250 protein-coding genes and 2 pseudogenes are annotated in these 323,743 nt (G+C 39.9%); 155 read left to right on the top strand and 97 right to left on the bottom strand.

Annotation, left to right across the window (positions count from 1 at the left end; all coding sequences use genetic code 11):
- From ABIB50_RS19800 to ABIB50_RS19790, 3 genes are all read left to right on the top strand, one after another.
- Nucleotides 1-405: GIN domain-containing protein (locus tag ABIB50_RS19800; protein WP_429382592.1), on the top strand; the 405-nt coding region annotated here is incomplete at its 5' end.
- Nucleotides 406-549: 144 nt separating this feature from the next.
- The gene (locus tag ABIB50_RS19795; protein WP_429382591.1) at nt 550-1,275 is read left to right on the top strand and encodes a head GIN domain-containing protein; all 726 of its coding nucleotides are present in this window, start codon (nt 550-552) and stop codon (nt 1,273-1,275) included.
- A 62-nt stretch (nt 1,276-1,337) separates the two neighbouring features.
- A complete protein-coding gene (locus tag ABIB50_RS19790) occupies nt 1,338-2,312 on the top strand; it encodes a c-type cytochrome (RefSeq protein WP_429382590.1) in 975 nt (324 codons plus the stop codon).
- A 51-nt stretch (nt 2,313-2,363) separates the two neighbouring features.
- Here the strand turns inward: ABIB50_RS19790 and ABIB50_RS19785 are convergent, their stop codons facing one another.
- Both ABIB50_RS19785 and ABIB50_RS19780 read right to left on the bottom strand, forming a co-directional pair.
- Complete coding sequence (locus tag ABIB50_RS19785) at nt 2,364-3,401, bottom strand: PKD domain-containing protein (RefSeq protein ID WP_429382588.1); 1,038 nt, start codon at nt 3,399-3,401, stop codon at nt 2,364-2,366.
- A gap of 508 nt (nt 3,402-3,909) precedes the next feature.
- The gene (locus ABIB50_RS19780; protein WP_429382586.1) at nt 3,910-5,007 is read right to left on the bottom strand and encodes a PKD domain-containing protein; all 1,098 of its coding nucleotides are present in this window, start codon (nt 5,005-5,007) and stop codon (nt 3,910-3,912) included.
- 406 nt (nt 5,008-5,413) lie between these two features.
- Between ABIB50_RS19780 and tig the strand changes: the two genes are divergently transcribed.
- The 6 genes from tig to ABIB50_RS19750 all read left to right on the top strand — a co-directional run bounded on the left by tig (nt 5,414) and on the right by ABIB50_RS19750 (nt 11,904).
- Entirely contained in the window at nt 5,414-6,763 is a 1,350-nt protein-coding gene (tig, locus tag ABIB50_RS19775; protein ID WP_429382585.1) for a trigger factor, read from the top strand.
- A gap of 237 nt (nt 6,764-7,000) precedes the next feature.
- Nucleotides 7,001-7,726 carry an ATP-dependent Clp protease proteolytic subunit gene (locus ABIB50_RS19770; RefSeq protein ID WP_429382583.1) on the top strand — a complete coding sequence of 242 codons (726 nt, stop codon included), beginning with the start codon at nt 7,001-7,003 and terminating at the stop codon, nt 7,724-7,726.
- Nucleotides 7,727-7,875: 149 nt separating this feature from the next.
- Nucleotides 7,876-9,114: an ATP-dependent Clp protease ATP-binding subunit ClpX gene (gene clpX / locus ABIB50_RS19765; RefSeq protein WP_429382581.1), complete on the top strand. Its 1,239-nt coding sequence runs from the start codon at nt 7,876-7,878 to the stop codon at nt 9,112-9,114.
- 126 nt (nt 9,115-9,240) lie between these two features.
- Nucleotides 9,241-10,095, top strand: coding sequence for an AMP nucleosidase (locus ABIB50_RS19760; RefSeq protein ID WP_429382597.1), 855 nt, complete (start codon nt 9,241-9,243; stop codon nt 10,093-10,095).
- A gap of 88 nt (nt 10,096-10,183) precedes the next feature.
- Entirely contained in the window at nt 10,184-11,542 is a 1,359-nt protein-coding gene (locus ABIB50_RS19755) for a pyridoxal-phosphate dependent enzyme (RefSeq protein ID WP_429382580.1), read from the top strand.
- Nucleotides 11,543-11,574: 32 nt separating this feature from the next.
- Complete coding sequence (locus tag ABIB50_RS19750) at nt 11,575-11,904, top strand: NTF2 fold immunity protein (protein ID WP_429382578.1); 330 nt, start codon at nt 11,575-11,577, stop codon at nt 11,902-11,904.
- Between the two features lie 69 nt (nt 11,905-11,973).
- Here ABIB50_RS19750 and ABIB50_RS19745 read toward each other — a convergent pair whose 3' ends face one another.
- The 5 genes and pseudogenes from ABIB50_RS19745 to ABIB50_RS19725 form a co-directional block, all read right to left on the bottom strand.
- Nucleotides 11,974-12,036, bottom strand: coding sequence for a hypothetical protein (locus tag ABIB50_RS19745; RefSeq protein WP_429382596.1), 63 nt, complete (start codon nt 12,034-12,036; stop codon nt 11,974-11,976).
- A 112-nt stretch (nt 12,037-12,148) separates the two neighbouring features.
- Nucleotides 12,149-12,283, bottom strand: a pseudogene (locus ABIB50_RS19740) (DMT family protein); the annotation flags it as partial.
- 209 nt (nt 12,284-12,492) lie between these two features.
- Nucleotides 12,493-14,049 carry an ArnT family glycosyltransferase gene (locus ABIB50_RS19735; protein ID WP_429382576.1) on the bottom strand — a complete coding sequence of 519 codons (1,557 nt, stop codon included), beginning with the start codon at nt 14,047-14,049 and terminating at the stop codon, nt 12,493-12,495.
- Between the two features lie 160 nt (nt 14,050-14,209).
- Complete coding sequence (gene murA, locus ABIB50_RS19730; RefSeq protein WP_429382574.1) at nt 14,210-15,517, bottom strand: UDP-N-acetylglucosamine 1-carboxyvinyltransferase; 1,308 nt, start codon at nt 15,515-15,517, stop codon at nt 14,210-14,212.
- Nucleotides 15,518-15,665: 148 nt separating this feature from the next.
- The gene (locus tag ABIB50_RS19725) at nt 15,666-16,418 is read right to left on the bottom strand and encodes a DUF4290 domain-containing protein (RefSeq protein ID WP_429382572.1); all 753 of its coding nucleotides are present in this window, start codon (nt 16,416-16,418) and stop codon (nt 15,666-15,668) included.
- Between the two features lie 210 nt (nt 16,419-16,628).
- Here ABIB50_RS19725 and ABIB50_RS19720 point away from each other — a divergent pair, with 210 nt between their 5' ends.
- Together ABIB50_RS19720 and ABIB50_RS19715 are read left to right on the top strand one after the other, a co-directional pair.
- Nucleotides 16,629-17,738 carry a mandelate racemase/muconate lactonizing enzyme family protein gene (locus ABIB50_RS19720; protein WP_429382570.1) on the top strand — a complete coding sequence of 370 codons (1,110 nt, stop codon included), beginning with the start codon at nt 16,629-16,631 and terminating at the stop codon, nt 17,736-17,738.
- A 1-nt stretch (nt 17,739) separates the two neighbouring features.
- Complete coding sequence (locus ABIB50_RS19715; RefSeq protein ID WP_429382568.1) at nt 17,740-19,986, top strand: alpha-L-rhamnosidase C-terminal domain-containing protein; 2,247 nt, start codon at nt 17,740-17,742, stop codon at nt 19,984-19,986.
- Here the strand turns inward: ABIB50_RS19715 and ABIB50_RS19710 are convergent, their stop codons facing one another.
- Nucleotides 19,987-21,360, bottom strand: a complete 1,374-nt coding sequence (locus ABIB50_RS19710) for a dipeptidase (protein WP_429382567.1) — start codon at nt 21,358-21,360, stop codon at nt 19,987-19,989.
- A 153-nt stretch (nt 21,361-21,513) separates the two neighbouring features.
- Between ABIB50_RS19710 and ABIB50_RS19705 the strand changes: the two genes are divergently transcribed.
- Nucleotides 21,514-22,470 carry a GDSL-type esterase/lipase family protein gene (locus tag ABIB50_RS19705; RefSeq protein WP_429382565.1) on the top strand — a complete coding sequence of 319 codons (957 nt, stop codon included), beginning with the start codon at nt 21,514-21,516 and terminating at the stop codon, nt 22,468-22,470.
- A gap of 5 nt (nt 22,471-22,475) precedes the next feature.
- On the opposite strand, the gene ABIB50_RS19700 is transcribed toward ABIB50_RS19705, so the two are convergent.
- From ABIB50_RS19700 to ABIB50_RS19675, 6 genes are all read right to left on the bottom strand, one after another.
- Nucleotides 22,476-22,631, bottom strand: coding sequence for a hypothetical protein (locus tag ABIB50_RS19700; RefSeq protein ID WP_429382563.1), 156 nt, complete (start codon nt 22,629-22,631; stop codon nt 22,476-22,478).
- A 24-nt stretch (nt 22,632-22,655) separates the two neighbouring features.
- The gene (locus ABIB50_RS19695) at nt 22,656-22,868 is read right to left on the bottom strand and encodes a hypothetical protein (protein WP_429382561.1); all 213 of its coding nucleotides are present in this window, start codon (nt 22,866-22,868) and stop codon (nt 22,656-22,658) included.
- Between the two features lie 36 nt (nt 22,869-22,904).
- Complete coding sequence (locus ABIB50_RS19690; protein WP_429382559.1) at nt 22,905-23,150, bottom strand: hypothetical protein; 246 nt, start codon at nt 23,148-23,150, stop codon at nt 22,905-22,907.
- Nucleotides 23,151-23,186: 36 nt separating this feature from the next.
- The gene (locus ABIB50_RS19685; protein WP_429382558.1) at nt 23,187-23,432 is read right to left on the bottom strand and encodes a hypothetical protein; all 246 of its coding nucleotides are present in this window, start codon (nt 23,430-23,432) and stop codon (nt 23,187-23,189) included.
- Nucleotides 23,433-23,532: 100 nt separating this feature from the next.
- Nucleotides 23,533-23,682, bottom strand: a complete 150-nt coding sequence (locus ABIB50_RS19680) for a hypothetical protein (protein WP_429382556.1) — start codon at nt 23,680-23,682, stop codon at nt 23,533-23,535.
- 55 nt (nt 23,683-23,737) lie between these two features.
- A complete protein-coding gene (locus tag ABIB50_RS19675) occupies nt 23,738-23,884 on the bottom strand; it encodes a hypothetical protein (protein WP_429382555.1) in 147 nt (48 codons plus the stop codon).
- Between the two features lie 383 nt (nt 23,885-24,267).
- Between ABIB50_RS19675 and ABIB50_RS19670 the strand changes: the two genes are divergently transcribed.
- On the top strand, nt 24,268-25,704 hold the full coding sequence (locus tag ABIB50_RS19670) for a tetratricopeptide repeat protein (RefSeq protein ID WP_429382553.1): 1,437 nt from the start codon (nt 24,268-24,270) through the stop codon (nt 25,702-25,704).
- Here the strand turns inward: ABIB50_RS19670 and ABIB50_RS19665 are convergent.
- The 3 genes from ABIB50_RS19665 to ABIB50_RS19655 form a co-directional block, all read right to left on the bottom strand.
- A complete protein-coding gene (locus tag ABIB50_RS19665; RefSeq protein ID WP_429382551.1) occupies nt 25,701-25,994 on the bottom strand; it encodes a hypothetical protein in 294 nt (97 codons plus the stop codon). The genes ABIB50_RS19670 and ABIB50_RS19665 overlap by 4 nt on opposite strands.
- Nucleotides 25,995-26,184: 190 nt before the next feature.
- Nucleotides 26,185-26,556 (bottom strand): helix-turn-helix domain-containing protein, encoded by a 372-nt coding sequence (locus tag ABIB50_RS19660; protein WP_429382550.1) that lies wholly within the window; start codon nt 26,554-26,556, stop codon nt 26,185-26,187.
- A 162-nt stretch (nt 26,557-26,718) separates the two neighbouring features.
- Entirely contained in the window at nt 26,719-29,010 is a 2,292-nt protein-coding gene (locus tag ABIB50_RS19655; RefSeq protein ID WP_429382548.1) for an ATP-dependent helicase, read from the bottom strand.
- Between the two features lie 164 nt (nt 29,011-29,174).
- Here ABIB50_RS19655 and ABIB50_RS19650 point away from each other — a divergent pair, with 164 nt between their 5' ends.
- From ABIB50_RS19650 to ABIB50_RS19635, 4 genes are all read left to right on the top strand, one after another.
- The gene (locus ABIB50_RS19650; protein ID WP_429382546.1) at nt 29,175-31,838 is read left to right on the top strand and encodes a glycoside hydrolase family 2 protein; all 2,664 of its coding nucleotides are present in this window, start codon (nt 29,175-29,177) and stop codon (nt 31,836-31,838) included.
- 128 nt (nt 31,839-31,966) lie between these two features.
- Complete coding sequence (locus ABIB50_RS19645) at nt 31,967-32,221, top strand: hypothetical protein (protein WP_429382544.1); 255 nt, start codon at nt 31,967-31,969, stop codon at nt 32,219-32,221.
- A gap of 622 nt (nt 32,222-32,843) precedes the next feature.
- A complete protein-coding gene (locus tag ABIB50_RS19640; RefSeq protein WP_429382542.1) occupies nt 32,844-33,086 on the top strand; it encodes a hypothetical protein in 243 nt (80 codons plus the stop codon).
- An 8-nt stretch (nt 33,087-33,094) separates the two neighbouring features.
- Nucleotides 33,095-33,433, top strand: a complete 339-nt coding sequence (locus ABIB50_RS19635; RefSeq protein WP_429382540.1) for an IS200/IS605 family transposase — start codon at nt 33,095-33,097, stop codon at nt 33,431-33,433.
- A gap of 41 nt (nt 33,434-33,474) precedes the next feature.
- On the opposite strand, the gene ABIB50_RS19630 is transcribed toward ABIB50_RS19635, so the two are convergent.
- A complete protein-coding gene (locus ABIB50_RS19630) occupies nt 33,475-33,894 on the bottom strand; it encodes a hypothetical protein (RefSeq protein ID WP_429382538.1) in 420 nt (139 codons plus the stop codon).
- A gap of 348 nt (nt 33,895-34,242) precedes the next feature.
- A complete protein-coding gene (locus ABIB50_RS19625) occupies nt 34,243-36,210 on the bottom strand; it encodes a M1 family metallopeptidase (protein WP_429382537.1) in 1,968 nt (655 codons plus the stop codon).
- Between the two features lie 146 nt (nt 36,211-36,356).
- Here ABIB50_RS19625 and ABIB50_RS19620 point away from each other — a divergent pair, with 146 nt between their 5' ends.
- On the top strand, nt 36,357-38,366 hold the full coding sequence (locus ABIB50_RS19620) for a thioredoxin domain-containing protein (protein WP_429382536.1): 2,010 nt from the start codon (nt 36,357-36,359) through the stop codon (nt 38,364-38,366).
- Between the two features lie 52 nt (nt 38,367-38,418).
- Nucleotides 38,419-38,919, top strand: coding sequence for an FKBP-type peptidyl-prolyl cis-trans isomerase (locus tag ABIB50_RS19615; RefSeq protein WP_429382534.1), 501 nt, complete (start codon nt 38,419-38,421; stop codon nt 38,917-38,919).
- A 91-nt stretch (nt 38,920-39,010) separates the two neighbouring features.
- Here the strand turns inward: ABIB50_RS19615 and ABIB50_RS19610 are convergent, their stop codons facing one another.
- A complete protein-coding gene (locus ABIB50_RS19610; protein ID WP_429382532.1) occupies nt 39,011-39,739 on the bottom strand; it encodes a toxin-antitoxin system YwqK family antitoxin in 729 nt (242 codons plus the stop codon).
- 82 nt (nt 39,740-39,821) lie between these two features.
- Between ABIB50_RS19610 and ABIB50_RS19605 the strand changes: the two genes are divergently transcribed.
- The 9 genes from ABIB50_RS19605 (at nt 39,822) to ABIB50_RS19565 (ending at nt 49,045) form a co-directional block, all read left to right on the top strand.
- Nucleotides 39,822-40,391 (top strand): acyl-CoA thioesterase, encoded by a 570-nt coding sequence (locus ABIB50_RS19605; RefSeq protein WP_429382530.1) that lies wholly within the window; start codon nt 39,822-39,824, stop codon nt 40,389-40,391.
- A gap of 124 nt (nt 40,392-40,515) precedes the next feature.
- Nucleotides 40,516-41,622 carry a fatty acid desaturase gene (locus ABIB50_RS19600; RefSeq protein WP_429382528.1) on the top strand — a complete coding sequence of 369 codons (1,107 nt, stop codon included), beginning with the start codon at nt 40,516-40,518 and terminating at the stop codon, nt 41,620-41,622.
- 264 nt (nt 41,623-41,886) lie between these two features.
- Nucleotides 41,887-43,038, top strand: coding sequence for a Gfo/Idh/MocA family protein (locus ABIB50_RS19595; protein WP_429382526.1), 1,152 nt, complete (start codon nt 41,887-41,889; stop codon nt 43,036-43,038).
- A 5-nt stretch (nt 43,039-43,043) separates the two neighbouring features.
- Nucleotides 43,044-44,099 (top strand): sugar phosphate isomerase/epimerase family protein, encoded by a 1,056-nt coding sequence (locus tag ABIB50_RS19590; RefSeq protein WP_429382524.1) that lies wholly within the window; start codon nt 43,044-43,046, stop codon nt 44,097-44,099.
- 151 nt (nt 44,100-44,250) lie between these two features.
- Entirely contained in the window at nt 44,251-45,456 is a 1,206-nt protein-coding gene (locus tag ABIB50_RS19585) for an MFS transporter (RefSeq protein ID WP_429382523.1), read from the top strand.
- Between the two features lie 145 nt (nt 45,457-45,601).
- Nucleotides 45,602-46,834: a nucleoside permease gene (locus ABIB50_RS19580; protein ID WP_429382522.1), complete on the top strand. Its 1,233-nt coding sequence runs from the start codon at nt 45,602-45,604 to the stop codon at nt 46,832-46,834.
- Between the two features lie 124 nt (nt 46,835-46,958).
- The gene (locus ABIB50_RS19575; protein WP_429382520.1) at nt 46,959-47,834 is read left to right on the top strand and encodes a sugar phosphate isomerase/epimerase family protein; all 876 of its coding nucleotides are present in this window, start codon (nt 46,959-46,961) and stop codon (nt 47,832-47,834) included.
- Between the two features lie 72 nt (nt 47,835-47,906).
- A complete protein-coding gene (locus ABIB50_RS19570; RefSeq protein ID WP_429382518.1) occupies nt 47,907-48,650 on the top strand; it encodes an ABC transporter ATP-binding protein in 744 nt (247 codons plus the stop codon).
- 143 nt (nt 48,651-48,793) lie between these two features.
- Nucleotides 48,794-49,045 carry a hypothetical protein gene (locus ABIB50_RS19565; protein WP_429382516.1) on the top strand — a complete coding sequence of 84 codons (252 nt, stop codon included), beginning with the start codon at nt 48,794-48,796 and terminating at the stop codon, nt 49,043-49,045.
- Between the two features lie 61 nt (nt 49,046-49,106).
- On the opposite strand, the gene ABIB50_RS19560 is transcribed toward ABIB50_RS19565, so the two are convergent.
- Nucleotides 49,107-50,351 carry a PQQ-dependent sugar dehydrogenase gene (locus ABIB50_RS19560; protein WP_429382514.1) on the bottom strand — a complete coding sequence of 415 codons (1,245 nt, stop codon included), beginning with the start codon at nt 50,349-50,351 and terminating at the stop codon, nt 49,107-49,109.
- A 251-nt stretch (nt 50,352-50,602) separates the two neighbouring features.
- Between ABIB50_RS19560 and ABIB50_RS19555 the strand changes: the two genes are divergently transcribed.
- Nucleotides 50,603-51,442: a hypothetical protein gene (locus ABIB50_RS19555; protein ID WP_429382513.1), complete on the top strand. Its 840-nt coding sequence runs from the start codon at nt 50,603-50,605 to the stop codon at nt 51,440-51,442.
- A gap of 60 nt (nt 51,443-51,502) precedes the next feature.
- Here the strand turns inward: ABIB50_RS19555 and ABIB50_RS19550 are convergent, their stop codons facing one another.
- Together ABIB50_RS19550 and ABIB50_RS19545 are read right to left on the bottom strand one after the other, a co-directional pair.
- A complete protein-coding gene (locus ABIB50_RS19550; RefSeq protein WP_429382512.1) occupies nt 51,503-52,453 on the bottom strand; it encodes an aldo/keto reductase in 951 nt (316 codons plus the stop codon).
- Nucleotides 52,454-52,567: 114 nt separating this feature from the next.
- The gene (locus tag ABIB50_RS19545; protein WP_429382511.1) at nt 52,568-52,807 is read right to left on the bottom strand and encodes a hypothetical protein; all 240 of its coding nucleotides are present in this window, start codon (nt 52,805-52,807) and stop codon (nt 52,568-52,570) included.
- Between the two features lie 49 nt (nt 52,808-52,856).
- Between ABIB50_RS19545 and ABIB50_RS19540 the strand changes: the two genes are divergently transcribed.
- From ABIB50_RS19540 to ABIB50_RS19525, 4 genes are all read left to right on the top strand, one after another.
- Nucleotides 52,857-53,102: a DUF3820 family protein gene (locus tag ABIB50_RS19540; protein WP_429382509.1), complete on the top strand. Its 246-nt coding sequence runs from the start codon at nt 52,857-52,859 to the stop codon at nt 53,100-53,102.
- 61 nt (nt 53,103-53,163) lie between these two features.
- Complete coding sequence (msrA, locus tag ABIB50_RS19535; protein ID WP_429382507.1) at nt 53,164-53,820, top strand: peptide-methionine (S)-S-oxide reductase MsrA; 657 nt, start codon at nt 53,164-53,166, stop codon at nt 53,818-53,820.
- A gap of 127 nt (nt 53,821-53,947) precedes the next feature.
- Nucleotides 53,948-55,021 carry a carboxypeptidase-like regulatory domain-containing protein gene (locus ABIB50_RS19530; protein ID WP_429382506.1) on the top strand — a complete coding sequence of 358 codons (1,074 nt, stop codon included), beginning with the start codon at nt 53,948-53,950 and terminating at the stop codon, nt 55,019-55,021.
- 5 nt (nt 55,022-55,026) lie between these two features.
- On the top strand, nt 55,027-56,091 hold the full coding sequence (locus tag ABIB50_RS19525) for a carboxypeptidase-like regulatory domain-containing protein (protein WP_429382505.1): 1,065 nt from the start codon (nt 55,027-55,029) through the stop codon (nt 56,089-56,091).
- Nucleotide 56,092: 1 nt separating this feature from the next.
- On the opposite strand, the gene corA is transcribed toward ABIB50_RS19525, so the two are convergent.
- On the bottom strand, nt 56,093-57,211 hold the full coding sequence (gene corA / locus ABIB50_RS19520) for a magnesium/cobalt transporter CorA (RefSeq protein ID WP_429382503.1): 1,119 nt from the start codon (nt 57,209-57,211) through the stop codon (nt 56,093-56,095).
- Entirely contained in the window at nt 57,211-57,822 is a 612-nt protein-coding gene (locus ABIB50_RS19515; RefSeq protein ID WP_429382501.1) for a WbqC family protein, read from the bottom strand. Before ABIB50_RS19515 ends, corA begins: the two co-directional genes overlap by 1 nt.
- 39 nt (nt 57,823-57,861) lie before the next feature.
- On the opposite strand from ABIB50_RS19515, the gene ABIB50_RS19510 reads away from it, so the two are divergent.
- Together ABIB50_RS19510 and ABIB50_RS19505 are read left to right on the top strand one after the other, a co-directional pair.
- Entirely contained in the window at nt 57,862-58,737 is an 876-nt protein-coding gene (locus ABIB50_RS19510; RefSeq protein WP_429382499.1) for a lysophospholipid acyltransferase family protein, read from the top strand.
- Nucleotides 58,737-59,777: a glycosyltransferase family 2 protein gene (locus tag ABIB50_RS19505; RefSeq protein ID WP_429382498.1), complete on the top strand. Its 1,041-nt coding sequence runs from the start codon at nt 58,737-58,739 to the stop codon at nt 59,775-59,777. The genes ABIB50_RS19510 and ABIB50_RS19505 overlap by 1 nt, the downstream gene beginning before the upstream one ends.
- Nucleotides 59,778-59,789: 12 nt before the next feature.
- On the opposite strand, the gene ABIB50_RS19500 is transcribed toward ABIB50_RS19505, so the two are convergent.
- The 3 genes from ABIB50_RS19500 to aroQ form a co-directional block, all read right to left on the bottom strand.
- Entirely contained in the window at nt 59,790-60,050 is a 261-nt protein-coding gene (locus ABIB50_RS19500) for a hypothetical protein (protein WP_429382496.1), read from the bottom strand.
- Complete coding sequence (locus tag ABIB50_RS19495) at nt 60,047-62,281, bottom strand: mechanosensitive ion channel family protein (RefSeq protein WP_429382494.1); 2,235 nt, start codon at nt 62,279-62,281, stop codon at nt 60,047-60,049. The genes ABIB50_RS19500 and ABIB50_RS19495 overlap by 4 nt, the downstream gene beginning before the upstream one ends.
- A gap of 65 nt (nt 62,282-62,346) precedes the next feature.
- Nucleotides 62,347-62,766, bottom strand: a complete 420-nt coding sequence (gene aroQ, locus ABIB50_RS19490) for a type II 3-dehydroquinate dehydratase (protein WP_429382493.1) — start codon at nt 62,764-62,766, stop codon at nt 62,347-62,349.
- A 40-nt stretch (nt 62,767-62,806) separates the two neighbouring features.
- On the opposite strand from aroQ, the gene xerD reads away from it, so the two are divergent.
- A complete protein-coding gene (gene xerD / locus ABIB50_RS19485) occupies nt 62,807-63,706 on the top strand; it encodes a site-specific tyrosine recombinase XerD (RefSeq protein ID WP_429382492.1) in 900 nt (299 codons plus the stop codon).
- A gap of 156 nt (nt 63,707-63,862) precedes the next feature.
- Here the strand turns inward: xerD and prmC are convergent, their stop codons facing one another.
- On the bottom strand, nt 63,863-64,723 hold the full coding sequence (gene prmC / locus ABIB50_RS19480) for a peptide chain release factor N(5)-glutamine methyltransferase (protein WP_429382490.1): 861 nt from the start codon (nt 64,721-64,723) through the stop codon (nt 63,863-63,865).
- Nucleotides 64,724-64,915: 192 nt separating this feature from the next.
- On the opposite strand from prmC, the gene ABIB50_RS19475 reads away from it, so the two are divergent.
- From ABIB50_RS19475 to ABIB50_RS19445, 7 genes are all read left to right on the top strand, one after another.
- Nucleotides 64,916-65,203: an HU family DNA-binding protein gene (locus ABIB50_RS19475; protein WP_429382488.1), complete on the top strand. Its 288-nt coding sequence runs from the start codon at nt 64,916-64,918 to the stop codon at nt 65,201-65,203.
- Between the two features lie 267 nt (nt 65,204-65,470).
- Entirely contained in the window at nt 65,471-66,517 is a 1,047-nt protein-coding gene (gene ribD, locus ABIB50_RS19470; RefSeq protein WP_429382486.1) for a bifunctional diaminohydroxyphosphoribosylaminopyrimidine deaminase/5-amino-6-(5-phosphoribosylamino)uracil reductase RibD, read from the top strand.
- A 6-nt stretch (nt 66,518-66,523) separates the two neighbouring features.
- Complete coding sequence (locus tag ABIB50_RS19465; RefSeq protein WP_429382485.1) at nt 66,524-67,393, top strand: EamA family transporter; 870 nt, start codon at nt 66,524-66,526, stop codon at nt 67,391-67,393.
- Nucleotides 67,394-67,502: 109 nt separating this feature from the next.
- Nucleotides 67,503-68,117 carry an IMPACT family protein gene (locus tag ABIB50_RS19460; RefSeq protein WP_429382483.1) on the top strand — a complete coding sequence of 205 codons (615 nt, stop codon included), beginning with the start codon at nt 67,503-67,505 and terminating at the stop codon, nt 68,115-68,117.
- Between the two features lie 629 nt (nt 68,118-68,746).
- Complete coding sequence (gene mgtE, locus ABIB50_RS19455) at nt 68,747-70,096, top strand: magnesium transporter (RefSeq protein WP_429382481.1); 1,350 nt, start codon at nt 68,747-68,749, stop codon at nt 70,094-70,096.
- Between the two features lie 25 nt (nt 70,097-70,121).
- Nucleotides 70,122-71,135: a biotin synthase BioB gene (bioB, locus tag ABIB50_RS19450; RefSeq protein ID WP_429382479.1), complete on the top strand. Its 1,014-nt coding sequence runs from the start codon at nt 70,122-70,124 to the stop codon at nt 71,133-71,135.
- A 184-nt stretch (nt 71,136-71,319) separates the two neighbouring features.
- Nucleotides 71,320-71,799, top strand: coding sequence for a hypothetical protein (locus ABIB50_RS19445; protein WP_429382477.1), 480 nt, complete (start codon nt 71,320-71,322; stop codon nt 71,797-71,799).
- Here the strand turns inward: ABIB50_RS19445 and ABIB50_RS19440 are convergent, their stop codons facing one another.
- Both ABIB50_RS19440 and ABIB50_RS19435 read right to left on the bottom strand, forming a co-directional pair.
- Entirely contained in the window at nt 71,800-72,678 is an 879-nt protein-coding gene (locus tag ABIB50_RS19440) for a diiron oxygenase (protein WP_429382475.1), read from the bottom strand.
- Nucleotides 72,679-72,726: 48 nt separating this feature from the next.
- Nucleotides 72,727-73,140, bottom strand: a complete 414-nt coding sequence (locus ABIB50_RS19435; protein WP_429382473.1) for an organic hydroperoxide resistance protein — start codon at nt 73,138-73,140, stop codon at nt 72,727-72,729.
- Nucleotides 73,141-73,262: 122 nt separating this feature from the next.
- Between ABIB50_RS19435 and ABIB50_RS19430 the strand changes: the two genes are divergently transcribed.
- The 6 genes from ABIB50_RS19430 (at nt 73,263) to ABIB50_RS19405 (ending at nt 80,198) form a co-directional block, all read left to right on the top strand.
- The gene (locus ABIB50_RS19430) at nt 73,263-74,555 is read left to right on the top strand and encodes a putative DNA modification/repair radical SAM protein (RefSeq protein WP_429382471.1); all 1,293 of its coding nucleotides are present in this window, start codon (nt 73,263-73,265) and stop codon (nt 74,553-74,555) included.
- Between the two features lie 71 nt (nt 74,556-74,626).
- Nucleotides 74,627-75,385, top strand: coding sequence for a TIGR03915 family putative DNA repair protein (locus ABIB50_RS19425; protein WP_429382469.1), 759 nt, complete (start codon nt 74,627-74,629; stop codon nt 75,383-75,385).
- A gap of 38 nt (nt 75,386-75,423) precedes the next feature.
- A complete protein-coding gene (locus ABIB50_RS19420; protein ID WP_429382467.1) occupies nt 75,424-75,552 on the top strand; it encodes a hypothetical protein in 129 nt (42 codons plus the stop codon).
- Between the two features lie 1,395 nt (nt 75,553-76,947).
- Nucleotides 76,948-77,961 (top strand): LLM class flavin-dependent oxidoreductase, encoded by a 1,014-nt coding sequence (locus ABIB50_RS19415; RefSeq protein ID WP_429382465.1) that lies wholly within the window; start codon nt 76,948-76,950, stop codon nt 77,959-77,961.
- 38 nt (nt 77,962-77,999) lie between these two features.
- On the top strand, nt 78,000-79,349 hold the full coding sequence (locus tag ABIB50_RS19410; RefSeq protein WP_429382463.1) for a PhoH family protein: 1,350 nt from the start codon (nt 78,000-78,002) through the stop codon (nt 79,347-79,349).
- 174 nt (nt 79,350-79,523) lie between these two features.
- A complete protein-coding gene (locus ABIB50_RS19405) occupies nt 79,524-80,198 on the top strand; it encodes an SGNH/GDSL hydrolase family protein (RefSeq protein ID WP_429382461.1) in 675 nt (224 codons plus the stop codon).
- 59 nt (nt 80,199-80,257) lie between these two features.
- Here the strand turns inward: ABIB50_RS19405 and ABIB50_RS19400 are convergent, their stop codons facing one another.
- Together ABIB50_RS19400 and ABIB50_RS19395 are read right to left on the bottom strand one after the other, a co-directional pair.
- Nucleotides 80,258-80,524: a GIY-YIG nuclease family protein gene (locus tag ABIB50_RS19400; protein ID WP_429382459.1), complete on the bottom strand. Its 267-nt coding sequence runs from the start codon at nt 80,522-80,524 to the stop codon at nt 80,258-80,260.
- A 167-nt stretch (nt 80,525-80,691) separates the two neighbouring features.
- Nucleotides 80,692-82,824: an FUSC family membrane protein gene (locus ABIB50_RS19395; RefSeq protein ID WP_429382458.1), complete on the bottom strand. Its 2,133-nt coding sequence runs from the start codon at nt 82,822-82,824 to the stop codon at nt 80,692-80,694.
- A gap of 203 nt (nt 82,825-83,027) precedes the next feature.
- Here ABIB50_RS19395 and ABIB50_RS19390 point away from each other — a divergent pair, with 203 nt between their 5' ends.
- Nucleotides 83,028-85,613, top strand: coding sequence for a phosphoenolpyruvate carboxylase (locus ABIB50_RS19390; protein ID WP_429382456.1), 2,586 nt, complete (start codon nt 83,028-83,030; stop codon nt 85,611-85,613).
- A 93-nt stretch (nt 85,614-85,706) separates the two neighbouring features.
- Nucleotides 85,707-86,234, top strand: a complete 528-nt coding sequence (locus tag ABIB50_RS19385) for a DUF4142 domain-containing protein (protein WP_429382454.1) — start codon at nt 85,707-85,709, stop codon at nt 86,232-86,234.
- On the opposite strand, the gene ABIB50_RS19380 is transcribed toward ABIB50_RS19385, so the two are convergent.
- Entirely contained in the window at nt 86,226-87,428 is a 1,203-nt protein-coding gene (locus tag ABIB50_RS19380; RefSeq protein WP_429382452.1) for a DUF763 domain-containing protein, read from the bottom strand. The two genes, ABIB50_RS19385 and ABIB50_RS19380, sit on opposite strands and share 9 nt — an antisense overlap.
- Nucleotides 87,429-87,514: 86 nt before the next feature.
- Between ABIB50_RS19380 and ABIB50_RS19375 the strand changes: the two genes are divergently transcribed.
- Nucleotides 87,515-88,999: an alpha-L-fucosidase gene (locus tag ABIB50_RS19375; RefSeq protein WP_429382450.1), complete on the top strand. Its 1,485-nt coding sequence runs from the start codon at nt 87,515-87,517 to the stop codon at nt 88,997-88,999.
- Nucleotides 89,000-89,007: 8 nt separating this feature from the next.
- Nucleotides 89,008-89,904, top strand: coding sequence for an SMP-30/gluconolactonase/LRE family protein (locus ABIB50_RS19370; RefSeq protein WP_429382448.1), 897 nt, complete (start codon nt 89,008-89,010; stop codon nt 89,902-89,904).
- Between the two features lie 97 nt (nt 89,905-90,001).
- On the opposite strand, the gene ABIB50_RS19365 is transcribed toward ABIB50_RS19370, so the two are convergent.
- Nucleotides 90,002-90,790, bottom strand: a complete 789-nt coding sequence (locus ABIB50_RS19365) for an SDR family oxidoreductase (RefSeq protein WP_429382446.1) — start codon at nt 90,788-90,790, stop codon at nt 90,002-90,004.
- A 66-nt stretch (nt 90,791-90,856) separates the two neighbouring features.
- On the opposite strand from ABIB50_RS19365, the gene ABIB50_RS19360 reads away from it, so the two are divergent.
- The 4 genes from ABIB50_RS19360 (at nt 90,857) to ABIB50_RS19345 (ending at nt 93,958) form a co-directional block, all read left to right on the top strand.
- Nucleotides 90,857-91,387: a lipocalin family protein gene (locus ABIB50_RS19360; RefSeq protein ID WP_429382445.1), complete on the top strand. Its 531-nt coding sequence runs from the start codon at nt 90,857-90,859 to the stop codon at nt 91,385-91,387.
- Between the two features lie 629 nt (nt 91,388-92,016).
- The gene (locus ABIB50_RS19355) at nt 92,017-92,424 is read left to right on the top strand and encodes a hypothetical protein (protein WP_429382444.1); all 408 of its coding nucleotides are present in this window, start codon (nt 92,017-92,019) and stop codon (nt 92,422-92,424) included.
- A gap of 32 nt (nt 92,425-92,456) precedes the next feature.
- Entirely contained in the window at nt 92,457-93,278 is an 822-nt protein-coding gene (locus tag ABIB50_RS19350) for a hypothetical protein (protein ID WP_429382442.1), read from the top strand.
- A 20-nt stretch (nt 93,279-93,298) separates the two neighbouring features.
- A complete protein-coding gene (locus tag ABIB50_RS19345; RefSeq protein ID WP_429382440.1) occupies nt 93,299-93,958 on the top strand; it encodes a hypothetical protein in 660 nt (219 codons plus the stop codon).
- Between the two features lie 26 nt (nt 93,959-93,984).
- On the opposite strand, the gene ABIB50_RS19340 is transcribed toward ABIB50_RS19345, so the two are convergent.
- A complete protein-coding gene (locus ABIB50_RS19340) occupies nt 93,985-94,722 on the bottom strand; it encodes a hypothetical protein (RefSeq protein WP_429382439.1) in 738 nt (245 codons plus the stop codon).
- A gap of 432 nt (nt 94,723-95,154) precedes the next feature.
- Here ABIB50_RS19340 and ABIB50_RS19335 point away from each other — a divergent pair, with 432 nt between their 5' ends.
- The 8 genes from ABIB50_RS19335 to ABIB50_RS19300 all read left to right on the top strand — a co-directional run bounded on the left by ABIB50_RS19335 (nt 95,155) and on the right by ABIB50_RS19300 (nt 107,045).
- Nucleotides 95,155-96,075 (top strand): helix-turn-helix domain-containing protein, encoded by a 921-nt coding sequence (locus ABIB50_RS19335; RefSeq protein ID WP_429382437.1) that lies wholly within the window; start codon nt 95,155-95,157, stop codon nt 96,073-96,075.
- Between the two features lie 362 nt (nt 96,076-96,437).
- Complete coding sequence (locus ABIB50_RS19330; protein ID WP_429382435.1) at nt 96,438-97,037, top strand: TetR/AcrR family transcriptional regulator; 600 nt, start codon at nt 96,438-96,440, stop codon at nt 97,035-97,037.
- A 108-nt stretch (nt 97,038-97,145) separates the two neighbouring features.
- Nucleotides 97,146-98,330: an efflux RND transporter periplasmic adaptor subunit gene (locus ABIB50_RS19325; protein WP_429382433.1), complete on the top strand. Its 1,185-nt coding sequence runs from the start codon at nt 97,146-97,148 to the stop codon at nt 98,328-98,330.
- 24 nt (nt 98,331-98,354) lie between these two features.
- The gene (locus ABIB50_RS19320; protein ID WP_429382431.1) at nt 98,355-101,570 is read left to right on the top strand and encodes an efflux RND transporter permease subunit; all 3,216 of its coding nucleotides are present in this window, start codon (nt 98,355-98,357) and stop codon (nt 101,568-101,570) included.
- A 19-nt stretch (nt 101,571-101,589) separates the two neighbouring features.
- Nucleotides 101,590-103,005 (top strand): efflux transporter outer membrane subunit, encoded by a 1,416-nt coding sequence (locus tag ABIB50_RS19315; protein ID WP_429382429.1) that lies wholly within the window; start codon nt 101,590-101,592, stop codon nt 103,003-103,005.
- A gap of 135 nt (nt 103,006-103,140) precedes the next feature.
- The gene (locus ABIB50_RS19310) at nt 103,141-103,947 is read left to right on the top strand and encodes a ThuA domain-containing protein (RefSeq protein WP_429382427.1); all 807 of its coding nucleotides are present in this window, start codon (nt 103,141-103,143) and stop codon (nt 103,945-103,947) included.
- 46 nt (nt 103,948-103,993) lie between these two features.
- Nucleotides 103,994-106,711, top strand: coding sequence for a ThuA domain-containing protein (locus ABIB50_RS19305; protein ID WP_429382426.1), 2,718 nt, complete (start codon nt 103,994-103,996; stop codon nt 106,709-106,711).
- 160 nt (nt 106,712-106,871) lie between these two features.
- Nucleotides 106,872-107,045 carry a DUF3606 domain-containing protein gene (locus ABIB50_RS19300; RefSeq protein WP_429382424.1) on the top strand — a complete coding sequence of 58 codons (174 nt, stop codon included), beginning with the start codon at nt 106,872-106,874 and terminating at the stop codon, nt 107,043-107,045.
- Between the two features lie 63 nt (nt 107,046-107,108).
- On the opposite strand, the gene ABIB50_RS19295 is transcribed toward ABIB50_RS19300, so the two are convergent.
- Both ABIB50_RS19295 and ABIB50_RS19290 read right to left on the bottom strand, forming a co-directional pair.
- Nucleotides 107,109-107,516 carry a putative toxin-antitoxin system toxin component, PIN family gene (locus tag ABIB50_RS19295; RefSeq protein WP_429382422.1) on the bottom strand — a complete coding sequence of 136 codons (408 nt, stop codon included), beginning with the start codon at nt 107,514-107,516 and terminating at the stop codon, nt 107,109-107,111.
- Between the two features lie 3 nt (nt 107,517-107,519).
- Nucleotides 107,520-107,735 (bottom strand): hypothetical protein, encoded by a 216-nt coding sequence (locus ABIB50_RS19290; protein WP_429382420.1) that lies wholly within the window; start codon nt 107,733-107,735, stop codon nt 107,520-107,522.
- A gap of 142 nt (nt 107,736-107,877) precedes the next feature.
- Between ABIB50_RS19290 and ligD the strand changes: the two genes are divergently transcribed.
- The 4 genes from ligD (at nt 107,878) to ABIB50_RS19270 (ending at nt 114,905) form a co-directional block, all read left to right on the top strand.
- Complete coding sequence (gene ligD, locus ABIB50_RS19285; protein WP_429382418.1) at nt 107,878-110,643, top strand: DNA ligase D; 2,766 nt, start codon at nt 107,878-107,880, stop codon at nt 110,641-110,643.
- 165 nt (nt 110,644-110,808) lie between these two features.
- Nucleotides 110,809-111,747: a GLPGLI family protein gene (locus tag ABIB50_RS19280; RefSeq protein WP_429382416.1), complete on the top strand. Its 939-nt coding sequence runs from the start codon at nt 110,809-110,811 to the stop codon at nt 111,745-111,747.
- Nucleotides 111,747-114,419: a carboxypeptidase regulatory-like domain-containing protein gene (locus ABIB50_RS19275; protein ID WP_429382414.1), complete on the top strand. Its 2,673-nt coding sequence runs from the start codon at nt 111,747-111,749 to the stop codon at nt 114,417-114,419. The genes ABIB50_RS19280 and ABIB50_RS19275 overlap by 1 nt, the downstream gene beginning before the upstream one ends.
- 156 nt (nt 114,420-114,575) lie before the next feature.
- On the top strand, nt 114,576-114,905 hold the full coding sequence (locus ABIB50_RS19270; RefSeq protein WP_429382412.1) for a hypothetical protein: 330 nt from the start codon (nt 114,576-114,578) through the stop codon (nt 114,903-114,905).
- A 264-nt stretch (nt 114,906-115,169) separates the two neighbouring features.
- Here the strand turns inward: ABIB50_RS19270 and ABIB50_RS19265 are convergent, their stop codons facing one another.
- Together ABIB50_RS19265 and ABIB50_RS19260 are read right to left on the bottom strand one after the other, a co-directional pair.
- Entirely contained in the window at nt 115,170-117,443 is a 2,274-nt protein-coding gene (locus tag ABIB50_RS19265; RefSeq protein ID WP_429382410.1) for a GH92 family glycosyl hydrolase, read from the bottom strand.
- A 68-nt stretch (nt 117,444-117,511) separates the two neighbouring features.
- On the bottom strand, nt 117,512-119,248 hold the full coding sequence (locus tag ABIB50_RS19260; RefSeq protein ID WP_429382408.1) for a phospho-sugar mutase: 1,737 nt from the start codon (nt 119,246-119,248) through the stop codon (nt 117,512-117,514).
- A gap of 161 nt (nt 119,249-119,409) precedes the next feature.
- Between ABIB50_RS19260 and ABIB50_RS19255 the strand changes: the two genes are divergently transcribed.
- Complete coding sequence (locus tag ABIB50_RS19255; RefSeq protein WP_429382406.1) at nt 119,410-119,682, top strand: hypothetical protein; 273 nt, start codon at nt 119,410-119,412, stop codon at nt 119,680-119,682.
- A 121-nt stretch (nt 119,683-119,803) separates the two neighbouring features.
- Nucleotides 119,804-121,189, top strand: coding sequence for an SGNH/GDSL hydrolase family protein (locus ABIB50_RS19250; RefSeq protein ID WP_429382405.1), 1,386 nt, complete (start codon nt 119,804-119,806; stop codon nt 121,187-121,189).
- Between the two features lie 6 nt (nt 121,190-121,195).
- Here ABIB50_RS19250 and ABIB50_RS19245 read toward each other — a convergent pair whose 3' ends face one another.
- From ABIB50_RS19245 to ABIB50_RS19210, 8 genes are all read right to left on the bottom strand, one after another.
- The gene (locus ABIB50_RS19245; protein ID WP_429382403.1) at nt 121,196-121,561 is read right to left on the bottom strand and encodes a VOC family protein; all 366 of its coding nucleotides are present in this window, start codon (nt 121,559-121,561) and stop codon (nt 121,196-121,198) included.
- Nucleotides 121,562-121,642: 81 nt separating this feature from the next.
- On the bottom strand, nt 121,643-123,307 hold the full coding sequence (locus ABIB50_RS19240) for an FAD-dependent oxidoreductase (protein WP_429382402.1): 1,665 nt from the start codon (nt 123,305-123,307) through the stop codon (nt 121,643-121,645).
- Nucleotides 123,308-123,349: 42 nt separating this feature from the next.
- Nucleotides 123,350-124,753: an ATP-binding protein gene (locus tag ABIB50_RS19235; RefSeq protein ID WP_429382400.1), complete on the bottom strand. Its 1,404-nt coding sequence runs from the start codon at nt 124,751-124,753 to the stop codon at nt 123,350-123,352.
- Nucleotides 124,754-125,003: 250 nt separating this feature from the next.
- Nucleotides 125,004-126,641, bottom strand: a complete 1,638-nt coding sequence (locus ABIB50_RS19230; RefSeq protein ID WP_429382398.1) for an alpha-L-fucosidase — start codon at nt 126,639-126,641, stop codon at nt 125,004-125,006.
- 4 nt (nt 126,642-126,645) lie between these two features.
- Nucleotides 126,646-127,761 carry a Gfo/Idh/MocA family protein gene (locus ABIB50_RS19225; protein ID WP_429382396.1) on the bottom strand — a complete coding sequence of 372 codons (1,116 nt, stop codon included), beginning with the start codon at nt 127,759-127,761 and terminating at the stop codon, nt 126,646-126,648.
- Between the two features lie 17 nt (nt 127,762-127,778).
- Nucleotides 127,779-128,639: a sugar phosphate isomerase/epimerase family protein gene (locus ABIB50_RS19220; RefSeq protein ID WP_429382395.1), complete on the bottom strand. Its 861-nt coding sequence runs from the start codon at nt 128,637-128,639 to the stop codon at nt 127,779-127,781.
- Between the two features lie 10 nt (nt 128,640-128,649).
- Nucleotides 128,650-130,188, bottom strand: a complete 1,539-nt coding sequence (locus tag ABIB50_RS19215; protein ID WP_429382393.1) for an MFS transporter — start codon at nt 130,186-130,188, stop codon at nt 128,650-128,652.
- A gap of 17 nt (nt 130,189-130,205) precedes the next feature.
- Nucleotides 130,206-133,145, bottom strand: coding sequence for a PVC-type heme-binding CxxCH protein (locus ABIB50_RS19210; RefSeq protein ID WP_429382391.1), 2,940 nt, complete (start codon nt 133,143-133,145; stop codon nt 130,206-130,208).
- Between the two features lie 146 nt (nt 133,146-133,291).
- Here ABIB50_RS19210 and ABIB50_RS19205 point away from each other — a divergent pair, with 146 nt between their 5' ends.
- Nucleotides 133,292-134,161: an AraC family transcriptional regulator gene (locus ABIB50_RS19205; protein WP_429382389.1), complete on the top strand. Its 870-nt coding sequence runs from the start codon at nt 133,292-133,294 to the stop codon at nt 134,159-134,161.
- Between the two features lie 101 nt (nt 134,162-134,262).
- Here ABIB50_RS19205 and ABIB50_RS19200 read toward each other — a convergent pair whose 3' ends face one another.
- From ABIB50_RS19200 to ABIB50_RS19140, 13 genes are all read right to left on the bottom strand, one after another.
- Complete coding sequence (locus tag ABIB50_RS19200; protein ID WP_429382387.1) at nt 134,263-136,833, bottom strand: BamA/TamA family outer membrane protein; 2,571 nt, start codon at nt 136,831-136,833, stop codon at nt 134,263-134,265.
- A 46-nt stretch (nt 136,834-136,879) separates the two neighbouring features.
- The gene (locus ABIB50_RS19195) at nt 136,880-139,222 is read right to left on the bottom strand and encodes a hypothetical protein (protein ID WP_429382385.1); all 2,343 of its coding nucleotides are present in this window, start codon (nt 139,220-139,222) and stop codon (nt 136,880-136,882) included.
- A 2-nt stretch (nt 139,223-139,224) separates the two neighbouring features.
- Complete coding sequence (locus ABIB50_RS19190) at nt 139,225-142,830, bottom strand: BamA/TamA family outer membrane protein (RefSeq protein ID WP_429382383.1); 3,606 nt, start codon at nt 142,828-142,830, stop codon at nt 139,225-139,227.
- A gap of 41 nt (nt 142,831-142,871) precedes the next feature.
- On the bottom strand, nt 142,872-144,092 hold the full coding sequence (locus tag ABIB50_RS19185) for a Pycsar system effector family protein (RefSeq protein ID WP_429382381.1): 1,221 nt from the start codon (nt 144,090-144,092) through the stop codon (nt 142,872-142,874).
- A gap of 83 nt (nt 144,093-144,175) precedes the next feature.
- On the bottom strand, nt 144,176-145,474 hold the full coding sequence (locus tag ABIB50_RS19180) for a serine/threonine protein kinase (RefSeq protein WP_429382379.1): 1,299 nt from the start codon (nt 145,472-145,474) through the stop codon (nt 144,176-144,178).
- On the bottom strand, nt 145,474-146,259 hold the full coding sequence (locus ABIB50_RS19175; RefSeq protein ID WP_429382377.1) for an FHA domain-containing protein: 786 nt from the start codon (nt 146,257-146,259) through the stop codon (nt 145,474-145,476). The genes ABIB50_RS19180 and ABIB50_RS19175 overlap by 1 nt, the downstream gene beginning before the upstream one ends.
- A 10-nt stretch (nt 146,260-146,269) precedes the next feature.
- Entirely contained in the window at nt 146,270-150,403 is a 4,134-nt protein-coding gene (locus ABIB50_RS19170) for an FtsW/RodA/SpoVE family cell cycle protein (RefSeq protein WP_429382375.1), read from the bottom strand.
- A complete protein-coding gene (locus ABIB50_RS19165; RefSeq protein ID WP_429382373.1) occupies nt 150,403-151,842 on the bottom strand; it encodes a PP2C family protein-serine/threonine phosphatase in 1,440 nt (479 codons plus the stop codon). The genes ABIB50_RS19170 and ABIB50_RS19165 overlap by 1 nt, the downstream gene beginning before the upstream one ends.
- A 95-nt stretch (nt 151,843-151,937) precedes the next feature.
- Entirely contained in the window at nt 151,938-152,888 is a 951-nt protein-coding gene (locus ABIB50_RS19160; RefSeq protein ID WP_429382371.1) for a hypothetical protein, read from the bottom strand.
- Nucleotides 152,889-152,976: 88 nt separating this feature from the next.
- Nucleotides 152,977-154,302 (bottom strand): serine/threonine-protein kinase, encoded by a 1,326-nt coding sequence (locus ABIB50_RS19155; protein WP_429382369.1) that lies wholly within the window; start codon nt 154,300-154,302, stop codon nt 152,977-152,979.
- 224 nt (nt 154,303-154,526) lie between these two features.
- Nucleotides 154,527-155,330: a DUF4397 domain-containing protein gene (locus ABIB50_RS19150; protein ID WP_429382367.1), complete on the bottom strand. Its 804-nt coding sequence runs from the start codon at nt 155,328-155,330 to the stop codon at nt 154,527-154,529.
- A gap of 23 nt (nt 155,331-155,353) precedes the next feature.
- On the bottom strand, nt 155,354-156,985 hold the full coding sequence (locus ABIB50_RS19145; RefSeq protein WP_429382365.1) for a SusD/RagB family nutrient-binding outer membrane lipoprotein: 1,632 nt from the start codon (nt 156,983-156,985) through the stop codon (nt 155,354-155,356).
- Between the two features lie 10 nt (nt 156,986-156,995).
- Nucleotides 156,996-160,115, bottom strand: coding sequence for a SusC/RagA family TonB-linked outer membrane protein (locus tag ABIB50_RS19140; protein WP_429382362.1), 3,120 nt, complete (start codon nt 160,113-160,115; stop codon nt 156,996-156,998).
- 220 nt (nt 160,116-160,335) lie between these two features.
- Between ABIB50_RS19140 and ABIB50_RS19135 the strand changes: the two genes are divergently transcribed.
- A complete protein-coding gene (locus tag ABIB50_RS19135) occupies nt 160,336-161,082 on the top strand; it encodes a DeoR/GlpR family DNA-binding transcription regulator (protein WP_429382360.1) in 747 nt (248 codons plus the stop codon).
- A gap of 100 nt (nt 161,083-161,182) precedes the next feature.
- Here the strand turns inward: ABIB50_RS19135 and ABIB50_RS19130 are convergent, their stop codons facing one another.
- Together ABIB50_RS19130 and ABIB50_RS19125 are read right to left on the bottom strand one after the other, a co-directional pair.
- On the bottom strand, nt 161,183-161,539 hold the full coding sequence (locus tag ABIB50_RS19130) for a phage integrase SAM-like domain-containing protein (RefSeq protein WP_429382358.1): 357 nt from the start codon (nt 161,537-161,539) through the stop codon (nt 161,183-161,185).
- A complete protein-coding gene (locus tag ABIB50_RS19125) occupies nt 161,487-161,888 on the bottom strand; it encodes a hypothetical protein (protein WP_429382356.1) in 402 nt (133 codons plus the stop codon). The genes ABIB50_RS19130 and ABIB50_RS19125 overlap by 53 nt, the downstream gene beginning before the upstream one ends.
- Before the next feature lie 1,006 nt (nt 161,889-162,894).
- Here ABIB50_RS19125 and ABIB50_RS19120 point away from each other — a divergent pair.
- The 3 genes from ABIB50_RS19120 to ABIB50_RS19110 all read left to right on the top strand — a co-directional run bounded on the left by ABIB50_RS19120 (nt 162,895) and on the right by ABIB50_RS19110 (nt 165,418).
- On the top strand, nt 162,895-163,095 hold the full coding sequence (locus ABIB50_RS19120; RefSeq protein ID WP_429382355.1) for a hypothetical protein: 201 nt from the start codon (nt 162,895-162,897) through the stop codon (nt 163,093-163,095).
- Nucleotides 163,096-163,942: 847 nt separating this feature from the next.
- Entirely contained in the window at nt 163,943-164,131 is a 189-nt protein-coding gene (locus tag ABIB50_RS19115; protein ID WP_429382354.1) for a YtxH domain-containing protein, read from the top strand.
- A 159-nt stretch (nt 164,132-164,290) separates the two neighbouring features.
- A complete protein-coding gene (locus ABIB50_RS19110; RefSeq protein WP_429382352.1) occupies nt 164,291-165,418 on the top strand; it encodes an acyltransferase family protein in 1,128 nt (375 codons plus the stop codon).
- A 190-nt stretch (nt 165,419-165,608) separates the two neighbouring features.
- Here the strand turns inward: ABIB50_RS19110 and ABIB50_RS19105 are convergent, their stop codons facing one another.
- Both ABIB50_RS19105 and ABIB50_RS19100 read right to left on the bottom strand, forming a co-directional pair.
- Nucleotides 165,609-166,088 carry a hypothetical protein gene (locus ABIB50_RS19105; RefSeq protein WP_429382350.1) on the bottom strand — a complete coding sequence of 160 codons (480 nt, stop codon included), beginning with the start codon at nt 166,086-166,088 and terminating at the stop codon, nt 165,609-165,611.
- Nucleotides 166,089-166,120: 32 nt separating this feature from the next.
- Nucleotides 166,121-166,513, bottom strand: a complete 393-nt coding sequence (locus ABIB50_RS19100; protein WP_429382348.1) for a helix-turn-helix domain-containing protein — start codon at nt 166,511-166,513, stop codon at nt 166,121-166,123.
- An 807-nt stretch (nt 166,514-167,320) separates the two neighbouring features.
- On the opposite strand from ABIB50_RS19100, the gene ABIB50_RS19095 reads away from it, so the two are divergent.
- Nucleotides 167,321-167,554, top strand: a complete 234-nt coding sequence (locus ABIB50_RS19095; protein ID WP_429382346.1) for a hypothetical protein — start codon at nt 167,321-167,323, stop codon at nt 167,552-167,554.
- Between the two features lie 171 nt (nt 167,555-167,725).
- Here the strand turns inward: ABIB50_RS19095 and ABIB50_RS19090 are convergent, their stop codons facing one another.
- Nucleotides 167,726-169,186 carry a DUF5723 family protein gene (locus tag ABIB50_RS19090; protein ID WP_429382344.1) on the bottom strand — a complete coding sequence of 487 codons (1,461 nt, stop codon included), beginning with the start codon at nt 169,184-169,186 and terminating at the stop codon, nt 167,726-167,728.
- 559 nt (nt 169,187-169,745) lie between these two features.
- On the opposite strand from ABIB50_RS19090, the gene ABIB50_RS19085 reads away from it, so the two are divergent.
- From ABIB50_RS19085 to ABIB50_RS19065, 5 genes are all read left to right on the top strand, one after another.
- Nucleotides 169,746-169,973: a hypothetical protein gene (locus ABIB50_RS19085; protein ID WP_429382342.1), complete on the top strand. Its 228-nt coding sequence runs from the start codon at nt 169,746-169,748 to the stop codon at nt 169,971-169,973.
- 259 nt (nt 169,974-170,232) lie between these two features.
- A complete protein-coding gene (locus ABIB50_RS19080) occupies nt 170,233-170,496 on the top strand; it encodes a hypothetical protein (protein ID WP_429382340.1) in 264 nt (87 codons plus the stop codon).
- A gap of 492 nt (nt 170,497-170,988) precedes the next feature.
- On the top strand, nt 170,989-172,419 hold the full coding sequence (locus ABIB50_RS19075; protein ID WP_429382338.1) for an immunoglobulin domain-containing protein: 1,431 nt from the start codon (nt 170,989-170,991) through the stop codon (nt 172,417-172,419).
- 3 nt (nt 172,420-172,422) lie between these two features.
- Complete coding sequence (locus ABIB50_RS19070; RefSeq protein ID WP_429382336.1) at nt 172,423-175,335, top strand: hypothetical protein; 2,913 nt, start codon at nt 172,423-172,425, stop codon at nt 175,333-175,335.
- A 996-nt stretch (nt 175,336-176,331) separates the two neighbouring features.
- A complete protein-coding gene (locus ABIB50_RS19065; protein WP_429382334.1) occupies nt 176,332-177,540 on the top strand; it encodes an alpha/beta hydrolase family protein in 1,209 nt (402 codons plus the stop codon).
- Nucleotides 177,541-177,917: 377 nt separating this feature from the next.
- On the opposite strand, the gene ABIB50_RS19060 is transcribed toward ABIB50_RS19065, so the two are convergent.
- The 7 genes from ABIB50_RS19060 to ABIB50_RS19030 form a co-directional block, all read right to left on the bottom strand.
- Nucleotides 177,918-178,298 (bottom strand): response regulator, encoded by a 381-nt coding sequence (locus ABIB50_RS19060; RefSeq protein ID WP_429382332.1) that lies wholly within the window; start codon nt 178,296-178,298, stop codon nt 177,918-177,920.
- 767 nt (nt 178,299-179,065) lie between these two features.
- On the bottom strand, nt 179,066-179,194 hold the full coding sequence (locus ABIB50_RS19055; protein ID WP_429382330.1) for a hypothetical protein: 129 nt from the start codon (nt 179,192-179,194) through the stop codon (nt 179,066-179,068).
- Nucleotides 179,195-179,397: 203 nt separating this feature from the next.
- Nucleotides 179,398-180,153, bottom strand: coding sequence for a glycoside hydrolase family 25 protein (locus tag ABIB50_RS19050; RefSeq protein WP_429382328.1), 756 nt, complete (start codon nt 180,151-180,153; stop codon nt 179,398-179,400).
- Between the two features lie 189 nt (nt 180,154-180,342).
- Nucleotides 180,343-180,507: a hypothetical protein gene (locus tag ABIB50_RS19045; protein ID WP_429382326.1), complete on the bottom strand. Its 165-nt coding sequence runs from the start codon at nt 180,505-180,507 to the stop codon at nt 180,343-180,345.
- Nucleotides 180,508-181,453: 946 nt separating this feature from the next.
- Nucleotides 181,454-182,164: a hypothetical protein gene (locus tag ABIB50_RS19040; RefSeq protein ID WP_429382324.1), complete on the bottom strand. Its 711-nt coding sequence runs from the start codon at nt 182,162-182,164 to the stop codon at nt 181,454-181,456.
- 2,686 nt (nt 182,165-184,850) lie between these two features.
- On the bottom strand, nt 184,851-185,036 hold the full coding sequence (locus ABIB50_RS19035) for a hypothetical protein (RefSeq protein WP_429382323.1): 186 nt from the start codon (nt 185,034-185,036) through the stop codon (nt 184,851-184,853).
- Between the two features lie 279 nt (nt 185,037-185,315).
- Nucleotides 185,316-186,080, bottom strand: coding sequence for an FkbM family methyltransferase (locus ABIB50_RS19030; protein WP_429382321.1), 765 nt, complete (start codon nt 186,078-186,080; stop codon nt 185,316-185,318).
- A gap of 343 nt (nt 186,081-186,423) precedes the next feature.
- Between ABIB50_RS19030 and ABIB50_RS19025 the strand changes: the two genes are divergently transcribed.
- The 16 genes from ABIB50_RS19025 to ABIB50_RS18950 all read left to right on the top strand — a co-directional run bounded on the left by ABIB50_RS19025 (nt 186,424) and on the right by ABIB50_RS18950 (nt 204,923).
- A complete protein-coding gene (locus tag ABIB50_RS19025) occupies nt 186,424-188,445 on the top strand; it encodes a PA14 domain-containing protein (RefSeq protein ID WP_429382319.1) in 2,022 nt (673 codons plus the stop codon).
- A 785-nt stretch (nt 188,446-189,230) separates the two neighbouring features.
- The gene (locus ABIB50_RS19020; RefSeq protein WP_429382317.1) at nt 189,231-189,611 is read left to right on the top strand and encodes a response regulator; all 381 of its coding nucleotides are present in this window, start codon (nt 189,231-189,233) and stop codon (nt 189,609-189,611) included.
- Between the two features lie 321 nt (nt 189,612-189,932).
- A complete protein-coding gene (locus ABIB50_RS19015) occupies nt 189,933-190,352 on the top strand; it encodes a hypothetical protein (protein ID WP_429382315.1) in 420 nt (139 codons plus the stop codon).
- 1,050 nt (nt 190,353-191,402) lie between these two features.
- On the top strand, nt 191,403-191,825 hold the full coding sequence (locus ABIB50_RS19010) for a hypothetical protein (RefSeq protein WP_429382313.1): 423 nt from the start codon (nt 191,403-191,405) through the stop codon (nt 191,823-191,825).
- A 3-nt stretch (nt 191,826-191,828) separates the two neighbouring features.
- Nucleotides 191,829-192,062, top strand: coding sequence for a hypothetical protein (locus tag ABIB50_RS19005; RefSeq protein WP_429382311.1), 234 nt, complete (start codon nt 191,829-191,831; stop codon nt 192,060-192,062).
- 572 nt (nt 192,063-192,634) lie between these two features.
- Complete coding sequence (locus ABIB50_RS19000) at nt 192,635-193,126, top strand: OmpA family protein (RefSeq protein ID WP_429382310.1); 492 nt, start codon at nt 192,635-192,637, stop codon at nt 193,124-193,126.
- A 24-nt stretch (nt 193,127-193,150) separates the two neighbouring features.
- Nucleotides 193,151-193,936, top strand: coding sequence for a polysaccharide biosynthesis/export family protein (locus tag ABIB50_RS18995; protein WP_429382308.1), 786 nt, complete (start codon nt 193,151-193,153; stop codon nt 193,934-193,936).
- A gap of 18 nt (nt 193,937-193,954) precedes the next feature.
- The gene (locus ABIB50_RS18990) at nt 193,955-196,270 is read left to right on the top strand and encodes a GumC family protein (RefSeq protein WP_429382306.1); all 2,316 of its coding nucleotides are present in this window, start codon (nt 193,955-193,957) and stop codon (nt 196,268-196,270) included.
- 63 nt (nt 196,271-196,333) lie between these two features.
- A complete protein-coding gene (locus tag ABIB50_RS18985; RefSeq protein ID WP_429382304.1) occupies nt 196,334-197,197 on the top strand; it encodes a beta-1,6-N-acetylglucosaminyltransferase in 864 nt (287 codons plus the stop codon).
- Between the two features lie 24 nt (nt 197,198-197,221).
- A complete protein-coding gene (locus tag ABIB50_RS18980; protein ID WP_429382302.1) occupies nt 197,222-198,754 on the top strand; it encodes a lipopolysaccharide biosynthesis protein in 1,533 nt (510 codons plus the stop codon).
- A 25-nt stretch (nt 198,755-198,779) separates the two neighbouring features.
- A complete protein-coding gene (locus tag ABIB50_RS18975) occupies nt 198,780-199,565 on the top strand; it encodes a glycosyltransferase family 2 protein (protein WP_429382300.1) in 786 nt (261 codons plus the stop codon).
- Between the two features lie 79 nt (nt 199,566-199,644).
- Nucleotides 199,645-200,838, top strand: coding sequence for an O-antigen ligase family protein (locus ABIB50_RS18970; RefSeq protein WP_429382298.1), 1,194 nt, complete (start codon nt 199,645-199,647; stop codon nt 200,836-200,838).
- A gap of 57 nt (nt 200,839-200,895) precedes the next feature.
- Nucleotides 200,896-201,933: a hypothetical protein gene (locus ABIB50_RS18965; RefSeq protein WP_429382296.1), complete on the top strand. Its 1,038-nt coding sequence runs from the start codon at nt 200,896-200,898 to the stop codon at nt 201,931-201,933.
- A gap of 18 nt (nt 201,934-201,951) precedes the next feature.
- Nucleotides 201,952-202,797, top strand: a complete 846-nt coding sequence (locus ABIB50_RS18960) for a glycosyltransferase family 2 protein (protein ID WP_429382294.1) — start codon at nt 201,952-201,954, stop codon at nt 202,795-202,797.
- Nucleotides 202,798-202,819: 22 nt separating this feature from the next.
- The gene (locus ABIB50_RS18955) at nt 202,820-203,752 is read left to right on the top strand and encodes a hypothetical protein (protein ID WP_429382292.1); all 933 of its coding nucleotides are present in this window, start codon (nt 202,820-202,822) and stop codon (nt 203,750-203,752) included.
- 10 nt (nt 203,753-203,762) lie between these two features.
- Nucleotides 203,763-204,923: a glycosyltransferase gene (locus ABIB50_RS18950; RefSeq protein WP_429382290.1), complete on the top strand. Its 1,161-nt coding sequence runs from the start codon at nt 203,763-203,765 to the stop codon at nt 204,921-204,923.
- A 1,315-nt stretch (nt 204,924-206,238) separates the two neighbouring features.
- Here ABIB50_RS18950 and ABIB50_RS18945 read toward each other — a convergent pair.
- The 4 genes from ABIB50_RS18945 to ABIB50_RS18930 form a co-directional block, all read right to left on the bottom strand.
- Entirely contained in the window at nt 206,239-206,997 is a 759-nt protein-coding gene (locus tag ABIB50_RS18945) for a WecB/TagA/CpsF family glycosyltransferase (RefSeq protein ID WP_429382288.1), read from the bottom strand.
- Nucleotides 206,998-208,256: 1,259 nt separating this feature from the next.
- On the bottom strand, nt 208,257-208,823 hold the full coding sequence (locus ABIB50_RS18940) for a hypothetical protein (RefSeq protein WP_429382286.1): 567 nt from the start codon (nt 208,821-208,823) through the stop codon (nt 208,257-208,259).
- A 20-nt stretch (nt 208,824-208,843) separates the two neighbouring features.
- Nucleotides 208,844-209,311: a hypothetical protein gene (locus ABIB50_RS18935; RefSeq protein ID WP_429382284.1), complete on the bottom strand. Its 468-nt coding sequence runs from the start codon at nt 209,309-209,311 to the stop codon at nt 208,844-208,846.
- A 2,015-nt stretch (nt 209,312-211,326) separates the two neighbouring features.
- A complete protein-coding gene (locus ABIB50_RS18930; protein WP_429382282.1) occupies nt 211,327-211,698 on the bottom strand; it encodes a response regulator transcription factor in 372 nt (123 codons plus the stop codon).
- Nucleotides 211,699-212,197: 499 nt separating this feature from the next.
- Here ABIB50_RS18930 and ABIB50_RS18925 point away from each other — a divergent pair, with 499 nt between their 5' ends.
- The 6 genes from ABIB50_RS18925 to ABIB50_RS18900 all read left to right on the top strand — a co-directional run bounded on the left by ABIB50_RS18925 (nt 212,198) and on the right by ABIB50_RS18900 (nt 215,720).
- Nucleotides 212,198-212,563 (top strand): hypothetical protein, encoded by a 366-nt coding sequence (locus ABIB50_RS18925; protein WP_429382280.1) that lies wholly within the window; start codon nt 212,198-212,200, stop codon nt 212,561-212,563.
- Nucleotides 212,564-212,910: 347 nt separating this feature from the next.
- Nucleotides 212,911-213,459 (top strand): hypothetical protein, encoded by a 549-nt coding sequence (locus ABIB50_RS18920; RefSeq protein ID WP_429382278.1) that lies wholly within the window; start codon nt 212,911-212,913, stop codon nt 213,457-213,459.
- A 169-nt stretch (nt 213,460-213,628) separates the two neighbouring features.
- Nucleotides 213,629-213,907 carry a hypothetical protein gene (locus ABIB50_RS18915; protein ID WP_429382276.1) on the top strand — a complete coding sequence of 93 codons (279 nt, stop codon included), beginning with the start codon at nt 213,629-213,631 and terminating at the stop codon, nt 213,905-213,907.
- An 87-nt stretch (nt 213,908-213,994) separates the two neighbouring features.
- Nucleotides 213,995-214,264 carry a hypothetical protein gene (locus tag ABIB50_RS18910; protein ID WP_429382274.1) on the top strand — a complete coding sequence of 90 codons (270 nt, stop codon included), beginning with the start codon at nt 213,995-213,997 and terminating at the stop codon, nt 214,262-214,264.
- A gap of 357 nt (nt 214,265-214,621) precedes the next feature.
- A complete protein-coding gene (locus ABIB50_RS18905) occupies nt 214,622-214,897 on the top strand; it encodes a hypothetical protein (protein WP_429382273.1) in 276 nt (91 codons plus the stop codon).
- A gap of 442 nt (nt 214,898-215,339) precedes the next feature.
- Nucleotides 215,340-215,720, top strand: a complete 381-nt coding sequence (locus tag ABIB50_RS18900) for a response regulator (RefSeq protein ID WP_429382271.1) — start codon at nt 215,340-215,342, stop codon at nt 215,718-215,720.
- Nucleotides 215,721-215,943: 223 nt separating this feature from the next.
- Here the strand turns inward: ABIB50_RS18900 and ABIB50_RS18895 are convergent, their stop codons facing one another.
- Nucleotides 215,944-216,291 carry a DUF4160 domain-containing protein gene (locus tag ABIB50_RS18895; protein ID WP_429382269.1) on the bottom strand — a complete coding sequence of 116 codons (348 nt, stop codon included), beginning with the start codon at nt 216,289-216,291 and terminating at the stop codon, nt 215,944-215,946.
- Nucleotides 216,292-216,571: 280 nt separating this feature from the next.
- Nucleotides 216,572-216,790: a helix-turn-helix domain-containing protein gene (locus tag ABIB50_RS18890; RefSeq protein WP_429382267.1), complete on the bottom strand. Its 219-nt coding sequence runs from the start codon at nt 216,788-216,790 to the stop codon at nt 216,572-216,574.
- Nucleotides 216,791-217,441: 651 nt separating this feature from the next.
- Between ABIB50_RS18890 and ABIB50_RS18885 the strand changes: the two genes are divergently transcribed.
- From ABIB50_RS18885 to ABIB50_RS18870, 4 genes are all read left to right on the top strand, one after another.
- Entirely contained in the window at nt 217,442-217,702 is a 261-nt protein-coding gene (locus ABIB50_RS18885) for a hypothetical protein (RefSeq protein WP_429382265.1), read from the top strand.
- Nucleotides 217,703-217,939: 237 nt separating this feature from the next.
- The gene (locus ABIB50_RS18880) at nt 217,940-218,353 is read left to right on the top strand and encodes a DUF4267 domain-containing protein (protein ID WP_429382263.1); all 414 of its coding nucleotides are present in this window, start codon (nt 217,940-217,942) and stop codon (nt 218,351-218,353) included.
- A 1-nt stretch (nt 218,354) separates the two neighbouring features.
- Complete coding sequence (locus ABIB50_RS18875; RefSeq protein WP_429382260.1) at nt 218,355-218,831, top strand: hypothetical protein; 477 nt, start codon at nt 218,355-218,357, stop codon at nt 218,829-218,831.
- Nucleotides 218,832-218,932: 101 nt separating this feature from the next.
- A complete protein-coding gene (locus tag ABIB50_RS18870) occupies nt 218,933-219,148 on the top strand; it encodes a TetR/AcrR family transcriptional regulator (RefSeq protein WP_429382258.1) in 216 nt (71 codons plus the stop codon).
- Nucleotides 219,149-219,240: 92 nt separating this feature from the next.
- Here the strand turns inward: ABIB50_RS18870 and ABIB50_RS18865 are convergent, their stop codons facing one another.
- Entirely contained in the window at nt 219,241-219,552 is a 312-nt protein-coding gene (locus tag ABIB50_RS18865; RefSeq protein WP_429382257.1) for an isochorismate lyase, read from the bottom strand.
- 77 nt (nt 219,553-219,629) lie between these two features.
- On the opposite strand from ABIB50_RS18865, the gene ABIB50_RS18860 reads away from it, so the two are divergent.
- The 3 genes and pseudogenes from ABIB50_RS18860 (at nt 219,630) to tnpA (ending at nt 220,610) form a co-directional block, all read left to right on the top strand.
- A complete protein-coding gene (locus tag ABIB50_RS18860; RefSeq protein WP_429382255.1) occupies nt 219,630-219,812 on the top strand; it encodes a hypothetical protein in 183 nt (60 codons plus the stop codon).
- Nucleotides 219,773-220,156, top strand: coding sequence for a GNAT family N-acetyltransferase (locus ABIB50_RS18855; RefSeq protein WP_429382595.1), 384 nt, complete (start codon nt 219,773-219,775; stop codon nt 220,154-220,156). Before ABIB50_RS18860 ends, ABIB50_RS18855 begins: the two co-directional genes overlap by 40 nt.
- 12 nt (nt 220,157-220,168) lie before the next feature.
- Nucleotides 220,169-220,610: pseudogene (gene tnpA, locus ABIB50_RS18850) on the top strand (IS200/IS605 family transposase).
- Nucleotides 220,611-220,960: 350 nt separating this feature from the next.
- On the opposite strand, the gene ABIB50_RS18845 reads toward tnpA, so the two are convergent.
- From ABIB50_RS18845 to ABIB50_RS18835, 3 genes are all read right to left on the bottom strand, one after another.
- Nucleotides 220,961-221,125 (bottom strand): lipocalin family protein, encoded by a 165-nt coding sequence (locus ABIB50_RS18845; RefSeq protein WP_429382594.1) that lies wholly within the window; start codon nt 221,123-221,125, stop codon nt 220,961-220,963.
- On the bottom strand, nt 221,121-221,411 hold the full coding sequence (locus tag ABIB50_RS18840; protein WP_429382253.1) for a lipocalin family protein: 291 nt from the start codon (nt 221,409-221,411) through the stop codon (nt 221,121-221,123). Before ABIB50_RS18840 ends, ABIB50_RS18845 begins: the two co-directional genes overlap by 5 nt.
- 394 nt (nt 221,412-221,805) lie before the next feature.
- Entirely contained in the window at nt 221,806-222,414 is a 609-nt protein-coding gene (locus tag ABIB50_RS18835) for a hypothetical protein (protein WP_429382251.1), read from the bottom strand.
- 421 nt (nt 222,415-222,835) lie between these two features.
- On the opposite strand from ABIB50_RS18835, the gene ABIB50_RS18830 reads away from it, so the two are divergent.
- On the top strand, nt 222,836-224,398 hold the full coding sequence (locus tag ABIB50_RS18830; protein ID WP_429382249.1) for a Fic family protein: 1,563 nt from the start codon (nt 222,836-222,838) through the stop codon (nt 224,396-224,398).
- 979 nt (nt 224,399-225,377) lie between these two features.
- Nucleotides 225,378-225,785, top strand: a complete 408-nt coding sequence (locus ABIB50_RS18825) for a hypothetical protein (RefSeq protein WP_429382247.1) — start codon at nt 225,378-225,380, stop codon at nt 225,783-225,785.
- Between the two features lie 2,237 nt (nt 225,786-228,022).
- Here ABIB50_RS18825 and ABIB50_RS18820 read toward each other — a convergent pair.
- From ABIB50_RS18820 to ABIB50_RS18805, 4 genes are all read right to left on the bottom strand, one after another.
- Nucleotides 228,023-228,268 carry a hypothetical protein gene (locus tag ABIB50_RS18820; RefSeq protein ID WP_429382245.1) on the bottom strand — a complete coding sequence of 82 codons (246 nt, stop codon included), beginning with the start codon at nt 228,266-228,268 and terminating at the stop codon, nt 228,023-228,025.
- A gap of 1,003 nt (nt 228,269-229,271) precedes the next feature.
- Complete coding sequence (locus ABIB50_RS18815) at nt 229,272-229,679, bottom strand: response regulator (protein WP_429382243.1); 408 nt, start codon at nt 229,677-229,679, stop codon at nt 229,272-229,274.
- 535 nt (nt 229,680-230,214) lie between these two features.
- The gene (locus ABIB50_RS18810; protein WP_429382241.1) at nt 230,215-230,634 is read right to left on the bottom strand and encodes a single-stranded DNA-binding protein; all 420 of its coding nucleotides are present in this window, start codon (nt 230,632-230,634) and stop codon (nt 230,215-230,217) included.
- 736 nt (nt 230,635-231,370) lie between these two features.
- The gene (locus tag ABIB50_RS18805) at nt 231,371-231,706 is read right to left on the bottom strand and encodes a response regulator (RefSeq protein ID WP_429382239.1); all 336 of its coding nucleotides are present in this window, start codon (nt 231,704-231,706) and stop codon (nt 231,371-231,373) included.
- Nucleotides 231,707-232,061: 355 nt separating this feature from the next.
- On the opposite strand from ABIB50_RS18805, the gene ABIB50_RS18800 reads away from it, so the two are divergent.
- The 3 genes from ABIB50_RS18800 to ABIB50_RS18790 all read left to right on the top strand — a co-directional run bounded on the left by ABIB50_RS18800 (nt 232,062) and on the right by ABIB50_RS18790 (nt 234,706).
- Complete coding sequence (locus ABIB50_RS18800) at nt 232,062-232,514, top strand: BLUF domain-containing protein (RefSeq protein WP_429382237.1); 453 nt, start codon at nt 232,062-232,064, stop codon at nt 232,512-232,514.
- Between the two features lie 276 nt (nt 232,515-232,790).
- On the top strand, nt 232,791-233,354 hold the full coding sequence (locus ABIB50_RS18795) for a carboxymuconolactone decarboxylase family protein (RefSeq protein WP_429382235.1): 564 nt from the start codon (nt 232,791-232,793) through the stop codon (nt 233,352-233,354).
- Nucleotides 233,355-233,368: 14 nt separating this feature from the next.
- Nucleotides 233,369-234,706 (top strand): sensor histidine kinase, encoded by a 1,338-nt coding sequence (locus ABIB50_RS18790; RefSeq protein WP_429382232.1) that lies wholly within the window; start codon nt 233,369-233,371, stop codon nt 234,704-234,706.
- A 1,135-nt stretch (nt 234,707-235,841) separates the two neighbouring features.
- On the opposite strand, the gene ABIB50_RS18785 is transcribed toward ABIB50_RS18790, so the two are convergent.
- A complete protein-coding gene (locus tag ABIB50_RS18785) occupies nt 235,842-236,063 on the bottom strand; it encodes a hypothetical protein (RefSeq protein WP_429382230.1) in 222 nt (73 codons plus the stop codon).
- 1,078 nt (nt 236,064-237,141) lie between these two features.
- Between ABIB50_RS18785 and ABIB50_RS18780 the strand changes: the two genes are divergently transcribed.
- The 4 genes from ABIB50_RS18780 (at nt 237,142) to ABIB50_RS18765 (ending at nt 241,415) form a co-directional block, all read left to right on the top strand.
- On the top strand, nt 237,142-237,516 hold the full coding sequence (locus tag ABIB50_RS18780; RefSeq protein WP_429382228.1) for a sugar 3,4-ketoisomerase: 375 nt from the start codon (nt 237,142-237,144) through the stop codon (nt 237,514-237,516).
- Entirely contained in the window at nt 237,500-238,588 is a 1,089-nt protein-coding gene (locus ABIB50_RS18775) for a DegT/DnrJ/EryC1/StrS family aminotransferase (protein ID WP_429382226.1), read from the top strand. Before ABIB50_RS18780 ends, ABIB50_RS18775 begins: the two co-directional genes overlap by 17 nt.
- 658 nt (nt 238,589-239,246) lie before the next feature.
- Nucleotides 239,247-239,720: a hypothetical protein gene (locus ABIB50_RS18770; protein WP_429382223.1), complete on the top strand. Its 474-nt coding sequence runs from the start codon at nt 239,247-239,249 to the stop codon at nt 239,718-239,720.
- 1,416 nt (nt 239,721-241,136) lie between these two features.
- Nucleotides 241,137-241,415, top strand: coding sequence for a hypothetical protein (locus tag ABIB50_RS18765; RefSeq protein WP_429382221.1), 279 nt, complete (start codon nt 241,137-241,139; stop codon nt 241,413-241,415).
- A gap of 297 nt (nt 241,416-241,712) precedes the next feature.
- Here the strand turns inward: ABIB50_RS18765 and ABIB50_RS18760 are convergent, their stop codons facing one another.
- Complete coding sequence (locus ABIB50_RS18760) at nt 241,713-242,117, bottom strand: response regulator (RefSeq protein WP_429382219.1); 405 nt, start codon at nt 242,115-242,117, stop codon at nt 241,713-241,715.
- Nucleotides 242,118-242,748: 631 nt separating this feature from the next.
- Here ABIB50_RS18760 and ABIB50_RS18755 point away from each other — a divergent pair.
- Together ABIB50_RS18755 and ABIB50_RS18750 are read left to right on the top strand one after the other, a co-directional pair.
- Nucleotides 242,749-243,168, top strand: a complete 420-nt coding sequence (locus ABIB50_RS18755) for a hypothetical protein (RefSeq protein ID WP_429382216.1) — start codon at nt 242,749-242,751, stop codon at nt 243,166-243,168.
- Between the two features lie 287 nt (nt 243,169-243,455).
- The gene (locus ABIB50_RS18750; protein WP_429382214.1) at nt 243,456-243,881 is read left to right on the top strand and encodes a hypothetical protein; all 426 of its coding nucleotides are present in this window, start codon (nt 243,456-243,458) and stop codon (nt 243,879-243,881) included.
- Between the two features lie 228 nt (nt 243,882-244,109).
- Here ABIB50_RS18750 and ABIB50_RS18745 read toward each other — a convergent pair whose 3' ends face one another.
- From ABIB50_RS18745 to ABIB50_RS18730, 4 genes are all read right to left on the bottom strand, one after another.
- Nucleotides 244,110-244,355, bottom strand: a complete 246-nt coding sequence (locus ABIB50_RS18745; RefSeq protein ID WP_429382212.1) for a hypothetical protein — start codon at nt 244,353-244,355, stop codon at nt 244,110-244,112.
- 532 nt (nt 244,356-244,887) lie between these two features.
- A complete protein-coding gene (locus ABIB50_RS18740) occupies nt 244,888-245,304 on the bottom strand; it encodes a response regulator (protein WP_429382210.1) in 417 nt (138 codons plus the stop codon).
- A gap of 45 nt (nt 245,305-245,349) precedes the next feature.
- Entirely contained in the window at nt 245,350-246,813 is a 1,464-nt protein-coding gene (locus ABIB50_RS18735; protein ID WP_429382208.1) for a PAS domain-containing sensor histidine kinase, read from the bottom strand.
- A gap of 462 nt (nt 246,814-247,275) precedes the next feature.
- Nucleotides 247,276-248,562, bottom strand: a complete 1,287-nt coding sequence (locus tag ABIB50_RS18730) for a WcaI family glycosyltransferase (protein ID WP_429382206.1) — start codon at nt 248,560-248,562, stop codon at nt 247,276-247,278.
- Nucleotides 248,563-249,482: 920 nt separating this feature from the next.
- On the opposite strand from ABIB50_RS18730, the gene ABIB50_RS18725 reads away from it, so the two are divergent.
- A complete protein-coding gene (locus ABIB50_RS18725) occupies nt 249,483-249,776 on the top strand; it encodes a hypothetical protein (protein ID WP_429382204.1) in 294 nt (97 codons plus the stop codon).
- 130 nt (nt 249,777-249,906) lie between these two features.
- Here ABIB50_RS18725 and ABIB50_RS18720 read toward each other — a convergent pair whose 3' ends face one another.
- Nucleotides 249,907-250,158: a hypothetical protein gene (locus tag ABIB50_RS18720; RefSeq protein ID WP_429382202.1), complete on the bottom strand. Its 252-nt coding sequence runs from the start codon at nt 250,156-250,158 to the stop codon at nt 249,907-249,909.
- Between the two features lie 851 nt (nt 250,159-251,009).
- Here ABIB50_RS18720 and ABIB50_RS18715 point away from each other — a divergent pair.
- From ABIB50_RS18715 to ABIB50_RS18675, 9 genes are all read left to right on the top strand, one after another.
- Nucleotides 251,010-258,374, top strand: a complete 7,365-nt coding sequence (locus ABIB50_RS18715) for an amino acid adenylation domain-containing protein (RefSeq protein WP_429382200.1) — start codon at nt 251,010-251,012, stop codon at nt 258,372-258,374.
- A 5-nt stretch (nt 258,375-258,379) separates the two neighbouring features.
- The gene (locus ABIB50_RS18710; RefSeq protein ID WP_429382199.1) at nt 258,380-262,423 is read left to right on the top strand and encodes an amino acid adenylation domain-containing protein; all 4,044 of its coding nucleotides are present in this window, start codon (nt 258,380-258,382) and stop codon (nt 262,421-262,423) included.
- A gap of 63 nt (nt 262,424-262,486) precedes the next feature.
- Nucleotides 262,487-263,110, top strand: a complete 624-nt coding sequence (locus ABIB50_RS18705; protein ID WP_429382197.1) for a 4'-phosphopantetheinyl transferase family protein — start codon at nt 262,487-262,489, stop codon at nt 263,108-263,110.
- Between the two features lie 296 nt (nt 263,111-263,406).
- Entirely contained in the window at nt 263,407-264,453 is a 1,047-nt protein-coding gene (locus tag ABIB50_RS18700) for a hypothetical protein (protein ID WP_429382195.1), read from the top strand.
- A gap of 5 nt (nt 264,454-264,458) precedes the next feature.
- Nucleotides 264,459-266,660, top strand: coding sequence for a cytochrome P450 (locus ABIB50_RS18695; protein ID WP_429382193.1), 2,202 nt, complete (start codon nt 264,459-264,461; stop codon nt 266,658-266,660).
- The gene (locus tag ABIB50_RS18690; RefSeq protein WP_429382191.1) at nt 266,650-268,476 is read left to right on the top strand and encodes an ABC transporter ATP-binding protein; all 1,827 of its coding nucleotides are present in this window, start codon (nt 266,650-266,652) and stop codon (nt 268,474-268,476) included. Before ABIB50_RS18695 ends, ABIB50_RS18690 begins: the two co-directional genes overlap by 11 nt.
- 629 nt (nt 268,477-269,105) lie before the next feature.
- Complete coding sequence (locus ABIB50_RS18685; RefSeq protein WP_429382189.1) at nt 269,106-270,254, top strand: glycosyltransferase family 4 protein; 1,149 nt, start codon at nt 269,106-269,108, stop codon at nt 270,252-270,254.
- The gene (locus ABIB50_RS18680) at nt 270,247-271,188 is read left to right on the top strand and encodes a glycosyltransferase family 2 protein (protein WP_429382187.1); all 942 of its coding nucleotides are present in this window, start codon (nt 270,247-270,249) and stop codon (nt 271,186-271,188) included. Before ABIB50_RS18685 ends, ABIB50_RS18680 begins: the two co-directional genes overlap by 8 nt.
- A 41-nt stretch (nt 271,189-271,229) precedes the next feature.
- Nucleotides 271,230-272,219 carry a UbiA family prenyltransferase gene (locus ABIB50_RS18675; RefSeq protein ID WP_429382185.1) on the top strand — a complete coding sequence of 330 codons (990 nt, stop codon included), beginning with the start codon at nt 271,230-271,232 and terminating at the stop codon, nt 272,217-272,219.
- Between the two features lie 54 nt (nt 272,220-272,273).
- On the opposite strand, the gene ABIB50_RS18670 is transcribed toward ABIB50_RS18675, so the two are convergent.
- From ABIB50_RS18670 to ABIB50_RS18660, 3 genes are all read right to left on the bottom strand, one after another.
- Nucleotides 272,274-273,428, bottom strand: coding sequence for a polysaccharide deacetylase family protein (locus tag ABIB50_RS18670; protein WP_429382183.1), 1,155 nt, complete (start codon nt 273,426-273,428; stop codon nt 272,274-272,276).
- An 11-nt stretch (nt 273,429-273,439) separates the two neighbouring features.
- A complete protein-coding gene (locus ABIB50_RS18665) occupies nt 273,440-274,426 on the bottom strand; it encodes a glycosyltransferase family 4 protein (protein WP_429382181.1) in 987 nt (328 codons plus the stop codon).
- Between the two features lie 336 nt (nt 274,427-274,762).
- A complete protein-coding gene (locus ABIB50_RS18660) occupies nt 274,763-276,994 on the bottom strand; it encodes a gliding motility-associated C-terminal domain-containing protein (RefSeq protein ID WP_429382179.1) in 2,232 nt (743 codons plus the stop codon).
- A 308-nt stretch (nt 276,995-277,302) separates the two neighbouring features.
- Here ABIB50_RS18660 and ABIB50_RS18655 point away from each other — a divergent pair, with 308 nt between their 5' ends.
- The 23 genes from ABIB50_RS18655 to ABIB50_RS18545 all read left to right on the top strand — a co-directional run.
- Complete coding sequence (locus ABIB50_RS18655) at nt 277,303-278,079, top strand: polysaccharide biosynthesis/export family protein (RefSeq protein ID WP_429382177.1); 777 nt, start codon at nt 277,303-277,305, stop codon at nt 278,077-278,079.
- A gap of 34 nt (nt 278,080-278,113) precedes the next feature.
- Entirely contained in the window at nt 278,114-280,435 is a 2,322-nt protein-coding gene (locus ABIB50_RS18650) for a GumC family protein (RefSeq protein ID WP_429382175.1), read from the top strand.
- Nucleotides 280,436-280,472: 37 nt separating this feature from the next.
- Nucleotides 280,473-281,456 carry a glycosyltransferase family 10 domain-containing protein gene (locus ABIB50_RS18645; RefSeq protein ID WP_429382174.1) on the top strand — a complete coding sequence of 328 codons (984 nt, stop codon included), beginning with the start codon at nt 280,473-280,475 and terminating at the stop codon, nt 281,454-281,456.
- Nucleotides 281,457-281,574: 118 nt separating this feature from the next.
- On the top strand, nt 281,575-282,855 hold the full coding sequence (locus tag ABIB50_RS18640) for a polysaccharide biosynthesis protein (protein ID WP_429382172.1): 1,281 nt from the start codon (nt 281,575-281,577) through the stop codon (nt 282,853-282,855).
- The gene (locus tag ABIB50_RS18635; RefSeq protein WP_429382170.1) at nt 282,852-283,409 is read left to right on the top strand and encodes an acyltransferase; all 558 of its coding nucleotides are present in this window, start codon (nt 282,852-282,854) and stop codon (nt 283,407-283,409) included. Before ABIB50_RS18640 ends, ABIB50_RS18635 begins: the two co-directional genes overlap by 4 nt.
- Nucleotides 283,410-283,416: 7 nt before the next feature.
- Nucleotides 283,417-284,391: a hypothetical protein gene (locus ABIB50_RS18630; protein WP_429382169.1), complete on the top strand. Its 975-nt coding sequence runs from the start codon at nt 283,417-283,419 to the stop codon at nt 284,389-284,391.
- 235 nt (nt 284,392-284,626) lie between these two features.
- The gene (locus ABIB50_RS18625; protein ID WP_429382167.1) at nt 284,627-285,043 is read left to right on the top strand and encodes a hypothetical protein; all 417 of its coding nucleotides are present in this window, start codon (nt 284,627-284,629) and stop codon (nt 285,041-285,043) included.
- Between the two features lie 197 nt (nt 285,044-285,240).
- Nucleotides 285,241-286,350 (top strand): hypothetical protein, encoded by a 1,110-nt coding sequence (locus ABIB50_RS18620; protein WP_429382165.1) that lies wholly within the window; start codon nt 285,241-285,243, stop codon nt 286,348-286,350.
- 75 nt (nt 286,351-286,425) lie between these two features.
- Nucleotides 286,426-287,427, top strand: coding sequence for a glycosyltransferase family 2 protein (locus ABIB50_RS18615; RefSeq protein WP_429382163.1), 1,002 nt, complete (start codon nt 286,426-286,428; stop codon nt 287,425-287,427).
- Between the two features lie 6 nt (nt 287,428-287,433).
- On the top strand, nt 287,434-288,681 hold the full coding sequence (locus ABIB50_RS18610) for a glycosyltransferase family 4 protein (RefSeq protein WP_429382161.1): 1,248 nt from the start codon (nt 287,434-287,436) through the stop codon (nt 288,679-288,681).
- A 54-nt stretch (nt 288,682-288,735) separates the two neighbouring features.
- Complete coding sequence (locus ABIB50_RS18605) at nt 288,736-290,064, top strand: hypothetical protein (RefSeq protein WP_429382159.1); 1,329 nt, start codon at nt 288,736-288,738, stop codon at nt 290,062-290,064.
- Between the two features lie 20 nt (nt 290,065-290,084).
- Nucleotides 290,085-291,251, top strand: coding sequence for a glycosyltransferase (locus tag ABIB50_RS18600; RefSeq protein ID WP_429382157.1), 1,167 nt, complete (start codon nt 290,085-290,087; stop codon nt 291,249-291,251).
- Nucleotides 291,252-291,291: 40 nt separating this feature from the next.
- A complete protein-coding gene (locus tag ABIB50_RS18595) occupies nt 291,292-292,425 on the top strand; it encodes an XrtY-associated glycosyltransferase XYAG1 (protein ID WP_429382155.1) in 1,134 nt (377 codons plus the stop codon).
- A gap of 18 nt (nt 292,426-292,443) precedes the next feature.
- A complete protein-coding gene (locus ABIB50_RS18590; protein ID WP_429382153.1) occupies nt 292,444-293,526 on the top strand; it encodes an acyltransferase family protein in 1,083 nt (360 codons plus the stop codon).
- Between the two features lie 117 nt (nt 293,527-293,643).
- Nucleotides 293,644-294,726 (top strand): acyltransferase family protein, encoded by a 1,083-nt coding sequence (locus ABIB50_RS18585; RefSeq protein WP_429382151.1) that lies wholly within the window; start codon nt 293,644-293,646, stop codon nt 294,724-294,726.
- A 190-nt stretch (nt 294,727-294,916) separates the two neighbouring features.
- On the top strand, nt 294,917-298,216 hold the full coding sequence (locus ABIB50_RS18580) for a FlgD immunoglobulin-like domain containing protein (RefSeq protein WP_429382150.1): 3,300 nt from the start codon (nt 294,917-294,919) through the stop codon (nt 298,214-298,216).
- Between the two features lie 102 nt (nt 298,217-298,318).
- Nucleotides 298,319-298,861, top strand: a complete 543-nt coding sequence (locus ABIB50_RS18575) for a putative colanic acid biosynthesis acetyltransferase (protein ID WP_429382148.1) — start codon at nt 298,319-298,321, stop codon at nt 298,859-298,861.
- Nucleotides 298,862-298,874: 13 nt separating this feature from the next.
- Nucleotides 298,875-299,768: a glycosyltransferase family 2 protein gene (locus ABIB50_RS18570; RefSeq protein WP_429382146.1), complete on the top strand. Its 894-nt coding sequence runs from the start codon at nt 298,875-298,877 to the stop codon at nt 299,766-299,768.
- A gap of 393 nt (nt 299,769-300,161) precedes the next feature.
- Nucleotides 300,162-302,600, top strand: a complete 2,439-nt coding sequence (locus ABIB50_RS18565; RefSeq protein ID WP_429382144.1) for a penicillin acylase family protein — start codon at nt 300,162-300,164, stop codon at nt 302,598-302,600.
- A gap of 1 nt (nt 302,601) precedes the next feature.
- A complete protein-coding gene (locus ABIB50_RS18560) occupies nt 302,602-302,952 on the top strand; it encodes a hypothetical protein (RefSeq protein WP_429382143.1) in 351 nt (116 codons plus the stop codon).
- 570 nt (nt 302,953-303,522) lie between these two features.
- Nucleotides 303,523-304,251, top strand: a complete 729-nt coding sequence (locus ABIB50_RS18555) for a thioesterase II family protein (RefSeq protein WP_429382141.1) — start codon at nt 303,523-303,525, stop codon at nt 304,249-304,251.
- A complete protein-coding gene (locus tag ABIB50_RS18550) occupies nt 304,244-305,839 on the top strand; it encodes an MBL fold metallo-hydrolase (RefSeq protein ID WP_429382140.1) in 1,596 nt (531 codons plus the stop codon). Before ABIB50_RS18555 ends, ABIB50_RS18550 begins: the two co-directional genes overlap by 8 nt.
- A 63-nt stretch (nt 305,840-305,902) precedes the next feature.
- A partial coding sequence (locus ABIB50_RS18545) for a non-ribosomal peptide synthase/polyketide synthase (RefSeq protein WP_429382137.1) occupies nt 305,903-323,743 on the top strand: 17,841 nt, incomplete at its 3' end.

Below are 323,743 nucleotides of genomic sequence, written 5' to 3'. Positions count from 1 at the left end.
TACTATGAGCAAAACGCTTTGGTACAAGGTAAAGACGGTGTATTACGTATCTCATCATACGCTAAAGACAAACTGGTAGTATTAGTTACGGTAACTGACTTACGTGCCATCACTGCTTATGATAATGCAGTAGTAAAATCATACGGCAAACTATCAGCAATTGAGTTAAACGTTGTATTAAACAACAATGCTTCTGCACAGTTAAACCTGAATGTTTTTGCCGCTAACTTTACTGTAAACAACCGTTCGACCGCTAACCTGTCAGGTACCGTTAATGATTATAGTGTAAAATACAGCCAGTCATCAACCATTAACAAAACAGACCTGGTAGCTGCCAACGTTACCGAGAAAAACACAACTAAAGAAGCTGCCCGCCTTGCCGAAGAGAAAATGGCAAGCTTGTAACCAAGCAACCACTTGAAAAAGTTCACTATATATGTTTAAAAAGTGGGAGCCAATAGGTTCCCACTTTTTTTGTAACTTCATGGCAATATTTGTCGTCTAACAGAAAAAATAGGTTAATCATTAATGTACACTAATAAAACTATCATGAAAAAAGCTCATTTAACCGCGCTAGCTGTATTTGCGGGTATCTCCTTACTATTATTATCATCATGCAGACTACATTGTGTGAAGGGTTCGGGGAAAGAGGCTTCGGTAACCCGCAAAGTGGGTGGTTTTACCAAGCTTGATATTTCGGGATCATATAAGATAATTTTAAAACAAGATAGCACGTTGGGTATAAGCTTAACAGGCGACGATAACCTGCTTGAACTGGTTAAAACCGAAGTTAGCGGCGATGAGCTCAAAATATCAACCGGTAGCAAAAATATATGCACTAACAGAGATATGTTTATTGTTATTGGCGTGCGTAATTTAGAACAAATAAAAGCGTCGGGCGCGATAGATATTAATTCGGCTGGTAAAATAGTTACTAAAAGTTTCAAGTTCGATCTGTCAGGCGCCACTAAAATTAATATGGACCTTGACGCGGCAGATGTTAATACCGACGGCAGCGGAGTAACCGAAGTTACGCTAAGAGGGCAAGCCAGTTCACACCATATTGACCTTAGCGGCGGCGGCAAAATACACGCATTTGATTTTATAGTAGGTAACTACGATATTGAAACATCAGGTGCCAGTGATTGCGAAATAAATGTTTTGCATGAGCTATCGGTAAACAGCAGCGGCGCGTCAGAGATAAAATATAAGGGTAATCCAACCACTATCAATAATAAAAAAGCAGGTATTTCATCAATCACAAAAGTTAATTAAATAATCACGTTTGCCGCCATGCCTTTTCAGGCTTGCGCGGCGCATTAATCCTTATCACAATCATGAAAAAAGCAGGTAAAAGTATTGCTTATATAGCAATACTTATAGTTGTATTATTAATTGGCGTAGTAACCTACGTAACCCAGGCCTTACCCAACGTAGGCCCTCCGGAAGACATTAAAGTTGAAATAACCCCGCAGCGTTTAGAGCGCGGCAAGTACCTGGTAAGAAACGTTTTACAATGTGTTGATTGCCACTCCAAACGTGACTGGACGAAATTTGGTGGCCCCATTGATACCACTGCCCTTGGCGGCGGCGGCGAATTGTTTGATGCGGCAGGAGCGGGTTTCCCCGGCGAGGTTTATGTACCAAATATTACTCCTTATAAATTAGCAGGCTGGACCGATGGCGAACTGTTTAGAGCTATAACCACAGGACAAAGAAAGAGCGGAGATGCAATATTCCCGCTAATGCCGTGGCCATATTATTCAAAGCTTGATCGCCAGGATATATACGATGTTATCGCTTATATCCGTTCGCTTAAACCGGTGAAAGCTGATTATCCAAAGTCAAAGCTTGATTTCCCGCTGAATATCATTGTGCATACCATGCCCAAGCAAGCCCAATTGGGAATACGACCAGACCCCAAAGACACCCTGAAATTTGGTGCCTACATGGTGCAGGCAAGTGCTTGTATGGAATGCCATTCCCAGGATGATAAAGGTACTTTGTTACCAGGACTTGAGTTTGCCGGTGGCCGTGCATTTAAAATAAATGGCGGTACGGTAAAATCGGCAAACATTACTCCTGACCAAGCTACCGGCATAGGTAATTGGACTAAAGAAATGTTTATTGCTAAGTTTAAATCGTTTAAAGATAGTAAAACTGCCGTATCGGTTAAGCCTGGTGATTTTCAAACTATTATGCCATGGTATGGATACGGAGGCATGAGCGAAAATGAATTGGGAGCAATATATAGATATCTTAAAACTTTAAAACCTGTTAACAACGCTGTAGTAAAATTTGCAGCTAATTAAAAAAAGCCCGCCCGGTTTTAACCCGGGCGGGCTTTTTTAATTGGTTTATTATTATTTATACAACCTAAATTCCATGATCTGGAATGAGGGTGTGAATGTACTTATAATGCGCCACCTGTAGAATTTATAGGGTTTAGGTGCGGCAATAGGGTAATAAAAGAACCTGGAATACCTGGTCGATGCTTGACCAATAGATGTCAGGTAATCAGCAAACCCAATGGTTAGCAACTGATGATCAAGTACATCCCAGGTTGAATTGTCATTAGACCCTTCAATGTACCATTCTTTAGGGTCGCGTTTGCTATCATTGTCGTTTCCATTTTCTATCGCATACATTTTAACTGCTACCGGCGCCGGGAACCCAAGCGTAGCTGTTTCAGGAACCTCAAAAGCTTTGTAGTAGCCAAATTTGGTTGTGGTGTTACCGTCGATCAGTTTAAGTGAGCCTTCATTAGGACCCTGAACAAGATTTTCGTTGGTTGAGTTGTAAGAAACGTATGATTGTGTAATGTCAGTAGCTATTCCTTCGGTGGTAATATTTTTGCTTAGCGAAACCGTACTGCCTTTATCGGTAGTAGCTGTTACCGAAAAGTTGTTAAAGCTGCCAAAAGCAAAGGATTGTAACGGGTTAAACGCTGTACTTCTTATAGTAGTAACCGCGCTTGTAGCCGGGTCCACGGCATTAAAGGTCCACTCGATAGATTTAAGCTTGCTTTTAATGTTAACACTAAATGCTAATTGGTTAGGTACCTCGGTTTTTTTAGTAATTACCTGTAGTATGCTATCGGCCGCAATCTTTATAGGAACATATTTATGCGAGATATTTCCTGTTTTTGAATAGGTCATCATATCTACCTGGAATTCTCCCGGAGTACGGTAAATATGTGTCGGGTCCTGTGTGGTAGTTAATGTATCATCGCCAAATCTCCATTCCAGTTTTACATAATCTTTAGCTAGACTTTTAAAGCGAAATGTAAATCCATCAGCCAAATCAGGAGTAATGGTATAGTCAGAGATGGGATTTATAATTATCGGGTCTTCTTCGGCTATGGGTAGTGCGTCTTTTGAGCAGGAAACTAGAGCTGCCATACAAAAAAATAATGCAGCCGGTTTTAAAAAGTGTTTCATAGATGGTAGGGTTTGTTTGTGATGTTTTGTTTTCATAAAAAATGTTAGCGGATGTTTATGCGACAAGTAAAGGTTCTGGCTAACAACGTAATGGCGTGCCTAAAAGGGAAAAATATCCCTAAACAGATAGCCATATAGGATATGGGTATCCTTTTAATTATAGGTTAATATTGATTGGTTGGTGTGGCAGATCACAATACGTGCAGCCATTGGGTTTCAAACAGTTTGAGCGCTGCTGAACACTACGCATTAGCGTGGCAATAATACAGTCAATTTTCTTGATTATGGGCAACTATTAGCTATATAACAAAAAAATTACAAGAACGTGTTTGAACATCTTTTTTGCAATCATTTTTCTTTAAAGTATAATTTCAATAAAGTATATCGCAAAATATATATTGCTTCATATAAACAACAAAGCCTGCAGGAAATGTATCGCGCAGGCCTTGTTGTTAGTGTGATAATATTATTATTTAAACAACTTAAATTCCTCTATTTGGAAAGCGCCGGCAAAAGTGGAAATAATACGCCACCTGTAATAGGTGAATGGTTGCGGATTAGCTAGCGGGTAATAAAATAACCTGTTGTAACGGGTTTCGGTTTGCCCTATTGATTTCAGATAATCGGCAAAACCAATAGTAAGCGTTTGATGATCAAGAACAGTCCAGATTTCGTTGTCATTTGATCCTTCTACGTACCATTCTTTAGGGTCGCGTTCACTTTCAGAGTCATTGCCATTTTGTATCGCGTACAGTTTTACAGCTACAGGTGCGGCAAATTGCAGTGTAGCAGTCTCGGGTACTTCAAACTCTTTATAATAACCAAATTTAGTGGCTGGGTTACCATCAATTAACTTAAGCGAGCCTTCGTTAGGTCCCTGGTCCAGGTTTTCGTTGGTAGATGTGAACCGTATGTTTGATAGTGTAATATCAGTTGCTATACCTTCGGTTGTAACGCTTTTACCTACGGTTACAACACTTCCTTTATCGGTGGTAACCTTAACAGTAAAATTGTTAAAGCTGCCCAATGCAAACGACTGTAGTGGCGTTAATTCGGTACTTGTGGTAGTAATAGTAGTGCTGGTAACCGGGTCGACCGCATTAAATGTCCACAAAACAGATTTAACTTTAGCCTTAACTTTAGCGCTAAATTTTAGCTGATATGGTTCGCCGGTTTTTTCTGTAGATAACTGTACCACACTATCCGGCACAATAGTTATATTGATGTTTTTATGCGATATATCGCCCGTTTTAGAAACTGTTTTCAAATCCACAAGGTACGTACCTGGCTCCAAATAAGTATGGATAGGATCTTCCTCTGTTTTTAAAGTATCATCGCCAAACCGCCATTCCTGAATGGTATAATCTTTAGCCAGGCTGGTAAATTTAAAGGTAAAGGCATCGGTTGGGTCGGGCGTTATTGTGTAATCAGATATCGGGTTTATAGGGGTGACATCAACCGCCACAGGCACTTCATTTTTCGCGCAGGAAACCAGGGCTGCCACGCAAAAAAACATTGCTATTGGTTTAAATAATTTTTTCATAGGTAATAATGTTTGGGTTTTCATAAATAATAGATGTTTAATTGTAATTGCATTTAATTTATATGGTAGATTAAGATTAATGCGTTATTTAACTGATAGGAATAGGATCATACAGGGCGCTGTATTGATTATTGCCTTTAACTATAGTTCTGAGAATTAGGAGGTTGATTATGTTATACGATACGGTAACTGGGGTAATGTTACGGGGTTCATTATCTGTATAAGGTTAATCGGTATAATTACAACGAAGTTAAGAACTTGTTTTACTTAAAGGTTAATTATTTAATAAATAGTACGAATAAGTCAGTAGCGTGCTATACTGCATGGGCTAATTAAAAATAAATTCGTATTTTTGCGCCTCTAAATTTATGGCCCTTAATACTGTTAGGCTATAGATGGCGGTACTTAATATTAAAACAGAAGTTAAAAGATGAATATTACCCAGGAAAAAATTGATAACCTGAATGCAGTTGTAAAAATTAATATCGACCCTGCCGATTACCAGGCACGTGTTGATAAAGCAATTAAAGACCACGCAAAAAAAGCAAATATGCCGGGCTTCCGTAAAGGAATGGTTCCGCCATCGCATATAAAAAAGATGTATGGTAAAAGTATTTTGGTTGATGAGGTGAATAACCTTTTGTCAGATACCCTGAACAATTACATCGCCGAGCAAAAATTAGAAGTGTTGGGTCAGCCGTTACCAAAACTGGATGATAAGAAAGAATATAACTGGGATTACGCAGATAATTTTGAGTTTAACTACGAATTAGGTTTAGCACCCGAGTTTGCACTTGACTTTTCATCAAAAGATAAATTGACGCAATATGTGATCAAAATTGATGAGACAACTTTGGCCGAGCGTGTTAAAAACATCCGCAGAAGCTATGGCAAAATGACAAATCCTGACGTATCGGCAGAGGATGATGTATTATATGCGCAATTAACGCAGCTTTCGCCGGATGGTTCTGTTTTTGATGATGGAATAAGCAATACTACATCAGTACGTTTAGAGCAGGTAGCAGATGCGAAAATTAAAAAAACGCTTATCGGTTTAAAAAAGGATGATGAGGTAACACTGGATATCCAGAAAGCTTACAATAACGATGCACCTAAAATTGCTGCCATATTAGGCATTGAAGAAGGTGAAGCGGCTGATTTAAAATCAAACTTTAAATTAACTGTAAAAAATGTAAATCGTTTAGAAGAAAGCGACCTGAACCAGGAGTTCTTTGATAAATTATTTGGTGAAGGTGTTGTAACCGACGAAGCGGGTTTTAAAGCTAAAATAACCGAAGAGTTAGAAAGCATGATGCAGCAGGACGCCGAGCGTAAATTACAGAACGATATTTATAACTACAGTATAGATAAAGTTAAGTTTGAATTGCCCGACGAGTTCCTGAAACGCTGGTTACGTGCTACCAACGAAAAACTAACCGAAGATGAATTGCAAGGTGGTTACAAAGATTTTGCTCAAAACCTTAAATGGACTTTAATTGAGAACAAGATCATAAAAGATAACAGCATTGAAATTAAATACGAGGAAGTTTTCGCTGCAGCAAAACAAAGTTTAGATCAGCAGTTCAGGATGTACAGCCCGCAGCCGATAGGTGAGGAGCAGTTATCACAATACGCTGTACAATACCTTCAAAACAAAGAGAATGCTAATAAAGTATTTGACGAAGTAAAGGCACTTAAAACATTAGATTATATTAAGAGTGTTATTACTTTAGACAAAAAGGATATTTTCTATAACGATTTTAAAGAGTTGGTTAAATAAGGAAATCCTTAAATATATTTTAAAAAGCATCCACTTAAAAATGGGTGCTTTTTTTTTAGCCCCTCCCAACCCTCCCAGGTAGGTAGGGCTTTATTAAAGTCTCCCCTGCCGGGGAGATTTAGAGAGGGCTGAATATATTTTACTTTAATAAAACTTTATGATTGAAATAATATTCAACTAAAAACTATATTTATCGCGGGCAATGGCCCGTATCACAAAGATTAAAAACATATACACATGAACAGTATACCAGATAGAAACGAATTTAGAAAATACGCTGTCAAACATCATAGAATTGGCGGCATGCACGTAGATAAATTTATGGCCGGGGTTGACAGGGCCAACCTGCCGGGTGGAATGGCGCCAATGGGTTATACACCCTATATTATAGAAGAACGCCAGTTAAACATCTCGCAGTTAGACGTGTTCTCACGTTTAATGATGGACCGTATCATTTTCCTGGGCGATCCTATATATGATCAAAACGCTAATGTTATCCAGGCGCAGTTATTATTCCTGCAATCTGCCGATGCAAAACGCGACATCCAATTATACATTAACTCGCCGGGTGGTTCTGTATATGCCGGTTTAGGTATTTATGATACTATGCAGTTAATATCAAATGATGTAGCTACTATTTGTACGGGTATGGCAGCATCAATGGGCGCGGTATTGTTATGCGCAGGTGCCGAAGGTAAACGTGCAGCGTTGCCACACTCACGTGTAATGATCCACCAGCCATCAGGCGGTGCCCAGGGCCAGCAGTCAGACATCGAGATCTCTTACCACGAGATCACGAAATTGAAAAAAGAATTATACCAGATCATTGCCGATCACAGCGGCGCATCATATGAAAAAGTTCACGATGCATCTGACCGTGATTACTGGATGATAGCTGAAGAAGCGAAAGAATTTGGTATGATAGACGAAATATTGAAAGGGAATAAAACAAAATCGAAATAATTTGATTAGTAAGTTATTGGTTGATAAGTTGATTGGGTGAGTTGTTGTTTTTACAATTGGATAATTACTCACTTAATCAACCTCATCAACTGCTAACCAAAATTGGTTTATACCAACCAATTGATTAAATTTGTTAACAAACATTCACAATGAATAAAAATAGTAAAGAGATAAGGTGTTCATTTTGCGGCGCAGGCAAGCAGGATTCGCTGATGCTTATAGCGGGGCTTGATGCACACATTTGTGATAAGTGCGTTAACCAGGCTAACGAAATATTGGCCGAAGAGTTAAAAGTGCGTAAGGTTAAAACTTCGCCAAGCTCGCCGGCAATATTAAAACCCGCAGAAATAAAAGCTCACCTTGACCAATACGTTATTGGACAGGATGACGCAAAAAAAATACTTGCCGTTGCTACTTATAATCACTACAAACGCTTAAATCAGCGTATTGATAAAGATGAGGTTGAGATTGAAAAATCAAACATCATTATGGTGGGCGAAACCGGTACCGGTAAAACCTTACTGGCCAAAACCCTTGCTAAAGTATTAAATGTTCCGTTTTGTATTTGCGATGCCACCGTATTAACAGAGGCTGGCTACGTAGGCGAGGACGTGGAAAGTATCTTAACCCGCTTGCTGCAATCAGCAGATTACGATGTTGCTACTGCCGAAAAAGGTATAGTATACATTGATGAGGTTGATAAAATAGCACGTAAAAGCGATAACGCCTCTATAACCCGCGACGTTAGCGGCGAAGGCGTACAACAAGCTTTATTAAAAATATTAGAAGGTACAATGGTTAACGTACCACCACAAGGTGGCCGTAAACACCCTGATCAGAAAATGATCACGGTTAACACCAGCAATATCTTGTTTATCTGCGGTGGTGCTTTTGATGGTATCGAAAAGAAAATTGCTAACCGTTTGCGTACGCAAACAGTTGGTTATAAACTAAAAGGTAATGATGGCGAGGTTGATATGAAAAACCTTTACAAATACATTACCCCACAGGATCTGAAATCATTTGGGTTGATACCTGAGTTGATTGGCCGTTTACCGGTGTTAACTTACCTGAATCCGTTGGATAGGGAAGCGTTACACAATATATTAACCGAGCCTAAAAACTCGTTATTAAAACAATACAAAAAGTTGTTTGAATATGAAGGTGTAAAGCTTGACTTTGAAGACGACGTTTTAGAGTTTATTGTTGATAAGGCAATGGAATTTAAATTGGGCGCACGCGGTTTACGCTCTATTTGCGAAGCGATAATGATAGATGCGATGTTTGAGTTCCCATCTAAAAAAGATGTGAAGAAACTAAACATCACTTTAGATTATGCGCACGATAAATTTGAAAAATCTGACCTTAAAAAATTAAAGGTGGCTTAACAACAAATACATAGCCTAAGGCTATTTTTGTTATAATTAAACTGCAGCCCTGGTATAACGCCGGGGTTTGCTGTATAAAAAGGTTTGCATTTGATGATGCAGACAGACGTAAAAAAAGAAAACGATATGAACGAAGAATTAAATGTAAAAAAGGATGCAGAAAACCATCCAAAAGTAAAAGAAGTAACAAGCCCCATTAAACCGGGTTTAAAAACAAAAGAGGCCATTGTAGCCAACTGGCTGCCGCGTTATACCGGCAGGCCGTTAGAAGAGTTCGGCGATTATATTATCCTGACTAATTTCTCTAAATATATCCAGCTGTTTTCTGAGTGGAACGATAACGCGCCAATAATGGGGGTTGACAAACCTATGCAAAGCGTAACCGCAAATGGTATCACTATTATTAATTTTGGTATGGGTAGCTCGGTAGCTGCAACGGTGATGGACCTGCTTACCGCAATACACCCAAAAGCGGTTATATTTTTAGGTAAGTGCGGCGGCTTAAAGCGCAAAAATAACGTAGGCGACCTGATATTACCTATCGCAGCTATAAGGGGCGAGGGCACATCAAATGATTACTTACCGCCTGAGGTACCTGCACTGCCATCATTTGCTTTACAGAAAGCGATATCAACCACTATCCGCGATTTTTCGTTGGATTACTGGACAGGTACCTGCTACACCACCAACCGCCGTGTTTGGGAGCACGATAAGAAGTTTAAAAACTATTTGAAAGAGCTGCGCGCCATGGCCGTGGATATGGAAACCGCAACTATTTTTACCTGCGGATTTGCCAACAAAATACCAACCGGAGCGTTGCTTTTAGTATCAGATCAGCCGATGATACCGGAGGGTGTTAAAACAACCGAGAGTGATTCAAAAGTAAGCTCGCAGTTTGTTGAGACCCATTTAAAGGTAGGTATTGAGTCTTTAAAACAGCTGATAAACGGTGGCCTTACCGTTAAACACTTAAGATTTTAAGTTGATTGGTTGAATGGTTGCTTAAGTAAATGGTTAAATTTACAGCGCAACTAATCTCTGATCAACAAATCACTAATCAACTACCACCATGTGGCATAACAATATACTCGAAACCATAGGCAATACGCCCATGGTTAAATTAAATAAGGTTGTTAAGGATATCCCTGCAATAGTTTTAGCTAAAATAGAAACGACCAACCCCGGCAACTCTATAAAGGACCGTATGGCCCTTAAAATGATTGAGGATGCCGAAAAAAGCGGCAAGCTTAAACCGGGCGGAACTATTATTGAAGGTACATCCGGCAATACAGGCATGGGCCTTGCTATTGCCGCGGTTATAAAAGGCTATAAATGTATCTTTACCAGCACCGATAAACAATCAAAAGAAAAATTTGATGCGCTGCGTGCCTTTGGCGCCGAGGTAATTGTTTGCCCTACAAACGTAGATCCGGAAGATCCACGTTCATACTATTCCGTATCGTCGCGGTTAGAGCGCGAAGTGCCCAATTCATGGAAACCTAACCAGTATGATAACCTGTCAAACTCGCAGGCGCATTATGAATCTACCGGCCCCGAGATCTGGGAGCAAACTGAGGGTAAGGTAACACACCTTATTGCAGGCGTAGGTACGGGTGGTACCATATCCGGAATCGCCAAATATTTAAAGGAAAAGAACCCGGCTATCCAGATCCTGGGAATTGATACTTACGGCTCCGTATTTAAAAAATACAAAGAGACCGGTATAATGGATAAGGACGAGATCTATCCATACATAACCGAAGGTATTGGCGAGGACTTTTTACCGGCCAATGTAGACTTTAACCTGATAGATCATTTTGAAAAGGTAACCGATATGGATGCCGCGCTTATGACCCGCGAGATAGCCCGCAAGGAAGGCATTTTTGTAGGTAACTCAACCGGGTCGGCCATTGCAGGTTTATTGCAGATGAAGGATAAGTTTAAAGAAGGGGATGTTGTAGTAGTGATCTTCCCGGATCATGGCACACGTTACCTGGGTAAAATGTATAATGATGATTGGCTGCGCGATCGTGGTTTCCTGAAGGATGGCAAACTTACCGCCAAAGACATCATCGGCAAAAAAGAAAGCCAGGAGATCGTAACTATCGACAGTGAAAAAACGGTACTGGAAGCTATCAACACTATTAAATCGTTAAACATATCACAGATCCCGGTTACACAGGCGGGTATGGTTGTCGGCAAGATAACAGAAAGTGACATATTGAACGCGCTGCTGGAGAACCCGTCGCTAAAATCTCAGCCGGTTAAAACCATCAGTACAGCACCGTTCCCGTTTGTGGATATCAATACTTCGATAGACAGGATCTCTGCCATGATAAACAACGATAACATTGCCGTACTGGTTGAGCATGAAGGACATATAGCTATTATTACGCAGTACGATATTATTAATGCGATATCGGCGTAGGTATGAAATATACATTTTTAATACTGTTGTTCATGCCATTCCTCGCATTAGGGCAAAGCAAAGCAGGATCGAAGGTTATTAACGATACTTTAACCAGCGAGACAAGTTTGCAGCTTGGTATAACCATACTTCCTGATAAAGCAACGGCTATTGCTGTGGCCGAACCAATTTTATTTAAGGCATACGGTAAGAAGCTAATAATGAGCGAAAGGCCTTACAATACTAAGTTAGTGAAAGGTAATTGGATAATAACCGGGTATATGCCTAAAAGCACACCGGGAGATCTTGTTGGCGGCGGCACATTTTTAATAATCATGTCGTCTAAAGATGGGAGAGTAATCAAATTAACTCATTATCAATAAACAGCCTCACCATTTCTTAAATATCACAAACACCGCCAGCACTATCAACCCAAAACCTACGGCATGGTTCTATGCAAATTTTTCGGTTTTAAAGAAGATGATAGAAAAGAGCATGAAGATGGTAAGCGTTATAGCTTCCTGTATGGTTTTTAGCTGTACCAGGCTGTAAGGGCCCCCCGTTGCCTTTAAATCCGGCGCGGTTTGCCGGCACCTGGAAAACGTACTCGAAAAACGCCAACCCCCAGCTTATTAATATAACCGATATCAGTCCCAGGTTTTTGCCCCAGTCGTAATCTTTAAATTTGAGGTGCCCATACCAGGCAAACGTAATAAATGTATTTGATATAATAAGGAAGATGATAGTTTTTAGTCCGCGCATGGTATGAAAGTAGTAATTTTGTTAATTAATAATGTAGGATAGGAGGCACCTCCGGAGCCAACGACACGTTATATATTTTCTATAAACAGGTGACTCCTCCGGAGTCGCGATCCATTATTAACAACTCCGGAGGAGTTACCTGTTTATAGAAAAGGAAATAATATAAAATTAAAGGCTCCAGCGGAGCCTCCTCCTGCGCGCGCTTACAATTACCTTGAACGTTTCTTGGCTAACTCTTGTTTGTAAACCTCGTTAAGTTTTGGCGAAGGGTTTACTAAAAGTAATATTGCGGTATGTCTTTCTACAGCAAGTGTATCAGTTACTTCGCCCAATTTTACACAGCTCTCGGTAATAGGGGCAAAGCGTTTCATTTTGGTCCCGTTCTCGTCATCTACATAAATAATATACTTTGCATTCAGGCTATCTGGTGCCCATAAAGTAAAACTGCTATTTAGTGATATAACCTCGGGTAAATGATATCGGGCTGCATAATGATGAAGGGCGCCTGCCTCGCCATAGTTATCCGCGTAAATCTGGGTCACTTTACGTTGCGCTGGCGTTAGGCTGTAATATGCTTTTGCTACTTTTTGGGTTAGCTCCTCCCAGCCAAACATGTCGGCATAATCCTGCGTAGTAGCATGGTGCTTATGGTCCTCCCAGACGGTTATGAAATTTATAAAATGGGTATGTTTATTTATATAATCAAAGAATGACAGCGTAGTTTTTAAGGGGAATACCGGCAACATTCCGGGTAGCATGATCAGGTTTGGCAGCGTGAATACGGCTAGCACGATGCCGCGCAGGACTTGGCTTGATTTTATCCAGCGCTCAAAACCATAACCACCTGCAGCAAAAAGCATAGGGTAGGCACCAAACAGGTAATAGCTTTTACCATTCATCTCCAGTAAAAAAATGAATATCAACACATAAGCAAACATCAGCGACTGGTACTTGCGCAGTTTAAAAGAAAATATCAAAAAGAAAAATCCGGTTACCCATACAAATAAGGCAACACCATTAACCATAATTTGCTGCGCTATAAAGTCGGTAGGTTTTACATAATCCAATTGTTGTTTTTGCAAAGCAGCCATGTGTGTAAACACCGGCCAATGGTGTGTAAACTGCCATATCAAATTGGGTAGTATAACTACAAATGCAACAGCTGCCGCGCCCAAAATATGCTTGTTTAGTAATAGCCTGCGTTGCTTGCTGATGATCAATCCTGCAATTAATGCCCCGGCAAAAAACAGCATGGTATATTTTGTAAGCACACCAAAACCAATGGCCAGCCCAATAAAATACAGATATTTTACAGCGTGTGTATTAATATAGCGCAGCAGTAACCAAACTGTTAACACCCACCAAAGCTGATCGAACACAACCGGCTGAAAAAGGTATCCGCTTGCAATAAATGCGGGCGAGAAAATTAGGGTTAAACAAGCTAACGCGATGGCAAACTTTTTACCACCCAGTTCGACAGTTATTTTGCCGGTGAGCCATATAATTAATCCGCTGCAAATAGTAGGGAATATGCGTGCCGCAAAAACCGAATTGCCGAAGAATACTTTGGTTAATTTAGCTAAAACAGCTATAAATGGCGGTACTTCTTTATAACCCCAGTCTAAATGGTCGCCAAGTACCAAATGCAAAAGCTCATCGCGATGAAAACCGAAATGAGATATGGCCAGAACATTAAGGCCCACTTTTATTAGTACAAAAATCAGTATAAAGTTATTATAACTCGATTTCCGGTTTTTATAGGACATGCAGGTTCATAATGGTTTTTATAAAGATATATAATAAAGGTTGAAAGGTAAAAGGCGAAAGGTAAAAAGGTTTCCCTTTTTTGCTTATAAAACAAAAAGGTTAAAGGTTTTGCATGATGCTATTACCTTTAACCTTTTATCGTTAGCCTTATAGCTTAAATTATATCCGCTTGATATCTGCCCCTAAAGCTATAAGCCTTTTGTCGATATGCTGGTAGCCGCGTTCAATTTGTTCGATATTATAAATAGTTGATTTACCTTGTGCAGACAGGGCCGCTATTAATAGCGATACACCCGCACGGATATCCGGCGACGTCATGGATATGCCTCTTAATTTTACCTGGTGATCTAAACCGATAACCGTAGCCCGGTGCGGGTCGCAAAGGATGATCTGCGCGCCCATATCCAGCAATTTATCCACGAAGAACAAACGGCTCTCGAACATTTTTTGGTGGATCAATACTGATCCTTTGGCCTGTATACAAACTACCAGTACAATGCTCAATAAGTCGGGAGTAAAGCCCGGCCATGGCGCATCGGCAATGGTCATTATAGAGCCGTCAATAAAGGTTTCTATTTCGTAATGATCTTGTGCAGGTATGTAAATATCGTCGCCCCTAAGTTCTAATTTAATGCCTAAACGGCGGAATACGTCGGGTATCATACCCAATTCCTGGTAGTGAACATTTTTGATAGTGATCTCAGACCCGGTCATGGCAGCAAGGCCGATGAAAGAGCCTATCTCTATCATATCAGGCAGCATACGGTGTTCTGTTCCGCCTAATTTGGTAACGCCTTCAATAGTTAACAGGTTTGAGCCTATACCGCTGATTTTAGCGCCCATGCGGTTAAGCATTTTACATAGCTGTTGTAAATACGGTTCGCAAGCAGCGTTATAAATAGTTGTAATGCCTTTAGCTAAAACAGCCGCCATTACAATATTAGCCGTACCTGTTACTGATGCTTCGTCTAATAAAATGTAGGTACCCTGCAGGTTTGAAGCGTCTACATTAAAAAAGCCGTCTTCGGGGTTGTAGTTAAATTGTGCGCCAAGCTTTTCAAATCCTAAAAAGTGGGTGTCTAAACGCCTGCGGCCAATTTTATCGCCGCCGGGTTTTGGTATTGATGCTTTGCCGAAACGCGCCAGCAAAGGGCCCACTATCATGATCGACCCACGCAGGCCGCCGCCTTTTGCTTTAAAGGATTCCGACTGGAAAAAGTCCTGGTCTATTTCTTTAGCTTCAAAGCTGTAGGTATCGTCGGCAAGTTTTTCAACTATAACGCCCATATCGCCCAAAAGCTCAATAAGCTTGTTTACATCTTTAATATCAGGGATATTACTGATAGTGATCTTTTCTTCGGTAAGCAATACAGCCGATAAGATCTGTAATGCTTCGTTTTTTGCACCTTGAGGGGTAATTTCACCTTTAAGGCGCTTTCCTCCCTGTATTTCGAATGCGTTTACCATTTAATAGATAGTTTATGGTTCATAGTTCATGGTTCGTCCAGAACTACGCAAAGATTAAATTATTTTTTTGATAAAGATGATAACAATAAAACAATGGCTCATAATTATGGCGATTAACCATCAACTATGAACCATGATCTATTAACTATTAATACTTTTTGCTACCGCCACCATTATTACGGTTACGGTTGTTTTGGTTATTGTTGTTGCGCGGGTTATTGTTATTACTGCGTCCGCCGGCACTGCTGCCGCCACCGCCGCCGCGATTGTTTTGGTTGTTGGTACGGCCGCCACGGTTGTTGTTATTGTTTTGCGTATGTGTTGGCGCACGGTATTCAACTTTGTTAAGGGCGATAGGCTCCTCGATCTTCAGTTCGCCTTTTGACAGCGCAACCAGGTCAGAAAGGATAGTTTCGTCACTAACCGAATCTTTGTTCCACTGTACGTAAGCCATTTTCATGAAATTAGCTATAGCGGCTACCATGTGCTTGCGGCGCTCGGGCTCCTCAATACTTTTGGCTTTCTCTATCATCATTTCGATAGTTTTACCATAGTGCTTGTAGCGGATGCGTTGGTTAGGGTACCGTAATGGTTCAGGTTTGATGTGGATCGCATCCTCGGTCGGTTTTGGGTAAGGCGAATCCACATCTATCTTAAACTCTGATATAATGTGCAGGTGATCCCAAAGTTTGTGTTTAAAATCGGCAACATCGCGCAGGTGCGGGTTTAAAAACCCCATAAGGTCTATTACCACTTGCGCGTATTTGTTGCGCTCTTCTTTAGTAGGTAGGGCAACTATGTACTTAACCATGTTTTGTACGTTGCGGCCATATTCAGACAGCAGCAATTTGCTACGGGTTGAATTATAATCAAAATTTGCAGGCGTGTTTTCTAATGCCATATAATTGAATGTTTTTAAGAAAGTTTTAAGTTAGCCAGGCGACTTTTCCCAAATAAGCAGGGCACAGGCGGCTAAAATTGAATTGTCGTATAACGACTTGTAGTACAGCAAATATAACGCAATTGTTTGAAGGTGCAAATTTAGTTTAGAGATTAGTTAATTGGTGATTAGAGATTAGTGGTTGTTATGATTATTTAACTATTTTCGTTGATGACATCACCCGTTATCATCACCCATATAGATATCTATCGTTTTAGCATCCCAATGGAACCGTTCACCATTGCAACGGGGACAATGGATCATGCACAAAATGTATTTATAAGGGTACATACCGATGCAGGTTTTTATGGCGTAGGCGAATGCTCTGCCTTCCCGATGATAGTTGGTGAAACCCAGGACACCTGCCTGGCAGTAGCGCAGGACTTTGCCAAACTATGGAAAGGTAAAGACGCGCTGGATATCCCTGCACGCCTGCAACAATTACATGATGCCATTGCAGGTAACGGAACGATAAAGAGCGCCTTTGATATGGCGTTGTATGATATCGCCGCTAAAAACGCGGGCCTGCCGCTCTATCAGTTTTTAGGCGGACAAAAACGCATGGTTGAAAGCGATATCACCATAGGTATAAGCAAGCCCGAAGCGATGGCGCAAAAGGCTATAGCTTTTAAGCAATCGGGTGCTAATATACTGAAGGTAAAATTGGGTAAAAACGCTGTTGAGGATGTGGAGCGGATTAAACAGATCCGTGAAGCTATAGGTTATGACCTCAAAATCCGTGTCGACGCCAACCAGGGCTGGAGTTTTGACGGTGCTGTTTTTGCACTACAGTCCTTGGGTAAATATGATATCGAGTTTTGCGAGCAACCCATGCGTACCTGGTATGATGATCAATTGCCGCAATTAATGCAACTATCGCCGGTAAAAATTATGGCTGACGAAAGTGTGTATAATCACCACGACGCACGCAAGCAAATTGAAAGTGGATCATGCCATTATGTGAATATAAAAATGGCTAAAGCCGGAGGGATCTTTGAAGCCAAACAGATCCATGATGTATGTGCCGGGCACGGTATCCCCTGTATGATGGGCGGGATGTTAGAGAGCCGTATTGCCCTAAGCGCTAAACTTCATTTTGTGTATAGTAGCCCCAATATCAGGTTTTACGATATGGATACCTGTATGCTGGGCCATTTGGTTGACCCATGCGTTGGCGGTGTAACCTACGATGGCTACAAGCTTAATATTGATGACAGGCCGGGCATAGGTGCCGATGCGGATGCTGATTTCCTAAATACTTGCGAACGCCTTACCATATAATATGCTCAAAAAATCTACCTGCCTGTTTGTAGTTTTATTAGTCAGTTTTGGGTGTTTTGCGCAGACGTTGCTGCAACCATCGGGTCTAATGGTCGATTTGGTTGCGGCCAGTAACTACCAATCAGTGAACGGCTATACCATCCAACCCTCGGCTGCCAATTTATTAAATCCAGCTGTGCAATCTGTTTTAATAGGTAATAAAAATCCGGCTTTTAGCTGGGAGATAAATAGTAATGCTGCCGGGATAGTGCAGGATGCTTATCAAATTTTAGTGGCCGATAATGAAAAGGCATTAAGCAACAATACAGGTAATGTGTGGGATTCGGGGAAAGTATCAAGCATACAATCTGCTGCGGTACTATTTAAAGGTGCCGGTTTAAAACCCAATACTACTTATTATTGGACGGTGCGGGTTTGGGCCACTAACCAAACCGAACCAGGCAAATATGCAAAGCCAATAGCTTTTTATACCGACAGTGTTTTAACAGATCATAAGCTGCCATCATACCCATCTCAAATCACCGATCAAAAACCGGTAGTATTTACCCGCAGTAACAATGTTTACTTTGCCGATTTTGGTAAGGATGCTTTTGCGCAGTTAAAGGTTAACTTGTTTTCTGATACGGATAATGAATCTGTAACCATCAGAATAGGCGAGGTGCTTGACGCTAATGGCAATTTAAGCCGTAAGCCGGGCGGCAATATCCGCTACGCGCAGTATAAAATTGATTTGCGCAGGGGCCTGCATACTTATAAGATCCAGATTAAGCCCGATGCTGTTAACACAAGGCCCGCCGCGGTAAAAATACCTGTATACATTGGCGAGGTTACGCCATTTAGATATTGCGAGATTGAAGGTTACAGCCATCGGCTAAAAGCGGAAGATCTAACCCGTCTTTTTGTGCATTATCAGTTTGATGAAGGCGCGGCAAATTTCCATAGTTCAGATTCTACTTTAAATGCGATATGGGAGCTTTGTAAGTACTCCATGAAAGCCACATCATATCTGGGGACCTATGTTGATGGCGACCGCGAACGGATTGCTTACGAGGCGGATGCTTACATTAACCAGCTGAGCCATTACGCGGTAGATAAGGAATACACCATTGCCCGTAAAACCAGCGAATATTTAATTTATCATCCAACCTGGCCAACCGAATGGATCCTGCAATCGGTATTAATAGCCTGGAACGATTATCTCTATACCGGCGATATCCGATCAGTAAAACACAACTATGATAATCTGAAAGCCAAGAGCCTTACAGCTCTGGAAGACTCAACCCATCTCATTAGTACGCTAAATGGGAAGGTAACTAAGGAGGTGATGGCTTCGATCTATTTTAACTCAGGCAGGCGACTTGAAGACATTGTAGACTGGCCGCATATCCAGGAAACCGATGGCTTTGTGTTTTGCAAGTACAACCCTGTAGTAAACGCATATTATTACAAGTCGCTTACGGTGATGCAAAAGTTAGCAGAAGACTTGGGGAATGTTGCAGATGCCGCGTATTACGGTAAAAAGGCCGTTGCTGTAAAGAAAGCATTTCACCAAATGTTTTTTGATCCTAAACAACAGGTTTATGTTGATGGCGATACTACCAAACATGCGTCGCTGCATGCCAATATGTTTGCGCTGGCTTTTGAGTTGGTTGATGCCAGGTATCAACCGAAGGTACTGCAGTTTGTCAAATCGCGCGAGATGGCTTGCAGTGTGTATGGCGCGCAGTTTTTGCTGGATGCTATCTATAATGCCGGTGGCGGTGATTATGGGCTGAGCCTGCTTACTTCAAAAAACGACCGTAGCTGGTATAATATGATAAAAGCAGGCAGCACTATCACCCTTGAGGCTTGGGATAACAAATACAAGCCTAACCAGGACTGGACCCACGCCTGGGGCGCCGCGGCAGGTAATATTATATCGCGTAAGCTAATGGGGATAGAGCCTTTGGCACCGGGTTGGACAAGCTTTAGCGTTAAACCACAGATAGGCAATTTAAGCCAAGCCAGTATTGATGTGCCTACTATAAAAGGGGCAATTAAAGCAAATTTCGTCCAGAATGAGAAATCGTTCCAGCTAAATATTTCGATACCTGCTAATACATCGGCACAGGTCCATCTCCCTATGAAAAGCAAAAAGTACCAGGTTTGGCAGGGAGATAAAAAAGTAAGATCACACACCGCCGGGCAATGGGTATTGCTTGACAATGTGGGATCGGGCGATTATCGCTTTAAAATTGAATACCTTTAATTACTCAGCGCTTAATTCAGCAAAATATTTATGGAACAAAGGGATGGTCTCAATCCCTTTGTAATAATTGTAAATATCATACTTTTCATTAGGCGAGTGCAGGGCATCGCTATCCAGTCCAAAGCCCATTAGCACGGTTTTAATCCCTAATTCAGCTTCAAATAAAGCAACAATAGGTATACTACCACCACCACGGGTTGGTATAGGTGCTTTGCCAAACGATTCGGTAATGGCTTTTTGCGCCGCGCGATAGGCAACGCTATCAGTAGGCGTTACAGCCGGTTCGCCGCCATGGTGCGGGGTAACCTTTACTTTTACTGATGCCGGGGCGATCTTTAAAAAATGGTCGGTAAATAGTTTAGTTATCTTTTCAGACCTTTGGTTGGGTACCAGCCGCATAGAGATCTTGGCGTTTGCTTTTGATGGCAATACGGTTTTTGCGCCTTCGCCAATATAGCCGCCCCAAATGCCGTTTACTTCTAAAGTAGGGCGGGTGCCGGTACGCTCAAAAGTAGTATAACCTTTCTCGCCCCAAACTTCGGCAATGTCCAAATCTTTTTTGTAGTCTTCCTCGTTGTACGGGGCAGCGTTTAGCTCTTTACGTTCCGCGTCAGTAAGCGGGATAACATCATCATAAAAACCGGGTATAGTTATATGGTTGTTCTCATCGTGCAGGCTGGCAATCATTTTTGCCAGTATAGTTGCCGGGTTAGCCACAGCGCCGCCATATACACCCGAGTGCAGGTCGCGGTTAGGGCCGGTAACTTCAACCTCTAAATAGGATAAACCACGTAAGCCGGTCTCCAAAGATGGGTTTTCCATACTGATCATCGATGTATCAGAGATCAAAACAACATCGGCTTTAAGCCGTTCTTTATTCGCTTTTACAAATATCCCCAGGTTGCTTGATCCTACTTCTTCCTCACCCTCAATCATTATCTTAATGTTACAGGGCAGGGTATTGGTCTGCATCATCAGCTCGAAGGCTTTTACGTGCATATAAAACTGGCCCTTATCATCGCAGGCGCCGCGGGCGTAGATCTTACCATCGCGTACGGTTGGCTCAAACGGCGGGGTTTTCCATAGTTCCAACGGATCGGCTGGCTGTACATCATAGTGGCCATAAACCAACACGGTTGGCTTTGCAGGGTCAATTATCTTCTCGCCAAAAACAATAGGGTAGCCGGCGGTTTGGCAAACCTCAACATTATCTGCGCCAGCATCCTTAAGCTTTTGCGCTACGTAATCTGCTGTTTTTAATACTTCGGGTTTATATTTGGGGTCTGCACTTACAGATGGAAATCTTAATAATTCAAAAAGTTCGTCCAGTAAACGTTGTTTATGTTGCTCTACGTATTGCTTTATATGCTGCATGCCGGTTAAATTTAAGGCAAATATAAGGCTTGTTTAAATAAGATAACTGCCCGTCCAAACTTTTGTACTTATTAATAATTACTTAATATTAGCCTTGGGAATTGGTTAGCGTTTTTGCCTATATTTGTGTTTAGTTTAAACTGTGATTAAATAATGAGTTATCGTAAGATAATTTTTCTTTCTGTTATTTTTTCCATCTTCTTTTTATCTGGTTACGCACAAGCCCCTAGTTGCAGTGCCGCCGCTAAATTTTATGGTAAGGATAGTATAAACGTAACTACGTTTGGCGCAAGTACTGTTGAAGGTGTTGGCGGTTTTTCTTTTCAGGAAGACTTGTTAAATAATATAGAAACATGTTACCCGGGTGTTATAGTTTCTGTAACAAAAAACGGGGTGTCCGGCGAGACGACTACACAGGGCCTGGCACGTTTCCCCGGCGCCATTGCAGGCCGCACCGGCTTTATCCTTATACTGATGGGCGCAAATGATGCTGTGCAATTAGCCAAAAAAGAACCTTATAAGCTTAGCGATACCGAAAGAAATATGCGGTATTATATAGAAGCATCTTTAAAAAATCATTTAATCCCTATTATAGGCACCATCCAATTTTATAACGACCAAAATAACCAGCTTTATAAAACTGCCAATTTGTATATCAACCAAATAAACGCGCTATATAAGCGCCTGGCGTTAGAGTATCATATATACGTAGCAGATGTAAACAGATCTCTGGGTCGCGATTTTTTTAACCTGTATCAGGATATTGTGCATCCTAATGCTGCGGGGTATAAATTAATAAGTTATGTTTGGTTTGATGCTGTTAACCGTGCAATTGAAGACAGGCTATTGGTTGTGGGGCTTAATCAAAATTATCCTAATCCTGTTATTGATCGTACCAGTATCGGGTTTAGCTTGTCGCAAGCCGGTAGGGTATTAATTAAGTTATATGGGATAAATGGGAAGTTTATCAAAACTTTACACGATTCCTATCAAAATGCGGGTTACCGTGTTATTAACGTCCCTTTAAATGAGCTTGATCCCGGAGTTTATATATATAGTATGCAGGTGGGCGGGCAGCTATTAAGTAAAAAAATGATAGTTACCCGGTAATCTTTTTAGTCGGCAGTAGCTAATCTTTTAGCGTTTCCGTCTGTAGTGCTATCAGTTACATTTTCAATTTTAACGTCGGCTTTGTTTTCTTTCCTGGTTAATGAAAAAGCGGTTACCCCGGTTGTTAAAAGTATTGCAGCTATTATTGCTATTTTTTTCATGATGATGCTTAAATTGGTTTGATATTAGAATCTGTCAGCGGTAGCCAGGTTGTTTTTCTCGCCCCTGTCAGCAGTAGCTAAGTTATTTTTCTCACCTCTGTCAGCAGTAGCCAGGTTGTTTTTCTCGCCTCTGTCAGCAGTTGCCAGGTTATTTTTTTCAGTTGTAGTAGCGGCAAATGAAGTAGTGATTCCTGTAGAGAATATGATTGCTAATGCTATGATTATTTTTTTCATCATCGTTTTTAATTAGGAGCTATTGTATAAGTTGGGTTATTATAATCTGTCAGCGGTTGCTAAGTTGTTTTTTTCGCCTCTGTCGGCAGTAGCCAAATTGTTTTTCTCACCTCTGTCGGCTGTAGCCAGGTTGTTTTTCTCACCTCTATCAGCGGTAGCCAGGTTGTTTTTTTCGCCTCTGTCAGCAGTTGCCAGGTTATTTTTTTCAGTTGTAGTAGCGGCAAATGAAGTAGTGATTCCTGTAGAGAATATGATTGCTAATGCTATGATTATTTTTTTCATCATCGTTTTTAATTAGGAGCTATTGTATAAGTTGGGTTATTATAATCTGTCGGCTGTTGCTAAGTTGTTTTTTTCGCCTCTGTCAGCGGTAGCTAAGTTATTTTTTTCGCCTCTGTCAGCGGTAGCCAGGTTGTTTTTCTCACCTCTGTCGGCTGTAGCCAAATTATTTTTTTCTCCACCTCTGTCGGCAGTTGCCAGGTTATTTTTTTCGCGGGTAGGAGTTGCAAAACTTGAAGCTACGCTTGTAGAGAATATAATGGCTGTTGCAATAATTAATTTTTTCATGATCTATTATGTGAGGGTGTTTTTTAGTTATAGTTGCTAGTTGCCTATGTATTATATAGGTATATAAAATATATGTAGTTGTTGCCTGGTATTGTAATAATTAGTCGGCAGTAGCTAAAGCTGCTCTGTTGTCGATTAAAACTTTAGATATAGTTACAGGGGCTTGTTTTACAGGTGCAGATGTTGTTTTTAACACTGAAAATATTCCGGCTGTTAATATGATTGTTGCTGTTAGGATTGCTTTTAACATGATTTCTATAGTTTAATATTATGTAATAATTAATAGGTATTGCTTGATATGTCAATTAGTCGGCAGTGGCTAATATGCTTTTTGCCGTGAATGGATTATTATAAAAAGACAGCGAGTCGGCTTGTACATTGCTCTTTTTAGCGCATGCAGTAAGCAAAACTATAAATAGGGCAATGACGAATGTTGGTGCGATTTTTTTCATAATATTTATGTTTTTTAATTTTTTAATTATTAAATGTATTATACGTTATTCGCATTAATTAATAGTTAATAACAATTGCACAACTATGTGTTTTGACCCTGTAAGCAGGTTGTTATTATTGACAATTTAAATGCTCTTTTTCCGTATGTTTTACTTTTATTTTTTCAGTCGTTTGTTTTTGCGTTAAATGATAGCCTGTATTTTTCGTTATTTAATTATTGATATTCAAATAGTTATCATTACAAATATAATTAGGTTTTATTAATTACAAAGAAAAATGCTATTTTTTTTTTGACGTCAAAAACATAGTTTTTTTGCCGATTAGAAAAATATACAATGTATTATTTATAACTTTCACCATAATTAAACGTAACAAGCATTTAATGAAGAAAACCTGCATAATTTTGCTCCTGATAGTTGTTTCAGTTAATATTTACGCGACCCCAACTTTACAACAAACTACAGGAAAAGATACGACAGAGGTTAACACATTAAATAAGAATGGCTATGATAATCGTTTAGCTAAACCAACGGAAACCATAATTGCCGCTAAAAAGGCTTTAGAATTAGCTGTAAAACTTGATTATAAAAAAGGAATAGCAGAAGCCTATCGTGTACAGGGAATAGGAGAATACTACTTAAACCGCCCGGATAGCGCCCTGAACCGCTACTTTGATGCTTTAAATCAGTATGAAAAGATAAACGATGAACTGGGTAAGGCTAAAGTTTTAAATAACATCGGCAATTTATACCAGCTTGTTGATTCTGAAAAAGCCTTAGAAAATTTTGGCAAAGCAGAAGTCATAGCCAAAAAATATAATCAAACAGCACTAATAGCATCATTACACCTAAATATCGGTAATATTTATAACCGAAAAACTATGTATAACAGTGCTTTGGATCATTATACCAAAGCCTATGCATTATTTACAAAATTAAATGACGTTGTAAATATGGTGCATTGCCTTGAAAATATGGGAGGTCTTTATTACTATCAACGCGATTATAAACGTGCGAAGGATCTCTTACTTCAAGCGTATCCCAAAGCGAAGGACCTGGATATGAACTCATCTATCGCAGCAATAAATATGACGCTTGCTGATATTTACATCGCAGAAAATAACTTCGACGAAGCTGAGAAGTATATCAAGGAGGGAAAATCTTATTCAGAGCTTATTCATAATGAAAAAGATATTTATGATTACAAGCACTCTTCATATGAGTTGGAAAAGAGACGGAAGAATTACGAAAAGGCTTTAGATTATTTAATTGATATTTATAAGAATGATAGTTCAGGATATAAATCAAATGTATCTACACGACTTAGCTTGTTGCAAAATGAGCAAAACCGACTGGTTAATTTTTACGCAGCACAAAAAAAGGAAGAGATTTCAAGGATTTATTTTTGGTCGGTAACCGTTACTGCCGGGCTATTGGTAATAGTTATTTTTCTGTTGGTTGGCAGTGTTAAACGTAAAGCCACCACCAATTTGCAGCTACAGGAGCTTAACGGTGAAATATCACGCCAAAAGGATAACCTTGACCGTATAAACCATCACCTTGAAGAGATCATTGACGAACGAACGAAGGATCTCCAGGTAAAAAACAAAAAACTTTCAGAATATTCATCTTACCTGTCGCACCAGATACGCGGGCCTATTGCCACCCTTAAAGGGCTAATGAATTTGGAGAAAGAAGGGCTGGTAGATAAACAGGAATGTATTACTATGATGGATAAATGCGTGTCAGAGATTGACGAAAAGATCATAGAAATGAGCGATATGTTGCATGATCCCGGAAAAACAGGCTTTAGTTCTTAAGCTAAACCGGGGAACGTTGCGTGGATCTGCGCCTCAAACAAACCAAGATACATACAATACCACGATATCATTTGTAAAATTAATAGCTGGCGGTGCTTTTTATATCCCTGGGTTTCAAAGGCTAATATTTTTTTGCCGGCAGTTACAAAAAAGCTAACTTCACCTTTACGTGGTTTAAATGTAGGTTGCACCACATCAAAAGCTTTAACTTTTAGCTTACTTTTAGAATCATGGATGGTAGCAGCTCCTGCTCCTTTAGTTTGCGATATTGCTATTAAGTAATTTGACATAATAGGTGTATTTAATTGATATAGGTTAGTATACAATTTTTACTCCAAAATATTTAAAGATGGTCTTTTTCGTTTAATACCAACTATATTAATCGATACTTAAATACTTTAAGCTTTGGTAAAACATTTAAGTATCGACTACTTCATAATAACACAATAGTGTCGTATTTATCGAACGCTTTTTTTGAAACTATATATTAACCGCTATTTTGGCGTTGCGTAACTCTTCATAAAGTAAGATCACTTTACGTTGCAGGTTAACAATCTCGGCCTCGCGTTCAAGTAATCTTTTTTGAACAATACTTAAATTAGATGGTGTTTGCTCAACCTCTTCTACATCTATAACCAATATCTGTACTACGTCAACCTCGTAAATATTTGCTATTTGTTCTAACCTCGATAGGTTAATATCAGTCACTCCTGTTTCGATTTTTGAAAAAGCCGGAATTGAGATCCCTAAACGGTTAGCTACATCTTCCTGGCTCCATCCACGCTGATGGCGAAAAGTACGGATGTTCTTACCAATCGTTTTGTTGGTTTTCTTTTTTTGGTTGTCGTTCATTTCAGTATAAATTAATTGTTAGGGTAAAGGGTCGTTATTACCTAACCAATTTATATGCCATGACGAAAATGCGCCTTAATTAAGGTGGAAACGCAAAATTTTAATTAATTGTGAATTTAATTGGGGAATTGCTTCTACAAAAAGTGGGGTATTTATTAATTATTAATTTATAATGCTGAGTTTCGCAAACTTCAACAACAATTGCTTTTGGCCAATTTCTTTAAAGAAAATTGTGGCTTTAATATCGGGTTTATTGCCTTCAAGGCTTAACACCTTGCCAAAACCAAAACGCTCGTGTTCTACTTCCATGCCTACCTGCAGGTTTGAAGTGTCAGACACCTTAAAGCCTGCCGATACCACGTGTGCCTTGGCCAAAATAGAAGTTGTTTTTGGCGGTGCCGATGGTGAGGTTGTTTTGGGCTTGGGTTTTGAAAATTTATCATCCGTACGGCTCCATGACGAGCGTTCGTCATCATAGTTCAAACTACCAACATTATTGGCCGGTTTGGCGGTATAATCAAGTTCCAGGTATTGCGCGTCAATCTCATCTAAAAAACGGCTCGGCTCGCAATTTATCAGCGTACCAAATTTAAAGCGGGAGGTAGAGTAGCTTAGTGATAGCTTACTCTCGGCCCGGGTTATAGCCACATAAAACAAGCGACGCTCTTCCTCCAGGTCGGTGCGCGAGTTAAGCGCCATTTGCGACGGGAACAAATTCTCTTCCAATCCCACAACATACACCTGCGGAAACTCTAATCCTTTAGATGAGTGGATGGTCATTAAAGATACCGTATCGGCATCTTTATTCTTATCGTTATCATCATTGGTAAGCAGGGCAATATCCTGCATAAACACATCAAGTCCCTTTTCTTCCAGGTCCTCGCGCTCGCTAAACTCTTTGATACCGTTAAGCAACTCCTGTATGTTTTCGTAACGGTTCAGTCCCTCTACAGATTTATCCTCGTAAAGGTCCTTTAAAAGCCCCGAGTGCTGCGCAATGTACAAAGCGGCCTCATAGGCGCTCTGCGATTTTGTAAGCACCTGGAAGCTCTGTATCATCACCGCAAAGCCGGTAACCGATGCGGATACCCGGCCTTCTAGGTATTTATCAGGCGCCGCTATCACTTCCCATGGGGTAATACCATGCTGGTCGGCGGCTACAATAATTTTATCAATAGTTGTATCTCCAATTCCGCGGCGTGGGTAATTAATAACACGTTTAAGCGCTTCTTCATCGTTAGGGTTAAAGGTTAACCTGAAGTAGGCTATCAAATCTTTGATCTCTTTACGCTGATAGAAGGAGAGACCCCCATATATTTTATAGGGCGTACCCAATTTACGCAAAGCCTCCTCCATCGATCGGGACTGCGCGTTGGTACGGTATAGTATGGCAAAATCATTCCAGCGCAAACCTTTGCTGGTGCGCTCGTACATAATGGCTTCAGCAACCAATTTGCCTTCCTCGTTATCACTAAAGGCGCGAACCACTTTTATTTTATCGCCGCTCTCTTTTTCAGAGAATACATTTTTTTTAAGCTGTTCTTTATTATTGGCGATGATGCTGTTGGCAACGTTTACAATGTTTTGGGTCGACCGGTAATTTTGCTCGAGTTTGAAAACTTTAAGATTCGGATAATCTTTCTCAAAGTTTAATATGTTCTGGATATTGGCGCCACGGAAAGCGTAGATACTCTGCGCATCGTCGCCCACCACGCAAATATTCTCATTAACAGCCGCCAGTTTCTTTACAATCAGGTATTGCGAAAAGTTAGTATCCTGATACTCATCAACCATTAAAAACTTAAACTTATGCTGGTATTTATGCAGTACTTCGGGGTATTGCTTAAGCAACTCATTGGTCTTGAACAACAAATCGTCAAAATCCATAGCACCGGCGCGGTAACAGCGCTGTACAAATGTTTGATAAATGGTACCCAGCATTGGGCGGTTTGATGATATATCGTCGGCCTGGATCTGGTCGTTCTTTTGGTATTCCATCCACGATACCAGGTTGTTTTTAGCTGCCGAGATGCGGTTCAGTACCAGGTTTACGCTATACAGCTTATCATCCAAACTCATCTCTTTTAAAATGGCGCGGATAACGCTTTTGCTATCGTCGGTATCGTAAATGGTAAAGTTATTGGGGTAGCCAATTTTATCAGCCTCAACCCGTAATATCTTGGCAAAAACAGAGTGGAAGGTACCCATCCAAATATTTTTTGCTTCGGGGCCTACCAGGTGGGTAATACGCTCACGCATTTCGCGCGATGCCTTGTTGGTAAACGTTAGCACCAGTATGTTAAACGGATCGACCCCGCTGCGAATTAAATGTGCTACCCTAAAGGTAATAACCCGCGTTTTGCCCGATCCCGCGCCGGCAATTATCATTACCGGGCCGTGTATTTGTTTAACTGCCGCCTGCTGTTCCGGATTTAATCCCGCTAAATAATCCAATGCTTTTCCCTCTTTTCTGTGAGCAGCGAAATTAAGGTTTTACCACGAAAGCCGAAAGGTTTTACTATCAATTTTAGTATGTATTTTTAATGCACCTGCCTTAAATAAATCGCCCGGTAATTATTTACATTTACAAATAATTGATGCCTTTAAACTAACCAACTATGCGCCTTTTTACAAAATACCGCCCTTATTTTACACCAGTTTGTTTGTCGCTATTTTTTATGGCGATGCTGCAAAACGCTTCGGCACAAACCAGTTATGAGCTAAATACGGGCTGGAAGTGTAAACCTATCGGCTCGGTATCAGCGCAAGGCGATCAAATATCTGCGCCGGGCTTTTCATTAACTAACTGGCAGCCCGCTGTAGTACCGGGCACTGTATTAACTACGCAATTAGCCAATAAACAAATCCCTGATCCATTTTACGGGATGAACAACAAGCTGATACCCGACATTTACAAAACCGGCCGCGATTATTATACTTATTGGTTCGTTAAAGATTTTAAAGAGGCCGCGCCAGACGCGGGTAACCAGGTCTACTTAAATTTTAGGGGGATAAACTATAGCTGCAATGTTTACCTGAACGGGCACCAGCTGAACGAGAAAATTTTTCAGGGCATGTTTTTGCGCCAGCGGTATAACATTACTAAATGGCTGGCAAAAAATGGCAATAACAGGTTGGCGGTTATCGTCTATCCGCCAGATCCGGTGGGCAACCCCAACGGCGGCCAGGGTGGCGATGGCACCATCGCTAAAAACGTAGGCATTCAATATACCGCCGGGTGGGACTGGATCCAACCTATCCGTGATCGTAATACGGGCATTTGGGATAAAGTAATTATAGAAAAAACCGGAGCCGTGCATATCATCGACCCGCATGTGGTAACATTAGTGCCGGGCGTAAGACAACCAACAGGGCCACAGCAGCCGGCTATTATACAGGTTAGCGCTACCCTTGAAAATGCTACCGGCAAACCCGTAACCGGCTATTTAAAATATAACCTGGATGGTAAACCTGTATCAAAAAAAATAACGCTTACCGCTAATTCATCTGCCGATGTGCAATTGGCCGATCATCAACTTAAAAACCCTAAGTTATGGTGGCCAAATGGTTACGGGCCACAAAACCTGTATAACTTAAAGCTGCAGTTTGTAACTGCCGCCAATAAAATATCCGACCAAAAAGATATTGAAGTAGGGGTGCGCCAGCTAACCAGCGAATGGAACAGCCATACTCAAAGCCGCCAGATAAATGTAAACGGACAGCGCGTGTTTATAAAAGGTGGTAACTGGATCGTGTCAGACGAGATGCTGCGTTTCTCTAAAATGCGCTATGATGCCGAGGTCCGCTTTCACCGCGATATGAACCTGAACCTGATAAGGGTTTGGGGCGGTGCGTTAACCGAGCGCCCAGAGTTTTATGAGGCTTGCGATAAGTATGGTATTTTGGTTTTCCAGGATATGTGGGGATCGGGGGATTGTAATGGCCGCTGGCCGGATGCCAAAAAACTGGAAGATCAGGCGGGCCGCCGCAAATACCCGGATGATCACGACTTGTACATCCGCTCGGTTGAAGACCAGGTAAAAATGCTGCGTAATTACGCCTCGCTGGCTATTTGGTGCGGCGGTAATGAAATCACCCAGCCTGATGATATATTGGCCGCTGTGCGCGATGTAATACTGCCTAAACTGGATAACACCCGCTGGTTTGTTGATTTCTCCAACTCGTTGGACATGGGCAAGACCGATAAAGGCGTTAACGGCGATGGTTCGTATAATATCCAGCCGATCTCGGTATTCTGGGCCAAAAAAACTTACCCGTTTAACTCGGAGGTTGGGTCGATGGGAATAAATGATTATGAAGGGCTTAAAAGATTTATCCCGGAAAAGAACATGATCATGCCCGAATATAATCCTGCAACCAAACGCGAACGGATCGACTCGGTGTGGCGCTATCATACTTACATCGGTTACGAAAATTATATCGATAAATACGGTAAACCAAAAAATGTTAAAGAATTTGCCGAAAAGGCTCAGCTGGTAAACTACGACCAGTATCGCGCCCTGATGGAAGGCTTTAGCTCGCACATGTGGGATTGGTATACGGGTACCATTATCTGGAAAACACAGAACCCATGGTCGGCCATGCGGGGGCAGATGTATGATTATTACCTGGACCCTAATGCCTGCCTGTACGGCCTGCACAGCGGCAGCGCGCCGGTGCATATCATGTTTAACCCTACGGATAGCACGGTTAGCGCGGTAAATAATACATTCATCGATCTTAAACGTGTTACCGCTACCATAACGCTGTATGACATGGAAGGCACAGCGACCCCGGTTACAACGTTGATAAAAGACATCCCGCAATCGGGCGTTATCAGCCTGTTGGATATTAAAAAAGAAGTAGCCGCAGCTGCTACAAGCAAAGGCGCTTTCCTTGCTTTAAAACTAACAGATGCTAACAAAAAGGTTATAAGCGATAATATCTACTGGCTGGCCGATAAAACAGGGGAGTACCCGGGCTTAAACGAAATAACGGCATCAAAATTAACCGTAACCGCTAAACAGGTGGCCAATGGCAAAATAGCCGTAACGCTAATCAATAGCAAACAAGCACCGGTAGCATTTTTTAACCGCGTATCGTTAATTAACCCGCAAACCAAAAAGCGCATGTTGCCGGTATTTTATTCGGACAACTATGTATCTGTTTTACCGGGCGAGCAAAGAACGGTTGTGATAGATTATAATTTGCCGGTGGTTAATCCAAGGGTTAGTGTTAGGGGGTGGAATTTGGTGGAGCGGTTGGTGGAGGTGAAAAAATAACATTATATGGGTCGTACCTACGGCACTTATTTATTTGTTTGTGAAAAGGAACCACGGGTTGAAACCCGTGGCTACAAAATGTAGCGAGCCTACGGCTCTTTGTAATTAGTTATTAATGTGGATTATAGATGTCCATTCAATCAAGAGGCGTAGCCTCGACCGATATTGTAGCGCCGGGTTTTAACCCGGCGACAGAAAGTAAAAATGTAAACGAGTGCCGTAGGCACGGCACATATTATAGCCCGGTTTTAACCCGGCGACATAAAAAGAAAAGGAATAAGGTGAACCGTCGGCCCGGTACATTTTATATGGGTCGTGCCTACGGCACTTATTATTTGTTTTGTGAAAGGGAACCACGGGTTGAAACCCGTGGCTACAAATGAAGCGAGCCTACGGCTCTTTGGTAATTGGTGATTATATGAGTTAATAGACGTCCATTCAATCAAGAGGCGTAGCCTCGACCAATATTGTAGCGCCGGGTTTTAACCCGGCGACAGAAAAATAAAAATGTAAACGAGTGCCATAAGCACGGCACATATTGTAGCCCGGTTTAAACACGGCGACATAAAAAGAAAAGCAATAAGGTGAACCGTTGGCCCGGTACATTTAATATGGGTCGTACCTACGGCACTTATTATTTATTTTGTGAAAGGGAACCACGGGTTGAAACCCGCGGCTACAAAATGGATCGAGCCTACGGCTCTTGTTTTTGGATATAGAATGTTAACAAAATATAGTAATTGTAACTAATAAGAGGCGTAGCCTCGACCAAATATTGTAGCGCCGGGTTTTAACCCGGCGACAGAAAGCAAAATGTAAACGAGTGCCGTAGGCACGGCACATATTATAGCCCGTTTTAAACATGGCGTGTTAAATAATAATATAATAATAAGAGGCGTACCCCCGACCAATATTGTAGCGCCGGGTTTTAACCCGGCGACAGAAAGCAAAATGTAAAGGAGTGCCATAAGCACGGCACATATTGTAGCCCGGTTTAAACACGGCGTGTTAAATAATAATATAATAAGAAGAGGCGTAGCCTCGACCAATATTGTAGCGCCGGGTTTTAACCCGGCGAAAGAAAGTAAAAATGTAAACGAGTGCCGTAGGCACGGCACATATAATAAAACGCCAATGGCAAACACCTATCACCAAATCTATCTGCAAGTAATTTTTGCGGTTAAATATCGCGAAGCCATAATTAAAAAAAATGGCAACCTCAGCTTTTTGCTATTATTGGGAATTTAATAAACGAAATGAACTGTAAAACAATCATCGTAAATGGGGTAGAAGATCATGTACATTGCTTTATTGGCTTGAAACCTGCGGTTTCTGTTTCTGATTTGATAAGAACAGTTAAATCGAAATCATCTAAATACATTAATGATAATGCATTAACCCCGCAAAGGTTCGAGTGGCAGGAAGGGTATGGTGTATTTTCATACAGCCAATCGCAGGTTGATAGCGTTTATAAATATATTCAGAACCAGGAAGAGCATCATAAAAAGCAAACATTTAAGGAGGAGTATCTTGATTTCCTGCAAAAGTTTAAAGTTGATTATGATGAACAATATATCTTTCATGATTTGATATAGAGATTGTGCCTACTACACTTGCTACATAGCTCTTGCAAGATCTAATCCAGATCTTTATAAAAAATCGTAAATTTAACTTTCTCTAAACCTAATGCTTTCTTCTCAGCATTAAATTCGTTTAAAGTTAACGGGCCTATTTCGCCAAACCAGTGGCCTTTAACTTTATTTTTATTGTTGATGGGGACGATAAAATAGTTGATTTTGCCGCGTTCCTGTTCTGCGATTATGTATTGATCATTATATCCGATAGCTATTACTTTTTCACAGACTATAACTGAATAAGAACTGCCACTGGATCCCTGGTAAGACAGAGCTGTTTGTTCCCCGGTATCAGGCGCAGTTAGGTAAAACTTGCCGACTACTTGTTTGTCAATCGCCATTCCGAAAGGATCAACGCAACCACAAAGCAAAATAATGCCTGACATGAGGAGCCAAATTCTGACCAAGCGGTTAAGTTTCATGGTTAAACTTACTATTAAATCTCAAAACAAAAATGAACTAATTGAAACCCAACACTATTTTTGTTTCACCTGGCCTGTTTCATGAAACAAAAACCTACAAAAACAACATGTTTTTCAATTATCTGGTTTAAAGTAAATTACAGTTATTTTACACATAAATGCCATAACTTAAAAGTTGTTTCATTTTGTTTCACTTAATTTTTGTAAATATTTAATTTACAATACTTTAAGTCAAAACCTTGTTTCACTTGTTTCATTTGTTCCACTATTTTGTGAAACAAAACAAAAAGCCCCGGTTTGTTTAAAAACCGGGGCTTTGTTTTGCTTTAGCCTTATGCTTTTAGCTTATTATTCAGCTTTAAAAATATTGTTCTTCAAGTCAATATCCGGTAATAAGTGATCCGGGTCCAACACGATTGATTTTATAACTGATGTTGACGGGTATTTAAACTTCCAGACACCTGTACGTTGCCATACATTCACCGGCAAGTGGATGATCTCGGTTTTACCGTTAGATTGGGTAATTTTCAGGTCGACCGGCATGGCCATTTTTTCTTTGTTAACAATGGTGATGATGGCACCGTTTTCTGGACTGCCGCTGTATTTAACACCTTCAACAGCCTGGTCAAGTTTCCAGGTAGTAAAGAACCATGGTTTAAAGAACCAGTTCAGATCCTCGCCGGCGGCGTCGTTCATGGCACGGAAAAAGTCGTAAGGTAACGGGTGCTTCATAGCCCAGTACTTGATATATTCATGGAAGGCATAATCAAAACGTTCGGGTCCTAAAACCACATCGCGCAGCATATCCAAACCTAAAGCGGTTTTGTTATAATATTGTCCATAATCATTCAGGCCAATAGCCTCGGGAGGGGTCATTAACGGGTCGCCACTGCGCGCATAACCCCTTAAAATATTTTGGGCGTTGTTGTTTGGGCCTTTGGGTGCGTACTCGCCGTTGTTAAACATTTTGGTAGAGTACTCATTAATAAAGGTATTGAAACCTTCGTCCTGCCACATATATTTACGCTCGTTACTGCCAACAATCATTGGGAACCAGTTATGGCCTATCTCGTGTGTAACATCGCCCCATAGCGCGCCGTTCTTTAAGTTGCTTAAGCAAAAGATGATGCCCGGATATTCCATACCCAAAGCCACACCTGATACGTTAACCGCCGAGTTCCATGGATACTCGATATAAGCTTTTGAGTAGATCTCGATACTGCTTTTTAAATACTCTGTCGAACGGCCCCAGGCGTTACTGCCTGCGCTCTCAACCGGGTAAACCGATTGCGAGATGCATTTACGACCCGATGGCAGGTTGGTTTTAGCAGCATCCCAAATAAACGCTGTTGAAGCGGCCCATGAAATGTCGCGGGTATTATCCATTTTAAAATGCCAGGTCAGGCTGCCTTTAGCCGGGCGTGTTGCGGGCAGGCCAACTTCGCTTTCTGATATGATAGTTACTGTTTTATCGCTGTTGCGGGCTTCTGCCAAACGTTTTTGCTGGGTTGGGGTAAGTACATCGGCAGGGTTTAGTAAATCGCCTGATCCGACTACAACCATGTTACCCGGTGCAGTGATATAGTAATCGTAATCGCCATACTCGCAGTAGAACTCGCCTAGACCCATATAGGGCAGGGTGTTCCAGCCTTCAACATCGTCATAAACACACATACGCGGGTACCATTGTGCAATTTCATAAACCACACCTTGTTTAAACTCTTTGCGGCCCATACGGTCGGCGCCATAGTAAGGGATAGAGAAGCTGTAGTTTACTTTAACCTGGATCTTATCGCCGCTTGCGCCCAATGGTTTGTTTAAACGCACCTGCATACGGGCATCGGTAATAATTGGGGTAACAGTATATGTTTGACCCTTGTAAGTAACTGAAACCGAACTGATGTGAATACCCCCACGGCTAAAGCCCTTAACATCAAACCGATCACCGGTATAAGGGGTTACCGCCGCACCGCGTGAGTCGGGGCTGAACAAGTTTTGATCCAGTTGCAGCCACAGGTAATCCATTTGGTCGGGGCTGTTATTGGTATAGGTTATGGCAACATCGCCGGCAACTGTAGTATCCTGTGCCAGTTCATTTAAAGAAGCGTGGATAAGATAGTCGGCACGGTTTTGCCAGTAGTTTGGGCCAGGTTTGCCGGCTGCCGAACGGGTGCCATTGCTGGTTGTGGGCCAGGTGATAGGGCCGAAAAGGTCCGAGTGATTATATTTAACCGTATCGGAAGGGGCTTGTGCCGATGCATTGAACGCCACGGCTAACAAACCGCATGCTGTAAGCATGTAGTTTTTAAAGTTCATTATTAATCAGTTAATTTTATTAGAGAGCAAATAAAGCGAAATTATATGTTATTGCATAATGCGGTGATCACCTCACATTTTGTAAAAACAAATCGCAAACAGCAATCATTATCCTTAAGTGCATTTAATATCGCATTTTTGTGATCATGAACCGCTTAGCCAACTCCACCTCGCCATATTTACTTCAACACGCCAATAACCCGGTTAACTGGTATCCGTGGGGTACAGAAGCGTTGCAAAAGGCCAAAGACGAGAATAAGCTTATCATCGTTAGTATTGGCTACTCTGCATGCCACTGGTGCCATGTTATGGAGCACGAAAGTTTCGAGGACAAGGACGTTGCCGCCGTAATGAACGAATACTTTATTTGTATAAAGGTCGATAGGGAAGAACGGCCGGATGTCGATCAGATCTACATGAGCGCTGTTCAACTAATAAGCGGACGCGGTGGCTGGCCCTTAAACTGTATTTGCCTGCCCGATCAGCGGCCTATTTACGCCGGTACTTACTTCCGCAAAAACGACTGGACAAGCCTGCTTTTTAACCTGGCCGATTATTATAAACAAAAGCCGGAAGACGCGAACGAATATGCTACGCGCTTAACCGAGGGAATCCAAAAATATGAGTCGATAGGCTTTGTGGAAACAGAGCCTGATTATACTAAAACCGACCTGGAGACCATCGTTAGCAACTGGAAAAAATACTTTGATAAAACCGAGGGTGGTATGGGCACCGCGCCCAAATTCCCGATGCCTAATAACTGGCAGTTTCTGATCCGCTATGCGTATTTAATGCAGGATGAGGAGATAGCAGGGTTAGCCAAACTAACCTTGCTAAAATTGGCTTATGGCGGCATTTATGACCATTTAGGCGGAGGCTTTGCACGGTATAGTGTTGACGGCTTATGGCATGTGCCGCATTTTGAAAAGATGTTATATGATAACGGGCAACTTATCAGCCTATACTCAGAGGCTTATACCTGGCAACCTGACGAACTGTATAAACAAACCGTTGCCGATACAATTGAGTTTGCAGCGCGCGAATTATTATCGGCCGAGGGTGGCTTTTACTCGGCACTGGATGCTGATAGTGAAGGAGTAGAGGGTAAGTTCTACATATTTGATAAGGAAGAAGTGCAAGCAGTATTAGGTGCAGAGGCCGAACTGTTTTGCATTTACTATCACCTAACCGACGAAGGCAACTGGGAGGAAGAGCAAACCAATATTCCGTTTAAACGCGGCAATGATGCCGATCTTGCAGAAGCGATAGGTATCCCTGTTGACGAAATGCTGGAAAGCGTTGCAGCATCCCGCAAAAAGCTATTCGAATATCGAAGTAAACGTATCCGGCCAGGATTGGATAATAAGATCCTGGCATCGTGGAACGGCTTGATGTTAAAAGGGCTTTGCGAGGCTTATCGTTCTTTCAATAAGGTCGAATACCTAACTATCGCCTTAAAAAACGCAAAATTCATTGTAGATAATTTGGTAGTTGATGGGCGCATTGGCCGGGTACATAACTCAGACGGCCAGGCCGTGGCTTTTTTGGATGATTATGCTAATGTGGTTGATGCCTTTATTGCTTTATACGAGGTTACTTTCGACGAGCAATGGCTGGAGTTCGCTGTCGAGTTTACTGACAATGCCATCGCCCATTATTATGATAAAGCAAGTGGTATGTTCTTTTTCACTGCGGATGATGACGAACAGTTGATAGCCCGTAAATCAGAGATTATGGATGGGGTTATCCCCGCGTCAAACTCGGTGATGGCGCGTAATTTAAAAAGGCTGGGGTTGTTATTTGATAATGAACATTATTCAGAGATATCGGCACAACAATTACGCAATATTATGCCGCATTTGGCTAAGTATGGTTCAGCTTATTCAAACTGGAGCATGTTGTTGCTTGACGAAGTATTTGGCACCAACGAGGTGGCGATAATTGGAACTGATGCCGAAGCCTTCCGCCTGGAAATGGAAAAAAATTACGTTCCTAATAAAATTATCTTGGGTGGTAAAAAAGGAAGTTTACCTTTGTTGCGCGATAAGTTTAGCAATCAAACCCAGGTATTTATTTGTAAAGACAAAACCTGCGGATTACCTGCCAATAATATCCCCGATGCTTTAAAACAAATTGAAGCGGGAAACATTAATTAAATAAGCAACAAAGCACTCATGGGTGCCAATATTTACCACTAACGCATAAATAATGAAGATTGAACAACAGCATGTAGTGTCATTAACATACGATCTGTACGTTGACCAGGAAGATGGAACCGAAGCTTTAGTAGAAAGCGCCACACAAGAGCAGCCACTTACCTTTTTATTTGGGGCCGGCCAGATGCTTCCAAAATTTGAAGAGTATTTAAGCCCGCTGTCAACCAATGATACTTACGATTTTCGCCTTACTGCCGAAGAGGCTTATGGCGAGCATGATAAAGAAGCAGTAGCAAATCTGCCTATAGAAATGTTCCAGGGAGCAGATCTGCCTGAAATTGGCGCTATTTTACCTTTACAGGATAACCAGGGTAACCATTTCCAGGGACAGGTAGTATCGGTAGCAGAAGATTCTATTATTGTTGACCTGAATCACCCTATGGCTGGCCAGCCTTTGCATTTTAAAGGAACTATCATTAACGTTAGGCCGGCAACGCCAGAGGAGCTTTCTCATGGCCATGCACACGGTCCGGATGGTCATCACGCTCACTAAAATTTAAGTTGCAGTGGCAGTTGCTAGTGGCAGTAATGATTCTGCAACTATACGGCTGCCACTGCTTCTTTGCTACTGTACCGGTTACTAATTAAGGTGCCGTTGTTTTTTTGGGAATTAAATACAACATATCCAAAGCCCCGGTTAGGTCCATCGCACACAAAACATGTATTTGTGACGCAACCGGATTTTTGTTTAACGTTGCCGGTATGAATGTTTTATCATCGTCGCTAAACAAATCAGTATTGATATTATAAACCATTTGGTCTACGCCTGTACCTCTGCGGCTAATATGCACCACAAATTCTGCAAGCCTCCCCATGGGGCTTATCAGCAGATCAAAAGTTACCAGGTACCTGTTCAGGTCTTCGTCATCCATTGCCGGGGGGAGTTTAAAAGCTCTTAAATAGGGCACATATCCGAAGTACCGGCCACCCGGACGAACGGGTTGTGTTGCCACATCGTTATCTTTTATGTAATAATCTATGTTATAACTTAATGCCAATGGTGCCCCTTCGGGTGCTTCGTATGATAGCTTGTTGTGATCGTAATCGTAATTCTGCATCAACGTTCCGTCGCGGTCAAAATAATGCCATATGCCAACTTTTTTATCGTTAACATATTTACCGCTGGCCAAAACGATTTTCTTGCCAAAGAAAGCGTGATACACGCCGTGCTTAACTTGTTTGGTTGCTTCAATAACAGTTTCATAACGTTCGGTAACGTTATTGATAAGCTTGTTTTTCCGCTCAATTACTTTCTGCGCAAAGCAATCTCCCAAACATAAAATGATAGCCGTAAACAATAACAGTTTCTTCACACCAGGTATTTTTACGCAATTTAATATTTATAAATTATAGCGATAGTAAAAGTTTTATATTGCAGCGATAACGCTTATTACCATGACCGCAACACCAGATACTTCAGCCTTTAAAACCGTTCGTTTTTCTGAAACAACCATTACCGAACTGATGATCCCATCATACTCCAACTTTGGCGGTAAAATCCACGGCGGTATTTTGCTCTCGCTGATGGATAAGGTGGCTTATGTCTGCGCAGCCAAACATGCAGGCAATTACTGCGTAACAGCATCGATTGATACAGTAGATTTTTTGCAGCCGGTTGAGGTTGGCGACCTGGTATCGCTGATGGCATCAGTAAATTACGTGGGTAATACTTCGCTTGTTGTGGGGATAAGGGTGATATCAGAGAACATCAAAACAAACGTCACTAACCATACCAATACCAGCTACTTTACTATGGTAGCTAAAGATGAGGATAATAAACCCGCTAAGATCCCGGGGTTAATTCTGGAAAACCGCGATCATGTAAGGCGGTTTATTGAGGCAAAACGCCGCAAAGAGATCAAACAAAGCTATAAGAATGAAGTGCATAGTATTACTGTTCCGGACGAGTTCGAAGAATGCGAAAATTTATTAATTGGTGAACGGGTAATTTTAATTAAGAATTAACGTTTTGATTTGTATATTATCGCAGTGTAACTAAATTAAATAAAAATTCGTAACAAGGTTTTTATTCATATATTACACTCAAATTACAAACCTGGTTAAATTGATTAAAATCTCAAACTACTAAATGGCATTTTTAAATAATGTGCTGCAACCACCTTCATACGGCTGGACGGACGCGAACGGTGAATTGGCAAAACCAACCCCCAAACAAATTATTAAGGAATTTTTTTCAAGACTAAACGTATTTAAAGATAAAAAGAACTGGCTCTCTTTTATGAGCTGGATGATGGTTGTGGTGCTTGCGCCATTCCTGTTTATCTTCCTGTTTAAATACTTTTCTATCAAATTACTAATAGCCGCCTTTGTTTACAGCATGATCATCATGGGTACACATGGTACTATATGGCACCACCGCTATTGTACGCATGGCGCTTACCAGTTTAAAAATAATTTTTGGCGTTTCTTTACCCAAAATCTTACGCTTAAAATTATTCCTGAGGAGATTTACGCGATCTCGCATCATGTACATCATGCTTTGTCAGACCAACCCGGCGACCCTTACAACGCTCAAGGCGGTTTCTTGTACTGTTTCCTGGCCGACGTTACCCATCAGCCTATAAACCGTAACATGAGCGAGAAGGATTATAACTGCTGTGTTAAATTAATGAAGCATACTGGTGTGCAGGTTAATACCTATGCCCAATATCAAAAATATGGTACGCTGGCTAATCCGCTTAAAACAATTGTAAGTGTAATATTGAGCTGGGGGTTTTGGTTTACCGCTTTTTATTTAATTGGCGGTATGGGCCTTGCCTGTGCATTGTTTGGTGCTGCTGGTTTTTGGGCAGTTGGTGTACGTACATTTAATTATGAAGGACACGGAAAAGGCGAAGATAAACGCCGTGACGGTGTAGACTTTAACCGCGACGATATGTCAATAAACCAGGTATGGCCGGGTATAGTGGCCGGCGAATGGCATAACAACCATCATGCTTATCCTAACAGCGCGCGCTCGGGCTTTAAGCCATGGCAGGTTGACAGCGCCTGGTACTATATTAAGTTTATGAGCATGATAGGGGCAGTAAGCTCGTACCGCGACTCGAAAGCACAATTTTACAGCGATCATTACGGTATCCATAAAGCCAATAAAATTAACAGCCACGCTGTAGTAATAGAAGGTGTTGAAGCTTTTGAAATGCAGGATAAGGTATTGGTAGCGGAGGCTGTCTAACCACATCCAAAATATAAAAAAGGCCCGGTATGAAAATACAGGGCCTTTTTGTTTAAGGGCCTTTTGTGGACAAGTAAACTTGGTAATAAATTTATGGCATTAGGTTTTTTATTAATAAAGTTATTATGTTTGATAAACCTATGTTAAATGGGTTTAAAACGATTTTATACTCGTATAACCATTATAACCAAACATTAAACAATAACCAAAATGGCACAGGCTTCTATGCTGTTAACAGCCATTTAATATGCTTACAAATAAACTATGAAACTAAGATTAGGAATGATTGGTGGCGGGCAAGGTGCTTTTATTGGCGCCGTACACCGTATTGCCGCCCGTATTGATGGTGATTATGAATTAGTATGCGGCGCTTTTAGCAGCAACGCCGAAAAATCAAAAGCAAGCGGCGCGGAGCTGGGCCTGTCGGCCGATAGGTCATACGCGTCATACGAAGAACTGATTGAAAAAGAAAAACAATTACCGGCTGATAAGCGCGTACAGGTTATCAGTATAGTTACCCCAAACCACGTACACTTTGCCCCAACTAAAATGGCCCTGGAGAATGGTTTCCATGTGGTGCTGGATAAGCCAATGACTTTTTCGCTGGCCGAAGCTAAAGAGCTGGAAAAAGTAGTAAAATCAAGCGGTAAACTTTTTTGCCTAACACATACTTACACTGGCTACCCAATGGTAAAAGAGGCTAAGCAATTGGTTAAAGCAGGTAAAATTGGCAAGGTGCGTAAAATCTATGTAGAGTACCCGCAGGGATGGTTAAGCACATTTTTAGAGGGAGAGGACAACAAACAAGCTTCCTGGCGCACAGACCCCGGTAAAAGCGGTATTGCAGGTGCTATGGGTGATATTGGTACCCACGCGTTTAACTTAATGGAATATGTAACCGGCTTACAGGTTACGCAGCTTTGTGCCGATATCAACATTGTAGTTGAGGGCCGCAAGCTTGACGATGACGGTGCGGTATTGATTAAAATGAACAATGGCGCCAGCGCGGTACTAACAGCCACCCAAATAGCCGCCGGCGAAGAAAATAATGTAAAGATCCGCGTATATGGCGAACTGGGAAGCCTTGAATGGCAGCAGTGGGACGCAAACACCTTATTGGTAAAAATGAGCGGAGAGCCATGGCAGATCTATCGTACCGGATCGGGCTACCTAAGCTCGTATGCTACGCATAATACCCGTACCCCGGGTGGGCACCCTGAAGGTTATTTAGAAGCTTTTGCTAATTTATATCACAACTTTGCGTTGTGTGTTAAGGCTGATATAGAAGGTAAAACCGCGTCGCCCGAGGCACAGGACTATCCTGGTATTGACGATGGTGTAAGAGGCATGGCGTTTATTGAGAACGTAATAGCATCCGGTAAATCAGATATTAAGTGGACTAAATTCAACGTATAAATTTTATGAAAACAATAAAAGGCCCCGGAATTTTTTTAGCGCAGTTTTTAGGCGATACGCCGCCATTTAACACTTTGGACGAGATCTGCAAATGGTCGGCCGGACTTGGGTTTAAAGGTGTGCAGATCCCAAGCTGGGCAACCAGCTATTTCGACCTGCAAAAGGCTGCCGAAAGTAAAACCTATGCCGATGAGATTAAAGGTGTAGTAAACAGCCACGGCTTGCAAATTACCGAACTATCTACCCACTTACAGGGACAATTGGTAGCCGTAAACCCGGCTTACGATTCGTTGTTTGATGCCTTCGCACCAACTGAAGTTCACGGCAACCCAAAGGCGCGCCAGGAGTGGGCCGTACAACAATTAAAATATGCTGCCAAAGCGTCCCAAAACCTGGGATTAACCGAGCATGCTACCTTTAGTGGTGCTTTGTTATGGCCAATGGTTTACCCATGGCCGCAACGCCCTGCAGGTGTGGTTGAAACCGGCTTTAAAGAGTTAGGCAAACGCTGGTTACCCATACTGAATGTATTTGAAGATAACGGCGTTGATCTTTGCTACGAGGTGCATCCTGGCGAGGACCTGCACGACGGCATTACTTTCGAGATGTTTTTGAAGGAGGTGAATAATCACAAGCGTTGTAATTTGCTGTATGACCCATCGCATTTTGTGTTGCAGTGTTTAGATTACCTGGAGTATATAGATATCTACCATGAGCGCATTAAAATGTTCCATGTTAAGGATGCCGAGTTTAACCCTACGGGACGTCAGGGTGTTTATGGCGGCTATCAAAACTGGATAGACCGCGCGGGCCGTTTCCGCAGCTTAGGCGACGGGCAGGTTGATTTTAAAGCGATATTCAGCAAAATGGCACAATATAACTTCAGCGGGTGGGCCGTAATGGAGTGGGAGTGTGCCTTGAAACATCCCGAAGATGGCGCAAAAGAAGGTGCCATATTTATTAAAGATCATATCATCCGCGTAACAGAGAAGGCGTTTGATGATTTCGCAGCAGCAGGATCTGACGAAGCGTTTAACCGCAAATTGTTAGGAATAGATTAGTAAAGTGATTGGTTGATTAAGTGAGTGGTTTTATAAAGTGAGAAGTATAAGCCACCAACTGCTTGTTTGTAAATAAACAACTACATACAAGCAACTTAATAAACCAATAACTATATTCATATAACCAATTATAAACTTAAACAAAAACGCAATGCAAATTAATCGTACACAGCTATTTAGGGCAAGTTGCTTGTCCCTGTTAGTTACATCATTATCATTCGGTATCCGTGCCGGTATCCTGGGCGACCTGGGAGTAAAATTCAATTTAGACAAGGAACAACTTGGGCAAATAACAGCAACCGCATTTTACGGCTTTCCGATCGCTGTAGTTATCGGCGGGTTCATAGTTGACGCTATCGGCATGAAACGCCTGTTAGTAATGGCCTTTATTTTCCACTTGGCAGGTATCGTACTTACTGTTTTCGCCAGTGGATTTTGGACACTATATATATCCACTTTGTTAATAGGTTTAGCTAACGGTACTGTTGAAGCAGCATGTAACCCATTGGTAGCGTCTTTATACACGGAAAACAAGGTAACAAAGCTAACTCACTTCCATTTATGGTTTCCTGGGGGCATTGTGATAGGTACGTTAGTTGTACTATTGTTTAAGGAGTTAGGCTTAAGCTGGCAAGTGCAGGTTGGTGTAATGCTTATACCAACTATTATTTACGGTTATCTTTTCTCGAAATTAGATTTCCCGGTTACAGAGCGTGTGGCATCTGGTGTATCAACTGCTGGTATGTACAAGGCATTGTTGAACCCGTTGTTCATCTTCATGTTTATATGCATGTTCGGTACTGCTATCACAGAGTTGTTTACCGGCCAATGGATAGAAGTATTATTGAAAAATGTAACTCAAAACGCATTACTTCTTTTAACATTAGGTAATGGCGTTGTATTCTTAGGCCGAGCTTTCGCTAAACCTGTATTAAAAGCGGTTACTCCTCAAACACTTCTATTAATATCAGCTATTCTTGCAGCTTTAGGTTTATACATGCTTGGGCATTTGGATGGCACAGCTGTTTTTGGCGGCGCAATTGTATTTGGTATGGGTGTATGTTTCTTCTGGCCAACCATGCTTGGTTTTGTGAATACAAATATGCCTGCGACCGGCGCTTTAGGTTTGAACCTTATGGGTGGAGCCGGGATGTTTGCTGTATCTATATATACTATATTTATGGGCGGATTTTACGACAGAATCCAAAAAGAAGCTGGCAGTGATACCACACTTGCGGGTAAAAGCGTATTAAATGCCACATTGGTTATCCCATTGGTATTAATAGTAGCATTTGCCGGTCTGGTACTTTACATGAAAGGCAAAAGTAAAAAGGATGCTGCTGCCGTACAGCTATAATCGCTTTTAAACATATTTAAATAGCGTCCCGATTATTTCGGGACGCTATTTTTGTTTTATAGTTAAATTGTTTGTTACAACGGGTAAATCATCCGCATATATTATTACATTTAGCCATCTGTTTTAAACCAATTATAATTATATAATGAATACAACTATTAAAATTAAGCTATCAGTAATGATGTTCCTGCAGTTTTTTATCTGGGGGGGATGGTATGTTACCATGGGGCCATTTGCCGGCACTAACCTGCATGCTACAGGCGCACAAACGGGGGCACTTTATTCTACACAATCATGGGGAGCTATTATAGCACCATTTATTGTTGGCTTAATTGCCGACCGGTATTTTAACGCCGAACGTATATTAGGTGTGTTGCATATTATAGGCGCCGTATTAATGTATCAATGTTATGCTGCTGTTGATATTTCTGCATTCTATCCGTACGTATTAGGATACATGATATTATATATGCCAACGCTGGCATTGGTAAACTCGGTTTCATTTAGCCAGATGAAAGATCCCGAAAAAGAATTTTCGGCTATACGGGTTTGGGGTACCATAGGCTGGATAGTTGCCGGCCTGGCCATTAGCTTCCTGTTCCATTGGGACGCTGTAGAAAATGTATCAAAAGGATTCTTAAAATATACATTCTTAATGTCAAGTATTGCGTCAGTGATATTGGGGGTGTTCAGTTTTACATTACCAGCTACACCGCCAAAAACTTCTACCGGAAAAGTAGGCATATCACAGGTATTAGGTTTAGATGCGCTTAAAATGTTAAAGGATAAAAACTTCCTGGTGTTTTTTATCGCATCGATTTTGATCTGTATCCCACTGGCATTTTATTACCAAAATGCTAATAGCTTTTTAACAGAAATAAAGGTTGATAACCCAACCGGTAAAATGACCATCGGTCAGGTATCAGAAGTGGCGTTTTTATTGGCGCTGCCAATCTTCTTTAAACGTTTTGGGTTTAAATGGACAATTTTAGTAGGTATGCTTGCCTGGGCTTTACGTTATGTGATGTTTGCTTATGGCAACTCCGGCGAGTTAAGCTTCCTGCTGATCATAGGTATCGCGTTGCATGGTGTATGTTATGATTTCTTCTTTGTATCAGGCCAGATCTATACCGACTCGAAAGCTGGACCGCAAATTAAAAGTGCTGCGCAGGGTGTAATAACTCTGGCTACTTATGGTGTAGGTATGTTAATTGGTTTCTATGTTGCCGGTTTGATATCTGACGCTTATAACACACCAGCGGGCCACGATTGGCACATGATATGGTTGATACCAGCAGGTATTGCCGCTGTTGTAATGGTGCTGTTCCTGTTGTTCTTTAACGATAAGACCAAAGCCGAGACTACTATTGACGCATAATTTATTTTTTGATATTAATATTAATAGCGATGGGTTTAAACCCATCGCTATTTTTTTGTCTATAAAGTAAATCATAATAAGATATTACTATTTTTAGCCAACTAATTACAAACACTAATTTACAATGACAACAAGAAGAACGTTCTTAACGCAGGCTGGCCTGCTATCGGCAGGGGCAATGTTAGCGCCGCATTTACTATCGGCAAAACCAATAAAAAATGTGGGCCTGCAATTATATAGCCTGCGCGACCAGTTACCTAAAGATGTAAGCGGCGTTATTGCCAAAGTTGCAGCAGCCGGTTATAAAGAAGTTGAGCCTTATGGTTACAGCAAAAAAGACGGTTTCTGGGGATTAGAGCCTAAAGCGTTCAGCGACTTGTTAAAAGCAAATGGCTTAACTACGCCAAGCGCGCATTATGATATGAACCAGTACTTAGGTTCGGGCAAAACAGAAAACTTAGAGGCATATATTGAAGCAGCTCACGCTACCGGACAATCGCATATTATTATCCCGTCTATAAACGGCGAGTTTATTAAAACGGTTGACGAGTGTAAAGCTGTTGCTGATAAAATGAATAAAGCGGCCGAGATATTGAAAAAAGAAGGCTTAAAATTAGGTTACCATAACCACAACTTCGAGTGGAGGCCAATTGGCGGCACTACTTTTTATGATACCGTTATTGATAACACCGACCCTAAATTGGTGGCTATGGAAATGGATATTTACTGGGTGGTACGTTCGGGTAAAGATCCTCTTGACTTGTTTGCTAAACATCCCGGCCGTTTTGAGTTTGTACACGTTAAAGACATGGACAAAACCAAATCAAACTTAAATACCGAAATAGGTAAAGGTACAATTGATTATGTTAAGATCTTAAGCAAAGCAAAACAAGGCGGTGTAAAACACTTTATTATTGAGCAGGAAAACTATATCAATATCGACCCATACGTAAGTATAGCAGAGAGTGCTAAGTATGTTAAGGATAAGGTGAGTATATAATATTTCAATCTTTATAAAAAGGCTTATATCTAACGGTATAAGCCTTTTTTATTTGTTTAAATTTGTAGTGCTATGATCACAATAACCAACATCTACAAAACCTTTAACAAAGGCAACAAGGTGAACGCCGTTAACGGTATCGACCTAACTATTGCTGATGGGGAATTTATGGTGATTGTTGGTTCTAACGGTTCGGGGAAAACAACGTTGTTAAATTTGATCTCTGGAAGCATCCTGCCAACATCCGGCAGTATCAGTATTGATAACGATGATGTTACCAAACTGGCCGATTACCAACGCAGCAAATGGATAGCCCGTGTTTTTCAAAACCCGATGAGTGGCACAGCATCCGAATTAAGCATTTTGGATAATTTCCGCCTGGCGGCCATCCGCACCAGACCCAAGGGGTTAACTATTGGCGTTAACGACGCGTTTAAAAGCGATGTAAAGCAAAAAATTTCCATGCTGGGCCTTAGCCTCGAAAATAAAATAGAACAGCCCATGGGTACGCTGTCAGGCGGACAGCGCCAGGCTTTAACGCTATTAATGAGCGTTATGGACGATTGCAAGATCTTATTACTTGATGAACCTACCGCCGCCCTCGACCCAAGATCGGCAGAAATAGTGATGCGCACCGCCGATAAACTGGCCAAAGATTTTAAACTGACCACAATTTTAGTCACCCATAATTTAAAAGATGCCTACAATTATGGAACTCGCATTATCCAAATGGGCGAGGGGGTGATTATTAAAGATATCGATACCCAAAATAAGAAGGCACTGAAGCAGAATGATTTGTTTGAGTGGTTTGGATAATAATGTAACGAAGCAAGGGTGTCACCCTGAGGCACTCGAAGGGTATGCGTAAAGGCCTTTACCCGCATGCTTCGAGTGCCTTAGCATGACACCCATTTTTTCTGATAAATTTTTGGCAAACTTATTGTAATCAACCAATCACTATGATGAACAATAATAACTTCCAAAATATATTTGATGCGTACCAACTGGTGAGTGGTGCAAAGATCAAAGGCAAAAAACAGGACGAAATGTTTGAGCTTGGCGAATACGACGCTAACAAACGCGGCTATACGGTATACCCGGTAGATAACGGTGTGCGTTATGACGACTTTGCCGTTGTAGTGGCCGAAAAAGAATTAAAGAATAATTTCCTTATAGAGGTGGTGAAAGTAAATACGGCACTCGCTGCGTAAATAGAAAAAGCGCCGTTTTGATGTTTTCAAAACGGCGCTTTTGTTTTTGCTGTAAAAGCAGTTAATTTTTGTAGCTGATCTTATACAGCGTGCCTTTGTTATCATCGGTTACATAAATAGAACCATCGGGTCCTTGTGCTAAACCACATGGACGGTGTACTGCACGGCCTGATTCCTTTTGCTCCTTTGTACCTGCAAACCCATCAGCAAATACTTCCCATTTACCATCGGGTTTGCCATTTTTAAACGGCTGAAATACTACAAAATAACCAGCTTGCGGTAGCGGTGCGCGGTTCCATGAACCATGAAAAGCAATGAATGCACCATTTTTATATTTGGCAGGAAATTGATTGCCGGTATAAAACAACAAACCATCAGGTGCATAATGTCCCGGGAAACCTACTACTGGTTTGATATATTTAGGGTCGGCTTCCTTTTGGCCATCGCCGCCATATTCTGGTCCTAATATATTTTTTTGTTTTTGCCAATCGTAATAAATGTATGGCCAACCAGCGTTATCACCTTTTTTAAGCGCGAATAAACATTCCGAAGGTAACTCGGCAGATTGTTGGGCAGTATATAATTTTGGATAAAGATCATGTAAGGCATCGCGCCCATGCTGAGTTACAAATAACTGGTTAAGCTGTTGGTTCCAGAAAATACCAACTACGTTACGTAAGCCCGACGCATAATGCACACTCTCAGGATAGCTTTGGTTAAGCTTATTAGCTTTAAACTGCCAGATACCGGCAGTCGAATCTAAAATAGGGCAGCCCGTATGTTTTTTATCATACTCTTCGCAGATATTGCTTGGCGCACCTATGTTTACATATATGTTGCCATCGTTATCTAAAGTAAGCGCTTTTGGTTGATGATGGTCTATCTCCACTAAGCCTCTTACAACGGTTTCGGGTTTGTCCGGATCAATTACCTCGTTTTGCGCGTTCAGTTTATAACGGAACACCGAGTTTTTTGACGATGCATATAAATAGCCATCCTTAACCGCGATGCCGGTACCGCCATAATCGCCAAAACTTGTTTTTACGGTTGCCTGGTCATTTTCTTCATGTAATACCAGTATACCTTTTGATTTGCGCGTGCTGGCCATATGTATAAAAATGTCATGCTGGGGGGTAACCACTAAGTGTCGTGCACTGCCCAGGTTATCGGCAATTACTGTTGCTGTAAATCCTGCCGGAAGTGTTAGGCCGGCATCAGCAGGTTTGTTTTTTGCAGCATTTAATACTACAATCGCTAATACTGCGGCCATAGGCAGCATCAGCGAGAATATTTTTTTACTTTTCATATGTCTTGTTAAGTTATCCCCAAAAATAACATAATAATATTTACTGCTGATAACCAAATTTAATATTAGGAGGGCTTTCAGAATCCGTTCAAATCTTATTTGTTAAGAATTAAATTCTGATTTATTGTTATAAATAAGAATTTAATTCTATATAATTTACATTGTACGGTTTTATATTATAACGTTATTTAAACAATTGATTAAACCCTGTTAAGTATTTATCGTCATAGATGTATACAAAAACAAAGAACATGAAAAAGATAACTATAATATCAGCAATAGCATTAAGTGGTTTATTTTATAGCAACGCAAATGCACAATTATTACAAATAGGATTACATTTAGGCGGAGGCCGACCGGTTATAGAAGCAGCATTGGTAACACCATCAGTAGCGGTTAGTTATAGTAATGCCGATCAGTATTATTATATGCCGGAGGTTGATGCTTACTACAGCCCATACGAAAATGTATATTACTATAATGACGGCGGAAGATGGGTATCAAACGCATACTTACCCGGCGAATATCGTAATTACGATTGGAGAACCGCCCGCCGTTACGAAGTGCGTGCACACCGACCATATTTAAACGCAGATGTGTATCGCGAAAAATATAAAGGTAATGCTCGTGACTGGAACCGCAGAGATGATCGTTTCGACAACCGTAGGGATGACAGGTTTGATAACCGTAACGACCGCAGAGAAGACGGCCCACGCTTTGTAAGACCTAACGATAACCGCGGTGCAGAACATGCGGATAACCGCGGCCGGGATAATGGAAACAGAAGGGATGATAGAAATGACCGTGGACAGGGAAACTATAACCAGCCCGCTCAACCAAATCGCAACCAAGGTGGTTATAATCAACCTTCTCAGCAACCGCAACAAAGCCAGCCATCAAGAAGCAATAATAATGGCCAGCAACAAGGTGGCAGAGGACGAGGTGGTTATAATCAACAACCACAACCAAATGCTCAGCCGCAGCAAAATCAGCCATCTCGTCAAAACGGTGGCGGCCAACAAAGAGGTAGTGTAAACCAAGGCGATCATTTCGCTTACAATGGCGGCCAAAATGGTCAGAGAAGGTTCTAATATAATTTCCTCCATCATATATATAATAAAAAAGCCACCGAAAGGTGGCTTTTTTATTTCTTAATAACCGCTTGCCTCATCCAACAATGTAATGGCTTCAGCACTCAAATTTAAATGCACCGCCTGTGTAGTATCATGCAATTGCTTAATCGATGTCGCGCTGGCGATAGGGGCAGTAATACCCGGCCGTGCAATTACCCAGGCAATAGCTACACTTGAGGGCGTAGTTTTGTATTGGGCGGCCACCTCATCAAGCGCGGCTAAAATTTTAAACCCGCGCGGATTTAAATACTTTTTAACGCCGCCGCCCCGCGCGCTTTTTGAAAGGTCGGCTTCCGAGCGGTACTTGCCGCTTAAAAATCCGCTGGCAAGCGAGTAAAAGGTTATCACCCCAATATTGTTTTCAACGCACAGTGGCTCTAAGTCTTTTTCGTACCCTTCGCGGTCATATAAATTGTATTCTGGTTGCAGGGTTTCATAGCGGGCAAGTCCGTTGGTCTTGCTTATTTCCAGGGCCTCTTTAAGGCGCGTTGCGTTATAGTTTGATGCGCCAACGGCCCTAACCTTGCCCTGTTTTATCAGGTCGGTATAAGTGGCTAAGGTTTCTTCAAATAGTGTGCTCTTATCATCATCATGCGACTGATAGAGGTCGATATAATTGGTTTGTAAACGCTTTAACGAATCTTCAACAGCTTTGGTAATATAAGCTCTTGAAAGCCCTTGTTTGCCTTCGCCCATCGGCTTGCCCACCTTGGTAGCAATAATAACCTTATCACGCTTGCCTGATATTTTTAACCAGTTGCCGATAATGGTTTCAGATTCGCCGCCTTTATTACCCGGCACCCATTTAGAATAAACATCGGCCGTATCAATAAATTCAAGTCCTGAGTCTATAAAAGCGTCTAATAACCCGAAGGATTGTTTTTCATCAACCGTCCAGCCAAACACATTACCGCCAAAACAAAACGGGCTCACCATAATGCCCGATTGGCCTAATTCCCTTTTATTCATTGCCTTACCCCAACCCCTCTCCTAAAGTTAGGGGCTATTTTTTTAATAGTTATATGTTTTTATAATAAGCCTTGCATCGTAAATCCTCCCTTTGGAGAGGATTTAGGTGAGGCATTAAGCCTGCAATTTCGCTATTTGTTCGGCCATTTCATCAACCCAGCCAAAAAGATAAGGTTCTGTACCTGCAATTTTATGCCAGTTTCCGTTTTGGTCGGGTGCTATAATTAAATGCAGGGTGTCATCAATAGCATCAAACCGGTAGGCGTTTTTATACCCGCCGTGGGTTACATGTTTTATTACCCCATTAACCGGGCCATCTGTACCGGTTAGGGTAGCGTTAAATTCTTGTTCCATAATTAATGAAACAGCAATTTTGGACTTGTGTTTTTATATCTTTACCCACATGGAGCCAGTAAAGCCCGATACTCAAATATTAATAGATATTGTTAAAACCCGTATGCCTTTTGGTAAATACAAGGGAACGCTAATATGCGATCTGCCTGCATATTACCTTGAATGGATGAAAAGCAAAGGTTTCCCGCCGGGTAAAATGGGTATGATGCTATCCACCACGTTCGAGATAAAGACTAATGGCCTGAATAGCATCCTGCTTAAAGTTAAAAGTATTTTGAATACCCAAAGCAAATGACCCGGGTATGACCAACCGCGGGGCAGCTGGCTACGTATATTTGTTAAAACTGAAATAGATCATGAAAAATTCAATGCTGTATATTTTATTTAGCCTTGCCATATTTGGCTGCGCTAATGGCCAAAACCGCCCCGGCGACATGGATATTGTAAACGTGCCAAAACCAAAAGCCGGCCAGGCCGTAGCCACATTTGGCGGCGGCTGTTTTTGGGCGATGAGCGAGGCTTTGTCTGAATTAAAGGGGGTAGACCAGGTGGTATCTGGTTTTGCCGGGGGCACTACTAAAAACCCGACGTACGAGGATGTTTGCACCCGCACTACCGGCCACGCCGAAGTTGTGCAGGTTTATTATGATCCTAAAGTTATCAGCTATGAAAAACTGGCCGAGGCTTTCTTTTACGCACATAACCCAACCGAGCTAAATTACCAGGGACCTGATGAGGGTACCGATTACCGTTCGATAGCGTTTTACCGCACACCCGAAGAAAAAGCTACGTTGCAAAGCCTGATCAAATTCATCAACGCGTCAAAGCATTACAATGGGAGCATAGTTACACAGGTTGTACCGTTCACCGTATTTTATGCTGCAGAGCGTTATCACCAGGGATATTACCGGGCACATCCGTCAGCAGGCTACATCCAGTCGGTTTCTGCGCCAAAGGTTATGAAAATGCGCGCTATGGAAAAAGCGTTTTTAAAACCTGAGTTTCAGAAATAAAAGGTATAAATTAACTTAAAGCCATCTTGCTCATAAAGTAAGGTGGCTTTTTTCTTTACCTGGATTTGTTAATGTTTGTTTAATGTTTTTATCTTCACGCTATAAACCAAAAAGCCTGAACACAATAATGAAATATTTCCTGGCGCTGTTAACTGTTTTAATTCTTCGGATCGATGTGGCGGCGCAGGCTACCTATACTATTAGCGGAACTGTAAAAAACACCAAAGGCGAAAAGATCCAGTCGGCCACAGTATTTATTACCGGTACACAAAAAATGACAATGACTAATGCCGATGGTAGCTTTAGTTTTAAAAATGTTATTCCCGGTAACTACCAGGTGGTGGTAAATATGTTGGGTTACAATTCTGTAAAGCAGGATATCACTTTAAACAATGGCCCAGAAATGCTCAACCTAACCCTTGCTGATAAGGAAATAGCTTTAAAGGAGGTGGTTATTGCTGTCAAAAAACAGTCGAAAAGGAACATGAATTTCTTCTATAAGTATTTTATGGGGCCAAGCTATAACCCTGATCGTTATAAAATACTTAATCCTGAAATTATTGATTTTGTTGATACAGATACGGCGTTAACGGCCACCACATCAGATTTTTTGATCATAGAGAATAAGGTGTTGGGCTATAGGGTGAAATACCTGCTTAAAGCATTTGTGCAATGGTATGATAAGAATAGTACTTATTATGATGGCGACTACATTTTTGAACCGATGGAAGGGTCGCCAGCGCAGGAATATTTTTGGGCAGAGAATCGAAAACGAACCTACTATGGATCTTTAATGCACTTTTACAGATCAGTTTATACCGGTACTACCCGCCAGGAAGGATTTTTATTATACAAAAGTATCCCTGATAAAGGAGTATTTGCATCAGTTGAACGTACGCCTGCTGATGTAGAACAAATGGTACAACGCACGGATAGCAACTATGTTAATATAAAACTGGAGCCCTGGGTTAATATAGCTTACGATAAAGAAAAAGCCGACAAGCCCGACGAAGCCGACGATGGGAAACCTAAAAAACTAATTTTTAGCCTTGGTAACAAGGGTAGCCTGATATTGGTTGTAGGTAAAGTTGATAGCAGGGGGAGTATCGCCTCCAAAAAGTACCATTATCGTGGTTATTGGGCAAGCCAGCGAATAGCCAACCTATTACCTTTTGAATATAAGCCTGATTATTCCAAATGATTAAAATGAAAAACATCCTTGCATTATTAGTGTTCATTCTGCTTCAATTAAATATTTATGCGCAAGGCACCTACAGCATTAGCGGTACAGTTAAAAATGGAAACGGGGAGTTGATGGAATCGGCTACGGTGTTTTTAGCAGGATCAGAAAAAGTGGTGGCTACAAATGCACAGGGAGCGTTTAGATTTAATGGCATTAGCCCCGGTACTTACCAGGTGGTGATAACTATGATAGGCTATACATCGGCAAAACAAAACATTATCGTTCAAAATAAATCAGAAAGCCTTAACCTGATACTTGGCTATAAGCAAATTGTATTAGATGAAGTTGTAATTGGCGATAAAGGTGCGCGGGAAAAACATTTTAAAAGGTTTGTTACCTATTTTATGGGCGAAACACGTAATGCCAAAGCCTGCAAAATACTTAACCCGGATGTGATAGAGTTTACCACCTACAAAGGCGTGTTGCAGGCAACATCATCAGATTTTTTGATCATCGAAAATCCTAATTTAGGCTACCGGGTAAAGTACCTGCTAAAGAAATTTAGCGACAATAACGCTACAGGCGTAACACTATACGATGGAGACAGTGTATTTGAACCATTAACCGGAACGGAAGAACAGCAAAAGTTATGGACGAAAAATCGCAGGGCGGCTTATGAGGGATCATTGATGCATTATTTACGGTCATTATATGCCGGCACGTCGCGTAAAGAGGGTTTCCTTGTTTATAAAATTACCAGTCCTTTTTTACCCTTGTCAATTGAGTCAATACCCATCTATGCCGAACAAATGATAAGGCGACCCGATAGTAATTTTTTCAGCTTTAAGGTAAGCGCAAGGTTTTATGTACTTTATGATAAGAAAAAGGCAGCTAAAGAAGACAGGAGCAGCGTAAGTACTATATTAATGGATTACCTGGATAATACCGGATCGATATTTAAATTGGACACGGACACAAAGGTAGATAAAAGAGGGAGCTACTCTGATTATAAAGATAAGCTGATACAAAATTTTTGGGGCCGCCAAAGAGTGGGCGATCAGCTGCCTTTAGAGTATGTACCCGATTAAGCTATAATTTAGTAAACCAGCCCTTTTTCCAGAAAACCACTACTTGAATTAACCCTATCAATAACATACCGCCAAGCGCGTAATAATACCCCTGCGGCGAATATAGCTCGGGCATATTATCAGGCATTTGTTTGTTGGTAATAGGGTCAACCCGCGAGAAATTCATCCCATAAATACCCGCCACAAATGTCAGGGGGATAAATATAACAGAAATGATAGTCAGCACTTTCATGATCTCGTTCATGCGGTTGCTCACCATGGATAGGTATAGGTCGATAACGCTGTTGGCAATCTCCTTGTAGTTTTCTATCAGGTCCATTACCTGTATGCAATGGTCATAAGCATCGCGTAAAAACATTTTAACCTCGGCGGTTACCAGTGGGTTTTCAGTACGCAAAATGTCATTTATCTTATCGCGTTCAGGCCAGGTTATACGCCTTAGGATGATGAGCGTGCGTTTTAGCTGTTGGGCATCGTACATGATGGTTTTATCCGCGTTGGCATACAGGCGGTCCTCTATAGCATCCAGCTCATCGCCAAGTTTGGCTAATAATACAAAGTATGTATCTATAATCGTGTCAGACAAGGCATAACACATATAGCCAGGACCCGCCGTGCGTATGGCGCCTTTACCGGCTGACAGGCGTGCTTTTACTGCTTCAAAATGTTCGGCATGGGTTTCTTCAAAACTAATAATGAGATTTTTTTTTACCAGCGTAGAAAACTGGTAATTACACAGCTCTCCCTCTTTATTAAAATAAATTTGCCGGCTTACGCTAAAAACATAATCATCGTATTCATCAAATTTTGGGCGCTGGTGGGTATTAACAATGTCCTCTAACACCAGCGAATGTACCTTTAGATGGGTGCCAATATCAGCTATCAGTTTGGCATCGCCCAAGCCTTTTACCTGGATCCAGTGGGTATGGTCCGTGCATTTTTTGAGCTGATCAAGCACCACTTTCATATCGTGGCCCTCATCGGTAATCAGTTCGTGCTCATTATAAGAGTAAACCTTAATAATTGGCTTAACCGCATCGTCGGGGACGTTGATCATGCCGGGGCGCTCACCCACCTTGCGGGTGCTATTTTTATAGCGTACTCTTTTTAAATGACCCATTATAAATAATTTATGGTTTGCGGCCCCTGGTTAAACAGCAGATCAATGATACTTAAATTTTTGATGAACCCGTTCCGCTCATCAAAAACCTGGAAGTAAGGTTTTTGTTCAAAATCAAATTCCTTTTTCGGAGTGATGCTATCGCGATAATCATTTAAGCCCGGATAACCGGCGGCATAGGTTTCGGTGTATTGCAGGGGCAAATTGATCTTGATAAACTTTAACAGCATTTGTAAAAGCTGCTCATTATAATCAAACAGGTATGCAAAGTGCTTTTGATAAAAAGGGGCAAAGTCATCCTCATAATATTCAAAATAAGCCGACCCGCGATAACAGGTTTCCAGGCTCATCCAATGCAGGCGCTGCCATTTAAAATCGTAGCTTATTTTTACATCCTTTATATTGGTATGCATTTTTGAGCCTTTAACCACAGGCACGGTAAGCGTTAACATCCCATCGGGCGAATAGATATTTGCACGGTTACGATAGGTTTGTTTAGGGAAATGTTCCTGGCTTTCTATCAGTATATCAGGCTTGTAAGCATTAAGCTTTGTAAAATAAGCTACAGGCGGAAGATAAAGCATGGGTAACACAGCGCCTTTTTCGATCATATATTTTGTTATGTTTGCAGATAATACGCAGCGAAAATAATGATAAATAAAGGGCTTTCAAGGTTAGGTATATTCTTTTTGTACCTGGTTTCTTTGCTACCCTTTTGGTTATTATACGTAATATCCGATTTTTTATTCTTCGGTTTATACTACCTGGTTGGCTATCGCCGTAAAGTAGTGCAGGAAAACCTGCAAAATGCTTTCCCCGAAAAATCAGCCGCCGAACGTGCCGATATTGAAAAAAAATACTTCAGGTACCTTGCCGACCTGATAGTTGAAACGGTAAAAATGATCAGTATATCAAAGGCAGAACTGCAGCGCCGTTTAGTATGTACTAACCCCCAAGTTGTTGCAAATTACCAGGCAGCAGGTAAAAGTGTTACGGCGGTTGCGGGGCATTACTGCAACTGGGAATGGGCAGGCACAGAGTTTAGCATTAATACCCGCTTGTTTATGATCTATAAACCTTTAACCAGCGATGTGTTTGATAACTTTTTTATTAAAGTACGCACCCGTTTTGGCGCTGTAGCGGTGGCCATGAAGCAAACGCTACGTACGATGATTGCCCATAAAAATGAATTTACGGTAACCGTTTTTGCCGGCGACCAAACCCCTATACGCGAACAAAAAAACTACTTTACTCAATTTTTGAATCAACCTACCGCTGTATTTCAAGGTATAGAGAAAATAGCGAAGTTGATAGACTCGGCAGTAATATTTTATGATATGAAGCGGGTTAAACGTGGATATTATACTTACACAATTGTACCTTTGGTTGAAAATGCAAAAGAAAGCGCCGAGCACGAAATAACCGAGGCGCATGTTAAATATTTGGAAGGGATGATAAAACGCGAGCCGCAATATTGGCTATGGTCGCACCGAAGGTGGAAATTTAAACCGGAGGATGCTAATTAATGAATAACCACCCTAAGGTTGCTATAGTAATTTTAAATTGGAACGGATTAAAACACCTGCGCCAGTTCCTGCCGTCGGTATTAACATCTACCTGGCCCAACCTGGATATTGTCGTGGGTGATAATGCATCTGTGGATGGTTCTGTCGAATTTATTCAAACCACCTATCCAAATATTCGTATCATTCAAAACGATGCGAATTACGGCTTTACAGGCGGTTATAACCGGGTGCTGGCCCAGGTTGAGGCTGATTATTACATCCTGCTAAACTCGGACGTTGAGGTACATCCCGGCTGGATAGAGCCTGTAATAACATTAATGGAAAGCGACCCGCTTATTGCTGTTGCCGCGCCTAAAATAAAATCCTATAATCAAAAAAACTACTTTGAGCATGCCGGCGCGGCCGGTGGCTTTATTGATAGTTTTGGCTACCCGTTTTGCCGTGGCCGGATAGTAAATGAGACAGAGCAGGATAATGGCCAGTACGAGCAATCGGGCGAGATATTCTGGGCATCGGGCGCGTCGATGTTCATCAAAAAGAAATACTGGGACGAAGCCGAAGGATTTGACGAGCAATTTTTCGCACACATGGAAGAAATTGACCTTTGCTGGCGGTTAAAGAACGGCGGATATAAAGTGATGTATTGCGCGCAGTCAGAGATCTTCCATTTAGGCGGCGGCACACTTACTGCTGAAAACCCGTTTAAAACCTATTTAAACTTCAGGAATAACCTGCTGCTTATAAAAAAGAACCTGCCGTTTTGGAAAGCTTTTATTGTGCTTGGCTTCCGTTATGTATTAGATTTTGCTGCACTGCTTCGCTTTTTAACCGAAGGCAAGCGCAAAGATGCCTGGGCAGTTAGCCGTGCGCACCAATACTTTATCCGGCATATCTTTGAAAATGGTAGCCATGCGTCAAGTACGCATCTAAAAAAATATAATCCAAGGCTTACGGGTATGTACCACGGCAGCATTATGTGGGCTTTCTTTATTAAAAAGCTACGGAAATTTACCGACCTGGACCCGCGAAGATTCTATTAACCCTGCTGCATTTTACGGTTTTGTCCCAGCTTGATCAGGAGGGCTCAGGTCATCAATGTTTAAAGCTTTTCCTTCCGGTAGGTTCAGGTTCAAATCCTGGGTGGTGGTTGACATTTTGATCCCTTCTTTTTCAAATACAGTGAAGATATCACTCAGTACATATGTTTTTAATTCCAACCAATGACTAATGTCCTCGGCCCAAAACAGTACCCTGAAATCAACTGAATTACCGGTAAGGTTATGAAGAAATACCAATGGTTTTGGTTCGGTCATGATATCTTCACGGCATTCATCAAGTCAAGCAGCAGGTTCTTAACTTTCTCAATTTCGGTACCGTATTTTACGCTTACTATCAGTTCTATCCGTCGGTTGTTGTTGCTCAATGTCCAGTTAATTACGTGGTGCGATATCAAATCACCGTTAGGGATAATAACCTCGGCGCCATCGCTGGTAGCTATTTTACTAGCGCGGATGCCTATTTCCTGGATAGTGCCCGAGCGGTTATCAACCTCGATAATGTCGCCGATCTGTACCGGTTTCTCAAAAGCCAGGATCAAGCCTGATACCAGGTTATTCACAATGTTCTGTAAACCAAATCCGATACCAATACCAAATGCGCTAATGATGATGGTTATTTTATCCAGCGGAAAATTAGAAGCAAACACCGCCAGGAAAAAGCCCACGGTAAATACCCCGATCCTGATGAGCAGGGTGGAGGTGCGGTTTTTCTTTTTAAGCGCGTCGATCTCGGTTGACCGTTGTGCCGAGATGTCATAAAAATAACTGATGATTTTTGACAATACAGATGATATCCAGATTACCGCTATAAATACCACAAAACCACTAAAGGTAAACTGTGCACCGCCAACAGTATGCTTTTGGGATAAAACTCCGGTGATATAATCGGTTGCGGTATCATCAATATTTAAGTTCTGGAACAGGAAGAACAGCCAAAGCAGGCCTGCAAGTACATTTAATATCTTCCTGATTTTTGTGTGTAGCAGCGCGTAATCTATCCAGCTAACCAGGCTATCCTCACCTTTTTTAGAGTGAAATTGCAGCAGCAGCTCCTGGCTGATGATCTCGACTACGTAATGCAGGCTCACCAAAAGCCATAAATTGTAGGTTGCGGTTATGCTTATTATTTTGGCTAAGCTAAACCTGCCGGATATATCGCATATTAAAGCCAGCATTTGCAAACCCATAAATACGCGTAATATAGGGCCGGTATTTTTTGGATAATCAGCAGGGGTAAGCGTTACTTTTTTGTTAAAGTTGTAAGCTATCCCTACGCATGCCGCCGCTAAAAACAAAATGATAAAACGGTCAAGGTTAGTGATCTGTATCAGCAAATTACTGGCGCTGTAAACTATGGTAAGAAAAAATAAGTTTCGCAAAGTATTGAAAAGGTTTGCATGCAGCGTGCGTTCTACCAGCATCAACACCAATATCAGCGAGGTAAGGAAAAAGCACTCTAAAAATATAACCGGCGGGTGGTCATAAAAATAAGGTATGATAACAACGGGCACCAATAATGTGGCTATAACCGGGTATTTATAAATATAATTGGCCTGGGTAAAAATCAGTTCGGGGTCCTCATGCTCGCGTTTTATTTTTTGGCGATTGTATAATACCCAACTAATTAATATCACCAAAAAAATCAGGCTTATAAAATGCGTGGCGGTCTCCTTGCGGATAAAGTAGTACAGCTGCGTGCTGTTCAGGTCAACTGTCCCCTGTACCGATGTTTTGATATTGTTATACTGCGGATCGATATCCCAGATCGGCCCAAATTCGCCTTCCAAGGCACGCTGGGCAAATCGTTTAACTTTCGAATCTATCTGGTCGGTTTCATCTAATGCATTAGAGTAGGCTATGGCCACACGGTTTTGCAGCAGGTTAATTTTAAACAGATTTTTACGGTTAGCCGAATCGGCTGTTATCCATGACAGGATCACCTCTTTCCGGCGGTCGAAAAATGTTTTGCGTAAAACACTGTCGGTAGGTATTGTTGTGAGTATGAGTGAATCCTTAGTGAATTTTAACAGGTCGTTTTGGTTTTGGATCAACTTATCATCAACCGCGTCCAGGTCGTCCTGCCAGCCTTCCAGTCGTCCCTGTATGTGGTCAAGGTTATCCCGTACAACAAACAAATAACGCAGCGTGCTTGATTTATGGGTATTGGCCTGTTCCTTTATTTTATTGATCCGCCTTAGGGTAGAGGGAACTTTCGCGGTTATGTCGGCGGTATCCAGGCCGGCAGCAAGGTTATTTTTTATTAAATTAAAGGTAATGCTGTACTGCTCCAGCTTTTGCAGCTGCGAGTTTACAGAAGTATCGGCTTTATTAAAGCTGCGCAATACAGAATCGCGCGAGTGCATGGCCTTGCGCTGTTTCTTGTTTAATGACCGTGATTCGGAATTGTCGTCCTGCGCATAGCCGCGCCCGGAAGTGATAAAGTAAGCGGCAGTTATTAATACAATATATTTGAATACGTTGTGCATCTGGCAAGGGTAAGTGATACCATAACGCTAAATACCCAAAAGCGTTTTAAATAAATGAAATATAGTTATTTAACTATCAAATTTTCAATAGCTAAACGGTAACTGTCCATTCCGAAGCCTGCAATAACGCCCTTGCAGCTGGCGGCAAGCATGCTATGGTGCCTAAATTCTTCGCGTTTGTATACGTTGGATATATGTACCTCGATAACCGGGGTTTTTACGCCTGCAATAGCATCGGCAATGGCAACCGAAGTATGGGTGTAAGCGCCTGCGTTTAGCACTATGCCATCGTAAGTGAATCCTACTTCGTGTATTTTATTTATAATTTCTCCTTCAACGTTACTTTGGTAATAAGTAATGTTTAGGTTTGGATAACGGTTTTGCAGTTCGGTTAAATAGGTTTCAAAGCTGCTGTCGCCGTAAATTGATTTTTCGCGAACGCCCAGTAAGTTTAAATTTGGGCCGTTTATAATTTGTATATTCATTAGTTCAAACTTAAGTATAAAACATTAAAACTAAAATCAATTGAACTGGCCATCGGCAATAAAAGGTTTTCAGGCGTATTTAAAACTCGAAAAGTCGCTTTCGGCAAACTCCATCGAGGCCTACACCCGCGATGTGCACCGGCTGTATGAATATACCGAAACCCAGGTACCAACCATCAACCCCGAAAATATTGTGCTGAAGGACCTGCGCCAGTTCATCAATTGGGTGAACGAGTTGGGGATGATCCCGTCATCGCAGGCGCGGATCCTATCAGGCATTAAAGCGTTTTATAAATATATGTTGATGGAGGATATCATAAAAAGCGATCCGTCAGAACTTTTAGAATCGCCCAAAATAACCCGTAAGCTGCCGGACACGCTTAGTTATGAGGATATCAATAAACTGATAAATGCCATCGATCTGTCCCGCCCCGAAGGCCCCCGTAACAAAGCCATCCTGGAAACCTTATACGGCTGCGGACTGCGCGTATCGGAGTTAACAGAGCTTAAACTATCCAACCTATATCTCGATATCGAATTCATTAAAGTATTTGGTAAGGGCAGTAAGGAACGTTTGGTGCCAATAGGAGGCTCAGCCATAAAAGCGCTAAAGATCTGGATAGAGCAGGTACGCGTCCACAATCCCATAAAAAAAGGCGAGGAAGATTTTGTTTTCCTCAATCGTCGCGGTTCGCGGTTAAGCCGGGTTTATATCTTTATGGTGATAAAGGATTTGGCGGCAACGGTAGGGTTAAAGAAGACCATCAGTCCGCATACCTTTAGGCATTCGTTTGCCACGCATTTGGTGGAGGGTGGCGCCGATCTGCGCGCCGTGCAGGAAATGCTGGGGCATGAAAGTATTACTACTACAGAGATCTATACCCATTTGGACAGGGAGTATTTAAAGGGGACGATTATTCAGTATCATCCGAGGAATTAGGCGGCGAGAACTCACCCGGTCTACGCTTCGCTGACCACCCTCTCTTCGCCTTTGGCGGAAAGAGGGAAGAATAATTAAATTAAAACAACCCTCTTTCCGCGCAGCGAAGAGAGGGTCGCGCTCGAAGAGCCGCGGTGCACGTCCGCGGTGCACGTCCTAACGAGTTGCTTTTATCATCCTATCCCTATCACTCATATCCCGCCTTAACTCCACATCCTTAAACCCTTTGCTTTCCAACAGCTCCACCGTCTCCTTACCCAGGCTCTCGTTTATCTCAAAAAATAACAAGCCGCCTTTTACCAGGTTAGCTACCGCGAAATCGGCAATCGCTTTATAAAATATCAACGGATCATCTTCGGGTACAAAAAGGGCGGTATGCGGTTCAAAATCTGTTACATTAATGTGCATCCGCGTTTTATCGTCGAGCGTGACGTAGGGAGGGTTGCTTACGATGAGTTGTAAGTTGTGAGTTGTGAGTTGTGAGTTCAGTATGTCGTCCAGCATAAAATCAACTTTAACATTATTGATTTTGGCGTTTTCTTTTGCGGTTTGTAAAGTTTCTGCCGATATATCAATTGCCGAAACCTGTGCATCCGGTAAATTCTTTTTTAAGCTGATAGCAATACAGCCAGTGCCTGTACCAATGTCTAAGATATTTAAGCTTTCAACTTGCAACTTGCAACTTTCAATTGATTCCAAAGCCCATTGCACCAACTCTTCAGTTTCCGGCCGGGGTATAAGTGTAGCCGGGTTTACTAAAAACTTTAAGCCATAAAACTCGGTATAGCCTAAAACGTATTGTAATGGTTTGCCGGTTTTAAGTTGGGTAAGTATGTTAGCGGCTTCTTCCTGTTGCGTTAAGGTCAGTTCTTTTTCGGGGAAAGCTTTGATGATGCCCTTTGATGTATTTAACAGTTCGGTTAAAACTGTGAGGGTTATGGCTTCTGCTTCCTGTGCGTCATATAAGCTGTTAAGCGCTTGCTTAAAAATCGCGAATACCTCCTTTACAGTTTCCATTGCGCGAAGTTAGGTATTTGAAAAGGGACTGCTATAAAGATTAAATCTTTATGCCAGGCCCCTACAGATCTTTCCCTTTTTTACTCCTTTTTGGTTTAAGCAAAATGAACAAATGCGCCATAAGCTGCAACTTGCTAACAAAATATCCGTACAAGGCACTGAAACTTAAATAGCTAACACAAAATCACAATTATGACAAAGGCAGATCTTGCGAGGGAAGTATCACGTAAAACCGGAATAGAAACTGAAACTGTAATGGAAATTTTCCAGGAATCGCTTACTACCATTAAAGACGCAGTTGTAAATGGCGAAGGCTGTTATTTTAGGGGCTTTGGTACGTTTGTTCCAAAAAAACGCGCCAGTAAAATAGGCCAGAATATTACCAAAGGCGAAATGATAGTTCTGCCCGAGCGTAACGTAGCATTTTTTAAACCGGGCCGCGAGTTTAACGCCGAAATGAAAAAGCTTAAAGTGGTTTAAACATTCACTTTATTATAGAACAATCGCTTTTAAGAGTAGGAGGCTCCGCCGGAGCCGTAAAGATTGTTTGGTATTTACTATAAACAGGTAGTTTCTCCGGAACTCTCTTTTTATTAATTCCGGAAGAGTAACCTGTTTATAGAACAAGAAATACATTAGAAGGCTCCGTAGGTGCCTCCTTAAACGATTTTAATTTTAAAAAAGCGATTTCCCTGCCCTTTATCGCGTTAGTATTTGCTATAGCGTAATAAAAGCTACTTTTGCACTATGCGCTATCATCAAGTATTTATGCAACGCTGCGTTGACCTTGCCGCTTTAGGCCTGGGCAAAGTTAGCCCTAACCCTATGGTAGGCGCTGTAATTGTGCATGATGATAAGATAATAGGCGAGGGTTACCACCAACAATACGGCCAGGCACATGCCGAAGTGAACGCGGTAAATGACGCGTTATCGAAATTCGATAATGCAGAAAAATTGTTCAAACAATCCACCATCTACGTATCCTTAGAACCCTGCGCTCATTACGGTAAAACACCACCCTGTGCCGATCTGCTTATTAAACACCGGTTTGCTAAAGTAGTAATTGGCTGCCGCGATCCGTTTGACAAAGTGGATGGTAAAGGCATAGAAAAACTACAGGCCGCCGGTATTGAAACCATTGTTGGCGTTTTGGAAGATGAATGCAAATGGCTTAACCGCCGTTTCTTTACCCGTGTACAAAAGCAACGGCCTTATGTAATATTAAAGTGGGCACAAACCGCCGATGAGTTTTTCGCCCCTGATGATAACCAACAATTCTGGATAACCGGCCCCGAATCGCGTAAGCTGGTGCACCAATGGCGCAGCCAGGAGGATGCTATTTTGGTGGGAAAAAATACCGTAGCTATTGATAACCCGCAGTTAAATGTAAGGTATGGCGAAGGCCGGTCGCCAAAGCGGGTGGTTATTGATCGCCGGCTCGAATTAAAACCTGACCTTAACGTGTTCGATCAATCAGTTGAAACACTCATATTTAATGGTGTTAAAACAGATGTGGAGGGTAAAAACAAATACATAGCTTTAGAGGACTTTGACCGCTACGTTCCGCAATATATTTTATACCAATTATACTTACAGGACATTCAATCAGTTATTATTGAAGGCGGTGCTTATACGTTAAATGCTTTTATTGATGCCGGGGTTTGGGATGAGGCACGCATATTTACCGGTGAGGCAACTTTAAAAACGGGCATAAAAGCACCAAAAATAAACGGTATTATTGCCGAAGAAATTCCGTCAGGAACAGACCGTCTACAAATACTATATAACAAATAATAGCCCATGCTATACGTTTTACTAAGCATCTGCTGTAGTGTAATAGTATCCATTATGTTAAAGCTGGCCAAACGTTACCACGTTGATGTGCTGCAAGCTATAACCTGGAACTACTCGACCGCTATTTTATTAACCTGGGTCATTTTTAAACCGCAGCTCAGCAATCTTAACCTGCAGGCCGCGCCCATATACAATTTCGCGGCGCTGGGTATCTTACTACCGATACTGTTTGTAATACTGGCAACATCTGTAAAGCTTACCGGTATAGTACGTACTGATATCGCGCAGCGCTTATCTTTATTTATCCCCATACTTGCCGCTAACTTAATTTTTGGCGAAGCATTGGGCCCGTTAAAATTGGTAGGTATAGCTATTGGCTTTGCAGCAATTATTTGTTCCATACCATGGCAAAAGGGCAGGGGCGGCAAAGCAACATCGGGCTCATGGTTTTATTTGCTGATCGTATTTATCGGCATGGGGGTAATAGATGTGTTGTTTAAACAACTGGCCACCTTTAAAGCCGTGCCTTATACTACATCGCTTTTCCTGGTATTTGTACTGGCGTTTATTTGCTCGTTGATATTGCTTGTAATAAAGATAGCCCGCGGCAAAACCAAATTTTCATTCCCGCATATCCTTATTGGCTGGGCCCTGGGGATAGCTAATTTTGGTAATATCCTGTTCTATTTAAAAGGGCACCAGGCGCTGGCTAACCAACCATCAACCGTGTTTACGGCCATGAATATGGGCGTAATTGTGCTGGGGACATTTGTAGGGCTGGTTATATTTAAAGAGAAGCTAACCACGCTTAACAGAGTGGGTATATTTTTGGCGTTGGTTGCTATTGTGGTGATAACGTATGCATCGTATAAATAATTCTAAAAAAAAGTGTCATTTCGACTGAAAGGAGAAATCTATACATAACTAATTCGCCCGCCAATGTATAGATTTCTCTCTTCGTTCGAAATGACAAGCTTCTTATAAAATGCTTTTTGACGATACCTACCGCACCATCGAACATCCGTCTGAAGGGATCTTCCGCGACCGTGGCAGTAAGTTCTTGGCTTATGCTTATCCTATAACTTCCGAGGCTGAAATAAAGGGCATCGTAGCCTCCTTAAAGTCAGAACACCCCAAAGCCAATCACCATTGCTGGGCCATGCGTTTAACCGCCGACCGCGCAATATTTAAGCTAAATGATGATGGCGAACCTTCAGGCACTGCCGGCAGGCCGATTCTGAATATCCTGCTTTCTAAAGATTTGACCAATATATTAGTTGTCGTAGTACGTTATTTTGGCGGTACATTACTGGGTGTCCCCGGGCTTATCAACGCCTACAAAATGGCAACAGAAGAAGCGCTGACTCATGCGGTGATCATAGAAAAAACCGTGAACGACGTTTACACTATCGGTTTTGATTACCTGCAGATGAATGATGTAATGCGCTTAATTAAAGATGCCGATTTAACCGTTCTTAACCAGCAATTTGATAATGATTGCAGTATACAGGTATCTATCCGTAAAATGCAGGTGAATATGGTATTGGATAAATTGCACAAGGTTGCAGTGGTTAAAGTTAGGTACGATCATAGCATTTAGCAATGTCTTCTAATTGCCACTTTTTTAAAAGAGGCGTAGCCTCGACCGATATTGTAGCAACGGGTTTCAACCCGTTGTTTATATACAACATAATGTATTAGAGAGCCGTAGGCTCGGTCCATATATAAAACGCCACAATAAGTTTCGAAAAATATGCGACGTACCTACGGCACTCCCTAATTTTTTTATGCATTTTACACCGGGTTGAAACCCGGTGCTACAATATTGGTCGAGCCGACGGCTCTCATCAAGTTGAAAATTACTTTCTGCTATCTATAAGGACACCGGCAGTGGTAGAAATGTTAATACCTAAGAATCTTAGGTATGTTTCACTTAAAGTGTTTCACTCCGTTTTTTTAAATTGTCTGAAAAGTCAATAAATAATTTATTGTCAATTATTTACATCAATTACTTAAACTAATTGTACTGTTGCAAAGTGTTTCACTCCATTTTAGATAATATACTTATTTACAGTACTTTAACCTTGAAAAAGTGTTTCAACTGTTGCAAAGTGTTTCACTTTTTTGTGAAACACTTGAGTTATCAATAGCCAGCGGGCGACAACGTTAGGCTCAATAAATCCCTTTTATTCCCCGTTTACAAGCATAAATGCCTAATTTAGTCGGGATATGCAATCTTTTGAAATAGATAAAACCGACCTCCTTCGCATTAAAACCGCGCTTGAGGGGGATGATGCTGAATTAGAGATAGTTCTGAAGGAGTATCATGCGTCGGAGATTGCCATATTATTCGAGAAACTTGCGCAGGAGGATAAGGAACGCATCATCAATATCCTGCCAACGGATATCGCATCAGATGTAATTGCCGAAATGGACGAGGAGCACCGTCCCGGCGAGCTGTTGATCAACCTTGACCCCGAAAAACGTTCGGAGATTGTTGAAGAGCTGGACTATGACGATGCTACGGATATCATCTCGCAGTTAGAGGAGCACGAGCAGCAGGAGATCCTGGAAGACATTGACCAGGAAGATGCCAGCAGCATCCGCGCCCTATTAAACTACGACGAGAATACGGCGGGTGGGTTGATGAACTCTGAGCTGATCTGCATCAACATCAATTCGGATAAAAAAGGCGCGTTGGACGAGATCATCCGTCAATCAGAAGAGATGGAAGAGTTTAATACCATCTATGTGGTTGATAACGCAAACATCCTGCAAGGCATCGTATCCATAAAAGACGTCATCAAGGCGCACGCCGACGTAAAGATCAAAGACATATTTAAAGCCGACCCGGTATACGTTAAAGCCGATCTTGACCAGGAAGAGGTAGCAAAGCTGATATCGCAATATAACCTCACAGCCATACCTGTTGTTGATGATAACATGAAGCTGCTGGGCCGCATCACGGTTGATGATATCATCGACGTAATGGAGCAGGAGAGTACCGAGGATATGTTGAAGATGTCGGGTGTATCCGAAGATGAAGAACTGAGCGGTAACTGGCAGGACGCGGTAAAAAGCCGTTTGCCATGGCTAATTGTTAATTTAGGCACTGCGTTTTTAGCAGCCTCAGTGATCAGGCATTTCGAAACAATCGAAAAACAGTTCCCGGTTATTGTTGCTTACTTAACCATAATAAGCGGCATGGGGGGTAATGCGGCTACGCAAGCGCTGGCCGTTACTATAAGGCGTATTTCATTAAGTGACCTGACCGATAACCAGGCCTATCGTACTGTACTGAAAGAGTTCTCGGTAGGGTTGATAAATGGCGCTGTTAACGGGTTGATCGTATTTATTTTTGCGTTATGGTATGATAAAAGCCCTATGCTGGGCCTGGTTATATTTTTAGCCATGACAGGTAACCTGGTTATCGCAGGTTTAACGGGCGCGTCTATTCCCCTGGTTTTAAAACGTTTAAATGTCGATCCGGCTGTTGGGTCGTCTATCATCATCACAACATTTACAGATTGTATAGGCTTTTTGTTGCCGCTATGGTTAGCATCAGCACTTTTATTATAAATTTGAAACTTCAAAACTTTACACTATGGCAGAAGTAAGACATAACTGGACAAAAGAAGAAATTACCGATATATACAACACCCCATTGCTTGACCTGGTTTACCAGGCGGCCAGCATCCACCGCGAAAACAAGGACTATGCCGAGGTACAAATAAGCTCGCTTATCTCCATAAAAACAGGCGGCTGCCCCGAAGATTGTGCTTATTGCCCGCAGGCAGCTCGTTATAACACCGGGGTTGACGTACATGCCATTATGCCTAAAGAAGAAGTGATAGCCGTAGCCCAAAAAGCTAAAAATGGCGGTGCTTCAAGGCTATGTATGGGCGCTGCCTGGCGCGAAGTGCGCGATAACCGCGATTTCGACAAAGTAATTGATATGGTTAAAGCGGTAAATGCTTTGGATATGGAAGTTTGCTGCACGCTGGGTATGCTTACCGAGAGCCAGGCGCAACGTTTAGCCGATGCCGGACTATATGCCTACAACCATAACTTAGATACATCAGAGGATGATTACAAACGTATTATCACCACCCGTACTTACGATGACCGTTTACAAACTTTAGAACATGTGCGTAAAGCCAAGATCTCGGTTTGCAGCGGTGGTATCATCGGCTTAGGTGAATCGACTGCCGATAGAATCTCGATGCTGAAGACATTGTCAAACCTGCCCCAGCATCCGGAATCGGTTCCAATCAATGCTTTGGTGCCGGTAAAAGGTACACCGTTGGCCGATCAGCCACGTGTATCAGTTTGGGATATGGTAAGGATGATAGCTACAACGCGTATCATCATGCCAAAAACGGTTGTGCGCCTGTCAGCAGGCCGTACCGAAATGAGCACGGTTGAGCAGGCGTTTTGCTTTATGGCAGGCGCCAACTCCATCTTCGCCGGCGAAAAACTGTTAACTACACCAAATCCATCGTTTGATGAAGATATGGCCATGTTTGAGCTGTTGGGCCTAACCCCGCGTAAAGCTTTCAAAAATGGCCGTCCGGAAATAAAAGAAATTAAGGAAATGAGTATTAATGAGGTGATATAATCTTATATGAAGCGATTTAAGATAAATACAACTTGGGAAGAAGATGAAGAAGAAAGACGAGTTTTCTTCTCAAGTCTATCTTATTCAGATCGCCTTAAATACTTTTTTAAGCTTAGAAGTAAATACAACTTTAATCGCCAATCTTACCCTTCCGTAAAGGTTTTTAAAATCCACTCAGTTTCTAATGGCATTTGATATAGAGGACGAATTTGTTGTCGCCTTTTTAGCCGCAATGCAAAAGCACCAGGTAAGGTATATGCTTATTGGTGGCGTAGCTTTAAATTTTCATGGAGTAGAAAGAAATACTCAAGACATGGATATTTGGCTGGCACCGACAAACCTTAATCGAGACCAGTTTTACAAAGTTTTGCTTGATGTTGGATACACGAATGAAGAAATTAAAGACTTAAAAAACGAAGACTTTACAAACGTTTTTAAATGTACCATTGGTGAGATGCCCAATACGATTGATTGTTTAACTGTTGTTCATCACAATATTAACTTTGAGGATGCGGAAAAGACAAAGATCAGTCACGATATTGGCGGAGGTATCATATTGAAGGTCGTTGATCAAGACTTTTTGCGTAAGATGAAAGTTTTAACGTACCGCCCGCAAGATTGGGCTGATGTTGTTAAACTGGATGAGTTAAATAAGAGAAAATAACTACACCCCCGCACCCAACACCCATCGCCAGGCAAATCGCGTTAGCATATTAAATCCTTTCCAACTGTCAACAAACTCAATAATATCTTTGAGGCAGTTATCGGCAAACTTTTGTTTGAGGTTTTTTGCGGCTAATTTGTAGGCCTGATCGGGATTCTGCAAGCCGATACGCTCGTAAATCTCGCGTTTAACGTACATAGTGCGTACAAACAGGATATTGAACAGGATAACATAGCTATACAACGTCCGTTTGATATATCCGGCTTTAGCCGAATAATTCTTTAATAAAGCCTTCGTAAATAATATATGCCGCCCTTCCTCGATATTATGCAGGTCGAACATCTTTTTTAATACCGGGTAAATGTTTGGTGCACGGCGCGCATGGTTGCCATAAACGTCTGTCACTAACTCAACCGATACACTGCCCATAAACAGGTAATCGGCAGGCAGGTATTTGTTGCTAAACTCACCGAAAAATCGGTGCAGTCCGCTTTGTTTAATGGGTTTGCCACGCAATTTGGCAATGGCCAGCGCAAACATTTCCTGGTGGCGGAACTCCTCTATCAATTCCCTTAATATAAACTGATGCTCCACACTATCCGCCGGTATGCTGATTAAGTGCCGCGTCATAAAAACACAAAACAGGCACTCGCCCCAGGCGTAGGACGCTATAACCTGCACCAACTCGTGCCTGCCAAGTTCAAGCTTTTGAGTCGGGGTAAGGGTTTCATATAAATCAAGCCCTTCCAGGGATGTTAAAGTTTCGGGCAGGAAGATATCATCAGGCTCGGGCTCCAGTTGCCAGGGGATATAAGTCTCCGGCATCAGGGGGTGTTCCCTGCTTATCTTTATTAACCTTTCTACTTCTTTAACATCCATATAATAAATATACGGGGTATTGAGGCAACGCGTTGCACCGGTGTGGTTTTATTCGGCAATTATTTTTACATCAATGTTGCCACGGGTGGCTTTTGAATAGGGGCAGCCTTTATGTGCCGCGTCCGCCAATTTCTGGGCTTTTTCAACCTCAATTCCCGGTACATGTACATGCAGTTCGGCCGATAAAGCATAGCTGGTAGGGCCTTCCTGGTTAAAGCTGATATGTACATCGACAGTTGCTTCGCTTACATCCACACCGTCGCGTTTACCAACCGAACCTAACGCGCCTAAATAACAGGCGCCCCAGGCACCGGCAAATAATAATTCAGGGTTGGCATAACCATCTTCGCCGCCCATTGCTTTTGGTGCTTTTAAATCCAGGTCGATAATACCATCTGATGATTTAATATGGCCATCTCGACCGCCTTTGGCAGTGACAACAGCAGTATATAGTTTTTCCATATTTAAGTAACCTATTGTATCCTATAATGTTTCATTACGCAACCTAAACAACCACTTTCAGGAGTATATTAAATACTCATATTTAAAACAAAATACTAAAAATATTAGTATTTTTGATTGCTATGAATGAGGAAAGGATAACAGAGAAATTAAACATTTTGGCCGATGCCGCCAAGTATGATGTATCGTGTGCATCAAGCGGAAGTGAGCGTAAAAATGATAACAAAGGCCTGGGGAATGCCAGCAACGGTATCTGCCATAGCTATACTGAAGATGGGCGTTGCGTATCGTTATTAAAAATCCTGTTAACCAACCATTGTATTTTTGATTGCGCTTATTGCGTGTCGCGCAAGAATAATGATATCCGGCGCGCCGCTTTTACCGTTCAGGAAGTGGTTGACCTGACCATCAATTTCTATCGCCGTAATTATATCGAGGGCTTGTTTTTAAGCTCGGGTATTTTTAAGGATGCCGATTATACCATGGAGCGATTAGTACGCATAGCCAAAAAATTACGTACCGAGCATAAGTTTAACGGCTATATCCACCTCAAATCAATCCCAGGCGCAAGTGATGAACTGATGCGCGAGGCCGGCTTATATGCCGACAGGCTTAGTGTGAACCTGGAAATGCCTACCGAGGAAGGTTTAAAACTTCTGGCTCCCGATAAAAACCGGCAGGACATGATAGACCCCATGCAGTTTTTAAAGGACGAGATCATATTAAGAAAAGACGAAAAGAAGCTGTTTAAAAAAGCGCCCATGTTTGCTCCGGCTGGCCAAAGTACGCAGGTAATTGTAGGTGCTACGCCCGAAACAGATCAGCAGGTGCTGCAATCGGCCAATTATTTTTATAAGAGCTATAATTTAAAACGGGTTTATTACTCGGGCTATGTGCCGGTTTTGGCTGATAAACGTCTGCCCTCACTAAATACAAGTGTACCTATGGTTCGCGAGAACCGGTTGTACCAGGCCGACTGGCTAATGCGGTTCTATGGCTTTAATGTAAATGAGATCGTAAATCAGGATCAACCACTGCTCGACCTGGACATCGACCCTAAACTAAGCTGGGCCATTCGTAACATGCAGGCTTTTCCGGTTGATGTTAATAAAGCCGATCTGCACCTGATATTACGTGTGCCGGGTATCGGGGTACAATCGGCACAAAAAATTGTGAGTGCGCGCAAACATGGCCGGTTAAACTGGGATCAGTTAAAAAAAATAGGGGTATCAATAAACCGTGCCCGGTATTTTATTACCTGCAACAGTACTGATTTTGAGCGACGCGACCTTACTGGGAACAATATTAAACAGTTTATCCTGGCCGAATCGCAAAGCAAATATTTAAAGAACAAACCTAACCAGCTTAACCTGTTTAAGGCCTCACCCCAACCTCTATCAAAGGAGAGGGGCTAAATAAATTAACATGCTTGCATTGAAAGTCATCTCTTTTGGAGAGGATTTAGGTGAGGCTTAAACGATATGCTATGACCACCCTGTTTTACGATGGCAGCTTTGAAGGATTGCTAACTGCTATATATGAAATTTACGACCGTAAGCTTGGGTTAGTGAAACTGCAGAAGGGCGAGTTTTATGATAGCGCAATGTTTGAAGATACGCTAAAGGTTATCACCAGTGATAGTTATGCTGCCCGGGTACTAAAAGGCTTGCGTACCAAGCTATCGCCAAACGCTGTGCAGCGGCTATACATTGCGCATATGGCCGAGATAGCCAATGAAGAAAATAACCTGCTGGGCTATATAAGGTATGTTTTTGATAGCACGCAAAATATTGAGGACGATTACGGCAACCGCTTTGTAATGCGGGTATCAGAGATAGTGCGGATGGTGCGGCGCGAAAAGCATAGGATGGAGGCTTTTGTGCGGTTTCAGAAGCTAAAGGACGAAACCTATTATGCTACCGTCGAACCTGATTTTAATGTATTGCCTTTGCTGATAAGGCATTTCAGGAACAGGTATACCGATCAGAAATGGATTATTTATGACCTGAAGCGTAACTACGGAATCTATTATGATAAGCACGATACCCAATTTATAACGCTTGATTTTGCCACGGTAAGTAAACCTGACGAACTCATATCGGCCTATACCGAAGAGGAAAGTATTTACCAGCACCTGTGGAAGAATTATTTCCACAGCGTAAATATCCCTGCAAGGAAAAATACAAAGCTGCATGTGCGCCATATTCCTAAACGATATTGGAAGCATTTAACAGAGAAAATTTAGCAAAAAGTATATTTTACGCATTTTTTAAGCTGATGAAAATGAAGAAACATCATAAAATTGTGAATAAATCAGATGTTGATAACCTATGGTATAATACCTATATCTTGCTGATATTTATCGCTTTCAATATGTTAATAACTGCGGTTTTTGTGTTAGCAACCCGTTAATAAAAACCATAAAAAATATTTGGCAAATGGCGTACTTGTCCCGATATTGAAATCATCAAGAACGACGTACTTTGACAGCCTTACAGGAATAACAGAAATTGAATCGGGCAAATCTTCGGAACTGCTAAAGATCAAGGGAAAGCCTGAAGTTACACAAAACAGAAACTGCGCAAGCAACGGAAACGCAGTGTTAATTTAAACGAGGTATTATAGGAAACTGCTGATTTTTACGGAGAGAAGCAACGGAACATAATGACTTTGCAGAAGCCGGAACCCGCGAGGAGGAAGGGGGAGCGAGTCGGTCACTTTACACAAAACTTGGTGCTTTATAGCATACTACGGTAAGCAATAGAGTTGAAAACGGGAGATCAAATCGAAAGACGCGGCTCCCGTTTTTGTTTTATATGGGGTTTGAAATCTCTTTATATGCTATCCAATAGCTATTGGGAATTTCTAATTTTTAGGGAGCTCCGCTGGAGCTAGCCTTCTCAATTTATTTCTATAAACAGGAAGCTCCTCCGGAGCCAAATTTATATGGGCTCCAGCGGAGCCACGTGTTTATAGCATTATTAATACACCAGATTCCCGGGCTCCAGCGGAGCCACCTTTAACAACGCCAACATTACGTTATTGATAAGCACAAAATCACATCGCGTTTTTCAAGTAAAACCTCACCCAAGCCCAATTTTCACGCATTTTCCATCCTCCAAAAAAACCTCATTTCGCCCATTCATGTTAATAAATAAATTGTTAACAAACCTCCATGTAATCTACATAACCATCTGTTATTAAAGAAGATGTTACTTTAACCAATGTTAATTACCATCTATTATCCTGTTAACAACCTGCTAATAAAAACCATAAAAAATATTTTGCAGATGGTGTACTTGTCCCGATATTGAAATCATCAAGAACGACGTACTTTGACAGCCTTACAGGAATAACAGAAAGTGAATCGGGCAAATCTTCGGAAGCGCTAAAGATCACGGGACTGCCTGAGTTACACCAAACAGAAACTGCGCAAGCGACGGAAACGCAGTGTTAACTACAATAAGGTATTAGCAGAAACTGCCGATTTTTACGGAGAGGAGCAGCGGAGCTAATGACCCAGACGCAACCAGAACCCGCAAGGGAGAGGGCCAGGGCTGGTCGGTTAAGCTTACAGAAATATTGATGCTTTATGCCTGGACTATGGTCTGACATGAAGAAAAACGGGAGATCCGGATCGCAAGAGAAGGGCTCCCGTTTTTGTTTTAAAAACTCCCCGCATGTTCCATACTTTCAATGTAATCTTTACCAAAACTTCACCTTTTTTACCCGGATAAGCACCGTTTATATACCATTTTTTCTGATCATTGCTATTAACTCAATTTTTGGTTTACACTAAATGAAATTATGGAAATAGGGATAGATAGTTTTGCCGCCGCAAATGTTAAAGATACCACCAATAATAGCGATGCCTTGGTGCAGTTGCTGGACAGGATGGAACATGCCGACCAGGTTGGCCTGGATATTTTTGGCATTGGCGAACATCACCGTAAAGAGTTTTTAGACTCGGCACCCGCCATGATACTGGCGGCCGCTGCGGCGCGTACCAAACGCATCCGGCTTACCAGCGCGGTTACGGTATTAAGTGCCGCCGACCCGGTTAGGGTGTTCCAAAACTTTGCCACGCTCGACCTGATCTCGCAGGGCCGTGCCGAAATGGTGGTGGGCCGCGGTTCGTTTATAGAAGCGTTCCCATTATTCGGTTATAATTTGAATGACTACGATGCTTTATTTACCGAGAAGCTGGACCTGCTGTTAAACATTCGTGATAACGAAGTAGTGACCTGGTCGGGTAAATTCCGGGCGCCATTGGTTAACCAGGCCATCTATCCACGGCCGTTGCAAGATCCGTTCCCGGTTTGGTTGGGTGTTGGCGGTACGCCGGCGTCGTTCGTCCGGGCCGGCACATTGGGCTTACCTTTAATGGTAGCTGTGATAGGCGGGGAGACACACCGTTTCCGCCCCCTGGTTGATCTTTACCGCGAAGCCGGCCGCAAGGCAGGGCATCCTGAGGAAAAGCTAAAGGTAGGCCTGCATTCGTTAGGTTATGTTGGCGAAACCACCGCTAAGGCAGTCGAAGAGTTTTATCCCGGCTATGCCGAAATCTTTACCCGCATAGGCCGCGAGCGCGGCTGGCCGCCGGTAACCCGCCCGCATTTTGATTCGCAGAATGGCTTGACGGGTGCTTATTTAGTTGGCGGACCTGAGGAGATAGCCGAAAAGATTCTGCACCATAGCGAAGCCCTGGGCGGCATCTCCAGAATTACTTTCCAGATGGATAACGCGGGGCTTTCGCATCAGCAACTTTTAAGGGCCATAGAATTACTGGGTACTAAAGTAGCGCCATTGGTTAACAAATAATTTCACCCTCAGCCTTAAATTGCCTAATTTAGCAGCTTATGCAAAAGGACGATAAAAGCAGTACGAACGGGAGAAAAAAGATATTTGTTTTAGATACCTCTGTGATCTTGTACGATCATAACGCTTTTGAGAACTTCCAGGAACACGATGTGGCCATACCTATACAGGTGTTGGAAGAACTGGATAACATGAAAAGCGGCAACGATACCCGTAATTTCGAGGCCCGCAGCTTTATCCGCTTAATTGATGATATCTCGCGTAAAAACCTGATTAACAAATGGCAGCCCCTAAATGGCAAGGATAAAGGCAACTTTAAAGTTGTTATAGATACCAAAAACACAGATATGGATGCCGAAGCCATCTTCGGATCGGATAAGGTAGATCACCGGATATTGAACGCTGCTTTAGGTTTACAGCAGGAAAACCCGGATAAAAAAGTGGTGCTGGTATCAAAAGATATTTGCCTGAGGTTGAAGGCCAAGGCACTGAGCTTACACGCCGAGGATTATGAAACCGGCAAAGTAAAAAACCTTGACGAGCTATATAGCGGCAAAACGGTACTTAATGTTACCGATAAGCAAATCACCCACCTAAATAAACACGATACTTTACCGGTTGATGACCTGGAGTTAAATGCAGACGCCAGTAATCATTTTTATATCCTTGAAGGAAAAAATAAAAAAGCAGCAGCTTTTTATAACAGCCAGACCAGCCAGCTGGAACGCATAACTGATCAGCCTATATTTAATATCTACCCCAAAAACCAGGAGCAGGCATTTGCTATCCACGCTTTATTAAACCCGGATATTAAGCTGGTTACCATACAGGGTAATGCAGGTACTGGCAAAACGCTGCTGGCTTTGGCAGGCGCGTTAGAGCAGCGAAAATACTACCGCCAGATCTACGTTACCCGCCCAATAGTGCCTTTAAGCAATAAGGATATCGGCTTTTTACCGGGCGATATCAAATCAAAAATAGACCCTTACATGGCGCCCATTTGGGATAACCTTAAATTTATTAAGGATCAATATGCCGACGACGAAAAGATGCAGGCCAAGCTGGATGAGCTGGTTACCAACGATAAGATCTCGATAGCGCCGCTGGCATTTATCCGCGGGCGCACGCTAAGCAAGATCTTCTTTATTGTAGATGAGGCCCAGAACCTTACCCCGCACGAAATAAAAACCATCATATCCCGCGCCGGCGAGAACAGCAAGTTTGTGTTTACCGGCGATATTTACCAGATTGATACGCCATACCTTGATGCGGAAAGTAACGGCTTATCGTACTTAATTGACCGGGCAAAAGGGCATCCATTATACGCGCATATCACCCTGCAAAAAGGGGAGCGGAGTGAGCTGGCTAATTTGGCTACGGAGTTGTTGTAGGTTATAGCAGAGACTGTCATGCCGAATTTATTTCGGCAGCCCACCATAAGCGTAAACGCCTTACAAATTCCAACTCGCTTTTCAAATCTTCATTTCGGGATTTAGGATTGAAGGCGTTTTAAAGATTGGGCAGAATATTTATATTTGAGCTACCGAACTACTTTAAAACGATTGATGCGAAACTTAATCTGGTTGCTATTTGCAATAACTATATTTAACTCTTGTAAAAAGGCCGTTAATCCCGATCCTGTACTGCCGGGCAAAGCTCACAAAGTTTTAATATTAGGTAACAGTATAACCTATTCGGCTGCAAATCCAAATATTTTATGGTATGGTAACTGGGGGATGGCCGCAACCTCAGCAGATAAAGACTATGTGCATTTATTGACGGCCCGGTTAAAATTAGCAAATGATTCAACCACCGTAACCATTAAAACCATAAGTGATTTCGAAGTAAATTTTGATACGTATGATTTTGATGCCAACCTACAAACTTACCGCGATACCAAACCCGATATTTTGATACTGCGCATTGGCGAAAATGTAACCCGAACCCAGGACGCCGCATTGTTTGAACGACGGTATGTTGATTTGTTAAACTATTTTAAAGCCACCAATCCCGAAATCAAAATACTGGCAGTTGGTTCGGTGTTCCGGTCCAGGGACCTTCCCAATAATGTCATGAGCAAGTACTCTGCCTACATATCTTTAACTAATTTGTTAAACGATAATAAAAACCTGGCTTATGACATATTTCCGAATTATGAGGTGTCAAGACATCCGTCTGATAAAGGCATGATATTAATTAGCGATCAGATCTGGAATGCATTGAAGGCGATGATATATTGATTAAAAAGCAGACCGTCATGCCGAATTTATTTCGGCATCCCACCAGAATGGAAGACGCTTTACAATTCCAACTCGCTTTTTAAATCTTTCATTTCGGGGTTAGTCGTCTTAATTAAATTGATTTTCCAGTCTTTGTGCCAGCGTTTTAATTGTTTTTCCCTGTCAATGGCATCGGTGATCCTCATAAAGTGTTCAAAGTAAACTAAATCATATAGTCGGTAACGTTTTACAAACATTGAACCCTCATTGTTGATATGCTGCCAAACCCGTGATTCTAATTTACTGGTAACACCAATATAAAACGTAGTTCGATATTGGTTAGACATTTATAAACATACCCCTGTTTGAAAAGCATAGTCTAAAATAAGCAATGCGGTTTAATTCGCGCATGGGATGCCGAAATAAATTCGGCGTGACGGCGGGGCGGTAAGCAATGCGGTTTAATTAGCATGTAGGATGCCGAAATAAATTCGGCATAACGGTTAGGGTCGGCCTACTTCACTATCGCATCCGCAATCTTAGCAATATCATTACTAATCTTACTGATAAACTCCAGCTGCTCCTTTAATAATTTATCGGTTAAAGTTGGGGCCAGCTCTTCGGTTGGTTCGGCTTTTTCGCCGGTGAACTCTTTGCGTTCGCCGTCCAGTTTTTTGCTGGTTTCGTTCAATACGTTTATGCTTTTCTTTACCAGTTTTAAAATGTCCGGCGTGGTTTTATGCATCCCTTTCAGGGTGATCTCTGAGGCTACTGTAGCCGTATAGGACGACAGGATATGGTTCAACACCACAAACTTGTGGATGTCTTTAATATTACGCTGCTTGCTTTTAGGCTCGGATGTCATCCGCTCGAACGCGGCAGATAAGTTGGCCGATTTTACATAAACATCTTTCCGCGCCAGCTTATACTCGGTAGTGGTAACGGTTTTGCCGGTAATGGTTTTGGCTATCTTTACCAGGTAATTTACATTGCTGTAAATTACGTCGGCCAGGCTGGTTTTAATTTGCTCAAATTCCCAGGTAGGGAAGATGAGGTAACTGGCGATGAAGGCTATGCTCGAACCTATGACGGTATCCACAATCCGCTCCTCAACAATATCCAAATGCCCAATTTTAAGGAACTTAAAAAGGATCAGCACATAGGGTGTCATAAATATAACACTCACCACATAGTTAAGCCGCTGAAAGCTATAAGTGCCAAGCATAAATATCAGCATCAATGTAAATTGTACGTTGGTATTTGGCACAAATAATAAAATGGCTATACCTATTATCCCGCCCGATATGGTGCCGATGAGACGCTGATAATTACGCTGTTTTGATAAGCTGAAACCGGGTTTTAATATCACAATAATGGTTAATAGCACCCAGTAACTGTGGTGCCCCAATGCAAATGCTTTAGCAACAGTAAAACCTATTAAACAGACTAAACAAACCCGCAGCGCATGCTTAAAGGCGGCAGAATCTAAAGTAAAATTGTCAAAGAAAACATGCGGCTCATAATCCTGGTGGGTTACAAATTTTGATACATCCACATCGCTGTTATCTGCTATCAATATTTTTGACGAGTTGGAGTTGTAGTAGTTAAATATGTTCTCGATCTCTTTATTCAGGTCGCGCAGGTTGATCAAGATCTTCTTTAGCACCAGGTTGCTGGTTTCCTGGGCGTCGCCAATGGCATCAATCTGTAGCTTTAGTTGCTCTAAAGCCGGGGTAAAATCAACTAACTTTTTATAGCGGGTATTTGATAATATGGCGTAGCCGATGTTTTCCAGCTCGTTAGCCATCTGGTGTACGGTATAGCCAATTTCGGTTAAAATGCCGGTGCCTTTAAATTTTTCGCGAATCTGGGCATAATCATAATGCGTAGCCATGATCTGCTCAAACATATCCACCAGGTCTACAAAGGTCAACACCAAAATGCGGCTGGCGTTGGTCGACTCGCGGGCCATTACCCGGCTTTTAAACAATAGTTCCCTCACCGCGTCCTGGTGCTGGCTTACGTGGATCTGTTGCGATACCAGCTTATGATAGTTGTCGTCGATATCGGTATCGGGCAGGTAAAAATCGGCCTTTATCCGCAGGAATTTCACAATGTCGGCCACATTTTCGCCCAGGGCCTGCTGTGCCGCTCGGTAGGGGCGGATGCCGAAGAAAACCAGGCTGAACAACATGTACCACACACCGCCGGCCAGTATTTGCAGGCTATAGGTCAATACTTCATGCGGCGCCAGCTCCTTATCCATCATAAATATCATAATGAGTAAAGCAGCGGTGCCAACCGAAGCAGCGCGGTTGCCATATACAATAAACATGGAGAACAGGAAGGAAAATAACGTAACCTCCAACCCTAAAGTATAGACATTTAAACGTGCAAAGCCGGTAGTTACAGCAGCAATAAACAGGCATACATTGCCTATAGCCATACCGTTGCGTTTATGCACCATAGGGCCGGGGCTGTCAATAACGCAAATACATAGCGCGCCTAATGATAAGGTGATGCCCAGGTCGAACTCATCAAACTGCAGCATAACGATGGCCGGTAATAAAATGCCCAAAGAAATGCGCAGTCCGTCAGAAAAATACTGGCTGAAAAAGAAGCTTTTTATCTCTTTGGTCTGGATCATCGGATAGCAAATCTCGGAAAAAAGGCTGATATATGAATTTGCAAAAATTTTATCATTGTGATATTTTTATAATCAATATTAGTGTCAACTACTATTATTTTTAATAATTATATAATTTTTAATGATTTTAGTTTAAATTCACATCGTTTTTAGTTTGTCTATAGAACAAGCCTGCTTTTTACATTTATTTATCTGCTACCCATATGTCCTCAACGTTAAAACTCAGCCAAAGAGAAACGGCTTTTCATAATGAAGTTGTTACCCGCTTTGAGTTATATAACAGTCTGTTTCAAACGCTGCCTTTTTACCAGGTTAAAGAAATAGGTATCCTTTTACCATTCTTTAGCTCGCATTGCGACAAGGGGGCCGTAAAGGAGGAATCGCCTACCGAGATCATCGAATCATTCTTTAAAAAATACGTACCGGATATCGACCATCGCGAGCAGCTTAACCGCATGTTCAGGTTTATTCAATATATTGAGCGCCAGGTGGTTTTGTTTGATGCGATTGAGGATTCATCGTTCAGTAAAATAGGCAGGGCCGATGATGTTGGTACGTTAACCGGTTTATTGCAAGCTGCCGCCAGCAGCGATGTCGTACGCGAAAGCATCAGCGAGAAACTAAAGGATTTTTCATTACGGTTGGTACTTACCGCGCACCCCACCCAGTTTTACCCTGGCACAGTGTTAGGTATCATGACCGATTTGATTGAGGCGCTAAAAACCAATGATATAAGCAGTATAGATGCGTTATTACAGCAGTTAGGTAAAACGCCGTTCTTTAATAAAAAGGCCCCAACCCCGGTTGATGAGGCGGTAAGTTTGGTTTGGTTTTTAGAACATACTTTTTACCACGCCATATCAGGCATACAAACCAAGCTGGAAGAAGAGTTTGACATTGACGAGAACCGACCGGATCAGCTATTAGAGCTTGGCTTTTGGCCGGGCGGCGACCGTGATGGTAACCCTAATGTAAATACAAAAACCACCTATGATGTGTCAGTTTTATTAAGGCAGATCATCTTCCGTTGTTATTACCGCGATTTCAGGGTGTTAAAACGCCGTATAACTTTTAGGGGGATAGAAAAAACGATGGCTTCGTTAGAGGCCATGCTTTACGAGAATGCCTTTAATAAAAATCAGCATAACGCTAAGGACCTGCAAGCTGAGTTATTGGAACTGTTAGGCGCTATTCGCGAAACATTAATTACCAGTCACGATAGCCTGTTTGTAAACATAGTTGAGGATTTGATCCGTAAGGTGCGCTTATTCGGTTGTTTTTTTGCAACGCTGGATATCAGGCAGGATAGCCGCATTTTGCGCAGCGTATTTAATTATTGTACCGATAAGGGTATAGCAACCGGCCTGCCGGCTAACTACGAAGACTTAACCGAAAACAAGAAACTGGCCGCCATCACCTTTAACGAGCTTAACTTTTTATGCCCTGAGGATGCCGATGATATGACCAAGGACACCCTTAACACCATTATGCTGATGAAACACATTCAGCATACTAACGGGCAAAAGGGATGTCAGCGTTTTATTATAAGTAACTGCCAGCAGGCGTCGGATATTTTACAGCTGATCAACCTGTTTTTATGGAGCGGCTGGAAAGCAGAGGACCTTACCGTAGATTTTATGCCATTATTTGAAACGGTTAACGACTTACAGGTTGCTGCCGAAGTAATGGAGAAATTATATACCCATCCGTTTTATGCGGCGCATTTAAAAAGGCGCGGCAATGCGCAAAGCATCATGCTGGGTTTCTCTGACAGTACCAAGGATGGTGGTTACCTGATGGCTAACTGGTCTATTTATAAAGCCAAGGTTGAACTAACGGCAATGGCGCGTAAATACGATATCGACCTGGCATTTTTTGATGGCCGTGGGGGCCCGCCTGCACGTGGTGGCGGTAAAACGCACCGCTTTTATGCATCAATGGGTAACGAGATAGCTAACGAGCATATCCAGTTAACTATCCAGGGGCAAACGGTGAGCTCGCAATATGGATCGATAGAAACTGCCCGTTTTAATATGGAGCAGCTGATAAACGCCGGGGTTACATCAGCCTTAAATCCGGATAGCAACGATTTGTTAAGCGTTCAGCAAAAAGCATTAATAACCGATATGGCCGATGCCAGCCACGAATTGTTTTTAGACCTGCGCCGGCATCCGTTGTTTGTGGAGTACCTGGAGAAATTTAGTCCGCTGAAATTACTGTCGAAGATCAATATCAGCAGCCGCCCAACCAAGCGTAACGCAGGTGCACCAATGAAACTGGAAGACTTGCGTGCCATTAGCTTTGTTACATCATGGAGCCAGTTAAAACAAAGTATCCCCGGGTTTTACGGGGTAGGTACCGCCTTAAAGAAAATGCAGGACGAAGGCAAATGGGCCGAGGTAACGCAGCTATATAATACATCGGGGTTCTTTAAAACGATGCTGGATAACTGTATCATGTCTATGTCTAAGTCTGATTTCAGGGTGACGGCTTATTTGGAAAAAGACGAAAAATTTGGCGCTTTCTGGAAACAGCTAAAAGACGAGTTTGAGCTGACCAAATCATTACTGCTAAAATTGACGGGCACAAACGAGCTGATGCAGGACGCGCCGGTTGACAGGCGTTCTATCGCCATCCGCGAAAAAATTGTATTGCCGCTGGTTATTATGCAGCATTATGCTTTAAATTGTATTAATCATACCACTGATAAGGAATTAATAGAGATCTACGATAAGCTGGTGATCCGTACCGTATACGGTATTGTAAATGCAGGGCGAAACCTGGCGTAAATAATCATTAAAAAAATTCTACTATTAATTAATTATTTTAAACCTCTTTGAGCTATATTTGTCTATACCGATATAACCTCAAAAGGCTTTAGAATGAAAAACTTAGTTTGCTTCCTGTGCGGGATAGTAGTGTTGCTTGTTTTATCATCATGTGTAGATAAAAGGCATGCTAAAAACTATAACCAATTGATTGATGAAGGCAGCGTAACCTTTATACAGCAGGGGTTGGAGGCAAGTCAGACCGAAATAAATGCATCTAAGCTGGCCGGGAGCCGGTCAAACAATTCACACCTGATCAGCTTTGCTTCAAAAGTAATAACAGACCATGCAGCCGCCGGCGATGAGCTGGAAAAGATCGCTATAAGTAATAAGGTTAAGGGTGGAGATTCGGTAAGTACAGCTCACCAACAGGCAATAGCCAATATGGCAACCCTAAAGGGTGCCGATTTCGATAAAGCCTACATACAATTAATGGTTGCCGACCATCAAAACGCCGTGAAACTATATACCATAGCTTCAAATGACAGGATAGAAGATATCCAACGGTTTGCCCGTAAAACATTACCGCTGTTAAAAATGCATTTAGATTCGGCCAGTACTATTTATGCCGGTTTAAAATAATTTTAACTGTTGTTGCTTAGGCGGCTGCGCTTTACCAAATACCGTACGGCCGCCATATTTCCAGGAGTTATTTCTTTCTTCTTCAATTACCTTGTCGAAGTTGGCATTGGGTATAAAATCATGTTCGGCACGCTGGGCTATTTGCGTAAGGCGTTTTATAGCTTCATTTTTTTCGCCGTTACCTAATTTAGCTTTGTGGATAGCTGTTTGCAGCACACCGATAGTTTCATCATAAACCTTTGTAGGTACCGGGAACGGGTGGCCATCCTTACCGCCGTGCGCGAACGAGAACCGCGCCGGGTCGTTAAACCGCGATGGCGTGCCGTGGATGACCTCACTTACTAAAGTCAACGACTGCAATGTCCGCGGTCCTAAACCTTTTAATAACAATAGCTCCTCAAAATCTTCGGGCTTATTTTCATGCGCCAGCCAAAGTACAGAGCCTAAGCGTTTCAGGTCGATATCCTCTGCCCGTACATCATGATGCGAGTGCATAATTAGTTTACCGATCTCTTTGATCATTTTGTCAGGATGCTCATTAGCTATCTGCATAACGCCGGCCCGTGACGGTGCGGCCTGCTTATCGGCCATATTTAATATAAGGCCCATGTTTTTTCCGTGGATGGAAGTATGCGGATCATCAACAAAGGATGTTAACCCGTCCGAATGCCAGTGGTAACGCCGCGCGGTACTTGAGGCATCGCTCATGCCTTGCTGTACTACGGTCCATTTGCCGGTATCGCTTAAAATAAAATTATGGGTATAAAGCTGGAAGCCATCCTGTATGGCGGTATTGTCAACCTTGGCGCTCAGCTTGCTGCATTTTACCAGGTAATTGCCATCAAGGCCGGTGCGGTCGCTTATGCGCAGTAATTCGTCGGGAGTTTGTTTGGAATATTTGCCCTTGCCGCCGCAGATATAAATGCCCAACTCTTTACTATGCGGATTAACAGATCGTTTTAAAGCACCCATTACCGACGTTGTAATACCCGACGAGTGCCAGTCCATCCCCATAACCGCACCAAGGCTCTGGAACCAGAAAGGATCGCTCAGGCGGCGCAATACTTCGTCTTTGCCGTAGTCTAACACAATGGTTTCTACAACAGCCAACCCCAATTTTGCCATCCGCTCTGCCAGCCATTGTGGTACATAACCATAATGCAAAGGCAGATCGGCACTTCCCGAACGCTTCATGCTAACAAAATTAGCAAAATAAATTATCATTATCCAATCAAGCTATCCCAAAAACATTTACATTAGCTAAACCAATATCATCCTGAATGAAACTACTATTTACTACTTTGCTTTGCGGCATCAGCTTTTTAGCCATCAGCCAATCTGCACCAAAACCTTATGGACCGTTACCCACAAAGGGCCAGCTGCAATGGCAGGAAACAGAAATGTACGCTATCATCCATTTCGGCCCGGATACCTATACTGATAAAGAATGGGGTTTTGGCGATGAGGACCCGGCGGTAATGAACCCTACACAATTTAGCGCCATGCAAATTGTAGGCGCTGCAAAAGCCGGCGGCTTAAAGGGGATAGTTGTTGTTGCCAAACATCATGACGGTTTTTGCATGTGGCCCACCAAAACTACCGAACATAACATCAGCAAAAGCCCTTACAAAAATGGTAAGGGCGATATTGTAAGAGAATACCGCCAGGCCTGCGATAAATTAGGAATGAAGATGGGCGTATACTGCTCGCCGTGGGACAGGAACAGCCCGTTATATGGCAAGCCCGACTATGTTACCGATGTTTACCGCAAACAGCTAAAAGAATTATACAGCAATTACGGCCCGCTATTCATCGTATGGCATGACGGCGCTAACGGTGGCGACGGCTATTATGGCGGCGCTAAAGAAAAACGCACCATCGACCGCTCGACTTATTACGGCTGGGATGAAACCTGGGGCATAGCCCGCAAATATCAGCCTAACGCAGTAATATTTGGGGATGTTGGCCCGGATGTACGCTGGGTGGGCAACGAACGCGGCCAGGCCGGCGAAACCAGCTGGGCCACCTACACACCACATGCACCTGAGGTTGGCAAGCTGCCGGGCAATGGTTTTGTGTTGGATAAAGAAGGCGTAGAGGGACACCGGGACGGTAAATTCTGGATGCCTGCTGAGTGTGATGTGTCTATCCGCCCGGGATGGTTTTACCATGCAGATCAGGATACTAAAGTAAAATCACCGGCTACATTAATGAAACTGTATTATAATAGTGTTGGGCATGGTGCCTGCCTTGATCTGGGCCTGTCGCCAAACCGCTTGGGTTTACTGGCTGATGGTGATGTTAAGGCCCTTGCGGGATTCGGCACGATACTAAAAGAGACTTTTGCTATTAACCTGGCTAAAGGCGCTACGCTTACACCCAGCAATGTCCGCGGGAAGAATAAAACGCTGTACGGACCTGCAAAGTTGTTTGATGCTGACCGTTACAGCTATTGGGCCACGGATGATAAAGTAATGACTCCCGAGCTGATCATCGACATGCATCAGCCTAAAACATTTAACGTGGTACGCCTGCGCGAGAATATTAAACTTGGCCAACGCATAGATGCAGTAGGAGTAGATATTTTTGCAGACGGCATTTGGCAGGAGGTTGCTACGGCTACCAGCATTGGCGGTAACCGTATTATCCGCTTACCTGTAAATGTGACCGCGGCCAAAGTTAGGTTAAGAATTGTCAAGGCCTCCGCCTCAACAGCATTAAGCGATTTCGGCTTATATAAAGAAGCACCCATACCAACCGAATAATTATCGATATGAAGTTTATTAAAAAAGCATTTACACTTTCAGCATTTACAGTTATGGCCCTTACAGCAGCTGCACAGCATAATTTGTTCGACACCCTTGCAAAATCCACCCTGATATCTAACCAGTTTGCATTTACCGAAGGCTGCTCGGTAGCTAAAAATGGCGATGTGTTTTTTACCGATCAGCCTAATGATAAGATCTGGAAGTACGACATGAAAAAAGGCGAGCTATCAGTTTTCCTGGATAAAACAGGCCGCTCGAACGGAACCTATTTTGATAAGAAAGGCAACCTTATCACCTGTGCCGATGATAAAGGCGAACTATGGTCGGTAAGCCCTAAAGGCGTGGTTACGGTTTTAATGACCGACCTGGAAGGCAAACAAATGAACGGCCCTAACGATATCTGGATAGATAAAAAAGGCGGCATTTACATGACCGACCCCTACTACCAGCGCGATTACTGGACCCGTAAGAAAAAAGAGCTGGACGGCGAGCATGTTTATTACCTGCCCAACGGCGCCAAAACCCCAATAAAGGTTGTAGGCGATATGCGCCAGCCAAACGGTATTGTTGGTACGCCGGATGGTAAATACCTGTATGTATCTGATCTGGGCGCACAAAAAACTTATAGATATACGATTAACGCTGATGCGACTTTAAGCGAAAAAACGTTGCTGTTTAACAAAGGATCGGACGGGATGACATTGGATGAAAAAGGTAATATCTACATTACCGGTAAGGGAGTAACGATATACAGCCCCGACGGTAAAAAGATAGCCAACATCCCTAACACAGATAACTGGACAGGCAACGTGGTATTTGCAGGCAAGAACCGGGACGTGTTGTTTATAACCGCGTCAAAATGCGTTTATATGTTAAAGATGAATGTTAAGGGGGTAGAGTAGAGCCCTTTGCCTTTTGTCATTCTGAGCGTAGCGAAGAATCTGCCGAGCGGCGAATGCAAATTTGCAGATTCTTCGCTATGCTCAGAATTACAATCTTTTATACCATAACCCGGTATTCATAGCCTAAAACTTCACCCACATTCACTCCCGTCACAATCTTCCAGTTTTCCTTTTCCTCAATAAAATGCGGTGGTTGTAACCCTGATGCTACGGCAGCCTGCGTGTAAAAATTAGCGCGGGTAGGGTGCGAGGGCGATACGGCATTATACGTATTACCAAAGGCCTGTTTATCCAATATCGCGTTGCTGATGCCTATACAGTCGGTTAAATGGATCAGGTTAACCGGGGCTTCGCCATTGGGTACATCGGTTTTACCGGCGAAGAACCTGCCCGGATCGCGGCCGGGGCCAATTAGTCCGCCAAAGCGGATAATGGTTGTTGTAAAATCGGTTTGTTGTTTCAGCAGGTCCTCGGCAGCTAACAGGACCTTACCCGATTCACTGTCGGGGTTTGGCGCATCCAGTTCGGTAACTTCGGTATTGCTGTCGCCATATACGCCGGTCGAGCTGATGAGTAACACCTGTTTAATTTGATAGGTTTTGATGAGGGTTAGCAGGCGTTCAATCTTGTGCAGGTATTCGGCGCCGTTGCCGGTGCGGGCTTTTGGCGGGATGCTGATCCACAGGACGTCGCATTCAAAGAAATCGGGGTCTGTTACCTCGCTATCGGGCGAAAGGTCGATCAGGTAAGGCTCAATCCCGGATTCCGCCAACATGGGTAATTTATCGGCAGTTGTTGTCGATCCCTTCACCTTTACCCACTTATTTACCAGCCCTTTAGCCAGTTCCAGCCCATACCATCCGCAGCCTAAAATACTTACCGTCATACTTCAAATATCCGCCTTTTTATTCAATCGGTTAAACTTTTAACACTTTTTGGCTGTTCTTATACTATGAAGATGAAGAAAGAGATCATAGCAACATCGGCCATGTTAGGGCTTGCGGGTATTGCCGCTTTAACGTTACAGGCACAGGACAAACCCTTAGCTACCGTTCAATATGTCGAGTTGGATAAATACCTGGGCAGGTGGTATGAGATAGCCGCTTTCCCGCAAAGTTTTGAGCGTGGCTGCAGCCATACTTATGCCGAATACAGCCTGAACGACGATGGCAGCATCCACGTTAAGAATACCTGCATTAAAGACGGCAAAGTTAAAGTAGCCAATGGCAAAGCCACCGTAACCGATACCAAAACCAACGCTAAGCTGGCGGTGCAGTTCTTCTGGCCGTTTAAGGGTAAGTACTGGATAATTGGTTTGGGGCGTGATTACTCTTACGCTTTAGTTGGTCACCCTAACCGTAAGTATTTATGGATTTTAGGGCGTAAGCCGGTAATGGATTCGCAGACGTATAACCACCTGGTTGCGCTGGCAGCAGGGAAGGGGTTTGATGTACGGAACCTGATAAAAACCGACCAGGATTAGCCCCTTTGTTTTGTTTCACGAAATGGTGGAACAAATGAAACAAGTGAAACAAGATTGTGAATTAACTATTTGATAGTTAGCTTTTTGTAAAAAGTTGGTGAAACAAAATGAAACAACTTTTACGTCAGGCTTTTTGTGTGAGATTTTGTGGCTTTTATTTGATAATCAACTAATTGTGAAATAGCGGTTTTGAAGGGTTGAAACAAGGTTTTTGTTTCAGGAGTGAAACAAGATTTTGGCCGTATTTGAACGCGTGCCGGCGCTCAATTGCAGCTAAGGCTGTTACTTTTTTCCTTGATGAAAAAAGTAACCAAAAAACTTAGCGTAGCGATCTCATGAACACCTTAAAAAAAACAAACAATAGGTGAATAAATCAAGTCAGACGGGATGCTTCTCTGCCGCACAGGCCTTATGCGCTGCAAAGCCGGTAAAACCGAGGGCCCGGTCCTTTTGCCGCCGGTTGCGCGCGGGGCCCATGCTTCAGGCAAAATTACCAATGCCCTTGCAGCCGCGCGACCCAGCTTGTTTTACCGCCTTTCGCCCGAAGCTGCCCGTCTGACGGTCCCAATAAAAATGATTCAGGATACCTGCAAAATATTATATATTTAACAACCCAAATAACCGCACATATGTACACTACGCTAATTGCAATATATAGTGGCTTGGTTTCCACCCTTCTTGCTATTTTAAAATTCAAAGAAACTTGGGAAAATAGATTCCGAATTTTTACGCTATTAACTTCTGGAATAGATAATCAAATTCATATTACTAATTTATACACTAAATCTGTTACCATAATAAATTATGATTTGTTTTGGGCAAAAAATAAGAAATCTGAAGACGGTTATAAATCTATAAATACTGGCTCTGAGGAATGTTGTAACATAGTTGTAGCGGCGAATGAAACCAAAGTTCTCACTTTTTCAGATCAGTATAGTTTTTCATTGAATAAAAATAAAGGAAATTTATACATCCGATTATATTTAGCTGACCGAAAAAGGCCGGTGACCAATTTATTGTATCCATGGAAAGATTAATTTCAAAATACAGCTTTACTAAATGATCAAATATGATAACCGAATTATTAGTAATTGAACAAATAGACGTTCATGGAAAAGTTACAGTTTTCCAAATAATGGGGGAATATTTGCAATGGACATTTCAAACGGGACAAACAAAAAAGCATAGCGATGCGGATTTTTTTCCATTTCAGGTATTTGAAGAGAAGAGAATTTTAAAACGGCCACCGGGTGCTGAAACAAAGTGCGTTGTCAATGGCGATGAAATTATTTTTTGCGATGATTACGGTGTGCGTGGTGGATCTGTTATAGCCGTCTTATTTCCTCCAAATTATATTCCAGATATTATCAAATTCAAAGATAAGCCATTTATTCCAACAGGGTTCGCAGGTTTAGTTTCCACTACTCCTCCTGGTCAAATACAAGTATTATATAACCACCTTGAGAAAAGATCCGCAATAGTTTTCAATATTCATCATCAGATTTGTTTTGGCTTTAAATGTATTGCAAAAAAGGTAGAAGAAGGGAGTTTCCCAAGAAACGAAAGTATGTATGCCGATAACTTTTTCGACTTAACCATTAGCCGTGATTTTCTAAAAACAGAAGCTATTACAAATGAAGATTTAAAAATTATAAACAAAACTGTTGATAGCATGAATCTAGATAATTTGAAAAATGACCTAAACGAATTATTACAACTAATAAAAAATGGAAAAAAAGAAGATTCAACAACTTTACTAAATAAAATAAGTTCCTTTTTAGTTAGTGGAATGGGAACTACCAGTAATTTAATTACTATAACGGATAGTTATAAAGCTGGTGGAGTGAGTTTCGAATTCATTCATAAAATATTGCAGTATGCAAACTTATAGCTTTGCATATTCATATAATAATGGAAAAAAAAGAATTGCTATTTGAGTTGGACGCTTACAATTTAGGGGAGAAGCGGACCAGATTAATGGTTGAGTTATTTGGGAATGCGTATCGTACAATTAAAAGTGTGTATTTATTTAAATATTTTGATGAATACGCAAAGCAACTTTCAGCTAATGAAAGAACCGAAATTTATTGGAATGCGAGTTACTACGAGAAACTGATCGATTATATTAAAATATGCGTGGCTTATGAAAATTATAACAAAGCTATGTTAATTAGAAACGGTTACCTCGTTCACCAATTAAAGAAAACTTCGCAGAACTCTACTCTTTATAACTTACAAAAAAGCGGGGTTCCTATTAAAATCAATGATTTTTTAGCTATAACCAATGTCATTAACGGTCCATCTGAACACTTAATATTTGAGGGATTGCCCAATCATTTGCCGACGATAAACTTTTCAACCACTTTAAGTAAAGCTTATCAAAGCATTATTGGTTTAGATGAAATTTTTATATATCAATTAAAAGAAATTAATGAAAAACGTAATCGTCTTCATTTTTACACAGAGTACCGAGGAGCGTTTTCCGTTAGAGACCATGTTAATAAATGGGCGGGGATAAAGGATTATTCGGTTTCGACCATTGAGAAAGAGTGGATAAATATAAAAGACTGACAAGCGTGTTAGTGCACCGTCAATTACTAATCCTCATTCCTCCAGCGACAAGTTTCACAAAAATAGCCCATTGGAAAACGCTCATATGTTAAGTTGCCATACATAGCCTCGCTTAGATGTTCCCATAAATAATGATCACCTGTGAGTACTTCACAATGTGGGCAAGTATTAGACAAATAACTGTGGCCAACCGTTTTACTATAATTGTTTCGAATAATTACTCCTTTTGAACGAGCAAAAGTTAATTGGTCGTCAGTAAAAGTATCGGGTCCTGAGCAGTAGGAGGGAGCGCTTAATATCGCGATTTTCATACTACCATCGCATTTCCAGCATTCAGAATCTATAATAAAAAGACTTTTTTCATGTTGAAAACTACCACACTTTGTACATTTAGGGTTCAGGCAAGTGCCTACACAAAAAGGTTGCTCAATCGTTGTTATTACATAGTCTTCATTAGGCTGTATTTGAATATATATAATGTCTTTAGAAAGATAATATGCAAGGGTATCTTCCTTAACTTTTTTGTTTTTCGAAATGTGTATTGCTGCAAAAAGCTGCATATTGGTAGTAAATAAACCAATATCAGCCTTTAGGTCGCCCGAGGGTACGTCGGTCTTTATAGCGGTTACTTTCTTTAATAAATTCCCGGTATGACCATCACGACAAAAGCTACATATCCAATCCATATTTAATGGCCTAACTTCGTCAATATGTGACTGTAATAGCATGTATAAAGACTGTTTAAAAGCAGCTGGTGTCGGCATATATTTTAGTTTATACTAATATAATAATATTAGGAGGTTATGCATTGCCCTCGCACATTTTTCATAGAGACGCAATGCTTTGCGTCTCTACATCATGGCAATCCTCAAATCCTAAAAATCATGGTTCAGACAATGGCCATGCGCACCGGCCGCGTTAACGATGGCAGCGGATACCGGCCCTGCGCCGTATGAGCGTACAGCGTGGGCCGCAGGCAACGCTATGATAGTGATTAGAGATTGGTTGATTAGTGATTAGGCTTAGCGCTCTTAAATACTCAAATATTAACTGATCAAGAAAAGCTTAAGCATCGCACCAAATCACCATTCTTAGATTTTGTTACAACTTGCGTGTATCCGGTTATTTTTATTTTGGTTAATGCCCCTACATTTGTATTGTTAAATAAGTAATTGCAGATCAATAACAATCATATCATGTCAGCAACAGAACCATACCGCATTCGTACTATTGAAGAGTATCACCACCTGGCTGGTTTGCCCCGGCCGGAGCATCCGCTGATCAGCGTGGTTGACATGGCCGATGTGAGGTGGGTAATGATGGATCCGCCGGTGAGCCGCACGGTTGATTTCTACACCTTAACGTTAAAAAGACATCCGGGCAATGGTTTCAGGTATGGGCAGCAGCAATACCAAACCCAAGGTGGCATTATGTATTTTATGGCACCAGGGCAGGTGTTTGGTCCGCCGCCCAGGTATGACGAAGCAAATAAAACCACCGGTTGCGGACTATACATCCATCCCGACTTTTTGTGGAACACACCTTTGGCCAAGCAAATAAGGCGCTATGAATATTTTGATTATGCGGTAAATGAAGCGCTGGCGCTGACGGAAAAGGAAGAGGCGATAATGATGAATATCATCCAAAACATCCAGACCGAATATAATGCCAACATGGACAGGTTTAGCCAGGACATCATTATATCGCATATAGAAACACTGTTAAATTATTCTGACAGATTTTACAATCGCCAGTTTCTTAGCCGCAAGATGGAGAATAATCAAATGCTTGACAGGCTGGAGGATCTGCTGAACGGATATTTTAACGGGAAGGATTTACTGGCGCATGGATCGCCCAGCGTGCAGTATGTGGCCGAAAAATTAAACATATCGCCTAATTATTTAAGCGGTTTATTAAAAACACTCACAGGGCGCAATACCCAACAGCATATACAAGACAAAATGCTGGAGAAGGCCAAAGAAAAGATCTCGACCACAGAACTGTCAGTAAGCGAGATATCGTACGAGTTAGGTTTCGATCATCCGCAGTCTTTCAGTAGGTTGTTTAAGGCTAAGACCGGGCTTTCGCCTTTGGAGTTCAGGCAGACCTTTAACTGATAGTGATGGGCCCCGGGTAGTGCGTAAGCATTAACAAACGCTGACGAGCGCAAGGTGGTGGCTTATAATACACGTTCTTTGAAAAGCAGTTGGCTATCCGATAGCCGGCCTATAATCACGCTGTCATTTCGAAGCGTAGCGAGAAATCTTATACGAGCGACAGGTAGCAAAGCGTTTAAGATTTCTCACTCGTTCCTCGTATCGAAATGACAAAAAGAGGTAGAGAATTCCATCACCCAATAATACACCCATTAAAAAATCTAACACTGTTAAGTAAATGACAAATAAATGATACGGTGTATGAAATATCGTTATACATTTGTACCGTTTAACAGTGTTAAATAAATTAATGCCCAAAAGCAATGGCAAGTAAAGACAGGATATTACGTTTAAAAGAGGAAACCAGGTGCAATATACTGGATGCTTCTTTAAAGATTGTAAAAGAGGGGGGATGGGATGCCTTAAGTATGCGTAAGATAGCAGACGAGATAGAATATACCGCGCCTATTATTTATGAATACTACAGTAACAAGGGGGCCATATTATTAGAGCTTACCCGCAAGGGGTTTCTGCTTTTAGCCAAACAACTTGAAGAAGCGAAAGCCAAACACCGCTTACCGGCCAAACAGCTGGAAGCCATGTGGCTGGCATATTGGAACTTCGCCTTTGCCGAAAAGGAATTGTACCAGGTGATGTACGGTGTTGAAACCAGCTGTTGCGAGATGGCTAAGAAAATGCCCGAATCTGAAATACCTACCGACCTGATATGGGACGTGATTGTAGAGCTGATGCTGCCGCACGTAGGTACCGAAGACGAGGTTTGTATTAAATATTACACGTTCTGGTCGGTAATTCACGGCCTGATATCTATCAATATGGTTAATCGTGGTAACAGCGACGAAACTAACCAGGAAATATTAAAGACCGCTATCAGCGGCATTATCCGCTCAATAAAAGGATAACAAAGTCCCTAAAAGGATAAATTTTTTTACAGCAAAAATAACATTGTTAAAAAATTTAACAGTGTTAAATAAAAACAAATTTAAGATCTACCATTAAAATAAGTAACCATGACAATTCCACAATCATCCCTTTCATTTAACACTGTTAAAAAAATTAATAGTGTTATAGCTATCGCGATAGCTTTATTAGCGCTGCTGTTTATAGCAGGCTGCTCATCATCGCCCGCCGCCGCACCAGCGCCGCCACCACCGGCTTTACCGGTACAAACTGTTGCATCAAGCACGGTAACTACTTACCAGGAATATCCTGCAGCCATAGAAGGTACGGTTAACGTCGAAATTCGCCCGCAGGTTAGCGGCGCGTTAGATAAAGTATTTGTTGACGAAGGCGCTTTAGTAAGTGCCGGTCAGCCAATATTTAAGATCAACGACCAGCCGTACCGCGCTGCTTTAAATAACGCGTTAGCCAGTCTGCACGCCGCCGAAGCAGCTCAGGGCAACGCCCAATTAGAAGTAGAAAAATTAACCCCATTGGTTGCTAATAAAGTTGTATCTGACTATCAGCTTAAAACCGCCAAAGCCGCTTTACAAATTGCAAAAGCCAATATCGAGTCGGCTAAGGCAAATGTATCAACCGCGCAAATCAACGTAGGTTATACCACTATTAAAGCCCCGGTAAGCGGTTATATAGGCCGCCTGTTAAAGAAACAAGGCAGCCTGGTATCGCCACAGGATGTTGAGGCTTTAACGCAACTAAGCGACGTGCATGATGTGCATGTTTACTTTTCGCTTGGCGAGAAGGATTTTGTTGGCTTTAAAGACCAATATACCGGCTTAACGCTAAAAGACAAGATCAAACACCTGCCGGCTGTAACTTTATTATTGGCCGATAACAGCGAATACGCTATTAAAGGTAAAATTGATATGATAGACGGCCAGTTTGATAAAACTACCGGTGCCATTACCGTACGTGCCAGCTTTGCAAACGCGCAGGGTTTACTACGCTCGGGCAATACCGGCAAGATCCGTTTAAGCCTGGTACATGCTGATGCGTTGACCGTGCCTGAGTCGGCCACTATTGAGATGCAGGACAAGATCTTTGTGTTTGCCCTGGCTGACAGCAATAAGGTTAAGAAAGTGCCTATCACCATAGGCGGTAAAAACGGTACGGACTACATTGTTAAAGACGGCTTAAAAGCCGGCGACCAGATTGTACTGAGCGGTATTGACAAACTACAGGAAGGCACCAAAATAGCCCCGCAAAAAGCAGCAGAGAAAGTTGCTAAAAACTAATTACCACTACAAATTTCAGAAATCATGTTCAAAATATTCATAAAAAGGCCTGTGCTGGCAACCGTTATCTCCATATTACTGGTGATAGTGGGTGTGCTGGGCCTTACCAAATTGCCCTTAGAGCGTTTTCCAAATATTGCCCCGCCGGCGGTATTGGTAACAGCTGTATACCCGGGCGCTAACGCCGAAACCATTTTGCGTTCGGTAACCCCCTCTTTAGAGGAAGCAATAAATGGCGTAGAGGGCATGACCTACATGACATCAACCGCCAGTAATGACGGTACCTTAGGCATCACCGTTTACTTTAAACAAGGTACCGACCCCGATCAGGCGGCGGTAAACGTTCAAAACCGGGTATCGCAGGCTACCAGCCAGTTACCTGCCGAAGTGGTACAGTATGGTATAACCACCACCAAACAACAAAACAGCTTTATTGGCGCCATAGGCGTTTATACCGAGGACCCTAAGAAGTACGACCAGACTTTTATTGCCAACTACGTACAGATCAACATCATTCCGGAAATTAAACGGATCCCGGGTGTAGGTTCTGCCAGCGTATTTGGCGGTATTAAAGATTACTCCATGCGTGTTTGGCTAAACCCCGGCCAAATGGCAACGTATAAAATTACCCCTGCCGAAGTTATGGCAGCTATACAGGATAAAAACTTAGAGGCCGCGCCGGGTAAACTTGGCGTACAAAGTAAAGAAGCTTTTGAATATGTAATTAAATACAAAGGCAAGCTTACCAAGCCCGAAGAATATCAAAACATTGCTATCCGCGCCAATGCAGATGGTTCTGTATTGCATTTAAGAGATGTTGCCCGTGTTGAGCTGGGCACTTATTCATACACCAGCGCTACCCATCTTAACGGCCACGATGGTATTATTATAGGTGTGATACAGTTATCAGGATCAAACGCTAACGAGATCCAGATAGCTATTGATAAGCTGATGGAAAAAGCGTCGAAGGATTTCCCTGTCGGCATAAAATATAACCAGTTCTATCGCACCAAAACCGATTTGGACGAATCTATTAACCAGGTTGAACATACCTTGATAGAGGCCTTTATATTGGTGTTCATCGTAGTGTTTATATTCCTGCAGGATTTCAGGTCGACATTGATCCCGGCTATTGCTGTTCCGGTTGCTATTATAGGTACGTTCTTTTTCATGCAGCTGTTTGGGTTCTCTATTAACCTCTTAACGTTGTTCGCGCTCGTCCTGGCCATTGGTATTGTGGTGGATGATGCCATCGTTGTCGTGGAGGCGGTGCATGCCAAAATGGAGCACAACCCGGGCCTTACGCCAAGAGCGGCAACCACGGAGGCTATGCATGAAATTACAGGCGCGATTATATCTATTACGCTGGTTATGGCGGCCGTGTTTTTACCGGTAAGCTTCATGACCGGGTCTACCGGGATATTTTACCGCCAGTTTGCGTTGACGATGGCTATAGCTATCCTGATATCGGCTGTTAACGCTTTAACTTTAAGCCCTGCATTGGCAGCCTTATTCTTAAAGAATAAACATACAGCAAACGGTAAAGATGCACCAAAAAAAGGCTTTACAGAGAAATTTTACGCGGGCTTTAACAGCAGCTTTAACTACATGACCGATAAGTACATCGGCGGTGTTAAAACGCTGATCAAGAACAGATGGGTTGCTATTTCGGGCCTTGCTTTAGTTGCGGTTGCCACTGTTTACCTGGTTACTACCACCAAATCCGGCTTTATCCCTACGGAAGATCAGGGCTTTGTGGCCATAGCGGTTTCAACGCCATCAGGTAGTTCGTTAGATGCCACCAATAAAACATTCAAGCAAGCCGAAGATCAGTTAAAAACTTTACCGTCGGCAAGGTTTGTTACGGCGCTGTCGGGCTTTAACTTCCTGACACAATCAAGCAGTCCATCAGCAGGGGTAATTTTCCTGCTGTTAAAACCTAACGACCAAAGGGGTGCCGTCAAGAATATTGACGATATCCAAAATATAGTCAGGGGCAAATTGGGCGGGATCCCGGGCGGTACGTTCTTCGTGTTTAGTTTCCCAACGGTGCCGGGCTTTAGCAACGTAGAAGCGCTTGACGTAATGCTGCAGGATAAAACCAACGGCAGGCTGGATAAATTTAGCGGTATTGCCAATAACTTTATCGGCAAGCTGATGCAGAAAAAGGAGATAGCCTTTGCCTTCACTTCTTACAAAGCAGATTACCCGCAACTACAATTAGAGGTTGATGATGAAAAAGCCAACCAGCTGGGTGTAAACGTAAAGGATATACTATCTACCATGCAGGCGTACTTTGGTACGGCACAGGCATCAGATTTTAACCGCTTTGGTAAATACTACCGCGTGGTTGTTCAGGCTGATGTCGCTGATCGTACAGATCCTTCGGCTATCGACCGTGTGTTTGTGAAAAACATTAAAGGCGAGATGGTGCCGGTTAACACGCTGGTAAAATTAACCCGTGTGTTTGGCTCAGAAACCGCGTCAAGATATAACCTGTTTAACTCTATCGAGGTTAACGCTATCCCTAAACCCGGTTACAGCTCGGGCGATGCCATCCGTGCCATCCAGGAAGTCGCTAAAGACGAATTACCAACAGGTTTTGCCTACGAATTCTCGGGCCAAACACGTGAAGAGATCTCGTCAGGCGGTCAATCAACCATCGTATTCCTGATGTGCCTTGTGTTTGTTTACTTCCTGTTGGCGGCACAGTACGAAAGTTACATCCTGCCATTAGCGGTTATCCTGTCTATCCCCACAGGTATCTTCGGTGTGTTTGTGGTATTGGGCTTAACCGGTATTGAAAACAACATCTACGTTCAGGTAGCGTTGATCATGCTGATAGGCTTGCTTGCCAAGAATGCCATCCTGATTGTCGAGTTCGCCTTACAGCGCAGAAAAGCAGGGCATGACCTGGTGTCGTCGGCAATAGAGGCCGCTAAATTAAGGCTGCGCCCTATCGTCATGACATCGCTGGCATTCGTATTCGGCTTGTTCCCCATGAGTATCGCAACCGGTCCGTCTGCACAGGGTAACCACTCTATCAGTATCGGCGCAGCCGGCGGGATGGTATCAGGTGTATTATTAGGCTTGTTCATTATCCCGGTATTGTTTGTGATCTTCCAGCATCTGCAGGAAAAAGTTACCGGCGTACCATTTGAAACCGATAAAGAAAACGATGATCATCATCACCGGCATGGCGTAACTATACCGGCCATTACAAAACCAGAACTGGTATAATTTAAATAAGATAACTATCATGAATACGATAAATAAATACGTTGTTTTGATGGCTGTACTGGTGCTTAGCGCCTGTACGGTATCAAAAGACGTTAAAACCCCGCAGGCCGCATTGCCCGCGGCGTTCAGAAACGCTACTGTTACCACCGATACCACCAGCATTGCTGATATCCCATGGAAAAGCTTCTTTACCGATGCTGAATTGCAAAAGCTGATAGACAGCGCCATCGTAAAAAATTACGATATGCAATTAGCTATAAAAAACATTGAAGCATCGCAGCTATTGGTTAAACAGGTTAAATGGAACTACGTACCAACTGTTGGCTTAAATGTTACTGCCAGCAGTAACCGTCCGTCTGATAATAGCTTCAACGGTATCAATTTAGCTAATGCTAATATCGGTACTAACCATATCGAGGATTACTCGGCCAACCTGGCCCTGTCATGGGAGGCTGATATCTGGGGCAAGATCCGTAACCAGAACAAAGCTGCGTTAGCTGCTTATCTGCAAACTACCGAAGCTAAAAAAGCTATTCAAACCAGTTTAGTGGCATCAGTATCCCAGGGTTATTATAACCTGCTGATGCTGGATGCGCAATTACAAACCGCGCAAAATAATGTGAAGCTGAATGATAGCACCCTGCGTATTATCAAACTACAATATAATGCCGGCCAGGTTACACTGTTGGCTGTACAACAAGCCGAAGCGCAACAACAAGCCGCATCGCAATTGATCCCGCAGTTTGAGCAAAACATCGCTTTGCAGGAAAACGCTTTACGCATTTTAACCGGCGAGTTGCCTGATAGCATCACGCGCAACAAAACGTTAAATGATATCGCTTTCGCGGATAATTTACCTGCCGGTTTACCATCAGCCATTGTAAGCCGCAGGCCCGATGTTAAAAGCAGCGAGCTGGCGCTAAACATAGCCAATGCCAACGTAGGTATTAACCAGGCCGAAATGTATCCCGCTTTGCGGATAACTGCCAGCGGTGGTGTTAATTCATTTAAAGCAAGCAACTGGTTTAACATTCCGGCTTCGTTATTTGGTATTGTTTCAGGTAGCGTATTGCAGCCGTTGTTAAATCATAAAGAGTTAAAAACCAGTTACGAAGTTGCTAAGATCAACCGCGAGAAAACGGTTATCCAATTCAGGCAAACCGTACTGAACGCGGTAGGCGAGGTGTCGGACGCGTTAGTGAAAATAGATAAGTTAAAAGCCGAACAGGATATTGCCACTAACCGGGTTGCCACCTTGCAAAAGGCAACCGCTAACGCTAATCAATTATTCAGGAACGGCATGGCTAATTACCTGGAAGTAATAACTGCGCAAGGCAATGTTTTACAAAGCGAGTTAGCTTTGGCAACCATAAAAACCGAACGCTTGAATGCCGTTGCAGAACTATATCGCTCATTAGGTGGCGGCTGGAGATAAGCGTGTAATAGATTATTTACACATTGTTAGCTGTTTTTTATAAGATTATTAAGGTTTTGTTTGGAATTTGAATACTTTTAGCTTCGCAATCTATTGCGGACTTAAATAAGCAACCAATATAAATTCTTAGTAAACATGAAAGTAAAGTTTTTTAGCTTTTTAAGTGTTGCTTTTTTAGCAATGCTGGTAAGCATAAGCATTGCTAATGCGCAGGTAAAGCCACGCTTATTAGTTTTTAAGAAAACGGCAGGTTATCACCATGGTTCTATTCCGCTGGCTGCATTGGCAGTTATGAAAATGGGCGAGGAAAACGGTTTTGTGGTTGATACAACTACGGATGCCGGTAAAATTGTAGAAAGTAATTTAAAGAATTATACCGCTGTTGTTTTTGCAAGCACAACAGGTGATGTTTTAAACGCGGCTCAACAGGCAGACCTGGAAAGGTTTATACAGGCTGGTGGCGGCTTTGTAGGCATCCATGCAGCTGCAGATGCCGAGTACAACTGGCCATGGTACGGCAAAATGATTGGTGGTTGGTTTGCCCACCACCCGGCACAGCAAATGGCTACTTTAACCGTAGTTGATAAAGGCTTTATAGCCACCAGCATGCTTCCAACCGAATGGAAACGTAAAGATGAGTGGTACCACTATAAAAGCGTAAACCCGGACATACACATATTAATAAACTTAGAAGAATCATCACTTACCTATAATAAAAATGGGGGTGATGATGCTTTTAAAATGGGTGCCAGCCATCCCATTGCCTGGTACCATGAGTTTGATGGCGGCAGAGTGTTTTATACCGGTTTGGGCCACACAGACGAGTCATACAGCGAACCCTTATTTTTACAGCATTTACTGGGCGGCATAAAATATGCCATCGGTAAAAATACGCCATTAAATTACACTAAAGCCAAATCACAGCGCGTTTCAGCGAATTGAGAATATATTCGACACCCAAAAAACAGCAAACAAACTTTAAATAACAATGAAATTGAGACTCTTTAGCTTTTTAAGCATTACTTTATTAGCACTGTTAAGTGCAGGTAATGCCGAAGCACAAGTAAAACCACGTGTATTAGTTTTTAAGAAAACCGCAGGGTTTCACCATGGTTCTATTCCGTTAGCTGCGTTGGCAGTAATGAAATTGGGCGAGGAAAATGGTTTCCTGGTTGATACCACTACGGATGCCGATAAAATAACCGAAAGCAATCTTAAAAAATATGCTGCCCTGGTATTTGCCAGTACAACCGGTGATATGTTAAACGGCCCGCAACAGGTAGACCTTGAACGCTACATGCAGGCCGGTGGCAATTTTGTAGGGATCCACGCTGCTGCCGATGCCGAATATAACTGGCCATGGTACGGCAGGATGATAGGCGGCTGGTTCGCGCATCACCCCGCACAACAAATGGCAACTTTAACCGTAAAGGATAAAAACTTTATTGCTACCAGTATGCTGCCTGATGAGTGGAAACGTAAAGATGAGTGGTATCATTACAAAAATGTAAACCCGGATATCCACGTATTAATAAACCTGGAAGAATCATCACTTACTTATAATAAAAATGGTAGTGATGATGCTTTTAAAATGGGTGCTAATCACCCTATAGCCTGGTACCATACTTTTGAAAACGGCAGGGTGTTTTACACCGGCCTTGGCCATACGGACGAGTCGTACAGCGAGCCGTTGTTTTTACAGCACCTTTTGGGCGGTATCAAATATGCTATTGGTACAAATGCGCCTTTAAATTATGCTAAAGCAACAACCGTACGCGCACCTGATGAAAATCGTTTCAACAAAAAACAACTTACTGTAGGCACACTTGATGAGCCTACCGAAATGACTATCCTGCCAAACCTTGACGTGTTGATCGTTCAGCGCAAAGGCGAGTTTATGTTATATAACCACTTTACTAAAAAAGTTACCCAGGTTGGTAAATTGCCGGTATATGATCATGTATTAACTGCCAAAGGTGTAAATGCCGAAGAAGGTTTATTAGGCGTACAGGCTGATCCTGATTATGTTAAAAATCACTTTATCTATGTTTATTATAGCCCGGTAGCTGAGTCTGTGAACCAGTTATCCCGCTTTACTTTTTTAAACAATAAACTGAACCTGAAAAGCGAAAAAGTTATCCTGAGAGTGAAGACTACCCGCGAGATCTGCTGCCATACAGGCGGCTCTATCGCCTTTGGTAAAGATCATATCCTTTACGTTTCGCAGGGCGATAACACTACGCCGTTTGATGAGCCTGCCCCTCAGGGTAAAAAGATCCCTAACTCATACTCGTACGCCCCGTTGGATGACCGCCCGGGATTTGAGCAGTATGACGACCGCCGCGGCTCTGGTAACACCAATGACCTGCGCGGTAAAATATTACGTATAAAAATTAAACCCGATGGTACTTATACTATCCCTGACGGTAACCTGTTCCCGGTTGGCACGCCAAAAAGCCTCCCCGAAATTTATGTAATGGGTAACCGTAACCCTTACCGCATCTCGGTTGATAAGCACAATGGTTTCTTATATTGGGGCGAGGTTGGCCCGGATGCCAATAACGACAGTTTAAAGACCCACGGCCCACGCGGTTATGATGAAGTTAACCAGGCGCGTAAAGCAGGTAACTTTGGTTATCCGTTCTTTATCGGCAATAACTATCCATACCGCCGTTATGATTATGCTACCGGCGCGGTTGGCGAGCCCTTTGACCCGCAACATCCGCTTAACGAATCAAGAAATAACACCGGTTTAACCGAGCTGCCACCAGCGCAGCCTGCGTTTATATGGTACCCTTACGCGGTATCGCCGCAGTTCCCCGAGTTGGGTTCGGGTGGCCGTACGGCAATGGCCGGCCCGGTATATCATTCGGAAGATTACAAAACGTCTGCCGGTAAATTACCATCATACTACAATAACAAGTTATTTATATATGACTTTATCCGTGGCTGGATAAAAGCGGTAACTATGGATGCTGCGGGTAACTACGTATCAATGGAGCCATTTATGAATAGCGCCAGGTTCAATACCATGATAGACATGGAAATGGGCCCTGACGGCAAGCTGTATGTATTAGAGTATGGCGCGGGCTGGTTCAAGAAAAACCCTGAAGCCGGTTTAGTGCAAATAGCTTACAACGCAGGCAACCGCGCACCCGAGATAACGGAGCTTACCGCTGATAAAGTTTATGGCGGTTTGCCTTTAACGGTAGTACTATCTGTTAAAGCTACCGATCCTGAAAATGATAAAATGACTTACACCTGGAACTTTGGTAACGGTATTAAAAAGGTAACCACCCAACCATGGGTAAAATACACTTATGCAAAAGCTGGTACCTTTAAACCTACCGTAATTGTTAAGGATAGTAAATTAGCATCATCAGTAGCCAGTAAGCCTGTTTACATAGCTGCCGGCAGTTTAGACGAGCCTGTTGATCCGTCATTACCATTTGCAGCAGGCAAGGCGTTAATGTTATCAATGGATTGCAAATCGTGCCATAAAACCAACGAGAAGGTGATTGGCCCGGCATTTGCCGATGTGGCTAATAAGTACAAGAAAAACCGGGCTTCCTACACCCACCTTACCGACAAAATGACCAATGGTGGTACAGGTGTTTGGGGCGATGTTACTATGCCGGCGCATCCAAGCTTAAAGCCGGATGAAGCAAAGCAAATTATAGACTGGATCTTCTCTTTGAAAAAATAGGTTACAATAGCCTAAAAAAATGCCGAAGTGGGGAGACCATTTCGGCGTTTTTTTTAGGTATTTTTTTTATCACGGGGTCGCTATTTATTAGTTTATTATTCCGCTGTAATAAAACCATTTATAACATATTGATGTTAGATGTTAACTAATAAAATAAAAAATGGATAATAAGGATAAAGTTGGTACACCTGATAAAGATCTCATCAACATTAACGAGAATTACGAGGTTGAATATTGGGCCAACAAATTTAACGTAACACCCGAAAGATTGCGCGAAGTTGTTAAAGATATCGGCACAAATGTTGCAACAGTGAAGGCGTATTTTAATAATTAAACTTTCCGTGGCGCAAGTCTTAGTCTGCTGGAAAGCGAAGGCGGGCTGACTTGTGCCTGTATGTTATTCTTCAATTATGTGCAAAAACTCTTCTACTGTAATTACCTGGACTTTTGGAAAGTCAACAGATTTTAGAATATTGAAATGCTGGTCATTTGTTACGATATAGTCAGCAGCTCCAACTATCGCGGCATCAACATATTTGTTGTCGTCAGGGTCAGCTTGTATTAATTTCCAGTTAAAGTAAACCTCCACCTTATGTAGGTTGGCAAGATTTAAGAGCATTTCGGCAATGTTATTTGCCACTACAGCGCTTGTTTTTGATGAAATGATCTCGATATATTCTGATAGGATATCATTGCTGATGACCAAATCAAATTTGCTATCAATAAGTGCGTCTAAAACAGGCCGATATTTTGATTTTTTTGGAATAGAAACCAATAGCGCATTAATATCTAATACCACTATCACAAACTATTTTTTTCTTAAATGTTCGTTAGTCCATTTCTCTACGGTGGTGTCATCCCATCCGTTTTTATCCCACAATTTATCCATTTCCTCGGTGGCGGTTTTTGCGAAATATTTTGCAAGTATATTTTTAATTTCTGCAAGTTGGCTTTCAGGTAAATTATATTGAAATAACTTCAATAACTCTATCTGCATATTTGTAAGTTTTCCAACGGCTTCCATATTTACAATATTAGTTTAATAATTATACTCCCCTTATAATACAAATATAAAATAATCGATTGTATTATACATTTCAATACGTTAGTAAAAATAAAACCATTTTTTCTTTTTAGGTGTTAAATAACTAAACAAGCTATTAGTTATGAGCCTGAAGAAATATGTAGAAAAGCGGGATTTTACCAAAACAGCCGAGCCAAAAGCCGGCCGCAGCAAGGACAAAGACCACCTGATGTTTGTGATCCAAAAACATGATGCGTCAAGGTTGCATTATGATTTCAGGCTCGAAATGGATGGCGTGCTGAAGAGTTGGGCGGTACCTAAAGGCCCGTCAACCGACCCAAAGGTTAAGCGTTTGGCTATGATGGTTGAAGATCACCCGTTTGACTATCGCAATTTTGAAGGCATCATCCCGCAAGGCGAATATGGCGGCGGTACAGTAATAGTTTGGGATGAGGGTACGTATGAGCCCATTGAAGAAATAAAAGGCAAAAAAGCGCAGGAAAAGCACTTGCTGGAGCAGCTTAAATCAGGTTCGGTTAAAATAAAACTGCATGGCGAAAAACTGGAAGGCGAGTTTGCTTTGGTTAAAACCCACGGCATGGGCGAGAACGGCTGGCTGCTGATCAAACATAACGATGATTTTGCAGCAAAGACTGATATTACCAAAAAAGACAAATCGGTACTATCGGGCAAGACCCTTGAAACCATGGAGAAGACCAGCGACAAGGTTTGGCAGCATGGCCATGAAGAGGATGTAGAAAAATCAGCCAAAGCCAGTAAAAAAAAAGCCCTGGCAGAACCGGCTGAGGAAGTGGTGGGTGAAGACCTGGCTGAGGGGCAGGTGGATAAGGATAAGCCCGATGTTTCGGCGCTTTTAAAATCGGCACCTAAGTCGGCCGTTCCAAAAAATATCAAACCCATGAAAGCCACCCTGGTGGACGAGCCTTTTGATGACCCGGATTGGGTTTACGAGGTTAAATGGGACGGTTATCGCGCTGTAGCCGTAATTGATAAAAATCAGGCAGAGCTTATCTCCCGCAACAATATCCCTTTTGATAAGTATTATCCGATCAATAAGATTCTTAAAGATTGGCAGATGAATGCTGTTATTGATGGCGAGATCGTGGTTTTGAATGATAAAGGCCTGTCAGACTTTGGCGCGCTGCAAAACTGGCGCAGCGAGGCCGATGGTAACCTGGTTTTTTATGTGTTTGATATTTTATGGTACGAAGGCAAAAACCTGATGGGCCTGCCGTTAAGCGACAGGCAGGCTATCCTGAAAGAAATACTGCCCACCAATAATGACAATGTTAGGCAAAGCAAAGTATTTGCGGCAAACGGTATCGAGTTTTTTGGGGCTGCCGAAAAAATTGGCATGGAAGGAATCATCGCCAAAAAAGCAAGCAGCGTTTATACTTCCGATTTGCGATCAAAAGAATGGCTCAAGATAAAAGTACAGCGCAGGCAGGAAGTTATTATAACCGGCTTTACCAAAAACGCCGGGACGGCAAAAGCTTTTAGCGCGCTGGTGCTGGCTGTGTACGATGGTAAAGAGTTAAAATATGTGGGTAAGGTAGGCACCGGTTTCTCCGAGAAAATGCAGAAGGAAATGATGGCGCAGTTTAAGCCATTGATAACTGATAAAAGCCCTTTTGATGTAGAGCCGGATGTAGATAAACCATCGCGCTTCCGTCCGCAGCGTATGGGTGCCAAACCAACCTGGTTAAAGCCTGAACTGGTAGGCGAGGTGGCCTTTGCCGAAGTAACCAGCGATGGCGTGTTCAGGCAGGCATCATTTAAAGGTATGCGGATTGATAAAAAGGCTAAGGACGTGATATTGGAAACACCAAAGGACACCACCCAGGCGGTGGAAGAAGCAGATGAGGAAGTGTCACCTAAAGAGTCAGCAAAGAAGACATCACCCAAAGAAACCCATAGCGCTATAACACCGCCGACAGATACAGACCGTAAAACCCTGTTAAATCCAAAAGACGAAACCCAGGTGCGCAAAATTTGTGGGCACGACCTGAAGTTTACCCATTTAAGCAAAGTTTACTGGCCCGAAGACGGGGTAACCAAGCGCGATATGTTTAACTACTACTATCGCGTAGCCGAATATATTTTGCCGTATTTAAAAGACAGGCCAATGTCGCTTAACCGTTTCCCTAACGGGATACATGGGCCAAGCTTTTACCAGAAGGATGTAAAAGGCAAAGCGCCCAATTGGATAACCAAAACTTTCCCGTACACCAATGGCGAAGGCGAGCATAAAGAATATTTGGTAGGATCGGACGAGTCATATCTTTTATGGATGGCATCGTTAGGTTGTATTGAAATGAACCCCTGGTTCAGCCGTGTTCAATCGCCGGACAACCCTGATTATTGCGTGATAGATCTTGACCCCGACAAACATACATTTGACCAGGTGATAGCAGCCGCACAGGAAGTGAAAAAAGTGCTGGATGCGCTGGACGTTCCTTCCTATCCAAAAACATCAGGATCAACCGGGATGCATATTTATATCCCTTTAGCTGCTAAATATGATTATGATCAATCGCAAATGTTTGCAAAGATCGTGGTATCGTTAGTTTATAAACAGATCCCTGACTATACCAGCCTTGAACGTATGGTAGCGGCCCGTAAAGGCAAAATGTACCTCGATTTTTTACAGAACCGCCCGGGCGCCACTATAGCCGGCCCATACTCTTTAAGGCCAAAGGTTGGCGCGACAGTATCTATGCCGTTGGAGTGGGCCGAAGTTAAACCCGGCCTGACAATGAGGGATTTCACTATATTTAATTCGATAGACCGTCTAAAAGAAACCGGTGATCTGTTTAAAGGCGTGTTAGGAAAAGGTATCGACCTGGAAAAAACCATTAAAAAGGCAAAAGAAATATTCGGATCATAAAACGCTTATAAACCTTCTTAAACAGTTCTCCCTACGAAAATTTCGTAATTTGTTAAAAAGTGTTAAATATCTACGATAAATTCGTAGATATACGAATCGTTCGTATATATTTGTGTCGTATTCAAATCCAATTTGTAATTAACGTTAACACTTATATAACAAGTCATGAAAAAAATAACCACAATTTTAGCCATTCTGATGCTGGCCATCCAGTTTGGCTGGGCGCAAAAATCCGATACAGCTAAGCTGATAGTTCATTATAAATTTTCGCACCTGCGCGATACCACCCAAAAGGATAAACCCTATACCGAAAACATGGTGTTATTTTTGGGTCAAACCGCCAGCGCCTATAAAAGCTACGACCGCAAATTGCAGCAGGAAATGATGCAACAGCAGGTTGCCCAGCAAATGGCTGACCAAAAAGGATCGGGCCGGTTAAACATTAATGTCCAAAGCCGGACGCCAACTACAAGTACAGAGTATTTCCAATTTGCCGCCGAAGGAAAGTTTATTCGCAAGGAGCGACTGATAACCCCATATTTGATAGAAGAGCCAATGCCGGTTATTAACTGGAAAATTAGTACCGATACCATGACCATAGGCAGCATGCATTGCCAAAAAGCTACCGGCCACTTTAAGGGCCGCGACTATACTGCCTGGTTTACCACCGAAGTGCCTTTCCACGCCGGCCCCTGGAAATTAAGCGGATTGCCGGGTTTAATAGTCGAGGCTTATGATACCAATAAAGAAGTGGTGTTTAAGTTTGATAATATGGAAGAAGCCAAACCTTTTGTTAAAGGGACTGAGGCACCCGCAGCCCCCGGTACACCCAAATTAGTAATGTTTGGTATGGAAAATGCCAATACCGACCCTAATGTTATTGCTGTACCAACCGATGCTGTAAAAACAACCGAAAAAGAATTTAAAAACCTGCAGGAGGCCATGCGTAAAGATCCTAACGCGTTTGTCCAGTCGGCAATGGCTGGTTCAGGTGCCAGTTTCAAGTCTGCACCTGATGGCGGTTCGGGTGGCGGCATGCGTATCCAGGTTAAGGGAGATGGCCCGGTAATCAACAATCCATTAGAGTTACCCGAAAAGAAATAATGATAGCCCCCAATAAATGGGTGGGAGTATTCATTTTATGGATGCTGCTGTCCGTGGTATGCCTGGGCCAAACCATCCAGGGCACGGTTACCGATAGTTTGGGTAAGCCGGTAAGCTATGCAGGTGTTAACCTTAAAAGCGGTGGTAATTTGATCATCGCTTACACAACCACTAATAACAAAGGTGCATATAGCTTGCAAATACCTGCCGATGCAAACAAAACGGGCCTGATGCTTGAAGTAACGTGCGTTGGCTTTAAAAAACAAGCTAAAGAGGTTATTGGGTTTACATCACCCTATAACTTTAAATTAAGTACGGCTGTAAATCAGCTTAAGGATGTGGTGATCAAGAATAAGCGGCCTTTTTTACGTGTCGCCGGTGATACGCTGAGTTATAAAGTATCTGATTTTAGCAGCCCGCAGGATATGGTGATAGGCGATGTGATAAAGAAATTGCCCGGTATTGAGGTAGCTAAGGATGGAAAGATAAGCTATAATGGTAAGTCCATATCCAACCTCTACATAGGCGGCGATAATTTATTGGATGATAAATATAATATCGCCACCAACAATATCCCAAATGGGGTGGTAGACCAGGTGCAGGTAATGCAAAACCATCAGCCCGTTAAAATGCTGCAGGGTAAGGTAAACAGCGATGACGTAGCCCTAAATCTTACCATAAAAAAAGACGCCAAACTGCAAATGGTGGGGCAGGAAACCATAGGCGCCGGCTTGCCGGGTAATTACTATGCTGATATAAACGCCATGATGTTTAAGGATAAGTATAAAGCCATAAACTATATTAAAGGCAATAACACCGGCCTTGATGTAACCGGCGACCTGATATCGCATAACATGAACGATTATTTATCAAGGATAGATAATGATAAGCCTGGAACGGTGCTGTCGTTAGGCACGGCAGGCGATCCTGATTTGCCGCGTAACCGTTATTTATTTGATCAGTCGGGTATGTTGAACTTAAATAACCTGTTGAATTTAAAGAAGGACCTGCAGCTGCGCGTTAACTTATCGTACGTGCGCGATAACCAGCGCCAGGATTATCAAAAAGTAAGCGATATTTATTTGCCAACTGATACCATACACTATACCGAAACACAAAATAATAAACGCCGCCCAGACCTATTACATACCCAGTTTACGCTTAATATTAACAACAGTAAGTATTATTTAAATGATAACCTTATAGCCGACTACAGCCATAATATGGCTTACTCATCATTGGTTACTAACGGAGCCGGGGTTAAGCAGACATTTAAAGATAACCTGGTTGATGCATCCAACGAGCTGAATTTTATGCAAACCTTTAAAAGCAATAATATTATTGAAGGCTATAGCTATATCAACCACTCGACCGAGCCGGAGAACCGGGTGATAGAACCCGGGCTTAACCCTGATATATTTAACAATAATACCCCTTATTCGCGGCTAACGCAGAATGCCAAAATACCCAGCTTTTTTACCAATAACTATGTTAATTACCGCATACCCCGCGAGTTGGTTACGCAGAGTTATAAGGTTGGGTTCAGTGCCCAATCGCAAAAGTTGAACTCTGACCTTTCGGTTACACAGTTAAATAATAGCACCAACCTGGTGTCAGATAGCGCTACGAACAACCTTAACTGGCAGCGCAATAAGTTTTATGCCGAGGCCGGGTATGATATCCCCGGCAATATTTTAAAGGTAAATGTAACCCTGCCTTTATCGTTGTTAGGAATCAATTATACCGACGCGTTTTATAAGCTGGATAAAAGCCTTAACCGTTTGTATTTCGACCCGCGGGTATCTGTTAAATATCAAACCGGTATTGAAGATTACCTCACTTTGAATTACAACTTTAAAAATTCAATCGGCGGGATACAGGATGTTTACCGCGGCGAGATCCTGACCAACTACCGCAGCTTGTTTGCCAATAATGCCGACTTGACCGAGCGACAGACACAAAACGCGTCATTAGGGTATAATTACCGTAAGGCTATCACATTGTTTTTCTTCAGTTTAAATGCGGCCTATACGCACCAATATGCCAACAATATCGCGTCGAGTGTATTGACAGATAACATCCAGCAGCGCGTGGTGCTGCCGTTTGATAACAATATCAATTCATGGTCATTCAGCGGATTTGTAAGTAAATACTCATTTGCGCTGCGTACAACGTTTAGCGGCGGACTGGCTTATCAAACAACTAAGTTAAACCAGATCCAGAACGGAAATATCCTGCCCTATAACACCATCAATAATACAATAAGTGGAGGAGCAGAAACAAAGGTGAGCGAAAAAATTACCTTTAGCTATAAGCTTAATTACACGCAAACTACCAGCAATCCGTTAGGGGGCAGCAGCAACAGTAAATTTGAACGCCTGATACAAACTGCTGCTTTAAATTATAACCCGACAGGCAACTTGTTCTTTAGCGCGTCTGCCGATCATTATTATACGCACCAGCAACAGGCTAATGATCTGAAATATGTATTTGGCGATGCATCGGTACGCTACAAGTTCCCGAAAACTAAACTGGATTTGGAAGTCACCGCTCAAAACCTGTTTAATACGCAAAACTATACGGCGGTTTATTTATCGGCCAACGTATACACCTCAAGCAATTATACCATACCGGGAAGGATTGTTTTGGCTAAGCTGATGTTTAGTTTGTAGGAATATCAGATTGTCATCCCGAACAATAGTGAGGGATCTATACACAAGCAAGTCATCGTAGGTGTTCCTGTTCCCTCAGGGTCTCTTGTAAAGGACCCTGAGGGAACAATTTTTTTATTATAGAGCTATCTGTGGATATAAGTAAATTGCAAAATTATGGTAAAGCCAAAGTTAAATAGCAGAGCAAAGTGGATGATTATTGGTTTGATATTCATCTTTCAGGCATTCATTTCCTTCCAAATTACCTCAGGATATACAATAGGTGAGTTCATTAAATATGTTTGCTCGGCGGGCATATTGATTTGTTCTATTGTAGTTTTAATAACATTTTGGTTGGCAATAGTTAAAAAAGCTGGCTGGAAGGAGTTTGTCGTATATCTTATTGCACTGTTAATTGCCCTTTCGGTATTGGGTTATGCAATACTTTCGCGTTTTCGGCCAAAGCCCACGCCGTTACACCCACAAAGTAATTACAAAGCGAAATAATGTAAATGACTATAATGTTAAGAGCCGATATTAGTTAATGGACCATTGACTCTGTTTCCTGTTCCCTCAGGGTCTCTTGTAAAGGACCCTGAGGAGTAACGTGCAACCTCAGGGTCCTCTGCGAGAGACCCTGGGGGAACAAAAACGGGCAAGTCAGCAAATTCTCGTGTATAGATCTCTCCTCGTTCCTCGTCGAGATCAGAATCATTACCGTCAAGTTATTACGGGCGCAGCGTGGTAATCTCTGCGCGATTCGGCGAATGTTTACTGATGAGGCACCGCACCCATGACCAACTCCAACTTACCACCTGCAACCAAATCTTTAAAACTGATAAAATGATCTTTCAAAACCCTGCCGTTTAACTTAGCTGATTGAATATAAATGTTTTTTGCCGAATTGTTATAGGCCTTAATGGTAAACGTTTTACCCCTATAATAATTAGGGTCGAGGTTTATTTTGATCGAATTAAACAGTGGGCTGGTCAAATCCACCTTCAGATCTGGTGATGTCCCGCCGTTCATTTCAAACAAGCCTATGGAGCTGAGTACAAACCAGGCGCCCATTTGGCCCTCATCCTCATCGCCATTCCAGCCTACATAAGGCGAATCGTCATAAAAAGTATTTAATATTTTACGGGTATAATATTGGGTCAAGTCAGGCCTGCCTGCATAATTGAAGAGGTAGGCAGCTTGCATGTTTACCTCGTTACCGTGATTGATATAATATTCTGCCGACTGCCCCCAGGTTCTGTCCAGCGCATGCGCAGCAAACAAGTGCTTTTCTGATTTTTTAAAACCGGTTTCCAATCGGGTAAGGAACGTGGTTTTGTCCACAAACTTTACCAGTCCGGGGATATCATGCGGTACGTAAAACGAGTATTGCCATGAATTTCCCTCCACAAAATGCTCGACAGAAAAACGGTCGAAGTTTTTAATAAATGAACCATCGTCCTTTTTAGGGATAACATATTTGCTCACGGGGTCGAACACATTTTTCCAGTTTGCCGAGCGGTTTAAAAAGAATTTATAATCGGCAATGTTATTATTAAACTTTGCCATCTGTGCTACGCACCAATCGTCAAAAGCATAGTCCAGTGTTTTAGAGGTCGCACCTTTTTCTGTGGAAACATAGCCATATTTAGCATAGTCGGAAATTTTGGGATTGCCCGGATAGCCGCCGCAGGTATTGGCAGGCTCAACCGTAACATTCTTCTTCATGGCATCATAAGCTATATCGGCATCCTTTTTAACAATGCCTTTAAGGTAAGCACTGGTCATCAACGCCATCTCATGCGAGCCCTCCATAATGCCTGAGTATTCTATACCGGTGGGCCCTTTTTCAAGCCAGCCGGTTTTCTCATACATTTCTAATTGTGTGCCCACCAGTTTTTCAACTGTTGTCGGCGAGGTTAGGGTCCACAGTAAATTCAGGTTCCAGAAAGTGTTCCAGAACGCATCACCGCCTATCATCGCCGTGCGTGATGGTGGTAGCTGCTGCACGTTTTCGCAGGCATCAATATATTTACCATTTACATCGCTCATGGTCATTTTACCGGTGAAGCAACGGTACAGGTTGGTGTAGAATTTCTTTTTGTCGATCTCCGAATTTCCCTCGACTGTGATCACATTTAAAACCTTACTCCAAACATCGTGGTTATACTTAACCAGCTTATCAAAATCCCAACCAAAACCTTTTAATTCAGTATTTAAATTAAGCCGTGCCTGGTCGATATTGACGAATGAGATACCCGTCCGGATAATTACCTGCCCGGGTTTAGCAGTAGGGTAGGTTACATAAGCGCCTACATCCTTGCTGCCTTTTATCTCTTTGCCATCTCCTTTATCCTGCTGGTTAGCATACCCATGAAATTCGGTAAAGGGCCTGCTAAACTGCATCACAAAATACAGCGTGTAATCGTTAAAGCCTGCGGCCGATGATTTTGCATAGCCCTGGATCTCGGTGCTGGTGTTTTTTGTAATAATGGCCTCTTTCAGATCCAATCCATATTCAGATGGCATGTTTAGCTGTACCATAATGCGGTTGGTACTGTCGGCCGGCAGGGTGTAGCGCTGCACACCTGTTCGTTCGGTAGCGGTCAGTTCGGCTTTAATATGCGAGTCGAGCAGGTAAACTGAATAATAGCCGGGCGACGCGTATTCCTGCTCATGTCTGAAACGCGAATGATAGCCAGCGTTTGCACCCTTAAAAGGTTCATCGGCCCGGCCCGGTTTTAAAGCCAGGTCGCCATTGGTGGGCATGGTTAACAGACCGGCCATGGTCCAGCCATGAATATGCGTAAAGCCATGGATACTACCCACCGCATATTCATATCCACCCTGCCAAACATCGCCCTGATTATCAGGGCTTAGTTTTACCATCCCGTTGGGCATCGTAGCACCAGGAAACAACATCCAACGGCTGTTTGATGTGCCGATGAATGGATCAACATAAGCTATTGGCTGTTTTTTCTGCGTATAGCCAGGCAAGCCTACACAAATAAGGCTAATACATAGGAGGGCTTGAATAAATTTTGTCATTAACAGGTATCTATATAAACGGAAAATCCCGGGCGCATACCCGGGATCTAATATAACATATGCAAGAGTTATACTCCCAGATCTTTTATTATCGCGTCAACCTTAGCATCCAGTGCTGCATCAACTTCGTAATAAGCAGCCTTGCTGGCCAACTTGCCGTTAACGCTGCAATAAAACTTGATCTTAGGCTCGGTACCCGATGGGCGCGCAGATATAATGCTGCCATCCGCAGTAACAAACTGTAATACGTCCGACTTAGGTAACTCTATTGCTTTGGTTGTTTTCGTAGCTATGTCAGTTTCTATACTGCGTTCGTAATCCTTAACTGTAGTTACTTTTGATCCGCCTAACGTAGCCGGAGGGTTGGTTCTGAAAGTTTCCATCATCGCTTTGATCTCCTCGGCGCCGGTCTTGCCTTTCTTGGTGATGGATATCAGCTTCTCTTTATAGAAACCATACTCCACGTACATGTCTATCATGGCTTCAAACAAGCTGCTGCCTTTGTCTTTGTAGAAGGCCGTCATTTCGGCAATAAACGCCGCTGAGACTACCGCATCCTTATCGCGCACCAACTCGCCCACCAGGTAGCCGTAACTCTCTTCACCGCCGCCTATAAAGGTTTGCTTGCCTTCAAATTGTGTCATTAACTGGCCAATGTATTTAAAGCCGGTAAGCGTGTTGTAAAACTTAACGTTTTTAGCTATCGCGATGGCCTCGATAATATTGGTAGTCACAATGGTTTTTACTATATATTCCTTACCTGTAAGTTTGCCTTTTTCTTCCCAGGCTGTTAGCAAATAGTTTATCAATAAACTACCGGTTTGGTTCCCATTAAGCAGGATAAACTCGTTATTGTTATTCTTAACGGCTATACCTACACGGTCGGCATCGGGGTCGGTAGCTAATACCAGGTCGGCATCTATTTCAGCCGCTTTTTTAAGCGCCAGGGTAAGGGCCTCTTTTTCTTCCGGATTTGGATATACTACCGTAGGGAAGTTACCATCGGGGGTAGCTTGCTCTTCAACAACAGTTACATTCTCAAAGCCAAAGCTCTTTAACGCGGCCGGTACCAAAGTAATACCCGTACCGTGGATAGGAGAGTACACAATACTCAGATCTTTCTGCCGCTTAATAGCATCAGGCGATACAGAAAGCGCGGTTATCTTGTCAATATATTCCTTGTCGATCTCATTGCCAAGCATTTCAACATTTGCCGCTATGCGATCAAATTTTACATCATCTATACTTGAAATGGCGCTAACCTCATCCATTACAGCTTTATCATGCGGAGAAACAAACTGACCGCCATCATCGCCATAGGCTTTATAACCGTTATATTCTTTAGGGTTGTGTGACGCGGTAAGCATTACACCGCTTTTGCAGCCCAGCTTACGCACGGCGTATGATAGCTCGGGCGTAGGCCGCAATGCGCTAAAGAAGTAAACATGGATGCCGTTTGCCGAAAATACATCAGCAGTAATGCCTGCCAGCACATCCGAGTTATTGCGGCTGTCGTGCGCTATGGCAACACTTATTTTTTCGTTAGGGTAGGTCTTTTTCAGGAAATTAGCTAACCCTTGCGTGGCCGAGCCGATAGTATATTTATTTACACGGTTTGAGCCTGGACCCATTATACCCCGAAGCCCGCCGGTACCAAATTCAAGATCGCGGTAAAATGAGTCTGTAAGTTCTGTATAGGCTTTGGTATCAATAAGCCGCCTAATTTCTGTTTTGGTATCAGCATCATAATTTCCTTCGAGCCATGAATTGGCTTTTTTAAGAATCGATGGATCTAATTCTTGCATATATAATAGGTTTATTTTATGTTATCAAATATGGTAAAAAATGATTGAGAAACATTTTTGTTTCTAATAATTAAAAATATTATCCCCATGCGCTTTACAATATAATTTAAAACAATCAGAACCAAAGCAACCGGCATTTGTTAAACATAAAAGACATCATTATGAAAAATCCATTTGTAAAACAAAATAACACCGCCCTGATAGCTTTAGGCATCACCGGCGCGGCAGCTGCCGGCGCTATAGCTTATTTATACTTAACCGATAGCGGTAATACAACCCGCAATAAAATCTCTGACACCATTAGTGGCGAGATAGATAAACTGGCAGAAACTTTTAAAAATAGTTTTAAGGACCTGGCAGCAGGCATTGTAAGCGATAAAACTCATGTTTCAAAAAAAACGGTTAAGGCGGTTGCAGACCGTGTGGTTAAGTAACCGGGGTTAATAATATTCGTTAAATAATGAAAGCGCTATCCCTTGGATGGCGTTTTTTATTGGTATTACCAGATTAATAGCTTTATTTGCCATACCAATTTAACCGTATATAAATTTAGTTATGAAACCAGTTATACTCGTATTATGCCTGCTGTTTGGCGTTAATGTGCTTACCGGCGCGCAAAGTATCAGGCCCTTTCAACAAGGCGACAGGGTGGTTTTTACCGGCAATAGTATAACCGATGGTGGACATTATCACTCTTATATCTGGTTATATTATATGACCCATTTCCCCAATGTACGTTTCCGGGTGTTTAACGCGGGTATTGGTGGGGATGTGGCCCAACAGATTTATGACAGGTTAGACAGCGACGTTTTTGCACATAAGCCAACCATGGTAACGCTTACCTTCGGGATGAACGATACCGGTTATCAATATCTCAGCAAAGAGAAAGCAGATTCTGTTTATAATGTGCGCGTGGCTAAATCATTAACAAGTTTCAGGCTGATAGAACAACAACTAAAAGCACATCCCGAAGCTAAAATAGTGATGATAGCCTCATCGCCTTATGACGAAACATCAAAAATAAAACCGGCACCTTTTATTGGCAAAAACGCGGCGATAATGAAGATAGCCGCAGCGCAACACCAGGCGGCCATTACAAACAAATGGAATTACCTTGACTTTAACACCCCAATGACGCAAATAGCAGGCCGCGAGCAACAGAACGATTCGCTGTTCAGCTTTCAAAATGGCGACCGTATCCACCCAAGTAATGACGGGCAAATGGTGATGGCCTACATCTTCCTGAAAGCACAGGGATTTGCCAATACTAAGGTTGCGGATATTGGGATAAACTCAACTTCAAAAACTATCCAGGCCGGTAATTGCACCATCACTAATGCCAGTTTCACGCCATCAGCTATTAAATTTAGTTACCTGGCTAAATCATTACCTTATCCAATGGATACTATCCCAAGCGGTTGGGGTAAGCCGGCGAAAGCGCAATATCAATCGTTAAAAGTGATACCGTTTACCGATGAGTTTAACCAGGAGTTATTAAAAGTAAAGGGGCTAAAAGGGGAGAAATACCTGTTAAAGATCGACGATAAAAATATAGGCACCTACACAGCAAACGATCTTGAAAAAGGTATAAACCTGGCAACTATAAAAATTACGCCTCAATACCAGCAGGCATTAGCGGTAATGCAGCTAAACGAAGAACGCTGGGAAATTGAACGCAGGCTGCGCGAATATTACTGGATGCAGTACTCTATATTAAAACCCAAAGGGTTATTATATAATGATGGCGATGCGGTAGCAGATTCATTGCAGAAATACGCAAGAAAAGATTTCTTTATAGCCATGGCTTATCCCACCTATCGAAAAGCAAGGTTTAAAAGTGTACGTGATGCCTGGCAAAAAGAGATGGACCTGTTGATAGATCAATTGTATACCATCAATAAACCCGTTGTACGCCGGTTTGAAATAGTGGCATTAAAATAGACTTTGCTAATTAAAAAACTCTCCAAAATGCCATAGTATGCCTGATGGATCGTGGAGGAAACATTCTCTGCCCCAGGGCTCGGTGCGTATTGGGGTTAGCTTTACATTATGGTATTTGTCAGTTAAGTTTAAAGCCAGTAATTCGTCCCAATAGCGGGCTACATCGTCAACCTCTAAAAATATCATGGTATTATCTATCCAGTCTTTTACATATCCGTCTTGCAGATAAAACGCAATGGTGTCAGTTTTAAAAACAGATAAGTTGTGTGCTAATTCACGTTCTTCAAAACCCAGGTCGCGATAAAAGCTTCTTGATAGCTCAAAATCGTTAGCGCCAATAAATGGCCGGATGGATTTAGCATTATGCTTCATGATACTAAGTTAGGGTAATATCCCGCGTTTATTTTAATGCTCCAGGATAAGTTTGAAAAAAACAGATAGCAGGTTTACCGGCTATTTTACTTCGGCTAAATACTTATGTACAAAACTAATCGCCATTGATCCTTCGCCAACGGCTGATGCTACGCGGTTCATTGCACCGGCACGGACATCACCGGCGGCAAAAACGCCCGGGCAGCTGGTTTCCAATAGATATGGGTCACGTTTTTGCTTCCAGATCTTGGCGAAATCGGCATAGGTTTTTAACTCCCGCCCGGTTTCAATGAAACCTTTTTCATCTTTAATAATGTGCAATGATAACCAGTCGGTGAACGGTTTTGCGCCGATAAAAATATATAAGGCGTCGGCCGCCCGTGTTTCTACCTGTTTAGATTCAATATTAATGAGTTGCAGTTTTTCTAATTTGTCAGATCCAAACGCTTCGGCAATTTCAGTTTTGGGCAGAAGGTGAATATTGCCGGTGGCTTTGATCTGATCTATCAAATAGGCAGACATGGTACTACTCAGATCATCCTTACGAATGATAATAAATACGTTCCTGGCAAATTTTGACAGATACATCGCAGCTTGCCCGGCAGAATTTCCACCACCTACGACATAAACTTCCTTATCTTTGCAGGCCAGAGCCTCGGTCATGGCCGCGCCGTAATAGATACCGGCGCCGGTAAAGTCACCAATACCTTTTGTTTCAAGCTTACGGTAATCAACGCCAGTGGTTATCACTACGCTTCGGGTATTGATCTCGCGGTCATCCAGCATGACTTTTTTATAGCCGTCTTTTTGTACGATAGCCTGAACAGATTGTGGCGACAAAAATTCTGTGCCTAAGCGCGCTGCTTGTGTCATTGCCCGCCTGGTAAGTTCGGCGCCGCTCAAACCAGTCGGAAAGCCCAGGTAATTCTCTATACGCGAGCTTGTGCCGGCTTGTCCGCCCGGCGCCCTTCGTTCTATCAGGAGCGTTTTTAACCCTTCTGAAGCGCCGTACACACCGGCAGCCAAACCGGCCGGGCCTGCACCGATGATCACGACGTCATACATATCATGATTTTTTAATTCGGGATTTAACCCTATTTTGGCGGCTACCTCAACAATCCCGGGCGCGATCAAATAGGTTCCGTCCTGAAGAAAAATCACCGGCAGGTCTGTTCTGGCCAGGTTATTCAGTTCCAATAGTTTCTCGCCTTCAGGATCGGTTTGTATGTCCAGCCATTGATAAGGCACAAGGTTACCCGCTAAAAAATCTTTAAGCTCGTGCGATTTTTGCGAATACTGGTAACCAATCACTTTAATCCCTTTAAAATCTGGCTGGTGGTCTACCAGCCAATCCTCTAACAGGTCTTCAATCACGGGGTATAGCTTCTCTTCCGGCGGATCCCAGGGTTTAACCAGGTAGTAATCCAGCTGCACAATATTGATGGCCTTGATGGCAGCATCTTTATCCGCGTAGGCCGTTAAAAGCACCCGTTTGGCCTGCGGATAAAATTTCATAGCGTTTTGCAGGAAACCGATGCCATCCAATTCTGGCATCCGCTGGTCTGATACGAATAAAGCTACGGTTTCGCCTTTGTTTTTTAGTTCAAGCAAACTATCCAGCGCCTCTGGTACCAGGTTTGTTCCTAAGATTTTATAGGTATTCCTGAAATGGCTCTTCAAGTCGCGCATTAGGGCGCGTAAAACCTGGGTATCATCATCAATACAAAATATAATAGGCAGATCCATAAAATGTGTTTCGATTAATTAAGTTGTTATTATAAATCAGTTCTATTTACCATCAATGGGAAAAGCCACTGTAAAAGACGTTTGTCGCGGCAGGGAGCTTACCTTGATTGAACCCTTATGCTGTTTAACGATCCTGGTTACCACATCCAACCCCAACCCGGTGCCCTTGCCTACTTCCTTGGTGGTAAAGAACGGATCAAAGATTCGGTTCTTCAGCTCGTCGGGGATACCGGGGCCATCGTCTGTGATCGTGACTTCTACACAATCCTTATCCCGCCCGGTCTCGATTCGTAAAGTGCCCTTCCCGTTTATTTCCATTGCGTCCAGCGCGTTATCAATCAGGTTTGTCCATACCTGGTTCAGTTCGCCAATCATGGCATTCACTTCAGGCAAAGTTGTATCAAATTGTTCATCCAGTATGATATTGCCATGGCGCATTTTATGTTGAAGCATGGTTAGCGTGTTGCGGATACCTTTATGGATATCTGCATACTGCTTGCCATGACCCTGATCCATATGGGTGAAATTTTTTACCGCACCCACCAGCTCAGCAATACGGCGCGACGCATCCTCAATATCTGTCACCATTTTTTCGGTAACGAGGTTATTATTGATCCAGTTAAATACCGCAGATACAGAATTGGTGGGGATATGGCTTTTAAAGCTATCGAGGTCCGCTAAAGTAAAACCAAACTCTACCATGTTCTCTGCAACCTCACCGCTGTTTTCAACATCGTATTCATCCATCCAGTCCGCCAGGTCGTCTTCTGCAGATGAACGCTGCATCATCGTTAAATTATGCGGACGATCGCGGTTCAAAACGGCGAACAATTGATCGTTAACCAAACTAACCGCTTCCGGGGTTACTTGAATGGCCATGACTTTCTTGAACGTTTCGGGCGTTAGTTTTAGATGCGTTAATAAAGATGCTGAACCACGTACTACGGCCGCTGCCGGGTTATTCAATTCGTGCGCTAAACCCGCAGACAATTTACCCAAGGCCATCATTTTCTCATTTTGCTGCTCAAGGGCGGTAAAATCACGTACCCGCGTGGTCATGATATGCACCAGGGCCTGCGTAAGCTCAAATTGTGTCCGGATCATTTCTTCCGACCGATCTTTCGGAAAAAAAAGATACTCCATAGGTGACATAGCTTCGCCTACGCCAAATACAGTCTTTCCCCGCGAAAAAGGCAGGTAGCCAGTGATAGCCTTAGGTTCAAAGGTGAGTACTTCCCGCATTTCGTTGCCCTGTAACATACACAGGCGGAAAGCGCCGCTGATAATAATATACGTGCCCTTAATCGGGTCGCCGGGCTGGAACAGGGAATCCCCTTCAGAAAGCTCGAGTTGCGTGCTATGATCAATCAGCCATTGCAATTGCACCAGCGGTACCTCCTGTAGCGCTTCTATGCTTTGCAGCCATTCTGGGGTCACTTTATCCATGGTTGTTTTGTGAACTTATGTTGGTGTCGCTTTTCAAAAATAAGCATTCTGTCTTGATACCACAGTTAGAAATGATTGTACCATGAAAAAAAATGAATGATCGCCAAAAGTGTTTTACAAAAAGGCCCCCTACACTGTAGGGGGCCTTTGCCTGGCTGAGAATTATCGGTTTTGGATGCCCTGAAAATGGGATAATGATTAAAAAGATCAAATCAAAAAAAATGACCACTTTCTCGGTTGAAGATTTAAATTAGGCGATTAATCCTTCAATTTTCAGCACGTAAGCACTTTTACCCGGTGTCTGTTCCGGTAAATTTATTTTTAATCCGGTTGCTGTCTGCTCAAATTTTAAACTTTGTGCATGGCCCAATAAACTTATTTTCTCAGGCTTGCCGGCAGCGCCGGATTTAAGAGTTTTTATGAGCGCTGATCGTTCAGCGGGCCAGCCAAGTAACGTAGCATACAGTGTTTTGCCTTTGGTCACGAAGCGGATATCTTCAGCGCCTAAAGGTTTGCCCTTCCCCTCATTAAAGCCTTGCGCGCTCAGCGGTGCCGCCGACTCGATAGCCGGTCCTTCGCCAAAAGTTTTCCAGGGGCGGGTGCTATAAATACTTTCGCTGTTAACTTGCATCCAGGAAGCTATTTCTTCAACCACAGCACGTTCTTTTTCATCTATGGTACCATCACCACGTACCGGGATATTCAGCATCAGGTTGCCGTTTTTGCTCACCACATCAATAAGCGTATGAATAACCGTTTTAGCACTTTTATAGCCGTTACGATCATAAACCCTGCGGTTATAATGCCAGTCGCCAATACAGGTATCGGTTTGCCATGGTTGCGCTTCTATTTGATTGCTTTGTCCTCGCTCTATATCCCACACCATGCATTTGCGTTGCTGCTCGTCCAGTATCTTTCCAAAAATAACCGCGTCCAGCTTACCATGTTTCTTTATGCTTTTATTATACAGGTGAGCAGCGATACGTAACCCGGCATCGCTTACGGGCCATAACGGCAGGGCAGTATCATCGAAATAAACCACATCAGGCCCATATTTATCTATCAGGTCAATAGTTCGATTATAAAACTTTTCGCAATAATCTGTTGATGGTTTGGCCACCCCATTGCCCCAATTCCATTGCCGGTGGATAGCGCCATCGTTCAAACTATTTTCGCTTAGCGGATGGTTCTGCGCATATAGTTCCTGCGGGTCTTCACCATCCCACCACTTACCGGCACCATCGGCATTGGTAATTTTACCATCGTAAGTTACACCGGCAAGCGGTCCGTTTTTATCCGCACGTTGGGCGGTTTCCAGCCAGCTCCAGGCGTGGGCAGCGTGAACGCTTACACCAAAACGTAAACCATGATGTTTTGCCGCTTTGGCCCAGCCGCCTATTAAATCCTTTTTTGGCCCCATACGGGTTGAGTTCCATTTTTGATATTTGCTGTTATAAAGATCAAAATTATCATGGTGGTTGGCCAGTGCCATAAAGTATTTGGCTCCTGCTTTTTTGTAAAGCCCTAATAATTCTTCGGGGTTCCAGTTCTCAGCTTTCCATTCGTTTATGACATCTTTAAATCCAAATTTAGAGGGATGCCCATACTTCTCTACATGATATTTGTATTGTGCGCTGCCTTCCTGGTACATACCGCGTGCGTACCAGTCGCCATACTCAGGCTGGCACTGCGGGCCCCAATGCGCCCACATGCCAAACTTAGCATCGCGGAACCAATCGGGCACCTGGTATTGGGCCAGTGAATCCCACGTAGGTTTAAACGTATTTGCCACATAGGGCGCTTTTAATAACTTGCCGCCATAACTTTTTGAAAGATATAATGACGACAGGCCAACCGCCATGCCTTTTATCAGGGTTCTTCTTTCCATGGTATTAATCCGCTAAAGTAAATTCAGGCAGGTTTATTTTTTTACCGCCATCCATTGCCGATTCATGGGCCAAAATACCCACACAGGTTATGTTGGCTGATTGACGCGCATTGGGGAATGGATGCCGGTTATTTACCAATGCCGATACAAACTCATTAACCAAATGCGGGTGCGAACCACCATGGCCCGAGCCTTGTATAAAAGATAAATGCTGGTTGCTGTTAGCATCATAAACACCACCGGTGGTAAAGGCCTGGATTTCTTTAGGCAAGAGATGTGCATAGTCAGGTATGGTAACCTTTTCCGGGGTTTCACCGGTATGGATTACAGATTGTTCATGTTCTACCAATGTCCATTCAAAGGTTTTCTTTGAGCCGTATACATCAAAGCTTTCGCGGTATTGGCGCGCGGTGTTAAATAGCGAACGCGTAACTTCAGCAGCCAGGTCAGAATCTTTAAACTTGATATGACAGCTTTCTACTGCAAACGGCGAACCGTATTTGCTGATCAATTCTTCGTCGATACGCCCTGAACCAAAGCACGAAACATACTCGGCATCTGCTTTAGCCAAAGCTAAAACGGGGCCCACGCAATGGGTAGCATAGTGCATAGGTGGCAGCCCTTCCCAATAGCCAGGCCAGCCGGCCATTTCCTGTTGGTGCGACGCGCGCAGAAATTGCAACCTTCCCAACTCGCCGTTTTCATATAACTCTTTCACAAATAAAAACTCGCGGCTATAAATCACAGTTTCCATCATCATGTAGGTTAGGCCGGTTTCTTTAACCGCTTCTACTATCAGCCGGCATTCTTCTACCGTAGTAGCCATGGGTACGGTGCAGGCTACGTGTTTGCCGGCGCGTAACGCTTTTATAGATTGCTCTGCATGGCTTTGTATTGGGGTATTGATATGCACAGCCTCAACTTCGGGGTCACGTAATAATTCGTCGTAATCAGTATAACGTTTTTCAATGCCGAAAGCAACACCAACCTGGTGTAGCTTGGTGTGGTCGCGCTGGCAAATGGCATACATATTGGCATTAGGATGATGCTGATAAATAGGGATAAACTCGGCCCCAAAACCTAACCCTACAATCGCTACGTTAATTTTCTTGTTTTCCATGTTATATATTCTGCGGACTATTGCGCCCATTGTTTTAAAAATGCTAATCCTTCGGCTGCAAACTTGTCCTGGCTTTGCGCCAACGGGTGCCAGATGCAAACCGCCTGCGCCAACTCTTTATTATCGGGAGTAAAGCTTTCTATTGATACGGTTCCTTTGTAATTAATAGCTTCTAATCCTTTGCGATAGGCTCCCCAATTAGTTTGCCCGGTGCCAGGCGTTCCCCGATAATTTTCGGCAACTTGTACATGGATCAGCTTATCGCCGGCCAGTTTTATAGCTTCTTCTATATTTGGCTCTTCAATGTTCATGTGGAAGCCATCCAGAATAATTTTAGCTGCCGGGTGGTCTATCTCATCAACTAATCGCACTACATCCCAGGCTGTATTTACAAGGTCAGATTCAAACCTGTTTAATGGCTCTAATGCTATCTCTAAACCGCGTTCCTGTGCCATGTTGCACACTTTGCGGAGATTTACGACAGCAAGGTTCCACTCGGCTTTGCGTTCCTCTGGCGGCAGCATACGGGCCTTCCCAACTGCCGAATACATTGGCCCGGCAAAGAATTTGGTATCCCACAAAGCGCATAGGTCCAAACAATCGGCTATGTATTTAAAGCATATCTCGTGTATAGCCGGATCCTCGTTTGTCAGGTCGCGGGTCGGGCCAAAGGCGCCGCAAACAACGGCCTTAAGGTTATATTTTGCTAACGCGATCTTTACGGCATGTCCATCTATCAATGCAGGCTCTTCCACGGCAATTTCAACCGTGTCAAAGCCCATAGCCGCGATTTTTGGGAATAGCTCGTCTATTGACGCTGTTTGAAATGGCGAGGTGAACAACCAGGTACTAACACCGAATTTTATTGGTAATGGCATATCTTTTTATTTAGTAGGGTGTAGATTCCGGCTCTTCGGCTTTACCTAATAACACAGCTTTATATCCGCCCTTTGATCTGAAATATAGGATGAGCAGGATGAAACTTGCCAGCATTACCAGCGGGAAAACCACGATATACCGCAAGGCCTCTTTTTTTGCCGCGTCGCGAATAGTGGTAACGGTTAGCTGTTCGTTTGCATTTGCGGTAGCTAGTTTAGTTTGATCAAGCGCTTTGTAATCGCCGAAGAGGCTCGTCTTTTGCTCGGTTACATAAGTGCTGTGGATAGCCGTATTGTTATTACTATCGTAGTTGATGATCTTTTGGTCGACCGACTTATCCTGGATAAAACCCAGTATCCCTGCGCCGATAACACCTGCCGCTATCATACCCAAGCCACCGGTAATATTGAGGGTTAGTGCGCCACCTTTAGGGAAACGTTCGGACACCATCCCCAGCATAGCCGGCCAGAAGAAAGATTTACCTAAACCGTATATGGTAGCTGCCAATAAGATCATTGATCCGGCCGAAAAAGACATCATATATAAACCAACAGCTGCAATACCCGAGCAGATAGCCAGTAAACCAGGCGAGGAGAATTTATGCGATATCGGCCCGGCAAAAAAGCGCAGCACAAACATAATGGCCGATGTATAAACCAATACCCAACCTGCCTGGAACCCGATCTTGTTCATTTCGGGCGTCATCAGGTCGGTTATCCAGCTATCGGTGCCCAATTCGGTTGTCGCCAGCGGGATCATGATCAGCAGTAAAACAATAAACAACGGTTGCCCGAAACTGCGGGTATAATAGCCGAAGCCTGCGGTTATTAACAGTGTGATGACGACATTAGCAGCAGTATGCCAGCCAAATACTGCACCTAACTGAAATATAATTAAGGCTACAATGATCAAAGCGCCACCAGCGCCAACTTCCTGCAGCATTTCTTTGTAAGACACACCAGCCTGCACCCGTTCGTTTAACGGGAACTTGCGCGATATCATCATTAGGGCGTAGGTGATTGTTGGTATTAATATCAGGGCTATTTTGTATTCCCAACGAGTATTGACACCTAATAACAGCGCCATTATTCCACCTAAAACCAAACCGCCTGCCCAGCCTGCATGCAGCATACTTAACCATTTTATCTTTTGTTTGGGGAACATGGTTGCCACCACCGGATTAGCTACGGCCTCTACCGTTCCGTTACCTATGGCGCAGATAAATGAGCCGATATACAGCATCCAATAACCGCTTGCAAATATGGTAAGTATGGCCGATGTAATATGGCATATCACCGCAAAGATCATAGCCGTTTTATAGCCTATCTTGTCTATCACCAAACTAAAAAGCACTATGCTTATGGCAAAGGGCCACAGGCCTACGCCGGCAATCTCGCCTAATTGGGTTTGCGTAAGATTAAAATCATGCCCCCATTGCGGTAATATAAGCGCACGCAGTATAAACCCAAAGGCGGTAGTCACCAGCGATATAAAGCAGGCGTAAAACAGCTTCATGTCGGGCGTATTGTCTTTAATCGGAGTAGTCATAAAATTGGGTTTATAGGTTACTTAACAACTTTCATTGTCCCATTCATGATGCGCCAATGGCCGGGGAACGAACAGATAAACGGATAATCGCCCTCGGCAGCGGGCACCCTGAATTTTAGCTTAAATGTTTTTTGCGGCTCAACCAGGGTGGTGGCAAATAATACCTCCGGCATTTTAGGGACGTAGTTTTGCTCTATGCCCTTAGGATCCTGCGCCAGTTTATCGGCTGCTGCGCCAACTTTATCCAAACTGCCTTTTTGCAGGATGAGTAAGTTGTGCTGCATAAAATCTGGGTTGGTAAACTCTATCTCAACCATGCTGCCTGCTTTTACCGTAAAGGTTTTGGTGTCGTACTTCATGGCGTTTTGCACCACGTTTATTTTTACCGTTTGATCAACCCTCGCCCGTGACATAGCAAATCTTTCCATCGCGGCCTGGTTAGCCGCTTTAGTTTCCTCGCCAAAACCTTTTATATGGGTTGCCATGCCTATAGGTATAGCGCGGCTTATCCAATAATCGTTAGCATTTTGAGGGACTTTTTTTGCTGCTAAAAGCACGTTGCCCATTTCGTCATTTGCCGGCATATCGGCTATAGCTAAAAATGCGGCAAGGCGGGTGTTTAAATTGATGTCATTTAATAACCCGGCTTTTTGAATTGCCGTCATTGATCTTGCCGTTGGTGGCAATACCTGCAAAGCCGCTTTGCGCACACCTGCTGATGGATGGGTTAATGCCTCCTCCGCTACCGTTAATGCTTCCGCATTTGAGCCATCCAACAACCCTAACCCTTTTAATGTCCACAGCGCGTGTATGGCGGGGGCGTTAATACCGATGGCATCAATACTTTTATTGCGGATAAGATCGAATAGCTGCGGCGATAATTGTGTGTAGCTACCTTCAACAATTAAACGTTGCGCGGTTATGCGCCAAAACATGTTATCGCTTTGTAAACCGGTTAATAGGTCTTCTGGATTATTCTTGTCAAGTTTGGTTATGGGGGATGGCTTGGCACCGTCGTAAACTATTCGATAAATGCGGCCATGCGTACGGTCGCGTAGGGGATTGATATAGGCGTTGCCCTTGCCATTCTGGAAACCTTTAGGCGTAGGGTTATGCTGGATGATAAAGTTATACCAATCGCTTACCCAAAGCGCGCCATCCGGCCCAACTTCGGCTTGCACCGGGCCCATCCATTCGTCGGCACTGGCTAAAAAGTTCCAGCCATCCTGCTCCTTAAATCCCGAACCATCGGGCTGCAATATTGCACGGTGAATAACACGGCCGGTTGGCTCGTTCACAAAACCAATTTTGTTCCAGTATTCTTCGGGGAAGTTGCGGGCGGTGTATAAATTATGTCCCGCGGCAGCGGTAAAGCCATTAAACACGTCAACCTGGCGAAGGTTTTTTGTTACCACGTGCATGCCGTAATGCCCGTCAATCTTTTTAACCGACTCCATACCAGGCATAGCCAGCCTTTGTAAATAAGGCAGCGGGATACCCAGGTAATCGCTATGCGAATTGTTAGCGGTTGATATAAAAACGTCAAAATTTTCAGAGAACCCAAGCCCCCAGGTATTGTTACTGGTTGAGCCTAAATGTTCCAGGGTTTTACCATCGGACGTAAAGCGATAAACGGCCTGGTTAAAATTAAATTTCTGGCCGCCAACCGTCCCGTTAAAGCCCGAGTAGCCAACCGTTCCCCAGATCTTGTTATCCAATCCATATTTTAAGTTTGACGGGCCCGCGTGGGTGTCAAATGTGCCCCAGCCGGTTATCAGTTTTTCTCGTATGTCGGCCTTATCATCACCATCGGTATCCTTTAAAAATAAAAAATCGGGCGCCTGCGAGATGATAACCCCGCCACGGGCAAACACAATGCTGGTAGGAATATTTAAGTGATCGGCAAATATGGTGAACTTATCTGCCTTGCCATCGCCATTGGTATCCTCACAAATCTTTATGCGGTCAAGCCCTTCACCTTTGTTTTCCCTAACTGTATTCGGGTAGTCAATAGTTTCCAAGATCCATAACCTGCCGCGCTCATCCCAAGCCATAGCTATTGGCTTTTCAATATCCGGCTCTGAAGCAAATAACTCCATTTTAAAACCGACAGGTATCTGGGTTAATAACTGAGATTCGGTAGTAGATAGAGGTTCCTGTAGCTTTGGTGCCGGGTTACGGTTCTCATAGTTCGGGATATCGGCAACGGTATAAGCAGGATTTGGCTTAGGTAGTTTATCGAGTTCTTTTTCTGCCTTTTTACCAACCGCCCATATCACGCCATTCTCTAACATTTTTAAAAAGTCAGGCTGTTTCCAGGTGCGCTCATCATGGCCATAAGCCGTATAAAATACGCGGCCCTTGCCGTAAGTATTGGTCCAGGTGTAGGGTTCGTGATGATCGCCCTCAACGCGCTCGGTAATTACATGAATGTCTTTATTAATCTTGGTGTGTACATAGGTTTCATCCCAGGTTGTAAATGCGTTTACACCTTTTAATATAGGATGTTTCTTATCAACGACAACCATCTTGAAGGTGTCGGTTTTATGGGTGCTAAACTGGCCGCCTATCAGCTTAACCACCTCGTCCGAATTACGGAAACAAAACGATGCGCAATGCACCGGGATAAACCCTTTACCGCTTTTTACGTATTGTAGTAAGGCTTTGGCTTGCGATTGCGAAATAGTATCGTAATTGGCATAAACCATTAAGCCATCATATTTTGACAGGGTGGCATCGTTCAGGTCGTCAGGGTTAGTGGTATAGGTGATGTTGATACCATCCTTAAAAAACGATTGTTGAACGATCTCGGCCAGTTTATCCGATTGATGATGGGTGGCGGTATGCCCAAGAAATAAAATCTCCAGCCTGTGCGGCGGATCACTTTTAATAAATGTGCCTTTAATGCTTACCAATGCAACCAGGCATATTATAGCCAGAGCGATATGTTTTTTCATGAAAATAACTTTAAGAGGTTTATACTAATTGGCGAATTAAGTATAAAACAAATATGGCTATCAATTCCTTTTCTTTTTTGCCTAATTCCGACTGTATTTTGTCATTAATTATTTAGTTTTATATTTTTTTATGCTAATAATCAATTATGAAAGCAGCGATACATAAGTCGGCCATACCAGATTCGCAGATCTTTATGATCAAATACCTGGAGGATCAATATTTCGACCCGGTGTGGCACTCGCATTCCGAATACCAGTTGTTTGTGCCTTTGGAAGGGACCGGCACGCGCTTTATTGGCGATAGCATTAAATCATTTAACCCCAATGAACTAATATTAACCGGATCAAACCTGCCTCACTTATGGCGAAGCGATGAGGCTTATTTCGAAAAAGGAAGCATGCTAAAGATCAAGGGAATTGTTATTTACCTACAGGAAAGTTTGTTAGGCGAGCATTTAATGGCCAAAGAAGAAATGGTACAACTGAGAAAGCTGTTTAAAAGGTCGTCGCGCGGATTGGAGTTTTATGGGGATGTAAAACGAAAAGTTATTGTAATGATGAAAGAACTCGTGCAATTAACAGGCTTAGACGCTTTCATTCATCTGCTTAAAATTTTAAACCTGTTGTCATTCACAAAAGATTACCATTATATATCGCATAACGAGTATGTTGATCCGTTCAAAGAAAACGAGACTGATAGAATGAGCAGTGTGTATGAATATATCCTGAAAAATTATCGCAAGAAAATACACTTAAATGAATTGGCCGACAGGCTGTATATGACTCCAACATCTTTTAGCCGATATTTTACAACTGTTAATAATAAGGGTTTCGCAAAATTTATAAGCGAGCTTAGGGTTAAGCATGCCTGCAAACTACTTACAGAAACAGACTTGAGTGTAGCTATGATAGCAGAGCGTTCGGGATTTAAGACGCTATCGAACTTTAATAAACAGTTTAAAGACGAGATGAAGAAAAAACCTTCGGATTATAAAAAGGAGTTTTTGAATATATAGCGTTTAAGTACGAAGAAAATTAGTGAGATATTAAGATACAATAACGGAATAGCGCTCATCGTTTTTGGTCCTTTTGAATGGTTTTAAATGATAGAGCGCCTCTAAAATCTAAACCCGGCATTTAAGTAAAGCAGCGTGCCGTCTGGCGCGGGGGCATGACCTAAAACAGCTGACAAAATAAATTTGCTGTATGGCGTAATAAACAAGCCGCCGCCATAGGTATCATGGATAGTGTCTGATGTTTCACCGGGCAGCCAAACACGACCGGCATCGTTAAATGCAATTAAACCAAGTGTGCCTGGGAATAGATAAGTGTTGAATTTAAACAGTTTTAACCGAAGCTCCAGGTCATTAAAGAGCATTTGTTTACCAATAAACCGGCTGGTATGAAATCCTTGTAAGCTAAAGGGCCCACCCAAATTCATCATCTGGAAAAACTCGCCATTGCCTGCAAAAGCGCCGCCGCCAATCCTGTCGGCAATTACGAAAGTAGAGTCGTTTCTCGGATTGAGGAAAAATGTAAAAGTAGAAAACAACTGAGCATTTTTATGCCCGGATAAATTGATGCCGGACAGGCCCAGAATCCTTGTGCTGAATAACACACCTTTAGTAGGGTAAGCAGTACTGTTACGCGTATCAAATTCGACGCCTAACACGGCACCGCCATAAGTTTTAGTAGCAAACAAATTTTCGGCTGGATGCGTCTGGTTATATTCATTAAAAAACAAATCGGTATTATCCGCAGCCTTACTGGTATAATACTGGCCCACCAACCCCTCACTTATACGCCATTTGTTAAGCTGTTGGTAAATTCTTACGTCCGCTATGGTATAGTCATACCTGTTGCGATAATAGTTAAACACTTTAGTCCCGGCATTTGGGAAAAATGTTTCGTTCCCATAACCAAAGAAGCTATTTACGTTACGTGGGCCACGCGATATTATATTTACCAATAAGCTATTTTTTCCGGCAACGTGTTTAAAATCCCCGAGGTAAGTAAAGATAAATGAGCCTTTTGATAAGGTATAGCCTATTGAAAGGTCTTGTTTTGATTTATAAGGCTCGTCGCGGAAGCCATGTTTTTCAATTCCATAACCAACCTGTAGCCTAACACCATCTTCTGTATTATAGCCTAATCCAAATTTAGGTAACTGCAGATCGTATTTAAAACCTTCTTTTTCATACCTGTTGATGTTCGTGTCTTTTGATAGTTCTATATGTGCACCTTTTATAGCAGGCATGCTGTTCTTATCATCAGAGGTGTCGTAAATAAATAATTTATCGTTGTTTACAGAAGCGTTATCTACCACAAAACTGTCCTCATCCTTTCCCCCAACCATCCTGATCTGTATTGGAGATGAAGCGCCACTTACGGTAAAACGATCCTTGCCATCCATACCATACAGCCTTATCTCTTTAGTAACCTCAGGATCAAACGTGCGCTTATAAATGGTGTCACCCCGGGTATCGTCTTTTTTTAGCTTATAAACAGCGACATCAATAACTCCGTTTGATTGCTTTTTGATCTCGAAATCATCACGTTTATCAGATGCAGGAATATCAACGTTTTTTGCCAGGAAACGATAATAATCAAGCCCGCTTTCTTTTAAATTATTGCGTCGTGCTATTAAAGTTGCGGTATTTTTTTTACCGACGAGACTGTACACTTTCACCGGCATCAATTTTACTGCCCTGGCCAATATCTGGTCGGTTAATTTATTTTGTACATAAGCTATCTGCTCTTCCCAATCGGCCTGGTTTAACCGGTTGAGATACTGAAGGTCAAAAAAAACGTTGTTCAGGTTCCATTCGGCAATGTGTTTTATCCTGGCATGGTAAGCTTGTAACTGCGGCTTTTGGTTTGCTGCAAACCAGGGGAATATACCCGAGGTTGAATAAAAAACTTTATCCCTGTCCTGCGGTACTGGTACATATAAATTACCTTTTTCAAGGTCGGTTTTTTGCCATCGCCATTGGTCGGCATGCCGGTCCCAATCGCCCATTATAATATCGAGCAGCCTGGCACGGAGCAGTAATTTTTGGTCTATTTTATTGTCGTTATCTTCCAGCAGTTTAGCCTTAACCTTTTCTGTTTTAGTAAGTTTACTGTCTGCTTTTTCCGTTTGTTCAAAAAGATAAACCTGTTTGGCAAAATCTTTCCGATACTCACCTAACGCCTCATCATCACCCACGTATACTATTTGCGGGTTGCTATGGGGGATGCCAAGAGCTTCAGTTAAAGGCGGTACAATTAAAGCAGAGTATGGGTTAGAAGTGGTAACAGCATCTTTTAAAATGTCATTTTTGGCTGTATGCCGTTCATCTTTAGGTAGTGCGCGCTCAGGATATTTTTCTACAGAGCGCAACGCATATTTGTTGCCGGCCGAATCAATCAAATGCAAAGAGCGGGTTTGGTTGCCACCCCCTTTTTCTGTAACCTTCAATCCCCCTTTTTCTGTAGCGAGATGCAAAACCTTTAGATTTACCGGCAAGCCCCAAACCTTGCGGTAATTCTGGCCAAAAAACAGCCTGCGTGCGGGGCTAACGTGGTTGTATTTAGGGTGTGCCGCTATTTTTATACTGTCCGCACCGTTTTGTGCCAAAGCTGTTACGGAAAAAAAAACGCATACAAAAAGGAAAATATTAAGCTTAACTATACGGTTATTATACATGGGGTAATTTTAAATACTAAAGCATAACATCATAAAAAGCAATTTGTTAGCTGCGGTTATTATTGTAAATAATACCAACCCTTAAAGCTTTTAAACCTGTAACACCCTGTAAATTCTCAAGCGCCACAAATTCCATATCTTTCTTTAGGATCTTCGCTTTTTGGAACTCTTTAATCAGGGTTATATATTCTTCTGCCTCGGCATCATTAAAATAAACCAGCGCTATTTTGCCGGGTTGCGTAAGCCGCTCGTTGGTGGCCTTAACCCTTACCTTATCGATCCGTTTTTTGATAACTTCGTACCTGATGTTATAATAACCTTCCACATCAAAACGGCGCTCATCATTTCTAAAACAAATATCTATCCTGCTGGAATGGACAAATATCAGTGATGCTGTTTGCAACGGCACAGGCATTTTTTCCTGCAAAGCATTAGTAAGCAGGGCAACATCAATCATTGCTTTTAACTGCCAATGCCTGAAATCTTTTAAATGTTTGTTAGTAAAAGGCACAGCCGGTAGTATATCCTGCCCGGTATAAATATCATACTCTATTCCGTCTGATCTGAATTTTTCAAAATAACAGGGGTATATTTTCTGGAGTTTTGCATGTGCCTGGTCAAAATAACTGCTTAGCGTACGGTTAATCATTTTAACAGACAGTTCCAGGCTTCGGCGTTGTGTATAAATAGTTCCATTTTCGCAAACGGCATCCTCATAACTTTTAACTAAGTTTTGGGTAGCGGGGTATTTGTTTTTTAATGCGGCTAAATAAGGCGATACCACTTCTTGCAAATATTGTTTAAGCAGCGTTTCGTCATTTGCTTTTTCAAATATCTTTATTTTTTTTAACCAGCCGGAATATTTGGTAGTGAGCCTGACTAGTAGCCGTTTATTTGAAACGGCGTCTTTAACTTCATGAACAAGGGCGGCTAAAATGGTCTTTAGCTTTTCAACATCATTTTTCAACGCCTGGTTATGGTAGATGGTAGAATCCCTAATATCAATGGCGCCATAAAGCGGGTACACATCATGAAAAGAAACGATCTGCATTTCAGGCTTTTCCTTTTTTTGCTCATTGAGCAAATATTGCCAGGCAGCATCATTAAACTTCCATTGCACAGACGGCTGCAGGGTAGTGAACTTTGTTTTTATCACCTCTTCAAGTTTCTCATTTAACTGCTCTGCGGTATTATGCAATAGTTGAGATATTAACGGAATAGCAGTTTGCATCCGGGAGAGTAGCTTTTCGTAAAAAACTATTTTTTGCCCAGCGTATATCTCCAGTATGCCTGCCAAATGCTTATTGTAAAAAACCGGTAATATAGCTAACGATGTTATTCCCGCTTTTTTAAGAGCTTTTAAGAAGGGGTATTGTGCAATTTTTTTTTCGGACAGCGTATTAAAAAAAATCGCCTCGGGTTTTTCAACGTATGTGCTTAAGAATTTGTTAAAATCATCATAAGCATCGGCTTTCCCCCTTAATTTCTTTATAAATATACTGTTGCCACATTCAATAGTATCAAATATAAGCCCGCCATTTACTCTTAAAAAAGGGAGCAACCCAAAATTGATAGCCGCGTTGCCAGACAAGGTTTGTAAAGCGGTGATAAAATCTTTATATAAATCATTTTGTCCGGCATTAATAAGCGCCTTGCGCATGGTTTCTATTGAATGATCGGCGGTAATATCTTCCATGGTTATTATAGCGAAACCTTGAAGGGTAAACATATCCAGGGGCAGGATATCTTTAAGCAATGCAGTATCAGCACCTTCGTAAATAAAGGGTTCAATAATTTCAGGGCTTATTTCCGGTAGCGGTTCATTATGAATTATATAAATAAACCTGCTGTCAACATGTACGCTGTAATATTTAGTAAGTTTTGTTTTAGCGTCTGGTAGCGAATAAACTGTGTCATTATTAATTTCTGCCGGGAAATTATACAAACGCTGCAATATCAGCTTGTAAACAAAGTTTAACTGTAACTGCTTAAAGTCTTTGTCGGTGATACGTGCAGATTTTTTTAGTTTTCTTTGTTGAGTTACCAGGTTTGAAAATGCATCGGTACTAAAAACCACTTTGGATCGGGTAGGAGTGGTAAGTGCCCAAAAAAGCTCTTTCTCATCCTCTATAGTTGGAGATAGTATGGTATAAATCAGTTCCAATATCTCGGTTGATTTAGCAACTTCATTCGGGTCGATATTATCAGTTTTAAGGGCCGGATATTGCTTGAATTTATTAAGGACCAACAGGTAAAACTGTGCTTTGATCGTCTTCTCAGCCTCGGCACGTTTTTCCAGGTAAGCTATAAACGGCTTAAAAGACAGAATTTCGTGAGCGAAGTTTTTAATTTGTAACTGCTCTCTTATATGAATTACCTTGTTACGCATACTTAAAACATTACACTGAAGTTAATATACGGATAAAATCCTTCTTTAGAGTATCCGCCTTTCACCTTAAGCAAAGCCATGTCTGACGGTGAAAAGTACATGCCGCCGCCAAAGCCGTGGTGCCATTCGTTTGAAGTTTCACCCTTTACCCAGACCCGGCCAACATCATACGCAGCGGTAAAGCCAAATTGGCCGGGTGTTATATATGGAAAAAAGTCGCTGATCTTTATCCTCGCTTCTATATTATTGTACATCATTTGCTGCCCTGCAAACCTATTTTGTTTAAAGCCTGTTAAATTGTCCTGCCCACCTAAAAACATTGACTGGTAAAAGGCGGTCTGCCCAAATGTTATCCCGCCGCCCAGTCTTTCTGATATTACAAAATTTGATTTGGTATCTACGCTTTTATACAAGATAGCTTCAGGAATAGCCTGAAAAAATGTTCGGGCCGAATTGCCCATACCGGCATAAGCCTGCATCCTTACATTTACATACACCCCCCAGTCTGTAAGCATTTTATTATTGCGTTTGTCATTAATATAGGTAACCACAAGGCCAACGTGCATTTTATTTTTATTGATAGTTGTGCTATCGTATGAATGGATAAAGTTTATATTATCAGTTAAATGTGGATCTTTGTCTGTAATAGAATGGTAATATTGCATTGATGGACCTATCCTTAAACTGGTAGTACCCGCAAGGTTTTGAAAACGCAAAGTAGCATCGGCGGTGTAATACCCAAACCGCGCACGATAATAATCTTTATGCTCGCCGGTTTTATTAAATGTTGTTTGATTACCCAAGCCAAAAAAGTTTATAACATTTGGAAAATATGCTTTTACAGCAATTTCGGCATCTGCTTTATCGATTGCGTTTACCCAATCGCCCGTATAGCTGAAGCGAGTAGACCTTGAACCTAAAGCCCTGCCCAGGATAACCTGCTGCGAACTGCCCGGGTCTTTACGAAAGCCTTGATGAACATATTTAAACCCCGCATCAGCATACAAACCTTCGTCTATATTATAACCCGCTTTAAATAACGGTATTACTGTGTGATATAAATTTGTAGCGAGGTAGCTTACATTTGACGTATCATTAGATATATGTTTATCTATTAACCCCTCGGCTGCACCGGTAAATGTTGCAGAGTTAACCTTTTCATAAACATTTACAGTTGAACCGGCATTTACAACGTTATACTGTTTATGCCCCTTACCGCCAATTATCCTGATTTTTATAGGGGATAACTTTTTATCAATAAAAACACTGTCGTCACCTTTAGATATATACAGACGTATCTCTTTGGTTATTTTAGGGTCAAAGATCCGCGAGAATAAGACGTTTTTTTGGCTTTTTTTGGCAGATACCGTTGTTTGAATTATCAGGCTTCTGTTAAGTGTATCCCTTATACTAAACTTCTCGCTTAAGTCAGTCGCCTTTATATCAACACGGCGATTAAAAAACCTGTAATAAGTTTCAGCAGCTTCTTCCAGGCTGTTACGCCTTTTTTTCATCAGCGCTAACAGTTCTTTATGTCGTATGCGGTAAATAGCCAAAGGCATTTTGCGTAAAGCATTTTCTAATACATCGTCAGTTAAAGCTGCCGCGAAATTTTTGGTTACCTGTGTCCATTGTTCATGACCAATTTGGGTCATAAAACGCGTATTAAGCGTATGATCATTTAAATAAAAATCGTTTATTGATTTAGGGCCGGCATCATACCCCTTTAAATAACGCGCCACCCATTGCCTGGAGGCAATGCCCGGAATTAACCCCTGGTTTATAAAAAAAGCTGCCGACCGGTCATGTGGTACTGCGGTGAAATATCTTACGCCATTTCTTATTTTAGCTTGCCAGCGCCATTGATCTTCGTGCTCATCCCAGTCGCCTAAAAACCAATCCAGCAAACGGGCTTTAAAAAACTCAATGCTGTCAATCCTATTATTATAGCTTCCATTTAATAATTTTATCATGTTGCCGGTGTTGATAGATGAATCGCTGCCAGGTTCACGTTCGTCTATTAAACATATTTTACCGGCAAATTCTTTTTCATAAAAGCCAAGATGGGTATCGGGTGCCACCCAGCCAATGGTTGGAGTAGTGTGACTTACTTTAACTACCGCTGCCAATTCGGCTGCAATTACAGCCCCATAAGGGTATTGAGCAGACATGGCATCATTTAGCCATGCCTTAGCAAAGGTTTGCCTTAGCGCCTGCGGTAATAACATTAGCGGGTATTTTTCAATACTACTCATAATATAGCTTTTACCGGCGGCATTTTTTAGCAATAATGACTTTGTTTGGTGTGTACCGCCGTAACCTATGGGCTTTAAGCCGCCCTGGTATTGATCTATTTTTATAATAGGCAATGTTGCTTTAACAGACCATTCCTTACGGTAGTTTTCGCCATAGATAAGGCGGTGAAACTTGCCAACTTTATTAAAAGATGGGTGCGCGGCTACGGATATACTATCGTCTTTAATTACCTGGTCGCTTTTCTCAACCGGAATATTGACTTTAATGAAGGGCCTGTTATAGGTGAAGACTTTCTTAAATACACTGTCTTTAGCGGTGTTGGCATAATAGGTAAACTTCATGCTCTTGTCTATCATCAAGTCAACGGTAACATAGCCTGCTTCTTTTAAGGCAAATAAGGAATGTTTGCCCTTTTTAACAACCGCTTGTTTAGCACCGGCACCGCTTACTACCTGCATTACACCGCCATCGTTTATAAATTGTAAGCCATGTTCATGGCCAGATACGCGAACAACATTTGAGTCAATATTAAAAACCCTGTTTATCTCTTTTATCATTGTTTTATAAAGCGGATGCCCGTTGTCTTCCGGATTATCAAACGTGCCACGCAGAAAAGGATATAATGCGCCTAAGCCGGGTAGGGGGATATATAAACTGCTTTTAACGGAAGTTAGCGGAAATAAATAATCTTGCCAAACATAACTACCCCCGTGGTGTCCATACGTTTCAAATGGATGGTGGTCGGCCAGAATGATGATCTTGTTTCGGTTTTTATATAATAGTTCTCTAAACTTGTCAATAACCTCTTCGTTGGTTTTACAATCGCAATCGGCATCAGGGTTGTCCTTATTGTAAATATAAAGCCACCATTCCGAGTCGAAGGCTATTACAACAAGGTCGTCATTAATATTAATTGCAGTCGGATCCGGGCATCCTTTTGCCGGTACAAGTTTCAGCAAGGAGTCTTTTTGTGAGGCTAAATATTCGCCCTCCAGTTTTATTTTAGCCAAACCTTTAGGACCCATACGGTCCCAGTCGTGATTTCCGGGGACGAAATAAACGGGCGCACCTGCTGCCCTCAAGGGTTTGTATTGCTGGTCTAATATTTTTTTTGTGCCCGCTTCTTCTACACTACCAGGCAAGCCCATTCCCGTTGGGTATATGTTATCGCCGAGGTACAGTACAGAGGTTTTGCCTTTTAATACCGTACTTACAGCGTGTTGCAGTACGCCATTTTGCTGTTTATCCAGTTCGCCGGCATCACCTATTAAAATAATGCGGTATTTAACAGAATCCTGTGCACGGGTTAAAAGCGCGGCAAATAAAAAGGGTAGTAAAAAAAGTTTCTTCATTGATAGCTATCTGGTTACACGCACACTTTTAAATATCGCCCTTATTTAACTAACGAGGAAATAACGAAAGCAATTACAGAGATTACCAAACCGAACATAAAAACATTATATGACGTTCTTAACAAATGGTATTTCCGGCCCAGTACCTTGCCCTGTGCATAAACATCCCTAATCAGGCTGCCATATAAAAATTCATTATCGTTCACCATTGTAATCATCCCCTGCCTGTATTCGTCAAAATCGGTGTTGTAAAAATTCCCAAAAAACAAAAGATTTACACTCCTGTCATCAACATCCTTTTTTGTAAAGACCCCTTGTTGTAGGTTGGGGCGCGTAGCCAGTATAGAAAAAACTATGGTAACTAAATTTACAGTAAGCAACATTATAGCTGGTATAATTTGATTGTGATGAGCGCTCATATTACGCAACAACAAACTTAATAAAAGAGAAATGATAATAGCGTTAACCGATATCATAATGTGAGCCTTACTATCCGCCATATTACTTAAGCGTTGGTGATTGCCGGATGTAAGCCTAAACATGGTTTCTACGCCCTTACTAAGTTCTTGTTTCTTATCATCATTTTTAAAAATACGCGTAGTGTCGTCTGCGCCTGGTAATGGCAGGGCTTCGTTGCCTGATGTATCGTTTGATTTTATTTTTAGTTTATTTATTAATTCTTCTAAATTTTTTTGCTTTGTTTCGCCCAATAACAGTCTGCAATAATCAGTATGATATTCATGCTCTTCCATTAACATGATTGTTTTTTTACGCCAATCTTCCTTGTTGATGTCGGTGCCATGCACGGCATTAAATTCTTTACGTAATAACTTGGTTTTTCCCCAAAAAACATTCGTACCTAAATGAAACAGATCGGCATCGCAGAGGATGCTTTCTAAAATATTATTGGGGGTTTGCGGAAGCTTTGTAGCCAATATGCAGCCATTAATTTGTTGTATCAATTCCTCGTCAAGGTCAAACCCCTTCAAAAAATCCATAGCTATAATAGCCCCTTTTTCTTCGTGATTTTCTACACCAGAAGCATATGCTATGTCATGGAACCAGGCTGCAACCACTACAACGAAGTAATCCCGGTCATCTAATTGATAGTGGTCGGAAATTTTTTTTGTCGCCGACACTACATCAGTTGTATGATTGATGTTATGATAAGTAAATGTATCGTCCGAATGAGTTTTATAGTAGGATAAAACAAATTTTTTAACTTGTTGCAGTAACTTAGTATAGTTTGTTTTGGTGGACATAGTCTAATATTTATCTATATACATACAGATATCAATTATGTTTAAGATATTGAGGAAATAGGAGAGTGTAGTAAGCTAGGAAGCTAAAAAATGCCGAGGAATTTTTTTCGATGCGATTTTTTTTTGCTGGCAAAGGAAGCCCGAGCTCTTGCTTTATTAGCGTTTGTTATACTATCTTTTTTATATGCAGCAGCCGTTGCAGTTGGTATGGGCTTGTATCGCAATAGTATCGGCACATAGTCTACCGTTGGTTTATACGTAGCGGGTTGATAGACTATGTTTTTATGAAATAGCCCATAAGTACTTAAGCAAACCAATACTATAATTAAGGCTATAGAAAAATTAAACGCAACTTTGGGCACCATTACGCTTTCTTTTTGTGTAATAGCAGTGGCTTCATGTAATTGTAATATCTGTGTTTGCAATATCTCATTTTCTGTTTTTAGCACTACCGAGTTATTATCGGCATTACCAACCGAAACACTGTTGTGCACTATTGCCTCCTGCAGATCCATACCGTTTCCGTACCGGTTGTCGGGTAGTTTTTCAAGACATTTATAAATGATATTTAACAACCATGTGGGAACGTGCATTTCGCGTTCTTTTTGAGCGTTGGTCCATGCTGTGGGCAGGTTTTGCCCACGTAGGGCCAACAGATCAGGAACGGGCGCTTCCATGTGTGATATCATTACGGTGTTACGTGCAGTTTCGCCATTGTCATGCAGCGGGAAAGGTACAACACCTGCCAGTAATTCAAATAGTATTACCCCGTAACTGTATATATCTGTCTGAAAAAGCATTTGGCCTTCATTTTGCTCCGGAGCCATAAATTCTATAGCACCTGCATGTCGCATACTGCTGCGGCGCTCTTCATCAGACATAATAGACAAACCAAAGTCAAGTAAAACATAGTTGCCTGTATGCACATTAAATTTAACGTTGTTGCTTTTAACATCGCCGTGTTTAACACCCACTTTATGGCAATGTGCTAAAGCGCCGGCCAATTGGTCGGCCAGTTTAATAGTTTCTTTTATAGTGAATATTTTTTCATGGGGTTCAGCCAGCAACTCGCCAAGGTCCGGCCCTTCAATAAATTCCATTTCAATGAACGGTAACGAGCCACTTTCTGTAATGCCTGAGCTTAATATCTTAACCACGTTAGGGTTGGCAACTTCGTTTACTTTTTTGAGTTTCTCTACTTCGTTTACAAATTTTCTGTAGTTTTTATCATCAAGGCTTTCATCTGCTATAGGTGTCGGTAAAAGCTTTACCGCGCTTAGTATCGGCCCTATGCGCCTGCCTTTATAAACAGAACCTTGTCCACCGGTGCGTATAGCGCCCATGTTTTCAAGTCCTTCCATTATAGTAAACACCTTGCTCATTATTTATTTCCCTTTTTATAGCTAAATTCAACAACGGCCGTTTCACCAAGGATAATCTGGTCGCCCTCGGCCAGCTGGTGGCCGATATGGCTTGAATGAAGTTTTATCAACGTATTGCTGCTTGTAGATCTTATTTTTACCTTATTACCTGGCGGGATTCCGCCTTCATCGGCAAAGAGCATGAAACACCCTTTTTCGTTGTTCCATTCTAAATGCGCATGTTGCCTGCTGATATACTTATTATGCTCATTATCAATATCGCCGGGGAATGCAATGTGGTTGGTCCTGAAAAAACCGCCATCTACCTGCGCTTTTTTTTCGCGACCAATATTCAATTTTCCATCATCAGATTTGATATGATAAACAGGCTTTTCGGCCTCGCCATTGAGCACCCTGATATATGCCGATCCTGATCTTTGTATTACATGATCTTTAGTGCGGATAAACAACGCAGCGTTAATGCCTTCTAATTTAACGGCCTCGGGCGGAAATTTTTCATCGAAATTAACCTCCAGCTGCCAATTGTCAGGCAAACCTAAGTCAAAGTCGTCGGCAATGCGCTGCACTTCATCTTTAAACTTTTCAGGTTCGTCCTGGTATACAGCAGATTCATACATGTGTTTATCATTGCCACCTACAGTTATAAATAAATTGATGCCTTTAATGTTAGCGCCCTCGCCGCCTTCTGATTTTTGCAGGTTTTCTTTAATACCACGCAGCAAGGTATCGCGAACTTCTTTTACATCATTTGGGCCTTCGTTCTCCCGGCTAAATATTTTAAACATTGTCTGTAATTTAATTTGATGCTGTATCCGCTTCTGCAACAGCATTATTCACGCTTTGTTCTGCAGTTGTAACTATTTTCTCTTTAGCCGGTACTATGCTTTTAATATATCCCTTTTTAATCAGCAGCGGGATGATATGTTTACCTGCCAGATGTACTGCATCAGCCGATCCCTTAGTCGACTCGATCCTTACGCATACAACAATATTACCTGTACCTTTTGCCATCGGCGCAAAAAAGACGTACCAGCCATCATTAATTCCTTCCTTTTTCCATATCCGTTCTGGTGTGCCTGTTTTGCCGGCAACGCTTAAACCCAATATGGGCACTTTTGGGGCGCTTTGCTCTATCATGTATTGTGTAATCAGCGCGGCGTATTTTGGATCGTCAGCAAGCTTAATACTGGTCTTAACGGGTTGTTCGGCGTCACTCACCTTCAATACAAATCGGTTGGCTACCAACTCGCCATTATTAGCTACACCCGATACCAGCCTTGCAACGGCCGCCGGGGTAGCAATCAGCTCGCCCTGGCCCCAGGCCATACCTGAAATGCCTTTAGCTCGTGTACGTCTGATGTTGGCAGGATCGTAACGCGGTTTGGTATTAAATTCGGTTTTGCGCCATAGCTCACGCCATTTCTCCTCTTGTGTGGCGTTATCTGGCCGTTTGCCGTAGTAGTAACCGCCTACACCATGTAAAAACATACCGGTCTTTAAATATAAGGTGGCCATGTCTTCTTCCAAATGCTCCTGATTAGCTAACTTAATAAAGTAAACATTGTTTGATTTTGCTACGGCTCTTTCTAAAGTAATTACACCTTTCTCATCCGGCTCAATGCCCTTGGTACGTATGCGTTCCCAACTGGCCACATTAAATTTTTTGTTAGCGGCTTCTAAGCCCAATTTATTAAAAGATGCCATGGTAGTTAACACCTTGGCTGTCGATCCGGGTTGTGTAGCGTAGGTGAAGCCCAGATCGCTTGTGGTAAGCCATTGCGATAATTTGTTTTGCTCGTTAACCGGCATCGTCAGCTGGTCCCAGTTATGAATAGGAGGGAGCGGGTAAACAGCCGAAGCCAATACATCGCCGGTTGACGGCAGCATCACCACCACCGATACGCGGTTATCATAAAGCGAAGTATCTGTCGCTATTGATTTTTGTATTTTTGTTTGCAGGTCAGCATCTACTGTTAATTTAACATCGCGGTTTCGGCGCTTAAATTCATTGACTTCATTACTGTTAATACCCGCTATAAGTAACGGTGCCAACGCGCTATAATCTTTTTTACTTACCGACATTTCTTTTACGCCGCGCGGCAAAAAACGATCTTCTTTAAAACGATTGGCATGGGTGTTGTAACTGGCTATGGGCATGTTAAACCCACGTAGTTCGGCCGCGTGCTCATATTCGGCAAAGTAGCCGTTGGTACTACCGTTAAATACACCGGTATTAACATCGCCCACCCAAAAAAACATTTGTTCCTCAAAAGGGTAGTAACGTGTTAACCGCTTGTGCATTGCAGAGTCCAGGTTATAGTTTTGGATGCCCGATGAGTCTAAAAGGCGCCGTTGTTTTTGTATGAGCAACGGGTCACTCGTAGCCAGTATCCGGCCATCACGGTCATATAGCGTGCCAGCTTGCAGCCTGTTCATTAATACCGCAATGCGGGGGTTATAACTAAACATACGAGCACCGCTTCTGTCGGCCACCAGGGCGGGTTTTACAATCCATTTGGCATTAACAAATAAGTAGCGCGACACATTTATAGTAAGAAGTAATACACCTATACAAGCCATAGCTAATGCCGGTACAAGGTTGTGGTCCTGTTGTTTAGTTATAAAGCTCATTTGTACCGCTGTGCCCTTAACTCTTGAAGCTGAAAGTAAAAAACCGGCTGCTACAAAGTTGGCCACCAGCGACGAACCCCCATAACTCTCAAACGGTAACGAAACCCCTGATAACGGTAATGCCCCGGTTGATCCACCGGCTATCAATAAAAACTGAACAAACGTACAAATACCTATACCTGCGCATAAATAAAACAGGAACGGCGTGCCGGTTTGCCGGCCTATAATTATGGACCGATGCAGGTATAATAAAAATATAAGGAAGATGCACACAATGCCTGTCCATCCAAAATCTTCGCCAATTGAAGGTAATATCATGTCGGTATGCGCCTCAGGTATGGTTTTGGCAAAGCCTTCGCCCGCGCCCTGGCCGGTTATTCCGCCGCTTGCCATGGCCCAAAGCCCGTTAGCTACCTGGTCACCGCCATAAACTTCGTTGTCCCATGCATCCTGCCAAATGGCTTTACGATCTACCAACCGTTGTACCGGGCCAGGTATCAGTTTATCAAGATGAGGGATCTTATCTATAGTTAAAAAGCCCGCTATAATAATCAACGCCATAATAGCCGACTCACTTAGCTGTTTCCTTTTAAATACGGTTACCACTGTCAGCATTAGGATGGTAGCGAACGCCGATAGCCAAATGTTTTTAAATATCCAGGTTATCAATACATAAAAAATAACAGAACCTGCCATAAACAGGAAATCGCCACGCGAAAACGAGAACAGAATGATGAAGGTGAAGCAGATAACCATTGCCGGACCTAAATCGCCCAATATCAGGAACAGGAACAGCGCGACAGCAATGGATATAACAGCGAACGAAAAGAAAGAGAACCGCTTTTTAAAACTTGCATATTCACTAATGAATCGTTCGTTAGCCGCAAAGAAGCCAGCTAAAAATATGATCACCAGGTATTTTACGATCTCGCTTGGCTGAAAACCAAACAAGTTAACCTTTACACCGCTGCCTTCAGGCCCCGAGCCAAACCTTATGGTTAAAGCAAGCAAACCTATAGCTATAATTATCCACGGCCAGCCGTTTGCCGCCTTACGGTTGTTTTTAAAAAAAAGCAAGCGATAAAGCATAGAGTCGGCTGTGAAACGACGCATGTTAAATAATAACATACTTATCATAGCCGCGAAACCCATAGCAAGGTACATCAGGCTATCTTTGGCCAAAAAACGGTCGCGGAGTGGGTCCTGCAAACTTAACAGAGTCAGAAAAGATAACCCGGTAAGCACCATTATAAATGGCAGTATCAATTGGTCGGCTGTGTTGAATTTCCAGGTTAAAATTAAGTGTGCCAAGGCAAAGCAACCAAAAAAGCAAACCACTATAATTAAGAAAGAGAAATTAAATTCGGCAGGCGTACGGATAATAAACGACCGTTCTTTTTTAAGAATACTAAAGTCGCGGGTTGAGAGCAGCCTGATGGTATGCGGGGCGCGGTTAAAGTTTAAAACCTTATCGGCATCTAAATTATCTGTCCCTGACGAAAAACCAAACTGGTAGCCAGGCTGCAACGGCAAAACTTCGAAAGCTTTACCGGCGGGTAAGTTATTGAATATATAACGGCCCTGGTCGTCGGTACGCGCAAACGCAACCAACGATTGCAAGTGGCGTTGCTTTTGCTCATCCAACACATATACCTTCTTTACACCTGCTGTTTGTTCGGTTTTGGTTGATATCTGGTCTGTTTCTTCGTCGTTATAAGTGCTGTCCTGAGGTAACACCAATTGCAAACGCACCAGTACACCGGCCACAGTTGCTTTTTTTTCAAATATTTGTCCTGATATAGACCTGCCCGACAGGCCTGCATCAGTCACCGCGGGTAAAACGGGCGGTTTAATTCTTTCCTCCACAAAACGTAAAGAATCTTCGCCCGTATAGCCGAGCAAGGACCGCGATACGACCACCCGTTGCTGAAAGGATTTACCGCCCTGGCTCATCGCCGTATCAGCATTAATATCGTAGCGCTTTTTATTTAATTCGCCGATGTTTTCAAACTTGCTGCCTTTCTTTATTCTTTCGGCAATAACTTTTTCAATCAGGTCTATATCGCGTTTGTCCTCGAAATAATAACCCCGCTCCAATAAAGTGCGGACGTTCTTTGCCGGATTTTTTGCGTTGAGGTTCACCATTGTGCCGTCATGCAGGCGTTTGGCTACATCGGTAAAATTCTTTTGCTCGATATAATACAACCTGCCAAAAAGTAGTACCAATACAAATGCTATCAATGCAAGAAACAAGCGCTCCTTTTTCCTGCCCGCGGGTATCATTGTTCCCTGTTCCATTAATTTTGTTTGTTGGTCATAGGAATAGAATCGGCCCTAAAAGTATGCAGGTCGCCGCTGACAAATTTATTTCCGGCGATAGTAAACAGGTTTTGCACAGCAACAACGCAGTTATTAAATCTTACATTTTTTAACAGCAACGCGTTATTATAAGCTATAACACCGGTTTTAAAGTTTTTGACAGACAGGCTATCCAGCATTATTAATTTGCATTGCCCGTTCAGGGAGAAGGCAGTGCCTTTATAAACGCTGTCGGCAACCAGTTCAATCTTTCCTTTTGTTTTTATAAATAAGGTATCGCGTTTAACCTGGATAGCGCGGCTTATGTTTATTGGTGCAGCATACGCAGTATCGGCAAGTAAAAGCACATTACCTTTTAAATTATTAATAGCGTTTTGTAATTTAATTTCGAGCTCACCGAGCGGCTTGCTGTCAGCAGGAGGCACCGCTTCAGCAACAACCATTGTGGTTTGTTTATTTTGCAGATATTGCCAAACGTTACCCGCCAAAAATACCAGGGTCAACAAAACTAATAACGTAACTATCCAGCCGTTACTTTTTTGAGGCGTAGGTTCCTGATTTTCTTGATGCGTAATCGGGGTTGATGCCTTAACAGGATCAATAACTATCGGCTGATCCTTTTTTTTTTCACTTGCAGCAGGCATAGTGGCATTGTGTTTAAGCGCCTGTTTATCGTTTTTTGCTAAAACCACGGTAATGTTATCCTTACCACCTTTAGCATTAGCAGCATCAATAAGTTGGGTGCCCTTGTCTTTCAGTGACGATGAACTGTGTGTAATTATTGTAGTAATATCCGCGCTGGTCACCATATCGCTTAAGCCGTCGCTGCAAAGCAGCAACATATCGCCCGGTAAAAATGGTGATTGCCCCGTTTCAATGTATTCGCTATCTTTTACCAGGTTAGCCTCAAAACCCAGCGCCTTGTTGATCTCGTTTCGTTTGGGATGAGCCATTGCCTCAGCCTCATTTACCCGGCCCGACTCCTCTAAAAATCCGACGAACGATTGATCATGTGATATTTTTACCAACGAATTATCACGCAGCAAGTATAAACGTGTGTCGCCAACGTGGGCATAATAAAATTGGTTATGTTCAATATCTATTAAGGTAAGTGTTGCAACACAGGCCATACTGTCGTGCTCTTTAACCTGTTTTTTCTCGTCAAGTATTTTTTGATTTGCCTGGTTAAAACAGTCTATCATTATCGGGATAAATTCGCCTGTTGGTTTGGTTAGCCGTTGTAATATTGCTTCGCGGGCCAACCTGGCAGCAACTTCACCGCCCGAATAACCACCTACACCATCAATAACACAGGCAATAATAAATTTACCGTCGGCAGTGGCCTGAGCAATAAAAGTATCCTCGTTGTTCTTTCTTTCCTTACCGGTATCTGTTACCCCGTAAAACTGATCAGCCATTGTTTCGTCGTGAATTTTTAATATCCAAAAAATGCGTAGCCAATAGTGCAATAACAATAACTAACAATCCCGCCGAGAGTATTTGTGATATCATATTATGATTTAAATATATTAACGCCTACTATGCCGTTAAGCAATATTCTTGAGTTTACAGGCAATTCAACCCATGACGGCGAATTAACGTCGCTTCTTTCAACCTCATTTTCGTTTAAAATGGTACGTTCTCCAAATGATGCCAGGTAAAATTTTCCATCGGATTTGTTATACCTTATTTGCAAATGCGGCGTATTAACCCACTCGGTTGGTATTTTAAAGATATTTGATTCTTCACGAGTTTCTTCATCACCAGATATTACAATCTCGTCGTCTTTCATCAAAAATTCAACCTTTTTACCGGCAAATTGCTTTTCGGGCAGGATGGTCTCAAACCGGGCGAAGGTTTTTTTGCGGTCATCAGCCGGTGTATCTTCATCATATTCCAGGTCCTCGATATAAGGTAATTCATAATAGCCTTCGCTGTAATAGTTAAAACCTTTTAATACATCCTGGCTTACATCAAATGTTTGGGCTATACCTGTTTGCCGCGGTATAAAAGTAACCCTTAAATTCTCTTCTTTTTTGGTGCTTCCTGGCAATAGTTTTCCTATAAAACCGATATCCCCGCGTGCATAGTCAGGGTGGGATACTAATCGAAATACCCATTTAGAACTTGAAGGCACCACCGTTTTACCCCCAGCACGGTATTGCTTCAGCTGCTCATAAAACTTTTTTACGGTTTCGTTTACAATTAACCCGAATATACCTTGCTTATTATTCATAAATTCCTGGTAATCTTCAGGGTTAAAGCTAATTATATATTCGTGGTAAAATACTATCCGATCGGCAAATGACAGCTGACGGATAGAATCATTAAATTTGTCTATTACGTAATTATAAACATCATCAGGCGTGAGCGATTGCTGTTTCTTTTTTCCGCTTGTGTTTTCAGTAGTTAAAAACCAGTCTTGCAGGCCAATGCGTTCCCAGATAGATGTCTTTGCGTCCATGTAATTAATATGCGGGGTTAGTATGATGTGATAAACACAATTACGTGTCAGGATGTTTTAAAGTTCCTCATTAAAACGAAATTAATTTTTAGTTGTCAGACGTATCTACCAATGTCGTATCGGGCGCGTACTGACTTTGCTTTTTTGCTTTTTCCAATTCTTCTTTAGCGGTGGCGTTCACAATAGAATCTGTTATCCTGTTTTTTTCACGTCGCAAATCATGTGCTTTTTGCAGTGCGGCGATGCTGTCAGCATTATCGTTACCAGTACTATCAGTAGCCGGAAGCAGTATGGTGCCCTTTTGTGGCGCCGGTTTGTTAAATTGTAAATAAGCCGAATAACCCATAAATCCTACCAGCAATATTATTAACATTGCGAATACAGATTTTGATAGGTGAACCTTATTACTTTCGCCGGCCCTGTAAGTCAGATCGGGTGCAATAGCGTTCGGCTGTTCCTGCTCAATTACTGGTTCATCAACCTTTGGGTTGTCATCCAGTCGTATGTTGGCTATGCTATGCTGTATAATAGCATCATGAAGTTCCATGCCATCAGCGTAACGTTGCTCGGGCGATTTTTCCAGGCATTTATAGGTAAGATTGAGCAGCCATTGCGGCACATCTATTTCCTGGTCCTTTTGCTTTTTTGGCCAGTTTTCGGGTAGATTTTTCTTTCTTAATTTTATAATGTCGGGTACGGGTGATTCCATATGCGCCACCATTACCGTATTTCGAGCGGTTTCGCCATTGTCTTCCAGTGGGAACGGTACCGCTCCCGCTAACAACTCAAACAATATTACACCATAGCTATATACATCAGTTTGAGTCAGTATTTTGCCCTGGTTCTGTTCGGGGGCCATAAATTCAATGGCCCCAGCGTGGCGCATACTACTTCGGCGTTCCTCGTCTGACATAATTGACAAACCAAAATCCAACAATACGTAGTTGCCAGAATGTACATTAAATTTTACATTATTGCTCTTGATGTCGCCGTGTTTCACTCCAACATTATGGCAGTGTGCCAGCGCGCAAGCAAGCTGGTCGGCCAGCTTAACAACCTGTTTAAGAGTAAATATTTTATCGTTTGGCGGCGATATTAATTCGCCCAGATCTGGCCCCTCAATAAACTCCATTTCAATAAAAGGAAATGAGCCGCTTTCGGTAATACCTGAGTTTAATATTTTTACCACATTTGGGTTTGGTACTTCGTTAACTTTTTTAAGCTTGTCAACCTCATTCAGAAAATTTCGATAATTTTTATCATCCTCGCTTTCCGACTGAATGGGGGTGGGAAGTAGTTTAACGGCGGTGATTATTGGTCCGATACGGCGCCCTTTATAAACCGAACCCTGGCCGCCCGTTCGCAGTGCGCCCATGTTTTCAAGTCCATCGGTAATTGTAAATACTTTGCTCATGCGTAAAACAGGACTATAGTCCTCCACCCACTAACAAATATTTTTGAATTTAGTTTAGGAATGATTTAAGTAGAAATGTACTAAGCAGCCTGAAATTAACAGTACCTTAAACAAAAAAAGCCACCTGCTTAGGTAGCTTTTTTGTTTTGCGGAGAGCTAGGTTCCTGAACCCAATTAAAAATAGTGCTGTAAATCAATTAGTTATCGTGTTTTATACCTCAACTTTACTTGACGAGAAAGAACGATATATAAGGTTTTTGCGTATTGGTTTTACCACTATACCCGCTGGCAAAAGCTGTGAATACCCTTTGGTTAGCCGGTACACTGGTAGTTGAATAACTGGCTAATACAGTAGTGGATGTTTTAGCGGAACCTGCTGCACGTATTTTAAACGTTTTATTAGCGGCAGCTTTAGGGATCAGGAAATCCGGACTGTTTTGCAGGTAAGGTAAGTTGCCTACCAGTAAAGAGTCTGTACTTTGATCGGTGCCTGTTGCTGTTCCATAATACAAGTCGAGCGCGGTTACATTTGGTATAAGGTTTACAAAATGCAAGCGACAGGTGGCAGTATCCGGCCTTGTCAGGTTCTCGGTGGTTAACAACGATTTGGTATTAGTCGTAGTATCAGTAATATGCACCACATAGTTTTTCTTAGACTCTAACTGGAAAGTGCCTGTGAATAGCACCAGTGAATCGGTACCATCATATTTCTTTTTAGGCTGTACGATAGATACTTTTACTGTGCCCGCATGCACAGCTAAAAAGTCGGCCGTGTTACCACCACCGGTATTGTAACCGCCACCCGGGAAAGGGGTACGGGCAGTAATTGGCTGGCTTATCGGTTGGTCGTTAATTTTGATAACTATGGCGCGGTTATTGGCATATTGTGACACGTAGTTTATCCTCAATACAGCCTCATCTCCAGTCAATTTTACTTCATCGCCATAATCAAACACACCTTTTTTGCAGCTTCCTACTATTAACAGGGCTGCCAGCGCGCAAAATGGTATTAAAAATATCTTTTTCATTTCTTTTCTTTAAATGGTTAAAATTACTGTTGACTAAACCAAGTTTCCTGGGTTTCGTAGGTTGGTAAGTCGCCACCAAATTTGGTCAACTCGGCTGCATTCCATACAAATTCGGAATTGAAACGCGGCCTGCAGCGGTACTTATATTTACCGTACTGTAAATCTGCGGCTGCAAGTGGATAATACGTGCGGAAAACAGCCGGATCATAATGATACTTCCGCAAATCGCACCAGGTTTCAATACTACCCCAGCCCCATTGCGCAATATACTTTTGCTGCATAATATCGGCTATGGTAAGTGATGCTGCAGTTTGTGCAACTTCACTTGATGCAAGGTAGGCGTTTATCTCGGTAGCAGCAATTGCAGGGTCAGGGATGCTTTGGGTGCGGCCGTATTGGTTGTAAAAGTCCATTGAAGCTTTTATGCCATTGATATAAGCTGTATAAGCCGTAGTTGCGTCTCCTTTTTTAAACGCTGCCTCCGATTTAATGAACTGCATTTGGGCATAAGTCATTATCGGCCAGCGGGCACGGTCGGTAAAAATGTAACGACCGTTAAACAGTGTTGAACCTGTAGGTAAGCTGCCTAAAACGTTTGGTACGGTAGTTAAGGTGCTGCCTTTGGTAGGGGTAACTGCAATATAGGTTGTACCGGTTGGGTTACCCGTGCCACTCGTAGATGTACCAGGAGTTAAATACCTGCTTAAACGGGGGTCTAAAGAAGTTGTTGGGCTTGGTGTTGGCGTACCTCTCACACCGCCGGTCAACAAGCCTAAAATTGCGGTTGTTTGCCTGCAATAGTAGGTGGAAGTGTTTAACACCCCTGATGTTGAGCTGCCCGCATTGGTTGGGCCAGCCAGGTTAACATCTGTTGTGCCTGATGACTGGAAGAATACAGTGGGGTCTTCAGTTTCGTTAGCAAATGACAGATCTACATACTTAATAACACTGTCGGCATATTTGGTTTTGAACTCGGCCTTGTTAACCAAGTGGCCATATTGCGTTGCCAAAACTCCATAAACAAATTTTTTCCATTTGGTCATGTCACCTTTGTATATGCCATCGCCACTGGCGCCTTGTAATGTGGCTGAATAACTGATAGGGCTTGGGGTATTCATATACTTAAGGGCAAGGGCGCACCACTCTCTAACTTTAGCATAAACATCTGGCTGGTCCTGAAATCTAAATGAAAGTTGATTGTTTTTAAAAGCGTCATCTAAAATAATCGGACCATATTGGTCGGTGGTTATTTGATAGGTCCAGGCTTTAATGGCATAACCAATACCCGCGTACTCGTTTTTTTGATTAGCAACTGCATCCTTTATCATGTTTTCCAGGTTCAGGCCCATATCAAAATAACACATACGCCAGGCAACGCCGCCGGCATCGCTATTGTAAGTATAACCATGTTTTTCCCATAGCAAGGCTGCATCTGCAGTACTTACTCCAGCAAAATTTTGCGTTACTTTAGAGATCGTCGTTCTTTGATCCTGCCAAATATCGTCATGCATCTGGAATTGTATTGGCGGCAAAAGCAACTCGGCTTTCACAATCTGCGGGGTTACCGGGTTACTGTTAATATCCAGGTATTTTTTACAGCCCGGGGCAATAAGGAATACCATTACTGCCGTTAAGGTGATATATACTTTTCTCATTGTCTTATTTTTACAATTTTACTCTTAAACCCAGGTTAAAACCAATAGGTTTACCAATGTTACCATAATCTATCCCATAACCACCAATACCGCCTGAACCAGCATTAAGCGAGTTGCTTTCAGGGTCAAGGCCGGTATAGTTTGTGATCAATATCGCATCAGTTACTGTGAAGAATACGCCTAAAGTTTTGATAAACCCGGTTTTGGCCAAAGCCGATGGCGGAAAATCATACCCAAGGGTAGCATCACGCAGTCTGAATGCTTTTATATTATGTTCAACGAACACCTCTGGTGCCGGGTTTGTATAATATGCTGAATTTGAATAAGGTGTAATTGCAATGTTGTTAGGAGTAGGGTGGTCGGTATTTTGTAAACCATCGTTAAGCACACCGGTAATTACACGTGGTGTTTCGCGGTCGAGCGTTTTTACACTGATACCTTTGGTATAAGCTTCAAATTCTGTCTGATTGATCACGTCGCCGCCGTAACGTAAATCCCATAACATCGAGAAATTGAACCTTCCGTACCTGAATTGGTTAATAATACCTAAAGTAAATTTAGGTGTCCTGTCACCAATTGGGTGGTAGTTAAGGTCAGAAACGATTGGTAAACCGGTTGAAGGGCTAATAACTACCTGGCCAGATTTATTCCTGTCATATCTCCAGCCGGTTACGGTGCCTGTACTTTCACCGGGTGTAGCTGCGCTTCTAAGAGAACCTATTATTTGGGTATCCGAATCGTACAACTCTGGTAATTCTTCGGCAAGTGATATAACGGTACCCCTGTTTTGTGTATAGTTCAATTTTACATCCCAGTTAAATTTAGATGTTCTAACAGGTGTACCGCTCAGCACAACCTCGATACCTCTGTTCCTCACCTCGCCACCGTTCAATAGTTTCAAAATGAAACCACTACCATAGCTTAAGCGCGGAAAGATGATCTGGTTGATACTTTCAAGGTTATAATAGTTGAAATCGATACCTAAACGATTATGCAAAAACTGCATTTCGATACCGGTTTCAAAGTTCCTGGTAGTTTCAGGCTTCAAATCAGGGTTACCACCGTTCACAGACAGGGCATAGCCACCACCGGTAGTGTTAGTACCCGCATAATTGCTACCTAATGCATATTGCCGGAATGGGCCCTTGCCGGTTAAGGCGTATGAAATACGTAGTTTACCATAATCTACAAACGGCAGGGCATCTTTCACAGATTGAAGCTCGGTGAAGTTGAAAGCCATGGACGCTGATGGGTAACCAAAGAACGGATGTCCATCAGCTTTTAAACCTGTTGCGGCATTAATGCTTGGCATTAATTTGGAAACACCATCAACGCGGCCTGTTAAAGTGAAATACAATATGCTTTTGTAACCTAATATTGCCTGCGCGAAGAAGCCTTCGTCAGAATAACGGTTTACGTTAATCGTGGCCTGGCGTGTTAAAGGCAAAGTATTGTTGATACTGTAGAAATTAGGATCGTAAAATTTAGTACCTGATTGTGAGTTTGTGGTACTGTTGAAATAATCGATAGTAGCACCTAAAATATAAGTACCGGTAAACGAACCCATTTTAGATTTTGCCGAAGCAACCAATGACGCGTTGTATAGTTTAGAAAGATCCTGGTAGGTTAAGATATAGCCACCTGTTGGGGAAGTTGCACTACCTGAACCTTTGTAAGATTGCCCGTTGTAAACGTTTGAGCCATTGGTGCTGGTTATATCCGCACCAATTATGGCATTAATAGAAAGCCATTTGTTTGGTGTAATATTAAAGTTTGCATTGCCGATGAAACGGTCGACTTTATCAACCTGGGGGTCTTTATTAACGCTCCAAAGCGGATTGTCATACTCACTGTAGATAGACGCAAAGTGGGTAATACGGTTGCCGTTAACATCTTCATATTTCGTAATATCAAACGCAGGGCTAAAACGTAAAAGACCCATCAATATACCATTTGCTCCTTTGTAACCCTTGGTGTTTGAAGAGTTAATATAGTTCATGGTGGTGGTAACTTTAAACAATGGTGAAATTACCGCGCTACCTGTTAAGCGGGTTGAAAACCTTCTGTAATCGGTAGTGGGGATAACACCCTCGTTATCGCTGTATTCATTTGACCAACGGTAGGTTAATTTATCCGAACCGCCTTCTAAAGAAAGGTTTTGTTTTTGTGCTTTACCTGTTTGAAAGAAGTTTTTGTAGTTATCAAATATGGGTGTACCCGGCAAAAATTTAGGGCCAAAAAAGTTTGATGTAGTACCAAGAAATACACCGCCTGCATCACCTAAGTTATATTCTGTTTGTCTTTCAGGAGATTTAACCAGTTTCTCCCAACGGTATGATGTGCTGTAGTTAACTGTACTTGCGCCGGCTTTGCCTTTTTTAGTGGTAATCAATATTGCACCGCCCGCACCTGCGCTACCATAAAGGGCTGTAGCTTCAGGGCCTTTCATAATGGTGTAGGTTTCAATGTCGGCAGGGTTAATATCCATACCACGGTTTGAATAATCCTGGTCGCGGTTGGCGCCCTGGCTTACTAATGAGAAAGTTTGGTTTAGTGTTGTGTTGTTAATTGGTACACCATCTACAACTATCAGGGCGTTGTTATCACCACTGATAGAGGTAAAACCCCTTAATACGATTTGTGCAGATGCACCAGGATTGCCACTTGTGCTGTTAATAGATAAGCCAGCCACCCGGCCTTGCAGACCGCCAAAAAAGTCTTCACGTTGTGTTTGAGAAACATCATCGCCTTTAACTGTTTGCGCGGCATAGCCTAAACTCGCCTTATCGCGATTAATACCGTAAGCGGTAACCACAACTTCATTGATGCTACCGGCCTCGGTAACCATTTTAACCGACAGGTTGGGGTTGGTGCCGACGGTGATTTCCTGTTTGACCATACCGATAAAAGTAAATACCAGCACTTCGCCGGCATTGACGTTAATGCGGTAAAGACCCTCGCTACTGGTCGCAACAGCAGTTGTACCGGTTTTTACTTTAACCGTTACCCCCGGTAACGGAAGGCCGTCATCGGCCGAAGTTACTTTTCCGGTGACCGTTAACGACTGTGCAGCGGTCTGCATCGTCCAGCAAGTTAGTCCCAGGAAAAAAAAGAGTAAACTTTTTTTCATACTTGAATTGTTTGATCAGTTAATAAATTTGTTATTTGATATCTATTTTGCCCCAAAGCAGGTTTTTTGTAACCAAAAACGCAAAAAAACGCAGTGTTGCTAAGTAGATAATAAAGATATGTAAAATAAATTTTAATTTTTGCATGAAATAGCTAATTTTATTTTTAAACCTTGCAGAAAACCGCAACATTGGCTTTTTTTATAAAAACTAAATTTTATCATGCTAAAAAAAGAACGTCACGCTCATATTATTAAGCAAATAAACCTGCACAATAAAGTGCTGTCAACAGATCTGGCTATCGAATTAAATGTTTCAGAAGATACTGTACGCCGCGATTTGAATGAACTGGACGACTCGGGTCAAATTGTTAAAGTACATGGCGGGGCCTTGTCTCGTGCCTACCATTATCCGTTTCAGCGAAATGATATTTATGCCGCAGATGCCAAAAAGGTTATTGCCCGCAAAGCGATAGGGCTGATCAAAGATGGAATGGTCGTATTAACCGGCGGCGGTACCACAGTTATAGCAATGATAACCATGCTGCCCAAAGATTTAGCGGTAACTATCTATACGATAAGCCCGCCGGTCGCTTTGCAACTGGCAGATCATCCGCTGGTGACAGTAGTATTAATAGGTGGCGAATTTTCCAAAGATTCGCAAGTATGCGCAGGAAGCGAAGTCGTAAGTTACCTGAACGGGGTGAAGTTCGACATTTGCTTTTTGGGCACTAACGGTATAGCTGTTGATGATGGCGTAACCGATTCAGACAGGGCTATTGTGCAGGTGAAAAAAGCGATGATAAAGGCGTCAAAGCAGGTTGTAATCATATGTATTGCCGAAAAATTAAACTCTGTACAGCGAATGCGTGTATGCGAACTACGGCAAATTGACAGCCTGATAACTGAGCTTGACCCCGCTGATCACCAGTTACAGGCATATCGCCGGCAAAACCTGCACCTCTGTTGAGCTGAAGACAGGTTGATGCCGAACAGTTTGTATATTACTGGACACGCAGGTGCAGGTTGGGAACTGTCCTGATCAAATTACCTAAACTTTGCTTGTTGTTTCAGGTTATTTTAAAGAGAGCGTGCCGGTTCCGTCTGACGTATCGCGGGTCTCGGCTGATAGCTTTCTTAGTTAGTTTGAAATTAATAAAGGGATCACCCGGCAGCCATTTGTTCTTCACGCAGATGAGTACGACCTTTTTAAAGTTTGCCAGGTACTTCATTGTGGTATTGTGGTTGCACTTACGGACGGTCTTTAGCCAAAACGCATATTGCTCAATGAAATAATGATCCAGTTTTTTGATGGAGAAATCTTCCTTTTGGTATTGCCAGGCAATAAACTTACGGGTATGTTCCAGTGAGGTTTCATATCGATCCAGCGTGCCGTTCGCGAAATCTTGCCCCGCGAGTGCCTTCATTTGCGAATTGTGCTGGGCAAAAATTTCCAGTATCATTTTTTGCGTTGTCCTGCCGGTAACGAGGTCGCGCAGTAACCGCGGTTATTTCTTCTTCCTCACTGATCAGTTGTTGACGGGCCTTAAGCACCTTGCTATGCAAGGTGTCCAGGAAGAAGTTGATTTGTTTAACATCATCCTTGCAGCCGATAGCACGGCACTTGTCCTGATCCCAACGGTTCGAATCCAATTGTTCCCTGGTTGACCATTCTACTGCTTTGCAATCAACTGTGATACGCGGGTAGATGAATTTTTTACCTTCATTTTTGGATTGTTTCAGAAAGAAAAGCAATTCGAAGCTTTTTTCTAACATAATTGCCACGTTTAAGAGTGAATAAATGTCGAAAAATAGTCATCGGGAATCAAGATGTTCACGTCTTGAACCACTTAATATACAGTGAGTTACACGCTTTGTCGTGGCAATTTATAAAATTTTAGAATTGCCACGTATTTGCCACAACTTTTTTCGTTTTTTTGTGCTTTTTTGATGAAAATAAAAAACCCTGTAAATCAATGATTTACAGGGTTTTGTTTGTTTTTGATAATGTATTCCGCGGAGAGCTAGGTTCCTGAACCCAATTAATATTAGTGTTGTAAATCAATTAGTTATCGAGTTTTTTATTTCATTGCCACGCTGTTGCCACGGCAAAAAAACACGCTAAAAATCAAAAAACAGCAATGAACCCCGCTTTTAATATTATCAATTATCATTTTGCAGCAGCAGCCACATCCCTATAACCGTAAATCGTTTTCTTAATATAAAGATACAGAAAGATAGTTTCTTAAATCATAGGAAAACGTCGTAATTTTATTTCTATTTTGATGCAGGGGATGTAATGATGGATTAATCCATCATTAAGTCAATTTACATCAACTTTTGATGAATATTTCCAACATTATATACCATACATTGATTTAAAGATGGAAAATTCCAACAATCACGACGAAATGAGCGATAGGACCTCAAAGGGTCAAATAGGGACATTCATACAGAAACAAGGTTAAGTCAAAATAAAACCCAACTCCAATTGTAACTGCAGACGGTTTCTTGAACACCAGCGGACGTTCCTTGACCGTTATAGTTACCCGAAGGCAACATTTTTTAGCTTATCAAAAACTTAAGAAAAACTTAGCAGCAAGTTGATAATAGATACTGTTCAAGCAGTCCAAAAAAATCAATGGCCACTATCAAAAACTCTTTGTAATTTATCCGGCAAGCCATTTTTAAACAGGTATCAAATTTGAGTGCCCGCGATCCCATTGTCAAACCGGTATAAAGCTTCTACGGCGATTTATAGTTTATTAAACTCGAAACCGATGTGTCCGCCGAAATCAACATTGTTTGCTTTGCCGATCGTCCCCTGGTCATTTTGCTGGGAATTATCGAAAAGGTATTTGCCGGGCATGTTGCTGGTAAAATAATTGTTTGGTACACTCTTGGAAAGGGGCAAGTTAGCAGACTGGATGTCCAAGCACCTGCACGTCCTGCTTCTACTTTTTGGTTGTCGTTTAATCCGTAGACGGCCCAGACACCCGCGATGTCCCGGGGGAATAAGGGTTTTTGGTTAACGAGTTCATTGATTGCTTTAAAATCTTACGGAGTATAGGTTTCCAGGTGTTTTTTTGGATGGTTAAGATTTTTGCCCGATAGTTGGACCCGTTCGGATCGAGCCTGGCTTATTCTTCCTGAATTTTGATATTGTTATCCAATTCTTTCAGGGCGTTTTTATGCCATTTATTAATCTTTGCCCCTAATTTTTGGGTGTATTCCTGTCCATGGATCTTTATCTGGTGGTATGAAAACCAATAGAAAAGACATCTTACGTTGTTTGCGCTGTCCCTGTAGGATCGCCGGGTCATCATCCTGTTTCTGGCCCATCAATATCACAAAGAATGCTGACGTTTGCGCTTGATATCGATATCGTACGTTTTAGAGACCAATACGACATCTCCCGTCCCTAATGAACCGCCAGAGCCAGCGAGACCGTGCGCAGGTGGACAGCGACTATAAAACTTAAGTCGGAGCCAAAAAGAGATCGAAGAACTCGTGACCCGGCCGGACGCGATTGAGATCGAAAAACTGGACAAGATAATCTAAATGTTGGAAAAAATGGAAGGAAATAAAAACCATCCGTTAAATAAAAACCCATGACCCTCACCTCATTTAACGTTTACTGTCTATATTAAACAGGACAGCGGCTTGTTGGCCTTTGCGCCAGCAGTGTTTAATTTAAGTTTAATTACTGTTTAAATTATCACCACAATAAGAATAGCCAACTATTCCAAAAATGAAAAAAATAATTTTTTATCTCTAATTTAGAGGCTTGGCATCAAATTTATACATTAAGAAATAAATATCTGAATATTATGAGCCATTTTAAATCATTTATGCTGGGTGTCGGTGTATCGTTCGCAGTTTATTATTTAACAAAGAAAGCGCCGGACGGACGTTCGGTATTGGACGATATTCTGGATAACCCCGGAGATTTTGCTCAAAGAGCAAAATACCAAGTTATTTCTGATGTCGTAGAAACCGTAAAAGAAAAAATCAGTTAAACGCTGGTGGGGTGAGATTTTAATAGAAACGCTTTTTGATTGTCTAAAGACAAATAACATGAGCGACCAAGCCAACACGTCGCTAATGTGGAAATTTCTCAAGGTACGCTAAAACTCAAATCGTGTCTTCGTCAAATAAATCGTTGAAATAAAACATTTATGTTCAATAGTTTTACCTTTACGACGAAACCAAGTCACAATAAAGCCATCGAAATAAAGAAACACATAGGGAAAATAGATATATTAAGAGGAATAGCGATACTATGCGTCTTCTTTTACCATTCAGAATTGTATTTATTTCCAGGATATGATACCGCGGGGCATGCAACAACCAAAAACGCCATACTGAATTTTATACCATCAGCTTATGGATGGACCGGAGTACAGTTGTTTTTAATCATTAGTGGATTTCTGATTCATTTGGGTTTTATGTCTCGAAACGAATCATTGAACGTTATTGATTTTTACAGTAAACGGTTTTGGAGAATCTACCCGCCGTATTTAGTATCAGTAATTATATTCTGTGTAACCGGGTTAGGTTTAAAATATTACCTTTTTTCACATAGGGGATTCGTTGATCTGTTGAGCCATTTGTTTTTTGTCCATGATTTTTCTAACAATTACGAGTTTACTATAAACCCTTCATTTTGGAGTTTAGCGCTCGAAATGCAGTTATATCTTATCTATCCCATTTTTTTAATATTTAGGAAAAAGTTAGGCATTAATAGAACAATGCTGCTGTTGCTTTTTTTATTAATGGCAGTTTTCGCCCCTATAACTTATTATTATTTCCATGATGCGAAATTTGTAAGCCCTTGGTTTATGTTTTATTATTGGTTTACATGGTGTACCGGAGCTCTTTTAGCAGAGCGTCATCGGGAGGGCAAAAGGCTATTCGGTCGTTTCAACCTCCTTATTGCATTTGCCAGTTTTATTGCCACAATGGCAGCACGGTATTTCAATCTTGGTTTCGGTCTCCTGACATGTGTACTTGCCTGGACTGCATTTTTTGAATGGTTGTTATATGCAGTGATTAATCTTGAAACCAGATTAAATAAAGTATTGGCTATGATTGGAATGGTTAGCTATAGCATATATTTAATACATCAGCCTATTTTGATTGAGGTTTTGCCATGGTTCAACCATTTAGGCCCTGGTGCTTATTGGGCAATAATTAAACCAATTCCAATATTTATTTTAATATATATAATATCCTGTTTTACCTATAAGTATATTGAATTACCAGCAATTCAAGCTGGATATTTTGTCAGAAAAAGAAAAAAATGACGTTTAAACATGCGTATAAGCGATAGATTGGACATTTGTGAGCAAAATGAACATGGATATCGCACAGATTTTCTTAACCTGAAAAACATTTCTGCTCAATACATATCTCGGGACTCGGCAAGCATCGGTAAAGTGTTTAAGTTATAATGGGGGTCGGTAAGTTGTTTGAGGCGGCGCTAATGGGTCAAAATCATTTGTGAGAAATTAAAGGCCATAACCATCTTATTAATTCTATTGAGAGGATCAATAATACTGCTATCCATATCGCTCTACGTGATTGCTTTTCCGCTTTCCTGGCGATAATGACTGATAGGTTTGCAGTTTCCATAACTAAGGTCATATTTTCCCTGCTCAATTTTTTATCTGCCTCTGCGGAGCGTCGCTTCGCATTCTCTTCTTTATAAAAACTTATCATCCCTCCTTTTTTCAGGAATTTCTTAGTATGATCGTTTTCCTTAACAAATTGTAGGATATCATTGCTATAAATTGGATAGACTAAAGAGGGCGCCCACGAAATCAAGATGTGCAAGTATTGATCCGCTAGTGTCTCAGTGCACCCTGCTATAACTTGTTCATCTATTTCAGATGCACCAATTCCGTAACCTGGTTTATCAGCTAAATATTTTAATATGATATCCATATTTAATGCGTCTTCTTCAGTTATGGTCATGGGTGGTTGGTTGGGGGCTATTTTGTTAATAATTACGCCAATTCTAATTCGCTCAATTCCCGGCCTATCGCCTTAATTTCAGTGAATATTCTTTTGATCTGCTTTCCAGATGGTTTTTTAACTCCATTAACATATTGTGATAATAAAGTGTTATTAATGCCGACCCTGGCGCTCAATGCTTTTGCGCTGATAACTGGATAATATTCGAAAAACGAAGGTAAGTCAAATTCAAAGATTATAGCCTCAGTTACCACGGCCTTCTTCCCACTTTCTTCGGCATATAGCTTATATGACTCTAAAGCGTTGCTTTTTAATTCCGTAATAGTGTCACCGGTGGTTACAGCGACAATTTTGTGGTTATGCTTGTAGTAAGCATCAAAACCTGTTGATGTCTTACCAACTGTAAATTTAATGTGTGGCATCATAGGAATATTAACTTTGAGGTAAATTCCTCATATATGTAAGAGGGTGGGACTATTTAAGATCCGCCTGCTTTTAAGTTTTCTGCTAGTCCGGTCCTAATTTCTTTTGAACCATGACTCGGAATATCTGGTTTTCTTCACGGTTTGGATGCCTTAGTATGATATGCCGGCCTGTCTTACTTCTATCCATCCTTTTAATTAGTCTTAGTAGGTCTGACGATTTAATTACCTCCTCTTTTATGGACATAAAGGTAAACAATAATATACTTACTACCAAATAATAAGTATTCAATTTTATACTTTGGGAAGGTATGCCATTATGGTTCCTCCTTTGTGATTTGTAATTATCTTCCTCCATAAATTCCTCAACGTCTTAGCGGTTGCAGCGAAGACGGTCGCTAAACCATGCTGTAATCGATGTCTTGCTTATTAGCATTTAGCCAGTTAGATCCGAACCCGGTTAACTCCCTAACTTCCTGGGCAGATGTATGGTTTTTTGGCATCGCGGAGCTTTTCCGTCAACGCTTCAATCATCTTACCTATCAATCAATATTTGATATAAGTTCATGTAAAACTGGCGTTTAGATAATTGTTATTCCTTCCATAATGTTTTAGTGTGTTAATATCAATTTAAGGCGTTCAATTTTGCTTTAATCCCGAACTTCCTGAAGCTATACGTTCGAAATGCGTTGATTAGGATTGATGGGGGATTAAGATTCGTTCAGGTTAAAATGGGAAATATTTTCAACAAACGTAACCCTTTCATTCGCTATCCGTTTAAAGCCGTAATAACACTTAAATAGACTCAACATGGATTTCACCAAGAACAAATTTGATCAGGTCTTAACCTACCTTTTCAACAACCCCGATTCGGAAGGTTCCTTAGAAGGTATCCCTTACCTTGAGATCAATAAAATTGAAAGCATGAGAATCACTTACTTATTGTTTATGGCTGGCTTTATAACAGGGTCTATTAAACCAACGCTTACAAATAAAGGGGAAGTTTATGTTAAGGGTTTAGGTGGAAGCTTAATGTCAGCTTAACTAGTTTGGCAGGAGTTCTTTATTCCGGCATTGGATCGAAATAAATTCATCGAAACTATGTAAGTTGAACTTAAAGAGTAAACACAAAACTGCTATATTTTCTGGAAGGCTACCACTCACTTGATGGTGAACCTTTTTATCTTAAAGATTTTTTGTTTAGCCAAAGAAGGCTTAATAGTTCGAATCTTTTTTGCCGAAAAATTTATCCCATATCAGGCCAATAAACCCTTTTTCTTCATCCATTGGGATTCTGCTCTCATTCATGCGGCTTTCAATGGTATAACCGAATTTAAAGGATGCACCAATAAAAAAATCCATCCCAGAGTACGACCCCATATTGGTAGTGAACTGCGGCTTGGTGCCAGCCGAACCACCATTAATAGCTGACTTTAGAAAAGAAGCGGTCTGATAAAGTCTTTCGGTGCCTATAAAAAATTCCGAATTATCTTTTTTGATCATAAACTGGCCGCCTACATTAAGTATTTTCAGGTCATTATAGGATGGTGTAATGCTAAAAATATAATGGCCAAGCTGTACCGGCATTACTAAAGCTGCCGTAAAGCCAGTGTAGAACAACTCTTTAGATGCAATAAGTGTAGGCGAAAATTTGATATTATTTTCGTCGCCAAACCAATAGCTTTTGTTAACGGCTAATTCAAGCAACCCATTAGTTCGTGATGTAAAACCATCCCTGGTGCGTACCCCATTTGTTAAGCTATCTGCCGCCTGTTCAAGGTTTTTCTCCATATCGGTTGTTGATATATTATTAACTACTGCTGTGCCGCTAAAAGTCCCTTTTTTCGAAGTACTGTTCCAGTGTATAAAGCCAAGGTCCTTCACGTTAAGTTGCCAGGTATAGCCACCCTGATCAACAAATGAAGCGCCCATACTTAAAGCAGCACCCGGGTTTAAAAAGGTCGGCAGCGACTTCGTTATCCCTGTTTGCCCATTTTCGCCATTTGCATAAGATATACCGGCTAAACTGAGAGCGGCGCGGTCATTAGGCTTATCAAAAACTACGTTTGATTGTGTTATATCATATTTACGATAGGTCAAGCCGGATAGACCACTTAATTTAAAACCTACAGAAAGCCGTTTAGTTACCTGCTCGCGGTAAGTAAACCCTATCTGGTGGAAATCCTGGTAAAAAACATTGCCATTAAACACATTACTGTAAGACTTGCCGGGGAAATTAAGGTAGCCATTAAAAATTGCGACTGATTCATCGCTGACTATGTCCTTTAGCTCGGCTTTTGTATTTACAAAAAAGCCGATTTCTTGGTCGCCGTTGGCGCTCGAAAATATCTTAAACATAATAGAATAAGCGTTTATATTGGCATTTAAACGGTTGTAATTGCCTTTACCTGTTTGCAGATCAGCAGTGTTATAGTATGATGAGAACAGGCGGCTTTTTAGTGCGGTTTGTGCATTGCCCACTACCAATAAATTGCCGTTAAAATTTGGTATGAAAAAGTTAAAAGCAAATTGCCTGGTAGTGTCCGGTATGAAAGAGCGTACCGAAGGGTTCTCGAAAGACTCATATAACGAACCCGTGTTGTATTGTAAAAACCGTTGACCAAAACCTTTTATAGAGATCAATAACAAGCAGCAAATAAGTAAACATTTCTTCATTTAAAATTATTAATTGGATTTAGTTATGTTCCTCCGTCGAGTTTTTCCATACAGTAATCCCCCTATTAAAAGAAACCTTAATAATTGGTATAGGTTTTATTTTTATAATTATAAAAATAATGCGTGCCGTTAGGCAGATTAGCCTAACACAATTATTTAAATTAGCAATGACTGCAAGACTCCTGGCGCCCGGCTACCCTACGCCTTAGTAAGGGTATGCAACCGTGTAAGTTGAATCGACATGGGTTGTGTCAATAAGTCCTGCTTATTATCAAGACTTTTACAACTGCTCCATAAAATTGTGGATCAGGTGTCAGGGGCTAAGAGAATGTTTGAAAATGATTTTACTTAAAACGTTGATTATCAATAATTAATCGAAAAATGGAAGACTGGGCTAGGGTACAGTATTGGGTGATGTCAGAATTCTTACTCACCAAAAAACGCCTGCATTTCTGTTAGGGTTTACACACAACTTAAGGTGGCTCATATATTTTCAACTGAGATATCAACATTATACGTCATTGCCTGACAGCTAAATTAAATGGATTATATTTGATTAATGAACGATGGACCTAATTATATACGCAAACTCTTTAATGAACTAGAAAACCATAAAAAGCCTGTTGACGGCTTTATTGATGAAGTGTTTTACCAGGTTAAAACAGGCAAGACAAAACAAAAACAGGTAGAAAAAAAATCCGATAAGTGGTTAAAATCTAGATTTATAGTATTTTACGTATTGATTGGATCGGGGCTTACGCTTTTATTGCAATGGATATTTAAATAAAAAACCCGCCACTTGGGGGAGTTCGGATCGGGTAAAAAGATATTGTTGTATTTTCCCTGTAAATTAAACACTACAGCCTTTTTATTTGTCTGCATACGGTTTTACACACAGAAATGGAACGATACTTATAAATAATAATTTTGTAAATTTATAAAAATATTGAGCTAGGCAGATGAAAACTCTTAAAAGTCTAATTTCATATCATACAGATTATCAAATCACGAAAATATATGAGGGCATTTTCTCGGATTACCCGTTAGTGGCCGATAACTTCGAAGCTATTAAGAACACATTGGATACAATCAGAAAGGAAATAGATATTCGTTACGGCCTTGATAAGCTTCCTTTTGTTAAAGATACCTTCCGGCAAATAGATTATGTTCTAAGTAAAATGCATGAATGGATTCAATTTAGCAATCTTTATAAAAATCATGATGCCGAGGTTTTTATGAATGCTTTTGAGGGATATTTCAGGGAGTTAAATGTAATGATTGACGAGATGGATAGCCGTAAGGTTTATTAGCCTTTAATTATCTGCTTACCGCGTGAAAAAAAGACCTCACAAAAAAACCCTACATTTCTGTAGAGGTTTCCGAAAGGATATTTGCCCCCTCGCGTATTCGTTTTTCACCTATCCTCTCTGGGAACGTAGGCCTTCCAATTATTTGATTTAACTATCACCTCTAGCTGCACCCGATCTAATCGAACTTTAGTATTGAGGTCGCCGTCTTTGAGTGATTCCTTATAGAACTTGGTAAATACTTGACTTTTGATACTCACGACCTGCTACCACTAACAAAGAAAGCCGGCTTCCTACAAACCGGCTTTCACATTTAAACTAAATCATATTGACACCAAACCCGATGTACTTGTACGGGGCCTTGTTGGGGAAGGTTGTAACTTTCTTAACTTATTGTTGAACATAGGCAACGAATGATTAAATCTCATTCCTTTTGCCAGTATTAGCAACTTAGCGGTAAGAAATTTCGTATAAATAATAAAACTTAAACCCGCTATGCCAATCACAATTCAAAAGGGCACCACTTCTGCCTACTTTAAAATCACCAAACCCGAAAAGGGAACCATAGAAATATGCGTTGTCAATGACTATAATTTAATAAAGGAAACCGACGGCACTATCTCGCTAATTAAAAATGCTGACCACTTTCCCTTAATAGATAGCGTAGATCCGTCTACTATCATAAACGGAGACACGAACGAATTTTTTGCAGATTACGATGACCTGGAAAGTTATGTGATAAACAATTTTTTTCGTGAAGCCGGTGGCGGAGCCGGCATAAATGATATTTATGAGTTGCCCACAAATGTTTGGGATGTAGCAGCCCACTCTAATGCTTATAGAGTTGTTACAGGTGATACAAATATATCTGTGGTTAATGAACCAACAGGGAATTATTCTGGTATCCTTAGGATAATTAACTCCGGTTATTTAGTTAGGTTCATGGATTATGAGAATGTTCCTTTATCTGATGGCGGTGTACCTATCAGTTTAGAAGGAATGACTGTTATTATACTGGAACGAATAAACGGCACCTACTATCCAGACTCTAACGGGACTGCTCCGGAAGTATCTATACCCGTAATAATCGACCAACCTGCTGCTGAGAACTTAACAGAGGGGGAGGAACTAAGTCTTTCAGTTGGATATACTGGTAACCCAACCCCGACGATACAATGGCAGAAATCAGCAGATAACTTGAACTTTACGGACATCTCAGGTGCAACTAGCTCCACTTATAGCAAAATATCAGTAATGGGCGATGCGGGTTATTATAGGGCTGTTGTCAGTAATACAGCAGGCTCTGTCACAAGCGTATCAGCTCATGTTATTGTCTATGAAACTCCTGCTCTTCAAGAGCTTTCTATTAACTTATCAACCAATATAGCAACCGAGGTTTTGAATAGTGGTTCTGACTTTGGAGGGCAAGCTCCTAAATATATAGGTAAGAAAAGATATCAATCTGCGGATGGTGCAAATCCGGGAACTATATTAACTCATGGCAGTTTAGGAGCCGGTGAAGCTGGTTCTATTCAGATATCTACCAGGGGGTTTGTTCCAGCTAGATATGATAATCCATTTAGTCTTCTTTGTAGGTTATTTTTTAGAACCAGTAATGTAGACGGTGACTTTTATACTAATGGAGAATTTGGTGCTATAATAGGTGCCTTTCAGCTATTAGCTGTAGGAAATTCTGCAGAGGGAGGTATAGTTATTTCCCCTTCCCCTGAAAACGTGACAGATGTTTTACTTTATAGAAATGCTTCTGGTTATTGTGCACTAAGAACTTCTGATAATGATGGTGTAAGCTTTACTGACCAATACACTTTTGCTGATTCATATGCTGCTGAACTTTGGGTAGGTATTGAGCTTGTGGATGGACCAATTTCCTATACTACCAATCTCCTGGGACTTAACATAAACTAACCAATGAGATTAAATAAAAATATATTAGCCGCATATAGACAGGTCATGGGTCAGAGATCTGAAATACCCACTACCAATTTCTTTACCTTAGCATCAGCAGCCAAGACCAGTGGGGGCGTATATGTTAACGATAAGTTAGTTCGGACACTATGGACTGCTGTGCATTATGAGGCAGGCACCCACCCTATTCCTGCATGGGACTATAAAGATGACTTTGGTGTGGACATAGCCGCGGATAATGTAGTTATTAAAGTTTTAAGCCATAACGTAGTTGGTTCATGGGAGGGGGTTGCTAAAGCATGTAATAACTCCGAGGCTGCCACTGGCACAGAAGTGTGGGCATTTTTTGCAGATATTTCATGTATGACACCAATTGGTGATAAAATGTTTGTTGGTATTCCCTTTAGTGAAGGTGTACATGCACAGGCCGCCTTTTTACTCAATACTCCAAGAAGGGTAATTAAATTCAGACCTCCAGCAGAAACAGGACAGGCGAGCTTTCACAATTGCGCAAATAATAATTACATATTTTATGCTGGTAAGGATTATGAAGGAACCGGCAATTTTGTATTTGCTTTAAACGTTTCCGACTTACAGTTATCTACATTTACCAACGGGGTAAGTTATACACCTCCAAACGGCATAACCTACCCAAGTACTTTGGGATTAAATACATCTGGCAACGCTGGGCGTATTACGGGAATAGCATGCACTGAAAAATATGCTTACTTTTCGTATGAAGATCAGAATTTAATTAAAGTTTATCGGGTAGACGACCGGAGTGGCTCTTTTGTTCGGGATATCACCTTTACAGCACCAAGAAATGTTAGGGTAGAGGGAAATAATCTATTTATTGCAGACGTTACTACAATTACTAAATACCCAATCAATACAGATGGAAGTTTAGGCACTGTAGCTATTACAATATCTGGACTGAACGACGTTGGTGGTCTTTCTGTTATGAGTGGGGACCTATGTGTATTAGATAAAGGCGACCAGCAAACCATTAAACGGTATAACAGCTCCACTGGCGATTATACCGGAATGATAGGTGAGACAGGTGGATACGCAACCTCCCCGGATGTAACCAACACCAAATTTAGCTTTAAAGCTCATAGCGGTATTGGAATACCTTATGTTGCACATGAAAATGATGGGAGTATTTGGATAGGCGATTGTGGCAATCACCGCAATTTGCATTTTGATGCGGATGGAACTTACTTAGGTAATGACAATAGCATAATGTATATCCCAGCTAACTATTATGTTTCAGCTATTGTTGGAGATGAGAACAGAATACTTGTAGATATACTTGAGTTCTTGTCAGATCCATCACGGCCAATGGCTACAAGATTAACGCTATCAAAAAATTGGGGTTATCACTACCCTGATACATTTGATGGCCATTCTACCCAGAAAGATGTTGGATTATTTAATGGGGTTGCTAAGCTATCTAACGGAAAAACATATGGTATTGGTAATGCATCCGGTGGTTACAGTTTTTTATTTGAACTAGCCCCTACTGGTTTCAGGACTATAGCTGGCTCTCATGATCAAGTTCCCCAGTTCAGTCAGCTCTGGACAGATGGAGATATGTATAACTTTCAGGGGTATGAACCTACCTTAAGCTACGGAAAGTGGGCTTTTAAACAATTTAACACTGTGGGCGATGACGAGAATCCAGAGTGGGATCTAAGTAATTTTATTACCTTAGCTACGATCCAACAAGGACCAATATTCCCTAAAAATCCCCAAGATAGAAGATATAAAACTACTGAAGATGGTAGTTTAATGGTTTATGAAATCGGTGCTCCGAGTGACCAGTTTTATTCAGTAGGATTTTTTAAAGATGGGGAATTTAAGGCTGGGGCGTTAAAAAGCACTATACCAAATTATCGAGGTCCTTTTACTCCCTTTGCTTTTGATAGATATAATAATGTGTGGGGCCCAGGAAGTGACTTCGTAGCGATAGGCTCTTTTGGTGTATTCGTATATAAAGGCGAGCACTGGAAATCAATGCAGACGTCCAAGTTCTTTCTTATTCACCAATGCGGGTTACCTATTGATACAATAGGTGTAGTACAGGCACAATTTCTTGATTCTGAAATGCCTGCTTATGGTTACGCTACCAATATATTATGCGCGGTACCTTATTATCATGCATCTACCGGTAGAGGTTGGTTCATGATTAACAGTGAAAATGCGCATTGTTTACAAAGTTGGTTACTTGAAGGAATTAATACTATTAATTTGCAATCAATAACAGTAAATATTTCAGGAACTCCGCCCCCTATACCTGGTCTCCCAGGAGTGGATTTATTGGCCGGTACTCCAGAGTTATTCGCAACAGATATACATATTACGGGATTAACCAGGGTACCTGTTTCGGATAATGCCTATGTAACAACGTCGGCAAGGTTAAATCAAAATGATATGTCTAAATCTTCGGATATCCTTATCTCTGTTAACGGTCAAGGAAATTTCTCGAATAAGTTTACACTACCCTATAATAGTCTGAAGCCAAATTGGCTGATCTCAGGCAAATTATCCTTAGAAGATGCGTTTATAGGTTCAGAGGGGCCCTATATGAAGTGTTATATTGCAGTTGAAGACAATACTGGTAAAACAATTATTCGTATTGATTTATATCAAACTGCAAGAATCGGTGTAAATGGCGAATTCTTTGGGCCGGTTGGGCCTCGGTATCCTAACTCTGACTTGATAATACGTAAATCTGGCTCAGGAGCACTTTGGTCGTTAACCGTGTTTGGAATAACTTATTCTGGTACTGCATCCTTAACAGATCCATCTGCAAATATCAACGCACCAGCTAAGATTAATTTTGATTTGGATATGACTGTTGTAGCTAATAATGGAGAGATTGGTATAGTTGAATTAAACTATAATGGAAGTTAACCAGGAAAAGTGGTTATTCAACTGCAATCCTCTTTAGGCGCTAATACCATTAATTACTGGCCTGTACGGAAGTAAGGATTGCAGAATTTTCGACCTGAAGTGGTCTATAACAAGCGGTAGAATGGTTTTGTAACTCCCTTCATCTATCATTACAGCAGCTTTCTTTTCAATAAATAGCTCTAGCCATGAAAAGCATTATCCAATAGGGATATGATTGTAAAGGGAATCCCCTTCATAAAACTCATTAAAAAAAGACAGTATAGACTGATTGTTTGGCTGCCTCAATTATCTCGGGGGGTGGTTGAGCGCCTGAGTGCTTTATATGGTTTAAGAGTTTATCTCCTATATGGCAAATACCGCCACCAGTGCAATAAACATTATCAGCGATGTTATGCATTTTAAGTGAATTATCACTTAAATTTCCAGTTAACAATCTCACCATTAAGCGACGATTGGGTCCCCCTTCACTTATCAGTAATCGCGTAGATGTTCTCTCCGCCCCGTTCCAGTCCTAGTACTGTAAATGACAAAGGTTATATATTTTAATGATGATTAGGCGGTAAGTTTTTTTGATGGCAATACAATACCTGCCAGACCTATAAATAATTCACGCTTAACCTCGGGAGATCCTGTCTCCATCTCATTTTCGATTGATGGCAGCGCTTTGTCGAGTATGCTTTCGAGGGTTGCTTTATTCGCTTTGCATGGGTATTTCCTGTCGGATTACCAGATTGGCCTGGTTTAAATGGTTTGCCTATTGTTGTTATTGGATTAATGCTTTTTAATCATTAATCCAATGTACGACGCTGCAAAAACGCGGCATAATTGCTGCGCTTATTGGGGTGTGATGGTAAGATAATTAGAATTTGGGTATGTTAGATTTATAAATCTACAATAGTTGAAAAATAACTACAAATGTTCGCCAAATTAATTCCAAAAAAACGCTATTCAATTATATTTCCTATTAATTAATCTATCTTAGGGCAGAAATATTTTATGAAGAAAAACGGATATTTTTTTGGATGCTTTTTTATAGTTGTTTTTTCGCTAGTGGGATGCGTAAAGCATACAGATGATAGCCCTAAACATGAATTAGCCGGGCAGGAATTTTTTGTTTCTGCAACTTTATCAGAAAGCTTAACTAAAACTCAGTTAATGGAGTTAGCGACTCTTAAGGGATTAGGTGGCTATATGCCTTTGATACAGTACGATGTCAATTTTTATAACTTCATCTACTATACAACATACAAAGGCAGTAGAGTAAAAGCCTCCGGCTTGTTAGGTATACCAAAAAACATGACTAAGGCCCCTGCTTTACTTAGCGCTCAACATGGCACAATCTTTAATGATAGAGATGCCCCATCGAATTTCCCATTGGCGTTTACTGGATTTGAGTTATTTGCTTCAGCTGGTTTTGTCACTGCCATTCCTGACTTAATTGGCTACGGCATCTCGAAAGACATCGTGCATCCTTATTACGATATGCAATCTTCTGCTTCGGCCGTGGTTGATATGCTCAAAGCAGCTAAATATTTTCTGCAAACCAAAGCTGTGGAAGTTAATAGCAAAGTATTTTTAGTTGGCTATTCTGAAGGGGGATATGTATCTATGGCAGCCCAAAGAGAAATCGAAACTAACACCGGCGATAATTTAACAGTTACAGCAGCCGCTGAAGGGGCTGGAGGGTATGATGTTACAGGTATATTAGGTAAATTGGCTACGATTTCTACCTATGCCAATTCCTCGTTCTTAGCCTTGTTTATCCAGGCATATAATACTACTTATAATTATAATCGTCCGCTGTCGGATTTTTTTACAGCATCGTATGCTACCAAAATACCTCAACTATTGGATGGAAGTAAAAATGGCTATCAGATTAACACCGAATTAAATACTACTCCTTCGTTACTTTTTAACCCAACTTTTTACGACAGCTTGTCAAATCTAGCCAGTGAACCCATCTTTAAGGCTAACGTGGCCGCTAATAGTTTTCCAAACTGGTATCCTATCAGCCCAACAAGACTCTATCATGGTACGGCCGATCAAGATGTATTTTTTGAAACATCACAATCTACATATGATAAATTTATAAAAGCAGGCGCTAATAAACTGTCACTTTTACCTATACCTGGCGGAACTCATGAAACAAGCGTCGTGCCGATGATGCTTGATGCACTTTCCTGGTTTAAATCTTTAAGCCTATAATCTATCTTGGTGAAGGAAAAGGTGTTGATATTTGTTAGTCCGTGATCCCCTGCTCTCATCAAGAAATAATAGCATGTTTCGTGCGGCTGTGAATTCATAATCTTAAACACTAACCTACTAATTAAGATATGCTTTTCTAAAAGCACAGAGTAATATGGGCCAAAATGGCTGGTTTCGATCTTGTAAATAGATGATTGGTTTATGAGAATTAACGCATGTCCAAAGTGGTCTAAACGAGAAAACCCATCAAAAAATAATGGGCTATGCATAGGAAACACTTAAAAACAGCAAGTTAAGACTATCGTATATTGTTGGTTTACCATAAAACTGGTTGAGGACAGGCCGGTCTTTTGAGATTAAAAAGGTTATCATCCAACTCAACACTCAATTTTTCTCAATGCGTCGGGTGTCAAGGATTTTGCTAAGTAGCCTGATACGTACCTATTATCTTCAGCCTTACGAATATCTCTTGGATCTATCGATGAAGACAAAATTAAGATTTTTGTATGATTTTTCTCAATATCTAAATTTCCATATTCGACTAAAAAGTCAAAACCACTCATTTCGGGCATACGGATATCAAGAAAAATTATATCAGGTTTAACCTTGCCGCTACTTAAAAGTGACAACGCTTTTTCAGGAGCCTCGACAATTATAACTTCACTTGCAAAATTGTCCCTTTTAATGATCGTTGAATTGATTAAATTATCCAATGGACTATCATCAATCAGTAAACAAGTGCGAAAATGGGCGTCCATAAGAATGTCTTTAACAATATTAAACTAATTGCGTGCCAAAATTTTTTGGTGAGACATAAACGCCTATGATAAACAAGATTATAAATGCGGGCCTCTACATTGCCTAGCGGTCGGAATAAAATAATTCAGCGCAAACAATTTAGAATATTAATCCTTAAGTTAATAGATTTTTTCTAAAAATAAATGTACCCCTTTAGCTGCCCGGTCTCCAACGGGCAGCTTTTTGAAGATACCGCACGACCCATTTTAAAGCCCTGTAATCAATTATGAAAGCCAAGGGCGGACATTTGTTATATTGTGCCACAACTCGTCATTAAACAGGTTGTCAAACATCCTTCTAATGAGTACAGGTTTGACCTTAACCGTCATCCGGTGCCCATTATCAATCCCTAAGCCAGCCAGTGCCGGTTCTCAAACCATAGGAAATTTTTATAATATGCCACCATGATTTCGATGTAATAGTTTACTGGTGGTCCATCCTTCCAGTGCATAGCCTCACAAAGTATTTGCCTAATCCCGTTATCACACCTAATGGTTTTATGGTGCAACTTATGTTCTGCATACAGAGTCGACGGCGAGGATAAATGCGGAGTGTTCGGGTGTTGCGTAATACTATTTAACTATTTGGTCCAAGACAGCCGGCAGCAACTTCAAGTCGGTCATGCGCTGCTCCACAAGATTTTGACATTCCTTATAAAGCTCAGGCTCCATCGCGTTTAACTTTTCAGTGGCTAACGTTCGTAATGTTCCGATTCTCATGTTATTTTTCAGCGGTGAGTAATTGTTGCAACTCCCTGATCCTTAAAAATTTTCTCTATAGTCATCCATCGGTTCGCTTTAACCAGGGCTATTTCCTGGGTTACAATCGCGGTAAGGTCTTGTTTATCTGGTTTCATTTGGTTGGTGGTTTGGTGGTAATTGCAGTTCGCCTAATGCCGATTTGTTTTTTTTTCGATTAATTCGCCAAGGTCAAGTACATGATACTGGTAATGCATCTCAAATTTCTTTAATGCCTCTCTTGTCCTCAGTGCCTTGACCTTTGAAGAAATATCTGCGGGCGCTTAGCCAGCTTGTTTTGTTGGGGCAGGGGTAACTGTTATTAACGTAAAAGCAGTCTTTGAAAAGACACGGTATCGCCTTTAAAGGAATCAAAATCGACAGTGTGGTTTATACCGTTGATTCTGGCCAAATCAGAGTGTTGCCAAAACAACCAATTGGTATTTTTATCTGTATGTAATTCTTTTTGGTAATAATGTGCTATCCATAAAGGATAACTATTGAAATACCCGGATAGGTAGTCGCTATAAAAACTCAAGCCTGTATAAATTATTGGCTTTACATGTGTACTTGCTTCAACCCTTAACAAAAACTGCTTTAATTCTTTTCGCATTCTGTTAGGAGAGATACCGTCAAGTTGTTCTATATCTACTACAGGTGGCAAGTCACCCGATTTTATATTGATATTTTGCAAAAAAAAACGTGCCTGCCATAAGCCGTTCTTATTCGCGCGGAAGAAGTGATATGGGCCGCACACTATACCGACCTTTGAAGCCTCATGCCAGTTTCGTTTGAAATAGGGATCAACAGTTAAGAGGCCTTCGGTGGCTTTGATAAAAGCGAAACTAAGGTACACGCTCTTCTCTTTCATACTGCTTACCTTTTGCCAATCTATTTTGCCCTGGGCGTAAGAAACGTCAATTCCATGAATTGAATACCTTGCGGGTATAGGAATGTTAAACCTTTCATAAGTACGGTAATTATAAGTTAATCCAATATCCCGGATACATTGCCATGTTGAGCTGAATATTTTTACTAAATAGCCGTAATAAAATGGCGATAGTAACGTTAAAAGCATTCCTATGCCCACAAGCTTCAAAGAGGTTTTGGTTGTAAGGACGACTTTTCTTTTTGTCGATACTTTTTTACGCCTTTTCTTTGCGGGAAATCTATTTAAGGTCACTTGGCGAAATTAACAACAACCAGCCATTTAATTTACTCCTTACAGGAGAATTTGAGCACAAATTGAAAATCCAAATATTATGTGCTAGCCGCCCTTGGTCAGGTGCTTATTTTCACTGTAGCGTTTATCAACCATCCCGCTTTTAGTCAGGTGCTGAACCGATTTTTTCTGGAAGTCTGCAGGTGCTGCCTGGGTCAGGGTAGCTAAGCTGAATAGCAGCACTGTAAATAGGGTGAATGCTTTTTTCATGGTTGTTTGATTTGTCTGCTATTTAAACACTATTATCCGCAGATAGTTTGAACTAATAGTGGAACCAACTGCTGTCAAAGAAATAAAAAGCTTATGAAATAATCAGAATCGTTCTGTCAGCAACCGCCCTTTCGCTGGTAGCCATTTTTAGCCAGGCGCAAACAAAAAAGACGAAGCGTCGGACAAACGTTATAAATTAACCACGCCCCCAAGACGGTAACGCACAAGAAGGCGACGGTACACATTATAAACGGGCCGACGGGCCACTCGATAAATGTTCCCACACGCACACTAAAGCCGATGTCACAATGGATATGCGCTTTAATGAAAAATCGGTTAAACGGGTGGCCGTTGCTACCCACGACAAAAGTTGACGGTACGCCCGACAAGCGTTATGTCACTAACAAGTCAACTCTTTTGCTGTTCCCGACTCCATCAGTTACCCGAACGACAACTACACGCGCCAATACGCCAACCGTACATCAAACCAGCGGAATGCACCGATTACTGACGGGACGGCGGATATGCTTTACCGCGAAAACCGGTCAGTCAGGTCACCTAAATAAGATTGCTCATTGTCGAGGTTAACGGGCGAATAAACCTAACCAGAAAGCAAAAGGCTTATCGATGGTCAGCCCTCCTTATTACATAGAAAAGCCTACCCAAAACTACTGAATATTCGTACGAGGAATACTATCATCATTGGGGTTATTCGCTATGTAGGCAAATTTTTCAGATGAGCCCCTTTTTGCAGAAATTTCTTTGTATAGTCGCCTCCTTAACAAATAGCAGAGTATCACTACTATCAATTGGTTCGATTAAAGTAGGCCTACATGAAATCAATATTTGTAGCTATTCTTTCGCAAGCGTCCACGACAACCTACTATGATTTGTTCATTCATATCAGATCCACCGATTCCCTGGCTTGGCTTATCTGCGAAATAAGTTAATACGTTTTCCATATCATCTGCGTTTTCATCTGTTGTATTCGTTGCTGAGTATGGTGAATTAAATTACTTTGGTGTGCATAATATTTAAAATAAAGCTCTAAAAAAGCCATGATAACTATAATTATAGCGGCAACCCAAAAACCTATTTTAAGACTAAATTTTTTGTTGTTAGTGTGTTCCGGTAAGCCCAATGGGTTCGCTCTGTAGGGCTCCGTTATGTCATTTTTATAGTCCTCATATTTTTGTTTAGCATTGGTTAATAGTATTCCTTGCCCTGTTAGCCGGTAAAAACTGCCTTCCTTCTTCACTAATTCAATTTCCATTAGCTCTTCAATAAAATCGTCGATACAGTAAGGGTCATCCTCGGTAATTAAGATTGCTTTCCCCAATTTCAATTCGTAAAGAAATTTATTGATTTGATCGCTTCGCGTCACAGGCATGTTAGTTAAACCAAAGGTTAGCAAGAATTGTTGTTTTTGCTGCAATTCATCTTTGTGAAAAAACTTTAAAATTGTTCTGCCCGTTTTTATGAAGAAGTTACCCGGTATGACCTGTGGTAAAACTTTATTTTCCGAAATGCCAGCGTCTAAACGCTCATCTATATAATCGTATATATTATAACGATCGTCTACAATAATCAATATGGCCTTACCGGATTTTAATTCTTTTAGGAACCTGTTATATTTTTCTTTGTGTATGTCAAACATAATTTAATTGCTTGGTGGGGGTGTAGGGATTGTTTTTGAAATCGTGAGGTCGGTTTTAGCAAATGTTTTTTTACATATTGCCTAACATGTTTTTTTGTGCATATTAAAAACCCGTTTGCTTAAAAACATCAACATCGGTTATTTCTGTAACTAAATATTAATTACTTCCATATTAATAACAAAATCACTTGTTCGGGTCGCCTGTTGGATTGGTAGCACGCATCATTTGACAATGCCCGTGCTGCATGCACAAACTTTTTGCAAATTGCTTTAGCCTAAGTTATTTTTCATGTATGCGAATTTTTAATCTTTGATTTTAGTTAGGCAAATATTTGTTGAGATTAATCTATTTTCTATTTGTATTGTTCAATCACAACAAAGGTAAATATAAACAACTAATCAAAATATCTCTGAAAAGAACAAGATACTAAAAGCACACATAATTCCATCATTAACCCGGAGCTAAACGGATAGGGCACAGTGTTTCGCTTATGGCGAGCATTGGGATTGTAGGCAAAACGAACGTGAGGATTCCTATGAAGAAAAATTGGAGCCTATAAATAAGCCATTGCAAGGGAGGTGGATAAAAACTCTGTGTTAATAAAGCTCTGCAAAACCTGGGCAAAACTTGAAAATAATGACCCACTAAACCAATATATTTTTGTCTCTTCAATTGACTTGATAATAGGACAAATATTGATGCTGGGGGAATCATCAGTGCGAATCATATGATAACTGCAGTTTTAGGGATGACTGCAAAATACAAAATATGCCAGTTCATACGTTGCAAAACAATTAACCGATGCTCAGTTCGAGATTGTTGCTATACTTGATATGCTGATTGCCGACAGGTGTATGTTGCTACGGAAAAACAAAAACATAATATTGATAATATAAGAATTAAAATAGGAATGCTCGACCGCACAGAGGTCCGAGTATTCGGCATAAGGAGGGGGATTATTCAATAATTGAGTTATTAAAACTACAACACGGTATTAGCTGGATAAGTATTCTTACCGAGTTGCAGATAGGGCAGACGATTCCACATCTTCAGATGAAGGGGTACGATCACCCCAATGCTCAGCAGCAGCTTAAGCGCTCTCATCCAATATAAATGGGAAACCAAAGGAGAAACGATGGATAAAATGAGGGTAATAAAAAAAGCCCCTGTCTACCCTACACTGACAGAGGCTTTACTTATAGATTTATTAGGACAACAAAATTAGTAATATTTATGGAAAAAGTAACACTAACAAATAAAAAAGCCCCTGTCAGCTATCGAACAAACAGAGGCCAAATTAACATGCACAACTAATTACATAATTAGCTAATACAAATCTACTTAAAAGGCTCGGAAAATCAAATACCAAATTAACATCATTAAGCTGAGCTGCAAATTTTTACTAGGACCGAATTAAAGTAGCTCAAAATAAACTAACATGCGATGGCCAAACTGGGAAACACTTTCTGTTTGGTGTTGCCGACTCAACAGCTAGCCGACATCATACCTAAATGAGCTGAACAGTTATGCTGACACCCGTTTCACCGAACACGGCAGGGCATATGTATCCCGATTGTTATTAACGAGCCGGCACGAAGGGTGTCGAGGATGCGAATTATTTTTGATGCGAGCAAGTTCTGTATGCAGTAAATAGTAGCTTACCAAAGGAGGGTAACATCAGCGGTATGTTGTTTTAATGCAAAAACTATTAATGCTTTTTATCATAGTACTTATACCGGTGCTCTAACAGCCAGCCTAATAATAACGGTAACAGTTAATTTATATCAATCTTTTAAATTAGGTAGAAACTCTTTGGTCGTGAGAATTAACTGTAATAAATTTAACTTTTTTGATAAAATAGCCCTTAATTAACCTAAAGTTATCACGCCGGAGAATTTTGTCGACAGTTGTTGGAGAACTGGAATTACAGCGCTGCCAGGTATTTAAACAAATGGATATTAAACCATGATAAGGTCGCGCAAGTTTGGGTCTTTTGATTACTATCAGGCTTTTAACAAATGTACACAACACAGTGGCGCAAATGCCGGTAACGAAAAGAGAATAAGCAATGTATAAGGGGTTGAAATTGTATTGAATGAAAAAGTTAAATTCAACAGTAATTAGTATTGAAAATGTGCCTCAGTTTAAAAAGTGGGATCCAAGGAATGAGGTAAGGGCCGCGAAGGTGAAAAATTTCAATTTTTAAAAAATACTCGACCTGCCCACTACACTTAGGTCAAAAGGTCAACAAACAGAAGTCAATAGCTTTTGTAACTATTATATGTTATAAGCTGCGGCAGGAGAGGACACCGAAAGCTGCCAGTTTAAATGGTAGAATACTTCGAATCAAGAGATACAACTAGCTGAAAGTAGACAAAAATGATTTAACAATTGATTGATCAGGTAAGCGATCAGTGCGTTTCAGAAATCACATACGGAATTGCCTGGTTAAGCCTCCTGGATTATCCATTTAAGGCAAGTCTTTGCAAAGAAAAGGCCAAGTCCAGTCGACTTTTTACCATTGATTCCCGTACGGGAAGCGGGACTTGTCGAAAATATGGTGTTGTTTATTTAGGGGGATGCCTAATCCCCTGTCTCGGATCTTTAGGATAAAATGCTTTCCGGCAATTAAACTGGATACGCGGATTGTGCTGACTGGATTATAAAACTTGATAGCACGAATAACTAAGAAACAACAGTAATAATTGCTCGGTAAGTGGTTTTATCAGCGGTGGTGTCATACAACCATATCTCGTCTTTTACGATCACCGCTGAAGCGGCAAAGGCAATATCCTTTTCGCCCTTTTTCGATTTGGGCGGCGTAATAAGCGGCGTTTCACCGCGGGCAGTAACTTTGCCATTTTCATCCATTTCGGCCCAGCCAATACGCCAGTTCGCTCATTATGCTTATAGTAATTATTTTAATTTTACTGATCATTATAGTTTTAACACATTCGATAATAATTATTATAGCACGTTCGATTATCATAAGTGTGGAAGGAATTTTTAAACAAGTGTTAGCATTGTTGCGTATCCGAAAAGCTGTGGATTTTGAATACTATAAATCCGATATAGTGAAAAGACAGATAGTCCTCCGAATGGCGCTTACCAAGTTTGAAAAAACCAGCTGACCACCTTTAGCGGCTTACCTTATCTCAGGTCCTCATTGATGATTAATACATTTTCGCCTGCATTTTTATAAGTATAATTATTAAAGGCGTTGTTGATAGCCGTAAAAAAAGGCTTGGAACAGCCCTTGGTCAGCCAGTCATGCAACTCGATGACCACCACTCTGGTTTTTGGGAGCCAGCTCATATAATTTTCGCTGAACACTTGTTTTTCAGCGGTTTCAATATCAAGCTTCAGTAAATCTATAAAGGTGAAATTATATTCTGCCATAATATCTGCGATATTTACCGTTTCAGTAGTCGTCTGATCATCTTCTAAATTGTCACATTCTTCCAAAACGAATCCCCAGTTTCCAATTCCGTATTTGTCAGATATTTTAATTTTGGCCTTTTTTGACCATATGCCAGCTTGTACAACAGCTACGTTATCATAAAATTCAACGTTTTGCTTTAATACTCCCACATTGCCGCTATCTGGTTCAATAGCTATAATCTTAGCGTTGGTATATTTATTGGCAAAATAAATAGTAGACAAGCCAATATTGGCGCCCCCGTCTATAATTGTACGAGGTTCAAAATTCAACTTAAAATCATATTCGTTATAAAAAAATATTTGCTTCAATACTTCTTCGTCTGATGTTCCAGGTCTAGTAAAAATAGGATGGGGAATACCCGGGAGGGTAACCATTTTATTGGCATTTAACTTTCTGTTGATCAGAAATGATAAACCTTTGGGTACACCAAGGTTGTCAATAACCCTAAAAAAGAATTTGAGTTTTGAATACATTGCGATAAGTATATAAACCAAATATATCGTTTTTTATAAATAATACGTGTTTACAGACATTAAAAATGTATTTCTATTTACGTTTAAATTTATGGTTGTTAGTGGGGAGCGGTCAGGTTTGACTATTTTGGTTCGGCTGCTACATTGTCGTTTTACATCGATCTATAATTGCGATTATTTTATTTAACCGAATATTTTAAGACAAGAATTATTGTTTTTTTAAATTAATCAACAGTTGTTATAATTTTCATATAAATATAGTCTATTGATATTTTGGTGCTTATAAATTAAAAAAAAATATTTATTATTGAATACTTATTAATTTTATATTATTGACACTCGTATGAAAACTATAAATTACTTTAAATTGGTTTTCTTATTGTCTCTATTTCTGTTTTTTACTACGTCCTGTAAAAAAGCGCCGGCCCTTATACCAAAGAGTTTAAATACCAATCTTTCCATAGGCAGCGGATTAATTTTAGCCGGAGCCCAGATGGGAAGTGTCCGTAGGGAAGAATGGGATAATGTGGAGGGGAATGACGTATCATCTATACCCCTGAAAAAAGCACCAACGTCTTCCGCCATGGTTACTTCGCTGGAAGGGCCTTTAAACGTGGGTTATAATTATGGCGCGCGGATAAGGGGATATATCTACCCCCCGGCTGATGGACACTATACCTTCTGGATTGCCGCCGACGATTCAGGAGAACTATGGCTTTCCACTGATGACAACCCGGCAAATAAAACAAAAATTGCAAGTACAGAGAGCTGGACCGATTCCCGGCAATGGGATAAATTTCCTGTTCAAAAATCAGCACAAGTTACCCTACAGGCCAATCATAAATACTATATTGAAATTTTGCATAAACAGGGCCAGGGCGGAGGAAACCTATCTGTACAATGGATGTTGCCTGATAATAGCTTGGAAACTCCGATACCCCGTGAAAGGCTCTCACCGTATATGGAAGAAACCTTGCCAGGAACCGGTACCATTTCGCGGGAAGTATGGGATAATTTTGAAGGTAACGACGTCGTCAATATTCCTCTACAAAACCCGCCGTCTGCAACCGCTCAACTCACTTCATTAGAAGGGCCTTTAAATTCGGGGAATACATTTGGCGAACGGATTCGCGGTTATATTTTCCCCCCGCAAGATGGAGATTATACTTTTTGGATCGCCGCGGATGATTCGGGCGAATTATGGCTTTCCAGTGATGATGACCCCGCGAAGAAAAATAAAATAGCGTGTACAGTGAGCTGGACCGATCCCCGGCAATGGGATAAATTAGCTTCTCAGCAGTCAGCGCCGGTCCCCCTAAAGGCTGGTCATAAATATTATATCGAGGCCTTACATAAACAAGGTTGGGGAGGCAGCAACCTATCTGTACAATGGATGCTACCTGATAAGACCCACGAGGCCCCTATTCCGGGATCAAGACTATCGCCTTACATAATAACCAGTGCAGTTATAGCTCCACCTTCGACTGAAATACCTGCCAAATATGTCGAATCGGTAACTATCAATCTTAACGGGGCCCATGATATAATGATCAGCGGAAAGTCGATCAGCGGGGGTAATTCGCCTGCCATTAATTTGACCAATTGCTATAACATCCATATTACACGAAACCGGTTGATCAATTCGACAGATGTAGGTATTCATTTATATAACTGCCAAAACATTACGATTGATTATAATTATTTTACCAATGTTAGTAGCGGCGTTTATGCAGAGCAAACATCAGGCGGCGGCATTGTGGTAAACTACAACCAGTTTTTAAATATGAAGGGGCCATTCCCGAGAGGCCAGTTCGTGCAATTTAATAACGTACGCGGCGCAGGCAATTTTATCAGTTATAACAAAGGAGAAAATATATTGGGGCAGAGCTTTCCTGAAGATGCCATTAACCTTTATCAAAGCACCGGTACGCCTGAAAGCCCGATAAAAATAGTTGGCAACTGGATACGTGGCGGTGGCCCGAGCGCAAGCGGCGGCGGTATAATGTTAGGCGATAACGGTGGCTCTTATTTAAGCGCTAAGGACAATATATTGGTCGATCCGGGTGAGTACGGGATGGCCATAGCAGGTGGCGACCATAACGAACTGGTAAATAATAAAATTTATGGCAGGTCGCAATCATTTACTAATGTCGGGCTATACGTCAATTCTATTGGCGGCTTTAATGAAACCAATTCAAAAGTTACCGGCAACCAGATCAATTTTTTTAATGCCTCAGGTTATAATAATAACTGGTGGTTAGCGCCTGGTGTTGAAAAACCTGCGGGATGGGATGATGGCGGTAACCTTCTAGGGGCCTCGCTTAGTGAGTCTATTCTGCCCGCAAGTATAATCGATAAACATTGAGCGAAAAAATAACGATAGTTATTGTTATTTTTCTCTCAATGTAAATTTGGTCTCGTTAAGGTCAGAAATTCTTTGAAATCAAATCATAAGAAGCCATCTTTTTTTGGAGCCGATTATTATTTAAATTTAACCATTCAATAATCGTTTTGATATGCCTGGAATAAACAAAGCGATATTAATAGGTCACATAGGCAAAGTCTCTGAGTTAATACACTTAAATGATGATGTTGCGGAGATAGGCTTTCCGTTGGCAGTAACCGAATTTATAAAATTAGAGGAGAGACGAAGATCGAATAGACCGAATGGCTTAATATAATGATGTGGCGTATTATGGCAGAAAACGCGGGTCAACTTCTTATAAAAGGCAGCCTTGTTTGCATGGAGGGTAAAGGTATCACTTTCTTGTGATCCAATATGCCGGTGTAAACAACTTGATAGGAATGGTCTAACGGTTAATGGTGGGTTGCCTAGGCGCATAAACATAACTGCTTAAGCTGAATTTAATTAAGAAACTATGACAGCCAGGAATTAAACAACTATTCAAACGACTAAATAAATAAAAAAACTGGCCGTTGGAGACCAGGCAGTTAAAGGTGTACATTTATAATTAGAAAAAAATCTAATTATGTAAGGATTGAAATACAAATTTGTTTGAGCATTATTAGTTTATTAGACCAGCCAAGCAATGTTGATGCCAACAAGTATAATCATGTTTATTAAACTCGATTATATCTATCTCAAAAATTTTGGCATGCAATTAGTTAAATATTGTTAAAGACATTCTTATGGTCGCCCATTTTCGCACTTGTTTACTGATTGATGATAATCCATTGGATAATTTAATCAATTCAACGATCATTAAAAGGGACAATTTTGCAAGTGAAGTTATAATTGTCGAGGCTCCTGAAAAAGCGTTGTCACTTTTAAGTAGCGGCAAGGTTAAACCTGATATAATTTTTCTTGATATCCGTATGCCCGAAATGAGTGGTTTTGACTTTTTAGTCGAATATGGAAACTTAGATATTGAGAAAAATCATACAAAAATTTTCATTTTGTCTTCATCGATAGACCCAAGAGATATTCGCAAGGCTGAAGATAATAAGTATGTATCAGGCTATTTAACAAAATCTTTGACACCTGACACATTGAGGAAAATTGAGTGTTGAGTTTAGATAAAAGCCCTTTAATTTTAAAAGACTTGCCGGTCCTCAAACAATAATTCGTAGCAAAGGTATAAGTGTCATAAAGCCTTAACGCTGCTATTTTTAAGTCTTATCTACTTTTAGCCCTTCATTTTTTGATGGGCTTTTTTCGTTCATAGAGCCGCGGATTATAACTTGCATCGCAGAAGGATTGAATAAAATTATGCTTTTGTATCAGGCATTTTATTAGAGGAAACCTAGGCAGGTTAAACACCCCAATTTTATTACGCCATCCCAATATCATACATTTAAAACCTTGTAATCAATACTTTCGTAACTAACTAAATGAAGTTAGAAATCTTATCTATGAATCAAAAGCGTGATCTGGTATTAAAAACATTATTGGTTGACTGCAACGGAGTGGTTTCTAATAAAACGTTAGCCCAAATTTGCAATTTCGGTATATTCGACATTCAAGAAGTTGTAGAACGCCTTAAAATCGATGGATTTATTCAAATTGACCTTTTAAATGCGAGACCAGATCGGCAACAAATTTCAATTACAGCAGAAGGTAAACTATTTACTTCACTAGGAGGTTATACGGGTAGGACATTCAAAATTGATAATAACCATAGAGTTAATTATGGTGATACTTTTCATAACTTTTCAAAGCAGGTTAACTGTTTAACTAGTATACTGCTATTTATGGGCACATTTATAGTATTATTATTATTTCTGTGTTACATTAATCATTATACGAAGTAGGGCGGGAGTAGCGGTCCCCATAGAATGCAGTCATTGTTTTGGCTGCTACCCCTGTTGAGTAAACGAACATTTCAAACTCTTTGGAATCAGATATCTCCTCGTTGTGTTTTACCTAAATCAACTTGCTTAATAGGAAGCCAAAAATTTACAGTAATTCTTAATAAAATATTGCAGCAGCAAAAATTAATAAGGTATCAAACTTGATTCTATTTAATAACTTAGTATTTTAAATTTAGTATTGTAGGTACTTACATACTTAAAGTACTAATATGTTGTTAATCTGTTGAACTAGCTATAATAATGCGGGCATTTAAAAAAATCAACCTAAAGGACCTTTTTTTTATCTGTAGTTTCTTCGATTAAGTTAAGTTTTATGCAAATTTTACTAACCCTCAATAGTCAGTTCAATAACTTATCTGAGCCAATTTAATAAAATATCTTTGAGCTAAATTAAAAGATATTAAATATGCCATACAAAAAAGGCCAGCGAACTGTCCGATAAGTAAGCCAGCCCGGAACAAACAAGAGCAAAAGCCCATTAATGACCGTCTGAAAGGGTTGCTCGAAAAAACATTCTCCGCTAGAGCACGCAATAGAAAACTGCAGCCTCGAGGTGAAACGCGAACGACGACGCGTTGCTCCTTTGGAAAGGCAAGTGCGATGGAACAGAAAGTTCCGTCGTAAGGCTGATGACTAACCCCTGATACCGCTTTTTCCCAGACTTGCCATATTTGTAATATTGATCGGCTTTATTATATTCGCTTACGCGAGAAGCAACAAGACGTAATATATTCGAAGATGTCTGAAGCTTAACGGATTGTTGACGACCTATATAGAGTCAGAAGGTTCTAAAGGAGCCGCGACTTATAAATTTGAAACCCTTGCTGGAACGCAAGTCTTTTTATGGTAATATCTTCATAAACTGTACATTAAAACATGGTTCAAAAGAAATCAGGACAGGTTTAGCAAATAATCTCAAAAAGCATGCGGGGATTAAATAGCCTCAACTTTACATACAGGAGAATTTACCTTAAATTTAACAATCATGCAATGCCGCACATTAAATTTACAGTTGGTAAGACATCAACAGGTTTTGATGCTAACTACAAGCATAACAACAAAATTGTCACTGTAACCACCGGCGACAGAAAAACTGAATTAAAAATCAATGCTTTGGAGGCTTATGATCTGTTTCCAGAAGAAAGTGGAAAGAAGGTCGTCGCTGCTGAGGCCCTAGTCTTTGAATTTGACTTACCTTGGTTCTTCGAATATTATCCAGTTATAAGCCCAAAAGCATTGAGTGCCAGGGTCGGTATTAATCACACTTTATTACCACAATATGTTATTGGAGTTAAAAAACCATCTGAAAAACAGCTCAAAAGAATATTCTCTGAAGTTAAGGCGATAGGTAGGTTGAGCGAATTGAAATTGGCGGAATTATTAACCGAAAAATTAATCCCTACAAACAAATAACCCATGACTGACACTCACAAAGAAAAATTTGACAAGTTTCTAAACGAATTAAAATCCGGTAAGGCCATTGTAGTTACTGAGGATGATCCCTATAACATATACGATTTCATAGATGAGCATTTAGAAGCTAACATATCAAAAAATAAAGTTTTACAGCAGATCAGACCTGGTAGTCTATTAACAAGGACAATAAGTACAATTTTAATTTTTTACAAAGCTATTTTGAGGAAAATTTAGATTTAATTTATTGGACATAAACCAATAACCTACCTTGGGAACAGATGAGTCAACAAAATGAAATAATTTATCATAGAAGGATTGATATAGTCACGGAGAAAACGCGCCTGATAATAAGCCAACCTATCGAAAAGGTGCTAAACCGGCTCACCGCCTCTCGCCTGCTACTTAGAAACTTATTTATTGATTGGATCGTAGATCTCGCACTTTAGGCCAGCGTTAAATTTAATACTCAACATGCGACGGCACTGGAACGCATAATATCTTATTAGCCATGGTTAAAAAAAAACGCTAAGGATTGAACTATATCGCCACAAAACAATAATACCAGTAAATAAAATACTTTTAATCCGATGAAGGCGATTATTAAAACTAATAGTGCCCTATTACTAATATATGCGAGTGAACAATTGATAGGAAATTCCTTAAAGGTGTTGGAACTTTAACTTATTCAGTAGAAGTTTGACATTATTTAGATTTGCTTTAGTAATTTTAAGATTAAAGTTTTAAAGTAAAATAAAACATTATCAATTAGTATCGGTATATTATAAATAGTAACTCAAAACGAAACGATGAAAAAAGAATTATCAATATTAATGGCAATGGGATTGGCATTAATAATTACCACTACTAGTGTAATTGCTAAGGCAAAACCTGTTAACAAAGTGCATTTAAATAAAACAGGTAAGATTTACAAGGAAAAATTGAACGTAACTATTAAATATTCTCTGGCTGAACTATCAAAAAACATAGAATACGATTTTGCTAAGGCTTCGGTTAGAAATGCTTATACAACCAAATTAGATCAGTTGGCCCAAATTTTAATAAAAAATAAGTCCGCAGTTGCATTAAGGGGTTTTGCTGATTCAATCGGCACCTACAAAGGTAATTGGGTTTTATCTGAAAAAAGAGCTAACGCTGTGAAAAACTATTTGATAAAAAAAGGCGTAGATTCTGACAAAATAGTGGCTACGCCTTTTGGTAGCACACAACCTGTTGCAACAAATAGAACAGCTGCCGGAAGGCAAAAAAATAGAAGGGTGGAAATAAAAGTTAACGAGTAGAAAATCAATTTAAATCAATTTAACATGCGGACCAGATATAAATCATCATTTTTCTTAATCTTAACTTTTTTCTTTTTTTCTTGTGCGGATGTAAGAAAGACGATTTATTTCGCAGATCAAAAGGACGGAATAATAACAAGTAACAACAATTCGCCACTAACTGAACTCCAATCTAATGACATTTTAAGCATTGCAATAAGTAGTGCTAACATGGCTGCTACTACAATTTTTAATACTCCAAATTTTACTTCAGTCACTTCAGCTACATCTACGGGTTCTACTATACAATCTCCAGGCTATTTAATTAACAAAGAAGGATTTATACAATTTCCAGTTCTTGGTGATATTAAAGCTGCTGGTTTAACGACAAACCAACTAAGGATATATATTACACAACAACTTACCAATAAAAAGTTGTTGATTGACCCTATAGTAGCTGTACGTCAACTAAACTTTAAAGTAAGTATTTTAGGCGAGGTGAATCATCCAACTGTGCTAACTGTTCCAAATGAAAAAATCTCCTTATTGGAAGCTTTAGGCCTAGCTGGTGACATTACTATTTATGGCCGTAAAGATAATATTACCATAATTCGGGAGGAAAATGGTGAGAAAAAAATAAAACATTTAGATTTAAATTCTAGCGAACTTTTCCAATCGCAATATTACTATTTAAAATCTAACGATATTGTTTACGTGCAATCTAATAATGCTAAGGTAGCTGGCTCCAGTAAAGGTGCACAAACTTTGCCAATAGTTCTAAGCGCTTTGTCGCTTATTGCTATAATTGTTGAGGCGGCATTAAGAAAGTAATTGAAACGAAAGGGTAAAATGAAATTAATAAGAAAACCAGTAAAAGAAAACGAACCCGTTCGAGTAACGGAGTATTTATTCAAATTAATACCTTACTGGCCACTTTTTTTATGTTTAGCACTGATTTCTATTTCCGGTACGTGGCTGTACCTTCAATTTACTACTCCTCTTTATCAAACTACCTCTAGATTGTTAATCAGAGATGACAAAAAGGACAATCAGGATTCTAAATCCATGGAATCGCTTGATGTTATTTCTCCTAAAAGAAGCGTCGACAACGAAGTGGAAGTGATAAAGTCTCGTGATCTAATAAGGCAGGTTGTAAACGATTTGGGTTTATATGCACCAATTTACCAAGTGGGAAAACTTAGGGATAGGTTGGCTTACACCTCATCTCCTATTGTTATAAAATCTAATGACACGCATGGCACCAAAAGATCAAATAAAATTAAATTTTATTTTGATGGGAAAAGCGTGATTATTGACCAAAAGAAATATCCGCTTAATAAATTAGTTATAACGCCCTATGGGGACTTAAAGTTTGAGAAAAATCATCATTTTACCGATACCGTTAATGAATTAAAACCTGTTTTTTATTTTAATCTAATTGCGCCTCAAAAAATTGAACAGGCGATATCTTCGAATTTGAATGTTACAGTTACTAATAAGCTATCTACTATTATTGACCTTGAACTTAAGGATGAAAATCAGGTTCGCGGAGAAGATATTTTGTCAGGAATTATAAATTTCTACAATGTAGCTATAGAGGACGAAAAAAATAATTTAGCTGCAAAAACGAAAAAGTTTATTAGTGAAGGCTTAGATTCTATAGAAAGTCAGATGGCCAAAATTGAAAATCAGCAACAAGCTTACAAAGCAAATCATAGCGCTGTTGATATCGGCCGTCAAGGCCAGCTCTATTTAGAAAATGTTAGTAGTAACGATCAGAAAACAAGTGAGATCAGTGTGCAACTATCTGTTTTAAACCAAATAGAAAAATATGTAAGATCAAAAAATCTTTCTAATGGAATAGTTCCCTCAACTGTTGGCGTAAATGACCCGGGGTTAACCCAGATGGTGAAAAATATTTACGAATTGCAGTTGGAGTATGAGGGTATGAAAAAAACAGCTGGAGAAAATAATCCTTTAGTGCTAAGTTATAAGGACCAAATTGCAAAAATCAGACCTCAAATACTTGAAAATTTGCAAAATCAAAAAAATATTTTGGAAAGTAGCAAAAAAAATATTTTAAGAACGAACCAAACCTATTCAGCTCAAATTCAAACTATGCCTGAAAGTGAAAAGAAATTGGTTGATATTAATCGCGAATTGAGTTTAAAAAGCGATATATATACATTTTTACAACAAAAAAAAGAGCAAACGGCATTGTCCTTCATATCTAACGCCTCAAACAGTAAAGTTATCGATCTGCCCGAATCATCCGAATTGCCAGTTAGTCCTAAAGGAAAAATAATTTATCTCGGCTCGTTGTTAGTTTTTTTTATTTTGGGTTTAGGGTTTGTAACGGCTAAAGAATCATTGAGGCCTAATATCATGTATTACTCGGAAATTGAAAATTTAACACAATTACCGGTAATTGGCGAAATTACCGAAGGGCAAAAAAAACAGTCAATAGTAATTAATAATAATCAAAGAACTTTGATTGCTGAACAATTTAGAAGGCTTAGGACAACCTTAAACTATTTAGGAGTTGGAAATGAAAAAAAGAAAATATTGATTACCTCAGGAATATCAGGCGAAGGAAAAAGTTTCGTTGCGATTAACTTGGCTATGAGTCTCGCTTTAACTGGAAAAAAAGTTGTTTTGGTAGATTTTGACTTGAATAATCCTACGCTTCATACAAAACTAGGTTTACAAAAGGGTAGTGGAGTTGCTGAATATTTAATAGGACAAGAAGAATTCGATGCGATCATAAAACAAACATCAGTTAACCAGTCTTTGTATTTTATTTCCGCGGGTAATATTCCTGATAATCCCTCAGAATTAATAACCAGTAGCAAGACCAAAGAATTGCTTAATTACCTAGATCAAGAATTTGACTTCATAATTGTTGATGTTGCACCGGTAGGGCCAATATCCGATGCTTATATTATTTCCCCATTATGTGACGCTACTTTATACATTATTCGTCACGCTTACACGCCGAAAAGTGCAGTTGAGAAATTAGATAAAAATAATATTTACAACAATTTAAAAAATGCAGCTATTGTGTTCAATGATGTTTCATTACGTAACTTCTCTAGTTATGGATATGGTTACGGCTATAATAATGTTTATGAAAATAAGCAAGATAATAGACGCACAGATATCTAATCCCATGATCGATTTATCTAATAGTATAAGTAATTAGCATACGTGACTAAAGCTTATATAATCTTGGCACACAAAAATGCCGTCCAAATAAAAAGATTGATTGAAAGTTTGGAAGATGGCTTATCACATTTTTTTTTACATTTGGATTTAAAATCAGGTATAAAAATTTCTGATATAGGGTTAAATAGTTACGTTAAAGTATCCCCTGTCGAAAGCATTAATAGTAATTGGGGGAGATTTGAATTAGTTCAAGCAACCTTAAACGCCATGGCTTTAATTAAACAACAGCCGGTTAAGTTTGACAGAATTATATTATTAAGTGGACAGGATTATCCTATTAAAAGTAACGAATACATAAACGACTTTTACCAATATTCTGACTACAGCATTTTTCTCGACCACTTTTCAATTCCTGATTACAAAAAATGGTCTTCAAATGGAGGTTTATACCGGATTGACAAATATTTTTTTGGATTTTCTCGTTTTTTAAAATTTATTGCTCGTATTGTCAACTTTTTAGCACTCTTTATCAAGTGTTTGCAAAGAACCATAAAGACAGAATTGAAGCATTACCATGGATCGCAGTGGTGGACTATTGACAGTTATTCCTTAAATTATATCTTAAATTATATTAGCGAACACCCGGAGTATATTACTTTCCATAAATATACATTTGCGCCGGATGAATTATTTTTTCACACAATTATCTTGAATGCAGATGATACCCAAATAATTTCAAAAATATTTAATGACAATAAAATGCTTATGAAATGGGAAAATGAGTTTATCGCACATCCTGAAATTTTAGATAGGAACGATCTTGAAACTCTTAAAATTTCGGATTCTTTATTCGCAAGAAAATTTGACATTAAAGTGGATGTAGTAGTGTTGGACATGATTGATCAGTTAAGGCTAACTCAAAAATGATTTACCTTTCATATTAAATTTAAAATGACTCTTTCTATTATAGATAAAAAAGTATTGAAATGGAATTTTGTTTTTCAATATGGTTATGTAATTACCAATATTATTGGAGGACTAATTTTACTTCCATTTTATCTTAAATGGATTGATAAAGACACTTTGGGGGTTTGGTTAGGCGTAAACAGTATACTTTCTTTAATGACGTTGATTGATCCTGGAATTGGCGAAATTCTTCAACAAAAAATTGCGGAGTTGAGAGGGCGAGGTTTGAAAGATGAAATAAGTAAAACTATTGGGTCGGGATTTATTGCCTGCGGTTTTATTTTGGTTTTAGCAATAATTGCAGGAGTTGTATTTTATTCGCTGATTGGAACAATTATAGATAAAGACGTTACTAAGTACCCACATTTGCAAATAGCACTTTTTATCGCTATTCTGTCAACTGGGCTTTCTCTCGTATCATTCGGTGTCTCAGGCATAAATCAAGGCCTCCATAATGTTACCCAGGTAGCGATCAGTGCTATATTAGCTAATATTTTGTTTTTATTTGCGAACATAATACTATTGTTATTAGGCTACGGGATAATTTCAATCGCATTTGCAAATTTGTGCCGGGGTTTATTTATTAATGTGTACAATTTTATAGCTGTAAAATATGCCTTAAGGCATGAAGGTTTAATTTTTATATTCCAATGGCATCATTTCAAGGGTTTCATTCGTGTATTTTCGTTTACATCTATGTCAAATATTATTGGGGGACTATCTGCCAGCATGGACACTATATTTCTTGCCCGATTCATATCTCCGGCAATGATAACCATTCTTGAAGTTAACAAAAGGCCGTTACAACAAGCTCAGGCCCTTGTTGGTAGGCATTCGGTTGCGCTAATGCCATTAATTTCTTACGCAGTTGGAAAAGGGGACAGCCATGGAATATTAACATTGATAAACTCTCAGTTTAAATATTATTCTTACGCTGCACTTTTCGTAGTATTTGAATTTTATTTTAATTATTACAATCTTATTGGTGCTTGGACAGGGACGAGCAAATATGCCGGCGATACAATTATTTATCTTTTAATTTGCAATTTATTTTTTGCCTTAATTGGGTATTTTATGTCAAACATGTGCTACGCGCTTGGTGATATTAAAATGACTAGCCTTATCAATATTTTAAAAGGTTCAATTATCGGCTCTATGTATTATTTTTCAGCTAAGTATTACGGTATAGTGGGTGTATTATCAATAATGCTGATTGGCAATATTTGTATTGACTTTTCTTTATTTTCTTTAAGGCTATATAAATTAGGTTATTTCAAAACAAGATTGATAAAAAATATATTAAGCTTATGGATTATCATAGTGCCGATTATATTCTTAGTAGGTTCAGGATGCAAACAACTTTTCAATGCTGTAATAGTACAGAATAGTTATTTTATTAAATTATTGTTAAACGGTGGGATATTGGCATTGTGTTTTGTATTAACTGTTTTAACTGTCGATAAAGTCTTACGGGCGGACGTTTTAAAAATTGTAAAGCGGAAGCCAAAAGTAATTTAATCAAATGTGATATAAATTTTATTAAATGGCAAAGTTAGTAATGATGCTACGCGTTAAGGACGGGATGTTTTTTGTAGAAGAATGGTTATCATGTTATGAAAAATTAGTAGATGAAATAGTTGTTTTAGATAATGGTTCAACGGATGCTACCGTTATGAGGCTGAGTGCCCATCCTAAAGTAGTAGATCTTATTGAAACCGTAGGTTACAACGAAGGCCGAGACAAAAATTTATTATATGAACACGTTAGAAAGCGTAATCCAGATTGGTGTATTTGGGTAGATGTGGACGAAATTTTTGAATCTGGATTAACAAGATCTGATTTTGATATATTAATGGCGAGTAAACTTGTGAATAAATATGCTTTTAGGAGGTTTCATTTTATAGATCGGCAATATTTTGCCGGCTCATGGTACCGTTTAAATTACTCGTCAGGTCACGATCGCATTATGTGGCGCGAAAACCGATCAGGATATTTTGAGAATTTGATTATTGATTCACCAAACGTTAAAGGGATAAACGGCCTAAAGAGGAATACACATTTTAGGCTAAAACATTTAGGATATATCAATAAAGAGTTGGTAGACAAAAAAGCTGAGATATACCGAGAGATCATTCCTGAAAAGGAAAACATTTTACAAAGCATGTATTTACATGGTGAAAAGAAAATATTGTGGGTTGACGACCGGAATGATGTCAGAGCAAAAAGGCTCAATTTTTTATTAGATATTATACAGTTATCACACATTTTTCCAAAAATTAAAAATCGGGTTGTAAAATACTTTAAATCGTTTACAAAGGGCAATAAATAATTAAATGAACCGCGTAATTAAAATATTCGGCTATCAGTTTTACGTTAGAGAGTTTCTCGTGATATTTTTTTCGTATTTAATGATGGAAAATATTTTTTCCTGGTTGGTTTTGCCAATTTCAACCATACTTCTTGCTATTGAGAAGTTAATGAGTTTGGTCATTTTAGGTACTGTACTTTATCATTTCATGGATTTAAAGCGAAATGAGAAGATTTATATCGGAGCATTTTTATTTGTAATGTTAAGGCTGATCCTAGAATCTGTATTCAAATTCGGAACTTTATTTCAACAATTTACGTTATTTACGATTTTATTTCCGGTCGTTTTCGCTATTTACATAAAAGTAATTTGCCGCACGCTTGAGCTTGATTTATTAGATTTTATTGCCAAGTTTTATCTTGGAGTGTATGTATTAGTAATGGTTATATACGGGCGCGGCTTTAACTTTAGTTTGAATAGCGTTGAAATGAAAGATTACGGGCCATTTTCTGGCGATACCAGAATTATTCATGCGCGATCTATATTTATGATCATAATTCCGTTTTTATGGTCGTTAAGTAAAATGCTGAGATCTTTTAAAATAAAATATTTACTTGTTTTTTTATTTTGCCTGACAGTAATTTTAGTACATCAGCATCGCTCTGTTTGGGCAAGCACCATATTTGCTACGTTGATTTTTATGTTTATGGGCGTGCGGAACAATGTTCTGCATCTGCCTAAGGCAATTAACCTCATTATATTAACTTTGATTGCGTTTATCATTACAATTCTTGTATTATCAAGCATAGCACCAAATGTTATTAGCACCTTTACTGATAGATTTAGTGAAATTTTAGATCCTAACCGGGAAGGTGGAACTGGGCACTTCCGTGCGCAACAACGCGAGGCATATTTTAAACTTTTTTTGCAAAGGCCGGTTTTTGGTTGGACGTTCGATGGATTTGACATGCCAAATCCATTGGTAGATTGGTGGCCGCCGAAATCCGGCCAGCATTTTCATGAGGGATATATAGAAATGCTTTTTTATCATGGGGTAGCAGGCATTGTTTTAAAATATTGGATTTTGATTTACTTGGCATTTAAGGCTTTTAGTAAAAAGCTAAATCAGGAAGCAGTTGTTTTGATTTCATTTTGTACATCTGGCCTTATTTTTTCCTTTAGCTATGTATTGCCTTTAATTTTTTGGGGTCATGTAGGTTTATGTCTATATTACCTTGAGAAAGATGAGGATATAGTCGATGCTGCTGAGGTAAAAGAGTTAGAAATTACTTAAGTTGGGAATAACAAGTCATAATCAAGGAAAAATATAAAATTTTCAAAAACTAATTAAATGAATTACATATGCACTTGGTTTTGTGCCGATAAAGAAGGTGAGGAAAGTATTTTTCCTCAAACCGGCCAAAAATCTTCCAGTCAAAAACATCAAAATATATACTGGAGATGCGCGATTTTATTTTTTGTTACCAGTAGACGATTTAATAAAAACGAGCGACATGTATTCTTTACCAACGTGAAGCGGTTGCCGGAAGTTGATGGAAAAGAAGTGGCTAAAATCTTTGAGGACCTACAAGTTGAAATTATTTATACTGATTTCAAATATAAAACCCCTAAAGGCTACTTTGAGCTGTTTCAAAACCAGTTTTATGAGTTTTCCATACTCGAATATATCGTTAAACATAATAAGAACGGTACCGACAAATATCTGGTTGTAGACTCGGATTGTATCTTTCTTAGACCGGCAGCTAAATTGTTTAATTTAGCTGAAGTTACTGGTTTTATGTCATTCGAAGACGATTGTTCCACCGATTTAGTAATACATGGCCTATCATGTAAGGAAATGAAGGTGCTTTATGAAGATTTGCTAAATAAAACTATCAATGAAATACCGGGTTATCATTTAGGCGAATTTTTATTGGCTAGTGTTATAAACATAAGGACTATTTTTAATGATTTTGTGAAACTTTGGCCTGAATTGAAAAGGAGGTTTGCGGTTGGTTTGCCGAAGTTTAACGAAGAGGCGCAAACCCTAAGTTACATTTATTATAAAAATAACTTTTTTGCAAACCCTAGCCGCACCTTGATGAAACGCATCTGGACCAATCCTGTATTCTACAGAAATGTGGAACTGACTGATCCGAATTTGATATTGTGGCATCTTCCATCTGAAAAGACCTATGGACTGGCAGATTTGTATAATTTATTTATCGAAAAGGAAAATTATGGCTTGAATTTACCACTAGATGATTATTTAAATAAAATACAAGAAAAATTGGGTGTACCCAAATTGACGTTTGGAAAAAAAATCAAATATTATTTTGTAAGTTATTACCGCGCATCTTTGAAGAGGGTAAAAAGATATTTTAAATAAATTTTAACTGCATTCGTCATGATAAAAATCAGTGTACTTTTGGCAACGTTCAACCGCAAAGAGAAAACCTTAAGCTGCTTAAATAGTCTTTTTGCCCAAGAATTAGGTACTGATATTACTTTCGACGTTTTTTTGACCGACGATAACTCTACCGATGGAACGCCTAATATGATAAGGAAACAATTTCCAGTGGTGAATTTATTTGAAGGTAGCGGTTCACTCTTCTGGGCCGGTGGCATGCGTAATACGTGGAATGAAGCTTTAAAATTTAAGCCGGATTATTATTTGCTGCTAAACGACGATACAATTTTAAATCATGATGCTATTAGTGAGCTTTTACGATTTAATAAAGAAAATACAGCTCAAAAACGTGCCATTTGTATAGGTACCACTAAAGATAGAATTAGCGGTCAAATTTCATATGGCGGGCAAAAATTGTATAATAAAAAAAGCATTAAATACCATACATTTTACAGTGACACGGAGTACTTAGAATGTGACATGGCCAATGCAAATATTATGCTGGTACCTGAGCAGGTAGTGACAGAAATTGGAATTCTTTCTCAAAAATATACCCATAGTATAGCCGATCTCGACTATACTTTAAGAGCAAGAAAAGCAGGTTACAAGATTATAGTTATACCTGGCATTGTTGGTTTTTGTACTGATGATCACGGGAATAATTGGAAATCTGCCGATACAACATTAGTCGATAGGATCAAATATCTCAAGAGTCCCAAAGGACTGGCATATAATGAATATCTATATTTTATAAAGCAGCATTTCCCGTCACACTTACCCACCGCTTTTGTTAAATTATGGGCCAAAACATTATTTCCCGTAATATGGGACAAATTAAAGTAGATTTCTTAAATTGTAAAAAATTGTGGAAAAGATTATAATAGCCGTTTTTTGCTACAAAAGGGCAAATAAATTGAAAGAAGTTGTTGAGTCGTTACTTACAAATCCAGAATGTAGTGATATGGATATTGTTTTTTTTAGTGATGGATATAAGAGTAACCACGATAAACAAGGCGTTTTAGAAACCCGTGAATACATCAACTCTATCATCGGATTTAAAAGCCTTATAAAAAAATATAGGCGCGAGAATTTGAGTACTGGCCCGAACTTTATGAAAGGCCTTGAATTTTTAACGACGAATTATGAAAGATTTATAGTCATAGAAGATGATGTCGTTGCATCATCTAATTACATCAGGTTTTTATTGGACGCATTAGATTTTTATAAAGAAAAAAAGGCGATCTTTTGCGTCACGGGCTTCGTCACGCCTATAAAAGCAAAAAACTACATTTATGACACTATTGTCTATAAACGTTTTTGCTCGTCCGGCTGGGCCAGTTGGTCAAGCAGATTTACAAACGTAATATGGAATGAACGTGAGCTACAACGTTTAATAGACACCTCTCCAAATTTTATGAAGCGTTTAAATGCTGAAGGATATGATTTGGGCAGAATGATCAAGAAGCAAATTAGCGGAAAAATCTCTACTTGGGATGTGCAGCTTCAGGTTCATATAGCCGAAAATCGATTAAAAGTTATTTATCCCACTGTGTCAAAGACAAAAAATATTGGATTTGATGACGAGTCAACTAACAACTTCGGTGTGGATTTTTTAAAAACTAATATTGATAAAAGTAACAAAAGAGTATTCAAATTTTGCGAAGCTGATTTGATTGTACCAAATCTTGAAAAACAGATTAAAAAGACTTTCGCCCTGCCGACTTTAGTTACCAGGAAATTGACTAATGAGTTTATTAAGTTTGCTAATCTTACAAAAAAAGCACAACAGGGCATCTAAAAATTATCTCATGAAAATACTAATAATTCATACGACTTATAAATTACAGGGTGGAGAAGATGTTGTTGTTGCGAACGAAATGGAATTATTAAAATCAAATGGTGAAAACGTAGAATTATTAAAATTTTCAAATACCGGCAAGACCTTATTCAAGGTGCTACAACTTTTCTTCAATTACAAATCATACAATAAGACTGTAAAAACAATTGCCAATTTTAAACCAGATGTAGTGCATATACATAATCTACATTTTGCCGGTTCACCTTCGATAGTGTATGCACTAAAAAAAAAGAAAGTTCCTTTTGTTATCACTCTACATAACTACCGTTTATTGTGCCCTTCAGCAACGTTGTTTCATAACGGTAATTTCTTTTTCGAATCAGTGAAAAAATCGTTTTCTTGGAAAGCCGTACTAAAGGGCGTGTACCTAAACTCGAAAGTACTTACATTTTGGGTCAGCTGCTCTATGTGGTTACATCAAAAACTCGGCACATGGCAAAATGCTGCAAAGTTTATAGCTTTGGGTGAACACACCAAAAAAATATTTTTGGATTCAAAATACAAGGACCTCGTAGCCAATATTATGATTAAACCAAACTTTTGTTATCCCGCAAAAATTAAGACTGAGAAGGCCGACTATTATCTATATTTAGGTAGGCTTACTGAGGAGAAAGGGATATTGACGTTATTGAAAGCGTTTGCAAATAATGGACTTAAGTTAATAATAGCTGGCACTGGGCCATTAAGCAAAGAAGTGGAAGCACATGCCTTAAATTATAATAATATAACTTTTTTAGGGCATGTGGATAAAGATACAGCTAACGAATTGTTATCTAGGGCCATTGCTTTAATATTTCCTTCACTTTGGTTTGAGACCTTCGGGATGGTAATTATCGAAGCCTTTGCCTCAAGTACACCTGTAATTGCATCGAATCTTGGTCAGTTAGAATACACAATAGTAGAAAAATATAGCGGTTTGCATTTTACACCTGGTGATGAAGTCGATCTACAACAAAAAATAGACTACTATGACCGTTTAACCCCAATAGAGAAATTGGGATATCAAAACAATGCACTTAATAATTATATCGAAAATTACGCTCCTGACAAAAATCTCTATGAGTTATTAAATATTTATGACAAGGCCGTTAAAAGGAACAATATAAATTAAAAACATAAATTAATTTGTTGCCTAGAAATTTTTTATTATATCTTTTAACATTTTCTTCAATAAAAAAAATATTTTCCGCGGATCGCCGCCATATTTGTAGGGTTAAGACACAATTTAACAACCATTCAAAATCTAAATATCCAAAACATCATCAGATCTTTATCGACTCTACGTTGAACACAAAAATGCTATTTGGAAACATTCATTTCAATTATATTTTTTCTTAATTATTATAACCTCATTTATCTTATTTAGAAGGATTAGGTCTACAATATAACATCAGTATTCTAGTAATTTTTACTTAGCTACCCTATTCTACATCGGAAAATTTTAGTTCAGTATGGAAGTGTAGTAAGTCGGTATCACTCCGGGCACGTTGTAATAAATTGAGCCCTTATTCATTTTAATGTATTTAGTTGAATTGAAATTAAAGCGTTTCGGTAGGCAGCGTTCAGTTTAAGTAGAAATAAATGTATAAAAAAAATTTCCATTTATCACCATTTATTAATCAAGCACTATTTATCAGATTCTAATAAAAAATATTTAAACTTCGAACTTTTTCCGGAACGGTACTTATAAGTATTTGATCAACGTTTTTTATAAAAATTATAATCCCATCTTAGTAAATAATCAATATTTAAAAAAATTGACGCCAATCAAAGTATAGGCCGTTTTATATATCCCAATCTTCTGGTGGGTCAGTGTAAAACATAAAAGACAGCCAAGTGAAAAAAAGTGCTATGAACGTAACAATGGTGTAATGCCATAATCCAAATCCAATTAAGACTATAATTGAAGTAATCAGTGCTGAGCGTAGTATCGCCTTAAACATAATATAGCTAATCATAAATCAAATCTATGAACGTTTTTACGTTGGCTATGAAATAAGGTTACAATTTTATAAATTTTTTTTCAATAATTTTGAATCGCATTCAAAGCGGAGTCTTTTATTAAATATTTGAATAATCTCAATAAATATTCCGGTGTTTGCTTTAAATTATATAACTCTAAACACAATTAGGAGGTCGCTAGAACTCTTTTACTATATAATCTATAATAACCCTGCCACTGCAGTGTAATTGCTATAACGTTATTAATGCCATATATTGTGGAAGAGCCTTGGGTAGGCAAATTCAGAATGCAAAATTAAAATATTCGAAAACTATGATTGAGTTGGCAGAAGTAAAGCTAACCAATAATCATTTAAGCAATAAAATTAAATGTTTGAATTGGCTTATTGATAAATCACTGATGCTCACCCGCGCCGTGACAGCATCAAAATCGTAATTTCTTTTTATGATTATATTACCTATTTTTAATCATGATTATCAGTAGTTATAGTTATGAAATCATTTTTCGCTATTTCTTTAACCACTTTATACATAAAGATTGGGCCGTAGTACATGTATCGTTTCCACATACGTTTTGGCTCTTTACAAAGCCTAATAAACCATTCTAAACCTAAATTAATCCACACTTCTTTGGGACGCTTTACCGTTCCAGCGTAGAAGTCGAAGACAGCCCCAATTGAACATACTATCTTTGCATTAACCTGGTATTTATGCTCATTAACCCACTTTTCCTGTTTAGGTGCGGTCATTCCGACAAATAATACGTCGGGGTTACTTTCATTTATTTTTTGAACCATTTCCTCATTTTCTTCTTTTGAAAAATCATCTTTAAAAGGGGGGGAGAAGTAGTTAACTTTAATATTTGGAAGCTCCGATTTGATTCGGTTACTAATTTTTTCCAGTGTGTTTTTTGATGATCCTAAATAAAAGCAAGAACCCGAGTTTTTATTTAGTTCATTTATAAGGTAATTATGCAAATCAGTACCCGATATTTTTTTCAAACTCGTTCCCAAAGTGGATTTTATTGCTACAACGATACCAATTCCATCTGGTAAAAGAATATCAGAACTTATCAAAGCATTTTTAAAATTTGAGTCTTGCTCGGCAATACAAAAAGAATATTGATTAATAGTGTTAACAACTGTTTTCCGGCTAAAATCGACGCCACTTAATTCTCCGCAGAATACTTTGTACTCACTAAAAATATTCTTTACATTTTTCATATTAATTTAAAGGTCTGATTGATTACTCGCTGATAAAGGCATCGTTATTAAATACGTAATTGATAATTAAGTGGTTTGTATTTTCCTAAGAAATCTTGAATATTATTTCAGCAATTAATATTGCGTAATTTAAAGCAATAACGTTTTATTAAAGATAAATACGCTATTTCAATAGTAAATGTTTTAACTAAAACAAAAATATTTATAATATTAAATAAAATAGGTATAATTTCCTTATTAATTTGAATTATTAGCCAAAATATCCTTTTTAATGAATAACCCTAGCTAGCTAAAATTTATAAACCTTGCCTATTAAAATGATATTTATAATTATTCGTCTTCATTGCTGGGTACATGTCAAATATGGTCATAAGTTACTGCTTATTTTTTGGTAAAATTGATCTAAAATTTCAGCTAAAGCCAAGTAAACTGGAAACTTAAGACGCATGCTGACGATTCTCTAGCTAATAGCAGTTGATTTTATTTCGGGGCAGATGTAGCTAGCAGCAGTGCAAATTAAGCCCCTTGTACACTCCCATGGCATGAAATTAAAGAACACTGAAGAATGGTGTGAAGGTCAACCGGGCTTGCATTGATTATTGATTGGTTTTTGGAGTTTAGATGTCTTTTCGAATAGAATTTTTAATTATTTCAAGGTGTTGCCAGTAGGCATTGCAACTCTTTTCGGAGAAAATAAAATCCGCTCAAATCGACAACCCAAGGATCGTGTTAAAATCCATTTTGGCTTAAATAATGCTTGTTAAAATGGCTGATAGGGTCTTACCGAAATGATATCGAATCTCGTTACTTCAAAGTTGTTTGGTAAGAAGCTAGGCAATTATAGAGCAAAGGTTTTTTGCAGGATTCTTCCTTAGGTGTGTACAAATTAAAATTGCTATCCAATTGGTTGGCGTCCCATCACAATTATGTATTGTATAGTCTCTATTTAGAATATATAATAACATACAAAAGAGATGGTAATACTGTTAGAAAAGTGCAAAAAAAAGGATGATATTTGTTAAACGATTAACACGCCTGGAAAATTTATGAAAAGTATCCCCATAATGAACGGTATTGAAATTAACTGAATCATATGTATTAGAGGTATATCTTGATATTCCGGAACCATTGATCACCTCGTTCCGGAATAGCGAACAATTGGTTCCGCGACACTTTTACCATATCAATTCATTGACTACTAATTGCCATTTTCTAAGGATTACACAAATCGATGCTTTACATCCTACGGAATCGCTTGGTCAAGCCTCGCAGATTATCCACTGAATGTCACCAACTGATTCGTAGGTATCAAAGGGAGAGAAGTTGGATTTAAGCAACTCGCAGTATTTCATCTGCGGTACTTTCAGGTAAGTTGTATTCAGCTTATAAGTAGCGTGCATCAAAAGGCATAACAGATTTTGATAGCCCGGTGCCGTTTGATAAAAATGTGTGCTATTGCTTACCACCCAAATTTGTTTCTGGTCATCTAATTGAAAAAGCCTTCCCAGCAAGTTTTTGATCTCGTTTTCATTGCTAAAAGCCTGTGGCACCTGCATCAACTGGCAAACCTGTACATCCAGTAAGGTACACCAAAGGTCAAATATATTATTGGCGGGGTATCGTAAAGAAATATGATTATTAAAATAAGTAGCTGCAATCTGCGGCGGTGCGGGTTTCAGCGCAGGTTCTACTGGTGCTTCAGCTATCGGTTCCGGTTTTACTTCCGGCTCAGGCATTTTGACAATAGGATAAACTTTGACTACCGGCGGCGGCAGTTGTGTTTCCTTCAAGCTTTTTAGGTTACTGTATTCCTGGAATCCTTTCACCAGTGATGCCTGTATATAGCCTAATGCATATAGTACTTCAGGAATGGCAAAGCCTTCAAATATAGATTGGCATAGCAGTAAGAAATAAAATCCCGGAAGGACTGCTTTTTCTGCTCCAGCTCCAGGGATAAAAAAGCCTGGTCGATCTCCTCATAAAACTGCGCAGAGCCAGTTGTATACCCATTATAAAACAGTCCTGCCAATTCTTTAGTGTAAGCTTCTTCAATTGGCTTGATGTTATTGACCGGTATCTTGTTATCTGCCGGTAATGTATTCTTAAAAACCTTCAGCAAATTAGGTTCACTCACATAAAATTGCTGGCCTTCATTCAGTTCAATCTTGTCAGAAAGAAAGCTGCTGTCAAAGTTGAAGTGAAAATCATCAGGTCCTAATAGACTATCGGTTGATTGCAGGAACGGATATTTACTATTGTTATTTGTATTGACACCAACGGTTGGATGAAATGCTTTGAGGTTTAAGAAATACATAGGCAGCTTAAAATTTATCAACGGCAAAACTGCGCAAATAGTTTGCTTATCCTTAATGTCGGATATATTAAGCTTACCTGTCAATATTCTACATGCTGTGTAGAATATTAGAAACTTTAATGCGAACAAGATGACAGATTTGTTTACTATATGGATATCCTGTTAATATTGCTGTGCATCGTAAGCGATTGGAATATGTTAATAAATTATTTATCGGTAACAGTATTGCCAAAGCTGTCAATATTATTTGAAGTTTTTAAATTTTGAGATCCGCTGGATCCATTTTGTGAATTTCGAAAAATACTTTGTTAAGATGATCGAAATCAGCATCCGTAGTCATGAGCATCAGACCAAGTAAAGCGGCCGTGGAAGCAATACAAAGATCATTCTTGCCCATATTACGGGCAGTATTTGGGTAATCATTGAAAGACGGATTTTACATTGAGAGTAGGCGTCTATCTCAGCATAAGTGTCAATGAGATTTTTATTAATTTCAATAACCAGCATCTCGTCTAGTAGAACATCAACCAACCCCTGCTTTTTCGCTCCCCAGCCGTTTTGCAGAGCAATGAATTTTAATTCAGCTACTGTAGCAACCGATATGAATATCTATCGTTATTGTGGTTAACACGTTGTAGTAATTTTAAGGAGTAATCCTTGGCAAGATGGATAAGGATGTTTGTATCAAACAATAAATTCATTTACTGTTTTTTAGCGGTTCCAATGCTGATTATGCTTCGTCATCTATTAGGAAAGCTTCCTTTGGGAAATCTTTAAGGCGCGCCGCGAGATTTTGCGATTTTTTATCCATTTTGGCAGCGAACCCAGTAGCGCCCCCGGCAGCTAAAATTTCGGTAATAGAATGTGTTTTTACTTTAAAGAAGGAGTGTTGGGTTTCTCAACCTGCTTGAATACCTGTTTTTTTCATGACTTGTCCTCTTTATAACAAAATTACAAAAAAACTTTCGATTATGTTATTTTGGGAATTGTATATGGGTCATTTTCAACTTCTGGTTGGCTATTAGTTTATTATTTAATATAAGTCATTTATTATATTTACTTATTAAATCGATGTTTTTAAACTATTGGAACCCGTGGGAAGCTTTAAAAAAATGAAATATAGTAACGACATAATTCTATGCATAATCAAGACGCCTATTAACGTTTCCGCCTTTCCTATCACATAATGGACGAATCGAATACACATGTTCATTTATTTAATAAAAATGGACATGTAAATTTCTTGATATAGGACTATTTCTTAAATTGATACTCCAAAAAAATCCTATACAGATTTTATGTTCTCAAGATGTTTAATGCCAAATTTAAGCGGCACCTCAAATTCCAAGATTTTAAGGTGATCGATAATTTTCAATAACAAAACGCCATATTAGAATAAGGCTTTGCCCAAATTCTATGTAAAGCACAATCCTCAAATCTGCTCTTTCTATGGATAATCCGGGAGGCTTGACCAGGCGATTCCGTAGGATGTAAAGCACCGATTTGTGTAATAGCTTTAGAAAATGACAATTAATCGTCAGTGAATTGATATGGTCAATGCGTATCGGAACCAATTGTTCGCTATTCCGGAACGAGGTGATCAATGGCTCCGGAATATAAAACAAACTGTACTATAGAGATTTATATACAATGGACATAATCAGGGTAGAATAAAAAAGCCCCTGGGCCTGCCCGGGCACAGGAGCAATTTAAAAATAGTATATGAACTCAAATTTAGTAATAATTCAGGACAATAAAAGCATTACGAATTAAATAAAAAAGCTCCTGCCAGTTATTACACCAAACAGGAGCCCTAATTGAAAAACTCTACTCAAATACAAACATAATGAAAACACTCGAAAAACCAAACTTCAGCCTGCTATAATACAAACTATCTGGGAAATAAAAAAGCTGCCCCGTTGGAGACCGGGCAGCTAAAGGGGTACATTTATTATTTGAAAAAAATCTAATTACTTAAGGAGTGAAATGCGAAATTGTTTGCGAAAGTTATTGGATTAATTGCCCGGGCCAGTAATGGCGCAATGTTCCGCAACCTTGAATAGAAGGTGATCAATGTCAAACGGCTTGGCTATAAAATCGTCAGGCGCTCCAGGCGGCTTTAATGTACTCTTAATCTTGTAACTGGCTGAAATTAAAATGACCGGTTGCCGATATACAGATTTTATTTTTCTACAAATCTCTCTTCCATCCATCGTTCCTAACATAATGTCCATTAAAACCAAATTAGGTTTGAACATATCAATTTCTTCGAAGACGGTATCACCAGATAGTAATGCCTTAATTTCATACCCATTGTCCTCCAAAATAATTGTGATTAAAGAAACGATGTCTTCATCATCTTCAAGTACGAGAATCTTTCCTTTCATGGTGGCAGTTTGTATTATTCATTTTCCACGAAAACCGGGCCAGTATGGTTAAATGTTAAAGAAAGAAGAAAATTATTTTCTATTGGTGGTAGATAATTAGGCAAGTAGTTAAGCGACAGGTCCAAGCGTTTGATTTCCGCGAAGAAATGTATCGATGGTATTTGTAAGCACATCAATATTAAAAGGCTTATTAATATAAGCATCTGCCTTGCAATCGTTAGCAATTCTCTCTAAGCCGTTCAAAAGAGAAATCAACACCACCGGGATGAAAAAATCATACATCCAATGGGAGCAAACAGCACATCATTAAATCAGGAACCAGCGGTAACCCAAGCGGCAACACCCATGCAAAGCGAATAAAACAACTTCTTGAAGGCTTACTCGAAAAAGCATTATCTGCCATCGAAGACGAGCTTATCAATGGCAGTCCTGAGGTAAAAAGGGAATTGTTTATAGGCCTTGCCGGTGTGATGTATCCTACTAAAAAACTTATAGCATAATGAGCAAATTACTAGTAAGCCAGGACGACAGGCTTTTAAACGCAATCATGTCAGACATTAAATACTTCGTTCCCTTATTCGAGCGTGTAAAGACCACCTATTCGGCTGTCGGCTCTGGCAATATTTCCGATGCTGACTTTGCTTTGATTAAAGCCGGCAATGCGGAGCCTATCGTGCAGCGTTATCATGCTAATGTGATAGATAACTTATTAGCCACCTCTCTTATATCAGATATATCGGAGTACGTGGAAACGGGGCTTATAGTAGGACCTATGACAGATTTTACCTTGCCGTTCGGGATTTTGCCAATGCCGAAGCCAAGCCACAATATGAAGTCCGTTATACACCTCGTGATGGTAAATTAAAAGTTGCGGATATTTCCTTAGTAAATAATCAACTGGCTATATCGGATCAGGCCAAAGAAACGATCGCGGACTCTTACTGCCGGTTTATACTGACACTGTTACCGAAGGCCAATTAACAACCCTTGCGCAGACTCTTGCCGACAGTTTAGCGGTATTCAGGGCAAACTTGAGACATTAGGTATACCATTTACTCCACCCGACGGGAAACCAGGAAGCAACGCTAAAGCTTACTTGAGTAATTTCCTTACTATAGCTACAAACAAGCAAATAACTATCAACCCTGGCATTGTTAGAGCCGCTGTTACCTATGCGGATCGTAAGGCCACACAATTAACTGCGATATAATTATGGACAGAACATTAATTAAACAAGATAACGATTTGCTGAAAAGCATTTGCGGGGATCTGCGAAAGTTTCGAGCAACATTTGCGCCGGTAGTGGAAGCGTTTGATCAATTCGAAATAGGTTCAATCACCAATGATATTTTTATTGACATAATTGCCGGTAATCATAACACGGTTATCGATAACTATAGAAAATCACTGAGTGATCACCTGGACAAAACGCTGGTTAAAAACTCAACATTAAAGCGCATAGTGCTGGCCGGTACCGAGGAAACGATAGCTAACTTCATAAGGGCATGTTCGGCATTTGTTAATACTGATGCGGCACCGAGTCCATACGGATTGGATAAAGACCGTACCATGTTCTTGACGGCAAAGCGGCTGTCTCTTATTGGCGGCGAGTTATGCATATCTGATAAAACAAAGGAGCAGCTTTTAGAAAGCTATTGCCACCTGTATGTGGAAACCGAAGCCGATCATTTGATCTACACCGCGCTATTGAACATGCAAGCATCGTTAGAAGTGCCCTGTTTACGTTGGGTATGCCCATGAGTGTTTATGATATGAATGGCGGTCGCGGCTACCAAGTTGACGCCCATATAAACCAGTTCTTTAAATGCCCAAAGGACAAGCAGGTTAAAATAATACCCGAAACCGTTAAATGGGCAGCCGGCTATCTCGAAAGCCAAAAAAGAATGCAAAACCAATTCAACCGCTAAACATGCAAAAAACGATAACAGCGCCAATAGCGCCTAAAATAAAATTTCTTGGCCTTGTTAAAACGTTCGGTGGGTTTGATGATCTTAAAAAGCTAAGCACTGGCCTGGGCAGCGGTAAAGTGGTAGGTGACAATCTATCCTACGATATAAAGCCAGCCTATTTAGTATCAGGCCATCACCTGAGCCTTACTACGTGTATGCACGGCTGCCTAAAGCAGGCAAAGAGGGTACTCTGGAATTACACCGCCAACCTGTGTTCGGAGATGACAAAGACCGCATGATACTCCTTAAGGAGGCAACATTCGACAATTTACAGTTTGACACATTTGAGGTATTAAAAAATGACAGATAGAGAGCAGTAAATTGAAATGCGGAATGAAATTATTCTTTCGCGCATGCAAGGCCAATCTGAAGAGGCAAAGAGCAGGGCGATCCAACACATTGACCGTTTGGATTTTGCAGACAGAGCCGACTTTATGGGTTGGGTTGCCGAGATAACCGGCACCGAACCTGAGAAGGGAGCCAGCTCAAACCTGACAGACAGAGAGCTGGATGATATTGCCGGTGAAATAATACCAAGCTTTAAAAAGCAGGGCAATTACGTCCCAGGGCCCGGCGAACACCGCAATCCGAAATAGATGAGGTATTTAAAAACATGCAGTTGTAATGATCACACACATGGCTAACCTACCGGGATGGATACAGGGCGGGATAATGACGGCTGGTTACATTAACCCAGGCTCATAATATTGATAAACTCCGCGAAAACGAGATATCCCTAGTGGCGTAAACGTCGATATCTACCACCATAGCGAAGGCACCGACTCCTAATATTGCGATATCAGAAAATACTATCTGACCTGGAAACAAATAATGCATGAGGCCGATGTCAAAATAGCGTGCGGCCAATATCTGTTCACTAGTGTTATTGAATACAAAACAGGTATCCATTTTGTAAGTAGGAAATCCAATAAACCGAACTTAGATTAAAACCTATGTCATTTACAATATTAGGGTTAGGCCGTTGGGGCGAAAATATTTACGCGATCAAGGACAAAAGCAGTGGAGCCGGATCTTCGCTTAACGGAGAGATTGTCAACTGGAAATTTAAAGATGATAATTCACTTAAAAGTCATAAGATCGCTGATAATATTTATTGCACTGGTGGCGGTATTTGCGATATGAGCGACAGGCTGTTAAATCATATAAAGCAATCAGGCGCTCAATTGCCCTCTGAGATAATGAGGCAGCCAAACAATCAGATCGCCTGATTTCGCCACCCTTCGGTGCATGTATTACTTCACAAGGTATATTCACAACAGATGACGCAGGGGCAGATGCTAATATTTTATCGGGCGGGTTAGTACAATTAGACGCTAGTCAATCTTTAGTAGTTCGTGATGGAGGGTTGACTTGGGCGGCAGGTAAATCAACGGTCGTTCAATATACTTATCCTGGTGGCACTTATCGCTATATGCTCTTTGTTAGCGGGATATTGATTGATGATAATTTTATTCCGTAAAGTTCATGCTAACCATCACACCAAATACCATGGCCAGCCATTCTTTGCGAAGTGAGGGTCTTACTCACCTCGATGGATAAAAATATCGGCTCGGCTAGTGGGAGCTTAGGGGCTAATGGAAAAATTTGGTAACATTACCGTCTCAATTTACGTTGTGGCACACAATTGGTTACCTAGGTTAAAAATACACCATGAAAACCCCATTTCGTACCTGCTTACTCATAGACGATAGTCATTTGGACAATTTAATAAATTCAGAGATTATTAAAATGGACAATTTTGCGATTGAAGTTGTTATAACCGAAGCTCCTGAAAAAGCCCTTTTACTTTTAAGTAGCGGGAAGATCAAGCCTGATATCATTTTCTTGGATATTCGTATGCCCGAAATGAGTGGGTTTGAATTTTTAGCTGAATATGATCAACTGGATATCGATAAAGCGCATACAAAAATTTTCATGTTATCCTCATCGTTAGATCCTCGCGATGTTCGTAAGGCTATAGAAAATAAGTACGTATCAGGATTCTTAACGAAGTGCCTGACACGGGATGTATTGATGAAAATTGCGAGTTAATGTTATCCGGGTAGGCAGCCGCAGGGAGTTTAGGGGGCTAATGGTAAGATAATTTAACGTGCAACCTTCCCACACCAAGCCCCGTATAAGCACATGGGTTTGGTGTCATGATTCAGTTTAAATGTGAAAGCCGGTGTTGTAGCCGGCTTTCTTTGTTTGCGGGGGTGAGTGATTCATCAGGCAATCAAAGCGCTCCGGGCACATTGCCGATAAGCATCATGTTTTACCCAATATAAGGTGATAGGATAGTATGTAAAATAATTTCACCTTTATTGCTTTTAGCAAATAATTCTATTTTTTTCAAATCAGCATCACTGATTTCCCCGCTCAAATACTTACAGCCATCAATAGTAAATTTTGCATTAAGACTGCCATCTTTATTTTTAACGTGAAAATGGCGGGGCAGCAGATTATCAAAAATAATAACCTGTAACCCATCCATTGAATCCCCAACTCTATCATTAATAGATAAGTTAACGTTTTTCAAGTGTATATCGGCTACCTCATCGCTCATTAACAAATAGGGCGTGAGGGTAGTTAATAGTAATTTTTCGAGTAGTTCTTTATTCATATCGTAAATATATAAAATCATTGAGGCAAACCCAACAAGGGAACACTGCCCATCAAAGCTAAGTAGGGCGAAACGTCCCTAGTGATGTTTGTTTACTGTACAAATTGCCCGTAAAAGCTTAAAAATTGTCTTTAATGAGAATAAATTGCAACCTTCTATAACCCTACCTCGTACAAGCACAAAGGTTTAGTGCCGTGGTAATTAGTTAGAGTAAAAGCCGGTTTGTAGGGAGCCGGCTTTTGTTGTTGGGATGGAGTATGTGGCGTGCTTTTAAGATCCCTTAAGCCGACTTGGCCCTCTTAATTGGAGTTACTGAAACCTCCATATCTAAGGCTTCGCAAATTTGCATTAGTCTCTTCATAGAAATGAAAGATACTCCATTTTCAACGTTCCGGATAGTATCATCTTTTACATTAAGCATAGCGGCAAGTTCCCTTTGCGTTATTTTTCTCTCTTTACGGCGTGCTTTCAAATCTGCACCTATTAATTCTTTATTCATGTAGTTGAAATTAGCTAATTGCTAATCAGACTTTCTAACGCTAAAATCATTTAAATTGTTATTATGAGTTAATTATTTTTCTTGAATGTCTCTTATGATTAAATATTATGGCAAATAAATATTGTATGGGTTTATCGCATAGCAGAGATGGGCTAATAAAAAAGCAGCAACATTTAGTTAGCTGCTTTAATTGCTGTGCAGATTTAACTTTGCATATATTTGCATAGCTCAGGGGTGGCTGCTCACGTGGCCAGATGATTTTCTATAAAATTATTTGTTTGGCCACCCCCTGGGCTTTTTTATTTCCCATTTGTCAGCCAGTTTACAAAAATTTTAGCCATCGGCGGCTTAATAGCAAAAGCCATTGACTCAGCCACAAGAACAGCTGTAATCACGGCAGAAGTACCGGCTACGGTAAGGCTTTATCTGGATGGGATTATTGATCAATGGTGGGTAAAGCCTGATGCAAGCGGCGCAGTATTCCTGCTTAACCTCAGCGATAAAGACAAATCTGAAAAATAATGAAAGCACTGCCTTTGGGCGTGGCCCGAATGATGGATTTTGAACTGATCCCATTGGCACCACTAAGTCCATTACGCATGCTTTTGAAAGATTAATCACCAAAAATTGACGAACATTAAAACTAATATAATGAATACGATCATAAATAACTACGCTGTTGCAGTTGCCGCAGGCAATAAAAGTAATGTAGGCGCAACATTTACAACTAACGTTACAGTAATGCCCCCGGCAGGCAAACAACCCGTCGAAGGAATAGGAAAAGCCGCCACTATGCTAAGTGCTGCCGCAACTGCCGTTGATGAGTTTAAACCGGTACGTAGTTTTGAAACGAATGAAAACTGGTCTTCCGTTGTTTTTGAAGGATCATTAGATGGGTTTATATCAACCTGATCTACCAAGTGCGGTCGCTTTATAATGATCCGCCCGAAGCTCGCTATCAGCTTTTTTTATCGAAGTTCCCCGAGATCGGGCAACCCATACCGCAATACTATATCGCCTCCTATGTTGGGATAAAGCCTCAGTCATTAAGCCGGATAAGAAAGCGGCTGACCGGAAAGCATTAATTAACCTGAGTGAACGAAAGCGTATTTTTTGTTTATGACCTTTGTGTTATAAATAGATTATAACATGAAAACAAAAGTTGAAACGGCTCATTGGGGCTTCCGCTCGGTATCCTGGATGGCCCTGCTCATCGTGGTAGGAATTATTTTCATAGGCGTTAGGTTCATACTGGTTCCGCGAGCCGGTGCGGCAGGATTTGGAATTCCGCTGTCCAGCAATGCGGACCTTGCCTTTGGTAGGATAAAAGAGATCCGTGATATATTTTCCGGTTTAGCGCTTTTACCCTTACTCTTTTTTAAAATGGGGAAGGCAACAGCTTACGTCTATACGGCGGCTATCATTGTCCCGGCTACAGATTGCTTGCTTGTTTACTTGAATCACGGGCCAGCCCTTTCACAGCTCGTCCACGGAATAACCACATTTTATATGGTGACTACCAGTTTTCTATTATTCAGGGATACACAAAAAACCACAACCTGATATGAATATATTAATGCTGAGACAACTCCTGCTGATCGCACATCTTACCGGCTTTGTATTGATGGCCGGAACGACGGTTACCGAATTTGTAGCTTATCGTATTTTGATCTTCCAATTTAAATTTAACGGGGAGGTAGTTGGTGGAATAAGAAGGCTCATGTCAGGCCTAACTACAGTTTTAACGGCAGGAGGGATATTATTGACTCTTTCCGGAATAGGCTTGACATGGATAACGGGCGGCATTTTTCTGCATCAGTTATGGCTTCAGTCAAAATTGTTACTGGTCGTGGTGCTTGCGCTTAATGGAATATTTTTTGGAGGAAAGCAGCTCAAACAGATCGAAAACAATTTGTCCAAAAAAAATATTGATGCAGGTGAAAAGGTTAGCGGCAAGGTGATTAAACTTAATATTTTTTATATCATTCAGATAGCGATATTCTTTGCAATCGTTACGTTGGCCGTTTGCAAGCTAAATTAAAATTATACTTTTTGCCTTTAGTTGAACAGTTATGATGTCAACAAGTTAAAATTGGGATATATCTTCGTCCAAGAATCATTTTGGGAAATTTATAATCGATTATGAAAGAAGATTTACAAAATTCTTTGAAACGAAATAAGAATGACACGAAACGCCGGTTAATCGGGTCCGTTGGAGTGGTGATTAAGACTTATGGATTTAACGGGTTAACCATAACTAAAATTGCTCGGCAAGCACAGGTAGACAGAAAACTGATACATCGCTATTTCGGGGGATTAAATGGGCTAATTGAATCATATATACCTCGATGCCTATAAGATTTGTCGGCAGGAAACAAATCCTTAACAGGGACAGAAACTTTATTGAGCGGAAAGTTATACTATCAGCAATAGCAGGTATAAATATTAACTTACGATCGCTTTTTCCAGTGCTGCATTTCTTCTGAAATAAAATAACTAACCAGATCGGTATATATCTTTTCGATAACGTCCGGGTTTAATCCATTTTCGGAGGCCCACAGTCTTCTTTCCCTGAGCATAGCTTTAAAGCGCTCCGGTGCCTTAACATCGGCGACATTTTTTTTGAATTTTGCTGCTGCTTTAACATATCCATAACGCGTACCGATCAATGAAATAATAGATTCATCCAAATGATCTATTTCCAGTCTGATTTCTGTCATATCATTACATTCTATTGGCGTTTTCTTTGGATTATAGTTCATCTTTGTTTTTAATAGGTGTATGAAATACAAATATCTCAATATTAATTTGACAGTTACATCTTCCAATATACTTAAACATGGAAATAGTCATAGCTAAACAAGAACATTTCAAAATAATAAACCGCATAGCGAATGATACTTGGCCACATAAATTTGGCAGTATACTTTCTAAAGATCAGATCACCTATATGCTGGAATGGATGTATAATCCGGATGCGTTATTAAAACAGACAATAGAACTCGGCATCTCTTTATTCTAGCGAGTGAAAATGGTGATTATTTTGTTTACGCTTCGTATGAACTCGATTACGAGCAACAATCTATAACGAAAATTCACAAAATTTATATATTGCCGGGAATTCAGGGGAAAGGTATTGGCCTATCATTGATGAACCACATTGAAAATGCTGCTCTGCAAGCTAGTAACATCTCACTATCCTTAAATGTCATCAAGGAGAAAATTGACATTCCGGAGCCATTGATCACCTCGTTCCGGAATAGCGAACAATTGGTTTCGCGACACTGTGACCATATCAATTCATTAACTATTAATATAAACATCAGGGGGAAAATCCCTCGCCTTCAGGCGAAGACTTTAGTTTAATATCTTTGTTGTATGCAAAACTACCGAAAGACCTCGCATACGACGTATGCTTGTAAGTACCATATAGTTTGGATAACGAAATATAGGAAGAAAGTGATGGTTGGGATAGTAGCAGAGCGGGTTAGAGAGTTGTTGCGGTTTATCTGTAAGGAAAACGAAGTCGAAATACTAAAAGGTCATATATCGAAAGATCATGTTCACTTGTTTGTTTCGGTGCCACCTCATCTGGCGATAAGTAAGTTAGTTAGTGCAGTACTTAAAAGGGAAGAGCTCGTTCAAGTTGCTACAAGAAAACAAACAATTATCGCGCGAATTTTGGGGTAGATATTTGTGGGCGCGCGGATACTTTGTAGCAACATCGGGAAACATAACAGATGAGATGATCTTGGAGTATATCAAGAATCAAGATGAAAATGCAACCGATGAAGACTTTACAGTTTCAGACGGACTTTAGATGGCTTCAGCCGATTACAAATCTATCGCCTTCAGGCGATAGTAGTTTAATTGCCATTCTCTGAAGCGATAAACAAATCGGTGCTTTACATCCTACGGAATCGCCTGGTCAAGCCTCCCGGATTTATTCACTTATATCAATGAAAAGCTGGGTTCAAACCTGGCGATCGAATATTAGCAAGTCTATGACGTGATCAATGTATTATTCCCGAAGTCATCGAAGGTCCGGCTATGACCATTACCGTGAGCGATGATGAAATGATCGTCAGCCCTCAAACTAACCAGTCTGATTACAACACAGATCTGCTGGAAGAACACCTAATCGGTTTTTTAACAATTCAGGCAGGATTATCAATAATCCATCCATTCCAGTTTACTGATCTCGAAGCCGAGTCCAATTGCTTTTTGCAGGAAACGTTGTTTCATTTCCTCGGGCATACTGCTCTCGCGGGACAGTAACCACAGATACCTTATGCCTCTGCCGGATACCAGCGCACACTGGTAATGCTCATCAATATCGAGGATATTGTAATCCAGATAAATCGGCAGAAAATAGGCGACCTCTAATTGCCCGCGGTTTCAGCACCTCGGAATTGATGGTGCCTGTGGCTTCTACCGGTTTGTTTTTCACTGAATTGAAAGCGCGGGTGATCACTTTGATCGTGCCGTCTTTGTTCAGGCTATATTCTTCCGTCAGGTCGCGCAGGTCTTTTTCGATCAGGCTGGGTAGCCTGGCCACTTCGTTACACTTACCCAGGTAGCGTTCTTTTTCGAATGGGTCTACAATTGCGCTCTCCGGCACTTTCTTTTTTGGCCAAAGGGAATAAGCCAGCCACGCAAGGCTGGCACCTGCTGCAATGCGATCAAAGTGGTTCCTTTTTTCATATTAGTCCTTAATGACCGCATAGTTCGACACTTTGGCAACTTTTTTAGGAATGATGGTTTTCTTATCGATCACCGCAGCCGCCTTTCGCTGACCGCTTCCTTAAATTTCCGACTGATTTGCGCGCCCTTATTGGTCAGGAATAAATAGCCCAAGCCGATCCGGCTGCAACGCCAACAGCCAGGCCAACGATCAGGCCGGTATGATCTTCTTTTTCAAATGGATTTTTCATATGTGTTTAACAAACCTGATAGCTTAATGTTGTAACTATTACACCATTTTTCAACCGCCTGCAAAACTGTAGCCACCTAAATCAATCGGCAGTAGCTGAAATATTCCGGATGACCATATCCAGTTCTTTCGCACTGGAAATCATCATTTTATTAATATTTTTTTGATTACCCTGGACATTCATAGATTCCAAAATATCCGCCAAACCCATAATATTAGCCAGCGGCTTGCGAATGACATGAGACTGCATAAAACTGATGTCGTTTAGCTTTTCATTTTTTACCGCTATTTCAGTTGTTGCATCCGCTAGCCTGCTGCGGGTGTCCACATACTCTGTGATATTATAGCCAATGCAAAAAATACCGGCAGGCTGGTCCTGCTCATCAAAATACGATTTCATTTCCCATTGCGTAATAACAAACCCACCCTTACCATCATGTTTTCGAAGAGTTGCCGGGAAAAGTATTCCCGGACTTTGAAAACATTGCATACCTACTTCCGCACAAATGGCAATATCCTCCGGATTCAGCGTAACGGAGAAATCTTTACCCAATAATGAATCATTGGACTGGTCAAAGTTCCGGTTATAGTTCGTACTGACATACGCATACTTGCTATCCATTCCAATGGCTATCGAATAGAAAAAAGAGGAATCTGCTAAAAATTCATTGATCTGCCTGTAATGCTCCATAATGCTCATTTATTAGTAAACCCCGTTACAAGCTATTAGTTGAATGATTTTTCTTGAAGGTTTTACCAATACAAGCGTTAAACAGACTGAATGTTTTGGTTAAATAAAACTTCAACCTTATTCGTACATAGGTTTGAGTTAAGAGTTCCGTCAGCAAGTGGTTTGGAGCTTTTTATTTATTCAGGAATAACTTTAATTCCTGAATAAACCGCTAGTCCTCTTGGTCGGTTTGTTCTTGGTACTTATGAGCACTATTTTCATTCTTCTGACCATTTATTTTTAACACATTTGATTATCATAATTATCGAACGTTCGATTATTATAATTTTAACGCGATTGATAATTATAATTTTGTTACATTTGATTAAGATGAGGACAGCGATAATTGCGATACTTTTGATCAACATAAGAATCCATGACAATGACAACACCCGCAGAAAAATTAGGAGATGCTTTAGAAGCTTTACATACACTTCAAAAAAGGGGTATGGTAGCGATCAATACCAAAGAAATTAGTACCACTTACCGACAGCGGCTGGTAAAAAATGGGTTCCTTAAAGAGGTGCTGAAAGGCTGGTATATACCAGCCAGTCCGGAAGAACGCCCAGGCGACAGCACATACTGGTACGCAAATTATTGGAATTTCTGTGGCAGTTATATCAATTTTAGGTATAGACATCAATATATATTATCACCGGAGCAATCTTTGCAGCTCCATTCCGGTAACCAGACCGTTCCGGCCCAATTAGTGGTAAAAGCGCCGGATGCAGCAAATTTTAAGACGGATTTACCATTTCATACTTCGCTGTTTCACATGCGGGGTGAGTTACCTACGGAAGAACTCAGAGATACACAAATTGGTATTATTGTTTATAACTTACCGGCTTCCCTGGTATATAGCTCCTCATCTATTTTTGCTGATAATCCGATGGACGCCAGGGCGGCATTAGCTTTGATTCGTGATTCATCAGAGGTTTTATCGATACTGTTAAATGGCGGGCATAGTACTATCGCCGGGAGACTTTGCGGTGCCTTCCGGAATATTGGCCGCGACAGGATAGCGGATGATGTTTTAAAATCCATGAAAGCTGCAGGTCATGATGTCCGGGAGAGAGACCCTTTTGAAACGAAAGTAGATGTCAACCTGTCCTTTAGAGATAGTTCACCTTATGCGAACCGGATCAGATTGATGTGGAATAACATGAGAGATAAAGTAATAAAAGTATTTCCGCCAGAACCTGGTATACCACAGAATAAAGCGGCCTACATCCAGGCTGTAGAAGATGTCTATGTAACTGACGCTTATCATTCATTATCTATAGAAAGATACCGGGTTGCGCCTGAACTAATAGAAAAAGTGCGCAGCGGGGAATGGAACAGTGAAGGAAATGAGAATGATCGCAGGCAAAGGGATGCGATGGCCGCACGCGGTTATTGGCAAGCTTTTCAGGTTGTTAAAGATAGCATCCATAAAATATTGAATGGAGAAAATTCCGGCACGGTAGCGGATGAAGAACATCAGGATTGGTATCGGGAGCTCTTTGCCCCCAGTGTAACTGCCGGCATATTGAAGGTCGGTGATCTGGCCGGTTATAGAACCAACCAGGTTTATATCGGCGGGTCCAAACATGTCCCCTTGAACGTGACCGCATTAAGAGATGCCATGCCATTGCTTTTTGAATTGCTTGCCGGTGAACCCGAAGCTTCCGTAAGAACTGTTTTAGGACATTTCGTATTAGTCAATATTCACCCTTATATGGACGGCAACGGCAGGATGGGCAGGTTTATGATGAACGTAATGCTCTCTTCTGGCGGCTATCCATGGACGGTTATACCGGTGGAAAGAAGGGTAGAATATATGTCTTCCCTCGAAGTTGCCAGCGTTGATGGTGATATCGGTCCTTTCGCCAAATTCATTGCGGAACTGGTGCAGCTTGGAATAAATGGAAAACCTGCCGCCACATTAGAAAATGCCAATTTATAAAATCGGATTACAGGTTTAATGTATGATCAATTGTGCAAGCGCAACTTGCACAATTACGACTAATCTAATGCCTCTTCAATACTACTGGATACTAATTCATCGTCATACTCTTCCAGATAGGTTCTCGTCATTTCCTCCGTTTTATGTCCCATAGCTTCTTGTATTAGGCTTAGCCACCCGTAGTGCAGTCCTGAAAAAAACATCATCAAAAAAACTTTGTGGGTCAGCCAGATAGTCTGACGGGTTTTTAACCGGCCTGCGCAAAAGCAGTTGTGGTGTAAATGAATAAAACATGATATGTTTAGATAGTTGCAGGGCTGGTAATTTACAGCTATTTTAGGTTGAAGTAAAATTAGTTGACCATTAGTTTAAACTGACGGCACGATTTGTATTTTTGATATAGATAATCGGATAATTACCGATTATCTGGCTTCTATTTCTCATAATTTACTAACGTTTAATTTTTTTGCAGAAATTAATTAGCGACATACATTGAAATACTAGTATTTTTCTGAATAGATAATAGAATAATTTCGATTATCATATTAAAATTTTACATTTGATCATCATGGATATGCCTCAAATATTAATGGGTAATTCTCATCAGCCGATCACGCATCTGTTATTGATGTCCTGGTTGAAGGATTATAAGCGTCCGAATGATAAGATCAAGGCTATGCTAATTCCTGTGATAATTTCTGAATTGACGTATTGTCTTAATATTATCCGAAATGCTTTTGAGCGTCCGAATGAAATCTTTCATTTTTCAATTTAAATTATGTGATAAACAATATTTTTTTGTTTATTGTTAATGTGGATTACGGTGTAATAAAGAATAATTCTTATTACCTAGTTAAGGTGTAAGGCAAATTTCCCATCGTAACCAGCTAATCAGATGTAATCTCCATATTATATATTAAGATTTAAGAAAATAATTTACCTTTAAATATATTATGAAACCACAAGGATTAAGAATGGAATGAAACTAGTTGAGGATATACCCTCGGGACAAACTAAATTTTTGACTGCTATTGACGGAGATTTTAAAGTTGCTTTAGGTGATGAGCCATTGGACCCGATAAAATACGTCCACCAATTACAAAATCTATACTTTGCTCTTACGGGCGAGGAATTAATTATGAACACTAGTCTCATGCCGGTCAAATATCAAAAAGAAATAAGAGAGGCGTTAATTGAGGTTTTCAACAGCGATTGGATGTTGCGCGATGTTGATCATGATCTGGCTATTTCAATGATATTTGAAGATGGAAGTATTAGTTACGAATCATTGTCAAATAATATAGACGTAGCTATTGCCCATGGCCATTCATTGGAGTTCCAGTTGAATTTTATGAAGGCCTTTTTTAAAAAAATATTAGAGGGTTGAGCCTATGAATCAGCAAATTTTTTTTTAGACGAATGCAGGCAAATACCTGTAAATGGGCTAGATTTTTCATTAGCCGACTTGCCTTTTAAACCTATACCCACGAGACCTACGATGGTGGGTGGGAAGAATAATCTTAAATATGGTAACTCAAAAGGAAGTAAGGAATCAGCGAGCAATGAGACAAAAACCTGGGTGCAGTTATATTTATTGAAACGGCTACCCCGATTTAAAGTTTAAAAATATAAGCGGGGATTTGCTGGTGTTACTATGGAAATGATGTTCCTGCCCGCGACTATCAAGGGAAGGCGCAAGCATAAGGCTCAATAGGATTATTAACCAGCGCAGTTGAATTCCTTAAAGTCTGCAATGGCCAATTTATACATTTGTTACACCATCTTCGTTATTGGTGATGAAACCTTCCTTTCGAATAAATTGCCTAGGAATTGAACGAAGATTATGGAAAAAGTGTAAGGTTAGAAGGAGCAGGTCTAATGAGCAAAGAGCCGGCAATCGCAGCTATGCATTTAAACAGGATCCTGGCGCGGAGTTTAAAAAGATCAAGGCGGAAACGAACTAGCGGCAAAGTTAGTGTCGATGCCCAAACTAATCTACTAGGCTAACTTTATGCCTTCACTCAATTTTTTAACATACATTTCCCCTTTATTTGTTAGGCTAGGGAAAGCAGTGGCGTTTATAAATCCACCAATAAACAACAAGTAAGTAATTCTTACACATTCAAATTTAGTAATGTTAAAATCTGCTATTAATTCTAGGGAATCTTCGGAATTGGGGTTGTTGAAGATGTAAATTAATACCTGATCAAATTTTTTTTTGTGAAATCCATACAAAGAGGTTAGGGGTTATGCACCTTTAAACGCATGCCAAATGACAGGGTTACGTTTGTGGAAAATTATTTAGATTTCGCTTAGTAACAGCCATGAAGGTTGATAAGGATTGATAAATAGGCAGTCAACCTGGCGTATTAACTAAATATTTAATGAAGGTAGTACTACTAGTCATCTTCGATCTACCGAAACAGGAAGGGTAATTTGGGTCTGTGGTTAGGTGCTGACTTTACTTGTTCAGGTAAAATGCGATATACCAGCCTGCGACATTAAATGGAAAAATCCAAGGTTTATTATACGGGACGGAAATATTGAATTCGTCATGAGGACAATTAACGCATTGTAAAGTATACTATCCTATTTTAGCTATGAACCTGGTACGGCTGGGTGGTGGATGGAGACTGATACATTCCCGGTCATTATACCTGCTATTGATATTTTAAAAGATGGCATAGCAAGTTTATACTTTGGAGCAAGGGAAATGAAGTGTTAAATATAAGCATTCCGGCAATAGACTACAAGAGTAATAAGAATATTAGCCTGGCCATGTTAATTAAGTAAAGCATGTCGACTATTAGCAAGACATCTTGTCACTGACCATTTATCGGGTCTTTGTCATTAGCCACAAACACTATTAGGAATTATCTTTTAGGAAGTTTAACCCATAGAAGGAACTAATCTGCCAAGGTCGCTTAATTGCGCCCTTTAGTGTTGCTGGTGACTCAGTGCAAACTTAATAATGAACAAGACAAATATAGACCATGTAACATTAGCACCAATCAGTTGTACACTCTAACTGCAAAAGCTATCAAGAGGTTGCGTCTCCTGTTACTACAACGCTTTCCAAAGTGTTTTATATAGCGCATTTATTTCAATGCCTTAAGGTTGTCTTAAAAAGATGGGATTGCCAAAAATAGTACTGAAGATATGTCACGCAAAAAGCCAATTGGGGCTACAAATGGTGAGCGCGATAGGAGTTTGGAAAAACATTTTAAGCCTGATCTGTGCGTGTAAATGACACAAGAGGTTGGGCCAGATGACCCTGACGATTTCAGACGATGCCTTTTATTATTAGACGCGATAGTTAATAGAGAGCAAAGCTTTTTATGCCGCGGCAATTAGCAAACGGATGGAGCAAGATGGTTGACAATTGGATACGTGGACTGAAATGCTAAAAGATCAATGCGCACTAAAATAGCAAACGGCATGTTTTAATTTATGAAAACCTAGGCTTTTAAAAAATGAGCATAGTCAAAAGGCTATAGAATTAGTTATTTCCTGCCTATCCAAATCAGGAATAGGCAGCCGACAAGCTAGCAGCGACGCAGCACAGCGCACGGCTGTAATTTTACTCAACTAAAAAGGAAAGGGAATAATATGGAAACGAAAAACTTATATACTGCGCTTGTAATAAATATCAACCTGGTCACCGACGGACTTGATGTATTCTATTGGTATATTTGTAGCGAGTTCGCCGGCAAAGCGCCATCCATCATTAGTTTTTTTAAAATTAAAAGATACGTTAAGAGAGTTGTTTTTATTAACAAAAAGGTACTCACCTTTTTCAACTGTAACAGGCCCAGCTAAGATAGATCCATCTGTAGCTTTTATGTAGGCATTAAATAAATGAGTTGGCATTCCAAATAAATTAAATTAACAATATTATAAAAAAAATATTAAAAAAAACAGCGATGAATGATTGCATTAATCTTGATAAAGCGTAGTTTCAACTAGTGAACTTTATTAACAACGTGAAGACGCAAAAGTTATTAAAGAATGCGAAAAAACTTTAGCATATACCCGGGTGTGAAGATCAATGCCCGTGTAACTGGGGGACTTGGATTGTACGGATTATAATTATGAATGAAAATCGGGAAGAATTCCCTCACAACAACAAACGAATTGAGTAATCAACCATAAAAGGCGTAAATGATGAAAATAGGAATTGAATTAATCGCTGCTGAAATAATACGTCACAAAAAAATTGTCTTTTAAATTGCAGTGGGGATTATTTTGCAGCCCCTACTTAAAAACGGCCGTTCAAACATTAAAAAGAACAGGTAAAATGTAGTTAGGATTAAAGGAGTACTTAACAAAATCATTAAGCAAAAAGAGTTGAAGTGATTAATTTTTAATGGTTCTAAAACCTATTGGGAACTCATCGGTATCAGGGAGCATGGATCAAGTATATACTATATGAAAACGTGCCTAAAAAACAAGTGGCTTCGAGGATAGCATACGAACAATTTAACTTTCCATTTCTGCGGGACGCTCTTGACACAGAGAGATATATAAAATAAAGCATGTGAATAGAACCATCATCAAATCAGAAGAAGCCAGTTTGAAATAAATTTTGTTGTCAGTTCCAAAACTAGGTTCAGTTAGATATGGCAATATTAAAAAAACTACAAGATAAACCATTAGAAAAGTGTTAATGGTGTATTTTGGTAGCTTCAAATGCACGTTTTTTATTGTATTAGAAAGGCATTCTTTGAAAAAGCGAAATCTGCAGTTAACATTCCTAACGTGAACAAAATAATGTGAAGGCTCCACACCAAAAACAGATACCACTAACCCAGGAAGCCAGTTTTAATGCTTGATTTTCTCCAGGGACCCCATTCAAAACTTACACTAAGCACCTTCAACCCTCCATCTCCATTATTTCTAGTAATTTTTCAGGTGTAAGATTTTTGTGAATAAACCCTGTAATATCCGGATCATCTTTTGCTCTTTTTAGATCCTCTGGATCGACCGATGATGATAATATAAAGATTTTCGTCTGTTTTCTGTCGATGCCAATCTTTTTATATTCTTCAATAAATTCAAAGCCATTCATCCCACGCATCATAATATCTACAAAAACTAAATCCGGAGCTATAAATTTGTCTCTTAGCATAGTAAGTGCATCTTCCGCGAATTTACTTACAACAAAGTTATCAGCGAACTTCGTGTGTTCAATCATTTTTGTGGTTATAAAATTGTCTAGAAAATTATCATCAATTAATAAACAGTTTTGATATGGCTTGTTTTTTTTCTTTTTAAAAATCATTTCTTAAATCCTTAGATTAATTAACGCAAGTTTCATGCAAATTCTAAACGCTTACTAACCTACTTATGTAATCCCCCAACTTTAGCACGTCGGGCTTACAGGTATTTTTGTGGTTCACGCAAATTATACGCACGAAGCAAACGAGTAATTAACGGATGCAACATAGCGACAAACCCTCAAAAAAACAACTTCTCAGCAAAATTAAGATTGCAATATGGCTGACGCTGAATCCACACGGGTGAACTTGACGAATAAGCCATTCAGATCTAAAACGAAGCCGTCAAAGCAACGCCAACTGGTGTGCATTTCATTTTTATAGATCAATACCATAACTCTTTCGACGAAAGCGAATCTATATGCCTAGAGAAGGAGAAGTCCCGGGTATAATAATAGCCTCCTAAACTTGGTCAATCATGGCCCACTTCAATAGAACTGTTGCTAAATTCTCGGTTAATTCATGCTTGAGGATAGCTACTGACTTTGAAATAAAATGAATTTACAGCGGTTTAGAGGTTTAATATTGATATAATTGACCTCACATTGACTCAACGGGCTTTGGAATATTTGCAGTAGATAACAAGGTAAACCGTTCACAGTGAATTTCCGTGCTGGATTTTTGGATTCCATTTTTGTCGTTAAAGGATCGAGTTTTAACTTTACCTTCGACCCACACCAGGCTACCTTTTTTCAAAAGTCGACCTGCGTTTTCTGCCATTGTGCGCCACATCACTATATTATGCCATTCGGTCTGTTCGATCTTACTCTCTTCTTTAACTATAGATTCGGTCGTAGCCAACGGAAAACTTAGAACCGCAACGGCATTATCTAAGTATCTTAATTCAGGATCTTTTCCAATATGACCTATTAATATTGCTTTGTTTATTCCATACATATCATATTCGGGATAATTGTATGATAAATTTACAGAAAAAACCGGAATAAAAAAACCCGCCACTAGGACGGGTTAGGATCGGCTAAAAGGTTATTATAATTTTTTTTACGTATGCTAAAGCGAAAAAGTTGGATATGTTTTATTTATTTGTCAATAACGATACCTACGGGATTTTTTCAAAGCTGCCAGTTTTAGCTAGTTGGCAATAAGTAAAATTCCTACCCAATGTCTTATACGTTTTAAATGAGCCCAAACAAGGCTAAAAAAAATCACATTTCGTAGATAAAATCGGCGTACAGTGATGCCGTTCTTTCGGAGATCGTGGTTTACGCACAAAATAATTCCCTTGACCCCAGAACTCATGTGTAGTTGAAAAATAAAGGAAATAGACCGTTTGCTTTTCAACATCAACCAAAGGAAAAAGTAGAGAATTGGAAAGCAGTCCCATTGACGGTATAATAAAGAAGCTTACGACTGTTATTAAATATAAACCTTTCGTTTGGTTTAATACCTATTATAATCCGCGCAGCGAGAGTGCATGAGATAAACGATAATTCATTAAAAAATATTATTGAGCAATATTCACTACTATCAACGCTTTAGAAGCGCCTGGCAGTAAAAAAGATATTGGGAAAAGCTATTTGTTTTGGCAACTTAGAAGATTTTAAAAACTCCGAAAAAACTAGATGCATACTCAATTATATTGCTTCATAAACACGAACAAGGTTATAATTTAGGGGTGCAAAAACGTCAATCTAACTCGCAATTTTCATCAATGCATCGGGGGTTAAACATTTTGTTAAGAAACCTGACACATATTTATTATTTTTAGCCATTTGGTTGTCCTTTGGATGCAGAGATGATGACAGTATGAAAACCTTCGTATGTCCTTATCAATATCCAGATCATTATACTCCGCTAAAAATTCAAACCCACTCATTTCGGGCATACGAATATCCAGGAAAATGATATCAGGTTTGAGTTGCCCTGTTTTTAAAAGTAATAGGGCTTTATCGGGGGCCTCAATAATGACAATTTCACTCGCAAAATTGTCCATTTTAATGATCTCTGAGTTTATTAAATTATCCAAATGACTATCGTCAATGAGTAGACACAAACGGAAGGGGGCACCCATAATTTTTTTTTCGGTACAGTTAACCAATTTTGTGCCAAATTTTCTTAGGGAAAGATGGACGACTTCAGTTAATACTTTTGTGTCTATGCATACTACCATTGGGTACGTATTCCTTTAGGCTTCGAGGTGCTCAAACAGGCCATTGACAGGTAATTCGTAGAAACGAAACGCCTTAGTTCTTCGTTTAACTAATTAAAAATTTATTATTTTGTCTGACGAATACTTCCATAAGTTAAGTCTTAACCTTCATGGCATGATTTTAGTTTGAGCCTTTCAAATGTTTAATTACGCATATAGTTTCCCCCTTTCAAGAATGTTAAATCTGAAATTAATCACCTTCGTTTAAATCAAGGTCATGCTATATTATTTGATCTATGTCAGCAAGGCAACTGCGCCAATGAGCGCTACGGATCTTTTATCTTTATTGGATTCTTCAAGGACTTGGAACGAGGCACACGAACTTACCGGTATGCTTCTTTATATCCAAGGTGAGCCAGTCGGCGAAAAGGCGGGCCGTTTTATTCAGGTTTTAGAAGGGAGCGAGCCGAAGGTAAGGCAGATTTTTGATCTAATCAGTACGGATGTCAGGCACAATCTTGTGTCGATATTGAATGAAGGGCCGCTAAAATCAAGGAATTTTGAAAGTTGGCGCATTGGCTTCGAAGCGATTACGACAGTTGATCTGAGCAAGCACCCTGGCTACGTTGATTTAAACAACGCTTTTTTGGAAGCCTTTGATCGTAAAAAATTCAATTTCGCACTCAATTTTTTAAAGACTTTTTACGATCTCAGGTCAAAAATTTGCTAGCCTTGGCGTCGTCTCAGCGATAGGATCTTGGTTGTAATTTCGACCCAATTTAGCGCAAGACCCTCTGGCCATCAAACTTCTGACACAAAACCTATTACCAGCAAACCTGACGGTTGGCTTTTTTAGCGATTAGCAGCAAAAAAACTCGCTGCATAAAATGGAGAAACTTTTAACGCCAAAGACGATACTACCCGAGTAGTATTTTCCTAGTGTAATCATACTGTGAAACAAATTTTCTTTTCCGGCCGTATAAAACAATAATTATAAAAACCAATAATGAATTTCATAAAAAAAATTGTTGAATATGACGAAGCTGCCGATGATGTCAGGCTAATTTACGATGAGACGATGCGGGATCTTAACATTCCTTTTGTTTTAAATTGGTTTAAGTGCCAGGGAAATAACTCGACGCTTTTACGCGGAAACTGGGAAAAACTACGTTCGACAATGCTAGTCGGCAATGTGCCCTTTATTTTAAAACAACTGATAATTTACAATATTTCTACTATTAAAGGTTGTAGTTATTGCTCACATGCACATGGTGCCATCGCTAATGGCATGAGCAAAATGCTTACCGGCAGTAGCGAGATAAAAGTAACAGATAATCTTGGAAGCGATTACATACCGTCTGCGTATAAAACAGCAATTAAAATTGTAACCTCTCTTGCCTTAACCCCAAGAGCGGCAAGTTCCCAGGATTACGAAAATTTATATGATGAGGGATTTTCGGACCTTGATATTCAGGAATTACTTTCTTTGGCCGATTTAACTAACATGGTCAATACTATTGCTGATATCTCTGGAATACCAATTGATAATGAATTAATGGAAGCAATGTAATATTGTTGCTCAAAATGGAAGAACCATTTGATCAGGTACAAAACATACAACGGCTCAGGTATGAGGCTTTTTCTAAATTTGCAACGGCGATTAACCATTGTAATGATTTTAATGCGGTAGGGATATTACTGGCTGGCCAAATTAAATTTATTATTGACACTTTCTTATTTAGAGTATATTTCAAATTCGATCAAACCCACTTAACTTTTACAATATCACGAGGCAGTTGCTCTCTGCATTTTGGGTCGGACGACCGGATCGTACCTTTTGATCAAGATGCTTTAATCCGCCAATTGCCACTGTTTTTTGGAAGGCAGGATATTGAGCAACATTCTTTACTAAGTAAAACCTTATTCTACAACTCCAAAATAAACAGCTTGATTGTACTTCCTGTTAAAAACATTGGCTATGATATATCTTTAACTAATGCCGTCCCTTCCGATAATGCCATGGCAAAATCGGATTTAAAATTTTTAAAGCTAATCAGCGACCTCCTGGGCAATAAACTTTATCAATTATCTCTAGTGGAAAAAGTGGCCAATAAAAATCTTCAGCTGGAGCAAAAAAACATTGAAATAAACGATTTAAACCTCACGCTTGAGGATAGAGTAAATCTTCGAACTTCCGAACTAAAGCAAGCTAACCTAGAACTGCAATCATTATTTTATTCTGCAACACATGATTTTAGAACGCCAGTGACAAACATTTTAGGGTTAGTAAACTTGGGAGAACTATGCACTGAAGATCAGGATATCCTTTTATTATTTGACGGCTGTCGACAGGCGGTTTCAAATTTGGATAAAACTCTGCGTAAATTAAACTCGATGAGTTTTTATGAAAATCATTATAATGATTTTGAAGAGTTTAGGATTTCAGATGTTATTAAAGATGTCAGCCATACATTAGATAATAAAAATGTTTCAATTATTATATCGGGTCAGTGTGATGGCGTAATTTTATCACACAAAAGAATGTTAAGTTCCATTTTTGAAAATCTGGTGGAAAATTCTATGGTTTTCTGCAGACAAAATCCCGAAATAAAAATAAACATTCTTAGTCAAAACGGTGACTATATAATTCACTATTCAGATAACGGAATTGGGATATCGGATGCAATAACCAATAAAATATTCAATATGTTTTATAGAGGCAGCGAATTATCGAGGGGATCCGGTTTAGGTTTATTTGTCGTTAAAAAGCTATTGCGCCATTTAGGTGGAAATATAACATTGGAAAAAGGAACTGATTGCGGGACTATATTCCACCTAATTCTACCGTTTTATCAATCCTCTCAAGGGAAATATACCTCACTAAACCGAGCTAGCATACTTGAGTCCCTCAAGAAAAGCTAATTTAAAGCAGCGAACCTAGGGGTGGAATTCTCATTTTAGTCGAGCCGCTTAAAAATTTCAGGCAAAAACATAAAACCTTAATATCTGCTGGATATTTGCTATTTTATGTTTTTCCTACTTAACTTGCTTACATAACATTAAAAAACTGCCCGTTGGAGACCGGGCAGTTAAAGGTGTTATTTATTTTTTGAAAAAAATCTACTAACATAAGGTTTGAAATGGGAAATTGTTTTCAACCAGTAAATTTATTTTTAAACACTAAAATGTGGGTGCACATATTTATGCCTGCAATGGCTATAAATAAATTAAAAGATGTAGAAGTCGCATATCAGCAAGGAAGATCGTACAAACCATTAGGAAAACCTATAAACAAATTAGATCAAAATCCAATAACGATGGCCTCGAAGCTAACTTGCGAACGGCGGCCCGGAAATATAGGTAATTAATGCTCGACAAGTAAATCAGAATTAGACATACCGCCTGACTCCAGCGCAAACTGACCAAGGGACTCTGAATTAAAGTGACCCCCTAACATGTATCAAATGCAAGAGAAGAACCATCTTTCGGAGGCAACATACCTTCTAAGATGCAAATTTGACGATCAGCATGAGTAAGGCTGGAAAGATTTTAAAGCTACGTAGGCCTAATGAATATCGCTGCTCATACTAATGCATCCCATAATACCGTAAAGAAGTACCTGTCAACCTTCAAAGCCGGCGACTTCACGCCTAAGTAAATCGATGCCCTTAACGATAAAAGAAACTGGAAGATCTTTTCGGTTAAAGTAAAGAATACGCGTCTACCAGTGCTATTCAGCCCGACAGCGCTATTTCACCGCGTAAATAAAGAGCGCAAACGCATTGTTATCAGCCGCTATATGATACGAAAATCAAATGCATAATATGCCCTGACGGCTACTATTACAGCCAATTTTGGTTTTATCACAGCCAGTGGAAAGCTAGGGCCAACCCGAATAACATTTGGTCAAATAGTTGGCGACAGCGCGTGTTTAAATTTGCAGGTGAAAAATTTAGCTATGCCTATTAGATATGCCTGTGAAGGTATTGCAATAGAAATTGGTGGCTATCCTCGGTGAAAACCGACTTATGATGTAAAGCGATTACGAGCCAGCTATTTATTGTGACTTAGTGTAAGTTCCGGTAAGCAGGTTTATTAGATAAATGGTTGAACCTACGGTTAGTGTTGCTTGGTTGCCGCCTTTGACGAAAAGCACTCCCATATAACCAAAAACACTTGCTGCTTTCGTACTAGTTATACTAATAGCGCCCGAGCCACTAACAATTCTTAGGCTTGGTTTGCTTAGCAATACATTTACATTGGTTAAGGTGATTGACACATATCTGTAATTTATTGGCCCTAGTCAGCGCACATAATGTAGTTATTACAGTTATTACAGGCTATGGGTTTAATTACAGCGTTTTGCTATACTTTAATCCATAACAGTTATCATTGTCGTCGCCTCTGAACAATATTTAGGTATTTTGGAGCTAGAATAATATGGAATCCGAATATAATTGAAACTAAAATGTGCTTGGACCAATCCGTTTTTTTTCGTTATAGAAACTAGGTAAGCATAGCCCAGAATCACGCACTATTTTGAGCAGCGAGTTAAAAGGCTTTACAGCTTATTTAGATTGTGAGTCGACATGTAATATTTCTTAGCAAAGCCGGATCATATAAACAGCTGATCGAACACATCATGTGTTTAGTATAATTTTTTGTTATGTTTCAAATTAAACCCTAAGTCTAAGTTGGTTATAAGTTGAAGTAATCTGATATAAAAAAAATTAGGTACTTCGCCCACCTTATTTTAAAGTGGTCCGCCGGTTTGAGACGGAAAAGTAATCAAAAGTGTGGTTATGAAAATTTTGACTTTAATGTTAACACCGATAAAAAATTAAACACCACTTCCCTTATTTGCCTAAAAAAATCCTCTAACGCATATTTTAAAATAACAGTGGTTTTTGGATGGGCCGAATTTGATAGTGGTTATTGCAAATCTTAGGTGTGTAAATGAGCTCATTGCTACAGGCATAACTAAGGATTTATGAACTTTTTACGTTGGTAGGATTAATCGCGTAAATCGCCGTCGTGCTCGTAAATATTTTATACTGATATTGGAAAAAAGTTTTTAAATTAACTTGATTTTGAAAATGATGAGAAAGTCGCTAATATAAATGGATAAATACTATTTTATAACTTACACCTTTACCTTATCAGAAATAATATTAGTAAGAATAACGGTCGGTATGTCGATCGGTCAATGGGGATTGGCTCCTGAATTTTGTCCGAGGATGACTTCAATCGACAAGGAGATTAATTAATGCGATATAAACGAAAATTAAATTTTACAAACAAAAAGTTGGCCGATATGAGATATTTTAATTTCACCACTCAGACAAACTTAGCTTGAAATGGCGCATATTATTGGCCTTACTACCTTTCGTGACACTAGAGGAATCCTAACAGTTTTGGATAAAGTGGTGAATTTTGAAATTAAACGATTGTTTTATATTTATAAAGTTGATGAGTCTGACCGGGGCGGCCACCGGCACCATAATACTTACCAAGCGGCAATATGTATTCAGGGATCTTGTCAAATAATGAATGACAATGGAGTTGAACGGTCTATATTTGAATTAGATTCGCCCGGGAAATGTTTAATTATCGAGCCCGAAGATTGGCATATTATGCGAAAATTTTCAACCGACGCAATTTTATTGGTTCTGGCATCAACAGCCTTTGACCCTAAAGATTATATTTATGAACCATATGATCATACCATATGAAAATCTAAAAGTACTAAATCAGCCTTTTGAAAACGAGTTCAAGCAGAAATTCGCCGAGTTTTTAGACGAGGGTTGGTACATTTTAGGGGCGGAGGTACATTCATTTGAAAAAGAATTTGGCGATTATCATCATGAAAAATATGTTGTGGGGGTAGCTAATGGAATGGATGCCCTCATTTTGTCATTAAAGTGTTGCGATTTCCAAAATGGTAGCGAAGTAATCGTGCCATCTAACACCTATATCGCGGCCATTTTAGCTGTTTTGCATTGCGGTCTTATCCCAGTTTTAGTAGAGCCCGACATCCATACATATAATATCGATCCTGGGAAAATTGGTGTTGCCATTACGGATAAAACAGTAGCTATATTAGTGGTTCATTTATATGGGCAATGTTGCGAAATGGGCCCCATACTTTCAATTGCCGAAGATAAAAAACTTAAAATAATCGAGGATTGCGCGCAGGCACATGGCGCCATTTACCGAGGCAGGCAGGCGGGTACATTTGGCGATTTCGGTGCTTTTAGTTTTTACCCAACTAAAAACCTCGGCGCACTTGGTGATGCGGGTGCTATTATTTGTAAATCTGAAGCCAATTATCAAACACTTAAACAGCTTCGCAACTATGGATCAAATGCCAAATACTACAACCTAGTAGTAGGCTATAATTCAAGGTTAGACGAAATACAAGCATCTTTTTTAAGAATAAAATTAATGCACCTCGATGCAATAAATGAACATAAAAATAAACTTGCCGACATCTACCTGAAGAATTTGGATACCCGGTTCATTAAACCTGTGGTGAGTGCCGATTTTTATAATGTTTACCACATATTTAACATTAGGCATCCGGATCGGGACCGGATTAAGGCGTACTTGCTTGAAAACAATATTGGCACCGAAATACATTATCCAATTGAACCTCACAAACAAGAAGCTTTAAAAGGTTTGAACCATTTAAAGTATCCCATTTCTTCAGTGATTCATCAAACTACGCTGAGTTTACCTTGTTCTTTTGCCCATACTGTCGACGATATAAATCATGTGATAGCGGTGTTAAATAAGTTCGATTAAAAACTTAGGATCTTTGGATAAATGGGTGGACTAACCTTTTTAGCATTTATCATTCTTATGAAATGAAGCTTCCTGTTCCTGGTAGGGAGGATAAAAAGTAGCCGACAATAACGACCCAAAACCTCATTATACATAAAATGAGCTAGTTCATAATCTCCGCATTTTTCATTTAAACATTCATGGTCAACTTGGAAAGTAATTTGAGAAGTCAAATTTTTCACTTAACTACGTTTTCGCCGTTTCCCGAGATATGACTTGAGCTTAAATTTTATAACTTATGGAAGCAAAAGTTTCATTTGTTGTTATAAAATTAATAATTAATGGGTTTTTGATCATTGTCGTAAATAAGTTATTGAATAGCTATAAAGTAGAGATGGCTAATGTTAATGCATGTCAGTTTGAGCTATTCAAGAGATTTATTTCAAGCGCCAATTAGGTTTCCGGCTTGATGACTCAATGTAAATGTTTCAAAAATTAATGCGTTAGACGTATTTATCTTAAGCCTGTTTATTTTAGTATTTACACGCAAAAAACAGTAGCAATCGAGGGTAGTTAGGCGGTAAACCTAATTAGAAATGCATTGGCAATTACAGTTGGTTAGCGGAAACTTGTTTCCTAAATTGCAGTTGTAAGAAAATAATTTAACTTTAAACTGTTTATGAAAGTACAAGATTTTAGAATTGGAAATTACGTGCGTGCCTCCGTCTACGGCAAAGGTGTAAGGGAATGGATACATGCTACAGGTAAGATCGATGCTATTCCATCTGAGACTCAAATTAAGATAGGTGAAGTTATCCTTTGGAACATCGATGGCATCAGCGGGATTGAGTTGGATGATGAATGGTTGCTAAAACTTGGCTTTAGTAAGCTTGACAGATGGTTACAATATGAAAAGAACTTATTTTTGCCGCAAGAATGTCTAAGTAGTATCACCGTATTTCAGCAGGTGGAAGCACCGCACTACACGCATGACCAAAAAAAATATTTTTTCATAAAGACCGGAGAAGTTCTACTCCGTAATGACGGTGTAGATGGCGAGCCTACCTCAGGGTTTGCGCCTTTTGAATACGTTCATCAACTTCAAAACTTATACTTCGCCTTTACCGGTGAAGAGCTAACTGTAAACTCCTAACAGCATGCTAACATATACTGAGATCGAATTTAAAAAAAATCTCTAAAAATTATATCGGACTATGCAATTAAGGGTAATGACGGCAAAATGAATTTGTGAGACGGTGATTAAACACATGGTGATGGTTGAGTGATTGAATACCGTTACAGAAGGGATATCCAACGATGTGAAAAAATCTACGACGTTTGGAATGGGGACTCCTATGTATAGCTATACGGTCGGACGTTGAATGCTTTGCAAACATATAAAAAGCTGTAATTACGGCTAATAATCTGCTCCGACTAAACTTCTCACTTACATTGCGAACACCTCAATTTTTTCCTTTGGGTGGATTTAAGGGTTTTTAAGTTTTAAATTGTAATTAATAGGAATCAAAAACGAGACGACTCGCAATTAAAATATATTTATCCCAGGTACGTATCCTGCTGGCGAAGCCTAAGCCGGCAGTGTCCTGCACTAACTCAGCCTCGGGTTTCATACTTTCTATTTATGCGGCAACATACAAGCTTTACAGGCGTAACAGTCTTGAAAGTTCGTAAGGCTGAATTGATACCATCAACTAGGATGGCCGACTTCATACCAAAAGTACGTATGGCCCCTAAAAAAAGTCCGGTACTTGCCAAGTAAAATAATCGTAATACATATGTTCGAAGTAGGCAGGTAGCCATCCGATCTGGTAAAAAACCATTAGCGCCAAATTCAAGGCATTAAAAGGCTAAAGTACCGTTTACAAACATTTGACTAATTTAGTGCTTCATTTATGCATAAGCAAAATTAATAAAAATCAGGGGAATGACCCGATGCGATACTAAGGGACTTTATTTTAATAACAATTTTGCCAGGAATATTCAGTCTTGCTAATTACTATGAATACGAAAATGTGTCGCCTTATTCGTGGAAGAGTTGGATAACAGACAAATTACAGCAATCTAAATCACGAGGAGCCTACCAGAGGAAACCATATTCTTACAATCGGCAGGATCGCTTATATTTAAACAAAACCAGAGGACAAACAAATTAGAAGGCTGACTGTAATTTGCAACCATTTGCGAATGGAAATGGCAGACTTTACTCACTGACAGCACCTTATCTAATTGCCCCTGCGAAAACTATTTATGCGTTAACTATCCACGCCGCCCCCCGCAGTAAGCAAAGCATTAATTTGGATAACCGAATACTATTATATATATGGGCGACTGCTAATCTCGCGCCTATCGGCTGGCTAGGCATGGCTTGGATAAATTGTGTTTTCAGCGGACTTAACCGTTCACTCGTAATACTAAAAGTGGCTTTCAACGTCTTCCAGTACCTATTGTTAGATGATGTCGTGAATACAAATTATCTAACTTATTTAATTTTTTAGCATTATATCTTTGATTTAGGGTAACTTATTGATTTTGATTACGTATCAAAAGTATGGGCGACAAAAAACTGAAAATTTTTATATTCGGTAAAAATTTTATAAATAAAGAAGAAAAGTTTGAAAGGGTACTGAATAAAATTCAAGCAAAATATTCTAAATGGTTTAACGAAAGCGCTCCACGAGAGCTCAATCAAAAACATAGCACGCTAAAAAGTCATCTTAGCAATTTCTTTAGAGGTAGCAAACGACGACTTGAATTTAGGCCTGACTCAAACATCCCAAAGACCATAAAAAAGGAATGCTTAGATGCGTATGATGTGATGTGGCCTTAAAAATAATCACCCTTAAGTTCTGTTGATTGAAGCTATTTTACAGCGGCTGCCCGGTTAAAAGCTCTTGCAATCATCCATATTAAAACGTCTTAAGCTAAATAAGTCATTTGAGGCTGAAGTGGAAATCAGAATTCTTAACATCATCGGTAGTATCCCTGGATTTTCCCGAAACTGATCTCCTGATGACGACGGAAGGTATTGCCAGTAATTCTAGTTATTCGTAGACTCTTTTGGGCTATTTTTAAGTGTTTTCTTAGGGCATTAGTGAATAGTGTAACGATTTATTTAATTATACTATCAGTATTTTTTACTTTTCATTCGTGCAATTTCTAAGAGCACATTATCAGTTAGAGTTTTTAAAATATAGCCGGTAATATCATTGTCCTTTGTGGCTCTTTGTATATCTGCTGGGCGAAGCGATGAGGATAGAATGAAGATCTTCGTATAATGACGGTTAATACCGATCTTTCTATATTCTTCAATAAAATCAAACCCATTCATAATGCGCATTCGAATATCGACGAATACCAAATCTGGTGTGATAAACTTTTCGCGGAGCATTTTAAGTGCGTCTTCAGGCGAATGGGTTACAACAAAGTTTTCTGCAAAATTAGCCCTTTCAATCATTTTTATGGTGATCGAGTTGTCAAGAAGATTATCATCAATTAACAGGCAATTTTTATAAGGATTATCATTATTCATTATTGTAACTTGACATAAGTTGTAATTGTCTACGTTATTCCTGCTGATAATGTTTAACATACTTATTAACACTATTCATCCAGTCCGGCGAAATATGCACGCTGTTAATTTAACTGTAATTTCTGGAGACTCCGATAGTTAACAATGGACTCGCATTATTAATTAGGCAAATTCGTACTGATTATATATCTTATTTCCATGTTCCACTAAAGAACCAAAACCACTCAGTCGCATGGGCATATCAAGAAAATTATTTCAGTGACTGCCTTTCCTGTTTTTAACAGGGATAGTACTTTTTACTAGCTTAGACGATTAGCACTTCACTTACAAAAGTGCCCATTTTTATAATTTTAAATTAATCACTATGGTAGCCCAATCTGACGGACTATTTTTTATTTTTCCTGTAGTCATATAGGGGTAAGGTAGCCTAGCTGTTTTACTGTTTACGTGGCTTTCTCAAGTTTATATTTTTGCAACACTCGTATTGGCGGAATTGAAAATATTGGTATTGGTACGATTATTTAAGAGGTAATTTGTTAGCCTTTTAAAATATTTTTTTACTGATGTGCAATGAAAATTTGAATTCTAAACATTTTGCTTTACTATTCCGTAAACATTGTAAACCACATTAATGAAGTTCGAAACATTATCACCGACGGAGAAACTTGATCTTTTCCTAAACACACTGCTAGTGATTGGGGATGGGGTTGTAGATGATAAAACGATAGCGCAGACATTCCACTGCGGATTATCTACCATTGAAGAAGTGGCAGATCGCCTGCTATCTGATGGATTTATAGAAGTTAAACAATTATACCCAGCTAAGAATTTGCAACAGATTTCAATTACAGCGGAGGGTAAATTATTTACCTCACATGGCGGATATGCTGGTAAGCAATTTGAACTTGATAAAAACTTCAGGGTGAATTATGGTGATAATTTTCATACATTTTCCAGACGGGTTAATCGTTTAATTAATATCCTGCTATTTGTGGGCGTTGCGACAGTAACATTAATATTTCTGTATTACCTTACTTATTATTCCAAGTAGGGGAGGGGTGTATTTCTACCCGCCCATTTAATTATTTCGGGCAGTATTATGACCGCGTGGTATCGCCCTTATAACCCATATAACTTCTGAAATTTATCCACATTCGACAAGCTTTTGCTGAGAAGTAATTACTGCCGACGAACGATCGATAAAAGGCACATAATTTCGCAATTCGGTAATTAGACTTTATTTGATTATAAGAGATCCATCCTCGTAATTTAATATTTACTCTACCTACCTGTAATTAATCCTTGCTTATTCAAGTGAAATTCATATATTGGATATCAATGGAAAATAATTACAATTTTGATAATTGCGGGCATGTGCTTATTCTTGACGCTATTGATAGATCTTTTCGTGAAATTTTTGATGCTAGCTTAGTTTTAGACAAATCTGGACGGTCTCCTTTTAAATACAATTCGGAATCAGTCGTTTCAAACAGACCAGACAATGATTTCGGCGAAATATTGTTAGATGTCCTAATGGAGGTATACGACAAGTTGGGCGAAGAGTTTATGTTCGTCATCGATGAATTGGTAAATGACTTGAAAAAGGTAACGGGTGATCTGGTTTTAAATTACTATGTTATCAATCTAAATTCTCCATTCTTATTCTTTGGACGAAAGGTCGTGCCTGAAAAGCGGGAATACGCCGACTTTGAAAATTTTATAGAAAATACTAAGAAAGAAATGTTAATTCGAATTAGCGGTTAATTTGATATGCCGGTCACGTTCACCCCGACCTGATTGACGCTGTTATCAAGACGGATTATTTAAGTCACATAATTTTGTGACACACAATCCGTGTTTGTTTGCCTCAATCGGCCAATCTTACCAGGGCCAATGTGATAGTCCGTCTGCCGACTTTAGCCTGAGATAAGCTAACGTAGGAAAGCTGTTAGCTGCAGCACTATTCTCTAGTTTTAATGCAGGAATTAAAGGCTAAAAATAGGTATTGGGAAAGAAGGCTTCATAAACTTTCGTGCATTGTTCACGAATGTCCTTCGGCAGTTCGGAATCGCTACGGAAACTGAAGGTCACATTATGGTTTTCCTTCATGATTTCTAGATGATTAATTAAAAGGTCATGATCTTGACTATCAAGAATGCCTTTTCTATTCTTGAACCATTCTATGTTTTTCTTTTCAATTAGGTTAAGCACACCTAAAAATACTTCAAGTTGCATCATACCACTTTCCTTTAGCTGAACTAGACATTCATAATATATTCATAGCTTTCGAACTAGCATAAAGATTTTAAATAATTTTATACTGAGATAACGTATTTGTACTCGAATTGTTTGTTGTACGAATTTATTTATATTCAATCGCTTTGTTCAGGTTTAGTCAGTATATAGAGATGTGGACTAGGATAAAGGTCAATTATCGTCTAAATTGGCGGCTTACGTGATTTTCGCGGAAGGTTGATTATTTCCGTCCGCGGCAAGATGCCTTCTCTTAGTTTTTCTCTAATTTATCGATTCAATAGTTCAGTGGCGGCCTCGGTGCCTGAAAAATTGCCGTATTAAAAGTTACTGATCATTCTATACGGTTCTCTAACTGGTTAGCTTATAAAGGCATAAAGGAACCTCAATCTCCAAATGAATATAATAGCAATTATGCGTTAAGCTTTAAAATTGGTTTATTTTAATTGATTCCCCTGTCGTTACTGCGGTAATGTTGTGGTCATCTAATTAGAATGTGCAGAATTCAAAGAAATGGTTAAGCACTTAACTTGTTTTGACCGAAGTTAAAAGCCGCGGTAAATTGTTCTGCGTCGATTGGCTTGACGATGTATTCCGTAATTTCGGGACAGCGTCTTGCTCGCACAATATCTGCATAATTTAGTGAACTGGTAACCATCAACAATGTTATTTGTTTGTCAAGTCGACTTTTTAGATCACTAAATGCATCTACGAATCCCCATCCGTCCATCACGGGCATATCTATGTCCAAAAATATAATATCCGGTAAATTTGCTTGATTTATAGGGCTTTTTAAATAACTAATAGCCTCTTCCCCGTTCGCAAATTCCAAGATATTAGGACAGAATTTTTTAATTGTAACGTACTTACGGAACCCATATTTGTAAATCTCATCATCATCGATAATCCAAGCTGTTTGTACATCTCTACTCATATTAAGTTTTACGTTGCGATTTAGCAAAAGGTTGCAACTTTATTTTTAACATAATTTAACAATGAATTTAGTTCCGATGTTTACCGTGCTTTCGACAGTTATGGAGCCGCCGAGCGCCTCAACCTGGTTGCGGGTGATATATAGTCCTATGCCTTGTGCATCTGCATTCCTATGGAACGTCTGATACATGCCAAAAATCTTATCGCCATTTAAGCTAAGATCTATACCTAATCCGTTATCTTCAAAAGTAACGTATATATTTTCATCATCTTTAAAACTTTCGCATTTAATAACTACCTGTCTAGAGGGATCACGATATTTTAAAGCATTGGTTAAAAGGTTAAAAAAGATACTTTCTAAATAGGCGGGCAAGTAATAAACATAGGGACATTTTGAGAAATCAAAGTTGATAATCGCATCGGCAGACTTAATATTGCTTTGCAGGGCGTTGACGATTGTATTAAACAATAACTCTAGGCTAATTAAAGTTTTTTCTGTTTTACCATCCGATTCGACTTTGACAATTTCGTTTAAATGACTAACCATTGTATTTAAGCTATTGCTAATAGTCTTGATATGATTAAAAGTTTCTGCCTTTTCTTTTCGCTCAGACGTTTCTTCATGAAGGTTTATCATAAAAGCTAGGTTCCCTACATATGAACGTAAGTTATGAGAAACGATATAGGCAAAATTTTGCAGTCGTTTATTTTGAAGATTTACTTGAGTAAGTGACGATTTTAACTGATGTTCGTTTTGCTTATTAGATGTAATATCCTGGATAACGCCACTGACTTTCAAACATTTACCAAAATTATCAATATTTGCTAAGGCTTTTATTTTAACCCACAGACTGTTTTTCCTTGCTGTTATTATTTTGAGATCCAGTTCGTAAGGCTTACCAAAATTAATACACAAGCCAGTTGCTTCTGAAAGTTTTAATTGATGCTCAGGTATAAAGAAGTTCGTGAAATTTTCTATTGTGCCTACTTGTTGATTGAGCTCAAAAATATCGAGTGCCTCATTATTAAAATGTAAAACATTCGTATCGACATCAAATTCCCAACATCCTAGTTTTATCAGTTTATTCGCTTCAGTAATGTGTTCATTCTTGGCCTTAACCTGAAGTTCAGTCAGTTTAAAATTGTGAACATTTACAATAGTGCCGGTTAATTTAGACTCATTATGTAAATTTGTTGAACTTTGAAACCATTGAAAACCTTTTTTAGTTAATAAACGAATAAAAATATTCTCAACATCAACCGATGGCGTGTGATATAAAGCAGTTAGAAAGGCTTTCCTATCTTCATGATAGAGGAGGCTGTTAATGAAGTTATTATAAGAACATTCTATCTCGCCAGGTTCATAACCCAAGACTTTGTAAAAACCCGTAGACCAGGTTACTTTCTTTGTATGAACGTCAAACTCCCATATTCCAGCACTGGCGGAGTTTATTATAGCTGCAAGATCATCTTTATCATTATTGAAAAGATAGGATTCAAATAAACTCATACATTCATTATACAAAACATCCTTTTCAAATTTTTAATAAATCACTAATTCTCGGCTCTTTGTTAACATTGTTTACACTAATAATTTTGTTTAGTAAAATCTAAATATAAACTATTTTTACAATATCTGCGATATACATTTCCATACTGGTTGAAAACACTACAAATAGGATCTGCCACGTGATAATAATAGTTTTTCACGGAACTACATTGGTTGAAAGCGTTAGTTAATAAATTGTCACATTGTTATTTAAACCTACTCATCCGTAAATTAATAATTAAAAGTAATTTAATCGCGATGCTCTGCTTATGCCATTTTAATCCCCTACACAAACATCTAAAGCCGTCATTCTGATAGCAATCTAGGTGTCAATTTTCTTGACCACACAAAGCCCAGTTTATTTATTATATAATATTAGTACCTCATTGAAACATCATAAAATATTGCAACTGTCAGTGATAATCAAATATTTACAAAAAGGCGCCTATCATCCGTCTTGGGGTCAATAGCTATGTCATTTACAAATCGGTTCATTACCGTATCTATATTTAAATATAGTAACGCATACTCTCTTGCGTTCGCGCGTTTTCCCTTCGTATCATCGTACGACGCCTGGATAATTTTTTCAGCCAGTTTCACATGATCATCGGGATCGACGATAAAGCCCACCTTAAATTTTTCTACCAGCGCATATAGCGAAGTGTCTTTTTCTGCGGTAATTAAACTTACGCCGCCAACAGCTAAAATAGTTTGTAATTTCGACGGCATTACCAAATCACCGATATATGCTTTTTGTACAATAAGATGTAAATCAGCAAGGTTCAAAAAGTCATTAAAATTAGCTTTCCCAACTAACGGAACAAAGGAAATATTATCCAGTTTTTTTTCCAAGACTATTTCTTCTAATTTCTTTTTATAAGGTCCGGTGCCGCAAATAACAAATTTGATATGCGCCTGTTCTTTTAAAAGCTCGGCGGCGTAGATAATATTTTCTAAACCCTGCTTTCCACCGATACTACCCGAATAAAGACAAATAAAGTCTGCTTTATTGAAACCCCATTGCTGCCGAATCAATGAATTATCCTCTATAGGAAAAAACTGTGACGTCTCTACCCAGTTTGGGAAGAATTTAATATCTCTATCAACCTTTGATTTGATTTTGTTAATCATACCGTGAGATATACTACTAACAACGTCACTCTTCTTTAAAATAACCTTTTCGGCTTTATGTAGTAACTGAAATAGTTTATTTCCTTTTAATATATTCGATTGTTGTGCAGCCTCTATTTGCAAATCCTGTATGTGATAGATTAATTTTCCGCCCCTGAAAGTCCGATATAATAATGCAAGGTAACCGATATGGAAGGGAGGAGCAACAGTAATGATATAATCAAAACTTTTGTCACAGAAGATTAATTTCAGAATTACAAAAAACATAGATATCGAAAACGATAAGTCATGCAATATTCTATTTCTTCCACTCAAATTATCGGGCACGTAAAGTGGACATCTATACAGCGTTACTTTCTCACCGGACTCAGCCAAAGAAAAAAATTCTTTTTTATACCACCCGTTTTTGTAAGGAGGCTGTACTTTCCAATAGGGGTAGTAGGGATAAGTAGTGACCACTGTGCAATTATAATCTTTCTTACGTAACCATTCTATCATTTCACCGCTGTATTTTCCGATGCCAGTTGGTTCAGGGAAAAAATTATGACCCATTAATAGGATTCTATTTTTTTCTATCATTTTAAATATTTCTTCATCATTATGTTAAAAAATAGCATAATAATCATTTGTGCGGCGATATATTATATAGAATTGTTGCGACAAAACATACAAAAGTTATATTGCTTCAGTCTTGCTCAATTCAAACAGGACTATTGCAAATTCAATTCTTTAATTCTCATGTACGCAAATTGTGCGAGCCAAGATGTCGATTAATTGCATTTTTACGGATTTAACAACAAAATAGTTTCGCTATACAATTTTAAACTTTATATTAAACGAACATTATGTAACATGTTTTTGTTTTTATGTTTGAATTGTTGAGCGGCGGGCCACAAATCGGCGTTTGTTATCAATGATAAACGCCGATTAAACTCCAATAAAAACACAACATTTAGTAAAATATATAAACACTTAATTACAATAATGTTAAGGTATTGTAGTTTATAAATAAGAACAACCTAACAGGCATTTAAATTAGCAACGTATTATTATAGCGGACATTGCCGATACTAAGGTTTAAGTAACGGCTTATATATGGCAGTACTATCGTTTATTATTTTTAACCGTTTGGCGCTAAAATGAATAATTAAAAATGTGGTGTCGGACCCATCGATCCAAAAGCCATTGTCAACCTGAAAATGTGCTTCTTTATCGGAATTTTTTATTGCCTTAGTAGACCTATTCCAATTAAAAAGCGAGCACGCCGTGAACTGGAATAATATGATTATCGAAATTATTATTTTTTTCAATTATGTATGCTGTAACTGTAAAAGTAGCAATTAATAATTATAGGAGATAATGTTGTAAATAAAATCAATCAAAACTAGGTGTCGTTAGCAAACCTACTTAGGAATTTAAATGATGTAGCTATTAAAAAATTGGATTAAATGCAACCTTAACAAAACCCAGTGCGTATAACCACTTAAAATACAAGAAAAATGAAAGCAAAGATAATCGCCGCCTTTAATGAGACCTTTGTTGCCGGACCGGCCGTAAGAAGGATTTCTTTGACCGAATTAGACAGAGACATGAGTTATACGGGAACTGTTGAATCAATTCGCGAAACAAATGGAAAAATAGAAGTTTCTTTATTAAATGTTGAGGTTTTTGAGTACTCGTCGTCCATGCCTTTGTATAACGTTTCAAAAATTAAAATTTCGCGTCCGGAAGAAGCGATCTTTTTGGAAGAATTAACAGAAAATAATACGGGGAACCAGCGAAAAATTAGCTAAGAATCCAGTTATCAAACTTTTTTGTCAAAAATTATTAGATTGGCAGCCCCAGGTTCACTAGAGTTACATGAGTTGCAACTTAATAACTAATAACCAGCAGCTTTTAGCTGGCATTACCAACAGTTTTTTTTCACCTAACCACTCTAAGGTTTAAAGATCGTCGTGGATCTTCGGGTATAAGCTCCATAGTTGGATAATTTACATATCTCGCAAACCATCTCAAAGCAGCGGGGATATTTTCCCACTGGCTCTCCTTTAAAATAAACTCAAATGCAATCGGTGCCCCGTGATAATCGCCGTAAAGCTGATATTTTTGAGTGTCGGGAATAAATTCTTCAGTATTCAGATCATAAATGCTTATTTGAAGATCGCTATTTGGCATAATTAAAGTATTTCGACCCTCAATCTTAACCAACTCAAATGACGTGGACCACATGGAACAAAGTTAAAAAAATAAGTAACAAGTAAATAATAAACAAAAAACTATAATCGGATTTATGTGTAGCAGCTGATGTTTTCCAAAAACTAACGAAACTAAAGTAGCTAAACTATAGCGACAGCTAATAGATTTGTGATCAGCATTAAAAATAATGTAATTTGGGGTGATAACTTTAACCTATGGGTTACCAGGTGTCATAGGTGGCAAATGAAACTTTCAGCATAATAGAAGTATTTTGACGCGGTAAATTTTTGTCTTTATTAGCTAATTGCTTACAAGCTGTTTTTAGCTCTGTTTATTAATTCAAAAAAAATGTGGCCAATAGCCTTCTTGTGCGAGTTTACCCCTTCCTATTACAATTTGGTTTATATTGGTAGCTAATTCAAAAAAGATGGTTTTGATGTCAGCAGTCTGTTTAGGACTCGGCTGTAAGACCATGAACATTTAGTGGGAATTTCATTTTCCGTCAGAAAAGGCCAGTGAAAAGGAGGTAAAGGCTCCTTGTATAAGTTTTCAATCGTCATGCATTTATCTCGCGATATTGTTCGTAATAAAATTAATGATTGCAATTTTTCGACATTTAATCTTAATTTTATTAAATCGTTTGATCATCGCTTCAGTTATTTACTATGACTTACGATATGTTATTTAAACCAAACTAATTTACAAGTTTTTTCGTAGAAAGCAGCTAACTGCCCAACCCAAGAAAGAGGGAATGGCGGTGACCGAAGACGGTCAGAAGAAATTGTTTAGTTAATTGGGTCAAAGCCCTTGTAAAACCCTTGTCTCTATTTATGAATTCTGAAGATATTTTCCAGTTTTGGGAACAAAAGTTCAAAAAATTGATCTTGAACGATCTTCCTTACGAACATCCAAACCCTAGCTCTGCTTCTGATCGCCATACTTTAAAACTTGAAATCGGTAAGGATATTGCTGCAAATGACGGATTTCTTATTATAAATGACAATAAATCATTGTTTGGTCTCTTTTTTACCGTGTTTAACATAATACTTTACCGGTATACCGCACAAACAGAACTAACAGTTATGGTACCAGTTGACCTTGACAATTCGGCCGGCGATCGATCAAGCGAAAATATTTTGCCAGCGCAGACAAAGATGCAAGGCACTGAATTGGTTTCAGACTTATTAAAGGAGGTTCTTTTGGAAATGAAGGAGCTTCAGAAATATAGTCAGGTGGGTATAGAGAGTGTACTTAAAGAAATAAAGCTTGAAAGCAACGTACTCGACCAAATACTTTTTACGTTTGACAGTCGCCCGGATGACGCCGCTGACGGGGAAAATGGCTTAAAGCCTATATATGATTCAGCCAGATTTGATCTGCACGTTTCGATCACGAAATCGGCGGGCACCCTGATTATATCAATAAATTATGCTGTAAGTCTTTTTTCAGAATCGACAATATCGCATTTTTTGGCTAATTACAGGGAACTTTTAATTAGTTTAGCCGATCAATGCGACGTTCCAATCGATTTGCTGCGCATTTTGTCGCCTCAAGAACGTTCGCTTTTGTTGCTGGAATTCAACAGTACCCAAACAACCTATGATAAAGATAAATCATTTATTGATCTTTTTGAGGAACAGGCGCTAAAGACACCTGCTAACACTGCCTTGGTATTCGGAGCAACCCGATTTAGTTATGACCTGCTTAATGAGCGCTGCAATCAACTCGCGCGTTTGCTGATTCAAAAGGGAGTTAAAGCTGAAACTCTTGTCCCGATTTGTATAAGCAGGTCTGCTCAAATGATCATTGCCATACTAGCTGTAATCAAAGCTGGCGGGACGTATGTTCCAATCGACCCAGATTACCCTGCTGACAGGGTTCAGTATTTGCTGGAAGATTTGGAAACAAAACTTGTGTTATGCGACAGCTCATCAGAACATCTTATTGCCAAAAATTTACAGATTGAGGTTATAAACCTGTCAACGGACTGGTATACTATCACTAAATTGGCCTCGGATAATTTAAAGATGCCGTATAAGCCGCAAAACCTGGCTTATGTAATTTATACTTCGGGTTCCACTGGCAGGCCAAAAGGCGCCGGCGTATTTCACAGTGGTATCGTCAACTTGCTGCAATGGTATATTAAAGAGTTTAATATCAACAATTTAGACAACACAATAATCATCAGTTCAATTGCTTTTGATCTGACGCAAAAGAATATCTATTCAACATTAGTAGCAGGCGGAAAACTTATAATTCCTGAGATTGCGAAATTTGATAGCCAGGCAATAATAAACACTATAAAGGCAGAAAAAGTTACCATTATTAATTGCGCGCCCAATGCCTTTTATCCCTTAGTTGAAGACAACGACTGTTTGGAATCGATCGACAGTTTAAGACTTGTTATCCTAGGTGGCGAACCTATTCAGCTGAATCGCCTGGAACGCTGGCTCTCTGAACCAAGCTTTAAAAGTGAAATCGTCAACAGTTATGGTCCCACGGAATGTACCGACATTGCATCTTTCTACCGAGTTGGCCAGCCCCAAAGATTTATCAATAGAAATATCCCCATTGGTCGGCCAAATGATAATGTCCAACTCTATATATTAAGCCAGTCGGCCCAGCTGCAACCTATTAATGCCATCGGAGAGATTTACATTGGCGGGGCAGGGGTCGGAGCCGGCTATCTAACGGACAAGGATCTGACGGAAAAGAAATTTATTAATAGTCTCAGTGAATTTGGCAAAACGCTCTATAAAACCGGCGACCTAGCTCGGTGGCTACCAGACGGAAACATCGAATACCTTGGGCGGATAGATCATCAAGTCAAGATCAACGGGAATCGTATTGAATTGGGTGAAATTGAAACGATATTTCACAGTTTTCCCGGCATTAGGCAAGCTGTAGTTGTTGTCAGGGATGAATCAAACGGTTTGAAGCGATTGATCGCTTATTTTGCTGCTGAATACGATGTAGATCATGTGAAGCTTAATGTATTTTTAATGTCAAAATTGCCAAAATACATGATCCCAGCTGTCTTGATCAAGCTGGATAGGATTCCGCTAACTTCAAATGGCAAAGCGGACCGTAAGGCGCTTGCCGAAAAAGTTGTTCGCAGTCCGGAGTTGTTAAAATATCAAATAACCAACAGCGAGTTAGCAACGCATATCACTAATTTATGGAAGGACTCATTAGCCCTAGCGACAATTGTCATCGAGGATAACTTTTTTGAACTGGGAGGGAATTCCTTGTTAGCTTCAAATTTTGTTTCCGCCTTAAAACGTCTTTATGGTTACGAGTTGCCGGTAACAAAATTATATCAATACCCCACTATTGAGGGGTTGTGTCAATTTTTGAGCGGGAAAGACCAGGACAGGTCTATTGAGGTAGCAAAGAATGAATCAACTGCTAAAAAAAGGGATATTGCCGTAATTGGCATGGCAGGACGTTTCCCGGGCGCAGAAACGATTGAAGATTTATGGGATATATTGAAGGAAGGAAAAGAAACAATTTCTTTTTTTTCGGACGATGAGATCGATTCAGCTATACCAACGGGTTTGAAAAATGACCCGGATTATGTTAAGGCAAGAGGTATTATTGAAAATGCCAAGAATTTTGATCCTGCTTTTTTTGGACTAAATGTGAAACTAGCTCAGGTAATGGATCCCCAACAGCGGATATTTTTAGAAATAGCCTGGGAAGTATTAGAAAAGACCGGCCATTTACCACAAAAATACAAAGGTGAAATCGGTGTTTATGCAGGATGTGGAAATAATACTTATTACCTGAATAATATACTTAAAAACAAAACCATCAGAGACCAGGTTGGCGAGTTCAGGACAATGACAGTAAATGAAAAGGATTATATTTCTTCCCGTACTGCCTATCAATTAAACTTGAAAGGCCCGGCTGTGAGTGTTTATTCCGCGTGTTCCACCTCGTTATTGGCAGTTGCCCAGGCGGTTGATGCCATTAGAAATGGACATTGCCAGGTCGCATTAGCCGGAGGCGCAAGTATAACGACTCCAATCAAAAGTGGCCATTTGTATCAGGAAGGGTCTATGATGAGCAGTGATGGCCATTGCCGTTCCTTCGATGCGTCAGCAAAAGGCACAGTTTTTAGTGATGGGGCAGGGGTCATTTTGTTAAAAGACCTCGAAGCCGCAAAAAATGACGGGGATGAGATTTTCGCCGTAATTAAAGGAATCGGACTAAATAATGATGGCAGCGACAAAGGCAGCTTTACTTCACCTAACGCCGAGGGACAAGCTTACGCAATAAAAAAAGCTTTAGCAGATGCCGCAGTCGATCCTGATACTTTACAATACATTGAAGCGCACGGTACGGCGACACCAATTGGCGATCCAATTGAGCTTGAAGGCTTAAGAATGGCTTTTAGCGATCAGCAGCATAAGCAATTTTGCGCTATTGGTTCCATTAAAAGTAATATGGGACATTTAACGGCCGCGGCTGGGGTTGCAGGATTGATTAAAACAGCTTTGGCCTTACGCCACAAAAAAATACCAGCCTCTGTTGGGTTTAAGCAGGCTAATACTGAAATCGATTTTGCAAACAGCCCCTTTTATGTAAACACCGCTTTGAAAGACTGGGATTCAGCAAGTATACGTCGGGCTGGGGTAAGTTCATTTGGAATAGGCGGAACAAATGTCCACGTGATTATGGAAGAATTTATTGACGACCGCGTTTTCACTGTTAGCGATCGGCCCTTTGAACTGATAACCTGGTCAGCGAAGTCCCCCGCAAGCAATGAGCGCTATGCTGCGAAACTTGCAAAATTTTTGGAAAAAGATAAAGCGTTGGTGTTAGCTGATATCGCTTACACTTTACAAAAAACACGTGTAGGTTTTGATACCAGGAGCTACTTAGTGGTGAGTGATCTAGCCGACCTTCAACGAAAGTTGGTTGGCGCTTACGGCGGCAGTGAGCCCAATTTGTCAAAGGACAGCTCAAGGCAAACTGTTTTTATGTTTCCGGGACAAGGCACGCAATATCTTGACATGGGAAAAGATTTATATGAACACGAAATAGTTTATCGTGAAGCCATTGATGAGTGTGCCAATCATTTGAAAGAGTATTTGGATACTGACATAAGGTCAATAATTTTCCCTTTAAGCACTGATTCTATCACTGAAGAGCGTCTTAATAACACCCGATATACCCAATCGGCGTTGTTTGCGACTGAATATGCACTGGGTAGATTGTGGATAAGTTGGGGTATTACGCCATCCGTGTTATGCGGGCACAGCCTTGGTGAATTTGTTGCGGGGTATTTCGCGGGGATTTTTTCTTTACCGGATGCATTAAAATTAGTTGCAATTCGCGGCCTTATGGTGAGTGAGCAGCCAACTGGCAGCATGATGGCAGTCAAGATGCATGTTAAAGAAGCTTCAAAAACTCTATTCAAGAGTTTATCCGTTGCGGCTGTAAACAGTGACAGCCTCTGTGTTATAGCCGGCCAATGTGAAGACATAACCATTCTAGCTGGTTTATTGGGGAACCAAGGCGTAGCCTTCATAATGTTAAACGCTCAGCACGCTTTTCATTCGGCTATGATGGATCCGGTCGTCGAAGCGTATAAAGAAGTTGTTACAAGCATTGACTTAAAAAGGCCACTAAAACCTATCATTTCAAGCGTAACTGGAACGTGGATGACCGACCAGGAAGCAATGGATCCGCAATATTGGGCGAGCCACCTTCGGAGAACCGTGCTTTTTTCTACTGTCATTGATGAAATTTTAAAGGTAGATCATAACGTTTTTTTGGAGATCGGTCCAGGTAATACCCTAGGTGGTTTTGTTAAACAAAAGGCTTCAGCTGAAACTAAGGTTCTAATTAGTTTGCCTGCAGGTAGAAATCCACAAACAGACTATGAATGTATTTTGCAAACCCTGGGGTTACTATGGTCAAAGGGCCTAAGCCCCGACTGGGATGCTTTTTATGCAGGGCAAATTAGAAGAAAGATAAACCTTCCGACCTATGCGTTCGAAAGAATTTATTGTTGGGTCGATCCTGAGGATGACTCAAAAGAATTTTCTGAAGAAGCAAATAAACTAATGCCCCTAATACAACCGTCAACTCAGGTAGAAATGAAAAATTACAACTCTGCCAAAAGGGAGAGATTAACAGAGCGGATCACAGAGATCGTAGTTAATACGTCTGGTATAGAAATAGACAGCCCTTCATTTGATAGATCTTTTTTTGAGGTCGGGTTAGACTCCCTCTTATTAACTCAATTAGCGCTTGCGCTAAAAAATCATTTTAAAATTTCAGTCACCTTTAGGCAACTTAATGGGGAATTGGGTACGGCAACATTACTACTAGACTATCTAATCGAAAATCTCCCGGAAGCTTATTATGACGCTGAATTTCCTACCCAGGCTGCAAACGATGTTGATCACGCATTATTTTTGGTTAAACCGAGGGATGACTCAGCCGTAAATGAAACCGTGTTAGGGATGATTGCTCAACAATTAGAATTGCTGACAAAACAAGTAGAGGGATTACAGGAAAAGAATAGTTTCAAAAATGATTCGGCACTTACATTAACAAATTACAAACAGAAAAGTGGGGCTCTCGCTGATGGCTTTAAGACTTCAGTGGAGATTGACCCGGATTTAAAGAAACCATTTGGAGCAATGCCCCGAATTGATCGAGTGGTTGTTAATCTTACAAAAGATCAACAGATTTTTTTAGAGCGGCTCGCACACAAATATAATCTTAAAACGGCGAAAAGTAAAGCTTATGCACAAGATCATCGGGCACAGATGGCTGATCCGAGAGTGGTTTCAGGATTTAAACCCTTAACAAAGGAAATTATTTATCCGCTCGTGGTGAACAAATCAAAAGGTAGTAAACTCTGGGATATTGATGGAAATGAATACATTGATGTATTAAATGGATTTGGCTCAAATTTTCTAGGGTACCAGCCAGAATTTATAAAAAATGCGCTGAATGATCAGCTGGAACAGGGTTACGAAGTAGGGCCGCAACATGAACTTGCCGGCCAGGTATGCAAATTAGTCTGTGAATTTACTGATTTTGACAGGGCAGCATTATGCAATACTGGATCAGAAGCCGTTTTAGGGACCATGCGTATTGCGCGAACGGTTACTGGCAGATCGTTAATTGTTGCCTTTTCCAATTCCTATCACGGTATCATGGATGAAGTTTTGGTCAGAAGTTCCAAAAACTTAAAAACCTTTCCTGCTGCGCCGGGAATTATGCCAGGCGCAGTCCAAAACATGTTAATTTTAGACTACGGTACAGCTGAAAGTCTTAAAATAATAAAGGAAAGGGCCAATGAGCTTGCAGCAGTATTGGTAGAGCCGGTGCAGAGTCGCCGACCCGATTATCAACCATTAGACTTTTTAAAACAAGTGCGTAAAATAACCAGCGAGTCGGGTACGGCGTTAATATTCGACGAGGTTATCACGGGCTTTCGTATGCATCCCGGGGGTGCCCAGGCATTGTTTGACATTAAAGCTGACATTGCCTCCTATGGCAAAGTTATTGGTGGCGGACTACCGATAGGTGTGATTGCCGGAAAAAAACACTTCATGGACGCGCTCGACGGGGGATTCTGGGAGTTTGGGGATGACTCAATTCCTGAAGTAGGAGTAACCTATTTTGCAGGTACTTTCGTAAGGCATCCGCTCGCGCTGGCAAGCACCAATGCGTCATTACAGTACATGAAAAACGCAGGACCAGCACTGCAAAAAAGGATTAATCAAAAGGCAGAAAAGTTGGCTCTAACATTAAATCGAGAATTTGAATCCCGTGGACTTCCTTTATATGTTGCGTATTTCGGTTCAATGTGGAAAATAAGATTTAAAGCCGAGATCCCTTACTGCGAACTCCTTTTTACGTTGATGCGATATAAGGGTATTCATGTGTGGGACGGGTTCCCTTGTTTTATGACTGAAGCTCATACAGCTGAAGAAATTAACTCAATAAGTGAGCTGTTCCTGGCCAGCCTCGATGAAATGACTGCAGCAGGTTTTTTTAGCGAAACAACCGGCGTTCCGACGCTGAGTAAAGATAAGTTTGGAGACGATCAATTAAAAAATCCCCCGATACCCAACGCAAGATTAGGTAGAGATAAGGAGGGTAACCCCGCGTGGTTCGTAATAAATCCAGATATTCCAGGAAAGTATTTCCAAATTGATAATAAATAGTAGGTATGTTTGATTCGGTCAATAACTTGATTTTAACTTCAGTAGACTTCGATCCTTTTTCGGGGATTGAGATCTCCCACCTTGCGCCTTCTACGGACTCACAAAAAGAAATTTGGGCTTCGTGTATCATCGGTAGCGATGATGCGAACCGCGCCTATAATGAGTCTATCTCTCTTTGCCTGGAGGGACCGTTAAATTTTACCGCGTTAGAGGAGGGTTTCACGACATTAATCAAGCGAAATGAGTCTCTTCGCTCGGTTTTCAGCGCTGATGGTAAACATATCTGTATTCTAAAGGATATCCCTTTTAAGTTATTGTACCAGGACCTGTCAAGTTTAATTCCACTGGAACGAAATATTGTTTTAGATAATCAGCTAAAGCAAGAGGTTTTACATGTATTTTCGCTGACTCATGGTCCTTTGTTACGTGTAAATCTCCTGAAATTAAACCGTGCGGAACATCTATTGACGATCACTTGTCATCACATCATTTGCGATGGCTGGTCAACAGGAATCTTACTTCAAGATTTAGCCAATGTTTACTCCAGCTATACTAATAACCAATTCGTTGATTTTAATGTTTCTTCGCCATTTACGAAGTTTGCAATTGATCATAATAACTTTTTGCAGACGGAAGCATACCAAAAAACCGAGCAGTTTTGGCTGAAAAAGTTTAATGATAGGATACCTGTTTTGAACTTACCCACCGACTTTGAGAGACCTGCTGTTCGAACCTATAAAAGTAATCGTTTGGATTATGCGATAAGTGACAAGTTAATTACAGACTTAAAAGACGTTGGTGTCCGAAACGGCTGCAGCTTGGTAACGACTTTAATGGCTGCATTTGAAATTTTCTTGCATCAGGTCACCGGACAGGATGATATTATCATCGGCTTACCCGCGGCCGGGCAGGCTACCATGGCTAATGATAGGTTGATTGGGCACTGTGTTAATTTATTGCCTATTCGGAGTAAGTTTAATCCCGCACTCAGTTTTTTAGAATTTTTAAAAGAGCGGAGAGAAGACCTGTTGGATATTTATGAATTCCAGCAGCTGTCATTTGGTAGTTTACTGAAAAAGTTAAGAATTACACGGGATGTAACTAGGGTTCCTTTAATCCCAATAGTGTTCAATATTGATATTGGTTTGACAGCTGGCGTAAATTTTGATGGCTTAAATTTCAAAGTAATCAGTAATCCTAGAGCGTTTGAAAACTTTGAAATTTTTTTAAATGCAACAGGAACGGCGCAAGCATTTGTTTTTGAATGGTCGTATAATACGAATCTTTTTAAATCGTCATCTATCGCTCAAATGATGGCTGGATTAGAAAATGTCATAAAAGCAATTATAACTGACCCAAATAAGCAGTTGGGAGACCTACTGGTTGCAGAAACGAAAAGTTATCCAAGACTCGGCCAAGAATCCAAACTAAACAATATTTCAGTAGGCCTCGTTATCGATTTGATTAATAAAGCCGCAAGTGCTCACCGCGATAAAACGGCGATGGTGTTTCGAGATGAGCTTTTTTCTTTCAAAGATTTAAATCAAAAAGCAAATCAACTCGCAAGGCATTTAAAACATAATGGTATAACGAAAGGCCAAGTAGTCGGCTTGGCATTGGATCGGTCCCCAAATCTGTTCGTTTCAGTGTTGGCTATCATGAAATTAGGTGCGACGTTTTTGCCAGTTGATCCTGAACTTCCACAAGAACGCATTCAATTTATTTTGAGCGATTCGTCAGCAGTGCTGCTGATTACATCAGCTAAATTTAAAAAGCTTGCTGATCCTACCAAGCGACTTCTTATTGAAGATGCCTTATTAGGAGCTGCTTCAGAGGCTAACTCCAATTTCTCCCTCGACGTTTCAGGCAAAGACATAGCGTATATTATTTATACTTCTGGTTCGACTGGTCAGCCAAAGGGAGTCTTAATAACGCAGGTCGGGTTAGCGAATTATATCCACAATAGTATACAGGATTATTCAACCGATCTTATAGGCAATACCGGAACCTTTTTTCACCTTTCGCTAAGTTTCGACGCAGCACTTACGGCAATTTTTGTTCCATTAATTATTGGAAAAGCAATAGTCATAAGTTCGGAGACTGCAGTGAACGTGTTTAATGACAGTAATCTAATTAAATACGCACCTTATGATTTTATTAAATTAACGCCAGCACAACTCTACCTATTGAAGACCGCCGACGACGCAAATGCGCGAAAGGTTACCAAGAAATTTGTTATTGGTGGTGAAGCGCTGCATAAGCGACACATTGATTTTCTGATTGAGGATTGCATTGATGCTGAAATCATTAATGAATATGGTCCTACCGAGACCACAGTCGGTTGTATCTCTTATAAATTCAATACGCTGGCAACTATTGACGGAAGCTCGGATGGCATCCCTATCGGAAAACCGATGCCTCAAGTCAAAATTTATATATTGGATCAAAACTTGAATCCGGTAGCCAACAATAGGACGGGTGAAATTTACGTGGGGGGAATACAGCTAGCGGCCGGGTATTTGAACAGGCCCGAACTGACTGACGAAAAATTTATAGCTAGTCCATTTAGTACAGGCAGCACAGAAAAAATTTACAGAACTGGAGATCTTGCCTATACATCAAACGGGGAAATCGTTTTTATTGGACGTTTGGATGACCAGCTAAAGGTTCGCGGCTACAGAATAGAGCCAGCAGAGTTGGAGTTGCTGTTGACAACGCAGGCAGCTATTCAACAAGCACAGGTAGTCGTTACTGAGGACAAACCGGGAGACCAGCGATTGATCGCCTATGTGGTGACTAATAGTAAACTGTCAAACGCGCAATTTAATGAAAAGGTGAAAGAGTGGAAGCAGGTCATCAGAAATAAATTACCAATATACATGTTACCTTCTGAAATTTTACAGTTGGAAGAAATACCATTAACAGCCAATGGTAAGATCGACAAACAAAAATTGAGCCGGTCATCAATTGCTACAGCACACAATTGTTTTAATCTAGCTCCGATGGAACTGTTGATCTCCGATATATGGAAAGACGAAATTGGTATTAAACACGTCGATATTCACGACGACTTTTTTGAATTGGGTGGCCACTCTTTGCTTGCAATAGAAATAATGAGCATTCTTGGGAAAAAGATTGGCCGCAAAATTCCCGTTTCAACTTTGCTGGAATATCCGACGGTTCAAAAACTGGCTGCGGTATTAAATAAAGGAACAAATTTATTTAGATGGAAATCGCTGGTGCCGCTCAAGCCAACGGGAACTAAAATTCCGATTTATATGGTTCATGGGGCCGGGTTAGGTGTGATGGTCTTCAATGAAATAGTGGCATCGCTTGATAAAGAACAGCCTTTTTTTGCCTTACAAGGGCTTGGGATAAACTCTGCTGATGAACCTTTTCAATCGGTTGAAGAAACAGCTGCTTTTTATATTTCAGAAATCAGACAGCATAATCCAACTGGACCTTATATTTTGGCCGGGTACTCAGATGGCGGAATTATCGCTTACGAAATGGCAAGACAATTGCAGGCTGCAGGATTGATTGTTAAAATGGTTGCCATACTTGATACTTGCATCGAAGTTACAAAAAAATCTAAGTTCGATAGGTTTCCTGTCAGGTTTAAAAGATCGCTGATTCGAGTATTTCCACGGCTATACCATGAATTCAAATGTATTTTCAGGTATCCACGAAAAGCCTGGGCTTATCAGTTGGAGTGTTTAAAAAACAGAATTATTTGCTTAGCGGAGAAGTTTGGTTTCGAGTTTCTTTTTGAACATGGCGAAAATCTCGTAGTAATTGACCGCGCAGTAGAAAAGTATGAACGCGCTATTTACGCTTATAATCTGCAATCCTATAATGGAAATATTGATTTATTTAGATCAACTATTCGGATGAATTACGTTGATGACCAGGAGTTTTTGGGCTGGAAACCTTTTGTTATGAAGGGTATAAAAATTCACGAAATACCAGGGGAGCATGAAGATATGTTGCTGCCCGGAAATTGTCACAAGTTTGCACTTATTTTTCAGGACGCCATAAGTGACAGTTAATATTTTATGGTGATTTTATTTGTCGCATGCTAATGAAATGGCTTTAACAAGTGAAGAAAGATAATGACAACTGTATTATACGCTAACATTTCGGACATATCTGATGCTGAAGTTCAACAACAAGCCAAGAAGTTACCTAATTTCATGTTGAAGGATATATCACGATTTAAACAAGCTAGCACGCAGAAATTAAAAATTATTGCCCGGTTGATGCTACTTCGTTGCTTAGAAAATTCCGGACAAGGGCGGCTAATTAATAAGTGGGAAATTGATGATCATCAAAAACCCCAAATTATAGGCTGGTTTCCGTTTAATATTTCGCATTCAGGTGATATAGCAGTATTAGCTTATGGGACTGAATCAGTCGGTGTTGACATCGAAAGAATTGTCGAACGAAAATATGAATTAATTGAATATTTTCACCCTTTAGAACAGTATTATATAAATTCTTCAAAAAACAAGTCGGATGCTTTTTTTGAAATTTGGGCTAAAAAAGAGGCTTTTTTAAAAGCATTAGGCGTCGGTTTAGGTTATATTGGAGAATTGAATGACTTTAATTGTCTAAATGACACTATTGCTTACCAGGGGATATACTGGTTCTTTCTCGAACTACCAATTGATTTAAAATACAAGAGTTATTTATGTGTTTTAAGAAAAGAATTTACTTTAAAAAATTTTTTTAAATAAAACAAGAATAATGATTCATCGTAGTTAAGCTCATTTATTATATATAGTAAGTTTTTAATAATTAACGTTAAATTATCTAATATAGCTAATTACACACGCAGGTACGCAATTACCTTCTGGCCATAGAATTATTGTCAAAGACTTATTATATTTGAAAACCAAGTGCAGCTTGTCAGTTACACTGGTTAATTTGCTACGTAAATACTCTTTCGAAACGGTGACGATGCAAGACGAAATTATTATTTATTGATAGATAACTTTACTCATGGGTGCTGAAAGCAACTGTAATGTACAAAATGACGATAAATTTAAGTATTGCTAAAGGAATAACTTTTTTATCGAATCAGCAGTTTGCAAATGGTGGATTTCGAAGTTATATGTCCAATAACGATGATATGTTGGCCTATGAGGGGTCATCCGCTGGCTGGTTCACTGAAGATGGGGTAGTATTTCCAACCCTACTCATCGGCAATTCACTACTGTTTTTGGCCGCTGACCCGCAGGTAGATAAAATTTTAAATAAAATAGCAGATTTTATATTGTCCCAAAAAAACAGGGGAAGTGTCTGGAATCATTTTACCCCATTACATTTTTTATATTCGTTATGTCCATTTGACCTTGATGATACGGCCTGTGCCTCATCTTTTTTAAAAGCGCGGAATATTGATTTTTCATCCAATCGTGCTCTCCTATTAAAAAATATAGATAGTAGAAACTTGTTTTACACTTGGATTTCTTTTCGGCGCCGGTTAAATTTTAATAAAACATACTGGATAACGTCATTAAGGGAATTAAAAAACCCACTCAAAAGTTTGTTCTTCTGGAAAAAAATGGCTTGCGATCGAGATGACGTTGATTTAGTGGTGAATGCCAATGTTTTATATTATCTAAGCGATGCACCTAACGCTAAGTACGTTATTAATTATATACTGGAAACAGTACAAAATAACCTTGAAATTGAAAGTGATAAATGGTATAAAAATATATCAACTATATACTATTTTATTTCACGAAATTATTACGCAGGTGTAAAGGAGTTACTACCCATAAAGCAGACAATGATAGATAGGATACTAAAGACGGCTAAGTCGAACGGTGCCATTGGCGAAAGCGTATTGGACACCGCGCTTGCCATATGCACATTGTTAAATTTGAATTGTTATGATTCCAGCATAAAGCTGGCTGTCGAATTCTTGATAAGTGAACAAATAGAAAATGGAAGCTGGGTCAAAAGAGGGTTTTATTATGACGGCCCTAAAAAACTGGTAAGTTGGGGCTCCGAAGAATTGACAACGAGTTTATGTTTAGAAGCTTTAGGGCGTTATGGCATGCTAACTGAATAAAAAACATGATTTCTAAAGCATTGAAATATATTTATCGGTTACTAAAGCAAGTTTGTCATGGGGAAACTGATGACGCAGGACCAAAAGAAGAGCGCTTACTCTTTACGTTTGGTGGTCGCTCTGAAGGTTGGCCAGGTTTGGGTAGGACGCTTTATACTAATGAACCATATTTTAAAGCAGCCATTGAATCTTGTAACCGTATTATAAAAAAAAATGGAGGGGTAGATATACTGTCCTATTTCGAAGCTCCTATTGAAGCAAATTACTACCGTGGGGAAGAAAATTTTATTTGTATAACTGCTATACAAATCGCCACTGTCCAGCTCTATAACGAAAATGGAATTTTCCCAAATGCAGTCCTGGGTTTAAGTTTAGGCGAACCCAGTGCAGTATTTGCAGCCGGTGCATTAACTGTTGAAGAAACAATAAAAGTAATATTAAGCGGTATGGAAATTCATAAGAAGGCCGATAAAAATTATATTTTCCTGTTTTTTAAATTGGGTATGGCCGAGGGCGTGCAGCTTTGCAAGAAATGCCCAGTATGGAGCGAAGTAGTATATGAGGAGAGCTCAGACAGCCTAATCATTGTTTGTAATCAAGACGATATCATACAATTTAAGTCCTTCACCGATGCGCAACAAATTAAATTTAAACCAGTGACGACGATAACTAACTTTCCATATCATACCTCGTTGATAAGTTTATATTATCACGCATGGGAAAACTTCGCTAACATCATAGAACCGAAACCGCTGAAATGTGATTATTATTCTTCCGCAATCGGCAAATGTATTCCAAAAAACACCCTACTAGATAATATACATTGGTTTAATATTATAGTCAAGCCGGTGTTACATGATACTGTTTTGCGCCTTGTTTTAAAAGAAGGCTATGAAAGCGTTCTGCAAATTGGCCCCCCTGCAGTTTCAGACCGGCAATGGAATCAGCTCGACCCTAATCACCGATTAAAAATATTTGATACATTTCAACTCGGTTGCGTTTCCGAAATTTCCCATTTAAACTTCAACCTTGGCGAGTTGAAAGCAAAAATATTTAAACCCACCTTTCTTAACGAAAAGCCGAAAGCCGTGTTAACTGATATTTTAAAATCATTTGATATACATGCGATTGACCTACATGATCAATTAACCTACTTGAAAAAAAATGGAGAAATACATTTCCTGCCGCTTCATAATTCCTGGATGGTTTTGGGGTATGATAAAACAGATTATATATTAAAGAACCCTGATTTATTCTCAAGCTCTGCCTACAATCAAATTGATAAGGTGTTAATGGGAGCGGACCCTGAGTCACATAAAATGGTTAGGGAGCTCTTACAACCTTTGTTTTCCTCCCAGACAATAGCTGAAGTAAGCCGAAAAACGCTAAACGTGGCAGAAACACTGCTTGATCCGCTTTTTGCTTTAGACCAATTCGATTTAGTAAAGGATTTTTCGGATCCATTATCACAAATAATTATTTGCGATTTTATGGGATTTACGCCGTCCGAGGGGCTTGAAGTCAGAAACGTTTTGGGAAGAGACTACCATAATGGAAACTTTTTTCAACGTTTAGAACAATATTTTAATAATGATTTTGAATTAGCGGACCATCAGGGTGATGATAATTTTGTAGGTAAAATCAAAAAGGCACAGGAAAATGGACAATTAACGAGAGCCGATGCGACGTCGTTACTTAGACTAATACTATCAGCTGGTATTGCCACAACGAGTACGGTAGTCGGTACGGTATTAAATAATTTGAATAAAACACCTGAACTTACAGCACAAATTCAAGGTAATGATCAATTGCTAGCTAAATATGTGGAAGAATGTTTAAGATTGGAGACTCCCGCCCATTATGTTAGGCGAATAACTACGCAACCGGTTGAAATTTCGGCACAGCATTTGCCGGCTGGTGCACATATTTATATCAATTTAAGAAGCGCAAATCGAGACGCCGATCATTTTGTCAACCCAACAGTATTCTCTATAGATAGACCCGCCAAACGAAATCTCGTGTTTGGATCGGGTATACACCAATGCATTGGAATGGGGATTTCCAGGGCAGAGGTGCGTAGTGCAACACAAGTAGCTTTGACCAGACTAGAGCAGCTGAATGGTTATACTTGGGAAGCCCCAGAATATTTTAAAGATTCGGAAGTACAAGCAATGATAACACTAAAATTAAAACGAAGTGGAAATTAACATTAAGAGGACAGTCAAATTATTATCCGAAATAAAGTTGATGCGTACTTTACGGCTTATTTGGTCATTAACGCCAGTCGCCACATCTATTACGTTAGTAATGATAGCTGTTGAAAATGGATTGTTCTTATTGACCGCGTATCTGTTCAAAAATTTGTTCAACATTATTGTTCATAACACCGTATTTGCACCTCCGGCACTAGCGCTGATCAATAAATACTTGATTGAATTATTTATTGTTATCCTTTTGTATGTTATCGCTAAGTCCGTTTCCGACTACGTGAATCGGCTACAGGCCGCTAAGGTCGGCGAATATATAGATGATAAAATTCATGCCAGTGCGGTCAGTCTTGATTTGGCTTTTTATGAAAGCCCGGCCTATTTTGATACACTAAAGCGGGCCAAAGACGCCGGATTAGAAGGGCCAAATGCGGTTGTAATGGCTTTAGCCAACGTAGTAAAGACCGGGATTATGTTTTGCACATTAAGTTATGTCATTATCACTATAAATTGGTTGCTGCTGCCAATTCTGACGCTATGTATTATTCCCACCTTCTTCGTGAAAATCAAACTGGCGGAAAAGCTGCATGACTTGCGAATTGCTCATACGCCTATGGAGCGGAAAGCCACTTACATCAGTTCTTTGATAACAGGAGATTCTTTAGCAAAAGAGGTAAAAGGATTTGGGTTGGGAGGTTACCTCAAAGAACTGTATTTAAGTATACGTTTAGAGTTAATGAGCCAAAGATTGCTGATTGTTCGAAAAAGCACATTTTATGATATCATTACATCGATTTTAGCTAGTATTGGTTTTTTTTCTTGTATCATTTTTTTCTGTTACAGTGCGATCAAAGGTAAAATAAGTGTCGACAACATATCCTTATTTATAGTGGTATTTCCCCAATTATTTAATATTCTCCAAACGCTCTCGCAAGGTTTGACCGGGTTGTACCAAAACAGCATTTTTTTAACACAGCTGTTTAAAGTTTTTGATTTAAATCCGCTACTGGTAGACAATCCAAATCCAATTGAAATACCCGAAGATTCATCCGCTATATTAACGGTCGAAGACGTTAGTTTCACCTATCCCAATTCTTCAGAACGAGTTTTACATAAAATGAATCTAGAGATTCATCCGGGAAAAGTAGTAGCTGTGGTGGGGTTAAACGGCGCCGGGAAAACGACACTTATTAAACTGTTATGTAGGCTATATGATCCCACATTTGGTCAGATTAAAATTGGAAATATAGATGTGCGAAGATTCAAGACTGATGATTTTAGGAAAAAAGTTAGCGTCGTTTTCCAAGATTTCGGGCGGTATAATTTTAGCGTAGCCGATAATATTCGTTTTGGAGATATCAGTGGTGACCGATCTGAAAAAGATATTGTAAATGCCGCTACAGCATCAGGCGCGAATAATTACATTGATGAATTTCCCGAAGGATATAAAACAATTATGGGACGCATATTTGAAGACGGCCGCGAAGTAAGTATTGGTCAATGGCAAAAATTAGCAATAGCAAGAGCTTTATTCAGCCCTTCAAAATTCATTGTATTAGATGAGGCAACGAGCGCATTGGACGCGCTATCCGAATATGATTTTTTTAAAATGTTTAGAAAAAATATTGGAAATAGAGGCGCGCTTATTATAAGCCACCGGGTGTCGGCTGTTAAACATGCAGATTACATTTACGTAATGGCAAATGGCGAGGTAGTGCAATGTGGTACCCATCAGCAACTTATAGCAATGGAAGGCAATTATGCGGCTTTGTTTAGCGACAAAGAAGAAAAATCGAATGAGCAACAACCGATGTAATTTATTTAAGGGAAACATTTGGAATATGGAAATTGTCTTTCGATTTCCCCATAATAAATCAGAGCAGCTTGATACAATACAAAAGCATTGATAGCAGATATAATCAGCAACCATTTGCCATAAATAAGAAATCTTAGGAAAGCGTTTTGATAAAAACGCGCGTTAATTTAAACTAAATTTCGGTAATCATCAATTATCATATTTTCACGAAAATTCAGCCATATTAATATGTATACTTGAAGTTGAAAAACGATCGGTATCAGTAATAGGTTAATTATTTGATATTCAACTTTTAAGGTAATTTAACTACTTAACCAGAAATTTATGTTTTTGAAAAATCGGTTTTCAAAACTGAATAAATAGGAGAATAAGTATTTCGATAACTTCTGCATTGGCCTCGCCATTTGCTATGTTAAGGTGGTGATTTGTTAGTCCAATTGTAATCAAGTTGTCAAACTCGTTTTTAATGTAAAAGCCATTGTTTTTTCTTGCCGCGAGGGTAATATATAAAGCCGGAACTAACGAATGATTTCATAATAATTTACATTGTACGGGGAGCGGTCAATTAATAATCAGCTCATTTAACAACCTGTGTTAACTAAATTACTTTTATAAGCTAAAATATCCAGATGGAATATAGAATTGCTATTGTTACAACTTGCAGCGAAGACTGGGGCGGAAGTGAAGAATTATGGGCTAAAACAATACCGTATTTGCAATCATACGGCTATACCATAACGGTATATAAAAAGAACTTAAATCTCAATCATCAAGAGTTTATAAAATTGGCCCGAAGCGGTGTGGAGCTGCAAGAACTGAATATCACCAAAAGTCCATTTCATCGTCATATTGCAAAAAGAATTTTTAACAAAATATGCGGTAAGGAAACCCCTTACAATACAGAATCCCAATTGAAAATGTTGTTAATTTTAAAGAAGCCTGTTTTATGTATCATTTCTCAAGGCATAAACTTTGACGGAACTGGCTTGGGATATATATGCTTGGAAAATAAAATTCCTTATGTGTTAATTGCTCAAAAAGCAGTAGATTTTTATTGGCCGCCAAATGCTGACCGGGCTGCAATGCGTAAAGTTTATATAAATGCCATGAAATGTTATTTTGTCGCACATCACAATAAGCTTTTAACTGAAGAACAATTTGGCGTGCGATTGGTTAATACAGAGATTGTGTCTAACCCTATAAAAATTAAAAGAGAAATTCTACCGATGCCGACCATAGATGACGGTTATAGACTTGCCTGTATCGGCCGTTATTTTTTATTGGATAAAGGACAAGATATTTTAATTAGAATAATGGCCGCTGAAAAATGGAAAAACAGGCCTGTTAGATTATCGTTTTTTGGAACTGGTGACGATAAAACCGGGCTTGTTGAAATGGCTAAATTACTTAAAGCTACGAATGTGGAATTTTTGGATTACTATGATGATATGGAGCAATTATGGCTGGATCACCATGCCTTAGTATTAGCCGCGCGCAGTGAAGGTACACCATTAGTTTTATTAGAAGCGATGGCCTGTGGCAGGACGTCAATTGTATCATATGCCGGTGGCAACTCTGAACTAATTACCGATGGAGAATCGGGATTTCTTGGACAGGCGAACGAGCGTGATTTTGACGACGCGCTGGAACGTGCCTGGCAACAGCGAAATGATTGGGAAATTATTGGGCAAAGGGCGCACGCTCATATCGTAAGTGTAGTACCTCAACTTCCGCAGGAAGAATTGGCAAAGTCATTAATGTCATTACTTAATGAATAGTTTGCCTTTAATATCTGTCATCATTCCTACTTATAACAGGGCGCTACGAGTTGTTAATGCTATTGAAAGCGTATTAAATCAGACTTATAAAAACGTGCAGCTTATTGTTGTGGATGACGGATCGGAAGATGGGACATCATTAGCACTACAAAAATTTCCGACTATCAATTATATAAAGGTTCCACATGGTGGACAAGCTTTAGCTAGAAATCAGGGGTTACTATTGGCTGAAGGGAGCTATATCGCTACCTTGGACTCAGATGATGTCTGGGAAAATAATTTTTTGGAAATTTGTTTGAAAATGTTGGAAGAGTGCCAGTTGGATTTTGTTTTTGCAAACTGGATGCAAAATTCAAAAGATGGGACTTCTGTTAATTGGTTTTCTGTCTGTGAAGTGTTAAAAAGTACTTTGAAAGAGTCAAGCGAAGAATGGATTATGCTTAAAAATGAAAGTTTGCGAAGCTTATATTTAACCGGATGCCCTTCGCCTTCATCTTCTCTTTTATTAAGGCGAGCATCCATAAAGTCTGTCTGGGAAAGTTCATTATGCATCGCCGATGACTGGTGCCTTTTGTTGGATATGATTTTTAAGGGAAAGTGCAAAGCGGCTGTTACCAAACAAGTTTTATGGGCTAAAAATATTGATGGTCAAAATATATATGACGGGAATAACTATGTAGACGTATTGAGGGACTTATGGGTACACGACATTGATATCCTATTTCAACGATTTAAAGCTGTTTTCACAGCTAAAGAAACTAGAACATTTAAAAAGGAACAAGCCATGCTGCTTATGCAATATTCATTATATATTTTAAAAGTTAATAAAGAATATAGAACGAGTTTTGTGATGGCAAAGAAAGCTTTTAAAATAGTTCCTTTTATTGCTTTTAAATTTTTATTTAATCGGTTAAGTATCTTCAATTATAAGTAGCATCATCAGATTTCAGCCACGAACGTTTTTTAGCCTCGTATATGCTTAAAATCATTAAAATAATTAGATCCAACGAATGGTGGGAATATAAATTTCCGCCTATATTTTCCGTTGGATATCTTATAATTTTAAAAAATGGTGGCACCGCAAAACATTTATTTCCAGTTTTTTCAGTAGTACTTTTGGCTTTAATCACTGGGGCAGCCTATGTAAGTATACTTAACGATGCCACAGATGTAGATGACGATGCTCGCGCTCGTAAGAACAACAATATGGCTGATTTCAATTCAATACAAAAAACACTATTCGTGATTTTTCCGTTATTTGTTGGTTTATGTTTTCTACTTATTTTTTTTAAAAATTCGATATTAGTTTCTACCTTATACTTACTATCTTACATCTGTTTCACATTATACTCTTTACCGCCATTCCGCCTCAAAAAAAGAGGGTTTGCTGGCGTTTTGGCAGATGCCGCAGGTTCACAGTTATTCCCCACTTTATTTTTAACTGCCTATATATACAACCAAATTAACGTATCGGTAAACTTAGGGCAATTTGCAGCGACTGGTATTTGGTCTTTTTGTTTTGGTATTCGAGGTATTCTTTGGCATCAATTCAAAGATAAGAATAATGATACCTTAAGTGGAATAAAGACTCCCGTGCAAGTGATAACGCCGGGTCAGTTTAAAATTGGAGCGGTCGGTATTATGATCGTCGAGATGCTTTCATTTACATGGATGATTTTGTCGTTTGATTTTCCATGGGTAATATTTTCTTTGGCATTATACGTTATTTACGTCTTACTGCTCTACAAAAGGTGGCATATTAATCTTATAATCATCCAACCCATCGCTACGCCTTATCGGATATTTATGAATGAATATTATCAGGTTTTTTTACCTCTTCATGTGCTTATTTCTGTCATCATTTTAAGCCCAGACTTCATATTTTTATTATTTCTCCAATTAATTCTTTTTCCCCGGAACATTTTTAGAATCAGTAAGGAATTTTTAGCATTAATTTGTTACTAAAAAAATGATACCGTTGTCTTGTTATAAATATCTCTTGTTACGGAAGTGATGTTATTAATTATTGATGATCTTTGATTTGATGTATAGCAACCGTTTTTTAATTAGTGAGATTGTTGTGGCGAAGGTTGGTGATGTGTTGCTAAGCAGTTTAAGGGAACTGTGAAAAGCAAATATTTCTGACAATCGCATATAGGGAGCGCTGGCAATGAGACGGGATTTATCGTCGATAGTTAAATAATTGCCATTGGTGGCTCTTAAAATAAATTCATTGTTCAGGACTGGAATAAAATCGAATACGCCAGTAGCGTCAAGTGTTTTTTTATTTACAACTATTTGGTTCCCGTTGTTTTCATCCACGCTTAAATAAAATTTTTCAGCCGATTGAATAGCTACTTTTCCAGAAGGTAACATTTCCAATGTAAAAGATGAACTTAGTTGCTTTTTTGGAGAAACATAGACTGTATCGCTAGAGTCGGCGATCCATACAACCTTCTTTTTTCTTGCCATTAAATAGATGGGATACTCTCGGTTTGCTGCTTCACGTATAGACGCTATTTCATCTAAAGCAATGAATTTATAGCCTGAGGCCTTGAGTTTAGGGATGAGACTTTTCAATAATTCCAGCGTTTTATTTTGGGGTTTGACAAAATCCATGTCGGCGATGTCATCATGGAAAAGAATAATTCCTTTTCTAACCTTTGAAATGTCTTCCAGATACGCATTAACGGCTTCGTCCACCGATCTGCCCAGTCGCCAAAAGTAACAGTCCATTCCACCCATGTCCCAATGTATTGGTCCAATATGTTCAAGTGTACTAAATAAATTAGAATTTAAGTTCATTGCGACCTCTTTGGACCATTTACCATAAGGACTTCTAAAATATGTGGTTTTATTTTTGATATATTTCCTGATCAGTGTGTCAGTACGAATAATTTGGTTTTGAATATCTCCGTTTATAGACCAATAATACGTCATATCCGGATGATCATAGGTGTGATTTGCTATAATATGGCCAAAGTTTTTTAGGGCTTGCAAAACTTCCGGATACTCATAAGCATACTTACCAACAACAAAAAAAGTCGCAGTGATATTTTCTTCGAAAAGATATTTTCCTATTGATTCACTATGTTCGCCTGGGCCATCATCAAAGGTTATACAAAGGGTATGGTCGTCAAGTCTACTGCCATTAAAAGAATCAATTGAAAACATGTAAGTATTGATTAATTAAAATACTGTAAATAATTGGCGGCGACTATCGAACTTGAGTGTTTTTCCAAATAAGTAGCTAATCCATCTTGATGTGAAATATCGTTTGTGTTATCTTTTAGAAAACTCTCCAGGAGAAAATGAAGTTGAATTTCATTCCCCATTTCAAAATTTTTGCCATGTTTTCCGACTGCTTCATGTAGTCCACCAGCATTGGCAGCAATAATTTTACAACCACATGCCAGTCCCTCCAACACAACCATCCCGAATCCTTCATTCTGCATAGATGGGATTACCATAACCCTGCATTTATTTAAATGAACTGCCAATTGCTCTCCTTTTAAAGTACCTTTGAACTTGATTGATTCTGTTAAATTTAATTGCTTTGTCAATTCATTTAAGTTAGCTTTCTCTGGTCCATCCCCAATAATCAAAAGGCTGAACGGAAATTCAAGCCGGCTACAGGCCCTTATTAAAAGATCAGCCCCTTTTTGCGAAACCAATCTTCCCAAAAAAACGAAATCGATACTTCTTTCAGTTTGAGGGATAACTTTAAATATTTCCTCATCATAACAATTTCGAATAACCGTAACATTGTGACTGAGGTGGTTAGCTATGCTTTTGCTAACAGCAACATTAGTGTTAGCGAAAGTATTGACAACGTTCTTTAGTTTATTCATTATTCCATGTTTGTCACAGGATGAAAAATCGTTATGAGATATTATCCAATTCTTTTTAGGATGTAAAAACATCAGCCAAATTCCTTTCAGAGAAATGTTGGGCATAAAAAACGTTGTACACCATAGGAAAAGCTGGATTGATTTGATGAAATTTGGGCGGTAAAATACTTCACAATATTCAAAAGGCTCACTTTGTTTCTGATAAGTGATTACCTTCACCGCATGACCTTTTTCTACAAAATTTTTAATCAACAAAAGCGTTTGGTTTTCTATTCCGCCCACTGAAGGATAAAAGACAGTACTGTAAATTAATATATTCATTTAAGTTCACTACCAATTGAGATTGGCAATTTTTTTGAAAAAACAACTTTTTAAAATGTATTATTATGACAGGGGAATCACGTTACTTAATCACTATAGTCAATGCTGCAATTTTTCCGGTTAAAAAAACTTGATACAGTGGTAATTCTATACGATAAATTATCTTACTCCAAATTAACAGATGTTTTTTTAATATTTAGGTTTTTACTTGCAAAATGTAAATTTTTTTTCTGATTTATTCGATAATAGTCAAATAGCCTTTGTTATTATGTGCCTGATCAATATAAATCCTGGTTTGATGGGTTGGGCTGCTCTGTCGTCCGAACTGTTGAGTTGCTAATATTTTAATATAAAATACCCTATTTTTCGTTTAGTCTGACGATTCGCGGCATATTCAATTTGATAATAATAGGTTCCTTGTTGCTGAAAACTGCCGGAGATGTTTGAATGGCCATCAAAAAATTTAGTGATATTGTCATAGCCTTTAGCCTCGAATACCTTAACGCCATTTCTGTTGATGATGGTTACTTTATTATCCGGATAATTCTCTAAACCTTCGATTTGGAAATAATCATTTTTACCGTCTCCATTGGGCGAGACGGCCTGATGTATAACCATTCTGTCAATATCTGTATTCCTGTCGGGCTGAATTGGCAATGGCTGCAATGGTTTAAAATCACCATCGCCCTCATTGTTTTTTTCCAGACCAGATTGACTTGTCGTATTACCTGGTTGCGCGGGGGCTACGGGGTTATCAGGTTGGGTTGCAGAATCTTTTCCATCGTTATCAACCGGTGCTATGGGAATTGCCGGCTGGGTAACAGCTATTGGATTAGTTGAAATGTCATCTTTTACCGGACTGTCGAATGGCGGCGTGCTTCTGATTATTTTTAACGTGTAAATTTGAGTAGTAATTCCGTCTGGGGCGGTGACTACAATATTCAATAGGTTTGTTCCCTTAACTAGAGCGATTGAAGTTGATAAAGATCCTATTATAATTTTAGAGCCATTTACATTGACTGTAGCTTTGTTGTTGCTTGCTATCGCATTTACTTTGAAACTATTAGTTGTGTCGCTCAAAGTTATCTGATAGGATGTAATTTGGGGCGAAAACTGCGGATTTAAACTTCCCGCGCTGGTACTTAGTTCGGAAAGCCTGGCGTCGTTACTGTTGGCGATGCCTAAAGTAGAAAAGGTGATAGTATCGCTTAAAGCGGTTCCAAAATCATTAGTTGCCTTTAAATAATAATAGTAGTGGGTCATAGGCTTTAACCCTAAAATCGTTAGCGCGTTGATATTACTAGTTCCATTCGGTACATTTCCCCCTGAAGTTGCGATAATTTCCGTTGTGTTAGCTAGGTCAGGACGTTCACTATAGAAGAAAGTGACAATTGTATTACCATCATTGGCGTTGGTAAATCCGTTCAAGGTGGCGCCGCCTGCGCTCACAGAAGTTGGCAAACTGGCAGCAACGCTAGGAGGGTTCAAGACATTTTTTGCGGGTAGACTAATGCTTATAACCAATGGGAAAGTCGCTGTGCCAGCAGTATTATAAGCTGTTATAACATAGGATTTGGCGGCCGTTGCACTAGTGGGGGTACCTGTGATTTGCCCATTTAAGTTATTAAAGGTTAAGCCAGCCGGCAATGAATCGCTGATAGCATAACTTGTCGCAGTTGAGCGCCTTAAAGTGTTACTGCCAAAGTCGGCAATAAAGATATTCCCTGAAGAATCGAAAGCCGACTGACGCGGCGAAGATAAGTTATCGGATATAGTTGTGGCAACACCTTGTGCACTAATTCTTTTTACGGCGTTGTTTCCGAAATCAGCTACATATATGTTTCCGAACTGGTCTTTACTTAAATGACGCGGGCCATTAAAACCTAAGCTGTAGATACTTTTTGTTAAGGTGCCTGGTGCGATCTTGATAATGTCACCTACACTTTGCTCGCTAACATATATAATATTTTTTGCGTCAATTGCCATACCGTATGGAGTAGTTAACCCGGTAACATAGGTGGTCGCTGTTGTATCACCAGCGGCAATTTTTAGTATTTTTCCATCCAAATAATTCGCTACAAAAGCATTATTGTTTGAATCAAATGCGATGCCATACGGATCATTGAAACCATGAATTGTTGCGATGAGCTTACCTGTAGCATCGTATTTTAGTACGGTATTGTCAGTGAATTGCGAGACAAAAATATTTCCGATCGCGTCTATGGCAACTTCAGATGCTTGCGAACTGCCACTATTGATCGTGAATAGCAGCATTCCTTCAGGACTATATTTACTGATATCTCCAGTCGTGTTGTTCGTAGTATATATATTATCGGCTGCATCAATGGCTAAGCTAAAGGGCGTAGTGTAATTCGCAAACAAACTGCTGGGGCCATAGTTGGCAGGGTAGACCTTGCCTCCTGTATTTGTAGGGCTTAAAGTCGATATCGGTTTTCCGGCAACGAACACAACTGGTGTATCATACCCAATTTTAGGTACTGATTGAGCATGAGCTATCCCAATGATTGCAGCGATATTAAAAAGCAAATATAGTACACTCTTTTTCAAAACCATGATGTTTAGCGATTTGAAATTTTTCCAAACTGCCTTTTCTACGGATGATTGCGGAAAGTTGTTTCATAAAAAAAAGACTATATAAAGCCGCCAGTCCTTCGCCTTATAATTGAATTAGTTTCTATAGGAAGTGAAAAAGTTTCTCGAAATTGGATAATTAAGAACGCTCTAAAATCATTTGGCGTAAAATAATTAGCGAAAACGAAACTATTTGGCTGATTAATTCGAATAAGGGTGTTAATTATGCCTTTCAGATTTTAAGAAATGCGATTTTAATTTATCTTTGCCAAAACAAATACGACATGAATAAGAATTACCGCTTCCTATTATTTCTTTTAACTATAATTTATTCTTCCTGTACAAGTTATAAAAAGGTTAATTATTTTCAGGGACTTAATAGAAATAGCGACATTAGTTTGCCCATAAAAAACTACGCTCCGATTACTATACAGCCTGGAGACATTTTGGGGATTAACGTAAGCAGTTTGAGCCCGGAAGGTTCAGCTATATTCAATGCAAGTTCAAATGTAAGTACCGGCGCTCAAGGTAGCGATGCCGGAAACTCGGTATTAGGTTACTTGGTAGATGAGCAAGGGAATATCCAGCTTCCGCTGATTCCTAAGATAAAAGTGGGTGGCCTGACTACCTCCGAAGCTCAGTCCGTTTTGCAAAAAGCAATCTTAAAATTTTTAAAAGAACCGTCTGTTAACGTCAGACTGTTAAATTTCAAGTTTTCGGTTTTAGGCGACGTAGCCCATCCTGGCGTTTTTAATATAAAGAATGAACGCATTACTTTAGTAGAGGCGTTAAGCTTGGCCGGCGACTTAACCGTTACCGCCAAGCGGGAAAATATATTATTAATTCGTGAAATAGATGGGGAACGAAAATTTGTAAATATCGATATCACCTCGAGCGCCTTATTCAACTCGCCATACTATTACCTAAAAAGCAATGATGTTTTATATGTCGAAGCGGGAAAGGCAAAATATGATGCTACCAGTTCATTTACAAGAGGTCTTCCTGTATTCATTAGTGTTATTTCCCTAGTGCTGGTAATTTTTCAACTTGCCAAACATTAATTAACTTGCAGAATTAGTAACTACTATAGCTTTTATGATAGAAAATGAAACTTTCAATTTAAGGGAAATATTTAAAAAGGTTTTATTTCATTGGCCGCTGTTTTGCACTTTCCTGATAATATCGTTTATCATAGCGTATTTTTATTTGCAGTTTACGCAACCTTTATACGTTGTAGAAGCAAAAATTCTAATTAAAGATCAAAAGAATAAAGCAAGTGAAGGGGCGGCATTACAGGAATTAAATATGAGTGGCTCCAGCAAGGGCGTGGATACCGAAATGGGCCTGATGACCTCAATTCCCAATATCGAACAAGTTGTGGTGGATTTGCAACTATGGGTAAACTATAGGGAATTAACGCCATATTACAGCGTCAAAGATATTTACGACAGAACTCCACTTAAATTTAAATTGCTAAAGGCAGGTAAACCTTTATCGCAGGAGACCTTTGATATTACCATCATCGACGAGGATAGTTTTTTAATAACTGGTTCTGACCGAAAACAACGTAAGTTGCTATTTAAAAGTGAATTTACTAATGATTTCGGGACATGGAAATTAGATACTACTCGTTACCTTAAAAGCTATATCGGAAAGTCCATACAAATTCATTTAGAAAATATAAAAGATGTTGTTCGACAATATCAGAACAAAATTGACGTGGAAAATTTTGTTAAAACTAACCCTACTATTGATCTTAGCATCATAGATGAGGTTCCCGAGAGAGGTCGTGCAATTTTGAACGATCTTTTGCGGGTTTACACTGCTGCCTCTGTAGAAGATAAAAGAAGATCGACCCAAAGTACCCTTGATTTTCTAGAGGTCAGATTAAATTCATTAACCGCGGAATTGAATGGCATCGAGAGTAATTACGAAGGCTACAAAAGCGCCCGGGGAATAACCGAAATTTCTGCTGAATCGACTAAATATTTAGCCAACCAGCAAAACACGGATACCAAACTTAATGATATTAATATCCAATTAAGCGTAATAGAAGGAATTGAGCAATACGTGAATTCAGATAGGGGTGAGGATAACCCACCAGCCACAATAGGAATGAATGATCCTGGTCTTATCGGATTAATAAAGCAATTAACTGATTTACAATCACAGAAAATTAGGCTGTTAGCAACCTTACCAGAGACGAATCCCTTGTTTACTCCCATTGATCAGCAAATCAAGGCTGCAAAGATTGCTATTAAAGAAAACTTAAAAGGTATAAAGGCATCTTTGATCAGAACACGAACTCAGTTACAGGGGCTGGGTGCTTCTTATCAATCTTCCATACAAAACATTCCGACACATGAGCGGGAATTAGTAGATATCAAGCGCATGCAGGGAATAAAAGAGAACTTGTATATTTATTTATTGCAAAAGAAAGAAGAGATAGGTTTAGATTACGCTTCTACTATTTCAGATGACCGCATCGAAGAACAACCACATTATGGCAATCCAAAATCCCCAATTCCGAAACAAGCCTACGCTATTGCATTTTTGGCGGGAATATTGCTTCCTGCAGGCTTAGTTTTTGGAAGAACGGCAATTAGGAATACCGTTTTGACCAGAAATGAGATATTACGCAAAACAGGGGTTCCGGTGTTAACTGAAATTAACCTAGAACCCGGGCTGACGGGTATTGTAGTCGTTAATTCAAAAACTTTTATTGGTGAACAATTCAGAAGTCTGCGGACTAAAATCAATTTTTTGGGAGGAAAAGAGTCGGCTGGTAAGGTGATACTGGTAACATCAAGCGTGTCGGGTGAAGGAAAAAGCTTTATATCATCTAATTTAGGCGCTACTTTAGCAGTGTCTGGCAAAAAAACTATTGTTTTAGAATTAGACTTACGGAAACCAATGTATTCAGAGATTTTTGGTTTAGATAAAAATAAACCAGGAATAACCGATTACCTAATAGGAAAAGCTTCAAAAAACGAAATAATTCAACGAATAGCCATTGTTGATAACTTGTTTCTTATCGATTGTGGAATAATACCGCCGAATCCATCAGAGCTGTTGCAAAGTAAGGAGCTTAATTTATTCATTGATGAGTTACGTAAAGAATATGACTACGTTATTCTTGATACTCCGCCTGCTCATTTAGTGACAGACTCAACTATTCTGGCTCCAATCACTGACATTAGCTTATTTGTTATTAGACAAGATTATACATCTAAAAATGAGCTGCAATTCATTAATGATTTAGCTATTGGTAAAACATTTCCAAGAATGAACATTGTTTTTAACGGCACACAAAACGAGAAACATGGTTATGGATACGGTTATGACAATAATAGCTATTACATACAATCACCTTTGAAATTGAAAAGCAAAATGCAAAGGTTTTTTAGTAGATTCTGAATAGTTAACTTTATGGTGATATTTTGTACTTAATAGTATGATAAAAATTATTTGGTTATCAAATGGGTCTGTAAATTTTGCTGATGATATTTCGGTCAAATATTTAAGTGATAATGGAATTTTTTATACTGACAAGATTTTGTTAGCTGATATCATATTATTTAAAGATAAAAGCAAAAGGTATAAAATTTATAGTTATCTGTTTTTTTTAAAAAAAATGATGATTTGGACAAATGAACCTTATTTTGAAACGACAGATACAAAATTTTATCGAATTAGGCGAACTATAATGAACGTTTACAGCCAAAACGTTTTTGTCAATAATCTTCATTTTTTAGGCTCTTATCATGAAAATTCTCTTCAAGATTTGGGTATAGATATAAAGTCCTCTAACCTTAAATTAATGACTAAAGAAATTTATGACAATAAGCATAAATTTTGCGTTGCTATCTACGGATATCATGATCCAAACACCTCTGATATTTTTATCAATGATAATCAAGTAAGTTTGAGAAAATACAGACAAGATCTTGCATTTTTTTTATACAAGAAAGGTAAGGCTGACATCATAGGGAATCGTTGGCCAAAAGAAGTTGTAACCACTGAGAAAAGTGGGTTTCAAAATGGAGATGACAAATGGTGCCTTAGAAAAATTGAAATTATGAAAGACTATAAGTATAATGTTTGCATAGAGAACACTGCTTTCCCGAATTACTGCACTGAAAAAATCTGGCATTCTATATTGAGTGGATGTCTTCCGATATATTATGGCAAAGGAACAAATATCTACAATAATTTTGAATCAAACTCATTTATTGATTCTTCAGAATTTACCTCTTTTGAAGAGTTGTTAATTTTTTTGGAAACCCTTTCCCTGGAGGAATATATTAATCGATTTAATAAGTGCTATAATTCTTTTATTAACTCGTGGAAGGAAAGAGAACGTAATCACAATTCAAAGTATGAGATTATTGATGAGTTTATTAAAGAGATCAAATATTTGAGTGGCCAAAGTGTTTAGAACTGATAATAGTGATGAAAAATAATTTTAGGTATGGATTTTCCTGATTTCATTAGGGTCGAATTTGGTAATTATTTCTTATCCTTAAAAAAGCAATTTGCTTATTTTAACAATTACTATGTTACGTAATGGATATGAAAACATATTAAAATGGGGTAAACTGATTGCGTTTACTGGCTTTATACAAGCATTTATCCAATTGTTAGGCTTATTATCCGGATTTTTGATTATTCGAATGTTATCAACTAAGGAATATGCATTTTATACATTAGCAAATACTATGCTCGGTACTATGACAGTATTAGCCGATGGCGGTATTGCTTCAGGAGTAATGGTAGAAGGCGGAAAGGTTTGGCGGGACAGAGGAAAGTTAGGTATTGTGATAGCTACAGGTCTTAAGCTCCGTAATAAATTTGCCATAATCAGTATATTTATTTCGATGCCTATTCTATTTTGCTTATTGATGAAGCATGGCGCTGGCTTTTTTCAATCATTATTAATAATGTTGTCTTTAATACCAGCTTTTTTCGCAGCTTTAAGTGATAGCCTTCTAGAAATTAGTTCGAAATTGCATCAAGACCTTAGCAAGTTACAAAAGAATCAAGTTTATACTGTGATCGGGCGATTTGTGATGTTAACCGGCTCGATTGTTATATTTCCTTGGACATTCATTGCACTTTTAGGAAATGGTATACCGCGAATTATAGCAAATATCCCTTTGAAAAAAATTTCAGATATCTATGCTGACAAAACCCAAAAAGCAAGCTCGAATGTTGAAAAAGCGATTGTAAGCATTGTGAAAAAATCATTACCGGGAGCTATTTATTATTGCTTATCTAGTCAAATTACCTTATGGCTGATTTCGGTCTTCGGATCAACCCAATCAATTGCTCATATTGGAGCCTTGGGCCGTTTAGCCGCTGTAATGACAGTTTTTACAGTACTTTTTAATATACTCATTGTTCCACGGTTTGCTAGACTGGAAGATAATAAAAGGGTATTGGTATCTAGATTTATCTTAATCGAAGTTTTCCTTTTTATAATTGGATTAGTTGTAATCGCTTTCGTTATTTATTTACCCAAGCAAATACTGTTGGTTCTAGGGAATGATTATTCAAATCTTAGTGCTGAGCTCACACTGATTGCCGTATCAAGTATTTTGAACATGATATTAGGAGTCACCTACTCCGCTTTAGTAGCACGGGGTTGGATTATAAGACCAATAATTTATATATCAATTAATATAGCAGTTCAATTAGTGTTAATAATTCGTATGAACCTTTCGGATACTCAGAATGTGTTGGTTTTTTCAATCATTGATTATTTGATAAGTTATATAATTGTATTATTTTACTTCGTATATAAGATAATAAAACTCCCTGAAGCTAATTTAATATGAATCAACCTTATTCAGCCTTACTAAGGGATAAATGCTTAAAAGTGTTTGCTTTTATAAGAGTCTTTTATTACAAATTGTTAGGTATGAAGATTGGCCAAAATACTTCTATTGGGTCTATTAAATGCAGATGGCCAAACAAAATAAGTCTTGGTAATAATTGTATGATAGAAGACAATGTGATGTTTAAGACCACTCACCCATTTTTGGAGAGCAATGTGATAATTATTGGTAATAATTCATTTATTGGTTTTGGATGCGAATTTAATAGCAGTGCTAAAATTAATATTGGTAATGATTGTCTTATCGCAAGTTATACAACTGTTGTTGATACTGGTCATGCGGTCGATAAATGTTTTAAAATTAACGATCAGGCGGTTTTAAGTGAAGAAATTACGATTTTGAATGATGTATGGATTGGGAGTAAATGTATTATATTAAAAGGTATAAAGATTGGTCAAGGCAGTGTAGTGGCCGCGGGTTCTGTAGTAAACAAGTCCATACCGGATTATGAAGTATGGGCAGGAGTTCCTGCCCGTTTTATAAAGAAAAGATAAATCAAAGATGCAATTAGTTATTTGTACCCTTTTTGAAGGCGGATATCATTATGGTGTGGCCGCCTTAACAAACTCACTGATTAGTCATGGCTACCAAGGAAGCGTATATGCCGGATACCGTGGTGAGATACCTGTTTGGGCTAAGTCTGCAGTTTCAGACCCAAACTTGTTTTGGCCAGGTTCAAAAACATTAAGGTGTAGTGAAAAAGTAGTAATTCACTTTCTACCCTTGGAGACAAGATATCATTTCACGAATTATAAGCCTGATTTTATGATAGAATTGTTAGATGGTCCCGCTAAAGGTGCTAAAGGTATATTTTATTTTGACCCAGATATTGTACTTAGTTATAACTGGAGTTTTTTCCAAGAATGGATTAGTTACGGTGTTGCCGTTTGTGAAGATATCAACTCGCCTCTTGCGATGAATCACCCTCGTAGACTTGCTTGGCGAGCGTTTTTTAAAGGAAAATCTGTTAATCTTAATTTTAAAGAACCTTACTATGCGAATGGTGGTTTTATTGGAGTAAAGGCAGAGAATCGCGACTTTTTAATTAAATGGAAAACTATCCAAGAAATAATGGCACCCTTATTTGGTGGATTGAGTAAATCGACTATAATTGAAAAAGGTTCGATGATAGAATCGTTAGAGGATGATTATAGCGCTTTCTCTAAAACTGATCAGGACGCTTTAAATATATCAATAGAAGCCTATAACGGACATGTTAGTTTTATTGGAAAAGAAGCCATGGCGTTTAAATCAGGAGCTACTTTAATTCCACACGCACTTGGGATAAATAAGCCGTGGAATTCGAATATTTTTTCACAACTAATCGTTGGTCATACACCTCGTTTAGTTGATAAAGAATATTGGGAATTTGCAAAAAAAGGGCCAATTAAGTTCCATTCATCGGCACTTGTTTGGAGGAAAATAATTTCAATTAAAATCGCGTCGCTTGTAGGAAGATTCTATAGCAGAGGTTAGAGCTTAATTCAATAAAATAGTATTGAGTTAGATTAAATGAGTAATTGTTCCCAGAAAAAATGATTAATATTGAAAGGATACTGAAAGTGCAAAGCGCCGCTATTGTAGAATGGGGTACGTATGGAGTTGCATTGTGCGTAGATGTTAATTTGCCGTTACCACAAAATCACCCAAGCAAAGTAGCCTGGAGGAATCTTTTTAGTAAAACCCTGATACCCTTAATTTTATCGAGTCGATGTATGCTAATGGGGTTTTTGTAGGTATAGATACTAATTATCGTAATTTTCTTAAAAGGTGTAAAGAAGCTCACGAAATTATGGCAACATTGTTTGGGGGATTAAGTCGATCATCGTTTGCGGGCATCAATTTTGCTGAAGAATTATTAGACTTTTACTACCCCTTTTCTAAAACAGATAAAGATGCATTAAATAATAAACTTGATTTTATTAGGCAAGAGGCGATGGCCGTTAAAAGCGGTGCGGCGTTGATGCCAAATGTGGGGCTTAATAAACCATGGACTTTAAATACATTTGCCCTGTTATTTGATGTGCTAGCTCGCGGCTTGTTGATAGAGAGTATTGGAAATTTGCAAAAAAAGCCCCTATTAAATTTCATCAGTTGCCATTATTTATCGCAGATTAGCTGCTATTAAACTGCCGCTTGTGGGAAGGTCTTACAGCAGGTAATAAATAAAGTTGTTAACAAGTAATTGAAGTGTAAGAATTAAGCTTATTATATCTGAAAGAAGCTATAAAATGTGAGCATAGAATTCCTTAAATTAAGCAAAATTATATGTTACCTAATTATCTTAACTACTATTAAAATTTGACATAGTTTGAATATAAGAAAATGAAAATCGTGTTTCTGTGTGGTTGTTTAGAACCAGGATGTGACGGCGTAGGTGATTACACCGCTAGGTTAGCTTCAGAATTAATCCTACAGGATCATAACGTTTCGGCAATTTCATTAGTTGATGATTATAAAAATGAAGTTTTTACAGAAAAACAGCATATTAAAAATGTTGATTTTCCAGTGATGAGATTGCCGTCAAAGCTGAATAATGCGGAAAGAATTAAATTGGTCAATGAGTGGATAAATAAATATGATCCAGACTGGATCAGTTTGCAGTTTGTAATTTATTCGTATCATCCTAAAGGATTGCCGTTAGGTCTAACAAAATTAATGGCAGGTATTGGAAACCATGTAAAATGGCATGTTATGTTCCATGAAATATGGGTGGGGATAGGCAAAACGTCCTCGTTGAAGCATAAAATTATCGGACAATTACAAAAAAAAATTATTGTCTCGATGATAAAATTAGTAAACCCTAAACTTATTACCACGTCAAATATTTTATACAGTACAATTTTAAAAACTATAAATATTGATTCAATAGTATTACCTTTATTTAGTAACATAGCTATAGCACCTTTAAATAAAAATTTTGTTTGTAGTGTGCTAAATAAATTAGGCATCAATAGTGAAGAAGAGCTTATGCATTGGAGACTGGCAGGTAGTTTTGGAACATTACGACCAGATGCAAATTTTGAACAAATACTTAAAGATCAATTATTTTTATGCGAATCTGAACAGTTAAATATGGCATTTATAGCGTTTGGAAGAATTGGGGATATTGGTATCGCAGAATTTAATCGGTTAGAAAAAATATTGGGGAATATTAAATTTATTAATTTAGGTGAACAAAGTCAAGAAAATATATCCAATGTAATGCAGTTACTTAACATAGGTATTTCTAGCACACCATTATCTTATATTGGTAAAAGTGGCGTATTTTCGATTATGAAATTTCATGGGCTTGATGTTATAATACCTGGTGACGAACAATTTCCTGAGTATCTTTTTCAACTAAAGAAACATTTATCAGAAATTTCTAATAAGAATTCAAATATTTGGAGCGTTTCAAGGATTGCTAAAAACTTCTTGAAATTATTGTCGTAATGGTAACCAAACTGTTAAATAATTTATGATAATAATGAATTGAAATTTTTAGTTCAGTAAATTATTAAAAAGCCTATGGAAAAAATAAAGATCTCTGTTTGTATACCAACTTTTAATCAATGCTCCTTTCTTGAGCTATCAATTAAAAGTGCGTATAATCAGACTCTACCTCCTGACGAAATTATAGTATCTAATGATAGTAGTACTGATGAGACAAAAGTACTATTAGATAGGTTAAGTAAAGAAATTAGTATTTTAAGAGTTATTAATCAGCCTGTTAATCTTGGAATGTCGGAAAATACAGATCTCTGTTTAAAAGCGGGCACTGGCGATTTAATAGTAAAACTTGATTCAGATGATTATTTATCACCACTATATATTGAAAAGCTATCTAAGTTACTAATTGATAATCCTGAGGCAGGCTATGCTCATGCGTGCGTTCAGGAAATTGATCAAGACGGTGTTTTTACAAGAGAAAGACGTTTAGCAAGAAAATCTGGTTATCAAACCAGTTCGGATGCTTTAAAAGCATTTATAAAAGGATTCCGGGTAGCCGCAAATATATTAATATACAGAAAAGAGGCGCTATTGAAAGTTGGGTATATAACTCAAAAATCTGTTAATTTCGCGGAAGATTATTATTTAGGCGCATCTTTGGCCGATGCCGGTTTTGGAAATGTTTATTTAAATGAAATATTGAGCTATTACAGGGTTTGGAATGATGCTGGGCAAGTTCGACAGCGTAGAAAATTAGCTGAAATTAAAGGGGTGCTAAAAGTATTTGAAGAGATATTAGAGCCCGGTTACAAAAAACGTGGGTGGAATACGGCAATTCTCAAAAAGAAAAGGGCCGATTTTGCTTGTGAACATGCCGATAGCTTATCCTGGAAGATATATACAGAAGAAGAAAAACTTGAATTGAAAAATGAATTAGCGAAATTTTCATCTTCATTAAGAGCCAGATTAGTTGCTTCAATGTATTTGAATGGATTTGGTAAAATTCTATCAACTTTTGGGCAATTGAAAGTGTCAATAAAATCACTGAGTAGGAACATTCTATTACGATCACAACAATAATTATTAATGAAGACTGTTCTTGCACACCCTACTGGAAATCGTAATGTACGGGCAATACTTCAAAGTTTAATAGACGCAGATCTATTAGCAGAATTTCAAACCACAATTTCAATTAATAAAGCCGAGCGATGGATTAAATTGTTACCTGAAGGAATCCGCCGGGAAAGTTTAAGACGATCTTATAATGTATCACCTCAACAATTGTGGACACACGGTTCATTAGAGTTTGCAAGAATGATTCTTCCTAAAATAGGCTTAAAAAGATTTGTCACTGATGAGAACAGCTTTGCTCATATATATTCTGTTTATAAAGAATTTGATAAAGCGGCGTCTAAACGATTAGCAACTTTAGCTAAACAAATAAGTATAGATGCTGTATACGCTTATGAAGACGGAGCGTTGTCCTTATTCGAACAAGCAAAGAAGATCGATTTGAAGTGTATATATGACCTTCCTATCGCATATTGGGAAACAGGAAGGATGCTCATGCTTGAAGAAGCTGAACGATTGCCAAAGTGGGCAAATACTCTTGCGGGCGGTATATTAGATTCTTCTGAAAAACTTGAACGGAAAACGCAAGAAATGGAGTTGGCTGATGTAGTTGTTGTGCCAGGGGAATTTGTTATGAATTCATTACCCCAATGGGCACAATCTAAAAAAATTATAATGGCCCCATTTGGTTCGCCAATAATAGATATTTCTGCTGCGCAACCGAAAAAAAGCGTTAAGCCCTTACGGGTGCTATTTGCAGGTTCAATGGGGCAGCGTAAAGGTTTAGGAGACTTATTTGCAGCAGTTAAATTATTGAACAACAAAGATATCGAGCTTGTTGTTATGGGATCTTTAATGGAATCGATGATATTTTACAGAAATGAATTTCAGAATTTTACTTATGAACCAGGCAGACCGCATGATGAAGTTTTGGCACTTATGCGCACTTGCGACGTTTTTTGTCTACCTTCAATTGTGGAGGGAAGGGCGTTGGTTATGCAGGAGGCCATGTCTCAGGGCTTACCGCTTATAATTACCGAAAACACAGGCGGTCGCGACCTGATTATAGAAGGCGAAACTGGTTACCTTGTACCTATACGCTCGCCCCATGCAATTGCAGAAAAATTGAACTGGTTTATTAACAACCGATCTAAGGTGGGAGAAATGGGGGAGATGGCAAAAAAACATGCTGGGAATTACACATGGGAAAAATATGGAAATGTCGTCATTGAATCAATAAAGAAATATTTAAACAATGCTTGATAATTGCAAGTTTGCAAATAAACTTATGACAGCATACAAAGTCGACTTTTTAAAATGCAACCAATAAATATAAATTCAGTTGTAAAAAATGAAAATGACAGAGATAAGTGGTTTAAACACGGCATATGGGCTTATTTCCTCCTCTTGATTTTTGAGGGCGCATTACGTAAATGGTTTTTACCCGGCTTGGCTACGCCGTTATTGGTTATTCGCGATCCAATAGCTATCTGGCTTGTTTATACTAGCTGGAAACGAGGAATTCTTCCATCAAGCATCTATCTAAAAGTTATTCTTGTACTTGGGATAATGGGAATTTATACAGCTGTTTTTATTGGTCATGGTAACGTTTGGGTTGCATTATATGGTGCACGCATTCTTTTATTTCATTTTCCTTTGATATTTGTAATTGGACAAGTATTTAATCGCGAGGATATAATAAAAATGGGTAAAGTAACCTTGTATATTGCCATACCAATGATTGTGCTTATTTATTTACAATTTAAAAGTCCGCAGTCAGATTGGGTAAATAGGGGAGTAGGAGGTGACATGGCCGGTGCCGGCTTTAGTGGGTCTGGCGATTTTCTCAGACCACCGGGCACATTTTCATTCACTAACGGAACATCACTTTATTTCGGCTGGCTTGCTCCATTTGTGTTTTATTTTTGGTTAAACAGTAAAAAAGTAAATAAAGTGCTTTTAATTGCTGCATCTGTAGCTATGATTTCTTCAATACCGATATCAATAAGCAGAACCTTATTTTTTGAAGTATGTTTAACAATGGCATTTACTTTAATGGTTGCATTAAGAAAGCCCGAATATATTGGCAAGGTATTGATTGCAGTCATAGCAGGGGGAATTGTTTTGGCTCTATTAAGTCAAACAAGTTTCTTTAAAACAGCAAGTGGGGCATTTACAGATCGTTTCGATTCGGCGAATGAGCAGGAAGGTGGGTTAGTAAAAGGAGTTTTAATTGATCGAGTTTTAGGTGGACTTGTTACCGCCTTAGTAGGATCTGCTAATCAACCGTTCTTTGGTTTTGGCTTAGGTATGGGCACAAATGTCGGTAGCATGTTATTAAGTGGAAAACAAACATTTTTAATTTCAGAAGCTGAATGGGGACGACTGATAGGTGAAATGGGACCACTAATGGGTTTAGGGGTAATTTTTGTTAGGGTGGGGTTAACTTTAAAGTTTGCTGCAGCCAGTTACAGAAAGATGGTTATTGGTGATTCTTTGCCCTGGTTGTTGTTGAGTTTTGCTTTTATTAATGTTTCACAAGGCCAATGGGCCCAACCAACGTCTTTAGGTTTTAGTACACTCATCGGAGGGTTACTATTGGCTTCCCTTAAAAATGATGAGGAATCGTTTCAACCAATCAGCTAATTAGTACTAATTTATTTATTGTGAAAATAATTTTTTTTACGCATCCTGATTTTCTAGGACATCAAAGTATGCCCCGCTTTACCAAAATGCTTTCAGATGGTATGCTGAAACGCGGGCACGACATTAACATATGGAAACCTGAGCCTAAATTTTTTAATATTTCAGATAAAAGCAATTTAAAAAAATGGTTAGGTTATATTGATCAATATATCGTTTTCCCTATTCAAGTTAGGAGAAGGATTAAGTATTTAAGCAACGATATCCTTTATGTTTTCATAGATCAGGCACTTGGTCCGTGGGTATCTTTAGTAAATGGTAAAACCCATGTGGTGCATTGCCATGATTTTCTGGCCCAGTTTTCAGCTCTAGGGAAAATAAAAAAAAATCCAACATCTTTAAGCGGGAAGATATATCAGAACTTTATCCGCCGTGGATATTCTAAAGCAAAAAATTTTATATCTGTATCACAAAAAACAAAAGAAGATCTGTTGAGCCTTTTAAATTCTAAACCTGAAGTTTGTGAAGTGGTATATAACGGATTAAATCAAAAGTTCATTCGATCGATCAGTATAGACAATTCAAGAACATTACTTAGTAAAGAATTAGAACTGCCGTTTATAAATGGCTTTTTACTTCATGTGGGCGGCAATCAATGGTACAAAAACAGGCCCGGTGTTATTGAAATTTATAATGCATGGCGCAATATTGCAAACAAAAAGCTCCCCTTGTTATTAATTGGCGAAAATCCATCGAAAGAATTGTTACTAAAAAAAGAAACATCTAATTATAAAGAGGACATTTATTTCCTTGATAATTTAACCGATGAAAAGGTTCGAGCCGCTTATTACTGTGCATCTGTACTAATTTTCCCATCACTTGCAGAAGGATTTGGTTGGCCTATTGCCGAAGCTATGGCTTCAGGTTGTCCTGTTCTTACAACTAATGAAAAACCTATGACTGAAGTTGCAGGTGATGCAGGCTTGTTACTTCCCTTAATGCCGGATACAAATGATGAGAGAGCCGTATGGGTAAAGAACGCGGCTAATAAAGTAGATTACATTATAAATTTATCTTCAACAGAACGTGAAGTAATCATAAAAAAAGGGATGGAAAACGCTGGACGTTTTGATACAGATGCAGCACTTGACGCTATAGAAAAAATTTATTTTAAATTGGTAGAAATTTAAGGTATATTTCGATGAGGTTTAACTGTAACATCATGTACACATGAAAATTCTTTTTATTGCCCCATCCTATAAACCTGCTTACATTTATGGTGGGCCAGTTGTTGTAATTGCATTACTTGCAGAAAGTCTGGTAAAACTGGGACATTTGGTTACAGTTTATACAACTACTGCTAATGGTAAATCTGAACTAGATATGATTCCCGGAACGGCCCAAATTGTAGATGGGGTAGAGGTTTTCTATTTTAAACGGATCACTGGTGATCATACCCACATATCCCCTGCTTTGTGGAGGAAGTTAAATAAGCAAGTTAAGGAGTTTGATGCAGTGCATTTACATTCCTGGTGGAATGTGTTGATATTGGGTGCTGCCCTGATTTGTAAAAAAAATAAAGTTATCCCGGTAATTTCCCCGCATGGAATGTTTAGTAATTATATATTGAAAACTAATAATAGTAATATAAAGAAATGGACACAAGGATTGATCGGAAAAAAAATACTGAGAAATACTATACTACATGTATCTACCGATATGGAATGGGATGAATCTCAAAAAGTAGTACCGGGATGGAAAGGAATGATTATACCTAATCTGGTAACCCTTTCAGAGAAAAATTATGAGCGTCATTCAAATCAGGTCTTTACAATTGGTTTTTTATCACGGATAGATCCAAAAAAAGGCCTGGATCTTTTAATCAAGGCTCTAGGTACTATAGATTTTCCGTATAAACTTTTGGTTGCCGGCTCAGGTGAAATTGAGTATGTAGAATCCTTAAAGGCATTATCAAAACAAATTGGAATTAGTTCAAATATTGAATGGGTTGGATGGAAAAATGGCGAAGATAAATTTAAATTTTTAGCCAACCTGGATATGTTTGCGTTAACATCACATAGCGAGAATTTTGCAATTGTAGTGATAGAATCCTTATCGGTTGGTACACCTGTTTTGATAAGTGACCAGGTTGGGTTATTTAGTTATGTAAAGAAAAATGATTACGGTTGGGTAGGCAGTAATGATGTAAATAATATACAAGAACTTATAATTACTATTTATAAGGAAAATGAAAAAAGATATAAAATAAGGCATGACGTGCCGGAACAGATAAGAAGTGAATACAAACCGACTAAATTAGCGGCGCAATATTTTAATTTGTATTCAAAATATAGAACCATATAAATATTCTACTTCTGCAGTATGCCTGATAAACCACGTATGATTTCAGGGTATTCAAGTGTTGTTTTAGATACACTTAGGATATTGGCTGCATTAATGGTGGTGTTTCATCATTTGCAACAGCACTTTTTATTTTCAATAGAAAGTGGAAAAATAATAGAAAATCTGGCGCATTCAGCGGTAGTTGTATTTTTTGTTTTATCGGGTTATGTAATTGCTTTTACCACAACAGTTAAAAACCGTGGTGGATTGCAATATCTAATTGCACGTTTCAGCCGGTTGTATTCAATAGTTTTGCCTGCTTTGGTAATAACAGCTATTTGTCAATTTATTGTTAGCTTAAATAGTCCGAGGCTATATGCATTCTACACCAGGGGAGCATCGTGGCCACGTTACCTATTATCATTGTCGTTTTTAAATGAAATATGGTTTTTTTCAGCTGCCCCACCAATGAATGGACCCTTATGGTCATTGAGCTTTGAGTTCTCTTTTTATATGATTTTTGGGCTTTGGTTTTATCGTAAACCAGGATTTAAATATATGTTATTGCCATTACTGGTTTGTATCGTTGTAGGGCCAAAAATACTTTCAATGATGCCAATTTGGTTAGTGGGTTATTGGGCATATAAAATAAAAAGGCCTTTAATTAATGATGTCAATTCATATTTTTTTGTTTACACCAGTTTCATTTTGGCTGGGTTGATGATAGCTTATTTACCATCAATTCCTTTTGAATTAGGTAGGCCGCCACTATTTCTTGCAGGTCGTTTTATTTCTGACTTTATTATTGGTTGTTTTATTGGTTTGGCCCTTTGGCTTTTACCACAGAGCGACAAAAAAATAAATCAAACTAAATCTGTGAGATGGTTTAGAACTCTGGCTGATCTAACTTTTCCTTTATATATTTTGCATTACCCTTTGCTTGTTTTATTTGATGCAATTTTTAATTATAAAGTAAATGATATGTTTCAGCTATGGCTCCCCTGCCTTTTTATTGTTTTTTTTGCGGTTATATTTGGATTAATCCTGGAAAAACAACGATTTGTCTGGAATAAATGGTTTACTTATTTATTTAATTATATAAAAATTAAATTGAACATTTAGAGCAATTACATGCTTCTATGAAACATCCAATAAAATATTAATATTTTTTGAGTAGTCTGTTAGTTAAATAACAAAAACGATGATTTTATCGTATAAACAATACCAAGCGATTATATAATGTCTGATAAACCACGCGTAATTTCCGGATATTCAAGCGTTGTTCTTGATACACTTAGGATACTCGCCGCATTGATGGTGGTCTCGTATCATCTTCAACACCACTTTTTGTCTTCAATAAAAAATGCACCAATGATCGAAAATTTTGCTCATGCGGCAGTAATTATATTTTTTGTATTATCGGGTTATGTAATTGCCTATACAACTACAATTAAAAACCGTGGCGGGGTACAGTATATGATTGCGCGTTTCAGCCGCTTGTATTCCATAGTTTTACCGGCTTTAGTTATAACGGCCATTTGCCAATATATTGTTTACCTGAATAGTCCGGAATTATATGCTTTGTATACCAGAGGAGCTTCATGGCCGCGTTACTTTGCGGCAGCATTGTTTTTAAATGAGATATGGTTTCTTTCAGCAGCTCCGCCAATGGATATGCCGCTATGGTCGTTAGGTTATGAATTTTGTTTCTACATGATTTTCGGACTGTGGTTTTATCGCAAGCCTGGACTTAAATATATATTGTTGCCCTTACTCGCTTGCTTTATCGTAGGGCCAAAAATACTCTCAATGATGTCAATTTGGTTGGTAGGTTATTGTGCATATAAATTACGTGTACCCGATACAAAAAGGATCATTTTGAATATACTTGTTATGTTAGCATTTGTGGTGGCCGGTAATTTAGTTTTATATTTGCCTGCACTACCTTTTCAATTAGGTACGCCCCCTTTATTTTATGCAAGCCGTTTTATTTCAGATTTATTTATTGGCTTATTTATTGGTATAGCTCTTTGGCTTTTACCTGAAGGTAAAGCAGGTATAAAACAGCCACAATCCATTATATTATTAAGAATAATAGCAGATCTTACATTTCCATTATATGTTTTGCATACGCCTTTATTTATTTTATTTGATGCAATTTTTAACTATAAGGTTCATGCAATCGTCCAATTATGGTTGCCTTTTGTTTTTACACTTTCTTTGTCGTTTTTAATTGGGTTTGTATTAGAAAAGCAACGGTTTTTTTGGAGTAAATTATTTAAATTTTTATTTAATTATATAAATGTTAAATTAAATATTTAAGTTATCTACCCCCATTTATAATTATGATTTACCACCATCTAAAAGTAAGTATGGAATTGCCTGCTAGTCTTTGATCGGAAAGTATAATAACAAAAATTATGAATCTATCGTATAAAAGTCAAATAGTATCAATATTATGTCACATTTCGCTATATCGTCAAATTCATCAACAAAAAAAACAATTGGAAACTTGGAGAAAAAATCGGCTTGGAGCTATATTTTTTTTATTTTAATTTTTGTAGGTATTGTTTCAACTAATTTGCTTTTTGGACAAGCAAGTAATACTACATCATTTCCAGGTCCATATACATTTACTTTGAAAATTGCAGCTAAAACAAGTGCGGGGGTTTATACAAATGATGGTACATTATTAAGAACTTTGTGGAGCCTTGTTAAATATGATGCAGGTACCTATTCAATAAATTGGGACGGTAAAGATGATGATGGAAACCAAGCAGCGGATGGTAATTATATTGTAAAAGTAGTTTCTAACAATGTTAAATATACTTGGCAGGGAGTTATAGGAAACACTTCCACTAATCAAACAGGAAGTACAGTGCATGCTGCGCAATATTATTTCATGACCGGAATGACTATTGCAGGGAATACAGCTTATTATTGTAGCGGATATAGTGAAGCCAGGCCTAGCGTTAATAAGTTTTTAATTTCTAAGCCCCAGGAAAAGATAAATATTGAAAGATATAATACCACAACAGCAAATACAGATATTGTAGTTAACGACGGCAAAACAACATATTGGGCGGGGTTTGACCCTTATGCTCCCACTACGTCGAATATAAGTTGGGTGTATGCAAAAAAAATAAGCGATGATTCAGATATAATACTTCCGGGAGGAGTAACCCATAATCAAGTTTACGGCAGGCAATATAGTGCAATTAGTTTATTGGATAAACCTAACTCTTTTATAACCGGCCTTGCAGTGCAAACGACCAGTAAATACCTGTTTATTGCACGAGCTGGTTTAAATACGCTTTATGTTATAAACAAAGCGACGGGAAATTTAGCACAATCAATATCAATAACCTCCCCCAGGGCGCTGTGCGTAGATAAGAATGATAATTTATGGATGGTATCTGGAAATAATAATATATCCAGATATTCTGTAAATGCTGATGGCACAATTTCAACTGCTGATCTTACTATTTCCGGTTCTGCACAACCATTAGCTCCTCTTGCATTGGCTGTATCTCCTGATAATTCTACTATTTTAGTTGCGGATGGTGAGATATCAAGTCAACAAGTAAAAGCATATAGTATTAGTAATGGAAACTTATTATGGATACTTGGAGATGCAGGCGGCTATATGAACGATGCTACCGTAACAAACAACAAGTTTTATTTCAACAATACCCTGGGCGCAATGTACTCGTCATCAAAAGGTTTCCTAGTATTCATAGCCTTTCAGCCAGACGGCTCCTTTTGGGTAAACGATCCGGGAAATTTTAGGGTTCAGCACTACGATGCAAATAGAAATTTTATAAATAATATAATGTCTGTAGGTCCGTCTTACACGACGTGGGTTGATAAAAATAATCTTTCACGCATTGGTGCCGAATATTTAGAGTTTGCTGTTGATAATGTGACAACTATAAGCGGCAGCACAGGTTGGACGCTGGTTAAGAACTGGGGTGCAACTGTGGGAAAAAAATATGACTCATTTAGCAAATTGAAATTTGTTAACACTTTTACCTCAAACAACATTAGCAAAACTTTTGGATATCTACGCATTTTTGGTGCTAATCCTTCAGATTTTTATGAATTGGTAGAATTGCCGGCCGGAAACAATCAATTGAGGTTTACAGGAATTATTAAACCAGCTAGCTCAATTGATGGCACAGGAGCAATAATAACTGACGATTTAATTAAATATGACTTTATGGGATTTGATGGCTCGGGAAATCCCGTGTGGAATCCTATTGGAGAAAAGCTTGCTGATATTTCTCAATTGACAGACAGGGGCCCCCTTCCGTTAGAAGGATTCAGGAGTGATTGTGTGACCTCTAATAATGAAGTTATATTTTATAATTATTCTACAGATCATAGCACAGGATATCATTTAGGAGCAATAAAAAAGGGAAGTAATAAGTGGCTTTGGAAAACCGCTAAATCAACAGATATAAGTTATAACGGCCCGTTTCCTGATCCATCTTATTTCGATATAGGAAATACAGTAAATAATTACGCCGGAAGTGCAGCCATGGTTGTTGATACTAGCATTATAACAGGTTATCATGGAGAATTTTGGAAGCAGGGCCAAACTAATAAATATAATTATTATTTATCCAATGGACTTGCCATAGGACAGTTTGGTATGGCAAAAGGAGAATATCCATCATCTCTACAGGCCCCTGCGATGATGGCAGGAAATAGTTTGACGCCTCAATTGGTAAAAGGAACTAATAATGACGAGTTATCGTTATGGCATGGTGATGAAGGTTATCATGGAGGTGTACACAAATGGAAAATTACCGGGTTAAAAACCATCGTTGTACAAAACATACCGATCGCTTATTCATCTATCAGCGCAAAGGCCATAGCATCAACGGGTGTTGATTTAATGACGGGATTAAAGTATAATACTATAGTGCAAGATAACTTGTACGGATGGAAGCGAAGTAACTCGGAAGATTATACAAATAGATATAGTAAATACTGGACCGTTAAAGCGGGTTATAAAGCATATACTGGTGTAGATGTTTACATTCTTTACAGGCAAAATAGCGGAAGTTATAATGTTGACAGAGATTTAGGCACTAATGAAAAGTTGAAAACATGGATATTATCCGGCAAACTTAACTTAGAAGGTAATACAGCAAATGATCCATTTAACAAAGGTGGAAGTGATATAGAAATACTTGATAACGCAGGCAAAATAATCACTAGATTTTATACCGTTGACAACTTTACTACTGATTTTGATCATGTGGTTAGTGTGCATGCAAATGACCAAAATATATCATCAGCTACCATTGACGATATGACTGTTATTACAAATGAATCCCAACCAATGGAGATAAAATATGACAATGGTAAAATTTCATTTACATATGGATCCTTTAAGTCGGTAACTACCTCTAATACAGAAGATCCAAGAGCAGACCCAACAAATCCCACGACATTTCGTGTTCATTTTTGGACCAAAGGTGCCAATTATGATAGAATTGTCGATTTACAAGCATTAAAATTTATTTTAAATAAAATTGACCAGTCTATTACTTTTAATAGTATTGAAACAAAACAGAATGGAACTGTGCCATTTACTTTAACCGCCACATCAACGTCTAACTTACCCATAAGTTATACTGTTATATCAGGCCCCGCTAAAATATCAGGAAACAGTGTAACAATTATCGGTCCAGGCAAAGTGGTCATAAAAGCAGATCAACCAGGTAACAGTATTTATAACGCTGCAAGCCCTGTTACACAAAGTTTTGTGGTTGATCCTACAACTACAAGGGTTGATCTTTAATTTTTAACCTAAATAATAAATACAGAAACAAAAAATATCTTTATATTATACTGGATTAATAACACCCATTTTATGAAAATTATATGATTTTACCTGTTTTTTATGGTTAATACGGACACACATACGGGACCATCTTTTACGTTACGAAACCGTGTAAGCAGGGTTATATGGGGATTTACTTATGTTCTTTTCTTTCAATATTCTCCAAAAACCTTTTTTAAATGGCGCGCTTTTATCCTTCGTATCTTTGGGGCAAAGGTGGGTAGAGGCGTCCACATATACCCTAAGGTAAAAATTTGGGCCCCCTGGAATATTGAATTAAAGGATCAATGCGGTATCGCAAGTGGAGCGATACTATATTCACAAGGTAAAATTACCATAGGGGGCAAGGCCGTAATTTCCCAAGGAGCACATTTATGTGCCGGCACCCATGACTATACAGTTATGGGCTTTCCATTAGTTATCAAGCCAATTATTATTGGTGATGACGCTTGGATAGCAGCCGAAGTATTCATCCATGCCGGAGTTACCATTGGTGACGGCTGTGTGATTGGTGCCCGGGCCGTTGTGAACAAAGATATGCCATCGTGGATGGTTTGCGCAGGGCATCCGTGTGTTGCTATAAAAAAAAGAATTATAAATTAAGGGACTTGGTGGTATGGTTATCTCAGCCTCGGAAGCTACCGAAGTTTTAAAACATCCTTCAAACTATAAAATGTTGCTAGATTTGACAATTGCTATACCCGTAAAAAACGAAGAGGTCAATTTACCTGGGTGCTTGGATTCGATAGGTAAGGACTTTGTAAAAAAAGTAGTGATAATTGATTCAGGTAGCACGGATAATACAAAAACGATCGCTAAGCAATATAATGTGGAAATTGTCGACTTTGAATGGGATGGAAAATTCCCAAAAAAAAGAAATTGGTACCTTCGTAACCATACACCGGTAACTAAGTGGGTGCTTTTTTTAGATGCGGATGAATACCTAACCCCTGAATTTAAAAGCGAACTGGTCAGCGTTTTAAAAAAAGACGATAAAGTCGGCTATTGGCTGAACTATACGATCTATTTTTTGGGACAAAAGCTAAAAGGAGGCTATCCATTAAAGAAACTTGCCCTTTTTCAGGTTAATGCCGGGGAATATGAAAAGATCGACGAAGACCGATGGAGCAATTTAGATATGGAGATCCATGAGCACCCAATTATCACCGGACCCCTGGGTGTTATCAATGCTAAAATAGACCACCGGGATTTTCGTGGATTAGCGCACTATATTGAAAAACATAACGAATACGCATTTTGGGAGGCTGAAAGATTTACGAAAACAATTGCTGATCATTCAAAATTAGAAATGCTAACCTGGAAACAACGATTAAAATACAGATTAATAAAAAGTGTTTTCTTAGGGCCGGCTTATTTTTTTGGTAGTTTTATTTTATTAGGCGGTTTTCGTGATGGCGCGCGAGGATTCGTTTTCGCTATTCTTAAAATGTCTTATTTTACCCAGATATATTGTAAGCTAAGGGAATCTGATTCCGTCGTTAAATTATAACAAAATAAGCCCCTTTAGAAATAAATTAAAGCCCCTAAAAATTCGATAGGACCCACCTCGTTATCAGCGCAGAAACAGTCTAAAATAGTAATAAAGGCTATTGTTAATTTTTTTAACACGTATGGATGTCTCGATTGTATTGGAATATGCTAGCCTGTTAAAGCGAAGGTTTATTAATGACGGTACTTAATTATATTCGCTATAACTCAATCATAGCTTAAAAGCTCTGGTGCACTCATCACCTTATTTATATTTATCTGACGCTATAAATCTTTAGTATGACAGCCTTATAGGCTAGCTTATATCACATGTCATGATGATAGTCTAATTAGTGAGCCGTGTTTAATTTTATATATGACTATATATTTTTTTATATTGCGTTAAATAAGCTTAATGAAAAAACTTAAAGCACTTCTGGCAATTTCTATAACAGTCACGCTGATTTTGTTACTGCAAACAAGAATTGGAGAAGTGCCGCCGTTGGGTAAGTTTTTAAACCCGGTAAGCGGTTTTTGGCACAATGCAGAAAGTAAAACTCAACCGGCTGGCGAAAATTTAAAACTTCCCGGCCTGTTAGGCAAAGTAACCATTCGTTATGACGAGAATCGCATACCCCATATCTTCGCCGAAAACGACCATGATCTGTATTATGGCCAAGGCTATGTAACTGCTCGTGATCGCCTGTGGCAAATGGACATACAAACACGTAGTGCTTCGGGTAGATTAGCCGAAATTATAGGTCCAAAGGCCTTGGGTAATGACCAATACCAGCGTCGCATAGGTATGGTTTACGGCGCCGAAAACACCTTACGCGGTATGATGAAGGAACCCGTCATAAGGACGATGTTGGAGGCTTATACACAAGGCGTTAATAGTTATGTGCACCAGCTTTCGCCAAAAAATTACCCAATAGAATTTAAACTAATGGATTATGCGCCCGAGGATTGGAAGCCAATTAATTGCGCGTTTCTTTTAAAGCTGATGTCCGAAACCTTAGCGGGTGGCAGCAGCCAGTTTGCCATGACCAACACCTTAAAACATTTTGGAGCAATGGCTACCAACGATCTTTTTCCCGCAGAACAATTCCATGACGACCCAATCATTCCGGCGGGTACTCAATGGAATTTTAGACCCGTCGAAATCCCCAAGCCATCTCCCAGCTTCATCGCACAAATGACAGCTACCCTAAAAACTATCCAGAAACAAGAAGGAATCGGCAGTAATAATTGGGCCATACGCGGCAGTAAAACGAGTTCCGGTTATCCAATTTTAGCAAATGACCCGCATTTGAATTTAACCTTACCAGCTATTTGGTATCAAGTGCAATTGGCCGCTCCGGGTGTGAATGTAGCTGGTGTTTCAATTCCTGGCGCACCTTGTATAATTGTCGGCTACAACCAACAAATAAGCTGGGGAGTAACCAATGTTGACGCCGATGTGTTAGATTGGTACCAAATCAAATTTAAAGATGTGTCAAGAAATGAATACTGGTATAATAACCAATGGAACAAAGTAACCCGGCGCATCGAGGTCATTAAAGTACGCGGAGGAAGCCCCGTAAATGACACCGTCATTTACACCCATCATGGCCCGGTCGTTTATGAAACTACGGCGCAGAAAGCAAAAGGCACACACAACAATGTGCCAGTAGGTAATGCACTTAGATGGATAGCCCATGATGAGTCAGATGATCTTTTGACTTTTTATCGGTTAAACCGGGGTAAGAATTATGAAGACTATCGCGAAGCTTTGTCACACTATACTGCCCCAGCCCAAAACTTTGTGTTTGCCAGTAACGATAATGATATTGCAATAACAGCCAATGGTAAATTCCCAGTTAAGTTTAAAGATCAGGGCAAATATATTTTAGATGGCAGCGACCCGGCAAACGATTGGCATGGCTGGATACCTGCTGAACAAAACCCAACAGTCAAAAATCCGGAGCGCGGTTTCGTAAGTTCGGCCAATCAAACAGCGACTGATAAAACTTATCCTTATTATTTGAATTGGGACTTTGGCAATTATGATCGCGGCAAGCGCATAAATATGCTGCTTAGTCAAATAAAACAGGCAAGTGTTGATAACATCCGGGTCATGCAATCCGATAATTACAGCACGCGCGCCGAAGATGTACTCCCAGCAATGTTAAAATATCTGGACCCATCGAGGATGGATGATTTGCAAAAGTCGGCGTATGAGCTTCTGAAAAACTGGGATAAACGTTTTGATGTAAATGCAATGGGTGCAACAATATTCAGCAATTGGTGGGATAAATTTTACCAGCTGACCTGGAACGATGAATATCAGGATAGTAAAACATTATTAAAATATCCATCATTTGACCGTACTGAAAAACTTTTATTAAAAGAACCCAATTCGCATTGGTTTGATAACACATTAACACCAGGAAAAGAAAACTGTGAAGATATTTTAAGGAGATCGTTCAATTTGACTGTTGCTAAGTTAAATAGCAAACTAGGCAGACCCGGCAAAAATTGGGAATGGGGTATGGTAAAAATTACGCATATTGATCATCTAGCTAGTCTTACAGGATTTGGCACCGGTAATTTTTCCATAGGGGGAACAAACGATGTAATTAACGCGCTAAAGAATGGCTCCGGCCCATCTTGGCGAATGGTAGTGCAAATGGGGCCACGAGTAAAGGGCTATGGGGTATTTCCTGGCGGCGAATCAGGCAACCCCGGCAGCTTTTATTATGATGACATGTTTAAAACCTGGCGTGACGGCAAGTTGAATGAGCTGCTTTTCCTGCAATCGCCAACGGAAAATTCAGCTCGGATCAAATCTACTTTAACTTTAAGCGCAAAATAGAATGCAATTCCTCATCATCCTCGTTTTAACAATTATAAGTGGTTACGTCTTGCCTTGGTGGGCAGCTGCTGTTATGGCGTTTTTAGTTACACTTTACTTTGGCAAAACATCAGCACAGGCTTTTTCTGCCGGGTTCGGCGGATTATTTTGCGGGTGGCTTATTTTAGCTTTGATAAAAAGTCTGCCTAACAACAATAAATTAGCTGACCGGGTAGCACACCTCTTTCATCTACCGAATTGGATATTTGTATTGGCGGTTACCGCTATTATTGGTGGTTTCATTGGTGGGATGGCAGCCTGGAGTGGCATGCTGGTACGAAAGGCATTTCAAAAGAATGAAGTGGAACCGTAAAAAATCTATTTATACGCAATGCCCAATATCCTATCGATAAATTTATTTTTAATCTAGATAGTGTTTATTTGAGTCGAAAGAATGATACAAAAATTGAGTAAATCAAGATGAGGCCGGCAGTGTCGTTGTAATAAGAAACGGGCGTTTGAGCAATTCCTTGCCGGAGTTTTTGGCAATAATGCTCATGTAGACAGTTCTAGCATGTGGTACCGTTGCACCGACTAACCGTCGCTCCGGGCAAATTAGTTAGTAGGCGTTAATTTGCTCTACGGCGACGCCTAGATGGTCTATACGTTTCAGCTTATCGCCTACAAGGTAGTCTTTGGTCAACATTGAGTAAGCTATTAATTTATAAAAAATTTATCATCCCGGGTAAATGAGCCGAGAACGACCGTCCGGAAAATGTTGTATTTACTGCATGTTTTTGGGGTCGTAATTTAATATAGAAAAACGTGAATCTTTAGCTACCTTTAATATAAATTAAAAATAAATATAATTACTTATACGTTTAATAGTCAAAAATTTTATCGTATTTTAGAGTTTGAAATAAAAAGTAAAAAGGACTATAAAGTGAAAACAATTAATCTGATTTGCCTTGCATTTGCAGGCGGCAACCGCTATTCCTATCGGCTGTTTTCAGAAAAGGCTCCACCGGTATTGAATTTAATTACGCTGGAGTACCCGGGACGGGGATCGAGAATAAAGGAAGAGTTAGCTACGGATATAACGTTACTAATAGATGATCTTTATGTGCAGGTTAATGCGATCGCTAATAGCGGTCCTTATGCCATTTATGGACATAGCATGGGTGGCCTTTTAGCCTACCTGCTCACTTTGAAACTGGCCGAGAACAATCGCGAGCAGCCGCAGCATGTATTTATTTCCGGCACGTCCGGTCCTTCGTCTAAATCCCGGTCGGAAAAAATGCGCCATTTATTAGAGAGAGCGGCGTTTATTGAAGAAATCAGAAAACTGGATGGGATGCCCCAAGAGATCCTGGAGAATGAGGAGTTGTTGGCCTATCTGGAACCCATACTTCGTGCAGATTTCAAAATTAGCGAAAATTATCAACATACTGATCGTTTGCCGTTAAATCTTCCATTCACGGTTATTACCGGTAGCGAGGAAGAACTTGAAACTGAAGACGTGTTGTTATGGCAAAAGGAGACGACCCAGCAAGTGGACTTTATACAGTTGCCGGGCAAACATTTTTTCATTTTACAACATCCCGAAAAGATCTTAGATATCATCTTTGAAAAACTAATACACCAATCAATAACACACTTAAATTATGACTAAACAGGTCTACTTAAAACCTAACGTTGTTTTTGAACCCTTAGTAGATAAATGGTACGCATGGAGCCACCTTATTTCTCCTGCTACGGCCGCAATGAATATTGTCGGGAGGCATTTAACCATTATAGAATCGTACCTGGATGCTCCATCAATCCATGCGGAGGCAGTATTAAACCCCAAGATGCGTGGAGGCCCGTTTATGGATTTCGGCGGCGCCAGGTTAGCTGAAGTTGCCACCTTGAAAAAAGAATCTTACGAAGGGCAAAAAAACCTTATCGCGTTTGCAAAAGCTGTCAAAGACCTGGACAACCTTTTGCTGGCCGAAGCAAAGGGCTATGGCCTAGAAGAACTTTATCAAAAAGTGCCCGAAATTTTAAAAGGTTATGTGGAATTATATTATGACAGAAATAATAACCCTGGTTTCCGATTCTTTGAATCTTTATTATATGAAAGCGAATTTTATAACAAAAGTGCACAAAGTCTGGCGATTTGGCTGACTGATAATGATGAGCGTCCATTTTGCCTGAGTACTCCGAGACTCAGCGAACCTAATGTACTGCTGCTTGATATTCCTTTTGATCATTCCTGTATTGATGAACTGGCTAAAATGAAAAAGGTTCCTCAGACATTAGAATATATAAAGGCGTTAATAGGTATTACAGCCTCGCAAGAAAACCTATTTGAAACTTTCTTTACAGAAATGCCTCCTCCGGTCTATGAAAAATATACCGGAGATAAAATCAGGATGCGCTACTTTGGACATGCCTGTATTTTAGTGGAGACGAAGGATATTAGCATTTTGGTCGACCCGCTGATCAGTTATTATGGTTATAATTCTGATGTTCAACGATTTTCCGATGCTGATCTGCCCGACACTATTGATTATGTGCTAATTACGCATAATCACCAGGATCATATCCTTTTGGAAACGCTTTTGCCTTTACGGCATAAAATAAAAAATCTCATCGTGCCACGTACGTCCAGCGGCAAATTGGAAGACCCTGATTTAAAGCTGATGTTTAATCACATTGGTTTTCAAAATGTTGTTGCGATGGACGAAATGGAAACTGTACATTTCAATGATGCGGTGATAACCGGTCTACCATTTATTGGTGAGCACAGTGATATGAATATCCTTACTAAGAGTTGTTACCTGGTGAAGATCGGTGACTTTAAACTGGTTTTTCTCGCGGATTCCCGAATTGTCGAACCAGCGCTTTACAAGCATATTCATAAATTAATTGGAGACGTCGATGTGTTATTTATCGGCATGGAGTGCGACGGAGCGCCGTTAACCTGGCTCTATGGTCCGTTATTAACCAAAAAACTCCCTAGAGATATGGACGGAAGCCGTCGCCTTGCGGGTTCAGATTGTGCGAAAGGAATGGAATTGGTTGACATATTTCATCCAAAAGAGATATATGTTTACGCCATGGGACAGGAGCCCTGGCTGGAATTTATAAGTAGTATCAAATACACGGACGAATCTAATCCTATCGTTCAGTCGGACAGACTCGTACGGTTATGCAGGTACCTGGGGATGGTTGCCGAGCGTTTGTATGGCGAAAAAGAGCTTCTATACGAAAAGTAACAATCAAATATCGGCTCATAAGGTCAATTTGCTTATCTTCAAGCATTATTGAGGTAATTTTCTATGTCAAATAACTTTTTTTCTTTGCATCCCGCACAGCGGGACGTTTATATCGACCAATTAATTGCTGTGGAAAGCCCGCATTACAATGTTGGTGGCTATATTGTCTTAAAGGGCAAACTAAATAAAAAGTTGTTCAGGCAGACCATAACGTCCGCGCCGGCTGTCTTCGATGCCTTTAAAATGAGGTTTGAACCAAATTCGGCTGATTTTCAAGTTTATTTCGATCAGGATTATACAACCGCGGAGCTTTATGAACTGGATTTTCAGGACCACCCCGACAAGCGGGTTTATGCCGAAAAATGGACGCAAGATAGATTCAATACGCCCATTAGTTTGGGCCTGGACCGTCCGCCATTTGAACAATACCTCCTGAAAATTGCTGACAATGAGTATTGGTTCTTTGGTAAATACCATCATTTAATAACTGACGGCTATGGGTTTATTGTTTACCTGCAATATATTGCTTCGCAATACAATGCGTTACTATCCGGGCAAGCCGTGCCATTTAGCTATCCGGCTTATGGCGAAGAACTAGCTAAGGCAAATTCCTATTTCAATTCTGAAGCTTATCAAGTTGACGGTAATTACTGGAAAAAAAAGATTCCTATTAAGCCGGAAAATATCTTTTCTAAAAAGCATCTCGCGGCTCAAACACAGGCTAATTCGAGTAATATTTATAAACTCAGCTTTACTGACGAGCAGAGAAGCACGTTTGCCAAGCTACAATTGCATACAAACTCGACTCTTCAGCAATTAACCATTGCCGCATTGCTCATCTATTTCGGAAAAGCTTTTGGTCTTTCGGAAGTGATCGTGGGTGTGCCGTTGCATAAAAGAGGATCGAGGATACTTAGAAATATAGTTGGGATGTTTAGCGGCATACTGCCTTTCAAAGGTAATTATGATCCGCAAACGTCGGTAAAGGATTTTTTGCATAACATTGCGTGGACTCAAAAAAATGACTACCGTCATCAGGGCTATCAAATTGGAGATCTGAGCCAAACCCTAAAAGCAAACAGCCTTGAAAGTTATTTATACGAAGTGGCCGTTAACTACGAACGGTTAGACTTTTCGCTAAATTTTGATGATGGCCTGACGGCCGAAATAGTTCGTCTCGCCAATGCAGATGAACGAAATCCGCTTCAATTCGCGTGGCGCGATTATGGCAATCACCAGCCACTAGAATTACAGGTTCATTATGGCATCGCTTACTTTAACCTGCACGAGATACAATTGCTTGCGCAACGCGTTCTTTTTATCATCGAACAGCTGGCTGAGCAATCTCAGGTGAAAATAGGAAGCATCGCTATTATTCCACCTTCGGAGCGACTGCTGCTTGATAGTTTTAACAACACTTCGGTTAGTTATGCTGGGGCTTTGAGTTTGCCGTCGTTATTTGCAGCCCAGGCAAAGCGAACCCCCGCTGCGCCAGCGGTAGTTTTTGAAGGTTGCGTGCTAAGCTACCAAGAGTTGGACAATAAGTCAAACCAGTTGGCCCGCTACCTGCAGAAACGCGGGGTTAAGTCCCAGTCGCTGGTTCCGCTATGTTTAGAACGCTCTTTAGAGATGATCATCGGCATATTGGGGATAATGAAAGCAGGCGGTGCGTATGTACCGATTGACCCGGATTATCCACAGGAGCGTATTAATTATATGCTGTCAGATAGCGGCGCACCGCTGGTATTGAGCACGAATTTAAGCCGCTCCCGGCTAAGCAGTACTTATCAAGAAGTGATCGAACTGGATGGCGATTGGTCGGAGATCGGCTTGGAGTCAGCAGCAGATCTTTTAGTTGGACCAGCGCCGGATGACCTGGCCTATGTGATCTATACATCCGGTTCCACCGGCAAGCCCAAAGGGGTAATGGTTGAGCATGGCAGTGTAGTTAACCGCTTAACTTGGGCGCAGCATGAATACCAATTAGGCAGCTCGGATGCGGTATTGCAAAAAACCACGTTTTGTTTTGATGTTTCCGTCTGGGAGCTTCTGTGGCCCTTATTAAATGGCGCCCGGCTGGTATTTGCGCTTCCCGGCGGTCAATCCGATAATGCTTACCTGCAAAGGATCATCGATGAGCAACAGATTACGCTGTTGCATTTTGTGCCTTCTATGCTTAGTGTTTTTTTAAATGATTTGCTGCCCGGCCAGTGTGCCAGCCTGAAAAAGGTATTGTGCAGCGGTGAGGCTTTAGTTCCGGCACAAGTAAGCTTATTCAAAGAAAAGCTACCAGAGGTAGAATTACATAACCTATATGGCCCTACCGAGGCTGCCATTGACGTAACCTCCTGGCAAATGCCGCCGGAGCGTTCAACAGTTGAAATAGTTCCTATCGGCAGACCTGTTTTCAATACCCATATCTATATCTTAAATGAGCAACTGGAGCTGCTGCCTATTGGCGTATCGGGTGAGTTGTATATAGGCGGGGTTCAAGTAGCACGAGGCTACCTGAATCGCCCGGATTTAACCTCAGAGAAATTTATAGCGAGCCCCTTTACACTGGGCGAGCGTCTGTACCGGACGGGTGATCTGGGCAGATGGCTGGCAGACGGGAACGTAGAATATTTGGGGCGTCTGGACGACCAGGTAAAGATCCGGGGTTACCGGATCGAGCTGGGGGAGATCGAGAGCGTACTTTTACAAAGCATGCTGGTTAATCAGGCTGTGGTCACTGCCCGGGCAGACCAAAGCGGCAATAAGCGGCTGGTGGGCTATGTGGTACCGGCAGCAGGGTATGAGAAAGAGGAGTTGCAGCGCTATCTGAGGGAGCAGCTGCCGGATTATATGGTACCCATGCTTTGGGTAACTTTAGACAGCCTTCCTTTAACTGCCAATGGTAAGACGGATAAGGGTGCCTTGCCCGACCCGGACCTCAACGAATTACAAAGTTCGGTCTATGTTGCCCCTCGTAATGAGGTAGAAGAGAAGCTGGCAGCGATATGGCAGGAGTTGTTGGGTGTAGACCAGGTGGGCATTGAGGATAATTTTTTTGAACTGGGCGGGGATTCTATTTTAACGATCCAGGTGGTGAGCCGGATGCGGCACGCTGGTTACGAGCTAAAGCCGGCGGATCTGTTCAATCACCAGCGCATCGGAGCACTCAGCCAGGTTATCGTGGCCGGAGCCTCGGTGAGTACGGGCGAGCAAGGTTTACTGCAGGGCCCAGCGGGGTTATTGCCCATCCAGCAATGGTATTTTGAAAAAGCGCCGGTAGCGGTATCGCACTTCAACCAGAGCGTACTGTTAAAAATAGATAAGGCCATCACGGCAGCGGCCCTGCAATTAGCCTTTACAAAATTGACAGCTCAGCATGACGGATTGCGGTTTAAATATATCCAAACGGCAACCGGCTGGCAGCAGGAGTACGGAAGTTGTGAAAATAAGGTAATTACAACCGATCTTACAACGGTATCAGCAGCAGAATTAAGCACGGCAATCACGGCGCAGGCCGATATTTACCAGCGAAGCCTGGACATTGAAAAAGGTGAGTTGATACGTGTAGTATTCATGCAGACCCCGGCAGGTGAGGCAGCGAACAGGTTGCTGGTCATTATCCATCACCTGGCAGTAGATGGCGTATCGTGGCGTATTCTGCTGGCCGACCTGGAAGCATTATTAAATCAGCCGGAAGCAGCATTGGGCAGCAAGAGCAGCTCGTACCGTCAATGGTACCAGGCTTTGGAAAACTATGGGCAACAGCGTAACCTGCAAAGGCAGGCCGGGTACTGGGAAAAGGTTTTACGTCAATATGAACCTTTACCAACAGATGAGCCGTATACAGGCACCGTTCAATTAGCAGATATACGTCGTTACACAATACAGTTAGAGGCTGTACAAACACGTCAGTTATTACAGGACGTACCGCGGGTATATCATACGGAAATTAATGATCTGCTATTAACAGCATTGGCAGAAACGCTGTGCCGTTGGATAAACAAAGAGCAGGTAGTGATCGGGTTGGAAGGCCATGGTCGGGAAGATATTGCGAAAGATATAGCTACTACCCGAACAGTAGGCTGGTTTACCAGCCTTTACCCGGTTCTGTTAAAAGCCGGAAGGGATCAGCGGGCAGATGATCTGATCAAAACGGTAAAGGAAGAGTTGCGGCAGATCCCTGATAAGGGATTGGGTTATGGCGTATTAAAATATATCAACAAAGAAAGCAGTCTTCAAGGCAAAACCAGTTGGGATATTGTATTTAATTACCTGGGACAGTTGGATACGGCAATAGATGCAGGAAAATGGTTAGGGGGGGCAGAAGAACGGGCCGGAGCAGGCCGAAGTGAGTTGCAGGCGGTAAGTGAGCTGATATCGATAGATAGTCATATCAGATCAGGTGAACTGGTGATAAACTGGAGCTACAGCAGTAAGCATTACCAGGAAGCAACAATTAGTAAACTGGCAAAAGAATATAAGTTCAGGCTTGAGGGATTGATCCGTCATTGTATTGAACAGGGCGAAAGTGGCAGTGTATTTACACCATCAGATTACGGACTGGGTGGAGATATAAGCCACTCAGAACTTGATAAGTTCATGGAAGAGCAGTTGAATGGCCAAAAAAGAAAAGACATATTAGATCGCATATACCGGCTAAGCGGTTTACAAAGCGGCATACTATTCTACGGATTATACAGCAAGAATGTCCCTACGTATAAAGAACAATTTGCTTGCGACTTAATTAATATAAATACCTCAACATTTATTGAAAGTTGGAGCCAGGTAATAAAAAAACATACCATACTCCGAAGTGCATTTTACCATGATGAATTTAGTATACCGGTACAAGCGGTGTATCATCATGTTGACTTGCCTGTAAAAATATTGGATTACCGGGACCTTACCGCCGATCAGCAAAAAGCAGCGGTAGTGCATTATGAAGATGTAGACCGCAACAACGATTTTGATTTAAAAGCCCCTCCGTTAGTTCGTTTTGCGTTACTACGCCTAAACGAAAATCGTTATCGCATGGTGTGGACATCACATCACTTGGTCATTGATGGGTGGTCAATGCCTTTATTGTTAGAGGATTTTTTACACACTTATGAATTGCTGGGCTCGGGTAAGCAGTTACCTGCGATAGTTTATGATCGTTATGAAAACTTTATCCATTACCTTGAACGCCGTAATATAGACCAGGAACAAGCATATTGGCAACAGTACTTACAAAACGTAGATAGCAGTATGCTGCTGCCCTTTATAACAACAACCACTGAAAGAAATAAAGGAATAGGAACGTATCAGTGCAAGATTTTACAATTAAATGCTGAGACTACCCAAAACATAAGAAATTATGCGCAAAAATATCATATAACGGTTAATACTGTGATGCAGGGTGCCTGGTCGTTACTGTTGAACCATTATACCGGAAACAATGAAATAATTTATGGTGTAACAGTGTCGGGCCGGCCTGATGACCTGCCAGAAGTAGAGCAAAGCGTAGGTATGTATATTAATACCTTACCATTCCATACCTCCATCCATGAAGAAAGTACTATTATTAGCTGGTTAAAGAATATACAGGCAGAGCAGGTCGTTTCGCGGCAATACCAACATGTGTCTTTGCAAGAAATTCAGGATTGGATAAATGTACCAGGAGATCTGTTTGATAGTTTACTGGTTTTAAACAACTACCCGATCAGCAAAATAATTTCATCCGATCAATGGGCTTTAGGAATTGAAAATGTTCAGATAAAAGAACAGAACAATTATCCTTTGACCATCACCATCAGCGATACAAAACAAATCACGATCTCTTTTGATTATAGCGAAACCCTATTAGAGCATGTGTACATAAATCAAATGAGCGATCATTTTAAATATGTATTGCAACAAATAATTACTAAACCTGAAAAAGCAATAGGCAGTATTGAATTGCTGAACGCTGTCGAAAAAAAAAATATATTAATTCGTTCCAAAGGTTTATTTGCACCAGGTTCAAAAAAGGAAACTGTAACCTCATTATTCGAAGGCCAGGTAAAAAAGAAACCACAAGCGCTCGCAGTAGTTTTTGAGCAGAAACAATTAACCTACGACGAACTTAATCAGCGTGCCAATAAACTGGCTCATTATTTAGAAAGCCGGGGCGTTATTACAGAAACGCTTATACCTGTATTTACGGGGCACGGCATTGAAATGCTGGTTGCTATACTGGCTATATTAAAAGCCGGTTGCGCTTACGTACCAATAGATCCTGAATATCCATTAGAGCGAATCAGCTACCTGCTGGAAGATACAAAGGCTACAATAATTATAAGCAATAAGCGCAACCGACAGAAGGTGGAAGGCGCAGGTATTTATGACATAGTAGAATTGGATGGAAAAGATGAGGCGACTATTAATCAGCAGCATCCAACCAATTTAACTGTTAAAATAAACCCTGACCAATTAGCTTATGTGATCTATACTTCCGGTTCAACCGGCAAGCCTAAAGGCGTAATGATAGAACATGCTGCACTGCTCAACTATTTATTGAATAGTGAGGCCAAATACATCAATGAGCGGGAAGAAAATTCAGGTACTTTTGCTCACCTAACCTATACTTTCGATGCGTCCATAACCAGTATTTTCATGCCCTTAATAAGCGGCAAATTATTAGTTATTGGCGCTAAACCCACTGTAGAAGTTTTTACCGACATCAATCTTTGGAAATACGCCCCGTACGATTTTATAAAGATCACACCCGCACACCTGCAATTGCTGGAAGAAGTTGTTAGTGAGCAACTCGGCCGAAAGCTTACCAATAAACTTGTTATCGGAGGGGAGGCTCTTCATTTAAGCCAGTTTGACTATTTCATTGAGAAAGGTATTGCCTTAACTATTGTTAATGAGTATGGCCCTACCGAAGCTACGGTTGGGTGCAGCACGTATTGTTTTGACACATTAGCCAGCCATTCCCTAAAAATGAACAATATCCCGATAGGTAAGCCAATGGATAATGTTCAACTATATATTGTTGATCAGAAACATGAACTTGTACCAACAGGAGTAGCCGGAGAAGTTTGGGTAGGTGGTTTGGGCCTGTCACGTGGTTACCTTAATATGCCTGAATTAACGGCAGAAAAGTTTATTAGCAAACCATTTGGGCAGGAAGGCGAAGAAACAGTTTATAAAACAGGGGATAGAGGCAGATGGCTTCCGGATGGTAATATTGAATACCTCGGCCGTATAGATGACCAGGTAAAAATTCGTGGTTACCGTGTTGAGCCCCGTGAAATTGAAAGTATATTAACGCAAAATGAATTTGTGAAGCAAGCAGTAGTACTTGCCCGGGAAGATAATAATAATACAAAACGCTTAGTTGCTTACATTGTAAGCAATGGGCCGTTCGACCAGGCGGCAATTAAAGCTTACCTTGGCAATAAACTCCCAGAGTATATGGTGCCGTCTTCATGGGTAAGTTTAAATACATTGCCTTTAACGGCAAATGGGAAGATTGATCGCAAGGCGCTCCCGGACCCTGATATATCAGAACAACTAAGTGAAAGCTATTTAGCGCCGCAAACCGAATTACAACGTATGTTGACCGATATCTGGCGGGACGTACTGGAAATTGACTTAGTAGGAATAGCGGATGACTTTTTCACACTTGGGGGACATTCCTTATTGGCTATTCGTTTAATTTCTTTGATCCGGAAAAACCTCAAATTTGAACTGTCGATCACTGATCTTTTCGCGTATCCAACAATTGCCTCCATGTCGGCTTATCTGCAAGGCAATAACAAGAGATTAAGTCTTCCTTCAGTTGAGTTAGTCAAATCACGCCCATCACATATTCCTTTATCTTTTAGCCAAGAGCGTTTGTGGTTTATTGATCAGTTAGAGGGAAGCCTTCAATATCATTTAACCGCTGTATTAAGGTTAAATGGAAATGTTATTGTTTCTGCTTTAGAAGAAGCATTAAAAACAATTGTCAACCGGCATGAAGTTTTGCGAACCATTTTCAAAGAAGAAGGCGGACAGGCTTACCAATTTATCAAAGACAAGGACAATTGGAAGTTAACAAAAACCTCATACACCGATAATACAAGCCAAAGGTTAGACCAATTTATACGGGCATTAGGCGATTTACCATTTGATCTTTCAAAAGATGATATGCTGAGAGCGCACCTGATAAGTCTTGGCGAAAATGAGCATATACTTGTGATTACAATACACCACATTGCTGCTGATGCCTGGTCCATGCCAATTATTATTGAAGAGGTGGCAGAATTGTATGCAGCTGCCGAACAAGGTCGTCCGGCTAAACTAAGCGAAATTTCACTTCAATATGCAGATTATTCAATTTGGCAACGAACCTTTTTACAGCCTGAATTATTAAATAAAAAATTAGATTATTGGAAAAAAAAGTTGGCTAGTGTGTTGCCACTTGAATTACCTGCAGACTATAGACGCCCAGCAATAACGAGCAACAGCGGTGCTACCGAAGCATTCACCATTGATAAAACGTTATCCGAAAATCTATTACTTTTAAGCCAGCAGCAGGGAGCAACTATATATATGACCTTGCTGGCGGCCTTTAATGTTTTGCTATATCGCTATAGCAGGCAGCAAGATATTTGTGTAGGCACCTCCATTGCAGGCCGCGAGCAACAGGAATTGGAAAGCTTGGTTGGGTTTTTTGTAAATACACTGGCTTTGCGAAGCACGGTTGAGGGTAACAGTTCATTTATCGAATTGCTTGGGTCGGTGAAAACCACTATGCTGGAGGCTTATGAACACCAGGAGGTACCTTTAGAAAAAGTAGTTGAAGCCGTAGTAAAAGAAAGGGACCCCAGCCGCAGCCCTTTGTTCCAGGTTATGTTTGTTCTACAGAACACACCTGCCCTTCCTCAACTTCGTTTAGGGGAGATCACCTTATCTGATGAGCATTTTGAACAAACGACTGCTAAGTTTGACCTTACATTTTTTATAAACGAAACCAGTAACGGCCTTCAGGGTATTGTTCAATACAGAACTGATCTATACAACTCTGCCCGTATTGTAAGAATGATTAACCATTTTAAAGAAATCTTAAGCTCAATAATAAAATCGCCTGAGCAAAAGATCGGTACTTTAAAAATGCTTAGTACAGAAGAGGAATACCAGTTGTTGAATGTTTTTAATGTTCACGAGGCAGCCTATCCAAAAAATAAGAGTGTTGTTGCGCTGTTTGAGCAACAGCAATCAAACACTCCTGAGGCGATAGCAGTAACAGCAAACAACAAAAAGCTTACTTATAGATCGCTCAACGAACGTGCAAATCAATTAGCACATTATTTAGTAAAAAGAGGAGTAACCAGTGAAACGCTGGTTCCTATCTATGCCGACCGGTCGATCGAAATGGTCATTGGTATACTGGGCATATTAAAAGCAGGGGCAGTGTATGTTCCTATTGATGCAGATTTCCCCAAGGCGAGGATCCAATTCATGCTGGAAGACTGCAAAGCGACCTTGATCGTAACAAGCAAAGCCAGCCGGTCAAAAATACAACATGATGTTGAAATTGACCTGGTAGAAATAGACGGCGAAACCCGGCGAGCGATCAACGATCAGCCAATAGCTAATTTAGCATTAACAATAGAAAGTCAACAACTCGCTTATATAATTTACACATCCGGCTCAACCGGAAACCCGAAAGGGGTAATGATTGAGCACCGGAGCTTAGTTGATTATGTTTACGGATTAGATCAAAAAATAAACATTGGGCAATGCAGGTCATTTGCGCTGGTATCTACGCCGGCTACTGATCTGGGCAACACGGTTATTTACAGTTCATTGTTATTGGGAGGAAACCTGCACTTGTTTTCTAAAGAATCGGTAAGTAATATTGACTTTATTCATGACTATTTCAGCAGGCATACTATTGATTGTTTAAAAATAGTTCCATCCCATTGGCAGGCATTATCAATGCCCAAACAGTTATTATTACCGGCAAAGCTACTGGTATTCGGTGGTGAGGCATTAAATAATGAAATTGTTAAAGACATTCAATTAGTAAATTCAGAATGCTGTGTGGTTAATCATTATGGGCCAACAGAAACAACTATAGGTAAGCTATTGCATACGGTGAACGCCAGTCTTGAATACCAACACAATATACCTATTGGCCGGCCTTTTTCAAATACAACCGTTTATATTTTAAGTCAGGATATGGCCTTATGCCCCATAGGCGTACCGGGCCAGTTATATATTAAAGGTGATGGTTTAGCCAGAGGATATATAAATAACGAGAAATTAACTGAGGAAAAATTCATTGCCGATCCATTCACCAATAACAGCGGATCAAGATTATATAGTACAGGCGATTTGGTACAGTACCAAGAAGATGGTAATATTTTATTTATAGGACGTGCAGATGACCAGGTAAAAATAAGAGGCTACAGAGTTGAGCTGGGTGAAATAGAAAGTGTGCTGCAACAGAGTGAACAGGTAAAACAAGGTGCTGTTATTGCAAAGGACGATAAACAAGGCAATAAGCGCTTGATAGGTTATATAGTGCCTGAAGATGCATTCGACCAGGATATATTATTATCATATTTAAAGGAAAACCTTCCGGAATATATGATACCCACGTTGTTTGTTGAGTTAGAGAGCCTACCCCTGACAGGGAATGGTAAAATAGATAAGAAAGCGCTCTATGATGCAGATACTTTTGAACGATTTAATGAACAATACACCGCTCCGCGCAGTGCAACAGAACAAACATTGGTTGCCATTTGGCAGGAGGTGTTAGAAGTAGACGAGGTAGGTATTCATGATGATTTTTTTGGACTTGGCGGGCACTCACTATTAGCGGTGCGGCTTATATCCGTTATCAGGAAAGCTTTCAATACCGAAATACCGATCAGCGATGTATTTGACTATCCTACGATTGGCCTGTTAGCGGCGCAGATAGAAAATAGTTCAGGCTTATCACTGCTGCCTGCCATTGAAGTTCAGGCGCGCCCGTTACATATTCCTTTATCTTTTAGCCAGGAACGTTTATGGTTTATTGATCGTTTGGAGGGAAGTATTCAATATCATGTGCCGGCGGTATTAAAGTTAACTGGTAATTTAAATAAGAACGCCCTAAACTCGTCTTTTCAGCATATCATAAACCGTCATGAAGTTTTAAGATCTGTGATCAAGGAAAAGAATGGCGTAGGGTATCAATTTGTTAAAGAGGATAATGCATGGGGATTAACATTTGTTGATGGAGCGCGGTATGCAGATAATGCTATTGAATTACAGGAATTTATAAAAGAAATTATACAGAAGCCCTTTGATCTGTCAAAGGATGATGTGGTTCGCGGTCACCTGATAACAATGGCCGAAAACGAATATATATTGATTATCACTTTGCATCATATCGCATCTGATGGTTGGTCAAGATCAGTTATGGTTAAAGAGCTGGTTGAATTATATGAATGCTTCGACCAGGATCGCGTTATATCATTACAACCACTTCCGCTTCAATATGCTGATTATGCAATTTGGCAACGAAAGTATTTGAATGAAGAGGCGTTGAATAAGCAATTGATTTATTGGAAACAAAAACTTTATGGACTACCTCCGCTTGAGCTTCCGACAGATTATCCTCGTTCGGCAATAAAGAGTACAGAAGGTGCCATGATTAGTTTCAATGTGGACCCGGAATTAGCAAGCCGGATTTATACATTGGGCCAGGAGCAGGGAACCACGCTATATATGAGTTTGCTTTCCGTATTTAAAGTTTTGCTCCATCGGTATAGTGGTCAGGAAGATATTTGTGTGGGAACCGGAATAGCAGGCCGGCAGCAACAGGAACTTGAAGGGTTAATCGGGTTTTTTGTAAATACATTGGCAATGCGTAGCACCGTAAACGGAGAAATGTCGTTTACAGAGTTGTTACAGGCTGTGAAAGTAAATACAATGGACGCTTATAGTCGTCAGCAAGTGCCATTTGAAAAAGTGGTTGACGCAGTGTTACCAGAAAGAGATCTGAGCCGAAACCCTATTTTCCAGGTTTCATTTATTGTGCAAAATACACCCGATGTTCCTGCTCTTCGCTTAGGAAACGTAAAACTTTCCCTGGATGACGATAGCCATATAACAACAAAGTTTGATATTACTTTTAGTATAACCGAAACCAATGGCGGATTGGAAGGACTGGTAGAATATAGTACTGCTTTGTACCGTGAAGATACAATTGAACGCATGATACAGCATTTTAAGGCACTATTACAATCAGTTGTTACCGGGCCTGGCCAAAAAATAAGTGCATTAAACATGCTAAGCAATTTTGAGCGCGAAATGCTGCTCAAAGAATTTAATGCAACGGCTACCGTGCATCCGGACGATAAAAGCCTTACGGGATATTTTGAGGAACAGGCAAGCAAGCATCCGGAGAATGCAGCTATAATTTTTGAAGGAACCGAACTGACCTACCGGGAATTGAATGTAAAGTCGAACCAATTGGCACATTACCTGCAAAAAAGGGGTGTAACCAGGGAAACACTGGTTCCGATATGTATAGAGCGAGGCCCAGATATGATTATAGGAATATTGGGGATATTAAAAGCTGGTGGGGCCTATGTACCAATAGATCCGGCATATCCTCAAGACCGGATCAACTATATGCTGGAAGATACGGAAGCAAGTTTAATAGTTTGTTCTCCGGAGACCCATAGAAAATTGGAAGATACAATACCGCTTACGATCATTGAACTTAATGGCTTGGATGGCAAAGCAATTTTCGACCAGCCACTCACCACTGTCGATGAGAAAATAATGCCAGATCAGATGGCATATGTAATTTATACATCAGGCTCTACCGGCAAACCTAAAGGGGTTGTGATAGAACATGGCTCGGCAGTTAATTTAATACTTGCTCAAAGTGAGTACTTTAAAATTAATGAGAAAGAGCGCATATTAATGTTTTCAAACTATTGTTTTGATGCATCAATAGAACAATTGTTTTTAGCGCTGCTTAATGGCGCCCCCCTGATTTTATTTAAGGAAGGATTACAACTTAATACCGAACTTTTTTCGAATTTTTTAAATGAAACCAAAGTTACCCATCTTCATGCTACACCTTTTTTGCTGGAGAACTTAGATCCAGGTAAATTTAACTATTTGAAAAGAGTGATTGCGGGTGGGGATCTGTGCAGAAAAGAATTATTAAATAGCTGGAAAGACAAGCTGGATTTTTATAATGAATACGGCCCAACAGAAACTACGGTTACCGCTATTGAATACAAAGCCGAACCAGGTAAATCAAGTAATAACACCTTAGTGCCTATAGGCAGGCCTGTTGCTAATGTTTCCATTTATATTGTTGATAAAAATGGAATACTATGCCCGATAGGAATTCGCGGAGAGATATATTTAGGTGGCATACAGGTAGCCCGGGGGTATTTAAACCGACCTGAACTAACCTCAGAAAAGTTTATTGATGATCCATTTACTAAAGAAGGAGGATCACGGGTATATAAAACCGGCGACTTGGGCAGATGGCTTGCTGATGGGAATGTTGAATATTTAGGCAGATTGGACGACCAGGTTAAAATAAGAGGATACAGGATTGAACTTGGAGAAATTGAAAGTGTACTTAATGACCTGGAGCCAATTGATAATTCTTGTGTTGTTGTCCGTAAGGATCAGGATGCAAGTAATAATAGGTTGATAGGTTATTATGTTCCTGACCGCGAAGCCTTAAAAACAAAAGAACGTGAGCTTTATTTTGAACAGGTAGCTAATTGGAAAGAGATACATGAAAATGAATATGTACTGGCAGAGGAAGAACAAGAAAAAGCAGCAGACCCTGAATTTAATACTTTAGGCTGGAACGACAGTTTTACACATGATCTTATTCCTGCTGATCAAATGAAAGAATGGCTAAATGATATCGTGGAAGTGATATTATCCGATGATGCAGAGCAAGTGCTAGAAATTGGTTCAGGAACCGGAATGATCTATTACCAACTTGCGGGTAAGGTGAAAAAATATATTGGTACTGATTTTTCTAATGCATCTATACAGCAGATCAAGACGCATATCAGCAAGGGCTTAAGAAACTATGGCCCGACGGATCTAAAGGTTTCTGCCGCTCACGAGGTGTCATTCAATGAGGAGGAAAAAATAGATACAATTATACTTAATTCAATAGTCCAGTATTTTCCCGGTGAAGATTACTTAACAGATGTAATTGAAAAAAGTATAACAAATTTAAAAAATAAGGGCCGGGTAATTATTGGAGATGTTCGTGATCTGCGTACCCTTGAATTGTTCAAAGGAAGACTGAACTTAGCAAAACTTAATGATTCAATAAGTATTGAAGAGTTTAACTGGGGAGTAGAGCAGGATGTGCTAAAAGAAGAAGAGCTTTGTTTTTCACCGGAATATTTTTACAGTTTAAAATCCCGTTATCCTCAAATTTCGTATGTACAGGTACAATGGAAAAAAGGTTTATATGTTAATGAGTTAACTGCTTACAGATTTACCGTAATAATTTATGTGGGTTGGGATAAAGATTTATTCATTCCCGCCTGGCAAAGTTGGGATGGCGTAAAAAACACTGACAATATAATTGCTCAACTTAATCAAAGAAATCCGGTAGTGGCTGTTAAAGCCGTCCCTAATCCAAGACTTTGGCGAGAAAAACTATTATTGGAGGAGTTAGAGCAGCGTTCCGTGAAATCAATAAGGGAGTTGAAAGCGCTTATTGAATGCGAAGACGAAGAGAGTGAAAAAATAGAACAAATATTAACTGAAGCTAAGGTTAATGGATATCATTGCCGGCTTTTATTAGATGAGGATCCATTAAAATTCAATTTGTTAATGGAGCTAAACCCTACTGATCAGTTTATAGGCTATTCCTATAACAAAGTAGGTAAAATTGGAACAAGTGAGCCATATACAAATATTCCATTATTTAATGATATCAGCATTTTATTAAAAAAAGATATCAGAAATCAACTGCAACAATCTTTGCCGGACTATATGATTCCATCAGAATTTGTTGCTCTTCGCAAATTACCGTTAAACAACAACGGTAAGATTGACCGCAAATTTTTAAACCAGGTAGAAAATAAAGTTTTCGGCAACCGGAACAACTACCAGCCTCCACGGAATGAATTTGAAAAAGCTATTTCAGAAATCTGGCAAAACTTATTGAATATTGAAAAGGCGGGTATACATGATAACTTCTTTGAATTAGGCGGGCATTCATTATTGGGTATGCGTGTGATATCCGCTATCCGAAAGGAAATGGAGGTTGAATTAATTATAAAAGACCTTTTTTTACATCCCACTATTGCCGAGTTAGCTGATTTTCTAAATTCACAAAATAAAGGGTTGAGCCGGCCTGCTATTAAAGTACAGGAGAGGCCTGTACATATTCCTTTATCTTATAGTCAGGAAAGGTTATGGTTTATAGATCAGTTGGAAGGAAGTGTGCAATATCATGTCCCGTCGATTTTACGGTTAAAAGGAGAATTAGATATCACGGAATTAGAAAAAGCCTTCAAGATGATTGTGAACAGGCATGAAGTGCTTAGAACAGTAATATTAGAAAATCAGGGGGTTGGTTTTCAATTTGTATTAGATCATAATGACTGGCTATTAGAAATTATTAACGGAACTGAATACAAAGCAAACGCCGAAAAACTACGGCTATTTACTAAGGACCTTATAACTAAACCTTTCGACTTGTCAAAAGACTATATGGTTAGGGCTACATTAATTAAGCTTGATAAATTTGAACATATATTAATTGTAACCATGCATCATATAGCATCTGATGCCTGGTCTATGTCAATAATTGTAGATGAGGTTGTAGAATTATATAACTCCTTTATTGAGAAAAGAACATTTACATTACCTGACCTTCCAATACAATATGCAGATTATGCTATCTGGCAGAGAAATTTCCTGCAGGACGAAATACTGGAGAGAAAACTAAACTATTGGAAAAATCAGCTTAAAGACGTTTTGCCTTTACAATTGCCAGGTGATTATAACAGGCCCCCAGTGTGGTCCAATCGTGGTACAACAATTAATTTAAGTATTGATAAAAATATTACACAATCCTTGCAAATGCTAAGTCAGCAACGGGGCGTTACCTTATTTATATTATTACAAGCCGCATTTAAAGCTATGCTGTTTAGGTATAGCGGACAGGAAGATATATGTATAGGAACTTCCGTAGCTAACCGTACACAGAAAGAGATTGAAGGGCTGATTGGATTTTTTGTAAATATAGTTGCTTTAAGAAGCGAAGTAAAGAATGATATGTCTTTTGGTGAGTTATTACAGCAGGTGGCAACTACCACAATGGATGCATATGAGCACCAGGATGTACCGTTTGAAAAAGTGGTAGATGCAGTTGTCAAAGAGCGCGATGCAAGCCGGAATCCTCTGATCCAGGTAATGCTCATACTTATAAATACGCCTGAGGTTAGTGAACTACGTTTGGGCGAAGTAATTTTATCTACCGACATACAAGAACAAACTACCACCTTGTTTGATTTAAGTTTCTTTATCCGAGAAACTCCGTATGGATTGGAGGGGACTGTGCAATATTGTACAGACTTATATCAAGAGGATACTATTGTAAGAATGATCTGTCATTTTAAAGAATTACTTAATGCAATAATTGCAGATCCGTCACAAAAAGTAGGAAATTTAAAGATGCTGACGGAAGAAGAGCAGCGTCAGCTACGGGATGATTTTAATAACAGAGCAACAATATATCCTAAAGACAAAAGCATAATAGCATCGTTCAGTGAGCAGGTAAAAATGGCACCCGGAGCAGTCGCCCTAGTATTTGAAGGTGAAGAACTGACTTATCAACAATTGGATCAATTATCAGATCAGTTATGCAATAATCTAAAAAAACTCGGAGTAAAGAAAGGAACGCTTATCCCGATTTGTTTTGACCGCGGTTTAGATATGATGATCAGTATTTTAGGGATTTTAAAGGCAGGTGGCGCTTATGTACCTATTGATCCTTCTTATCCGGAAGAGCGGATCAAATTTATGCTGGATGATTTAGCAGCTACTATTGCTTTAAGCTCTAAAAAAAATAAAATATTTTTAGACGGAACTGGTAAGGATATAGATATTATTGTGGCAGGTAGTGAATTGCAAACGATAGTATCTCCACTTTTGGTCCCGGTGGATAATTTTGTTAAAGCTGATGACCTGGCTTATGTAATTTACACTTCCGGATCAACTGGCAGGCCCAAAGGCGTAATGGTAGAGCATGGTAATGTAGTAAGTTTAATAAAGGGTTTAAATTATGTTAATTTAAACAATTCAGATGTCCTGTTATCAACTGGATCGCCCTCGTTTGATGCCACGACTTTTGAATACTGGGGCATGTTGTTAAACGGCGGCCGTTTAATTTTGTGTTCAGAGAAAACCCTGCTAAACAGTGAATTACTTAAAAAAGAAATAAATAGCAATAAAGTAAATAAAATGTGGTTTACTTCAAGTTGGTTCAATCAACTCGTAGAAACTGACAGTACTGTTTTTGCAAACTTAGATACGATATTAGTAGGGGGCGAGAAATTATCTGAACACCATATAGCACAAATGCGGGAGGATTTCCCTTCAATTAATATTATTAATGGATATGGACCAACAGAAAATACTACATTCTCGTTAACTTATTGCATTAAAGAAAAAGAATTTAAGCGGACAATTTCACTTGGGAAACCGCTAAGTAATCGTACGGCTTATATACTTGACAATACCCGCCAATTAGTCCCTATTGGAGTTTCCGGTGAAATTTGTGTAGGCGGCGCGGGCTTAGCGCGAGGCTACCTGAATCGCCCGGATTTAACCTCAGAGAAATTTATAGCGAGCCCCTTTACACCGGGCGAGCGTCTGTACCGGACGGGTGAT

It is taken from the genome of Mucilaginibacter sp. UYCu711, assembly GCF_050433825.1.
Lineage (GTDB): Bacteria > Bacteroidota > Bacteroidia > Sphingobacteriales > Sphingobacteriaceae > Mucilaginibacter.
Note: the sequence above shows the minus strand (reverse complement) of the source record. Positions and strands in the feature narration are given on the sequence as shown.

Coding starts and splice junctions, on each gene's coding strand:
- ABIB50_RS19795 (WP_429382591.1), top strand. CDS start 550: ATGAAAAAAGCTCATTTAACCGCGCTAGCTGTATTTGCGGGTATCTCC.
- ABIB50_RS19790 (WP_429382590.1), top strand. CDS start 1,338: ATGAAAAAAGCAGGTAAAAGTATTGCTTATATAGCAATACTTATAGTT.
- ABIB50_RS19785 (WP_429382588.1), bottom strand. CDS start 3,401: ATGGCAGCTCTAGTTTCCTGCTCAAAAGACGCACTACCCATAGCCGAA.
- ABIB50_RS19780 (WP_429382586.1), bottom strand. CDS start 5,007: ATGAAAACCCAAACATTATTACCTATGAAAAAATTATTTAAACCAATA.
- tig (WP_429382585.1), top strand. CDS start 5,414: ATGAATATTACCCAGGAAAAAATTGATAACCTGAATGCAGTTGTAAAA.
- ABIB50_RS19770 (WP_429382583.1), top strand. CDS start 7,001: ATGAACAGTATACCAGATAGAAACGAATTTAGAAAATACGCTGTCAAA.
- clpX (WP_429382581.1), top strand. CDS start 7,876: ATGAATAAAAATAGTAAAGAGATAAGGTGTTCATTTTGCGGCGCAGGC.
- ABIB50_RS19760 (WP_429382597.1), top strand. CDS start 9,241: ATGAACGAAGAATTAAATGTAAAAAAGGATGCAGAAAACCATCCAAAA.
- ABIB50_RS19755 (WP_429382580.1), top strand. CDS start 10,184: ATGTGGCATAACAATATACTCGAAACCATAGGCAATACGCCCATGGTT.
- ABIB50_RS19750 (WP_429382578.1), top strand. CDS start 11,575: ATGCCATTCCTCGCATTAGGGCAAAGCAAAGCAGGATCGAAGGTTATT.
- ABIB50_RS19735 (WP_429382576.1), bottom strand. CDS start 14,049: ATGTCCTATAAAAACCGGAAATCGAGTTATAATAACTTTATACTGATT.
- murA (WP_429382574.1), bottom strand. CDS start 15,517: ATGGTAAACGCATTCGAAATACAGGGAGGAAAGCGCCTTAAAGGTGAA.
- ABIB50_RS19725 (WP_429382572.1), bottom strand. CDS start 16,418: ATGGCATTAGAAAACACGCCTGCAAATTTTGATTATAATTCAACCCGT.
- ABIB50_RS19720 (WP_429382570.1), top strand. CDS start 16,629: ATGACATCACCCGTTATCATCACCCATATAGATATCTATCGTTTTAGC.
- ABIB50_RS19715 (WP_429382568.1), top strand. CDS start 17,740: ATGCTCAAAAAATCTACCTGCCTGTTTGTAGTTTTATTAGTCAGTTTT.
- ABIB50_RS19710 (WP_429382567.1), bottom strand. CDS start 21,360: ATGCAGCATATAAAGCAATACGTAGAGCAACATAAACAACGTTTACTG.
- ABIB50_RS19705 (WP_429382565.1), top strand. CDS start 21,514: ATGAGTTATCGTAAGATAATTTTTCTTTCTGTTATTTTTTCCATCTTC.
- ABIB50_RS19700 (WP_429382563.1), bottom strand. CDS start 22,631: ATGAAAAAAATAGCAATAATAGCTGCAATACTTTTAACAACCGGGGTA.
- ABIB50_RS19695 (WP_429382561.1), bottom strand. CDS start 22,868: ATGATGAAAAAAATAATCATAGCATTAGCAATCATATTCTCTACAGGA.
- ABIB50_RS19690 (WP_429382559.1), bottom strand. CDS start 23,150: ATGATGAAAAAAATAATCATAGCATTAGCAATCATATTCTCTACAGGA.
- ABIB50_RS19685 (WP_429382558.1), bottom strand. CDS start 23,432: ATGAAAAAATTAATTATTGCAACAGCCATTATATTCTCTACAAGCGTA.
- ABIB50_RS19680 (WP_429382556.1), bottom strand. CDS start 23,682: ATGTTAAAAGCAATCCTAACAGCAACAATCATATTAACAGCCGGAATA.
- ABIB50_RS19675 (WP_429382555.1), bottom strand. CDS start 23,884: ATGAAAAAAATCGCACCAACATTCGTCATTGCCCTATTTATAGTTTTG.
- ABIB50_RS19670 (WP_429382553.1), top strand. CDS start 24,268: ATGAAGAAAACCTGCATAATTTTGCTCCTGATAGTTGTTTCAGTTAAT.
- ABIB50_RS19665 (WP_429382551.1), bottom strand. CDS start 25,994: ATGTCAAATTACTTAATAGCAATATCGCAAACTAAAGGAGCAGGAGCT.
- ABIB50_RS19660 (WP_429382550.1), bottom strand. CDS start 26,556: ATGAACGACAACCAAAAAAAGAAAACCAACAAAACGATTGGTAAGAAC.
- ABIB50_RS19650 (WP_429382546.1), top strand. CDS start 29,175: ATGCGCCTTTTTACAAAATACCGCCCTTATTTTACACCAGTTTGTTTG.
- ABIB50_RS19645 (WP_429382544.1), top strand. CDS start 31,967: ATGTCCATTCAATCAAGAGGCGTAGCCTCGACCGATATTGTAGCGCCG.
- ABIB50_RS19635 (WP_429382540.1), top strand. CDS start 33,095: ATGAACTGTAAAACAATCATCGTAAATGGGGTAGAAGATCATGTACAT.
- ABIB50_RS19630 (WP_429382538.1), bottom strand. CDS start 33,894: ATGAAACTTAACCGCTTGGTCAGAATTTGGCTCCTCATGTCAGGCATT.
- ABIB50_RS19625 (WP_429382537.1), bottom strand. CDS start 36,210: ATGAACTTTAAAAACTACATGCTTACAGCATGCGGTTTGTTAGCCGTG.
- ABIB50_RS19620 (WP_429382536.1), top strand. CDS start 36,357: ATGAACCGCTTAGCCAACTCCACCTCGCCATATTTACTTCAACACGCC.
- ABIB50_RS19615 (WP_429382534.1), top strand. CDS start 38,419: ATGAAGATTGAACAACAGCATGTAGTGTCATTAACATACGATCTGTAC.
- ABIB50_RS19605 (WP_429382530.1), top strand. CDS start 39,822: ATGACCGCAACACCAGATACTTCAGCCTTTAAAACCGTTCGTTTTTCT.
- ABIB50_RS19600 (WP_429382528.1), top strand. CDS start 40,516: ATGGCATTTTTAAATAATGTGCTGCAACCACCTTCATACGGCTGGACG.
- ABIB50_RS19595 (WP_429382526.1), top strand. CDS start 41,887: ATGAAACTAAGATTAGGAATGATTGGTGGCGGGCAAGGTGCTTTTATT.
- ABIB50_RS19590 (WP_429382524.1), top strand. CDS start 43,044: ATGAAAACAATAAAAGGCCCCGGAATTTTTTTAGCGCAGTTTTTAGGC.
- ABIB50_RS19585 (WP_429382523.1), top strand. CDS start 44,251: ATGCAAATTAATCGTACACAGCTATTTAGGGCAAGTTGCTTGTCCCTG.
- ABIB50_RS19580 (WP_429382522.1), top strand. CDS start 45,602: ATGAATACAACTATTAAAATTAAGCTATCAGTAATGATGTTCCTGCAG.
- ABIB50_RS19575 (WP_429382520.1), top strand. CDS start 46,959: ATGACAACAAGAAGAACGTTCTTAACGCAGGCTGGCCTGCTATCGGCA.
- ABIB50_RS19570 (WP_429382518.1), top strand. CDS start 47,907: ATGATCACAATAACCAACATCTACAAAACCTTTAACAAAGGCAACAAG.
- ABIB50_RS19565 (WP_429382516.1), top strand. CDS start 48,794: ATGATGAACAATAATAACTTCCAAAATATATTTGATGCGTACCAACTG.
- ABIB50_RS19560 (WP_429382514.1), bottom strand. CDS start 50,351: ATGAAAAGTAAAAAAATATTCTCGCTGATGCTGCCTATGGCCGCAGTA.
- ABIB50_RS19555 (WP_429382513.1), top strand. CDS start 50,603: ATGAAAAAGATAACTATAATATCAGCAATAGCATTAAGTGGTTTATTT.
- ABIB50_RS19550 (WP_429382512.1), bottom strand. CDS start 52,453: ATGAATAAAAGGGAATTAGGCCAATCGGGCATTATGGTGAGCCCGTTT.
- ABIB50_RS19545 (WP_429382511.1), bottom strand. CDS start 52,807: ATGGAACAAGAATTTAACGCTACCCTAACCGGTACAGATGGCCCGGTT.
- ABIB50_RS19540 (WP_429382509.1), top strand. CDS start 52,857: ATGGAGCCAGTAAAGCCCGATACTCAAATATTAATAGATATTGTTAAA.
- msrA (WP_429382507.1), top strand. CDS start 53,164: ATGAAAAATTCAATGCTGTATATTTTATTTAGCCTTGCCATATTTGGC.
- ABIB50_RS19530 (WP_429382506.1), top strand. CDS start 53,948: ATGAAATATTTCCTGGCGCTGTTAACTGTTTTAATTCTTCGGATCGAT.
- ABIB50_RS19525 (WP_429382505.1), top strand. CDS start 55,027: ATGAAAAACATCCTTGCATTATTAGTGTTCATTCTGCTTCAATTAAAT.
- corA (WP_429382503.1), bottom strand. CDS start 57,211: ATGGGTCATTTAAAAAGAGTACGCTATAAAAATAGCACCCGCAAGGTG.
- ABIB50_RS19515 (WP_429382501.1), bottom strand. CDS start 57,822: ATGATCGAAAAAGGCGCTGTGTTACCCATGCTTTATCTTCCGCCTGTA.
- ABIB50_RS19510 (WP_429382499.1), top strand. CDS start 57,862: ATGATAAATAAAGGGCTTTCAAGGTTAGGTATATTCTTTTTGTACCTG.
- ABIB50_RS19505 (WP_429382498.1), top strand. CDS start 58,737: ATGAATAACCACCCTAAGGTTGCTATAGTAATTTTAAATTGGAACGGA.
- ABIB50_RS19500 (WP_429382496.1), bottom strand. CDS start 60,050: ATGACCGAACCAAAACCATTGGTATTTCTTCATAACCTTACCGGTAAT.
- ABIB50_RS19495 (WP_429382494.1), bottom strand. CDS start 62,281: ATGCACAACGTATTCAAATATATTGTATTAATAACTGCCGCTTACTTT.
- aroQ (WP_429382493.1), bottom strand. CDS start 62,766: ATGAATATACAAATTATAAACGGCCCAAATTTAAACTTACTGGGCGTT.
- prmC (WP_429382490.1), bottom strand. CDS start 64,723: ATGGAAACTGTAAAGGAGGTATTCGCGATTTTTAAGCAAGCGCTTAAC.
- ABIB50_RS19475 (WP_429382488.1), top strand. CDS start 64,916: ATGACAAAGGCAGATCTTGCGAGGGAAGTATCACGTAAAACCGGAATA.
- ribD (WP_429382486.1), top strand. CDS start 65,471: ATGCGCTATCATCAAGTATTTATGCAACGCTGCGTTGACCTTGCCGCT.
- ABIB50_RS19465 (WP_429382485.1), top strand. CDS start 66,524: ATGCTATACGTTTTACTAAGCATCTGCTGTAGTGTAATAGTATCCATT.
- ABIB50_RS19460 (WP_429382483.1), top strand. CDS start 67,503: ATGCTTTTTGACGATACCTACCGCACCATCGAACATCCGTCTGAAGGG.
- mgtE (WP_429382481.1), top strand. CDS start 68,747: ATGCAATCTTTTGAAATAGATAAAACCGACCTCCTTCGCATTAAAACC.
- bioB (WP_429382479.1), top strand. CDS start 70,122: ATGGCAGAAGTAAGACATAACTGGACAAAAGAAGAAATTACCGATATA.
- ABIB50_RS19445 (WP_429382477.1), top strand. CDS start 71,320: ATGGCATTTGATATAGAGGACGAATTTGTTGTCGCCTTTTTAGCCGCA.
- ABIB50_RS19440 (WP_429382475.1), bottom strand. CDS start 72,678: ATGGATGTTAAAGAAGTAGAAAGGTTAATAAAGATAAGCAGGGAACAC.
- ABIB50_RS19435 (WP_429382473.1), bottom strand. CDS start 73,140: ATGGAAAAACTATATACTGCTGTTGTCACTGCCAAAGGCGGTCGAGAT.
- ABIB50_RS19430 (WP_429382471.1), top strand. CDS start 73,263: ATGAATGAGGAAAGGATAACAGAGAAATTAAACATTTTGGCCGATGCC.
- ABIB50_RS19425 (WP_429382469.1), top strand. CDS start 74,627: ATGACCACCCTGTTTTACGATGGCAGCTTTGAAGGATTGCTAACTGCT.
- ABIB50_RS19420 (WP_429382467.1), top strand. CDS start 75,424: ATGAAGAAACATCATAAAATTGTGAATAAATCAGATGTTGATAACCTA.
- ABIB50_RS19415 (WP_429382465.1), top strand. CDS start 76,948: ATGGAAATAGGGATAGATAGTTTTGCCGCCGCAAATGTTAAAGATACC.
- ABIB50_RS19410 (WP_429382463.1), top strand. CDS start 78,000: ATGCAAAAGGACGATAAAAGCAGTACGAACGGGAGAAAAAAGATATTT.
- ABIB50_RS19405 (WP_429382461.1), top strand. CDS start 79,524: ATGCGAAACTTAATCTGGTTGCTATTTGCAATAACTATATTTAACTCT.
- ABIB50_RS19400 (WP_429382459.1), bottom strand. CDS start 80,524: ATGTCTAACCAATATCGAACTACGTTTTATATTGGTGTTACCAGTAAA.
- ABIB50_RS19395 (WP_429382458.1), bottom strand. CDS start 82,824: ATGATCCAGACCAAAGAGATAAAAAGCTTCTTTTTCAGCCAGTATTTT.
- ABIB50_RS19390 (WP_429382456.1), top strand. CDS start 83,028: ATGTCCTCAACGTTAAAACTCAGCCAAAGAGAAACGGCTTTTCATAAT.
- ABIB50_RS19385 (WP_429382454.1), top strand. CDS start 85,707: ATGAAAAACTTAGTTTGCTTCCTGTGCGGGATAGTAGTGTTGCTTGTT.
- ABIB50_RS19380 (WP_429382452.1), bottom strand. CDS start 87,428: ATGAAGCGTTCGGGAAGTGCCGATCTGCCTTTGCATTATGGTTATGTA.
- ABIB50_RS19375 (WP_429382450.1), top strand. CDS start 87,515: ATGAAACTACTATTTACTACTTTGCTTTGCGGCATCAGCTTTTTAGCC.
- ABIB50_RS19370 (WP_429382448.1), top strand. CDS start 89,008: ATGAAGTTTATTAAAAAAGCATTTACACTTTCAGCATTTACAGTTATG.
- ABIB50_RS19365 (WP_429382446.1), bottom strand. CDS start 90,790: ATGACGGTAAGTATTTTAGGCTGCGGATGGTATGGGCTGGAACTGGCT.
- ABIB50_RS19360 (WP_429382445.1), top strand. CDS start 90,857: ATGAAGATGAAGAAAGAGATCATAGCAACATCGGCCATGTTAGGGCTT.
- ABIB50_RS19355 (WP_429382444.1), top strand. CDS start 92,017: ATGTACACTACGCTAATTGCAATATATAGTGGCTTGGTTTCCACCCTT.
- ABIB50_RS19350 (WP_429382442.1), top strand. CDS start 92,457: ATGATAACCGAATTATTAGTAATTGAACAAATAGACGTTCATGGAAAA.
- ABIB50_RS19345 (WP_429382440.1), top strand. CDS start 93,299: ATGGAAAAAAAAGAATTGCTATTTGAGTTGGACGCTTACAATTTAGGG.
- ABIB50_RS19340 (WP_429382439.1), bottom strand. CDS start 94,722: ATGCCGACACCAGCTGCTTTTAAACAGTCTTTATACATGCTATTACAG.
- ABIB50_RS19335 (WP_429382437.1), top strand. CDS start 95,155: ATGTCAGCAACAGAACCATACCGCATTCGTACTATTGAAGAGTATCAC.
- ABIB50_RS19330 (WP_429382435.1), top strand. CDS start 96,438: ATGGCAAGTAAAGACAGGATATTACGTTTAAAAGAGGAAACCAGGTGC.
- ABIB50_RS19325 (WP_429382433.1), top strand. CDS start 97,146: ATGACAATTCCACAATCATCCCTTTCATTTAACACTGTTAAAAAAATT.
- ABIB50_RS19320 (WP_429382431.1), top strand. CDS start 98,355: ATGTTCAAAATATTCATAAAAAGGCCTGTGCTGGCAACCGTTATCTCC.
- ABIB50_RS19315 (WP_429382429.1), top strand. CDS start 101,590: ATGAATACGATAAATAAATACGTTGTTTTGATGGCTGTACTGGTGCTT.
- ABIB50_RS19310 (WP_429382427.1), top strand. CDS start 103,141: ATGAAAGTAAAGTTTTTTAGCTTTTTAAGTGTTGCTTTTTTAGCAATG.
- ABIB50_RS19305 (WP_429382426.1), top strand. CDS start 103,994: ATGAAATTGAGACTCTTTAGCTTTTTAAGCATTACTTTATTAGCACTG.
- ABIB50_RS19300 (WP_429382424.1), top strand. CDS start 106,872: ATGGATAATAAGGATAAAGTTGGTACACCTGATAAAGATCTCATCAAC.
- ABIB50_RS19290 (WP_429382420.1), bottom strand. CDS start 107,735: ATGGAAGCCGTTGGAAAACTTACAAATATGCAGATAGAGTTATTGAAG.
- ligD (WP_429382418.1), top strand. CDS start 107,878: ATGAGCCTGAAGAAATATGTAGAAAAGCGGGATTTTACCAAAACAGCC.
- ABIB50_RS19280 (WP_429382416.1), top strand. CDS start 110,809: ATGAAAAAAATAACCACAATTTTAGCCATTCTGATGCTGGCCATCCAG.
- ABIB50_RS19275 (WP_429382414.1), top strand. CDS start 111,747: ATGATAGCCCCCAATAAATGGGTGGGAGTATTCATTTTATGGATGCTG.
- ABIB50_RS19270 (WP_429382412.1), top strand. CDS start 114,576: ATGGTAAAGCCAAAGTTAAATAGCAGAGCAAAGTGGATGATTATTGGT.
- ABIB50_RS19265 (WP_429382410.1), bottom strand. CDS start 117,443: ATGACAAAATTTATTCAAGCCCTCCTATGTATTAGCCTTATTTGTGTA.
- ABIB50_RS19260 (WP_429382408.1), bottom strand. CDS start 119,248: ATGCAAGAATTAGATCCATCGATTCTTAAAAAAGCCAATTCATGGCTC.
- ABIB50_RS19255 (WP_429382406.1), top strand. CDS start 119,410: ATGAAAAATCCATTTGTAAAACAAAATAACACCGCCCTGATAGCTTTA.
- ABIB50_RS19250 (WP_429382405.1), top strand. CDS start 119,804: ATGAAACCAGTTATACTCGTATTATGCCTGCTGTTTGGCGTTAATGTG.
- ABIB50_RS19245 (WP_429382403.1), bottom strand. CDS start 121,561: ATGAAGCATAATGCTAAATCCATCCGGCCATTTATTGGCGCTAACGAT.
- ABIB50_RS19240 (WP_429382402.1), bottom strand. CDS start 123,307: ATGGATCTGCCTATTATATTTTGTATTGATGATGATACCCAGGTTTTA.
- ABIB50_RS19235 (WP_429382400.1), bottom strand. CDS start 124,753: ATGGATAAAGTGACCCCAGAATGGCTGCAAAGCATAGAAGCGCTACAG.
- ABIB50_RS19230 (WP_429382398.1), bottom strand. CDS start 126,641: ATGGAAAGAAGAACCCTGATAAAAGGCATGGCGGTTGGCCTGTCGTCA.
- ABIB50_RS19225 (WP_429382396.1), bottom strand. CDS start 127,761: ATGGAAAACAAGAAAATTAACGTAGCGATTGTAGGGTTAGGTTTTGGG.
- ABIB50_RS19220 (WP_429382395.1), bottom strand. CDS start 128,639: ATGCCATTACCAATAAAATTCGGTGTTAGTACCTGGTTGTTCACCTCG.
- ABIB50_RS19215 (WP_429382393.1), bottom strand. CDS start 130,188: ATGACTACTCCGATTAAAGACAATACGCCCGACATGAAGCTGTTTTAC.
- ABIB50_RS19210 (WP_429382391.1), bottom strand. CDS start 133,145: ATGAAAAAACATATCGCTCTGGCTATAATATGCCTGGTTGCATTGGTA.
- ABIB50_RS19205 (WP_429382389.1), top strand. CDS start 133,292: ATGAAAGCAGCGATACATAAGTCGGCCATACCAGATTCGCAGATCTTT.
- ABIB50_RS19200 (WP_429382387.1), bottom strand. CDS start 136,833: ATGTATAATAACCGTATAGTTAAGCTTAATATTTTCCTTTTTGTATGC.
- ABIB50_RS19195 (WP_429382385.1), bottom strand. CDS start 139,222: ATGCGTAACAAGGTAATTCATATAAGAGAGCAGTTACAAATTAAAAAC.
- ABIB50_RS19190 (WP_429382383.1), bottom strand. CDS start 142,830: ATGAAGAAACTTTTTTTACTACCCTTTTTATTTGCCGCGCTTTTAACC.
- ABIB50_RS19185 (WP_429382381.1), bottom strand. CDS start 144,092: ATGTCCACCAAAACAAACTATACTAAGTTACTGCAACAAGTTAAAAAA.
- ABIB50_RS19180 (WP_429382379.1), bottom strand. CDS start 145,474: ATGAGCAAGGTGTTTACTATAATGGAAGGACTTGAAAACATGGGCGCT.
- ABIB50_RS19175 (WP_429382377.1), bottom strand. CDS start 146,259: ATGTTTAAAATATTTAGCCGGGAGAACGAAGGCCCAAATGATGTAAAA.
- ABIB50_RS19170 (WP_429382375.1), bottom strand. CDS start 150,403: ATGGAACAGGGAACAATGATACCCGCGGGCAGGAAAAAGGAGCGCTTG.
- ABIB50_RS19165 (WP_429382373.1), bottom strand. CDS start 151,842: ATGGCTGATCAGTTTTACGGGGTAACAGATACCGGTAAGGAAAGAAAG.
- ABIB50_RS19160 (WP_429382371.1), bottom strand. CDS start 152,888: ATGGACGCAAAGACATCTATCTGGGAACGCATTGGCCTGCAAGACTGG.
- ABIB50_RS19155 (WP_429382369.1), bottom strand. CDS start 154,302: ATGAGCAAAGTATTTACAATTACCGATGGACTTGAAAACATGGGCGCA.
- ABIB50_RS19150 (WP_429382367.1), bottom strand. CDS start 155,330: ATGAAAAAGATATTTTTAATACCATTTTGCGCGCTGGCAGCCCTGTTA.
- ABIB50_RS19145 (WP_429382365.1), bottom strand. CDS start 156,985: ATGAGAAAAGTATATATCACCTTAACGGCAGTAATGGTATTCCTTATT.
- ABIB50_RS19140 (WP_429382362.1), bottom strand. CDS start 160,115: ATGAAAAAAAGTTTACTCTTTTTTTTCCTGGGACTAACTTGCTGGACG.
- ABIB50_RS19135 (WP_429382360.1), top strand. CDS start 160,336: ATGCTAAAAAAAGAACGTCACGCTCATATTATTAAGCAAATAAACCTG.
- ABIB50_RS19130 (WP_429382358.1), bottom strand. CDS start 161,539: ATGAAGGCACTCGCGGGGCAAGATTTCGCGAACGGCACGCTGGATCGA.
- ABIB50_RS19125 (WP_429382356.1), bottom strand. CDS start 161,888: ATGTTAGAAAAAAGCTTCGAATTGCTTTTCTTTCTGAAACAATCCAAA.
- ABIB50_RS19115 (WP_429382354.1), top strand. CDS start 163,943: ATGAGCCATTTTAAATCATTTATGCTGGGTGTCGGTGTATCGTTCGCA.
- ABIB50_RS19110 (WP_429382352.1), top strand. CDS start 164,291: ATGTTCAATAGTTTTACCTTTACGACGAAACCAAGTCACAATAAAGCC.
- ABIB50_RS19105 (WP_429382350.1), bottom strand. CDS start 166,088: ATGACCATAACTGAAGAAGACGCATTAAATATGGATATCATATTAAAA.
- ABIB50_RS19100 (WP_429382348.1), bottom strand. CDS start 166,513: ATGATGCCACACATTAAATTTACAGTTGGTAAGACATCAACAGGTTTT.
- ABIB50_RS19095 (WP_429382346.1), top strand. CDS start 167,321: ATGGATTTCACCAAGAACAAATTTGATCAGGTCTTAACCTACCTTTTC.
- ABIB50_RS19090 (WP_429382344.1), bottom strand. CDS start 169,186: ATGAAGAAATGTTTACTTATTTGCTGCTTGTTATTGATCTCTATAAAA.
- ABIB50_RS19085 (WP_429382342.1), top strand. CDS start 169,746: ATGAACGATGGACCTAATTATATACGCAAACTCTTTAATGAACTAGAA.
- ABIB50_RS19075 (WP_429382338.1), top strand. CDS start 170,989: ATGCCAATCACAATTCAAAAGGGCACCACTTCTGCCTACTTTAAAATC.
- ABIB50_RS19070 (WP_429382336.1), top strand. CDS start 172,423: ATGAGATTAAATAAAAATATATTAGCCGCATATAGACAGGTCATGGGT.
- ABIB50_RS19065 (WP_429382334.1), top strand. CDS start 176,332: ATGAAGAAAAACGGATATTTTTTTGGATGCTTTTTTATAGTTGTTTTT.
- ABIB50_RS19060 (WP_429382332.1), bottom strand. CDS start 178,298: ATGGACGCCCATTTTCGCACTTGTTTACTGATTGATGATAGTCCATTG.
- ABIB50_RS19055 (WP_429382330.1), bottom strand. CDS start 179,194: ATGAAACCAGATAAACAAGACCTTACCGCGATTGTAACCCAGGAAATA.
- ABIB50_RS19050 (WP_429382328.1), bottom strand. CDS start 180,153: ATGCTTTTAACGTTACTATCGCCATTTTATTACGGCTATTTAGTAAAA.
- ABIB50_RS19045 (WP_429382326.1), bottom strand. CDS start 180,507: ATGAAAAAAGCATTCACCCTATTTACAGTGCTGCTATTCAGCTTAGCT.
- ABIB50_RS19040 (WP_429382324.1), bottom strand. CDS start 182,164: ATGTTTGACATACACAAAGAAAAATATAACAGGTTCCTAAAAGAATTA.
- ABIB50_RS19035 (WP_429382323.1), bottom strand. CDS start 185,036: ATGGATGAAAATGGCAAAGTTACTGCCCGCGGTGAAACGCCGCTTATT.
- ABIB50_RS19030 (WP_429382321.1), bottom strand. CDS start 186,080: ATGTATTCAAAACTCAAATTCTTTTTTAGGGTTATTGACAACCTTGGT.
- ABIB50_RS19025 (WP_429382319.1), top strand. CDS start 186,424: ATGAAAACTATAAATTACTTTAAATTGGTTTTCTTATTGTCTCTATTT.
- ABIB50_RS19020 (WP_429382317.1), top strand. CDS start 189,231: ATGGTCGCCCATTTTCGCACTTGTTTACTGATTGATGATAATCCATTG.
- ABIB50_RS19015 (WP_429382315.1), top strand. CDS start 189,933: ATGAAGTTAGAAATCTTATCTATGAATCAAAAGCGTGATCTGGTATTA.
- ABIB50_RS19010 (WP_429382313.1), top strand. CDS start 191,403: ATGCCGCACATTAAATTTACAGTTGGTAAGACATCAACAGGTTTTGAT.
- ABIB50_RS19005 (WP_429382311.1), top strand. CDS start 191,829: ATGACTGACACTCACAAAGAAAAATTTGACAAGTTTCTAAACGAATTA.
- ABIB50_RS19000 (WP_429382310.1), top strand. CDS start 192,635: ATGAAAAAAGAATTATCAATATTAATGGCAATGGGATTGGCATTAATA.
- ABIB50_RS18995 (WP_429382308.1), top strand. CDS start 193,151: ATGCGGACCAGATATAAATCATCATTTTTCTTAATCTTAACTTTTTTC.
- ABIB50_RS18990 (WP_429382306.1), top strand. CDS start 193,955: ATGAAATTAATAAGAAAACCAGTAAAAGAAAACGAACCCGTTCGAGTA.
- ABIB50_RS18980 (WP_429382302.1), top strand. CDS start 197,222: ATGACTCTTTCTATTATAGATAAAAAAGTATTGAAATGGAATTTTGTT.
- ABIB50_RS18975 (WP_429382300.1), top strand. CDS start 198,780: ATGGCAAAGTTAGTAATGATGCTACGCGTTAAGGACGGGATGTTTTTT.
- ABIB50_RS18970 (WP_429382298.1), top strand. CDS start 199,645: ATGATGGAAAATATTTTTTCCTGGTTGGTTTTGCCAATTTCAACCATA.
- ABIB50_RS18965 (WP_429382296.1), top strand. CDS start 200,896: ATGAATTACATATGCACTTGGTTTTGTGCCGATAAAGAAGGTGAGGAA.
- ABIB50_RS18960 (WP_429382294.1), top strand. CDS start 201,952: ATGATAAAAATCAGTGTACTTTTGGCAACGTTCAACCGCAAAGAGAAA.
- ABIB50_RS18950 (WP_429382290.1), top strand. CDS start 203,763: ATGAAAATACTAATAATTCATACGACTTATAAATTACAGGGTGGAGAA.
- ABIB50_RS18945 (WP_429382288.1), bottom strand. CDS start 206,997: ATGAAAAATGTAAAGAATATTTTTAGTGAGTACAAAGTATTCTGCGGA.
- ABIB50_RS18935 (WP_429382284.1), bottom strand. CDS start 209,311: ATGTATTTCTTAAACCTCAAAGCATTTCATCCAACCGTTGGTGTCAAT.
- ABIB50_RS18930 (WP_429382282.1), bottom strand. CDS start 211,698: ATGAAAGGAAAGATTCTCGTACTTGAAGATGATGAAGACATCGTTTCT.
- ABIB50_RS18925 (WP_429382280.1), top strand. CDS start 212,198: ATGAGCAAATTACTAGTAAGCCAGGACGACAGGCTTTTAAACGCAATC.
- ABIB50_RS18920 (WP_429382278.1), top strand. CDS start 212,911: ATGGACAGAACATTAATTAAACAAGATAACGATTTGCTGAAAAGCATT.
- ABIB50_RS18915 (WP_429382276.1), top strand. CDS start 213,629: ATGCAAAAAACGATAACAGCGCCAATAGCGCCTAAAATAAAATTTCTT.
- ABIB50_RS18910 (WP_429382274.1), top strand. CDS start 213,995: ATGCGGAATGAAATTATTCTTTCGCGCATGCAAGGCCAATCTGAAGAG.
- ABIB50_RS18905 (WP_429382273.1), top strand. CDS start 214,622: ATGTCATTTACAATATTAGGGTTAGGCCGTTGGGGCGAAAATATTTAC.
- ABIB50_RS18900 (WP_429382271.1), top strand. CDS start 215,340: ATGAAAACCCCATTTCGTACCTGCTTACTCATAGACGATAGTCATTTG.
- ABIB50_RS18895 (WP_429382269.1), bottom strand. CDS start 216,291: ATGAATAAAGAACTACTCGAAAAATTACTATTAACTACCCTCACGCCC.
- ABIB50_RS18890 (WP_429382267.1), bottom strand. CDS start 216,790: ATGAATAAAGAATTAATAGGTGCAGATTTGAAAGCACGCCGTAAAGAG.
- ABIB50_RS18885 (WP_429382265.1), top strand. CDS start 217,442: ATGAATACGATCATAAATAACTACGCTGTTGCAGTTGCCGCAGGCAAT.
- ABIB50_RS18880 (WP_429382263.1), top strand. CDS start 217,940: ATGAAAACAAAAGTTGAAACGGCTCATTGGGGCTTCCGCTCGGTATCC.
- ABIB50_RS18875 (WP_429382260.1), top strand. CDS start 218,355: ATGAATATATTAATGCTGAGACAACTCCTGCTGATCGCACATCTTACC.
- ABIB50_RS18870 (WP_429382258.1), top strand. CDS start 218,933: ATGAAAGAAGATTTACAAAATTCTTTGAAACGAAATAAGAATGACACG.
- ABIB50_RS18865 (WP_429382257.1), bottom strand. CDS start 219,552: ATGAACTATAATCCAAAGAAAACGCCAATAGAATGTAATGATATGACA.
- ABIB50_RS18860 (WP_429382255.1), top strand. CDS start 219,630: ATGGAAATAGTCATAGCTAAACAAGAACATTTCAAAATAATAAACCGC.
- ABIB50_RS18835 (WP_429382251.1), bottom strand. CDS start 222,414: ATGGAGCATTACAGGCAGATCAATGAATTTTTAGCAGATTCCTCTTTT.
- ABIB50_RS18830 (WP_429382249.1), top strand. CDS start 222,836: ATGACAACACCCGCAGAAAAATTAGGAGATGCTTTAGAAGCTTTACAT.
- ABIB50_RS18825 (WP_429382247.1), top strand. CDS start 225,378: ATGAAACTAGTTGAGGATATACCCTCGGGACAAACTAAATTTTTGACT.
- ABIB50_RS18820 (WP_429382245.1), bottom strand. CDS start 228,268: ATGCCAACTCATTTATTTAATGCCTACATAAAAGCTACAGATGGATCT.
- ABIB50_RS18815 (WP_429382243.1), bottom strand. CDS start 229,679: ATGATTTTTAAAAAGAAAAAAAACAAGCCATATCAAAACTGTTTATTA.
- ABIB50_RS18805 (WP_429382239.1), bottom strand. CDS start 231,706: ATGGGTGCCCCCTTCCGTTTGTGTCTACTCATTGACGATAGTCATTTG.
- ABIB50_RS18800 (WP_429382237.1), top strand. CDS start 232,062: ATGCTATATTATTTGATCTATGTCAGCAAGGCAACTGCGCCAATGAGC.
- ABIB50_RS18795 (WP_429382235.1), top strand. CDS start 232,791: ATGAATTTCATAAAAAAAATTGTTGAATATGACGAAGCTGCCGATGAT.
- ABIB50_RS18790 (WP_429382232.1), top strand. CDS start 233,369: ATGGAAGAACCATTTGATCAGGTACAAAACATACAACGGCTCAGGTAT.
- ABIB50_RS18780 (WP_429382228.1), top strand. CDS start 237,142: ATGGCGCATATTATTGGCCTTACTACCTTTCGTGACACTAGAGGAATC.
- ABIB50_RS18775 (WP_429382226.1), top strand. CDS start 237,500: ATGATCATACCATATGAAAATCTAAAAGTACTAAATCAGCCTTTTGAA.
- ABIB50_RS18770 (WP_429382223.1), top strand. CDS start 239,247: ATGAAAGTACAAGATTTTAGAATTGGAAATTACGTGCGTGCCTCCGTC.
- ABIB50_RS18765 (WP_429382221.1), top strand. CDS start 241,137: ATGGGCGACAAAAAACTGAAAATTTTTATATTCGGTAAAAATTTTATA.
- ABIB50_RS18760 (WP_429382219.1), bottom strand. CDS start 242,117: ATGAATAATGATAATCCTTATAAAAATTGCCTGTTAATTGATGATAAT.
- ABIB50_RS18755 (WP_429382216.1), top strand. CDS start 242,749: ATGAAGTTCGAAACATTATCACCGACGGAGAAACTTGATCTTTTCCTA.
- ABIB50_RS18750 (WP_429382214.1), top strand. CDS start 243,456: ATGGAAAATAATTACAATTTTGATAATTGCGGGCATGTGCTTATTCTT.
- ABIB50_RS18745 (WP_429382212.1), bottom strand. CDS start 244,355: ATGATGCAACTTGAAGTATTTTTAGGTGTGCTTAACCTAATTGAAAAG.
- ABIB50_RS18740 (WP_429382210.1), bottom strand. CDS start 245,304: ATGAGTAGAGATGTACAAACAGCTTGGATTATCGATGATGATGAGATT.
- ABIB50_RS18735 (WP_429382208.1), bottom strand. CDS start 246,813: ATGAGTTTATTTGAATCCTATCTTTTCAATAATGATAAAGATGATCTT.
- ABIB50_RS18730 (WP_429382206.1), bottom strand. CDS start 248,562: ATGATAGAAAAAAATAGAATCCTATTAATGGGTCATAATTTTTTCCCT.
- ABIB50_RS18725 (WP_429382204.1), top strand. CDS start 249,483: ATGAAAGCAAAGATAATCGCCGCCTTTAATGAGACCTTTGTTGCCGGA.
- ABIB50_RS18720 (WP_429382202.1), bottom strand. CDS start 250,158: ATGCCAAATAGCGATCTTCAAATAAGCATTTATGATCTGAATACTGAA.
- ABIB50_RS18715 (WP_429382200.1), top strand. CDS start 251,010: ATGAATTCTGAAGATATTTTCCAGTTTTGGGAACAAAAGTTCAAAAAA.
- ABIB50_RS18710 (WP_429382199.1), top strand. CDS start 258,380: ATGTTTGATTCGGTCAATAACTTGATTTTAACTTCAGTAGACTTCGAT.
- ABIB50_RS18705 (WP_429382197.1), top strand. CDS start 262,487: ATGACAACTGTATTATACGCTAACATTTCGGACATATCTGATGCTGAA.
- ABIB50_RS18700 (WP_429382195.1), top strand. CDS start 263,407: ATGACGATAAATTTAAGTATTGCTAAAGGAATAACTTTTTTATCGAAT.
- ABIB50_RS18695 (WP_429382193.1), top strand. CDS start 264,459: ATGATTTCTAAAGCATTGAAATATATTTATCGGTTACTAAAGCAAGTT.
- ABIB50_RS18685 (WP_429382189.1), top strand. CDS start 269,106: ATGGAATATAGAATTGCTATTGTTACAACTTGCAGCGAAGACTGGGGC.
- ABIB50_RS18680 (WP_429382187.1), top strand. CDS start 270,247: ATGAATAGTTTGCCTTTAATATCTGTCATCATTCCTACTTATAACAGG.
- ABIB50_RS18675 (WP_429382185.1), top strand. CDS start 271,230: ATGCTTAAAATCATTAAAATAATTAGATCCAACGAATGGTGGGAATAT.
- ABIB50_RS18670 (WP_429382183.1), bottom strand. CDS start 273,428: ATGTTTTCAATTGATTCTTTTAATGGCAGTAGACTTGACGACCATACC.
- ABIB50_RS18665 (WP_429382181.1), bottom strand. CDS start 274,426: ATGAATATATTAATTTACAGTACTGTCTTTTATCCTTCAGTGGGCGGA.
- ABIB50_RS18655 (WP_429382177.1), top strand. CDS start 277,303: ATGAATAAGAATTACCGCTTCCTATTATTTCTTTTAACTATAATTTAT.
- ABIB50_RS18650 (WP_429382175.1), top strand. CDS start 278,114: ATGATAGAAAATGAAACTTTCAATTTAAGGGAAATATTTAAAAAGGTT.
- ABIB50_RS18645 (WP_429382174.1), top strand. CDS start 280,473: ATGATAAAAATTATTTGGTTATCAAATGGGTCTGTAAATTTTGCTGAT.
- ABIB50_RS18640 (WP_429382172.1), top strand. CDS start 281,575: ATGTTACGTAATGGATATGAAAACATATTAAAATGGGGTAAACTGATT.
- ABIB50_RS18635 (WP_429382170.1), top strand. CDS start 282,852: ATGAATCAACCTTATTCAGCCTTACTAAGGGATAAATGCTTAAAAGTG.
- ABIB50_RS18630 (WP_429382169.1), top strand. CDS start 283,417: ATGCAATTAGTTATTTGTACCCTTTTTGAAGGCGGATATCATTATGGT.
- ABIB50_RS18625 (WP_429382167.1), top strand. CDS start 284,627: ATGTATGCTAATGGGGTTTTTGTAGGTATAGATACTAATTATCGTAAT.
- ABIB50_RS18620 (WP_429382165.1), top strand. CDS start 285,241: ATGAAAATCGTGTTTCTGTGTGGTTGTTTAGAACCAGGATGTGACGGC.
- ABIB50_RS18615 (WP_429382163.1), top strand. CDS start 286,426: ATGGAAAAAATAAAGATCTCTGTTTGTATACCAACTTTTAATCAATGC.
- ABIB50_RS18610 (WP_429382161.1), top strand. CDS start 287,434: ATGAAGACTGTTCTTGCACACCCTACTGGAAATCGTAATGTACGGGCA.
- ABIB50_RS18605 (WP_429382159.1), top strand. CDS start 288,736: ATGCAACCAATAAATATAAATTCAGTTGTAAAAAATGAAAATGACAGA.
- ABIB50_RS18595 (WP_429382155.1), top strand. CDS start 291,292: ATGAAAATTCTTTTTATTGCCCCATCCTATAAACCTGCTTACATTTAT.
- ABIB50_RS18590 (WP_429382153.1), top strand. CDS start 292,444: ATGCCTGATAAACCACGTATGATTTCAGGGTATTCAAGTGTTGTTTTA.
- ABIB50_RS18585 (WP_429382151.1), top strand. CDS start 293,644: ATGTCTGATAAACCACGCGTAATTTCCGGATATTCAAGCGTTGTTCTT.
- ABIB50_RS18575 (WP_429382148.1), top strand. CDS start 298,319: ATGGTTAATACGGACACACATACGGGACCATCTTTTACGTTACGAAAC.
- ABIB50_RS18570 (WP_429382146.1), top strand. CDS start 298,875: ATGGTTATCTCAGCCTCGGAAGCTACCGAAGTTTTAAAACATCCTTCA.
- ABIB50_RS18565 (WP_429382144.1), top strand. CDS start 300,162: ATGAAAAAACTTAAAGCACTTCTGGCAATTTCTATAACAGTCACGCTG.
- ABIB50_RS18560 (WP_429382143.1), top strand. CDS start 302,602: ATGCAATTCCTCATCATCCTCGTTTTAACAATTATAAGTGGTTACGTC.
- ABIB50_RS18550 (WP_429382140.1), top strand. CDS start 304,244: ATGACTAAACAGGTCTACTTAAAACCTAACGTTGTTTTTGAACCCTTA.